Origin of the sequence: Pontiella sulfatireligans (assembly GCF_900890705.1) — a bacterium.
Classification (GTDB): domain Bacteria; phylum Verrucomicrobiota; class Kiritimatiellia; order Kiritimatiellales; family Pontiellaceae; genus Pontiella; species Pontiella sulfatireligans.
This window is the reverse complement of the sequence record NZ_CAAHFH010000001.1, coordinates 403,700-865,072: the sequence shown is the minus strand read 5'-3', so window position 1 is coordinate 865,072 and position 461,373 is coordinate 403,700. Positions and strand designations below refer to the sequence as shown.

The 461,373-nt window shown below is 53.7% G+C and carries 299 protein-coding genes, 1 tRNA gene and 3 pseudogenes (1 of these 303 running past the window's edge); 157 read left to right on the top strand and 146 right to left on the bottom strand.

Going from position 1 to position 461,373, the window contains the following annotated elements:
* On the top strand, nucleotides 1-688 hold the 3' end of the coding sequence (locus tag SCARR_RS03125; protein ID WP_136060058.1) for an arylsulfatase. 1,196 nt of this gene lie to the left of the window's left edge; the window shows 688 of its 1,884 coding nt (coding positions 1,197-1,884); its start codon lies beyond the left edge, outside the window; its stop codon occupies nucleotides 686-688.
* Between the two features lie 129 nt (nucleotides 689-817).
* On the opposite strand, the gene ltrA is transcribed toward SCARR_RS03125, so the two are convergent.
* Complete coding sequence (gene ltrA / locus SCARR_RS03120) at nucleotides 818-2,089, bottom strand: group II intron reverse transcriptase/maturase (RefSeq protein ID WP_136062094.1); 1,272 nt, start codon at nucleotides 2,087-2,089, stop codon at nucleotides 818-820.
* 1,370 nt (nucleotides 2,090-3,459) lie between these two features.
* Between ltrA and SCARR_RS03115 the strand changes: the two genes are divergently transcribed.
* The 63 genes from SCARR_RS03115 (at nucleotide 3,460) to SCARR_RS02805 (ending at nucleotide 106,650) form a co-directional block, all read left to right on the top strand.
* Nucleotides 3,460-6,780 (top strand): fibronectin type III domain-containing protein, encoded by a 3,321-nt coding sequence (locus SCARR_RS03115; RefSeq protein ID WP_136060057.1) that lies wholly within the window; start codon nucleotides 3,460-3,462, stop codon nucleotides 6,778-6,780.
* Nucleotides 6,781-6,916: 136 nt separating this feature from the next.
* Nucleotides 6,917-10,816: a CBM96 family carbohydrate-binding protein gene (locus tag SCARR_RS03110; RefSeq protein WP_136060056.1), complete on the top strand. Its 3,900-nt coding sequence runs from the start codon at nucleotides 6,917-6,919 to the stop codon at nucleotides 10,814-10,816.
* 89 nt (nucleotides 10,817-10,905) lie between these two features.
* Complete coding sequence (locus SCARR_RS03105) at nucleotides 10,906-14,703, top strand: hypothetical protein (RefSeq protein ID WP_136060055.1); 3,798 nt, start codon at nucleotides 10,906-10,908, stop codon at nucleotides 14,701-14,703.
* Nucleotides 14,704-14,856: 153 nt separating this feature from the next.
* Nucleotides 14,857-17,796 carry a CBM96 family carbohydrate-binding protein gene (locus SCARR_RS03100; protein WP_168432944.1) on the top strand — a complete coding sequence of 980 codons (2,940 nt, stop codon included), beginning with the start codon at nucleotides 14,857-14,859 and terminating at the stop codon, nucleotides 17,794-17,796.
* A 53-nt stretch (nucleotides 17,797-17,849) separates the two neighbouring features.
* A complete protein-coding gene (locus SCARR_RS03095) occupies nucleotides 17,850-18,200 on the top strand; it encodes a hypothetical protein (protein WP_136060053.1) in 351 nt (116 codons plus the stop codon).
* Between the two features lie 112 nt (nucleotides 18,201-18,312).
* Nucleotides 18,313-21,291: a sensor histidine kinase gene (locus SCARR_RS03090; RefSeq protein WP_168432943.1), complete on the top strand. Its 2,979-nt coding sequence runs from the start codon at nucleotides 18,313-18,315 to the stop codon at nucleotides 21,289-21,291.
* A gap of 4 nt (nucleotides 21,292-21,295) precedes the next feature.
* Nucleotides 21,296-21,964 (top strand): response regulator, encoded by a 669-nt coding sequence (locus SCARR_RS03085; RefSeq protein ID WP_136060051.1) that lies wholly within the window; start codon nucleotides 21,296-21,298, stop codon nucleotides 21,962-21,964.
* Between the two features lie 452 nt (nucleotides 21,965-22,416).
* The gene (locus tag SCARR_RS03080) at nucleotides 22,417-23,166 is read left to right on the top strand and encodes a hypothetical protein (RefSeq protein WP_136060050.1); all 750 of its coding nucleotides are present in this window, start codon (nucleotides 22,417-22,419) and stop codon (nucleotides 23,164-23,166) included.
* Between the two features lie 427 nt (nucleotides 23,167-23,593).
* Complete coding sequence (locus SCARR_RS03075; RefSeq protein ID WP_136060049.1) at nucleotides 23,594-24,346, top strand: PEP-CTERM sorting domain-containing protein; 753 nt, start codon at nucleotides 23,594-23,596, stop codon at nucleotides 24,344-24,346.
* A 229-nt stretch (nucleotides 24,347-24,575) separates the two neighbouring features.
* Nucleotides 24,576-26,135, top strand: coding sequence for a sulfatase family protein (locus tag SCARR_RS03070; RefSeq protein ID WP_168432942.1), 1,560 nt, complete (start codon nucleotides 24,576-24,578; stop codon nucleotides 26,133-26,135).
* Nucleotides 26,136-26,451: 316 nt separating this feature from the next.
* Nucleotides 26,452-27,186, top strand: a complete 735-nt coding sequence (locus SCARR_RS03065; protein ID WP_136060047.1) for a 3-keto-disaccharide hydrolase — start codon at nucleotides 26,452-26,454, stop codon at nucleotides 27,184-27,186.
* Nucleotides 27,186-28,688, top strand: coding sequence for an arylsulfatase (locus SCARR_RS03060; RefSeq protein WP_222846159.1), 1,503 nt, complete (start codon nucleotides 27,186-27,188; stop codon nucleotides 28,686-28,688). Before SCARR_RS03065 ends, SCARR_RS03060 begins: the two co-directional genes overlap by 1 nt.
* A gap of 9 nt (nucleotides 28,689-28,697) precedes the next feature.
* Nucleotides 28,698-30,146, top strand: coding sequence for a sulfatase family protein (locus tag SCARR_RS03055; protein WP_136060046.1), 1,449 nt, complete (start codon nucleotides 28,698-28,700; stop codon nucleotides 30,144-30,146).
* Nucleotides 30,147-31,211: 1,065 nt separating this feature from the next.
* Entirely contained in the window at nucleotides 31,212-32,165 is a 954-nt protein-coding gene (locus SCARR_RS03050; RefSeq protein WP_136060045.1) for a CsgG/HfaB family protein, read from the top strand.
* A gap of 473 nt (nucleotides 32,166-32,638) precedes the next feature.
* Nucleotides 32,639-33,214: a TetR/AcrR family transcriptional regulator gene (locus SCARR_RS03045; protein ID WP_136060044.1), complete on the top strand. Its 576-nt coding sequence runs from the start codon at nucleotides 32,639-32,641 to the stop codon at nucleotides 33,212-33,214.
* Nucleotides 33,204-34,553, top strand: a complete 1,350-nt coding sequence (locus SCARR_RS03040) for a TolC family outer membrane protein (protein WP_136060043.1) — start codon at nucleotides 33,204-33,206, stop codon at nucleotides 34,551-34,553. The genes SCARR_RS03045 and SCARR_RS03040 overlap by 11 nt, the downstream gene beginning before the upstream one ends.
* On the top strand, nucleotides 34,550-35,578 hold the full coding sequence (locus SCARR_RS03035) for an efflux RND transporter periplasmic adaptor subunit (RefSeq protein ID WP_136060042.1): 1,029 nt from the start codon (nucleotides 34,550-34,552) through the stop codon (nucleotides 35,576-35,578). Before SCARR_RS03040 ends, SCARR_RS03035 begins: the two co-directional genes overlap by 4 nt.
* A complete protein-coding gene (locus SCARR_RS03030) occupies nucleotides 35,560-37,302 on the top strand; it encodes an ATP-binding cassette domain-containing protein (RefSeq protein ID WP_136060041.1) in 1,743 nt (580 codons plus the stop codon). The genes SCARR_RS03035 and SCARR_RS03030 overlap by 19 nt, the downstream gene beginning before the upstream one ends.
* On the top strand, nucleotides 37,280-38,431 hold the full coding sequence (locus SCARR_RS03025) for an ABC transporter permease (RefSeq protein WP_222846158.1): 1,152 nt from the start codon (nucleotides 37,280-37,282) through the stop codon (nucleotides 38,429-38,431). Before SCARR_RS03030 ends, SCARR_RS03025 begins: the two co-directional genes overlap by 23 nt.
* Before the next feature lie 8 nt (nucleotides 38,432-38,439).
* On the top strand, nucleotides 38,440-39,549 hold the full coding sequence (locus SCARR_RS03020) for an ABC transporter permease (RefSeq protein ID WP_136060040.1): 1,110 nt from the start codon (nucleotides 38,440-38,442) through the stop codon (nucleotides 39,547-39,549).
* Nucleotides 39,550-40,319: 770 nt separating this feature from the next.
* A complete protein-coding gene (locus SCARR_RS03015) occupies nucleotides 40,320-41,219 on the top strand; it encodes an AraC family transcriptional regulator (protein ID WP_136060039.1) in 900 nt (299 codons plus the stop codon).
* A gap of 116 nt (nucleotides 41,220-41,335) precedes the next feature.
* On the top strand, nucleotides 41,336-42,586 hold the full coding sequence (locus SCARR_RS03010) for a uroporphyrinogen decarboxylase family protein (protein ID WP_136060038.1): 1,251 nt from the start codon (nucleotides 41,336-41,338) through the stop codon (nucleotides 42,584-42,586).
* 414 nt (nucleotides 42,587-43,000) lie between these two features.
* Nucleotides 43,001-44,329, top strand: a complete 1,329-nt coding sequence (locus SCARR_RS03005) for a glycoside hydrolase family protein (RefSeq protein WP_136060037.1) — start codon at nucleotides 43,001-43,003, stop codon at nucleotides 44,327-44,329.
* A 57-nt stretch (nucleotides 44,330-44,386) separates the two neighbouring features.
* Complete coding sequence (locus tag SCARR_RS03000; RefSeq protein WP_136060036.1) at nucleotides 44,387-45,730, top strand: glycoside hydrolase family protein; 1,344 nt, start codon at nucleotides 44,387-44,389, stop codon at nucleotides 45,728-45,730.
* 36 nt (nucleotides 45,731-45,766) lie between these two features.
* Entirely contained in the window at nucleotides 45,767-47,083 is a 1,317-nt protein-coding gene (locus SCARR_RS02995) for a glycoside hydrolase family protein (protein ID WP_136060035.1), read from the top strand.
* Nucleotides 47,084-47,193: 110 nt separating this feature from the next.
* On the top strand, nucleotides 47,194-48,795 hold the full coding sequence (locus SCARR_RS02990) for an alpha-L-fucosidase (protein ID WP_136060034.1): 1,602 nt from the start codon (nucleotides 47,194-47,196) through the stop codon (nucleotides 48,793-48,795).
* 2 nt (nucleotides 48,796-48,797) lie between these two features.
* On the top strand, nucleotides 48,798-50,426 hold the full coding sequence (locus SCARR_RS02985; protein ID WP_136060033.1) for a sulfatase family protein: 1,629 nt from the start codon (nucleotides 48,798-48,800) through the stop codon (nucleotides 50,424-50,426).
* Between the two features lie 304 nt (nucleotides 50,427-50,730).
* Nucleotides 50,731-51,288 carry a sigma-70 family RNA polymerase sigma factor gene (locus SCARR_RS02980; RefSeq protein ID WP_168432941.1) on the top strand — a complete coding sequence of 186 codons (558 nt, stop codon included), beginning with the start codon at nucleotides 50,731-50,733 and terminating at the stop codon, nucleotides 51,286-51,288.
* On the top strand, nucleotides 51,285-52,856 hold the full coding sequence (locus SCARR_RS02975) for a LamG-like jellyroll fold domain-containing protein (protein WP_136060031.1): 1,572 nt from the start codon (nucleotides 51,285-51,287) through the stop codon (nucleotides 52,854-52,856). The genes SCARR_RS02980 and SCARR_RS02975 overlap by 4 nt, the downstream gene beginning before the upstream one ends.
* Before the next feature lie 161 nt (nucleotides 52,857-53,017).
* A complete protein-coding gene (locus SCARR_RS02970; protein WP_136060030.1) occupies nucleotides 53,018-55,465 on the top strand; it encodes an HzsA-related protein in 2,448 nt (815 codons plus the stop codon).
* Nucleotides 55,462-56,928: a sulfatase-like hydrolase/transferase gene (locus tag SCARR_RS02965; protein WP_136060029.1), complete on the top strand. Its 1,467-nt coding sequence runs from the start codon at nucleotides 55,462-55,464 to the stop codon at nucleotides 56,926-56,928. The genes SCARR_RS02970 and SCARR_RS02965 overlap by 4 nt, the downstream gene beginning before the upstream one ends.
* Nucleotides 56,929-56,987: 59 nt before the next feature.
* On the top strand, nucleotides 56,988-58,646 hold the full coding sequence (locus tag SCARR_RS02960; protein WP_222846157.1) for a sulfatase family protein: 1,659 nt from the start codon (nucleotides 56,988-56,990) through the stop codon (nucleotides 58,644-58,646).
* The gene (locus SCARR_RS02955; RefSeq protein ID WP_136060027.1) at nucleotides 58,643-60,166 is read left to right on the top strand and encodes a sulfatase-like hydrolase/transferase; all 1,524 of its coding nucleotides are present in this window, start codon (nucleotides 58,643-58,645) and stop codon (nucleotides 60,164-60,166) included. The genes SCARR_RS02960 and SCARR_RS02955 overlap by 4 nt, the downstream gene beginning before the upstream one ends.
* Before the next feature lie 21 nt (nucleotides 60,167-60,187).
* Nucleotides 60,188-61,690, top strand: coding sequence for a sulfatase family protein (locus SCARR_RS02950; protein ID WP_222846156.1), 1,503 nt, complete (start codon nucleotides 60,188-60,190; stop codon nucleotides 61,688-61,690).
* A complete protein-coding gene (locus SCARR_RS02945; RefSeq protein ID WP_136060025.1) occupies nucleotides 61,677-63,077 on the top strand; it encodes a sulfatase in 1,401 nt (466 codons plus the stop codon). Before SCARR_RS02950 ends, SCARR_RS02945 begins: the two co-directional genes overlap by 14 nt.
* A gap of 12 nt (nucleotides 63,078-63,089) precedes the next feature.
* Entirely contained in the window at nucleotides 63,090-64,628 is a 1,539-nt protein-coding gene (locus tag SCARR_RS02940; RefSeq protein ID WP_136060024.1) for a sulfatase family protein, read from the top strand.
* Between the two features lie 17 nt (nucleotides 64,629-64,645).
* Entirely contained in the window at nucleotides 64,646-66,391 is a 1,746-nt protein-coding gene (locus SCARR_RS02935; protein WP_136060023.1) for a right-handed parallel beta-helix repeat-containing protein, read from the top strand.
* 16 nt (nucleotides 66,392-66,407) lie between these two features.
* Nucleotides 66,408-66,683, top strand: coding sequence for a hypothetical protein (locus SCARR_RS02930; protein WP_136060022.1), 276 nt, complete (start codon nucleotides 66,408-66,410; stop codon nucleotides 66,681-66,683).
* A complete protein-coding gene (locus SCARR_RS02925; protein ID WP_136060021.1) occupies nucleotides 66,680-67,636 on the top strand; it encodes a hypothetical protein in 957 nt (318 codons plus the stop codon). The genes SCARR_RS02930 and SCARR_RS02925 overlap by 4 nt, the downstream gene beginning before the upstream one ends.
* A gap of 17 nt (nucleotides 67,637-67,653) precedes the next feature.
* Nucleotides 67,654-69,150 carry a sulfatase-like hydrolase/transferase gene (locus SCARR_RS02920; RefSeq protein WP_136060020.1) on the top strand — a complete coding sequence of 499 codons (1,497 nt, stop codon included), beginning with the start codon at nucleotides 67,654-67,656 and terminating at the stop codon, nucleotides 69,148-69,150.
* The gene (locus tag SCARR_RS02915; RefSeq protein ID WP_136060019.1) at nucleotides 69,150-70,634 is read left to right on the top strand and encodes a sulfatase; all 1,485 of its coding nucleotides are present in this window, start codon (nucleotides 69,150-69,152) and stop codon (nucleotides 70,632-70,634) included. Before SCARR_RS02920 ends, SCARR_RS02915 begins: the two co-directional genes overlap by 1 nt.
* 4 nt (nucleotides 70,635-70,638) lie before the next feature.
* Nucleotides 70,639-71,976, top strand: a complete 1,338-nt coding sequence (locus SCARR_RS02910; protein WP_136060018.1) for a glycoside hydrolase family protein — start codon at nucleotides 70,639-70,641, stop codon at nucleotides 71,974-71,976.
* A 36-nt stretch (nucleotides 71,977-72,012) separates the two neighbouring features.
* The gene (locus SCARR_RS02905) at nucleotides 72,013-72,870 is read left to right on the top strand and encodes a hypothetical protein (RefSeq protein ID WP_136060017.1); all 858 of its coding nucleotides are present in this window, start codon (nucleotides 72,013-72,015) and stop codon (nucleotides 72,868-72,870) included.
* A gap of 4 nt (nucleotides 72,871-72,874) precedes the next feature.
* The gene (locus SCARR_RS02900) at nucleotides 72,875-74,671 is read left to right on the top strand and encodes an arylsulfatase (RefSeq protein WP_136060016.1); all 1,797 of its coding nucleotides are present in this window, start codon (nucleotides 72,875-72,877) and stop codon (nucleotides 74,669-74,671) included.
* Nucleotides 74,671-76,212, top strand: a complete 1,542-nt coding sequence (locus SCARR_RS02895) for a sulfatase family protein (RefSeq protein ID WP_136060015.1) — start codon at nucleotides 74,671-74,673, stop codon at nucleotides 76,210-76,212. The genes SCARR_RS02900 and SCARR_RS02895 overlap by 1 nt, the downstream gene beginning before the upstream one ends.
* An 11-nt stretch (nucleotides 76,213-76,223) precedes the next feature.
* Complete coding sequence (locus SCARR_RS02890; RefSeq protein ID WP_136060014.1) at nucleotides 76,224-78,017, top strand: arylsulfatase; 1,794 nt, start codon at nucleotides 76,224-76,226, stop codon at nucleotides 78,015-78,017.
* 22 nt (nucleotides 78,018-78,039) lie between these two features.
* Complete coding sequence (locus SCARR_RS02885) at nucleotides 78,040-80,637, top strand: HzsA-related protein (protein WP_136060013.1); 2,598 nt, start codon at nucleotides 78,040-78,042, stop codon at nucleotides 80,635-80,637.
* A 10-nt stretch (nucleotides 80,638-80,647) separates the two neighbouring features.
* A complete protein-coding gene (locus tag SCARR_RS02880; protein ID WP_136060012.1) occupies nucleotides 80,648-81,511 on the top strand; it encodes an aryl-sulfate sulfotransferase in 864 nt (287 codons plus the stop codon).
* A 4-nt stretch (nucleotides 81,512-81,515) separates the two neighbouring features.
* Nucleotides 81,516-82,802, top strand: a complete 1,287-nt coding sequence (locus SCARR_RS02875) for a sulfatase-like hydrolase/transferase (RefSeq protein ID WP_136060011.1) — start codon at nucleotides 81,516-81,518, stop codon at nucleotides 82,800-82,802.
* Between the two features lie 450 nt (nucleotides 82,803-83,252).
* A complete protein-coding gene (locus SCARR_RS02870; protein WP_136060010.1) occupies nucleotides 83,253-86,177 on the top strand; it encodes an SNF2-related protein in 2,925 nt (974 codons plus the stop codon).
* A 240-nt stretch (nucleotides 86,178-86,417) separates the two neighbouring features.
* Nucleotides 86,418-86,849, top strand: coding sequence for a DUF1016 N-terminal domain-containing protein (locus SCARR_RS02865; protein ID WP_136060009.1), 432 nt, complete (start codon nucleotides 86,418-86,420; stop codon nucleotides 86,847-86,849).
* 394 nt (nucleotides 86,850-87,243) lie between these two features.
* Nucleotides 87,244-87,648: a glycosyl hydrolase family 28-related protein gene (locus tag SCARR_RS02860; RefSeq protein ID WP_136060008.1), complete on the top strand. Its 405-nt coding sequence runs from the start codon at nucleotides 87,244-87,246 to the stop codon at nucleotides 87,646-87,648.
* 17 nt (nucleotides 87,649-87,665) lie between these two features.
* Entirely contained in the window at nucleotides 87,666-88,259 is a 594-nt protein-coding gene (locus tag SCARR_RS02855; protein ID WP_136060007.1) for an RNA polymerase sigma factor, read from the top strand.
* Entirely contained in the window at nucleotides 88,256-90,280 is a 2,025-nt protein-coding gene (locus SCARR_RS02850; protein WP_136060006.1) for a serine/threonine-protein kinase, read from the top strand. Before SCARR_RS02855 ends, SCARR_RS02850 begins: the two co-directional genes overlap by 4 nt.
* Before the next feature lie 308 nt (nucleotides 90,281-90,588).
* Nucleotides 90,589-93,378 carry a PQQ-binding-like beta-propeller repeat protein gene (locus SCARR_RS02845; RefSeq protein ID WP_136060005.1) on the top strand — a complete coding sequence of 930 codons (2,790 nt, stop codon included), beginning with the start codon at nucleotides 90,589-90,591 and terminating at the stop codon, nucleotides 93,376-93,378.
* Complete coding sequence (locus SCARR_RS02840) at nucleotides 93,378-96,620, top strand: glycoside hydrolase family 2 TIM barrel-domain containing protein (protein WP_136060004.1); 3,243 nt, start codon at nucleotides 93,378-93,380, stop codon at nucleotides 96,618-96,620. Before SCARR_RS02845 ends, SCARR_RS02840 begins: the two co-directional genes overlap by 1 nt.
* A 26-nt stretch (nucleotides 96,621-96,646) precedes the next feature.
* Entirely contained in the window at nucleotides 96,647-98,668 is a 2,022-nt protein-coding gene (locus SCARR_RS02835) for an alpha-L-fucosidase (protein ID WP_168432939.1), read from the top strand.
* Nucleotides 98,669-98,705: 37 nt separating this feature from the next.
* Nucleotides 98,706-100,703, top strand: a complete 1,998-nt coding sequence (locus SCARR_RS02830) for an alpha-L-fucosidase (RefSeq protein ID WP_168432937.1) — start codon at nucleotides 98,706-98,708, stop codon at nucleotides 100,701-100,703.
* A 30-nt stretch (nucleotides 100,704-100,733) separates the two neighbouring features.
* Nucleotides 100,734-102,368 carry a sulfatase family protein gene (locus SCARR_RS02825; RefSeq protein ID WP_136060001.1) on the top strand — a complete coding sequence of 545 codons (1,635 nt, stop codon included), beginning with the start codon at nucleotides 100,734-100,736 and terminating at the stop codon, nucleotides 102,366-102,368.
* A gap of 188 nt (nucleotides 102,369-102,556) precedes the next feature.
* Nucleotides 102,557-103,948, top strand: a complete 1,392-nt coding sequence (locus SCARR_RS02820) for a sulfatase-like hydrolase/transferase (protein ID WP_136060000.1) — start codon at nucleotides 102,557-102,559, stop codon at nucleotides 103,946-103,948.
* 47 nt (nucleotides 103,949-103,995) lie between these two features.
* A complete protein-coding gene (locus SCARR_RS02815) occupies nucleotides 103,996-106,017 on the top strand; it encodes a glycoside hydrolase family 127 protein (RefSeq protein WP_136059999.1) in 2,022 nt (673 codons plus the stop codon).
* 106 nt (nucleotides 106,018-106,123) lie between these two features.
* Nucleotides 106,124-106,354 (top strand): sulfatase-like hydrolase/transferase, encoded by a 231-nt coding sequence (locus SCARR_RS02810; protein WP_222846155.1) that lies wholly within the window; start codon nucleotides 106,124-106,126, stop codon nucleotides 106,352-106,354.
* Between the two features lie 68 nt (nucleotides 106,355-106,422).
* Nucleotides 106,423-106,650, top strand: a complete 228-nt coding sequence (locus tag SCARR_RS02805) for a hypothetical protein (RefSeq protein WP_136059998.1) — start codon at nucleotides 106,423-106,425, stop codon at nucleotides 106,648-106,650.
* Nucleotides 106,651-107,284: 634 nt separating this feature from the next.
* Here SCARR_RS02805 and SCARR_RS02800 read toward each other — a convergent pair.
* The 5 genes from SCARR_RS02800 to SCARR_RS02780 form a co-directional block, all read right to left on the bottom strand.
* Nucleotides 107,285-108,961 (bottom strand): alpha-L-fucosidase, encoded by a 1,677-nt coding sequence (locus tag SCARR_RS02800; RefSeq protein WP_168432935.1) that lies wholly within the window; start codon nucleotides 108,959-108,961, stop codon nucleotides 107,285-107,287.
* Between the two features lie 10 nt (nucleotides 108,962-108,971).
* Complete coding sequence (locus SCARR_RS02795; protein WP_136059996.1) at nucleotides 108,972-109,232, bottom strand: hypothetical protein; 261 nt, start codon at nucleotides 109,230-109,232, stop codon at nucleotides 108,972-108,974.
* 61 nt (nucleotides 109,233-109,293) lie between these two features.
* Nucleotides 109,294-111,309, bottom strand: a complete 2,016-nt coding sequence (locus SCARR_RS02790) for an alpha-L-fucosidase (protein WP_136059995.1) — start codon at nucleotides 111,307-111,309, stop codon at nucleotides 109,294-109,296.
* Between the two features lie 173 nt (nucleotides 111,310-111,482).
* Entirely contained in the window at nucleotides 111,483-116,639 is a 5,157-nt protein-coding gene (locus SCARR_RS02785) for an Ig-like domain-containing protein (protein WP_136059994.1), read from the bottom strand.
* A gap of 5 nt (nucleotides 116,640-116,644) precedes the next feature.
* Complete coding sequence (locus tag SCARR_RS02780; RefSeq protein WP_136059993.1) at nucleotides 116,645-118,231, bottom strand: sialate O-acetylesterase; 1,587 nt, start codon at nucleotides 118,229-118,231, stop codon at nucleotides 116,645-116,647.
* Nucleotides 118,232-118,598: 367 nt separating this feature from the next.
* Here SCARR_RS02780 and SCARR_RS02775 point away from each other — a divergent pair, with 367 nt between their 5' ends.
* Both SCARR_RS02775 and SCARR_RS02770 read left to right on the top strand, forming a co-directional pair.
* Complete coding sequence (locus tag SCARR_RS02775; protein WP_342803680.1) at nucleotides 118,599-118,895, top strand: hypothetical protein; 297 nt, start codon at nucleotides 118,599-118,601, stop codon at nucleotides 118,893-118,895.
* Nucleotides 118,896-118,898: 3 nt separating this feature from the next.
* On the top strand, nucleotides 118,899-119,498 hold the full coding sequence (locus SCARR_RS02770; RefSeq protein ID WP_136059991.1) for an RNA polymerase sigma factor: 600 nt from the start codon (nucleotides 118,899-118,901) through the stop codon (nucleotides 119,496-119,498).
* A gap of 136 nt (nucleotides 119,499-119,634) precedes the next feature.
* Here the strand turns inward: SCARR_RS02770 and SCARR_RS02765 are convergent, their stop codons facing one another.
* Nucleotides 119,635-121,686, bottom strand: coding sequence for a serine/threonine protein kinase (locus tag SCARR_RS02765; protein WP_168432933.1), 2,052 nt, complete (start codon nucleotides 121,684-121,686; stop codon nucleotides 119,635-119,637).
* 262 nt (nucleotides 121,687-121,948) lie between these two features.
* Here SCARR_RS02765 and SCARR_RS02760 point away from each other — a divergent pair, with 262 nt between their 5' ends.
* The 6 genes from SCARR_RS02760 (at nucleotide 121,949) to SCARR_RS02735 (ending at nucleotide 130,633) form a co-directional block, all read left to right on the top strand.
* Nucleotides 121,949-122,605: a PEP-CTERM sorting domain-containing protein gene (locus SCARR_RS02760; protein ID WP_136059989.1), complete on the top strand. Its 657-nt coding sequence runs from the start codon at nucleotides 121,949-121,951 to the stop codon at nucleotides 122,603-122,605.
* Between the two features lie 71 nt (nucleotides 122,606-122,676).
* Nucleotides 122,677-124,392: a M1 family metallopeptidase gene (locus tag SCARR_RS02755; protein WP_136059988.1), complete on the top strand. Its 1,716-nt coding sequence runs from the start codon at nucleotides 122,677-122,679 to the stop codon at nucleotides 124,390-124,392.
* A 136-nt stretch (nucleotides 124,393-124,528) separates the two neighbouring features.
* Nucleotides 124,529-126,634, top strand: coding sequence for a BNR-4 repeat-containing protein (locus SCARR_RS02750; RefSeq protein ID WP_136059987.1), 2,106 nt, complete (start codon nucleotides 124,529-124,531; stop codon nucleotides 126,632-126,634).
* A gap of 85 nt (nucleotides 126,635-126,719) precedes the next feature.
* Complete coding sequence (locus SCARR_RS02745; protein WP_136059986.1) at nucleotides 126,720-127,523, top strand: polysaccharide lyase; 804 nt, start codon at nucleotides 126,720-126,722, stop codon at nucleotides 127,521-127,523.
* Between the two features lie 163 nt (nucleotides 127,524-127,686).
* Nucleotides 127,687-128,733 carry a LacI family DNA-binding transcriptional regulator gene (locus SCARR_RS02740; RefSeq protein ID WP_136059985.1) on the top strand — a complete coding sequence of 349 codons (1,047 nt, stop codon included), beginning with the start codon at nucleotides 127,687-127,689 and terminating at the stop codon, nucleotides 128,731-128,733.
* 103 nt (nucleotides 128,734-128,836) lie between these two features.
* Complete coding sequence (locus tag SCARR_RS02735) at nucleotides 128,837-130,633, top strand: sodium:solute symporter family transporter (RefSeq protein ID WP_136059984.1); 1,797 nt, start codon at nucleotides 128,837-128,839, stop codon at nucleotides 130,631-130,633.
* A gap of 457 nt (nucleotides 130,634-131,090) precedes the next feature.
* Here the strand turns inward: SCARR_RS02735 and SCARR_RS02730 are convergent, their stop codons facing one another.
* The gene (locus tag SCARR_RS02730) at nucleotides 131,091-131,345 is read right to left on the bottom strand and encodes a GlsB/YeaQ/YmgE family stress response membrane protein (RefSeq protein ID WP_222846154.1); all 255 of its coding nucleotides are present in this window, start codon (nucleotides 131,343-131,345) and stop codon (nucleotides 131,091-131,093) included.
* 243 nt (nucleotides 131,346-131,588) lie between these two features.
* Between SCARR_RS02730 and SCARR_RS02725 the strand changes: the two genes are divergently transcribed.
* From SCARR_RS02725 to SCARR_RS02720, 3 genes are read left to right on the top strand one after another with little or no spacing between them, the layout of a single operon-like run.
* Nucleotides 131,589-132,644: an IS110 family RNA-guided transposase gene (locus tag SCARR_RS02725; RefSeq protein WP_136059983.1), complete on the top strand. Its 1,056-nt coding sequence runs from the start codon at nucleotides 131,589-131,591 to the stop codon at nucleotides 132,642-132,644.
* Nucleotides 132,574-132,732 (top strand): tyrosine-type recombinase/integrase, encoded by a 159-nt coding sequence (locus SCARR_RS29225; protein WP_342803670.1) that lies wholly within the window; start codon nucleotides 132,574-132,576, stop codon nucleotides 132,730-132,732. Before SCARR_RS02725 ends, SCARR_RS29225 begins: the two co-directional genes overlap by 71 nt.
* An 11-nt stretch (nucleotides 132,733-132,743) precedes the next feature.
* Complete coding sequence (locus SCARR_RS02720; protein ID WP_407984756.1) at nucleotides 132,744-133,160, top strand: tyrosine-type recombinase/integrase; 417 nt, start codon at nucleotides 132,744-132,746, stop codon at nucleotides 133,158-133,160.
* A 205-nt stretch (nucleotides 133,161-133,365) separates the two neighbouring features.
* Here SCARR_RS02720 and mfd read toward each other — a convergent pair whose 3' ends face one another.
* Nucleotides 133,366-136,470, bottom strand: a complete 3,105-nt coding sequence (gene mfd / locus SCARR_RS02715) for a transcription-repair coupling factor (RefSeq protein ID WP_168432929.1) — start codon at nucleotides 136,468-136,470, stop codon at nucleotides 133,366-133,368.
* 137 nt (nucleotides 136,471-136,607) lie between these two features.
* On the opposite strand from mfd, the gene SCARR_RS02710 reads away from it, so the two are divergent.
* The 11 genes from SCARR_RS02710 to queD all read left to right on the top strand — a co-directional run bounded on the left by SCARR_RS02710 (nucleotide 136,608) and on the right by queD (nucleotide 143,325).
* Nucleotides 136,608-137,024, top strand: coding sequence for a nucleotidyltransferase substrate binding protein (locus tag SCARR_RS02710; protein ID WP_136059980.1), 417 nt, complete (start codon nucleotides 136,608-136,610; stop codon nucleotides 137,022-137,024).
* A gap of 1 nt (nucleotide 137,025) precedes the next feature.
* Complete coding sequence (locus SCARR_RS02705; RefSeq protein WP_136059979.1) at nucleotides 137,026-137,352, top strand: nucleotidyltransferase domain-containing protein; 327 nt, start codon at nucleotides 137,026-137,028, stop codon at nucleotides 137,350-137,352.
* Entirely contained in the window at nucleotides 137,349-138,428 is a 1,080-nt protein-coding gene (gene pyrB / locus SCARR_RS02700; protein ID WP_222846153.1) for an aspartate carbamoyltransferase, read from the top strand. The genes SCARR_RS02705 and pyrB overlap by 4 nt, the downstream gene beginning before the upstream one ends.
* A gap of 80 nt (nucleotides 138,429-138,508) precedes the next feature.
* Nucleotides 138,509-139,438 carry an ornithine carbamoyltransferase gene (gene argF / locus SCARR_RS02695; protein WP_136059978.1) on the top strand — a complete coding sequence of 310 codons (930 nt, stop codon included), beginning with the start codon at nucleotides 138,509-138,511 and terminating at the stop codon, nucleotides 139,436-139,438.
* A 53-nt stretch (nucleotides 139,439-139,491) separates the two neighbouring features.
* Nucleotides 139,492-139,728, top strand: a complete 237-nt coding sequence (locus SCARR_RS02690; protein ID WP_136059977.1) for a type II toxin-antitoxin system Phd/YefM family antitoxin — start codon at nucleotides 139,492-139,494, stop codon at nucleotides 139,726-139,728.
* Nucleotides 139,725-140,123 carry a type II toxin-antitoxin system VapC family toxin gene (locus tag SCARR_RS02685; protein WP_136059976.1) on the top strand — a complete coding sequence of 133 codons (399 nt, stop codon included), beginning with the start codon at nucleotides 139,725-139,727 and terminating at the stop codon, nucleotides 140,121-140,123. The genes SCARR_RS02690 and SCARR_RS02685 overlap by 4 nt, the downstream gene beginning before the upstream one ends.
* A gap of 15 nt (nucleotides 140,124-140,138) precedes the next feature.
* Nucleotides 140,139-140,780 (top strand): HAD family hydrolase, encoded by a 642-nt coding sequence (locus SCARR_RS02680; RefSeq protein WP_136059975.1) that lies wholly within the window; start codon nucleotides 140,139-140,141, stop codon nucleotides 140,778-140,780.
* Entirely contained in the window at nucleotides 140,780-141,415 is a 636-nt protein-coding gene (locus tag SCARR_RS02675) for an HAD family hydrolase (RefSeq protein WP_136059974.1), read from the top strand. The genes SCARR_RS02680 and SCARR_RS02675 overlap by 1 nt, the downstream gene beginning before the upstream one ends.
* 3 nt (nucleotides 141,416-141,418) lie before the next feature.
* Nucleotides 141,419-142,168 carry a 7-carboxy-7-deazaguanine synthase QueE gene (locus SCARR_RS02670; RefSeq protein ID WP_136059973.1) on the top strand — a complete coding sequence of 250 codons (750 nt, stop codon included), beginning with the start codon at nucleotides 141,419-141,421 and terminating at the stop codon, nucleotides 142,166-142,168.
* The gene (gene queC / locus SCARR_RS02665) at nucleotides 142,168-142,857 is read left to right on the top strand and encodes a 7-cyano-7-deazaguanine synthase QueC (RefSeq protein ID WP_136059972.1); all 690 of its coding nucleotides are present in this window, start codon (nucleotides 142,168-142,170) and stop codon (nucleotides 142,855-142,857) included. Before SCARR_RS02670 ends, queC begins: the two co-directional genes overlap by 1 nt.
* Nucleotides 142,858-142,959: 102 nt before the next feature.
* Nucleotides 142,960-143,325 carry a 6-carboxytetrahydropterin synthase QueD gene (queD, locus tag SCARR_RS02660; RefSeq protein ID WP_222846152.1) on the top strand — a complete coding sequence of 122 codons (366 nt, stop codon included), beginning with the start codon at nucleotides 142,960-142,962 and terminating at the stop codon, nucleotides 143,323-143,325.
* 12 nt (nucleotides 143,326-143,337) lie between these two features.
* Here the strand turns inward: queD and SCARR_RS02655 are convergent, their stop codons facing one another.
* The gene (locus SCARR_RS02655) at nucleotides 143,338-144,513 is read right to left on the bottom strand and encodes an AraC family transcriptional regulator (protein ID WP_136059971.1); all 1,176 of its coding nucleotides are present in this window, start codon (nucleotides 144,511-144,513) and stop codon (nucleotides 143,338-143,340) included.
* Between the two features lie 346 nt (nucleotides 144,514-144,859).
* Between SCARR_RS02655 and SCARR_RS02650 the strand changes: the two genes are divergently transcribed.
* The 8 genes from SCARR_RS02650 to SCARR_RS02615 all read left to right on the top strand — a co-directional run bounded on the left by SCARR_RS02650 (nucleotide 144,860) and on the right by SCARR_RS02615 (nucleotide 158,278).
* Nucleotides 144,860-147,517, top strand: a complete 2,658-nt coding sequence (locus tag SCARR_RS02650) for a hypothetical protein (protein WP_136059970.1) — start codon at nucleotides 144,860-144,862, stop codon at nucleotides 147,515-147,517.
* A 277-nt stretch (nucleotides 147,518-147,794) separates the two neighbouring features.
* A complete protein-coding gene (locus SCARR_RS02645; RefSeq protein ID WP_136059969.1) occupies nucleotides 147,795-148,256 on the top strand; it encodes an EF-hand domain-containing protein in 462 nt (153 codons plus the stop codon).
* 85 nt (nucleotides 148,257-148,341) lie between these two features.
* Complete coding sequence (locus SCARR_RS02640; RefSeq protein WP_136059968.1) at nucleotides 148,342-149,433, top strand: glycoside hydrolase family 16 protein; 1,092 nt, start codon at nucleotides 148,342-148,344, stop codon at nucleotides 149,431-149,433.
* A gap of 24 nt (nucleotides 149,434-149,457) precedes the next feature.
* The gene (locus SCARR_RS02635) at nucleotides 149,458-150,387 is read left to right on the top strand and encodes a hypothetical protein (RefSeq protein WP_136059967.1); all 930 of its coding nucleotides are present in this window, start codon (nucleotides 149,458-149,460) and stop codon (nucleotides 150,385-150,387) included.
* 2 nt (nucleotides 150,388-150,389) lie between these two features.
* Nucleotides 150,390-152,936 carry a glycoside hydrolase family 2 TIM barrel-domain containing protein gene (locus tag SCARR_RS02630; protein WP_136059966.1) on the top strand — a complete coding sequence of 849 codons (2,547 nt, stop codon included), beginning with the start codon at nucleotides 150,390-150,392 and terminating at the stop codon, nucleotides 152,934-152,936.
* 19 nt (nucleotides 152,937-152,955) lie between these two features.
* On the top strand, nucleotides 152,956-154,599 hold the full coding sequence (locus SCARR_RS02625; protein WP_136059965.1) for a sulfatase: 1,644 nt from the start codon (nucleotides 152,956-152,958) through the stop codon (nucleotides 154,597-154,599).
* A gap of 91 nt (nucleotides 154,600-154,690) precedes the next feature.
* Nucleotides 154,691-156,406 carry a sodium:solute symporter family transporter gene (locus tag SCARR_RS02620; RefSeq protein ID WP_136059964.1) on the top strand — a complete coding sequence of 572 codons (1,716 nt, stop codon included), beginning with the start codon at nucleotides 154,691-154,693 and terminating at the stop codon, nucleotides 156,404-156,406.
* Nucleotides 156,407-156,424: 18 nt separating this feature from the next.
* A complete protein-coding gene (locus SCARR_RS02615; RefSeq protein ID WP_136059963.1) occupies nucleotides 156,425-158,278 on the top strand; it encodes an FAD-dependent oxidoreductase in 1,854 nt (617 codons plus the stop codon).
* Between the two features lie 25 nt (nucleotides 158,279-158,303).
* On the opposite strand, the gene queF is transcribed toward SCARR_RS02615, so the two are convergent.
* The 3 genes from queF to SCARR_RS02600 are packed head-to-tail and all read right to left on the bottom strand — an operon-like array spanning nucleotide 158,304 to nucleotide 159,401.
* Nucleotides 158,304-158,720 carry a preQ(1) synthase gene (gene queF, locus SCARR_RS02610; protein WP_136059962.1) on the bottom strand — a complete coding sequence of 139 codons (417 nt, stop codon included), beginning with the start codon at nucleotides 158,718-158,720 and terminating at the stop codon, nucleotides 158,304-158,306.
* Complete coding sequence (locus SCARR_RS02605; RefSeq protein WP_136059961.1) at nucleotides 158,717-158,938, bottom strand: hypothetical protein; 222 nt, start codon at nucleotides 158,936-158,938, stop codon at nucleotides 158,717-158,719. The genes queF and SCARR_RS02605 overlap by 4 nt, the downstream gene beginning before the upstream one ends.
* On the bottom strand, nucleotides 158,931-159,401 hold the full coding sequence (locus SCARR_RS02600; protein ID WP_136059960.1) for a type II toxin-antitoxin system VapC family toxin: 471 nt from the start codon (nucleotides 159,399-159,401) through the stop codon (nucleotides 158,931-158,933). The genes SCARR_RS02605 and SCARR_RS02600 overlap by 8 nt, the downstream gene beginning before the upstream one ends.
* Nucleotides 159,402-159,545: 144 nt before the next feature.
* Here SCARR_RS02600 and SCARR_RS02595 point away from each other — a divergent pair, with 144 nt between their 5' ends.
* On the top strand, nucleotides 159,546-160,337 hold the full coding sequence (locus tag SCARR_RS02595; protein ID WP_136059959.1) for a rhomboid family protein: 792 nt from the start codon (nucleotides 159,546-159,548) through the stop codon (nucleotides 160,335-160,337).
* A gap of 85 nt (nucleotides 160,338-160,422) precedes the next feature.
* Here SCARR_RS02595 and uvrB read toward each other — a convergent pair whose 3' ends face one another.
* The 3 genes from uvrB to SCARR_RS02580 all read right to left on the bottom strand — a co-directional run bounded on the left by uvrB (nucleotide 160,423) and on the right by SCARR_RS02580 (nucleotide 163,131).
* A complete protein-coding gene (gene uvrB, locus SCARR_RS02590) occupies nucleotides 160,423-162,396 on the bottom strand; it encodes an excinuclease ABC subunit UvrB (RefSeq protein ID WP_136059958.1) in 1,974 nt (657 codons plus the stop codon).
* An 88-nt stretch (nucleotides 162,397-162,484) separates the two neighbouring features.
* Complete coding sequence (locus SCARR_RS02585) at nucleotides 162,485-162,784, bottom strand: helix-turn-helix domain-containing protein (protein WP_136059957.1); 300 nt, start codon at nucleotides 162,782-162,784, stop codon at nucleotides 162,485-162,487.
* The gene (locus SCARR_RS02580) at nucleotides 162,781-163,131 is read right to left on the bottom strand and encodes a type II toxin-antitoxin system RelE/ParE family toxin (protein WP_136059956.1); all 351 of its coding nucleotides are present in this window, start codon (nucleotides 163,129-163,131) and stop codon (nucleotides 162,781-162,783) included. The genes SCARR_RS02585 and SCARR_RS02580 overlap by 4 nt, the downstream gene beginning before the upstream one ends.
* Nucleotides 163,132-163,302: 171 nt before the next feature.
* Here SCARR_RS02580 and SCARR_RS02575 point away from each other — a divergent pair, with 171 nt between their 5' ends.
* On the top strand, nucleotides 163,303-164,838 hold the full coding sequence (locus SCARR_RS02575; protein WP_136059955.1) for a sulfatase family protein: 1,536 nt from the start codon (nucleotides 163,303-163,305) through the stop codon (nucleotides 164,836-164,838).
* Nucleotides 164,839-164,925: 87 nt separating this feature from the next.
* Nucleotides 164,926-166,473 carry an arylsulfatase gene (locus SCARR_RS02570; protein WP_136059954.1) on the top strand — a complete coding sequence of 516 codons (1,548 nt, stop codon included), beginning with the start codon at nucleotides 164,926-164,928 and terminating at the stop codon, nucleotides 166,471-166,473.
* A 73-nt stretch (nucleotides 166,474-166,546) separates the two neighbouring features.
* Here the strand turns inward: SCARR_RS02570 and SCARR_RS02565 are convergent, their stop codons facing one another.
* Complete coding sequence (locus tag SCARR_RS02565) at nucleotides 166,547-167,095, bottom strand: cob(I)yrinic acid a,c-diamide adenosyltransferase (RefSeq protein ID WP_136059953.1); 549 nt, start codon at nucleotides 167,093-167,095, stop codon at nucleotides 166,547-166,549.
* A gap of 14 nt (nucleotides 167,096-167,109) precedes the next feature.
* Entirely contained in the window at nucleotides 167,110-167,868 is a 759-nt protein-coding gene (rhuM, locus tag SCARR_RS02560) for a Fic family protein (protein ID WP_222846151.1), read from the bottom strand.
* Nucleotides 167,869-168,213: 345 nt separating this feature from the next.
* Here rhuM and SCARR_RS02555 point away from each other — a divergent pair, with 345 nt between their 5' ends.
* From SCARR_RS02555 to SCARR_RS02545, 3 genes are all read left to right on the top strand, one after another.
* A complete protein-coding gene (locus SCARR_RS02555) occupies nucleotides 168,214-169,800 on the top strand; it encodes a Na+/H+ antiporter NhaC family protein (protein WP_136059951.1) in 1,587 nt (528 codons plus the stop codon).
* The gene (locus SCARR_RS02550) at nucleotides 169,797-171,143 is read left to right on the top strand and encodes an MFS transporter (protein ID WP_136059950.1); all 1,347 of its coding nucleotides are present in this window, start codon (nucleotides 169,797-169,799) and stop codon (nucleotides 171,141-171,143) included. Before SCARR_RS02555 ends, SCARR_RS02550 begins: the two co-directional genes overlap by 4 nt.
* 67 nt (nucleotides 171,144-171,210) lie before the next feature.
* Nucleotides 171,211-171,903, top strand: a complete 693-nt coding sequence (locus SCARR_RS02545; RefSeq protein ID WP_136059949.1) for a hypothetical protein — start codon at nucleotides 171,211-171,213, stop codon at nucleotides 171,901-171,903.
* Nucleotides 171,904-171,919: 16 nt separating this feature from the next.
* Here the strand turns inward: SCARR_RS02545 and SCARR_RS02540 are convergent, their stop codons facing one another.
* Nucleotides 171,920-172,375: a YehS family protein gene (locus tag SCARR_RS02540; protein WP_136059948.1), complete on the bottom strand. Its 456-nt coding sequence runs from the start codon at nucleotides 172,373-172,375 to the stop codon at nucleotides 171,920-171,922.
* A gap of 111 nt (nucleotides 172,376-172,486) precedes the next feature.
* Entirely contained in the window at nucleotides 172,487-173,536 is a 1,050-nt protein-coding gene (locus SCARR_RS02535) for a fatty acid desaturase (RefSeq protein ID WP_136059947.1), read from the bottom strand.
* 245 nt (nucleotides 173,537-173,781) lie between these two features.
* On the opposite strand from SCARR_RS02535, the gene ffh reads away from it, so the two are divergent.
* From ffh to SCARR_RS02505, 6 genes are all read left to right on the top strand, one after another.
* A complete protein-coding gene (gene ffh, locus SCARR_RS02530; RefSeq protein ID WP_136059946.1) occupies nucleotides 173,782-175,125 on the top strand; it encodes a signal recognition particle protein in 1,344 nt (447 codons plus the stop codon).
* A 45-nt stretch (nucleotides 175,126-175,170) separates the two neighbouring features.
* A complete protein-coding gene (rpsP, locus tag SCARR_RS29025) occupies nucleotides 175,171-175,545 on the top strand; it encodes a 30S ribosomal protein S16 (protein WP_136059945.1) in 375 nt (124 codons plus the stop codon).
* 3 nt (nucleotides 175,546-175,548) lie between these two features.
* Complete coding sequence (locus tag SCARR_RS02520) at nucleotides 175,549-175,779, top strand: KH domain-containing protein (protein WP_136059944.1); 231 nt, start codon at nucleotides 175,549-175,551, stop codon at nucleotides 175,777-175,779.
* Nucleotides 175,780-175,856: 77 nt separating this feature from the next.
* Nucleotides 175,857-176,573 carry a tRNA (guanosine(37)-N1)-methyltransferase TrmD gene (gene trmD / locus SCARR_RS02515; RefSeq protein ID WP_222846150.1) on the top strand — a complete coding sequence of 239 codons (717 nt, stop codon included), beginning with the start codon at nucleotides 175,857-175,859 and terminating at the stop codon, nucleotides 176,571-176,573.
* A 69-nt stretch (nucleotides 176,574-176,642) separates the two neighbouring features.
* Nucleotides 176,643-176,990 carry a 50S ribosomal protein L19 gene (gene rplS, locus SCARR_RS02510; protein ID WP_136059943.1) on the top strand — a complete coding sequence of 116 codons (348 nt, stop codon included), beginning with the start codon at nucleotides 176,643-176,645 and terminating at the stop codon, nucleotides 176,988-176,990.
* An 18-nt stretch (nucleotides 176,991-177,008) separates the two neighbouring features.
* Nucleotides 177,009-177,650: a ribonuclease HII gene (locus SCARR_RS02505; protein ID WP_136059942.1), complete on the top strand. Its 642-nt coding sequence runs from the start codon at nucleotides 177,009-177,011 to the stop codon at nucleotides 177,648-177,650.
* Nucleotides 177,651-178,233: 583 nt separating this feature from the next.
* On the opposite strand, the gene argS is transcribed toward SCARR_RS02505, so the two are convergent.
* The 12 genes and pseudogenes from argS to SCARR_RS02450 form a co-directional block, all read right to left on the bottom strand.
* Nucleotides 178,234-179,961, bottom strand: coding sequence for an arginine--tRNA ligase (argS, locus tag SCARR_RS02500; protein WP_136059941.1), 1,728 nt, complete (start codon nucleotides 179,959-179,961; stop codon nucleotides 178,234-178,236).
* 118 nt (nucleotides 179,962-180,079) lie between these two features.
* On the bottom strand, nucleotides 180,080-182,590 hold the full coding sequence (locus SCARR_RS02495) for an ATP-dependent Clp protease ATP-binding subunit (RefSeq protein ID WP_136059940.1): 2,511 nt from the start codon (nucleotides 182,588-182,590) through the stop codon (nucleotides 180,080-180,082).
* Nucleotides 182,591-182,605: 15 nt separating this feature from the next.
* On the bottom strand, nucleotides 182,606-183,664 hold the full coding sequence (locus SCARR_RS02490; RefSeq protein ID WP_136059939.1) for a protein arginine kinase: 1,059 nt from the start codon (nucleotides 183,662-183,664) through the stop codon (nucleotides 182,606-182,608).
* Complete coding sequence (locus tag SCARR_RS02485) at nucleotides 183,654-184,178, bottom strand: UvrB/UvrC motif-containing protein (protein WP_136059938.1); 525 nt, start codon at nucleotides 184,176-184,178, stop codon at nucleotides 183,654-183,656. The genes SCARR_RS02490 and SCARR_RS02485 overlap by 11 nt, the downstream gene beginning before the upstream one ends.
* An 86-nt stretch (nucleotides 184,179-184,264) precedes the next feature.
* A complete protein-coding gene (gene ilvE / locus SCARR_RS02480) occupies nucleotides 184,265-185,134 on the bottom strand; it encodes a branched-chain-amino-acid transaminase (protein WP_136059937.1) in 870 nt (289 codons plus the stop codon).
* Nucleotides 185,135-185,148: 14 nt separating this feature from the next.
* Nucleotides 185,149-185,817 (bottom strand): ABC transporter ATP-binding protein, encoded by a 669-nt coding sequence (locus SCARR_RS02475; RefSeq protein ID WP_136059936.1) that lies wholly within the window; start codon nucleotides 185,815-185,817, stop codon nucleotides 185,149-185,151.
* Nucleotides 185,818-187,179 carry a phosphoglucosamine mutase gene (gene glmM, locus SCARR_RS02470; protein ID WP_136059935.1) on the bottom strand — a complete coding sequence of 454 codons (1,362 nt, stop codon included), beginning with the start codon at nucleotides 187,177-187,179 and terminating at the stop codon, nucleotides 185,818-185,820.
* Between the two features lie 10 nt (nucleotides 187,180-187,189).
* A complete protein-coding gene (locus tag SCARR_RS02465) occupies nucleotides 187,190-187,603 on the bottom strand; it encodes a type II toxin-antitoxin system VapC family toxin (RefSeq protein ID WP_136059934.1) in 414 nt (137 codons plus the stop codon).
* Nucleotides 187,596-187,847 carry a ribbon-helix-helix domain-containing protein gene (locus tag SCARR_RS02460; RefSeq protein ID WP_136059933.1) on the bottom strand — a complete coding sequence of 84 codons (252 nt, stop codon included), beginning with the start codon at nucleotides 187,845-187,847 and terminating at the stop codon, nucleotides 187,596-187,598. Before SCARR_RS02460 ends, SCARR_RS02465 begins: the two co-directional genes overlap by 8 nt.
* 251 nt (nucleotides 187,848-188,098) lie before the next feature.
* On the bottom strand, nucleotides 188,099-188,263 hold the full coding sequence (locus tag SCARR_RS28025; protein ID WP_168432927.1) for a hypothetical protein: 165 nt from the start codon (nucleotides 188,261-188,263) through the stop codon (nucleotides 188,099-188,101).
* 181 nt (nucleotides 188,264-188,444) lie between these two features.
* Nucleotides 188,445-188,768 (bottom strand): annotated as a pseudogene (locus SCARR_RS02455) (PDDEXK nuclease domain-containing protein); the annotation flags it as partial.
* A gap of 100 nt (nucleotides 188,769-188,868) precedes the next feature.
* The gene (locus SCARR_RS02450; RefSeq protein WP_136059932.1) at nucleotides 188,869-190,047 is read right to left on the bottom strand and encodes a UDP-N-acetylglucosamine pyrophosphorylase; all 1,179 of its coding nucleotides are present in this window, start codon (nucleotides 190,045-190,047) and stop codon (nucleotides 188,869-188,871) included.
* Between the two features lie 603 nt (nucleotides 190,048-190,650).
* Between SCARR_RS02450 and SCARR_RS28020 the strand changes: the two genes are divergently transcribed.
* From SCARR_RS28020 to SCARR_RS02435, 5 genes are all read left to right on the top strand, one after another.
* Nucleotides 190,651-190,827 carry a symporter small accessory protein gene (locus tag SCARR_RS28020; protein ID WP_168432925.1) on the top strand — a complete coding sequence of 59 codons (177 nt, stop codon included), beginning with the start codon at nucleotides 190,651-190,653 and terminating at the stop codon, nucleotides 190,825-190,827.
* Nucleotides 190,828-190,938: 111 nt separating this feature from the next.
* Nucleotides 190,939-192,585 (top strand): sodium:solute symporter family protein, encoded by a 1,647-nt coding sequence (locus tag SCARR_RS02445; protein ID WP_136059931.1) that lies wholly within the window; start codon nucleotides 190,939-190,941, stop codon nucleotides 192,583-192,585.
* 81 nt (nucleotides 192,586-192,666) lie between these two features.
* A complete protein-coding gene (locus SCARR_RS28015) occupies nucleotides 192,667-192,843 on the top strand; it encodes a symporter small accessory protein (RefSeq protein ID WP_168432923.1) in 177 nt (58 codons plus the stop codon).
* A 125-nt stretch (nucleotides 192,844-192,968) separates the two neighbouring features.
* Nucleotides 192,969-194,615 carry a sodium:solute symporter family protein gene (locus SCARR_RS02440; protein ID WP_136059930.1) on the top strand — a complete coding sequence of 549 codons (1,647 nt, stop codon included), beginning with the start codon at nucleotides 192,969-192,971 and terminating at the stop codon, nucleotides 194,613-194,615.
* Nucleotides 194,616-194,630: 15 nt separating this feature from the next.
* The gene (locus SCARR_RS02435) at nucleotides 194,631-196,037 is read left to right on the top strand and encodes an alginate export family protein (protein WP_136059929.1); all 1,407 of its coding nucleotides are present in this window, start codon (nucleotides 194,631-194,633) and stop codon (nucleotides 196,035-196,037) included.
* 75 nt (nucleotides 196,038-196,112) lie between these two features.
* Here SCARR_RS02435 and SCARR_RS02430 read toward each other — a convergent pair whose 3' ends face one another.
* The 4 genes from SCARR_RS02430 to SCARR_RS02415 form a co-directional block, all read right to left on the bottom strand.
* Nucleotides 196,113-196,529 (bottom strand): hotdog fold thioesterase, encoded by a 417-nt coding sequence (locus SCARR_RS02430; protein ID WP_136059928.1) that lies wholly within the window; start codon nucleotides 196,527-196,529, stop codon nucleotides 196,113-196,115.
* A gap of 86 nt (nucleotides 196,530-196,615) precedes the next feature.
* Nucleotides 196,616-197,092: a 2-oxoacid:acceptor oxidoreductase family protein gene (locus SCARR_RS02425; protein ID WP_136059927.1), complete on the bottom strand. Its 477-nt coding sequence runs from the start codon at nucleotides 197,090-197,092 to the stop codon at nucleotides 196,616-196,618.
* Between the two features lie 100 nt (nucleotides 197,093-197,192).
* A complete protein-coding gene (locus tag SCARR_RS02420) occupies nucleotides 197,193-198,788 on the bottom strand; it encodes a thiamine pyrophosphate-dependent enzyme (protein WP_136059926.1) in 1,596 nt (531 codons plus the stop codon).
* Nucleotides 198,778-199,191, bottom strand: coding sequence for a thioesterase family protein (locus SCARR_RS02415; RefSeq protein WP_136059925.1), 414 nt, complete (start codon nucleotides 199,189-199,191; stop codon nucleotides 198,778-198,780). Before SCARR_RS02415 ends, SCARR_RS02420 begins: the two co-directional genes overlap by 11 nt.
* A gap of 207 nt (nucleotides 199,192-199,398) precedes the next feature.
* Here SCARR_RS02415 and SCARR_RS02410 point away from each other — a divergent pair, with 207 nt between their 5' ends.
* The 5 genes from SCARR_RS02410 (at nucleotide 199,399) to SCARR_RS02390 (ending at nucleotide 203,931) form a co-directional block, all read left to right on the top strand.
* Nucleotides 199,399-199,587 carry a ferredoxin gene (locus tag SCARR_RS02410; protein ID WP_136059924.1) on the top strand — a complete coding sequence of 63 codons (189 nt, stop codon included), beginning with the start codon at nucleotides 199,399-199,401 and terminating at the stop codon, nucleotides 199,585-199,587.
* Nucleotides 199,588-199,769: 182 nt separating this feature from the next.
* Nucleotides 199,770-201,101, top strand: coding sequence for a phenylacetate--CoA ligase family protein (locus tag SCARR_RS02405; RefSeq protein ID WP_136059923.1), 1,332 nt, complete (start codon nucleotides 199,770-199,772; stop codon nucleotides 201,099-201,101).
* Between the two features lie 94 nt (nucleotides 201,102-201,195).
* Nucleotides 201,196-201,636 carry an ACT domain-containing protein gene (locus SCARR_RS02400; protein ID WP_136059922.1) on the top strand — a complete coding sequence of 147 codons (441 nt, stop codon included), beginning with the start codon at nucleotides 201,196-201,198 and terminating at the stop codon, nucleotides 201,634-201,636.
* A gap of 107 nt (nucleotides 201,637-201,743) precedes the next feature.
* Nucleotides 201,744-203,063 (top strand): phenylacetate--CoA ligase family protein, encoded by a 1,320-nt coding sequence (locus SCARR_RS02395; RefSeq protein ID WP_136059921.1) that lies wholly within the window; start codon nucleotides 201,744-201,746, stop codon nucleotides 203,061-203,063.
* A 4-nt stretch (nucleotides 203,064-203,067) separates the two neighbouring features.
* Complete coding sequence (locus SCARR_RS02390; RefSeq protein ID WP_168432920.1) at nucleotides 203,068-203,931, top strand: hypothetical protein; 864 nt, start codon at nucleotides 203,068-203,070, stop codon at nucleotides 203,929-203,931.
* A gap of 21 nt (nucleotides 203,932-203,952) precedes the next feature.
* On the opposite strand, the gene nifS is transcribed toward SCARR_RS02390, so the two are convergent.
* The 12 genes from nifS to SCARR_RS02330 form a co-directional block, all read right to left on the bottom strand.
* Nucleotides 203,953-205,119 (bottom strand): cysteine desulfurase NifS, encoded by a 1,167-nt coding sequence (gene nifS / locus SCARR_RS02385; RefSeq protein WP_136059919.1) that lies wholly within the window; start codon nucleotides 205,117-205,119, stop codon nucleotides 203,953-203,955.
* A gap of 85 nt (nucleotides 205,120-205,204) precedes the next feature.
* Nucleotides 205,205-206,035, bottom strand: a complete 831-nt coding sequence (gene nifU, locus SCARR_RS02380) for a Fe-S cluster assembly protein NifU (RefSeq protein ID WP_136059918.1) — start codon at nucleotides 206,033-206,035, stop codon at nucleotides 205,205-205,207.
* An 87-nt stretch (nucleotides 206,036-206,122) separates the two neighbouring features.
* Nucleotides 206,123-207,028: a quinolinate synthase NadA gene (gene nadA, locus SCARR_RS02375; protein ID WP_136059917.1), complete on the bottom strand. Its 906-nt coding sequence runs from the start codon at nucleotides 207,026-207,028 to the stop codon at nucleotides 206,123-206,125.
* A gap of 167 nt (nucleotides 207,029-207,195) precedes the next feature.
* Entirely contained in the window at nucleotides 207,196-207,321 is a 126-nt protein-coding gene (locus tag SCARR_RS29020) for a hypothetical protein (RefSeq protein ID WP_281281098.1), read from the bottom strand.
* A gap of 111 nt (nucleotides 207,322-207,432) precedes the next feature.
* Entirely contained in the window at nucleotides 207,433-208,536 is a 1,104-nt protein-coding gene (locus tag SCARR_RS02370; protein ID WP_136059916.1) for a 6-phosphofructokinase, read from the bottom strand.
* Nucleotides 208,526-208,750 (bottom strand): hypothetical protein, encoded by a 225-nt coding sequence (locus tag SCARR_RS02365; RefSeq protein WP_136059915.1) that lies wholly within the window; start codon nucleotides 208,748-208,750, stop codon nucleotides 208,526-208,528. Before SCARR_RS02365 ends, SCARR_RS02370 begins: the two co-directional genes overlap by 11 nt.
* Nucleotides 208,747-209,223, bottom strand: a complete 477-nt coding sequence (locus SCARR_RS02360) for a type II toxin-antitoxin system VapC family toxin (protein WP_136059914.1) — start codon at nucleotides 209,221-209,223, stop codon at nucleotides 208,747-208,749. The genes SCARR_RS02365 and SCARR_RS02360 overlap by 4 nt, the downstream gene beginning before the upstream one ends.
* Before the next feature lie 225 nt (nucleotides 209,224-209,448).
* A complete protein-coding gene (locus SCARR_RS02355; RefSeq protein WP_136059913.1) occupies nucleotides 209,449-218,430 on the bottom strand; it encodes an InlB B-repeat-containing protein in 8,982 nt (2,993 codons plus the stop codon).
* Between the two features lie 401 nt (nucleotides 218,431-218,831).
* Nucleotides 218,832-225,536, bottom strand: a complete 6,705-nt coding sequence (locus tag SCARR_RS29015; protein WP_222846149.1) for an InlB B-repeat-containing protein — start codon at nucleotides 225,534-225,536, stop codon at nucleotides 218,832-218,834.
* 770 nt (nucleotides 225,537-226,306) lie between these two features.
* Entirely contained in the window at nucleotides 226,307-228,424 is a 2,118-nt protein-coding gene (ppk1, locus tag SCARR_RS02340; RefSeq protein ID WP_136059912.1) for a polyphosphate kinase 1, read from the bottom strand.
* 3 nt (nucleotides 228,425-228,427) lie between these two features.
* Nucleotides 228,428-230,011 carry a Ppx/GppA phosphatase family protein gene (locus SCARR_RS02335; protein WP_136059911.1) on the bottom strand — a complete coding sequence of 528 codons (1,584 nt, stop codon included), beginning with the start codon at nucleotides 230,009-230,011 and terminating at the stop codon, nucleotides 228,428-228,430.
* Between the two features lie 176 nt (nucleotides 230,012-230,187).
* Nucleotides 230,188-231,468 (bottom strand): OmpP1/FadL family transporter, encoded by a 1,281-nt coding sequence (locus SCARR_RS02330; protein WP_168432916.1) that lies wholly within the window; start codon nucleotides 231,466-231,468, stop codon nucleotides 230,188-230,190.
* Nucleotides 231,469-231,705: 237 nt separating this feature from the next.
* On the opposite strand from SCARR_RS02330, the gene SCARR_RS02325 reads away from it, so the two are divergent.
* From SCARR_RS02325 to SCARR_RS02280, 10 genes are all read left to right on the top strand, one after another.
* The gene (locus tag SCARR_RS02325) at nucleotides 231,706-233,244 is read left to right on the top strand and encodes an arylsulfatase (RefSeq protein ID WP_136059909.1); all 1,539 of its coding nucleotides are present in this window, start codon (nucleotides 231,706-231,708) and stop codon (nucleotides 233,242-233,244) included.
* A 103-nt stretch (nucleotides 233,245-233,347) separates the two neighbouring features.
* Complete coding sequence (locus SCARR_RS02320; RefSeq protein WP_136059908.1) at nucleotides 233,348-234,919, top strand: arylsulfatase; 1,572 nt, start codon at nucleotides 233,348-233,350, stop codon at nucleotides 234,917-234,919.
* A gap of 124 nt (nucleotides 234,920-235,043) precedes the next feature.
* Complete coding sequence (locus SCARR_RS02315) at nucleotides 235,044-236,759, top strand: alkaline phosphatase family protein (RefSeq protein ID WP_407984802.1); 1,716 nt, start codon at nucleotides 235,044-235,046, stop codon at nucleotides 236,757-236,759.
* Between the two features lie 21 nt (nucleotides 236,760-236,780).
* Nucleotides 236,781-237,746, top strand: coding sequence for an AAA family ATPase (locus SCARR_RS02310; RefSeq protein ID WP_136059906.1), 966 nt, complete (start codon nucleotides 236,781-236,783; stop codon nucleotides 237,744-237,746).
* A 4-nt stretch (nucleotides 237,747-237,750) separates the two neighbouring features.
* Entirely contained in the window at nucleotides 237,751-238,746 is a 996-nt protein-coding gene (locus SCARR_RS02305; RefSeq protein WP_136059905.1) for a DUF58 domain-containing protein, read from the top strand.
* A 96-nt stretch (nucleotides 238,747-238,842) separates the two neighbouring features.
* Nucleotides 238,843-239,256, top strand: coding sequence for a DUF4381 domain-containing protein (locus SCARR_RS02300; protein ID WP_136059904.1), 414 nt, complete (start codon nucleotides 238,843-238,845; stop codon nucleotides 239,254-239,256).
* Entirely contained in the window at nucleotides 239,220-240,224 is a 1,005-nt protein-coding gene (locus SCARR_RS02295) for a VWA domain-containing protein (protein WP_222846148.1), read from the top strand. The genes SCARR_RS02300 and SCARR_RS02295 overlap by 37 nt, the downstream gene beginning before the upstream one ends.
* The gene (locus tag SCARR_RS02290) at nucleotides 240,221-241,114 is read left to right on the top strand and encodes a vWA domain-containing protein (RefSeq protein WP_136059903.1); all 894 of its coding nucleotides are present in this window, start codon (nucleotides 240,221-240,223) and stop codon (nucleotides 241,112-241,114) included. The genes SCARR_RS02295 and SCARR_RS02290 overlap by 4 nt, the downstream gene beginning before the upstream one ends.
* Nucleotides 241,111-241,737: a tetratricopeptide repeat protein gene (locus SCARR_RS02285; protein WP_168432914.1), complete on the top strand. Its 627-nt coding sequence runs from the start codon at nucleotides 241,111-241,113 to the stop codon at nucleotides 241,735-241,737. Before SCARR_RS02290 ends, SCARR_RS02285 begins: the two co-directional genes overlap by 4 nt.
* Nucleotides 241,734-242,984 carry a BatD family protein gene (locus tag SCARR_RS02280; RefSeq protein ID WP_136059901.1) on the top strand — a complete coding sequence of 417 codons (1,251 nt, stop codon included), beginning with the start codon at nucleotides 241,734-241,736 and terminating at the stop codon, nucleotides 242,982-242,984. The genes SCARR_RS02285 and SCARR_RS02280 overlap by 4 nt, the downstream gene beginning before the upstream one ends.
* 46 nt (nucleotides 242,985-243,030) lie before the next feature.
* Here SCARR_RS02280 and pgi read toward each other — a convergent pair whose 3' ends face one another.
* Nucleotides 243,031-244,644 carry a glucose-6-phosphate isomerase gene (gene pgi / locus SCARR_RS02275; RefSeq protein ID WP_136059900.1) on the bottom strand — a complete coding sequence of 538 codons (1,614 nt, stop codon included), beginning with the start codon at nucleotides 244,642-244,644 and terminating at the stop codon, nucleotides 243,031-243,033.
* A gap of 166 nt (nucleotides 244,645-244,810) precedes the next feature.
* Between pgi and SCARR_RS02270 the strand changes: the two genes are divergently transcribed.
* Entirely contained in the window at nucleotides 244,811-247,186 is a 2,376-nt protein-coding gene (locus SCARR_RS02270) for a carboxy terminal-processing peptidase (RefSeq protein WP_136059899.1), read from the top strand.
* Between the two features lie 93 nt (nucleotides 247,187-247,279).
* Here SCARR_RS02270 and SCARR_RS02265 read toward each other — a convergent pair whose 3' ends face one another.
* On the bottom strand, nucleotides 247,280-248,347 hold the full coding sequence (locus SCARR_RS02265) for a mechanosensitive ion channel family protein (RefSeq protein WP_136059898.1): 1,068 nt from the start codon (nucleotides 248,345-248,347) through the stop codon (nucleotides 247,280-247,282).
* A gap of 222 nt (nucleotides 248,348-248,569) precedes the next feature.
* Between SCARR_RS02265 and SCARR_RS29655 the strand changes: the two are divergent.
* Nucleotides 248,570-248,866, top strand: a pseudogene (locus SCARR_RS29655) (hypothetical protein); the annotation flags it as partial.
* Between the two features lie 147 nt (nucleotides 248,867-249,013).
* On the opposite strand, the gene SCARR_RS02260 reads toward SCARR_RS29655, so the two are convergent.
* Genes SCARR_RS02260 through SCARR_RS02250 form a run of 3 tightly spaced genes read right to left on the bottom strand, consistent with a single transcriptional unit; the run spans nucleotide 249,014 to nucleotide 254,098 of the window.
* Complete coding sequence (locus SCARR_RS02260; protein WP_136059897.1) at nucleotides 249,014-250,039, bottom strand: coproporphyrinogen III oxidase; 1,026 nt, start codon at nucleotides 250,037-250,039, stop codon at nucleotides 249,014-249,016.
* Nucleotides 250,036-252,621 (bottom strand): bifunctional serine/threonine-protein kinase/formylglycine-generating enzyme family protein, encoded by a 2,586-nt coding sequence (locus SCARR_RS02255; protein ID WP_136059896.1) that lies wholly within the window; start codon nucleotides 252,619-252,621, stop codon nucleotides 250,036-250,038. The genes SCARR_RS02260 and SCARR_RS02255 overlap by 4 nt, the downstream gene beginning before the upstream one ends.
* 43 nt (nucleotides 252,622-252,664) lie before the next feature.
* The gene (locus SCARR_RS02250; protein WP_136059895.1) at nucleotides 252,665-254,098 is read right to left on the bottom strand and encodes a sigma-54-dependent transcriptional regulator; all 1,434 of its coding nucleotides are present in this window, start codon (nucleotides 254,096-254,098) and stop codon (nucleotides 252,665-252,667) included.
* A 174-nt stretch (nucleotides 254,099-254,272) separates the two neighbouring features.
* Between SCARR_RS02250 and SCARR_RS02245 the strand changes: the two genes are divergently transcribed.
* The 8 genes from SCARR_RS02245 (at nucleotide 254,273) to SCARR_RS02210 (ending at nucleotide 265,020) form a co-directional block, all read left to right on the top strand.
* Nucleotides 254,273-257,611, top strand: a complete 3,339-nt coding sequence (locus SCARR_RS02245) for an MFS transporter (RefSeq protein WP_136059894.1) — start codon at nucleotides 254,273-254,275, stop codon at nucleotides 257,609-257,611.
* Nucleotides 257,612-257,614: 3 nt separating this feature from the next.
* Nucleotides 257,615-258,364, top strand: a complete 750-nt coding sequence (locus SCARR_RS02240; RefSeq protein ID WP_222846147.1) for an alpha/beta fold hydrolase — start codon at nucleotides 257,615-257,617, stop codon at nucleotides 258,362-258,364.
* Complete coding sequence (locus SCARR_RS02235; protein WP_187356363.1) at nucleotides 258,357-258,848, top strand: hypothetical protein; 492 nt, start codon at nucleotides 258,357-258,359, stop codon at nucleotides 258,846-258,848. The genes SCARR_RS02240 and SCARR_RS02235 overlap by 8 nt, the downstream gene beginning before the upstream one ends.
* Nucleotides 258,849-258,851: 3 nt before the next feature.
* On the top strand, nucleotides 258,852-260,189 hold the full coding sequence (locus SCARR_RS02230; RefSeq protein ID WP_136059893.1) for a B12-binding domain-containing radical SAM protein: 1,338 nt from the start codon (nucleotides 258,852-258,854) through the stop codon (nucleotides 260,187-260,189).
* 37 nt (nucleotides 260,190-260,226) lie between these two features.
* Nucleotides 260,227-262,950: a DUF2339 domain-containing protein gene (locus SCARR_RS02225; RefSeq protein ID WP_136059892.1), complete on the top strand. Its 2,724-nt coding sequence runs from the start codon at nucleotides 260,227-260,229 to the stop codon at nucleotides 262,948-262,950.
* Nucleotides 262,951-262,975: 25 nt separating this feature from the next.
* Nucleotides 262,976-264,304 (top strand): DUF2157 domain-containing protein, encoded by a 1,329-nt coding sequence (locus tag SCARR_RS02220; protein WP_136059891.1) that lies wholly within the window; start codon nucleotides 262,976-262,978, stop codon nucleotides 264,302-264,304.
* Nucleotides 264,301-264,885 carry a GDYXXLXY domain-containing protein gene (locus SCARR_RS02215; RefSeq protein WP_136059890.1) on the top strand — a complete coding sequence of 195 codons (585 nt, stop codon included), beginning with the start codon at nucleotides 264,301-264,303 and terminating at the stop codon, nucleotides 264,883-264,885. The genes SCARR_RS02220 and SCARR_RS02215 overlap by 4 nt, the downstream gene beginning before the upstream one ends.
* 59 nt (nucleotides 264,886-264,944) lie before the next feature.
* Nucleotides 264,945-265,020 (top strand) — tRNA-Met (locus tag SCARR_RS02210).
* A gap of 391 nt (nucleotides 265,021-265,411) precedes the next feature.
* On the opposite strand, the gene SCARR_RS02205 is transcribed toward SCARR_RS02210, so the two are convergent.
* Entirely contained in the window at nucleotides 265,412-267,067 is a 1,656-nt protein-coding gene (locus SCARR_RS02205) for an IS1634 family transposase (protein ID WP_222846146.1), read from the bottom strand.
* Between the two features lie 181 nt (nucleotides 267,068-267,248).
* On the opposite strand from SCARR_RS02205, the gene SCARR_RS02200 reads away from it, so the two are divergent.
* From SCARR_RS02200 to SCARR_RS02185, 4 genes are all read left to right on the top strand, one after another.
* Nucleotides 267,249-267,563: a hypothetical protein gene (locus tag SCARR_RS02200; RefSeq protein WP_136059888.1), complete on the top strand. Its 315-nt coding sequence runs from the start codon at nucleotides 267,249-267,251 to the stop codon at nucleotides 267,561-267,563.
* A complete protein-coding gene (locus tag SCARR_RS02195; protein WP_136059887.1) occupies nucleotides 267,556-267,783 on the top strand; it encodes a hypothetical protein in 228 nt (75 codons plus the stop codon). The genes SCARR_RS02200 and SCARR_RS02195 overlap by 8 nt, the downstream gene beginning before the upstream one ends.
* Before the next feature lie 208 nt (nucleotides 267,784-267,991).
* Entirely contained in the window at nucleotides 267,992-268,600 is a 609-nt protein-coding gene (locus tag SCARR_RS02190; protein WP_136059886.1) for a hypothetical protein, read from the top strand.
* A 479-nt stretch (nucleotides 268,601-269,079) separates the two neighbouring features.
* Nucleotides 269,080-269,583, top strand: a complete 504-nt coding sequence (locus SCARR_RS02185) for a hypothetical protein (protein WP_136059885.1) — start codon at nucleotides 269,080-269,082, stop codon at nucleotides 269,581-269,583.
* Nucleotides 269,584-269,706: 123 nt separating this feature from the next.
* Here the strand turns inward: SCARR_RS02185 and SCARR_RS02180 are convergent, their stop codons facing one another.
* The 15 genes from SCARR_RS02180 to SCARR_RS02110 all read right to left on the bottom strand — a co-directional run bounded on the left by SCARR_RS02180 (nucleotide 269,707) and on the right by SCARR_RS02110 (nucleotide 294,467).
* Nucleotides 269,707-270,801 (bottom strand): ROK family protein, encoded by a 1,095-nt coding sequence (locus SCARR_RS02180; protein WP_136059884.1) that lies wholly within the window; start codon nucleotides 270,799-270,801, stop codon nucleotides 269,707-269,709.
* 16 nt (nucleotides 270,802-270,817) lie between these two features.
* A complete protein-coding gene (locus tag SCARR_RS02175) occupies nucleotides 270,818-271,966 on the bottom strand; it encodes an MFS transporter (RefSeq protein ID WP_136059883.1) in 1,149 nt (382 codons plus the stop codon).
* Between the two features lie 168 nt (nucleotides 271,967-272,134).
* A complete protein-coding gene (locus SCARR_RS02170; RefSeq protein ID WP_136059882.1) occupies nucleotides 272,135-274,501 on the bottom strand; it encodes a hypothetical protein in 2,367 nt (788 codons plus the stop codon).
* A gap of 41 nt (nucleotides 274,502-274,542) precedes the next feature.
* Complete coding sequence (locus SCARR_RS02165) at nucleotides 274,543-276,312, bottom strand: alpha-L-fucosidase (RefSeq protein ID WP_222846145.1); 1,770 nt, start codon at nucleotides 276,310-276,312, stop codon at nucleotides 274,543-274,545.
* A gap of 48 nt (nucleotides 276,313-276,360) precedes the next feature.
* Nucleotides 276,361-277,095: an SGNH/GDSL hydrolase family protein gene (locus SCARR_RS02160; RefSeq protein WP_136059881.1), complete on the bottom strand. Its 735-nt coding sequence runs from the start codon at nucleotides 277,093-277,095 to the stop codon at nucleotides 276,361-276,363.
* A 232-nt stretch (nucleotides 277,096-277,327) separates the two neighbouring features.
* On the bottom strand, nucleotides 277,328-278,671 hold the full coding sequence (locus SCARR_RS02155; RefSeq protein WP_136059880.1) for a vWA domain-containing protein: 1,344 nt from the start codon (nucleotides 278,669-278,671) through the stop codon (nucleotides 277,328-277,330).
* A gap of 4 nt (nucleotides 278,672-278,675) precedes the next feature.
* The gene (locus SCARR_RS02150; protein ID WP_136059879.1) at nucleotides 278,676-278,861 is read right to left on the bottom strand and encodes a hypothetical protein; all 186 of its coding nucleotides are present in this window, start codon (nucleotides 278,859-278,861) and stop codon (nucleotides 278,676-278,678) included.
* Nucleotides 278,862-279,441: 580 nt separating this feature from the next.
* Complete coding sequence (locus tag SCARR_RS02145) at nucleotides 279,442-280,935, bottom strand: arylsulfatase (protein WP_222846144.1); 1,494 nt, start codon at nucleotides 280,933-280,935, stop codon at nucleotides 279,442-279,444.
* A 23-nt stretch (nucleotides 280,936-280,958) separates the two neighbouring features.
* Nucleotides 280,959-282,521, bottom strand: coding sequence for a sialate O-acetylesterase (locus tag SCARR_RS02140; protein ID WP_168432912.1), 1,563 nt, complete (start codon nucleotides 282,519-282,521; stop codon nucleotides 280,959-280,961).
* A gap of 320 nt (nucleotides 282,522-282,841) precedes the next feature.
* A complete protein-coding gene (locus SCARR_RS02135; RefSeq protein ID WP_168432911.1) occupies nucleotides 282,842-284,284 on the bottom strand; it encodes an alpha-L-fucosidase in 1,443 nt (480 codons plus the stop codon).
* A gap of 70 nt (nucleotides 284,285-284,354) precedes the next feature.
* Nucleotides 284,355-285,830: a sulfatase-like hydrolase/transferase gene (locus SCARR_RS02130; RefSeq protein ID WP_136062082.1), complete on the bottom strand. Its 1,476-nt coding sequence runs from the start codon at nucleotides 285,828-285,830 to the stop codon at nucleotides 284,355-284,357.
* A 34-nt stretch (nucleotides 285,831-285,864) separates the two neighbouring features.
* The gene (locus tag SCARR_RS02125) at nucleotides 285,865-287,244 is read right to left on the bottom strand and encodes an alpha-L-fucosidase (RefSeq protein ID WP_168432909.1); all 1,380 of its coding nucleotides are present in this window, start codon (nucleotides 287,242-287,244) and stop codon (nucleotides 285,865-285,867) included.
* Nucleotides 287,245-287,681: 437 nt separating this feature from the next.
* A complete protein-coding gene (locus tag SCARR_RS02120; protein ID WP_136059875.1) occupies nucleotides 287,682-290,156 on the bottom strand; it encodes a discoidin domain-containing protein in 2,475 nt (824 codons plus the stop codon).
* Nucleotides 290,157-290,228: 72 nt separating this feature from the next.
* Nucleotides 290,229-290,981, bottom strand: coding sequence for a hypothetical protein (locus tag SCARR_RS02115; protein ID WP_136059874.1), 753 nt, complete (start codon nucleotides 290,979-290,981; stop codon nucleotides 290,229-290,231).
* A 69-nt stretch (nucleotides 290,982-291,050) separates the two neighbouring features.
* Nucleotides 291,051-294,467, bottom strand: coding sequence for a beta strand repeat-containing protein (locus SCARR_RS02110; RefSeq protein ID WP_136059873.1), 3,417 nt, complete (start codon nucleotides 294,465-294,467; stop codon nucleotides 291,051-291,053).
* Nucleotides 294,468-294,743: 276 nt separating this feature from the next.
* Here SCARR_RS02110 and SCARR_RS02105 point away from each other — a divergent pair, with 276 nt between their 5' ends.
* Complete coding sequence (locus tag SCARR_RS02105; protein ID WP_136059872.1) at nucleotides 294,744-295,136, top strand: hypothetical protein; 393 nt, start codon at nucleotides 294,744-294,746, stop codon at nucleotides 295,134-295,136.
* 288 nt (nucleotides 295,137-295,424) lie between these two features.
* Here SCARR_RS02105 and SCARR_RS28000 read toward each other — a convergent pair whose 3' ends face one another.
* Complete coding sequence (locus SCARR_RS28000) at nucleotides 295,425-298,010, bottom strand: sialate O-acetylesterase (RefSeq protein ID WP_168432907.1); 2,586 nt, start codon at nucleotides 298,008-298,010, stop codon at nucleotides 295,425-295,427.
* A 470-nt stretch (nucleotides 298,011-298,480) separates the two neighbouring features.
* On the opposite strand from SCARR_RS28000, the gene SCARR_RS02095 reads away from it, so the two are divergent.
* From SCARR_RS02095 to SCARR_RS02080, 4 genes are all read left to right on the top strand, one after another.
* On the top strand, nucleotides 298,481-300,829 hold the full coding sequence (locus SCARR_RS02095; protein ID WP_136059871.1) for a GH92 family glycosyl hydrolase: 2,349 nt from the start codon (nucleotides 298,481-298,483) through the stop codon (nucleotides 300,827-300,829).
* Between the two features lie 49 nt (nucleotides 300,830-300,878).
* A complete protein-coding gene (locus SCARR_RS02090) occupies nucleotides 300,879-301,877 on the top strand; it encodes a 3-keto-disaccharide hydrolase (RefSeq protein ID WP_136059870.1) in 999 nt (332 codons plus the stop codon).
* A gap of 65 nt (nucleotides 301,878-301,942) precedes the next feature.
* Nucleotides 301,943-303,790 (top strand): sulfatase, encoded by a 1,848-nt coding sequence (locus SCARR_RS02085; RefSeq protein WP_407984801.1) that lies wholly within the window; start codon nucleotides 301,943-301,945, stop codon nucleotides 303,788-303,790.
* A 261-nt stretch (nucleotides 303,791-304,051) separates the two neighbouring features.
* The gene (locus SCARR_RS02080; protein ID WP_136059869.1) at nucleotides 304,052-305,074 is read left to right on the top strand and encodes an alpha-amylase family protein; all 1,023 of its coding nucleotides are present in this window, start codon (nucleotides 304,052-304,054) and stop codon (nucleotides 305,072-305,074) included.
* 62 nt (nucleotides 305,075-305,136) lie between these two features.
* Here SCARR_RS02080 and tnpC read toward each other — a convergent pair whose 3' ends face one another.
* The 11 genes from tnpC to SCARR_RS02025 form a co-directional block, all read right to left on the bottom strand.
* Nucleotides 305,137-306,648 carry an IS66 family transposase gene (gene tnpC / locus SCARR_RS02075; protein ID WP_281281164.1) on the bottom strand — a complete coding sequence of 504 codons (1,512 nt, stop codon included), beginning with the start codon at nucleotides 306,646-306,648 and terminating at the stop codon, nucleotides 305,137-305,139.
* A gap of 63 nt (nucleotides 306,649-306,711) precedes the next feature.
* The gene (tnpB, locus tag SCARR_RS02070; protein WP_136059867.1) at nucleotides 306,712-307,059 is read right to left on the bottom strand and encodes an IS66 family insertion sequence element accessory protein TnpB; all 348 of its coding nucleotides are present in this window, start codon (nucleotides 307,057-307,059) and stop codon (nucleotides 306,712-306,714) included.
* Nucleotides 307,047-307,376 carry an IS66 family insertion sequence element accessory protein TnpA gene (gene tnpA, locus SCARR_RS02065; protein WP_136059866.1) on the bottom strand — a complete coding sequence of 110 codons (330 nt, stop codon included), beginning with the start codon at nucleotides 307,374-307,376 and terminating at the stop codon, nucleotides 307,047-307,049. The genes tnpB and tnpA overlap by 13 nt, the downstream gene beginning before the upstream one ends.
* Nucleotides 307,377-307,820: 444 nt before the next feature.
* A complete protein-coding gene (locus SCARR_RS02060) occupies nucleotides 307,821-309,221 on the bottom strand; it encodes a sulfatase family protein (RefSeq protein WP_222846141.1) in 1,401 nt (466 codons plus the stop codon).
* A gap of 60 nt (nucleotides 309,222-309,281) precedes the next feature.
* Entirely contained in the window at nucleotides 309,282-309,542 is a 261-nt protein-coding gene (locus SCARR_RS02055) for a hypothetical protein (RefSeq protein WP_136059865.1), read from the bottom strand.
* A 57-nt stretch (nucleotides 309,543-309,599) separates the two neighbouring features.
* Nucleotides 309,600-315,272 carry an Ig-like domain-containing protein gene (locus SCARR_RS02050; protein WP_136059864.1) on the bottom strand — a complete coding sequence of 1,891 codons (5,673 nt, stop codon included), beginning with the start codon at nucleotides 315,270-315,272 and terminating at the stop codon, nucleotides 309,600-309,602.
* A gap of 283 nt (nucleotides 315,273-315,555) precedes the next feature.
* Nucleotides 315,556-320,211: a putative glycoside hydrolase gene (locus SCARR_RS02045; RefSeq protein WP_136059863.1), complete on the bottom strand. Its 4,656-nt coding sequence runs from the start codon at nucleotides 320,209-320,211 to the stop codon at nucleotides 315,556-315,558.
* 93 nt (nucleotides 320,212-320,304) lie between these two features.
* Nucleotides 320,305-321,783, bottom strand: a complete 1,479-nt coding sequence (locus SCARR_RS02040; RefSeq protein ID WP_168432905.1) for a sulfatase-like hydrolase/transferase — start codon at nucleotides 321,781-321,783, stop codon at nucleotides 320,305-320,307.
* Nucleotides 321,776-324,085, bottom strand: a complete 2,310-nt coding sequence (locus SCARR_RS02035) for a GH92 family glycosyl hydrolase (protein WP_222846140.1) — start codon at nucleotides 324,083-324,085, stop codon at nucleotides 321,776-321,778. The genes SCARR_RS02040 and SCARR_RS02035 overlap by 8 nt, the downstream gene beginning before the upstream one ends.
* 16 nt (nucleotides 324,086-324,101) lie before the next feature.
* Nucleotides 324,102-325,514: a sulfatase-like hydrolase/transferase gene (locus tag SCARR_RS02030; RefSeq protein ID WP_136059861.1), complete on the bottom strand. Its 1,413-nt coding sequence runs from the start codon at nucleotides 325,512-325,514 to the stop codon at nucleotides 324,102-324,104.
* Nucleotides 325,515-325,532: 18 nt separating this feature from the next.
* Nucleotides 325,533-326,939, bottom strand: coding sequence for an alpha-L-fucosidase (locus SCARR_RS02025; RefSeq protein ID WP_136059860.1), 1,407 nt, complete (start codon nucleotides 326,937-326,939; stop codon nucleotides 325,533-325,535).
* A gap of 211 nt (nucleotides 326,940-327,150) precedes the next feature.
* Between SCARR_RS02025 and SCARR_RS02020 the strand changes: the two genes are divergently transcribed.
* Entirely contained in the window at nucleotides 327,151-329,049 is a 1,899-nt protein-coding gene (locus SCARR_RS02020; RefSeq protein ID WP_222846139.1) for a hypothetical protein, read from the top strand.
* Nucleotides 329,046-329,717: a response regulator gene (locus SCARR_RS02015; RefSeq protein WP_136059858.1), complete on the top strand. Its 672-nt coding sequence runs from the start codon at nucleotides 329,046-329,048 to the stop codon at nucleotides 329,715-329,717. The genes SCARR_RS02020 and SCARR_RS02015 overlap by 4 nt, the downstream gene beginning before the upstream one ends.
* Before the next feature lie 1,765 nt (nucleotides 329,718-331,482).
* Here the strand turns inward: SCARR_RS02015 and SCARR_RS02010 are convergent.
* The 5 genes from SCARR_RS02010 to SCARR_RS01990 form a co-directional block, all read right to left on the bottom strand.
* A complete protein-coding gene (locus SCARR_RS02010) occupies nucleotides 331,483-332,889 on the bottom strand; it encodes an MFS transporter (RefSeq protein ID WP_136059857.1) in 1,407 nt (468 codons plus the stop codon).
* A gap of 17 nt (nucleotides 332,890-332,906) precedes the next feature.
* Nucleotides 332,907-334,403, bottom strand: coding sequence for an alpha-L-fucosidase (locus SCARR_RS02005; RefSeq protein ID WP_136059856.1), 1,497 nt, complete (start codon nucleotides 334,401-334,403; stop codon nucleotides 332,907-332,909).
* A 23-nt stretch (nucleotides 334,404-334,426) separates the two neighbouring features.
* Nucleotides 334,427-336,661 (bottom strand): hypothetical protein, encoded by a 2,235-nt coding sequence (locus tag SCARR_RS02000; RefSeq protein WP_136059855.1) that lies wholly within the window; start codon nucleotides 336,659-336,661, stop codon nucleotides 334,427-334,429.
* Nucleotides 336,658-337,773, bottom strand: coding sequence for an alpha-L-fucosidase (locus SCARR_RS01995; RefSeq protein WP_136059854.1), 1,116 nt, complete (start codon nucleotides 337,771-337,773; stop codon nucleotides 336,658-336,660). Before SCARR_RS01995 ends, SCARR_RS02000 begins: the two co-directional genes overlap by 4 nt.
* Before the next feature lie 95 nt (nucleotides 337,774-337,868).
* On the bottom strand, nucleotides 337,869-338,987 hold the full coding sequence (locus SCARR_RS01990; protein ID WP_136059853.1) for a glycoside hydrolase family protein: 1,119 nt from the start codon (nucleotides 338,985-338,987) through the stop codon (nucleotides 337,869-337,871).
* A gap of 93 nt (nucleotides 338,988-339,080) precedes the next feature.
* On the opposite strand from SCARR_RS01990, the gene SCARR_RS01985 reads away from it, so the two are divergent.
* From SCARR_RS01985 to SCARR_RS01960, 6 genes are all read left to right on the top strand, one after another.
* Nucleotides 339,081-341,852, top strand: a complete 2,772-nt coding sequence (locus SCARR_RS01985) for a DNRLRE domain-containing protein (RefSeq protein ID WP_136059852.1) — start codon at nucleotides 339,081-339,083, stop codon at nucleotides 341,850-341,852.
* Nucleotides 341,849-344,638: a DNRLRE domain-containing protein gene (locus SCARR_RS01980; protein WP_136059851.1), complete on the top strand. Its 2,790-nt coding sequence runs from the start codon at nucleotides 341,849-341,851 to the stop codon at nucleotides 344,636-344,638. Before SCARR_RS01985 ends, SCARR_RS01980 begins: the two co-directional genes overlap by 4 nt.
* 135 nt (nucleotides 344,639-344,773) lie before the next feature.
* Nucleotides 344,774-346,384, top strand: a complete 1,611-nt coding sequence (locus SCARR_RS01975) for a hypothetical protein (RefSeq protein ID WP_136059850.1) — start codon at nucleotides 344,774-344,776, stop codon at nucleotides 346,382-346,384.
* A gap of 14 nt (nucleotides 346,385-346,398) precedes the next feature.
* Nucleotides 346,399-347,469, top strand: coding sequence for an autotransporter outer membrane beta-barrel domain-containing protein (locus SCARR_RS01970; RefSeq protein ID WP_136059849.1), 1,071 nt, complete (start codon nucleotides 346,399-346,401; stop codon nucleotides 347,467-347,469).
* Between the two features lie 93 nt (nucleotides 347,470-347,562).
* A complete protein-coding gene (locus SCARR_RS01965) occupies nucleotides 347,563-348,687 on the top strand; it encodes an alpha-L-fucosidase (protein WP_136059848.1) in 1,125 nt (374 codons plus the stop codon).
* A gap of 7 nt (nucleotides 348,688-348,694) precedes the next feature.
* The gene (locus tag SCARR_RS01960; protein WP_136059847.1) at nucleotides 348,695-351,955 is read left to right on the top strand and encodes a right-handed parallel beta-helix repeat-containing protein; all 3,261 of its coding nucleotides are present in this window, start codon (nucleotides 348,695-348,697) and stop codon (nucleotides 351,953-351,955) included.
* Nucleotides 351,956-352,036: 81 nt separating this feature from the next.
* On the opposite strand, the gene SCARR_RS01955 is transcribed toward SCARR_RS01960, so the two are convergent.
* The 10 genes from SCARR_RS01955 to SCARR_RS01910 form a co-directional block, all read right to left on the bottom strand.
* Complete coding sequence (locus SCARR_RS01955; protein ID WP_136059846.1) at nucleotides 352,037-353,095, bottom strand: LacI family DNA-binding transcriptional regulator; 1,059 nt, start codon at nucleotides 353,093-353,095, stop codon at nucleotides 352,037-352,039.
* Between the two features lie 194 nt (nucleotides 353,096-353,289).
* Nucleotides 353,290-354,516, bottom strand: a complete 1,227-nt coding sequence (locus SCARR_RS01950) for a transposase (protein ID WP_222846138.1) — start codon at nucleotides 354,514-354,516, stop codon at nucleotides 353,290-353,292.
* Entirely contained in the window at nucleotides 354,471-354,659 is a 189-nt protein-coding gene (locus tag SCARR_RS01945) for a hypothetical protein (protein WP_136059844.1), read from the bottom strand. The genes SCARR_RS01950 and SCARR_RS01945 overlap by 46 nt, the downstream gene beginning before the upstream one ends.
* Nucleotides 354,652-354,951 carry a DUF6788 family protein gene (locus tag SCARR_RS01940; protein ID WP_136059843.1) on the bottom strand — a complete coding sequence of 100 codons (300 nt, stop codon included), beginning with the start codon at nucleotides 354,949-354,951 and terminating at the stop codon, nucleotides 354,652-354,654. Before SCARR_RS01940 ends, SCARR_RS01945 begins: the two co-directional genes overlap by 8 nt.
* Nucleotides 354,952-355,223: 272 nt before the next feature.
* A complete protein-coding gene (locus tag SCARR_RS01935; protein ID WP_136059842.1) occupies nucleotides 355,224-356,186 on the bottom strand; it encodes a hypothetical protein in 963 nt (320 codons plus the stop codon).
* Nucleotides 356,187-356,306: 120 nt separating this feature from the next.
* Nucleotides 356,307-357,830 carry a hypothetical protein gene (locus SCARR_RS01930; RefSeq protein ID WP_136059841.1) on the bottom strand — a complete coding sequence of 508 codons (1,524 nt, stop codon included), beginning with the start codon at nucleotides 357,828-357,830 and terminating at the stop codon, nucleotides 356,307-356,309.
* Nucleotides 357,820-359,646 carry a sulfatase-like hydrolase/transferase gene (locus tag SCARR_RS01925; RefSeq protein ID WP_136059840.1) on the bottom strand — a complete coding sequence of 609 codons (1,827 nt, stop codon included), beginning with the start codon at nucleotides 359,644-359,646 and terminating at the stop codon, nucleotides 357,820-357,822. Before SCARR_RS01925 ends, SCARR_RS01930 begins: the two co-directional genes overlap by 11 nt.
* A gap of 22 nt (nucleotides 359,647-359,668) precedes the next feature.
* Nucleotides 359,669-361,537 (bottom strand): sodium:solute symporter family protein, encoded by a 1,869-nt coding sequence (locus tag SCARR_RS01920; protein WP_136059839.1) that lies wholly within the window; start codon nucleotides 361,535-361,537, stop codon nucleotides 359,669-359,671.
* A gap of 10 nt (nucleotides 361,538-361,547) precedes the next feature.
* Nucleotides 361,548-363,839, bottom strand: a complete 2,292-nt coding sequence (locus SCARR_RS01915; RefSeq protein ID WP_136059838.1) for a glycosyl hydrolase family 95 catalytic domain-containing protein — start codon at nucleotides 363,837-363,839, stop codon at nucleotides 361,548-361,550.
* A 236-nt stretch (nucleotides 363,840-364,075) separates the two neighbouring features.
* A complete protein-coding gene (locus tag SCARR_RS01910; RefSeq protein WP_136059837.1) occupies nucleotides 364,076-365,893 on the bottom strand; it encodes an arylsulfatase in 1,818 nt (605 codons plus the stop codon).
* A gap of 230 nt (nucleotides 365,894-366,123) precedes the next feature.
* Here SCARR_RS01910 and SCARR_RS01905 point away from each other — a divergent pair, with 230 nt between their 5' ends.
* On the top strand, nucleotides 366,124-368,694 hold the full coding sequence (locus SCARR_RS01905) for a hypothetical protein (RefSeq protein ID WP_136059836.1): 2,571 nt from the start codon (nucleotides 366,124-366,126) through the stop codon (nucleotides 368,692-368,694).
* A gap of 43 nt (nucleotides 368,695-368,737) precedes the next feature.
* Here the strand turns inward: SCARR_RS01905 and SCARR_RS01900 are convergent, their stop codons facing one another.
* The 24 genes from SCARR_RS01900 to SCARR_RS01785 form a co-directional block, all read right to left on the bottom strand.
* Nucleotides 368,738-370,258, bottom strand: a complete 1,521-nt coding sequence (locus tag SCARR_RS01900; protein ID WP_222846137.1) for a sulfatase-like hydrolase/transferase — start codon at nucleotides 370,256-370,258, stop codon at nucleotides 368,738-368,740.
* A 14-nt stretch (nucleotides 370,259-370,272) separates the two neighbouring features.
* Nucleotides 370,273-372,654, bottom strand: a complete 2,382-nt coding sequence (locus SCARR_RS01895) for a glycosyl hydrolase family 95 catalytic domain-containing protein (protein WP_136059835.1) — start codon at nucleotides 372,652-372,654, stop codon at nucleotides 370,273-370,275.
* Nucleotides 372,655-372,761: 107 nt separating this feature from the next.
* Nucleotides 372,762-373,805, bottom strand: a complete 1,044-nt coding sequence (locus SCARR_RS01890; protein ID WP_168432903.1) for a putative glycoside hydrolase — start codon at nucleotides 373,803-373,805, stop codon at nucleotides 372,762-372,764.
* Between the two features lie 117 nt (nucleotides 373,806-373,922).
* Nucleotides 373,923-375,413: an arylsulfatase gene (locus SCARR_RS01885; RefSeq protein WP_407984755.1), complete on the bottom strand. Its 1,491-nt coding sequence runs from the start codon at nucleotides 375,411-375,413 to the stop codon at nucleotides 373,923-373,925.
* Between the two features lie 124 nt (nucleotides 375,414-375,537).
* Nucleotides 375,538-376,626 carry a histidine phosphatase family protein gene (locus SCARR_RS01880; protein WP_136059832.1) on the bottom strand — a complete coding sequence of 363 codons (1,089 nt, stop codon included), beginning with the start codon at nucleotides 376,624-376,626 and terminating at the stop codon, nucleotides 375,538-375,540.
* A gap of 42 nt (nucleotides 376,627-376,668) precedes the next feature.
* Nucleotides 376,669-378,537, bottom strand: a complete 1,869-nt coding sequence (locus SCARR_RS01875; protein WP_136059831.1) for a sulfatase — start codon at nucleotides 378,535-378,537, stop codon at nucleotides 376,669-376,671.
* Nucleotides 378,538-378,715: 178 nt separating this feature from the next.
* Nucleotides 378,716-379,765 (bottom strand): glycoside hydrolase family protein, encoded by a 1,050-nt coding sequence (locus SCARR_RS01870; protein WP_136059830.1) that lies wholly within the window; start codon nucleotides 379,763-379,765, stop codon nucleotides 378,716-378,718.
* A 118-nt stretch (nucleotides 379,766-379,883) separates the two neighbouring features.
* The gene (locus SCARR_RS01865; RefSeq protein WP_168432902.1) at nucleotides 379,884-381,683 is read right to left on the bottom strand and encodes an alpha-L-fucosidase; all 1,800 of its coding nucleotides are present in this window, start codon (nucleotides 381,681-381,683) and stop codon (nucleotides 379,884-379,886) included.
* Nucleotides 381,684-381,743: 60 nt separating this feature from the next.
* A complete protein-coding gene (locus tag SCARR_RS01860) occupies nucleotides 381,744-383,273 on the bottom strand; it encodes a sulfatase family protein (protein ID WP_136059828.1) in 1,530 nt (509 codons plus the stop codon).
* A gap of 13 nt (nucleotides 383,274-383,286) precedes the next feature.
* Nucleotides 383,287-384,792: an alpha-L-fucosidase gene (locus tag SCARR_RS01855; protein WP_136059827.1), complete on the bottom strand. Its 1,506-nt coding sequence runs from the start codon at nucleotides 384,790-384,792 to the stop codon at nucleotides 383,287-383,289.
* A gap of 255 nt (nucleotides 384,793-385,047) precedes the next feature.
* Nucleotides 385,048-388,137: a hypothetical protein gene (locus tag SCARR_RS01850; protein ID WP_168432900.1), complete on the bottom strand. Its 3,090-nt coding sequence runs from the start codon at nucleotides 388,135-388,137 to the stop codon at nucleotides 385,048-385,050.
* A 486-nt stretch (nucleotides 388,138-388,623) separates the two neighbouring features.
* Entirely contained in the window at nucleotides 388,624-390,480 is a 1,857-nt protein-coding gene (locus SCARR_RS01845; RefSeq protein ID WP_222846135.1) for a sulfatase, read from the bottom strand.
* A gap of 42 nt (nucleotides 390,481-390,522) precedes the next feature.
* Nucleotides 390,523-391,923 carry a sulfatase-like hydrolase/transferase gene (locus tag SCARR_RS01840; RefSeq protein WP_136059825.1) on the bottom strand — a complete coding sequence of 467 codons (1,401 nt, stop codon included), beginning with the start codon at nucleotides 391,921-391,923 and terminating at the stop codon, nucleotides 390,523-390,525.
* Between the two features lie 16 nt (nucleotides 391,924-391,939).
* Complete coding sequence (locus SCARR_RS01835; RefSeq protein WP_136059824.1) at nucleotides 391,940-393,415, bottom strand: sulfatase; 1,476 nt, start codon at nucleotides 393,413-393,415, stop codon at nucleotides 391,940-391,942.
* A gap of 214 nt (nucleotides 393,416-393,629) precedes the next feature.
* Nucleotides 393,630-394,364 carry a 3-keto-disaccharide hydrolase gene (locus SCARR_RS01830; protein WP_168432898.1) on the bottom strand — a complete coding sequence of 245 codons (735 nt, stop codon included), beginning with the start codon at nucleotides 394,362-394,364 and terminating at the stop codon, nucleotides 393,630-393,632.
* Between the two features lie 19 nt (nucleotides 394,365-394,383).
* A complete protein-coding gene (locus tag SCARR_RS01825) occupies nucleotides 394,384-395,937 on the bottom strand; it encodes a sulfatase family protein (protein WP_136059822.1) in 1,554 nt (517 codons plus the stop codon).
* A 12-nt stretch (nucleotides 395,938-395,949) separates the two neighbouring features.
* A complete protein-coding gene (locus SCARR_RS01820; RefSeq protein WP_136059821.1) occupies nucleotides 395,950-397,833 on the bottom strand; it encodes a sulfatase in 1,884 nt (627 codons plus the stop codon).
* 91 nt (nucleotides 397,834-397,924) lie between these two features.
* Entirely contained in the window at nucleotides 397,925-399,508 is a 1,584-nt protein-coding gene (locus tag SCARR_RS01815; RefSeq protein ID WP_136059820.1) for a sulfatase-like hydrolase/transferase, read from the bottom strand.
* Nucleotides 399,509-399,513: 5 nt separating this feature from the next.
* Entirely contained in the window at nucleotides 399,514-400,998 is a 1,485-nt protein-coding gene (locus SCARR_RS01810; protein WP_136059819.1) for a sulfatase family protein, read from the bottom strand.
* A 56-nt stretch (nucleotides 400,999-401,054) separates the two neighbouring features.
* Nucleotides 401,055-402,512: a sulfatase family protein gene (locus tag SCARR_RS01805; protein WP_222846134.1), complete on the bottom strand. Its 1,458-nt coding sequence runs from the start codon at nucleotides 402,510-402,512 to the stop codon at nucleotides 401,055-401,057.
* 55 nt (nucleotides 402,513-402,567) lie between these two features.
* Complete coding sequence (locus tag SCARR_RS01800) at nucleotides 402,568-404,727, bottom strand: sulfatase-like hydrolase/transferase (RefSeq protein ID WP_136059818.1); 2,160 nt, start codon at nucleotides 404,725-404,727, stop codon at nucleotides 402,568-402,570.
* Between the two features lie 100 nt (nucleotides 404,728-404,827).
* Nucleotides 404,828-405,790 (bottom strand): PEP-CTERM sorting domain-containing protein, encoded by a 963-nt coding sequence (locus SCARR_RS01795; protein WP_136059817.1) that lies wholly within the window; start codon nucleotides 405,788-405,790, stop codon nucleotides 404,828-404,830.
* A 75-nt stretch (nucleotides 405,791-405,865) separates the two neighbouring features.
* The gene (locus SCARR_RS01790; RefSeq protein WP_136059816.1) at nucleotides 405,866-408,469 is read right to left on the bottom strand and encodes an autotransporter outer membrane beta-barrel domain-containing protein; all 2,604 of its coding nucleotides are present in this window, start codon (nucleotides 408,467-408,469) and stop codon (nucleotides 405,866-405,868) included.
* 703 nt (nucleotides 408,470-409,172) lie between these two features.
* Nucleotides 409,173-412,688, bottom strand: coding sequence for a beta strand repeat-containing protein (locus tag SCARR_RS01785; protein ID WP_136059815.1), 3,516 nt, complete (start codon nucleotides 412,686-412,688; stop codon nucleotides 409,173-409,175).
* A gap of 443 nt (nucleotides 412,689-413,131) precedes the next feature.
* Here SCARR_RS01785 and SCARR_RS01780 point away from each other — a divergent pair, with 443 nt between their 5' ends.
* Both SCARR_RS01780 and SCARR_RS01775 read left to right on the top strand, forming a co-directional pair.
* Nucleotides 413,132-415,015 (top strand): histidine kinase, encoded by a 1,884-nt coding sequence (locus tag SCARR_RS01780; protein ID WP_168432896.1) that lies wholly within the window; start codon nucleotides 413,132-413,134, stop codon nucleotides 415,013-415,015.
* Nucleotides 415,016-415,017: 2 nt separating this feature from the next.
* Nucleotides 415,018-415,674 carry a response regulator gene (locus tag SCARR_RS01775; protein ID WP_136059813.1) on the top strand — a complete coding sequence of 219 codons (657 nt, stop codon included), beginning with the start codon at nucleotides 415,018-415,020 and terminating at the stop codon, nucleotides 415,672-415,674.
* A 248-nt stretch (nucleotides 415,675-415,922) separates the two neighbouring features.
* Here SCARR_RS01775 and SCARR_RS28745 read toward each other — a convergent pair whose 3' ends face one another.
* A complete protein-coding gene (locus SCARR_RS28745; RefSeq protein WP_246044462.1) occupies nucleotides 415,923-416,462 on the bottom strand; it encodes a hypothetical protein in 540 nt (179 codons plus the stop codon).
* On the opposite strand from SCARR_RS28745, the pseudogene SCARR_RS28740 reads away from it, so the two are divergent.
* Nucleotides 416,373-416,585, top strand: a pseudogene (locus SCARR_RS28740) (PDDEXK nuclease domain-containing protein); the annotation flags it as partial. The gene SCARR_RS28745 and the pseudogene SCARR_RS28740 sit on opposite strands and share 90 nt — an antisense overlap.
* Before the next feature lie 41 nt (nucleotides 416,586-416,626).
* On the opposite strand, the gene SCARR_RS01765 reads toward SCARR_RS28740, so the two are convergent.
* The 25 genes from SCARR_RS01765 to SCARR_RS01645 all read right to left on the bottom strand — a co-directional run bounded on the left by SCARR_RS01765 (nucleotide 416,627) and on the right by SCARR_RS01645 (nucleotide 461,271).
* Nucleotides 416,627-418,048, bottom strand: coding sequence for a sulfatase-like hydrolase/transferase (locus tag SCARR_RS01765; protein WP_136059811.1), 1,422 nt, complete (start codon nucleotides 418,046-418,048; stop codon nucleotides 416,627-416,629).
* A gap of 49 nt (nucleotides 418,049-418,097) precedes the next feature.
* A complete protein-coding gene (locus SCARR_RS01760; RefSeq protein WP_136059810.1) occupies nucleotides 418,098-420,032 on the bottom strand; it encodes an FAD-dependent oxidoreductase in 1,935 nt (644 codons plus the stop codon).
* An 81-nt stretch (nucleotides 420,033-420,113) separates the two neighbouring features.
* The gene (locus SCARR_RS01755) at nucleotides 420,114-421,316 is read right to left on the bottom strand and encodes a glycosyl hydrolase family 28-related protein (RefSeq protein ID WP_168432895.1); all 1,203 of its coding nucleotides are present in this window, start codon (nucleotides 421,314-421,316) and stop codon (nucleotides 420,114-420,116) included.
* Nucleotides 421,317-421,632: 316 nt separating this feature from the next.
* Nucleotides 421,633-423,636, bottom strand: a complete 2,004-nt coding sequence (locus tag SCARR_RS01750) for a glycoside hydrolase family 127 protein (RefSeq protein WP_136059808.1) — start codon at nucleotides 423,634-423,636, stop codon at nucleotides 421,633-421,635.
* Between the two features lie 51 nt (nucleotides 423,637-423,687).
* Nucleotides 423,688-425,529 (bottom strand): Ig-like domain-containing protein, encoded by a 1,842-nt coding sequence (locus SCARR_RS01745; protein WP_136059807.1) that lies wholly within the window; start codon nucleotides 425,527-425,529, stop codon nucleotides 423,688-423,690.
* Between the two features lie 67 nt (nucleotides 425,530-425,596).
* Complete coding sequence (locus SCARR_RS01740) at nucleotides 425,597-428,272, bottom strand: hypothetical protein (protein ID WP_456238411.1); 2,676 nt, start codon at nucleotides 428,270-428,272, stop codon at nucleotides 425,597-425,599.
* Nucleotides 428,273-428,322: 50 nt separating this feature from the next.
* Nucleotides 428,323-429,750, bottom strand: a complete 1,428-nt coding sequence (locus tag SCARR_RS01735; protein ID WP_136059805.1) for a sulfatase family protein — start codon at nucleotides 429,748-429,750, stop codon at nucleotides 428,323-428,325.
* 60 nt (nucleotides 429,751-429,810) lie between these two features.
* A complete protein-coding gene (locus SCARR_RS01730; RefSeq protein ID WP_136059804.1) occupies nucleotides 429,811-431,457 on the bottom strand; it encodes a sulfatase family protein in 1,647 nt (548 codons plus the stop codon).
* 11 nt (nucleotides 431,458-431,468) lie between these two features.
* Nucleotides 431,469-433,967 carry a hypothetical protein gene (locus SCARR_RS01725; RefSeq protein WP_136059803.1) on the bottom strand — a complete coding sequence of 833 codons (2,499 nt, stop codon included), beginning with the start codon at nucleotides 433,965-433,967 and terminating at the stop codon, nucleotides 431,469-431,471.
* A 55-nt stretch (nucleotides 433,968-434,022) separates the two neighbouring features.
* Complete coding sequence (locus SCARR_RS01720) at nucleotides 434,023-435,447, bottom strand: sulfatase-like hydrolase/transferase (RefSeq protein ID WP_136059802.1); 1,425 nt, start codon at nucleotides 435,445-435,447, stop codon at nucleotides 434,023-434,025.
* A 2-nt stretch (nucleotides 435,448-435,449) separates the two neighbouring features.
* A complete protein-coding gene (locus SCARR_RS01715) occupies nucleotides 435,450-436,847 on the bottom strand; it encodes a sulfatase-like hydrolase/transferase (RefSeq protein WP_168432893.1) in 1,398 nt (465 codons plus the stop codon).
* Between the two features lie 242 nt (nucleotides 436,848-437,089).
* Nucleotides 437,090-439,552 (bottom strand): HzsA-related protein, encoded by a 2,463-nt coding sequence (locus SCARR_RS01710; protein ID WP_136059800.1) that lies wholly within the window; start codon nucleotides 439,550-439,552, stop codon nucleotides 437,090-437,092.
* Nucleotides 439,549-441,198, bottom strand: a complete 1,650-nt coding sequence (locus SCARR_RS01705; RefSeq protein ID WP_222846133.1) for a sulfatase family protein — start codon at nucleotides 441,196-441,198, stop codon at nucleotides 439,549-439,551. Before SCARR_RS01705 ends, SCARR_RS01710 begins: the two co-directional genes overlap by 4 nt.
* 104 nt (nucleotides 441,199-441,302) lie before the next feature.
* A complete protein-coding gene (locus tag SCARR_RS01700) occupies nucleotides 441,303-442,718 on the bottom strand; it encodes an arylsulfatase (RefSeq protein WP_222846132.1) in 1,416 nt (471 codons plus the stop codon).
* Nucleotides 442,715-444,370 carry an alpha-L-fucosidase gene (locus SCARR_RS01695; RefSeq protein ID WP_136059799.1) on the bottom strand — a complete coding sequence of 552 codons (1,656 nt, stop codon included), beginning with the start codon at nucleotides 444,368-444,370 and terminating at the stop codon, nucleotides 442,715-442,717. Before SCARR_RS01695 ends, SCARR_RS01700 begins: the two co-directional genes overlap by 4 nt.
* Before the next feature lie 66 nt (nucleotides 444,371-444,436).
* On the bottom strand, nucleotides 444,437-446,797 hold the full coding sequence (locus tag SCARR_RS01690; RefSeq protein WP_136059798.1) for a PDZ domain-containing protein: 2,361 nt from the start codon (nucleotides 446,795-446,797) through the stop codon (nucleotides 444,437-444,439).
* Between the two features lie 42 nt (nucleotides 446,798-446,839).
* Entirely contained in the window at nucleotides 446,840-448,624 is a 1,785-nt protein-coding gene (locus SCARR_RS01685) for an arylsulfatase (RefSeq protein WP_136059797.1), read from the bottom strand.
* Nucleotides 448,625-448,681: 57 nt separating this feature from the next.
* Nucleotides 448,682-450,208 carry a sulfatase family protein gene (locus tag SCARR_RS01680; protein ID WP_222846131.1) on the bottom strand — a complete coding sequence of 509 codons (1,527 nt, stop codon included), beginning with the start codon at nucleotides 450,206-450,208 and terminating at the stop codon, nucleotides 448,682-448,684.
* A 1,456-nt stretch (nucleotides 450,209-451,664) separates the two neighbouring features.
* The gene (locus SCARR_RS01675; protein ID WP_136059796.1) at nucleotides 451,665-453,707 is read right to left on the bottom strand and encodes an O-antigen ligase family protein; all 2,043 of its coding nucleotides are present in this window, start codon (nucleotides 453,705-453,707) and stop codon (nucleotides 451,665-451,667) included.
* A complete protein-coding gene (locus SCARR_RS01670) occupies nucleotides 453,704-455,287 on the bottom strand; it encodes a hypothetical protein (RefSeq protein ID WP_136059795.1) in 1,584 nt (527 codons plus the stop codon). Before SCARR_RS01670 ends, SCARR_RS01675 begins: the two co-directional genes overlap by 4 nt.
* On the bottom strand, nucleotides 455,284-456,846 hold the full coding sequence (locus tag SCARR_RS01665) for a hypothetical protein (protein WP_168432891.1): 1,563 nt from the start codon (nucleotides 456,844-456,846) through the stop codon (nucleotides 455,284-455,286). The genes SCARR_RS01670 and SCARR_RS01665 overlap by 4 nt, the downstream gene beginning before the upstream one ends.
* On the bottom strand, nucleotides 456,843-457,529 hold the full coding sequence (locus SCARR_RS01660; protein WP_168432889.1) for a WecB/TagA/CpsF family glycosyltransferase: 687 nt from the start codon (nucleotides 457,527-457,529) through the stop codon (nucleotides 456,843-456,845). The genes SCARR_RS01665 and SCARR_RS01660 overlap by 4 nt, the downstream gene beginning before the upstream one ends.
* A gap of 207 nt (nucleotides 457,530-457,736) precedes the next feature.
* A complete protein-coding gene (locus SCARR_RS01655; protein WP_168432887.1) occupies nucleotides 457,737-458,486 on the bottom strand; it encodes a class I SAM-dependent methyltransferase in 750 nt (249 codons plus the stop codon).
* A 144-nt stretch (nucleotides 458,487-458,630) separates the two neighbouring features.
* Nucleotides 458,631-459,761, bottom strand: coding sequence for a glycosyltransferase family 4 protein (locus SCARR_RS01650; RefSeq protein WP_136059791.1), 1,131 nt, complete (start codon nucleotides 459,759-459,761; stop codon nucleotides 458,631-458,633).
* A 109-nt stretch (nucleotides 459,762-459,870) separates the two neighbouring features.
* The gene (locus SCARR_RS01645; RefSeq protein ID WP_136059790.1) at nucleotides 459,871-461,271 is read right to left on the bottom strand and encodes an exopolysaccharide biosynthesis polyprenyl glycosylphosphotransferase; all 1,401 of its coding nucleotides are present in this window, start codon (nucleotides 461,269-461,271) and stop codon (nucleotides 459,871-459,873) included.
* Between the last annotated feature and the right edge of the window lie 102 nt (nucleotides 461,272-461,373).

Below are 461,373 nucleotides of genomic sequence, written 5' to 3'. Positions count from 1 at the left end.
GGATCAGCTGTATAATCTGAAAACCGATCCGGGGCAGGCCGATAATATTGCGGCAAAGCATCCGGAGGTGGTGGAGCGGCTGCGCGGAAAGTATGAAGCATTCTGGGCGGATGTTTCGGCAGAGCACAATCTCGACAGCCGCTTGGCAATTGGAGCAGCGGAGCAGAACCCGACGGCCCTCAATCCAATGGATCAAATGACGAAGGAAGGCTATCCGGCCTTCAACCATGGGGCGGTTCAAAACAAGGCTCCCTACGAGGCGCCGTGGGCAATACATGTTGAGCGTGCCGGCAACTATGAAATCTCCATCCGTCGCTGGCCGGCTGAGTATGATCAGCCGATCAACTTTCATTCGTCGGCCAAAAAGGCGCTCGGCGCGAAGACGGCCTATCTGGAGATCGGCGATCTGAAGGTGGAGCAGGCGATTCCCCAGGGCGCGAAAGAGGTCACCTTCAAGGTAAAGCTGCCGGCCGGTCCGGCCATGCTCAACACCGGCTTTGTCGCCGCCGGCGGGCAGCGCGCCGCTGCGATGTATGCCTATATTTTGAACACGGATATTTTCAAGGGAAACCAGCAAGGGTGGCAAACCCCAGCAGGTCTCGGCCTGCCGCTGGTTGATCCGGCCTCGTTGCGCCATAAAGACGTCCCGCCCCTCAATGCCAAGCTCGGCAAGAAGGCCACTCATTGACTCTTGGGGGAGGGCCTTTCTCAAAATCACATAAACAAATCGAGTAGGACAAGGCTGAGTGATCAAGCTCAGCCTTGTTCCTCTCACAGAACCGTGCGTACGGACCTCGTACACGGCTCCTGTTTACTTTTATCCCCGATTCAATGGGGAAAGCGTTCCGGTCTCTACTTGATCGGCCGGGAACAGCCCGATCTCGTTGAACCAGCGGTTGGGCATCGCCATATGGGCGAGCTGGCAGGAGGCGTTGCGCCAGGAGGCCATTTTGATCCGCTTAAACTCTCCCTTATAGCCCAGTTGCCTGAGCCGTCGATGGAGCTTTTGCGGTTTCTTCCACAGCTTCATTTGTATGGCGCGCAACCTCCGTCTTAGCCAACTCATCAGCTTCTTCAACTCCGTCTTGCAGTTCGCAACCTTAAAATAGTTCACGAACCCGCGCAGGACGGGATTGAGGTCGCGGATCACTTTGGCAAGGTTCACGGGCGTGTTTCTGCGCGTGACGGCTTTGAGCTTGGCCTTGATTCGGGCGATTTTCTTGGCCTGTATTTTCGTATAGGTCAAACCGATCTCCACTCCCAGAAAGGCGACGCCCTCCTGCAACTCGGTCACATGCGTCTTGCGACGGTTGACCACGAGCTCGAGCTTTCCTTCAAGGTAGTCCTCGGCCACCCGAAGTGCGTTTTGTGCGCCTTTCGGGCTACCCTTGAAAATCAGAATGTCGTCCGCATAGCGGACGATCCGGTGCCCTCGTCCCGCCATATACTGGTCGAATTCGTCCAGATAAATATTGGCGAGAAGCGGACTGATAACTCCGCCCTGCGGGCTTCCGGTTTCCGTTCGAGCAAACAGGCCATGGTTCATGACTCCGCTCTCCAAGAACATTCTGATGAGCGCAAGGATACTGCCGTCAGCCACCTTGCGCCGTACCGCTTTTAAGATCAGATCATGATCCAGCAGATCGAAGCATTTACTCAAATCCATATCCACCACATGCTCCAACCCCTCCTCGCGCATTCGTGCGGTTGCCTCGGCAATCGCTCCATGTGCGCTTCGTTTGGGTCGGTAGCCATAGCTTCCGGAATGAAACCCTGCTTCAAAGATCGGCTCAATCGCCATCTTCAATGCCTGCTGCACCACGCGGTCGCGCACCGTCGGTATCCCAATCAAGCGGATCCCTCCATCCGGCTTTTCGAGCTCCACCCGTTTCACGGGGCTGGGTCGATAAGCCTTTGTGCGCAACGCCTCAAGAAGTTCGGCGATATTTTCCGACTGGTTCAGCGCAAAGCCTTTGCAGGACTGCCCGTCTATTCCGGGAGCTCCATTGCTCGACTTCACCTTTTTAAACGCCCGTTCCAACACACCCGTGTGGAGCAAGCGATCATATAGACTGTACCAAACCCGCATCCTATCGTTCATCCTTTCTTCTTTGTGCTTCGCTCCGTCCATCTTCCGTTTTCACGATCTCGTTCGGTTCTTCAGCGGGCTTCCAAGGGCTTTTATCCGATTCAACGGCAATATGCCTCTTCCGCAACGCCTACTCCGAAGGAACAGTTTGCCTCCAGCCCGCTCGTTCCCGAGTTCGCCAAAGACCACTTGCCCGTCTTTCGACGGCTTACCTCCCCGAAACCGCGCCCCGTCAATCAACGCAGCTTTCAAGTAAACTTCACCCCTTCACATCCAGCCGACGCTTTTGGCCATCGACCGTCCCCGCGAACAAGTCGCGGGTCAATCCGGTTTTACCCTCCACACCCTCACGGGCTTTCACAGGCCGGATCTTCATCACTACTACGGGCTCATCTGCCACCCTGCACGCTTCGCCCAGCTCCTTGAACTTCTTCTTGGAGCCAAACTATTGCGCTCTCGCACAAACCATGCAGGGCTTCCCCGGTTATGACTCCGGCTCCCTGTGAACGATTCCATCCTCAATCACAAACGCAGTCTGTCCGAGTACCAGGCTTCGCGCTATTTTGCACGCTTACCTTCTGCGCCTGCCGAATCAGGTTTACAATCGCTATGTACCGTTCACTTCCTATCGCTTCCTTCAGACCCTGCCGTTACCAGCAACGCCCTTGCGATTCAGATTTACTTCCCCTCGGACGGGGTGTTATCGCTTTCTTTCAGGCGACTGGGTTTGCCGGCTTTGCCGGGCAAACAAAAAACCGAACACCTTTTGGTGCTGGGGTTAATGCCAAATCCGTAATGCCACGTTCAAATTCTTCTCGGATTAAATTTTATCTCACGCAAAGGCGCAGAGGATGCGGAGAGAAATAAAACACGAAGGCACAAAGGGCTCTAAGCATTACTGTGAGCAAGGAACTTTGTGTTCTTCCTGTCTTCGTGTTTAAAAATACACCTCTACGTTTTTGCGCGGATATAATTCCGTATCCACCAACATGCTCGGCACTATTTGTCCACATGGGCGGAGGCGAAGAGCGACCGAGCTTGTCCACAATTCCGGAAGCGGCGTCGATGTTGTAAACAGCGATTGAAAAGCTCAATGCCGTCACCGACGATTCTTTGGGCAACGGATTTAATGTCTCGCTACAACATGTTGTAGTGGGCACTACAACTTCCATAGTTTGATTAAAATCTAGACGTGTGGTTTGAATAGAACTGTAGCAGTGGCAGAAGGTTGCTGGATTTGACAACGCACTTGATGTACTGGGTGCGGCAAGGCAAGGAAACAGAGGAGGAGGGTATGAGACGACGTTATTTGAAGGTAGAGGTGGAAGACACGCTGAAGAATAGACGGTAAACAAACACAAGGAGACGGGATGAAAATAAAAAGAGCAATAATGGCCGTGCTAGTGGGCATGGGAATGATAAGTGCAACGTGGGCAGACTCCACGATCATCAACACCGGCTTTGCCGCTGGCGATGGATATTCCGATGGCGATCTGGCTGGTCAGACCGATACTACTGGCGGAGGGGGCATCTGGACGCAAGCCTCGGACACACTGCCGAATGCATTCAACGTTGATGCCACGGCCGGCATTGCCGAGAATGAAACAATCGCGGTGACCAGTGGAGCGCGTACCGTGTACTTGAGCGGCGCCACGATTGGCAACGCGGCCAAGGATGAATGGACCACGGTGGTGGACTTTACGCTAAAAAGAGATGCCGCCGAAGGTTGGGCGAATGCGTCCATTTTCACGTTTGGTCTCTCGCACATAGCTACCAACGCGCTTAGCTTGAGCGGTCAATCGGATTTGACGTTCTCAGTTGGTACCGAGTTTTCTGACAACAACATTGAAATTAAATCCAGCGTGGGCGATCTGTCCAAGCTGAAACCCATCGAGGCCGGATGGGACGACTCAGGTGCCGGCGCAACCGATTTGGAGACCGAACCTCTTCGCCTTACCGCTGTTCTGCGCAAGACCAGCGCCGACGGTTATTATGAACTGAGCACTACGCTTGAAAACCTGACTACGGGCTCGAACAGTGTGAGTATGCTAGGGGTAGTTAGTGCAACAAACGCCTACCAGACTGCGCAGTACTATCTGCTTCAGAGCAGCCCCGCGTTGCAGAGCGGCGCAGCAAGCGATTATTTCACGGCATCCATCGATAGCCTGAGCACGGTGCTGACGAACAATGTGGATTTATCCGAACTGGTTGCTCCCGTGGTTGCGGTCGTGCCCGGTGTTGGGCAGGTGGACCTCTCGTGGGATTCCATCGTTGAAGCCGACCAGTATGTCGTGCAGCGTACCGCCGCCAACGTCGGCATTGGAGGACCCTATACGGATGTGGTGGCCACCATCACAACCAATGGCTATCAGGATACAGCCGTGCTGAACGGAAACCTCTATTATTACATTGTAACCGCAACGAACACCGCGACTGGCGTGTCGGCCGATTCCGACCCGGTCGCGGGCATGCCTGATGCACCCGCGGCACTCGTTACGGGCGCCTTCATCGACACCACGTTCACGAACACCGCCATCTATGCCAATGGCGACCTAGCCGCTCAGGACAAGTGGAGAGCCAACTTCAATACGCTTGCTAACGCCTTCACCGTAGAAACAGCGGGCGACGGTTTTGCCACGGGTCTCTCGACCGTGGCGAATACAAACGACGCCACGGTATTCTGGCGGGATTATTCCACCAACAATGTAGGAGCTGTGTGGAGCGGTACCCTTGGTTTCAAGGTATCCGTTGCCAATGCCCCGACGGTTGAAAAGGTTGTTGGCGGCGTGACCAACCAGGTGGCTGTGTTGACCGCCGAGGAAGCGATCTTCGATTTTGGCCTCACTTCCAATACGGAAGGCGCCCGGACTGATCCTGACGACTCCGACGATGCGGTTATTACGCTCTATCAAGGCGACGACGGCGAGATTCGGATGGGCTTGAATGCCCGTTACTGGAGCCTGGCTGATTTTGGAGATAATGGCATTCAGCTGACAGCGGAAGAACTCGGCTGGGATCCGGCATGGAACAACCCGAGCAACAGTGTGCCGGACTTCCAGACCGATCTGGTCGAGTTGGAGTGGAGCATTCGCAAATCCACAAACGAGGATTATGCCTACAGTTCAACAATCATCGCAACGGTTGGCGGCAACAGCATTACCAGCGACGTCAAATATTGCACCGGCGCCTACAACGCGGGCACGCTTTGGGAAGCAACGACCGCCAACTTTGTCATGGCGCACCAGTCCCCGAACCCTGACCTGACCGAAGTTTCGGTCGATTATGTGTCGGTCGCGCACACCAATGCAAGCGAGGTTCCGATCATCGCGCCTAGGAACCTTGCCAGTTCCATCGGCAACCTTTCGGTGAATCTTGCTTGGGCCCTCACAGGACAAGAGGCAACAGGCTTCGATATCTACCGATCGGCAACGAATGAATCGACCTTTATTCTGTACGAATCCAATGTTACCAACGCGCTGCCCTACCTCTACGTGGATGCCGGCCTAGACGATAAGCGGGTTTATCTCTACAAGATCAAGGCCAAGTTCCCCGGCGGCGACAGCGACTTCTCCGAAATAGAGGCCGTCCGCGCCCTAGGCGTCAGCAATGCCCTTGGATACGATCCGAAGGGCGCCCTCACGGGAGGCGCGTTTAATCTGTCGAAAGGAACGGGTATCGTTTCCAACGATGTGGTTCTGTTTACCGGTGGCGGCCTGAACGGTTCGTGGGTTGACGAAACGTATGTAAAAGATTGGGAAGCCGGAACGGATACATGGGATACCAACGCGGCTCCGCTGGTTTATGGCTGGGTGCAACATGATAACAACGATGGCGGCGCTGCCGGCATGTTTGTGGGTGTGCGGGATTCCGCAACCCAGGACAATATTCGAATGAAGTCCCAAGGGAATGCCAGCCTGTTGTATGTCAACGGCGGTCCGCTTGATGCGACGGCCCAGACCTATACCCTCGAAGGCAAAAGTGCCAACTGGGATTCCACCGCGCGTCCTGCTGTCCGGAACGGAAGCACATGGTATGCCTGCGATACGGTATTCAACAACAATGTCGACCAGTCGTTCGGCGACCTGTCGACATTGAAATGGGCTTCGTTCAGCGCTCCGGCGCCGGGAGATACCTTTGTGACCATGCCGGCATCAGGCGATGCAGCCTACACCACCCGGTCGCTGGACAATGTGACCGCCGTTGGCTGGCTTCGCGAGCATAACGAGCTGGATGCCAACAGGTCGGTTGCCTATATCCGTTTGCTGACGGGGACAACGACAACGGCCTATGAAAACTGGACGTTTGGTTATGGCATCTACAACGAAGATGCCTCCTCCACAGGCGACTACGATAACGATGGTATCAACAACGTCACCGAATGGGGGCTGGGTGGTAATCCGGCGAATGATGGTAACCAGGGAATTCAAAACCATCCGTACGGGGTGGATGATTCTGGCGGCTTCATCTATATCCATCCGGCATTGGAGTCGTGGTTGACCACGGGCGAACCGACCTATACCGTGCTGGAAAATGCCAATCTGGTTCACACGGACTTCACCGATGAATCCTCCTCCTACACCATTAACATTGGTGGCGAGTGGTCATCTAACCGAACAGATTTCGTGACAGTCACGAATATCATCCCAGCTGCGGATGCGGTTAAGTTCTTTGGCTTGGAAGTCACGGAATAGTCCGTGCAGCAGAAGATGCACCTCAAAATTTGGGGTGCATCAAGATCAACCCCGTCGGTTCCCGGCGGGGTTTTCTGGATGCAGGGTTGAACTATTTAGTAACGGTTTTGTCATACACTCAATAAGAGGCGATTGAATGAAAGTAAGCAGAATAATATTACCAGCGTTGTTAATGTTGATGACTTCCATCAGCTACGCCGCACCCATTGATGATGTCACATTCTATGATGCGTCAGTCGAGACGCATGCCGTGGTGACCAATGTGCTGGGCTTCGGTGTGACGAACAATGGAACCAACGATAATGACAGCGTTGCTTTTCAGGCGGCGATTGATTATGTCGCGGCTCAGCCGGGCGGCGGTGATCTGGTTGTTCCGGCCGGCGATTATGTGCTCAGTGGAGTATATCCCAAGTCAAACGTGCATATTCTGATCGATAAAGATGCGACGCTCATTCTTCCGTATGGATTCATGTTCATTTATGAGTCGGGCGGTGCCACGCCGCTGACCAATCTGAGTATGCGGGGGGTAGGCGGCAAGTTTACCGTGCTGTTTCCCTCGTTGGAGGATCAACCGGCTGGGGTTTCGGATGAGGACTGGGCTGTGGTGGTCGAAGAATTCAACTCAGGGGCATCCCGTTTTATCAAGGTACACAATGTTCACAACTTCTATTTAGGCAATTTTCATGTCATCGGGAACTACATTAAGTATTCCACTGTGATCTTAACGGCGGAAGGAAACAGCTTTGAAAACGGCGGGTTTGCCCACAATGGCACCATCGAAAACATCAGTGCGGATCGGCAGAGTGTCGGCTACGGCCTCATTCAAATCCACGCGGCCGAGTCGGTGCTTGCGATCAATCTTTGGGTGGATGGAGGCGTCTGTTTCCGGCTCGAATCAGGCGTGGGATCGAATGATCAGTTTGGCGGTCTGAACAATGTCTATGGTCGTGATTTGACGGCCCTCAATTCGTTGGGGGCGATGCTCGTCGGACCGCATGGCCACCAGAATGGCTATATTGATGTCGATGGTGTCGTGGTCAGTAACAGTGTGCGCGGGGTAGGCGGATCGGACGGCCATGTGGTGGATCGCTATACCAATTATGATGTGCTCCCCGGGACATATGCTAATGGCTCCATCCTTAGAAACGTGGAAGTCTACTTCGGAACAAACGCTCCGCTTTCATCGAAAAGCCTGAGCACGGTTGCGCCGGATCTGCAGCATCTGATTCGCTCGGATATTGGTCGTCCTTATAGTGCTTCGGATTATCTGGGACCGTCTCTTTATGGCGGAGTCGACGGGGCTCTGATGTGGGATTTGGAGTTTGAGGGAATGAAGATTCACGGCAACGGGCTGCAACGCTATGCACCGATTTCCACCGACTACGAAAAAGGCTACGGAATCACCGAAGAAAATTTTCATTGGAAGGATTTCGGGCTGACGCTCGACAGCGAATGGTGGGCGGTCACCACAAATATGAATGCCGGCGGAACCAACTGGTTGAGTGGCAATGGCGACGCCGGGCTGCTGGATACGACGGTTGCCGGGCAGGATAACCACGGGCTTAACTACTGGGGTTTCTCGCTGGAAGATGATGCCGATGCCGATATTGAATCGGATTTCCGGTATTACCATCAGTCCGGAGGAGATGTCGGCACAGGTATGGACCAGGCGGCTTTCGGGTTGATGCTGAGTACGGACGCAGATCCAGCTTCGGGAACCAACCGCTTCAGCGTGTTGGCTAATCAAGGTGCTGGAATCGGCCTTCTGGGTCACGCCGGAGATCTGGCCGCCCACACAAACCTGAATGTTGATACCTCATTAGGCGGTTGGAGCGACTGGTTCCGGCTGAAGTGGCATATCGACCAAGGCACAGTAAACTATCAAGGAACCGCATCACTTTACGATAGTGCCGGCAATTTGCTGTTTACCGGCCCGACTACCGACCTTGGCATTCCGAACGGTACAAAAATCTGGGCCGGATACACCACAGGCCCGAACAGCGGGGGCGGAACGGTTTCCAGCTTCAGTGGTCTCGGTGCGGTTCAGGTGGATAATTTTCACTATGAAAAAGGGTTTATCAATGATGTGCCGGTCTGGGTAGTAGAGAAAGCTCGCATGTATACGATGGTGAACACCCCGCTGGTCACCTCCTTCCCGGTAAACAGCAATCTGCGCGGATTCATCCACGAACCCGATGGCACCTATGTTGTGTACTCCAAGCTTTCCGGGCCTGACTGGCTCAGCATTGATGAGAAAGGAACTCTCCAAGGAACTCCGAGCCTGTTTGATATCGGCGAAAATGAGTTCACCATCCTGATCGAAGATCCGGAAGGGCTCTCGGCTACCGGCCAGGTAAGCGTTACCGTCAGTCCCTTATCCGGTGGGTCATTCAGTCTGCTGCCGATTGATGACCATTCTGTGGATTCTCTGAATCCGACAAACAACATCTTAGAAGGAACTGGTCGTGCGTTGACCGTTCAGAAAAACCGGAAAGAAGCTTTCTTGAAATTTGATCTCTCTGCAGTTAGCGGTGATGTGGTGACGAATGCCTTCCTGCGCCTGAAGGTGAGTGATCCTGATGACAACATGCTCCAGACCGCCTGGTTTGTAAGCGACGACAGCTGGCAACAGGAGACACTGGTCTATAGTAATAAGCCGGCTTTCACCGCTGCACTGGCAAGTGATTTTCCTGTTCCTGTCAAAGACTGGTGGGTTGAGCTGGATGTGACCGACCAGATACAGAATGAGTGGTCCGGAGATCAGTTGTTCTCGATCGGGTTCAGTTCTGCGAATGGATTTAAGGCGGGATATCATTCCAGAGAGGCCATTCCCGGCTATCGTCCGGAACTGGTGGTGCAAACGGCCAATACCAATAATGCAGCGCCCGTTGACCCCGGTCGAGTGATTGTCGGCCAGGGTGCCATGGAAAACAGTGCGTACGCTGTGAACCTCAATGACGTCGTAACGGATCCGGATGAAGACACCATGTTCTTCCAGATTGTCAGCGGCCCGGCCTGGCTGAGCGTTGATCTGGACGGAACTACGAGCGGCACACCGTTGGCTGGCGATGTCGGCGTTAACTCTTGGGAGATACTGGTGACCGATGCCCTTAATGGCTGGACTCCGGCCGTGCTGAAAATTTCCGTTTTCCTCGCTGGTTCAACCGACCACTTTATACTGAATCCGACTGCAGATTCTTACGTTCGAGCCGGTGCAAAAACAAATGTCAACTATGGCACCGGAAGCTCCCTTTTGGTTCGCGGGGGCGGCTCGCGAGAGGCGTATCTTAAATTTGACCTGTCCGCTGTGCCGGGCGATGTGTTTGATGCCGTTCTTCGGCTGAAAGTGACGCCCGAGAGCAGTACGAGTCCTGACAACCAGACGGCATATTTCATCCCTGATGACAGCTGGGGTGAGACCCATATTACATGGGACACCAAACCGCCTGCCGGAACGGCACTCGATTCTGCGCTGCGTCCGGGAATCGGATCGTGGATGGAGCTGGATGTCACCGATCAGGTACGGTCGGAATGGGCTGGAGATGGGGCCTTTTCGGTTGCGCTGCATTCCTCATTGACAGAAATCACCTATTATCATTCACGGGAAGCGGATGCTGCGGATCGGCCTCAACTCGTAATAACTGCAGGTCATACAGGCTGGAGCGAGTTCATTCAGGCATACGGCTTAAGCGGTGTCGGGACGGATGATACCGATCTTGACGGACTAACGGACCTGCAGGAGTTCGCTCGAGGTGGCAATCCAACGAACCCGGCGGTTTTCGGCTCGTCTCCGTGGATCGTATATCAGTTAGATGACAACGTTGGCTTCCACTATCTTGCGCCGGCTTATATCAACCCGGGGATTACGTATCATCCGCAATGGGTAACCAATTTGGTAACCGGTCCGTGGAGCAATGTGTTTGATTTTGAAACACAAAACCCAAATCCTATGACGGATTATAATGAGACCAAACAGACCATTTATGGTGGTACAAACGATCATCTGTTCTTTAGGTTGGACGTTACCAAACCATAGTACAACGCCGTGGCAAGGTAGTCCACCCGACGAATTGCTCATCAAGTCGTTGGTGGATTGATCATCGGAATCTAATAGGGAACAGCCTGATGAAAAAAATAATCGTATTCCATTCCATATTCATACTTGCGGCAATGCCGCAACTCAATGCTGCAACGGTCTATGAAAATGACTTTTCGTCTGAACCGACTTTAGTGTTCAGCGCAGGGGGCAATGACAGCATTGCATTCGGAGCATCCGGTGCAGTGGATCAGGCAAATGGGCCGGTAGTCTATGCCACGAATGGCCAATGGGTGGTTTCCGACAGCGGCACGGATCCGGTTTGGGATAGTGTGAATGAAGAGCTTGATATCATCAGCAATAATTCCGGACGCCGGGATGGTTACGGGATCTTTATCGACACCTCCTCAGCGACGGTCGGCACTTTTTCTGTGTCGTTTGATGTAACCTATTTTTCCGCAACAACTGGAACCAATATCTATTGGGGCCTCTTTCAGGGATGGGATACCGACACCGGAAATATACTTGCCGATATTCGGCTGAATCATGCAAGCGATCTTTTAAACATAGATGTTGAAAACGGCGCAAGTGTCGCGCAGGTCGACGCAACCCAATCCTTTGACGGCACGGGTTCGTTCAGCTACGATTTTTATGTGTCCGAGGCGGGCCGCCCCGGCGACTGCGTTGCCCTGTTTTTTACCAAGAAAGATAACGATGAAATTGGATTCTCCATCGATAATGTCGTTATCTCAAATACACCGGCGCCTCCGCTTACAGGAATGGCCAGCTACGATACGGGCTACACCATACTGCAGGTCCGCACGGCCACAAACGCCGGAAACTATATTGTCGCCAGCAGCTACGAGGGTACCGTACTGGGCATGGCTATCGACGGAACCATGCTGTGGACCAACGCTCTTTCGGGATTCGTGAACCACGATATCTACTGCGAAGACCTGACCGGCGACGGCGTGGATGAAATCCTTGCTGCCAACGCCGAAGGAAGTATTTACTGCATGGACAGCTCTGGAGCAGACCTGTGGTCGTTCAAGACCAACAACGCCCTGATGAATGCCGTTTGTGTGATTCATTCGAATACCACCCCTTATGTTGCCTGCGGCGGCTTCGACAAAAAGTTGTATTATTTAACCGCGTCAGGAGAGCACGTAAAAACCATCCATTCCTCCACCTATTCGCAGGACACAACGTGGGGGCCCAACGCACCGCCGAACGGCGAGCACAATGTCAATTTTTTGCGGGTGCAGAAATATGCCGACGGATCGGAAGACCTGGTCGTGCACAGTACCGTCGGTTGGTCGTCGAAAGGGCACTTTTATTGGTTTAAACCATTGGCTGACCTGCCGTATCAAACGGACAAAGTGGACAAGGATTTTGCCACCGACAACCACGGATACATGTCGGAGCACGATACGGATGGTGACGGCACCAATGAGTTCTTCATGGGCAGCTCAGGCCATCGCGGCTCGGCCTGCATGACCAAGTTTGACCCGGCCAGCCGAACCTTCAGCCTGTTTAAAATTTTTGATGCGTTTTCGCTCAATCCCTTCGGCGACACCCACTACAAAGTGGCCGAGCCCGTTATTATTCCGGAAGGCACAAACAGCTATCAGCATTTGATCCTGCACGGCCATCATATTCTGCTGGTACCGCCGAATATGGATACCAACACTACGGAAATCGTGGAGTCCAGCTATTCCTTCTACGATGTGCAGACGCATCCCGATGATCCGGCAAAGCTCATCCTGGCCAGCGAGCAGAGCGGCGGCAGCTGCATCCATATTCTGGATACGGGCGATCCAACCTGGAAAACCGCATACGCCAACTTCACCCCGCCCGGAAAGATCGCAACCATCCTAGCGAACACCGATAACGTTTGGTCGAATCTGACCTCCTTTGCCCAACCCGCATGGGAAAATCCGGAGCCGGTCTTTCTGATGACCGGCGATGAGCTCAACGGCCTTGATGTCCATTTTCACGATATCACCAACAACTATACCAGCCCGGTCATGCTCAACTGGCTCGGTGCCCTTCAAAAACAAACGACCAACTGGCGGACTTCCGCAAACGGGTTCACCAATGAAGAATACCGAACGAGGCTGAAAAACGGAATCTCGGGATACACGCTGACGCAGCAGCAGGCGATTGATCAGTTTACGCCGCACTATGCCGGCGTGCCGGGCATCGCGGCCTGGTTCGGCCACGGCAACGATCCAAACTGGTATCAGCCGGAAACCATAAAGAGCATCATCGACAATGCGGCCGGAAAGAAGACCGTCATGTTGTGGCCGGAATGCGGTGCCGATTCATCGACGAACTTTACCTTCGTCCTCGACTATCTTTTCCATCCCGTCGCAACGCATGCCAACAGCAACAATGCCATTGTTTACTTCCGGGCGAAGAGCCCGCAGTGGCAGTCGGATGTCTACCGCCCCCACTGGAACCGATTCCTTTCCGGCGAGTTTGCCGACTCCTTTGTGCCCGCTCTGGAAGAAACAGGAACCCGATCTGCCGACCTGAGTGTCGCCGGCCGGATGGGACTCTGGCAGAGCGGTGCCGCCAACAGCTGGGGTGCGCGGGCGGTTCCCGACAACGCCAGCTACTACGGCCAACGCAAGCATGCCAATCAGCGGTTGCTGAATCATTTTCTGCGTAACTCGGTTTACAACATCGCCTGTGGTGCGCAGTACATCAATAACTTCGATGCAACCGATGAATACATGAGCATTCTCTGGGATCTGATTGCGAAGGGGGCACTCTTTGTTCCTCAGCGCTCCGAGATTGTGAGCATCAATCCGGTATATCTGGGAATGACCGAACCGGATCCGCGTTTTGACGGAAGCGATCGGCAGGAAAAATTTAACACTTGGTACGACGAGGTATGGGAAGCAAACAATCCGATGGTCATCAGCCGCAAGGGCACGGAATGGGCGGGAAGCCCGGTATCGGATTGGGACTTTTCCCGCTATGCATCGGGAGCCAAGGAAAGGCGGATGGACTTCTTGCCTTCCTACCCGAACGGCCTGGTGATGATGGCCCCGCCGCAGCAGGGCGCCTTTGCCGATACCAATGCAGTGCGTGGTGCAATGACCGAGCATATGCACCCGATGTATAAGAACATCATGCAGGAATTCAACACCGACGGGCGCTATTTTATTTCCTCGGACGGAACAACCACGAATACGGCCGATACCTACCACACCACCGTTTCGAACGCCATCGCCAGCGCCGCCGCGCAGTTGCCGCTCACCGTCTCCGGCGGCGAAGTCGCGTGGGTTTGCGCGCAGACTTCACCCAACCATCTGCGCCTGACGCTGATCGATGGCGGCTATCTCAATCCAAAAGCCCGGACGGCAACCGTGACGTTCAACACCGTCACTCCAATCACCATAACCGATGTGCTCGACGGAACAATCTTCAGTGCATCCGGCGGAAGCGCGACCATTGATGTGCCGCTCGGCCTGTTCCGTTTTATCGATATAGAACTTGCGGCTCCATTTTTCCCAAATAATGGATGGGGCGATTTTGCAAGCAAGCATGGGTTAACGGGCAACACATCGACCGACTGGGATAAAGATGGTCTGGTTGACTGGGGTGAATATGTAATCGGCGGGAATCCGACCAATTCAACGGATGTGGGAATGCAACCGCTCTTCGATGTGGCTTCCTCAAACTATATTTTCTGCCTCATCGGAGACGACAGCCTTAGTGCTCTTGTGCTCACCAACTCGGATTTGGTCGCTGGCAACTGGGGAACGAATGGTCTTCTCATATCGGTTACTTCAACCAATGGGTTGCTTGGCAGCTATACCAATACCGTCGATACGACGGGTGAAAAGCTGTTTCTCAAGCTTCAGGTCGATAATTAAAATTAGGTGCTTTAGTTATAGGGGGTGCATATAACCAATCCCCTCGTAACCCAATGGGATTGTTGCGGTAAGTAAAAGTGACCACTAATTGGATATAAAAGAGGAACTATGATGTTACAAAAAAGAGCTATCGCACTGTTGGTTGTGATGAGTATGTCTTTGTGCACATATGCATTCTACGATGCATCCTTTGAAACGCATAACGTGGTCACGAATGTAATGGATTTCGGTGCCGTGGGTACTGGGCTTGCGGACGATACGGCAGCGGTTCAGGCGGCGATTGACTATGTGACGGCCAACGGCGGGGGAGATGTCGAAGTACCGGCAGGAACGTACCTACTCAAGGGAGTGGAGCTCAAATCGAATGTGCATATGCTGATCGATGCGGGCGCAGTACTGAATCTTGATGGTGCGGGCACGATGATTTACATCGACGGCCATCCTGATTGGGTTGAAAACGTAAGTATTCAGGGGGTTGGCGGGAGGTTTACTGTTAATTTTTCGCAGGGTGTAAGCGGAACACGGTTTATCCAGGTCAAAAAGGCCCGTAATTTTCTGCTTTCTGATTTTCACGTAAACGGGAACGTCTCTTCGTATAGCTCAGTGGTTATGGGTGTCAGTGGTTTCGATGAGGCCACACGCGCTATGGCAACCCAGGGCACCATGCGAAATGCGAGTATTAGTCATTCCTCGTATGGCTATGGTCTTATTCAGTCTCAAGCATGTGACTCGGTGTTGTTCACAAACCTGCATGCCAATGGGGGGGTAGCGCTTCGCATGGAAACCGGTTGGGACAAGATGGGTAATCTGCAATACGGTGGCGTGTTTAATGTTGTCGGGCGGAATATTTCTGCAGAAAACGCAAAAACGGCCGTCATGATGGCTCCGGTTGGCCTTCGGCAGGGGTTGGTTGATATCGATGGGGTATATGCAACAAATTGCGCCGCAGCGGTTACTATTGCGGCTGGCGGTCTTCGCAAGTTGTACAATCCGGACATCTTTCCTGGGTCGTATGCTGAGGGCTCATCGGTTCGCAATGTAACGGCTGTTTTTGGACTTACCGCGCAATATAAGTCGCTGCCTGACGATATACCGGCTGAATATGTCAACTTGTTTTCAAATGTGTCCCATGATGTGTGGGGAGCGCCCTGGATTGGTCCATCACTCTCGGTTGTGAACAATGATAATGAGCGTGTGAGCGTTTCCAATGTGAGAGCGGTTGGGTTTGAATATGTGCCTCCGATTACAGGAGCAGGGTATGCCCTTGTCGAGGAAACATTCTTCAGCACAAACTATGCTTCAACCATTGCCGGCGACTTCTGGTCTGCAACGACCAACCTTGATCCGGGGGGTACCAACTGGATCAGTGGAAACGGTTCGATTGGCCAAATGAATATGGCGGTTGCCGAAGGCGAAAACCATGCACTCAAAACCTGGGGATTTGCGCTGGAGGACGGCGAAGATGCCTCGATCTCTTCCGACTTCCGATACGACCATCAATCCGGCGGCGATAGTACCGCCAGCCTGAATGAAGCGGCGTTTGGTCTACTGTTCAGCACGGATCCGGACTCTGCAACCGGATCCAACCGCTATTGCCTGCTGGGCAACCAGGGCAGCGGGCTGGGATTCATCGATGATGCACTCAGCGAGGTCGCTCATACCAATCTGAATGTTGATACCGCCGTCGGCGGTTGGAGCGATTGGTTCCAACTTACATGGAGGATTGAACAGGGCGCGGTGAATTATCAGGGAACACCGTCGCTTTACGACCAAAGCGGTGCATTGCTCTACACCGGACCAACCGTGGATCTCGACGTGACGAACGGAACCATAATCTGGGCAGGTTATACAACGGGCACGAACAGCGTCGGTGGAAGCATTTCCGGTTTCAGCGGCCTTGAGCAGGTTGAGGTGGATAACTTTGTTTTTGAAACAAGCTATATTAATGAAGCCCCGGTTTGGCTTGAAGCACCGGCTCGTCTGTATGCAAAGGTCAATACGGCATACACCAATTCATTGCGGGGATTGGTGCTGGAACCGAACGGTAAATTGGTTAAGTACAGCAAGCTGCAAGGACCTGATTGGTTGAGCGTTGAAGAAAGCGGTTGGATTACAGGAACACCGGGCGCGCTAGATATGGGGGCGAATGAGCTTGAACTCGTTGCAGAAGATTATGAAGGGCTCGCTTCGACGAATACGTTGATCATGACCGTCAGCTCGTTGAGTTCGGGGTCGTTCAGTTTGCCGCCGGTTGAGGATGCCACCGTACGAGGTCTCAACCCTACGGATAACTATGGGACTGGCCGTACAGTCGGGATACAGGATCATAGTTCGAAACAGCGCATCGCTTATTTAAAATTTGATCTGTCTCAAATTTCTGGGGATCAGATGACGAATGCGTTTCTGCGTCTTAAAGTCACTGATCCTGATACGAGTATGGTTCAAGCTGTTTGGTCGGTTTCCGATGATAGTTGGCAGGAAGATGTGATCACCTATTCAAATAGACCTCCTGTAATTTCCTGCGCGTCGGGTGCCCCTGTTCCGGTTCCGGATCTCGGCTGGTGGGTGGAGCTGAATATTACCGACTATGTTCAGGCAGAGTGGTCGGGGGATCAGGTGCTTTCGTTGGCGGTAGTTGCATCGAACGGGTTCCAGTCAGCGTACCACTCTAAAGACGATATGCCCGGGCACCGCCCGGAATTGGTAGTGCAGACGATTCTCACCAACGCCGCTGTCAATACCGGATGGAATACCTTTGCTTCGACATACGGCCTTAGCGGGGTAAAAACAAATCATTCGGACAGCGACGGCTTGAACGATTGGGGGGAGTATGTCTTTGGCGGAAGCCCGACCAATTCGGCAGACCTTGGGCTGAAGCCCGTATTCGATGCAACTTCGTCTAATTATGTCTTCTTCCTTATCGGAGACAGTAGCATTGATGCCTACGTGCTCACCAATTCGGGTTTGGTAGGCGGAAACTGGGGGACGAATAGATCGGTAACCGTTACATCGACCAATGGCTTGCTGAGTGGCTACACCAATACGATTGATACCTCGAAGGATAAGTTATTCATCAAGCTGTTGGTGGAATAGCATGCGGAAATGAGAAAATCCCCCGTGGGGGGCGGGAGGTTTAAGAATATGGTTTGAGCGGTGTTGCAACGAACGATTTCGACTACGATGGTGAATCTGACATCTATGAATATGCACTCGGTGGGAATCCAACGAACGGCAGCGTTCAGGGAATCGTACCGCCTATCACATATCACCCCGGAGACGATGTCCGTTTCCAATATCTGGAAGTGAATAGTTCTAATGCAGGGATAAACTATCTGGCGGAGTGGTCGGAGAATTTGTTTTCCAATTTCTGGAACGGCAGCTGGGATTGGTCAACAAATGCGGTGTCGGGCACTCCGGGCTATGACGAAGCTGAACGCCGGATCTATGGCGGCACAAACGACAACCTGTATTTTCGGTTAAAAGTCAGCCAGCCCTGATTCAACTAGTTGCCGTTCAGGGCTGTTATTTTTATGAACAACCCTTTATAGTTTGCAGACTATGCAATCGGAGAAAGCAACAGTCAGGGTATTAACCATTCGGAAATCCAGTTTGGGTTTGGTTTTATCCATTTTGCTCTGTGCTCCTTTAACCGTCCTTTCTCAAGGGCAGGATGGGGTTCGTGAACGTGCTGACTATCGCACCGTTTTTAAGATTGATTTTCAGGATCATGAGCCGGGCCGTTGGGAGTCAAAGTATGGCACAGGCCCGCTGGCTGACTGGGGATTTGCCCATGTGGTGAGCAATACGGAGAATCCCGCCGACAAATATATTGAACATCGGCCGGGGTTTACGGCCAATGGCGGCACGCTGGATTCCAACTGGTGCGGACAATATTTTACCAATGCTGTAGCGCACCTTAAACCCGGTCAGTCACTGCAGTTAAGTTTGGATTACAGACAGTTCGCGCGAAATTCGCTGGACGGCGTGAACATGTTCGATTGCCACGTCACCACATCTCAGGGAGGGAGCGGGAACTATCCAGAAAAACTCCTCTACTTTGGTAAAACAACTTTTGGAAATAGACGGGCGGGATTCAGGCTGGCACAATCGCCTCCGCTGAAAAGCGGGGCTTGCCCAGACGGCTGTTTGACTGTGGCTTTGAAGCCGCTGGAATACTGGAAACCCAACTTATGCATCAACCTTAACGATATTGGTATTTCGGGGCTTGGAACTGCAGATGCGGATATTGAGAGCGATGAGCTTCGCTTAACGTATACCTTGAAATATTCCCAGACGAACGCTCCGTTGGAAAGTGTTCTCGTGGTCTCGAATAAAGTTACGCACCAATCATGGGTCGCGGAATCAAACCTTCAGAACAGCTACCTAGCGCGCATCCCCAAACTGTTTCTAGGTATCAACGCCGATACCGAGATGTCGGGGGATGAAGGATTTGAAATAGATAATGTGGAGTGCCGGATTCTTCATGAAACCTATCCTCTCGATGAGTTTCTGACAGCTGTAAAAGCAAGCAAGGGAGCCACGTTGGACGTTGAGGGTGGTTTTGCGCCGATTGTGGAGCCAGAGTGTCAATCCGGCCTGTCAGGATTGAATAATGAGGCCTTGCTCTCCATTCCTAAGACGTTGAAGCGAATCCATGATCGGCAGAAGCAGCTCAATTCGGAACTGTCGCTTTTGCCGAGTCTGCAGGAGCCGCTGCAGTTTGATGCCTACGGATTTCATGGGGGCTATCTCCCGGCATTGGCTGAACTTCCTGAAAATCCTCGCTGGACGGTGGATCTTCAGTTTTCGGGCGGCGCTCACGTGCACGAGATTATTTTAGTTCCGGCCATTGATCGGCGGTTCAGTAGCTTGAACAACTATGGTTTTCCGCGGCGCTTTAGGGTATTGCAGGTCTTTCCCGATGGAAGCACACGCGTGGCCAGGGAGTGGGTCGATACCGACTGTCCCGATCCGGGACGCATGCCGCTGTCGATCGATATGCCGGATCCCTCTACGGGCAGATTTCGAATCGAGGTTTTGCGGGGAAGTGAGGAGAACGGTAAGGAACTGTTTGCGCTCGATGAGTTTTACGCGGTGGTCAATCAGGAAATTTTCAAGGCCAGAAAGGTCGATGTGCATTCGGGGTTCGAATCACGGCCCTACTGGGGAAAACGATATTTGACCGACCAAAAAACCAGTCTGGGATTGCCGGTAGATGTGGGAGGGGAGGGAACGGGTACGTCGCCGGGCGGAGATTATGCGATCATATTTAACTCGCCTCCCACAAATCCATGCATCCTTGAGGTCGATCTTGGAGCAAATCGTACACTGGGTTGGATTGATCTTTTCCCAGCCCTCCCTCCAGAGGGAATCCTGATTCCCGGCTATGGCTTTCCCGGTAAAATTTCTCTAGAGATGGTGCCTGAAACAGAGGAGGGAAAGCGGGGAGAGACCATCGATGTGCAGACGGCCTGGGGAAGGGGAACCTCTGGCGGCCATGTAGTGCAGACTGCCTGGGACAAGGGAAATCCCGGCAACAATGTTGTGCGACTCCAGGGCAGAGGAATATCAGGACGTTGGATACGATTGATACTCAACGACTTTCCGGTTCATAACGGCCAACTGACGTTTGCATTAGGGGAAATCAATGTCTACCGGTTCGACGAAACCTATCCGATTGAGCGCGTGCATCTCGAAGGATTCCCGCCGGGGGCTGAGGAAGATGTCCGCCTGCTGATGGATCGAAAGTCAAACGGGCGTCCGATTATGTTCCTGCTCGATTGGCTCCATAAAATCGAACAGCGAAACAGGTTTGCCCGAGAACTTTCCGGAATATCTGCGGAGGCTGAAAAGCTGGAACTACGGTGGTGGTTCTTTCTGAAGGTGGTGGCCATTGCGATTGCTTTGTTGGTTGTGTCGGGTGCGCTGGCAATCGCCCTCGTTGCTGTGATACAGCGGCGTCGGCATGCGAAGGCCTTGCGCCAACAGATTACCCAGGATCTACATGACGACATCGGAAGCCGGCTCAGTGCGATGTCCCTGGCATCGACCTACCTTCGGAGAATTTCAAAAGACGAGCGCGTGCATGAACGCAGCGGTAAGATCGAGCGAATGGCGCGCGAGATGCAGGTGGCTTTGGCCGATGTTTTGTGGTTCACCAACAGCGATACCGATTCCCTGCAGGAGTTGGTGGCCCGTCTTTCGAACATCGCTGAACAAAGCGTTCGGCCTGAATTATTAAAGCTGCAGGTTGTTCCGCCGCTGGCTCAGATTCCTGATTCCATAGTGGGGGTTCAGTTCAAACGCGATCTGATGTTGCTGTTTAAGGAAATGGTCAACAATGCCGTCAAGCACGCGGAGGCCAGCGAAATTCGGGTAGAGCTACGGTGGGACAGGTCACACCTGTCCGTTACCGTAGCGGACAATGGCCGGGGATTCGATGTCGAACACGAGCACGAACGGGTGCGTGCCCGCCCACACCTTGGACTCAACAGCATGGATCGGCGGGCAAAACGTCTTGGCACAAAACTTAGTATTGATTCCCAGCCCGGCAAAGGTTGTACTGCGTCGCTTAAAATAAAGGTATAATATTATGACTTCTCCATCTAACTCCTTCGGCAGCGCACTGATTTGGATTGTTGAAGATAACGATGACTATCGCGAACAGCTGGCGGACCTGCTCAGCCTGGATGCATCGATCAAGTGTCCGAATACCTTTGCGAGCTACGAAGAAGCCCGCGAGCAAATGGAGTCGGACGACACGTTGCCGGACATCATGCTGATGGACCTGAATCTGCCCGGCATCCACGGCATCGAGGCCATTCGTGAAATGAAACAATCACATCCCGCTGTGCAAACGGTGGTATTGACCGTGGCCGGAAATCGCAAGACCGTCTTCGAGGCGCTGCGTGCCGGGGCTGCGGGCTATCTGCTGAAAAGCGAACCTTTCGAAGGGATTCTCCAGCATATTCACGAGGTGATCGAAGGTGGCGGTATTCCGCTGAGCAGCTCCGTTACACCCTACATCCTCGATGTGCTTAAAATGGCGCCTGCCACGGAGAAAGACAGTGATCTCACCGACCACGAGATCCAGATATTGGAAAAACTGGCCAACGGCCAGAGTCGCAAGGAAATCGCCAGCGAATTCAATGTGGCTACCGTTACCATCGATTACCACCTGCGGAACATCTACGGCAAGCTGGGGGTTCACTCCACCTCCGGTGCCGTCGGGCAGGCCTTCCGCAAAGGGATCCTTAAATAAGGTTCATGGCCGATTGTTGTAAGCGGGGGCGGTGACCCCGTTTCCTTTTTTTTAAACATCATATTACAGCGGATCCGGAGTCATCGTCGTCGGCTACAACAGTGCTAGCAGCGCGCTTATTTTGGGCTTCACGGCTTTTAAGTGGAGGGCGACGCGTCGTCGGAGCCATTCTATGCGCTGGCTCGGACAGAGCCTCGCCCTCCAGTTTCCGTTCATGAAACATCCGCGTAGCTGTTTTGGAGCTAAAACCATGCGCATAGATGGAATAAATTTCCGCATTTCTCCTTGCCTGGCTACAAGATGTTGTAGCAGGAACTACAACTTCCATAGTTCGCCCGTGAAAACGGCCTGTGGTCTAATCAACCTGTTCAATTGGAAGTATATAATTTCCAATGGTTGGACACAGCAGTTCGAATATCCGTGGTTCACGGGTGCGACAGGGGAAAATAAAAATGAAGAAATGGATTACTGCATTAACTGTGATTGCTGGTGTGTTCAGCGCGCAGGCGTCGCTTATTGTTAATGGAGGAATGGATGCTGCTGTACTTAAAGCAGCTGATTTTACGTTTGACGTTGCTGGAGCTTACGACCCGGTCTCAACGACTAGTTTAGCCAATCAAATCTCTCTTTGGCATGTTGATCAGGGATGGGTTTCCAAAGGCGGATGGATAACAACCAGTGGGGTGGCAGAGAAGGATGGGACAAAGACAGTTTATGGTCTTCGGCAGATTTCCTCTGTTGGCGCTGAGACGGGTAATAAACTTGTTGTTAGTTTTGACTTCATCGCGGCTGCAGGAACGGAAATTGGTGTTTCACTGTTCGGGTGGGCAGGTGACGCAAGCGGCTTGGCCGACAACGCAAAAATAATGGATTCCCGTACCAGCTTAAGGATCAACCAATTCTCAGGTATGACCGATTACGATCTCCTGACAGGAAATACGGGTAACAATCCAACTACAGCCACTACCTTGACGCAAACCTTGGATGGCGTATCCCAAACACATAGTTTTTCAATTAACCTGACTGGTATAAGCGACATATCAGACTTAGATTATTTCGGCATTAACCTGGCAGGTGACTATGCGGACGCTGCCGTTCAAATTGATAATGTTAGCGTAACAGCAATTCCGGAACCGGCCGTGCTGAGCATCGTTTTGGCAAGCGGTATTGGCATCCTTTTTCTTAAACGCAGATTCCAGTAGCGCAAGGCGCTGGAGTCTAGATAAAGTCGCCCTGTTTTGGGCGGCTTTTTTTATTCATGTCCCGATTCCGGGGAATACTTCTGCTCGTAGACGCGTACGTCCTCGTCGCGTTTCCTCACGTTCGGCTCTGCGGACGCGCGCGCCCCTGTATTGCAGGGCGCGCAAGCGACGAGGCGTCGCTTCCACGACACAATCCACCATCTCCCCGGAATTGAACCATGAACCTTTTTGTTGCCGGTCATGCAATCGCGCAAGGGGACTACAAGATGTTGTAGCGCCAACTACAACTTCCATAGTTCGCCCGTGAAAACGGCCTGTGGTCTAATGATGCTGTTCAATTGGAAGTGTATTCATTTTCAACGATTGGACGCAGGAGTTGGAATATCCGTGGTTCACGGATCTTGTATAACTAAAAAAGGAAAACAAAATGAAAAAATGGATTATTGCATTAACGGTGGTGGCTGGCGTGATTAGCGCGCAGGCAGCCCTCTACACAGAGACGTTCGACTCAAACGTGAAGAACGGATCTTCGTTCAGCCTCGGAACCGACCCCAGCTCTGCAAACTCATTTGGCTTCTATGATGTCGACACGAAGCTTGGCACCTACGGTTCGGTGCTCGGCTCGGTGACCAATGGAACCTTAAAAATGAAAGAGTTCACTGCTGGCGGAAACAGGACGAGAGCTACAGGCGTAGCAATTGATCCGACCGGGCTTACGGCCGGAACATGGGACATATCTTACGGCATCAGTGATTATAGCAATGCCAATGCGGTAGACGGCGATCAGATCCTCTTCAATGTGTGGCTGTTCTCCGGTGTCAGCGGAAGCTCAAATAACTTTGTCGATGTCGACATGTTTGAAAACAGTTTTATCAATGGATCCATTATAACGGCAAATGGAGCCGCGTCGGCGGTTCAGCTTATTACGGGCGATGTAATTAACGGTAACGGCACCTACAATACGACTTTCACTTTGGCTTCTGATGTGGTTGCTGGAGACTATCTGTATCTGGACTGGATTTCGAATTCCACATCTCAAGAAACCGTAGATACAACTATCCCAAGCTATGCACTCGATAATGTTATTGTTGCTGCTGCCATCCCGGAACCGGCCACGCTTGGATTGGTTGCCGCGACAGGAGTTGGCATCCTATTCATTCGCCGCAGAATGATGCTGTAATAAGCTGATTCTTTGCCGGATAAAAACCGCCCTTTTTCGGGCGGTTTTTTTGTTGCTTAAATGCGGTTGTGAAAGGGCACTACAATATTATGTAGCAGAGGCTACAACTTCCATAGTTTGCCTTTTAAAGGCGGCACGTGATTACATGCCTTTGACAGATATAAACTAAAATTGGCGTTTTGGGTTGTGGGACGCGAATCAGATACAAAAGGATTTTACGATGAAATGGATGGGGCGATTTTTACTGAGTCTGGCGATGTGCGGAGCTTTGAGTGGTTTCGCTCAAGCATCTCTCCCGAATGTAATTGTAATCCTTGCGGATGACCTAGGCTACGCGGATGTCGGTTTTCATGAGGTTGTGGCCGATGGGGTGCATACACCGAATCTGGATCGACTAGCAGAATCCGGTGTAGTTTTCAGGAATGCCTACGCTGCATCGCCGGTTTGCAGCAACTCGCGCCTGGCGTTTTCGACCGGGCGCTATCCCCAACGCTGGGGCGCGTACTTTTATGGCCAGGGCGGTCTGCCGACCACCGAGCAAACGATTGCCGAAATGATGCGTGAAGCGGGTTACCGCACCATGAAGATAGGGAAAAACCATCTCAACCGAGGAGCGAAGGAAGATCCCATGAAACACGGCTTTGATCATTGGCTGGGTTTTACGAATCACTCATGGGATTTCAATCTGCTGAGCGAAAAGGATGTCGAGGCCTACGAAAAGAAAGAGGCCGGGAGCATCGCTAAGGCGAAAATGGCGCCTATCGGACCGTTGACCCGCGACAATGGTGAGCCTGCTTCATTTGAAAATACTAATACCACTGAAGTTTTCGGACGCGAATCTGTATCCTTCATTAAAACCGAAAGCGAAAAGCCATTCTACCTTCAGCTGGAATTTAACGCGGTACACACCCCGTTGACCCGTGCGCCGAATGAACAGCTGCGTAAAAAATACGGCATTCCTGACCATCCTTTCGACCGCGATGCCAAGGTTTGGCCGTATCCCTACTGGGATCCTGTAGCGCAACCGGAATACAACGAGTGGTACGACCAGACCTGTCACCTCGGCATACCGGATCCTTACGGCCGCAAAATCTACCTGGCCCATCTTGAGTTGATGGACTCGGTGGTTGGACAAGTTATGGATACGCTTAAGGAAGAGGGACTCGACGAAAAGACATTGGTTTTCTTCTCTTCGGATAATGGCGGGTCGGATCAGTCCTACGCCAACAACGGCCCTGTTAATGCCTATAAATACTGCCTGATGGACGGCGGCATCAAGGTTCCAATGGTTGTAAGGTGGCCTCGGAAGTTTAAGGCGAAGACGATTGATGCGGTCGTTACCCATCGCGATATATTCGCCAGTCTGTCGGAAATTACAGGTGTAGCTCCGCGGAAGCCGCTGGATGGCGAGAGCCTAATCCCGTTGATTAAGGGCGATGTGATCTCGCTGCATGACGAAGAAGCCATGTTTTGGGATTCGGGGAAAAAACGGCAGAACTGGGTGGTGCGCGAGGGAGACTGGAAGTTGGTTTACCGGGAGGAGTCCTATGACTATCAAGCTTATGAACTGGATGAAAACGGCTTGGTTAAATCAGCACTTCGTACCGTTCCGCTCGCAACCGGCCTGCAACTTTACAATATGGATGCTGACCCGGGAGAGTTGAATAATTTGAGCACAAGCCATCCTGAGCGGGTTGAGGAAATGAAAGCCCTATATGAAAAATGGCGCGTTCAGATGGCCGATCCTGTCCGCGGGAAAAAGGCGACAATCATTCAGGTAAAACTCTAAGGCTGCTACGCAGCAGAAGGAATATAGGCAGAATGATTTTGGGGCAGAATAATTTCAGTTCCCAGAGTAGAAAAATTATTCTGCCACCCAATTATTCTGTCTAACCTTCTCGTGAAGAGCAGGTAAAGGTTGGTTCGCTAAGGATCGCAAAAGGGATAGAAGTTAGAATGGAAGGAACTAATACCATTCACTTCTTATAGCTGAAAGGTCTGTCTCGATTCCCGATTTCACTTTGTATTCAAGATATAAGGGAATCGGCACATGACTCACATGTTGTCTCGAACCTTGATCCATCTAGTTTAAGCAAAGGATAAACATGAAAACAGTTGCTACCATCACTTGTTTTTTTATCGCCATAACGATTGCTTCAGGCAACCAGATTGCCGAAAGCCAACAGCAGTGGTTCGCGAGGTATAAGAAGCAGAAAAACGCTCCTAATCCATCCGAAATGCTGATCAATACAGATCGCGAACCGGATTTAAAAGAGGGTTTTATTAGCTTATATAATGGCGGGAATCTCGATGGCTGGACGTCCATCGGAGGCTCGAATACCTTTGAAGCCAAAGATGCAATTATTGTGGGCACCCTGGTTAAGGATACAGATGGCAGCACATTCCTTTCGACCACCAAGAGCGATTATGCTGACTTTATATTTACGGCTGAAATTAAATGGGCCGTCGACGGGAACACCGGAATCATGTTCCGCGCTCAGGTCAAAGACGGGAATGTGGTCTTTGGCCCCCAGGTTGAAATGGAAAACGAGTCCAAGCAACGTTTTTGGTCTGGCGGGATTTATGGTCAGAGTTGCGGGGGCTGGAGCTATCCGCTTTGGTTGGAATCCCATGAAAAGGCCCGCAATGCCATCGATCGCAAAGGCTGGAACCGAGTCACGATCGAAGCGGTTGGCGATACTGTAAAGACCTGGGTGAACGGGGTGCCTGCCGCCAACTGGAAGACAGAAGAATACAAGCAAGGCTTCTTCGGTTTACAAGTCCATCCGGGTAGAAGCGGCACGATTCATTTCCGTAACATTAAGGTAAAAGAACTGTAGTGAAGAAACGCACCCTAACCTTCATTGCAACAGTCGCCGTACCAGCTCTTTTGCTGGGTGTGGAGCGGCCTAGCATTGTTCTGATTGTTGGGGACGACATTGGCTTTTCCGATATCGGGTGCTATGGCTCCGAAATCCAGACGCCGAATCTGGATCGGCTTGGGCAGAACGGCATGCGCTTCACTCAGTTTTACAATATGGCAAAGTGCAATCCGACGCGCTCCTCGCTGATGACTGGGCTGTATCTGCCGCGTGCCGATGCGAAGAATTCGATCCCGTTTTCCTCGCTGATGCACGATGCTGGATACTATACGGCCATGGCGGGCAAAGAACACTTCGATAAATGGGTGCCCGCCAAACGTTTTAGTTCCGCCGAGGCCTTTGAGGATTCGTTCGCGTTCTATGCCTGTGTCAGTTTTTTCGTTCCGCCGACAGGGGAGTATGAATATCCCTTTAAGCTGAATGGCAAGGTGGTGCCGGCGGATGAAATCCATGCACAGAAAAAACCATTGTACAAGACGGACATCATCACCGACTACGCACTGGGTTTTCTAGACAAGGCGAAGGCGCAGGACAGGCCGTTTTTTCTCTATCTTCCGTATCACTCGGCCCACTACCCGCTACAGGCTCGTCCCAAGGATATTGCCAAATATCGGGGCTCGTATAAAAAAGGGTGGGATGTGATTCGACAAGAGCGTCAGGCTCGTCAAAAGGAACTGGGGATTATTGACGAAGAGGTAAAGCTGAGTCCGCCTTCAAATAATAAGAACAAGGGCGGTGGAGGTGACTATCAACCATGGGATTCTTTGTCTGCAAAAGAACAAGATGCGCTAGATCTGGAAATGGCCGTATTTGCCGGCATGATTGATTGTATGGATCAGAATGTCGGGCGCGTGCTCGATAAACTGGAAGCGATGAATGCGCTCGATAATACGCTTGTTCTCTTTTTCTCCGATAACGGCTCGTGTCCCTATAACCGGAACAAGACCAAGAAGGTTTCGCCCGGCGGCGCGGATTCGTATCGCTCGCTGTCCGCACAGTGGGCCAACGTCGGGAATACGCCGTTTCGCTACTTCAAGCAATATGGCCATGAAGGTGGTGCACGCACCCATTTCATTGCGCACTGGCCGGAGGCGATTCAATCGGGCATCAATCCAACCCTAGCCCATGTGGTCGATCTCTATCCTACTTTCCTTGAATTAGCCGGGGCCGAATATCCATTAACGTGGGAGGGTGGCTCAACGCCGAAGCTCGACGGAAGCTCGCTGGTGTCTGTGTTGAAAGGCGGAGTGCGCAAACCGCCGGATATCATGATTTCCGGCTATACCGATAAGCAGCGCATGGTCCGTTTCGGCGACTGGAAAATTGTTAAGCTGCTCGGTGGGCAGTGGGAGCTCTACAATATTAAGCAGGATCCGACCGAACTGAATAATCTGGTGTCCGCCATGCCTGAAAAAGTGAGTTCACTCGTGGCTCTGTACGAAGAGTGGAAAAATAAATAGGACACCCTTATGAAATCTAAGCACATGTTATTGAGTGTACTGTTCGCGACTGGTGTCGCACTTTTATCCGTTGCCACCGCCGAACGGCCCAACATTGTTCTCCTGCTGGCCGATGATATTTCGCAGGCGGATATTGGATGCTACGGCCATCCGGTCATTGAGACGCCGAATATTGATCAGCTGGCGGCGATCGGCGTACGCTTTGATAATTGCATCCTCACCACCAGCAGCTGCACACCAAGCCGGTGCAGCATCATAACCGGGCGCTATCCGCATAATACTGGAGCTCCGGAACTGAAGATGCGGCTTCCTGCTGATCAGGTCGTATTCCCTAAGTTGCTGAAGGATGCCGGTTATTACACGGTGCTGTCCGGCAAGAATCACATGGGAGATGTTAAACGCGGATTTGATTTGATTACGAATGGAGGCGGTGGTGCCGGTGCCGGGGACTGGGTAGAACTGCTGGAGAAGCGTCCGAAGGACAAACCCTTCTTCTGCTGGTATGCCACGCACGATGCGCACCGCGACTGGAGCACGAGCGAAGAGGTGCGGAAGTATAAACCGGAAGAGGTCGTGATTCCGCCCTACATGTTTGACGGCCCGAAGACGCGCGAAGATTTGACCGGCTATTATCATGAAGTGTCCCGGTTTGATTATAATGTCGGCCGGGTTGTGGCGGAGCTGAAGAGACAGGGTGTATTTGAAAATACGCTGATCTTTGTTACGGCCGATAACGGTCGCCCGTTTCCGCGCAGCAAAACCCGCCTCTACGATAGCGGCATCAAGCCGCCGTTCATCGTGCATTACCCGCCGGCGATGAAGCAGGGTGTTTCCAAAAGTTTTGTCAGTTCAATTGATATTGCAGCCACAGCGCTGGACGTAGCGGGGCTTCCGAAAGACGAACGCATTCAAGGCGTCAGTTTCGCGTCGATCCTGCTGGATCACACTGCCGTTGTTCGTGAACTGGCGATTGCCGAGCATAACTGGCATGTCTTCCCGAACCATGAACGCAGCGTGCGCTTCGGCGACTGGCTCTACATCCGCAACAACAAAACGGATCAGCAGAATCTGTGTGCCGAAGCTTTTGGATGGGGTGCCGGCGAAGAGCTGTGGGACGCCCACGCGGCGGGTAAACTGAACGAAGCACAGAGCAACATCTTTTGGAATCCCTGTCCGGAAGAAGAACTCTACAATGTCGTTATGGATTCGGATCAGCTGACCAATGTAGCCATGAATCCGGAAAACAAACCGGTCATGGAGGAGATGCGCAGGCAGTTGTTGCTTTGGACGGAACAGACCGGTGATACCGTTCCTGTCAAGTGGACCGGGCCGAAGGCCAAATATGTTCCGCCGGGTTTTCCAACCCCTGGAAAAAACAGTTCAAAACGCGGCGATATTCCCGGAGCCGCCGCCGGTGCAGAGAAGATCAATAACCCCGGACCGATTAAGTTTAAATAAGGATGAGCAACATGGTTCCAATATATGAATTGAGACAAGCACAGTTTCGTAGCAGGCGGGTGTTGACCGCAAAGCATAAAGAAACGAAGTCCGGAACCTCTTTAGCGTCTTACCTTCTTCGGGGTCATTTCTTCTGCGGCACCGTCAATTCAATCCTCTGCGCTCTCTCGTGGTCAACCTTCTCCACACGAGCAGGGCGTCCAATCCCTGGAAAATAATTAACCGCGATAGAACACACAGAACGCAGAATGAACCACGGAATACACGGAATGGTTTTTACCGCAAAGACGCAAAGAAACGAAGAATTGAGAATCAGGTGCGCCGATATGATGGCTGCCAAGAGGATCAAAAGGCACGAAAACCTGTAGTTCTTGTCTTTGTGGTCCTTCGGAGCGCAACTGCTTTTCAATTGTGTGGCTAAACTCACAATATTTAGATGTCGGATCGATACAGATTAAACTGTTACGTGTCGGCCGGTGCGGCAGAGACGGCTGTCCTCGCTGTCCAGCGGGCATGGAGACGCTGGCCATGGTCCACATGCCCGGATTGGATGCCCTGCGTCCTGCAATTGTTAAGAAGTCATGGGGAGCGGTCCAGCGCCAGGCTGCCCCGAAAAAGGGGAAGAAGAAATAGCGGTATCGGTATAGCCGAGTAGGGCGGGGGCCAAGACCCCGGCTTGTAATTTTCACCACCCGACGCCACAAAGAGGCACAGGAAGCACGAAGACCCCGTTCTTCCTCTTTGTGGCATACAGCGCTCCATTTATTTAGTTCCTTCCATTCTCACTTCTTACCAGTTTTCGTTCCTAAACAGAGCACTCTTAAACCATTCTGGGACAAGGTGTTTAACCACGAAATACACTAAATACACGAAACCTGTCCTGAGAATCTGTTTCGTGTGGTTCGTGTATTTCGTGGTTCATAAATCTGCTGCGAAGCCACATTAGTATATACTATTTCCAGAGCGACCTTATTTTAAGTTTATAGAATGGCGGAATTGTGGGAAGCTTTAGTTTCTGAAACTTCGGGTATTTTGTAGGTGGTATTTAATTGAGGAAAACACTTCATGAAAACTGAACGATATGGCGTGTTGCAGTATTTCATTTTATTGACGTCCTTTTTATTGGTTTCCTGCCAATCAAACTCGAAGCGTTTGCCCGAACATGTGATTGATAAAAAAATCCCTACTTTGGCCGTTTTGGAGTTTAATGATAAAAGCCAATGTCGTTGGCGTTGGAATGTGGGCGAGGGGATCCGCGATACCTTGATCGATGAATTGGTGCAATCGCAACGCTACAAAGTGGTCACTCGGTTTGATATTGATGCGGTTATCTCTGAATTACAGATTCAGCAGAACCAACTTTTTCGCAAGGAAGGCAAGTCCGATTTGGGGCGGCTCAATAATGTGCAGTATTTACTGAAGGGATCGGTAACCGATTTTGCTTATGTGGCGAGCACGGGGCTGACCGCTTTTTTCAGTAAGATTGGTTTCTCTGGACGAAGTCATATGGCGATTGTCACGGTGACGCTTTATATCATCGAGGTTGAGACGGGCGAAATCATTACTTCAAAGCAAGTTGAGGGCAAAGCTTATGCGAGCTCTTTAGATGTGAAGGGTAGTAATGATAATGTGGGCTTTGGCAGTGGAAGTTTTTACCGCACTCCTCTTGGCAAAGCCTGTAAAAAACTCATGGCGGAGGCCCTCGATGAAATCAATCTTGTGATTGCGAACCAAAAATGGAGCCCGCGTATTGTGCGTATTGTTGAAAATAATCGGGTGCTTGTTTCGGGCGGAGAAGATCGTGGTCTCATAGCTGGAATGATATATGAGGGCTATTATGCAGGCGAAACGCTGATCGATCCCGAAACCGGGGATGTTTTGGGTCAAACGGAAGGTTATTTGGCGGGTCAGATTGAGTTGGTTGAGATCAAGGAGAAATTTTCCTACGCAAAAATAGTACAGGGTCAATTTGAGCCAGGACAAAGCCTCCGGCAGATGCTCCCTGTGAGCAAAAAATAAGGCTTCAGGAAAATCCTCGAGGCGCACCGGAATGGTTCTGCCGAGTTTTTACCGCACGAGCACCGCTTCCGATGCCAGGAAAATTAACGTTTGTAGTCTCGCCTTTAGGCGGTTCTGTACGAAAAGCCTATCTCTCCGCATTCCGTCTAAGCCGGAACTTCCATCGCGTCTTCCCTTCTTGTATGTCAATTATAACCGCTGATGAACACGGATAAACTCGGATGATCAGAGTGCATCCCGTCCAGCAGGAGAAGTTGGCCACGAGAGAGCGCAAAGAACACAAAAGGGAAATCCAGAAAATCTGCTTTGCTATTTATGCGTTCTTTCGTGGCAATCAACGGGCTCCCGACCGTTTTTGCATCTCCAATGCTCCCCGCATTGAATAAGCCGCCAACCCCTTATTCATTGCCCCTGAAAAGAGAATCAAAAAAATAGTTGACTGTACCGTCCGGACGGTATAAATAATGAGGCATATGAAACATACAAGAATAACAAATTCGCGGGAAAAGCTGCTGGATGCGGCGGAAACCATTGTGATGGAGCGCGGCGCGACCCGCATGACGCTGGATGCCGTCGCCGCCCAAGCCAAGGTCAGCAAAGGCGGATTGCTCTATCACTTTGCATCGAAAGAAGCGCTCGTACAGGCCATGGTTGCCCGGATTGTCGGACTGGCCGAGGAGCACTTTGCTGCCGCGCTAGCCAACGAGTCCCCGGGGAAAGGCCGTCATGCTCGCGCTCTGCTATATTTGATGCTGGATGACAACGGGCCCTTTTTACTTCGGGTGAAACGGATGGCCGCACCGCTGCTCGCGGCCGTGGCCGGCAATGCAGACCTGTTGAGCCCCATGCGGCAGTTTCTGCAAACCGTTCGCCAGGGAATGAGCGACGACGGGTTGTCTGACGATCGCGCATGGCTGATCCTTGCTTCGCTGGACGGAATTAAATTCTGGCGGATTCTGCACCTTTTGGAACCGTCCGGCACCGACCTGGCCAAGGTTCGATGCCTGCTGGAACAATTGATAGACAGCGAAGATTTCTATGAAAAATAAACCAATCCCAGTAAACGTTTTTGCAACGGTTGCACTCGTCGTCCTGACAGCAACCGGGAACGCGCAGACAACCGATTTACGGACGGCTTACCAACAAGCGGCGGCATCGAGCCCGCTGGTTGCACAGACCCGTGCAAGATGGGAAGCCGAACAGTTCGGCAAAGACATCGCCCGCTCCGCGCTTGCACCGCAGCTCACCGCCGCAGGTTCTATCAGCCAGAACAATCTCGACCTGACCGGATTCAGCTCCTCGGCGATCGACGAGTCCTATAATCCGTCGAGCTACAGTGTCACGCTGACGCAACCGCTGATCAACGGCTCCGCTTGGTCCACGCTTCAGGCATCGCGCTCAATCGCGGAGAGTTTTAAAGCCGGGCTGCTGGCCGTTCAGCAGGATTTGATCCTTCAAACCGCCGATGCCTACTTCGCGGTGCTGCGCGCCGAAGCACTGGAGCGCACCGTTGTCAGCCGGCTGACGCTGTTGCAGAAAATCAGCGATCGCGCCGAGAGCGAGCGCCGTGAGGGCACCGGCGATATCATTTCAGTTGAAGAAGCGCGCGCCCGGCTGGATGGAGCGCAATCGGAACGGCTCAGTGCCCGCAACGGCGTGCAGCTTGCCCGCCGCGCATTGGAGCGGCTGACGCATCAATCTGCCGATGCTCTGGCCGATCTGGAAACGCTGGAACCACAAGGACCGATTCCTGCCCGCATGGAGGACTGGGTTCAATCCGCCGAAAACAGTCAGCCGGTGCTGGAACAGGCTCGCCAGAAATTGCAGGCCAGCCGCTACACGATCTCTGCCGCTTCCCGTGGAAGCTGGCCGGTGTTGTCGCTGAACGCGCAATACTTGCACTCGGACGGGTCTTTCATTCCTGAAATGGAACGGCGCGAAAGTCTGATCGGCGTCAGTGTGGTCTGGCCGCTGTTTCAGGGCGGCGCTGTTCGCGCCTCCCGCGCCCGGGCCAAGGCGTTGGCCCAGGCCAGTCAGTACGGACTTGAAGTTCTTCAAGACCATGTGCGAATGGAAACGCAACGCTCGTTTTTGAATCTGGAAAACAGCGCGGCGCAGCTGACCGCCACCCGCCGCGCGCTGGAATCGGCCACCACTGCGCTGAAGGCCACGCAGAAGGGGTATGAAATCGGCAGCCGCTCCGTGGTCGAGATCCTCGACAGCGAACAGCGGCACGCTAATGCCGAATCGGATTACACCCTCGCGCTCTACAGTCAGGTTCTGGCCCGCATGCAGCTCAAAGCTTCAGCAGGCGTGTTATCTGAACAGGATGTGAATGCGATCAATGCCCTTTTAAACGTTAGTGCCGAATCCCGGAGTCAAAAATGAATATCAAAAAAGTTTTGCCCAAAGCCATCCCCGTTCTGCTGATTCTGGTCCTCATTGCCGGGGTTCTGATTTTTAAACACGAGCACGAAGGGGACGGAAAGCTGTCGTACTACGGCAACGTGGATATCCGCCAGATTCAGTCGGCCTTCTTCAGCACCGGCCGCATTCAGCAAATGCTCGTCCGCGAAGGTGAATCCGTGACCAACGGGCAACTGATCGCCGTACTCGATGCCGCGCGCTATGAAGCGGCGACGGCCAAAGCACAGGCGCAGGTTGAACTGCAGCGGCAGGTGGTGGCGCGGATGCGGGCCGGAAGCCGGCCGGAAGAAATTGCTCAGGCGCAGGCGCAGGTGCGCGGCGCCAATGCGGCCCTGACGGATGCGCTGCAAAAACAGACGCGGGCGCAGGCTCTGGCGAAAGACGATTATGTGTCGCAGCAGCAGCTCGACAGCGCCCGCACGGCGGTCGATGTGACGCGCGCCAATCTGGAAGCGGCCCAGCAGTCTGCCACGCTGGCGGAGCAAGGTCCGCGCAAAGAGGATGTCGCCGCGGCGCAGGCGCAGCTGAATATATATGGTGCTTCGCTGAACCTGGCGCAGCAGGAATTGGCCGACAGCAAGCTTTACGCCCCCGCCGACAGCATCGTCCAGAACCGCATTCTCGAACCGGGCGATATGGCGTCACCGCAGCGGCCGGTGTACACGTTGGCGCTGAACAATCCGGTCTGGGTGCGCGCCTACGTTCCGGAACCCGATCTGGGCAAAGTATTCGAAGGCATGAAGGCCGAAATCCGGACGGACAGCTTTCCCGACAAGGTGTATGAAGGCTGGGTCGGAACGATTTCGCCGGCGGCGGAGTTTACGCCGAAGCAGGTGGAAACCACCGATCTGCGCACCCGGCTGGTGTATCAGATCCGGGTTTATGTGAAGAATCCGGAAAACGAACTGCGGTTGGGCATGCCCGCCACCGTACAGCTCATCTCCGGTTCCACACTGGAGGACAAACCATGTCCGTCCTTGAACTGAGCGGCGTAACCAAACGGTTTGCGGGCGTTCCGGCGTTGAATGATGTCCGTCTGAACATCCGCAAAGGGACGGTTACCGGATTGATCGGGCCGGACGGCGCGGGCAAAACCACGCTGATGCGACTGATCGCCGGACTGCTGGTGCCCGACAGCGGCGCCATTTCCGTACTCGGCATCGATGCGATCCAGGACCCGCTGAAGGTGCAGCAGGTGATCGGCTACATGCCGCAGCGGTTCGGGCTGTATGAAGATCTGACGGTTCAGGAAAATCTCGATCTCTACGCCGATCTGCAGGGGCTGCCGGATGCGGAGCGCCAAGCGCGCTACGCGGCGCTCACCCACCTGACCGGGCTCGCGCCATTCACCCAACGGCTGGCGGGAAAACTGTCCGGCGGCATGAAACAAAAACTGGGGCTCGCCTGTGTACTGGTGCGTCCGCCGCAGCTGTTGCTGCTGGACGAGCCGACGGTCGGGGTCGATCCGGTTTCGCGTCGCGAACTGTGGGCGATCATTTACCGCCTGGTTCGCGAAGAAAATATGACCGCACTGCTGAGCACGGCCTATTTGGACGAAGCAGAACGCTGCAACGAAGTCATTCTGCTGCATAAAGGCGAATTGCTCGGACAGAGTTTGCCTGCGGAATTCAGCCAAAAAATGGCGGGAAGAAGTTTTCAAGCCACCTTGCCCGGCATGAATAAGCGGTCGCTGCAAAGCCGGCTCGCCCGCTCGTCCGGCGTCATCGATTCCACCATCCAGCGCACCGGTGTGCGGATCGTCATGGAAGCCGACGTGCAGCCGGATCCCGCCGCCCTGCCGGCCGGTATCCGGATCGAACCGGTGGAGCCCCGCTTTGAAGACAGCTTTATCAGTCTGCTCCGCGAAATCGACGGGCAGCCTGCGCTGCCGGAAGTTTCGCTCGCCCGCGCTGTGCCGTCCGGGACCGACGACGAAGAGGTTATTATCGTCGATCAGGTCACCAAGCGCTTCGGTTCATTCTCCGCGGTCAAAGACGTCAGCTTTAAAGTGAAAGCCGGCGAAGTGTTTGGGCTGCTTGGGGCCAACGGTGCTGGTAAATCCACCACCTTCCGCATGCTATGCGGTCTGCTGCCCGCTACCGACGGGCACCTGCGCGTCGCCGGGCTCGATCTGGGCCACGCCCCGGCCAAAGCCCGTGCACGGATCGGATATATGGCGCAGAAATTTTCGCTCTACGGCGATCTCTCCGTCCTCGAAAACCTGCGGTTCTTCAGCAGCGCATACGGCCTGCGCGGCAGCGATCAGCGCGCGCAAATTGATTGGGCCTTGCAGGAATTCGAACTCAAACCGTACGCCAACAGCACCAGCCAGAAACTTCCGCTCGGCTATAAACAGCGGCTGGCGATGGCGGCCGCGCTGATGCACCGCCCCCAAATTCTTTTTCTCGATGAACCGACCTCCGGCGTCGACCCGCTGGCGCGTCGCGAGTTTTGGCAGCGCATCGCCGCGCTGGCCGAAGAAGGCGTGACCATTCTCGTTACCACCCATTTTATGGAGGAAGCCGAATATTGCGACCGGCTGGTCATTATGGCCAAGGGCGACATTCTGGCCGAGGGTACGCCGGACGAATTACGCGCCCGCGTTCAGTCCGATCAACTGCCGGATCCCACCATGGAAGACGCGTTCGTCTATCTGATTGAAGAACATGAAACCGGAAGGAGATCCGATGCGGTTCCTGCGAAATCCTGATCCGGCTCAGCAAGCCGCCCGAATGCGCCTGCGCGGAATGATCCGTAAAGAAGCCCGACAGATCGTCCGTGACCCGTCGAGCATCGCGATCGCCTTCGTGCTGCCGATTCTGCTGCTGCTGCTGTTTGGCTACGGTATTTCGCTGGATGCCAAGCACGTCCCGTTGGGGATTGTTATCGAAAGCTCGTCCCCTGAAGCGGCGGCATTTGCCGGGTCGTTCGAGCAGTCGGAATATTTATCGCCACACCGCTTCGGAACCATTCAGGAGGCCGAACAAGCGCTGATTACGCATGAGGTGGACGGGATCGTCTGGCTGCGCAACGATTTTGAAGAAAAGCTGCTGTCCGGCGCCAACGCACCCATCGGGGTGATCATTAACGGCGTTGATGCCAACACAGCACATATCATTGAAGGTTATGTTAAAGGCGCGTGGTTGTCGTGGCTTCAGCAGCGCGCCGCCGAACAGGCCGGCGAACTAAACCTTCCGGTGCAACTCCAGCAGCGTGTCTGGTTTAACGCCGAACTGCGCAGCCAGAATTTTCTGGTTCCCGGATTGATCGCCGTCATCATGACCCTGATCGGCGCGTTGCTAACGGCCATGGTCATCGCCCGCGAATGGGAGCGCGGCACCATGGAAGCACTCCTGGTCACACCGGTCACGGCCAAGGAAATTCTGCTCGGCAAGCTGCTGCCCTATTTTGTGCTCGGCATCGGCGGTCTGGCACTCTCCGTCGGCATGGCCGTCTGGCTGTTCGGTGTTCCGCTGCACGGTTCGCTGCCGGTTCTGTTCATCAGCTCCTCCCTGTTTCTAATTGCCTCGCTGGGGATGGGGCTGACCATTTCGACCGTCGCCCGCAATCAGTTTGTCGCCGGACAGATTGCGATCATTGTATCGTTCCTTCCGGCCTTCATGCTGTCCGGCTTTATTTTTGATATTAACAGCATGCCGCCGGCGGTGCAGGTTGTTACCTATCTGTTGCCGGCGCGTTATTATGTTTCGATTCTTCAAACGGTCTTTCTGGCGGGGAACGTCTGGAAGGTCATTGGGCTCAACTCACTGGCGCTGATTGTGTTCTGCGCCTTCTTTCTGGGAATCGCCCGGCGGCGCATGAGCAAACGGTTGGAGTAAAAACTGATATGTGGAACCATCTTAAAGCCCTGATCGTTAAAGAGCTCCTGGCCGTGCTCAAAGACAAGAAAAGCCGGTTGGTGCTGATCGCGCCGCCGCTGATTCAGCTGATGGTGTTCGGCTATGCCGCTACCTTCGATATGAATCATATCCGCTATGCGGTGTTCAACGAGGATCACGGCGCGGCCTCGCGCGAACTGCTCGCGCATTTTGAACACTCAGACACCTTTGAGTGCGTTGCACAGCTCGACGGCGATGCGCAGATCGCGCCGGTGATCGATAATAAAGAGGCGCTGCTACTGCTGCGTATTCCGTCCGATTTTAGCCGTAACCTGGCGCTGGGACAGACGGCGAACCTTCAGGCGAATGTGGACGGTCGGAATTCAAACAGCGCCATGCTTGTACTGAACTACGTGCAGTCAATGGTTTCATCATTCAACACCGACTGGATGCAGGACCACGGTGAAAGCCCGCTGCCGGCCCATTTGGTGGTGCGGTCGTGGTACAACCCGAATCTGGTCAGCCGCTGGTTCATTGTCCCCGGCATTGTCGGACTGCTCACCCTGCTCGTCACATTGCTCATCACGGCGCTCTCGGTCGCACGAGAACGCGAGGCCGGCACCTTCGACCAACTACTGGTCACCCCGCTGCGCCCGTTTGAAATTTTGTTAGGGAAAGCACTCCCCGCGGTCATTATTGGACTGTTGGAAGCCACGGCAAGTATTCTGATCATCGTCTTCTGGTTTAAGATTCCGCTGCTTGGAAGCCTGTTGGCACTGTACCTCGGGCTGTTCCTCTTCCTGCTCTCTTCGATCGGGGTGAGGTTGATGATTTCGTCGCTGGCGGTCACGCAACAGCAGGGACTACTGGGCGCGTTTCTCTTTTTTGTGCCGGCGATCATCCTATCCGGATTTTCCACCCCCATCGCCAACATGCCCGAGATCCTGCAGGCGCTAACCCTGTTGAATCCGTTGCGTTACTTCATCGTCATTCTGCGCGGCGTCTTTCTGGAAGGAGCCACCGTGAGTCTGCTCTGGTCGCAGTACTGGCCCATGGCGCTCATCGGCCTGTTCTGCCTTTTCACTGCGGGCACGCTCTTCCGCCGACGCATGGTTTAAGCCGGGTTCCAAAAATATGGGAAACCACTCCTTCGTCGAGGCGACATGAATTAAACGCAAAAAAGCTCCTTTAACTTGATGCGCTTCGCTTTGGGGAAAACCCTTCTTACGCCAAATATGCCGCTGCCTGTTTCGTTGTTGTCTTTCATGTTGTACACAGGACTAAACGGGGTGCTGGCAAAAGCATGAATCAACCCGGCTACACAGTAGTTTTCTACCACGGAGGCACGGAGGTGCAGAGAAATATATAAATTCCGTAACTCTGTGTCTCTAGCGAAGCGGGTGGTGAAAATCGGCTACATGTGATTGGTACTGAACATTTAAAGGGGCTCGCTAAGGAACGCCCCGTTTGTAGCGGTTCAATTATTCCGGCTTGTTTGAGACTTCATTGCCGAAGAGGACGTTATTGCCGCTTCGCTGCCGTCGCTTCGCACCAGCCTCTCTTCGTGTCTTCGCAAGCTCAGGTGAAACGTCACTACACCAAACAAGGTGTAGTATCGCTTCACCGGCCGAAGGACGGAACGCGATTTTTTTGCAGAAGTCAAATTCATGAAAAATCCAGCGCAGCTGGTGGGGGGACTAAAGCCGTTGCTACGAACCATTTTAAAAGGAAGAGATACTCATGAGACACGTAGCAGTTTGGTGTGCGGTGACTGAACTGACGCAGGGGTGCCGGGCCAAATAGATGTTGTCCATGGGAACGGCGCTTCTTTATGTGGGTGTAGTGGGCGAAATCTGTATATGTTGATTGCCATTGAGAGGACGATGCAATGTCTGAAACCATACAGCCAGAAAAAGGGGTCCGGTTGGAGCTGGCCTATCTGCATGGCGGTGAGGTCGTATTCCAGCCGGGGGAGTCGCTCGGACCTCGAGTGCTGTCTGATTATGAATTGGTATATGCTATTGAGGGAACGATTACTTATGTTTCCGATGATACCACCTATGCCGTTCCTCCGGGCGGCTTTATTCTCGGCCGCCCCGGGTTTCATGAAACCTACGTTTGGGATTCGCAGATCATAACCCGCCACGCTTTTTTTCACTTTGATATTGAGCGTTATCCGAATGATTGGCCGAAACCGGAAGATTGGCCTCGATGCAGAACGGCGTTAAGTCCGGTTTGTGCGAGTCTGTTCCTTCATATTCTTCAGCATATTTTTGAGCATGACGATTGGCCGGCGGCTCGGCCGGAACCGAAGGACTGCCGTTTGGTGGAGGTTCTGATTGATACGTTCATCGAGGATCACCGAATCGAACTTGCTTCATTTGAACGCGAGCGGCCCGAGCCGGTTCGGCGTGCTCTGCTTCTGCTGCACTCCCTGGTTGAAGAAGACCCGATGCACCCGCTTTCGCTCCCTGAGCTGGCGGCGCAAGCGAATGTGACTCCAAAGCATTTGTGCCGCCTGTTTTCCCGAAGCCTTGGCTATTCACCGATGCAGACCTATACGCTGATGAAGCTGCAATCCTCGCGTCCGCTGTTGATGCGGACCAACCTCAGCATCCAGGAGATTGCGGAGCGTTGCGGTTTTGACAATCCGCTCTATTTTTCCCGCCGCTTTTCGCTGGCCTATGGCTGTTCGCCGCCGAGCTTTCGCGCGCAGTTGCGCTCGGGAAAGCTGCCGTCAATGAAAAATCCGTTGCCAACTGATTTGATGACGCGCATGCGCCAGTAGGCGAATTATGTACATATCATGGCAACCTGCGGGTATGGTCATCTTTTGGTTGCTTCGGTAACTTGTATTCACAGTAAACCAGAAAAATGTGGATTAAGTAAAAGAAGGAATTTTCAATGACATCACGCGAAAAAACACTCAAAGCATTGAACCATCAATCCGGCCCCGTTCCGATCGATCTGGGCTCCACCGCTGTGACGGGCATGCACTGCTCAACCGTGGCCGCGTTGTGCGACCATTATGGGCTCGATAAGCGCCCTGTGAAAGTTCATGAGCCATACCAGATGCTTGGCCTGCTCGAAGAAGATCTCATTGCCTCCATAGGCGTGGACACCGTCGGCATGGATCCGCTCTCCACGTTCTTCGGTTTCCCGCCAGAAGACTGGAAGCCTTGGATCACGCCGTGGGGGCAGGATGTGCTGGTGCCTGGCAAATTCAACATTACGGACGACGAAAAGGGGATCTACGTCTATCCTGAGGGCGACACCTCGATTGGCCCGTCCGCCCACATGCCGACCGCGAGTTTCTTTTTCGACACCATTATCCGCCAGCCGGAAATCGATGAAGACAATCTGAATCCGGAAGACAATCTCGAAGAGTTCAATCCGCTGACCGACGAAGAGGTGGCGAAGCTCAAGGCGGCTGCAGAACGTGCCGCTGCGACCGGTCGTGCCGTCGTGAGCGGCGGCATCGGAACCGCGCTCGGCGATATCGCGCTTGTTCCAGCTCCCTTCCTCAAAGCGCCCAAAGGCATTCGCGATATCGAGGAATGGTATGTATCCACGGCAATTCGCCAAGATTACATTCACGAAGTTTTTACCCGCCAGACCGAAATAGCGATTGCGAACATGGAAAAGATATCCGAAGCGACGGGTGACCTGATGGATGTGATCTTCATCTGCGGCACCGACTTCGGCACCCAGACCGGCACGTTCTGTTCTCCGGATACCTATACTGAACTATGGCACCCATATTATAAAAAGATGAATGAATGGATCCATGCCAATACAAGCTGGAAAACCTTCAAGCATTGCTGCGGTGCGGTTGAAAACTTTATGAGCCTCTTCATCGAATCCGGCTTCGATATCATCAATCCGGTGCAGTGTTCGGCCACCGGGATGGATCCGCAGACGCTCAAGGACCGCTACGGCGAAAAATTGGTGTTCTGGGGCGGCGGCGTCGATACCCAGCATACGCTTCCGTTCGGCACGCCCGAAGAAGTTTCCGCTCAGGTGCTCGAACGCTGCGAAATCTTTTCCCGTAACGGCGGGTTTGTTTTCGATGCCATCCATAACGTCCAGGCCAATACGCCGACTGAAAACATCGTGGCCATGATTGATGCCGTCCACACCTTTAATCAGGGGTAGAACCGTCTGGATTGAACCAGTTGGAAGCCGATTTCCTCGATTCAATGGGCAAGGTCCAGAGCGGAGCCTATTACGTGGAGATCAAAAACTGATCAAGTGAGGCTTGCGTGATGCTGTCTCTGGTGTCATTACGTTGCGTACACTTTCATTAATGCGGTGTCTTTGTCTAAAGACCATCGTTAACTTGCACTACAAGATCTTGTAGTCAATTGGCTCAGGAGGTCTGCAATGTTCAGCCGCTGAGCTATTCGGCTCCACGAAACAATGCAAAGAACCAGCGTGAATATATTCCCGTCGCTGTTTCGTTTGCCGTGTTCGGCTTGTACCTAGGTAATAACAAATCGCCTTGAGAAGACCCTCTCGTTTTCGTTGGTGTCGTTGCGTGCAGATAGCGTTATTAACCTGGGAATAGACATGAAGAAAATAATCGTACTGTTGTTGGCCGGTTTCTGTTTCTCCACCTCATGGGCGGAATACAGGGAGGTCATGAATCCAAAGGGATTGTCCAGAAACCTGAAGACTGACTACGGTTTGGTGGACGACAATGCCCAGAGCGACCAGAGTGCAAAATTACAGAAAGCCATTGATGAACTTTCTGCAAAGGGCGGCGGCAACCTTACCATCCCGAAAGGAACGTATCTGTTCAACGCGGTCGTAATTAAGTCGAACGTTCATATTTTGATCGAAGCCGGAACGGTCATGAAGCCGACGATTACTCCTGGCACAAAATCCGGCATGTTCAGTATCGACGATAAAGCCAAAGAAAAGTTTGTTGAAAATGTCAGTATCCGTGGTGTGAGCGGCCGATATACCATCGACTATTCCACGGCGGGACTGGAAGCCGGTCCGCGCTTCATTCGTTTCGGAAAGGTTCGAAACTTCCTGGTTGCGGATGCCGATATTCTGGACAGCTTTACTCCCTACAGCGCTATGACTTTTACCGTTGCGAAAGATAAGGGGGCGAACAAGTGGGACGTATTCCGTCCGACCGACGGAACCGTTCGCGATTGCAGCGCATTTGACTCCAGCCATGGGTATGGATTGGTTCAGGCGCACGGCGCGAAAAATGTCCTTTTTGAAAACCTCTATTCCCGCGGCGGCGTGACCCTGCGCTTCGAAACCGGCGCGGGCGGTCCATATGCCGGGGTGCATGAAGTCTACGGGAAAAACATCATTAACGAAAACGGCGCCATGGCCGTCGTGTTTTATCCCCACGCCGTACAAAACGGCAATGTGTATATTGATGGGGTCAAAGCCATCAGCAGTCAGTGGGCCGTATCAATCGGTGGTGGCGGCCCTCCCTCGAAAAAAGACATCGCAAACAACCCGGATGCAAAGCCGGGGGTTTTCGGCAACAAGAGCTATGTTAAAAACGTCCATGCGATCTTCGGGAAAACAGCGCAGATTTCAAAGAAATCGGCATCCACAACCCCGGAGGAATACCTGAAAGATCTCAAAGTGCTTCCCGGCTCCGTCTATTTTACCGGACCCTCCTGCGGCGTTGTGAGCTATGGCATTCAAAACGACGCCTATAAACTGAGTGTCGAAAACGTGACCGATGAAGGATTCAAATATAATAGAGGGATCGTGTATCCGGACCCCAACGCCGCGAAGGGCGCAGACCGTTGGAAGTTTGCTAAACAGCTTCCGGGTGCCGATGAACTTGGTGATAAAAAAGCCATGAAGAACCTGGCTGCTGAGCAAAAAAAGAAGGCCGCCGGCAGCAAGAAAAAGAAAAAATAGCCGAAGCGGATTTTCCAAACCTTGGAAATAGAGTCTGAACTACAGAAAGAGAACGATATGAGAACTATACTTTGGATTATAGCGGTGCTGGCTTGCACCTCCGCAAGTCAGGCGGAATATGTAGAAACCATGCAGGAAAACGGAAAGCAGTGGAATCTGCAAAAGGATTTCGGACTGGTGGACAACAATGCCAAAAGCAATCAGAGCGAACTGCTGCAGAAGGCGATTGATGACGTTTCCGCCAAGGGCGGTGGACGTTTGATCATGCCGAAAGGGACGTATAAATTTGCGGGCGTTTTTCTGAACTCCAATGTGCATCTGTTGATTGAGAAAGATACGGTAATCAAGCCGTATTGGCCGAAAGGAACCAAGGCGGGCATTTTCACCTTATCTACGAAAAGCATGGACAAGGGCCATATCGAGAATGTCAGCATCCGGGGGATGGGTGGTAGTTTCATTGTCGATTATTCCGACCGTGAGCGCGACCCGAACGAAGGTTGCCGGGCGATCAATTGCCGGCAAGTGAAAAACTTTCTGCTCTCCGATATTCTGATCAAAGACAGCTGGACCAAATATTGTTCGGTGAATTTCACGCCCTCGAAGGCTGACGATGCCCGGGAATGGGAGGTTTTCCGACCGACTGACGGACTGGTTAAAAATCTGAAGAGCACCGATTCAAGTTCGGGGTACGGCCTGCTTCAAATGCACGCCGGCGACACGATCCATTTTGAAAATCTGTGGACCAGCGGCGGCGGAGTCTGCTTCCGGTTGGAGACCGGCGGTGGCGGGGAAAACGGCGGAATCGATAATATTACCGCGAAAAATATCTATTGTGAGAACGGTCTTTCCGCGGTGCTGATGGGCCCGCATAAATCTCAAAACGGAATGGTTGTGATTGACGGCGTCACAGCGAACAGCTGTGCGACCGGGGTCACCATGGGGCCTGGATTTGTTGAAAAGAGAAATCTGGATAATCCCAATTATAAACCGGGCCGGTTCGCTGACGGCTCCACGGTGAAGAATGTTCATGTAATTTTCGGGACAAACGCACCGATCTCACTGAAAGGGATTGGCAATGTGCCGAAGGAATACCTGGACGATCTGCGGTGGGGAAAAACCGGGAACAATCGTCTGAGAGGTCCTTCCATGTATGTCGTAAAAGATTTAACCGGCGATAGCTGGACGCCCGTTATCAAAAACGTCACCAGCGAAGGATTTAAATATAACGATGGCATAGTGGTCGGGAAAAAAGAACCGCGGGCGAACTATCGGGAAATTCTCAAGGGCTACCCAGTGCTCGGAGAGATTCCTGAAAATCATAGATCAGTGTCAAGCTCGGAACAGGTTTCGGGAAAAGCAATGGACACGAAGAAAAAGTCGGAAAAGAAAAAGAAGAAATAACGGAATATGCACCTCATCAATTACGGAATTATACCTATGAAAAGAATCCTCATCATACTGGCCATGCTTGCAGTAATCCCCTCGGTAAACGCCGCCTACAAAGAAACCATGGATCCAAACGGATTGACGAAAAACCTAAAGAAGGATTTCGGGATGGTGGACGATAATGCAAAAAGCGATCAGAGCGAAAAGCTTCAGGAAGCCATTGATGCCGTATCCAAAAAGGGCGGCGGTCGTCTCATCCTTCCGAAAGGGACGTATTCCTTTACGGGTATCACGATGAAATCCGATGTTCACCTGATGATCGAAAAGGACACGGTCATTAAACCCTGGTGGCCGGCCAATACAAAAACTCAGCTGTTCTCTCTGAACGGTGACCTGGAACACATCGAGAATGTCAGTATTCGCGGAGTGGACGGCCCGTTCATTGTTGATTATTCCAATCGCGGGAGTATTGCTGGCGAATCGATCCGAACGGTTAATTGCCGACGGGTTAAAAATTTCCTGATTTCCGACATGACCATTAAGGACAGCTACACCACCTATTGCGCCCTTTCTTTCACTTCAGCCAAAAACAAAAATGGGATGACAAATACGGATGTTATGGTTCCGACCGATGGCTGGGTGGGAAATTTGCTCTGTACCGACTCCAGCCCGGGATATGGCCTGCTCCAGATGCACGCAGGCCGACGGATTGACTTTGAAAACCTGTCGTCGATCGGGGGCGGCCCTGCATTCCGCCTGGAAACCGGCGGTGGGGGTGAGCACGGCGGAATTCATGATATTACCGCTAAAAATATCTATTGTGAAAATGGAGCCCAAGCCGTGCTTATGGGGCCGCATACTTCTCAGAATGGGTTGGTCATGATTGATGGGGTGACGGTTAAAAGCTGTTCATGGGCCGTCACGATGGGTCCGGGTTTTGTTGAAGAAAAAAATAAGAGCAATCCCGATATTAAGCGCGGCTGTTTCGCCGATGGTAGTACGGTTAAAAACATTCATGCCATCTTTGGAACCAATGCATGCATCTCAACCAAATCCATTAGCAGCGTTCCGAAGGAATATCTGAAACTGATTCGGGTTGATAAACCAGACCGCAAGCAGAAGCGGGTCCGGGGACCGTCTATCGGGGTGGTCAGTGACGGAACGCAGGGAAGCTGGTTGCCGGTGATTGAAAATGTGACTCAGGAAGGCTTCAAGCATAACAAGGGGGTCACGAAGACCAGCAGAGACAACCGATCCTCCATGGAAAAGGTGCTTAAGGGGCTTCCTGTTCTCGAAGAGTTTGAAGCATTGAAAAAAGAGTACGCGGCGGCTTCACCTAAAAAAAGTTCCAAGAAAAAGAAGCATTAAGAAACAAGGGGGCAGTTGTTCCAAACATCGGAACCCTTTGGGTTGTGAGTTTCCACCTTCGAGAATTACGGCGGGATAAAGTGGCGATCAGAAATTTTAAAAAGGAGAACATGATGCATATTCAAACTAAATTATTGCTATCGATCCTGTCGCTGACGGTTTGCGTCGGTGCTGCACAGGCCGTTGACAAATATGAGGCCACGCAGGAATCCATCATGCAGCATGAGATCCCTGATTGGGCCTTGGATGCCAAGTTCGGGATCTACGCCCATTGGGGCCCGTATTCGGAGATTGGTGTGTGGGAGGAAAACCAGACCTATCCGGATGTCGGCAATTATTACATTGTCGGTTACCGGGGGATGTACGACGAATCACCGGACGAACCGCGCCGCAAAGCGTTTGAAGCGCACTACGGGCCGATGAGTGAAGGACATGGCTATCTGGATTTGTGCCGTGACTTCAAGGTGGAGAAGTTTGACCCGGCATCGTGGGCCGACTTAGTAGCCGAATCGGGTGCAAAATATGCAGGAATGGCTGTGGTGCATCATGATGGCTATCTGCTTTGGGACAGTGAGGTGACGCCCTATTGCGCAGGCAAGCTCGGAGCCAAGAGAGACATCGTGGGAGAGCTCTTCACCGAGTTTGAAAAACGCGATATCAAGACGCTCGCAACCTTTCACCATGCCCGTACCAAAGGATTTTGGAACGGTTATTATAATCGCTGTAAAAAGTTTGATTCCCTGCATGGTGCAGACCTGACCTTGCCGGAGAATCAAAAATATTTATGGTGGCTCGGGCAGGATACATTTGCTGAACGCCGACTGGCGATTACCACGGAGTTTATCAATAAGTATCAGCCGGATACCCTTTGGTTTGATGGGGGCGGTGCAAAGGATACCCCTTGGGAAATCCTGTCGACCTATTTCAATATGGGCCTGGAGGCCAATAAAGGCGTGGTGGTTCATAATAAATGGGCGCAGTTCGGCGAGGGCCTTGGTATTTACGGATATGAGCGCGGCCGAGATCGTCCTGAGGATCTTGCCTGGCCTTTCGAGGATGACATCACATCCAGTATCGGCCCCAACTGGTCGTGGTGGCACGGTATCCGGTACAAGACGCCGGAGCACATCATCCGTCGTTTAACGCACGTGACTGCTCAAGGCGGTGGTTTGCTGCTGTCGCTGAATGTTCGTCCAGACGGCTCCTTCGACCCGGAACTCGTTGCCCAGCTTAAAGGCACCGGTGCCTGGCTGAAGCAGAATGGTGAAGCGATTCACGGAACCCGCCCCTGGAAAATTCATGGGGAAGGCCACATGACGAATAAGGAAAACTTTACGTATTGGACAAAGCAGCGCTGGGACATCGGGCACCCGGTTGAAAAAAGTAAAAGCATGGGGCCGAACGTAGATAAATTTGACCATACCGATATTCGGTTCACCACCGGCTCCTCCGACACGCTCTATGCGATCCAGATGAAAATTCCTGATTACCACGGCAAGACCTACATCAAGACGCTGCGCAATGAAACGCAAGTGGGATCCAAGAACACCATCAAGTCGATCGAGCTGCTGGGCCATGGTCCTGTGAAATTCGAGCGGTCGGATGAAGAATTGACGATCTGGCATCCCGCCAAGCTGCCGAATCAGGTTGCATTGGCTTTTAAGATAACAGTCGATGGCGAACTCGAACGTCAGCTGCCTACGGGGCGATAAATATGAAGATTAAAAGTACCTTGTTTGTTGTTGGGGCTGCTGCCTGCATTTGTTGCGCAAAAGCCGCTCCTGTATCAAAACCGAATATCGTGATCATCTACACGGATGATCAAGGCTACGGAGACATGAGTCTGTTGAATCCGGAGTCCAAATTCCAGACGCCGAATATGGACCGTCTGGCGAAGGAAGGAATTAACTTTACCCACGGACACTCCGGCGGAACCGCCTGCACGCCGTCGCGCTACGCGTTGCTGACGGGCCGTTATTCATGGCGTACAAAACTGAAAACCGGGGTTGGCAACGCGAATGAAGAGAGTCTGATTGCGGAAGACCGCCTTACCTTACCTCAAATGCTGAAAGATGAGGGATACAACACAGCCTGCATCGGAAAGTGGCACCTCGGGATGATCCTGCCTGGATCGTTCCGGAACTATGACTGGTCAAAGCCGATTCTTGAGGGGCCGGTCGATCGCGGGTTCGATTATTGGTTCGGCATCCCCACCTCGCCGAAAACCATCTGCGCTTGGTTTGAAAACCGCGGATTGGCTCCGGGAGCTGCCGAGCCGACGCTGTTGACCTATCATAAATTAAACGGCGACCTGGGGCCGCGTTGGCGCATCAATCAACCCTTTTACGAAGATCTGGATGATCAGCCGAAGGAAACCATTCAGACGACCCGTTTTAAGAATGAAGCGGCGCCGGATTGGGAGGACTCGGAATGCCTGAACCGTTTTACGGACAAAGCGATTGAGTGGATGCAGGGCAAAGAAGCGGACGTGAAAAACGGCAAACCGTTTTTTGTTTATTATGCCCTCACTTCGCCGCACGAGCCGGTGGCTCCAACCGAACCGTTTATCGGGAAAAGCGGTTGTTCCGGCTATGGCGACTTTTGTATCGAGACGGATCACCATGTTGGGCGGATTCTGGATTATCTGGATGAATCCGGTCTGGCCGAAAACACGCTGGTCCTTTTCTCCAGCGACAACGGTCCGGAGCACACCTGGAAAGAACGTATTCCGGAGTTTGGCCACGACAGCAGCGGTGTTTTGCGGGATGGAAAACGCTCGCACTACGAAGGCGGACATCGCGTTCCCTTCGCCATTCGCTGGCCCGCAAAAATTCAGGCCGGCCGCGTTTGGGATAAACCGGTTCAACAGCCTGACTTTATGGCCACCGTCGCGGAAATCATTGGGACGAAGCTACCGGAAAACACGGCTGAGGACAGCCAGAGTATCGCCGATATACTGTTTAACGCGGAGTCGAGCTTCGAGCACCTCCCGTTGATTGCCTACAACAACCGGGGCGGGCAATGTGCGATCACCGATGGCAAATGGAAGCTGGTGCTGCCCGGACAGAAAAAGGGCGAACTGTATGATCTCGATGCGGATATCGGGGAAAAGAACAATCTGATCAGCAAATATCCTGAAGTTGCTGAAGCCCTTCAGGCGAAAACAACCGACATTGTATGCAACGGACGCACAACGCCCGGGCCGAAGGCATCGAACGACACCGGTTGGTGGAAGTCCATCGCCTGGATGTCGCCGGAAGAATACAAAGCCAACCATCCGGAAGGGGAGCCGCTCATTTCTCAGACCAAAGGCAAAAAAGACAAATCCAAAAAGAAAAAATGATGAGGGCTGCGCCGGGGCAGTTTGTCTGCTTGGCCGAAGTAAAGAGTCGGCATTGGCAGTATGGCGGTCCTGAGGGTGTGATTTTAACGGAAGAGGCAAACGTGCATGCCGGTTCAGCCGTACGGCATTCGGACTCCTGCGTGAACACTCATTTCCTTGGGAAATAAACGAGCAGGTCGGGCTGTGGCTCAGCCTGCTCGCTGAATTGAAAAAAGAGCGATAATTGATCAACGTCTGGTTGAAGAGGCAACTTTTTTATATTTCGGCGGGCAATTTTCGGCGGCTCATGGAGTATCCTGATAGTATGACCGATCAGAAACATTCAAATTCAGACCAAGAGGCGTTCGTTCAGCTGTTTACGCAGTACGAACGGAACGTGCGTGCCTATGTGGCTTCGCTGCTGCCGAACTGGGAGGGCGTAGACGAGGTGATGCAGGCATCGAGTCTGGTCATGTGGCGTAAATTCGACCAGTTTGACGCCAACCGGCCGGACTCCAGTTTTTTGAGCTGGGCATTTATTATTGCCCGCTACGAGGTGTTGAAATACCGACGCAAACGGGCAACGGACCGGCTGGTTTTCAGCGAGGATGTCTTTGAACTGTTGGCGACCGAGAGCGAGAAGATCTGCTCCGGTCAGTCGGCGCGGGAAGAAGCGCTCCGCCGGTGCGTGAAGAAATTGGAACCCGTCCAGCAGGAATTGGTCAATACGGTCTATTCGGAGGGGGTTTCGATCAAAGCCGCCGCGACGCTTGCCGGGCGCACGCCGACCGGTGTTTACAAAGCACTGGCCCGGGTCCGGAAGAATCTCCAGCGTTGTGTCCGTTTAACGGTATCCGAAGAACATTTGAGGGAACTGGCATGAACGAGCGGCATATTCAATTAGTGAACGGCTATTGCTCGGAGAATCTGAGTGACGAGGAATTTGCGGAGCTGGAGCAAGCATTGCGCGCGAGCCCGGAATTGCGGCGTCTGCTGCTGGAATACCGCAGTCTGGAGAGCGGATTGCGCGCAAATGCTTCGATGGCGAATTCCCCTTCTTTGGCGGCTTCGGCGAATTGCAAACAGATCAAGGTGGTTCGTCGCATGCGGCGTGAGCTGCTGGCCATGGCCGCGATGATTGTGGCTTTGCTGTCAGGATTTGCTTACGTGTGGCTGAACCCATCTGCTGCTCCGCTAGAAGAGGCCCGCGATCATGGCGTCGCGGTGTTGACCCGTGCGTTGGATGCGCAGTGGGGGACGACGGATGTTCACGCCGGCGATTCGCTGCCGCCGGGGCGTCTGACGCTCAACGTGGGTTTGGCCGAAATCGAGTTTTACAGCGGCGCATCCGTGATTCTGGAAGGTCCTGTCGATCTGGAGATCGTATCTGAAAATGCGGGGATTCTGCACCGAGGTAAGCTGCGCGCTGATGTGCCGACGCATGCTCATGGATTTACGATCGCCAGTGCAGACGTCAAGCTGGTCGATCTGGGGACTTCGTTTGGTATGGATGTCGGATCCGGCGAGGGAACCCATGTTCAGGTTTTCGATGGCAAAGTCGAAGTGTACGAGCCCGAAGCGAATACTGCGGAACGGTTCGGGTTGGAAATCAACAAGGGCGAGAGCCGATTGGTCGAGAGCGGGGCTGAATTTTCCGTCGTTAAATCCGAGAGCGAGGCTTTTTTGAGCCCACAGGAATTTGATCAGCGGATACAGAGCCGCTTGGATGCGGGACTGGAAAACTGGGCTAAAATGAAGGGCCGATTGATTGATGATCCCCGTTTGGTGGCGCTGTATGATTTTGAGCGGAATCCCGTTCAGCCTCGGCGGTTGCTCAATCTTTCAGAGCATCAGGTTCCTGAGTTGGATGGAAGTGTTATCGGCGCAAAATGGAGTGAAGGACGCTGGGCAGGCAATGGTGCCCTGGATTTTAAAGGGCCGGGGGACCGGGTTCGTATCCGGGTTTCGGAAACCTATGAGTCCGTGACGCTGGCGACATGGGTCCGGGTGGATGGCTTTGATAACTATTTCAATTCACTGCTGCTTAGCGAAGGCCGCAAACGGCTCGGCGGGGTGCATTGGCAGCTTTTGAACGATGGGCAGATTCAGTTCGCGGTTCAGGGATTGCCTAATCTTATGCGAAAGGCTTCTAAAGTGAAATTTGAAATGCAACCTGCCGATTTCGGGCGATGGATGCATCTGGCCGCAGTTTATGATGGAGAACAGAGCCGGGTTCGGCATTACCGCAATGGTGAATTAATTGCTGAAGTTGTCCTGGAGCAATGTGTCCCGATTGCCATCGGGAATGCACAAATCGGTAATTGGAACACACAAGGCGAGGGTTCAAAACGTATCCGCAGCTTTAACGGACGTTTCGATGATTTTGTCATTCTGGGAGCCGCCTTGAGTGAATCTGAAATCAGAGAGCTCTTCCAAAACAGCCGGCTGTGATCGATGGGTGATTCGGGGCACGGTCTCGCTGAAGTTTTCTTTTTTTAGGCGGGCAATTTCTGCGGTCTGTTGGAGTACCTCTTTAATGACACGTTTTCGTCATGCTCCGCGGTGCGGGGCAGGCTGAGTCGCGTCGGAATAGTAAAACATTGAGGGGCTGCATGAAAACGAAGCTTAAAAGGATGTTTACTCCTGCGAATGGTTGGATTGCGGCCATTCTGTTTATCGCGGGATCGGCTTATGGAGCGAAGTCCACAACCGCGCTCATACCGGATCCCGATGCTGTGCCGTTAACGGACGCGTTTAATCCTGCAGCTGCGAAGCAGCTGCTGAGTCAAGGGATTCGTGAAGTCGTATTTATCAAGCGGCATACGTTTGATTCGAATCACTACTATACGGAATATCTCAACAGTAAATGGAAGCCGGGTGGAAACCTTTGCGTTCTTAATCTGGAAACGGGGAATGTTCGAGAAGTGGTGCCCGAGCTGAGCGGCGGTGTGTTCAACCGGTTTGATGTGTCGTTTGATGCGAAGAAGATTGTTTTCGACTACAAGAAAAGCAAGGAGGCGGGGTACCGGATTTATGAAGTAAACGTGGATGGAACCGGCCTGCGGCAGATAACGTTCCCTGCGGTAGAAGAGGCTGGCTATGCAGAGAAATACAACGGGGTGACATCTCACTTAACAACGGATGATCTGCATCCGTGCTATCTGCCCGATGGCGGGTTCGCCTTTGTTTCAACCCGCATCAAAAGTGGCGTGTTGTGTGATCAACCGGATAGGTTTACCACGAAGGTGCTGTATCGAATGAATGCAGACGGTTCCGGCATCCGTCCGCTGAGCAACAGCGTGGTCAGCGAAGCCTGCCCAACCCTGATGCCGGACGGGCGCATTTTATACCACCGCTGGGAATATAATGATAAATCGCAGGTTAAGGCCAAGTGCCTCTGGGCCGTGCGTCCTGATGGAACCGGTTCGGTTGAAATCTACGGAAATACACTGACGGTTCCCAACACACTGATTTATGGACGTACCATTCCGGGGGCGCCGCACAAAATGGTTGCATTGGCCTGCACTCATTGTTGTCCTAACAACGCCCTTGGATCGATTGTCGTCATCGACAGCTCCAAGGATATTCGCTCCCTGGAACCTCTCACGTATATTACAAAGGATATTGGTGCCCGAACGCATAATGGTTTCGATTTTCTGGTGGATGGGGAATGGATGATCAGTGAGCGGACGGGACGTCCCGGGCGACTGTTTAAAGATCCGTACCCGATTTCTGAAGAGCTGTTTATTGTATCGCACAAACCCAAGGGCTATGAGTGGAGCCACCCGAACGCATTTGATTTGGTCCTGCTCAATGAGAAGGGGGAAGGTACGCCGCTTTATCAGACCAAGGATATTTCCTGCTGGCATCCTTATCCTCTGATTCCCCGCGAAAAACCGCCGGTTTTGAGTTCTTCGCTCAACAGCCAGCTTGCGAAAGAAAATAAAGCGGTCTGTATTGTGACCGATGTGTATGTCGGACTCGAAGGTGTAGCGCGTGGCACGGTCAAACATCTGCGCATTCTTGAGCAGGTGCCGAGGCCTTGGGCCGCTCATACGCTCTGGCATGGAGATGCCGGAAATGGTTCGAATACCATTATCGGACACGGGCGTCTCGGGGTGAAGGTACAGTATGGAGTTGTGCCGGTTGAAGAGGATGGATCCGCCTGTTTTGAAGTCCCGGCCGGGCGCAATATTCATTTCCAGGCATTGGATGAAAACTACATGATGGTGCAGACCGAGCGCACCTATGTGAACTATATGCCCGGCGAAACCAGAAGCTGCCTCGGTTGTCATGAAACTCAAAATACGGTTCCGCAGGCAGGTTCCGGCTTCACTTCTCCTCTGGCCCTGCGGCGCGCCCCGTCAAAACCTCAGGCCCAGCCCGGTGATGCATCTGCTCAGAAGGTGATTGATTATATGACGCAGATTCAACCGATCCTCGACCAGCACTGTGTTTCGTGCCATGGCGCAGACAGTCCGAAGAATGGGATGAGTTTGACGGCTGAACCAACCCCATTATACACGGTTTCCTACGAATCATTGATGGGCGGTCCGATGGACGAAGAGAACGCCCGCGCCGGGGAGCGGTTAAGCGTCAGCGAGGTGTATAAGACGTACGGTGTTGAATACCGAGGATCCTATTACTCCGGGTCGCATACCAGCGTATTGGTGCCGATCCTGAGCGGCGGGAAAATCATGCCGCTGAATACCGCGGAAGACGCCGCGCGGATCAAGAAGCTGGCCGATGTTCATAAAGGGGTGGCGTTGAGTCAGGGCGAGTTTGTGACCTTTGTGAACTGGCTCGATACGTTCGGCCAGTTTTATCCCTCCTACTGGGGATTAAAGAATGCCGATTTTAAAGGGCTGTTCGGATACCGCCCGGAAATCAGCTTCGAAGAGGCCATCGGTTTAGAGATCCCTGAAAAGCTGGTGGAACTCTACCAAAACCCGCCGCCGTCAGAACACCTGAATCCCAAAAACAAGAGCAAGAAAAGTACCGGCAGCAGCGACGGAGACGCACCAAAGTCGAAAAAGAAAAACAGGAAGAAAAAATCATGAAAACAGGGTGGTCGAAAAAGTTTGTAGTCCCGCCTTTAGGCGGTTTGTCCGCAGAGCCGTTCCTTTGTAGCCGCCTGAAGGCGGGACTACATACCTTTGCGTGCATTATACTGACGATGAGTTGTGCTGTTGCCGAAAAACCCAATGTCGTGGTCATTATGGTCGATGACCTGGGAGCGGAAACGCTGGGCTGTTACGGCAGCACCAGTTTCTCAACGCCCAATCTGGACCGTTTGGCCAGTCAGGGAGCTCGTTTCGAAAATGCCTATGGAACGCCTTCATGTTCGCCGAGCCGGGCGATGATTGTGAGCGGTTTGTATTCCAACCGCTCTGGAATTCTGGAGCGGTTGGGTGCCGGGACGCCAAACTGCCTTCCGGGACATATTCCCACCTTCGGCGATCTCTTTCAGGAGAACGGCTACAAAACGGGAATTACGGGCAAGTGGCATATAGGGGACTTTGACCGTTACCCTGAGCATCCTCAGTCGCATGGGTTTGCAGAATCATTCATGTGGGCCAAATATTATAAGGGCGTCGACTACAGCAACTACTTTAATCCCGGTGTGATCGACCATGGAGAGCTGCAAGTCCGTAAGGGCGAATACGGGCCGAATCTCTTCTGCGATTATATTTTGAATTTTATCGAGCAGAATAAAGAGGGGCCCTTCCTCGCGTACTATCCGATGGTGCTGGTTCATAAAAACTTTCATAACCCACCGGAGAAAGAGGGTGTGAAGCATTTCTTTCCGGAGTCTGCAGGTGACGATAATAAAAAGTACGCCCTGATGGTCTCCTATATGGATATGCTGGTGGGCCGGATTCTCGATAAACTGGATGCGCTGGGGCTGACCGACAATACACTCGTTATTTTTACCGCCGACAATGGATCTCCCAATGCTATTCTCAGTCAGCTCGGCGACCTGACCGTCCGGGGCGGCAAGCTGAGTCTGATCGAGTCCGGTTATCGCATTCCGTTTATCGCCCGTTGGCCCAGGAAAATCCCTGTCGGCACTCGCGATCAGTTCATGACCCTGGCGGATGTCTTTCCAACGCTGGCCGGGTTGACCGGTCTGTCCATGACGGCAGACGTCAATGGGATGGATCTCTCGCACAACTTTTTCGGGAAACCCGGTGAAGATCGTGACTATGTGTATATCGCCTGGGAGGGCGGATTCTATTTTGTCCGCGATAAGCGCTTCCGTCTGCATGAGGATGGCAAACTGTACGATATTCCCGTTTCGAGCAATGGAAGCCGATACAGCGAAAAACTTTCTTCCATCACCGAGCATCCGGAAGAGGCGCAGCGCCTTCAGGCGAAGCTGGATGAATTCAAGAAGATTCAGAAGACTGACGAGTCCTACACGATCATTCCGTTTAAGGGCTACAAAAAGTGGCGTGCGGCGAACAATCCGGAACATCAGGCGAAAACTAAGAAAACTAAGAAAAATAAGGTTAAAAAATGACAAATGTTCGGGGGATAAGGTTTGTAGTCCCGCCTTTAGGCGGATTGGTGTATCGGTCCTTGCGTAGAAGCCGCCTAAAGGCGGGACTACGTACCTTTTCAATCCTGCTCTTCGCTCTGTTCGGGGCACATGCAGGACAGGAAAAACCCAATATTCTCTTTGTGATGGCCGATGATCATACCTCGCAGGCGGTCGGCGCGTATGGCGGTCGTTTGGCGGCATTGAATCCGTGCCCGACGGTCGACTCGCTCGCTGCAGAAGGAATGGTGATGGAAAACGCATTCTGCCAGAACTCCATCTGCACACCGAGCCGCGCGTCCATTTTGACCGGCCAGAGCAGCGCCGTGAACGGCTGTATCGATCTGGGCGGAAAACTGCCCGCCGAGCGGCAGTATCTAGCGCATGAGATGAAAAAGGCCGGGTATGAAACCGCGGTGGTCGGCAAATGGCATTTGCACACCAATCCGGACGCCTTTGATTATTATAAGGTGCTCATCGGTCACGGCGGAGGACAGGGGCTTTATTTTGATCCGGAGTTTGGCGAATCGATCGCGAAAGGCGAAAAAAAGGTGAAGATGTCAGGGCACTCTTCGGATTGCATTGCGGATTCCGCGCTGACCTGGTTTAAGGAGAAGCGCGATCCGAACAAACCGTTTTTTCTGAAGCTTCACTTCAAAGCCCCCCACGGCATGTTTGAGTATGCGCCGCGTTACGAAAGCTATCTGGCGGATGTGACCATTCCCGAGCCCGCGAATATGCGCGACCGAAAGAATCATGGTTCGCTCGGCACTTTAGGCGAAAAGGGTGAGTTGGCATCAGTCATCGGCGCCTCGATTGGACGCCGGCATAAACGAAAAAATTATACGGATGCCGATGGCCGCGGCGCATGGCAGAAATCACTCGATCAGTCCAAAAGCGATGAAGAGATCATGGGCGATGCGTATCAGTATTATCTGAAAGCCTACTTGCGCTGCGTCAAAGGGGTGGATGACAACCTCAAGCGCGTGATTGATTATTTAAAAGCAGAAGGGCTCTACGAAAACACCGTCATCATTTACACGGGAGACCAGGGCTTTTATCTGGGAGAACATGACTATCAGGACAAGCGCTGGCCCTATGAGGAATCGATGCGTATGCCGTTCATTGTCCGTTATCCGAAGTCCGTAAAAGTCGGCCGCTCCGATGCGATTGTTGAAAACATCGACTATGCCCCGACGATGCTGGACTTTGCCGGCGTTGAGACCCCGGAGTACATGCATGGAAAAAGTTTCCGCAGCATCTTGGAAACGGGTCAGGAGCCGGCCAGCTGGAAACAGGCCGCGTATTATCACTATTGGATGCATATGAAGCAGCTGATGGTGCCCGGCTGCATCGCGATCCGCACCAAGGAATATAAGCTGATCCAATACTACGGGTGCCTGCCAGACGAATCAGAAGCGCAGACCCCTCCTGCGTGGGAACTCTATGATCTGCGAAATGATCCGACCGAAGACAACAACGTCTACGATAATCCAGAATACGCTTCGGTTATCGAAAAGTTGAAAGCCGCTTTGAAAACACGGCGCGCCGAACTGGGCGAGGATGATCCGAAGTTTGCTTGCAACAAAGTCATCGACGAGTTTTGGGACTACGGCCCGGAGGAGCATGCGCGTGCGGTTGAGATCTCCAACAGTTTCGGCAAAAAGAAAGGCAAGAAGGCGGAAAGGAAGAGGCCATGAGACATCTGTTCACAGCCGCCGTATTGACCTGCTTGGTCTTTACGAGCTACGCAACGCAACGTCCTAACATCCTCATCCTCTACGCCGACGATCTGGGATACGGGGATTTGTCGTGCCAAAATCCGGACTCGAAAATCCCAACACCGCATCTGGATAAGCTGGCAGCGGAAGGGATGCGTTTCACGGACGGGCATTCGTCGTCGGGACTTTGTACGCCCAGCCGTTACGGGTTGCTGACGGGCCGCTATCACTGGCGTAAGTTTAATGACATTGCACGTGAATTTGGTTCATCCAAGTTTGATGCGGCTCGTCTGACCCTGCCGGAAATGCTGCAGGCGTCCGGCTACCGTACGGCGGCGATTGGAAAGTGGCATCTGGGCATGGGCTGGGATGCGATTGCCAATGACGGCGTTGCGACCGTAAAGGCGTTGGGGAAAAACGCGAAAACGCCGGTTGCATACGATTGGTCGAAACCGATTCCCGACGGGCCGACAGCGCACGGATTCGATACCTATTTCGGCGAGGACGTCATCAACTTCCCGCCCTACACATGGATTGAAAACGACCGGGTGACGAAGGCGCCGAACCTGATGTATGACAATCGCGAGCTCCAGCGGGCGGCCAAACTGAAGGCGGGGGACCATTCCGTGGCCGGGCCGATGGTGGAAGGCTGGAATCCATATGATGTGCTGCCGACGGTCACACAGAAAGCGCTGGAGTTTATTCAGCAGCAGGAGAACGCGGAACAACCGTTCTTCCTCTATATGGCATTCGGCGCACCGCATAACCCGATTGTGCCCAATGACGAGTTTGACGGGAAATCACAGGCGGGGCCGTACGGCGATTTTGTTTATGAAACGGATCATTGCATTGGGCGGATTCTAACCGCACTCGATGCGGCGGGGCTGGCGGACAATACGCTGGTAGTATTTACGGCGGACAACGGGGCGGAACGGTATGCCTTTGCGCGTGATAAAGCACATGATCACTGGTCATCCAATCCGTTCCGCGGAGTGAAGCGTGATATCTATGAAGGAGGACACCACGTGCCGTTCATCGTTCGCTGGCCGGGGGTGACCCCGGCGGGAAAGGTGTCGGACGCGCTGGTTTCCCAGGTCGACCTGATGGCCGCCTTTGCGGCGATGACCGGATTTGACCTTCCGTCCGATCAGGCCGAGGATTCGTACAATGTTCTGCCGCTGTTCAAAGGCGAAGAGACCGCGATCCGTTCGGCGACGGTACATAACACCGCCGACGATCAGTTCGCCATGCGCCAGGGCGACTGGGTGCTGGTCAATGTGATTGACGCCCCAAGGAAGAGCGACGCTCCTTCGGCCTGGGCGCAAAAGCATGGCTATGCCAGCCCGAAAAGTATCCAGGGCGAGCTCTACAATCTGAAAACCGACCCCGGCCAGCGTCATAATGTTTCCGCAGAACATCCGGAAAAAGTAAAGACGCTTACTGCACTGCTGAAGAAGATTCGCGAACAGGGGTTCAGCGCGCCGCGCCTGATGAAGTAACATCATGAAGAGAGAATGCATATGAAACGATGGAAGATGTCTTTGGGTGCAGTACTTTGTGCGGCGGGCGTCATGGCGCAGGACAAGCCAAACCTGATATTTTTGATGGCGGATGATCAGGCCTCCTGGACACTGGGTTGTTACGGCAATCCGGATGTGCAGACGCCGAATCTTGACCAGCTCGCCCGCGACGGGGTGACATTTGATCATCATTACGATACGACGGCGATCTGCATGGCCAGTCGCGCCACAGTGATGTCCGGCATGTTTGAATACAAGACCGGCTGCAATTTCCATCACGGTAAGCTGTCGGCAGAGAACTGGAGCAAAACGTATCCCTCGCTGTTGCACGCGGCGGGCTACCGCACTGCGTTCGCCGGGAAGTTCGGTTTTTTGGTGACGGATGATCCGACGAATAAAAAAGGAAAGGGCTACATGCCGGAAGATGATTTCTCCGTTTGGGCGGGGGGCGATGGACAGACTTCCTATAAGACGTCGGCGAATGAGGCACTGAAGAAATATGCAGAGGAGTATCCGCATTCGACGCTGGCGTACGGGGCATTTGGGAGCGATTTCGTCCGCGAGTCTGTTGGGGTCGGGGAGCCGTTCTGCCTTTCGATCAGCTTCAAGGCGCCACATCGCCCGACACAGCCGGATCCACGGTTTAACGGTGTGTATGAGGGCAAGACGTTCTCCAAGCCAGCCAACTTCGGGCGGGAGAATGGACTGCATTTCTCGAAGCAGAGCCAAATGGGCCGTCAGTACCCGCGCTTCGAAGAGTGGAATTATGCTACCAATTATGACGGGGTCATGGCGAAGTATCATCAGCAGGTGTACGGCATCGACGTGGCAGTCGGCATGATCCGAGCGGCGTTGAAAGAGTCGGGCGCGGATAAAAATACGGTAATTATTTATACCTCTGACAACGGTTTCTTGTGCGGATCGCATGGATATGGCTCCAAGGTATTGCCTTATGAAGAAGCTTCGCGCGTTCCGATGATCATCTATGATCCGCGCCATTCGAACTCCGGCAAGGGCCTGCGTTCCTCTGCACTGACCGGCAACGTCGACTTCGCGCCGACCCTGCTGAACCTTGCGGGCTTGCCAGCGCCTGGTAATATGGACGGTGCCAACCTGATGAAACTGTACGATAACCCAGCGGGAGAAATTCACGGTGCGCTGTCGCTGATGAATGCATGGGGCGCGGCTAAGGCGCAGGCGCTGTCGGTTGTGACGCGCACGTACAAATACATTTACTGGTACTACGGTGGCGAAGGCTTTGAGCCGACGGAGGAGCTTTACCACATTGGCCGCGATCCGTTGGAGATGACGAATCTGGCCCACGATCCGGAACAGCAGGCCGTGTTGGAAATGATGCGGAAAAAGTATGATTCGCAGCTGAACCACTGGAAGGAACAGGGCGTTGATTATAGTGGTTATACACCCTATGAGACCTTGTTCGAACGTACTCTGCCCTGGAGTGAGAAAGCCTCTTTAGTACAGGATATGGATGACGGCGAATAAACATCATTTCGTATGCATTATTGCAGCGGCGTTGGCGGTAGTCAGTTCCGCTAGGGCGACACCGCAGTTGGAAGCAAAATACAATGTGCTGATGATTGTGGTGGATGACCTGAACGACTGGGTTGCGACGCACGGCGGGCATGCGCAATCCCTCACACCGAACCTTGACCGGCTGGCACGCCGCGGCATGAAGTTCATGAATGCGCATTGCACCGCTCCGATATGCAATCCGTCGCGCAGTTCATTCAATACTGGAAAATATCCATTTAACATCGGGATTTATGACAATGAAATCAAAGATAAGAAGCTCTTCAGCGAGCGGCCTTCGATCAGCCGTCATTTTCTGAATAATAATTATTACACGGTAGGCTCCGGAAAGATCCGGCACGTATTTGCTTTTACGCAAGAAAATTGGGATGTGAACTATAAAAGTAAGATCTCGGGGGCACCTTCAGCGAAGGAGGATATTGCGCTGGGGTTGAAACGGTTTAAATGGGGGCCGTGCGATCAGCCCGATGAAGAATTCGGCGATCATCTGAACGTGGATTTCATCAATTCCCAGTACGCAAATATCCCGGAGGGGAAACCCTTCTTCTTTGCCTGTGGAATCTATCGTCCGCACACACCGTTATATGTTCCGCGCCGTTTCTTTGATCAGTATCCGCTGGAGGACGTTCAGTTGCCGGTTGTTGAACCCCATCCCATGGATGGGTTATCGATCCCGGCCAAGGCCTTTGCTTGGAATTTCTACGACTGGCTGGATCCAACCCCGACCTATGAACGCTCCGATTTTAATATTATCGTCGATAAACATCAACAATGGGACACCGTGACTCAGGCGTATCTTGCCTGCGTGGCCTGGACCGACTATCAAGTCGGGCGGCTGCTCGACCAACTGGACGCGAGTCCATATACCGACAACACCATCATCGTTTTGTTTTCTGACCATGGTTGGCATCTCGGTGAAAAACAAAGCTTTCGGAAAGCAACCCTGTGGGAGGAATCGACCCGCGTTCCTTTTATTGTGAGCGTGCCGGGCTTCGTAACCGCCGGGGCGGAAACCAAAGAACCTGCCAGCTTGATTGATCTGTTTCCCACACTTATCGATCTGTGCGGTCTGCCGTCAATTGATGATCTGGACGGAACGAGCATGCGCCCGGTTCTGGAAAATCCGCTGAGCACGGTCGACCGTCCGGCGATCACGACGATGGGGCGTGGCAACCATGCGGTCCGCTCCCGCGATTACAGGTATATTCAGTATTACGAGGGCAGCGAAGAGTTCTATGACCACACCCAGGATCCGAAAGAGTGGACCAATCTGATTAATAACCCTGAATATTCAGAAATCATTGCGCAGCACCGTAAGTTCGTGCCGGCAGATAAATAGGAGATCATCTTCATGAAATTGAAACAGCTCGTATTGGCGGCCCTTTTGGCTGCATTGGGCACGGCTGAGGCGGCGAAACCAAACATCATCTATATTCTGGTCGACGACATGGGGCCGGGCGATGTGTCCTGTTATAATCCGGAGGGGTTAATTCAGACGCCGAACATCGACCGCATGGCGGCGGAAGGGATGAAGTTCATGGACGCGCATACCAGCGCCAGCGTCTGCACGCCGACGCGCTATGGAATTCTGACCGGCCGTTATTCCTGGCGCACCCATTTGAAAGAAGGAGTGGTCGGCTTGCATGACCCGAGCTTAATTTCCATGGATCGTGAAACCGTGGCATCCTTCATGAAGAAAGAGGGCTACGCCACCGCCTGCATCGGAAAGTGGCATTTGGGTCAGGGATGGGCGAATAATGCGCCGGAAGGAATCAAACGCATTACGCCGAAATATGTGGATGCCACCAAACCGATCAAAGACGGTCCGCTGGATCTTGGTTTCGACTATTATTTTGGCGCCTTCCCCCGCGATCAATTCTACGTCGAGGGCCGGCAGATGCTCGGAGATCTGGAGCTAGTTATGGATAAGAAAGAGCTCACCGCTCTCGGTTATTTTGAACCGGATCCGGGCTGGATTTCCAAAGGATTCAAGCAACGCGAAAAACTGAAGACCCTGGTGCATAAGACCGGCGGGTGGATTCGCAATCATGCGGAAAATCCGTTTTTCATCTATCTGGCGCTTCCGTCGCCGCATGGTCCGGTTATTCCGCATCCGGACTTTCAGGGCAAGAGCGGGATTTGTGCATATGCCGACTATTGCATGGAGACCGACTGGGTGGTTGGCGAAGTGCTGAAGACTCTCGATGAGCTAAAGCTGGCCGAAAATACAATGGTCTTTTTCACGGCGGATAACGGCAGCTCTCCGGGTGGCCCCGACGTGAAGAATCTGAAAAAGGCCGGTCATGATCCCAGCTGGATCTATCGCGGGGCCAAAGGCTCCATTTATGAAGGCGGCCATCGCTTGCCGTTCGTGGTTCGCTGGCCACGACAGATCAAAGCAGGCAGCGTGTCGGAACAGACAATCTGCACTACCGACCTGCTGGCCACCTGCGCTGAACTTGTTGGAAAGAAACTGCCCGACAACGTTGCAGAAGATAGCATCAGCTTTTTACCCGCATTGAAAGGCGATCCGATTCCAGATGAGGAGAATCGGTTGATTGTCCACCACGACCGGCATGGCTATTTTGCGGCGCGTAAGGGCAAGTGGAAGCTGGTGCTCGATAGCACGTCCGGCGGCCGTTACGACTTGAAGAAACAGAGAGACATTCAAGACGCATCTGAAATGATGTTGTTCGATATGGACGTCGACCGGGAGGAAACGAGGAATCTGGCATCGCAATATCCCGAAGTGACGGAGCAGCTGAAAAAAGAGCTGGCGGATTTGATTTCCAAAGGCCGCAGTACGCCGGGCACCCCGCAGGCGAATGATCCGCTGCGCGACGGGCAAACGTGGCATCAGTTTAATGCGCTGCAGGACGATTTGAAGTAATGATCAAAGGAAATGGTATGAAAACAACAATTGCAGTTTTATGTCTGGCCGCATGCGCGGCCAGCGCGAGGGAGTATCACGTTTCGGTTGACGGATCGCATCCATTCAAAACCATTTCAGCGGCGGCAGAGGTCGTACAGCCCGGCGATGTGATCACCGTGCATGCAGGAATCTATCGCGAACGGGTGAATCCACCTCGCGGCGGAACGTCCGACGCTAGCCGGATCGTCTATCAGGCTGCGACAGGCGAAAAGGTCGTCATCACCGGATCGGAGGTGCTTACCGAAAAATGGGAGCTGGTGGAGAACGACACATGGAAAGTCATCATTCCAAATAGCTTTTTCGGGGAATTCAATCCGTTTGCTGATTTGATCCGCGGTGATTGGTTCGCTAACCGGAAGAAGCTGAAGATTCATACCGGTGCGCTTCATCTGAACGGACACTGGCTTGTGGAAACATTCACCCTCGAAGATGTGATGAAGCCCGCTGGCAACGATCCGGCCTGGTTCACGAAAGGGGATAAGAAAAACACTACGGTATGGGCGCAGTTCAAGGGCGTGAATCCGAATGAAGAGCTGATTGAGGTTACGGCCCGCCGCACCGTTTTTTATCCGGAAAATCCGGGCATCAATTATATCACGGTGCGCGGTTTCATTCTGAAAAACGCCGCTACGCCGTGGTCGCCGCCGACCGCGGAGCAGATCGGGCTCATCGGAACACACTGGAGCAAGGGCTGGATCATTGAAGACAACGAAGTGAGCTATTCCGCCTGCGCCGGCATTGCGCTCGGAAAGCACGGCGATGAGTTTGATAACAAGGCGCGTTCAGCAGAAGGCTATGTGGGAACGATTGAGCGCGGGTTGAAGCAGGGATGGTCTAAAGAGAAGATCGGCAGTCATGTGGTTCGTAATAACCATGTGCACGACTGCGGGCAGGTCGGCATCGTCGGATCGCTTGGCTCGGCATTCTGCACAGTCGATGGCAATACCATTCACGACATCTATGTTCGCAAGCCCTTTGGCGGAGCGGAGATGGCCGGGATAAAATTCCACGGGGCGATGGATGCCGTGATCAGCAACAACCACATTTATCACTGTGCTAATCATGGAATCTGGCTGGATTGGATGAATCAGGGCACCCGCGTGACTGGCAACCTGCTGTACAACAACGATATGGACGATCTGTTTATGGAGGTGAATCACGGGCCGTTCGTGATTGATAACAACATCTTTCTAACGAGCCCGACGATCTGGGACCGGTCGGAGGGCGGCGCGTATATTCACAATCTGATCGCCGGAAAAATTAAGTTCAGGCCGGAACTCAACCGGCTCACGCCGTATCACCCGGCGCATTCGACAGAGATCACTGATCTCGTCAACACGAAGGGTGGCGATGACCGCATCTATCACAACATGCTGATGCTGCCGGGTGCACTGTCTGTCTATGACGACGCGACCCTGCCGGTCACTCGCGCAGGGAACGCCGTGATCGAATCCGCATCGATTGTCAAAAAAACCGACGGGGTGTATCTCGATTTGACGGTTAGCCGCGGCGACTGGGGAAAAGAAAAACGTCCCATGGTCACCACCGATCTCCTCGGCACGGCAAAGGTTACGGGCTTGCCCTTCGTTAAGCCCGATGGATCTCCTTATCGCTTTGATAAAGATTTTCTCGGGGCCGACCGCAAGGGCAACATGACTCCCGGCCCGTTCTCAGAGCTGAAAGAAGGTCGCCAGCGGATCAAAGTCTGGCCCAAAAGGTGATTTAGTATTTCGCGGAATGCTGGGAGAAGCTATCGGTGAATTAGGGGCAATCATTATGAAACTTTTTATAACAGCAATTCTGGCGACAGGATTAATTGGCAGCGCGTTGGCGGCAGATAGACCCAATATTGTTTTCCTGATGACGGGCGATCAATCGATACATTCGATGGGTTGTTACGGGAACGGAGACGTTCAGGCCCCGAATCTGAATCGACGGGCTTCCGTTGCCCGTAATTCGTCCCGGAAAAAAGGCGGCTTTGGAAAGAAAAGCTCCAAGAAGAAAAAGCAATGAGCCGCTCCTTTATTTTGCTGTTGTTGTTCTTTGTCGCGTCGGTTGATGCCGAAATTAAACACCGGTTGTTAATCACCGATGACGCAGGGCACCAGTTGGTGCATATTGACGAAAATGATCCCTCGAACAATTGGGCTGTGCCGTTGGAGGGGAAAGCATGGGACGTGCAGATCGTTGGTAATCATCAGGCGACGGTTACCACCGAAACGGGCTATCATCTTATTGATCTGCGCACAGGAACGCTGATCAAGACCATCGAGGTGAACGGTGTTCCCGGGATCAAGTCGATTCGACGTTTGCCCGACGGTACTGCGATTGCGATTGGCTCCGTCAAAAAAACGGGAGCGCTCCATGTGGCGGTCTTGGATAAGGACGACCATATCGTTAAAAAGGTGGAGATCGATAAAGTCGCGAAGCAACTCCGTTTCGGGCGTATCACCCAGCAGGGAAACCTGTTGATTACGCCGAATGACGAGCTGATCGAATTGGATTTGGCCGGCAAGGTGCTCAACCGCTTTTCGCTGCCCATTGATAAGCCTGCCAACGCCAAGAAGCTTGGCGCGTTTATGGCGCTGAAAGACGGAGATAGCCATTATTGGGTGGCTTGCGGATACGCCGGAGCAACGCTGGTTCTCGACCACGCGGGGAAATTGCTGAAGTGCTACAAGGGTCCCGAAGGTGCGCACTTTTTTGGTGGCTTTCAGCGGCTTGAAAACGGAAACCTTCTCCAGTCGAACTGGTGGGGACATCATCCGGAGGCCGCTGCAGAAGGGCCTCAGCTATTTGAATTTAATCCGCAGGGTGAAGTGATCTGGACGTTCCACGATCCGGAAGTCCTGAAGTGTCCGGTAGGGGTCATCGTGCTCGATCACCTGGATGCCGGTAGAACGGCCGTCGACACCGACAGCGTTCTGAAATCATCGCCACCCGCTCATCTGAGTCCACAAAAGTAAGACAGGGAGAAGAGGTCATGAAAAAAGGGGCGTTGAAAAAGTTTGTAGTCCCGCCTTTAGGCGGTTTCGTTGGAACAGCTCTGCGGGCAAACCGCCTAAAGGCGGGACTACATACCTTTGCGTGCATCATGCTTACGATGAGTTGTGCTGTTGCGGCAAAACCCAATGTAGTCATCATCATGGTGGACGATCTCGGCGCGGAAGGGGTGGGGTGCTATGGCAACACCGGTTATTCCACCCCGAATATTGACCGGCTGGCGAGTCAGGGCGCACGTTTTAACAATGCCTACGGAACGCCGTCGTGCAGTCCGAGCCGGGCCATGATCCTTTCCGGGCTCTATACCAACCGCAGCGGTATACTGGAGCGGCTGGGATCGGGCACGCCCAACTGTCTTCCCGGGCATATTCCGACCTTCGCCGATCTGTTTCAGAAAAACGGATACCGCACGGGCATTGCCGGCAAGTGGCACCTGGGCGATTTTGATTTCTATCCGGATCATCCGACGTCCCATGGCTTTGACGACTATTTCATGTGGCTGAAGAACTATGATTTTGTAACGCATGAACGCTATTACGATCCGGTAGTCTGGCAGGATCAAAAGATTACAACCTATGACGGGAAATACGGGCCGGATCTCTACTGCGAGTTTATCTGCAACTTTATCGAAGAGAACAAAGAACGCCCGTTCCTCGCCTACTACCCGATGGCACTGGTTCACAAAGAGTTTCATCAACCGCCGAAGCTGGAAGGCATCAAACATTTTCTGCCGGAGAGTGCCGCCTCGGTGGATAAAACCTTCGGCCTGATGGTGGCCTATACCGATCTGCTGGTGGGGCGCATCATGGACAAACTAGATGAGCTGGGACTGACGGAAAATACGCTGTTGATCTTCACGGCCGACAACGGAACGCCGAACGCGATTACCTGCCGGTTGGGGGATCAAAAGGTGAAGGGCGGAAAGCTGAGCCTGATCGAGTCCGGATATCGCGTTCCGTACATTGCCCGCTGGCCCGGAAAAATTCCAGTCGGCGTTTGTGACGCATTTTTTACGCACGCGGATCTGTTTCCTTCGCTGGCCGGGCTGACCGGTTTGCCGATGGATTACGATGTCAGCGGCATGGACCTTTCTCACAACTTTCTAAACACCGCCGGAAAGGATCGCGATTTCATCTATCTCGGCTGGGAGGGCGGATTGTATATGGTCCGCGATAAGCGTTTCCGTCTGCACGAAGATGGTCGCTTCTATGATATTCCCGTCACCAGCAACGAGGCCCGCTACAGCGAGAAAAAGGTGAGTCCGGCCGACTTTCCGGAGGCGAGTCAGCGGCTTCAGACTGCAATGGCCGAATATATGAAAATCAAGCAGACGGACACCTCCTACAGCATCATCCCGTTCAAAGGGTACAAGAAGTACAAAAAAGAGGCGGCGGCAAAAGCGGGAACCACGTCGCGCAAAAAGACGAAGATGAGGGATAAAAAAAAGAAGACCGTTAACAAAAAGGAATCAATCTGATGATGAATCGAAACTTAATGATGACCCTTCTGCTTAGCTGCGGTCTTTCTCTCAGCTATGCCGCTAAAACCCCGAATGTACTGTTCATCATGTCGGACGACCTGAATACCGCCTTGAGCGGCTACGGACATCCGGACTGTAAAACACCGAATCTGGATCGGTTGGCGGAGCGCGGGGTGCAGTTCAACAATATGCACTGCCAGTTTCCGCTGTGCGGGCCGTCGCGCAATTCGATCATGACGGGACTATATCCCTATAAAAACAACGCGCTGACCAATCAGGCCCATTTGCGCGAAAAGATGCCGGATGTGGTGACGCTTCCGCAGCTGTTCCGCAACAATGGCTATCAGGTGGATCGCGTCAGCAAAATGTTTCACATGGGGATTCCAAAAGAGATTTATGCCGGCACCTCTGTCTATGATGACGCGGCCTCCTGGGACAACGCGATCAATATTAAATGTAAGGATAACCCCGGGCCCAAGATTGACTGGTCGCCCGGCAGCAAAGGCAACCAGGGCTTTGTCGCCACCTACGGAACCGAAGGCGATTCCAGCTATGTCGACGGCATGGCCGCCGATCGGGCCATAGAGCTGTTGAATTCGTTCGGCGCGGACAAACCGTTCTTTTTAGGGGTCGGATTTGTGCGCCCGCACGTGCCGTTGATTGCGCCGCAAAAATATTACGACCTGTATGAGCGCAGCGCATTAACGCCGCCGTTCGCTCCGGAAGACGACCTGGACGACCTGCCGAAAATCATCCAGAACGATCAGACCAAAAAGGCCTATGGCGTCACGACGCTGGAAATCCATCAGGGGCTTCTCGAAGCCTACTACGCCAGCATTTCCTACATGGATGCTCAGGTCGGGAAACTGCTCGATACGCTCGATGCGAAGGGGCTGACCGATAACACCATCATCGTCTTCACCAGCGACCATGGCTATCACATTGGAGAGCACAACAAGTTTCAGAAACGCCATCTTTTTGAAGAGACCACCCGCGTTCCCTTCATCATCAGCGTTCCGTGGATGAACTCTCAGCACGGCGGTAAAACCGTGAAGATCACGGAGCTGATCGACCTCTATCCGACCCTTGCCGAGCTCGCCGGACTGCAAGCGCCCGACGGTCTTCAGGGAACCAGCCTGCTTCCAATCCTTGGAAATATTTCTTCCAATGATTGGAAAAAACAGGAAGCCTTTACCGTCGCCGAAAAAGGCGGCGAAACCCTTCGCACCGCCGACTGGCGCTACACGCAATGGGGCTTTGGAAAGTCCGGAAGTGAGCTGTATGACCTCAACGCCGACCCCGGCGAATTTACCAATCTGACGAACAATCCGGAATATGCGGCGTCGCTTGCGATGATGAAGAGCAAGCTTGAAGAAAAACGCCTGCAGGCCGGCTATCAGGGAGCTGTCACCCAAGAGCACTGCATAAAGGTAAAGCCAGCTTCACGCCAGAAAAAGAACAAGGCCGGAAAGGAGAAATAGGGATATGAAGCATATATTATTGATACTGGTATTCTTTGCATGTATCGCGAACAGCGACGCAGCCTACACGGAGGTGATGAAGACGGACGGTCCTGAAAAAAACCTTAAAACGGATTATCACCTAGTGGATGATAACGCCGAAGTCGACCAGAGCGATAAACTCCAGAAAGCGATCGATGAAATGTCCGAAAAAGGCGGCGGTCGTTTGATCATTCCGAAAGGAACGTATCAGTTTTTCGGAGTGGCCATGAAATCGAACGTCCACATTTTGCTGGAACAGGGAACGGTCATTCGGCCGAGCCTCATAAAGGCAGGAAAGGTGTGTGTCTTGACCTTTGTCTCCGACGAGGGGCCGGAACGGTTCGTCGAGAACGTCAGCATACGCGGGTTGAACGGCAGATACACCATTGATTTTTCTCAAGGCGGATCGCTCTGTGGCGCTCGTTTTATTCGTTGCGAACGCGTTCGTAACTTTCTGATCGCGGATGCGGATATTCGCGATAGCCAGACCGGATACAGTGCCATGAATTTTTGTCCCTCCAAAGTTAATGGGGCCAACACCTGGGAGGTCTTCCGCCCAACCAACGGCACGGTGCGAGATTGTAGTTTGTTTAACTCACACCACGGGTATGGGTTGGTTCAGTTTCATGGCGCAGAAAATCTGCTGTTCGAAAACCTGTATTCCCGCGGCGGCATTACCTTGCGCTTCGAAACGGGTTCGGGCGGCGACTATGCCGGTGTATTTGATATTACCGGAAAAAATATCGTTAACGAGAACGGAGAAACGGCCGTCGCTCTTTACCCCCACGCCGTTCAAAACGGAAACGTGTGGATTGATGGCGTGACGGCCATAAGCAGTGGCTGGGCGGTTTCCGCCGGTGGCGGCGGGCCACCATCAAAAAAAGATATGGCTAAAAATCCGGATTCCAAACCGGGGCGTTTCGGCGATGATAGCTATGTAATTAATGTTCACGCCATCTTTGGGAAAACGGCGCAGATTGCCAAAAAAGGGGCCTGCCGAACACCGAAGGAATACATCAAAGATCTGAAAGTGCCGGAAGATGCGGACGGTCAATATTTCGAAGGGGCCTCGATCGGCGTTGTGCACGAAGGGATTCTCAACGACACCTATCAACTGCGCATCGAAAACGTCACCTCCGAAGGGTTCAAATATAACGACGGCATTGTTCGAGGCGATCAGGGCTGGCCAGAGGGCTCCGCCCGCCGGAGGTTTGCCAAAGAGCTTCCGGGGTACGAAGAGATTGCCGCGAGAAGCAGGGCGAGGGGTGAATATAAGAAAAAACTGGCGGCGGAGAAGGCCGCTAATAAGACAAAGAAATAGAAAAGCGATAGGTTTTGAGGTTTTTGGGAGATGAGCATGATTAAACGGATTTATATTTATCTGCTGGCGCTGATGTGCGGTGCCGTCGCGGCGGGTGCCGCGCCGGATATGCTCATCGGAACCGAAACGGGTATTCTGAAGGTAAAGGGCGGTCGGGCCATTGCTGGACGCATTCCGGGTGTGCTGGTGCGCGACCTGCATCAGCTCGATAACGGCAATATCCTGTTCGCCTTTAATACGCCGGGTAAAAAAGCGACCGATGTCGAATGCGGCGTTCGCGAAATCTCGCCCGACGGAAAAACGGTCTGGGAATACAAAATCGATGACGCGCGGTACATCATCTCCTGCGATCGCATGAAAAACGGAAATACGCTGATCGGGGCCTCCTGTAAAGCGGCGCTGCTGATCGTCAACCCGGCCGGAAAAATTGTGCGGACTATCCCGTTGCGCGGCAAAGACAAGAAACACGCGTCCACGATTGTTCGTGAACTTTCCACCGGCAACCTGTTGGTGGCCGAAGAGCGGGAAGGGGTGGTGACGGAATATACGCTGGATGGCCAAATGGTCTGGGAATTTCAGCCGCCGTTTAATCCATTCTGCGTAGAGCGGCTGGCGAATGGCAATACGCTGGTCAGCGGCAAAGACGGGCTGGTTGAAGTGACGCCCGCAAAAGAGATCATCTGGCAGTTCACTCGCGAAGAGGCCGCCGAAATCGGGCCGCGCTGGTTTGCGAGTTTCCGCGTCCGAAAAAACGGCAATATCGTCATCATGAATCCGGGCGGAACCGTTCCGGTCTATGAAGTGAACCGGGCCAAGAAAATTGTCTGGAAAACCCCGCTTTCAAAGACGGAAATCAAAATGGGGCACGGCCTCTTTTTAATGGAGGATCAATAATCCCATGAAGCAAATGAACCTCATCCTCGTCCTGTTGGCCGGAGCCCTTTCTCTTCAGGCCGCAACGGTAGACCGTCTGAATGTCGTGGTCGTTATGACGGACGATCAAGGCTACGGCGACATCAGTTATCACGGCAATGACGTCATCAAAACGCCGCACATGGATCGGCTGGCCGAGTCGAGCGTGCGGTTTACCGACTTTCACGTGAACCCGTTCTGCTCGCCGACCCGGGCGGCGTTGATGACCGGGCGCATGTCGGATCGAACCGGGGTGCTCTCCACCCAGAACACGCTCAACTACATGCGGCTCAGCGAAGTGCTGATGCCCGAATATTTCCGGGCGGCGGGCTATCGTACCGGCCACTTCGGCAAGTGGCATATCGGATCAAATTATCCGCTGCGTTCGATGGATCGCGGCTTCGAGGAAACCCTTTGTCTGGGAAACAGCGGGCAGGCGACGGCCTCGGATGTCTGGAATAACGACCGCATGGACGACGGCTACTATCACAATGGAAAGATTGTGAAGCGGAAGGGCTTCGGGACCGATGTCTATTTCGACGAGGCGATGGCCTTTATGAAAACGTGTAAGCAGGAACGGAAACCGTTCTTTACCTATCTGGCCACGAGTGTCCCGCACTGGGAATGGAATGTGCCGCTGGAATGGATGCAACCCTATCTGGATGCGGGGGTGAGCCGTGAGCGCGCAGCCTTTTATGCTTCGGTCGGTCGCGCAGATTTAAACCTCGGTCGGTTGATGGATTTTCTGGAGACAGAGAAGCTGGCGGACAATACGATTCTGGTATTCCTGACGGACAACGGATCGGATGTGCCTCAAAAATCCAAGCAGGGCTATAAAAACGGCGGTATGCGCGGGTATAAAGGCGCCGAGTATGAAGGCGGGCATCGCGTTCCTTGTTTCTTCCGCGCACCGGCGGAGATCATGGGCGAGCCGCGCGATATTGATGTACTGACGGCCCATCTTGATCTGCTGCCAACCTTTATTGACCTGTGCGGGTTGAAGGGGCCAAATCGCGACCTGCCGCCGCTGGACGGCCGCAGTCTGAAGCCGTTGCTAAAGGGCGATTCTGCGTGGGATGACCGATTGATCGTGCTCCACACCAAGGGGATCAGTTCGAAGAAGCCGGGAAGTAATTTTGTGGCGATGACGTCGGATTGGCGGTTGGTCACCCCTAAGAATCGCAAAGCAGAGCTCTACGACATGCGGAATGATCGCGGTCAGAAAAACGATGTGGCCGATCAGTACCCGGAGGTTCTGGAAAGCCTGAAACAACGTTACTTCGCTCATTTTGACACGTTGAATATCAAGGAACCGAATCCGCGGCCGCATCTTTCCGGCAAGGCGGTGCTTCGTCTGGACCCGGGGATGACAGAAAATAAGAATATGAATACGCAGCATGAGGTTCGAAAAGCGCTGCCGATGAAAAAACCGAACTGGTCGCTCGTTGTGGAAGAGGCCGGGACCTATCGCTTTGAAGTCCGGCGCTGGCCGCGCGAAGCGGCGGTTCCGATGAGCGCTGGACTCCCCCCGCAATCGGACCCGAACCTCGAATACATCGGGCATGCCAACTACAACCTCAACGTGCCCGGCAAGGCGATCGAGATGACTGCGGTTGAGCTGACCGTCGCCGGAAAAACGATGAAGAAGCCGGTCTCCAAAGGAGATCAAGGCATCTTCTTCGACGTCGAACTGCCGATCGGGCCGGTTGATCTGGAGGGCTGGCTCCTCCAGCCAAATGGCAAACGCAACGGCGCCTATTTTATCTATGCGGAGAAAATCTAATGATGAACCGAAACGTACTTTTTACTCTTTTATTCAGTTGCTGCCTTTCTTTCGGGTATGCCGATAAAAAGCCGAATATTGTCTATATCCTGGCTGACGATATGGGTCCGGGCGATGTTTCCTGTTACAACCCGGAAGGAAAAATTCAGACCCCGTATATCGACCGGTTGGCGGCCGAGGGGATGAAGTTCACGGATGCACATACCAGCTCCAGTGTCTGCACACCGACGCGCTACGGAATTTTGACCGGGCGGTATTGCTGGCGGACCAACAAGAAAGACGGGGTATTGAGCGGATATTGCCCGCCGTTGATTGAAGTGGGCCGGGAAACCATCGCTTCGTTCCTCAAAAAAGAAGGGTACCAGACCGCAAGCATCGGCAAGTGGCATTTGGGATTGGACTGGGTCCATACATCGCCGAAAAAGATGAAGCGCATTTCGCCGGACTATGTGGATCATACCCAGCCGATCTCTAATGGTCCGTTGGAGCTTGGGTTTGACTATTTTTATCGCGTACAGGGATCGACTTTTTACTTTCTCGAGAATCGGCATGTGATCGGGGACTTAACCTATAAAACGGCTGAGGAGATGGAGGCGTTGGGGTATGATCCCAAGGCGAAATTCATCGTCGAGGGCATTCAGCAGAAGGACCGGATTTCGATCGTCGCGGAAAAGACCTGCGACTGGATTAAGGAGCACGCAACGGAGCCGTTTTTCGTCTATATGGCGCTGCCGTCGCCGCATGACCCGATTACCCCGAGCGAGCAATTTCAGGGGAAAAGCGGATTGTGTCCGCATGGCGATTTTGTGATGGAGACCGACTGGGCGGTGGGGGAAGTCCTCAAAACGCTCGACGCCTTGAATCTGGCCGACAATACGCTGGTGCTTTTCACCAGCGACAACGGCACCAGCGGCAGTGCAGGAATCGGCCAGATGCAGAAGCTTGGGCATTACTCCAGCGGGATATATCGCGGCGCGAAAAGCTCGATTTTTGAAGGCGGACACCGGATGCCGTTTATCGTGCGCTGGCCGGGAGAGGTGGAGACTTCTTCAGTGAGCGACCAGCTGATTTCCACGACGGATATGTTGGCAACGCTGACGGAACTATTTAACAAGACCCTGCCCGATAACGAAGGCGAGGACAGCGTCAGTTTCCTCCCAGCACTTAAAGGCCAGCCGATCCCGGGCGCAACCGAACGCCTGATTATTCATAATGACAACCGGGGCTATTTTGCCGCCCGCAAGGGCAAGTGGAAGCTCGTAATTAATAATAAAGGGTTCGATGCGGGCAAGCAGAAGAAGAGCAGCAACCCCATTGCGAATATCGCAGATATGATGCTCTTTGATATGGATAACGATCCTTCAGAAACGGTCAACCTTCTCGCTCAATATCCTGAGGTCGTTGAATCCATGAAAAAAGAGTTGGGGTCAATCATTACAGCAGGTCGCAGCACACCGGGTGAAGATCAACCGACGGATGTCGAAGAGCTGGGTGAAAAGTGGTTCCAGTTAGATTCGATTCGCGACTATTTGAATAAATAAGGAAACGACCCATGAGCAATAATTTAATAACTCGTCTGATGGTCGGGGTGCTGGGAGCGGTGCTTTCCACGCAGGCCGCTCCGCTGAATGTGATTGTCGTCATGACGGACGATCAGGGCTACGGCGATATTGCGTTCAACGGGAATCCCGTGATCAAAACCCCGAATATGGACCGGCTGGCCGCCTCCAGTGTTCGGTTCACCGACTTTCATGTGAATTCGTTCTGCTCGCCGTCTAGGGCGGCTCTCATGACCGGGCGCATGTCGGACCGGACCGGTGTGACCACGACCAATGGCTATCGCAACTATATGCGCCAAAATGAAGTGATCATGCCGGAGTACTTTAAAGCTTCCGGCTATGGTACGGGTATTTTTGGGAAATGGCATATCGGAGCCAACTATCCGTTACGGCCGATGGATCGTGGTTTTGATGAGTGGATTGGCCTGGGTAATAACGGGCTGGCGACCGCGAATGACGTGTGGGACAATGATCGGATGGATGACCGCTATTACCACAATGGAGAAATTGTCAGTCGTCCCGGGTTCTGCACCGATGTCTATTTTTCGGAAGCGATGACGTTCATGACGAAGTGCCAAAAGGAGAAGAAGCCCTTCTTCGCCTACATCGCAACCAACGTGCCTCATTGGGATTGGAATGTGCCCGAATCCTGGCTTGAACCCTACTTGGGAACAGAAAGTCGTGATCGCTCGGCGTTTTATGCGTCGATCCACCGCGCCGACTGGAATCTTGGGCGGCTCATGGATTATCTGGATCAGCAAAATCTTTCGGAGAATACCATTCTAGTTTTTCTCACGGACAATGGATCCGACCTGCCGCAAAAAAATAAAAATGCATACAGTGCAGGAATGCGCGGATTTAAAGGGGATTTGTACGAAGGCGGGCATCGCGTCCCATGCTTTATTCGGGCCCCGAAGGGAATCATGGGCGAACCGGGGGAAACGGATGCCCTGGCGGCTCACATTGATTTGCTTCCAACATTTATCGACATCTGCAGTCTCAAAACCCCGAACCGTGAGGTTTTACCGATGGACGGGCGCAGCCTCAAACCGCTTCTTTCCGGCGGTTCTGACTGGGATGACCGCTTGCTGATTCATCATTCACAAAATGGTTCGCCCACGAAAAAGGACGCTAGACTTGTGGTGATGACCGCAGACTGGCGGCTGGTTAATAATAAAAAATCCGGCAAGCCGGAACTCTTTGCCATCCGCACCGACCGGGGACAGAAAACCGATGTGGCCAGCCAGTTTCCGGAGGTGGTAGAAAGCCTGCAAGCACGCTACGACACCCATTGGAAGTCATTGGGTCTTGACCGGCCTCAGCAGATCCCTTCGCTGTCCGGAAATGCGACCCTGCGCCTGAGCCCGGTGGATGCAACCGCAAAAAATAAAAACACTCAACAGGCCGTCCGCAAAGCGGAAGCGATGCCGAACCCGAAATGGGCATTCAATGTGGAAGAGGCCGGACGCTACCGGTTCGAAGTCAGACGCTGGCCGCGCGAAGCACCGGTGCCTATGACGGCCGGACTCGAGCCGGCGAACGATCCAAATATTGAATATATCGGACACAAGACCTTCCGCATCGATGTACCCGGCGTTGCCATCGCCATCGATTCCGTCGAACTAAAGCTGGCTGACAAAACCCTGACGCGCGCCGTATCTAAAGAGGATCAAGGGGCCGTCTTCGAAGCCGATCTAACGACGGGTCCTCTTGAGCTTGAAGCCTGGTTTATCACCCCCAATCAGAAACGCCGCGGCGCCTACTACGTCTATGCGGAAAAGATTTAAAGCGAAGGCTAACATAATGAATATGAACCGATTAATATGGTGTCGAACGCTTCAGTTCAGTTTGCTGATTGCCGCGCCGATCTTTAGTGTTCAGGCGGAGGTTCCGTCTCGTACCGATGTGGTTAAAGCAGTCTGTGCAAGCGGCGGAAAGAAGGTCGTCTTCGCCGCCCGCAAACACAGCACGAATCATCACTGGTACGCCAACTTTGGCTACTACGCCACCGATGCCGAAAAAAAATATTATCTGCACGGAGGTGCGCTCTGCGTGGTTGATTTGGAAACCGGTAAGCTGACCAAATTGATTGAAACGGAAACCGGAACGCTGCGCGATCCGAAGATTCATTATGACGGCGAGAAGATGATCTTTTCCTGGCGCAAAGGAGGGGAGGATGCGTTTCATCTCTACGAAATGAAGCTGGACGGCAGCGACTTGAAACAGCTGACCGACGGGATCTATTCCGATATTGAGCCGACCTATCTGCCCGACGGCGGCATTGCCTTCATCTCCAGCCGCTCCCGCCGCTGGGTCAACTGCTTCGGCTCCCAGGTGGCCACGCTGTTCCGTTGTGATGCGGATGGAACCAACATGCGCGAGCTTTCGGCCAACGTCGAGCAGGATAATACGCCGTGGATGCTGCCGGACGGACGCCTGATGTTTACACGCTGGGAATATGTTGATCGCTCCCAGATGAAGTTTCACCATTTATGGACGGTCAATCCGGACGGAACCCAAACTCAGATACTTTTCGGTAACATGCACCCTAATAATGTCTTCATCGACGCCAAGCCGGTTCCTGGCACCCATGAGATCCTGCTTGTTCGTTCACCTAAACATGGTCAGACGGATCATACGGGAGCGATCGCCCTGTTGGATCCCATGAACGGGCCGGACGACCTGCAGTCGCTTCGTGATGTCAGCCGAACCATTAAGGCAGTGAATAAAAAAGGGAAAACGATCGAGAAAAACATGGGCTATTGCGATCCGTTTCCGCTGACAAGCGATCTGTTTCTTGCGGCCAACGGGCGCAATCTGATCGCGCTCGATCGGGAAGGAAACGAAACGGTTCTATTTTCGCTGCCGGATGAGTTTGATTCTGAGCTGGTTTTATATGAACCACGCCCAGTGAAGGCCTATCAACGAGAAACACGGATGCCGGATCGGATCAATTTGGCTAAAAATACCGGCACGCTGATTCTGAACAGCGCGCATGTGGGTCGCAATATGAAGGGCGTTAAAAAGGGTGATATCCGTAAGCTGCTGGTTCTCGAAACGCTGCCCAAGCCGATCAACTACGGCGGCAATATCTGGGATCATATCCCGGTGACTCCGCGCGGTAGTTATACGATTGAGCGGATTCTAGGAACCGTGCCGGTCGAAGCGGACGGATCTGCCCATTTTGAGGTCCCTGCTAATCGTCCAATGGTGTTTGTGGCGCTAGACGAAAATGACGTCACTGTCAAGCGGATGCACAGCTTCCTGTCTGTCGCTCCCGGCGAAGTGCTCAGCTGTGTCGGGTGCCATGAGGAGCGAAATAAAACACCGGATAACCTCAATCAATCCCTGCAGGCCTTAACCCGACCGGCCACCCCGATCACCCCGATTGAAGGGATTCCGGAGATTATCGACTACGCTCGCGATATTCAGCCCATCTGGGACCGGCACTGTGCCAGCTGCCATAACCCGGACAAACTGGCTGGTGATCTGGACCTCAGCAGCGACTATGGCACCGTCTTTTTTAACAGCTATATCAACCTGGATGAAAAACGGCTCGTCTCGCATCATCGGAACGGGGTGGGCAATACCCCGCCGCGCAGTGTCGGCGACGTCGCCAGCCCTATCTTCGAAAAGTTTGATGGTAGCCATCACGATGCCGAACTCTCGCCCGAAGAGGTCAATCTGGTGCGTCACTGGGTTCATGTCGGCATTCCGCAAGTCGGCACCTACGGCTCATTCGGTGTTGGGATGATCCCTTGCCGATCCGATAAAGACCTGACGGAACGTCAGAGAAGTAGCCTAGAAAAAGCTGCTGAGATTTTGGAAGCCAATTGCGCGGCATGTCATGGGAAAAAAAAGTTGCCGCCCATCGATCTGGTCTCTGCGGATGGTCGGCCGAGGGGGCGTATCGTCTACTCCTTGTATAACCTCACGCAACCGGAGAAGTCGCGAATCCTGATGAAAGCATTGGCAAAGGAAGCCGGTGGTCATGCAGGCACCGTTAAAATGAAAGGCGGTAAAACCGTTGATCACGCCTTTTTCAAATCGACCGAGGACCCGAACTATCAGGTGCTGTTGCAGACGATTCGTGATGCGCACGACTACATCCTGACCAACCCGCGGTGGCACATGGAAGGGTTCAAGCCGAGCGTTGAGTATGTGCGCGAAATGAAGCGCTACGGCATGATTCCGGAAACCTATGATAACGCCAAGGATCCCATTGATGTGTTCGACGTGGATCGACGCTATTTTGAGGCAAGCTGGTATTACCCGGAAGGTCGCCCGGCTCCGCCGTATGAAAACAAAACGTTTTCAGAATCGATCAATTCGGCACCCGATGTCTGTGAAGGCATGGACGTGACGGGCGGCAAGATTAAGCCTGCCTCAAAAAACACCTGCTATTAAAGGATACGCGATGCAGTTTAAAACCCTACTTATACCATTATTCGCCGTCGCTTCGGTTGTGTTTTCAACCGGTGCGGCTCCTTGCCCGATGTGGGTGGGCAGCGAGACCGAACTGCTCAAAATCGAGCAGGGATCCAACATCGTGTGGCGCACCACGCAGGGTATTGTTCGGGATGTGCACCAGCTGCCCAATGGGCACATTCTCTATACGCATAACACGCCCGGAAAAAAGGATCCGGTTGATCCTCAGTGTGGTGTGCGTGAACTAGATGCAGAAGGCCGCACCTGCTGGGAATATGAGATGGAAGGCCGCTATATACTCTCCTGCCATCGCATGAAAAACGGGAACACCTTGATCGGGGCCTCGCTGAAGGGTGCGGTTTTTATCGTGAATCCAGCAGGCGAAATCCTACACACACTGAAGGTCCGAGGGAACCACACCAAGCATAGCATTAACAAGGTTCGGGAACTCGAAAACGGCAACCTTCTCATTCTAGAAGCGGACTGTGATTTCGTGACCGAATACACGCTCGACGGAGACGTTGTCTGGGAATACCCCGTGCCTCTTCTCGCGTTTCAGGCGGAGCGCCTCCCGAACGGAAATACCCTGATCAGTGGCCGTGAAGGCATTATCGAAGTCAGCCCCGCCAAAGAGATTGTTTGGAAATTATCGCACGAAGATGTGCCAGAAGCCGGATCGCGTTGGTTTACAGGGTTCGATATTCGTGAAAACGGCAATCTGGTGGTCATGAGCCCCAAAGGAGAGACCCCAATCTTCGAAGTCACCCGCGATAAACAGGTTGTCTGGAAAACATCATTAACCCCAAAGCAGCTCGGGCTGGCCAACGGACTTTTTTTAATTGAGGACAACTAAGCATATGAAAAAAAACATACTCACCTTTTTTGCAGTTGTCGCCGCGCTTTCCATTCGGGCTGCCGAACGCCCCAATATTGTGCTGATCATGGCCGATGACCTCGGTTATGAGTGCATCAGCGCCAACGGTGCGAACGACTATCTGACGCCGAATATTGATCGGCTGGCGGCGGGCGGCATCCGATTCAAACAATGCTTTTCCAATCCGAAATGCACGCCGTCGCGGGTGAAGATTATGACCGGTCTGTACGGCGCGCGGAACTATGTTGAATTCGGCACGCTGGATCGCTCGCAGACGACGTTCGCCCATCAACTGAAGCAGGCCGGTTATGCCACGGCGATTGCGGGCAAATGGCAACTCGGCCGGGAACTGGATGCGCCAACTCACTTTGGCTTTGATCAAGCCTGCCTCTGGCAGCACATACGGACTCGTACCATCGCGGGGCGAAAAGGCGACACGCGCTATCCGAACCCGCATCTTGAAATTAACGGGAAGGAAGTCGATTTTAACAACGGCGAATACGGCCCCGATATCTGCGCCAAATTCATCTGCGATTTTATCGAAACGAACAAGGATCGTCCGTTTCTCGCCTACTACCCGATGATCCTGCCGCATTGGCCGTTTGAAGCGACTCCGGATTCCGCAGACTGGGATCCGAAATCAATGGGCGGCAGAAAACCAAAAATTCCAACTCCCAAGGCGAAAGCCCATTTTGTCGATATGGTGGCGTATGTCGACAAGATCGTGGGTCAAGTCGTGGATACACTGGAGCGGAATGGACTCCGCGAAAATACCCTCATTATTTTCACGGGAGATAACGGGACCGAAAAATCCATCACGAGCCAATGGTCTGGGCGTGACATCCACGGCGGGAAGGGGCAGGCAACCGACGAGGGAACGCGCGTTGCGCTCGTGTTCAATTGGCCCGGCCGCATTCAGCCTGAAGTGAATCAAACCGAGCTGGTGGAGTTTTCGGATGTCTTGCCGACGCTGTGTGAACTGAGCGGCGCGCCGTTGCCGGCAAACTATCCCGGTGATGGCTTAAGCCTGTCGCCGGTGCTGTTCAAAAAAGGGACGCGCAACAAGGAGTTCGTTTTCCTCAAGTACGACGCAAAGATCTGCTTGAGAAATATCGATGTTGGAATCATTCCACAACGGAAGAAGGGCTATCAGTTATTGAAGTATAACGGTCCCTATGACTCTGAACCCGTCGACCCGGCCAACCTCCTTGAAAAGGATCGGGCCTTTATCGAAAACCTGCAGAAATTTTACGAAGGGTTTAACCACTAACCACCCTTAACTCGCTTTGCAGGAGGGTGTTTCGCAGAACAATGGACGGCAGAACAATCTTACTGGCCGATTTTTATTATTCTGCCGAACATCATTCTGCCTATCCTCGTCCGTACTGTAATCATTTTGCTCCAAATCATTTTGCATCAATAAATCTGCTGCGCAGCCGCATCAGGATGTACTCATCCGTGGCGCTGGCTCCGCAGCGGACGTGTCGGGTTTAACCACGAACCACACGAAAACGGTGCGGAATGGAATTTGATTAGCCACAAGAGATCTCAAAAAAAGCAGAAGAGAAAAGGTAGGGCGCGACCGCCTGTCCTGAGCTCATCGACGGCCCGAGCGCGCCGTGTTCTGGTGGTTTTCCCGAAATCGCATCGATAGATATGCTTGCTGAAAAGGGAGTTGCTATTTACTATTTCCCAGATTTTACATATCTGGAAAGAACTCATGCCACTCACGAACCATCAAGCTAAATACCTTGCCCACGAGCTTACCCGTCGCTGGTCTTCGGACAGTGTTGGAAAACTCGCGGCTGCCGTGGCGGGGGCTCAGGTTGATCTAAATCCTCATCAGGTTGATGCTGCGTTGTTTGCGTTTAAATCGCCCTTTTCCAATGGCGCGCTGCTCGCCGATGAAGTCGGGCTTGGAAAAACGATTGAGGCGGGAATTCTGCTCTCTCAGCGATGGGCCGAACGGAAGCGCAGCATCCTGATCATCACTCCCTCGAACCTCCGCAAGCAATGGCATCAGGAGCTCGCGGAAAAATTCTTCCTTCCGGCCACGATCCTCGAAGCCCGATCCTACAAGCAGGCTATCAAGGCAGGCAGTGCCAATCCTTTTCAGCCTGATGAGCCGAATCTCGTCATCTGCTCATACCACTTCGCGCGCAACAAGGCCGAGGATGTCGTCGCCACGCCATGGGATCTCGTCGTCATCGATGAGGCCCATCGCCTGCGTAATGTCTATAAAACCAGCAACGTCATTGCCAACACCCTGAAGAAGGCCCTCGAAGGTCGCCCCAAAGTTCTCCTCACCGCGACACCGCTTCAAAACTCTCTGCTTGAATTGTACGGGCTCGTCTCCTTTATCGACGAACACGCCTTCGGCGACTTGAAGAGTTTCCGTCAGCAGTTCGCGAATCTCAGTCTGGAGGGAACCTTCGACGCACTCAAGGCCCGTATCGCACCGCTCTGTCACCGCACGCTGCGTCGCCAGGTCACGCAATACGTGCCCTACACCGCCCGGCACGCCATCGTCGAAGAGTTCTCGCCCGAAGAGAGCGAAGAGCTGCTCTATCAGCTCGTTTCTGAATACCTTGCGCGCGACAACCTCTTTGCCCTGCCTCCCGCCCAGCGCACCTTGATGACCTTGGTCCTGCGGAAGCTCCTCGCCTCCTCAACCTTCGCCATCGCCGGAGCCTTGCAGACCATGGCCCGCCGCCTTGGTCGCGATCTCGCTGAGCAAGAGAGCCTTTCACTGGTGGACGAACTCGACGAGGAATACGAAGCGCTCGGTGAAACCGCCGATGAATGGACCGAGGACGACGTTGTCGAGCCGCTGTCTGAGAACGACCGCGCAGCCCTCGCTGAAGAGATTGCTGAGCTGGAGGCGTTTGCTGAACTGGCCGTCTCCATCACTAACAACGCCAAAGGCCAAGCGCTCCTCCGTGCGCTCAAAATTGCCTTCAATAAGGTTTCCGGTTTAAAAGCCGCCGAAAAGGCCATCATTTTTACCGAATCTCGCCGCACGCAGGACTACCTCTTTCGGCTCCTTTCAGAAAGCGAATGGAGCGAGGGAATCGTCCTCTTCAACGGGAGTAACACCGACCTGCGCTCCAAAGAGATTTACGAGGCTTGGAAAGTCCGCAACGAAGGCAGCGATCACGTCACGGGTTCCCGCACCGCCGATATGCGCTCCGCGCTCGTTGATTATTTCCGCGACGAAGGCCGCATCATGATTGCCACCGAAGCGGGGGCGGAGGGGATTAACCTTCAGTTCTGCTCGCTGGTCATCAACTACGACCTCCCATGGAATCCCCAGCGTGTAGAACAGCGCATCGGCCGTTGCCACCGATACGGGCAGAAGCATGATGTAGTTGTTGTTAACTTCCTCAACAAGAAGAATGCCGCTGATCAGCGCGTTTATCAGCTCCTCGCTGAGAAATTTCACCTTTTCGAAGGTGTCTTTGGCGCCAGTGACGAAGTCCTCGGGGCCATCGGTTCCGGTGTTGATTTCGAGAAACGCATCGCCACGATTTATCATCAATGCCGCCAGCCCGAGGAGATCAAGGAAGCCTTTGATACCTTACAACTGGAATTAAGCTTTGAGATTAATGAAGCCATGACCTCTACTCGTAAGAAACTCCTCGAACACTTTGATGACGAGGTCAGAGAAAAGCTCAAGATCCGCGATGAAGACTCGAAAGCGATCCTTGGTCAGTTCGAGCGCCAGCTCATTCGTCTCTCTCGGCATGAGTTGAGCGGCCATGCCGAGTTTCAGGGCGAAGGCTCTTTCCGTCTCCTCACTGCGCCTTTTTCCGAGATTGCGGAAAAGACACCCATCGGCCTTTATGAACTCCCTCGGCGCACTGGCGAAGCCCACCTCTACCGAATCGGCCATCCGCTGGCTGATGCCGTCATCCGCACGGCCAGCGGCCTCGTGGACTTCGACGATATCGACTACGAAAAGCACGCCGACCTGCTCTACGAACTCGCCAGCCAAACGGTCAATCATTTCAGGGCTTATCTCAGCGAAGAAGAGACCAAAAAAATCCTCTGGCGGCACCAGAAGGAAATCGCAGCCTTCATCCACGCCCAAATGCAGGAGCACTACTGGGAAGACGAAGAGGTTGAATACGAAGTGGTCATCAGCAAGGGCTTTACCGAGCTGAAGTCCAGCGCCTACACGGCTTCAGCCACCGAGGATTCGCTGGATTTCAAGGTGTCGCCCAAAGACAAGAGCAACATGTCCAAATACCTGTTTGGCGGATTCCAAAAGTGCCTCTACCCGGTGCAGAAATTCGACGCCGAAGGCGAACGCATTCTCGCCGTTATTCTCGACCGCGAAGCCGATAAATGGTTCAAACCCGCCAAAGGCCAGTTTCAGATATTCTACAAGCTAGGGGCGGATCACCCCGAATATCAGCCTGACTTCGTGGCTGAAACGGCAGATGCCATCTACATGCTGGAGCCGAAAGCCCGCAATAAAATGGACGACCCCGAAGTGCTTGCCAAAAAAGATGCCGCCGAGAAGTGGTGCAGGAATGCAACAGACTATGCGGCCAAACACGGAGGCAAGCCTTGGCACTACCGGCTGATTCCTCATGACACGATTTCCGAAAACATGTCGATTGATCATCTCGGGAAGGTGTAATCGTCGAAAGGGTCATCGAAAGGTGCCAGTCCCGTAATCTAGTAATCGAGTAAAAAAGGAAACGGATCAGCCGATGAATTTTAGAAAATGATGTTTTCCATCCGCCGTCGCCGGAGGCTATGGCGGGAAATGGGTCAGCCTATAAATTTCAGAAAACGATTAAGATGGAAGTTCAAATATTTGGAAGAGCAGGCGGAGCACCTGCCACGGTGATCGCCCCCGAGAAGCTGAGGAAACAGGATGGATTTTTATTTAACATCTGAATATCAGAACTGGCTGACGGAAATTAAGAGCCGGATTGTCGCCAGCCGAGTCCGGGCGGCGATTTCGGCCAATAGCGAACTGATCCGGCTCTACCATGATCTGGGGGCTCAGATTGTGGAGCGTGAGCTCACGGCCAAATGGGGCAGCGCCTTTATTGATTCTTTCAGTCGGGATCTGAAGAAAGCTTTTCCCGACATGACCGGTTTTTCCCCGCAAAACCTGCGTTATTGTCGGGCTTTTTATCGTTTTTACCGTGCGGATGAAATTTGCCAACAGTCTGTTGGCGAATTGACCGATGAGGTTTGCGACGTAATTCCCCAACCGTCTGTTGTCAAAATGGATGGGGCTGATTATTCCACGATCCAGGAGCCTCGAAAGGGTCAGTCCCGTAATCTAGTAATCGAGTAAAAAAGGAAACGGATCAGCCGATGAATTTTAGAAAATGATGTTTTCCATCCGCCGTCGCCGGAGGCTATGGCGGGACAAGATGGTTGGAGGAGCAGGCGGAGATTGATTGCGATTTGCGCTCAATCACCAGTCGGTACGGGTTCCAAGGTATGGAAATATTGGTGTCCATGAGCCATTTTAGAAACGAGTGGGCCGGAGCTGCCACAGTAGCTTCGGGCCTTTTTATTTAATGGAGCCGTGTGCGGACTGTGGGGGCGATGGGCGTTTTTTTCATATTTAGGCGGGCAGTTTTGTCGGGCAGGCGGAGTAACTAATTAACGCAGGGGCTTTTTTCTATTTCTATACGAAAATAGCCGTATCGTGGCAGTCGAGGCATAAAAAGGGGCACGTCGATATGAAATGGATTTTTCTAACCGCATTGATCATGGGACTGCGGATATCAAGTTTTGCTGTAGAACCGGCGGAGAGTGATTTTTACACGGAAACCATTCACCTGGTGGATCAAACGGTCGATCTGGCGACGGATTACGGCGCGAACGGTTCCGACACCAATGATGATTCGGTTGCGATTCAGGCCGCGATCGACGATATGACCACAAACGCCAATGGCGGAGTGGTGCACATTCCTTCGGGTACGTTCTATTTTGATGGCGTCAGGATGAAGAGCAATGTTCATCTGGAGGTTGATGCGGGGGCGATCCTGGTTCCCGCCGGGAATGATGACGAACGAACGGGGTACATTCATTCAGGCCGCAGCAATTATAACGAAATTAGTTTTGATTTAGACGGATGTAGCTAAGCTAGGATGCATAGCTTATGGAGAGTGGACACAATACCAGTTACACCTTGTTGCATCGCGCCCTGGACCTCGGCGACGACGAGGCGTGGGAGCGCTTGGTGGAACATTACAAGCGCTTCATTTATTATGTGCTGCACGGCCTGAATGCCAATCCGTCGGATATTGATGATCTTACCCAGCAGGTTTTGGTTCGCGTGCTGAACAGTCTGAAGCGGTATGATAAATCCAGAGGAAGCTTCCGAACGTGGCTGATTACGATCATTCGCAATACCGCAGTCTCCCAGTATCAAAAGAACGCCTCCGAGCAGAGGCGAATTGACCGGCTGGAGGTTGAGGGTGGATTTGGCTCGGGCAGTCAGTCGCCGGAGATCGATGCATTTATTGAAAAGGAATGGAGCACCTACATTGCCACGGAGGCGATGGCGCGGGTGCGGAGTCAATCCCGCAGCCAGGCCGTGGAGGTGTTTGAACTGGCGCTCGAAGGGCTCTGCGCCGCGGAGATCGCAGAAAAAACCGGCCTCACTCTGGCGTCTGTTTATTCGCTGAAGAAAAAGGCAAAACGGCTGATCTATCTGGAGATTTTGGAGCTGACAGCTCATTTAGAACCATGAGCGAGAAATACAAACAGTATAAACCGGACCCGCGCCTTTCGCAGATGTTTGATCAAGCGGCGCGGCGCGATGACGAAGTTTTGGAATTGATTTGCCCCTCGTTCCTGGCGTGGGAAAAATGCGCCGTGCGCTATGAGCAGCAGGAGCTGCTGGGGCGTGGCGGGCTGAAAGAGGTTTTTCGGGCCTATGACTGCAAGATGAAGCGCTGGGTTGCGCTTGCCAAACTGCGGGAGGACCGGGGACTGCAGTATTATGAGCTGTTTGTGCACGAAGCGCAGCTGATCGGGTCGATGAGCCATCCGAATATCATCAAAGTTTACGATGCGGATACAGAGGCGTCCGGGCGACCGTTTTTTTCGATGACGCTGAAGGGGGAATCAAACCTTGCCAACCTGCTGCAAAGCGGGGAGGTCCTGTCGCGCTCCTCGCTGCTCGATATTTTTCTCAAGGTCTGCGACGCTATGGCGTATGCCCATTCTGTCGGTGTGGTGCATCTCGATTTGAAGCCGGAAAATATTCAGTGCGATCAGTTTGGCGAGGTGGTGGTTTGCGACTGGGGACTGGGCCGTTGTCTGACGTGCGGCGATCCGGAAGCAAATCTGGATTCGCTGTCCGCGCGGTTTGAGGAAAATGGAACCCTTTTCGGCCGCGTACAAGGCACGCTGGGGTATATGGCTCCCGAGCAGATTCAGCAGGATCTGGCCAAGAATGAGCGGACGGATATTTATGCGCTGGGGTGCGTTCTGCACACGATTTTGTGCGGGGAACCGCCCTTCCAGGGCACGGTTGACGAGGTCTTTGATGGGACCGTGTGTCGCGGTGTGGAGTCGTTGTGCACGCGGTTCCCGGAGCGCCGGATTCCCGAGAGCTTAGATGCCGTGGTTCTGAAAGCCACCCGGCGCGATCCGAATGCACGGTATGCATCTGTTCTGCAGATTCAACAGGAAATTCGTAGTTATCTTGGGGGCTTTTCAACCGATGCAGAAGACTCCGGTTTTTTTAAAGAAGCCGCTCTGTTCATCGGGCGCAACAAGGTTTCATCGTCGATTACCCTGGCCGCCTTTTTGTTGCTGACGGTGTTGTCGGTTCTGTTTATCCAGCGATTGGGCCAGCAACGGTTGGTCGCCGAGGAGGAACGCAAGCACGCTCAGGCGCTGCGCACTGAGGTGACGGTGCTTTCCGAAGATTACAAGGCCTTCTCCGAAAAGTCAGAGATCGTCAGGCGAGAGCTAGCCGAGGAGTTAACGGTGGCGGTCAGTAAGCTGATCCGATCCAGTATGTTCTCGCGCCCGGTTCCGACGGTTGCCCAGGCCAGCCAGATGCTCGAGGTGGCTCTTCAGCTCGACCCGGAATGCGCCCCCGCCCGTAAGGAGCGTTTCAAGCTCAATTTCCTGATGTTGAATTTTAAAGAGGTGATCAAGGAGACCGACTATTTTCATGAGGCCTCTTTGAAGCTCGCGAATGCCTTTCCCGACTATGAGTTCGGGCCGGAGTCCCGGCCCACGTCGGAGCAGATGATCGCGGTGTTGCATGCGGCGGAACCGATGCACCGAAAATTGGCCGGCCCCATGGAACAGTTGTATGCGTATTACTGTGCTCGTTCGAAGCCGCAGTCGGGCCGGGCCAGCGAGGTGGAAGCGCTACTGGCGTTTTACAACGGTGGAAACGATCACTTTTCGATGACGGTGGAGAAACGGTCCAATGCGGTGCACATTCACTGCGATCAGGAGGCGCTCCATTTCTTACCCAAGAAGGTTCAGTCAGGGCACAACCTGTTGCGATTTATCCCGATTCGCGACTTGAAAATTACGACGACTGGCAAGGTGCTGTTGGCAGAACTGAGTCATCCCTCGCTAACGAGTTTCGATTTCAGCGAGTGTCCAAATCTGGTGGTGGATCGAACCGTTTATACGCCGCGGTTGTCCAAAGTCGTTGTGCCCCGCGGATCACGGCTGGTCTCTTCTCTCAAAAAACACATCCAGTCCGATGTGGATGTGGCGATCATTGAAGTGGATCGCTAGCCGCGTTCCCTGTTGCGACATTTTCTCGCCGCCGTTTATTTTTTAATTTTTTCATCCCAAAGTTCCGTTTGGCTTTGAACTCATAAGAGAATGTAGAACTCAGTCTTTTCGAGGCCTCAGTGGTGCGTGAGGCTTCGGAGGGGAAAACAGATGAATAAAACAGTATTTTTTATAATGGTTCTGTGCGGCGCAGTCGTTTTCGGCAATGACACTCTGCTTGTCGACAAGGTGTTGATTAGCACGGACCCAAACCAGCTTTTTTCCCAATTGCGCGTTAGCGCGCCTTAAACGTAAAGCGAAGCAATAATATGATTAAATGGATGCATTTTTGTTTGTTCTGGCTCTGCTTTGCTGTTGCGGCATCTGGGAAAGAGTCGATTTCGAGTTTTGATACTGGATACACCATGATGAAGGTGCGGGCAGCTACGGCCAGGAACTCCCCCTTGATCGTTGGCGCGAGTTATGAAGGCACGATCGCCGCTTTTAAGTACGATGGAACACGACGTTGGAAAAATCCGCTGTCGGGGTTCATGGTGCATGACCTCTGGTGTGCGGATATCACCGGCGACGGGAATGATGAAATCCTGGTGGCCAACGCCGACGGAACCCTGTACTGCCTGAATCTTCGCGGGGTCGTCCAGTGGTCGTTCCGGCAGAATGATGCGCCGATGTATGCGGTTTGTGTTGTGCACGACGCGCCGGGGACACCCTATGTGGTTTGCGGCGGGTATGACCTGAACATTTATTATCTGACCGCGGAAGGGACGCTGGTTAAGACCATTGCATCTTCGACGTATGGCAAAGAAAAGGCCTATGGGTCGATGCATGGCCATTTGCCGCCCAATGGAACACATATTGCCAATTTCCTGCGCCCGGTGAAGGTGGGTGGTGTCGAAAAACTGGCGGTGCATGGCGTGATGAACAACATGCAGATGCCTGGATATCTCCACCTGTTCGATGTGCTGGCGGATCTGCCATCTCTCAGCCGTAAGTGCGGAATGGTGGTCGGGGATTTCCGGGCGCTCGATCCGGATGGGGACGGGACAGATGAAATTCTGATGGGCAGTTCCAAAAACCGCGATCAGGGCCGAGCGATCCGCTACGATATCGCGTCGGACAAGAATACGGTGCTGGATATTTCGAAAACGCGTAAGCTGAATGCAGCATGCGGCGCGGGCTATCGGCTGCCCCAGACTGAACTGCTCAAGAACGGTTCGGGCGGAACGCAATATGCCATTTTTTACGGATCGAATATCCTGCTGGCACCGGCCGATCTAGATGGCGATAAGACAGAGGCGCTGACCTGCCGCTATGCCTTCAACGATATGTGCAAAGATTCAGAAGGACGATTTATCCTGGCCAGCGCACAAAGCGGGGGCAGTTGCATTCATCTTATCGATCCGCGCCAATCCAATTGGAAAGCCGACTACGAAAACCTGACTCCACCCGGTAAAATTGAGGCGATTCTTGCGAATACAGCCGCCGCACGGCAGCAGCTGGAGACGTTTAAAAAACCGAGCTACGAACGAGACCCGGTCCCCGTTTATTTCATGACGGAAGGAACGCGCGGGGTCGAGAAGCTGGCTGATTCGTTGATGAAGAAATACGATCATATGGTTTTCCTGAACCAAGCCAGGTGCAATGCCGAGCTGCGGGATTGGCGTACGGACATCGATAACGAGTATTACAGGGAGAAAAAGCACCGCAAAAAGGAATACACGCTCACGCAGCAAGGGGTGCTGGATACGCTGCTTCCCGCCTATGAAGGCGCTCCGGGCATTCAGTTTTGGGGCGGCCATGGAAACGATCCCTATTTCTACAATCCGGAAACGCTGAAAAAGGTGATCGATGGCGCTCAAGGGAAGAAGACGGTCATTACCTGGCCGGAAATGAGCGATTATAGCGAGAATCTGACCTATCTGGTCGATAACCTGTTTGATCCGGTGGCGACCCATGCAAAGGGGAAAAATGCCACCCTTTTTCTGCGCAACAAAAACATCTACTGGCAGGGAAATGTCTATCAGGCCGCGTGGAAAAAATTATTGTCTGGCGAGTTTGCCGAGGTTGCTGTGCCGTCGATGGAAGAGACCTCGGACAAGACGATGGATCTGAGTATTGCCGGCCGCCTCGGGTTATGGGCCAGCGGAGCGGTGGATCATTGGGGAACCCGGTGCGCCACGGATAATCCGAGTTTTGACCGCTTGCGTCAAATTTCCAAGCAATGCCTGCCCAATCATTTCCTGAGAATGCTGGTTTATCATCTATCCAGCGGGGCTCAATATTTGAACAACCATCCGGTGGATCAGGAATACCTCAGCATCTATTGGGAGCTGGTTGCCAAGGGGGCGCTGTATATCCCCAAGCGCGAGGAAATCGTCAGCTTCAGCCCGGTTCATCTCAGCATGATTGAGCCGGACATGGATTATATGAATGATGGCACCGGCGTAAAGTGGACGACCTTCTGGGACGAATACGTTGAAAAAGGCGAACCGATGGTCTTCAACCGGATGAATGGTTCCTGGCCGGGTGCGCCGGTAGTGGAATGGGACTTTTCAAAGTATGCCGCGGGCACCCTGGATCGGCGCCAGAACTTCCTGCCGTCGTATTCAAATGGAATGGTTTTGATTACACCGCCGCAGGAAGGCGTCTTTGCCGAGTTGAATCCCCCTCGCGGGAGGCTGGTGGATCATCTTCACCCGCTCTATCGCGACATCATGAAGGAATATATCACGGACGGAAAAAAATATTATTCCGCGGATGGGACGAAAACCTATTCGGCGGAAACCTATTACAAACAGGTGGAAGCGGATATTCAATCCGCCGCAAATCAACTGCCGCTAACGGTCTCGGGTGATGTGGCATGGGTTTGTGCTCAGACCTCGCCGACCCACCTGCGTCTGACGCTCATTGATGGGGGCTATTTGAATCCATCGGATCAAACCGTGACGATCCACTTTAACTCCGTGACGCCGCGTAAAATAACGGATGTGCTGAATAAGCTCAGGGTTTCAGTAAACAATGCCACCGCCACTGCCACGGTTGACGTTCCGTGCGGACTATTCCGGTTTTTGGATATTGAATTAATGGAGATGCTTTAATGAAAAGAAAAACAATCGCTACATGCCTATTCATCGTTACGGTTTTATGCGGGGCTCAGGCGTCCGAAATCTGGCGGAATCCGACGGTGTTTCGCATTAATAAAGAGCCGGCTCATGCCGAATTTACGATCTATGCGGATCGGGCGGATGCGCTGAAGCCGTTGGATCTGAAGAACCCATGGAACAGCGATTCTTATCAGAGCTTGAATGGTGAGTGGGACTTTAATTGGTATGGCAGTGTCGCTGAGGTTCCTCGCGATTGGAATCAGCTTGAAATGCCGGTGAAGGAGTGGGCGCAGATGCCGGTTCCCGGCGTGTGGCAGTCGAACGGGTTTGATAAACTCTATTACCTGAACAAATTCATTCCGTACGAATACAACTGGGAAACCGGCGAGCGGGCAGAAGGGTTCCGCGAGGGCGAGATCGAGCGTTCAAAAGCGCTGGGATTCATTCCGGATAGCGCACAAACGGTCGGGTGCTACCGCAAATGGGTCGATCTGCCCGCGGAAAAACTGGTGGGCCGGACGGTTTTACGGATCGGCGCGGTGGAAGCGGGCGTCGAGGTTTATGTGAATGGGACGGAAGTCGGGTACAGTCAGGATAGTCTGACGCCAGCTGAGTTTGATATTTCAGCGTGGCTGACCCCAGGGCGCAATCTGATTGCGCTGAAGGTGTTTCGCTGGACGGATGGCAGCTATATGGAAGTGCAGGATATGATCCGCTTTGCGGGGATCTATCGCGATGTTTTCCTGAAGTTCGAACCGCAACAAAGTATCCGCGATATTCAGTTTTGCGGCACGCCGGATAAATCGCTGAAGAAGATTGCGGCGACCTATCAGGTTACGTTGGCGAACACGGCTTCGACGGCGCTTAAAGACGCAAAAGTGACCTTTGAATTAGTGCCAAACGGGTCAACCAAACCGGTCAAAACATGGGATGAAAAACTGGCGTCCATTGAAAGCGGAGCCGAGCTGGTTGTACGGGGCGACCTGACGCTGAAGAAGCTGAACTTGTGGAGTCCGGATTTGCCGAATCTGTATACGCTGGTGACTTCATTAATAGACTCCGATGGCCATACGCTACAGGTGACGCGCATCGACACCGGTTTCCGCCGGTTTGAGGAGATCAACGGTAACTTGCACCTTAATAACAAACGGTTTCATATTCGCGGGGTGAACCGTCATGATCATCATCCGGTGTACGGACGCCACGTACCGGTTGAAAATATGATTCGCGATCTGGAACTGATGAAGCAGAACAACATCAACACGGTTCGCACGTCGCACTATCCCAATGATGAGCGTTGGGGCTATCTCTGTAATCGCTACGGAATGGCATTGATCGATGAAGCCAATGTGGAGTGTCATGGGTTTGAAGATGTGCCGGGCAATCGGCCGCAGTGGACGGCCGCAGCGGTTGACCGGATTCAGAATGTGGTGGAGCGCGATAAAAATCATCCATCCGTCTTAATTTGGTCGCTGGGGAATGAACAGGGCCATGGCTGGAGTCGAGCATTTGACGAGCAGTATGACCGTGCAAAAGAGATCGATCCGAGCCGGTTGGTGATGTGCGATCGCGGAAATCGTCTCAGTGAAAAATGGAAAAGCGAGAATTCCGTGCGTTTGGATAAGCCGGACACCGTAACGCCGATGTACAACGTGTTTAAACGGACCGAAAGCTATCTGGCGAACCGCGATGTCGACAAGCGCCCGTTTTTCATGTGCGAGTATCGCCATGCCATGGGCAATTCGGTGGGTTCGCTGAAAGAGGTGTGGGATCACTTTTATGCCAACGAGGAGAATGGTCTCAACGGCGGGTGTATCTGGGACTGGATCGATCAGGGCGTAGAAGCGCGTGCTGAAGACGGAACCGTTTACTATCAGTACGGCGGCGATTGGGGCGATAAGGAATCGTTCGGAAACTTTTGTTTGAATGGATTGGTGATGTCCGATCAGAGCTGGACGCCGAAGTTGGCCGAGGTAAAAAAATGCTATGAGCCCTTCACGATGCAGGCTGTATCGCTGGACGCGGGTACGGTTTCGGTATTGAACCGGTTGAATCAGCTCAGCATGGATCACTTTAAAACGAAGTGGCAGTTGCTGGAAGATGGGATCCCGGTTCAGTCGGGCCTATTGGATGTGAATGCGAAGCCGCGTGAGACGCAGACGATTACGGTGCCGTTTGACCGCTCTCTCATGACGGCCAACCATGAATATATGCTTCGCGTCGGATTTGAGCTGAAAGAGGATGCGTCATGGGCCCCGAAGGGGCATGAAATCACCTTCTCTGAATTTGCGTTGGGAGGGGGGACTCACTATGAACTCGCGACGTCCGCTTCGGCGCCTACGGTGATGCAGGCCGATGGAAAGTTGACCGTACAAGCGGCCAATGGCGTGTCGCTGGTATTTAATCAAACGAGTGGGTTACTCACCTCATTGCGTGTTAATGGACATGAACTTCTGACCTCCAGCGATCGCGACCGCCTGTTTGACCACTCGCAGGCATGGATCGATAATCTGTTTAGTCTCAACCGAAATTTGGTTAAACTCCCCGCGTATCGGAAAGAGGGCTTAAATCATATTATTCGTCAAGGCACTGCCAAGGTAACGGTTGCGGAACAGAACGCATGCGTGGTGGTTACGGTGAAGAATACGTTCATGAGCGGACAAAGGGGCGGGTTTGATGAAGTTCAGACTTGGACCATCAATGGGTTCGGGGAGATCGAGGTTCAGGAGTTTGTGACAGCTGCTGGCAAGTTAACTCCGTCCGATTGGATCGCCCGGATCGGCTTGCGGATTCCGCTGAAACCGGAGTTTGAGAATGTCAGCTACTATGGTCAGGGGCCTCACGGAAATTATCCGGACCGTTGTTATGGAGCTTGGACCGGCATCCACACCGCAAAAGTTGCGGAAAACTATGTGGCGTATCCTCGCCCGCAGGATCACGGCAACCGCGAAAAGGTGCGCTGGATGACGATCAGCGATGCAGCTGGTAACGGATTAAAAATCATCGCGCCGGAGCCGCTATCGATGAGTGCGCTACCCTATACACAGGATGAGTTAGAGAAGGCGATGCATACGATTGACCTTCCAAAAAAATCGACCACGACGGAACTGCGGATTGCGGCCAAGGTGACCGGTATCGGCAACGGATCGTGCGGACCACTTACGGATGAACACTATAGAACCAAGGCGGAGCCGACACAGTACCGGTTCTTCATAGTGCCCATCACAGGAAAATAAGCGGGAACCCTAAGGGACGAATGATTATGAAAACGTTGATATTGAATCTGCTACTCCTCGCCGGAGCTTTCGCTGCACAGGGGGCTGTTGAAACCGGAACCTTTACCGATGTACGGGACGGTCAAAGCTATAAAACCATCACCGTGGGTGAACACACCTGGATGGCAGAGAATCTGAACTACGAGACCAGCGCAAGTTGGTGTTGGGGCGATGATCCGGCTAACGGTGAAATGTACGGACGGCTTTATAAATTCAGAACGGCTTTGAGCGTTGCTCCAAAAGGGTGGCATGTGGCGACAGACGCTGAATGGGATGCGTTGGTTGACGCATTTGGCGGTGCCGATCTGGCGGGAAAGACGTTGAAGAGTTCCGAGGGGTGGCAGGATGCGGGCAATGGAACCGATTCCATTGGGTTCGGTGCATTGCCGGGCGGCGATCGGTTTATTGACGGAACACCTCGTCAGCTTGGCAAGGATGGGTGCTGGTGGTCTGCGGGTGAAGGGACGACACCGGTCGCTCGTCATCGGACAATGGGTTTCGATACCGATTATGTCTACCGTCTGGAGCACGGCGAGGCTTATGCCCGTTCGGTGCGCTGCGTAAAAGATTACCCGGTGAAAAGACCGAAGTTTGTCGGCACAGTAGAATCGCTCAAGCAGTACGAATGTCCGGAATGGTTTCGCGATGCCAAGTTTGGCATTTATCTGCACTGGGGCATTTATTCGGTAGCCGAGATGGAGGCGTGGTACGGCCGGTTCATGTATTGGCAGGGCACGGAAGAGTATCGCCATCATCTCAAAAATTATGGTCACCCGTCTGAATTTGGCTACAAAGATCTGATTCCGCTTTGGAAGGCGGAAAAGTTTGATCCCGATGCGCTGGTGAGTCTCTTTAAAGAAGCGGGTGCTAAATATTTTACACCGGTGGCCGTGCATCACGATAACTTCGATTTGTGGGATTCCAAATATCACAAATGGAATGCGGTGAACATGGGGCCGAAAAAAGACCTGATTGGAATGTGGAAAGCCGCGGCAGATAAGGCGGGCCTTCGCTGGGGGGTGACGACTCATCTTGCACGAAATTATCAATGGATGAGTCGGTGTAATGATGCGGATGTGTGCGGCCCGATGAAGGGCATCCCATACGATGCCGCACAGGGCGAAGGCCACGGTTTTTATCCGCCGAATGATGGTCAGACCTGGGCACTGAATGCGCCGGAAACGATGTCAAGAGAGTGGCGCGCAAGCTGGTTGAAACGTCTGAAACAGCTGGTGGATGATTATGAACCGGACCATATGTATTTTGACGGGGCGATTCCGTTTGCGGGAGATGACCAAGGAAGAACGGGCATGGAGTTTATGGCTCATTATTACAACGCCCGCCCGGAAGGATTCCTCTGCTTTAAGCAACGGAAGTCGGGCATTGTCGTTGAGGGTGTGGGGTCGTTGGATCATGAGCGAGGCAAGGCGGATGATATTCATCCAGAACCGTGGCAGACCGATGACTCGATTGGTGCTTGGGGCTATCGCCGCTCGATGCCGGGCGACGAATATATGAATGCCGATGTGCTGATCGATAAGATCATCGATATCGTCAGCAAGAACGGAAACATGTTGTTGAACATTCCAATGAAAGCCGATGGAACGATTGATCAGGAATCAACGGATTTGCTTAAAAATTGTGGTCGCTGGTTCAAGGTCAATGGCGAAGCGATCTATGGAACGCGTCCGTGGTATACCTATGGTGAAGGTGAAAACGTAATTGGTAAGCGCGATAAAACCTCTTGCATGACCAGCAGTGATATCCGTTTCGTGACCAAAGCCGATGTGCTTTATGCATTTGTTCTGAACTGGCCGGAAAACGGACAGCCGGTGGTGATTGAAAAGCTGGGATCTAATCAACCCCAAGTTGGAACCATTGCTGGAGTCGAGTTGCTTGGATATACCGGAACGCTGAATTGGAAGCAGACTGACGCAGGATTATGCGTTATTTTTCCGAAAGCAAAAACCGGCGACTATGCTCACGCGTTGAAGATTCGATTTAAATAAACACTGAAAAATGGACTCTTTTCGAGAAGGAATAATTATGAATGTCAGAACCCCCTTAATGTGCGTTGCACTCACTTTTGCATGGACTGCGGCTCAGGGCGGCAGCTTTACCGACCCGCGTGACGGACAGACCTATCAAACCATTCAAGTGGGTGAACATACTTGGATGGCGGAAAACCTTAATTTTGAGTTGGGGGGTAGCTGGCCTTGGGGTCGCAAAGCCGCGAATGGCGAAAAATACGGGCGAATGTACAAACCTGAAATCGTAGCTAAAGCCGCACCCTCAGGATGGCATATTGCCACGAATGAGGAATGGGCTTCGCTGGTTGAAGCGATGGGCGGAGCTGACGTCGCGGGAAAAGCTCTTAAAAGCAAAACCGGCTGGCAGAACGATGGCAATGGGGTGGATCAGGTGGGCTTCAACGCGCTGCCCGGTGGGGTGCAGTTTGTCGGAACGAGTCGAGCGCCAGGCGAACGATCCAGTTGGTGGTCGGTCGGCCATCGCAAAGGGCAAGCTGAACTACGTTGGTCCATGGGCTGTGAGGATCCGTTTGTCTATCGTCATGAGCAGTGGGCCGTTGGATCGGCTTATGTCCGTTGTGTGAAAGACTACCCGGAGACTAAACCAAAGTTTGCAGGCACCATTGAGTCGCTGAAACAGTATGAATGTCCGGAATGGTTCCGCGATGCAAAGTTTGGCATCTATCTGCACTGGGGCATCTATTCAGTGCCGCAGATGGACGCATGGTATCCGCGCTATATGTATATGGAAGGGACCGATGCGTATAATCACCATCTGAAAACCTACGGACATCCTTCGGAGTTCGGCTATAAGGATCTCATTCCCCTGTGGAAGGCTGAAAACTTTGATCCGGATGCGCTGGTGTCGCTCTTTAAAGAAGCTGGCGCAAAATATTTCACGCCCTGCGCGGTGCATCACGATAATTTTGATCTCTGGGATTCAACCTATAACCCGTGGAACGCCACCAAGATGGGGCCGAAGAAAGACCTCATCGGCCTATGGAAAGCCGCGGCGGACAAAGCGGGACTTCGCTGGGGCGTCACGACGCATCTTCAGCGCAGTTACAACTGGTTTAACACGGCGAATGGAGCCGATGTGGCGGGGCCGAAAAAAGGCGTTCCATACGATGCACTCCGTGGCGAAGGGAAAGGCCTATATCCGCCAAACAACGGTCAGGGAACCTTGTTTAATCCGCCGGAAGAAACCTCCCGTGCTTGGCGCGAGAATTGGTTTAAACGTCTGCAGCAGCTGATCGATGATTACGAGCCGGATCATCTCTATTTTGATGGAGCGATTCCATTTATGGGTCCAGAGAATAGTCAAACCGGCTTGGATTTGATGGCCTATTATTACAACACCCGCGCCGAAGGGTTCCTGTGTTATAAAAAGCGGAAGTCTGGCCTCTTTGTGGAAGGTCTCGGATCGCTCGATCACGAGCGAGGCAGAGCCGACGGCATCGAAGAGGATGCCTGGCAGACGGACGACTCCATCGGCCCCTGGGGGTATGTTAAGGATGCCACGTATAAGACGCCGGATCAGGTGGTGGACAAGATCATCGACATCGTGAGCAAAAACGGAAACATGCTGCTGAATGTGCCGATTCGCGCGGATGGCACATTGGATGATCAAACAGTGAGCCTTCTCAAAAATGTGGGGCGTTGGTTTAAAGTGAATGGCGAGGCCATCTATGGGACCCGTCCGTGGCATATGTACGGCGAAGGCGAAATCACAGCTGAAACTGGGAGCAAAAGTTCCGCAAAACCCGTCATTCGCTTCACCACCAAAGGGGAAACGCTCTACGCATTTGTTCTGCAATCGCCCGAGGCCAATCAGGCAGTCGTGATCCAAAACTTGGGCATCGGTCAGTCGAAGGTCGGTGAAATTGTGGGCGTCGATTTACTCGGAAGCGTCAAACCACTGGATTGGAACCAAACCGTTGACGGCCTTCATGTCACTTTTCCAAAGGGAAGCTCCGGCGACTATGCCCATACGTTGAAGGTGCGATTTAAGTAGAGCGACTTGGTCCCTTATTCTGGAAAACATATGAGAAAGAAATATTTGATCACGATAGCATCGGCAGTGGCGTGTTTGATCTTGGATAGCGTCGCCGATGATAGACCGAACATCGTCTATTTGATGTCTGACGATCATCAGGCGACGGCGATGGGGTGTATGGGGAACTCGGAAATTGAAACGCCGAATCTCGACAAACTGGCCTCGCGTGGCGTGCTGTTCGAACGTTGTTATGCGACCACCCCGCTCTGTATGCCGTCGCGGGCAACGACCATGCTGGGTATGTATGAGTATAAAACGGGCTGTAATTTTTTGACCGGCAAGGTGAGTCTGTCGAATTGGAAAAATTCGTCCTATCCGATGCTGCTCAAAAAAGCGGGCTACCGCACCGCATTCGCCGGGAAGTGGGGATTTAATCTTGAAGGTGAAGTATCGGCGCAGACCAGTGCGAAAGATGATTTTGATGTGTGGGGTGGGCTTCAAGGTTCGCAGGGGAATTATCTGACCGAAAAAAATAAGGCCATGAAGGCTTATGCGAAAGAATACCCCCATGTAACGCGCGCGCTGGGCGCATTTGGCCGGGACTTTATTGTCGATTCTGCCAAGCAAGACCAGCCATTTTGCCTGTCGATCAGTTTTAAGGCCCCGCATGCGCCGTATAATGTCATCGATCCCGAAGATCAAAAGAAATATGCGGGGGTTCGTTTTTCAGAACCCGCCGGGTTTGATCAGGAGGGATGGGATAACCTAGCGATACAGCCTAAACTGGGACGGCAGTACATGCAGCGCGACCGGTGGGATAAAGATCATTACCAAGATCATTTGAGGGTCTACTATCAGCTTATATCCGGTGTTGATTCGGCTGTGGGCATGGTGGTCAAGGCGCTTGAAGAGGCGGGCGTGGCGGATAATACCGTGATCATTTATACGGCGGATAACGGATATTTTTGTGGTGCGCACGGACTGCAGGGCAAGGCGCTTCCTTATGAACAGGCCACCCACATTCCGTTGATTATCTACGACCCGCGCACCCCGAAAGCGGCTCGCGGCAGGAAGACCCCGGCGATAGCGGCCAATATTGATTTCGCGCCGACGATGCTCGATTTGGCCGGTGTGCCCGTGCCGGCTCAAATGGATGGAAAAAGTTTGGTTCCGTCTATTCAAAACCCGGATCATCGCGTTCGCACCCAGTTAGGGCTCGTTCAAAACTGGGATGTACTCAATCGGGATATGCCTAAAGCGCTAGCCGTGGTGAGTGAAGATTGGAAATACATCCATTGGTGCTATGCCGATGAAAATGTACCCGTCTGTGAACAGCTCTTCGACCTGAAGCGCGATCCGAATGAAATGAATAACGTGGCCCAGTCGCCCGAAAAGTCCGCGATCTTGAAATCCATGCAGAAACACTATGACGCCTTTCATCAGCAATGGGTCGAAGGGTGCGTCGACGGACCGCATTATAAACGCTATGCAACGATCTTTGATCGGAATATCCCCTGGCAGAAAAAAGACTACCGTGTCGATATCGGTCGGGGTGATACATCGCAACTGACCGAAAAGGAACAGAAGTTCCACGCGTTGATTCTCGACATGTTTGGCGAACAGACGATCCAGACGTATACCGAACAAACGGGGGCTGCTTATCCCGTCGAGGGCAAACGATAAAGAGAATGGTGAAGACGTGTTGCTAAATAACCTAGACGCTAACCGCTCGAACGTAGGGGTGCCTGCTCATTCCGGTACGCTCGGTTGGAAGCAATCGATGGATGGACGGCGAGTTATCTCTCCAAAAAAATAAACTAAAATTAATCCGGCTGCTTTCGTAGCCGGATTATGCAGAAGAAGGAACTCACATGAAAAAATGGATATTGATTGCACTGTGTATGACGGCTCATCAACTGATGGCTGCGAATCAACCGAATATTGTCCTGCTGTTTTCTGATGATGCCGGCTATGGGGATTTCGGGTTCCACAATAGTTATCATTTCAAAACCCCTCATCTGGACCAATTGGCAAAAGACGGGGTCCGGCTTTCCAATTTTTATGTGAGTGGTGCCACCTGCGGCCCGTCACGGGCGGGATTGTTATCAGGAATTTATCAGCAGCGCTTCGGCTATGAAGAGATCAATATTCCAAAAATCATGAGCGAGAGTAGCAAGTTGGAGGGTGAAGCCATGGGGCTTCCGACCGACTTGAAGACGATGGGAAATTATCTACAGGAACTAGGCTACCGCACCGCAGTATTTGGAAAGTGGCATCAGGGAGAGGGAGGTCAGTTTCATCCGATCAATCGCGGTTTTGACGAATTCTATGGTTTTCGCGGTGGAGCCCGCAGCTTCTTTGCCTATAAAAACCCCAGTAAGGCTCCGCCGGAAAAATTGATGGAACGCGGTTTCGAAAATTATCAGGAGCACGAAGGCTATTTGACCGATGTGCTCGCCGACGAAACCTGCAACTTTATTGAACGCAGTAAAGAGGGACCCTTTTTTGCCTATGTTTCGTTCAACGCAGTCCACACGCCAATGGAACCGGATCCGAAAGATGCGGCTGAATTTCCTCAGCTGGAAGGAAAGCGTCGGGCGGTTGCGCAGATGACGTTGTCGATGGATCGTGCGTGTGGGCAAATCATCGACAAACTCAAAGCACTCGGGTTGTACGAAAACACGATCATCGTTTTCTCCAACGACAACGGCGGACCAACAGATAGTAACGGGTCCGGCAACTACCCCTTTAGCGGAGTAAAAGCCACGCAACTTGAAGGCGGCATTCGGGTGCCGGGACTGATTTCCTGGCCGGGAAAATTAGCGGCGGGCGCAGTGTATGATTATCCGTTGATCACACTGGATTTGATCCCAACTTTCGTCAAAGCGGGCGGGGGCGATCCGGGGGCCATTGACGGGCTCGACGGAGTCGATATGGTTCCGTATCTGACGGGCGCAAACAAAGAACGGCCGCATCAGGTGCTGCATTGGAAAATGGAAACCCGCGGCGCGATTCGCGATGGAGACTGGAAACTGTTGCGCTACCCTGACCGTCCGGCGGAGTTGTTTAATTTGGCTGAAGACCTGGGCGAGCAAAACAATCTGGCCGCTCAATATCCAGAGAAGTTCAAAGAGCTATTTCGCAAGCAGTTCGCTTGGGAACTCGAGCTGGCGCGTCCGCTTTGGATGCTGCGGCGGCAGGAAGAAGGGTGGTCGTCCCGCCGGACAGATACATTTCGAAAACCGCCCAGCGCAACCTATTAACAAACGACTATTTAGTAGAACGCCTTTATAAAAACAGGAGAATACGAATGAAGAAAAGGACTCTCATTTTCTGCGGTTTAATGATCGCCGGCATGGCCTCTGCCCAGCAGCAGGGAATCATTAATAATGCGGACAGCCCGCACGTCAAACTCAAGAGCGTCAACATAGGCGACTGCCAGTGGACGGACGGCTTCTGGGCGGACAAGTTCAAGCTCTGCGAAGAGGTGATGGTCCCTCATATGGGCGAGATCCTCACCGGCGATATCGGCTTCGCGCTTGATAATTTCAAGATCGCTGCGGGCCTCAAAGAAGGTAAGCACCAAGGCACGAACTGGCATGACGGTGATTTCTATAAATGGATCGAAGCGACGATGTATGTCTATGCCATCAACAACGATCCAAACCTCCTGAAAGCGGCAGACGAATATATAGCAATCATTAGCCAAGCGCAGTGCGAAGACGGGTACCTTTCAACTCAGACTCAGATCCCCGACGTCAAGAGAGGGAAGCAGGAGCGGTGGAGTAATCGTCAATTGCACGAGATGTACAACTCGGGCCATTTGCTGACCAGCGCCTGTATTCACCACCGGATTACCGGGCAGGACAATTTCCTCAACATCGCCATTAAGCATGCCGACTTCCTCTGCAAAACCTTTATGCCTTGTCCTGACAACCTGAAGCGCTTTGGCTTCAATCAAACCCAGATCATGGGCTTGGCAGAGATGTACCGCGAAACCGGGAACAAAAAATATCTACAGCTGGCGGAGGAATTTATCAATCGGCGTGGAGAGTCCGCGGCGGCACCGGCACCCTATGCGAACTACAAGCACATCGGAGACATGGTCCAAGAGCGCACGCCGCTACGCAAAGCAAAAGAAGCCGCGGGTCATGCGGTTCTAGCGCTCTACTACTACGCTGGTGCGGCGGATGTCTATGCCGAAACCGGGGAAAAAGCGCTGATCGATGCGCTCGACCGCATGTGGGACAGCGTGGTGAATCACAAAATGTACATCACCGGCGCCTGTGGGCAGCTGCACCACGGAGTCTCGCCAAAAGGGGACATGGTTCACGAGGCGTTCGTCGAAGATTACATGATGCCCAATGCCCACGCGTATAACGAAACCTGCGCCAACATCTGCAACGGCATGTTCAGTTACCGTCTGCTTGGTATCCACGGGGAGTCTAAGTATGCCGATATTGTGGAGCTGGTTCTTTACAACAGCCTCTCCGGCATCAGCCAAGATGGTACGCACTATTTCTACACGAACCCACTGCGCAGAACCTTGGATAAGAAGATGGACACCACGGACTACGCAGAACGCGTACCCTACATTCCTTGCTTCTGCTGCCCGCCGAACCTCGTTCGTACGGTTGCCAAAGCCAACAACTGGGCCTACAGCCTAGCGGATAACGGCTTGGCAGTGAATCTCTACGGCGGGAACAAACTAGCCACCAAGATGCTCGACGGCTCAAACATCAAGCTGACGCAGGAAACGGACTATCCGTGGGACGGCGCAGTTAAAATCACCGTGGATAGCTGCAAAACCGCTCCGTTCGACATGATGCTCCGCATCCCCGCGTGGGCGGAAGGCGCTACAGTCAAAGTGAACGGAAAAGATGCCGGTCTCAACGTGAAAGCCGGATCCTTCGCCGTGGTTAACCGCGCATGGAAAGCCGGCGATGTGGTCGAGCTGGATATTCCAATGGAAGCCAAACTGATGGTCGGCAATCCGAAAATCGAAGAAACCCGCAATCAAGCGGCGGTCAAGCGCGGCCCGATCGTCTACTGCATGGAAACCCCGGACCTACCGGAAGGCACCTCGATTCTAGACATCTACTTGCCTTCGGACATCAAGTTAAAGCCGTCGAAAGACCCGGCCTTCACGGACGGCCTGACCACCCTGACCGGCAAGGTGCTGGTCTACGATGATCAGGAAAACCAAATGTATCGTTCGCTCGAGAGGAAACCCTCTATGAAGAAACTGCAGACCCAGTTTGTTCCGTACTATGCGTGGAGCAACCGAGGCAAAGCCGAGATGAGTGTTTGGCTACCGCTGGTTTGGAAATAGCCATCACCAGAATAAACGATTTGGAAGATATAGGATGCCAAAGATGACACGACCTTGGACAGCCGCAGCGCTGAACGTGAAGTTTAACAAACACGGAACTGTATCTATGAAAAAGAATATCCCCCTTGCACTCGTTGTTTCCGCCGTGCTGGCTATTGCTGCGAGTGCGGCGGAACAACCCAATATCATTCTGCTGTTTGCGGATGATGCCGGCTATGCTGATTTCGGATTTCAGGGCAGTAAAACCATGAAAACGCCGAACCTCGACAAGCTGGCGGCAGAAGCCGTTCGGTTTACACAGGGTTATGTCGCCGAGTCGGCCTGCGTGGCTTCTTAAACGCCACTATGAAGGAAAAGACGCTGAAGGTTTGGACTATGATAGACAGCTTGTGAGGGGACAGAAAAATGAAAAATAAACGCGCAACGAGAACGGCACTATATTCATGCGCAATCCTGCTGGGAGCATCGGCTCTATTTGCAGGCTGCGCAACGCAACCGAAAGAAAGTGCCGCCGCCAAACGATACCGCAAGCTGGGCCAGCTACAGGAACAGGACAATGAGTTTTATACGGAATTTTTCGCCAGCAATGTGACGGGGATCGGTCGAAAGGGTCAGTCCGAAAGCGCCGATTAATCGAAAGGGTCAGTCCCGTAATCTAGTAATCGAGTAAAAAAGGAAACGGATCAGCCGATGAATTTTAGAAAATGATGTTTTCCATCCGCCGTCGCCGGAGGCTTTGGCGGGACAAGATGGTTGGAGGAGCAGGCGGAGATTGATTGCGATTTGCGCTCAATTACCTGCCGGTACGGGTTCCAATGTTCGGAAAGTTTTTTGACGGGATTACAGGATGAACAGGATGGGGTTTTAATGTTTCAAAAAACAAGTCAGGAAATGCCTCTCTGGGGAGCATCACAACATTCACGGTTCGGATTGCGGCCAATACTGGGTTCTTCGCAGATTTTAGTGGCAACGAATGTAGGAAAGCAACGAATGTTCCGGCATGTTGGCTCGTTGCGATGAGGTGCGCCGGCCAGTGCTCTTCCCATGATTAATCCCCGTTTTCAGAGATACGGCAACGTTTTCTGCCCATTTGATTCGTTGCTTTCCTACAATCGTTGCAAACGCTCGCTGTAGACCCCTAATCTGCGAAAAGTCCTCATCCTCCATAAAAATATACGAGGAGCCCAATACTGACTAGGATAACCGTCTTATACGCATTGTTTGGGACAGGATTTTTGTGGAGGGAGACGCTCCGTCGGAGTCATTGCTATGGCACGTTACGATAGAGCTGAAACTCGCTGAGGTGGGTGTGGCCGTCTTTGAGCAGCAGGCGGAACTTTTGCGCGGTGACCGGCGAGAAGGGTTTTTCCAGATCACCGGTTACCTCGTCGGCGGAAAAGATGGTTTTCCATTCCCCATCCTGCTCGTACTGCAACGAGAGTTCTTTGAGGTAGGCGGCATATTGGAGAATCTTGATCCGGTCGACGGTTTGCGGTTTTTCCAGATCGACCGCCAGCCATTCTTCCTGCTTTCCGGACGGTACCCAGTGTGAGCCGGGGTTGTCGTCGAACGCTTGATGCGGCCCTTGGAAATCATGCTGGTTCCAGCGCACGGAGGAAGCCGTGCTGGGCTTGCGGAAGGTGAGCGAGCCGGTGACGGAGCCCATATCCATCGGTTCAATGGAACCGGCGGGTGCATCGACGGTCAGCTTGACTACCGTGGCGATTGGATCGCGGTCCTCCGCCGGCACGCTGAGTTCGTAGCCGTTTGCAGTCTGTTTTAGAGTAGCCTCTTTACCGGATAGGTTTTCGGCCTTCAGGATTTTTCCAGTCATTGGAAGCGTATGGATGCCGTTGGCGGGCCAGCGGGCGATGAAGAGATAGATGGCCTTGCCCTTGTGAGTGGACGCTCCCCAGCCGGATGGTTTGAAGGGGCCGCCTCGCGTGGCGTGGATGCCGTCGGCATAGTTGCTGATCCATTCACCCATTTCCTTCAGACGCGCAACCTGTTCTGGCTCGATCTCGCCTAGTGCATTGGGGCCGACGTTGAAGAGAAAGTTGCCGTCGCCTCCGATGGAAAATATCAACCCGTGCAGGCACTGTTCGAGCGACTTGACGGGATCGTTCGGTTTCCACGCCCATTGGCGGGCGATGGTCATGCAGGTTTCCCAGGGGCGTTTGTTATTGAAGATGCCCAGATTCTGTTCCGGCGTTTCATAGTCGGCAACATTTTCGTCGTAGTAGGCGCGGTTGTTGACGACTAGGTTGGGCTGGAGCTTGCGCATCATTTCCAAGGTAGGCTCGTTGTGGCGCGCTTTTACGTCGCGCGGAACGTCGAACCACATGGTGGTGAGCGGGCCATAGTTTTTGATCAGCTCTGCAGTCTGATTCTGCAGGTATTCGATATATTTGTCCATGTCGCCGGCGGGCTTGTCCTCCGATCCGGCGCGGCCGCCCTTGGGGTAGAGCGGGTGCCACCAGTCGCAGACCGAATAGTAGGTTCCGAATCCGATGCCGCCCTTGCGACAGGCTTCGGCCAGTTCGCCGACCACATCACGCTTGAACGGAGTCTCGCCAATGTCGTAGTCGGTGTATTCGCTGGGCCAAAGGCAGAATCCATCGTGGTGCTTGGTGGTGAGCACCATGTATTTCATGCCGGCGGCCTTGGCGACGCGCACCCATTCATCGGCATCGAAGTTTTTCGGGTTGAAGCGCTTGTAGAGGTTGTCGTATTCCTCGATCGGCGTCTGGCTGCCGCGTGACCAGCCGATTTCATGACCTGTCAGCGCCACCGGCCCCCAGTGGATAAACATGCCGAAGCGCAGATCCTTCCATGCCTCCACCGCTTCCTGCGGCGCTTTGGAGCGAACCGGTTGGTCGCTCCATGCGGAAGCGAGAAGCAATAATGCGGAGCAGGCGATCAAGTGGCGTTTGAATCCTTCCATGGGCTTTTTCCTATATTTTTCGGACATACACATAGTAGGCGCTGGTGGTTGCCTTGCCTAGCTTATCCAGCAGGCCAGCCTGCTGGTTGATGTGGCCTTTTTTCAGCGTGGCGGCAAATACGGTGCAGGAATCGGTGGAGGAAACGGGTTTCGTTTCCGCGAACGCGCCGACTCTCACCCGAACGGAATCCACAGGCAGGGCTTTCATTTCTCCACCGTAGAACAGTCCTTTGACCGGTTTGTCGGGAACCCGTATTTTCCTCGGAGGCAAAGGCCAATCCAACTGCGGCGACCAGCAAATCTGCCATGATATATCTGTTCGGCACCATTGTTTACAACCTTTGCAAAAGAATGCTGCTGGGCATGAAGAGTTCCTTGCCGGTGATCTCCTCGCCTTTGACGGTGATGGAGTGGATGCCGGGCTGGAGCCTCACTTTGCCGAGCGTGTGCGGAATATATTTTACCTTTTTGGAGGAATCGGGCTTGGGCTGGGTTTCAACATTGGCGGTGAACCGTTGGTCGTCTACGGACACGGTGTAGCGGCCGCCGTGCTGGCCTTCAACGGCGACGTAAACCAGGTCGAGCTGCAGTTCCAGCGGCGCCTCGACGCGCACCGACCATTCAACCTGTCCGTCTTCCATGGCACCTTTGTTCCAGCCGACCACACCGTTGTCGCGCGGGCTTCCCTGTCCCCATTTCAGGCCGCCTTCGACCTTGGATTCAAAGGCGTGCAGGCGCTGTTCTTGGATGTTGGAGACGAGCAGGGTGGTTTCGTCGTTTTCAATGCCGATCGGTTCGCCATCGGTTTCGACCACGATGACGGTATTGATTGGATCGGGCGCGTTTCCCGGCCCTTGGATGTTCCAATCATTGGAACCGGCGGATGAAAAGTCGAGCGGTTGCTTGTCGGCCAAAAGCCACGCCTTGGCGATCGGGGTCTTGAGCCCGGCGAGGGTGATCTTTCCATCAACCGGCCAGCGCATGACGTGAAGATAGAGCTTGTTGCCCTTGCGCGAAACATGGCCGAAGGTTTGCGGGGGCAGGGGCGTGTGTGTGGTGCCGTAGATCGATTCGCCGTTCACGTCCATCCATTTTCCAATGCCTGTAAGAATCTCCACATCCTCCGGCGCGATCAGCCCGTTGCCCATGGGGCCAATGTTCATGAGCATGTTGCCGCCGCGCTCGGCGGTTTTGGCCAGCAGTGCGATGAAGAACGAAACCGGCTTGTGGCTCTTGTCCTTGGCGTGGTAGCCGTAGGAAAGGTTGGTGGTGGGGATGCCTTCCCAGACATCGTGTTTCTTTTGGTAGGGCTGGATGTCGTCGGGCTGGTCGCAGGTGGAGGCATAGTCGCCGAGGCCGTAGCCGATGCGGCTGTTGACGACAATATTCGGTGCGACTTCGCGCATGGCTTTGAGCACCATCTGGTTTTGGTAGAGCGGCACCCAGCTGGGCGTGTCGAACCAGATGATGTCCGGCTGGTAGCGCTCGACGATTTCCAGCAACTGCGGGATCGACTTTTCCTTGATGTATTTTTCCGACCGCTGGATGTGCTCGGCGAACTTCGGATCTTCGTACCAGCCGGGGTTTTTTTGGGTGGGGTTGCCGGGAAAATCCCAGGTGTTGCGCTGCCCGCCGGGGTGCGACCAGTCCTGCGCCTGCGAATAGTAGAACCCGAAATGGATGCCGTGCTTTTTGCAGGCGTCGCGCAGCTCGGCCATGGGATCGCGCTCGAACGGGGTGGCATCGGCAATATCCCATTCGTTTACGTCCGACGGCCACATCGCCAGTCCATCGTGGTGTTTGGAGGTGATCACAAAATATTTCATGCCCGCCGCCTTGCACAACTTGATCCACTCGTCGGCGTTGAACTTGACCGGGTTGAACTTGGCGGCAACATCTTTGGCGTAGGTGTCCAAAGGAATCTGGTGCGACCGCAGGATATGCTCCGAATAGCCGGTGGCCACTTCGCCGTTCCATTCGCCCGCAAGCAGGGAATAGACGCCCCAATGCACGAACATGCCGAACTTGGCTTCCTTGTACCACTCCAGCCGCTGGTCGCGCGTTTTCATCGATTCCACAAACCAGGCCGGATCCTTTTCGGGCTGCGGGTAGCTGGCTTTAACGGTTTGGCTGGCTGGGTTGCGTTCCTCGTCGGTCAGCAAGCCGTCGCCGTTCTGGTCGAGCTTGGCAAACAGCTTGGTGTATTTTTTTGGGTCGAACTCTCGGCCGATGCGTTTATTGTATTCACGCTTTTCCGCAAAGTATTGTTCGAGGTCGATGCCCTCCGCAAACGCGGTGGCGGTTCCAAGCAGTATGCTTGCGGTAATGATGTTGATTATGGTTTTCATACAATCTCCTGTTGATTCTTAATTCTCTCGAATTTTGAGGAAGTACATTGATGGCTGTCCAAGCGGTTGGTATTCGATGTTGGCATCGGCTTCGCATGGGTAGCGAAAGCTGCGGCACAGGTTGGGATTATAAGGAAGTTTCTGCATTTCATTATGCCGGTCATCCCTCTCGTTTATTGGATCTCGGCTTCGATCTTAAAGAATCCGTTGGACGGGGTGATATTCATTTCGGTCGCATCCGTCGGCGGGGTGAGAGCGTTTGTCCAGTCACGCGCAACATTCCAGCCGATCAGGTCGGGGCTTTCCCAAATGCGATAGAGCACGTTGCTGCGGCTTGGCCAGGTCAGCTGGATTGTTCCTGATATTGGAAGCGGCGTAGTACCCGTAATTTCGAAGACGGAATCCGGGTTGTTCGGATGGGTCCCCAGCGCAATTTCCTGCGCGTCGGTCAGCCCGTCACCGTCGGAATCAACGGCTTCGTTCTGGATCAAGGCCAGTTGCACCCCGTCGACCGCCACAAACTCGGTGTCGCTGTTCTGGGCCGTCGCCTCCCCTCCGAGAAGCACTGCGATGTAGGGGTAGTGATTGCTCAAGGTTATGTTGTGATTGAAGAGCGTAAAGCTGGTTTCGGAGACCTCCGAATCGCTCAGCGTACGTCTGTCCACCAGCGTATCGTAGGTGCCGCCGGTAAACTCATACGTCCCGCCAAGATCCGCGGTGAGTCCCGAAAAATCGTCGAAGCCGATCACTTGGTAGCCACTCATATCCGATGAAGTCAGCCCTTCGCGGCCCGGGGAGGCAAACAGCGCCGAGAAGGAAAGATCGAGGCCGCTAATATCGGCTTGCGGAACCTGCACGACCTGCACGATTCCCCGTTTGGAGGCAATCTGGAACATCATGGAAAGAGAGCCGTCCTGTCCGGAAATAACGGCCTGGGCATCAGCTACATCCATGTTGGTGTCTTCGCCCAATTCACGCACAACCCACCGGCCAATCATATTGGTTGTTAAGGGAATGTTGCCTGCATTGGCGGCAAAGGTGAAGTTGGATGTTCCGTCTTCGAACGATCCGTTGATCAGCAACTCAAGGGGTCCGCCGGCATCAAGCGGATCAACTGTGATCGAAACCGTGCCAGGCGTACTATTGGTCTGGCCGTCGCTGACGGTGAAGGTAAAGCTGTCGGAACCGGTATAGTCAGTGTCCGGCGTGTAGGTCAGGTCAGGAGCTGTGCCGCTAAGAGTCCCGTTGGTGGGTTGCAAAACAACCTGGTAGGTCAGGTTGCTGCCTTCCGGGTCGGAGCCGGTCAGCACGATATTCGTGCTTCCGTTTTCCATGACGGAGACCACCATGTTGGAGGCCGCCGGCGCCAGGTTGGGTGGAGCGGTGCCTGCATCGACAATCGTGGAATCGCTGGCACGCTCGCCAGCGCTGTTTACCGCGATGACTTCGATGGAATAGGTTCCAGAGATTGGATAGATATGCGACAGGGCACTTACGCCGGTAAAGTCGATCCGGCCGTCGCCATCGAGATCCCAGCCGATGTTGGAGGAGGGGATGGGGAAGCCGAGGCCGTCATCGGATGCCGCCACCGAGAAGGTGTAGGCGAGATGATTGGTCGGATCGGCATCCACCTGCAGCGTGACGGAAGGGATTGCTCCGACCACGGTGTGGCTGAAGGCCTCAGGAGGAACGCGTTCGTAGTTGTTTGAACCCGGCAGTTTCCAGTCGAGGAAAAAGGTGCCGATGTTGCGCATACTATCCTGGTCGGTGTCGTTCCACGTTAGCAACACTTCGATTTTGTGCGTGCCGGCCAGCAGGGCAACCTGCACCTCCCACGGTATACGGCGCTCGTCGGTGAGCGAGTTGCCGATTTCGACGTCGTTGATTTTGAGACCTACATCTTCGCCCATATAACGGAAAGAGTATGTTCCAGAGGTTGGAACATCGATGAAGCCTTCGTAGATATAATCGTTGGAGTCAGAGAGACCCAATTCCGGCACTCGGATATCCGGCAGCACCGTGCCGCTGCCCTGAGAATAGCTGCAGAACAGGCCGGGATAGGTGGTTCCTGATGCCTGCCCCGGCAACACATTGCGGAAGCCTTGCTTAATTTGTGGCGGAACCATCACACCACCGCTGTTTTCGGTCTGGGCATAAAGCACGGAACCGGTGCCGGCGGCAATTGAAGCTGTGGAAATGATATGCGTGTTGGTCGCTGTTCCCGAAGGCGGTGCGTCGATGCCAATGCGAACGGTTCCGTTGAAGTCGCGCGTGTCGATCACGATGTCTCCGGCAGGAACCGGAAGGGTTTCGGACGGCATTTCACGCTCCCAGCGTCCCTGGTTTGGCGAAATGTGTGCCACGGGCACGGTTGAGGCCGAAGGCATGTAGCGCACGCGCACCTGCGCCGCTTCGCGGAAACTCTGGTTTACCGCATATTGTTTGAATACGCCGTCAACGGGATCGTAATCGACGACGGCGTCCTGATGAATGGCGATGAAGACGCCGTTGGAGTGGGCCTCAATGCGTTTGATTTCGAACGAATCCACAAAGTCAACCGAGCCGTCGGGCTTCAGGAAGTCGATGTAGATCATTTCGCGGTCGAGCCGTTCGCCAACGGGCAGGTTGATGTCGCTGACATACCCGTCTTCATCGTCGCCGAGAATTGCGCGGTGCGTGGCGAGCAGGCTGCCGGTCACAACGGCTTCGGACAGGTTCAAGCTTTTGCTTCCATAGTTGGCGGAGGTGCCGCCGACGAGGTAGAGGTCGCAATCGCTTCCGTCGGTGATGGCGGCGGCATAGGAGGCGTTGGCGCTGAGTGCGCCGGTCGACATGCTGCGTTGGTCTTCAATGTTCACCTCGTCGGAGCCGTCGAGCGAGAAGAGGTGGTGGTCGACACGGCCGTCGGTGAAGGTGATCGTGAGTGCCAGCTCCACAGGAACACCATTGCTTTCGACGAGGGTTTTATCCACGGACTGGATGGCGCTTGCTCCACCGTTAAAGGGCTCATGCACGAGCACGAAAACGGTTTTAAGGTTGGAGCCGTCGCGCCGCAGCACCATTTTGGGCGTGGTGAGTCCGGCTTCGCCGGTGGACGGAGTGGAGGTGTCGTAAAACACCGGCCCGTCGCCAAGGATCAGTTCCATGTTGTCGGAGGCATCGTGGGCTAAGTGGATCTTGACGCCTTGTTGCACATCGTCGGTGTAGCTCATTGTCACGGTGGTGTCGTCCCGCACATCGCCGATTTCCATGTTGCTGAGCAGGCTGTAGTAGCTCGTGCTCGTGGTGTAGGGCTGCTTTTCGCCGGTGGCAAGGTTGCTGTTGGCCTGCATGCGGTCGCGCATGGAACCTTGAAGGAAGAATTCGTGTTTGTTTCCGCCGAAAACTTCAAACAGGTCGATCAAATATGGGCGGTCGAGGTCGGTGGTATTGAGCGCGAAGGTGCGGCGGTAACGGTCGATAGATGAATCGGATACCCGATAGTCTTCGGAATGATCGATTCGAGTGACGGCAAGGCCGGGCATGGTCGGCGCATGGAACAGGTTGTTGCCGATTCGCCCCTGTCCGGTGTACGGACTGTTGCCGTTGATCAGCACCGTGTTGTGGCCATAGGGAGCCCGTGCATAGGTTGCCCAGCTGTAGCCGGGATCGCCGTAGAGTTCGCGGCCGAAGGCGAAGAGTCCCATGGTTAAATTATCGTTATGGGTGTGGCTGCCGCCCCCCGACCAGTGGAGGTGCGCCTGGATCTGTTGGTCGTCCTCGCCGTCTCCCAGCGAGGTATGGCCAAATCCGGGGGCAATTCGGTTTAGGCATTTTTCAATGATCCCGGCGCTGTAGTTCGGCCATCCGACATTTTTAATCGTGGTGGGCTCGCGGTTGGCGGCGTCGTGTACGGCCATGTTCCGTCCATCGGGATAGCGGAAGACATCGGGGCTGGTGAAGATGCGCTTAAAGTTGTCGGTCAGGCGGTAGTCCTGCGCTTCAAGATGCACGCCGTTGGAGTCGGTGTAGCCGGGCGGATCTTCGTAATAGTTCATCAGGTGGGCCGCGCGCGACACGTTGCCCGCCCAGTTAATGTGGTAGCCCGGCGACTCGAGCGTGATCATATCCCAACTGGCAATGCTTTGGGTCAGGTTGATTTCAACATAGTCGTTGCACATGCGCGCCCAGTCCGGTTTGCCCATCACCAGTGCCGCATGGCAGGTGTCGAACGCATAGTCGGCAATGTTGCCGACCACCTCGTCTATACTCGGGCGGGTATCCCAAGAGAGGTCGAAAACCGGTTCGATAAAGTTTTGTTCGATAAAGTCGCGGGCACTGATCCCTGTGCCAGGGACGGTCGCATTCAGTGCATCGGCGCTGTAGATGCTGTCATAGATATCCATCAGGTCATTGAGCCGGTCGATGCCGACATGGTAGCCGGTGTCTCTGTGAAAACGCTGAAGCAGCTTCATTGAAGAACCGATATGGTCGAGCATCGGGTCGAAGACATAGCTTCCCATCCGGCCTTTTGAGCTGATGTGCTCTCGCACGCCGAACATGGAGTTGTAGTTGGCGGCGTAGCCAACGAGGATTTCCGTTACGTATTCTGCATAGACCTCGTCGCCGCTTTCGAGGTATGCCCGCGAAAGGTATACCATGGCAGTCATCAACCATTCGTTGCGCAGGTAGTCGCGCATACCGGTGAAGTAGTAGCGGCCGTTGAAAATATTCAGGTCGGGTTCGCTTGTGTCCGACGTGCAGTAGACGGTGTAGGGACTGGAAGCATAGGCCGGATCTTCCCAGTAGGTGACGGAGACCACTTCGCCCTGCGCGGAGACGCCGTAGCCGGTCTGGTTTTCAGGGTAGGTTGCGTTGGGGAAAGCGACCCCGTATGTATCGGTAATCACATCGGGGTTTGCCGGGCTCCAGTTCCAATTCACATTGTGGTCGACGGGATGCGGGGTTTTGATGCCGGGGGTGTGCTGAGGTGCCCAGGCGGCTACCTCTTGCTTTGTATATTTGTTGACCACGTTGTTGTCTGCCCAGCTCACATCGTACGCGCTATGGCTGTGGCGACGGACGGGATGCGCGAGCTGGAACGCACGCGAACGGTTTCCAGAGGCATATTCGTGGATGTCGCGCAACGGATAGGTGAAGTCGCCGTTCATGAAAAAAGTCATGCGCTCGAGCTTGTTGGAGTGGTCGGTGCCCATCGGCGGGAGCGTATTCGCGACGGTCTGCGCCACCGCCGCGCTGGAGAAGGGGACATAGGCTGCCGTGGTTTCCGCCGCCTTAGAAAGGAACGGAATCAGGGAAACAGTGCTGAGTAATAATAATCGCTTTATCATATGTTTTATTCCGTTGTGAAGACGGAGGCGGGCAGGCCTTCTTTGTTGTAGAGATTGGCGCCTTCGGGATAGATCGACCAGGCATAGCGCACCGCCACCGGATCCGGAATGTCGGGGTGCGAGACATCAATGGTATCCGCCGAAACGATCCTGGCCTCCGCCCGTTTCCAATCGTGGTCAGCTCCTGTAATCTCGAAAAACTGGAGCGGCTCATTCACTTCCTCCGCATCGTCGAGCAGGTTTTTGTGCCCGGTCATTAGGCCGGACCCGGCGTGGTCGAACGTGACGAGCACGGTGCCCTTTTTGATGGTATGGCTTTTGTAGAGCGGCCCGCTATAGGCGGGAACCTTGATGCCGTAATCATTGGCCAGCGCCCACAGCGCCAGTCGTTTGCCGGCATCCATCTTATTGTGCGGATGAACATCCTGGGCTTCTCCAATATCATTGAGCACCGCCATTCCAGTGTTTGGAAGTTTCAGGGTGCGCCGCTGTTGATCGCAAACCTTCACCCAGCCAAGCCGATCCATCCACGCATCACGACCGTCCCAGTTGGCAAGCTGCGCCCAGTAGAACGGGAAGTCGCCCCGGCCCCATTCCTCGCGCCAGCTTTGAATCAGTGTAGTGAAATAGTCTTCGTAAGAGTCGGTCATATAGCGCGAATTCGATTCGCCCTGATACCAGATGGCGCCTTTGATGGCATAGGGCACGACCGCCGAAACCATCCCGTTGTGCAGGGTGACGGGGAGGTAGGGGGTCTTTACCGGATCGATCGGTTTCTTCGGGCGCTTGTCTTTTTTGTCGCTGGCTTCCCACTTTGCAAGAGCCTCTTGATAGACTTGTTCAGCCGTTTCGGCGTTCCAGGTGCTGGAACGTTTTTTGAGTGCGGCCGCCTCTGACTCATAATAGGCTGCTTTTTCCGGGTCTGCGCGGTAGACATCAGGTGAGATCCACGCCTGAATTCTCGTGCCGCCCCAGGTGCATTCCACCAGACCGACCGGTACGCCGAGTTCCCGGCGCAACTCGCGGCCGAAAAAATAGCCCGTGGCCGTGATGCCTGAACTCTCTTCCGGATTAACTGAAACCCACCGGCCCTTGAAATCAGACACCTTCTCATAAAACGACGGGTTCCGCGGCACTGCGATATGCCGCAGCAACGGATCGTTGGCGGTCTTGATTTCATTGCGAATATAGTCCACCAGGGGCTGATATTTTTCCTCTTTTGCGTCTTTGGTAAAGAACTTGAGTTCGCAATCCATATTCGACTGTCCGGTACAAAGCCAAACTTCGCCGGAGAGAACATTCGTGAGGGTTTCGGTGTTGTTTCCCTGTACGGTGATATCGAACGGGCCGCCAGCTACCGGCGTCTTTAGAGCCACCTGCCAGGTGCCGTCTTTTTCCGCGGTCGCGGCGGCTTTGGCGCCCCATGTGGTCGATACCGTTATTTTTTCGCCGGGCTCTGCCCAGCCCCACATCGGTGCGATGGTCTCGCGCTGCAAAACCATGCCGTTGCTGAACAAGGCGGGCAGCTTAACATCCGCCGCTGCGGACAGAGCGGCCAGAGCTCCTGCCAGTACAATCCAAAACCGTTTCATTTCAGCTCCCTTTCGTGTGATATTCAAATTATTCTGACGTGGTGGAACGAAAAAACAGGCAATCACTACACATAAGATAAAATGTTTTATACAAAAGGGTTCTAAATGGCAATTCCAAAAGGTAGAAGTTAGCTGAACGGTCCGTTTTTCATCTAGGTGCTTTTGCGCCGCAGGTCGCCAACTCCGTAAAGAATGCGCTTCGGTTTGTTGCACAAATCCAAAAGGGGCCAATAGGGCTGATTACCATATTTTGATGGCCATTTCTTTGGTGGTGTAACGGGAAGGAACCCCGTCATCACACACCATAACTTTCAGTGTCCAGGAGGTGACGTTGCCTTTTTCCAGCGGATAGTATTTGTTGAGCGACGTGGTGCGCGTCTTCCCCGCCGTGCCGTCGAAGTGGCAGAATGTCGAATATCGCGACCTGCGCTGCGAAGGCGCACATCTCGTATCTGCGAAGCGCGTTGATGGAAAAACACAGTCGTTTGAATTAACAGCCGTAAAGGCGGGTGACATCCTGATCAAAACTGATATCGTGGGCGCAGTCGGTAAGAAGATGGAAGTTGTTGCCAAAGATGGAGTATTCACTACCTATAGGGTCAACATGCGCAAAAGGGGAGACGCTCCAGATGAAGGCCGACTGACGTGGGCTTGGGGCGGTTGATTGATGGATGATGACTATAAAACCAGACAAACGCTGATTCAGCGGTTGAAGGAGAACCATGACGAACAATCATGGGAGGATTTTCTGCGCATCTACCGCCCGTATATTCGCGCGATCATCCGCAACATGAACATTTCCGAGAATGATGCGGACGATATGGTCCAGCAGGTGATGCTCAAGGTCTGGAATAAAATCGGGGAGAAGGATGAAGATCCCACCAAACGTTTCCGGAGTTGGTTGAGTGCGGTCACGTCAAATTGCGTGAAAAATTATATCCGCAAGCGCGTATTGGATACAGAGCGGTTGGAAAAAGCCCGTCAGGATAAAACACGCTCCTACCTGAATGCCATTCGCTTACCGGATCTTGATCGGATTGCCGAACGGGAGTGGCGGGTGCATATTTTTAATCTGGCCATGGAGCGGATTGACGGACTGTTTTCCGGCAAGGCGATTCAGGTATTCAGACTCAGCATCGAAGGAATGAGTGTGGAGCAAATTGCGAGCAAAATGGAGCTCAAGGAAAATTCGGTCTATCGGCTGAAGAACCGGGTTAAAGAGCGTTTGGCGGAGGAAATTGAGCTGCTGCGCGAAGAACTTGAATGAACTGATGAATATCGAATATCGAACAACGAATATCGACCGCCGAAGGCAGAGGCTGGACTGCGAAGCAGGACAGCAACGAACGAAGAGAGTGGCAATGCTGAAGGAGATATATCCTTCGACGTTCCATGTTCGATATTCAGTGTTCGTATTCCTCTTCAACGACTTCGATTCCTTTTGACCGTATAAACCGGATCGTTCCTTCCGGATAGTCGCCTTTGCCCAGAACCAGCCGTTCGAGACCCATGGATTCAAAAAGTCCGACGAGTCCTTTGGCGGGTTGCAACGCGGCTCCGACCATACGGAGTTCCTTAATCTCAAGGTAGCGGAGTTCCTTTACCAGGGAAACCGGGGTGTGACTGATGTCCAGCGAATAGAGCTGCAGCGACTGGAGAATATTCAGATCCTCGACTGGGGACGTCATTTCGATTCGGTAGGAGCTGTAGGGCGTTCGGGAGAGATCCAGATGCCAACCTTTCGGGCGTCTGTTTAGTTTTAGATGAGGAATTTTACCTGCGTTAGAGATGTCGTTATGCCTTACCAGCATGATACCGACCACGGCGATATGCTCCTCCGGATTGCGGGAGCGGGGTGATTGGCAATCATGGTAATAGATTAACTTGGCGAGCGATCCTGAAAGGGTCGAATAGTGGGTGGCCAGCAGCTGGGCCAGCTCGGGACCGGAAAGCGATTTCCAATCCTCGGGTTTGAGGGTCGCGTATTCGCGGCACAGTTTCAGACGTCGCAGCGTGTGTTGACTCGGATCGGTTAGTTTTTCATAGGCTTTGATGGCCTCGTTGAACTGTTGCGTCACGAGGAGGCCGGTGGCCTGTCGACGCAAAACGACCTGCAGTCGGTCCGGCTCGATCCTGCCGAGGGCAAGAAGCTTTTCGGTGAGCTTTTGCATTCTGTGAGCATGGGTATAGTTGGGGATTTCCTGTGCAAGGATAGAGAGATCCGTCAGTTCTTTGTTGATGCGGTTGGTTTCTTCCTGCTCATTTCGGAAGAGCGCGAAGTTGGTCTCGGCCGCGCGATGTTTGCGGCTGATGATGGACAGGTTGATGCTCATCACGATCGCCAGCACGGCCAAAAAGGCGGTAAGCCAGAACGTGAGTTTGCGGTGGCGCTGGGCCAGCAGGGTTAATCGTACAACCGGACCCGCCCGTTCCGCTTCGGTTGGAAAGCCGCTCACAAAACGCTGGATTTCCGCCTGAAGCGCCAGAACGCTGCCATACCGGTTGTTCGGATCAAATGCCAACGCCTTAAGCGCAACGGCAGCCAGGCCTTGCGGGATATGCTTTTCGGGACATCTTTTGCGCGGCGGTACAATTTTTCCGACACGGGTATTCTCCACCACTTCGTTGGCACTGCTGCCCTTTACCGGAATTTCGTGGGTCAGGATATTGTAGAGCAGGGCTCCCAGGGCATAGATATCGGTTTTTATGGTTTTATTGCCCTCCCGCACCGTTTGTTCGGGGGCCATAAAGCCCGGCGTCCCCTTCATGGTGCCGGTAAGAGTCATGTCGTTGAGGATATCGCTGTCGAGCTCTCCCGGCGGGGGTTCCGCTTTTTCCTCGTGGATGACGCGGGCCAGCCCCCAGTCGCACAGGAACACTTCGCCAAACTGTCCGACGCGGATGTTGTCGGGCTTGATGTCGAGGTGAAGCACTTCGCGGGAATGGGCGTAGGAGAGGGCATCGCACACCTTACTGAAGATACCCAGCAGGGTTTCAAGGGGATATTGCGTCTTATAGGAGGCGTTGCCCTTCTTGAGTTCATGGATGATGTCTCTCAGGCTGTCGCCCGGAATCAGTTCCATGGAAAAGAAGGGAGTGCCTTCGGAATCGATCCCCACGTTGTAGACGGGTACAATATTGGGGTGGGTCAGGTTGGCGGTCAACTGGCCTTCGCGCAGAAACTGTTCCTGATCGCGCTCGGTTACCGCCCTGGACGCCTTCGCCATGGCAACAAACCGGTTGAGGTGCCCGTCATAGACTCGGTAAATCCGTTTTTCCCCGCCTTCGGCCATTAAAACCGGTTCGTCGTAGCGCGATTCGTTGTCCGTAAGAGACTTCAGGATTGGATTAAGCGACTCCGCTTCCTTCTCAGAAAGGACGTTATCCTTGTTCTCGTACAAATCGTCGACCATATCCCGATCGGGGCCGCCGTGCGCTGTAGAATCCATACTCATAATGATCTGAAAATAAAACAGTTCATTCCGATGGCAAGCAAAAAGGTCCCTGCGGGGGAACATTATGATTCCGTTCAGTGCCTTCGTTTCATCAGGGGTGAAAAAAATAACGTTCTTCTGTCCAAAACCGGAGAATAGGTGTGTCTTCAGCGTGTATTAAATAAAAAGATTTATGATGATCCTAGTCGAAAGCCGGGGTTGATATCAGTTGTTTCGACCATGAAGTCGGGACGTTAAATAGAAATAAGGGAAAATAAATAAAATGAAAAAAATTAGTTTTATACTCACCTGTTTGTTTGTTGCGGGCCTGGCGCAGGCGGATGTGGTCACAACGTACATGAAACCAAACTCTACGACTTTGACAAGCGGGGCGTTGGATGCCTCGACGGCCTCAGCCACGTTTGAGTGGAGCGCTAATAATGCCACCATTCAGATGACGTTACTTGCAGATGGTGGAAATATTTTTTCGGATGATAGCGCGACTGGCGTTGATAACTTCCGCATTGGAAGTACCCAGGGTGTTACCATTTCATTCAATGTCACCGCAGACGCCGGATATCAGCTGGATGCGCTTAGTTTCGAACGCGTGAGGTACGCAGCTACAGATGAGGGCTCCACGTACACATTTACAGATAACCTGAGTAATATAGATAATTTCACCGCAACTGCTGCAAAAGAACAATACTTTGGCTTCGTGGGTGGAGCGAATGTGCAAGTGGCGTTTGTAAACGTCGCACCGCTGACCAAAGACAATCAAGATACGTGGACATTACACGGAACAACGGATGCAGGTGCTTACGCAATCAACGATTTTAAAATCACCACCGATGTTTCAGTCATTCCTGAACCAGCTGCGCTGGGGCTGATCGGTTTGTCAGGCCTTGGCCTGCTGGCTGCCCGTCGTTTTTTCCTAATCTAGAAGTTGGCAATAAAGTGACGTCCGGAGGTTCTCTCCAGGCGTTTCATTCAGTAAATAAATGGAGATGGGATATGAAAAAAATAATTATGTTTAGTGCGGCTCTGATCGTGGCCAGTATGGCGCAGGGGGTTGTGACGAATGTGACGCGGATCGGTGGCGATGGTGACATGCGCGACTCGGGCTGGAGTGCTTCGATTACGACCAACACCGCCGTTTCGCCGGTGGAATATGAGATGAGTTGGGGAGCCGATGCCAAATACACGGAACTGAGCAATGTCGTCTTTACGGTGACGGCCCAGGCCGACAATGCCCTCGATGTGCTGTTTATTGGCGCGGGGCACCTGGCGGTCGATAGTACCGCGCGAAATTTGGCCGATACGAATAATATGAAGCGCCTTAACCTCGATGAATCCATCACGCTTAAATTTTCCTATTCGGATCCGGATGGCACGCTGTTGGGGCTCAAGATGGATTCCATTTCACCTTTATGGAATACCGGTGCGACTGAAGAAACCCTGTTTACGGACGGATCGGCCGTATATGCCGTGACGGACAGCGATAATGATGCGTTGTTCGATTACGACACGACGGGGCTCGCGCAGTTGAATCTTTCCAATACCAACACTTGGTTTATGCAGGTATATCAGACCAACGATCTAACCACCTCGGGCATGGGCGCGTTCAGGATCGAATATATTGCAGATAGTGACTATGTCGAGCCGGTGACGGAAGGCCTTCGGTTGGATGGTGTCGACACCCAATCCGATTCACTCACTGGAGCGAATGGAGTGCTCGATCTGAGAAACTCTTATGACGTCACGGAATCGACGACGGATTTGCCGGCGCCGCTCGGGATAGGGGATACGTTTGATATGAAATTCGAGTATACCGTTGATCCCGTTGGAACGACGGTCCTGGGGCAAAAAATCGGCTATGGAACGGCTGGAACCAATGGATGGGCCGGAGCCAATGCGCTGAAAATTGGCTTTTGTGATGGCACAAACGCGCTTGGGTTTACGCTGGATTTGACCGACTATGTGGTAAAGATAGAGCTTGCTGCCGATCTAACGTGCACGGGTCCGGGGACGCTGGGTCTGGGTGACAATAAAACCGGTGAAATTAAAGCCGATAACGTGAAAGGCACAGACGATGAGATGAGGTACGCTGGCGATACGGCCACCTTTGATGTAAGCATCTATCACGATGCAGCGGGGGTCTATGATCTAACGGTTATTTGGGGGACGGCAACCAACAGCCACTCGATTACGAACGCGGGGCTGCTGATGAGTGAAGTGAACCTGTTCATCGTCAAGGCGGATAACCCTACCGCTGACATGGGCTTCACGGTTACCGTGATTGATCCGCCCGTAGCGCCCCCCGTGGATTCGGGCTATGGCACATGGTTGGACGACTACCCGACGCTGGGCTCGTTGACCAACCACACCGACGACGCCGAGAATGGCGGAGTAGGCGACGGCATGAACAACCTGTTGGAGTATGCACTGGGTGGAGATCCGACCGTCGACGATGTCGCAGACTATCTTCCGACGTCCGAGGTGACCGGTGGCTGGCTGTACTATATCTACAACCGCCAAGATCCTCAGGATCCGGCGCTTAGCTATGAAGTACTCGCTGGCACTGATCTCATCAATCTTCCCGTAACCAATGCGACGACTGATATCGGGACCTCCGGAGCTTTCGAGGGATTTGTATCCCAAACCAACGGGGTTCAAACCACGTTCGAAGCCCAGCAGTTTATGAAACTGAACGTTACGATCACCGAATAATAAATCTGTTCGATGATGGTGAAAATGCCCCGCCGTTGCGGGGCATTTTTTTGAACCGGGTTTCGCGGTCGCCGGGGTAGAGGGGTTGATCCGCTGCGTCAATCGTATTAGCGTAGGGCATATTGGAGGCGAATAGATGAAAAAAAATATCAACCTATTTTTGTCAATGGTCTTTGCGGCAAGTTTCGTGACCGCCGAATCCGGCGGGCCAACGGCTATGCTGGTGCCGGTGGATATTCAAGTGGCAACCAGCGGGGTGTCGCGCCTGTCGCCCGTTGCGCTGACGCTGACGTTCAGCGAGGCCGTGTCTGGACTCGGTTCAAATGATGTCTATGTGAGCAACGGAGCGGTGACCTCCTTTAGCAGCACGGCAGACCCGTTGGAGTGGGACATCGAGGTGACCCCCATTGATCTGGGCAACTTCACTGTTCTTCTCCCCGCCGACTCGGCCTTTGGAAGCGGAAAGGGCAACCAATCTGCGGAACTCACCTTGACCTACGACTGGCGCTATCCACTCGATCAGGAGACCGTCAGCTTCCAAACATTGTGGAATCGACCGGCCGACTTTCACCTAGGCATTAACGCCGAAGGATATAACACGCAGTGTGCAAGCCATGGAACCAACATCTATCTGATCTATTACGATACGGCTCGCGTTCCCCATCTGGTAAAGATGGATGACGACGGTTCCAGTGTGCAGGATGTGGTCCTCAGCGATCAATATACCGTAACCAATGGAAACTACGTTGCAAAAGATGACGGTCACCATCGCATGTCCATCGGGGTGGATGAAGCGGGCTACATTCATATTGCGGGCGATATGCACAACTATTCGCAACTCTCAACCAGTCACATGCCGATCGAATATCAAAACGGGCAGTGCAACTATTGGCGAAGCAACAATGCCGGCGACATAACCGCTTTCACCTGGCTGGGGGGAGATTCCCTGCGCAGCCCGCGTTTCGAGGGCCATACCTACATGGCGTTCACCTACGATGCCAACGGGCATCTGTATTACTATGCCCGCGGCAGGAACGATGGACACTGGACAGAGTCCTTTCGCACGTACAGCATCAGCCGTTATAACACCACCACCGAAGAGTGGGGAATCGTGGGCGGCGTCAACGAGTTTTCCGATGACCACAACAGCGTACTCTATGCCACCTCAGGCGAGGAACATGACTTAACCGGATCGCGCTACTCGGCCATCCATGGATGGCTGGGCTTCGACCGCTACAACCGTATGCACGTGGCTGCTCCGATCCTCAACGATGGAAGTATAGGACACACGAATGTCAGCCACTGGTCATCGCACATGCTCTACCTGCAGTCCGAGGATTTTGGCCGAAGCTTCTCGCGGGCCGACGGCACCCCCGTTCAAACTCCGGCTAAAATTGGAAACCCCAGCGATACCAACCGAGCCGACATCGTCTTCGCCGTCAGCCAGCCAGTCACCAATGAATGGATATCAACGAGTTGCAGCGTGGGAGCCGACCGCTTCGGAAATCCGTTCGTCTCTTTTGGCGACGGATCCACCGACGATCTCATGCTATATGGCTTCAACTCCGCCAATGCACAGTGGGAATCGCAAGGGAATCCGCTTTCTCTTTCCGAGGACGACGACATGAAGATGCACTCCGATCGGCTAGGCGTCCTGACCTTCGTTGCCCACCAGAACAAAATATACCGCACTTGGAATCCGAACGATCCCGCAGCGGAATGGAAGACGCACGCCATTTCCGGGATGTGGAACATGCGTCTCGACCGCAGGCATTTCATGCTGACGGGCAACCTCCGCGGTTGGAACGGCAACAACGGGAACCTAGTTCAGGCAACCATCACCCGTCCCGTGCCCTATCCCGCGCCCTACGACACCGACCGCGACACCTTGCCCGACACGTGGGAGATCGCACATGGGTTGGATGCAGCGTATGCCGCCGATGCCGCATTGGATCCCGACAACGATAACTTGAACAGTTTCCAGGAATTTTGGGTGGGAACCCATCCAAACCTGGCCAGTTCTGGGCTTTTTGGCATCAGCCTTTTACCCGTCAACCAATTGCAATTTAAATGGGAAAGTGCATTGGGCAAAACATACCGAGGATGGTTTAGCGAAGATTTAAACAGCTGGACTCAGGTCTTTGATGATGTCGTCGGTTCGCCGCCTGAAAATACGGAGAACATCACCAATGCGCCATCTGCCGACCAAGGTTTTTTCCGGGTAGAGGTCGTGCATCCCTGACGGGTTGGGTTTAGCGGAATGTATAGATGTGGTGATTGAAGGGGGCTTTCGGTAGACTGTTCGGGTTGATAAGGAGATGGGTTGAATGAAGCATTTTTTATTAGGACTGGTTGTGGTGTGTTTTAATGTGGCGTTCGATGGCTACGCGGGTGCGGGGGAAACCCGGTTGTCAACTGTTGTGTTGCAGGAGGATTTCGAACGTTTCAAGCCGGGCATCTATCCGGACATGCCCTTTGCCGAATATTGGGACAACATGGCATGGGCGCATCTTTACGGTAAGCTTTCGGTGGTGGAGGACGAGGCGCAGGGCAAGGTGCTGCGCATTTTCTATCCGGAGGGTTTTGTGGGGTCTGAACTCACCGGAAGCCAGTTTGTGCTGAAGCTTCCGCCAGCGGAGGAATATGAACTTTCCTACAAAGTGAGGTTCGAGGAGGGATTCGATTTCCGATTGGGCGGCAAACTGCCCGGCCTGACGAGCGGCGGCGAAAAATTCACCGGGGGCCAGCATCCCACAAAAGGGGAAGGGTGGAGCGCGCGCTTCATGTGGCGCGAAGGCGGATCGGCAGAGCTCTATCTTTATTATGTGGATAACAAACAAGAGTGGGGCGATCAGTTTTCGTTTGGAAATGTTAAGCTGGTGCCGGGCAAATGGCATGAAATCCGCCAGCGGATTCGGTTGAATTCGCCCGACGGGAGCAACGGCTCGATCCAGGCTTGGCTGGATGGAAAAAAGGTAGTCGATTTGAAGGACCTTCGTTTGCGCATTGGTGAGCAGGGCTATATCGACTCGTTTTATTTTTCTACCTTTCACGGCGGGCAAACCCCGGAATGGGCGCCGGCCAACCATTCCTATGCCCGTTTCGATGACATCCGAATCTATGTCCCCTAAGACGGAGTGGGTTTATCTTGAGGGAATAAAATATTATCCGGTGTGCGTATCTGGGAAAGCCGAATTTTAAAGGGAAATGCTTGGCTTCGATTAGGATTGGGGATACCTTAATAAAAAATTTTATGGATCTTCCTGCGGGAAGGCATAGTTGGAGAGGCATTTTATGGGACGTGTAACAATCAAGGATGTAGCCCGCGAGGCTGGAGTTAGCCTGGGAGCGGTTTCGCAAGCATTGAGCCCGAATCCGAAATCCACCATTAAAGTTGGCGATGCCACCATAATGAAGGTTCAAAAGGCGGCGGCCAAGTTGGGTTTCCGCCCCCATGCAGGCGCCAAGTCCGTCCGCTCCAATAAATTCCACAACATTGGATTCTTCATGGCGAAAAAAAGCGGTTCTCTGGACCGGCCGCCGGAGGGGTATTTGACGGGGGTGAGCGATGCTGCGCAGAAACGTGGATATCGCATCGTACTAGTGGGCATGGAAAGCGGGCAGGGTAACTACCAGGATGTGGTTCCGTCCCTGTTGCGCGAGAAAAACCTCGATGCGCTCGTTGTGGCATCCTATCACCATCTATCCGCTCTCATTCATGATGAGCTGGAAAACATGGGACTGCCCGTGGTTTATGTGAACGACAAGCATGAGTTCAATTCCGCGTGGGTCGATGATTTGGATGGTGCCCGCATGATGACCGATTATCTGATTGAACGCGGCAGCAAGAACGTGGTTTTCGCCATGCGTACGCATTTCGAGGGACAGCGGATCGAGGACATGCATTACAGTGCCCGAATGCGTATCGAAGGTTATACGGCTGCGATGAAAGCCGCTGGTCTCGAGCCTGATATTCGCACGATCATGATGCGTGAAACACTGGATTTTAACCAACGCATTCCGGATGACTGGCTCTTCGGTAACGGAAGGCCACTGCCCGACGCAATCTTCGCCTATGATGACGACCTTGCAAACAGTATAGCCAAGATCATGTACCGAAAGGGGATTCGGATTCCCGAGGACATCGCCTTGGCAGGTTATAACGGCGCATATGCCTCGCTTTGCGCATGGCGACCGCTGACCACGATGCGCATCCCATCCTTCGAGATGGGCTATACCGCTCTCGAGCTGGCGATTCAGATCATCGAAGGTTCGGGGCAGAAGGAATTTCCTTCCATCAAGTTCCGTCCCGAACTGGTTATCGGCGAGTCTACGCGTTAATTCGTCCGTTAAATTTGAATTAGAGTTGTTGACATCAGGGATAAAGCGTTTTATTTATATATGCATCGTTTGTGGAGCAGTTTGATAAAACAAGGGTTGTTGCATGCAAAAAGACATTAGTATGATCGATATCGGGGTGCTGGTTTTCTATTTTGGATTCCTGTTTTCCATCGGATGGCTCTCGAAAAAATTCATCAAGAATACCAGCGACTATTTCCGCGGAAGCGGCCAGATGCTCTGGTGGATGGCCGGTGCCTCGGCATTCATGATGCAGTTCAGCGCCTGGACGTTTACGGGGGCCGCCAGCGATGTCTACAGCAACGGTCTACGGATTCTCTCGGTGTTTTGGGGAAACGCGCTGGGGTTCGCCATTGCTGGTTTCTACTTTGCGCGCAAGTTCCGCCAGATGCGCGTCATTACCGCCATCCAAGGCGTGCGCCAACGCTTCGGAAAAGCGACTGAACAGGTTTATACTTGGCTGTCGATACCGACCGGTGTGTTTGTGGCCGGCCTTTGGCTGAACGGGCTGTCCATCTTCATATATTCCGTCTTCGGTTCCATGTTTCCGGGCTGGGTAACCGTCGAACACATCATGATCATTACGGCTTTGATCGTCCTGTTTAATTCGACGATGGGGGGCTCATGGGCGGTAGTGGCCTCCGACTTCATGCAGATGGTTATCCTTATGGGGATCGCGGTGGTCATGGCTATCGGCTCGCTGAACGCCATCGGCGGACCCGCTGAAATCATACGTCAATCGCCGGTCGAAAACCTGTTCCTTGGCAACGGATTCAACTATGGCTGGCTCATAGCCATCTGGATGATCTCGAATTTGTTGAAGTTTGTGATGATCGTGAACAACCCTCAGGAAGCAACGCGCTACCTGACAGCCAAGGACAGCCTCAACGCCAGTAAGGCCGCCTTCATGGCCTCGGGCCTGTTTATCGTCGGTCCGTTGGTTTGGTTTATTCCGCCGTTGGTGGCCGCCATTCAATATCCAGATCTCGCCGCCGTCTTTCCGGGCATGGGGAATCCCGAGCAAACGGCCTATGTCGTCATGGCCTTCGAAACCCTGCCGGTCGGCCTCATGGGCTTGCTGATTGCCGGCATGTTCGCTGCCACCATCTCCTCCATGGACACCGGTCTCAACCGCAATGCCGGCATCTTCGTGAAAAACTTCTACCAGCCCGTGCTGCGCAAGCATGCCTCCGGCAAGGAACAGATGCTCGCCTCGCGAATTACCACCTTTGTGCTCGGATTCATCATTGTCGCCATGGCTATGTACTTCAATAGATCCAAAGCTGGTCTATTCAAGCTTATGATGGACTTTACTGCGCTGGTTTCCACCCCAACCATTATACCGCTCCTGATGATGTTCTTTATCAAACGCACGCCCGACTGGGCTGCTTGGGGCACCGCGCTCTTCGGCCTCATCTTTACATCGCTCAGCTTCTATGTTCTAACGCCCGAATGGGCGAACACCACCTTTGGTCTTGATATGTCGCCCCGCGAACTGGGCGACTTCGGCCAGATGCTGCCGGTGATCCTGTGCGTCGTATTCCAGCCCCTCTTTTTCTACTGCACCAAGTTCTTTTATAAGGATCATCACGACGAACGCGCCAAGGAGTTGCAGGAGTTTATTGATAACCAGAAAAAGCCAGTCATGGCTGCCGACCACGAGGAATGCCTCGACTATGCACAGGGCAAGATGCTCGGCTCGCTGGCCGGGGTCTACGGAGCCTTCGTTCTGCTGGTTGGTGCAGTGGTCCTTGTTATCAACCTGGTTAAAGGTAATGCCGTCACAGCGATGTCGATTTTTGCATTCCTTGGTGTTGGCGGATCGGTAGGCATTCTAGGATGGATACTCGCACATGCTTACAAACCGGATGCATCCAAATAGATGTTCATTAAAGCAGATAGGTTGCATCATCACCCAGCTCCTTAGCAGCAACCCTCTTGGGCGCACTTCTTCGGCAGGCACTTTTGTTCAACTGATACATAAAGAAAACCCGCCCGGCACGAGGCCGGGCGTCAGAGGCCGGGCGTCAGTCCTTGAATTTTAACATTTGCTGCTTCAGCGCTCATAAGGCCAGGGGTCAGTCCTTGAATTTTAACATTTGCTGCTTCAGCGCTCATATCTCACCCTTGGTTGCGCTCTCCATTAATTTAATATTTCTCGAAACACTGCTCGGATGCCCCATCGTTAACAAATCTGATATCCAACTATTTTTAACGCATGTATTTCGGCGGATTAACCAAGCAATTGCCATTTTGTTTTTGGCCCCTTTTGAATGTTATTATTCAAGGAGTGATCTCTTTTTCCGAGCATTTACCGAGTAGGCTCCACTGGTGGTTGGCTATTTCTTTTTCACGAGGCTGATCGCAAAGAGGAGAATGATTGCTCCTATAGTAGATGTAACAATTGGGCCTACCCATTCGCCACCGATTGAAATATCAAGTACTCCAAATAACCATCCTCCCAACAAGGCTCCAAGCAAACCGACAATTATATTTCCAACGAGGCCAAATCCGGCTCCCTTGAAAAGAAATCCAGCTAGCCAACCTGCAACACCACCTATAACTAATGCAATAATGACCTGTTCAATTTCCATTGCTTTCTCCTTTGGTTCTTTTTATGAAAAGCCAACGATCGGGCTGAGTTGCCGTGAATATAAACTTCGACCTAATCAGCTGGCGTTTTCACGGTAAACTCAAGCCCCTTGATACTCATCTAAACCTTTCCGAAAGGGTCGTTAAATCCTTAAGCTAAAATGAGGTGCCTCCTTCTGGCCAAGCAATACGGCTGACCACCCGAAGGCGGCGTCTCCAATTGGCACTAATCGAAGGAGGCATTGATGAAGTATTACAAAACGACGACGAAATACAACTGCGGAATCGATCTGCATACGAGGCAAATGTACATCTGCGTGATGGACCTGGATGGGAACATTCTGGTTCACCGCAACATCCGGAACAACGACTTCGGGTTTTTCCTGAAGCTGGTGGAACCCTACAAGGATGATCTGACCGTAACCTGCGAGAGCTGCTTTGTCTGTTTCTGGCTGGCGGATGCCTGCGAGGATGCCGGGATCAAGTTCGTGCTGGCCCATGCGTTCTATGTGAAGTCGATTGCGGCGAACAAGCACAAGAACGACAAGGAGGATGCCCGGGAGCTGACGGAGTGCCTGCGCACCAGCCGCATTCCCCCTGCCTATGTCTGCCCCCGGGATCTGCGGCCGGCCCGGAAGCTGCTCCGCCGCCGCAACAAGTATGTGAAGAACCGGGCCGAACTCACCGGCCATTCGACTTGCGAGGTGATGGCTGCCGGAAACCAGCCGCTAACGATCAGTGCGAACAGCAAGGAGCGCTGGCGGGAAGGCATCCGGTCAAGTTTTGACAACCCGCTCGATTCGTTCACTGCCGAAATGGAGTTGTCCATCGTCGAGCGCTACGACGAGATCATTATGAAAATGGAGCAACGCATCGAAAAACATGCACGGGATTTCAAGCAGCAGGACTACCGGCTGCTGCGCACGGCTCCAGGCATTGGAAAAATACTGGCACTAACGATCCTCTACGAAACAATAGACATCAAACGCTTTCCGACCGTGAAGGATTTCATCAGCTATTGCCGATTGGTCTGCGGCACCAACGAGAGCGGCGGCCTCGACCCAGCGGCAGGCGTTGAATGCGATCATCTTTTTGTATCGCGAGGTGCTGGACATCGAACTGGGAGCAATCTCGCCGATACGGAGCAAGAAGCAACGCAAGCCGCCAACGGTTCTGACACAAAACGAGGTTCAGCACGTGTTGCGGAACATGGAGGGGACGCATCGGCTGATGGCGCAGCTGCTGTATGGATGCGGCTTGAGGCTGATGGAGTGCGTTCGGCTGCGGGTGAAAGATGTTGATTTCGGCAATGGCTACATCAGCAGGTGGAAGGGAAGGGCGGAAAGGACCGCCGTGTGCCGCTGCCGGAACGGCTGTTTCCGGATTTGAGAGCGCATCTGTTGCACGTTAAGCACTTGCATGAAGCCGACTTGAAGGCGGACTATGGGGCGGTGTTTATTCCCGAATCGCTGGGCCGCAAATATCCGAACGCGTGCCGGGAGTGGGCGTGGCAATATGTTTTTCCAGCAACGCGCATCAGCACGGATCCGCGGACGGATGTGAAACGGCGGCACCATATCAACGAAAACGGGCTGCAAAAGGCGATCAAGGCGGCGACCGCGAAGGCGGGCATTGCCAAGCGGGTGACCTGCCACACGCTGCGCCATTCGTTTGCGACGCATCTGCTGCAAAGCGGCTCCGACATCCGCACGGTCCAGGAATTGCTGGGCCATTCGGATGTTTCGACCACGATGATCTACACCCATGTGCTCAACCGCCCGGGTCTTGCGAGCGGCAGCCCGCTGGATTTGCTTTAGGAGCATGACGGGTGTCGGGGGACGTGAGGCCGGCAGGATGCGACGGCAGCGTAGCGGTATAATTTTTCCTGCTCGGGGAATTGAAATCATTCTGCCTATACTCCTGCTGCTACGGAGCAGTTTTAGGCAGAAAATTGAAGGGTATAAAAATCCATGTGCATGCTCGGATGTTTCTGCCTCATAATATTTCTGCTGCGGAGTCGCTTTAGTTCCCGCCGCACTCCAGGATTATACCAATCAGCTCCTTGAGCATTGCGGTGGCGGGGCCTTCATCCAGCAGCGGGTGGCGCCCGCCGAAGGTTAGGTAGTCGTTGTCTTTCGAGAGCATGACCTTCCGGTTGCGGACAATGACGGATTTAACCCCGCAATCCGCCGCAACAATGCGCAGCTCGGCAATGAGCATGAGGCGCTGGACTTGTTGCGGGAGCTTGCCGAAGCGGTCTTTGATCTCGCGCTTCATCATCGAAATCTCCTGCTTGGTGGCCAGCGCCGACATCCGCTGGTAGAGGCGCAGCCGCAGGTTTTCATCCTCGATGTATTCATATGGGATAAACGCGCCGGTGGCTTTGTCGCCCGACTTTGGGGAAAGGTCGAGGAAATCGATTTTTACGACCACATCCATCAGGGGCGGGGGCTTTTTGCCCTGCATGATGGCGATGGTGCGCTTGAGCAGCTGGCAGTAGAGGTCGAAGCCGACGGCGGAAATATGGCCGCTCTGCTTGGCGCCGAGCATGTTGCCGGCGCCGCGCAGCTCGAGGTCGCGCAGGGCGAGGCGGAAGCCGGAGCCGAGGCCGGTGTAGCGCTTGATGGCGTTCATGCGGTCGCGGGCGGCGTCGATTATGTCGCCGCCGGGCGAAAGCATCATGTAGGCGAAGGCTTTGTGGCTGGAGCGTCCGACGCGTCCGCGCAGCTGGTAGAGGTCGGAAAGGCCGAAACGTTCGGCATTCTCGACGAGCAGCGTGTTGCAGTTGGGGATGTCGACGCCGCTCTCGATGATGGTGGTGCAGAGAAGGACATCGAAGCGGCCTTCCACAAAGGCATGCATGATTTGCGAGAGTTCGGTTTCGCCCATCTGTCCGTGGGCCACAGCGATGCGCGCCTCGGGCACCAAGGCCATCAGCCTGTTTTCGACGTGATGGATGGTTTTAACGCGGTTGTGCAGATAGAACACCTGCCCGTTGCGGTGGAGCTCCATGCGGATGGCTTCGGTGATGATTTCTTCGTCGTAGGGAATGACGTTGGTATCGACGGGCTGGCGCTCCTGAGGGGCGGTTTTGATGGTGCTGAGGTCGCGCACGCCGGTGAGGCTCATGTAGAGCGTTCGGGGAATGGGCGTGGCCGACATGGTGATGACGTCGACCTGCTTGCGCAATTCCTTGAGATGCTCCTTGGCGGTGACGCCGAAGCGCTGCTCTTCGTCGATGATGACGAGGCCGAGGTTTTTAAAGTTTACGTCTTTGGAGAGAATCCGGTGGGTGCCGATAAGGATGTCGACTTCACCCTCCAGGGTTCGTACCAGGGTTTGGCTCTGTTGAGCACGCGTACGGAAGCGGCTGACCATGTCGACCCGGATGGGGAAGGCGGCCATACGTTCGACGAAGGTGTCGTAGTGCTGCTGCGCCAAAATGGTGGTGGGAACCAGCACAGCGACCTGCATGCCGTCCATTACGGCCTTGAAGGCGGCGCGCATGGCGACTTCGGTTTTGCCGAAACCGACATCGCCGCAGAGCAGCCGGTCCATTGGGCGCAGCTTTTCCATATCGCGTTTGAGCTCGTCGGAAGAAGTGAGCTGATCGGGGGTTTCGGTGTAGGGGAAGGCGGCCTCGAACTCGGCCTGCATGGCGGTGTCTTTGGAGAATCGGTAGCCGCGCTTGGCCTGGCGTTCGGCCTGGGTCTGCAGCAGCTGGGAAGCGAGGTCCTGCACGGCTTCTTCCGCGCCGGCTTTGTCGTTGCGCCATTTGCGCCCCCCGAGCGTATGGGGCTTCGGGGTCTGCTTGCCCATGCCTTTGTAGCGGGTGAGCAGGTGCGCTTGCGTGACGGGAAGATAGACCTTTTCGCCTTTGGCATATTCAATCGAGAGCACTTCCATGCTGCGCCCGCTGAATGAGGTTTCGACGAGGCCGAGATATTTCCCGACGCCGTGCTCCACATGCACCACAAAGTCGCCGGGCTGGATGTCGGCCGCCTCGGAGACGCGATCTTGCTGCTTGTGGAACCTTTTGGTGTGGCGGGCGTGGGCGTTGCGGTTGGTGTGATAGGCGTAGAAATCGCTCTCGGTTACGACCAAAATTTTGCGGGTATGATCGACGGCGCTTTCGTGCAGCACGCCGGGGTGGAGTTCCAAGGAAAGGAATCCTTCGAGGTCGTCGTAGAGTTCCCGGAAGCGGTTGAGGGTTCCCTTTGTTTCAAAAAAGAAATGAACCGTCCAGTCGCTAGACGCCTCGGCGCAGCGTTGATCGACAAAGCGCCGGCGCGCCTGTTCGGCTTCTTTGGGATGCGTGTCGTACGAGACGGCGAAGAGGCCGGTGTCATAAAAACTGAATCCGGATTCAATTTTCTGTGAGTCGTGATTCGTGAATCGTGAGTCGTTCACGATGAGCGTGTTTTCGGGGAGCAGCTCGGTGAGCAGGCAGGTTTCTTCTCCGGCGAATCCAAAATCCATTTGAGGCAGCTGAATGGAGTTGGTCTTTTCGATGGAGCATTGGGTCTGGTCGTCGAAATAGCGGATGGAGTCGACCTCGTTGCCGAAGAATTCGATGCGGACGGGGCGGGGGGCGCCGGGGGGCCAGCAATCGAGGATGCCGCCGCGCAGGGCCGCCTCGCCCTGGGAATAGACCTCCACGCCGAATTCATAGCCCGCTTCCGCCATCCATTCGGTCAGTTCTTCAAGCGGGTGCTCTTCGCCCAAGCCCAGGGTGCGGACCGCCTGCTCCGATTCTCCGGCAACTGGAACTTCCTGCTCCATGGCCTGCGGGCAGGTGATAATGATAAATCCAGCGTCACGGAACGCTGCACGATCGCGCAGCGTTCCGTGACATAAAGGTTTTCTAATGTATTCGACGAGTTTCAGGTGCTCCCCAAACACTGCGGGATCTTTTTCCAGGGGTTGGAAAAGATGAATGGCCCTATCCGAGACGCTGGGAGAGAGCGTTTGCAGCGACTCGTGCAGCTTGTCCATTTCCCGGACGTCGGCGGCAATCCAGAGAATGTTTGTTTTTTTGTTCTGAAAGATGTCCCGGCACAGCAGGGCCTGCATGCTGACGGGGGAGTCGTCCGAGCGCGCATTGCCGGGGGAAACGCATTTTAGCACCTCCCCGTTTACCCGGAGGGTGCTCGTTTTGGGATCATCGAATGTCATGCGGGAAATGTAAGTGAAGAAAAGTGGGATGGGAAGGGTGGACTTTGCGTTCGAGCTCGCTATTATTCTTGTATTGAAGGGAAATGATTATGGGCGATCAGGACATTAGATGGATTCAGCGGTTTTCGAATTATTCGAAGGCGCTGGCACAATTGGAGGCTGCTGTGGCTCTTTCGCAAGAGCGGGCGCTTTCGGACCTAGAGAAGCAGGGCGTGATCAAGGCCTTCGAATATACGCATGAAATGGCGTGGAAAACCTTGAAGGATTTTCTGGAGCACAAGGGGAACAAGGATATCTACGGTTCCAAGGATGCCACCCGCAAAGCCTTCTCTTTCGATTTGATTGAAGACGGCGGCGTCTGGATGAAAATGATCGAGCACCGAAACGAAACCGTTCATACTTATACTGAAGCGGTCTTGGATGAAATCTATACGGCCGTCGTGGATTTCTATTTCGAGGAGTTCATGAAGCTGAAGGTACGGCTGGCAAAACAGATGGAAGAGTAGGATGCCGTACGGACTGGAAGAAGAAACCATTGTAGAAATCCTCGGGATTATTGCAAAAAACCCAAAAATCGAGGAGGCGGTTCTTTATGGTTCACGGGCGAAAGGAACCTATCGCAACGGATCGGATATTGATTTGACGCTAAAGGGCGAAGGGCTGACTGCATCGGATGCGTGGGGGATGTTGAGTGAGTTGGACGACACCTCGTTACCGTATTCTTTTGATGTTTCGGTTTTTGGCGAAATATCCAATCCGGATTTGGTGACGCACATCAACCGTGTCGGGGTGGTTTTCTACAAGCGGATGGAAACAGGAAAGCAGGAGAAATGATGAAAAAACTGAGTGGAATTTCGTGGCGTGATTTCAAGGCGCTGCCATTGTTGGAAAAAGGCGACTATTTTCAGGGGACGCCTCCGCATACGCTGATTGCGCAACAGTTCACGCGCGAGAAGCTGCAGGAGCTGTGTGCGCTGGCCACGCGCATCAAGCGCATTAACAAACGGCGCGACGGAGCAAACTTTCTGAAGACGCTCCTGTGCGACAAGCGGGCGATGCTCTATTTTGCGCAGCCGTCGTCGCGCACCTATCTTTCGCACAACGCCGCCTGCCAGATTCTGGGGCTGGACACGATGGATGTGCGCGACAGCAAAACCTCGAGCGAGGTGAAGGGCGAGTCGCCGGAAGATACGATCCGAACCTTCAGCTCCTATGCCGACATGATCATCATGCGTCATCCGGTGGGGGGATTTGCCGAGCGCGTGGCTTGGATGCTTGCGCATACCAATCGTGAAATCCCGGTGCTGAACGCCGGATCGGGCGCTGACCAGCATCCGACGCAGGCGCTGCTCGACATCTATACGCTGGAGCGCAGCTTTGAAAAGATTGGCGGCGTTGATGGAAAGAACATCGTGTTTGTGGGTGATTTGATGCGCGGGCGCACCGTGAGGTCGCTGGCGTGGATGCTATCTCTTTACAAAGACGTGAAGCTCTATTTTGTTGCTCCGGAACCACTGCAGATCGGGCAGGATATTTTGGATCTGCTGGATGCGGCCGGAACGAAGTATGTTGTGACGCAGGACTTTGCCTCGACCATGCCGATTGCCGATGCGATCTACATGACCCGCATTCAGGACGAATGGGATGCGGAAGGCGAAAGCAGCACCATCGATACGAGCGCGTTCAGCATTGGTGCCGAGCACATGGATATCATCAAGGATACCACGGCCATCATGCATCCGCTTCCTCGCCGCAAGGAGATCAGTACGGACATCGACAACGATCCCCGGGCGGTCTATTGGCGCCAGATGCGCAACGGCATGTGGATCCGCGCCGCGCTTATCCTGACCACCTTCGGGCGGCAGGATGAAGTGAACCAATATTACGACAACTACAAACCGGGAGCGTGAAACATGACGGTTGATTCGTGTTTTTCCTTTTCACGGATCACGACTCACTCATTACGCCCTACGCATCACAAGGAACAGCCATGGAACATTTGATTACACTGAAGGAATGGAGCCCTGAAAAGATCAGGGTTGTGTTGGATCTGGCCAAGGACGTGAAGGCCAATCCGGATAAATACGGCAGCGCGATGGCACGCAAGACCCTGCTGATGATTTTTGAAAAACCCAGTTTGCGCACGCGCCTTTCGTTCGAATCCGGCATGACGCAAATGGGCGGGCATGCCATATACTACCATACCGGAAACTCGCCTATGGGCAGCGGCAAGGAGACCATCAGCGATTCCGTCAAGGCGGCCTCGCGGTTTGTCGATGTCATCATGGCGCGTCTCTTCAAGCACGGAGACCTGCTCGAAATGGCGGAATATGCCACTGTGCCGGTGATTAACGCCCTCACAGACGACAGCCATCCCTGCCAGATCCTCGCGGACCTGCAGGCGATCGAAGAAAAGAAGGGGGTGTTGGCCGGCCTCAAGCTGGCCTATCTCGGCGACGGCTTCAACAACGTGACGCACTCGCTGATGTTCGGCGGCACCAAGATGGGGATGCACGTGAGCGTGGGCTCGCCGGCTGGCGAGGAGTATTCGCCCCGTGCGGACGTGGTTGCGGACTGTGCTGCTTTCGCGTCGGCATCCGGCGGCTCTGTTGCCGTGTCCGCCGATCCCGTGGAAGCGATAAAGGATGCGGACGTCGTCTACACCGACTCATGGATGAGCTACCACATTCCGAAGGATCAGGAACAGGCGAGAATTGCCAAGTTCATGCCGTACCAAGTGAGTGCTGAGCTGATGGCGCACGCCAAACCGGACGCCATCTTTATGAACTGTTTGCCTGCGATCCGCGGCTGCGAGCAAACCGCCGAAGTAATCGACGGCCCGCAGTCGATTGTATTCGACGAGGCCGAAAACCGCCTCCACGCGCAAAAAGCGGTCGTTCTGAACCTCTGCAACGCCTAGCTTGTCAAGTTTGACAAGTTTGTGTTCGGTGCTAACGTGCCATTGGAGGTCGGATGAAAACATTGGCAGTCGGTGATTTTAAAACCCATTTTTCAGAAGTGCTTGAGGACGTTAAGCGCGGCGAGGAATTTGTGGTTTGCTACGGACGCAAGAAGGAAAAGGTTGCGGTGCTTATTCCGTATGAAAAGTATGAGAAAAAGCCCGTGGTGCTAGGCGTGCTTGAAGGCATCGCCAGCTACAGGTTCCATGATGATTTCGAGATGACCGATGAGGAATTCATCGGATCATGAAACTCCTGCTGGATACGCATGCCTTCATTTGGGCGGTCATGGACACTGCGAAGCTGAGCCCAACCGCGAAGTTTCATTTGCTTAAGCCGGGCAGCGATGTATATGTCAGCGCGGTTTCATTGTGGGAAATCGCCATTAAGCATGCTTTGGGAAAGCTTGATCTGAAGGGCGTTGATCCGTTGGAGCTGGCTGGATATGCCACTGGCAAGATGGGTTTCAAACTGTTGGATTTAGATGCAGAACTAGCCGCCGGCTACGAATCCGTTCCTGCCAAGCATCCGGATCCTTTTGATCGGATGCTGATACATCAGGCCGTTGCGTTGGGTTTGCATGTTGTTTCTGCCGACAAACGTTTTCCGCTGTATGTAGAACATGGGCTTAAGTTGATCTGGTAGGGGGAATGCCTTGGCATGAAGTTGTGGAATTATGAAGCCTTTGTCTTGGATTTGGACGGAACCTTGATTGATTCGGGGAAGTACCATGCGCGCGCGTTTGCCGATGCGGTGCAGGAGCAGAGCGGATATATGCTTACTGCGGATGAACACCACGAGTTTTTTGCCATGCACAGCACGTGGTTTTCAACGGTGTTGAACAAACGCCATGGTTTGTCGCTCAAGCCGGAAAGCGTGCTGGCCCAAAAACGGAAAAGGGTGGAGGAAATTTTTGTGGCCGAGCTATTCTCGGGGGCCAGAGATTTTCTGGAGCGGTGGTACGGTAAAAAACCGATGGCGCTGGCGACCAACTCGCCGCTCAGTTTTGTGCAATCGGCTTTGAAAAAAGCTGATGTAATGAAGTATTTCGAATGCATCACGACGGCCGACGATGTGGTCAACCGCAAGCCGGACCCCGAGGTGGTTGAAGTCTCCATTCAACGGTTGCAGGCTGACCCACTGAATACCCTCGTGTTTGAAGACCAGTTAATCGGCATCGAAGCCGCCCGTGCGGCCGGTGCGAAAGTCATCGCGGTGGATAACGGGCAGCCCGTCAACTATCCCGTCGATGTCGCCGTGTACAACTGGAGCGAGCTGCTTAAACTATCGGAGATGCGTTAATGCCCCCTCAATTATTGATTTTTGATCTCGATGGAACGCTGATCGACTCGCGCGCCGACCTCACGGCGGGCATCAATCATATGCGCGCCCGCTATAAACTTGAACCGCTGACGCTGGAAACGGTCAGCGGCTATGTCGGGGACGGCGTCCGCAAACTGGTTGAGCGGTCGCTGCAAGGGGCTTCGGTGGATGCCGATGAAGCGCTTCAAATTAATAAGGATTATTACTTTTCACACCTCACGGTTCATACCGCGACCTACGACGGGGTGGAGGAAGGCATCCGTCAGTTGGCCGCGGCAGGGCATGCGATTGCGCTTCTCACCAACAAACCGGGCGATCCCAGCCGCCGGCTCTTGCGGCATTTCGGAATTGCTGAATATTTCTGCACCGCTGTTGGCGGGGGCGACACGCCCAATCTAAAGCCGGCTCCGGACGGAATTTTCGAATGTATGGAAGCCTCCGGCTTCGATTCTTCTCATGCGTGGATGATTGGCGACCACTACACCGACTTATTGGCGGCGGAAAATGCGGGGATCAAAAGCGCGTTTGTCCGGTACGGGTTTGGGGACGAGCGGGGCCATAAACCTGATGCATATTTTGCTTCGTTTTCGGAGTTGGTCGGGTACTTTGTCTGAGCCATGAAAACATACCTTTCGGAAATCTTCAGTTCAGTCCAAGGCGAGGGCCCCTACGTGGGCGAGCGCCATCTTTTCGTTCGCTTTTGCGGGTGCCACCGCGACTGCATTTTTTGCGATACCAACACCGAGCGCACGGAGACGGTGCTGGTGGAAAAAAATCCGGGCTCCGGAATCTTTGAACAAGTGCCCAATCCGCTGACGGTGGAGCAGGTGATGGAGCTGGTCCGCGAGGTGGACGGCAAAAAGAACAACCGGCGCGTATCGCTGACCGGCGGGGCGCCGCTGCTGCAGGCTCATTATCTGCGCGAACTCCTGCCGCACCTTTGTGGCGATGACCATAGCATCTACCTCGAAACCGCCGGCGATCTGCCGCTTCAGCTTAAGACGATTATTGAATGGGTCGATATTGTGGCCATGGACGTGAAGCTTTCCAGCGTGACCCAAGAAGCAAACGCCTTTCCGGCGCACTGGCAGTTCCTCAAGACCTGCCGCGATTTTGACGTCGATGTATTCACCAAATTAGTGCTTTCGGCCGGCACGCACGACGGCGAGTTGATGGAGGCGATCAAGGGCATTAAGAAAGCGGGAGGCCGGGAAACGCTGGTGGTCATCCAACCGATGACCAAGGCGGTCAAAACGGATGCTGTTCCCTCGGGCGAACAGCTGCTGCGCTGGCAGGATAAGGCGCTGGGTGTGCTTCCAAATGTTCGGGTTATCCCGCAAACCCACAAGATGATGGAAATGCTTTAATGTCAGACAATCCGAAAAAAGCGGTCGTGCTTTTGAGCGGCGGATTGGATTCCGCCACGGCCATGGCGATGGCGCTCAAGGACAGGTTTGAGGTTTATGCCATGTCCTTCAACTATGGGCAGCGGCATTCCGTCGAACTCGATTGCGCGGCCGAACAGGCCGAAACGGGAGCCAAAGAATTCAAGGTTGTGGAAATTGATCTTCGGGCATTTGGCGGCTCTGCGCTGACCGCCGATATCGACGTGCCCAAGCATGATGAAGTGGACGAGCTCTCAGACGAGATACCCGTTACCTACGTGCCCGCGCGCAACACCGTTTTTCTGTCCTATGCGCTGGCCTGGGCGGAAGTGCTCGGGGCGGATGATATTTTCATTGGCGTCAATGCACTCGACTACAGCGGTTATCCGGATTGCCGTCCCGAATTCATTGCCGCCTACGAAGCGATGGCCAACTTGGCCACGGTGGCCGGCGTGCAGGGGCGGAAACTGACCATCCATACGCCGCTGATTGATCTGACCAAGGCCCAAATCATTCAACGCGGGCTTGAATTGGGCGTTGATTACGCTAAAACAACAAGTTGCTATGACCCGGCGCCGGATGGGCGCGCCTGCGGGCGATGCGATTCGTGTTTGCTGCGCTTGAGGGGGTTTAGCGAGGTTGGGAAAGCTGATCCACGGGAGTATGTTTAGTATACTGCGTACTGCGTATTACGTATTGCTTGACTTCTGTCCGTAGCGAACGACCTTCATACGCAATACGCAATACGCAATACGCAATAAGGAATTCGACCGATGCCGAAAATGAGAATCTACAAGGAATTCAAATTTGATTCAGCCCATTGGCTGCCCAACGTGCCACCGACGCACAAGTGCTCCAACATGCATGGGCATACCTACATCATCGAAATCCATGTGGAAGACGAACTCGATCCGGCGTTTGGCTGGGTGCTCGACTACAATGATCTGCGAAAAACGGTTGAACCATTGGTCGATCAACTCGATCACAAGGTGCTGAACGAAATTGCGGGGCTGGAAAACCCGACGGCCGAGCACATTGCGCTCTGGTTCTGGAACAAAATCAAGCCTGAGCTTCCGCAACTCGCGCAGGTTGTCGTAAAAGAAAACCCCACCAACGTCTGCATCTATTCGGGCGAATAATACGAAGCCTATTTAGGGCGCTCTGAGATCTGATCCGGCGCCTCGGGCATGGTTGCGGTAGCGGCCCAAAGAGGTGCCGGTTTCTTTTTTAAAGATGGCGCCAAGGTGGTTATAGGTGGCGTAGCCGCACGCTTCAGCGATCTCCTGCATCGGGAGGTTGGTCTGGGCCAGCAGCCTGCGGGCGTTGTTGATGCGGATACGCCGCATTTCCTGAGCGGGAGACCGCCCGATAAGCTGCATGAACCCCCGCTCCACGGTCCGTCGCGCCACGGGCACCTTTCTAAGCAGTACTTCAATTTGCATTCCGTCGCATGCGTGGTCGCGGATGAGGGTGAGGGCCTGCTTGATATAGGGATCGTCGATGGCCAAGGTGTCGGTGGATAACCGCTCTTTAATCTCTTTTGGCTCAAGAAAGACCGAAGCATTCGGGGATTTTCCACCGAGCATGGTCGTGTGCAGCATGGACGCGGCCATATATCCGATTTGATTTGCCGGCGTGATGATGCCCGAGAGGGAGGGGTGGCAGGCATTGCTGAGCAGTGCGTCATAGTCGCCGCCGAGCACGGCGACATCGTGGGGGACGGGAATGTCCGCTTCACGACAGGCGCTCACAATATCACGCCCAATCTGGAAGCCCCACGTAAAGATGCCGATGGGTTTGGGCAGTTGTTTCAACCAGAGAATAAGATGCTCATCCCTAATCGACCATGGACTCTTGGCACCTAATTGAGAATCCGGTTGAAAGACATGGCAGGGGGTGCCGGATTCCGCGAGCCGGGTCTCAAAGGCTTTTTCGTGTTCTCGAACGCAGGAATCTTCCATGGGGCCAACATAGGCAAAGTTGCGAATGGCCCTATTGCGGAAATGGGCTACGGCCAATTTGGCGGCGGCATGTCCATCGGTGGAAACGCGCGGAATACTACAGCCTTCGATTTTCAGGGCAGAAACATTGATCGTGGGAATGTTCAGCCTGTCGAGAGCCGTGGCCAATTCAGGGGTTGAAACGCGGGCGATAACGCCATCCACCCCGGTTTGCTTTGGTGCTTCGAAACGCTCCTTTTGTCCCTTGGGTTCAATCAAGAGGTCCCATGGACCATGTTGCATGGCAAAATCGAGAACGCCTTGGACGATGCGCCGTCCCCAGCCGGTCGAGGTATCAACAAGTAGAACGATGCGAGGTGCTTGCATGGTAAACGCCTTCCCTTTTCTATTATCCCGCAGATATAGCGAAGTTCTTTACTTTTGGCAAGGGTCTTGTCGTGTTTGCGACTAAATAATACGCGTACGCGTATAGACGGGGTTTTAGATAAGTGTTTTATTGGCAGCAATGAAGCGGTGGCTTTTGCCTTGGATGCCTGAATGGTTTGGAGCAGGTAGACAATCGGATGGATCACAAGAAAATCATTCGGGTGCTTAGTGCAGTATAAGCCTTGTTTTTTACAAGAACGACGGTGTTCTTATCCGCTGAAGAGGCGCACCGTATTTGATGAAACCGGGATGGGCCCGGATAACCACGCAAGCAGGAGGAAATAAGATGAGAACGAAATTATGGTGCATGGCAATCGTTGCTATGTTGGGTATTCAGGCATCATTCGGTGCCAATTTATTAGTCAATAGCGATTTCAGTAGTTCTACGATTGCTAATGAATCAACGCCGGAGTTTCAGGATCTGGATGGTGGGTGGCTGACCCCAGGAACAACATCGTGGACGCTTCCTGGTGATGGGAACGCATTAGCAGGGAACATCGAAAAAGGACTTGCCCAGATCGTTTCGCTGAATAGTACAGGAACCGGATTTGACTTTTCTTTTGACTGGACTCCGGACAGCGCTTCGGGCGCTACCGAGTTAGAACTGGCGTATTATCTTGTCGGTTGGAAGCTCAATGATGGTGCGAGTCCGTCCAATACAGACGATTTTTTCAATAATATGAACAATACGTCTCTTTCGACCCGGGAGATGATCGGTGCGCTTGGCGGAAAAGCCACTGCTGTTGATCTGATCACAGGCTTGGAATATACTACAAATTATCCCGTGGCTGATGCTCAGGTCGCTGGCGGCACTGCAGGCACCACGCTTAATGTTTCACATTCAAGCTTAACTTACACTGTGGATGACTTTGATTACATTGGAGTGCTGTTCCATAACAACAATGAAGCTAAAGCTGGAAGTACCATTTCCAATCTCAACCTCTCCGTGATCGGAGGGACCACACCGAGTCTGCCTCCGTCCTTCAAAGAGGAGCCAACCGTAAAATCAGGGACCTTTGTTCAATTGGATTATACCGACACCCTTGCTGACGATGTTTCTGAACCCAACGACGATGTGGTGACATTCACCAAGCTCACGGGGGCCGACTGGCTGAGTGTCGCCACAAACGGTGTTCTAACTGGCACTGCAATGACCAATGATCTAGGCCTTAATGTATTTACCGTGGAAGTAAGTGATGTTGATGGTTCAGCAACCGGTACGGTCCATATTTCTGTGGGTGATGTACAGCCGGAAGCGGCAGAGGGTGAAATGGTCGTAAATTGGACCATGGCGGATCCTGATTTTGCTGAAGATAATCAATTTGTTGCCTGGCGGAATGTAGACGCCGGTTGGGTTGCCGACAAGACCGTTGATGTATGGAGCCTTACTGACACACCCGGTGAAATGAAAATGGTTTCAGGTTCTTCAAATGATATTGAGGACGGTCTGGCCCAGATTTTCTCTGTTCAGGGTTACGGCGACTCCCTGACCTTTAAATTTGACTGGACGGCCGGGGCGAACGCCAGTAATGGCACGGAGAATCTGCTGTATGAAGTGATTGGCTGGAAAACAACTAACCCGAGTCCGGCAAGTCAGGGTTTCCGAAGTATACAACTTAACACCACCGTTATTGACGATTTTGCAGGCAATGCGATCTGGACGGACCTGCTGGATGGAATGAGCGGAACGGGGCAGACCAATGCCACGCAAGGCACCTTCGTTGGAACACCCGGCGTTGTGACCTCTGCAAACATCACCATTGACCTCAGTGCTTTTGGGGCAGATGTCAGTGATTTCGATGTTATGGGAATCCGGTTCCATATTGCCACCAACTCGCTTAGCGGCATCGGCGGCGTGATCGATAACGTGAGCCTGCTTTCCGAAATCCCTCCTGCCGCTACTGTTGTGCAATGGGGCATTTCCGGTGGCGACACCAATATCGTAGCAGCCGATGCTCTGGAAGATATTCTTGATACCCCCACGACCTATGTTGCGGGGACGGATGTCACCGCTGAACTGGAAGCCGCCTATACGAATGCTTCGGGTGAGGCGCTGTATTACACCGACCGCACCGACCGCACTCCGGGCTTCAACATGGCTTATTATGCCACTGATCCCCTGACCTCCAACCACGAGATAACCGATGAAACACCTGGTGATCAGATCGCGTTCGGAAGAAACACCACAAATATTCAGCTGATGGTTGTCTGGGAGGCCGCGGACTTCCTCGTTCCTGCGGAAGAACTCAAGACGCTGGCCATTGAGACCGAGAGAACGGGAACGACGGGTACGAATGAATATCGCTACCTGATTCAGCAGGGCAGCCAGTTCTACGTGAGTGCATCTAACACCCTGTTGGCGGCCCATAGCAGCGACGGCGATGTCGAGGTTGATTCTCTCGACTGGTACGCGTTCACCGCGTTCAGCAACGACGCCGGAACCATTGCAGGCACCGCAACGCCGATTGCAAGCTTCACGAACATCAATGCCGTCGGGTATTACGTTAATCTGGAGAATGCCAGCACAGCGACCATGTCGAGCCGCACCCGCTACTTCAAGGCAGCGGCCACGCAGGCTGCAGCGAGTGGTTTCGATGGTTTCCTTGAGCAGTATACTGAGCTGAGCGGTGTTGAAACGGATGACTACGACGAAGACGGCCTGAGCGACTGGGGTGAATATGTCTTCGGTGGTATTCCGACCGACGACACCGATATCGGCACGCAGCCCGCGTTTGATTCGGCGAACGGGGAATATCTCTTCTCCATCATTGACGACAGCACCCTTAAATACTATGTCCTCACCAATCTGGACCTGGTTATAGGGGAGTGGGGCACCAATATTGGCCCGGTCGATATTACTGTCGATTCCGATTCGCTTGGCAGCTACAGCAACAACGTTGGCACTGCGAACGATGCACTGTTTCTGAAGCTGTTGGTTGAATAATTAACTGCTTATTCGCGACTCTTGTGTCGCAACTGTGCCTCGCCGGAAGGCGAGGCATTTTTGTTTTTTGAACGATGGAAATCACCATGAAAATGATCGTGCAGTATGATTACGTATATTGCTGCGACGATGACTACATCTTCCAGTTCTCGACGAACTAGAATTACATCTGGCAGGATCTCTTTACCACGAATGTCAACGAAACCCCGTTCCTGCCCATTGACGGGAATGCAACTAATGCCTATCGGTTCTGCCGGGCAATAAATGGAGAATAAAAATGAAAGTATGGCTGACAGTACTATTGATCGCCGCCTCGGCAACGCTGGTTGAGGCGGCCAAAGGCGATTCCACGAAGGAACAGTTCATGGCTACGCAGCAAAAGAATGCGGAAGCAAAGGGCATGAAGTTCGACGCAAAGAAAACCGAGAAAATGTTCGAGCAACTCGATGCCAACGGCGACGGCATCGCTTCTGGCGATGAAAAGAAAGCCTACTGGTCAAAGGGCAGCGCGAAACCAGCGCCTGCTCCTAGAGCAGCGCCGGTGGCCAAGAAGACGCACGTTGCGGATCAAACCAAGGCTGAGTTTGTTGCTTCTCAGAAGGTTCGCTATGAATCCAAAGGGTGGAAGTTTAACCAGGCCACGGTTGAAAAAATGTTCGTCGAAATCGACGTGAACAAAGACGGCCTCGCCGATGGCAAAGAGAAAAAGGCCTATTGGGCCAAGCAGAGCAAGAAATAGTCTGCGGCTTTGCCGCTCTGGAGTGCGCCGACCCCGTCGGCGCTCTCCAAATCGCTTTACGCAAAATAAAACGGAATAGAACACCATGAAATACAGCAGCTTCTTGCTCCCGGCCCTTCTGGCGGCACTCGTCCTGAACACCGCAAACGCACAGGAGATCGATCCAGCCAGCGACGCAAATGTCCAACCAAACGCGGCGGTCGAGGGCTATAAGCTGGCGTGGTCCGATGAATTCAACGGTACTGAGATCGATGATGCCAAATGGGAATACCGCTTGGATTCCAAGCATTGGAGTACCCAGCAGGCCAAGAACATGAGCGTCTCCGATGGGGTCGCTAATATTAATCTGCGGAAGGAAAAGACCGGAGGCATGGACTATACCGGCGGCGGCATTATTTCGAAAAAATATTTTCGATATGGATATTATGAAGCCCGCATTAAATGTCCGGCCGGAGCGGGGTGGCATACCAGCTTCTGGATGATGGATAATCACCACGAAAACTCGGATACTTCGCAGGTTGAGTTGGATCCGCTGGAAACCAACTCGATTGATCTGCATACGTTTTCGACCGATTACCACCAGTGGCGCTCGGACATTGGACACATGAAAAGGTATCAACTGGTCAAGACCCCAGATGCTCCGCTGAACGAATTTTATGTCTACGGCATGGAATGGACGCCGGAAGCCGCGTATTTCTATTTTAACGGCAAACTGGTCCGTACAGCGAAAGACCTGACTCAGCAACTGCCGAAGGAAGAGAAGACCGCAGGCAAAAAGCCGATTGTGCGCAAGGTTTCTGAAACCGATAAAAACGATCTGCAAATCTGGTTTACCAGTATTGCAACCTGGCTGGGCAATACCGAAAAAGTGGACGACTCTGTGCTTCCTTCAACTGCCCAGTGCGACTACGTTCGCTTTTTCGAGTCCGATTTCTCGAGTGCCGCAATGAAAGGCGTCACAAAGAAACCCGCTCCCAAGAAATCTGCTGCTCCGGTTAAAAAACTGGCCAAAGGCGACTCCTCATTGGAAATGTTCTTAGCCACGCAAAAAGCGCAGCAGGAAAAAAAAGGGTTCAAGTGGAATGCAAACAAGTATAAAAAAATGTTCGAGCAGATGGATACGAACGGCGACGGCATTGTCTCCGGTGCCGAGAAAAAGGCCTACTGGACAAAATAATAGGCCGGTACTTAAAGCATGAAGATGAATAAGTGGATAATATATGCTTCGGCACTGGGTTTGATAAGCGGCTTCTGCGATGCGGAAGCCGCCGAGAAACTGCATCTCGATGTTGCATCAACTCGTCATCTGGAGCTGCCGACGCTCGAAACCGGCAATGCTTCGCCCGGAAAAAAAGCGGCCGTCACCCCGCCGGAACATGCGGGCAGTACAGTGTTTCATACGCTCTACCTTCCAGAAAACTGGAACCCCGACTGGCAGAAAACCGGCGAACGCCTTCCCATTATTTTTGAATATGCCGGGAACTATCATCCCCCGACCGGTTCAACCGGCGAGCCGGAAGATGCCGCACTGGGGTACGGCCTGTCCGGCGGAAAATATATCTGGGTGTCCCTTCCGTTTGTGAGTGACGATCATCAGGACAACGCCATCAAATGGTGGGGCGATCTCGACGCCACGGTGGAGTATGCCAAAGTTAATGTTCCGCGTATTATTGAAACCTATGGCGGCGACCCCAATGCCGTATTCCTCTGCGGCTTTTCCAGAGGGTCGATTGCCGTGAACTATATCGGCCTTCACGACGATGAAATTGCCGCGCTTTGGTCCGGCTTCATTACGCACGATCATTTTGACGGTGCCAAAGCGGGGGGCGGCTGGGGATCACCGCTGGCCGGCTATCAGGCGGTGGCCTCCAATCGTCTGATGCGGGTTGCGGGCCGTCCCTACATGGTGGGCAGCAATGGCGCTTCCAAACAGATCCGGGCGTTCATCGACTCGGCTCAGACCGTTCAGACCAACTTTTATTTCCATGCCGTCGGAATTAACTCCATCTTTCCGGAAGGTTTTCCAAATGACATTGCGGCGCATGCGCATACCGATCGATGGCTAACACGGCCGAGCGTTTACCGCCAGAATGCATGGGAATGGATGAACGGCGTAATCAATAGAGACTGAATATGAATAAGACTATTATAATTGCCGGGTTGGTTCTTTGTGGAGCGGCATATGTCGGCGCGCAGAACAACGGCCTGATGAACTTTAATGACGGCTGGCTTTTTACAGAAACCGATTCTGGAGACTACAGCTTAACGACCTACCAACCTGAAGGCTGGGAAAAAGTGGATCTTCCGCACGACTGGTCGATTGAAAAGGACTTTTCACAGGAGCTGGAAGGGTGCACGGCCTTCTTGCCTGGCGGCATCGGTTGGTACACCAAGGTCTTTGATACCCCCATCCAGAAAAACCAGAAATGCTACATCGTTTTTGACGGAGTATATAACAATGCTGAGTTTTGGCTAAACGGCATAAAGATCGGCGATCATCCCTTCGGCTACGCTCCTATCCACTATGACTTGACCGATCTCCTCGCACCGGCCGGACGGGAAAACCGGTTTTCTGTCCGCGTGGACCACAGCCGCTATGCCGACTCGCGCTGGTACACCGGTTCCGGCATTTACCGCAACGTACACATGCTGATTGCCGACAAGCTTCATATCCCGGTCTGGGGCACCTTCATTGCCACGCCTAAGGTGTCGAAGGATAAAGCCACCGTTGAACTGAAAGTTGAAGTAGCCAACGATTATGATGCCAAACGGAAAGGTTCCATTGTAACCGATGTTTTTGATGAAGACGGAACCAAAGAAGCCTCTGTGAGCACATCGTTCTCCATTGGATCGAACGAGGAATCGGTTTACACGCAGAAAATTAAGGTGGCGAAGCCAAAACTATGGAGTGTCGACCATCCCCTTCTCTATACCGCGAAAACCCGTATCGTGACCGAAGGCCATGCGCTGGAAGAACGCTCGACCCGTTTTGGCATTCGTTCCATCCGCTTTGATAAAGACAAGGGCTTTTTCCTGAACGAAGAAAACATGAAAATTAAAGGCGTTTGCCTGCATCATGACGCGGGCATCGTGGGTACTGCCGTTCCGAAGGATGTCTGGAAGCGCCGGCTGCAGCTGCTGAAGGATGGTGGTTGCAACGCGATCCGCAGTTCGCACAACCCGGCGTCCGATGAATTTCTGGATCTGTGCGATGAGCTCGGATTCCTGGTTCAGAACGAGTTTTACGATGAATGGGACCTGCCGAAGGACAAGCGCTACAACATGCAGGACAAGGAAGTCGATTACATCACGCGCGGGCATTCTGAACATTTCCAGACCTGGGCGGAAATCGATCTGAAAAATACGATGCGTTCCGGCCGCAACCATCCGAGCATTTTCCAGTGGAGCATCGGCAACGAGATTGAGTGGACCTATCCGGGCAACCGGGGGGCTACCGGAATTTTTAAAGAAGAGGATAAAAACGACAAAATGGATTGGACGCTTTGGCGCACCGAAACACCCCCGCACACCCCGGAACAAGTGCGGGAATATTTGGCGGACTTTCCGGAGCAGACCTTCGACATCGGCGAAACCGCGCGCAAGCTGGCAAAGTGGACGCGCGAGATGGATACAACCCGCCCGGTCACGGCCAATTGCATTCTTCCCACGGCGAGCTTTGAAACAGGCTACATCGATGCGCTGGATGTGATCGGCTACAGCTACAAGCCGCACAAATACGATTACTTCAAAAAAACCTATCCGGATAAGCCCATGCTGGGGACGGAAAACGTGCCGCGCTGGTACGAGTGGAAAGCGGTCGTCGAGCGCGACTTTATCCCCGGCCTGTTCCTTTGGACCGGCGTAGACTACATGGGCGAGTGCCGGGAAAAGCATTGGCCGGTTAAGGCCACGCCGCATGGCCCGTTGGATGTTGCCGGCTTCCCCCGGGGTTCTTTCTACCAGTATAAATCGTTCTGGAGGGAAGATGTTCCCACGTTGGCCATGTATTCACAGACCGCGAAAAAATCCACCTTCAAGAAAGATAAAAACGGCAAGGCGATTGAGAAAAAGAAGGATGGATGGAAGCTGGCACCGCGCGAATGGCAGCATGTGAATCCGCACTGGAACTATCTTGATGGTGAAGAGACGATGGTTGAGATCTACTCAAACTGCGAGGTCGTTGAACTGTTCCTCAACGGCAAGTCGTTCGGAAAACAATTTCTGAACGATCAGGAGGACCGCATCTATAAATGGCCGGTAAGCTATGAAGCAGGCGAGCTGGCCGCCAAGGGAACCTGGGGCAAGCAAGTGGTCAATGCCAAACTTGAAACGGCGGGCGCACCCGCTTCGATTCGCCTGACTGCAGACCGGCGCCAGATGGCTGCAAATAAAACCGATGTGGTTCATGTAACAGCCCAGTTGGTGGACGCGCGGGGCCGGGCCGTAAAAAATGTGGATGAGGAAATTACCTTCGAGGTGCACGGGCCGCACAAATTCCTGGGCACCGACTGCGGTGATACCGCCAAACTGAAAAACTTTAAGGGTAAGACGGTGCCGACGGCTTTCGGCCGTTGCCTGATGATTATTCAGGCCACCGATCAACCTGCAAACCTGCGTATTGCCGCAAAATCCAAAGACGGGCGCCTAGGGTCAAACATCGCCAATATTGAAGTAAAATAAACTCTAACTGGACATCATTATGAAAAAATTCTTAACCGCCGTTCTTGTCGCTTCAGCATGCATCTGTTTCGCCGGAAGCCGGCCTCCTCAACAAGCAGAGGACCGGCCGAACATTTTGTTCATCGCCATTGATGACTTGCGGGCCGAGCTGGGCTGCTACGGATCTGAAATTGCCGTTACGCCGAATATCGACAAGCTGGCATCGCAGGGGCTGCAGTTTAACCGGGCCTACTGCCAGCAGGCGATTTGCGGGGCGTCGCGAGCCAGCCTGATGACGGGCGGCCGCCCCGATACCATCGGCATCACGCACAACTATGTAAAATTCCGTGATCTCAATCCGGATATTCTAACCCTGCCGCAGGCCTTTATGGCGCAGGGATACGACACGGTATATTGCGGCAAGGTTTATCACCATGGCGATTTGGATCCAGCCTCTTGGAACCGGCAGCCTTCTATCGATAAACTGCCCGCGGGAAGCGCAAAGCCAAAGGATGGATTTGCGCTTCCAGAGAATCAGAAGATTAAAGCGGAAAACCGCAAGAAGATGATTGCGAAATACGGGGAAGTGGCAAAGCTGGGCTTGGCTATGGGGCCCGCCTATGAATGTGCCGATGTTCCGGACAACGCCTATCGCGATGGGTACCACACCGATCTGGCCATCGTAACGCTGCAGGAAATGGTTGCGGAAGGCGACAAGCCCTTTTTCTTTGGTTTCGGAATGAACAAGCCGCACCTGAACTGGGTGGCCCCAAAAAAATACTGGGACCTCTACGACCACGAAAAAATCCCGCTGGCCACGCAGGTCGAAGGACCGGAAAACGGGGCGAAAGTGGGCATCCATCCTTCCTTCGAACTGCGCGTCCGGTCCGGCATTCCGAAAAGCGGCGACTTCGATCCCGAACTTGCCCGTACCATGAAGCACGCCTATCTCGCCTGCATCAGCTATGTGGACGCCCAGATCGGCCGCATGATCCAGGCCTTGGAAGAGGCGGGTGTGCGCGACAACACCATCATTATTCTCTGGAGCGATCACGGCTATCATCTCGGCGAAATGGGCATGTGGTGCAAAGCGACCAACTATGAAATCTCCACCCGCGTTCCGCTGATGATCTGGACGCCGGACATGCCCAAGTCCAGTCAGGGAAAAACGACTGAGGCACTGGTTGAGCTGGTCGATATGTATCCGACGCTCTGCGATCTCGCCGGCATTGAAAAGCCGGTGCATCTGGAAGGACTCAGCTTTGCGCCGCTATTGGAGAATCCTTCCAAACCTTGGAAGAGCGCCGCCTTTAGTCAGTTCCCGAGCCCGGCGCTGCGGGAGTGGGGGGCTTACCCGATTCGCCCGGCCATGCGCGAAACCTACTTCGGCCCATTGCTCATGGAGGTCGAAGACGAAATCAAGGCGCAGATGGGCGAGAAGTGGGATCGTGAATTGTTTGAAAACAATTTGATGGGCTACGCCATGCGCACGGACCGTTACCGGTTCATTGCCTGGAAAGATACCAAGCATCCCGATGCAGCACCATTGTTTGTCGAGCTGTACGACCACAAAACCGATCCAACCGAAACGAAGAATGTGGAGGGTCAATATCCCGAGCTCGTCGCAGAATTGTTGAAAGAACTTAACGCGGGCTGGAAGGGAAGCCTGCCAGATGGAATTTAAACACAAAGACACCAAGCTCACGAAGAAAGACTATTTTCGAGCCTCTTCGTGTCCTTTGAGTCTTTGTGTTTAAAATTTGATTAGGATCTTAATGCAAACTGCTGACTACATCGTAATCGTTCTCTACATCATCGGCATTGTTGGCGCCGGCATGGTGTTTGCCGGAAAGATGAAAAGCTCCAAGGATATGTTTGCCGCCGGCGGTCAGTCGCCGTGGTGGGTGTCCGGGCTGTCCGGCTTCATGACCATGTTTTCCGCCGGCACCTTCGTGGTGTGGGGCGGCATTGCCTACAAGTATGGTTTTGTGGCCGTCGTGATCAACATGTGCTACGGCGTGTCGGCCATGCTCGTCGGCTGGTTTCTGGCCGGCTACTGGCGCAAGCTCGGGGTCAATTCGGCGGCGGAGTTTCTGCAGTTGCGCTTCGGCGGATCGATCGTTCAGTTCTACACCTGGTTTCAAGGCACGGTCGGCATCTTTGCCGTCGGCGGTGCCATCTATGCGTTGTCCAAAATCGTCTGCGCACTGATGCCGTTGCCGGTGGGTCATCTGCTCGCGGATCCAAATACCGGCATGCTGTCGGTGCCCTTTGTTTCGGTCATGTTGTGCGTGATGGTGATTCTGATCACCTTTTCCGGCGGCCTTTGGGCGGTACTGATGACCGACGTACTGCAGTTTGTCATTCTGGTGGTTTCCGTCATCTTTGTCGTTCCGCTGATTTTGATGAAAGCCGGCGGATGGAGTTCGTTCATCGAAAAAGCACCGGAAGGTTTTACATCGCCAGTTGCCGCGGATTTCACGTGGTGGTTTATGGCCGGCTGGGTGATCATCCACTTTTTTAAAATCGGCGGAGAGTGGGGGTTTGTCCAGCGCTATACCTGCGTGCCGACCGCAAAGGATGCCAAAAAAGCGGCGTTCATTTTCGGTGCGATGTATCTGATCAGTCCGCTGTTCTGGATGCTTCCGCCGCTGGTCTTCCGTGTGCTCAACCCCAATGTGGACGTTGAGCAGGCCTACATCCTTTCCTGTAAGTTGGTGCTGCCCGCAGGCATGATGGGGCTAATGATTGCTGCGATGGCTTCAGCCACGGCGAGTGCGGCGACCTCGCAGCTGAATGTGTTCGCCGGTGCCTTTACAACGGAGGTGTATCAACGCCTGCTGAAACCCGGAGCTTCCGACAAGCAGATGGTACAGGCCGGACGCGTCTTCACCATCGTTCTTGGAGGAGTGGTGATTGCCGGAGCGCTGTTGATTCCTCGCTACGGATATACGCGTTTCATTCTCGACCTCACAACGCTCCTGACCGGTCCGCTGGTGCTGCCAACCATCTGGGGCCTCTTTTCGAAAAAGATCGGCATCAAAGCCGTCTGGGGAACAACGCTCGTTGGTTTTGCCGCCGCAGCGATCGTAAAGTTCGGACTTACAGACGGTGGCTTCCTTGCAGGCGTTGGCTTCCTCGAACCGCTTTCTGAATGGGTGGTTTCTCATATGCGCATCGCCGACCTGACCTCTGGTATCTTGGTGCCCTTTATTGTGTTGGTGATCCTTGAACTCACCGAAAAGCACGAGCATCCCGGCTGGCAGCGGGTGATGAATTCCAAGCAGGCGTTCCATGAAACCGAAGCCGTTCAGACCTCTACCATGCCTGCCGTCATGGTGGCCATTACGCTGGCGGTAATTGGTGTTATGATGACCATTCTGGCTCTGATCAACCGGGCTGAAATGAAAGTCCTGCTGAGCTTTGCTTTGACGCTATACGCGATTGTCGCCGTTGTTTTCTTCGCCATTCGTAAAGCAGGAAAAAACTGATTTCAGGAGATATTAACTATGAGTGAGGGTGAAGATTTTGCCGGTTTGACCGACCGGAGCAGGGATCAATGGCTCCAGATGGGCACCGGAAAGATGGGTACGCCCATCCGCAAAAAGACCATGGATTTTGAGGTGGCCGTTATGGGTGGCGGCATGGCCGGAATTTGCGCGGCGGTGTCCGCTGCGCGCAACGGGGCCAAGGTGGTGCTGGTTCAGGACCGGCCGATGCTGGGCGGAAACGCTTCCAGCGAACTCCGCGTTATTGTACACGGCGTGACCCGTCTGACGAGCGGACTGCCCGAACGTGAAACCGGCATCATTGAGGAGATCCATCTGCACAACCGCTTCTGCAACGAACAGGAATCGTGGACGGTATGGGACCATGTGCTCTACGACTTCGTGACCCGCGAGCCGAACATTACCCTGATCCTCAACACCCAGGCGATTCAGGCAAAAACGGCGGACTCCAAAATCGTATCTGCGATCTGCTGGCAGCTCTGCACGGAAACCGTTCTAACCATCAATGCCGACCTGTTCATCGACTGCTCCGGCGATGGCCTGCTGGCCGCTACGGCCGGTGCGCTCTACCGGACCGGGCGTGAAGCCTCCGCCGAGTTTGGCGAGCAATACGCTCCTGAAGCGGCGGATGGCTGGCAGATGGGGGCGACCATTTTGCTCTCATCCAAGGACATGGGCAAGCCGACCTCGTTCAAGGCGCCGCCGTTTGCCATTGAATATGAAGCGGACAAATCACACCCAGACCGGGCCATCCTTCCGTTTGACGAAGGGTTCTGGTGGGTCGAAGTTGCAAATGAACACGACATCATCGGTGATGCAGAGGTAGATCGCCAGAAGCTGATGGGCTATGCCTACGGCGTATGGGACTACGTGAAGAATTCAGGCAAGTTCCCAGAAGCCGCCAACTATTCGCTCGACTGGGTGGGCTCGTTGCCGGGGCGTCGCGAGTCCCGACGCTTTATCGGCGACTATATTCTCTCTGAGCCGGACCAGCTCAGACACATGCATTTTGAAGACGCCGTGGCGTTCGGTGGATGGCCGCTGGACGAACATAATCCAGGCGGGATTGAAAACCTGCCGGAACCTCCGAGCTATTTCCATGAACATTTCAGCCGTGTCTATGAAATCCCATATCGGTGCCTGTATTCCAAAAACATTTCGAACCTGCTGTTTGCAGGAAGAAATGTGAGCCAAACGCATGTGGCGCTTTCGTCTTCTCGCGTGATGGGAACCTGCTCCACGATGGGGCAGGCCGTCGGCACGGCAGCGGCGCTCTGTTTGGAGAAAGGGGTTGCCCCGCGCGAATTAGGGCAGAACCATATGGATGAGCTGCAGGAACAGCTGCTGCGCGATGACGCCTTTATTCCGCTTCGCTCTGCAAAGGATCCGAAGGATCTGGCAAAGACGGCGGCGCGCATCTCCGCATCTTCCACTCTTTCCGGCGATGTGAAGCTGCTGACCGACGGCATGGCGCGGGATGAAGAGCACTTCATTCATCACTGGGAGTCAGATGGCCTGCCGGCGGAAGTCACGCTCGAATGGGACAAGGCGGTTCCGCTTTCAACCGTTGAAATAAAGTGCGACACCAACGTAAAGCGCAACATTATGATGCTCAAGAACCCGCAGGAGAATAAAGCCTTCACGAGTGTTGTTCCTCGGGAAATGCTGAAGTCGCTGGAGCTTCAGGCGCTTGTCGATGGAGAATGGCTCCGCATCGGCTTAAACGACGACAACCAAAGACGCCTGATCAAGTTCCAGTTTGATTCAATCAAGGCAACGGCAATCCGGATCCATATGAAAGAAACCTTCGGAGCACAAAACGCCAAGCTTTTCGAGATCCGCAGCTATGCCTGATGAAAGAGGGAGCCTGATCCGAAAACTAGGCTTCAGCCGAATCAATCTTTACGGCCGAGGTGATGCCGCCGCGCGCAGTGAAGTCGCCGTTCACTACCAGCCGCCGTGGTTTCAGCAGGGCTTCGAGATCGGTGTAGATGCGGTTGACGATTTCTTCGTAGAACGTACCGGTCTGGCGGAACGAGAAGAGATAGAGCTTCAGCGACTTGCTTTCTACGCATAGCTCGCCCGGAATGTATTCGATCGTAATCGTCGCAAAATCGGGTTGCCCGGTGATGGGGCAGAGCGAGGTGAATTCCGAGGTCTGGAACGTGATCCAATAGTTTCGCTGCTGGTTCGCGTTTTCAAAGGTTTCAAGCTCCGCTTCGTCCGGCGTGGTCGGATAGCGCATTTCGCCTTTTTTCAGCAGGGTCAGGCCTGTCAGTTTAGTTTCGTTGGTCATGGTTCTTTCGTTTCGTTTGCGGTGGTTTCATATGTTGGGGGAGTTTCGCACACGGCTATGGGTGCGCGCGACTCCTCTTTCGTCTTAAAATAGTTTACAATTTCTTTCGGGCTCATTCCTCTGGTCTCTTCATAGATGCGCAACTGGGCGCGGCGTTTCATTTCAACGCAGTCAAAATCATGGATAGGGGGGAAGTTTTTCCAAAAAGCTTCATTCATCGAAATCCACCTCCTTGGGGCTGATAATTGTAATGATGCCGTAGCCGTTTTTGAGGTTCACCGCGTTGTATCCCTTAATTTTGTCCAAGCGGACAATGTGCTTGAAGTTCCATGATACGATGGCGTCGGCTCTGCCAACTGTCGCGGCCGCCACGTGCAGGGTGTCGTCCAGCCACTGGGGGCCAACGATTCCTGCATCCAAATAGGCCTGGCTTAGCTCCGAGATTTCCTCCGTTAGGTCGATTTTGGTTTTCGCGCTATCCGAAATTGCGGTAAACAACGCCTGAACACGTTCGGGAGCATCCACCAGCTCTTCTTCAAGTGCAGGCGAATAGAGCAACTCTGCGACGCCGCTTAAAACAGCATCGATAACCCGTCGCGAATCGCGGTCGAATCCTTCGCGAATATCAAAAGCGCCACCGAACACCGACGTGTCCAAATAGAGTTTCCACTTGTGTTTCATGGCGTTCATCATATCCCGCCCTTGAAAATGGGCAAGCCCGATATTCAACGCAACGCGGGGTTTTGTGTCGATAAGTTAAGCGCGTTGCAAGATTGACCGCAACGGCGGGTTTCGGTCTACTCGGCTGGATTTTGAAAGGAACACATGTATCAGAATGAACCTCAGGATATTGGAAGCATGCGCGGGATCACGCCCGCGGTTCGGTTTTTGATTATCCTAAATGTTGTTGTTTATATATTGGAATATCTCTTCCATTTGCCGATCGCCAACCTGTTTGCGCTGCCCGCCGTGTGGTGGAAAACGCTGTCGTTCGGCCAGCTGTTCACCTACATGTTTGTGCACGGCAGCTTTTCGCACATTCTGATGAACATGATGGGCCTATTCTTCATCGGCCCAACCATGGAACGAAGGCTCGGCGCCTACCGCTTCTTCATCCTCTACTACATCAGCGGCATTCTCGGCGGGTTGGGCTGGTCGCTTCTGGCGAGTCCGGGCCAGTACTGCGTCGGCGCATCCGGTGCGGTTATGGGTATCCTCGGCGCATTTGCGGCGCTCTATCCCCATGCCAAGGTCGTGCTGATTTTCCTGCCGTTTTATCCCATCAAGGCCTGGATACTCGTCTCCGTGCTTATTGGATTTGAGTTTTTCCAAACCTTCGTGCATCCGGTCTTTGGCGGCATCGCCAACGCCGCGCATCTGATGGGTGGCATTGCCGGCTTCTGCTATGCCTATTCAATAAAGAACCCGAACTTCATCGGGCAGCTTAAGAACAAGCTGGGGAAAGGCGGAAAATCCAAGCCTAAGCCCAGCTCAGCCTCAAGCGCCGCAAAGCTATCCAAAGAGGACATCGATCGCATTCTCGATAAAATCGGCAAAGAGGGCATGGGCGCACTCACGCCCCGCGAACGCGAGATGCTGAAAGCAGCCACGCGTTGAAAAAAATCTAACGCAAAGGTGCCAAGACCGCTAAGACTCGCAAAGGAAAGCTTTGCGAAACTCCCTAGCCTTTGAGTCTTTGCGTTTATTCTTTCTGTTTTAAGGCTTTAATCTGGTCGCGCAGGACGGCGGCGCGTTCATACTCCAGCGCTTCGGCGGCTTCGACCATTTCCTGCTCCAGTTGGTGGATGATTTCGCCGACGGTATAATCCACGCCGTCCTCGGCCACGGCTAGTTCGACCGTTTCTTCCGCGGTTTCGTAGATGGTCTTCAGGCTGTCCGCAATGCTCTTGGTGATGGCCCGCGGAACAACGCCGTGCTCTTCGTTGTAGGCGCGCTGCCTTTGGCGACGGTGATCGCATTTGTCCATCATGCGCTGCATCGAGTCGGTAATCTTTTCGGCATACATGATGACGAGGCCGTCGATGTGCCGCGCGGCGCGCCCGGCGGTTTGCACCAGCGCGGTTTCGGAACGCAGAAAGCCTTCCTTGTCCGCGTCGAGGATGGCGACGAGCGAGACTTCCGGCAGGTCGAGCCCTTCGCGCAAAAGGTTGATGCCGATCAGGCAATCGAATTTGCCGCCCCGCAGGTCGCGCAGGATATCGACTCGTTCGAGCGCTCCGATGTCGGAATGAAGGTATTGCACCTTGAGTCCCGTCTTTTCCAGATATTCGCTCAGATCTTCCGCCGTGCGCTTGGTGAGCGTGGTTACCAGCGTGCGCTCGCCGCGTTCGGCGCGGAGCCGGATTTCCTCCATCAGATCGTCGATCTGGTTTTTGAGCGGGCGCAGCTCCACCGGAGGATCGATGATTCCGGTCGGCCGGATAATCTGTTCGATCGGCGTTCCGCCGTGCTCCTTCTCAAAGACGCTGGGCGTGGCGGAAAGGAAAATCATTTGGTTGGTCACCGATAAAAACTCATCAAAATTCATGGGCCGGTTGTCGAGTGCCGAGGGCAGGCGGAAGCCATGTTCGACCAGCGTGCCTTTGCGCGCCTGGTCGCCGTTATACATGCCCCGAACCTGGGGAAGGGTCACGTGCGATTCGTCAACAATGGTCAGGAAGTCGCCCGAAAAATAGTCCAGCAGGCATTCCGGACGATCGCCGGCATTCCGGCCGGCGAGGTGGCGGGAATAGTTTTCGATGCCGCCGCAAAACCCGATTTCCTTCATCATTTCCAAATCATATTCGGAGCGCATCTTGATCCGCTGTGCCTCGATCAACCGGTTTTCGCGCTCGAACACGGCAACCTGCTGCTCCATCTCTTGGCGGATGGCCACGAGGGCGGCGTCGATCTTGGTTTGCGGCATCACAAAGTGCTTGGCCGGCGAAACCATGATGTGGTCGAGCGTTTCGAACGTGTCTCCGGTCAGCGGATCTATCTTCTTGATCGCTTCAATTTCATCGCCCCAGAATTCGAGGCGGATGCCGTAGTCTTTGGCGTAGGAGGGGAAGATGTCGAGCGTATCGCCGCGTACGCGGAATTTACCAGGGCCGGGCTCGTAGTCGTTGCGCTCATACTGGATTTCAACGAGCTTCTTAAGCACCGCATCGCGGTCTGCCGTTTCACCGACCTTTGCGCCGACGACCATTTTTTTATAGTCCTCCGGAGACCCCAGTCCGTAGATGCAGGAGACCGAGGCCACAATGATGACGTCCTCGCGGTTGAGCAGCGCGTCGGTCGCCGCCAAACGCAGCCGCTCAATCTCCTCGTTGATTGCGGAGTCTTTCTCAATGAAGGTATCGGTCTGCGGAATGTAGGCCTCGGGCTGGTAGTAGTCGTAGTAGGAGACAAAGTATTCCACCGCGTTGTGCGGGAAGAACGCCTTCAACTCGGCATAGAGCTGCGCCGCCAGCGTTTTGTTGTGCGACAGCACCAGGGTGGGGCGGCCAAGGCGGGCAATGGTGTTAGCGATCGTGAAGGTCTTGCCGGAACCCGTTACGCCTTCCAAGGTTTGGAACTTTCGCCCCTTGGCCAAGCCCGCGCACAGCTTCTCAATCGCCTCCGGCTGGTCGCCGGTCGGCACAAAATCCGCAACTAACTGGAAGGTGTTGTTCATAGAAGTTTTTGACGGGATAACAGGATGGACAGGATTTTCACATGGCAAGATCCGATCCTGTAAATCCTGTTATCCCGTCTAAATAAAGTTAGGCGTGGAGTTCGATTTCGACCTTCATGCCAACTGCCCGCGCATATTTGTTAAGCGTGGCGAGCTTCATGTTTTCGGGGTGGTTTTCCAGACGCGACACAAAGGAGCGGTTCACCTGCATCCGCTCGGCCACCTGGTCCTGTGTCAGCCCCGCCACCTTCCGGGCTTCGTAGAGTTGGGCCTGGAGGCGAAGCTCTTCAACGAGCACCTTTACATCGGTGTCAAAATCGGGATCGGCAGCGCATTGTTCTGCGTACCACTCATCAAAAGATTTGCCCAGTCGCTTGGTTTTACTCATTGTGCTTGTCTCCTGAAATAATCCTTCTTCCGGGCCTCAGCAGTCTTGATCTCCTGCCTCGGCGTTTTTTGTGTTTTCTTCTGGAATCCACTGGCCACGACGATCAGTTCGGAGCCGTGGAAAAAGCAGAGCAACCGAAAAATATTTCCACCCTGTTTAATCCGAATTTCCCAAAGCCCGTCCGTAGCCGTCATTTTCCGAAACAGGTGTTCCGGGTTGGTGTCGTTTTGGATGTGCATGAATCCGGCCGCAACCGCTTTGCGGACCTGTACAGTTTGTTTCCTCAGAAACTTTTCAACGGGCGACGCTCCCTCCGCCGTTTCATAGAAAGTAATTTTCCGTTTCATATTCAACAAGCTCGAACGTAACGCTAAAGTTACGTTGTGTCAACGCGGTTTCGAGTTCTGTCTCGGTCGTTGGTTGTCTAATTGCCCACAACTAAGTGGAAAGGCTTGTCCATTTGTGCGAGAGTACACGCGTTGATTAAGAATAAAAGCAAAGCGATAGGGGGTAGGGTTATGAAACGGTTTTTTCTTTTGTGTTCGGCCATGTTGGCCATATCGGTAGTTCAAGCGGCAAAGCTTCCAAACGTTGTCGTTATTTATGCGGACGACATGGGCTTTGGCGATCTCGGGGCCAATAATCCGGAATCCAAGATTCCAACGCCGAACCTTGATCAGCTGGCGGACCAAGGGATGCGCTTTACCGACGGGCACAGCTCGTCGGGCATCTGCACACCGAGCCGCTTTGCGCTGCTGACCGGGCAGCACCATTGGCGACGGTTCCACGGGATTGTGAACGCATTCGGCGAATCCGTTTTTGAGCCGGACGATTTTACGCTGGCGAAAATGTTCAAGAGCAAGGGATATAATACGGCAGCCGTCGGCAAGTGGCACCTCGGTTGGAACTGGGACGCACTAAAGATTGACGACACAGCGAACACCACCGTTGAGCAATGGGGCAAGAAAAAGAAGGCCTACAAGCCGGAGGCTTTTGATTGGAGCAAGCCGATTCCTAACGGCCCGCTGGCTCAGGGCTTCGACTATTATTTCGGTGATGGAACCATCAACTTTCCCCCCTATTGCTTTGTCGAGAACGACCGGGTGACGGAAGTGCCAACGGTCATGATGGATACGAAGCTCTTCAAGGAAATACCCGAGGGCAACTGGGAATTCCGCCCAGGGCCGATGGTTGAAGGCTGGAACCCCTACAAGGTGCTGCCCACACTGGCTGACAAGGCGGTTGCCTGGATTGGTAAACAGAAAAAGGAGCAGCCGTTCTTTCTCTACTTCGCATTTCCTTCGCCACATGCGCCGATCATTCCGAACGATGAATACCGCGGAAAGTCCGAGGCCGGGCCCTATGGCGACTTTGTGGTCGAAAGCGATGCCATGGCCGGGAAAATTTTCCAGGCTCTGGAAGCCGGTGGCTTTTCCAAGAATACGATCGTGGTGTTCACCGCCGACAACGGCCCCGAAAAATATGCCTACGAGCGCCAGAAAAAATTTGGCCATTGGAGTTCCGGTCCGTCGCGCGGCCTCAAGCGCGATGTTTGGGAAGGCGGCCACCGCGTTCCGTTCGTGGTCAGCTGGCCGGGAAAAGTTAAACCCGGTATGGTGTCGGACGAAACCGTCAGCCAAGTTGATCTCGCCACTACCTTTGCAAAAGTAATTGGCTACGACATGACCTCGACCGAGGCCGTCGACAGCTACAATCTGCTGCCCGTGCTGGAAGAAAAGAAATACAGCCAGCCGCTGCGCAAAGCCACCGTGCAAAACACATTCGACAAAGCATTTGCATTGCGCCAAGGCGATTGGGTCTACATCGATGCCAAGTCGGGCGAGCATTCCAAGAGTCCGGCTTGGTTCAACGAAGAGCGCGGCTACGGCAAGGATGCAACGCCGGGACTGCTCTACAATCTGAAGGACGATCCGGCGCAGCATGTTAACCTATATGCCAGCCACCCCGAAAAAGTTGGCGAAATGAAAGCGTTGCTGGAGCGCTACAAAGGCGGCGAAGGCTGCGCCCCGCATGCGAAAAATAGTAACCACTAATTTTCACTAATCTCCACTAATTCAAGGGAAGGAATGATTAGTGTGAATTAGTGTAGATTAGTGGTTAAAAAACCGAAGGACTGGACGATGAAAAGGTTTCTGTTGACAAGTATAGTGGTCTGTCTTGCATGTTCGGCTGGTGCCGTCGACAGGCCGAACATTCTTTTGATGATGGTCGATGATCTGGGGTTTTCCGATTTTGGTTGCTACGGCTCGGAGATCGAAACACCGCGGATTGATGCACTGGCCGTAGAGGGACTGCGCTTTACCCAATTCTATAACACGGCAAAATGCCACTCGTCGCGCGTTTGTCTGTTGAGCGGGCTTTACTGCAACCAGGCCGGCAACCAGAAGCTCAAGCGCGCAACCACGATCGCCGAGGTGCTTGGCAAGGCCGGTTACTTTACCTCGATGGCAGGCAAGTGGCATCTCGACAAGCAACCGACCGACTTTGGGTTTCAGCGCTATTGGGGTCATCTTTCAGGTGCGACCGACTATTTTGTCGGCGACAAAACCTTCCGGCTCAACGGCGAAGTGTGGAACGAATTTGATGAAGATTTCTACACCACCGACGCCAATGTCGATTGGTCGATGAAGTTTATTGATGAAGCACTGGAGAGCGGCAAGCCGTTCTTTCACTATATTGCCTTCAACGCGCCGCACTATCCATTGCAGGCACCCAAGGCGGACATTCAGAAATATCTCGGCCGCTACGACGACGGCTGGAAGCAGATCCGAAAAACGCGCTTTGAAAAACAGAAACGTCTCGGCATCTTTCCGGCGGACATGCCGCTTCCCCCTATGCCGGAGCATGTTCCTGAATGGGCAACGATGACCGATCAGGAGCGCGAGTTTGAAGGCTTCCGCATGTCCATTTTCGCAGCGATGGTGGACCGGGTGGACCAAAACATTGGCCGGATCATCGACTATTTGAAGAGCAAAGGTCAGCTGGACAATACGCTTATCATCCTGTGCTCCGACAACGGGGCCTGCCCGTTTGAGCGCAGCAAAAACATCGATATTCCGCCGTGGGAGGGAAAGTCGTTCTACCTATACGATGCGAGCTGGGCGACCGTCGGCAACACGCCGCTGCGCCACTACAAACAAACCCAGCACGAAGGAGGCATCTCTTCGCCGCTGATCGTTCACTGGCCTAAGCACATCAAAAACAAGGGTGGCTGGGAGCGGGATCCCGGCCATTTGGTCGACATCATGGCAACGTGCATCGAGGTCGGTAATGCGAATTACCCAGTCGCGGAAAATATCGAACCGTTGCAGGGCAAGTCGTTGGCGCCGCTTTTCCAAGGATTGGAAAGGGCGGGGCACAACGAAATCTATTTCCAATTCACTTCCTGCCGCGCCCTGCGCCAAGGCGACTGGAAGATCGTCAGCTTCTACGGCCAAAAGTGGGAGCTCTACAATATTGCCGACGACCGCTGCGAGCAGATCGACCTCGCGGGTAAATTTCCCGAACGCGTTGCTGAAATGTCGGCTCGCTGGCAGGAGCTGGCTAAAAACAAGGACCACTTAGCCGGGAAGCAAATCAAGCCGGTCAGCAACAAGCCTTCAACGCATGCCCAAGGTACGTGGCACAAGAGCAATGTTTCCAAGGATTGGAAGATGCCGCAGTTTTAACGTAGAACGGGCTGCCAGCCCGTTGCGGCAGAGCGGTGCGCGGACGGTGCGGAACATGGGCAGGATGCCCATGCTACGATTTCGGATTCACCCAGAATTCGTCTTCGTTTCCAGAAAGCTTGGCGGCGTAGCGGGCGAGGACGAAGAGCGTGTCGGAGAGGCGGTTGAAGTAGGCCAGCAGGATCGGGTTGACCTCCACGGAGTCGCGCAGGTAGACGAGCCGGCGCTCCACTTTACGCGATGCGGTGCGGGCAAGATGCAGATGCGCGGATGCTTTGCCGCCGGCCGGCAGAATAAAGTTAGTGAGCGGTTCAAGCTCCTTTTCCAGCTCGTCGATCAAATTTTCCATGGCCTGAATGTCAGCCTCGGTGACGAAGGGCAGGCGCTCGTCGTTCCCCACATTGGTGACTTCTGATCCGGCGACAATCAGCAGGCTTTGATATTGCTTGAGAATGCCGTCGAGCCGCTCGTCCTCATTGTAGCTACGCGCCACGCCAATCATTGTATTGCATTCATCGATGGTTCCGTTGACCTCAATGATCGGATCGTTTTTCGGCACGCGCGTTCCGTCGAACCGCCCCGTCTCGCCCTTGTCGCCCGTTTTGGTGAATATCTTTGGCATGAGTAGTCTCCTGGTTAATTCGCAATCAAATTTGTGAGCATTGCCGTGATGACATCTTTTTCCTGCGGACGGCTCTCGGCAATCATCAACGTCATGGCGACGAGTGCGTTGTTGGCAACGCGCTTGTTGCCTGCTTTGTCATAGATCAGCCGGTTTTTGTCGGCGAAGCGCAGAAAGACCGCGGCGGCAATCCGTTTGTTGCCATCGACAAAACTGTGATTTTTGACGAGGAAATAGAGCAGGTGCGCGGCCTTTTCCTCAACCGATGGATAGACGTCTTTTCCGTCGAAGCTTTGCATGACGGCATTGAGCGAGCTGTGCAGGCTCTTGTCTTTCTCTTTTCCGAACACCGCCGAGTCGCCAAACTTTTGGCGCATGGCCTCGATCAGTTTCATGGATTCATCGTACGAAACTGGTTTTGCTTTACGGCGTGATACCTTGCCTAACTCAACCCGTTGATGGTCGTAGTCGTCGAGCAGATCCAATGCAACTGCATATTCGGAGACGGTCTGCAAAAGAATGGAGGCCTCGTCGCCAGACAAGGTTTTCCGCTTGGAGATGTCGGAGGCCAGTTTTAGCGTCTGCTTCAGCTCTTTCAGCCGCTTTTCGTTGATAGTATAGCCCTGCACGATGTGCTGCTTCAGCACATTAGTCGCCCAAATACGAAACTCGGTGCCACGTTGGGATTTGACTCGATACCCAACGGATATTATTACATCCAGGCTATAGAGGGTAACGGGTTTATCCGAACCACTAATATGCATTTTTTGCATATTGCTTTTCGTGGGCAGCTCCCCCTCATTGAAAACATTACGTACATGTCGAGATACTACAGATTGGTCTCTACCAAACAGCTCACACAATTGCGACTGCGACAGCCAAATTGTCTCCTGTTCCAGTTGGGCATCCAACTGAACTGATCCATCCTTGCTTTTATATAGCACCAGCTCCGAAGTTTTCTTCGCCACGCCAAATCTCCTTTAGAATGTGCGCAGTCTAAAGACCGCGCTTCAAAAGCCAAAATCTATTCAGTGCATATTTAAGAGAAATAACGACAGGCTATTTTTCGGGTTTGGGTGTTGAAATTAAAATCAGTAAGGGCAACCTAGCCTCAAACTATGAAAGTCCGCCCCCTTATCGTATTGATTGTTTGGCTGTGCACCTGGCTGGTGGTTCTGACGGATGCCAGCTGGACGGCGCTGTGGCCGAGCGTCGTGGCGCTCGTTTCTGTATTTCTGCTGAACCGGTCACTCTCCGGGCTCCTGATTGGTGCGAGCGCCGGCCTGATTCTTTTGGCGAACGGTAATCCGTTCAACGCATTTGTCTCCGGCTTTTCAGACCATTTGATTCCGGTGCTGCAAAGTGCGTGGAATCTGAGCGTGTTGATCTTCACGTTGCTGCTCGGCGGTTTTGTGGCGCTGCTCGAGAAGGGGGGAGGCATTCAGGCGCTGATGCGCAAATGGTTCAACAACTCGGAAGGGAATACTAAAAGACGCGTGCAGTGGGGGGCGTACTCGCTTGGCCTGATTTGCTTCTTTGACGGGCTGGCCAACAGCATGCTGGTGGGAAAGTCGCTCGCGCCGATGGCCAAGAAAGCCGGCGTCTCCCGTCAGAAAATGGCCTACATTGTGGATTCCACCAGCTCGGCCGTGGCCTGCGTGGCGGTCATCTCTACTTGGATCGCCTATCAGTTGTCGATGATCCGCGAGGGGCTGCTGCAGGTGGACGCGGAGTCAACGGTTCAACCGTTCCAACTCTTTTTGAATTCGATCCCTTTTAACTATTATTGCTGGTTCACCCTGATCCTGCTGGCGGTCGTTATTTCCAAAGATTGGAACATTGGCCCCATGCGCAGGGCCGAGGCCGACGATGCTAATCGGGGAAACAAGCCAACGCCGGAAGTTGAAAGCAACGGTTCGGCGCTGCCGGCGCTGATTCCGCTGACCTTCCTTATAATCGGTTTGCTGATCGGCCTTTACGGCAATGGAGTGGAGGGGAGCTGGTTTCCACTTTCACTCAAAAAGATATCCGATGCCTATGGAAATGCAGATGCTGCGCTGGTGCTGGTCTGCGTCAGCGCGGCGGCCGGAATGCTGGCCTACCTGCTGAACGTTTCAGGCATCCGAAAACTGGGGGAGCACGCCTCGCAGGTTTTTGGCGACGGTGTGTTGAAGCTATTCAATCCGGTGCTGATTCTGATTTCGGCCTGGGTGCTGAGCAGCACGCTCCGCGAGCTTGATGCGGTTCACGTGCTCTCCGGCATGCTCAACGGAAACCTGCCTCCGTCCACGTTCCCTGCGTTGGTCTTTGTGACCGGTGCGCTGATTTCGTTCAGTACGGGCACGTCGTGGGGGACGATGGGCATCTTGATGCCGTTGGCGCTTCCGGTTGCACTGGGCTTTACAGACGGTGCGGTTATCCCGCTAATCCATGGAACGGTGGCGGCGGTGTTCAGCGGCGCTGTGTTCGGCGATCATTGCTCGCCCTTTAGCGACACAACGATTGTCTCTTCCATTTCCTGCGGCATCGAACCGATGGAGCATGTCAGAACGCAGATGCCGTACGCGCTCATTGCGGCGTCCCTAGCGATTCTCATCGGGTTTCTTCCTTCCGGTTTAGGGCTCACTCCGTACGCATCGCTTGCGCTTGGGGTGATCGTCTTGTTTTTTCTGCCGACGCTCCTCCGTGGGAAAATCGATTCATGAAGCTGACTGATCTCCAAGCCATTGCTCGCAACAACATCCGTCGGTTTCTTGTGTTCCGGGTGTTGTTCAACGCGCGGTTCTACTATCCCGTCTTTGCGGTCATCTTTCTGGACTTCGGACTGACGCTGGATCAGTTCGCGATGCTGAATGTCATTTGGGCGACAACGATCATTCTCGCCGAGGTTCCATCGGGCGCATTGTCGGATTTGCTGGGGCGTAAAAAGCTGCTGGTTTTGACAGCGACGCTAATGGTCGCCGAAATGTCGGTATGGGCATTTGCCCCGCGGGGAAACCCAACGTTGCTGTTCTGGGTGCTTGCACTCAACCGGGTACTCAGCGGGCTGGGCGAGGCCTCGGCCAGTGGTTCCGATGAGGCTCTCGTCTATGAGAGCCTAGAAGAAGCGGGCATGAAAGACCAATGGTCGCATGTACTGGAAAAAGCGGCAAAATGGCAGTCCGTTGCATTTATGGTGGCGATGATTACGGGCGGGTTGGTCTATGACCCGGACCTGCTCGGTAGGATCGCATCGCTGTTCGGATTTCAGGGCAGCATCAACAAGGAGGCAACGCTGCGGCTTCCGCTCTATCTAACGCTGCTCTCATCCATCGTATGCTGGTTGAACTGCATCCGGTTTGTGGAGGTGGACGATGGTCACGAATCGAAGCAACTCTCGATTGGCGCCGCTTTCCGGCAAACGTTTGAAGCCGGGCTGTGGATTTTAAAAACACCTTTTGCTTTGATCGTGATTTTGGCCGGCGCATTTCTCGACAGCATTATCCGGATGTTTGTGACACTCAACTCCGAATACTACCGCCTCATCGAGTATCCGGAATATGCGCTGGGCATTCTCGGCGCCCTGATTGCTCTGATGAACTTTGTCATTGCGCCGCTCGCACGGCGTTTGGTCGAGCGGAAGACCCCGGGTTTTGTTTTCGGTGCAGCTGCTCTTGCCGGTCTGATTGGTTTTGCCGGGGTATCGTTTTTTATCCCGTATGCCGGCCTGCTTTTTTCGGGACTATTGTTTGCCGCGTTTACGATCGTTACGTTTTCGCTTTCCTACTACCTCAACCGCATATCGGACAAATCCATGCGCGCCACGATACTCAGCTTCAAGGGCATGGCGTTGAATCTGGGCTATGGATTCATCGGCGTGGTCTACGCCCAGCTTTTGCGTTATCTGGCCCGCTCTCCGGACATGCCAACGGGGTCGAATGAGCTGTTTATCGAAGGCGCTCAATATTTTACGCCATACTTTCTAATCGGGAGCTTGGCCGTGGTTCTGTTTGTCAGGATCGTCTTTCCCCGCGCCACCCAGCTGTCGCCTCAAAAGGTTGATGAATGAACAAAGCGACGGGCCAAGCGGTCAGAGTTGACACAGTTGCTACAATAACGGCGTGGCAGGAGGTTGCATGAAAACACTAATGATCATTGCATTGCTGTGCATCGGATCGTTCGCTTTTGCAGAAGATCTCAGATTGCGGACCGGCGAGGTCTATAAGAACGTAATCATTATTTCTGCGGACCCCGAGCGCATGCTGATTGTGCATGACGGCGGCGGATGTCAAGTGACCTACGCGGCGCTGGCGTCCGACTCATTGACTGAACAGCAACGGAAATCTGTGGAAGAAGGGTTGAGGACCTATGCCCAGCGGAAGGTCCGCCTTGAAAAACTCCAAATGGAGAAGGACGCCTTTGAATTGGCGCAGCTGGGACAAGGCCTGATCCTTTTTGAAGGCAACTGGATGAAACCGGCGGACCGGCAGGAACTGCTGGCCAATCGCGATGCACAGGAACTAGCGTTGGAGCGGTTGAGGATCGATCTTGAAAAACAGAAGGTTGAGCTTCAGAAGGAACAGCTGCTCGCCGAGCAGGAGCGCCGAAAGCTGGAAGGCTCTCCGCGAACGTATTTGTTTTATTCCAGCAGTCCTAGCTACAGCGGGTATTCGCATCGCTACACAAATGATCGTTGGAGCCCCGCCCATTGGAATTCCTGTGGTTCCGGCATCTCCTTTTACGGGGGTGGCGGCTCGGTTTCGTTCAGCGGCAGGTCGTCTTCGTCAACGCGCAATTTTAACCGTGGCTCAGGCCACAAAAAGCGCTAAGCACTGGCACGCGAATCTAGTCTTTTTTGCTGAGGCCGTGGATAAACTTGCGCAGCACTTGTTCGGGGCATTTGCGGTAGTTGCGGTGTCCGTCTTTCCTGAAAAACGAACCGAGCTCGGCCTTGGTGACGACGAATTCCGCATTCTTGAACGTTGCCAGCACGTCCTCCTCCTTCATTTCCAGGGCAATCCGCAGTTTTTTAAGCACCTCATTATTGGAGAGGAATTCGAGAGGCTCGGGCGCTGTGCCGGAGGGATGAGGGCCTCGACGGTCAATGATGAGTCCGTCGAGAAAACGACAGAGCAGGGTGTCAGAAAAGGCCGTGTAGCCCGGCTCATCTTCCCGCTTCAGCCAGTTTGCGACTTCGTCCGCGGTGGTTGCACGTCCGGTACGGGCAATGTTGGCCGCCACTTTGGCGTCGTCGATGTTCAGAGCGTAGCGCAACCGGCGCAAGGTGTCGTTGTTGGTCATGATTAGGTTCCTTTAGAAAGGTAGGGAGTTAAACACAAAGACACCAAGTTCACGAAGCGTATTCCGAATGGCTTTTCTTTGTGTCTTTAGCTGGCCTGCAGAGCGGGTGTTTTATTTCGTTTGATCGGTTTTGCGACGGGCTTTGCGGATCAGCTTCATGGCTTTGAAGCTGATGAGCTTTTTGGTGTCTTCGTCCCAAAGGTGGATGCGGAGCGACTTGAAGCTTTTGCGGAAGCCGAGGGGCTCAATGTGCTGCAGGGCCTGGATTTCGTCGTGGCACGGCTGCAGGTTGTAGTTGGGGATCGACGGATTTAGATGGTGGATGTGGTGCAGTCCAATGTTGCCGGTGAACCATTGAGCCACCTTGGGCAACTTGTAGTAGGAACTGCCTTCAAGCGCGGCTTTCACGGAATCGCGGACATCGTTGCGCGCCCAGTAGACTTCCTCGTACTGGTGCTGCACATAAAAGAGCCAAAGCCCAAGCGTGGCTGCAATGATGGTGATAGGAAGCTGGATCAGCAGGAAGGTTTTATAGCCGATAGCGGTCCAACCCAGCAGGAAGAGCAGAAGCATGGCCAGGTTGGTGATGTAGACGCTCAACCGTCCTTGGTGCTGGATGTCTTTTTGCGAAAAGCGGTGAAAGATAAGAAATACATAAGAGGGGCCAACGCCGAAAAGAAACAGCGGATGGCGGAAAATGCGGTAGGTGATCCGCTTCAGCTTTGGGGCCGAAATATATTCTTCCACCGTTAGCGTCCAAACATCGCCAACCCCGCGGCGGTCCAGGTTTCCCGCCGTGGCATGATGCCTGATGTGGGCTTTGCCCCAGTCCCGGAACGGAGTCGAAGCGAGGACGCCGGTTATGTATCCGGTCAGCGTGTTGGCCCACTTGGATGCAAAAAATGACGAGTGGCAACAGTCGTGGAAAATAATGAATATGCGCACGAGAAAGGGCGCGGCAGCCAAGATCGGAATAAAGCAGAGCCAGCGGGAATACCCATTTTGGAAGCCGTAGACGGCCAAGGCCCAAAGGCAGAAATAGGGAATGAGCGTATCGGCCAACTGCCAAGCTGCTTTGCCTCGGCTTGGCTTGGCGAACTTAAGGATAACTTTGTTCAATGCCTGTCGCGTCAACGGCTCTTCTATAGTGTTTTCGCTCATGCTATCTGTTCCGCTTTCCTGATTTGCAAACTGTAATGTCAGCAATCGCGCTTGCCTCCAAACCCATAAAGTACCCCAAACATACGATGTGGCGAGCCTATAATAGCCCTGAATTGGTGCTAGTTTGCGGCATTGCTCCGGCCAGACCTTCCTGTGCGCTTTTTCGCTTTGCCTGAAGGGACGATTCCGCTTAACTCTGCCTCTTTCCAGATAACTGACAACTCCAAACTCATAACTGATTCCCTATGTTCGAAAACCTATCCACTGCATTGCAGAAAACCTTCAAGAACCTGCGGGGCTACGGCAAGCTCAGCGAGAAAAACGTCAAGGACGCTTTGCGCGAAGTGCGCTTGGCGTTGCTGGAAGCCGACGTTAACTTTAAGGTGGCTCGCGATTTTGTAAAGCGCGTGCAGGAGTCCTGCATGGGCGAAGATGTGCTTAACAGCGTTACGCCCGGCCAGCAGGTCGTTAAGCGCGTGAACGACGAACTCGTCGAGCTGTTTGGCGGAGCGCACAAAGAATTTGACCTTGCCGGAAAGCCGGCATCGGTCATGCTGATGGGCCTGCATGGCTCAGGCAAAACCACAACGGCCGGCAAGCTGGCCAACCGCTGGAAAAGATCGGGGCGTCGCGTTTTGCTCGTCGCCTGCGACATCCGCCGTCCGGCGGCCGTAGAGCAACTTTCTATTTTGGCCGGTCAAGTGGGTTGCGACATCGTCAAGCCGGAACCCGGTGAAACGGTTCCCGCGCTTGGAAAACGCGCGGCACAGCTTTCCTGCGAAGGAAAATATGACGTCGTGATCTATGACACCGGCGGCCGATTCCAAGTGGACGACGAACTGGTCCATGAACTCAAAGAGTTTAGTGCCGAAACCGAACCGAAAAATACCGTACTGGTACTTGATGCAGCCATCGGCCAAGAGTCCGTGAATGTGGCCGAGGCCTTCCGTGATGCGGTCGGGCTCACGGGCCTAATCCTGACCAAGCTCGACGGCGACGCACGGGGCGGGGCGGCGTTGTCCGTTCATGCCGTCACCGGCTGCCCGATCCTCATGACCGGAAGCGGCGAAAAGATGGAAGACCTGGATCCATTCTATCCCGACCGCATGGCTTCCCGTATCCTCGGCATGGGCGATGTCATCAGCTTTGTTGAAAAGGCGCAGGGTGTGGTCGATCAGGACGAGGCGATGAAAATGCAGGAAAAGCTGATGAACAATCAGCTCGATCTCCAGGACTTTCTCGGCCAGATCCAGCAGATGAAAAAACTCGGTCCGATCAGCAACCTTTTCGATATGATGCCCGGTAATGCCATGAAGCTTGACGGCAAGCAAAAGGAGGCCATGGCAACCGCTTCCGAGCTGGAAATGAAGAAGTTTGAATCGATTATCCAGAGCATGACGCCGCACGAGCGGCGGCATCCAAAGGAAATCGACCGCAGCCGGCGTTTGCGGATTGCTGCAGGCTGCGGGCGCAAGCTTGCAGATGTGAACCAGTTGCTAAAGCGGTTTGAGCAAATGGGCAAGATGTCGAAGCAGGTCAAAAAGATGGGAAAAAGGTTGCGACACCTCAAGAAGTTCACTACAAAGTAGCCCCTTTACCCCAGAGAAGGGGATATCACACGGAGAAAATACGATATGGCAGTTAAGATTAGACTTCGTAGAATGGGCAGTCGCAACGCCGCGTTCTACCGCGTTATTATTCAGGATTCACGTCGCGCACCGACTGGTCGCTTCATTGAAACAGTTGGCTGGTACGACCCGAAACAGGAAGGCAACAACTTTTCTCTAAACCTCGACCGCATCAACTACTGGATTTCCAATGGCGCTCAGCCTTCGGAAACCGCCAAGAGCCTGATCAAGAAAGCCGCGGCTCTTCCGATTGAACAAGCCGTAACCGGCGAAGTAACCGAAGAAGAAGTTCCGGTTGCATCCGTTGAGGCAGAAGAAGCGGCAGAAGAAGCCGTTGCAGAAGAAGCTCCGGCTGAAGAAACTGCTGAAGAAAAAGCCTAGGCAATGAAAGCAATTCTAGAATCCATTGCTAAATCGCTGGTCGACGCCCCCAACGAGGTGAAGATCACCGAAGTCGACGGCGAAAAGACTATTATCTTCGAGTTGCGCTGCAACGCGAAAGATGTAGGCAAAATCATTGGAAAGAGCGGCAAGACGGTGGGAGCTATGCGAACCATCATGAACTCGATGGCTGCTAAGCAGGGCCGCAAGGCCATGCTCGAAGTGGTCGATTAAACGTTTTCAAGCAATTGAAAACAATGAAAAGAGCGCGCCTTTGGCCGCTCTTTTCTTGCGTAAAAGGAACAACCAAAATGGCCGAAGTGTTGAAAGTTGATGTCATCACGCTGTTTCCTCAGATGCTTGCCGGATTTCTCGGGGAGAGCATGATGAAGCGGGCTTCCGAAGCGGGCTTGGTTGAGTTCCGATTGATCAATCCGCGCGACTTCACGACCGACAAACACAACACTACCGATGACCGCCCGTTTGGCGGCGGGCCGGGCATGCTGATGAAGCCGGAGCCTCTGTTTGCCGCGGTTGAGTCGGTCCATACGCCACAGAGCCATGTGATCCTTATGACTCCCTCGGGAAAAACCTTCGAGCAGGCCGATGCCCGAAGACTATCGATTGTGCACAGCCACTTGATTTTTATCTGCGGCCACTATGAAGGCGTCGATGAGCGCGTGCGCGAGGCGCTGGTGGATGAGGAAATCTCAATCGGCGATTATGTGCTTACCAACGGGGTTCTGTCCGCCGTTGTGATTATTGACGCTGTCGCCCGGCTCCGGCCCGGCGTACTTGGAGGCGGAGAGATTGCTACGGAAGACGAGTCCTTTTCATCCGGTTTGCTGGAGCACCCGCAGTACACGCGTCCGCCTGAATTCCGCGGGATGAAGGTGCCGGAAATCCTGTTTTCAGGCGACCACGGAAAGATTGCCCAGTGGCGTCATGACCAGGCCGTTCAGCGAACTATGGAGAGGCGCATCGATTTACTGGAAAACGAGCGTGAAAATAGCAAAAACAACCCTTGACCCAAATCGGTTCTTGGCTATTATCAACCGCTTCTCAAATTAATAGCTATGAATCAGAGAGAGATTTAAATGAACACTATAGAAAAAATCAGACACGAAAACGCCAAACAGGACCGCCACCCCGACTTTGTCATAGGCGATACCGTCCGCGTACACTACAAGATTAAAGAAGGCGGCAAGGAGCGTATTCAGGTTTACACCGGAACGGTTATTGCCCGTAAAGGTGCAGGCGTAACGGAATCAATTACGGTTCGTCGCGTTTCCTACGGCGAAGGCGTTGAACGTATCTTCCCGCTGAACAGCCCGAACATTGATAAGATTGAGATTGAGCGCCACGGCAAGGTTCGTCGCGCAAAGCTCTACTACTTGCGCGATCTCGCCGGTAAGAAAGCCCGCATCAAAGAACGCCGCGTATAACGCAATCGAGGCGATTCAATGCCCGATGTCCTGCTTTATGAAAAAGAAGCCTGGGCGTCGGGTTTTTTGCGTCTAGCGGGAATTGATGAAGCGGGAAGGGGGCCTCTGGCCGGTCCCGTGGTCGCCGCGGCTGTCATTTTCGACCCGGACTACATCAAGGCCGGGTTAGAGCCTGTATATGGGAAGCTAACCGATTCCAAGGCGATGACTGAGCGTCGGCGCGAGGAATACTTCCAGATCCTGCAGGAATCTGAGTTTGTTTCGATTGGGGTGGGAATTATAGATTCCGCCGAAATCGACCAAATCAACATACTCAAAGCGACTCACAAGGCCATGGCGCTCGCCGCCACGGAAGTCGACCCTGAATACGCCTTGGTGGACGGCTTGCCGGTAAAGGGGCTCCCATGTGAATCTCGAAGCATTGTGAAAGGCGACGCGCTCAGCATTTCCATATCAGCTGCCAGTATCATAGCAAAGGTTACCCGCGACCGGATCATGGTCGAATTGGATGCGCGCTACCCAGACTATGGATTTTCCCAGCACAAAGGTTATGGCACCAAGCGCCATCTAGAAGCGCTTAAAAAAAATGGTGCAACACCGGAGCATCGCAATTCATTCAGGCCTGTCGCTGAACTCAATCAGCTCGATCTGCAGCTTTAGGCTCATGGCTCGCTCCAATCCGTTTCGAGAATAACCATAGTGGCCGCCTATGCGCCAATTCGCTCCTGCGCAACAATATGTAGAGGTTTGCTAGCTCATTATATAGACATAAGATATATTATGCGACGTTGCGCTTGTGCATGAAAATGTTGATAACTGTTGATGAATATTCGAAGCTCTGCCGAGTGCCCCAAAGCAAGAAGATTTAAAAGCCCCTACTATGATCCAGTCCATTTTTTGTCGGAGAAATTCCGGTTCTAAAACTTTCCCTGCCTAAACACTTCCGTGGGTTTGGTCATTGATTAGCTTTGCGCTGCTCCTGCCATGCAGATTTAAAACCGTGACTTGTGACTGATGCTTCCAGTCTGTTGACTACGGCAGGATCTTTTTAGAAACCTCTGTTGGAAAATGGTCAGCGGAATCAGTTTTCTGAAAAACAACCAACCACCCATCGCCGTTGTATTTTTTTGAATTCTCAGAGAGTTAATTTTTAGGTTGCATGGATTCTTTGTACGCACAAGCTTTGTGTGAACAAAAAACGGGATCTACGAATGATCCCGTTCCTTGGTCTTAAGTTGGGTTGCTATATTCGTTCTCGCGTTTCAATGCCGAGCAAACCCAGACCTTGTTTGAGGATTGCCGCTGTGGTCTGGCAAATCCGGATCCGGCTTTCCCGAACACCTTCTTCTGCTTTAAGGAACGGAACATTCTGATAAAAGCTGCTGTAGATTTGAGCGAGGTCGTAGAGATACTCTGCCAGAATGTTTGGGCTGTAGTTATCCGCCGCCGCCCGGATGGCAGCAGGAAATCTCGACAGCTTTATGGCTAAGCGACGCTCTATCTCGTGTTCAATATTTATTGAACACTTCTCCAGTTCAATTTCTGGATATGTCGCGTGGAACTTGTCGTAAACCGACGAAATGCGCGCATAGGCATACTGCAGATACGGTGCGGAGTTGCCTTGCATATTTAACGCCTTTTCCCAAGTAAACGTCACAAGGCTCTGTGGATTCTGGCTCAGGTCGGTATATTTTATGGCGCCGATGCCGATGGCTTTTGCCAAATCCCTCTGCTGCTCTTCGGGCATTTCCGGACTGCTGGACTTCACCATTTCCAAAGCGCGCACTTCGGCTTCGTCGAGCAAAGCGGCCAGCTTTATAACGTTGCCCTCGCGGGTTGAAAATGTGGCTTCCGGGAGGCGCATGAGGCCGAACCAGACATGCACCAGATTGGCGTTCATACCCAGCTTTTCTGATATGGTAAAAAATTGTTTAAAGTGAAGCTGCTGGCGTTCATCGGTAACGTATATGATCCGTTCTGGATCAAACTCCTCGATGCGGGCCTCAACGGTAGCGAGATCCGTGGTGGCATAGTTGTAGCCCCCATCGCTTTTCCGCACGATGCAGATCGGCATGCCGTCCTCTTCCAGACCAACGATCAATGCGCCGTCGCTTTCCTTGGCCAGATCCTTTTCTTCCAAGGACTGGATCATTTTCGGCAGCCGGTCGTTGTAGAAGCTTTCGCCGCGGTAGAGGTCGAACTTAACGCCGAGGCGGTTATAAATGGTATTGAACTCTTCGATGGAAAGTTCGATGAACTTTTCCCACAGTGCGCGGTTTTCGGCGTCTCCCTGCTGGAGCTTGACGAGCTCGGCCTTGGCCTGTTCCCGCCACGATGCGTCTTCCTTCGACATGTTGTAGCTGGCCACATAAACGCGTTCGAGTTCCTCGACCGGCGCCGCCTTGAGCGCATCTTCATCGACGAAGTTGCGGAAGCCGACCATCATCAGGCCAAACTGCGTGCCCCAGTCGCCTAGATGATTATCGGCGATGACGTTGTAGCCGAGATAGCGGTAAAGGCGGTCGATGGCGTTGCCGATCACGGTCGAGCGGATGTGGCCGATATGCATCGGTTTGGCCACATTGGGACTGGAATAGTCAACGATTACGGTCTTCCCCTGCCCTACTTGCTCGGCGCCCAAATGCGGATCGTTCTCCAAGGATTGGAGATACGCCGCCAAAGCGTGGTTGGAGAGAAAAAAGTTAATGAAGCCGGGCCCGGCGATCTCAATCTTTTCAACAAAGTCAGGAAGTACGGCCGCATCCGCGAATTCCTGCGCAATCTGCCTGGGCGCTTTTCCCACCGTTTTGGCCAGCGACATAGCGGCATTGCATTGATAGTCGCCGAATTTGTCGTTGTTAGTCGGCGAAACGCCTAGGTTTATATCGGTGCCTTCCAGTCCAAAAACCGACTTCATGGCATCGGTGGTCCAGATGGAAAGCCTCTCTTCAAATGTAGCGAACTCGCGCATATGCTCTTCTCCGTAAAAAGGGCGAAGGTTATTTATTGCCCCTGACAAAATCAATCCCCGATTTCCAAGCAATGGAAACCGAGGATGCTGTGTTATCCAAACGATTGGAAAACAGCTTTTATTCTTCCGTGGCCGGTTCTATAACCGTCGCGGGTGCGCTTTTAAAGGTCAATTTTTCCTTGTTGGCTTTGACGGTAACCACCGAGTTGTTTTCGATCGTGCTTCGCAGGACTTCCTCGGCCAGCGGATCCTCCAGATAACGTTCGACGGTTCTGCGCAGTTGACGAGCGCCGTAGGTTTTATCGTAGCCTTTTTCCAATAGAAACTCGCGGGCTGATTTCGTGATCTTCAGCTCGATGTTGCGACCCAACACGCGGTTTTGGATATTGGCCAGCTCCAGATCGATGATCGTTTCAAGGTCAACGCGGTTGAGTTCGCGGAAGACAATCATGTCGTCGAGGCGGTTAAGCAGCTCGGGCTTGAAAGTCTTCTTGGCGATGCCCAACATCATTTCCTTGAGTTTCTGGTAGTCGACATCTTCATTGGCCGGCGCAAAGCCGAGTGCCCCGGCTTTCTTGACTTCCATCGCGCCGAGATTCGAGGTCATGATGACCACCGTGTTGCGGAAGTCGATGTTGCGGCCTAGGCTGTCGGTGAGGCGGCCTTCCTCCATAATCTGGAGCAGCATGTGCATCACGTCCGGATGGGCCTTTTCAACTTCGTCGAACAGCACCACGGAGTATGGGCGTCGCCGGACGCGCTCGGTGAGCTGGCCGCCTTCTTCATGGCCGACATAGCCGGGAGGAGAGCCGACTAGCCGGGAGGCATTGAATTTTTCCATGTATTCCGACATGTCGATCTGAATGAACGACTCGGGGTCGTCGAACATGAACTCCGCGAGCGTTTTCGCCAGCAGCGTTTTCCCGACACCGGTCGGCCCAAGGAAAATGAACGAACCAATCGGCCGTTTCGGATCCTTGAGGTCGGCGCGGGAGCGGCGCAGTGCGCGGGCAATGGCGGCTACGGCCACCTGCTGGCCGACCACCTGTTCGCCGACGACTTCCTCGATGCGGAGCAGGCGCGCCATTTCCTTTTCGCCCATCTTCATCACCGGGATGCCGGTCCATTTTGAGACGACGACCATGATGTCTTCTTCGGTCACCACAGAACGGTTTTCATCGCGCTGCTTGCGCCATTGGTTCAGCAGGTCGTCGAGTTTTTCTTTGGCCTGGCGCTCTTGGTCGCGAAAGTTGGCGGCATCCTCAAACTTTTGCTCATGGATGGCGTCGTTCTTTTTCTTTTCAAAGGTGTGGATGTCCTCTTCGAGCTGCTTAAGCTCCGGCGGACGGCTCATGCTTCCGATGCGGGCCCGCGCCCCGGCCTCATCGATGAGGTCGATTGCTTTGTCGGGCAGGAAGCGGTCGGGCAGGTAACGTGCGGAGCATACCACGGAGGCCTTCAAGGCTTCGTCGGTGAACTGCGCGTGGTGGTGCTCTTCATATTTCGTCCGCAGGCCCTTCATGATTTCGATGGCGTTTTCGACGGTGGGCTCCTTGACGTGCACGATCTGGAAGCGGCGTTCAAGGGCGGCATCTTTTTCGATGTATTTCCGGTATTCCTTGAGCGTAGTTGCGCCGATGCACTGGAGTTCGCCGCGCGAGAGCGCCGGTTTGATGATGTTGGCTGCATCCATCGTACCTTCGGCTGAACCTGCGCCGACAATTGTGTGGAGTTCGTCGAGGAACAGAAGAATATTCTTTTCCTTACGGATTTCGTCCATTACGGCCTTGATGCGCTCCTCAAACTGGCCTCGGTATTTGGTGCCAGCCACCATCAGCGCAAGGTCGAGCGTGATTACTTTTTTATCGATAAGAAGGTCCGGCACGTTGCTGTCGGAAATAATTTGAGCGAGGCCCTCGGCAATGGCGGTTTTGCCGACGCCGGCTTCACCGAGAAGCACGGGATTGTTTTTCGTGCGGCGACAGAGAATTTGAATGACGCGCTCTATTTCGTCTTTTCTTCCAATCACGGGGTCGAGTTCGCCGTCCTTCGCCAGCTTGGTCAGATCGCGGCCAAACGTATTGAGCGCAGGAGTTTTGGACTTGCCCTTGCCTCGCGGTTGCTGCGGCCCGCCCATGGGAGGTCCTTCGCGTTCGTCCTCCTCTTCAAATTCGCCTTCGGCGGCCGGATCATAATCTGGATCGAGGGTCTTCATGATTTCATAGCGGGTTTCATCAAGATCGACGCCGAGGTTTTCAAGGACGCGCGCGGCGATCCCCTCCCCTTCGCGCAGGAGGCCGAGCAGGATGTGTTCGGTTCCCACGTAGCTGTGGCCAAGCCCGCGCGCTTCGCTCGCAGAAAGTGCCAGCACTTTTTTTGCGCGGGGCGTGAAGGGAATGTTTCCGATCGTCTTGGTTTCCGGCCCGGTTCCGACCGCTTTTTCAACCTCCAGCCGCACGGAGGCGAGATCAATGCCCAGGGCCTGAAGCGCATTGACGGCCACGCCGTGGCCGAGTGCGATCAAGCCGAGCAGGACATGTTCGGTTCCCACATAACCGTGGTTGAAGCGATCGGCCTCTTTGCGGGCCAGCTGCAGGACCTGTTGAGCCCGTGGTGTAAAATTGTCCATAAAGCGTCCTTTAGTCTAAATATCACTTGCACTAGCATTTTTCATATAGTCGCGCAACATTTCGGCGCGGACAACATCCCGCTCTTCCGGTTCAAGCTCTTTGTTTTCCAGCTTCTGAAGGTGCGCCGGCTGGCTGGAGATAAAAAGGGTGTCAAGTTCGCGGCGGGAAAACTGGTCGGTCATTCCCAGATCGCGGCCGAGGCGCAGGGTCGACAGCAGGTTCAGCGCTTCGCCGCTTGAAAGCAGCCGGGCATGCGACAGCGTTCCAAAGGCCCGGGCAACATGATCTTCAACCATGAGCGACCGGTTCTCCATCAGACGGATGCGCGCATTGTTTTCGTGTTCGATCAGCTCAAGTACGATTTGTTCGAGATGGGCAATAATCTCATCTTCGCGACGACCCAGCGTGATCTGGTTCGAGACCTGGAACATATTGCCGGCGGCTTCGGTGCCTTCGCCCCACATGCCGCGCACGGCCAGACCGATTTTCGAAATGCCGTTGATGACCGGATCCATTTCCTCCATCAGCACCAGTCCCGGCAGGTGCAGCATGACCGATGCTCGCATGCCGGTGCCGACGTTGGAGGGGCACGATGTCAAATAGCCCAGTTTGGGCGAAAACGCGTAGGTGAGCTGCGCTTCCAGCGCGTCGTCCAGTTTGTCGGCCGCCCGCCAAGCTTCCTGCAGGTTGAGGCCGGCCTGCAACGATTGGATGCGGATGTGGTCCTCTTCGTTCACCATCACCGACATGCATTCGTCGGGCGAGACAAACACGCCGCAGCTGTCTTCCTGCTCGGCCAGCTCTTGGCTGATGAGGTGGCGCTCGAAAAGGATCTCTTTGTCCAGTGCCGGCGTTTCCGCCATGCTCCAGCTAATGAAGTTCGGCTCCAGAGTCTGGAACATGGCAACGGCTTGGTTCCAGACCGCCAGGTTTTCCTCTTCGCTTGCCCAGCCGGGAAAGCTGTATTGATCCAAGTTGCGGGCCAGACGGATCCGGCTGCTTACCACAGGGCCCTCTTCAACTCCGGCTTCCAGCCAGCTGCCGTGGCGGCGCACCATGTCGTCAAGAGTCATGAGGATTCTCCTCGTCGGAAGCCTGAACGCCTTCTTTCAATGCCCGGATTTTATCGCGCAGGCTGGCGGCCACTTCGTATTCCTCTTTTGCAATGGCTGTTTCGATGTCTTTCTGCAACGCGGCCGCTTGGGCGGTAATGCGCGCTTCATTGCCTTGGCGCGCCGGAATTTTTCCAACGTGCTGGCGACTGTGGTGCATGGCCAGTGTTAATGCACTAAGTTCGCCCATAAACGCGTTGTAGCATTCGGGGCATCCAAGCCGGGCCCGTTTCTTGAATTCCGCACGCGTCATTTGGCACCGGTTGCAGCAAAGGTCGAATTCAGACATGTCTGAAGCCTTTGCACCCGGCTGGCCAAGCCCCAGCAGTACATCGGTAATGGAAATCGGCGAGTTCAGGTCGATTCCGTTCTTTTGAGCGCAGATTTGACAAAGATTCAACTTCTTCACCGCGCCATCAATCACCTGGGTCAGATGAATGGTGGCCTCTGCTTCTTTGCAATATTCACATATCATGGGTTTTTCCCGTTTTCTTGTCTGACAACAGGAACGGTAATTCGTTGGGATATTACTGCGCAATCTTTATTGCGCACAGACTGCACCTAAACGATCAGCGTGCCTTCTGAGTGGGCACATTTGGCATAGAGGCCGGCCAGCTCGGTGGTTACCTTGCCGGGCTTTCCATCGCCGATTTCTCGCTTGTCGATGTCCACCACCGAAATGATCTCAGCGGCGGTGCCGGTGAGGAAAACCTCATTGGCCACATAGAGGTCGTAGCGCGCCATAATTGCTTCGCGCACCTCATAGCCGGCGGCTCTGGCGATTTCCATCACCTTGTTGCGGGTCAGGCCCTCCAGCGAGCCGCAGTTGCTCGGCGGCGTAGTGATGACGCCGTTTTTGATGGCAAAGATATTATCGCCGGAAGCCTCGGCCACCTCGCCCTTGTGGTTGAGCATCAGGCATTCCATGCAACCGGCGTTGATCGCCTCGATCTTGGCCATTATGTTGTTAAGATAGTTCAGGCTCTTGATGCGTGGATTAATCGCTTCCGGATGGTTGCGGATTGTGCCGACCGTAACGATCTTGAGGCCGTTTTCGTAGAGTTCCTGCGGATAGAGCTGGATTTTAGCGGCGATGATGATGATCTGTGCCTTGTTGCACAGATACGGATTAAGGCCCAGCGTGCCCTTGCCGCGCGTCACCACCAGACGGATATAGCCGTCTGCGATTTCGTTGGCCTTGCAGGTTTCGATAACCGCGTTAGACATTTCCTCCTTCGACATCGGGATCTTCAGCGCAATGGCCTTGGCTGAGTCGTACAGTCGGTCAATATGCTCGTCCAAGAGGAATATGCGGTTGTTGTAGGCGCGAATGCCTTCAAACACCCCGTCGCCATACAGCAAGCCATGGTCGAATACAGAAACTACGGCATCTTTTTCATCTACCAGTTTATCACCTAAAAAAATCTTCATTTGTAAAACCTTTATTAAATTAAGAATCCGTCCTTTAAAAAAAGTTCGCGGGAGCACCGCGATGCGACGTCCTGACTATGGGTAACAAGCACAAGAGTATGCCTTCTTGCCTCGATCAGTTGAAATAAATAATTCAATACTTTTTCGCCCGTTTTGGAATCGAGGTTCCCCGTGGGTTCGTCGCAGAAAATAATGTCGGGATCATTCATCAGTGCCCGTGCAATGGCCACCCGCTGCCGTTCGCCGCCGGAAAGCTCCTGTGGCCGGTGGCCGATGCGGTCGCCCAGCCCAACTTCGGTCAGCAGCTCCTCGGCACGAGCCTTGGCCCCGCCCTTTGAACGCATCGCCATGGCCGGAAGCGCCACGTTTTCAACAATATCCAGTTCGGGCAACAGGTGGAAGGCCTGAAAGACATAGCCCACGTTTTGCGCACGAAACCGGGCGCGCCGCGCCGTCGACATGCCGTAAACGCTCTCGTTCTTGAAGTGGACCTCCCCTTCCTTGGGGTTATCCAACCCGCCCAGCACATGCAGCAGGGTGCTCTTGCCCGACCCGCTCTCGCCCATAATTGAAAGCGTTTCGCCGGAGTTCACCTCCAGCGACACGCCCTTGAGCACATCGAGGGTGGTTTTTCCGATGGTGTACGAGCGTTTGAGGTTTTCTGACGTAAGAATGGTTTCCATTTACCCGATGCACTCCTTAACGACCGCGGTCAGGCGCTCGGCAATGGTTTGGGTCTGTTTTTCGGAAGGGCCTTCCACCATGACGCGGCACATGGGCTGGGTGCCGGAGTAGCGGATGAGCACGCGGCCCTTTTCCGCCAGCTCGGCTTTGGCTTCAGTAATCGCTTCCTGCAGCTTTTCAATTTCCGCAATGGGCGGTTTTTCGGCCACATCAATATTGATGAGCACCTGCGGGAACACCTTCATCACCAAGGCGAGCTCGGAAAGCTTTTTGCCCGACTTGCGCATGATGGCCAGCAGCTGCAACGCAGAAACAATGCCGTCACCAGTGGTATGGAAATTATTGAAAATAATATGGCCGGAATCTTCGCCGCCCAGCACAGCGCCCCTCTCGCGCATCATTTCAAGCACATAGCGGTCACCCACATCGGCAACATCGGTGTCGATGCCCAGTTCCTTCAGCGCCACGTGGAAGCCAATGTTGCTCATCACCGTGCCGACGACGAGGTTGTTTTTCAACAGGCCGGCATCCTTGTAGTATTTGGTGCAGATGGCAATGATCTGGTCGCCGGTCAATTTGCATCCGTTTTCATCGACTGCAATCAAGCGGTCGCCGTCGCCGTCGAACGCCAGCCCAACGTCGGCCTTGTTCCCTTTGATCTTCACGCACAAATCCTGCGTGTGCTGCGAACCGCAGTTGTCGTTGATGTTAATGCCGTCCGGCGCAGCGTGGATGGTGGAAACATCGGCGCCCAGCTCGGAAAAGATCAACGGGGCGCATTTGTAGGTGGCGCCGTTGGAGCAGTCGAGCACTACCTTCATGCCGTCAAGCGTCATGTCGTCCGGGAAGGTGTTTTTGCAAAATTCGATGTAGCGCCCCATGGCATCGTCGATCCGCCTGGCCTTGCCGATCTCCTGCGCCACCGGGCGGATGTTGTTGATGCGCCCGCTCAGCACCAGATCCTCGATTTCCGCCTCCATGGCGTCGGGCAGCTTGTAGCCCGTACGGCCGAAAATCTTAATGCCGTTGTCGTAGTAGGGATTGTGCGACGCAGAAATCACCAGTCCCATGTCGGCCCGCATGCTCTGAGTGATGAACGCCACGGCGGGCGTCGGGATCGGGCCGAGCAGGAGCACGTCAACGCCCATCGAAGTGATCCCGGCGGTCAGCGCGTTTTCAAACATGTAGCCGCTTAATCGCGTGTCCTTGCCAATGATGATGCGCGGGCGCGTCCCCTTTTCCTTGTGGTATTCCTTGCAGGTGTAGGCCGTAGCGCGGCCGATCTGCAGCGCCATCTCGGCGGTCATGTTCCCCTCGTTCGCCATCCCGCGAACGCCGTCGGTTCCAAATAGTTTTCCCATAGCTCTTTCCTTATTGGTTTTCTGGATAAATCAATGGAATCGTCTTTCGGCCATTCCGTCTGTAAATTTTAAAATCGCTATCCAGTGTAAACACCTTGCTCCCATCATTAATCTCGCTCATGCGCACCAAACACGCATCGGCCAGCGACATCGGCACATCGTCGTACTTATTCATGAGTTTTTCAACAGATACGACATCGGAATCCAGAGAAAAACCGATTCGGAAAAAACCGGCCTTCATAAGGTCAAATATCACGGCTTGTTTTTGCCCAAGAAGAAAACATGATTCCGTCAAAACCGGCTCGCAAATCAGCATCGGCAGCTTAACCTGCTTTAGATTTGCACATACCCACTCATTATAGTGGTCCCTTGCATTGGCCATGGCGACCAACGGACCGGTATCGAGGAGGACGGGGTTAGCCACGGCTAAAACCTTCCATATGCTTTGGGTTCGTGGAGAGATCTTCCGGCCCGTCCTTTATACATCCAATCACCCCTAGGGCCTTCGCAACATCATACGCCGAAGGCTCCTTTTTGCGTTCGGGATTATGCAAATACTCATCCAGGGCCGAACGAACGACTTCGGATTTAGAAACGGAATGCTCCTTGGCTTCCGACGCCAGTTCGGCCGCCATCGTCTCTGGTATTTTCAATGTCAAAGTGGTCATAAAAACCTCAGGTATTACCGATTCACCCGAACCATAATACCGCAGGGGCGGATGTCAATCCATTTGGGCTGTTTGGCGTAAAAACCCGTATGGAGCGCGTGGAGACGATTGACATGACTACCACCCTTTCGGAAGTTGCGGCAAACGAGCGAGACGCTCGTTTTACTTTCGAAGAAGACGTTTCCGTACCACAGGCGTCTCGCCTGCCCTTTGACCACGCCTCGTTCATAACCCAGCCTCGGCGAGATATTTCATAAAGTTGCGTTTGGGCGATTCTTCGTCGGCGCCGCGGCGGCGGCCTGCAACTGGAGACTTTCTAGAAAGTCCGAGTCTTCGACACAGTGCACCGCAATCAGGTCAACCAGCTGTTCCTTCGTCTGTTTTTTCAACCAAGATTTCAACAAGTCGGTGCTCATAACGTGTCCTCTGAATAAAGGAATATAGGTTTGTTTTGTGAATGCCTTCTTTTCATGGGGGAAACGCTGCTTCAACGTACCGCAGGCGTCCCGCCTGCCCGCGCCACCACGGATTCCCCGCAAAGCAGGCGGGACGCCTGCGGTACGGTTTCTGTCCGCAATGTCGTTGCGGTTCGGCGCTTCACGGCGCCTCCTCCTCTTCAACAGGCGCGAGAATTTGGTAGAACTCGTGCAGCTTGGCTTGGAGCAGTTTCTTATTGGGCATCTGGGTCTGGTATTCGGCAACCATAGCGGGGGAAAGGAAGCGGCTGAGCGCGTATTCGACGACCTCTTCGTCTTTGGTGGCGCAGAGCAGCATGCCGATGGTGGGATTTTCGTGGGGCTTGCGGTGATTGCGGTCGAGCGCTTCGAGATAGAAGTTGAGCTTGCCCAAATGCTCGGGTTCAAAGCGGCAGGCTTTGAGCTCGATGGCGACCAGCGCGTTTAGGCCGCGATGGAAAAATACCTGTCGGGATCCATGGAAATCGACCCGTTTTTAAGAAGGTCACAAAGCTTCATGCGCTTGACTGCCGCAATCTCCCCACGCAATTTTGAAATCTCTTCTTCTAGAGATGCGCAACGAAGCCGGATGCATCGTCTACAATACCCTGCAGCCAGGCGCGGCCGGTTTCGCGGACGGATGGCACTAGGAATTGGATTGCCTCCGTATAGGAGTCCCTGGGAAGCGATATTCCCAATGTCTGGGAAAATTTTTCCGGTGGAGGAAAGCTTTGAGTCATTTTTTCCAGCAGGTTGTCCCGCATTGCCGGCCACTTGGAGGCAAAGCGTTTTTGCGTTTCGACGGCTTTTGCATCGCCGCCGTTGGCTTCGAGCCATTGGAAGGAATATTCCATTTTGCCGGCAAGGTCGCCGAGGCGTTTGATGCGTTCGGCCAGAACGAGGTCGAGGTTTTTGACGCCGCCGTCGAGGACGGCGTGGTCGAAGCTGTCGCGCAGAAAGCGGTAGCGCACGTTGCGGTACCATTCGCGCAGGGCAAGGATGTTGCCGATGTAGATGAGGTTGTTTTCAACGATCCGTTCGATGCCTCTGTAGACCCCGGTTTCGTAGGCGCGGGTTCCCGCTTTTGGCGTTGGAGGAACCTGCAGCTGGTTTTCTTCGAGAATGTCCTTTCGGCAAACCCCGCCGGCGGCAATGACCGAGCCGCAGGCGATGCGCGCAGGGCCGACCAAGCCGCCCTGCCCGCCGAGAAAAATCGGCTTCTTGTCGAGAAACACGCCGTTGGGCACGTCGCCCATGAGCGAGGCGGTGGCTTTGTCTTGATGCGGCGTAAAGTTAAAGTGGATGTAGGACGATCCGACTTCGGAGTGATCCTTGCGGGAGGTGCCTCCAGCCATGAGCACGTCGCAAAAATTGATCAGGCTTCCGAGCGTGACGAACGGCAGCAGGATGGTTTGCTTTAAGCCGACGGTATGCGCGCCGTTGGCTTCTTCCTCCAAAATGGTGCCGGCGCGGATGTGCGCCCCGCTGCCCATGTTGGCTCCTTCGAAAAAGACGGCTCCAGAAAAATAGCCTCCCTTGAGTTTTACGCCGCGGCCCAGTTGGCAGTTTTCAACCACCGCCGGCGCTTCGGCGCCAAGCACGCAACCCGGCCCGATCGAGGTTTCCTGGCCTTGGATGCGGCTCCCCGAATGAATGACGGCATCATCAGCGATTCGGGACAAATCAACGTCCTGATCAACCTCTACCCCGGCTTCCCGCCATTTTTCTATTGTTCGCTGTACCATTCAGTCTGCTCCAAATAGGTTTTAATACGTTGGAAATGAAGCGCCGAATGTAGCAAACCCCCTAAAAAAGTCGCCCTCTTTTTCCAACGTATGGAAATTGAAGAGTGGTAGGCGCAGTGGTGACCACCCGCGCTTTTAGTTCCTTCCGCTCTAATTTCTTACCATTATGCATTCCTAAACAGATCACTCTCAAACCACTCTGGGATAAGGTGTTTAACCACGAAATACACCAAGCACACGAAATCTGTCCTGAGAATCTGTTTCGTGTATTTCGTGGTTTATTAATCTGTTGCGCAGCCGCGTTAGTTACTTACATTCTGACTTCTTACCAGTTTGCGTTCCTAAACTGGCGCCCCCTTACCTGCTTTTCACGAAAATGTTAGGCAGAATAATTGGGTGGCAGAATGATTTTTCCTGCTTTGAGAACTGAAATTATTCTGCCACTAAATCATTCTGCCTATATCCCTTCTGCTGCGAAGCCGCATTGGGTAATATATTAATTGTTAAGAATTTGGTTTATTTCAAAATCCCTATTGGCAATGCGCATTTAATCCTGCTAACTTGCTTAATATATATTGAACAATGGCAACACAGGGGGATGCAATGCTTGGTATAGAAGACCCATGGGTGGTAAGCGCCTACTATCTCTGCATATTCAGCGCACTATTTTGCCTGATATGGGGAATCATCAAATGGAACAAGGACGATCCAGAAACCGAGCCAGGGGAAGAAATCAGGCGTTGGGCTGAAGAGGAAAATCGCGTTGAAGAGGAACTCTAGGGTATTTCGACTTTCGGATCTGCGACCGCTTCCCTTAGCAGAAGGCCAACACCGCCTGCGTTCCACACATCAGCAATCAAAAGTCCATAATCTAAAATCAGGAGCAATCACATGTCTATTTGGATGATCATCATTGTTGTCGCCTATCTGGGCGTTATCGGCTACTTGGGCTTCCGGGGCTTCAAGTCCACCAAGACCGCCACCGACTATCTGCTCGGCGGTCGGGAGGCTCATCCCTATGTGATGGCGATGTCGTACGGCGCCACCTTCATCAGCACCTCCGCCATCATTGGCTTCGGCGGTGCGTCGGCCGTCTTCGGGATGAGCCTGCTGTGGCTTCCGTTCCTGAATATTTTTCTGGGCATCTTCATCGCCTTCTGGCTGTTCGGCCGCCGTACGCGGAAGATGGGCCTTCGCCTCGACGCGCATACCTTCCCGGAACTGCTCGGCCGCCGTTTCAAGTCGCGTTTCATCCAGGGCGCGGCGGGGGTGATTATTTTCCTGTTCGTGCCGATGTATGCCTCGGCGGTGCTGACGGGGGCGGCCAAATATCTGGCCTACCAGTTTTCGATGAACTACAACATCGCGCTGTTTGTCTTTTCCGTCATCATTGCACTTTACGTGGTTATGGGCGGCATCAAAGGCGTCATGTACACCGATGCGCTGCAGGCTACAATCATGTTGATTGGCCTTAGCTTCCTGTTGTACATGACCTACCACAAGCTGGGCGGCCCAACCGCCGCACACCAGGCGCTGACCGACATGGCCGACCAGGTTCCCGCCAAACTGCAGGCCGCCGGACACCGGGGCTGGACGCGCATGCCGCAATTCGGCACCCCGCTGTGGTGGACGGCGGTCAGCACCATCATCATGGGTGTCGGCATCGGCGTGCTCGCGCAACCGCAGCTGGCCGTGCGCTACATGACCGTTAAGAGCGGCAAGGAACTCAATCGCGCCATTCCCATCGGCGGCGTATTCATCCTGCTGACCGCAGGGGTCGCCTACATCGTCGGCTCGCTCTCCAATGTTTTCTTCCAGCAGACGGTCGGGGAAATTTCGATTGCGGTGGCCAAGGGAGATGTGGAGCAGATCATTCCAATGTATCTGCAGGCCGCCACGCCCAATTGGTTCAGCGTGCTGTTCATGCTCACGCTGATGTCGGCCGCGATGAGCACGCTCAGCAGCCAGTTCCATGTGATGGGCACTTCCATCGGCCGCGACCTGATTGAAGAATCGCTCGGGCGGAAAAGCAAAAACGGCGGCGTCCTGGCCACACGCATCGGCGTGTTGGCAGGCATTCTGGTTTCCGTTTACCTCAGCTATGCGATCGAAATCAAGTTCGGCAAAACCGGAACCGCCGTCGTAGCGCGCGGCACCGCAATCTTTTTCGGGCTATGCGCCTGCGCCTTCCTGCCCATGTATGTCGGCGCGCTCTGGAGCCGCGGCATCACCAAAGCCGGGGCCATTGCCGGACTGATCGGCGGCGCGGCCTCGAGTTTGCTTTGGATGTTGCTTATACACGAGAAAGCCTCCACCGCTCTGCTTCTATGCAATACGTTTTTCGGCACCCGTTCGCTGGCCATCCAGACCGTGGAAGGCAAGGAGGTCTTCCTCAGCAGCGGGCCGATCATCTGGGCCTTTGTCGATCCGCTCCTCATCGGCCTACCGATCTCCATCTTGCTCACGGTGCTCGTTTCAAGGTTTACGAAAAAAATCACGGACGAACATTTGGCGCACTGCGGAATGATGAGCGAATAATCCATAATTGCGTATTGGCATTCCGTATTTATTTGCGCTAACATATTGGGTAAGTCAAACTAGTCAATGATAGGGGGAAGTATGTTAGGTATAGCGGATCCGTGGGTGGCTTTGGCCTACCTGCTTTGCATTGTCAGCGCACTATTGTGCTTGGTATGGGGAATCATCAAATGGAACCAAGACGATCCTGAAACCGAGCCTGAGGAAGAAATCAGGCAATGGGCGGAAGAGGAAGATCGTGTTGGAGAGGAACTCTAAGGCATTTCGAATGCCGATTTTTGAATTTCGATTTTCGGGTCTCCGAGCGCCCCCCTTAGCAGAAGGCCAACGTCGCCAGAGTTCCACAAATCAGCAATCCAAAATCCAAAATTTGGAGAAAACGCATGTCTATTTGGATGATTATCGTTGTTGTTGCATATCTATGCATTATCGGATACCTCGGCTTCCGAGGCTATAAAACCACCAAGTCCGCCACCGACTACATGCTCGGCGGACGCCAGGTCCACCCCTACGTCATGGCGATGTCGTACGGCGCCACTTTCATCAGCACCTCGGCCATTGTCGGCTTCGGCGGCGCGGCCGGCGTATTCGGCATGGGCCTGCTCTGGCTAACCGTCATGAATATTCTGATCGGCATCTTCATTGCCTTTTGGGTGTTTGGCGGACGAACCCGTAAAATGGGGCTGCGGCTGGATGCGCACACCTTCCCGGAGTTGCTGGGCCGGCGCTTCCAATCCAAGTTTATCCAAGGCGCGGCGGCAGTGATTATTTTCATGTTCATCCCGCTCTATGCCTCTGCGGTGCTGACGGGCGCGGTTAAATACATTTCCTCGCAACTGTCGATGGACTACAACACCGCGCTGTTCATCTTCTCGGTCATCATTGCCCTGTACGTCATCATGGGCGGCATAAAAGGCGTGATGTACACCGATGCGCTGCAAGGCACCATCATGCTCTTCGGCATGCTGGCCCTGCTCATTCTCACCTACACCAAGCTCGGCGGCGTGACCGCCGCGCACCAGAGTCTGACCGACATGGCCCATCTGGTTCCCGCCAAGCTGCAGGCCGGAGGCCACCAGGGCTGGACCAGCATGCCCAAGTTCGGCGCGCCGCTCTGGTGGGTGCTCGTGAGCACCATCATCATGGGCGTCGGCATCGGCGTTTTGGCTCAGCCGCAGCTCGCCGTGCGCTACATGACCGTCAAGAGCGGCAAGGAGCTTAACCGCGCCATCCCGATCGGCGGCGTGTTCATCATGATGATGACCGGCGTAGCCTTTATTGTCGGTGCGCTGGCCAACGTCCACTTTCAGCAAACCGTTGGGAAAGTCGCGATTGTCGCTGCCAAGGGCGATGTGGAAGCGATCATTCCCATGTACCTTCAAAGCGCGATGCCCGAATGGTTCAGCATCCTGTTCATGCTCACGTTGATCTCGGCGGCGATGAGTACGCTCAGCAGCCAGTTCCACGTGATGGGCACCTCGCTCGGGCGCGACTTGGTAGAAGAATCCATGGGGCGGAAACAAAAGGGCGGCGGCGTATTGGCCACCCGCGCCGGCGTATTGCTCGGCATTCTGATTTCCGTTTACCTCAGCTACATCATGGAACTGAAGTTCGGCAAGACCGGCACCGCCATCGTGGCGCGCGGCACGGCAATCTTCTTCGGGCTTTGCGCCTGCGCCTTTCTGCCGATGTATGTCGGTGCGCTGTGGAGCCGCGGCATCACCAAGGCCGCCGCTATCGCCGGCTTGCTGAGCGGATCCCTTTCCAGCCTGTTCTGGATCATGTTTGTACAGGAAAAGGCCTCCACCGCCCTGCTCGTCTGCAGCAAGCTGTTTGGAACGCGCTCGCTGGCCATCCAGCTGGTCGACGGCAAAGAGGTCTTCGCCAAGACGGGACCGATGGTTTGGGCGTTTGTTGATCCGCTGATCATTGGCCTGCCGATTGCCATCGTGGCAACCGTGCTTGTTTCGTTGTTTACAAAAAAAACAGCGGCAGCGCATCTGGATTTTTGCATGGGAAAGAAGAAGTAACTATAGGGGATGAAAATGGAAAACAAACGTATCATCATGTTGCTCGCAGCCGCAAGCGCCGCAAGTGTTGCCTTCGCGGCTGAAACAGAAATCCCGGCGACCAATGCTGCACCGGAAATTGCCGAGGTTGAAGCTGGAGAAGCTATGGCCATGTCGGAGCTGGCGCCAAAAGAAGAAGACCTGTTCAAGATGGGCGGCGATGTTCGTCTGCGCGAAGTCTACTTCAACAACATTCCTTACAACATCGGCGCCCAGGCCCGCGGCGGCGAAAATGAGTTCCAACGCTATCGCCTCCGCCTCTGGGGCGAGCTCCACCCGGCCGAAGACCTCTATTTCCGCACTCGTGCGGTCTACGAATTTCGCACCGGCTCAAAGGGAACTGCGCGCCAGGGATGGGAATCAGAGGATGAAATTGTCTTCGACAACCTGTTCGTCGATTGGAAACTGGACGACATTGCGTTCCGCATTGGCCGCCAGGACCTGATCTACGGCACCGGAAAAGTGATCTTGGACGGAACGCCGAAAGACGGCTCCCGCACGATCTACTTCAATGCGGCGAAGGCCAGCTACACGGGAATTGAGGATACCACCGTGGATTTCCTGGCCATGTATATGCCGTCCGAAGACGAGCTGGCGATTCACGGCCAGGATCGGGATCTCATCGGCAAGACCGGCGGATACTATCACGGCGATGAAGTCGGCGGCGGCGTCTACGCCAAGAACCAGTCCTGCGAAGCGCTTCCGTTCGAGGCCTACTATCTAATCAAGACGCAGGAAGGGGAATGGACCAGCCCGGCCACCGGCATTTCGCACGACGACGAAGTCCGCCACACCTTCGGCACCCGCTTGATGCCAAAGTTTTCCGAAACCTTGAGCGGCAACCTTGAACTGGCCTACCAGACCGGCGACGACATTTCGGCCTATATGATCGATTCGCTGGTAACCCTGAAGTTGACGGCGCTTGACGACCTGAAAGCTTCGGTCGGACTCGGCTGGTACCACCTCTCCGGCGACGACCCCTCCTCAAGCACTGATGAGGGCTGGAACCCGCTGTGGGCGCGCTGGCCGCAATATTCCGAACTCTACGTCTACTCGTACGACACCGAAGGCGCCGGGCGCTGGTCCAACGTCAGCATGCCGCATATTGACTTTTCGATCTCTCCGTTCGAAAGGCTGAAAATGGACTTCCTGCTCGGCTATATGTTTGCGCCGGAAGACGACGGCGTTGGCGGCGGACATAACCGCGGACTGCTCTTCACCTTATGGAACAAATTCACCATCGGTGAAGGAATGTTCTCCGAAAAGGATAAGCTGACCGGCCACCTGCTGATCGAACTCATGCAGCCCGACGACTATTACTCGTCCAACCAAGAGAACGAAACCGCCGCGTTTATCCGAGCGGAACTCAGTTACGCGTTCTAGGCTTTCTTTCGCCAAAACACAAAAAGCACGCTCCGCTCGCGGAGGGTGCTTTTTGCTTTTTCAATGGAAGAAAAACTATTCGTGTTCGGGAAGCGGCGTACTGGTTTTATAAACGGTGGCGTTATAGACGGCAATCTGTTCGCCGGCGGTGTTCGTGACCTTCACCCGGTAGTGCGCCAGACGCCGGCTCGCTGAAACCTCTTTCGCTTTTGCAATCAAGGTGTCGCCCAGCTGCGTTGCATGAAACACCTGAATATTTCCGTTGGTCAGCAACGCCACGTTGCCATAGGAGTTCGAGGCCGCTGCCAGCGCAATGTCGGCCAGTGCAAAAATTGAGCCGCCGTGCGCAACGCCCGCCGCATTGAGGTGCTCTTTAGCAACCTTCAATTCGGCATAGGCCCGCCCTTCGCTCACCTCGGTCAACTCCACCCCCAGCAGCTTGCCGAGGTTGTCGTTCTTGCGGATCAGTTCCTTAATATGTTCAGCACTCACTCAAAACCTCCGGTTTTGCAACGTCTAATTTCTAAGCTCTAAACCCTAAACAAATGATTTACCAGATTTGTTTAGGACTTCCGCCACTAGGCGGAATCGCCTCTGCCTAAATGGAAGGCTTTTTCGTTCACGTCAACCAAACGTTCCGGAAACAGCTGACGAATGGCACTCATCCACTGCTCAACAGAAAACTCCATGTGTTTGCTAAGCGCCCCCAAAAGAGCAACGTTCAGCGTTCTTTTATTGCTCAGACGTCCCGCATCGAAATCTGAAGGCTTGACGAGAACTCCACCGGCTTTCATGAAATGCTGGTTCGGCTCAATTTGATCTTCGCCCAGAACAACCAGGTAATCGGCTTGACCAGCAGAAATCATCGGACTCAAGACCTTGTCGCCAAAACGCAGGTCAGAAGTAATTGAACCGCCGCGCTGGCTCATGCCGTGCACTTCAGCTTTTTTAACATCGTTGCCCAGATCAAACACGACACGGCCCAGAATATCGGTACACGTCAGAATCCCCTGGCCGCCCAACCCGGCAAATTTTACATTTGTAACTTTACTCATTTTTCAAATCTCCTTTGCGTATTTCGTACTGCGTATTACGTATTTCTAAAGCAGGTTTCTTTCCGTCGCCATGCCAATACGCAATACGTAGTACGATTTTCTAGCGAACCTTCTCGCCGCGTCCGATTTTTGCATCGCGAACAATCGCTAGAATGCAGGGGCGTCGGGCAATAATAACGGTCAGGTCATTCGAGGCCAAAGCGTCTTTGGTTGCCTGTTCAAAGGCTTCCATTTCGCGGGCCGGATCAAAGATCAAAACTTTATCAACCCCCATTGCTTCGCATGTTCCTTCCAGCGAAACGGTTTTTTCTGCCGGCTGATGATCTAGTTTTCTGCCTGTTCCCGGGTGCTCCTGCAAACCGGTCATGGCCGTGGTTCCGTTATCGAGAATCACGATGACATGTCCGTATTTCGGCCGGTTATAAACCATTTCCGCCACACCGGTCAGACCGCTGTGCATAAAAGTGCCGTCGCCTATGACACTTACAATTTTACGGGCCTGTTCTTCCGGAAGCACATGGCGCATGCCCAAGCCGATACCGATGGAACCACCCATGCAGATGCAGGTATCCATGGTTTCGAACGGTGGGAGCACACTCAGCGTATAACATCCGATGTCCCCGGAAATCGTGCACCCGACATTTTTCAGCATCTGGAAGCTGTTACGGTGCGGGCAGCCGTCGCACAACTGAGGGGGCTTGCCACGCGGAGGCGCAGGCTCTTCTGTATCGTCGCCGGCAATAATGCGCTTCACGCGCATCACGTCGAGCTCGCCATAGCGGTAGCGTTCCATACGGGGGCGAACCCTGCCGCCGGCCGCCTGTACTTCCGTCTGGATGAAGGGGTCGCCTTCTTCAATGATTACGCAGTCATCAACGGAATCGATAAAGTTCAAAATGGATTTTATGGGCAGCGGATAAACCATGCCCAGCTTCATCACTCTGGCGTCGGGATCGGCTTCCTGCGCGTGCAGGGCGGCAACACCATTGGCAATAATTCCGAGCTTATTTCCGCTTCCAATGATTGGATTAGGACCTTCGGTGCAATTCCATTCTTCTATTTCGGCAAGTTTTGCACGCAACCTTTTATGCGCAGGACGGGCATAGGCCGGAATCATGACGCGACCCTTAATATCACGGACATAGTCGGCCAGAGGAACTTCTTTGGAGTCGGATGCCGCCACGATCGTTTTGGAATGGCAGACGCGGGTGCAAAGGCGCAGAAAGACGGGCTGGCTCCAACGTTCGGAAATTTCGAACGCGAGCTTGGTCATGTCATAGGCCTCCTGCGAGTCGGCCGGTTCGAACATCGGCACGCCGGCAGCGCGCGCATAATTGCGGGAATCCTGTTCGTTCTGCGACGACGCCATTCCGGGGTCGTCGGCCACGGCCAAAACCATGCCGCCGGTCACGCCGGTATAGGCGACGGTAAAGAGCGGATCGGCCGCCACGTTCACGCCCACATGCTTCATGGTCACGATGGTTCGGGTGCCTGCAAAGGCCACGCCGATGCCGACTTCCAGAGCCACCTTTTCATTGGGCGACCACTGCGCTTTGCAGCCTTCGAGCTTGGAATAGTTTTCCAGAATTTCTGTGGATGGCGTTCCGGGATACCCCACACCCAGCGCACAGCCGGCGTGTTTGGCTCCCAATGCCACGGCTTCATTGCCGCTCATCAGTTTGCGTTCACTGCTCATGTGTCTCTCCATTTAATAAATCATTAATCCAATCCGGAATCCGGACCGGCTTCCCTTCGGGGGTGGTCAGGGCGTGGATCGTAAACCCCTCGGCAACCAGCTGGCCAGAATCCGCCAGTGTAATCACCGTCTCAAATTTCAAACGGGCCCGTCCTTCGCGGTCACAGACCGTTACCATATTCAGCAGATCATCGTATCCTGCCCGACCGCGAAACTTAAGGCCGGCGTCCACAATTGGAGCCATTATTCCGCGCTCCTCCCATTCGGCATACGGTGTGCCCGCCGCCCGGGTCAACTCCGACCGCCCCACTTCCATCCATTCAAGCAGTCTGGAATTATAGAAAGTTCCCATTCGGTCTGATTCGCTGTAGCGCACTCTAAGTTGATGTGTATGGCTGAACATAATTTCCCCAGAGAAAACAAGTGTGCAGTTAACCCGTTTTCTGGAGACGTTTCAACTCCTTATGACTTCAGTCGCTACCGGTTCTTCAAGAATTATTACCCGGCCCGCCAATTGCTCTGGGAAAGGTTGACCTTTTTCTTCCGAATGTTCTATCTTCTGACGTCCAGCTACATAGAAAAAAAGCAACCTTAACCTCCGGGAGGAAATATGAAATTCACCGTTGACCAGAATCTTTGCATTGGATGCGAGGCATGCCAGGGCATCGCCCCGGAAGTATTTGAATTCCCCGACGGAACATCTTCGGTAAAAATCGATCCGGTACCGGAAGAGCTTCAGAAAAGTGCATTGGCAGCAGAGGAGAATTGTCCCGTAGAGGCTATATCTCACATTTTGTAAGAAGGCGTTTTGTGCTGTGTGCTTCAATGAAGCCGAGCATCTAAACCGAATCTTGCTTCGGTTCCTGGCGAAAAGGGCGTTGGGCAACGGCTCCTGCAATTTCACGGGTCGCGGCCTTGCTTAAATTGCGTATCTTTAGTAAACGTTGTCGGTTCGTTTAAATTCTAGAGAAAGGCACGATTATGCATGCACAATGGAACGACCGGGAAAGTCTGATGCACCCTGCTTCAGCCCCCGATTATATGCGTGAGGAACAACTCCGCACCCTTCAACTTCAGCGCCTTCGCGCCATCACCAAGCACGCCTACGATAATCAGCGGCTTTTCCGCGAGCGCATGGATGAACGTGGTGTAAAACCAGAGGATGTCCGATCACTGGAAGATATCCGCAAGCTGCCCTTCACCCAGAAGACCGATCTGCGTGACACCTATCCCTACGGTCTTTTTGCCGTTCCGATGAACGAAGTGGTTCGCTTGCACGCTTCGTCCGGCACCACCGGAAAGCCGATTGTGGTGGCCTATACCGACGAGGATATCGAGGTTTGGAAAGAGGTCATGGTACGTACCTTCGCCTGCGCCGGCCTGCACAGCGGCGACATTATTCAGAACGCCTACGGCTACGGTCTCTTCACCGGAGGGTTGGGCGCGCACTATGGCGCAGAAGCCCTCGGCGCCACGGTTATTCCAATCTCTGGAGGAAATTCCGAGCGGCAGATCATGGTGATGCGCGACTTCGGCACCACCGCCATCTGCGCTACGCCGAGCTATTTCCTGCACCTCATCGAATATGCCGAAAAGATGGGCATCGACTGGGACGAAATCCCGTTGCGCGCCGGCGTATTCGGCGCCGAGCCGTGGACCGACGAAATGCGCGAATACATCGAAGGCAAAACCGGCATCAAGGCCTACGACATCTACGGCCTCTCAGAAATCATCGGGCCGGGCGTCGGCATGGCCTGCGAAAAACAGCACGGCCTCCATATCTTCGAAGACCACTTTATGATCGAGATCGTCGATCCCGTCACCGATGAAGCCATGCCCGATGGCGAGGAAGGCGAGCTGATCATTACCACGCTCAGCAAAAAGGCGATGCCCGTCATGCGCTACCGCACGCACGACATCACCAGCGTTATTGCCGGAAAATGCGAATGCGGCCGCACCATCCGCCGCATCAACCGCATTGCGCGGCGTTCCGACGACATGTTCATCATCCGCGGCGTGAACATCTTCCCGTCGCAGATTGAAGCGGCCCTGCTCAAGGTTGAAGAAACCCAGCCCCACTATCAGATCGTGCTCAGTAGCCACGGCGGCATGGATCAGATGGAGGTGCAGGTCGAGGTCAGCGCCAAAACATTCACTGATACCGTCCGGGGTGTGGAAGCCGTCCACAAGCAGCTTTCCGATGCCATCGCGCACATTCTCGGCATCCGCGTCAAACTCACCCTCGTCGAGCCCAACACCATCGAGCGCTCGATGGGCAAGGCGAAACGCGTAATCGACAACCGGACTAAATAATTAAACACAAAGGCACAAAGAGCTCGAAGCACACGAACAGCCGCCGCCTCAGTGAACTTCGTGCCTTTGTGTTTAAAATACAGGAGCACAGAAAATGAAATTAAAGCAGTTATCAGTATTTTTGGAGAACAAGCCCGGACGCCTGCGCGAGCTGTGCGCTTTGCTGGCCGAAAACCAAATCAACATCATTACGCTTTCGCTGGCGGACACCGAGCAGTTCGGCATTCTGCGCCTGATTGTAAAGGACTACGACAAGGCGAAGACACTGCTCGAAAGCAATGGCTTCGTGGCCAAGCTGACGGAAGTTATTGCGGTCGAACTGGACGATCAGCCCGGCGGACTCAGCGAGATTCTTTCCATTGAGGAAGCATCCGGCATCAGTGTTGAATATATGTATGCCTTTGTCATCAAGAGCGGCGAAAAGGCTGTGCTGCTCTTCCGCTTCGACGACATGGACAAAGCCGTTGCCGCTCTGCAGCAAGCCAATCTCCCCATCCTCGACAGCGTCGAGCTCTATCAGCGCGCCGAAGGGTAACAAAGATTTAACAGAAGAACGCAAAGACCGCGAAGCAGGTATGATTTCGCAATCCCTTTCTTTGCGACCTTTTCGTTCTTTTTTGAAAACAGTACAGGTTGTTTGATATGAGTAAATTTGTGATTGAAAACCGGATTTGGGACAAGGAAGAGTCGTTGCCGCGCGGCGAACTCAAGGCTCTCCAGTCCGCGAAGTTGCGCGAAACCGTTGAACGCGTGCAGAATGTACCATTCTATAAAGAGGTGTTTTCTAGAACCGGAATCACGCCGGGAAAGATCCAATCCTTGGACGATCTGCAACGCCTCCCCTTCACCACCAAGGCCGACCTGCGCGCGGAATATCCACTGCGCATGCTGGCCGTCGATCGCGCGGAGGTGGCGCGCTACCACGGCTCGTCCGGCACCACCGGAAAACCGACCATGGTGGCCTACACGCAAAACGATCTAAAAACCTGGGCCAACCTGTGCGCACGCTTTTTGACCGGAGGCGGACTGCTTCCGCAGCACACCGTCCAGATTGCTTTTGGCTACGGACTCTTTACCGGCGGGTTCGGCCTCCACTATGGTGTGGAGCACGCTGGCGCATCCGTCATTCCGGCGGCGGCCGGCAATACCCCGAAGCAAATTATGCTGATGATGGATATGCAGGTCGACGCGCTCGTCTGCACGCCGAGCTATGCGCTGAACATTTCCGAATTCATCATCCAGAACGATATTCCGCGCAATGCGCTGAACCTCAAATATGCCCACTTTGGCGGCGAGCCGTGGACGGAAGACATGCGAACGCGCATCGAAGATGAAATGGGCATCCTCTGCTTCAACAACTATGGCTTGAGCGAAGTCATCGGCCCAGGAGTCAGCGGCGAATGCGCAGTGCGCGACGGCATGCATATTTCCGAGGACGCATTCATTGTCGAATGCATCAACCCCGAAACACTCGAACCGATTGCGCCCGGCGAAGAGGGCGAGCTCGTGTTCACCTCGCTCTGCAAAGAGGCCATGCCGATCATCCGCTACCGCACGCGCGACATTGCCTCGCTCAACCCCGAGCCGTGCGCCTGCGGACGCACCACGGTGCGCATGAGCCGCATCACCGGGCGCAGCGACGACATGCTCATCATCAAAGGCGTTAACGTCTACCCGTCGCAGGTGGAGCAAGCGTTGCTGCGGGTCAAAGGAACCGCCCCCCACTATCAGATCGTAGTTGAGCGCCCCGACCGCAAGGATGTGGCCACGGTGAAGGTTGAAATGACGGAAGAGTCGTTCAGCTCCAGCATGAAAGAGATGCAGGAACTCAAGGACAAGATCGGCCGCGCCATCCAAGGCATCACCGGCCTGCGCATGAACATCGAACTGGTTTCACCCAATTCGCTGGAGCGTTTCATCGGCAAAGCCCAGCGGGTTGTTGACCACCGAAAAATAGTCTGATCCCATGCCTTCGCGACCCGATGCTTTTTCCGAAACATTCGGACTGACGCGCGGCATGAAAGGAATGGTTGCTTTCGGGCTGGCATTCTTTTCCATTGAATTGCTGGCCAGCATCGCTTTTTGGTTCATTCCAGCATTCAACAAACATCCAGCCCTCCGCTGGACTTGGCTCGCGAGTGCCGTGGGTTACGCGGTTTTCGTCGCGCTCTTCATCTCGGTATGGAGAAGAACAAACGACTGCATCGAGATTACGAACGAGAGCGTCGCATCGCACTCTCCCCACGGCCGCAATATTATGATGAAATGGGGCGAGATCGCGGCGATTGAAGAATCATTACAAGGCGCCTGCCTTAAGCTGCGATCAATGAACGGTGAAACAATCCGTGTGGAATATCAAACTGAAAACCTGCCCGACGTGCTGAATCTACTGGAGCGAAACCTTGAGCATCTTGGAAACAACACGGAGGGCGCCGTCTTCAGAAAACGCGGAGACTTCTACGCCGTGCACCTCTTGATACTGGTGTTTTTCGCGGGAGGCGCCGCATGGGCTTGCACGCTGGGACTATACTGGGGAGCGATTCTGCTTCTATTCACGCTCCCGACCCTCAAAGCATTCGTCGCGGAACCATGCAAAGTGATTGTCGAGCCCGCTCGAATTTCCATCCAATCCACCTTTCGCCACCGCATCATCGACATGTCCGACATCCGAGATGTTCGACTCGACCTCGACCAAAGCCGCGACCCCGCCCTAGCGGTGTTGATCAGCGGACGGCGAACCAACGCGGAGATAAAGCTGATCCGCTTCAAGAACATCTTTCACCTTCACCTGGTGATGAAACACAACCATGAACGGACACTCGATTCTTGATGGCCGCAATGCGGCCGCCTATCAATCGTTCGCAAAAGGCGACAGTTCGCGCAGTCGCGCAATGATGCGCGGTATTTGTTCGAGAACATAGTCGATGTCCTCGCCAGTGTTGTAGTTGCTTAAGCTGAACCGGATCGAGCCGTGCAGCATCGAGCGAGGCACATCCATGGCGCGCAGCACGTGCGACGGCTCCAGCGAGCCGGAGGCGCAGGCCGAGCCGGTCGATGCGCAAATACCGACGTCGTCGAGCATCAGCAGAATCGCTTCGCCTTCGACATATTCAAAACTAATGTTGGTGGTGTTGGGCAGGCGCTCGGAGCCTCCGCCGTTGACACGCGCGCCCTTGCAGGAGGCAAGGATGCCGGCTTCCAGTCGGTCGCGCAGCTTGCGCTCATGCTCGGCGTCGTGCTCCATGCGCTGCAGCGCCAGTTCGCAGGCTTTGCCCAGGCCCACGATGTACGGCACGTTTTCCGTGCCGGCGCGCCGGCCGCGTTCCTGGTGCCCGCCCATGATGTGCGGGGTGATTTTGGTGCCGCGCTGCGCATACAGCACGCCGATGCCCTTGGGGGCATGCAGCTTGTGGCCGGAAATGGAGAGCAGGTCCACGGGGATATCCTTCACGGAGATCGGAAGCTTTCCAACAATCTGCACGCCGTCGGTGTGGAAGATGCCCCCGCCCTCTTTAATCAGGTTTCCAATCTCTGGAACCGGGAAAATAACGCCAGTCTCGTTGTTGGCCCACATAATGGATGCAACGGTTGCTTTTCCAGACATGGATTTCTCGCGAACCTGTTCCATATCGAGGTTGCCCGCGTCGTCAACTTCGAGGGTCGATAGGCGAAAGCCCTTGTCTTCAAGATAATGGCACGGACCGAGTACAGCGGCATGCTCAACGCGGGTGGTGATCAAGTGCGGATGGCCCCCCATGGCGTCGACCGCGCCACGAACGGCCATGTTGTCGGATTCTGAACCGCAGCTCGTAAAGATGATTTCGTTGGGATGCTCGGCGCCGATCAACGCCGCCACTTTTTCGCGCGCTTCGTCGATGTGCTTTTTAACGCCGCCCCCAAACGTGTGCATGCTCGAAGGGTTGCCCCATTGTTCGTAAAAGAAGGGAAGCATTGCTTCCGTAACTTCGGGCGCAACCGCGGTTGTGGCATTGTTGTCTACATAAACTGACTGCTTCATGAAATTCTAATCCCTAATTTCTAAATCCTAAACAAACTCAAAATCCAAACTTTCAGGTTTCAAATTTCAAGTTTCAGGTTTCCACCTACACGGCTTCTACGACGATGTCGTCGGAGACGGCTTCGCGGAGTTGGTTTTCTACAACGTCTTTCAGCGTGACGGCCGAAACCGGACAGCTGACGCAAGCGCCGACAAACTTAACCAAAACTTTGTCGCCGTCTACGTCGTGCAGCTCCAGATCTCCGCCGTCGCGCCGGAGGATGGGACGCACCTGGCGGTCGATGGTTTCTTCGATCAGCTTGATTTTCTGCAACTGGGTCAGCTTAGGCTTTTCTTCGGTCTTGGCTTTTTCTTCGCCAATAACACGGTTGATAATCTCTTCGATTTCCGGAATGCACTGTCCGCATCCACCGCCGGCCTTGCAGGCGTTGGCGACTTCTTCGGCAGACGTCAGCTTTTGCCCGCGGGCGACCTTCTCGATTTCCTTATCGGTCGCACCAAAGCAGTGGCAGATGACTTCGCCGTCGAGTTTCTTGTCGAACGTCTTTCCGGTGCGATAGTTGTAGATGGCCGCTTCGAGCGCCTCGCGGCCCATCACAGAGCAGTGGACCTTTTGCTTCGGCAGGTCTCCAAGATAGTCGATGATGTCGGCGTTGGTAATCTGGTCAGCCTCGTCGACCGTCTTGCCAATCAGCATAACGGTGAGTGCAGAAGAGGAGGCGATCGCACTGGCGCAGCCAAAGGTTTGGAACTTGGCCTCCGCAATCTTCTTTTCTTCGCCGAGCTTGAAGGTGAGCCGCAGAGCGTCGCCGCACGCGAGCGATCCGGCCAGACCGTCTCCGTCCGGATTTTCAACCGCGCCGACGTTGCGCGGATTCTTAAAATGATCGGTGACTTTGTCCGTATATTCCCACATAAAACTCGCTCCGCTTGTTCAAATTCTAAGCACTAACCACCCAAACCCTAAAAATTCAGGTTTCAAGTTTCACATTTCAGGTTTCTATTAACTCAGTTCCAACATGGCTTCGATGGACTTGCGCGCCAACGAACACGTGGGTTCCGGCACCACAATGCGATGCTGCATGTCCTCGAGCGCCCAAAGCACCTTTTCCAAATCGATTTTTTTCATATTCGGACAAAGGGCCCTCTCGCTGACTGCGTAGAATTTTTTCTCCGGGTTTTCATTCCGGAGGCGGTAGAGCAGCCCCATTTCGGTGGCGATGATGAACTCCGTTTCGTCCGATGCTGCGGCGTGTGTACACATTTGGCCGGTCGAGAGCAAATAGTCGGCCAAGTCGCGAATGACCAGCGGACATTCCGGGTGAGCCATGACGACGGCGTTAGGGTGGTCTTTCTTTTCGCGGACGATGTCGACGTCGCGGATTCGGGAGTGGGTCGGACAGTAGCCGTCCCAAATGATCATTTCGCGTCCGAGCACTTTCTGAATGTAGTGCCCGAGGTGCGTGTCGGGCACAAAAATGATTTCCTTGTCGACCGGAACCGAGCGGGCAATGGCCATCGCGTTGGACGAAGTGCAGCACAGGTCGCATTCGGCCTTAACCGCCGCCGAACTGTTGACGTAGCAGATGACCACGGCACCGGGATGTTCGGCCTTCTTTTTTCGAAGCTGTTCGGCAGTAATCATGTCCGCCATGGGGCATCCGGCAAACTGGTCAGGCAGCAGAATCGTTTTTTCCGGGCTCAGGATGGCCGCGGTTTCGGCCATGAAATGCACCCCGCAGAAAACAATCACCTCTTCGTCGAGCTCGGCGGCCTTCCGGCTGAGCTCCAGCGAGTCGCCGGTAAAGTCGGCGATGGCCTGCACCTCGTCGGGCTGGTAGTTGTGGGCAATGATGATTGCGCCACGTTCGCGCTTCAATTCTTGGATTTTATCTTCAATCGTTTGCATGAATTCACCTCATAAAAGGCGGGGTTTATAAATCGGAAGGGGCGACGAAACAAAACAAAAAGATGAAGAGATGAATTATTTAGTCCACTAATGGTGCTGCATAAATGCAGCAAATGGATCAGTAACGGTACTTTTCGTCGAAAAAACAAGGCATCGGAGAAAGACGTTTAGTTTTTTTTGATCTTCTTCGCGCTACAGACCTTGTCCTTTTTCTTCACGACGGCGCCGCACTTTTTGCATTCATACATGCCGACCTGTTTTTGCTTCTTCGGTTTGTCTTTTTTGCATCCCATGAATATCCTCCTGACCTTAAATCAAATAATCGGTTAATTTTAACACCAAGAACGCAAAGTCCGCAAAGAAAAGCCTCGGCACCTTGTTTCGCGCTCTTTGCGTTCTTTGGTTTAGAATTCCCCCATTCGATCGCCTAGGCAGGTATCGACCAGCATCGCGGTTTTGAGCCATGCATGATTTCTAGGAATAATCTTGGTTTGCCCAGCCACTTCATGCAATGGCACCGCCACGCAATGCTCGCCCTTGATGCCGACCATAACGTTATATACGCCTTCGGCCAGCAGTTCGCCGGCCTTTGTGCCCAGTCTAGTAGAAAGCAGCCGGTCGGTGGCCGTCGGCGATCCGCCGCGCTGCACATGGCCGAGCGAAGTGAAGCGCACCTCGAGCCCCGCCGCCTGCTGGATTTCGCGCGCAATACGGTTTGCCACCGGTTCCTCGATCAGACCTTCCACCTCTTCATCCGGAATGGATTTTTTCTTTTTCTTCCCGTCTTTCTCTACATTCTTGGAAACAGCACCCTCGGCTACTGCAATAATCGAAAAGCGCTTATTATGGTGGCGACGCGCCAGCAAATGCTCAACCACGAGATCCATATCGTACGGAATTTCCGGCAGCAGAATCACATCCGCGCCGCCGGCAATGCCGGCGCCCAGCGCCAGCCAGCCGGCCTTGTGGCCCATGATTTCGCAGACGATCGCCCGATGATGGCTGGTGGCCGTCGTGTGCAGCCGGTCGATCGCTTCAGTAGCAATCGCCATAGAAGAGTCAAATCCGAACGTAATGTCGGTGCCGGCCACATCGTTGTCGATGGTCTTTGGCAACGTAATAACATCCAGCCCGGCTTCATGCAGCCGCATGGCATTTTTCTGGGTTCCATTGCCGCCGAGGCAGATGAGGCAGTCAATGTGGTTTTTCTTGGCATTGGAAACCGCGACCTCGGTCATATCCATCACCGTGCCGCCCATTTCCATCTTATGCGGCTTGTCGCGGCTCGACCCCAAAAAGGTGCCGCCATGCGTCAGAATGCCGCTCACGTCGCCGTCCTCCAGCGCACGCATCCGGTTTTCAACCAGCCCGCGGAAGCCATCCTTAATGCCGACCACCTTCGTGCCCTGCCCCAGCGCCGCTTTGGCCACGCCGCGGATCGCCGCGTTGAGCCCCGGACAGTCGCCTCCGGAGGTTAAAATACCAATGGTTCTTGTTTTAGTCGTCATACGATTGATCCGCCCGGTTATTCTTTGTTCCGTAGTCGGGGGATTCTTCTGCCACTAAAAGCCCAGTGTTTTTTCCATTTCGGGTGATCACTGGATGCCCACAGTTTTTCTGATGTTTCCGCAAGTCGTCACAAATTTCTGCAATATCATAATCGAATTTCTTTGCATGCTCGTCGCGAATCCTTCGCACTTCATCAATGATTGGATTGTTCATAGCTCTGCCTCATCCAGTTCTTCCGGCGAACAAATCTCCGGCATGGCATATCCTTCCGTCACAACCACGTTTCGAATGATTTGCTTCATTGTTGGGTTGTTGATGTGTTTGAAATTCCACGTGACAATGAAATCAACGCCCCCAACCGCAGCGACAGCAATATGGATGGCATCTTCTACGGAGTTTTCCGGCACAGCTTTCTTCTTTACCAATACTGTAGCCAAAGACTCAACCTCAAGGGAAATGTCAAGAACGGGGATCCCATCAATCGCTTCGGTACGAAGCTTGGCCCGGACAGCGTCTCCCTGTTCGCACTCCTGTACCACGAGGTCTGAAATTACAAGGTCGTACCTATCCCGACTTTCCCAAAAGGAACGTGTGCTTGCTTGGTGCCCGGCTAGGATCAGATCGTTCGACTGACGCGCAGTCAGAAAGCCAATGACGCTTGTTTCTAGATAGACGAGATTTTTCATGGTTGCAATTCGTCGGTTCCTTTCCAGCCACTTTTGTAGTCCTTCCCACACAGCTTCGCTAGTTCAAATAGCGGAAAACAAAAAACGCCCCGCAAATGGGGGCGCTTCTGGCACTTACTGGCTCCTTGGATCGGCGGCATCTCCAAGGGCGACGACTATGCCACGCACGACTCGACCAAACGGCTTTAGTATTTCCACTGCCACATCAACACCATGTGTCCTGTTCTAATGCCTTTGGATTTGAAGCACGTTCCCATTGCTGGCGCGGATGCGGAAATAGCCTTTCTCGTTGGACGCTGGCTGCAGGATGAACGAGTTGGTGCCACCATCGCCGCCAAAACGCTTCATCATCTTCCACGACCCGGTTAGTGAAGGCGTGTGCTCCACCCAGTAGACCCGCCCGGACGCGGTGCCGACCAGGAATGCGCTTTGCAGTTGGCCATTGACCGTTGCATTGCTTGAACTCCAGAAGAAGCGGCTGTCACCATCATTGGGCAGGGTTCCAAGAACATATTCCGCATAGTCGGAATAGCCGTCGTTGTCGCTATCAACCACCGAATTACTCACGGAAGCATTCAGGGAATAGGACTGCTCCCAACCATCCGGCATACCGTCGCCATCGGAATCCTTGCTGAACGGATCGCTGTCGAGCATGTCGTTCATCCCGTCGCCATCCGAGTCGTAGGTCGCGGGATCATCCGGCATGACTTCGGCCTTGATGCGGTAGTATTGGCTGTCCAGCTCATCCGCATCGGGATCGAGCAGCATCATGTTGGTTCCGGTGCCGAAGAACCGCGCCAGCACCATCCAGTTCGACGACATCAAATCATCCGTCCCCTCAATGGTGTACCAGCGCTTTTCACACGTGCGGACATCCATTTCCATGCTTCCGCTCGTCATCGAGAATACGTCGGCATCCAGTCGATTGGTCGGATCGGTTCCAAAGACATATTCCCGCAGGTTGCTCTGCCCGTCGCCATCGGCATCTGCATCCGCAACACAATTGGTCACGTGCCCGAAATAGTTCGTTTCCCAGTGGTCAGGAATGTTATCCGTATCGTCATCAACGCCATATGGCGTATCCAGCTTCAGCAGGCTTTCAGGATAATCAAACGGTGCGCCGCCAAGTTCTGACGCCACCACAACATCTGGCACACCGAACACCCGTTCGGCACTTGCATCCCAAATCTTGAAGCGGATGTCTTCACCATCGGCATTCACATTGACTGCCATGGTCGCAATGGCTGCTTTATCAAACATGATGTCAACCTGCTGAACGCCGCGTAGCTCATTGCCAACATAGGCAGCCACCACATCGCCGTACACCGCATTTGAACCATAGAGTTTTACATCGGCCAAAACGGTCATTACGGGATTGGGGTAAACAACGGGATCACCAAAAGGATGAGGGGAAGGTATTCCATTAACGAGTGCCGACGATGACTGCACCGCCAGCATGGTCAAAGCGGATGCGGTATTAGCATTGAACGTCAGTAGATACGGCTGATTTGCTTTAATCCAATATCCTCTCCCGGGCCTCATTTGTGTCAATGAATTGACCATGTCGGGAACATGCGGATTAAAACTTCCTGATGAATCCGTCACGCGGTCAATTACACTGGAAGACAGTGCGTCGGCCAACACAACCCGGACATCCGCCGCCCCCGACAAGGGATACCCGACGTGGTTCCATCCTTCGATCAACTGAATGGTTGCCGTTGCTCTCTCCAAAGGGGAACCCGTCAGCGCCAGACTTTCATTCCCAGTCATATGCAACCAGAATCCGTTTGCCGGAGCAAAATCAACCAGCGTATTCCATGCATCCGGCAAGTCAGGATCGAAAGAACCGTTCAACCCTTTAGCCATCGAAACGGAACCGAGCACGTTGCTCAGAACATTCCGGATGGAGTAATCTTCAAAGTCGATGTTGAAAGAAACCTGGTTCCATCCGGCAGACAAATCCATATTGAGAACAATATCGTCGGAAACAAAGATTGGAACGAGGCCATCTGGATACGAACCGAGCGTTGTGCCGGAAACCGCGTTTACATTGCAATCCGGACTGACTTCATAGACCACACCTTCGTTGCTGTCCCAAAGCTTGAAGGTCAACAGTTCGCCGTTTTGTGCAACCTGAACGCTCAAATTGACTCCGCTGAAGGTCTCCTCAACAATCACCTCGCCCTTGCCGCGCAGCTCAGTCCCGCTGAAGACGGCAACGATATCCCCGTCCGAAGCGGCTTGGCCAAAGAGTTCGACCCTTCCGAGAATATTCATTCCGACGGTTGGATAGGTTTCAGGATAGCCAAACGGGTCATCTGCTACGGTGGTATAAGTTGCCTGTAGCGTAACATTCGAAGCCGGCATGGCTACGTTTGCGGTTAAATTGGAAAGATTGTCCACGAAACCGACGTCGCCGCTCCATCGTTCAAAAACCTGCCCGGAAGGTGGTTCTTCGGCGACAATCGCCACGGATTGACCCGAAGGATAAACCCCGCTTCCGTTACCGTTCTCTATGGTTAACCGATATCCCGTATAGGTTGCAGTTACGCTCACATCATGGGCGGGCATAAGCAATGAAGTCGAAGCGGAGCTGGCATCAGCCAGAACATTCGTATCGCCTGTCCACGCATCGAACCGCTCGCCGGACGGCGGAGCATCTGCAACGAGAGAAACACTGCCCCCCAGAGCGTAGGAACCACCACCTGAACCATTATTAACCGTAAGCGTATAGCCAGGCGTACGATAGGTCGCCGTAATCGACACATCATGATCCGGCATGATCACCGTTGTATTTGTCGCGGAAATATCGGCCAAATAATCTGTATCGCCGATCCAAAGATTGAAAGTTTGGCCTGGCGGAGGCGCACTGGAAGCAATGGCAACGACATGTCCCACAGGATATGTCCCCGATCCACTGCCGTTATTAACGGTGAGCACATTATCCTGAACGACATAGGTAGCATCCAAGGACACATCCTGATTCGGCATCACGAAGGATGCTTCTTCGCTCATCATGTTGGCCAGAACACCAACATCCCCCTGCCAACCGGCAAACTGATGAGCCGATGATGGAGAAACTCCTCCAATATACACCGTCTCGCCGACAGAATATTGTCCACTGCCAAATCCTCCCGCAATATGAACCTCGTGCAAATTATCGGGATCAACCAACTGCCATATAATCCCCCTAGTGCCGACTGCCCCACCCTCTACACTGACAAAACGTCCATCGGGTAGATATGCCACAGCCTGCACGGAATCCGAATGACCAATACAATTTTTAACACACTGCTCTGTAGTAACATCCCAGACCTTAACAAGATCATCATAAGCCCCTGAAATCACATGCAAGTCGTCCGGAGAAAATGCTGCATCGAGCACCGTCAAAGAATGCCCTTCAAAGAACTTTAATCTATCCCCTGTTACCACATCCCAAATACCAACATCATTACCGGACGTCATCAAAAGTTTGCTGCCGTCCACTGAAAACTCGCGAACAGAAATCCATTGATTATCAAATTGATGACTATACAGAAGAGATCCGCTGCTAGCGTCCCATATATCAGCAATGCCATCAGAGCAGGTGGCTACCAGAGAATCATCATCAGAAATAGCGAGGGAGCCGCCACCATCTTCCCATGTTTCCATCAATTCGCCATCAGGAACCGACCATAATTTTATCTCGTCTGAAGATGTCGTTATCAGCAAATCCCCCGAATGGAAAAATTCGACATCAGATCGACTATCTGCATCTACTTCAAAAATACATTCTGAGGTAACCAAATCCCACACCCGCAACATACGATCTGCATCAGAGGCCGCAACATACCGACCATCATCACTTATATCGCAACAATACACACTCTCTTCATGCTCAAACACTACTTTAGAAACCCCGGTATTCGCATCCCAAATAATCACTGTTCCATCGCGTGAAGCCGTTACGATCGTCTGACCATCAGAAGATACAGCGACATCATTCAGGTCATCTGTATGCATAGCACTGCAAGGCATAACATCGGGCGAATTTTTACGGGGTATCCAGTGATCAATTTCCCCCGTATTCAAACCAAGAAAACAGCCGTTAGAAGAGATGGCAGATGAGTAAATATAGCCATCTACAGATATCAGCTCTGTAAATATTCCCGACTGAAGATCGCATGTGCCCAGGCTGGTAATAATTGACTGATTATCATCCGAAAACTGCAACACGCTCCCCGAACTATTCATTTTATACAATAAGTTACCCGATGAAACATCCCAGACAAAAGGACCCCCAACCTGAGAGCAAGCCAACGTAGTCCCATCGCCTGCAAGCGCAATGCTTGTTACAGTATACGACGACTCATTAAACGTTTTTAGGCACGTTCCGGTTGCTACATCCCACATTCGAACATCACTGTCTTTACCTCCCGTATAAACGATAGAGCCATCGGGTGAAAATACGGCGCAATTAACACAGTTTGCATGACTAATGAGTGTCGCTTCACATTGCCCGGTAGCAACATCCCACACCTTTGCAGTGTCATCCCATCCGCACGTCACAAACTTTGTTTCATCGGGGGAAAAATAAACATTTTCTATGCCATCCCCCGCATGAGCCGGTATGCTTCTTATTAACTGATTTGAATCAACATCCCACAACTCGACGCCATTGTAGCGCATTGCAACAAGCACTCGGGAACCATCATCAGTTATGTCCACTCCTAGGCAATAATCCCCCATATCGCGAGACCAGACTTCACTTCCGTCGGTTATATCTAAAACCTTGACTTCTCCTTCCCATGTCCCACTAATGACCCGTTCTGCACCATCAGCTGCCGCGATCATTTTCACCTCATTAGAGTGTGCCTGAACCGGATAAAAAGCAGGAACTCCGCTTTCATAACGATATTCATAAAGTGATATTTTTCCATCCCCATTGACGCCCGCAATATGCGCCCCGTCATGAACAAATTTTGCAGCAGGGTATGTTTGCAACTGTCCTTGAAAATCAAACACCTCTGTCCATGTATCCAGTTCCCATATTTTGCTCTGGCCATACAAATATGCACCATCTGGAGAAAACGCCATCGAGTAGATGTATTCGCCGTTCGTGTCATGGGAATCAGTCATTGCCCCTGTATCAACATCATATATTTCAACAGATCCCAGACACCCCAACACCAATGAGCTTCCATCCTGAGAAAGAACACAGCGTAAACCACTTGTGGTATCGACCATTACTAGACATTGCTGACTTGCAACATCCCAAACTCGAGCGGTTTCATCGTAACCACTTAGGGTTGCCATCATAGAACCGTCTTCTGACAAGGAGATCGATGTAATAGCTGAAGTGTGCCCATCAAAACTGCCGACGACTGCCCCTATCCCAATATCCCAAATAGTTACTCTCTCCGGACTTTCTCCATCTATACCGACAAGCAGATTGGGATCATTTAAAAATTTTCCAGCCCTGACGCCACTCTGAAGCCTTGATAAAACCTCGCCCGTTCTTGCATCAAGAATGTAGTCATCCCCGAATTGTTGAATCACCGCCACCCGGCTCTCATCTGCGGACAGAGCCAAACTTATGTTGGATGCGGATATTTGAGGTAAGTCTGTATATTTTCGTAACAATACCCCAGTGAGTAAATCCCACCGGTACAAACCGGCACTCGTAAGCGTATAAACCTTATCATCACCTGTAATTGCGAAATCTTTAATGGCGCCTGTTCCGAGCTCCGCCTGAATCCTTGCAACCAGCTGATTGTTCTCAGATCGCCCCTCATCTCCACCGTAAAGACTGGCATTTGCCCCAGAACTCGAATTGGCGGCACGCACCCAATAATTATAATTACGACCGACATCGCCTGTCGTGTCCTCATACTCCAGCTGAGTCTGCCACCCACTAAGAGCCTGTTTATACGTGTACCAACTGTCAGAACGATAAATACGGTAATGCGTGGCACCCGGCACTGCGGGCCAATCGACAACCACTTTGTCAGAATAGATCCCGTCTGAAGCACTGACATCTACGGGCGTAGTCAGCAAAGGAACATACCCGGAACTCGCCTCACTGAAATCACTGGCATTCAGTCCTGCGTCACTGGCTGCGGATTTAGCCCAGTAATAATAGACCGCCCCTCGTGCCACACTTGAATCCCAAAAAACATTATCAACAACCCAATCTGTGATTTCCGCTTTTACTCCCGATACTGAATCAGACCGATAAAATTTATAATGCGTTGCATTCTTCGCAGAACAGTTAAGTCTAACTGAACTTTCATAATCACCATTAGATGCACTAATACTGGGGCGAGTAGGTGCTGAATCATCTTCAGCCGCCGTCTCAAATTTCTGATCCACCAAATCGCCATCTGCTGATTCGCTATCCAACAGGCGTGTATCTTCATACAACTCGACTTTCCAATCATACAAATTATGGCTCAATCCCGCGGATCCAACCGATGCAAGATTCCAGTTTTGCAACCCTACCGTCCCTGCCAGAGATCCGCTGTTCTCAAAATAGGTCGTCCATGTGCTTCCGGTTTTTTGCGACACCTTGAACCGGATGTCCGCCGCCACGGAAAGAGTGGTTGAAAAATGCAGCTTGCGCTGATGCGTATAGCCGTCTCCGTCGTCATCCAGTTCCTCGCTCCAATAGATGCTGGAAAGCGAGCCCGTGGCCGTGGATTCAACTTTCCGGAACCCGCTGTCGTGTGTGCTGTACTCACTGGCATTGGCGCCGCTGGAGCTGGCGGCGGCTTTGACCCAATAGTAGTAGGTGGTGCCGGAGACCGCCGAAGTATCGTAGTAGGTGCGCGAGGTTTGCCATGAACCCAGTGTGGTTTTTTCGCCGCCAATGCTGGTTGCGCGATATACGCTATAGTGCGTGGCACCGCTGACGGCGTTCCAAGAGATGGAAACCATGCTTTCCAATGTTCCATCGGAAGCCATCACACCCGCAGGAGTTGAAAGTTGAGTGACTTCCTTGCGATACCCCGTGTCCGCCGCACTGTATGTACTGGCATTCGCACCCGACGTGCTTTCCGCCGCCTGGACCCAATACCAGTAAACCGTCCCTGCCGATGCGGTGGTGTCATCGAACGCGTTTCCACTTTGCCAACTGCCCAACGGTGTTTTCATCCCGGATGCGCTGATTGCCCGATAGACTTGGTAATGCGTGGCGCCAGATACGGCGCCCCAGCTGATTTGCACCTTATCGATATACGCCCCCTTGGTCGCAGAGATGCCTATCGGCGCGGACAATCCAGCGCTAGGGGTATTCTGGAGCACTGTGTAGGCATTGAGCAATCCATGCCCCGAATCCCGGTCCCAACCGGATCCTTCGATATCCATAGACCCGGCAATAAGCGCCTGCCGAATCTCCGGCACCGACAGCCCCGGGTTTTTATCCAGCATCAACGCCACAATCGCCGCCGCATGCGGAGCCGCCGCCGAGGTCCCGTGGAAATCGCCAAAACCCGACGTGGCACACTTCACGCCATCGGCGGCCGCAAAATCCGGCTTATTACGAACCGCTCCACCGGAAGAAGTATAATTACCCGATGTGATCGCTGAACCGTTTGCATCGTAAAAAACTCGCCTCGGCCCATCGGAAGAAAAAGTTTCAACAGGTTCCCTGCCATCAAAAACCCCGCCTGATCCACGTGCGGCATTGGCATCCACGGCCGCCACGGCAATACATCCCTCCGCTGCGCTGTGACCATAAATCTGTCCCGCCGTGCCACTGGCCAACCGGCCTCGGTTAGTGTTCAGATGCAAAAATCTGGTTTGCTCCCCGGCCTTTCGGGCAATCAACAAATAATATCCCGCAAGGTTTACGTTAAACTGAAATCCTTCACACGGATCATCATTTCCATTTTGGATGTTAGAGGAACTTGCCGCAACTTGACCGCTGGAATCAACCAGAAACAGATCATAGTCATTACCGGATGCCCCATATCGATCCGACCATTTCAATATGATCGGAGTCCCGTTACACGCGGTTATTTGCAACAAATCCCCCGACCCAAAGTCATGTGTCTCATAGGCTGCCCCGTCAATATTCATCGTTTGGTAAACTCGAAAATCACCTTCCCACACCCCGCTTTGCCCATCGTTATCATTCCCAGAATTACCCGCCGAAGAAAGATACACAACCCCATCACCCTCAACCTCATTAACGGCTTCTGCAATCACTCCATCTTCAAAGGCGGGTTCCAAAAAATAACCAACGTCATCGACAATCACGTTGCATCCAGCATCGCGCAGAGCCCGGATATTGCTTGCGAAAACAGGTTCTCCTCCATTGGCCGTGGCAAAATAGAGCTCCGCGCCCGGTACCAGATCGTAAACAATTTCGAGCATGGCCAAGCCTTCGTCAGAACCAGAGCTCTCCTGCCCGGGAAGCACCGTGACCCGCCCGGCAGGCAAGTCACCACTGGAAATCAAGGTGCTCAGTTGGGACGCGCTGGCGCTATCGGAAATCACCCCAACTTTTACGCCCATTCCGCCTATATCAAAACCAGCCCGCGCAATACTGGCGCGATGTGCCACATCGCCTTCGCTCACATTCACCTTATTCAACATAGGCGGCACATACCGCCGAATAAAACGAACCTGATCCAAACCGGCAAGCGATTCCAACGCAGAAGGAGCTATATCCAAACGAACCCAGTCATGCTCTTGAAAAACCGAATGGATGTGACCGCCCAACCGCTCGATTTCCAGCAGCAAAGACTCATCGACTTGGGCCGTTACCACCAAATCCAATGAGGGTATCGCCTCCGCGGAATCGATGCCCAAAGATCCACTGCCCGGAATCAAACCCAATAACCCCGAGTCGACTTTCTGCAAATTAAGAGGTCGCTGCTCCTTCTCGGAAAGCGCCTTTTTCAATTGCTCAACTCCAGACGGGCTCAGCTCTGTCATTGGAGGAGCGGACAGGCTCTCTTGGGCTTTGTCGAATGGTGAATCGGCATCTGCAACACCGTTCGTAACCTGCTCTGGAATCGTCGCAGGTGGTTTATCGTGATCCGAGGCCAAATCATCCTTTGCAACCGCCTTTTTTCCAACGACAGCAACCTTTTCGGGATTGTCCACCGAAGAAACTTTTTCAGTATCCGCATTCTGTTTGATTGGTACCAGCGCATGCAGGGAAATGCCCCCTACTAATAACATTCCGACCACAAAAAACGACCACATCCACTTGTTCATCATGTTAATCTCCTAGATCCTTCATTTCCCTAGCCCCGCAGAAATTCTCATCCCAAAACGCTATTCCAATTTAAAGACGGCGTTGTCGGGCTTGCCTTCGGTTTGGAACCATACTCATCTTGCCTGCGCTCCGTTGACGGAAGGAAACTGCAACGTCCATTCAACCTGGCAGAAACTGCCGTACACCTGCATATCCAAAAGCACCGCTCCTGCGCAAAACGGGCAAGATGTCCATTCTATATTCGAAAGCAGTTTGGCCGTTCTGTTCCCTCCGCACTCCAAATCTTTTCTTTGCGGTCATCCATCCTGTTCATCCTGCGATCCTGTCTAAATTCCCTGCGCATTCAAAAGCACCGCACCCACGTAAACGGGCAAGATGCCCGTTCTACGTCAAAACGAAACGCCTACTTCAGCTCCGCCTCCAGCTTGAAGAATGAATTGTCCGGCGAGCCTTCGGCCTGGAACCATTCTCGATCGGCCGGTGCTCCATTGGTCGGGGCAATCGGCAATGTCCATTCCACCAAGTTCGAGCTGCCCAATAGCTGAACATCCACAAACGGGAGGGTTGCATCGTCTTGCGCCGGGATTTCCACCACCGGCTCGCCGTCGATCACCCTGATGTCCAGCAGCAGGTCGCCGCCTTGCAGATTGGTGCCGAATGCATATTCGAAGCCGTTGGCAATTCCGTCGCCGTTGCGGTCCTGCGCGAAGAGCGCCTCCGCTTCGCCGCCAAGGCCAAGTTCATTTGCCCAGAGGGCAAAACCCGCATAGTCCGGCATCCAAACCACTTGGTCCAGCCAGCCGCGGTCTTGGCCGCCCGACAGCGTCTTGTCCTTGGTGTATTCCCAGCGAAGCGTGTGCGTTCCCGCACCTTTGATGGCTACGCTTACGGGTCGCCAATCGGTTTCGCCGTTGATTACGCGCCAAATGGAACCGTCCACCTGCAGCATGAGCCAATCGTAGCGCTCCTCGCTCGAAACCTTCCACCAGAACGAAAGCATGCCTTCGCCACGCACCGTGGTTTCCAGCCAGCTTTCCTCCTGGTCGTCTATGCCGCCGGTGGTCGCGGCGTCTTTGCCATCGGACGTCTCCACGATCTGGGGCATCCAGTTGGTTGCGCCGCCGGTTGTCCATTCCAGATCATGGTTGTCCACGGCTTCGGCCAGCGACAGTTCGACGAAGGATGCCGTTGCCGTGACGGCAGAAGTCATCTGCACAGAAATGGAAGGTTCCGCTTCGTCGGAACCCGGCGGTGACAGAGCGCCGCCCTCCAGTTGCCAATGATCAAACCGCCAGCCGTCTGCCGGGGAGGCCGAGAGCGTTAGGTTGGAATCGGCTGGTTCGAAAGCGCCGACGGTATCGGGCGCACTCCAGGGCGGTTGCGCCGCAACCGATACGGTGCCCGAACCGGACACCTCGACACCCAGCCAATAGTTCGTTTCCCAGCTCCAGACAACGCTTCCATGGTTAGTGACGGTGGAAATGTATGTAGTCCCGCCTTCAGGCGGCTCCCCGTAGCCAAGGCAACGGTAGAGTGCCCCGCCATTGGTGACGGCGGCTTCAACCGAGTTGGTGACCAACGTGCCGTATTCGATCCAGTTGGTTCCAATGGTTGGAACGGGCGTGCCGTGGGCGGACTCGACGATCCAGCTGATCCATTCGACCTCCAGCATTACGGCATCTGGTGCACTCGACGTTGTGCCGTTTCCGACAATCAGCTGCAACTCGTATGTGCCCGGCAGGTCGGGTGTGAATGATGGAGTAGCCGATTCTCCATCCGTTAGCGCCGCACTGCTTCCCTCAGGAGCCGAGGTCACCGTCCAGATATAATTCGAGGCTTCAGTGCTGGCTGAACCATCGAAAACAAATGTCTGGCCGACAAAACAATAAGCATCCGCTCCCGCATCGGCATGCAACGTACTCGTCTGTGGTGCCGCGCCATACAGCCGCGCCACTTCGTTCGACGACAGTGCGCGGTCGTATATGCGGACTTCGTCAAGTTTCCCGATAAGTCCTTGTGCCGAATATGACTCAAAACCTAGCCAAAGGTCACTAGCATCATGCTGAATTGCTCCTCCCTGAGAGTGGGTCTTTTCGCCTTGGAGTTTCCCGTCGATAAATACCTTCATGGCATTTTGATCGTAGGTGCTTACGATCTGATGCCATGCACCGGTGGAAAAAAGGCCTTTATCAAATGTAGCGAAATCCCATGCATCACCCGCTTTTATATAAAACTTACCAATGGAGGATTCCCATCGAATGTCGTAGCCAGAACCATTAGAAAGCTGCTTTCTGACAAGCTGATGGAGTTGGGTAGTTGATTCAACGTTAACCCAACTTGAGATCGTTATACTTTGCGGTTCCAATCCCGGGGTTCTGGGAACCCGTACGGCATCGTTTCCGTCAAAGCTTCCGGCTAGCCCGCAAACGCCTTGCCCATAGCTTTCATCCCCCGACCACGCACCATCATTGCCATTTGTCGTCGCATCCAAAGAATCTCCGTCAAACGGATAATAGGCGACGAGGCCGAGGGTGGAGCTGGCCTGGGTCGGATCGGTTCCGTCGTCCTCCTCTTCGGCGTTGGTGCGGCCGTCGCCGTCAAAATCGCCATCGGCAAACTGATCGAGATTCCCGAACGCGGCAATCTCCCACGCATCACCCATCCCGTCGCCGTCGGTGTCGGAGTTCGGTTCCGTTACTGCCACATACTCTGCCGTCGCCGTGAAGTTCGTGGTCACTGTCGCCGGAATTGATGGATTCCAGCCAGTAAAACGCCACCCCGCGTCTGCGTTGACCGTTACCACTGGAAACAGTGCGCCGTTAGTGACCGTGACGACGTAGTCCGCGCCCGAATTCGAGATGCTTCCGTGGTCGCCAGGGTGGAGCGTGACGGTGTGGGTAGTGTAACCAGCGGGAACCAGACTGATAACGATAGCGCCATCAGAATCATATGGGTTGTCGTAGCCATCGTCGCCGAAGGCGAGACGAACGGGGTTCGATCCGGAAAGAGCCAGATAGGAGCCGCCTCCTTCTGCCCCTCCACGATAAACCCCTCCATCTCCACCACTATAACCGCCGCCACCGCCGCCGCCACCGCCAAAATCTCTAGCAGCACCACCGCCACCACCAAAACCGCCAGCACCTCCATAATAATTTTCGGCACCACCGTATCCGCCATTCAAAAAACAAATGCCACCACTACCGTTATAGTAACCAGTCAAACATGTCTCACCATTCTGACTGAAGCCTGCACCACCACCACCTGCACGCCCAGTCTTCCCATAGATTTGCGCATCTACGGCTTGCCCACCGACATCACCCACGTTGTTCGTTGTGCCATGTCCACCATTACAATAACCTGTCGCTCCACCGCCGCCACCAGCTACAATCAAAGGAACGTTACTATCATCAACCACGAAGCTGCCGCCACCGCCGCCACCGCTTCGGTCGTCCCTAGTGGACTCCTTTCCTCTGCTTCCAACGAGCAGTTTAAGAACATCCCCTTCATCCAACTCAAAGTTGCCACCGATTCCGGCACCTCGTCCTCCTCTCGGCTCAGGATTGTAGTACACTCCCTTGTTGCATGCTCCACCTTGGGCACCATAGGCCATAATTCGATAGGTTCCGGACTCTGGAACCGTCCACTCTTCAATCGCCCCAGTGTACTGATTAGTTCCGACGCCCGGTTCAATAGCAAACTCAGCCGTTATGTTGCGAGCTTGTGTCATTGAGGCAGTAATCACATTGTCTGCGATATCGCATCCGGCCGTATCACCGCTCCACCACAAAAAGAGCCAGTTTTCAGAGGGAACAGCTGTTAGCACGGTGCTTGCTCCTTCTTCATACCATCTGTTGGTTGCGGTGAGTTGCCCTTCTCCGGTCTTTGATGCCGTCAGCTCGTATTCAGTTCGCCACTGCCAGGTCAAAACGGCATCGTTGGTTAATGTCAGTGAAATATTCGTAGGGCTGACGAGAGTATAATCATTACCACTCACGCTGCCGCGTGTACATATGTGGCGCACACCAGCACCACCAGACGCAGGAGAATTCGTTATCCATTGTTCCACAAAGCCGTCGGTTGTTAAAGTTCCTGGATATGTTTCACCATGTTCCGAAATCACACTAAGGGAGAAACCGACCCATTCATATTGTGCTGTAGCCTTAAAATCATTGGAGACACTAGAAGGCACATCAGGATACCAGCCCGAATGGATCCAGCCCATGTCGGCATTGATCGTCACCGCAGGAACTGTTGCGCCATTAGCGACGGTCGCGACATAGTTCGATCCTGAGTTCGCCTCGATGATACTGCCGTGATCGCCGGGATGGAGCGTGACGGTACGGGTGATGTGACCAGTGGAAACAAGAGTGATAACGATGGCACCATCCGAATCATATGGGTTCTCGTAGCCGTCATCGCCGGAGGCGAGACGGACGGGATTCTCAGCGGAAAGCTCCAGATAGGAGCCGCCACCTTGGCCTCCGTCACTGTAGCCGTAACTCATTCCTCCATCGCCACCGCTATAGCCGCCGCCTCCGCCGCCGCCACCGAAGTCGGCCCCGCCTCCTCCGCCTCCTCCGAAGCCTCCAATACCACCCGCGTAGCTACCTGCACCACCCTGTCCACCACCGATGAAGCTAGTACCACCCGAACCATTATAGTAGCCGGTTGGAAGCGTCATGCCATCGGAACTGAAGCCTGCACCGCCACCACCAGCGCGACCGGCATGTCCTCCTTCGTATGCACTTCCACCAACATCCCCATTGTTGTCAACCGTAGCATTTCCTCCGGGACGGCTGTACGTTCCTCCTGTGCCGCCGCCGCCGCCAGCCACAACGAAGGGTATATTGCTTGTCGAGCCTACAAAACTGCCACCACCACCACCATAGCCTGCAGAGGACCCAGGAGATACTCCCCGGCCTCCGACCAACAGGTTCAGGACATCTCCTGCTTCAAGTTGAAATTCACCCCCGACGATCGCGCCGCGGCCACCAGCACCGCCGCCGCCGCGAGCACCGTAAGCAACGATGCGATACGCACCGCTCTCGGGAGCGGTCCATTCGTCAATAGCACCTGTGAAGAGGAAGTTGCACGTATCGTCGGCGGCAAAGTAGGCCGTAACACTGATATCGCTGTTCACGTTTATGTCCGCACGAGGATTATTGGTCGAGCTATCGCTCCACATAACAAAGTGATAGTTCTGGTTGGGCACTGCTTCTACGACACTTCCGCTCGAACTGTAATCTACGGTCTGCGTCAATACGCCGCTAATCGCTCCTCCCGTATCCGCCGTATAAGTTAAATTGAAATTGTTGATGGCAAAATTTGCAACAACGGTGATGTTGCTGGTCACATTTTCGTCGATGCGAGGATTTTCGATCGTGCCATCGCTCCAGTCGACGAAGTGATAATTCTGGTCAGGAACCGCTTCCACTCGCAGACCGGTTGATCCATGTTCCACGATCTGCGGCGCGTAGCCACTGATCGAACCGTTCGAGCCAGCCGTATAGGTCAGCGCATACCGCGCTAGGGGCGTCACTTCAATTTCAACAGTTGCGATGTTCGATAGGTCATTACTAGACGAAATCTGGTAGGTAAAGGAGTCCGTGCCTGTAAAGCCTAGGGAGGGTGTGTACTCGAAGAGCCCTGCTTGGACATCGAGCCACACCACGTTGCCGTTGGTCGGTGCGTTCACGGTTGCAACGGTCAAGACATCACCGTCCGGGGCGCTATGAGGCGCGATTCCCCTCAAAACCTGATCGAACGGGGTTTCGCCGATTCGGTGCTTGCCCGGGTGTCTGCGAAACAAAGGCCAAATCGCGTTAGAGTTGCCATCGTTAGAAGAGGCCCCGAAATGACCGTCACTAAGTCTCGCGCAATAGTGGGATGGCGAGAAAGAACCCTTTGTGAACGACCAGTAGCCCATACTCGGCCAGTTCATGTTGAAGAACGGCTCATGCTCGTTCGGAGTCTGCCTTAAAATACCATAAAGTGCGGCATATTCATCAATGTTGCCTAGACACCAGTCTTCGAGATCCCAAAACACCAATTCATCTGCAAATGCATTTCCCTGGCCCCAGTTCATTTTACTTTCTGTTACAGCCTTAGGGTCGGCAGGAAATGTCAGATCAAGCACAGGACAGTAGACGAGCGGACCGTATACCTCAAAAACACCGTCTTCGACCACAGAATCGGGCTCATACTGGATTCCGCCCAGCGCAGCGAGCGCATTGCTGCGGCTGAACGCCTGAAGCGAGGGATACCCGTTGTTCTCACCGGGGATCACCTGCCAGTCTGTCTGCAGGTTCCACGTCCCGCTTTCGAGGTAGTCAGTGTCGGTAAGCTCGACCTTGGAGACCCCGCGTCCGCCGCTGCTCGTGGCGGTCAGGGCAACGTTAGTGTCCCAGAGGCAGTATGGACTGATTGACGAGTAGGTCTCCGAGCCGCAGATACCACCACCACCGCTAACGACACCAGCAAAGTAACACCCCGCCATAGTTGTGGAATAGTTGTAGCCGACAATGCCGCCATAGCCATAGCTGCCGAGATCGGCTGTAACGTTGCACAAGGAATAACAATTCCCCGCTCCGACAGCATCGTACAGCGCGCCAAAGATGCCGCCTACATAGTGCTGACCATGCACGGAACCCGTGGAGTAACAGTTAAGGGTCATGCCTTGGCTTTTGCCGACAAGCGCGCCAACATAGTTGCCGCCGCGCACGTTCACATCCTCGAGTCCGATGTTTAGAATCAGGCCGGAACCCGCCAAATCACCAAATAATCCAACGTTGTCAATTCCACTTCGATCAATTGTCAGATTGCGGATAACATGGCCATGACCATCAAACGTGCCTGAGAAACCTGTAATTGGCGTAAAATCCCCCACTGCGGACATGTCCAAGTCATCCATCAACCGAAACCACTTGCTCTTGTCGCCAGCGTTCGTCTGGATGGAACTCAACTGTTGCGGGGTGTAGATCCTGATCGGATCATCTGCAGCACCTGAGCCCGCGTAGGAGAGCAACGTATCATTGGCCACCGGCACTTCCGCCTGCGCAATCACCGCCACCATAAAGCCAACAAACAATCCCATCATCCATTTTTTCATGATTTGTTCCTTTTTATTACCAACTGCCTCATTAACCGCAAAGACGACACGAAGGTTTGTTTCCTTTGCGCCTTTGTTTCTTTGCGGGCATCCATCCTGTTAACCTGTCCAAAACACCCGCGTGCGGACTCAAAAGCGCCGTTCCTCCTTCGCAAAAGCTACGGCGTACAATGCGCACTTCAAATTCTTTCTGCTCCCGCGGAAACGGGCAAAATACCCATTCTACATTCGAAAGCGGCACCTATTTGCTATATGCTGATATAAATTAAGCATTTAACGGGATTATGACGCCAAGAGCAAGTTAAAGTCTGTTTTGAATTTATTAACAGGTCGAGATAGACGAGGCATCTAACAAGGAATGTGAGACTTGTCTCATGCTCGGCACCATATGGCAGAGACGCCATAGTCGCGAAAGGGCTGGCAGGATGCCCGCTAGTACTTAGTCAGGAATTAAATATCGGGTGCTTGGGAGTAGCTCGAAATTGCCACTTCGTTGCTGTCGTTCCTCCAGCCTCGCTTCGCGTCTGTTTCGAGTTTTTGCACGAACTGCTCAACCGCAAACGCGGAACGGAATTCCGCGCTACGCCAGAAACCCAACTACCCAAAGAAGGCCAAACAACTAAGCCCGAAATTCAGGCGACATCCGCACAAAGCTTCGGAATTCCGGCTTCGTATTTCTTTCGTGCTTGGGTAATTCGTTATTTGAAATTTAGCCGGCAACGACTTATGACGCCATATGAATCAGCCATGGATGCCCGGCTCCCACTTCCCTAGCCTTGCTTGGAATCGGGCCGGTGGGGCTCGAAGCGGGTGCGACGGTTTTTTTGCGCGGATGCAATAGCTTCGCAAGCCTGGCCATAGAACACCTGCTGGCTCCGGACCTTCTTCGCCCCTTTAGCCAAAGTCCGCTCATAGCTTCCGTTGGGCTTGAGCTGCCAGCTGCTTTGGTTGTCGGCCATATGGAGATTAAGAATATCGATCAACCGGTCGCGACACGCCTTGTCCTCGACGGGCACCATCAGCTCCAAACGCTTGTCGAGGTTGCGCGGCATCCAGTCGGCGCTGGAAATGAACACGCGGGACTTGCCGCCGTGGCAGAAGTGGATGATGCGGGCGTGTTCGAGATAGCGGTCGATGATGCTACTGACCTCAATGTTTTCGCTGAGCCCCTTGACGCCGGGCTTGAGCCCGCAGATGCCTCGGATGTTCAGCTTCACTTTCACGCCCGCCTTGGAGGCTTCGTAGAGCTTGTCGGAAAGAACCACGTCTACCAACGAATTCACCTTCGCTGAAATGAAGGCCTTCTTGCCTTTGCGGGCGCGGCTGATCTCGAAGTCGATTAATTCCATCAGCTTGTCGCGCATGCCGATCGGCGCCATGCTGATCAGGTTGAAGTTCTGCGGCTGTGCGTAGCCGCAGAGCGCATTGAAAAAGGCCGAAGCGTCGGCGCCAAGTTCCGGGTTAGCGGTCATATAGCTGATGTCGCCATACAGTTTGGCCGTCGATTCGTTGTAGTTCCCGGTTCCGAAATGGCAATAGCGCACAACGCCGGCCGGTTCGCGCCGCACGACCAGACAAATCTTTGCATGCGTTTTGTAGCCCTTGACTCCATAGATGACCTGAGCGCCGCACTGCTCCAAGTCGCGCGCCCAGCCAATATTGCGAGCCTCGTCGAAGCGGGCCTTAAGCTCCATCAGCACCGTCACGTTTATGCCGTTTCCGGCCGCGCGCTTGAGTGCGGCGATGATGGCGCTGTCGGAGCTGGTGCGGTAAAGCACCATCTTAATCGCCATGGTTTCCGGATCGACCGCGGCTTCTTCAATGAAGCGGACGACCGGATCAAATGTTTCATACGGGTGGTAGAAAAGCAGATCCTTCTCAGAAATTTGGCCGAACATCGGCTCGTTGGGCACCACGTCCGGCGAGGCTTGCGGGGGCCACGCTTCAGTTTTCAATTCGTCGAAGCCCTCCAGAAAAGCCATGGACATGAAGTCCTTCAGATTCAACACGCCTTCGACCGGATACACATTCTCCGCTTCCGCCGGCAAGCTGTTGCAGAGCATCTTGAGCAACGCCTTGGAAATGGAGGCTTCGACTTCGAGCCGGATGCAGTCGCCCGTTTTCCGTTCTTCAAGTACATCTTCCATGCCCGAAAGCAAATCGGGCGCTTCATTTTCCTGTACGGCAAAATCGGCGTTGCGGGTGATCCGGAACACCGCGCTTTCCTTGATTGAGAAACCGGGGAACCAGTTGGCCTCATATTTTTTTACGGCCTCCTCGTTAAGGACATAGGTGTAGCCGTCTTCGGCCGGAAGCTGAATAATCCGAGCTCCAGCCCGAGCGAGCGGCATGATGGCAAAGCGGTCTTCTGTGTCTTTAGCGCTATTTGGCTGGAGGCGCACCATCAAATACATGGCCAGATTCTGCAGCAACGGCATCCCCTTTTTGGGATCGACCGCCATGGGGGTGATTACGGGAAACAGCTCCTCGCTGAAAATTTCAAACAGCGCCGTTTCCTGTTCATGGGTCAGAGCGTCAATGGAGGCATGGCGCACCCCTCCCGTGGCCAGCGCGGGAGAGACCACTTCGTTAAAGCATCGGTGCAGGTCGGTCATCATGTTGCGGGCGCGCTTGCTGACTTCGCGCAGTTGTGCGAGCGGCGTCAGCCCCGATGGTTCGCGCTTGCGGAGGCCGGCCTTGCGGGCCATATGCAACCCGCCGACCCGCACCATGAAAAACTCGTCGAGATTGGATGCCGTGATGGCCAGAAACTTGAGACGCTCGAGCATCGGGTTATCCGCATCCTTCGCCTCCTCCAGTACGCGCTGATTGAACTCCAGCCAGCTCAGCTCGCGATTGAAATATTTCGGTTCGTTTTTTGCAGCCATGCCCTATCCCTGCCTTCGTTTGGCGCGCAGCACAACGGTGCGGCCATAGACTTGTTCAAACATTTTACCCTTCGAAATCAACGCCCGTTTTTCGGCGGCAAAATCGCAGTTGCGTCCGGCTTCGAAAACCAATTGCCCTTCCTTTAGCAATACTTTGACGTCCCGAATGCTCTGGGTGTGCGACCGGTCGAGGGCATCGGCGGCCCGAAGAATGGACGCCAGCTTGTTGACCACCAGCCGCTTCTCGCGCGTAAGCACGTCGTAGCCGGGATGAGTATTGCGGGGCAAGGCGCCTCGATGGTAGCGCGCCACCAATGCGGTCAGCCGAATATCCTCTTTGCCGAGCCCGAAGATATCGCTGTTTTCAATGATATACTGAGCGTGCTTGTGGTGGCTGCTGCTGCCGATGAACATGCCGACGTCGTGCAGTTGCGCGGCCACCATCAGCAGCACTTCATACCGGTATCCCAGCCCATGCTCGGGTTCCATCGCCCGGAAGAGCGCCAGCGCATTGCCGGTTACACAATCGGCGTGCGCTTGGTCCAAACTATATTTTTTCCCAATTTCTCGGACCGAGTAGAGGATCTGCTCCACGAAATCTTCCGTCCATGCATTGAGCGAGGCTGCCTCGGCGAGCAAACCGTCGCGCAGCGTTATGCCGCAAACATAAACGCTTTTGAGGCCGAAGGCCTCCGCCATCCGGATATAGATTTCCAATGCCGGCCCCAGCGTTTGCGCCTCTTCATAAGTCAGGCGGTATTTCCGCGCTACCTGTTCAATATCCATCTTAAGGACTTTGCCGGCGAGCTTGACCAAGTCAGCCAGCTTGAGTGACGACAGCTCCGATTGCTTCGACTCATTGGGAGCAAGCCCCGCCGCCAAGCGGGCTTCGCTGCCCATTAGCAGCATCGATGTTTTGAGCGAGGTGCTGCCCACGGCATCGCGACACTGGCGGACACCGGCTTCGATCTCCATCCGCAACACCTGTGCCTGACGTGCTCCAGACCCCTCCTGCGCGTCCATCGCTTCGCGCAAGCGGTACGAACCCATGCGGTAGGCGTGCGCAAAAGAAACGCGGCCTTCATCGATGCCGAGCAGCTCTGTGCTTCCGCCCCCCACCTCGGCAACCAGAAGCCGTCCCGTGCACAATACGGTTTTCGCCTGCAGCAGCGGGCGGATGCCCAGAAAGGTTAGGCGGTTTATTTCCGTGCCTTCAATCACTTCAACATTGATGCCGGTGGCCATGTAGGACCGGTCCAGGAATTCATCCCGGTTGCGGGCTTCGCGCACGGCGCTGGTCGCCACGGCGCGCACGCCCTCTCGCAGATCAATGTTGTATTCTTTCAACACCAAAGCAAAACTCCGCAGCACCTTCACCGAATCCTCGATGGTGCTTCGTGAAATGCGCCCGCGCGTGAACGTATCGCTTCCGATGGCCACGCTTTGGTTCAACGCGTCCAAGGTTTGGAATTTGCCATCCGCATAAACCTGCGCCACCACCATGCGAATCGACGTTGATCCAATATCAATGACGGCCTTTAGTTCATAGGTCGTTCCGCTTTCTAATACATCCAGTGCTGCAGCCATACGATGTTCCTCGAAAAAACGGACTCCAGCTTAGGCATCTTTTCGACGAAACACAACCTTTGTTAGAGTTTGGTTAGCTTGGAGCCCTTTGAACATTCACTGCCACGAGTTTAGAAATGAAAAAAAGCGGAGCCGAAGCTCTGCTTTCCAAATGAGAAAACCGTTCTGATGGACAACTAAAACTTCCAGATCACGTTTACGGCGAGAAAGTGAATCAGGTTGGTGTCGAACTCTCCTTTTAAATCCCCTTTCAAGTTGCCGCCTTCCTGTTTGATTCTGCCCTTGCCCGCATCCAGCAACTCATAGGCACATCCAACCGTGACGTCCTCGTTCACATCGTACTGAAGGCCGGTGCCGACACGAATCTGCCGGTCCAATGGAAGATCCGGCGTTCGATTGTCTGCACCGTCAACCGGCGAAGTGTCGTAGGCAGTGCCGACCGACCACAACCACTCCGGAGCAAACCGGTATTGGGCGCCTAGCGCAAAGTGCCAGGTGTCGTCATAGTCCAAATCCTTGGTGACCTTTGTGCTTGTGGTGTCTGAAATTGTAAAATCCTGCTTGCCGAATTCGCTCCATTCCTGCCAGCCGATATTACCCATCACCGCCCACTTTGGGGTGAGTTGGTGGTACGCGCTAAACATGACCGTCTGCGGCAGCGTCATATCAATATCCGTTTTCTTGTTGGCAAGGCCGGAAAGATTTAAAACACCCTGCAGCACTGGTCCGATATTATTGAGGTCAACGGTATCCTTGAACTCTAAATCAACTTTTGAACGATAGGTAAGGCCAACCCGGGTGCTTTCCGTCGGCTCAATCAATAGGCCGAGGTTGTAGCCATAAGCTACATCGTCGTCTTTAATCTTCAACTGTCCGTCGTCCATGTTGGCCTGTCCCGGCACCGCACTGTTGTTGACGGCAACCTTTTGGTCGAGCGTGGCCGTCATCACCGTAAAACCCGCACCGGCCGAAAGCCAATCGGTCACCCGGTAACCTACGCCGGGATTGAGTCCTACGCTCAGCATCTCTCCTTCAGTAACGTAGTAGCGCCCCGCCCAGTTGTCGCCATAATCGAGCCCCAGCCCAAAGAAGGAACCGGCGCTAATGCCCATCCGGAGCCTGTCCGTTGCCGCATACACATAACTCATGCTTCCGGCGGGCACAACGCCTCCGGCATTGCCGCCGTCGCCTCCGCCATATGTTGAAGAATCAACATCGAACCGGGCATCGATATACAATCCTTGAAGGGCGAGGACGGCTTGGGAGCGCTCAAGGCGGGTCATGGCTGCGGGGTTGCCGCCTGCAGTCGAGGCATCCGCTCCAAGAGCCGCCCGGCCGGCTGATGCCGTCCCTAGGTCAGGGGTGCCCTGTTCATACAACCACAAACCTGCTCCCCGAGCCGAAACTGCGACAATGACACTCATCGCAATCAACACAAACATCAAACTATTCTTCATGTGTTTCCCCGTTGCTTTTTTGAGTTCTATACTTTCAAGATGGTCTAAGAGAAACCAAATATTGCAAGTTGGCAACACAAATTTCTCTGTGCGACTCACAAGTTGCGCGAGCATTACGTGTCTAGTTCAAGTCTTCTTTTCTGCTTGCCCCCCCCCTCTGGCAAGATAGTATCATCCCAGTTCCATTGGTTAGAGTATTGAGCACGTTTAACTATTCACCCCAAAAGGAGTTGCGTAATGAAGCATCTACGAACCACCCTATCAACCGTCCTGCTTACGGGCATCTGCATGGCGGGACTTCAGGCTCAGGCGGCCGACAAACCAAATATCCTTGTCATCTGGGGCGATGACATCGGATGGAATAATGCGAGTTGCTACAACCGCGGCATGATGGGCTACAAAACGCCCAATATTGACCGCCTTGCTGACGAGGGGGCTCTCTTCACCGACTGGTATGGCGGACAAAGCTGCACCGCCGGCCGCTCCGCTTTCATTACGGGTCAAAGCCCGTTCCGCACCGGTTTGCTGAAAGTCGGCCTTCCTGGAGCCAAAGAAGGCATCACCGAAAAAGACCCGACCATTGCCGAACTACTCAAAAACCACGGCTACATGACCGCGCAATACGGGAAAAACCATCTGGGCGACCTCGATGAAATGCTGCCGACCAATCACGGCTTCGACGAATTCATGGGGAATCTCTACCACCTCAATGCCGAGCAGGAGCCGGAGCATCCCGACTATCCCAAGGGAGCAGACTTTAAGAAAAAATTCGGTCCGCGCGGGGTCATCAAATCCACCTCTGACGGCAAAATTGAAGACACCGGTCCGCTGACGATAAAGCGCATGGAAACCATCGATGATGAAATCACCGCCGGTGCACTCGATTTCATGGACCGCTCTAAAAAGGCCGACAAACCGTTTTTCCTCTGGTGGAATGCCAGCCGGATGCATGTTCATACGCATCTCAAGCCGGAATCCCAGAACGTAACCGGTTTGGGCGTCTACGCCGACGGTATGATTGAGCACGACAATCACATTGGGGAAATCCTCAACAAGCTCGATGAACTCGGCATTGCGGACAACACCATCATTATGTATTCCAGCGACAACGGAGCAGAATGTTTTTCCTGGCCGGATGGCGGCTCCACCCCGTTCCGCAACGAGAAAAACTCCAACTGGGAAGGTGGATACCGTGTCCCTACCCTCATCAAGTGGCCGGGCGTGATCAAGCCCGGAACGGTTTACAACGATGTGTTCTCGCACGAAGACATGCTCCCGACCCTGCTGGCCGCCGCCGGCGAGCCAGACGTGAAGGAAAAACTGCTGAAAGGTCATCAGGCTAACGGCAGAAACTTTAAAGTGCACATTGATGGCTATAATATGATGCCTTACTTCTCGGGCGAAGTGACCGAAGGTCCGCGCAAGGAATTCTTCTACTGGACCGACGATGGAAACCTCTCGGGCCTGCGCTATGATCGTTGGAAAATGGTCTTCATGGAGCAACGGGCACATGGTTTAAATGTCTGGCAGGAGCCGATGGTTACGCTGCGGCTGCCGAAACTCTTTTGCCTGCGCACCGATCCTTTTGAACGTGCGGATTATGAAGCGGCCAATTACGATTATTGGCGCTTTGACCGAGCATTCCTAATTCTCCCAGCCGTTGATTATGTTGCTCAGCACCTTGCCACCTACCAGGAGTTCCCGCCGCGTCAAAAACCGGGAAGTTTCAATCTTGATCAGGTGCTGCAGAAGCTTCAGGAGAATCGCGGACAATAGGTTCAATCGTTGAAGACAACGCCTGGAGCCTCCAACGCTCCATGCGTTTTTTCTGTTCATAAGAGATACATTCACATTTCACTAAACAATAAGGAGAAGTGTCATGAGAAACATTCGATTAACCCTGTCAGTTGCCGTGCTTGCAGGTGCCTGTCTGGCAACCGCTCAAAGCCATGCAGCAGAAAAGCCTAATATCCTCATTATCTGGGGTGATGACGTCGGTGTTGCAAATATTAGCGCCTACAACCATGGGATCATGGGATATCAAACGCCCAACATCGACCGCCTTGCAGATGAAGGCGCCATGTTCACCGATGCCTATGCACAGCAAAGCTGCACGGCCGGCCGCTCTTCTCTTGTTACCGGCATGCACCCTTTCCGCACCGGCTTGTTGACCATTGGAATGCCGGGCTCCGATCACGGCATTCCTGACTGGGCCCCGACGATTGCCGACCTGCTGAAGAATCATGGCTACGCCACCGCCCAGTTCGGCAAGAACCATCTTGGCGACCAGGATGAGCACCTACCGACGAACCATGGGTTTGATGAGTTTTACGGCAACCTCTATCACCTGAATGCCGAAGAAGAGCCGGAGACCTATCACTATCCGCAGGATCCGGAGTTCCATAAAAAATTCGGACCGCGCGGTGTGATTAAATCTACATCAGATGGAAAGATTGAAGACACCGGACCGATGACCCGCAAGCGGATGGAAACCGCAGATGATGATTTCACCCAACACGCGCTGGATTTCATCGAACGCTCAGCCAAGGCGGACAAGCCCTTCTTTACCTGGGTGGCGCATACCCGCATGCACGTTCACACTCGTTTGAAAAAAGAGTCGCGTGGAGTAACAGGAATCGGCATCTATCCGGATGGCATGGTGGAGCACGACGGGCATGTTGGGCTGCTGCTGGACAAACTCGATGAACTGGGCATTGCTGATAATACAATCGTGATCTACTCCACCGATAACGGCGCAGAAACCGTGACCTGGCCGGACGGAGGCATTACCCCGTTTTATGGCGAAAAAGGAACCACATGGGAAGGCGGCTTCCGCGTGCCGCTGGTGGTGCGCTGGCCGGGAACCATCAAGCCGGGATCGCTTAATAACGACATCATCAGTCAGGAAGACTGGATGCCGACCTTGCTGGCCGCCGCCGGCGAACCGGATATCACAGAAAAATTGAAAAAGGGACACCAGGCCAATGGAAAGAACTGGCGGGTGCACCTGGACGGGTATAACTTTATGCCCCGCTTTAAAGGTGAAGTGGACAAAGGCCCGCGCGAGCAGATTATCTACTTCGGACAGGGCGGCGAACTCAATGCCGTACGCTGGAACGACTGGAAGGTTCACTTCGCTACCATCGAAGGCAACATTGCGTTCGGTCAGCGGATCACTCCCAACTGGCCTACCATCATCAACCTGCGGGCTGACCCGTATGAAAAGGCTTGGCATGAGTCGGAATTCTATCTCCGGTGGTTTGTCGATAACATGTGGTTGTTTGTTCCGATCCAGCAGGAAATCCAAGAATTCCTCGGTTCACTGGCAGGCTACCCCTTCCAGGAAGGCCAGAACATGAATGCAAGCGGCATCAATTATCAGTCGCTGAAAGCGTTGAAAATTCTCGAACAGATAAAAGAGAAAGGCTTGATCGAAATCCCCAGTAATTAACCACCAAAGTTCGGCCTCACCAGCAGGCTGTTTTGGCTCTGAAAACGCTTGGGGCCGCAATGGGTTTCAAGCGTTTTTATACTATCTGAGATGCAGAAAAAGGATGTTTATTATGAAACTACGGATGGTCATCTTCCTTTCAATTATCGCTAGCCTGAGTGGTTGCACGCACCCCAAAGCATTGCCGCTTTCGGGCAGCAAAAAGGCTCCGCGCCCTAAACTCATCCTACAAGTCACCGTCGATCAGTTGCGCGGCGATCTGCCGGAGCGCTTTATGCAGCACATGGGCGACGGCGGCTTCCGCTATCTAATGGAGGAAGGCATCTGGTATGCCGATGCCAACTTCACGCATGCCAACACCGAGACGATCGTTGGGCATGCCTGCCTAGCCACCGGTGCGGATCCATCCGCTCACGGCATGATTGGCAACATCTGGTTCGACCGACAAACCGGCAAGCTGACCTACAACATTGAAGACCCTGACTATCATCTGCTGACCGAGGGAGCATCGGTCGACAAAGCCTCGGAGATCGATCCCACCCAGAAAAGCGCCTCCACGGACGGACGGTCGCCAACCGCCATGATCGTCTCCACCTTCGGCGATGAACTCGCCATCAACACGGCCGGCAAATCCAAAATCTTCGGCGTATCGGTTAAAGACCGCGGTGCTGTTTCGATGGCTGGCCATGCCGGTAAGGCTTTCTGGTTTTCAAAACAATCCGGCGAGTTTGTTACCAGCTCCTATTACTACGACGCCTATCCAGAATGGGTGAACGAGTGGAACGGCAAAAAGCTGGCCCAGGCCTACTCCGGCAAATCGTGGGAGCTGATGCTTGAGCCGTCCGCCTATCTCTTTGGCGATGCTGACGACGCGGAATGGGAAACCGACTTTCCAGGGTATGGAAGAATCTTCCCTCATGCCTACGGAACAGCGGACGGCAAATATTTCACGACGCTGCTGACCCTCAGCCCGGCCGGCGACGACCTCACGCTCGACTTTGCAAAATCCCTGATCGCCGCCGAGCAGCTCGGACAAAACGAAGTGACGGACTATCTCTCCATCAGCTTTTCCTCCACCGACTATATCGGCCACCTATTCGGCCCCTCCAGTTTGGAAACCGAAGACAACATGCTGCGCTTGGACCGCACGCTGGCCGATCTGTTTGCCTATGTGGATGAACACGTCGGATTGGAAAACACGCTCATCGTGCTGTCTGCCGATCATGGCACCCCCGAAGCGCCCGGCTATCTGAATTCATTCGGCATCAATGCAAAATATGTGACGCCCGAAAAATGGGAAAAAGAACCCGCCATCATCGAACTCAAAAAACGGTTTGGTATTGGGAAGGAATTAATCGAAGCCTATCATCATCCCTACGTCTACCTCAACTACGAGGTCATTCAGGCAAACCAGCTTAACCAGGCGAAGGTCGAGCATGCCATCGCGGAAGAACTGATGAAGTTCGATGGCGTTGCGCTGGCCGTTTCCAGTACGGCGCTTCGTGTAGGCGACTTCCCGGACACGCCTCTGATTGAATCGGTGCTGCGCAACTACAACCCTGCGCGTTCCGGCGATGTTTTTGTGGTGCACGAACCGCACTGCTTCATCAACGACTTTGACGGTTTGCAGGTAACCTGCACCCATGGCTCGCCTTGGCGCTACGACACCTTTGTTCCGGTGGTCTTTGCCGGAGGCGACCTAGAGCCGCAGCGCATCTACCGCGCCATTGAACCGGTGGCCATTGCCCCGACCCTCTCCGCGATTGTTGGCGCCAAGCCCCCTTCCGGTTCACGCACCGAACCGTTGCTGGAAGTTATGCAGGGCATCGATAAAGACTAACGGAAAAAGCAGGAGTACATCATGGCGAATGCGCTGGAATCTCTGAATACCCTTCGCTCCGAAATGGAGCAATCCATCCTTGGCCAGAGCCACGTGGTTGAGCGGTTGCTGCTGACACTGCTCTGCAACGGCAACGCCCTGCTCGAAGGACTGCCCGGACTGGCCAAAACCCGCGCGGTCCGGAGTTTGGCCGACAACCTTCATGCCGAACTTTCCCGCATTCAGTTCACCCCCGACCTGCTGCCGTCCGACATCACCGGCTCTGAAATCTATCTGGGCGAACAGGCGACTGAACGGTTTGAGTTCCAGCCCGGCCCGATCATCAGCAACCTGGTGCTGGCCGATGAAATCAACCGCGCCCCCGCCAAGGTGCAGGCGGCGCTGCTCGAAGCGATGGAAGAGCGGCAGGTCACCGTAAACGGAACCACCCACAAGCTCCCGGAACTGTTCATGGTGCTGGCCACCCAGAACCCGGTGGAGCAGGAAGGAACCTACCCCTTGCCCGAAGCGCAGATGGACCGCTTCCTAATGCACATTCAGGTCAACTATCCGGACGACGAAACAGAACAGCAAATCATCCGGCTCGTGCGCGGAGAAGCCACGGCTCCGGCTATTGCATCCGAACCGCTCGCCCAGCAGGTGGTTTTTGATGCCCGCAAAGAGATCGCACAGATTGAAACCCCGGACAGCATGGAGCGCTATATCGTCGCCATCATTGCCGCGTCACGGCGCCCCGCTGAATACAGCGAAGAGCTCGGCCGCTGGATCCTCGTAGGCGCCAGCCCGCGCGGTTCGCTGGCGCTCGACAAGGTCTCGCGCGCCCACGCCTGGCTGAACGGCCGCTCGACCGTCACCCCCGACGACATCCGCGGCGTTGCCCACGACTGCCTGCGCCATCGGTTGATGCTCAGCTATGAAGCCCGGGCCGAAGGGGTTGGCCCCGACGAGGTCATCTCGGCCCTGCTGAACAATGTAGCCGTGGAATAGCGGCATGCGCGATCCGTTTCAAATTCGCAAGGCCGCGGCCGGCGCTGCAAAAAAGCGGAAAGCTGACCCGACCGACCCGCGGGTCTATGTTTCGTTGGAGCAGCTTGTTCTGTTGCGCCCGCAAGCCAACGGCTTTTCCTTTCTGCCTCACCAACCGGTTCACAGCCTGCTCACCGGAAAACACGGTTCGCGGTTGCGCGGACGTGGACTCAATTTTGAAGAGATCCGGAGCTACCAACCGGGCGACGACATTCGTTCCATGGATTGGAAAGTCACCGCCCGCACCCGCTCGCCCCATGTACGGGTTTATTCCGAAGAACGCGACCGCCCGGTGCTACTGATTGTGGATCAGCGCATTCACATGTTTTTCGGCTCGGTCGACAAAATGAAATCGGTCTCTGCCGCTGAGCTGGCCGCCCTCGCAACCTGGCGCGTTCTTTCGATGGGCGACCGCATCGGCGGCCTTATCTTTAATGATCGCGAGATCGAGTATGTCCAACCACGCCGCAGCGAAACCACGGCGATGGAACTGCTGAATCATGTCGTCCGGATGAATTGCCAGCTGTCGTCCGATGCGCCTTCTGGAGATCCCTCACGCCTAAACGCGGCGCTTGAGAAGGCCTCCAGAGTGGTGTCGCACGATACACTGATTGTGATCATTAGCGATTTTGACGGCGCGGATGATCAAACCTTGGAACTGACCACACGGATGGCCGAGCACAACGACCTGCTCGGGCTGCATCTCTTCGATCCTTCCCGCTCCGCCCCCCGCCCTGCCGGAGCCCTGTCGCTGACCGATGGACAGCTTCAGATTTCAGCCGACTTCAACGATGCCCGCTTCCGCGATAAAATTGCGGCCGACTACAAACAGGAATCAGAAGAGCTGACCCGCACGCTGAGAAAACTCTCCGCCCCGTTGCTGCCGATCAGCACGCAGGGCGATGTGGCCGATCAAGTCCGCAAACTCCTTGGATATGTTCCTGCTACGGGGAGCATTTGACAGAATGATTATGGGCAGAATAATTAAAAAGCACCTGTCGCAGGGCATCATTCTGTCCATAATTATTCTGTTAAAATTAATCTCTCAGGATGAGTTATGACGAATCGCGTCTTATCCATTCTAGACCTGAACGACATCGTCGAACCCGATGCGGTAGGCGCCTGGCCGTTGGCTCCGGCATTGACCGCATTTTTGGTGCTGGTTTTGGCCGGGGTGCTGGGTGTTGTAATCCTGACTGCTCTGCGTTGGCACAGCGCCGCTTACCGGCGGGAGGCGCTGAGACTGTTGAGTGAAGCCTCCACCCCGGGCGAGATCATGGTGTTGCTCAAACGGGTGGCCCTGGCGGGGTGGCCGCGCGAGACGGTGGCTCCTTTGCATGGTGATGAGTGGATTAATTTTTTAAACGACTGCTGCCCGCGTTCCAGTTTTAAAGCCGACGCCGAATTGGCGGCACTTTCAGCTCAGGCCGCTCTATGGATTCAGCATCACCGGAGGCCGGACTCATGCTGAGCTTTGCCTACCCATGGCTTCTGCTTATTCTGCTGCTTCCTGTGGCCGTACGGCTGCTGCCCTCGCACCGAACGCAGCGCGCGGCGGTGCGCGTACCATGGTTTAATCGGCTCGCCTCCTTTTCCGGAACGACACCGCAGGCCGGCGCAGCCGTGGCACGGCGTTCACACTTGCGCTGGGCCGTTGACGGGCTTTGTTTCCTGCTGGCCGTCGTGGCGCTTGCGCGCCCCCAAATGCTGGAGCCTCCGGTCTATAAAAGCGTCTCGGTCCGCGACATCCTTTTGCTCGTCGATCTCTCCGGCTCGATGGAAGCCGAGGATTTTACAGATCGTTCGGGCCAAAAGGCCGATCGCCTGACGGCGGTGAAAGAGGTGCTCGACGATTTTCTGACGCGGCGCGAAGGCGACCGGGTCGGGCTGGTGGTGTTCGGCAATGCGGCGTTTGTTCAGGTGCCTTTCACCCGCGATGCTCAAACCGCCCGCCTGCTGCTCGACGAATTGCAACCGCGCATGGCCGGCCCTAAAACCGCGTTCGGCGATTCCATCGGCCTCGGGATCTCCCTGTTTGAAAAGAGCGATGCCGCGCAACGCGTCATGATTGCCCTGACTGATGGCAACGACACCGGGAGCCGCATCCCGCCCACCGAAGCGGCCACCATTGCCGCCGATCACGACATCACCATTCATGTAGTTGCGGTCGGCGATCCCGAAGCGGTCGGCGAGGAAAAGCTGGATGTCGATGCGATGCAAGAGGTCGCCGACAAAACCGGCGGACAGTTTTACTCCGCCAATGACCGAACCGAACTGGTCGGCATTTATGAGGCCATTGATCAGCTCGAAGAACGCGAAGTCAACACGATCAGTCATCGCCCTCGAAAAGAGCTGTTTGTCTGGCCGGCAGGTGCGCTCCTGCTGATCAGTCTGGCCTCCTACACCATTCAGGTTGCACGCAGGGAGGGGCCGGCATGATGGATAGTTTCCATTTCCTGCGTCCGCTCTGGTTGCTGGCCTTGATTCCGACGGTTCTTCTTGGAGCCGGACTACTGCGCCGTCAGCGGGGCCAGTCGCAAGCACAGCTTTTGATTGCACCGCATTTGCTGACGCACCTCATTAAAGAACCTGAACAGCAAAGCCGGTTCCGTCCGCTGCACCTGCTCGTCTTGTTCTGGGTGGCCGCGGCACTTGCCCTTTCCGGTCCAACCTGGCGGAAGCAGCCTAACCCGTTTGCTCAGGATGAGTCGGGGCTCTACGTACTGATGGAGTTCTCCGGAACCATGCTGGCGAACGATGTCCCGCCCAACCGGTTGGAGCGTGCGAAACAAAAGCTGAGCGACCTGCTCGAACTACGCGCTGGTGCGCCGACCGGACTAATTGTATATAGCGGTTCGGCCCATCTGGTGATGCCTTTGACCACCGACGGGCGCATTCTGATGCAAATGATCGAGGACCTCGAACCGGAGTCGATGCCGAAAGAAGGACATGCACTCTCCGAAGCACTGGCCTTGGCGGATCGTATGTTTGTCAAAGCGGGACAATCCGGATCCGTGCTGGCCATCTTGGACGGAGTCGACGAATCAGAGCTTCCAAACAACTACCCGTATCCAATCCAGTTTCTGCCCATGGCCGCTTCGGTTCCAACGGAGCTTACGAAAGCCGCCCGTTTGCTGGATGCCAAAATCACACCGCTCACCGTGGATGAGGCCGATGCTGAACGTATCTCGCGACAGACCAGCCGGGATATGAAAAGCATACTGTCATCGGAACAGGGCGACCGCTGGAGCGATGCCGGATATTATCTGATTCCATTGCTGGTCCTCGCCACGCTGCTGCCGTTCCGCAAAGGATGGGTGGTCGAATGAAACGCTTCATACTCATTTGGCTGTTGCTGGCCGTTGCGGTGCTGACTGGCGGACTCCTTTCGCTGAATGGCCGCCCTCCCGCCTTACTGGTGATGACGCCGGATCAGTACGGACAGCGGCTATACAATCAGGGACGCTTCGAGGAGGCCGCCAAATGGTTCCAATCCTCCAACCGGCAGGGAACCTCGCTGTTCCGCGCGGCCAAATTCAAGGATGCGACCGGGCGGTTTGCCGGGACCGGTTCGGCGGAGGGGTTGTACAACCAGGGCAACGCGCTGGCCATGCAGGGAAAATATGCCGATGCGGCGGAGCGGTATGTCCAGGCATTGGAACTTCAACCGGGCTGGACTGAGGCCGAAGAAAACCTGCAGATCGCCCGCTTTTCGGCGAAACGGCTGGAGCAAACCGGAGGAGAAGCGACCGAGCTCGGAGCGGATGACTTCATCTTTTCAAACAAAAAACCGCCCGCCTCTGCTGAAGAATCTACCGAAATCGCACAAAAGGCCTCTTCCGCCCAAATGCATGCCGTCTGGCTGCGGCAGGTTCAAACGCGCCCAGCCGACTTTCTCCGTTCTAAATTTTCCTATCAATCCGCCATGCAGCAGAAGGGCCCGCAGGAATGAAACAACGGCTCTCCATTTTACTGCTGCTCCTGTTCTGTGGTTCGCACAGTTTGTTCGCTGAGATTTACGTAAAGGCGCAGATCGCTGATCAAGACAAGCCGATCTGGGTGGGCCAGCGGGTGCGCATTAAGATCGACGCATTGGCCTCGGACGGCTGGATCGGGATTTCAAAGATTAACCTCGATGACATTAACGGTGCGCTGATCTTAGACCGCAACCCCGGCGGAGTGACGATTAGCGAAACCGTGGACGGACAACGTTGCTCCGGGCAGCGCAAAGAAATTTTCATCTACCCGCAGCGCAATGGCAAAATCCGGATCCCCGAATTTTCAATCCAAGTCGAACCCCGCGCGGCAGGTGCCAGCACCACCACAGAGTCAATCAACAAACCAGTTCCATCCCTCTCATTCAAGGCGCAGCTTCCCGAAGGCGCTGGGAGCGGAACGCTGGTCAGCACTACGGACCTAAAGGCCACCCAGCAATGGTCGTTGGAATCGACCGAGGTATCGGTTGGCGATGCAGTGGAACGGAAAATTCGCATAGAAGCCGATGATCTTCCGGGCATGCTTTTCCAACCCTTGGAAGTGGAAGAAACAGAAGGACTGGGCATCTATCGCAAGCAGCCGTCGATAGAGGATCGAATGAATCGCGGACAACTTCGCGGGGTGCGCGAAGATTCCGTCACCATCGTGTTCGAAGCGGCAGGCACCTATATTATTCCCGACATATCTGTGCAGTGGTTCGATCTAAAATCCGGCCAATTAAAAACAGAAACGCTGCAGGGACGCACCTTCACTGTTCAGGGCGTTTCAGCTCTAGCGGATGAGAAGTCAGGCAGCCGGACTCTCACGATGACAGCCGGCGCCATCGTATTGCTCCTGCTATTGGCAGCGGGACTGAGGCCCATGATCCGGCGGAAACGTGCAGCACTGCAATCCAGCGAATGGATGGCCTTTCAGCATGTGCGCCGCATGGCGCGAAAAGATTCGCCCAAAGCACTGCTGAATGCGTTGCTGCAATGGGGCGACCAACTGGAGGAAGGCTTCCGTCTCGATACCTTCCTCCAACGGAATGGCGACACCATCGCCCTCCAATCATTGGAACTTTTTTATCAATCTATTTGGAGCAACGCCCCGGCCCAGCAAACCGCATTTCTAAAAAGCATGACCCAGGCCCGAAGGAATTATTTCAGGCAACTGAAAAAAACAGCGCGCGAGCAAAAACTTCTCCCCCCGCTCAATCCATAAAAAAAGCGGAGCCGAAGCCCCGCTTTCCAAGGATTGGAAATCCTGCTTATTTGTTCGCGCGGAAGTATTCGATGAGCGCGTTGGTGGAGGAGTCGTGCGCCAGTTCGGTGTCGACTTCGAGCTCGGGGAGGATTTCCGCCGCGAGAACTTTGCCGAGCTGGACGCCCCATTGGTCGAAGGAATAGATATCCCACACGATGCCCTGCACAAAGATTTTGTGTTCGTAGAGCGCCACCAGCTGGCCGAGCACGGACGGCGTCAGCCTTTCGGCCATGATGCTGTTGGTCGGGCGGTTGCCTTCGAACGTCTTGTGCGGAATCAGCTCGGCGGGTACGCCTTCGGCCTTGAGCGACTCGGCAGTCTTGCCGAACGCCAGCGCTTCGGTCTGCGCAAAAAAGTTGGCCATCAGCTTGACGTGGTGGTCGCTGATCGGGTTCTGCGATTTGCAGAACGCGAGGAAGTCGCATGGGATGAGCTTGGTGCCTTGATGGATCAGCTGGTAGAAGGCGTGCTGGCCGTTGGTGCCGGGCTCGCCCCAGATGACCGGGCCGGTTTGCCATTCCACCTTTTCGCCGGAACGGGTGGTGCTTTTGCCGTTGCTCTCCATGTCGCCCTGTTGGAAATAGGCGGCGAAGCGCGAAAGATATTGGTCGTACGGCAGGATCGCCTGGCTCTCGGCACCGAAAAAGTTGTTGTACCAGATCCCCAGCATCGCGAGGATGACCGGCATGTTTTCGGCCAGAGGCGCGGTGCGGAAGTGCGTGTCCATCTTGTGGTAGCCGTCGAGCAGTTCGGTGAAGTTTTCCGGTCCGATGGCAAGCATCACCGGCAGGCCGATCGCGGAAGTCAGCGAATAGCGGCCGCCGACCCAGTCCCAGAAGGCGAACATATTGGCGGTGTCGATGCCGAATTCGGATACGGCGGCGCCATTGGTGGAGAGCGCCACGAAATGCTTGGCAATGGCGGCGTCATCCTTGAGAGATTCCAAGCACCAAGTGCGTGCGCTGTGCGCGTTGGTCATGGTTTCCTGCGTCGTGAAGGTTTTCGAGGCGACGATAAAGAGCGTTTCTTCGGCGTCCAATCCTTGCAGGGCTTCGGCAATGTGCGTACCGTCGACGTTGGAGACAAAAATCAGGTTGAGGCCTCGCTGGGAATAGCACTTGAGCGCTTCGTAGGCCATTACGGGCCCGAGGTCGGAACCGCCGATGCCGACGTTGACAATGTTTTTGATCGGCTTGCCGGTGTAGCCCTTCCATTCGCCGGAGCGGACCTTGTTGGAAAACGCGGCCATTTGGTCAAGTACGGCGTGAATGGCGGGAATCACGTTTTCGCCATCGACCTCAATCACGGCATCCTTGGGCGAGCGGAGCGCAACATGCAGTACAGAGCGGTCTTCGGTGGCGTTGATCTTTTCGCCGGTGAACATGGCTTCAATCCATTTTTTGAGATCGGCGGACTCGGCCAGCGCAATCAGTTTGTCCATGGTTTCGGCGCTGATGCGGTTTTTTGAATAGTCGAGCAGCAGGTCTTCGGCTTTGAGCGTAAACTGCGCGGCGCGGCCGGCGTCGGCAAAAAGATCGCGCAGGTGGGCATCCTTCATTTCGGCATAGTGCAATTCGAGCGCTTTCCACTCTGAACGTTCAGTCAATTTGGCTGTCATATTAGTAGCTCCTGGTTAAATCGGTTTCGAGCGCCAGAATCTACAGGCATTGGAATACGGGTTTAAACCTAAAAATGACGGAATCTAAGGCGGAAAGCAGCTTGTTTTGAGATTGAGCGCACTATAGTCTGTTTGGGTCTTTATTTGTGCATCTAAGGAATCTTACATGAAATTGAAGCAAATCATTGCAACAACCAACTCAACCTTGATCAGTTGCAGCATGCTGCTGCTAGTCGCATGCTGTTCGAAGGCGCGCGAAGACGACAGACAGGATGCTCAGTGCATCGCCGTTGCGGAAGCCCCGGTTGGCACGAATGCCGTGGCTGCTCAAGAAGTCCGCGCTGCCGCACCGGAAATCAAGGCGGTTCAGGTTCAGCCCGAAGCAACCGTTCCGAAGAGCGATCTAAACATTAAGCGAATCAGCCGCGCCGTCGCCTACTCCCTCCCCCTCTACCACCTCAACCAACTTTCGATGAATGAGCATATTTCCACGAATGCCTTCAACCTTTTCATCAGCTCGCTGGATCCCGCCCGGAGCTATTTCCTTCAATCCGACATCGACGAGTTTTCAAAAGATTCAAAAACTCTTGATAAACAACTGAAAAAGGGCGAAATCACGTTTGCCATCGAGGTCTATGACACGTTGATGGAACGGATCAAGAACCGGTTGGCTTTCTCGGAAAAGATTTTGGTAGAGGGGTTCGATACCTCTGTGGATGAAGATTTTCTGTGGGACCGCAAGGATGTCGCATGGCCCAAGGATGAAGCGGCTTGGGACGAGCTGTGGCGCAAGCGGCTCAAGAATGAATACGTCAGCCGCTTGGTCTCCACGCAGGTTTTTGCAGACAGCGGAACCGAAACCAATTCCATGGGGCTGACCGGCACAAACCTGATTGTTGAAATTGAAGCCGTTCAAAGTAATTTCGTTGCGGTGGCGGAAACGACAACCTCGAATCTTGTGGCCGAAGCAGAAGCCGATTCAACCAATCAGGTTGCCGGCGCTTCAGACGAATATGATGAAGCGGCCGAGGTGGCGGCCCTTTCACCGGAAGAGTTCATCTTGGAGCGCTACAAGCAATTCCTGATGACCATGGAGTCGTTCGATGAAGAAATGCTGCTGCAGCGCTACCTCACCTCGTTCTCGCAGGTTTATGATCCGCACAGCGACTATATGTCGCCCAGCAGCGTCGAGGATTTTGACATCAACATGAAGCTTTCGCTGGTGGGTATCGGCGCGATGCTCCGCCCCGACGAAGGCTCTGCCAAAATTGTGCGCGTCATCCCGGGCGGGCCCGCCGACAAAGACGGGCGGCTCAAAGCCGGCGACAAGATTGTTGCCGTTGCCCAAGGCGACAAAGAACCGGTGAGCATCATGCACTGGCCGCTCTACAAAGCCGTCCGCCTGATTCGCGGTGAAATTGACACCACTGTGGTGTTGACGGTCATCCCGGCATCTGACCGCACCGGCTCACGCACCAAGAAAATCGACCTCGTTCGCGCCGAAGTGAAACTTGAAGAACAAGCCGCCAAAAGCGAGGTCAAGGAAGTCGAGCTTGAAGACGGCACTACCCGCACGCTGGGCATTATCACCCTGCCCGACTTCTATGCCGACTTTAAAGCCACCAGCAAAAACGAAAAGAATGCCCGGCGCGCTTCGACCGATGTTCGCCGACTGATCGATGAGCTCCAGCTCGAAGGCATTGAAGGACTCGTGCTTGATCTGCGCAACAATGGAGGCGGTTCATTGGTCGAGGCCATCGAAACGGCCGGCTTGTTCATCACTTCCGGCCCGGTGGTGCAGGTCAAAGAACGTCGAGGTATCCAGGTATTGCCCGACGCCGATCCGGAAGTGAGCTATGACGGCCCGATGATCGTGTTGGTCAACCGACTGAGCGCCTCGGCCTCCGAAATTCTCGCCGCGGCGCTGCAGGACTACAAACGCGCCGTCATCGTTGGCGACAAGCAGACCCACGGCAAAGGCACGGTGCAAACCCTGATGCCGCTGGGCGACAAACGCGGCTCGCTCAAGCTGACCACGGCCGGCTTCTACCGCATCAACGGCGGTTCGACTCAGCTTAAGGGCGTTTCTCCCGACATTGTCATTCCGTCGTATCTCGACGTCATGGATCTGGGTGAAGACTCGCTAGAACACGCTCTCCCCTGGGACACCATTCGTCCCGCTATGTACCGCACGCAAAGCGGACTTTCTGAATTGCTTCCGGTGCTCGCGGAGCAATCCAGCGAACGCATTGAGGCCAATGAAGAGTTTCAGGCCTACCTCGCCAAACGGGACCGCTTGAAAGAGCGCTACGACACCAAGTCCGTTTCCCTTTCCCTGAGCAACCGCCTCGCGGAAGCCGAGGCGGAAAAAGAAATCGACGACATTCAGAGCGGTGCGTTTCTCGAAGATGAAGACGGAGAGAAAAAGAGCAAGGACATCATCCTGAATGAAACCCTTTACATCCTCTCTGACATGATCGAACTGAAGCAGGTAGGGCGAACCGAAATGCTGGCGCCCAACCTCAGCGCCAGCGAGGGTTAGCAATAACCGCGGCGCCGGATTCCATTCCGGCGTTTCTCGCGCGAAGACACCGGATCGGAATCCGGTGCCACAACCTCCGAAGCGATCCTTCCTTTACTCGGCATCCAAGCCGTTGACATGCAACGTCTGGGTCGGGAAGGCGAATTCAATGCCGGCTTCGTTGTAGCGCTTGAGCAATTCGAGGTTCAGCTTTTCAGAGAAGGCGAGATAGTCCCAGTATTCCGGCGGGTGATACCAGTAGATCGCCAAAATGTTCAGCGAGCAGTCGTTGAAGTTGTTGAAGAAGACGCGCGGCGGAAAGTCCGCGTTCATGCCCTCGTGGTTATCAAGCAGTTCCTTGAGGATATCGAGGGCTTGCTGCACTTTTTCAGGGGGTGTATCGTAGGTGATGGTCACGTTCATCACGCGCTTGATATAGGCGCGCTTGCCGATGTTCTGGATCATCAGATTGGCCAGCTCGCCGTTGGGTACCGTAACCAAATGGCCGTCAAGCGTACGGATGCGGGTTGAACGGAAACCGACTTCCTCCACCGCTCCGTCGTGGCCGCCCACTACGATGCGTTCGCCCAGTTCGAACGGCTTGTCGGCAAAAATGACCAGCGATCCGAAAAAGTTCTTAATCGTTTCCTGTGCGGCCAACGCAACGGCCAATCCGCCGACGCCGAGGCCGGCCAGAATCGAAGTGATCGGCTTGTCGCTTAAAATCTGTGCCACTTGCACCAGCGCCAGAACAATGATGACCACTCGCAAGCTCTTGCGCACCATCGGCGCCATCATGTCGTCCATTTTGGTGCGGGTCTTTTTCGTGTAATGCGAGATCGCAAAATCGAGCACATCAACCATGGAATAGATAAAGAAGGTCACGGCCACCGTCAACAGCACGGATAAGCAATCGGCTAGAATCCGTGCAATGCCTTCACCCACCTGCAGGGTTCCAAGGCCGGGGAAAAGGCCGAGCGTGAAAAAGAGGAACGGCACCGGACGGGCAAACGCCTTGAAGGCCGCCTGTATAATTTCCTTGCCCTCGAAGCGCTTTGACTTGCCCATATTGGTCAGGATGATTTGAACCACTTTGCCCAGAACAACTGCACCGAGCACCCATCCAGTCACGATCAGCGCCTGGCCCCAAGTGATCCCTGCAAAAACTTCTTCATTCAGCATCGCACCATCTCCATTCGGTTAATGCTGCCGAAAATAGCCGCCCCTTCAAAAATTCCAAGTTCCAATGGGTGGAAAGTTGCATGATCTTGCGGAATGCGCAGGCTTGACTGCGCTTTCAAATACACCCGCAAAGCAACACGCCGCTAAAACCGCAGTCACGCAAAGCGAGTCTGAGCCTGCGCAAGACCACCCACCGCACTCCAATGCAGCTGCAAATACTGCAACTCCACCGACGTCGTCAAAGCCGGCACACGCAAACTCAAGAGCGGCGTCAAGCAGCTCTACAAATGCAACGACTGCCTGCGCAAGTTTTCCAGCCTGCACCGCAACAGCAAAAAAACCGATCCCGACATTATCCTCAAGGCCCTTATCACCGTCTGCAGGTCAAGGCGCTCCAGTTCTCCAATACCAATTTCAAGCGCCACGACGTCGTCGAGCAGTTCATGCTCAACTGCGACCGCTATACGATTGCCGCCGAGGTACCGGTGTGGATGGATGCTATGGAGTGCTCTGGCTTGACAGAGCTTTCAAAACAGGGTGGCTTGACGCCCGACGATATGGAGTGCGCCGGCTCGACGGCGCTTTCAAACCATACCGCACAGCAATTTAAAAGCGGTGTCGAGCGGCTATCGCCGGCCTTCGGCCCACCGCACTCCGAAATTGCTTCTACTGATGGTTGTCGATGGTGGGCGGGGTGGAATTGCCGGAGGAGGCTTGCATTTCCAACGCTTCGGGATGCTTCTGGTAGTGCGCCCGGACGGCGACGGCGAGTTTCTGCTTGGTGTCGCCGTCGATGACGCACGTGCCTTGGCTTGGAAGCGCGGCCAGCAAGGCATCCAGCAAACGATCCTGCGGTTCGGGCATGCGCGAGCGCCAGGAGGCGAGCAGGTTTTTGTCGATCCGAGGCGGCAACGAGCCTAGAATGCCGACATCGTTTTGATCGTGCACCAGCAGGCCGGTGGTCGTGCCGCGGTCGAGCGTGAGCACCTGGAAAAAATAAAGCGTGTGATAGGCGAGTTGCGCCGCTTGCTCAGCCTCCGAAGCTGGAGCAGCATCCTTCGACGCTTTTTTCAGTAGCTGGACATAGGTGTCGACGGCCGCTTCTCCCACCCTTTGGGCAAAGGCGCGGTCGGCCTCGAAATCGCCGGTGCTGTAGTTTTCGAGATAAAAAAGAGCAGCGCCGCGATGGCGGTTGAGGGCCGGAATGAAAAAGTAGCGATCACCCTGTTCCGTAGCTTCGCCGAACCGCTCGGGCGCGGCCTCGCGCAATGCGTCGATGAAGCGTTCGGTGTGCAACGGGTTAGGCAACGCTGGGTTGAGGTCCGCCATGATCCGCCAGTAGCCGGCGCCGCCTTTCATCTCGGTCCAGCTGATGTGGATATGCACCGACGGCGCCAGAGGGTGCGACGGATGCACAATCGTTGAAATGGCGGTGGCGGAACCGAGCTTGCGCTCCGGATCATCGTCGTAGTGCACCTGCGAGACATTGACGGATGCTCGGCCGAGCAGTGCGGTGTCTTCAGCCCCGAAGCGCCACCCGCCGCCGTGCCGGCCTTCGTTGCGCAGCCACTCCGAAGAGTTAAACGCTTCGCCTCCCAGTTCTTCCAGTGACTTGACAAACCGGCTTTGGAGCGACTCGACGAGTTGAAGTGCTTTCGTGGCGTGTGTTGAGTGAGCGAAAGTCCGGGTCATTCAGGGAGGTCCATCACATAGCGGAAGCCGACGTCGCTTGGAACCACGGGGGTGTCGGAGGCATAGCAGCACGGAAGGAAGGTTTCCGTGGTAAAGGCGCTCCCGCCCTTGAGCTGGTAAAGCATGTTTTCTTGGATGCTGCCACCGTCGTAGTCGGGCAGTGGCGACGAGGTCATTTCGCGTACGTTGCCAGCCATGTCGAAGACGTTGTAGACCGATTTGTCGCTGAATTTAAAACTGCCGGGCGGGGCAGTAAACGGATACTTAGCTTTTGCGTCTGTGTTCTTTTTAGTCATGGTCAGCTTCACATTCATGCCGTTGCCCCAAACATAGCGCCGGCCATCTACGCCGCGCGCGGCTTTTTCCCACTCCTCGGCGGTTGGCAGGCGGATGCTGGAACCGCTTTGTGCGCCCAGCCAGGCGCAATAGGCTTCGGCCGCTTCACGCGTAATTCCGACCACGGGCAGGTTGGGCTTATGCGGGCTGTCGGCGTATAGGTTCCCGTCAGAATCCCATGCATCATAAAACTGCCGGACGTTTTCGTCATACCGGATACGGCTGCTGAATTGTTCTTTTTGTTTGCTGTCGAGCGCTTTCCAAAACGCGATGTATTCGGCAAAGGTCACTTCGGTCTGCTTGATAAAGAATCCGTCGAGCTCGTAGCGGTGCTGGCGGTAAAACCGCGATTCTTTGCCACCGAAGAAGAACGGACCGGCAGGGATGTAGGCCATGCCCGGCGGAATCGGAGAAGGTATGTCAAGCGTCAGCGCTTCGTGCTCACCGTGCTCAATAAAGACTGGGTATGGAATTTTACTTCCATCCTCCAGCACCACCTCCATGATGTATGAACCCTTCTTGATGGGGTCGATTGCGAACGGGAAGGTTTTGCTGCGGTCAAGCATATCGCCTTGGGTAAACCGCGGATCATGTTCATCCACCGAAAAAACCATCACTTCGGTCACGCCGGGCGCTTCGAGTATTTCTAAAACTCCGTCCCCTTGGACCTGGAGCTTAGCTTCCGCCAAATACGCTTCAATGTCCGGGGGAAGTCTGCCTCCCCATCGTTCAAGGCGCACCTCCACTTCATTTAAACGGTTGCCCGCTTCGTCGTATTCTTTGCGGTAAAGGGCAAAGTCGTTCCGCGTGCGCAAGATGTCGCCGAGCCCCCCTAGAACCGGTCGTTTGAGCCTGAATTGTTCCGGTACGTTTTGGAAGTAGTTTTGTGCCAAATTAAACCCTTCATTAATCTCATCAACCAGCCTGTTGAACGCAGTTTGAATTTCGGCTTCTTCCGGCGATGCGCCTTGGCTTCGGGCGTTTAGGCAGATGTGCTCCAGTTCGTCATACTTGGCCTTGGCATCGTCCACTTTAGCCAACGCCCCGGATAGGAACTCTTGCGCATGGGCCAGATTGGCCTTATAGCTTCCGTGCAGCATGGCACGTTGGAAGCCAAATGCAAAAACCATGGCAATCGAGGCCGCCAAAACCACGCTGGCCTTGATGGGGTTTCGTTTGCACGCCTTCCAAAAACGGATCAAGCGGGGTGCCTTATATGCACTGACTTCAATATTGCCCATATAGTTCCGGATGTCCTGAGCAAATCGTTCAACCGACCGGTAGCGGTTGATCGGGAAGAGTGACATGGCTTTGGTGCAAACGGCATTGAGCTCGCGCGGTATATTCAACTCAGGTCTGCGTTTGCGTGGCGGCTGGAATTTTCCGGCTTTCACATTTTCGAGCAGATTGCGCAGCGGGGTTTTCTCAAACGGCGGCAGGTAGGTAAGCATGTGATAAAGAATGGCGCCGAGGCTGTAGACATCGCTTTGGAAATCAATATCCTTGATCCGCCCCTCCGCCTGCTCCGGCGCCATGTAGTTCGGCGTTCCCGAAACTGCACCGTCCAGTGTTTGCGAGCCGTCGTCGAATTCGTCCATCTGGAGCTTTACCTTGGTGAATTCCTCATCCTCCGCCCCAAGATGCTTTACCAACCCCCAGTCGAGAATAAGCACTTCACCATATTCGCCGATCATGATGTTGGCCGGCTTGAGGTCGCGGTGAATCACGCCGCGGCTGTGCGCAAAAGCCACGCCGTTGCACACGGCCAGAAAGATTTCGAGCAGGACGTTGAGCGGATATTTTTTCAGATAGAGCGAGGTGCCGGACTCCAGATGGTCGAGGATTTCCTTCAGGTCTTCCCCTTCGATCTTTTTCATCGTAAAATAGATGCCGAAATCGTCGGTCACGCCCATCTCGTGCACCGGCATAATGTTGGGGTGCTCCAGCTGGGAGGTACCGCGCGCCTCTTTCAGAAAACGGTCGACCACTTCCTGCTCTTCGCGGAAATGCGCCTTGAGGGATTTGATGGCCACCTCGCGCCCCAACAGGGTGTCGGTGGCGCTATGCACCTCGCCGAACGATCCTTTGCCCAGCGGAGCGATGCCGGTGTAGTGCGCCGCAGGATTGCCCTTTTTAACGGACAACACGCGTTTTACGTTTCCGAGTTCAAGCGAGGACGACTCCCCTCTTGTTTTCATCAGATCGCTGTCTTCACCCGCCCCGAAACCCAACTCTGGCTTATCCATTAAAACCTCCAGTCGCGAATCCTAGGCAAAACCGCAATGCGGGTCACGCACTCGTAACGTTTTTCTTTACGGTGCGCCAGTCGAGGCCCGTGCGCCGCGCCACTTCGCCATAGTTGCCGTAGAGGGTATAGAGATCGCGGCAATAGTGCTCCACCAGTTCCTTGGCCGTCAGGTTTCCCGCTTCAACGGCCTGGCTCAGCGCGATTTCCTCTGTTGGCTCAGTGGCCGAATCGCCCGCATAGGCGCCGGTCAAAAGAATGCGCCGGATGGCCTGCTCCAACTCACGGACATTGCCCGGCCAAGCATAGTTTTTGCCGACATCCTGGTTTAGCTTGCCGAGAATGGGAAGAATTTCACCCTCTCCGCAAATCCGCTGGGCCAGATGGCCGGCCAGTTGATCCAATGCGCGCGGCGTTTCGCGGATGCGCTGCCGCAACGGCGGCATGGTGATGAGGTCGGAGCAGAGCCGGTAATAAAAGTCGTCGCGGAACGTGCCCTCGCGCCGCAAGGCGTCGATCGATTTGTTGGTGGCGGCAATCACCCGCCCCTTGAACCGGAGCTTGTCGTGGCTGCCCACCGGCGAAAAAGTGCGCTCCTGCAAAACCTGCAGCAGTTTGATCTGCACCGGAATGCTAACATCGCCGATTTCGTCAAGAAAGATGGCGCCGCACGGGCTGCATCGCGAAAAGATGCCGTCGTGCTTTTCGATGGCGCCGGTGAACGCCCCCTTGCGGTGGCCGAACAGCTCGGACTCGATCAGCGTTTCGGGATATTGCGACAGGTTGATTGAAACGAAGGCCCGCGTAAAACTTTCCTCGAACTTTTGAGCATTCGGATTAAAGGGAATGTAGCCCGACCGCCCAATCGCCGCCGCGGCCGCGCCTTTGCCTGTTCCGGTTTCGCCGAGCAGCAGCGTCGAAAAGTCCTCCATCCGGTTCCAGAGGCACTGAACATACCAAGCGATGTCGTGCGTGAAAATATTATCCCAAAGCTGGGCGCGCATCTGCCGCATGCATGGACTTTCACCAATCAACTCGGTGGAGATAAAATAAAAGGCGCGGCGAATCTGATAGAAAATGCCGACGTAGCGGCACGCATCTGCACGTTTGAAGCCATAGCCCGCCAGATCTTCGAGGCATTGGAATGCAAACGGCGCACGGCACGACTCATCGCCCGAAGCCAGCTGCTCTTCGATCAGCGCATCGAACGCCTCCATATACCGATGAAACACATGGAACAATACGCTGACCGTCACATTGCGGGCTTCCCCTTCGGCCTCGATATCCACCACCAGCTCGCCGGCTTGCTCAAGAGACTGAATCTGCTTGGCCAGATCGCGCAGCAGCGGCGGCAGCGTGGACTGCCACTCCGTACTTTCGGACGCCCCTACAATTCGGCGGTCAATCTCAGCCCGCTTCTCTCCGAACGGATTGCTGAACGCCGCCTCCGCCACCATCTTAAAAAATTCATCACTCATATGCACCCAATGCCTTCGCTTTATTCACTAGGTGAATATAGGAGATTCCATGAGTTTTTCAACAAAATACTCAACAACCTATCCTTCAACAACTAACAACTATACCCGGCGTGCTGGCATACCCTGTGCAATAGGGCAGTCATAACTACAACCTTCAAATTCAAGGAGCGGAAAATGAAGAAAACATTCAAATGGTTGAATATCAGCCAGTTTACCGGGGCATTTAACGACAACGCCTTTAAGATGACTGCCGCCATCGTGCTGGTCAAAATTCTAGGCGAAGGCAGCCTGCCCACCGTGCTGGCGATCTGTTCGGCCCTGTTTGTGATTCCTTTCCTGCTGTTCTCTAATGTGGCCGGAACACTGGCCGACCGGTTCAGCAAACGCGACATCATCGTGGCAAGCAAATGGCTGGAGGTTGCATTGTTCGTCTTTGCCATCCCCGCCCTGCTCTCCGGCCTCGCTTGGCCGCTTTATGCGCTCCTGTTTCTCCTCTGCACCCAAAGCGCGCTGTTTGGCCCGGCCAAGCGCGGCATTGTTCCGGAACTGGTGGATGACGGAGCACTCTCCCGCGCCAACGGATTCCTGACGGCCGCCACCTACATGGCCATCATTTTTGGAACCGCAATGCCTTCGCTGCTGATCGGCTATATTGGAACGAGCCCCTTCTACGTGATCGGCACCTCGCTGGCGCTGGCGGCGACCGGCATCTTCAGCGCATACCGAATTGCCAAAGTTTCCGCCGCCGGTTCGTCGAAAAAATCCTCCCCGTGGATCATTCCCGACGTCGTTCGCGCCGTTAAAAACCTGAAGAGCGACCACTGGGCCAAACAAGCGGTTCTCGGACTCGTGCTGTTCGGCGCCATTACCGCCCTGCTGCAGCAAACCCTCGTCATCTTCGGCCGCGACGCGCTGAACCTGTCCATCGAAAAAAGCCCCATGCTTTTCCCGCTGGCCGCCATCGGGATCGGAATCGGCGCGCTGCTGACCGGCCGCTTTTCCAAGCACACCATCGAGATTGGCCTGATTCCGGTTGGCGCACTGGGCGTCATGATTTCCTCGTTCTGCATCAGCGTCACGCACCACCCGATCCTGATCGGCTTCTGGATCATTAACCTGGGCGCATGCTGCGGCATGTACCTCGTTCCCCTGAATGCTTTTCTGCAGCACCGCATCCCGAAGGACCGCCGAGGCGAGGTCTTCGGCGCCGCCAGCTTCCTGAGTTTCAGCGCCATGGTGGCGGCATCCGGCCTATTCTATGTAATGACCCAGCACCTCCATTTTGGCGCGCGCCGCTGCGTTTTCGTCACCGGCCTCATCGCCGCCGTTCCAGCCATAATCGCCTGCATGCGCCTGCCGAACTTTTTCACGCGCTTCTGGCTGATGCGTCTGATCCGCAGCCTCTATAAAATTCGTTTCAGTGGCGTGGAAAACCTGCCCCGCGAAGGCGGCGCCCTGTTGATCTGCAACCACACGGCCTATGCCGATCCGCTGCTTCTTCAGGCCGCCACGCAGCGCCCCGTCCGTTTCCTGATGTCGCGCGACGTGTTCAAAACCTGGAAATGGTGCAAACCCCTCTTCAAGCTGACCGACTGCATTCCGATCCACACCTCCGACGGCCCGCGCGCTCTGGCGCAGTCGCTCAAGGAAGCGCGCGAAGCCATGGAAGCCGGCGCCATTATTGCCATCTTCCCCGAAGGCGAACTGACCAAGGACGGCAACCTGATGAAATTCAACAAGGGTTTCGAGCGGATCGCTAAAAACAGCGACTGCCCGATCATCCCCGCGCACATCGGAAACCTGTGGGGAAGCATCTTCAGCTTCCAGCGCGGCAAGCCGGGTCTTAAGCGCCCTCTCAAGTTCCCCTACCCGGTATCCGTCCGCTTCGGCCAAGCCCTCCCGACCGACACCTCGGCCGACGAAGCCCGGCGCGTGATCGCCGAACTTGGCGCTGAATATGCTACAGAGCAAAGCCTTCGCCCAGACCAGACGCTCAGCCACCAGTTTGTGAAGCAGGCGCGCCGCAATTGGTTCCGCCCGATCGCAACCGACACGCTCACCGGCAAGGCCTCCTACGGCAAACTGCTGATCGGCGCCGTTGCGCTGGCCAACCGCATCAAGCCCTGTACGAAGACCGAGAAAAACGTGGGCATCTTCATGCCCACCACATTGGGCGGAGTCATGGCCAACCTGGCCGTCACCCTTTCCGGCAAGACCAGCGTCAACCTGAATTGGACCGCCTCTGAAGAAGCGCAGCTATCCGCCATTCAGCAGGCACGCATCAAATATGTCATCACCTCGCGTCGGTTTTTGCAGAAGACCGCGCAACCGTATCTGCCGGTGCGCTGGCTCTACCTGGAAGACCTGCTCAAAAACCTGGGCCGCCTCGAACGCGTCCGCGCAGTCCGCGCCGCACTGATGGCCTCGCCCAAGCATCTGGCCGGCGGACGCACGCCAAAACCGAGCGATGTGGCCACCATCATCTTTTCCTCCGGCACCACCGGAATGCCCAAGGGCGTTGTGCTCAGCCACGCCAACATCCTTTCGAACGTGGAATCCGTCCAAACCGCACAGCAGTTCAGCACACAGAACTCGATGTGTGCCACCCTGCCGCTCTTCCATGCATTCGGCTTTCTCGGCCTATTGTGGTGGCCGTTGTTCAAGGGCATCCGCGTTGCCTACCATCCCAACCCGCTGCAGACCGGACGGGTCATCCAACTGATCAAAGAAGAAAAGCTGACCGCCCTGCTGACCACGCCCACCTTCCTGCAAAACTACATGCGCAAGGCATCCGCCGCCGACTTCCAAACCCTGGAAATCGTCATTGCCGGCGGCGAAAAGCTGCGCCCGCAACTGGCGGACCTTTTTGAGAAAAAGTTCGGCGTTAAGCCGCTGGAAGGCTATGGATGCACCGAGCTTTCGCCCGTGGCCGCACTGGGCTCAAGAAACGGCACCCGCACCGGAAGCGTTGGGCAGGCGCTCCCCGGCATCGCCGTAAAGATTGTCGGCCCCGAAACCCACGCCCCCCTGCCCAACGGCGAGGAAGGCCTGCTGCTGGTCAAAGGACCGAACGTGATGCAGGAATATCTGGGGCAGCCCGAGAAGAGCGCCGAAGTGCTGCGCGACGGATGGTACAACACCGGCGACATCGCCCGGATGGACGGATGCGGCTTTATTTACATCACCGGCCGTCTTTCCCGCTTCAGCAAAATTGCCGGCGAAATGATTCCGCACGGCTTGGTTGAAGAAGCGCTTCAACAGGCGACGGAAACGGAAGAGCCGTGCGTCGCAGTCGTCGGCATCGCCGACGAAGCCAAAGGCGAGCAGCTCGCCGTCTGCTTTACCCAGCAAGCCGGCGATCCCGAAACCCTGGTTTCCAAACTTCGGAACCTCGGGTTGCCCAACCTGTGGATTCCGCGCGCGGCCAACTTCTTCAGCATCCCGGAACTTCCAATCCTTGGAACCGGCAAGCTCGACCTGTGCGCCGTGAATGCTTTCGTTCAAGGAGCTTAAACCATGAAGACACTATTCATTCTAGCGATGCTGTTTCTGGTCGCATACAGTTGCAAATCACTGCAGTCAAACAACTATCACACCTGCGCAGGTGTGAAAAAAAAAGAAACCATCGTTCTCCTGCACGGCCTGACTCGCTCCAGCAAGGCCATGAACAAAATGGCAAAAGAACTGCGAACAGAGGGCTACCGCGTGATCAACCACGACTATCCCTCCACCAACGCAACCATCGAAAAACTAACCAAGGACATCTTCAACACTCTGGAACCGCAGATCAAGGATGCGCCACGCGTGCATTTCGTGACGCATTCCCTGGGCGGGATCATCCTGCGCGAACATTTGGAAACCCACTCGCTTCCAAACCTTGGACGAGTCGTCATGCTCGCGCCGCCGAGCCGCGGCAGCGAAGTGACGGACAAGCTGGGCGGCATCTTTCTCTACAAATGGATTAATGGACCGGCCGGGAATCAGCTAGGAACCGGAACCGACAGCCGCCCGCTCCGGCTGAAGGCGCCGCAATTTGAATTGGGCATCATTGCGGGCGACCGCTCGATCAATCCAATCCTCTCCCTGCTGATTCCCGGGCCGGACGACGGCAAGGTCGCCGTCGCCCGCGTCAAGCCCGCCGCCTACACAGACTATGTCCAGCTCCACGCCACCCACGCCTGCATGGTCTGGAACCGGAAAGCGATTTCCCAAATCAAACATTTCCTGAAGTACGGAAAGTTTATTAAGGAGAATTCCAATGCTTAACATCACGGCAGCATGGATGGGCTTTGCACTCGGATGCATTTCCGGCGCGGTTCCCGGACTGTTCTTTCACAAACAGGATTGGCTTGGGGGCTACACCTCCTGGCCCCGGCGACTGATCCGGCTGGCGCACATTTCCTTTTTTGGCATCGGCTTTCTTAATCTGGGGTTTGGGCTGACCAGCCTTGTGCTTGGCATCTCTTCACCGACCGCTTCGGTCCTGATGCTGGTTGGCGCAGCGGCCATGCCGACGGTGTGTTATGCAAGCGCTTTCCATCCCGCCTTCCGCCACTTGTTTTTCATTCCCGCAGGCTCCGTCCTGCTCTCTATTGGACTGTTCATCATCAGCGTAGACGGAGCTTCCAGCTCCGTTCAGGGAAAAAAGCCGAGCACAACTTCGGCCTTGCGAACTTTGGACGTCCACCCCGCCACACACAACCCAACGGAGCAAGATGCTCCGTCTACGACAACTGAAAGGATGGTGTAACCCATGAAAATTGCATTTATAGCTATGAGCGGTATCCGCGCGTGCGATACCGAGCTGCTCGAACTCGGACTCACGCTCCCCGGCTTTGTGGAGCGCAGCAAACAGATTGCATCGCTCCCCAGCCTTGGCCTGCTGACGCTGGCGGGCATGACGCCCAAGCGCCACGACATTCACTACCTTGAGGTGCCCGACCTCGCATCCAAACTCACGGCCGTCGATCTGAATGAGAAGTTTGATCTGGTGGCCATCTCCAGCTACAGCGCGCAAATCGACGAGGCCTATGAGCTGGCCATGCGCTTCCGCACCAACGGTACGCCGGTGGTGATGGGCGGAACACATGTCACCGCCCTCCCGCACGAGGCGCAGAAATATTGCACCTCCGTCGTTCTCGGCGAGGGCGAGCCACTTTGGCTTGAGGTGCTTGAAGACGCTGAGCAGGAACAGCTCAAACTGTTCTATGATGCTCGCAAGCTGGACTACAGCCTGGCCGACGCCCCAATGCCGGCCTTCGAGCTGCTCGACATTTCAAAATATAACCGGCTGACCGTGCAGACCAGCCGGGGCTGTCCGCACAACTGCGAGTTTTGCGCCGGCTCCAACCTGATCTGCAACCGCTATAAACAAAAGCCCGTTGAAAAGGTGCTCGCAGAGATCGACCGCATTTGCAAAATCTGGCCACACCCGTTCATCGAGTTTGCGGACGACAACAGCTTTGTCGACCACGCTTACTGGAAGGCGCTGCTGCCGGAGTTGAAGAAGCGACGGATCAAATGGTTCACCGAAACCGACCTTTCGGTGGCGGAAGATCCGGAACTGCTGCGCATGATGCGCGAGTCCGGCTGCGCCCAGGTATTGATCGGCCTCGAAAGCCCGACGCTTGACCCGCTCGACGGACTGGAGCTGAACGGCAACTGGAAGCTCCGCCGCTTTGCCCAATACAAAGAAGCCATCCGCACCATTCAGGCTCACGGCATCACGGTGAACGGGTGCTTCATCGTGGGGCTCGACGGCCAGACCACTGACGTGTTCGACGACATCTACGACTTTGTCCGCGAGGCCCAGCTTTATGAGGTACAGATCACGATCCTCACCCCGTTCCCCGGCACGGCGCTTTATGACCGGCTGAAAAAAGCGAACCGGCTGATCGAGCCGAGCAACTGGAAAAAGTGCACTCTGTTCGACTTAAATTTCCGCCCTTTGGGCATGAGCGGAAAAGAACTGCGAGAAGGTTTTCACGCGCTTGCCATGAAACTGTATTCCGACAGCTTCACCAATTGGAGGCGCGACACCTTCAAACAAAACCTTAGGAACAACTCGAAGAACGAGCGTTTGTGCGCATAATGACATCGGTATAAACTGAAGCAGTATAAGGAAAAACATGGTTGCATTAATGATACTCATGGGGCTGTTGTTTCTGGCTGCTCCAATTGTTGCGCTCATTGCATTGGTCAAAGTCGGCGATGCAAAAATGAGAATCGAGAAATGCGAGCAACAGATAAATTTCTTAACCCGTGCCCTTGCTGAGCAGCTTAAGCGTTCGGTGCCGGATGTGAAACCCGAAGAGGCCGCTGCGGCAGAAGCCATCCCCCCGAAAGAGCATGTGGCGCCCCCCGTTATTCCAGCTTCAATCCCTCATGCGCCAGCTCCAAGAACAGCCGAAGCACCTCCTCCTAAACCGGAACCTGTTGTTCCTCTCAAACCCGCTCCTGAACCTTTAATTCAACCGAAGCCGAAGAAAAACATGGAAGAAGCGCTGGGCGGTAAAGTTTCCGGCGTGATTGGCGTGCTGATTCTGGTGGCCGGGATTGCATTTCTAGTAGGGAGCCCTGAAATTTCCTGGCCAGCTCCCCTGTTTAAAATTTTGATGGGAGTAGCTCTGGGCGGCACATTGTTGGCCTGCGGTCACATTGCAAATAAAACCGCTAGCGGAAAATTTGTTCAACTCGCCCGCGTGATGACGGGTGGCGGAGGCGGCCTGTTTTATTTTTGCATCTTCGCATCGTACGATTTGTACCATCTGAGCGGCCCTCTGCTCACGGCGCTGAGTCTGTCCGCCAGTGCGGCTCTATTGCTGTTTTTAGCGCTGTCGTATAATAGTCAGCTGGTGGCGGCACTTGGAGTGCTGGGCGCATTTATTACCCCGTTGATGGTGGGTGGCGACATTGATCAAGGCGTCTTCCCTCTGGCCTACATTGCCGTAATCAATCTTCCGGTGATGATTCTTGGCATCAAGAAAAACTGGCAGGTTTTGTACAACAGCGCGTATGCCTTTACCGTGTTCTATTTCTTTTACTGGATGGGCAACATTAATGCCGAGGGCTGGCTTGCACCGTTGTGCGCCACAGCCGTCTATTTCGCTGAGTTCATGACACTGAGTCTATTGATTCTTAAAAAACGAGACCGACTCGAACCCTCCAATTTAAACATTGCCCGTATCGCGGCAACAACCCTGTTTTTATTCTGCAGTCTTTATCTAATCTTTTATGGCGCATCGGTTGAACATTGGATGAGCGTGTGCCTAGTCTGCGTGAGTGCTGCGTTTGCGGGAATGTTCAAACTAAGCTGGAAGTGGCTTCCTGAGTATAGAAACGAAACCCTCGCTCTTCTGCTCTGCGGATTCGCATCTGTTGGACTGCTCATTTTTGAGGCGGCCAGCATGGAATACCGAGGTATTCTATGGAGCCTGCAAGCCCTTGCGATTGCCAGGTTCTTCCGAAATGCATTCATCTTCAAAATTCAGCTAAGCAGTGTTTTGCTGAGCATCATCGGAGGCGTTGCACTTGCCATGCTTATGCTCAGTCAGAAAGTGCCCAGCCATGCTTGGTTTAATCCGGACATTCTACTTCTTCTGACCGGCGCATTGGTGCTGGGAGCGGCGTCCTGGATCCTGCGCCTCCACACCAAAAACAAAGACCTTTTGAGCTATATAAATATCATTCGGTTCGGTTCTTTCGGGCTGATTCTTCTGGCCGCAGGAAATGACCTGTTTGTTTTCGACAGCATGGACTGTGTTCCATGGATGGCCGCAACAGCCGGATTTGCTGCCGTTTCATTGTTCTGTCTAAAAAGATCATCTGCCTACGTCGGCGAAACTTTGCATTTTACGCTCGCCGCCATTCTTTGTTTTGCCATCTACCTTCACATGCAATTGGCCGGTCTTTGGATCAGTGCGGCTTGGGGGCTGTTGGGAATCGGCACAATGCTGTTTGCACTGAAAAACCAATCCAAGGAAATACAGAACAGCGCTCTCATTATTGGCTTTTCAGCATTGCTGCATGCCACCCTTCAACCGATCCAAAATGACTCAAATCTGATCCTGATAAACCCGCATACCCTCTGTGGTTTATTTGCGGCTTTAACCATCGGCATTCAAGCGAAATTCTATGACCGCATTGAGGAATCAGATCTATCCCACCTTCGGACGCGTGCGCTCTGGATGATCTGTGTTGGAGCGGTGCTGGCCATTGCCTACCGCAACATATTTCACACACTCTCATGGTATACGCCCCTGCCTTGGCTCCTGACATCGCTCATCACCCTCTTTATGGGTAATCTCGTCAACTGGATGCTCGGCACCGATCCTGTTCTGCAAAAAACAGGCCGATTAATCATTGCCGCCCTGCCGCTTAAAATACTCCTTCTCGACAATGGGATTCCGTGGTTGAACGGCACTCCTCCAGCCCTTACCTCATATGTTCTCTGGGTTCAGGTGGCCATGCTTATCCAGATCATTTGGTTTAGCGGTCGGATTAAAAACTCAGCTCCATCCATGACCGGCTATTTTTCACTGGCACCGCTTATCACGATTCTTGCAATCATCTCACTGGCCATCGGATCGTTGGACATCGCCTGGAGTTGGGCGCTCGTATCCATTTGGTGGGCAGTCACGGCATTAACGATTACGATCTTCGGATTCTCGCGCAAGAGCAAACTCCACCGGCACTTTGCATTGCTCATGTTTGCTGCAACGGTTGTGAAAGTTTTGCTGATCGACTGCAGTATCTTTCAGGCCGGCGCACGAGTGATGATTTTCATCGGCGTTGGCCTTCTATTGCTCGTACTCTCGTTCATCTACCAAAAAGTTTCCGAAAGACTCCTGTAGCACCTAACGGAAGGAGACACATAACATGAGAAAAGTATCGGCAAAACATATTCAGTGGCTGGAAAAGGAGCTTCCGCTTCTTGAAACGGAAGGGGTTGTCTCTTCCGAAACCGCCAAGGGAATCAAATCGTACTATTGCGAAAACACGGCCAGCGGCATGCATTGGGCCATCATTGCCTTTGCCGTCTTAGGCTCGCTGCTGATCGGCGCGGGCATCATCCTGCTGTTCGCCCACAACTGGGACCAACTCAGCCGGCCAACCCGCGCTGTGCTGTCGGTCTGTCCGCTCGTGATCGGTTCGTTGCTCAGCATCGTTGCCTTGCTGAAAAAAGGCGGCGTCGCTTTGCGCGAGTCGGCTGGCATATTCCACACGCTTGCGATCGGCGCATCCATCGCCTTGATTGGGCAGACCTACAACATACCCAGCAACATGCCGAATTTTTTCCTGACCTGGACGCTGTTGGCATTGCCGCTCACGTTCCTGTTGCGCTCTTCGGGCGCTGGACTCATCTATCTCGCACTGGCCTGCGGCTGGAGCGGTGTTGCGCAGGAAACCTTAGGGTATGCCTTCTGGTTCTGGCTGCTAATCCTTCCAAGCATTGGAAGATTGGTCAGCTTGATCCGCACCGACCGCCACGCGCCTGAAACCCTGCTCAACTTTTGGAGCGTCATGCTCACGCTCTGCATTTCCACCGGCATCGTATTTGAACGAACGGTTCCGGGACTGTGGATCGTCGCCTATGCCGCGCTGCTCAGCGGGGCCGGCCTGCTCGGCATCCATCTTTACAGCGATCGCGACGGCTGGAATAATCCGCCCAAGATTTTTGGAATCATCGGAATGGCCGTGCTCGCCTATATCTTCACGTGGTCGGATATGTGGGACGAGATAGGCTGGCACCATATCCGTTCCGGCTGGCACTACCGCCAATGGGGCCCATGGTTCGACGGAGGCGTTACCCTGCTGTTCCTAGCCGGCTGGATCGTAGCGGCCATCAAAGCCTTTCGGCGCAGCTCCATCGAAACCATCACGCTCGCCGTTTTCCCGGTTATTGCATCCGGCTGCTTCCTGCTTGGACTGAGCGATAACGACATGGACATGGTGAATGCGCTGATCTTTAACGGCTTCATGCTCTTCCTCGGCATCATGTATATCATGCTCGGCTGCCGGAACATCAAGCTGCGCCAGCTCAATGGAGGAATGGCCCTGCTCGCCCTCCTGCTGATCACTCGCTTCTTCGACGCCGACTTTGGCTTCTTTGCCCGAGGCATCGTATTCATCACACTGGGCGCCTGCTTCCTGACCGTAAACCTGGTAATGGCGCGCCGTAAAAAACAAAAGGAGGTCATCTCATGAAAAAGCTTCCCCTCATCGCCCTCGGCCTATTGATCGCAGTCCAATTCGCGGTGCCATTCAAAATGATCCAGGGAAAAGAAAACATTCTGCGCAATGGAACCGAGTTTAAATTCAAAACCCGCCCCATTGACCCGGCCGATCCCTTCCAAGGCCGCTATGTCCGGCTGGCCTACGAGGACGACTACATCCCTGGCAACAAAAAGCAGGATCCGGACCTCGCATACAAGCAACCTATCTATGCCCTGCTCCAAACCGGCGAAGATGGATTTGCAGTATTCACCGGTTGGAGCATCGAAAAGCCCATTGGCGGTCACTACCTCAAAACCCGCAGCCTCGGCCGCAAAGACACATGGAACCGCGAAACAAAAAAAAGAACGGACAAAGGCCTTCGCATTGACCTGCCCTTCGACCGCTTCTACATGGACGAAGCCAAAGCGCCCCGCGCCGAGGTGCTGGCACGCGAAGCCACGCGCAACACCAACTGTTGGGCATCCGTACGGATTCTCGCCGGAAAAGCCGTTATTGAAGACGTCTTCGCCAAAGGCCAATCATTACGCGATTTAGCCTCGAAAAAAGAGTAGGAATTGGCCTTGCCAAGCGGGAGGGGTTTAACTATCTTCTGCACTTCTTTTCAACAAAAGGCTGTGTAGCTCAGTTGGCAGAGCAGCGGAATCATAATCCGCTTGTCGGTGGTTCAAGTCCACTCACAGCCACCACTTTAAACCCTGTTATATTAAACGATAGCAGGGTTTTTTATTGTTTTTGTATTTCCGCTTTCTTTTTGATGACTCCTGATGTTTGGTGATATTTTAAGCCAACTTGCCAAACATTTGCCAAACATATGGGCTCTCCACATTACCCGTAACCCGCACCCAAACCATTCAGGCACGAATCATAATGGTCGTCTCGTGTGGATGGACCACATGGGATGCTTCCTGATAATTATGGTGGTGGACGTTTCATTTCGAACCTTCCCCGAGATAACCGCGATGGCAGTTTTATCAGGAACCGCACTCTGCATTTCCCGCAACCCGAACTTCTCGGCATGAATATGCGTATCTATCCGACTGTGAGTCGGTTGCACAAATACGCTTTTCTTGCTGCTGGCTACATTCCTCGCGTTGCTCCAAGCCATTCTAGTATTTTTTGCTGGTAGGGAGTCGGGGTTGAGGTGGTTTTGAAGTCTCCTTTTTTATGGCCTTCCACTTTGACCCGCGAGCGGGTGATGGCGGATAGGGTGTTGAGAATGTCGCGAAAGCTCGATATGGGATGCTGCCCGTCCGGGGTGCGGCGGGTTTGGTCTTTTTTCTTGGCGGAGTCGGAGCGTTTGACGGGGTCGACGACGCTATCGCGTTCGGCCGCGGTTTCTTTTTGTTCGTCGGCGAAAAGCAGGGGCGCTAGCTGGCTGCGCATTTGGTGCTCGATGTGGTAGGCGAGCATGCAGATGAAGATGTGCGCGCGGACTCGGTTGTCAAGGCGGTGATAGATGGGGCGGACGTTTAGGTCGATGGATTTGAGGGAGCGGAAGGCGCGTTCGACCATTTCGAGGTTTTTATAGTTGGCCACGAGTTCCTGGTCGGTCATACGGGTTTTGTCGACGCTGCTGCGGATGACATAGAGGCCGTCGGTGGCGGATTCGGAACGGATCTTTTCTGCGTTGCGGTCAAAGGCGAAGGTGTCGTCCTCGATGGTGAGGTTGAAGTGTTTCGCCATCTTTTTCTTGTTGATGATTTTGCCGACCTCCACCCCGATCGCATCCTTGCCGCGCAGGGGTTTGTTTTTGCGTTCGACCTTTTTGATGATTTCGGCGAGAAGTTTTTCGGTGGCTTGCAAAAGGGCTTCGCGCCTTTTTGAGCGGCGTTTGGCGAGGTCGGGGTTGCGGCAGACGACGAGGCGTTCGTCCGGGTAGTCGGGGTGGGTTATGCTCGCGAGGTCGCATTCGTCGAAGAACGTGAGCTGGATGCTCCCGCACCGTTCAAGCTTTGCAATGGAGGCGGCATTGAGCGCCGTGATCCAGTCCGCGCCTTCTTCGTCGCGAAGGTATTCGTCGATGGCTTTTCCGCTGATCATTCCGCGGTCGCCAATGAAGATGACATTCTTGTGGTTGAAATCCTTTCGCACCCGTTCCACCGCTATGGGAAAGGCAATGCGGTCGCTTTCGTTCCCGGCCAGGACTTCGACGCCGACGGGCGTACCAGCGGTGTTGCAGTAGATTCCGTAGTTCACTTGCTTGCGATCCCCCCGATGATCGCGGGAATACCCGAATTGGGCCAGCTCGCAGCATTGCCCCTCGAAATAGGAGGATGAAAGATCGAACAGTCCGGGGGCGCCGTCGGCAAGATGCTTTTTCGCAAGTTTCTTTTGGATTTTATCCTCTCGTTCCAGCAGCCAATCCATTGCCGCATAGCACTCGTTTTCATGCAAATCCTCAAGGGAGAGTAGCTCGCCCAGAGAGGTTGAAGCGGTCTGGGGGTCGCAATGGCGAACCGTTGCGAGCTTGGAATCCCCGCTGATAATGCGATCAATAATCATCGCCGCAACCACATCCCTTTCACGGGAACGTTTTGAGTCGATCATGCCCAGCAGCCCCGACTTTTTCAGCACAGAATGGATGGCTGCAACATGGCCGTGCTGGCGGGCGTCATGAATGGATATGGCTTTTTCAAGAGATGCAATCCCTTCCGATGCCGGGATCGATTCGCCCTTGAGGGCCGCCCGAAGCGCCTCGACGAGTTCATCGGGCAATCCGCTCAGATTAGCCACTGTTTTTTTTCGGACTTTTCCATTTTCCCGCCACGACTCCCGCAAGAGGACGGCGGGCGGAGAGTTTCGATTGGGCACTCGTTCTATATACATGGCCGCACAATATGCGACATAGCGAAACATGCAAGCACTAAGTTTATGTTTACATGGGTACAGATTTTGAAAAACTTGGACATTCTTTTTGTTTAACTCATTGAGTGCGAGAGGATTGCATCGCAGAAGGAGCCGTATTTCCTCAGAAGTTCGGCTTAACGGGAAAAGACAAAAAATATCCCTCAAAACCTCTGATGCCGAAGAGGCAAAGCAAAAGCAAAAAGAGTTCATGGCTCCCTTGGTCTATGCCGATGAGAAGACGGCCCTCGACCAATTGGCTCTGAAAGCCAGCCAAGCCAGCGAAAAATTAGACGTGGCATTGGAGAGTCAAAATCCCCCACTATCCATTTCCGACACATGGCAGTCGTATACGGGTAGCTCTGGTGTTGGCCGTAATGGGTAAGACCGATGAAATCGATGAGGTCACCGCCGAGGGGGCATGCAAGATTGTGGACTGGTGCTTGTCGTCAACAATCCAGCTATTGCAAGGGGCACGATCCGACGCCTTAGAAAGGGCTTCGGATAAATTGGAGGAGAAACTCTGCAACTCAGACTACAACGGAGTGGCAACCCTGCGCCAGCTCAAGAAACGGCATGGATTCGAGACGGAAAAAATTGAGTAGCTTGTTCGGCATTTCCCCAATCGTTTCGAGATCATAACAATGCAGAACCCCAAAGGGGGGCCTTCATCGCTTCAAGTCAGCTTGCTGGATTCACAGGAACATTAACTCCCAATCGTCATAATCCCCATAACTCCCAAAACTAGACATGATCCTTCCCGTATTGGGAGTAATGGTAGTTTTGGGAGTGGGGATAAAGGGAACGACCCAAATGAAACTGATCGACAAATATGCCGGCGCACTGACCAACCTTCCATCATCAGGAAGCGGAGGGTGCCATACCGCCCTGCTGGGAATCGCCAACCTTGGCGTGCTGGCCGGATTAACCGAGGAGCAGATCCACAGGGACCTGCACAATGCAGCACACGGGTCACGCCATATTTCGGACAACGAAATTATTGCCGCGACCCAGAAAGCACGGCAGGAGAATCAACCGCTTGAAAACGGCGCTGGCTATCACCCCCGCCCCATCAGCCGGAAATCCAAACCGAGGGTTAAACCCGAATACAGGGATAGGCTAATCGAACGCGGTTCAGGCGTAAGCGAGCAGGACATCACCAATGCCTCGCCGGTCCCATTGAACAATGATCAAGCGACTCATGCATACCAGCTTCTAAACTCGCTCTACTCCCCGGATGACCATCTATTCATCGGAACCAAGTATGACACCGACGTAAAGACCGTTCATGAATGGGAGGGCATCATATCGGCCTCAGGACCCGCTGCTCTCCCCCACTACATTCCCAATCCCGTTTCGGGACTGCAGCGACCAGCTCGCCTTTTGGTCCAAGATTCCATTACCAGTGGCCGCGTTGATTGATAGCGGCGGGAAATCGATCCATGCATTGATTGCCGTTCAGGGAATAAAGACCAACGCTGAATGGCAACGTCGGATCGAGGATGACCTGTACGCAAGATATCTGGTTCCGCTGGGTGTCGATCCGGCCTGCCGAAACGAAGCCCGCCTGAGCCGTCTCCCGGGCCATCTGCGGGATGGGGAAAGATGGCAACGTCCTCTACCTGAACCCCAATCCCATGCCCCAACCGCTGATTTCCCAGCTATGAAAGCGCCGTATTCAGAGGAATGAGGACGCGCGCGCCCATGACATGGCAGTTTCGAGTACAACCAAAACGCACCCTAAAACCATCTAATTCAAGGTAACCTTCACATGAGGAGCACATTACAGATTCACCCCCAGAACGGTCTCTCCGACCCCATTATTTCGTGTTTCCCACACAACCCCCATACCCAAAACTACCAATACTCCCAAAACAGATATGCACCCGAAGGAAACGACCATGAAACGATCAGACAATAAATACGCTGTATTAGAAGGCCAACGCCTCGAAATGGGCGCCGACCATGCCGAGTTATACGGAAAGTACACTGTCCGCCAATTGCGCTACGTGCTCGCCAGAATGATATTCCCGGAAGAATCCCACGCCGCATGCGCAAGGCAGGCAGGCTATGCTCCAGAATCCGCCGGCGTCAGAGCACTGGAACTTGAGCGGCGCCCGCACGTGAGATTGATGCTGTCACGCTGCGAGTGGAAGCCGCGCGATGTCGATCCCGAAGCGATGAAACGGGAACTGAAGAAGAGCGATGTCACTTTAATGTTGTCCCACATGATCCGAGATCCTGCCGTCCCGATCCGGAAGCGCCTTTCAGCAGCACGACAGCTGGCAACCCTGAACGGCTGGATCGGCGAGAAGAATCAGCATAAAGATGAAAAGTCGATCCTCGCTGACATGATGAAAGCTATTGATGGGACAAGTATTGGTTTGCCATCACGTACAACATAATGGGAAAAAACCATCCTAAAAAAATGCCCTCCACCGCGGCAAAGAACTCCGCTTCCATTTTATCGCCAATTCCGGACGCGACATCAATCCGCACCCATCAACCTTCACATTTCGTTTCGCAACCTAACTATCCAGTTTGTGCAATGCAAAGGCATAGGCGCCAAGCGATATGGCTTTGTTGGCTCCCAGACTGGAGAGCATCACGCCGATTTTCCGCTCTGCCTGATACGGGATCTTTTTATCGGTTCCGGGAATCGTTATCTGAACCGTCTCGCCGTCCAGAAACTGCTTAAGCTGCTCTTCATCCGTCAGATCGTAGACCTTGACTTGCATTCGCGAGAGAACAGTTCCGTCGCATTCCAGCGTGCTGTTCATCTCCGCCACCATGCCCGGTACGATATATTTCGAGGCTCCGGCCAGACCGCCGCCGATCACAATCAGTCCATCAATCGTAGTGATGGCATGGCAGACCACATCCCCGGCCATTTCTCCAAGCTCGGCAAAGGCCTGAACCGCCGCCTTCCGATCTCCCTCTTTGACACCCTCGGCAATATCAAAGATATCCTTGGGATCCAAATCGGACGAATCGGCGGAACGCTCTGCATAGACGCGCTTGACCGCGCGGATGCTCACGCTGGTTTCGATGATCTCGTGAGGAAACTTCTTATTGCGGTAGCACCAGATGTCGCCGCCGAAGCTGTTGTCGCCGATCAGCAACTCGTCGTTGATCACAACCCCGCCTCCGAAGCCGGTTCCTAGCGTTATGCCAAACAGGTTTTTGTATCGTTTCGGGCTGCCGGCCCCTTCCAAGGTTGCATTGATTTCCGGCAACGCACCTGCGAGCGCTTCGCCGTAGGCAAAGAGGCTTCCGTCATTGTTGATGAACACCGGAATGCCGAACTCCGCCTCCAGCATCGGCCCCAGCGCGACACCACCTCTGAATGCGGGAAGGTTGCCCAAATCCCCGATGATTCCGCGCGCATAATCCGCCGGACCGGGGAATGCAAAACTGATGGCTACCGGCGGCTGATCCAGTTTGGCGATCACTTCACGGAACCCATGCCTGATCGTTTCGAGGCACAGCTCGAGGTTGTCGGCATTCGAATTGAGACGGATCGGATCGACGACCTCTTCCTTACCCTGAATGGCCGAGAACACGAAGTTGGTTCCGCCCGCATCTAGCGTGGCGACGATTCGTTTGTCATTGTCGTAGTTCATCTAGCACTCCCTTCCATTAAACGGTAACTTTGCCGCCTTTAAGCGACAGAACAAAGAGATAAATAAAGCAAACCAGCGGAACAACAAACGATATCGCATTCATTCCAGCATCAACCAGACCGCCCATCACAAGAGGAACGAGCGCCCCGCCGGAAATCGCCATGCACATCAGTCCGCTCAACTCGCCGGCACGCTCCGGCTTCTCTTCGACTGTAATCGAGAAAAGTAGCGGCCAGATGTTAGCGAAACCAAGACCACCCAGAATCACGCCGCCAATTGCCAGCGATGTATTTCCGGTCATAAGCAAGCCTACACCCACCACACCCATCAGTGCCGACACGCGGAACGCCGGGCGCGGTTTTACCTTGGCAAGAGCCACCCCGCCACCGATGCGGCCGATGGTTAACAACAGGAAGAAGAGCGCGGGGCCGAACTTGCCGGCCGTCGCCTCGTCCATGCCCATCTCTTTCAGGCTGGGGAACAGGAACCGGGCCATGCAGACCTCCGCGCCGACATAAAGGAAAATGCCGAGCACAGCCATCGCAAAGACCGGCTCTTTGAGCAGGCGGAGACTCGAAGCGACACTCGGCGGAACCTCCGGCTTGCTTTCCTCTACTTTTATCAAAGAAACAAAAATAAATGCCACTGCCATCAACACAAAGAACACAGGGAAAGTGCCTCGCCATCCCATTTTGTTGAACAAGGCAATCGCGGAGATCGCGGTCACGAGATAGGTGGCCAACGTGCTACCCAACCCCTTGAAGCCCTGAGCAAAACTTAGGTTGCGGCTGAAAGCACCTTCCGCGCTGACATCGCGCATAATCGGATTACCTGCAACCTGCAGGAACGTTGTGCCGATACCCAGCACAAAAATGCAGGTCAGCAGCAGGCCAAAGCCCGGCACCATCAGACTCGGCACCAGCATGGCCACGGCATTCAAACCGAGTCCCAGCAGAAGCAGTTTTTTCATCCCGATCCGGGATGCCAGCAAACCGCCCGGCACACTGAACGCAGCAAAAGCAATAAACACGAAGAACGACAACATGGTCGCCATCACATTGCTCAACTCATACTGGGTTTTTACGGCATCGGACAACGGTCCCATGGCATCGGCAACGCCCATCACCACAAAGGCCATAAAAATAGGTAGTGTTTTCAGCTTCATTCAATCGATCCTTTCAATTTAGGTTTCTAGATAAAGAAACCATACCAACTTTGTAACTTTCGCCTATCATCTGTTTAGATGATGACCGTTACAGAATCCGGGTTTCATGACGTACATTTGACAGCAAAAAAGCGCTTGAAACTGCATCGATAACACAAAACACCCATATCATTTAAGGATGCGAACCCGCCAACGGTCATCGAGGTCATGGGATGGACGTTTTATATTGAAGACGCAATCCATCGTGCCATCGGAATTCCGCACGCCCTGGTAATAGTTGTTTTGATCGATCTCCACCGATTCAAGCGGAACCCATTTCCCGTCGAGATGGCGCTCGGCTTTCAGAGCGCATCCGAGCGGCACGTCGCGCAACAGGATCGGAACGTGACCAATGCCGCCGCGCTCGATCGTAAAGTCGGCCAGCACCTTGCCGCTTTCCAATGCCTGGATTTCGACCGGATAGTTTCTTTCAAGCCTTCCCGAGCGCACCGAAACGCCCAGTTGAATATTATGGTCGAATTCATCGGCCACTGCCTGCCATGCATTGGTGCCGTACGATTTCAGGCGTCCGGAAAACTCGCGATCCGTCCCCCAATACACATCGGGCGTTTTGGGAGGCAGGATGAATTCCAGCTCGCCTTCCACCACATCCCCGGCGGAATAGGATCGGCTGACCGAGTCCGAACTCAGGTCGAATGTCGCACTCCCCGTTCCTTTGACACCATGAAGGTGCAAGTAGGCCGGAAATGGCTTGTCATTCAATTTTGACCCAATGGACAACAGTCCCCTTCGAGTCTTGGCTGTCTTTCTTTTTCTGTCACTGCTGGTTGTGTCGTCGATGGCCAGCCACCTATTTTCAAATGGGACGGTCGTTCCCGTGTAACCGCTAGTTCCGGTCGGGCAATCATATTCCGCTTCCAGCCCGTGCCGGCCTCCGAGATAAAACCGGTCAAACTGAACCGAGTTATAATAGTCCGCCGCCATCTGGTGGAAAACCAATCGTTTTGGAGAAGCCACATCCTTCAGAAACTCATATCTATAGGAGTGGAACCGCCGATGGTAATCGGCCGTACGCACGGATCGGATGCGATAGTTGAAACGAATGGCATCATCGTCCGTCACCCCCGAATAAAGCACCTCGCTCATATTCGGCCCCGTCCAGCGATAGGCCGTCTTGAGGCGTTTCGTCCAGCGGTAGGTATTGCTACGGTCAAAATAAACCAGAAAATCGCCGCCGCCGACATTCTCCGTCCATTCATAGGATTTCTCCCCGTTCCCCGTGGTGAAGGCGGGCCGCACATCGGTAATGAAGGAGGAGCCGAGATGCTGGGAGGGATCATAGCACATCGACTCGCCCCAGCTGCCCAACGCGCTTTCGTCCCACTTCCAGTTTCCGCCGTAGCCGATGACGCTCAATTGGGCATAGGACACCGCAGGCACCTTCCCCCAATAACCGGTCACAACCCGTAGGCGAAACCGTTTCGTTTCTCCGGCCTTCAACGGCACCATCGTATAGCCGCGCAGCCATGGGCCGTCATGCACGATTTTGCGCCCGGGCTTGCTGTGCCAGTTTTTTGAAATCTGAACGGGGATGCCTGTTGGTCGTCCATCGCGTTCCTCGCACAGCAGCATGCTTGTTCCCGTAATCCCCCGTGTCTGGATTTCATCAAATATCAATGGAATGCTTCGGTCGGAACCCGAAGGATTCCGAAGCTCGACCACAAACTCATCCAACCGGTTCGTATCGGCGGGGAACCTGACACGCTCCATCGGAAGCTTGATCCGAAGGCCCTGTTCTATGGGATCGAAATCAACCTGCAACGAATCGTGAACTTTGATATGGGAAGATGGTTCCAAAGATTGGAACGCCTGATCCAGATGGGGCTGAAGCGTCAAAACCGTCCGCGTCCCCATCATTACTGAACGATGAATCTTGCCGGCCGGAGAGGTCAGTTGGATGCCCGTTTTAGTGACGCCTACCACGCCTGACAGATCCAGATTGAAAACCACATGCTCCGGCCAGGCCGTAATCTCCAACCGACCGGCCTTTGTGAGCACCTCGCCATTTGCCCCGGTAAAGACCAGCCCAACGTGATCGAACCGCTGAACAAACTGCCCGCTCTGAATTAAGCGCATATTCTGGCCTTCGGGATCCTGAACTACGCCCGATGTGCAGGTATATGCGATGCCGTCTTTTTCGATGCGAAGCTGCAAATCCGCCGCCGTAAAGGCGGTCATATCCTCGTTCAACGCCGTAACATAATCGGAACCTTGCACGGCATCATAGCCCGAGAGCCGCATCGTATCGCAATCCAACCGCAGGCTGTAGAATCCCGTCTGCACCACCACATCCGGGTTCGCGCGGGCCGTCCGGTTCGCCATGCTTTCCGCTCGCCGCCCGATCAGCCGCGTGGGATATCCCTGTTCAAAATAGATAAAGGAATAGTCGCGGTTGCCCGCAGGCACCGCACCGGACGAGACCATGCCCAGCTCCCCGCATAAGCATATCGCGGCGGCAATCCATTTCATATTCATCGGAAGGAACTCCCTATCAACATGGCAAAAGGCATCCTATCCTAAAAAACAGGTTTGAAGCCAATGGATTTGAGGCTGGAGGTTTTGCCGTCGCCTTCGAGACAGGTGACAGCAACTTTGTATTTTCCAGGCTTGGGGAAATTGATCCAACCGATGGGAAATTCCTGATAGTTATGTGAGGAGTTTTGCTCGTTCTGAATATGCTCACCACCCACTACATCGACACCCCAGACCAGACGACCCTCGCCGGAGTAGGTCAGGCTGATGTTGTAATCACCGGATTCGAGCACATCGACTTCAAATACCGCTTTTCCATCAGGCGTCCAGTTATGGACATGTTTGACCGCCTTCCATTCGCCAAACTTTTCCATCCAGCGTTTGGTCGTGCTCTTAGCGCCCTGAACCGTCGCGAATTCGGCGAGGATTTCAGTTTCCATTTCCGGATCAATCCCGAACGTCGGATCGACTTGCGGCGAATCTTCCAGATCGACCTCGATCACGGAAACCAGTTTTTCCGGCGCGACACGCGGGACTTCGAAGACGGTCCATCCATTGGATTTTTCAACCTTGATGATTTCCGCTTCATTGCCGTTCAACAGCTGGGCTGATTTGACGCTTGTTTTCAACCCGGGCAGGTAAAGCTTTCCCGAAGCCGGCCAATCGAAGACGGAGAGATACAGCTTATGATCCTTGACGGTAACGTCGCCCCACGGCAACGCATGTTCCCATGGCGAGGCATCGGTGCAGTAGACCACTTGCGGATAGCGGTGTATCCATTCTCCGGATTCACGCAGGGATCGGGCCGCGCGTTCAGGAACGGAACCGTCCCCGCGCGGACCAATGTTGAGCATGTAGGTTCCTCCGCGGGCGATACACGCAATCAGACGGCGTAGAATTTCTTCCGGCGTTTTCCAGTATTCATCATACCAGGCATAGGCCCACGAATCGTTGGTGGTATCCACGGCTTCCCACAAGCCCTTGACGTTGCGATGCGGGACTTCCATATCGCCCAGCGACTGGTAGTCGCCCAGCCCATGCCCGGCACGCCCGGAAACCAGCGCGTTGGGCTGGTTTTTTCGAACAACGTCCACCAGCTGCTGCACATATTTTTTCGGCATTTTGCCGGGGGTGTCGAACCAAACCAGCTCGATCGGGCCATAGTTGCTGGTGATCTCCTCCACCTGGGGAAGGCACTTCTTCACGAAGTAGTCATCGAACGTGGCCGGATTCCCGTCTTCGTCCACTTTCGGGCCGTTGCCTCCGCCCGGGAACGTCCAGTCCTGGTTGTGGGAATAGTAAAACCCAAGCCCCAATCCTTCCGCGCGACAGGCGTCTGCGAGCTCGTGCATGGGGTCTTTTGCCCACGGCGTCGTTTTCGTGATGTTAAAATCGCAGGCCTTGGAATCATACATCGCAAAGCCGTCGTGATGCTTGCTGGTGATGATTATGTATTTCATACCCGCGTCCTTCGCGAGCTTCGCAATGGCCTTGGCATCGAATTCCTGCGGATTGAAGGTGCCCGCCAGCTTCTTGTATTCCGCGGGTGGGATGCCCGCCATGCGCGGATTCATGATCCACTCGCCAATGCCGTAGTATGTTTTTCCATCGACCTTGTTTCCGAGTTGGGAGTATAGCCCCCAGTGGATAAACATGGCATAATTCCCTTCTTCAAAAAGCTGGCCGCGCTCGGCGTTTTCGGCACGCAGCTTCACTGTGCTTTCGCCCCACATTTTATCCATGCCCTGCTCCGCAGCGCCACCATGCAGCGTCATTGCAACGAGCAATCCGACTATTAAATAGATTCTCATCATACTTTCCTTACTTGTTGATTGTGAATTCGGTCAAAATATAGTTTAGCCTCAGGCGTCTGTATCAGATGCGGGAACATTCAGCGCGTCGAGAACCTGTTCGCACAGGAAACGGTTTCCATTCTCGTTCATGTGAACCGAATCCTTAGTTAAAACTCCTTGTTCCGTATTCTTCGGGTTGTTTCCCTTGAGATACACCAGGAATCCCTTACGCAGATCAAGCAGCTGGGAGCCCGTCTCTTTGGCGACCTTGCGGCTGATATCCGAGTACTGATCCAGCATCTTGTCATTGGGATTCGACCCGTCATGCTTTTCACCAATCACGGAAGGCGTACAAAGTATGACCCGTGCGCCGACCCCGTTAATTCGCCTGATCATATCTTTCAGCCCGCTTTCAAACACTTCGGGCGTCGTTCCCTTTTTCCCGCGAGCCACAACCTTAGGGTGGGTCCAATGCCACACATCATTGATGCCGATGTATATCATCACGATCGTCGGATTCTTTTGAAGCACATCGTGATCAAGCCGCTTTTGACAGTCGGGCACTTTATGTCCGCCCTTGCCGGCGCCAATGATCTGGATATTAAGATCCGGGTATGCCTTTGCTATGGCCTGTGAAGTCAGCGTGATGTATCCATCGGGACTGAGCGCCTGGGCGGTAATCGAGTCGCCCAGAAAGACAATCGTATCATTTTCCTTGAGCGACTCCTTCCCAAATGCCGTGCCTCCGTACAACAATGCACATGCAATCCCGATTGAAGCCCCTGCTTTCATAAATTTTTTCATACCAATCTCTCCCTGTATTTATCTTTAAGTTGCGGTGATCTCTCGTTCCCTTCCTGCGCACTCAGCGCATAGCTGGAGAACTTCACCTTCTTTTTCCTCACGATGGACATGTCGTCCACCTGCGGGTAGGAAACCATAAAGCTATGCTCATCAATCAAGTTGAACAGTTACCATTTTTCTGCGTTAAACTGATTCATCCCCGGAAGACATAGCCATCCTTGACAACCCCGGTCTATTCGGTGGCGGCCAAGTCATCTGCCTCCGAGGCCGAAACATAGCTTTGGATCGCCGCCATGCCCTTCACCCGGCTGTATTCCCCCCGAGTGAGGCTGGCCATCTCGCTGAATTTGGCATCATTGCCCGATGCGGCGTCCTCCGGAATAAAATGTATGACATTGAAAGAAAAACCACTTTTCTTCTTTTTCCTGCCGATCCCGCTTCGGGTTGGAAGGATGGGCCTCGAGCGGTCCTGGAGGCTCTGAAACGCCTCAACGAGTTCATCCGGCGAATAATTATGCCACGTAATTCCTCCTCCGGGAGGTGTTGGCGCACTCGGCAGATAGGCCATCACCAAGCCTCGATCGCCACGCGTTATAACGCGCGGTGGCTGCCCCTTGCCTCGACGGCGTTCATTTTCCTTTTCGTGCAGCGCCTTGGCCTTCTTAATATTCTCCATATAGCGCCGCTGGTCTTCCTCGCTCCATTTTCTTTTTTTATCATTGTCTGCGACCTTATAGCGATGCGTACCCCAGCGACAGGAGAGCAGAAAGACCACATCCGCACCCTGCTCCATCGCCTGCAATGCGGGACGAGCCCACTCGCCGGGATTGTTCTTCAGCGGTTCCTCTATAATGGTGCCATCAACACGAGCGCCCCCCGCCCCTTTCGTCTTCGTGCCATAGTCCCTGTCACCCATGCCTGTTGAAACCGCATTGAGCGGCTTCAGCCACCCTTCCACCTTGGCCACATTGGAGACACTGGCGGAAACCAGCGAGGGGTACAGGGTGTAACTGGTATTCCCTTCATAGATGGCAATATTGAAAAGGACAGCCGGATTCAATCCCTCGAGAATGCGCACCAGCTCGGATTTAATAATCGTATAGGCCGGAATGCCCCCCATCGTATCGACCATCATGTATCCCGAGGTATCGAGGATTATGAAAACCTTTTCCCCCCGGCTCTTCACCCCGAACAGGCTCATTTCCGGCATATTGAAGCCGAGGCTTCCCGCACCACCCAGGCCGGCACCGGCAGCATTGCCCAACCCGCCTTTGACCCCCGTGATTTCCGGCATTTTAATGTCGGGCATGGTCTGGTTCATTTTTGGTTGCACCACAATGCGCTTGCGCAGCTTCGGTTTCTGCGTCTTTTTCTTTTTAATATTAACCGGAACCTGCAACTTTTTGAGTGCCATTTTGGGACGCTTTACCTCCTTCGCCTCAAAAACCTGATCCTCTTTCGTAATGACGGTAACCGCAACAAATGAAAGCGCAACGACGATAAGCACAGCATGGATCCCCAGACTCACCAGTGCGGCGCTGGACTTGGCATGCTTGGCAAAAAATTTATTTTTCATCGAATTACCATTTAGGGACCTTGAACTGATCCAACACCTGAAGGTTCGTCTCCGGCACCTCCAACGAACAAATTGCACGGCGCAGGTTGCGCATAGCTTCTACACAGGACTTCTCGTCCACCGGCTCCGCCAACGCAATCCCTCCGAGCAACGCCATCGCCACCATTCCCAACTTACGCTTCATCATCATAATCAATCATCCAGCAGAGGTTTATCATCGACTCTCACCACCCAACTCAACTAAACAGTATAGAATATTCCGCACCTGCGCCTATCATCTGTTTGAATGATGGAGGAAAATCGGACGGTACAAAATTCCTGAAACGCACTTCCGAGAAAAACCATTTATTTTTGCCATGGCACCCTCGCGCCAGCCATTCCAGCTCCGGTTCGTTTAATCAAAGAAGGGTGTAATTCCCCGCCCCTCTGGGGCGCACCTTTAAGGAGTTGAGCGCAGTTGTGCTGAAAGCACTACATAGTTTAGCCCATGGCAACGCCATGGGAGCAAGTGTTGGAATTGGAATTTGCCCTGAAGGGGCAACACAAATACACGGACGGGTTGTGTTGCCCCTTCAGGGCAAGTATCTTGGATGTCACGGAACCTTGGGCTTTGCCCAAGGCTAAAATTGTGCAGCGCTTTCAGCGCTGTGGGCTGCAAAGAGATACCCCGACCCTTGGGTCGGGGAGTGTCATTTTCACAAGAAATCAAACTGCTCGGTCCATTTGGGTAATGCTGTGGTCAGCGCGGAGGCTACCGTTCATTTAGAACGCTAAATCTCCGGGACAGTCCATGTGGGAATACCGCTCTGTTCCAACTGCAGCCTGTATTTCACGTGATAGGGATTCGGATCCATTTGCTGCTGACCCTCATTGACCATGAATGGCCTGACCTCATCCCACCAAGTGTCGTAGGCAGCCTGCATAACCTGTACGACTTCCGGCTTCTGTGCATAGAGGTTTTCTGCTTCGCCAGGATCGTTGAGGATGTCGTAAAGTTCCTCATGGTTGACGAGGCGATAGCGTTTATTGCGCACGGCGAAACCGGCTTTCCCGGGTGTTTTGTCATATTTCGACTGATCCGCTTTACCATTTCCCCAGCGCCCAATGTGGAAGAACAGATTGCGGTCCTCCCATGGCGCATCGGGATTCTTCAAGAGAGGAAGCAGACTTTTTCCGTCAATATCCTTCGGAGCTTCACCTCCAGCGATTTCAACCAGCGTGGGCAGCAGGTCGATATGGGCCGTGAGCGCATCGCAGACCGCTCCTTCCTTCAACACACCCTTCCAACGGAAAAACGCCGGCACCTTGGTCCCGCCCTCGTGCGGACTTTTCTTTGATCCTTTCAGTCCGGCATACCAGGCGGTCATCGGTTTCCCTTCCCGGGTTCCCAGTTCACCCGATCCTGTCCCGGCCGCGATAAAACCGTTATCCGACATGAAAATGACGAGCGTATTTTCCTCCAAATCCCACTCTTTTAGGCAGGACATCAGGCGACCGACATTATCGTCAATATTTTCAACCATCCCGTAAAATCCCTGTTGGCTCGGCTTGAATCCATAGCGTCTGAATTTTTCCTTTTTATCATTCGGCGCGATGAAGGGGCCGTGCGGGGCGTTGCTGGCAATGTAAGCAAAAAACGGTTTATCCTTGTTCTGCTTGATCCAGCCCAACGCCTGGGAAAAGAAAATATCCGTACAGAATCCCTTCGTCTTGACGAAGGTTCCGTTATGGCGAATAACCGGATCGTAGTATTTATTTTTGGGCACATCCATCGGCTGGCCGATTCCTCCATAGCCATGGACAAACACCTCGTCGAATCCACGAGCTCCCGGCTGGTATTTTTCCTCCAGACCCAAGTGCCACTTGCCGAAGATGCCGGAAGTATATCCGGCCTTCTTCAGGTATTGAGGCAGCGTAACCGCCGAAAGCGCCATCCTTGACCGGGCTCCGCCGGTATGGGTCACCCCGTTCTTAAAAGGAACATTCCCAGTCAACAGGGCCGAACGGGTCGGCGAACAGGTCGGGCTGACATGGAATGCGGAAAAGGAAGTGCTTTGCGCATGAAGGGCATCGATATGGGGCGTTTCGAGCCAAGGGTGCCCCTGGCATCCCAGTTGCCCGTACCCTTGGTCATCGGTCATGACCAGAATAATATTCGGCTTGCTTCCCGCCAGCGCGGCGGTCGAAGCCAGCGTAGGATGTGCGCTGGCCATGCCTGCCGCCATCACCACACATTTTATGAAAGTTGATTTAGATACGTTCATGTGCGTTCCTTTTCCATTATTGACTATTTTTCCACGGCCCAGTCATCCGTCCGTAACGGTGACGCGGGGAAACCCTCGTTACTGAAGAGGTTGCATTCCGCCGGGTTGTTGGCCCAGGCATAGCGTACCGCAGCCGGCTCTTTAACCTGGGCGGAACTGACCACCACACAATCGGCCCCATCACGGGTGACAATTTCAGCGTCTGCCCATACGAACTTTTTATCGGCTCCGGCGATGGCGAATGTCTTCAGTTTGCCCCCTTTCGCCATGAGCCCTGAGCCGGTATAGTCGAACGCAATAACCACCTTGCCGCCTTCCACCTTGAATGATTTCATGAACGGAGTGGTCGGCGTTCCTTTGCCGTAGGTTTTGTTCAAAATCGTCGAAGCCATGCGACGGCCGACATCCTGTTTGTTTTTAGGATGAATATTTTCAGCTTCCCCGAGATCAATCATCGTGCTGGTAAAAACACCCGGCGTATGGTTAGCGGCATGCACAAAACTCTCGCGAATCACCGCCCAGACATTATCCGCTTCCACCGGATTCACCTGCGGATCTTTAAAGTTGGGCAACTGAACGGAATAAAACGGGAAATCCCGGCCCCACGCCTTCCGCCAGCAACATACCATACGGGCTAACTGAATGCGGTAATGCTCTGCTTGCGCCATTTCTTGTGCGTTGTTTTCACCCTGATACCAGAGGGCTCCCTTGACAGCAAAAGGCGCCAGGGGCTGAACCATCCCGTTGTACAAATTGGAAGGATAGTTTTGATCCAGACGCGGGTCACCCTTCAGTGAAGGCTTGCGGGGAGCACGCCCCTTCTTCCCTTTGGCTGCTGCAACTTTCTTCTCCCATCGCGCTAATAGCTGTTCATAACGGGCCTGCGCTTTTTCAGGGGAATACTCTTTGGCTTTCTCGTCCAGCTCGGCTTTACGTACCAGCGCAAAGGGATCGTCTGCCTGCTCCGCCCACGGGGTCCAGGCCTCAATGCCGGTTCCGCCCCAGCAAGTCGTCAGCAAACCAATCGGAACATCCAGATTCTTATGGAGTTCGCGCCCGGTGAAATAGGCGGTGGCCGAAAAACTTTTAACTGTATTCGGAGAACAAACCGTCCACTCCCCTCCGCAGTCGTCCGCTTTCTCCAACACCGGATTACGCGCCACCATGAAATGGCGGATATGAGGATATTCTGCACCAGCAATATCTTCTCCGGGACTTGCCGTACTCCTAACCGGAACCTGCATATTCGACTGCCCCGAACACAACCAGACATCGCCAGACAACACGTTCTTAAGTTCCACCGTGTTCTTGCCTTTCAGGGTGATCGTGTGCGGGCCACCAGCTGACGGAGTCTGAAGTTTGACGCTCCATTTGCCAGCTTTATCCGCCGTCGTTGATGCCGCGCCCCCCCAACTACCGGTCACGGTCACTTTTTCGCCCGCATCGGCCCAACCCCACACGGGGGCCTGAGTTTCGCGCTGGATAACCATGTTGTCGACAAACAGACCGGCAGGCTTTACATCCGCCATGGCCATGGCGGCAGTGACGACACTCACCGTTGCAACAACAAATCGTTTTGATATCATTTTATACATCCTCATCTTTTAGTTTTTGCTTCTATTTAGGTTGCAGCGGCTTTTCATTTGCGGCGACGCTCTGATGGAGAGGCTGCAGGTCGTCTGTTTCTGTCGATATAGGGCAACGCCCCCTATATCAAATTGGGCGAAAACTATTTTTCTGTTTATGCGCTCGTTGTTGGTCTCAAGGGACTCGTCTATAAGCGTTGGTTGCTTTTCGGCAGTGCTAATGCTCGTTCCAACGGCCATGCTGAGTGCGAGTGTCAATGATTTCCAATGTTGATATTTATTGTAGGGCTTATTCGTCATATGATCCATGTTTCAACCGCTTATTGCACAGGAAAAGCCGACTCAAGAAGCACCTTGATCACGGAATCATGCTCGTCGATGGCCTTGGCCGGAAGGTCAAGCGCGATGGTTGATCCGTCTTGGAAGAGCGAAATCTTTTGATCCGCTCCCTTGGGTGCCAGGAAGGCTGCTGAGGCGGCTTTGACCGGCATCCCGCCAACGCGAAGCTTGCCATTGGCAGGCCACTTCATGACATGGAGGTAGAGGGTTTTCCCATCCTTTGACAGGGAGGCATCGCCCCACTCTGGCCGGGAAGGCAGAGGGTTCGCCTCGGTATCGTAGATCGACTCGTGGTTGTCGCGTATCCAGTCACCGATGCCGGAGAACAACTCGACCGCCTTGGGATCGATCTTGCCGTTGCCCATCGGGCCGCAGTTGAGCAGGTAGCTGCCCCCGGCACAGACCGTGTGGACCAGCCGATGGATGAGTTCCTGCAGGGAGTGATAATGGTGTTCGCCGTGGGCCTTGTAGCCATACGATGAACTCACGCTGTCGGGCGACTCGGTGGTAAGAGGGAGCTTCTTCGGAGGCACCTCTTTGTCCCCCAGCGAGAAGTAGTCGAAGACCTCGAGCATTTCCGGGGTGATGACTTGCTTGGAGGACGCTCCTGCCATGGTGTAGAGACGGGAGTTGATGACGCAGTCGGGGTTAATCCGGCGCACGGCGTCGCTGAACAGGACGGCGCGCTCCCTGGTCATGTTGCGGGGGGTGTCGAACCAGATGAGGTCGATCTGGTAGTTCTTGAGCAGTTCCTCGATCTGCGGCAGGGCCTTGCGCGCGATGTAGGCGTCCATATCGGGTTTATAATCTTCCGGCAGGTCGGGGTGGATGCTTTTTAGTGTGCCTTTGCGAGTAAACGACGAGGAATCCGGGTCGCTCCAATCTTTGGCCTGCGAGTAATACACGCCGAACTTCAGTCCGTGCCTGTGGCAGGCTTCGGAGAGCTCTTTGATGATGTCGCGCTTGAAGGGCGAGGCATCCATCACATCGTAATCCGAGCAGGCGGAATCGAAAAGCGCGAAGCCTTCATGGTGCTTGGCGGTGATGACGACATGGCGCATGCCGGTGGCTTTGAAAAGTTTCACCCACTCCTCGGCGTCGAATTCTGTGGGGTTGAACTGCCCCACGACCTCCTTGCGGTATTCCTTGTAAGGGATCTCGAGATCCATCTGGATCCACTCGGCGTAGTTTTTTGGAGTCACGCGGTCCTTGTATTTCCCGGCAAGCTGGGAATACGCACCGAAGTGGATGAATGCGCCGAACTTGGAATCACGGAACCATTGGTTCAACCGGGCCTCCGTTTCCGGCGGGTGCTTCAGCGTGGACGGCATGATCTTGTCGAAGTCCTTGTTCTTTTTCTCCCCGGCATGGAGGGAGGTTGCGCAGAGGAAGGCGAGTAGCAGAGAAGTGAGAACTGTTTTCATAAAAGGCTCCATTTATTTCGTTATATAGAATGGCGAAAGTCGTATTTATCATTGTGTTCGCGCTCGGTGTTCATAGTTGTGGAGGGATCCAGTCAGGAATACCTGTCTTCTTCTTTTGTAATTCAAACTGAACAATGAATGGTGGCTCCTTATCCAGTGATGCGTCTTCATTGATCATTAAAGATCTGACTTCACTCCACCAGGCGTCATAGGCTTTCAGCATATTTTGGGCGACTTCCGGATGCTCTTTGATGACGTTGTTTTTCTCGCCGGGATCGTTGTCGATATCATACATTTCACGATTTTTGACTAGGCGCCATTGTTCACTGCGCACGGCGAAACCTGTGTATTTTGAATGTTCAGGAACGTGATCCGGCCGTCCCTTTCTGACGCGCATGCCTTTTTTGTTCCATCTGCCTTTGTGGATGAATGTGTATCTGTCCGGCCATTCAGCATCCGGATTCTCAATCAGCGGGATCAGACTTCTGCCGTCAAGATCCAGTGCTTCGGGGGCTTGCGTGCCGGCAAACTGGGCGAGGGTCGGGAACAAGTCATAATGACGTGTCAAACGGTCCACGTCGACACCGGCCTTGATTCTGCCCGGAAGTCTGAAGAACAGCGGGACGCGCGTACCTCCTTCGTTGACGGAACCTTTCTTGCCTTTCATGCCGTAGTTGAAGGTCGCCATGGATGAACCGTTGTCGGTCATGAAGATCAGCAGGGTGGTATCCGCCATGCCCCATGCGTCCAGCTTCTCCATGAGTAGACCCATACTGTCGTCGATATTGGAAATCATCCCGTAAAAAGCGGCCTCTTCGTCTTTGCATTTGTCTTTGTACAAGGCTTTGTACTTTTCAGCTACGATGTATGGAGAATGGGGCGCATTGGCTGAGATATAGGCAAAAAACGGCTTGCGGTTCTCATGCTGCTGTTTGATCCAGCCCAGTGCCTGCCGAAAGAAAACATCCGTGCAGTAGCCCGTTGTTTTCACGAAGGAGTTATTGTGTTTGATGATGGGGTCGAAATAGCCGTTGTTAGGAACATCGGCGCATGTGCCGGGGTATTTTTGGCCGATCCCGCCTGCTCCATGAATAAAAACTTCGTCAAATCCCCGATTATGGGGCTGATAAGGATCTTCATCGCCCAGATGCCATTTCCCGAAGATGCCTGTGGTATAGCCGGCATCCTTAAGCACTTCTGCGATGGTTGTTGCCTTGAGGGTCATCCGTTCCCGTTCCCAGATCGTATGGGTGACCCCGTTTTTGAAGGGTACGCGGCCTGTCATCAATGCGGCCCGCGTCGGGGCACAAGTCGGGCTGGCCTGAAAATCGGTAAAGCGCGTGCTTTGAGTGTAAAGCTTATCCAGATTCGGCGTTTTCAGGAAAGGGTTACCGTGGCATCCAAGATCTCCATATCCCTGATCGTCCGTCATCACGAGGATGATATTAAGTTTGTCTCCCGTTAGAACGATGTCTTCTGCCTTTAGGCTGCTGCAGAATACGCATGAGCTTGCGATGATCAGCGATGCAATTTGTAGTAATGGCATGATTTTCATGGGTCTGTTTTCCTGTTTATCTACTCTAAATACCCGGGGTAGCATTAACCGTTTTCTTCCCTTTACGGGGCGGTGCAAGACGCGGTACCGCGTTAATCGTTGGCTTCCTTTTCTCGATCGGATTGGCTTCGAGCATCTTGCCGGCCTCTAGAAGAATGGATATCGCTTCGTCCTGGACCACACCGTTTCCATCCGGGCCCACATTGAGCAACAGATTGCCACCCTTTTCATTTACATCCTTGAGCTTCTCGTAGACGGTCGCCGCATCTTTCCAATCGTCATCGCCCTTCTTGTAGCCCCAGGATTTATTCATGGTGTAACAGGCTTCCCAATGTTTGGGGAATGCCTCTTCAAAATGCCGTTGCTCTTTACAGACAAAGTCCGCTTCAAACGAGTTACGTTTGCCCACACGATTGTTCATGATTACGTGAGAACTCGCGCCACGCAGGGTGTTGTAAAGGTCAATCCCGTCATTAACGGTCCACCACTGAACCCACTCACCATCAAACCAAAGAATTGCCGGGTCATAATTTTCAATCAGCTCCAGAAGTTGATTCTTTAGATAGGTGACATACGTTTGCTTGTCTTCACCATCATCGCCATCGCGAAGATACGTGCGTCCCCATCTCCAACTCGGTTTATCTGTTTGCAAACTCGGCACCTGTGTCGGGTGATTCCAGTCAAGGACACTGTAGTAGAGCCCGAATTTAATGCCGTGTTTTTTGCAGGCTTCGTTGAGTTCGGCGAGGATGTCCCGTCCTTTGAAGGGCGTACTGCCCACATCAAATTCGGTGTATTCGCTATCCCAAAGGCAAAACCCGTCGTGGTGCTTCGAGGTGATGACTAAGTACTTCATTCCTGCCGCCTTGGCCGTGCGGACAATGAGGTCGGCATCAAATTGAGTCGGATTAAAATCCTTGATGATTTCTGCATATTCTTCTCTGGGAATCTCCAAATCTGCTTCGATCCACTCTGAATACTTACCACGCATTGGCTGGCCCTTAAATTCGCCGCCTAGCTGTGAATAAACACCAAAGTGAATAAACAAACCGTATTGTGCATCCACGAACCATTGCATGCGCTCGTTGTAGGCCTCGAGAGACTCTTCCACAAAAGTCGGCTGCTGTTCGGCACTGCTAATGCTTGCGTCGATAGCTGTGGCAGCTTTCGCTTTCTTCCTTGCTTCTGCATTAGCTTTACGTTCAGCCGAGGTTATTATTCCATCTCCGTTCGTGTCTATCGCTACATACCTTTTTTCCTCCCGATCTATTCTGAAAGGGTTTCCGCGGTCTTCTTGAAGCGCTTTCTGCTGCGCGATCCACTCTGCTTTGGTCACGTTTTTAGGTGCTGCCTGAATGCCGGAAACCATAATCATTACAAAGACCCACATCATCTGTTTTTTCATATGCATCTCCTGTCATTAATCACTCCAATACCGCGCGTTCAGGAACCCGATGCACGCAGACAAGGAAAAACATAACCCATCCGCTGAATCCGCACATCATGCATATAGATGATAGTCCTCACGGGTGCGGAGAAGGGAATCACTCAAGTCAAACAGTTCATTTTTTGATTTCCCGTTACAGCTCCACGTTAAGCGCAATGAACTTCGCATCCTCGACGGCTTCGGTGCGGTTGGTCACGGTTTTGCCATTCCACTCCGTTCCATTGCCGCCTTGCAGGCGGCCTCTCTCGACTTCGTCTCGGGTCCAAACATTGGAAACATCTATACCTACTGCGGCACGCGGCTTCCAACCATTGAAACTTCTCTGTGGCTCCGTGACTTGAGCGAGAAACGAGCGGGTGTGAGATATCCCCCGGCACTAAAGCTCCAAGGGCCGTCTATTCGACGAACTCAATCATCAAACGCATGAATCCCTCGGCATCCAGCGGGATCCGGTTGGTGACCGATTCAAAATCGCTGTCGAGCGATCCGGCCCCGGTCTCGGCAATGGTATTGGTGCTCCAGGCGGCGGAGACCAGATTGGAGGTTGCCTCCACGGTATAATTCAGACCGCGCGCGGCGGCATCATTCCGGCGGGCGTAAACATATTCAAACCAGTAAGTGCCATTTTCTCCGAAAGTTCCAAGGACTGGAATATGCCCCCGGTCGGAGCCATTGGTCGGATTGCCGTCCAACGCATATTCACTGAGATTGTCGAGCACATCGCCATCCGGGTCGGCATCGTATACCGCATGGGTGCCGGTCAGCCCGTACCCGTCCGCCCAGTCTACAAAAAACGTCGTTGAGGAAGCCATTCCGAGCTCAAGCTCGGCCAGCTGTGTATAGGCATTTCCGTTGTTGGCGGTAATGTTCAGGCGATAGACTTTATAGGCCGTGCTGTTGCTGAACGGATAGGTCTTGGTCTGGAACCGGGCCGTAAAGTCCTGGTTCGTCCGTACATCCAGGGTATCCCAGCTCATGCCGCCGTCATTGGATCCCTGAAATTCCCAATCCTTTGGATCCCTTGCATCACCGTCATTGGCCGAGGTGATGCTGTATTGCGTCATGGCCGCGGCATTTGTGCTCGTATAATCGTAGGCAATCCAGGCCGTATTCGTGAAGGTCAGCCACTTGGTATTGACGTCGCCATCAAAGGCTTTTACCGCGGTTTCATTAGGCGTGTTTTCCCCCGAGGCCACTACGACCGCCTGTGTCATGGCCGCATTGATCTTGAACAGTGTATCAAAATTTATGTCTTCAATTAAGGATCCCTGCCGGTTGAGGCTCCAGGTCATCATGCCCCCGGCCTCGACCGCCCGGGTTGTCCAGTCGATTGCCTGCAGGGCGGGGAACGCTTCTCCGGCGTTCCACGTCCGTTGCAGCGGGATGAACGCATGTGCCAAGGCGCCCTTGTTTGGATCGTCAACTGGATCACCGTTCTGATCCAACCACGGTCCGGCCTCAATATTTTCGATCATGAGCAAATTGGCCGGTTGCCAAGGCTCGTTGGCTTTCACGCTAAACGGATGCCCGGAGGTATAGTCGCACCAGGGCGAGCTTTTCAGCGGGGCTCCACTGGTTACCGGAATTGCGATTATAGCCTTGGGATTGCCGAGCCGGGCGGCATCGACATACCGTTGCTGATTCTCTGGGGAAAGATTATTAACGCCGTCATACCACCACCCATCGATTTTATCCCCATATTTCAAGGAATAATATTTAATGATCAGATCCGCCACGGCATGGTGGTGATCGGTATATCCCAGCGAGGCAATATGGTTTGTCCAGTTATCCCAGGCACCGGGCGGACAGGAAGACTCCTTGATGCCGTGTGCGGCCTGATAAACGATTACAGGACGGTTGTCGCCTCTCCTCTCCAGTTCGTCCACCACCTCCATCAACAGGTCCCGTTCCGTGGGGAACATGTTGGTGTTAACGACCGAAGCCAATTCCGGATGAGACGATGTATAGAACGTAGCAATGGCTCCGTGACTCAAGTTAAGGAAGTGGTATTTGGCGGTATCCAGTTGGACCAACTGATCCACAAAAGCGGACACATCAAAATTAGTAAAATCGATCCGTTCGGTTCCATTGTTCTTCGCCGGGAGCTGCACGCGCGGGCACCAGCCGCCCATGTAAGGCATGGTTCTAGGAACCACAACCTCTTCGGACAGCGCAAATTGCTGGACGATAGCCCCATGCCAGTTTTGCGCCGTGGTATAGGTTTCCGTTACCAGGATCCCCGCATAATTCAGGTTGGTCAGGCTCAGCGTCCCGACCGAAGCTCCGGTCGCCGAGCCGATATTCGCATTGCCGTCAAAGGCAAACCACTCGCTGGCTGCAGTGTCACCCAGCGTATAGGTCGCATAATCCGTGCCCACATCGTTGTCAACGACCGCACTGACGCAGCATTGGCCACCATTCTCTACAAACCAGCAAAAAGACTGGGTGTCGGACGCGACGCGTTTTTTAAGCGTGACGGTCATGGCACGCAGAGGCAAACCCGTAGCCGAAAAAGCCCCGGCATCGAACGCGATCAGTTGCGAAAACGGCGACACGGCATCATTGGTTATTGAGGTGTCGTCGCCACCGCCACAGTACACCGCATCGAATCCTTCGTTAATCTGGCCGGTATGGCGAAGCTGGGTAACCTGTCCCATGGCCAACTTGATGTCCGCCTGCGTTCCGGGCGAGTCGATCGTCTGATCGGTCGTGTTCCAGACGGTGTCCGATTCGGTCCAGTTGTTTGGTGAATTAATGTTGGACGTAAGGTTCGTTATATCCGAACGGGTTCCATCCCACAGGACCGTTGCCGCCGGCGCCGCGCAGGACATAAGCAGAAGCATTCCGAATAGGGTTCTCTTTTTTATCATTTCAAGCCTATCCTAAGAGAGCTCCTCCAGAAACTGAAGGAGCTCTTTTCAACATGTTCAATGGCGCAGAAACTACATCATAATTCTGCGACGGATAAACAGCACTCCTACCCCGAAGGAGGCGATCATGCCCAGCGTGGCCGGTTCAGGAATCGTCACGCTAATATTGTCGACGTCGAAGCTCGGAGCCTCAATATCCAGCATTTGCTGAACCCATGCCAACGCCAGATAATCCCCGGCCACGCCTGCCTCGGTCAGTTCGACATCAAAGCTCACCGTTCCATTGGCCGAGATGCCCGATCCCTCGGTGCCGGCGCCCCAGGTGTTACCGAGGTCGGTCCATACTGCTGCCGTGCTGCTTTTATCTCTTCTTGGAACGGCGGGAGACGTGTCATTATCGATATTATCCAACGTGATATGGCCGGTATCAAGGCCGCTTCCTTCAAATACCTTAAAGCCCGAGTAGCCAGGCGTCGTACCCGTGCCGGCTACAAAGTTCAAGACATCGAATGAGACGGTATAGGTTCCCGCGGCCGCAGCCGACGTATCGATAAATACCGACAGACCCCGATTACGATTAGCTCTGTCGTTTGTGTCGATGTGAAGCACACCGGTGCTCGTGGTCACGCCAAGGCCATCGGAGCCATTGTACTCGCCAAATGCGAAATATGTCCCCAATGAGCCAGTGGCACCTATCGCCGTGAGGCCGTTGACTGCTGCAAACCCCGGATCGGTCGAGAAATCCTCGTTGTAGAGATCTGCACTCACCTGCGAGGTAGCCGCCATGACCGCTGTGATCATTATTCCTGTCCATAGTTTCTTCATTTTGTTCTCCTTTTCCTTGTTATGGCGGCGGTGCATGCACCGCCGCCGCAATTTCGTTTTAACAATCGATTACTGGCTCACATCCAGTTTGATGAACTTGGCGTCGGTAGAGGCCTCGGTCCGGCTGGTGACGGTCTTGAAGCCGCCGGACTCCGCCGTTTCGCCAACCAACTCGACGTCGTTGGTGTCGACTGCGGTGAAGACCAGATCCGGAGTGGCACCCACCGTGAAGGTCAGGCTCGGATCCTGATTTTGATTATAGACATGGTAGAACCAGTCGGTCCCGGCATCGTCGGCCATATAGGTGCTCGGAGAAACCGCAGCCGCGTCGTCGTTGGTCGGATTGCCGCCGAGGGCGTATTCCATCAGGTTTTCGAGCCCATCGCCAAGTCCGCCGTTTTCCACATCGGCATTCCCGTTGGTATCAGCGCCGGTCAGGCCATAGGAAAGCGCCCATGAGTCATACGAGTCGACAATTTGAACCTCCTCCCGGCACTGAAAATACATCGCCTCGGCTCCCGCAAAGGTTTGGCCCTCGGGACAAGAAACATCGGCGTAGTAGCCGACTGCAGTGATATTATCCAGCGTCGGCGTTGCGGCCGCACCAATGACGGCTGTTCCGCCAGAAAACGGCGTGAAGAGATTCCAGGAAAGGGTCGAAATGTTGGCCGAATGGGTTGCATAGCCCGAACTGTCGAATGCATAGGTATTCGCGCTGATGTACCACTGACTATCCTGCTCAACTAGCCATTGGACTGACCCGGTATTAAGTTTATTCGCAACCCCTCGAACCATAATGGAAAAGTCTGTGACCGCCCGATCCGCCGTCAGGAAATCCTGCCAGACGAGCATGAACTGGATGTTATTTTCATACCCCGAAACGTTGGATGTGTTCCGGATATAATCTCCGGATGCATCGTCGACAATCTCGGATTCCTCATTGGCAATCGATCCAGCCCCATAAATGTTGGGCGACCGGGTGATGCCTGCATTCGGATAATAACCGGCATATCCTCCAGTAAGCAGGTCTCCATCCCACGTGGTCTGCATATTGTTCGCATTATTGATCGTGGTTACCGCAATAATGTCGGTCTCACCTTCGGCAGAACCCCACTGAACCATAACACCGGCCGGCGGCGGCACAACCACCTCGATGGAAACCGTGGCCGGTTCGCTGTTTGCTTCGCCATCGTTAACCGTAAAGGTGAAACTGTCGGCACCCTCATAGTCTGTGTTTGGCGTATAGGTCAGGTCCGGAGCCGTCCCCGTCAACACACCATGGGTGGGCGTACCCACATCATAGGTCAGGGGGCTGCCTTCCGGATCGCTTCCGGTCAATGTGATGTCCACAAATGAATTCTTCTCTGCCTTTACGCTCTGCGCGTCGGCAACAGGCGGCTGTTGCATATTTACAGAAATCGAAACCGTGGAGGGCGCACTGGTTGTACCGCCATTGTAAACTGTAAAGGTGAAGCTGTCTGGCCCGAGATAATCCGTGGTCGGCGTATAGGTCAGGTCCGGAGCCGTTCCGGTCAACACACCGTTGGTGGGCGTATCCTCCACGGAATAGGTCAGGTTGCTGCCTTCCAGATCGCTTCCGGTCAACGTGATGTCCACGAATGAATTCTGCACCACGTCTACGCTCTGCGCGTCTGCAACTGGCGGCGGAGCACCCACACCCACCCACACGTTATCGACGTCGAATGTTGGAGCCAATTCCGTGCCAAGTGTCCTCACCTGAGTGAGTGCCAACGCCAGATAATCCCCGGTCTGGCCTGCCTCGGTCAGTTCGACTTCAAAGCTCACAAATCCATTGCTCGAGATGCCCGTTCCTCCGGCGCCGGTTTCGCCGAGCGCGACCCATGTTGCCGTCCCGCCGGTTTTTTTTGGAACGGCGCCATTCGTAGCGTTATCGACATTATCTATATCGAGATAGCCGGTATCAAGGCCGCTTCCTTCAAACACCTTGAATCCCGCCGTACCCGTGCCGTCGACCCAGTTGGCGACATTGAATGAGACGGTATAGGTTCCCGGGCCCGCAGCCGATGTATCGATAAATACCGACAGGCCCCGCGAACGCGCACCGGCGCCCTCGGTGTTTGAGTCGATGTGAAGCACACCGGCGTCCGTGGTCTCACCAATGTCACCGGAGCCATTGTATTCGCCAAATGTGAAATAGGTCCCCACTCCGTTCGTGTCGGAACCTATCGCCGTGGTGCCGGCGTTGGTATACCCCGGATCGGTCGAGAAATCTTCTTCATAGAGGATCGTTCCCTCCACCGGCTGCTCAAACACCACGATGGAAACCGTGGCCGGTTCGCTGTCTGTTTCGCCATCGTTAACCGTAAAGGTAAAGCTGTCTGGCCCGAAATAATCCGTGTCCGGCGTATAGGTCCAGTTGTTAGTCGCGCCGGTCAACACACCGTTGGTGGGCGTACCCACAGAATAGGTCAGGTTGCTAGTTGCCGTTTCCAGATCACTTGCGGTCAATGTGATTTCAAGGGACGTATTCTTCTCTACGACTACGCCTTGCGCGTCGGCAACAGGCTGAGTGTTCAGATTTACCGAAATCGAAACCGTGGCCGGTTCGCTGTCTGTTTCGCCATCGTTAGCCGTAAAGGTAAAGCTGTCTGGCCCGGTGTAATCCGTGTCCGGCGTATAGGTCCAGTTGTTAGTCGCGCCGGTCAACACACCGTTGGTGGGCGAACCCACGGAGTAGGTCAGGTTGCTGCCTTCCGGATCAATTGCGACCAATGTGATGTCCACGAATTTATTCTGCACCACGTCTACGCTCTGATCATCGGCGACTGGAGGAAGGTTTGGTCCAAAAAACACATCGACCAGCACATTGTCGATGTCGAATGTCGGAGCCAATTCCGTGCCAAGTGTCCTTATCTGGGCAAATGCCAACGTCATATAATCCCCGGCCACGCCTGCCTCGGTCAGTGCGACATCAAAGCTATACGTTCCATTGGCCGTGATGCCCGTTCCACGGGAGCCGGTGTCGCCGATCACGGCGCTGGGTGCCGTTCCTTGTTCCCGCGGCCAACTGTCGCCAGCACTGTTACCGCCAACATCCCACTGGGCATAGAGGGTATCCAAGCCGCTTCCTTCATGGACCGCCATTCCCGCCGTACCCGTGCCGTCTACAAAGTTGGTGACATCGAATGAGACGGTATGAATTCCCGCGACCCAAGTCGACGTATCGATAGTTACCGTAAAGCCCCGATTACGCGCACTGCTGCCGCTGGTGTTTGAGCTGATCTGAAGCGCACCGTTAGTCTGGGTTATGCCAATGTCAGCTGTGCCACCCCACTCGCCAAATGCGTGATATGCTGCCGTTGAGCCAGCGGCACCTACCGCGTGGTCATTGGAGGGGGTATACCCTGGATTGGTCTCGAAATCCTGAGTGTAAAGCTGTGCACCCGCCTGCGCCGCAACTGACAGCACCAAGGCTGCCGTGAATAATTTTATTTTTCTCATCATCTTAACTCCTCCATTTACTAGTTAACACACAGATCGAGATCCACGCAGATCTCCCAATTCGAATTCTAGAGTAGCACCCCCAAACGATCTGCCTATCATCTATTTAGATGATGTCGCCATCACGTGAAAAAGCGCCCGGCAGGGGCATCAATCGATTGAGATAAAGTATTACCTGAATCCGTTAGACAATACCTCTTAATTAATAGTTACCTGTTGGACCAGAATGACTAATACATCCGTTCGCTAAAACAAAAAACCAACCCAACAGGTGAAGAAATGAAACACTATAAGCTTAAGACCGGCAAGGGCGAACTCAACTCAACCAGCGGAAATCACCTTTGCAGCCTCGTGCTCGGCAACCTTCCAAAGGCAACGCTCCCCCCGAATTTCCAACCACGCCGCTCAGATGCCATCGCCGACCGCGACATCCTGCTCTGCGCCATGGTCGCATTCAACCTGCTGCGCACCCTCGGACAAGAGGTCATCAAGCGCAAAGCCACAGCCCCGCAAAGGATCAACGCCAAGCGCTGGCGGCTCAAAACCGTACTTCAAAACATCATCTACTGCGCCGTCCGGCTCGTCCGACACGGCGGGACAACCGAACTGCACCACGGTAAACGATGCCCCTGGTTCGATGTCATACGCGACATCGCCAGCTCCTACGCATAACCAGACCATCCATCAACCGCGCCCACCGCCCACGCGGAAGAAGCCGTGCGCCTGCGAAAGGGAAAACCGGGCCTTTGCAGCCAGGAAATCAGGGAGTTATCCGAACCGGGGCAATGAAATCAGGGACACGGAGCAATCGTGCAGGTAAACGCGGGCCAAAATGAAGAGTTGATCAGCTCTTGAATACCGAGTGTTCGTTAGCCAACGGATTCAGATATTCTTCTTTTTTTGAGCTAATTCCGAAATAGAGCGCCATAGCTGCGCATGAAGCAGCACGGCCTTGCTTCTTCATTTCACCTTCCAGATTTCGCCTTGAACCAGCTTGCCATCCGAGTTGGCATCGTGCGGCCCAAAGAACGGCGCATAGGTTGCCAGGTATTCTTCGAGCGTTATCGTGCCGTCGTTATCCGCATCGATGTGCTTAAAGAGAACGGCCGATTTATATTCGTCCGCTATCAGCGCGCCATCTTTATCGGCATCCGACTTGGCAAATTGCTGTTTCCAGTAGAGGTTATATTCCGACCGCGTAACCTTTCTGTCCCGCTCCTCCAATTTATCCATCATTCCGAACAGATAGTTCCAGCAGGGTGTCTGCTCATTCAATTCAGGCTTCCCTTTCTTCAATCCAAGGGCACTCATCATCGCGGGCATAATCACCTGGAGCGCCCCGTCGCGGACGGGGTGAATCCCGTCCGGAACATATTGAATAAAAAGCCCGGGATCTTCATTCAGGAGTTTTTCCCAGTTCGGATAGTGATCGATCAGCAGGAATCCCCGCGCCTTCGCCACATCGCGGTACATCTGATAGTAGGTGACGAGGTCGGGCCGGCGATCCGCATGATGAGAAACCGCCGGATCCATCGTCATGAGAATAATTTTACAATCAGGCTGCGCCGCCAGAAGCCGGTCGATCATATCCTCCAGATTTTCGCGCGCTTTCTCCACGCTGACTTTGCGGCTGGCCACCGCATCATTGATCGCGAACTCAATGAACATCGTGTCGGGCTTTTTCTGAATCACCCGTTCATCAAACGATTTCCGGCCCCACTCGGAATTGCTCCCGCCCCGGGCGCTGTTGATGAGCGTGATCTGGCCGGGATAATTCTGTTCAAGCACTGCCCGGAGCTGATCTACCCATGCTCCCACCGCCGTCAGGCTGGTGCCATAGACCACCACGGTTTGCTTCTCTCCGGCTTCCAATCTTGAAACCCGTGTTTTTGGGGAGCCTTCAGTAACCGGTTTGGCGGCGGGCTTCAGCGCAGCGTTCACAGGAATTTCAGCCTCTGTGGTAAAAACAGAAGCGGGCAGACCCTCTTTGTTGTAAAGATTGGCTGCTTCAGGATTCTGTGCCCACGCATACCGGACAACGGCCGGCTCCGCTACTTCCGGATGAGAAACCGCAATCGTGTCCTTGCCCGTAATTTCAGCCTGCGCCCATTTCCATTGACGATCCTTGCCGCAAATCTGGAAGTATTTCGGTGGTTCATCCGTTTTCTGCGTATCGGCCATCCCGGTTTTGTTCCCCGTCATCAGCCCGGAACCCGCATGGTCGAACGTGATGATCACGCGATCACCCTTGATTTTATGATGTTTGTAAAGGGGCCCGCTGCAAGCTGGGACATTCCTGTTGTAATCATGTTTCAACGCCCACAGAGCCAGCCTTTTGCCCACGTCCATCTTGTTGTGCGGATGGATGTCATTGGCCTCGCCGATATCATTCAGCACCGCCATGCCGGTGTTTTTCAGGCTGAGCGTCCTCCGTTGCTGATCGCAGATCGACGCCCATCCGTTGAACTCAACAGGTTCCGTGACGGGCGCTTTGAAGTTAGCCAACTGGGCAAAATAGAACGGAAAATCGCCCTGATCCCAGTGCTCGCGCCATGCACTGATCATCGCCCGGAAATTGTGTTCATAATTTTCAGTATTGTGGCTGGCATTGTTTTCCCCCTGATACCAGATCGCGCCTTTCATGGCATAGGGAATCACCGGATTAACCATCGCATTAAACAGCGTCGCCGGCATCTGCTTGTTTTCTTTCGGATTACTCGCAGGTCTGGGTTTGCGGCCTTTCTTGGTGGTCTCCCATCTTTTCAACGCGGCCTGATATCGCTCCTCCACCTTTGCCGGATTCCATTTTGAAATTTGATCCTTCAGCCCTGTGCTTTCGCGCTCAAAATAAGCGGCCATTTCATCATCCTTCAGATACTCCCCGGCAGGGATCCAAGGCTCCACCCGGGTTCCGCCCCATGCGCACTTAATCAAGCCCACCGGAACACCAAGCTCCTTGCGCAGCTCGCGGCCGAAAAAGTAGGCCGTCGCCGAAAACGCCGGATTGTTCGCCGCCGAAGAAGCCTTCCAACGGCCTTTTAGCGCATCCAGCGACTCAAATGGAGAGGTGTTTTTCTCAACCTCAAACTGACGGAAAAGCTCATCCTGCGCCGTTTCCATCTCCTGCCTCACACAGGTGGCCGCAGGCTCATATTTTTTCTCCGTCCGCGACGAGGTCTTGGCCAGCATGTTCAATGCAAAATCCATATTTGACTGCCCCGAACAGAACCAGACCTCCCCGGAGAGCACATTTTTGATTTCAACCGTGTTGTCCCCCTTGATCGTAAGTGTGTACGGCCCGCCCGCCGCCGGCGTTTGCAGTTTAACACTCCATTTACCGGACTCATCTGCTTTCGTTGATGCGGTTTCCCCCCAGCTTCCGCTGACCATCACCTTTTCGTCCGCATCCGCCCGGCCCCAGACGGGGGCCTGCGTCTCGCGCTGAAGCACCATGTTATCCGCAAACAGCGCGGCCGGCCGAACATCGGCAAAACCGGCGCTGGACACCAAAAGAGCAATGGCGGCAGTCATTACGTTTGTGTTCATTTTCATCTCCAATCGATTCCATCCTTGTGAATAGTTTTCCTGTGCTTTTCCATTTCCCAGGCCGCACCCCAAACTGAACGGGGATTTTGGCAATGCACTATAAAAAACCAACATGCCCGAATCCTTGAATGATGCATATCATCCATTTAGATGATGCCAGTAAACAACAGGAATAGCGCCCGGAGCGGGGCGACCTCAGTGTAAAACCATCACCTTCAGCCTTCTCCCAAAAGCAGAACGGGTGCAGAATCGTTTGGGTTGCCGCTTCGCTGCCGTCGCAAGCTCCAGCCTCATGGTGTGTCGCTCGTAGCGAGCGATCCGATAGATCAAAGACATCATCTAAACGGATGATATCCAGGCTCTGGGTTATGAGAGAACATACACGGCTGTTAGAAAAGGGAATTTGAATAAACAGGGTGCCTGCATTCGAATAGCGCCTCAAGGTGAACAAAAGTGATAAGGAATTAAATATGAAACTTCACATTAAATCGTTTCGTAAAATCAGGTTGCTCTCATTCGTAATCTTGGCGACACAGATGGCGGCAGCAGCTACGGAAAAAACGAACCCCGTTGACTACATCAACCCCGTGATCGGCAATAGCGCACAGAAACGGTGCGGAAGAACCATCCCCGGACCCAATATGCCATTTGGCCTGATGCAGCTTAGCCCGGACACGATAACGGGGAAGGGAAAAACCAGCGGATACAACTATTTCGACAAAACCATCGAGGGATTCAGCGTCAACCGCATGCCGGGCGTGGGATTCGGGGGATCGTTGGGCAACTTCCAGGTCATGCCAACCACCGGAAAAATCAAGTTTCACAGTGGTTCCAACACGCTTGACCTATATAAAACCAAAGGGTCGGGATGGAAGTCCGAGTTCAGCCATGACGACGTGGTCGCCGAGGCGGGCTACTACAGCGTCATGCTCCAAAAATACAAGATCCAGACCGAGCTGACCTGTACCCAGCGCGCCGGCATGCTGCGGTTTACCTTCCCGAAGTCCGATTCCAGCCATATCCAAATCGACTTGGCCCGCAAAATCGGCGGCTATTCAGGAAAGCAGCACAACATCGTGGTGGAAAACGGCACGATCAAGGGAAAGATCCGCTGCTGGGGCGAAGGGAACGGGTTTGCCAAAGGAACCAAATACAATCTCTACTACTACGCCCAATTCGATAAGAAGTGGGATTCGTACGGCCTCTGGAACATGGGCGATGATCTGGGTGCCAAACCGGATGTTGAGAATAAGGACCTCGGCTTCTACGCCAACTTTGCCACGACGGCTGGCGAACAAATCACCATGAAGGTTGGCATCTCCTATGTCAGCATGGAAGGCGCCCAAGCCAACCTCGAACAGGAACTGACCCACTGGGACTTCGATGCCGTCAAGGCTCAGGCACGCCAAACCTGGAAAGATGAAATCAACGGCATGCTGACCACCCAAGGTGGAACCGAAGACCAGAAAATGATCTTCTACAGCGCGCTCTACCGTACCATGATGTATCCGTGCGACTTTACGGATGTGGATGGAAAATACTGGGGCGCCGACAAAAAAATCCATGGTGGAAAAGACTACACCACGCGGATGGGCTTCAGCGGATGGGATGTTTATAGACACGTGTTCCCGATGCTGACCCTCGTTCGTCCGGACATCGTCAACGATCAGGTCAACACCTTCCTGGATATCTGCACCCTGACGGGGAAAACCTATCCGTTGTGGCAGATGATGGGCGACTATACGGGCGCGGGTCTGGGCGACCCCGGGATTTCGGTAACCGTGGATGCCTATATGAAGGGCATTCGCAACTTTGATGTCGACCGCGCCTATGAAATTGCCATCCAGGAGGCCACCGGCCCGAATTCCACCCGATATTATCCGGATGAAATGAACTCTCACGGGTACGTATACAGCCACCCGAAGATGGCCATCTCGCTGACGTTGGAGAATACCTACGGCGACTGGTGCATCAGCCGCTTTGCCGAAACCTTGGGCAAAACCAAGGATGCCAAATTCTATGGCAAGCGCGCCGGCGAGAACTATAAAAAACTTTTTGATCCCAACGTCGGCTGGATGCGCTCAAAGGATGCCAAAGGAAACTGGAAGAACCCGTGGACCGACAAATTTTCGAGAGCGGGCTGCAAAGAGGGCAATACCTACCAATGGAGCTGGTTTGTGCCGCATGACGTTCAGGGGCTAATCGATCTGATGGGCGAAAAGCGTTTCGCGTCTGAGCTGGAAGAACTTTTCGAAGGCGCCCCGGCGGACTTCTCCCCCGGCAACCCATACTACAACCATTCCAACGAGCCGGTTCACCAGATCATCTCCTACTTCAACTTTGTCGGCAAGCCGTGGCGGACGCAGTACTGGACCCGCACCGTGCTGGACGGCGCCTACGGAACCGACCACAACGGACTCGCCCACAACGACGACTTTGGCCAGCTCTCCGCCTGGTATGTGTTGAATGCGATAGGCTTAAATCCGGTGGCACCCGGCGAAAACGTTTGGCATATCGGCAGCCCGGTCTTCGACGAAATCGAGATCAACCTAGACGAGCAATACCATCTCCGCACTCAGGGCAAGACCTTCAAGATCGTCGCCAAAAATAATGCGCCGAAAAATTACTATATCCAATCGGCGACCCTCAACGGCCAGCCGCTGAACCGCACGTGGATCACGCACAAAGAACTGATCTCCGGCGGAACCCTCGAACTCGTCATGGGACCGACCGAAAGCAAATGGGGCAGCGCCAAAAACAATCGTCCGCCGTCGATGAGCAACGGAACATTCCCGAAAGCCATCGAACGGGGAAGATAAAACCCAGTGATTTAGTTAAGTTCCAAAGGCAGAATAACCGGAATCGTTTATGAAAAAGAACATAGGTTGTGTAATGATGATGCTGGTCTTGGCGACGGGCAACCTGTGCGCCTGCGCCGACAAACCCTATATAGACAACTGGGCTTTGACCATTCCCGGCGGCGGTGCGGGTTGGCTTGGGGTCACCCAGGAGAAGGGAGAGCTGAAGGGCGACATTCTTTGGGGTGGCGGCAGTGTGACACCGGTGGACTCGATCAAGATCGAAGACGGAAAACTTATCGTCACGCGCGTTCAGGTCCAGCGGCGCGGACCGGACAAGGGAAAGAAGATTACCGAAACTATCACGGCAACGCTGGATGGCGACGACCTGAAGCTCGTTACCGTAAAAAACAAACCCGACGGCAAGCAGTTCGGGCGGGCGGACTTTACCGGGAAACGCATGTCTCCCCTGCCCCCCAAGCCGGATCTGTCCAAAACAACCCGGGAGAAGCCGATGGCCTTGTTCAACGGCAAAAACCTGGATGGATGGGTATTGACCAATCCAAACAATGCCAATGGATGGGTTGCGGAAAACGGCATACTGGTCAACAAGCCAATGCAGACCGAGGGCAAAAAACATGTTGCCTACGGGAACCTGAAGACCATCGCCGAGTTCGAGGATTTCAACCTAAAGCTGGAGGTCAATGTCCCGGAAAAATCCAATAGCGGAATCTACCTTCGCGGCATCTACGAGCTTCAAATCCTCGATTCCTACGGGAAGCCTCTAGACTCCCACAACATGGGCGCAATCTACAGTCGCATCACCCCCGCTGAAAGCGCGGAGAAACCGGCGGGGCAGTGGCAAACGCTGGATGTTACCTTGCTGGAGCGGCACGTAACCGTGGTATTGAACGGAACAACAATTATCGACAACCAACCGCTGCTGGGCTGCACGGGTGGAGCACTGGGATCGGATCCGATGAAACCCGGCCCGCTCTACCTGCAGGGAAACCATGGCGCGGCCAGTTTCAGGAACATAGTGCTTACCCCCATTGCCGGACAAAGGTAAATAAAACCTCTCGAAAAACAGGCAGAAAAGGGAAAAAGAATAATATGGAAACAGGAAATCGCATGATGATGAAACAAATCGTATCAATCGCCCTGCTCGCTTCGGCTTGCGGATTGGCAAGCGCTGAACGCCCGGACAAACCGAACGTTGTACTGATCTTGGCCGATGACCTGGGCTGGCAGGATGTAAAATGCTACGACATCGACGAACCGTCTCCCTACGAGACGCCCAACATCGACCAGTTGGCAAAGGAAGGCGTTAAGTTTTGGCAGGCCTATTCCCCCGCCCCGACCTGCGCCCCCTCGCGCGGTGCCATATTGGCAGGAAAACATCCGGCACGTTTGCAGCGGACGCATGTGGTTGGCGGCGCGCCGCCCATTCCGCACAACGAAAAAGTATGGTCGGTGATCTCGCCTTGGTACAGCGGTAGACTGCCGACATCCGAGACCACTCTGCCGGAAGCGCTGAAGGCAAACGGCTATACAACCGGTCACTCCGGGAAATGGCATATCGCTATAAGTCATCATGCGTTTCCCCAGCCTGAAGATCATGGATTCGATTTTACGCGAAGCAACCTGGGCGTCAGTGCAAAGATGAATCCCCACCGACTGACCGGATTTGCCACGGATAAGAAGAACGATAAATACCGCCTGGACAAAAACGGGTTCCCGTACGATCAGACCACGGCCGATGCGTTGGATTTTTTGGAACAATCCAAGGACAAACCCTTCTTCCTCTACTATGCCACCTTTCTGGTCCACACCCCGATCCACTCCCAGAGCGAAGCGCTGCTAAAGAAATACTGCAAAAAGATGGACGTTCCCTATCCTGAGAACCCCGAGGGCTGGAAAATTCCGGGGCAGAAAAACCCCTATTACGGCGCGATGGTCGAGATGTTCGATCATTATGTCGGGCAGGTGATCGACTATTTGAAAACCACCGACGACCCGCGCTGGCCGGGGCACAAGCTGGTTGAAAACAGCTACATTATTTTCACCTCGGACAACGGCGGAATGGAGAAGTATCCCAGCGAGATCATCACCGACAACTATCCGCTGGACGAAGGGAAGATCCACGCCCAGGAAGGCGGGATACGCGTACCCATGATTTTCTCAGGCCCCGGCATCCCCGCAGGCGAGGAATCCAACGTGATGGTCAATGGGCTCGACTTCTACCCCACTATCCTGAACTGGACCGGCACCGAACAACCCGAAGAACAAGCGCTGGACGGCGCCGACCTCTCCAGACTGCTGAGCCAAAACCCGACAGACCGAAATCTGGTGAAGGAAGCCGACGGCAGCGTGCGCAACAGCATGATGCACCACTTTCCCAACAGCGCTTCCATGCATTCCACCCTGCGCATTGGTGACTATAAAGTGATTCGCAACTTCAAGCCGGAAAAGAAGCGTTTGGAACTCTACCGGCTCTACAAAAACGGCGACCAAAGAGTGGACATCGAAGAGATGAACGACCTGGCCGACAAAATGCCGGAGAAAGCGCAGCAAATGGATCGACTGCTACAACAGAAACTGGAATCCATGGGCGCCAGCTTCCCCTACCTGAATCCATTCTGCCGCGCCGACCTGCCTCATAAAGACGGCGTCTGCAAGGTCCTGGAATCCGGACAGAAAGACAATCAGGTCTGGTTGAAGTATGCCGAGCAAGGCAACCGGGTGGTCCGGGCGAATCTGCTCTACACCACCAACGGCGGGCAACAATACGAAGAATGGTATCGCGCCCCGGCAACACTCGAAAGCGGAAACACCGTAAGCGCCACGTTGCCGACCAACACCACCCACTATCTATTCAATCTGGTCGACGAATACCAGTTCCTCATCAGCCACCCCAGAATGGGAAGCATGTCGGATTATAAAAAAGGAAATTATTCAACCCGGGCATTGGCGATTGAATAATTGCCCCTCGGCGAAACGAGCACCGGCCCTGTTTGAAACGTTCACGGTGTTCACTATTTCCTTCAGAAATTATCGCTTAGCGGCTGCGAAAATTATTTACGCTTCGCTCAGCGCTGGAGACACGGAGACTCCGCATTTTATATTGCTCCGAGCCTCTAGGGTAAAAAATGCGAATGTACGGAATCGGTACAATGGGAAATTAGAGCCCCCACAGGCAAGGCGGCATGAACTATTGACGACTGACCCTAGGAGAATCCAGTTATGAAAACGATCCGTTTTAGTATTGTCGTTGTTTGTTTTGCCTCGTTTGTTTTTGGTGACGCCCGGCCGCCATCGACACGTGTCGCAGATTCGGGGCAAGGCCTAGGAAAAGCTGATGCCCCCGAAAAGAAATTAAATCCAGATACTCAATGGTTGCGTGACGCCAAATGGGGCGTGTTCGCACACTATCTGGCTCATACCGCCAGCACCGAGGTCCCAGGCGAAATGAACCGTGCGGTCTGGAACAAGCGGGTGGACTCGTTTCAGGTGAAGCAGTTGGGGGAACAATTATCAGCGCTCGACGTTCCCTACTTCTTTATCACCATCAGCCAAAAGGGAGGATATTTCTGCGCACCAAATAAAACGCATGAGAAATATTTTGGCTCAGACAACTCGAACTCATCGAACCGTGACTTAGTTGCCGACCTGGCTGCGGAACTCATTCCACGGGGAATAAAATTGTGTGTCTATCTGCCCGCGTATGGGAGAAAGGAATCGGCCGAAGGTCAAAGCCAGTGGCAGGAAATCATCGCCGAATGGTCAAATCGATGGGGCAATTCCATCTCGGCCTGGTGGATTGATGGCTGTGTATTTCAGCAGCCCGAGATGTATCATGCCTATACGGAGGCCTTTAAATCCGGCAACCCGGATGCTCTGGTTTCCTATAACACCGGCCCCATCGGTTGGAGCCGTGAGCCGAAAAAGCCGGCAACGGCCTATGAAGACTATCTGGCTGGAGAGGTAAACTGGAGGTTGCCGGTAAGCGGAGTCCGGCCTTGGGATCGAAAGGAGTACTATATGGGTCCAAACCTTCTAGGCGACCAGCTTCATTTTCTTACTTTCCTAGGCACCTTCTGGGGCATGGGCGAGCCGCGTTTCCCCGACGAATTGGTCGTCGGCTGGACCAAACACACGAACAATCATGGCGGAACGATTTCCTGGGATGTCCCATTGAGCTATTCCGGCGTTATTCCTGCGAGCCATTACAGGCAGCTTCAGGTGCTGAAGGAAGCAACGCGTTAAGACGGGACATTGTTCGCAACAGAAGAAAAGTATGCGTCTCTTCGGCGACCGCCTTGACGGAGTTACTCGCAGGTGGTTTCGCGGTTTGATTTCCAGCGGGCAGGCGTCCAACTGGCCGCTTCGGATTGATTCATGGTCGGTAAAGCCGTAAGGACTTCACGAAGGTAGACTGCCGGATTGATATCGAGCTTTCGGCAGGTTTCAATGAGGCTATAGATAACAGCGCTGGTCTGGCCGGAGTCAGGGCTGCCGAAAAAGAGAAAATTCTTTTTTCCGATGGCGGTCGGCCGAATGGCGTTCTCGACAAGGTTGTTGTCGATTTCGAGCCACCCATGCTCAAGGTAGAAGTTGAGCGCATCCCAGCGTTCGAGGGTGTAGTTGATCGCTTTACCGAAATTGCTTTGCGGCAGCTGCCGGAACCGTTCGGTTTCGAGAATGGTTTTGATTCCTTCCATAACGGGTGTTGCGTGTTCCCGTCGATATGCGGCGGGGTCGAGGTCGGGGTTGTTGCGCAGTTTTCTTTCAACCCGGTAAAGTTTGGCAATGCGTTTCACGATGTCCTCCGCAGTCGGATTGCCCGGAACCTCTCTGAACTTGCGGCGGGCATGCGCCCAGCAGGCGGCATGAATGATTGCGGCTTTTTCTTTTGCATGCGACTTCTTATTCAGCCAGCTGGTATAGCCAGCGTAGCCATCGGTTTGCAGCAGCCCGGCATAATCAACCAACATCGAGTCAAGGCAGGTCGCAGCGCGACTAGCATACCATTCAAAGAGCACACCTTTGCCTGGCGAATGATAAGCCCATAGGTATCCGTTGGGACAGTAGTCCTTTTTCGGATCTTGATATTTGATAAAAGTCTCGTCGGCCTGAATGTATCCGCTCGCGCGGATTTCATTTCGAAGTGCTTCATAGATCAGAGATAACCATTGGGCTACGAGATACATCCATCCGCCCATCGTTTTCCGACTGATCTCAACTCCAAAGCGTTGCTTAAAAATTTGTTCCTGCCGATAAAGCGGGAGGTGGTCGCAGTATTTACTCAGGATGATATGAAGAACCAGTCCGGTGGAAGCGTAGGAGTTTTCGATCAGTTGCTTCGGCGCGGGAGCAATCAGCGGAGCAATGGAACGGTCGTCGCGCTTCTTGTATTTGTTGCGAATGATGACCGTGCGAAAGAAGCGCGTCGGCGTGACATCTAGTTTTTCGGTGCGGACTTCGGCAATCTTTTTGTACAGCTCCGGATGGGCAAGAACTTCATCTGGATCAATAATAATGGTTTCGGTCGGGAGGTCTTTGGGAATGCGCGCATCGAGCCCCTTGCGCTTCCCTCGTTTTGATTCCTTTTGTTCTTCTTCGGCCAACTCGGCTTTCGTTTCGGCCAGCTCCAAAGCCTCTTGCAGTTCGCGAAGTTCTTCAAGCTCGAGTTCCAGCTGATCGGGGCTGAGTTTTTCCGAACTGCGCCCGAATAGCTTCTTCATCAGGCACTGAACTTTTTCCTGAAGCAGGTTTACCTCGCTCTTTAGACTCGCATTTTCGGCGAGCAGTTGATTGAAATTTTCACGCGTATAAACCATGCCGCACATTATATCAAAACTCGTAAAAAATGCGGCACCAACCTGGCGAAAAACGCAAAAGAATCAGCGTTGGTACCAGGGCTTAAACGAGCCCTGCTTCAGGTCAACGCCATCGAGCAGGAGGGCCAGTGCTTCCGGTGCGAGTGCGAGTTTTTCACTTTCTCCAACGCCCTGCGGCCAGGTAAAGCAACCTTGCTCCAGTCGTTTGATCGCCACCCACATGCCCGTGCCGTCCCAGTACAGTGTTTTGATCCGGTTCCGTCGGCGATTCGTAAATACATACAGCGCCCCCGAACACGGATCCTCCTTCAGTCGATCCAGCACAACCCCATGCAGTCCGTTAAAACTTTTACGCAAGTCCACTGGCTCCACCGCCAAGAATACCCGGATCGAATTACTTAATCCAAACATCCGGCAGCCTCCCTAAGCACGGTGCCAAGTCCTGCCGAAGAGGCAATCGGAACCACGACCTCAATCTGATTCGGAAGGCGAATTCGCACCTCATCAGCCAGAACCGCTTCACGGCGAAGCTCGACCTCGCAAAAAGACACCTCATTATCTTCCCGCTCGATTCGCAGCCAGCGGGCCAGCGTTTTGGAATTGAGATTCCATTCCCGACAGAACGCCGCCTGTGTCAAACCAGACGTTTTATATTCCTCGATCAACTCCCGGCGTTCTTCATCCGTATAAGAAGCACGCCCCAACCCATTATTTTCATTCGTATCCATGCCCGATAAATTATCAGGCTTTGGCTGGCTTGCCTATGGGGTCGGGGAAGAGGCGCATACTTTCGGGACACCTCCGGTCCACCCATTGGAAACTCATAAACCCGGAGCTAAAACCCAAAATGACGCTTAAGGCGGACTGCCCCGAATGGCATCAACGTAATAGCTCCCTGTATTTGTAGGACACGTTCCTCTTACAGCTTCCTTTTACATAGGAAACTATTGTTTTCATGAAACGATCTCTGGAGCAACTGTATGGCGATTTCCTGGAGTGGAATCTACTGACTTTTATGGAAGTTCCTGCTCCATTATTGATGGGCATATCCCGTCAAACAATGCGTTTGATCCATTCAACGTAGCGAGGAGCCAAAAAATAGATCGTTTGGATCCTGTCCGACAGAACAACTATTTCATGACGCAGTATATCCGTTACAGAAACATCTAGGTTTATCGGGTGCGCAGCTCTGAAAAGACATCGCCCTCGGGTTTCACCGGAAGGGTTTTCCGCCAGGCATCGATTTTTTTGAGCAGTTGCTTCACGACTTCCGGGTGCTGTTCTTTCTGGTCGTTTGTTTCGTATGGGTCGGCGGCGATGTCGTAGAGTTCGACGTAGCCCATATCCTTGTTGGCGACCAACTTCCAAGTTTGGTCCACCACGGCGAAGGAAACCCAATGGTCGGACTTGCCTTGCTGAGCCGGCCACGGGGAATCGAATTTCCAGAACAAGGGTTTTTCACGCTTCGGTGCTGTTGCACCTTTCAACACGGCGAGCTGGCTTACCCCGTCCGGGCGATAGGAGGCGGGCAACGCTACCCCGGCCACTTCGCAAAATGTGGGCAACAAATCAACGGCGGAGATGAGCGATACGTCATCCACCTTTCCCGCCGCCACTTTCCCGGGCCAGCGGACAATGAACGGAACGCCGATGCCACCTTCGAAGAGCGCGCTTTTGTATCCCTTTCGTCCGCCGGTGATGCCCTTGGAGGCACCGATCCCAAAACCAGCGCCGGTGGCGGTGTCGTGCTGCAGCGAAGGTTTCGTCGGCTTCGCCGCGCGAGCCGGCCCGTTGTCGGAACTAAAGACCACCAGCGTGTTGTCCGCAATGCCCAGGCGATCCAATGCGTCGAGCACTTCGCCGATGCGGTCGTCGGCATGCGACAGGACCGAGGCATAGATATTGTCGGCCTCTTCCAGATCGGGAAAGCGCCAGCGGTATTTCGGTACGGTGTGGAACGGCGTGTGCGGTTCGTGCATCCACAGATTGATGAAGAACGGTTTGCCCGCCTTGTGGCTTTTTTCGATGAAAGCAATCGCGTTGTCGGCATCTTCATGCACCGGCATCTGTTCCCCCGCGCAGTTGAACGCGCCATACTCGTCGTAGCCATATTCGCTTGGCACGGGTGAATCGGGAATCATGTTGTTGGAGAGGTGCCACTTTCCGTAGTGGGCCGTGGCATAGCCGCCCTTTGTCAGCATGCGGGGCAGGAAGGGAGCATCCAGGGACAGCCAGTCGGGCATGCCGCGCTTCTCATTGGTCGGCACCCAGGCAAAATGACCGTCAATATTGTAGCGGGCTGGAAAGTGTCCGGTCACCACCGCAGTCCGGCTAGGCGAGCACACACCGCTGGCCACCGTGAAACGATGGAAGTCCGTCCCCTCCTCCGCCAGCCGGTCAATGTTCGGTGTTTTGACATAGGGATGCCCGTGGCAACTCAGATCGCCCCAACCCCAGTCATCGCCAAAGATGAAAAGAATGTTTGGGCGCGCCTGTTCAGCCTGGACATTCGCCACGCTCAAAAGGGCAACCACAAATCCGACAAAACCCAACTTCAACCACTTCATTTTCATTTGCACTCCATTCTTTTGTTTGCAGGGACGTTTTCGTTCCGGTAGTCACCGGACATTCGACTATAGATCCTTCAAATTTTGTTCGCAACTTTTTTGCCACTTGCCCAATTTGAACCTTAATCGTGTCGCAATCTCCGGCTTCAGACCGGCCATGTCCTTGGCTTCCGAACTGGCTGTCCCCCAGACAGGAACCGCCTGACCCCGCGGCGGGACCATGTGATCCGCAAAGGCCGTGGGAAGAGTCAATGAAACGGCAAATCCACACGGGGCGAACAGCAAAAGTGCCACACTGATCATGATAATCTTTTTCATCTTGTTCACTTTTCTCTCATTATGGCGGCGGTCTCGTGCCGCCGCCAAATTTCTTATCACAACAGTTTACTTGCTGACTTCCAGTTTGATGAATTTGGCAACTGTTGCGGCCTTGGTCCGGTTGGTGACGGTCTTGAAGCCGCCGGATTCCGCCGTCTGGCCAACCAACTCGATGTCGTTGGTGTCGGCCGCGGTGGTGACCAGGTTGGACGTGGCGCCCACCTCAAAGGTCAGGTCTGGATCCTGGTTTTGATTATAGACGTGGTAGAACCAGTTCGTGCCGCCATCGTCGGCCATATAGGTGCTCGGAGAAACTGCGGCCGCGTCATCATTGGTCGGATTGCCGCCGAGGGCATATTCCATCAGGTTATCGAGCCCGTCCGGCTCCACATCGGAGCCTTTCAACGCATCGTCGCCGGTCAGGTTATAGGATTCCGCCCATGCGTTATACGGGGATGTAGCCTCCCCCCGGCACTGAAAATACTTCACATTTGCGGCCGCAAAGTTCCCCGAGGCGGTCACATCAAAGTAGTAACCAACGGCTGTAACGTTATCCAGCGTCGGAGTTGCCGCCGCGCCAATGGTTGCCGTTCCACCAGAAAACGGGGCAAACAGGTTCCAGGTCAGACTTGAAACCGAGGCTGAATGATTCGTGAATACGGCACCCGTGTAGGCGAAGGTTTGCGTGCTGACATACCACTGACTGTCCTGCTCAACCAGCCACTGAATGGTCCCGGTGTTGCCAGCTATTCCCCCGACCGTAACAGAAAAGTCTGTGACCGCCCGAGCCATTGTCAGAAAATCCTGCCAGACGTGCATTCCTTTTAAGTTATAGCCGTACCCCGAAACGTTGGATGCGGTCCGAATATAATCTCCGGATGCATCATCGACAATCTCGACTTCCTCATTGGCAATCGATGAAGCCCCATAAATGTTGGGCGACCGGGTGGTGCCTGCGTTCGGATAATAACCGGCATATCCTCCAGTAAGCAGGTCTCCATCCCACGTGGTCTGCATATTGTTCGCATTATTGATCGTGGTTGCCACAATAATATCGGTCTCACCTGCGGCAGAGCCCCACTGAACCATATCACCGGCCTCCGGCGGCGCAGACACCTCTATGGAAACCGTGGCCGGTTCGCTGTTTGCATCGCCATCGTTAACCGTAAAGGTAAAGCTGTCTAGCCCGAGATAATCCGAATCCGGCGTATAGGTCAGGTCCGGAGCCGTCCCCGTCAACACACCGTTGGTGGGATCACTCGCCACAGAATAGGCCAGGTTGCTGCCTTCTGGATCGCTTCCGGTCAATATGATGTCGACAAACGTATTCTTCTCTACGACTACGCCTTGCGCGTCGGCAACAGGCGGACTTTGCGGATTTACCGAAATCGAAACCGTGGCCGGCTCGCTGTTTGTTTCGCCATCGTTGACCGTAAAGGTAAAGCTGTCTGGCCCGGTATAATCCGTGTCCGGCGTATAGGTCAGGTCCGGAGCCGTCCCCGTCAACACACCGTTGGAGGGCGTGCCCACAGAATAGGCCAGGTTGCTGCCTTCCGGATCAATTGCGACCAATGTGATGTCCACGAATGTATTCTGCACCACGTCTACGCTATCATCATCGGCGACTGGAGGAAGGTTTTCCCCGCTCGATTCAGCGACCCGCACATTGTCGATGTCGAATGTCGGAGCCAATGCCGTGCCAAGTGTCCTTATCTGAGCAAATGCCAACGTCATATAATCCCCGGCCACGCCTGCCTCGGTCAGTTCGACATTAAAGCTATACGTTCCATTGGCCGTGATGCCCGTTCCACGGGAGCCGGTGTCGCCGATCACGGTGCTAGGTGCCGTTCCTAGGTTCCGCGGCCAGGCGTCGGCAGCACTGTTAGCGCCAACATCCCACAGGGCATAGAGGGTATCAAGGCCGCTTCCTTCATGCACCGCCATTCCCGCCGACCCCGTGCCGGCTACCCAGTTGCTGACATCGAATGAGACGGTATAGGTTCCCGCGACCGCAGCCGACGTATCGATAGTTACCGTAATGCCCCGATTACGCGCACTGCTGCCGCCGGTGTCTGAGCCGATGGAAAGCACACCGCCGGCCTGGGTCACGGGAAACGTAGCGGCGCCACCCCACTCACCAAATACGTGATAGGGTGCCACTGAACCAGCGGCACCTACCGCGTGGTCTTCGGAGGCGGTATACCCCGGATTGAGATTGAAATCTTCTTCATAGAGCGTTCCCTCCGGCTGCGCAAGCACCCCTATGGAAACCGTGGCGGGCGCACTGTTTGTTTCGCCGTCATTGACCGTGAACGTGAAACTGTCGCCCCCCTCATAGTCTGTGTTTGGCGTATAGGTCAGGTTCGGAGCCGTGCCGTTCAACACACCATGGGAGAGTGTATCCGTCACAGAATAGGTCAGGTTGCTGCCTTCCGGATCACTTCCGGTCAATGTGATGTCAACGAACGTATTCTTCTCTACGTCTACGCTCTGGGGGTCGGCTGCTGGAGCACGGTTTTGCGGCGGTTGCCCCACGCCAGTGGCCACGCACCGGAAGTGCGTCACAAAGCAACCGGTATGGAAAGCCGTCGTCGTTCCGTCGAAGTAGTAGCCGACCGATGTCACGTAATCCAGCGTAATATTCGTCGTAACGGTTCCAATCGTTTCAATCCCCCCCGAAAACGGGGTGAACGCGACCCACGAAAGGGTGGATGCATCCTCGACGGCAAACGAGGTAAATGAACTTCCGTTAATGATGTAGCGATCCGTGCTGATGTAGAATTGGCCGTCTTTTTCAACGAGCCAGCGTACCGAGCCGCTATCAGCGGAATCACGTGACTTGGCTACAATTGAGAACGTGGCAATCTCGCGTCCATCCGTCAGGAAATCTTGATCCTGCCAGACGAGCATACCCCGATAGTTGCCCCCCCATCCGGCTGCATTCATACGGGTTTCCATATAGTCCCCTTCAGCTCCGTCTTGGATATCTGTTTCGCCGCTGTTGATGCTTCCCGCGCCATAGAAGGAGGGCGTCCGGCTGGTGCCGGCAAATTCGTAATAATTAGTGCCGACCGCCGGACTGATCAGCGTGTTCGGATCGTAGGTGTTGCCCTGCACGTTCGCCACAACCTGCTGGCTCGTCACAATGTTTGTTTCCGCGACAGCAGATCCCCACTCAACCAGTACATTCGGCACGATCGAATTAGTGGAATCCACGGAATCGACCTGGATGAGGAGCGTTGTGTAATCGAGCCCCCCCTGCCCGTCAGAAACCTGTATGACCCAGCTGTTCAGATTGGTATCCGCCGAAGTCGGCACCCCGCTGAGCGCACCGTTCGTTGCAATCTGCAGCCAGTTCGGGCCGCTGTACTTGCTGTAAATCAGCGTGTCGTTATCCGCATCCGTTGCGGATCCTGCCACCGTTCCGCTGTAGGCCAACCCTTTGGCCTTGATCGTCCCGGTGGCCGCATCGAGCCCAGACTCCAGCGTTCCGTTTGCGTTCGTGATGGGATCGCCGCTGAAGACCGGAATCCTGTTGGCGAAAACATCCATCTCCCCATAGAAGGTCTCCTCGTGCTGAATATCCCATAACAACCAACGAGCCTCAACCAACGGCTCTCCAAATGAATTCAGCGTATTCACCGAAACCTGATTCGTCTGCGTTGCGGGGACTCCGGCATCCACCGATGTGATCAGCATCCAGCCATTGGAAACCAACGCGGTGCCATCCGCCGCAGCGGAGGTTGCATCGGGAAGCGACTCCGCATTACTGTAGTAGAAATCGTATTTCTGATTCGCATACCAGGAATAGGTATTCACTTCACCCACCTGAACGGTTTCCGAAAATTCCATCACCAGACGATTCGGGCCCGCATCGGAAAACCAGAGGCTTGATGCCGTATGGCTGACACTGGGTTGCGCCGCGCCGTCGACCAGAATGGAGAGTCCGGCACCGGCGGGTGTTCCGGCAACGCAGGAGATCGTTACGCCGTTGCCTTGCGAAACATCGGCATAGTCAGCGGCAGACGGGGCTTCTGCCTGCGCGCCGGTTGAAACCTGACTGAGCGTTGAGACCCCAACCGGTATCTCCAGCGTCGCAAATCCGGTTCCGCCCGATCCGTCGGACACCCAGACCGACCAGCTGTTCGAACCCAGATCGCTCGCGGCGGGCGTTCCACTGAGCTGTCCGTCCAATGCAACGTTCAACCAGGCCGGGCCGGAGAGTTTGTGATAGGTCAGGCTGTCGCTGTCCGCATCCGTTGCCGATCCGGCCAGTGTTCCGCTATAGGCCACGGCCACACCGCCGGTGCTTCCACTGATTGGATCGCTGCTGAAACCGGGCGCATTATTTGTATCGACCGGGGCCCATTCACCCGCCCGGAATGCGGAAGCCACCAGACCCGCTCCGTTTACCAGATTCGGCATGGCGATACTGCTCCATGCAAAACGCACGGAAACAGGCGCGGGAACGCTCGGCGAACTCAAGACCACATGCTCGTCGACGATCCCCGCCACGGCGGAGCTGAACACGTCATCGCTTCCAGCAATTTCAAACCAGTCTGGAGCCAGAGCGTCGCGGGTGGTCAGTCCGACGGCGGAATCAAAATAAACTTCCAGCGTGCCGTTCGTACTTTCCAAGGTTTGGAAAACCGGTCCTGTGCTGACTATGTCCTGGCCATAGGTGTTATCCAGAGCCAGCAGGGCCAGACGCGTTCCAGGGGTCAGCTTGTCCGCCGGATGGATGCGATCGAGGTCCGAGGCATCGGTGATAACGGCCATACCGGTGTTGGGAATGGTTGCGACAATGGCCGACTGCGCTTCCCAGAATTCGGGCAGAACATTCGTGGCCACAGCACCATACGAGGCGAGCTGAACGAAATAATAGGGAAAGGCTTCGCCCCACCGCTCGCGCCAGCCGTTGAGCAGGGCTTCGGTTTTATCACGGTAAAGCATCCCGTCGCCACGATTAGATTCTCCCTGATACCAAATGGCTCCGCGCATCGCATACGGGACGTGGGCGTGGATCATCCCATTATACAGCGCCGACGGCGATTGTTCGGTTGCATTTTCATCCGTGAGGTTATTCATTTCCGCCACGATATCGGTCAACGAGTCCATATTGTAAAACCCTTCAGGCGGGGTCCACGGCTCGATTTTGGTGCCCCCCAAGGCGCTCCGCAGCAGACCGATCGGAACACCGAGTTCCTCCTGCAGCTTTACCGCAAAATAGTAGGCCACTGCGGAACAGTCTTCGGCCGTGACGGGCGTGCAGACATCCCACGTCGCCGCAATGGTTTCTTGCGGGGTCGCGGAATAAACATGAGGCGCATTGTAAATCCGGATCAACGGATAATCTCCCCCGGTTTCCCGAAGGTTCCAATCCATATTGGACTGCCCGGAGCAAAGCCACACTTCCCCCACGAGAACATCGGTAATCACAGTCGTCTGACCGCCGGATGAAACGATCAACGTTTGAGCAGTGGCTGAGGCCGACAGGGCATCCAGATCGACCCGCCAGCGGCCGTCATATTCGGCGATGGTGGTTTTTATCTGTCCGGAAAACTCAACGGTGACCTCGGCCTCCGAACTGGCTGTCCCCCAGACAGGAACCGCCTGATCCCGCTGCAGGACCATGTGATCCGCAAAGGTCGTGGGAAGAGTCAATGAACCGGCAAATCCGCACGGGGCGAACAGCAAAAGCGCCACACTGATCATGATAATATTTTTTATCTTTTTCATCTTTCCCTCTTTTCTCTAACATTATGGCGACGGTTTCGTACCGTCGCAAAAGTTCTTATCTATGACCTATATAATAGCTCCCCGGCACAGCACTCCTATCATCCGTTTAGAGGATGCCGGCCAACAACAGAAATGGTTCAATTATTCTCTCGAAGAATTCGCTTAAACCACTCTTATGTTGCGTAGTTCATTATGTTGCGACAGGCGCGTTTCCTGCATGAATCTCAATATTTGGAGCGGAGTTCGCAACATCATTCCCGGCACGAAGAGTAATCACAATAGTTTACTTGCTGACTTCCAGCTTGATGAACTTGGCCGCTGTTGCGGCCTCGGTCCGGTTGGTGACGGTCTTGAAGCCATCAGACTCAACCGACTCTCCTACAACATGAACATCATTCGTATCCCACGAAACACCTGTAAGATTCGTTTTAGTTCCCAGCGTATAACGAAGGGATTGATCATCCGTGCGTCTGTTGTGAACCAAATAGAACCAGTTGGTTCCAAGGACCGTAACTACGTAGGCAACCGGCGCAACAGCATCGGCGTCGGCGTTGGTCGGGTTTCCGCCGAGGGCGTATTCCGCCAGGTTGTCGAGCCCGTCCGGCTCCACATCGGAGCTCTCCAACGCATCGTCTCCGGTCAGGTTATAGGAAACCGACCATGCGCTATATGAACTCCCATCCATGGGCGGAGCACCCTGACCCACCCACACGTTATCGACGTCGAATTTCGGAGCCATTGCTGTGTCCGTTGACCTTACCTGAACCCATGCCAACGCCATCCAATCCCCGGACTCGCCGGCCTCGGTCAGTTCGACATCAAAGCTCACCGTTCCATTGCTCGAGATGCCCGTTCCCTTGGCACCGGCTCCCCAGGTACTTCCGAGCAAGGTCGAGGCTGCCGTTCCGCCGAAGTTTGGCGTGCTTCCAGCATCGTTGTTGTCGGCATTATCCAATTCGATATAGCCGGCATTAAGACCGCTTCCTTCATGCACCTTAAATCCCGCCGTACCCGTGCCGGCTACCCAGTTGCTGACCTCGAATAAGACGGTATAGATTCCCGCGGTCGCAGCCGACGTATCGATAAATACCGACAGGCCCCGCGAACGCGCACTGCTGCCGGTGGTATTTGAGTCGAAGTGAAGCACGCCGGTTCCCGTGGTCACACCAATTTCAGGGGTGCCATTGTAGTCGCCAAATGTGAAATATGCATTTGCTGAACCAACGGCACCTATCGCCGTGGCGTTGTTGCCGACATACCCCGGATCGACCGAGAAATCTTCTTCGTAGAGCGTTCCCGCTGGCTGTGCATACACCCATATGGAAACCGTGGCCGGTTCGCTGTTTGTTTCGCCATCGTTAACCGTAAAGGTGAAACTGTCTGGCCCTGTGTAATCCGTATCCGGCGTATAGGTCAGGTCCGGAGCCGTCCCCGTCAACACACCATGGGTGAGTGTATCCGTCACAGAATAGGTCAGGTTGCTGCCTTCCGGATCGCTTCCGGTCAATATGATGTCAACGAACGTATTCTTCTCTACGTTCACGCTCTGGGGGTCGGCTACAGGCGGCTCTTGCAGATATACTGAAATCGAAACCGTGGCGGACGCACTGTTTGTTACGCCATCGTTGACCGTGAAAGTGAAACTGTCTGGCCCAGTGTAATTCGTGTCCGGCGTATAGGTCAGATCCGGAGCCGTGCCTGTCAACGCCCCATTGGTGGGATTACTCTCCACGGAATAGATCAGGTTGCTGCCTTCCCAATCACTTCCGGTCAATGTGATGTCCACGAACGTATTCTTCTCTACGTTTACGCTTTGGGGGTCGGCTACAGGAGGAAATTGCCCATCCCACTCAACGGTGACGGTGACGGTATCCGAATCGGTCGCACCGTAGTCATCGGAAACAACAAGTCGCAACGTGTATGTGCCGGGCACATAGAAAGTGGCCGTGGTATTAAAATCAAAGGGATCGACAAAGGAAACCTCTCCGGGCCCGCTCTCCTTGCTCCAGACCGCGCTCACCGCATCACCGTCCGGGTCGTTTCCGACCCCGGAAAGGTTGGCTGAGACCATAAATCCTCCCGGGGCAACCGCCTTAAAAGGATGTTCTGCCGGCAGGTTTGCCGACATCTCCCACTTATGGGCAAGATATCCTTCGACCATCTGACGGTCGAGCGTCGACAGTCCCGGTGCAATAATCACTTCCCTCAAATACGCATCACAGCTGTAACCTGACGCTGCCCTGGCTGCCCCCAGAGAGAAGGATGTGTATGTCGGGAGTCCAATACCAACTTCATTGTCCTCAGTCAGCTTTTCATCGGCGAACACATTAACCAACCCTTTTTCTTCAAGAGGGTTGTTGAACATGCTCGTAATTTCATCAGAGCCTATAGTTGGCCCAATCCCGACAGAAGATCCAAACAAGGTTCCGATTCCGAAGTGAACCGGAAATCTTGCAGCAACACCCACCTCGGCACCCCCATATGCATTCCCCAGAAGACACCCGGAAGCTGCGTTTGCATTCAACATCATAATGACCGTCGTATTATTGTAATCGATGGCATTGGCGAGCGCATTTGCATTATTCAGATAGTAGCCGCCGCCCGAAAACGAGACAGACTCTCCAGGTTGATTTATGGGCTGGCTGGCTTCGGCTTCCTGCGTCATGTGGTAGCCATTGCTGCTTTTATCGTCCCATTGGCTGACCCGGCCGCCACTTGCTGTAATTGTTGCGGTATCCGCCGCGTCATACCAGGCCGTACATTGCTGAAGCTTTTCCGGGGTCCAGAGGCCTTGATCCATCAGCGTCACGTTCTGATCAGCCCCCGCATCTGCAACAGGAGGCCGGTTCAACACGAGGATACGAACAGTCCCGGTTGTGGATTGGCCATCCGAATAGGAAACATTTAAATAGTTCATCCCCTGATCCGATCCTGCGGGCGTTCCGCTAAGCGACCCGTCGGCCGCAACCTGCAACCACGCCGGTCCATCGATCTTGCTAAATCCCGAAGCCCCCGGGAGCGCCTCACTTAAACTGCCGGCGTATTCGGAATTAATGAATGCGGACGACATCACGATTAAGTTGGTGTAGTCCTCTGCCCACTCAATGTGGCTTTCCCTGTTTTTTATATCCACATAAACAAACGCGTGTTCAAATTCACGGGTAAAGACCAGACCGTAACGTTCATAATCCCCCAAAGGTGCACCCAGCGACTTTTCGTATTCAGGAATCGGCATCATCGAACCGGCGTCGTCTCCCGAACCCCATGAATTAAGGGAACCGCTATCACGACTCCATCCCCAGGAATAGCAAAGATATGAATATTTCCCCGCGCCAATCAGGAAACACGCCATAGGAAATTCGCGTCGCTCATAAAGCAACTGATTTTTTTCCGATACGGTCATCTCGGAGTAAGGAGAGGCAATCCAGTTGAACTCAGGCCACGCCTTGAGGATCATGACCTTGCCTTCCTTCGCCGCCGTCGACAGAGTCACGATGTTATCGATAAAATGGCTGTCATCCAGCGTATCCATATCCGCACGGATAAAATTGTCGATCATGGCCCCGTCCGTGGCCATCAAATGATCCCAGCCGCCGCCGGTGCCGGCATCGTTTTCCCAACCCCCATGAATGGGATTGAGTATCTGCATCCCGACAGGACCCATCTTCGCCCTCGCCTCTTCCCACATCGTAAAGCGCAAATTATTCAATACCTCGTTCTCGGCAATACTGAGGTACGGACTGCTTGCAGGATGTCCGGGTGTGTGTGAACTGTAGCCATCTATAAAAACGCCGTCGCAATTGTACTGCGTAATTGTCCGGCCGGCAATGTCGGTCCACCAGTCCCGAACCGCCGGGTTCGCAACAGCCAAATACTTATAATTCTCGTTCACCTGCACAAATTTTTCTGCCGGACCTTCCAGATTAAGCGTTTCAGCGTAATGCGGCTTCAGCCCATCCGGCGGCCAGTAGAACAGAACCTTTGCATCAGGGTTCAGAGCTTTTATATCCTGAGCTGCCTGGGAGTAGACCTCTTCAGCCCCCGCGACCTCATCGAAATATTCACCCGTCCAGCTTCCGCCGGTGAGGGTGATGAAATCGTAGCGGGCCGCGACTTCCGCAGTTTCTGCTGCGGTTAACCCATGAACCATATCCGTTCTCGGATTTCCGTTGCCGTCGAGAATCGGGTCTCCGTTTTCGTCACGCTCCCATACGGTATAAGACGCTCCAATGTGCATATTCAACGGAATTTTATCCCATGAGAATTCAGGATAGCCTTTGTCGACCGCAATCACATCGACTTCGGCAAATAGAGTCGGGGTCGGCTTGGCTTCAACGACCCACAGCAGGTGGCAGTAGGTTCCCAGCGCACCTCCTCCGGCAGCAGCTACAGAGGATCCATGCAAACCACCGTTAAATGCCCCTGCGGTATCCACCTGCGCGATATATTCCCAGCCGGAGGCGAGCCCATTCGTAAAAACAGGATCCAGCATTTCATGCTCATTCGATCCCCACAACGTAAAAAGCTGACGCGCCGCCTCGTTTCCCGACGAATCATCCTTGCGGCTGTAGGTATTGATTTTCTCAACGTCCGTGCGGCCGGGCAGGGTCAGGCCAAAGTATCCGTCACCCGAAAAAGAGACCGACTGCACCGGATCATTATCCTGTGTTGCCGCGAGTCCGTCATTCAATACAGGCAATACGGCTTCTGACAGGCCATCCGCAGAGAACGCCTTGACTCTAACACCGAAACCATCTGAAGCATCGTCATCCGCAATGGGAGCCCCCATGAACAGGCTCTCCCATGAACTTTGGCGATCAACCGTCGTGACACCCACCGGCGTCAGTCCATTAAGGTTGACGGACGCATGAGCATCCGGCACCGAAATCAGGCCCATGCATAAACTCAAGCAACCTGCTATTGATTTTGCTCTTTTCATTGCCGTTCCCTACGTCCTTCTTGCCCAGAAATAAATAACAGCTACCGAAGTCAATCCCCCGAATCAATGCTCCAAAAACTCAAAGTAGAACCTTTAATTTGGCATGGGTACCGGTTTGTACCGATCTCCGCAGCTCTCGTTGCAGGACTGAATCCATTTGCCCAGCGCCGCTTTCATTTCGGCAACCTGCTCGGGGTGTTGATCCGCTATGTCCCGCTTTTCATAGGGGTCCTCGATCATATCATAAAGCTCAGGCTTGGCCTTGTTTCCCCCAATGCCCACGACCAGTTTATAACGCTCGGTCATCCATGCTGCGTTTTGACTGTAGGCAAATCCCATGGGGCTGTTGCGCACCGTCATCTCGCCATTCAGCGCAGGCAGGATGCTGATGCCGTCCTGAGGCTGACTGCGCTCGGCATCGGGATCGCCCAACAGAGCCGCGAGCGTCGGGAACATATCTGCGGTATTGCACGGCATGTCGATTACCTCATGTTTCTTGAAAACTTTTGGATAAAAAAGGAGACTCGGGACACGGATTCCACCTTCATACATGGATCCTTTCCAGTCGCGGTAAGGCCCATTGGATCCAAACCCGCCGTAGTCCCCGAACTTATCGCTTTTGTTCTCAGCCGCGCCGTTATCGGAGCAGAACCAGATGAGCGTATTTTCATCTTCTCCCAGTTCACGCAAGGTCTGGCGAAGACGACCAATCTGCTCGTCCATGGCCGTAATCGCACCGTAATGGTGGCGGCCGGCATGTCCGTCATACATCTCTAGGTATTTCCCGCCACTCACCGTCGGTGTATGGGGCGTATGGAAACAGACATAGGCAAAGAAAGGATTCGGTTCATTCGCCTGCTCTTTTACGAAGGGAATAACCCGATCCATGATGATGCGGCTGTCGTCGCCAGAGAGATTGTCATTGTGATCAATCATCTTCCCTTTTTGGTTCCAGTAATTATTGCCCCAGAGTCCGGTCTCATAGCGTTTTTTCTGACCCCAAGACCCTTGGTCCGGAAGTTTCATGGGATCCCAGGTCGGGGCCACATTCTCGGTGCTAAAACAGACATCAAACCCGTTCTGCCACGGAGGGCTGAAGTCTTTCCCCGGCTTGCGGGGGCCGGTGATGAAATCATGGGTGCCTTCTTTGTCCAGCAATCCCAAATGCCATTTCCCGAAATGCCCCGTCGCATAGCCTTTCCCTTTGAGAAATTCTGAAATCAGGATATCGCTCGCCTGCACATGCGAGCTGCCCCAGTGGGAGATCCCCAGGCGGGCACCGTTCTGGCCGGTCATAATCGAGGCGCGGGTCGGAGCACATACCGTCGATGCCGAATAAAATCGATCAAAGCGGATGCCCTCTGCGGCCATTTTATCCAGAAAGGGTGTCTTCTGAACCGTATTGCCGTTATAGCCCGTATCGCCCCAGCCCATATCATCGGCCAGGATCAAAATAATGTTGGGCCGCCCACCGGCAGACTCCGCTAACGACCGGACGGCAAAACATGCCGTCAGGATAACACTCAATGTCAATCGGATCAGAAAGCTTGTCGATTTCAAACGTTTATTCATGGTTTTGTCTTTTAGAAATCCCCGCCGGTTCCGGCCCCATCTCCAGCTCCAGACTTCCGCCGGACACAATTTCATCATGTAGGATATAAAACCGATCGAGCGGCTTGCCGTTCAGTCGGATGGATTGAATATAGATGTTTTCCGCAGAATTGTTTTTCGCTTTGATCGTAAACTTTTCCCCCGAGTAATACTTCGAATCCAGCGCAATCTCGATCTTGCTGAAGACCGGGCTGGTGATCTGGTATTTTTTGTCGCCCGGACAGATTGGGTGGATGCCCATGGCGGCCAGTACATACCAGGCCGACATTTGGCCGACATCCTCGTTTCCGCAAATCCCGTACCGGTCGGCGCCATAGGCGGCGGCGCAGATTTTCCGCGTCCATTTCTGGGTCAGCCAGGGCATCCCGATTTCGTTAAACATGAACGGCACCTGATGAACCGGCTCGTTCGCATGGTTGTAATAATCATTCCACAGGAAATCATCCGGGGTGTTTTCGAAGAAGGAGACCAGCTCCTGCTCAAAGAATTCGGCTCCCATCAGGTCGACCAGTCCGGGCACATCGTGGGGCACAAACCAGCCCTGCTGAAAGGGATTCGACTCGCGGCACCCCTGCCCATGCACGGTTTTTCCTTTCCACTCAAGCCAGTTGCCCTCGTCATCCTTTGGACGGAACCAGCGAACCTCCTCATTCCAGAGATTGGTGTAGGCCTTGCTTTTGGCATAATACTCCTGCGCGATATCATCCCTGCCAAGGCTCTCGGAAAAACGGCCCAGGCACCAGTCCGTATAGGCATATTCGAGCGTTTCGGAAATGACGCCCTTTTTGCCCTCGGCATAACCGCGCTCCCCGTTTCCAAAAGTATCAACGCTGTTCTTGCAATAAGTAAACGCCTTATCGATGTCATAGTTGCGAATCCCCTTTTCGTGAGCGTCCACAATGACGGAAACACCGGGGTTGCCGAGCATGCAGCCGGAATAGGCATTGAGAATTTCCCAGCGCGGCAGATACCCCTTGCCGCTCAATTCCGCGAGTTGCAGCAACGAATTGATTTCGTCGTTCACCATTTCCGGATTGATGAGCGTTTGAAGCGGAAACTGGGACCGAAAAACATCCCAGCCACTGAAGATAGTGCGATAGGTAAAGCCGTCCGCTTGATGAAGCTGCCCGTCCGCTCCAATATAATTCCCGTTCACATCGGACGCGCTGCGGGGGTCAATCATCGTGTGGTAGAGCGCAGTGTAAAACTTGATCCTGTCCGCGTCGTTTCCGCCTTCGACCTTCACCTTTGAAAGGGCTTCATTCCACCGGTTCCGGCTCCCGCTTACCACCCGATCAAAATCCCAATGGGGGATGTCGTGCTCCAGGTTTTCCTGCGCCCCGTCCATGCTGACAAACGAGATCCCGCTCTTCACAAGCACCACTTCGTCCGCTTCGGTTTCAAATTCGGTGAAGAACCCCAGATGCGATCCCTTGGCGCTCCGTTGACCGCAAACAACCTCGGCCTCGGCCACCACCTGCTGATAGGCCTTGCTCTCGATTTGCTGGCGCTTGCGCGGCTGATCCGTCGGAATGTCGGCACGCCAGATTCCATGCTTTTCCAAGGGCTTGCTGAATTGGCAGTAAAAGTAGACGGTGTAGTCGGCTTGGCCGGCGCCGTTGCCCCAGCCGCCGCCTTCTGGCGGACACTTCATCCATCCACGAATTGTACGATCATCCACCACTTCAACAAATTGCTCGGTCGATGTACCCCCTACCCGGCGCGACAGATCGATCTGGATTCTCGATTGCTCGTTTTCGGGAAAAGTAAAGCGGAGAATTCCCGCGTGCGGCGCGGCCGTCAGTTCCGCCCGGATGCCGTAATCCGAGAGGGTCGCGGCATAGTAGCCCGCCTGGGCGATTTCGGTTTCATGGGAAAAACGGGAACGATATCCCGTTTCCGGGTTTTCCGGATCGCCCCGGTTCGTTTTGAGTTTTCCAAGGGTTGGAGTCACCAGAAAATTGCCCAGATCGCCGTACCAACCCACGCCGCTCATATGCGTAAAACTGAACCCCTCGATCGTCGGATGTTCGTAGGAATAGCCCGAGCCGTTGTCCCCGCCGGTCAAGGTGTCGGGACTGAGTTGAACCAGACCGAACGGGGTCGCCGCCCCCGGAAAAGTTTTACCCAAACCATGAACATCCGCTGTATCCTGTCGGTAGGTCACCGCCCCGATCATCGGATCGACATAGTCGACCGGTTGTTTCGCACAAACCATCCCTGCCATTCCCAGAACGGCACCCCCCATAAACCACCACTTCATATACTAACTCCAATTATTATTTTTCTACCGAAGCCGAAAACCCCTGCGGTGATTGTGCCCTTTCCAAAGATTCAGACCGCGTCGCACTGATGCAGGCCGGATCCGGTTTTTGGGGCAAGGTGGCATTCCATTCAAACGCCCGCTTTTTCAATCGGGAAACCACCTCCGGATATTGATCGGAAAGATCCTCAGCTTCCGCACGGTCGGCGGGGATACGATGCAGCTCAACCCGTTTGCCGTCATAGGTCGTCATCAGCTTCCACTCCCCGTCGCGCACCGCCAGACCCGGCCACAAATCATGCGTGCCGGCATAGCCCCGCCACTCCCAGAACAACGGGCGGGTGCGTTTGACGAGTTCGCCGTTAAAGGCGCTCAACAGGTTTTCGCCATCGCTCTGATAATCGGTCGGCAACGGAACGCCGGCCGCAGCGCACAATGTCGACAGTATATCCACCGTAGAAAGAACCGTCGTTTCATTTTTCAGCCCCGCCAGCGCATGACCCGGCCAGCGGACAGAAAATGGAACCCGCACGCCACCTTCAAACAGACTGCGCTTTTGTCCTCGCAAACCGCCCGTCTCCCCGACGCTGTAGTAGGTGCCGTATCCGTGCGCATTTCTTTCTACATCCTTCGTTTTTCCAGTAACCTCGGGCCCGTTATCGGAGGAAAAAATAACGAGGGTATTTTCCTCCAGCCCCATTGCTTTGAGAGCATCGAGAATTTGACCCACCTGATTATCGCCATCAGCAATCACCGCAGCATAGACCTGATGCTGCTCGTCGAGGTGCTCGAACCGCTTCATCGACTCGGCCGTCGGCCTATGCGGAGTATGGCTTTCGTGAATCCACACATTAACAAAGAAAGGCTTTCCCTGACTGGCCTTTATAAAGTCGATGGTGTCAGATGCCGTGTCATGCAACCCTTCCGCCGGCCAACCGGCTCCGCCGTTAAACACGGAGTTTTCATCGTAGCCGTAAGCCTCTGGAAGCGGAGCCCCCCAGGTCTGGCCATTGGTAAGGTGCCACTTGCCGAAATGGCCGGTACGGTAACCGGCCTGCTGGAGAAACCGTGCCAGCGTAGGGGCGTTGGGGTCAAGCCAGTCGGGCATATTCATCCTGCGGTTCAGCTTCGGCGAAGCGAAATGTTGATGGATACTGTAGCGGGCCGGATAACGACCCGTCATCAGAGCCGCTCGACTCGCCGAACAGACCGGGTTCATCACGTTGAATTGCGAGAATTCGGTTCCTTCGCTGAATAACCGGTCGAGATTCGGCGTCTTCAGCCAAGTATTCCCGTGGCACGACAGATCGCCCCAGCCCCAGTCATCGGCATAAATAAAAACAATATTCGGTCGCTCCTGTCCTGCCTGACTGGTTGCCACACCCATGAACATCGCCAGAACGGCACACCCTACAAACAAAAACTTCATATCCAACCCCCGGATCCGTTACTTCCCTGCCGCGGTTGCGGCCATGGGATTGACGAGGGTTCCATGTTGCTGTTTTTTCTCCCCGCTTTCCACCTTAATCAATGTCACCTCCGGCCCATCCTCCAGCGTCAGCTTGACCACACTGTGAAGTTCCCCCTTCTTCCCCTCTTTCAACCGAATGGTCAACCCCGCATCGCTTTGCGTAAAACCAACCTTCTCACCGCCCAGTTCTTCGCAGCCCAGAACCTTCCGAGGAAGGGGCGGCAGTTGCAAGGTTCCATCCGTCCATTGGAAAACGTGCAGGTAGAGCACGTTCCCCTTTATGCAGGATCCGCCCCACTGGCCGCTGATATAGGGACCGCCTTCGGTTCCATAGATGCTTTCGCCATAGGTTTGAATCCACGGCTTGAATTTCTTGAGGTTCTCGAGTTCCGACGGTCGGAGCGAGCCAGTGGCCATGGGGCCGACATTGAGTAGCATATTCCCGCAGCCGGTCACGCAGGCCGCCAACATCTCGGCACACTGATCAAAACTGGCCGTAACGGACTCGGGCCGGTAGGACCAGCCTCCCCCCCCGCTCGGTCCCTTCGACATCGGCATACAGGTTTCCCACGGGTATTCCTTGTGGAAAACACCCACCTTGCCTTCGGGAGTTTGGAAATCGCCTCGGGTAAGAGCCACAAGTGCCGGATCAGGTTTCTCGGCCCCCTTCTTTCTACGAATAAATTTTGCCGCCCGGTTATTGACGATAATGCCCGGCTGCAGCTCATAGATCATATCAAAGAGTTCTTCGAATCGATACTGAGACCAGTCGCCTGCCACGTGATCGAACCACAGCACGGACACCTCGCCATAGTTGCTCAGCAACTCACGAATCTGACCATGGTAAAAATCGTTGTATTTGCTGTTGTCGCCGTTCAGGTAATCCGGGTGCGTCCAGTCACGGGTCGAGTAGTACCAGCCCAGTTTTAAACCATATTTATGGACGGCATCCGCCAGCTCTTTGCAGATGTCGCGTTTAAAAGGGGTATTACTGATATTGTAGTCGGTGAGCTGGGTGGGCCAGTTGCAAAAGCCATCGTGATGCTTGGCCGTAAACACAATGTATTTCATGCCGGCTTCCTTAGCAGTTCGCACCAGCGCATCGGCATCGAACTCAACCGGATTGAATTCCTTATAGAGCGCGTCGTAGACCGCATCCGGAATCAACTTCCCCTTTCCGGGATGGTCGAACGGATGCGTTTCGCGCGCCCAGCCGATTTCCACGCCGGCAACACTCGACGGCCCCCAGTGAATGAACATTCCAAACTTGGCATCGAGCCACCAGTCCATCTTTTCCGGCGTCGAATTCTCGGCCCACACAGAACAGGCTCCGACAGAAAGCAAAAAAAACAGGCCAGCGATGGCATTCATGATTGTTTTCATAATTTAGTACCCCTACACATACGCATGATTCTGCCACCCTTAAAATTCGGCGACCATCATCTATATGGATGATGAGTATGGGCGGCTGACCATCATCCGTTTAGACGATGGCCATTCAATATAGCTCTGTGTTATAAACATCATTATGCGCATACCCCTTAACATGCTTCTTCTGCTATGTATGATCGGACTCCTGTCGAATACCTCCGTAATGGCCCTTGCGAAAAAGCCCTCCATCTCACAAATGGAACACCGGTTGGCGGAAATCGACAGCGAGCTGAGCGGGCTCGCCAGCTTCAGCATGCGCAGCGGCGTCGGCACCGTCGGGTTTCGTTCCGCCGACTATCCTGACCCCCGACATACGGAATGGATTCAGATCGAACTAGGCGAAACAGCGCCCGTTGATCAAATTGTGCTGGTTCCCGCCATTTGGCGCGATACAAAAACCGGCTTCCAGGCCGACGGATTCCCCCTCGAATTCAAGCTGATTGCCGGAACCGACCAAAGCACGAATGTCGTCGCCTCCTTTGATGCAACGGACAACCTGCTTCCCCGCCTCGCCCCGCTCGCCGTCTCTTTTCCCGAGATCCAGGCTTCCTGGGTGCGAGTCGAAGCTTCCCTGCTGTCGCCCCGGGCCTGGGACGGCCAGTATATTTTACAGCTCTCGGAAATCCTGATTTTCAGCGAAACGGAAAATATCGCCTTGCGACAACCTATCAAAACCTCTTCAACCGTCATAAAAGAAGCACGCCCGCGGATAAAAGATTCGCTGGTGGATGGATTCGTACCCTACGAGATGAATTCTGCACAAGGCGAGCAAAGCATTGCGTTCATGAGCCCCCCCGGGATCGGCAACCAGCCGGCTCTCAGCATTGATCTAGGCGCAACCCTTCCGATTAACCGAATTCATCTGCACACCCCGGAATTAAGCGATACCGTCCCCCAATCGTCCGAATCGGGACACGGCATTCCGCGCAGGCTGCTCATCGAAGGGGCTAACCAGCCTGATTTTTCCGATGCCGTCCAACTGGCCGAATACCAGATGAAATCGATTTTTGATGCGGGTCCGATCATTATGCGACGCTTCACCGAAACCTCCTGCCGCTATGTCCGGCTAACCGCGACCGAACCCTACTTCATAGATGGAGCTCCGGAAAAGTCACAGCTCGGCTTTGCCGAAATCGAACTGCTTTCCAAGGGTCGGAATGTGGCGCTTGACAAACCGGCCATAGGCAACTTCGAAATCCGTCCTGACCGCTCGTTTTCCTCACTAACCGACGGCCGCAACCTGTACGGAACCATCCTGCCCCTCCGCAAGTGGATGAACGAACTGGCTCGCCGACATGATCTGGAAGCCGAACGCCCTTGGATTGCCCACGAGCTGCACCACCGCTATGAGCGCCAGAAAGTCAACCTCAGGCGCATGGGATGGCTGGCCGCCCTGCTTGCCGCCGGCATCGCCTTCACCATACTCATCGACCGGATGCTACGCATGAAACAGGTGACAGCCATTCGCGAGCGATTCGCCGCCGACCTGCATGATGAACTGGGTGCCAACATCCACACCATCGGCCTGCTCGGTGATGTGGCGCTTAAATCCATGGATACCCCCGAGCGGCTCGAAAACGTACTCACTCGCAGCCGCGCACTCACGGAACGCACCGGCACCGCCGTGCGTCACTGCATCAACCTGCAGAAGGCCAACGGTCTCTTCGGAAGCCTGCCCGACGATATGCGCCGATCCGCCCAGCGGATCATGGCCGACACCGAATACGACATCGCCATCGAAGGCGAAGAGTTCTTGGATAAACTCAAGCCCAAGACCCGGGCCGACCTATTCCTCTTTTTCAAAGAAAGCCTAGTCAATATCAGTCGCCATGCCAAAGCCACCCGGTTCAATTGCCGTTTAATTGCCAGCAGCAAAGAAATATTCCTGGAAATCAGCGACAATGGCAAAGGCATGTCGGACTCCACGAATAATGAGGTTCCAGCCTCGCTCAAACGCCGCGCACATCTGCTCGGCGCCACTGTTTCGGCCGGACTATCCGCCAGTGGCGGAACCCGTATTGCTCTAACATTAAACCCCCGCAGATTCAGGATCAAAAAATGAAAAGAAAAATACGCGTCATGATGATTGAAGACCATCCCGATTATCGCGACGGGGTCAGCTTGGCATTGGAGACCGAAACGGATATCGAACTTCAGATGACCTTCGGCACGGCGGAACGCGCCCTGCGCAGCCTGCAGGACATGCGTGAGCGCAAGGAGCCCGATGTGGTTTTGCTCGACCTAAACCTTCCGGGCATCTCCGGCCTCGAAGCCCTTCCCTTTTTCCGCTCCGCCATTCCCGACGCAAGAATCCTCGTACTTACCCAGTCCGACCGGGAAGCCGATGTGCTGGAAGCGATCCGGTGCGGTGCGGCAGGATATTTGCTGAAATCGGCCAGTCTGGACAAAATCACCGAGAGCATCCGAACCGTTATGGCCGGCGGCGCATCCCTGGATCCCAACGTGGCCAGTTATATCCTGGGGCTGATGCAAAAGAGTCCGCCCAAATCCAAAATAGACGTAACCCTTTCGGATCGCGAAACCGAAGTCCTCGTTTTGCTCGGCGAGGGCCTGCTCAAAAAGGAAATATCCGACCGGCTTAAGATCAGCGAGCCTACCGTCGCCACCCACGTGCGGCATATCTACGAAAAACTCGAAGTACAAAACGCCCCAGCAGCAATCACCAAGGCCTACCGCGCCGGCATCCTCCCCTTGGATAACGACGAATAAAACGCTATCAATCCGGAAAATCGGGCTTGCTGCCATAAACGCCGTTGACGGACTTTAAACTCGAAAGACAACACTCTAAACTTCCTTCAGCTAAAAAAAACAAAACCAATTTAATTTCACCACCCTTTCGAGGGGGTCGTGGGGGAAAGCACCTTCTAGTCAACATAATTACGGGATACAGGCCAATTTACAAATACCCCACGACAGCCAAACCCTTCAAGGGGCTTCCGGGTTGACGTGGGGGAACCGACCGGGGTATATCTGCGAGCCTAGAAATATGGATGTGGGTGACTTCGTAGGGGTGCTCCTAAACTGCTCCTAAATCATCTCCACCGAAATATAGGAACAGGCGAAACACAGCGTCATAAATAACTAATATAGAGTCATTTAGAACAACGAATTTTAAGGCCATGGTAAAAGGCGGGTTCGAATACATCCCCCAACCACCACTTCCTCACAAGTCTTGCCTCCAAGACAATTCGTACTCCCTATGATTCACCATAGTTTTGGGAGTAATGGGAGTTTTGACGATCGGGGATAAGCTCTCGGGAAGATTTTGAACCGCCCTCATTCTGAAAGGCATGCGCCCCTCCCCAGATTTTTTATTTTTTTCGAAAGGACGTTGCTGGAAATCCAAAGTGCTTTTCTGGGAACACCGACCATGCGCATGGAACTCCGCACCGGAACGATCCACTATAGAATACCCCATCGGATGGGACCCAAAGGGGATACGGGGGGCGCCCTACCGAGCTCCGACCGCAAGCCAAACAAAACGCCTCGACAACCGCTCGTGGGTTATTGTGGTATTAACTCGGTCTTCACAGTTGGATCTGGAGAAAACTGAAAGCATCAACTTGAAACAGTCGATGGAAATATTACCCAATGATAACGCCATAAAAGGTAATGGTGCCGGAGGTGGGACTCGAACCCTCATGACCGAGCATCGACATCGTGACTACCGTAACACTCTCATTTTCAGCATGTTAACAACCAAAACCACAATCACACTATCTCATTGAAAAATGATCTTTTGTACCAAATTTGTACCAAGCTATTTTTCACCTAAGCTATGCACTATTCTATATCCCGGTCAGCTCCCCTCCGTCAACCCGGAATCCCCATATAACCCCGTGAAGATTCTGACCATCGCGGGGCATTTGTAAGCTGGCCAAGGTGAGGCACTTATCTACCCTCAAGCACCTGTTCCCCCACGACCCCCACGAAACATGCGTGAAATTAAATAAAAGTGAAAAACCAAAACTTTTAGCGGAAGACCCATAGAAAAAGTGCAACGGATTACAAATCCAGACATTCACACCCATATGTCACTTATTATCAATATTTTATAGGATTTATGAAAATCACTGTTACAAGGGGATACAAAAAGTGACTGTCAGAAACGTAGCAAAAACCGGAACAAAATATTCAACCAAATACTGATCTCTCGCCAGTAATCTTTGAAATCTGTTCCAGAATATTTTTTACCCTGCTTTCCCCCTTGCAACTGACAGTTAATCAGTTGGTTCTAAGGCTGGTTTCGGGGTGGCAATCTGCTGCGTATCATCCTGCCGCATGTGTTTCAGATGAGGAAATAACAGCCCACCTTCCCTCTTCAGGTCTGCCATAAAAAAATCGGGTAGTTTCTACATCATATCTTCCGCCATTCTCCATCATCATATTGTCATACATATGGAAACAGCTCATTCTACCGATCTGGTGCGTAGCTAGCAGGCCTCCATAGCATTCGTATCCTATGGATTTTCAATCACAGTTTTCCTCTACGTTGCTCCAGCTCAAGTCGTATGGCATGGCAACGGGCTTCGTCGAGCTGGTAACGGCTGATGATCCAAAACATGCCAATCATGGCGATGGGTGGAAGGAGTATGTAGATTCCTCGCATAAGGGTTAGGGCGCTGGCGCTCTGCGCACTACCGAGACGGGCATCGAATCCCGTTTGCTCAAGCACGATATTGGAAAGCAGATAGGCGATAGAAAACCCAAGGGTGATGGCCAGTTGCAAGACGGAGGTATAGCTCCCTTCGCGGCGGCATCCGGTCTTTAGTTCGTCTTCATCGCAAATATCCGCCACCAACGAGCCCAGAATAATCCACACCCCCGTTCCGCCGGGGCCGGTGAGTGCGGCGTTGGCAACCATACCCCAGGGATGCGCGGGATTGACGAGCACGAAGCGCGACAGCGCAGCGAACACAACAATTCCAGCATTTACCTTTAGGGCGGAGAGTTTTCCGAATCGTCGGGAGAGCCAGGTGAACATGGGGATGCTTGCAACGGCGGCGCCCATCTCGGCCGTGCGCATCCAGCCTTCGATAACCGACGCCGCATGGGTGTCGCCCTCGAAAATATAGTAGATGTTGATGTAGCGCCCGAAATAGTTGGCGCTCCAGCTGCCTATAAGCGTAAGAACCACCATGCCCATCACCATCCGGAAGCTTCCGGAGGAGAGGGTTGCCTTCAGGCTTTCCCGGAGCGGAATCTTTTTTTGCCGGCTGGCGGCTTTGTAGAACCGCTCCTTGATGAACAGGCCGGGGAGCACGCCGCTTGCAATGAAAAGGACAGCGAGCCCCAGCGAAACCCAGCGCATGCCGGAGACGGGATCCTTGAACGACTCGGTGAAAAAGAAAAGCCAACCCACGAGAATGAAGGAGGTCTTCCCGACCATCTCTCGCCACGCCATGATGCGCGTCTTTTCGTGGTAGTCCGGCGACATCTCCATCGCAAGCGTATTGTACGGCACCGAAAAGATGGCATAGGCCGTGTAGAAGATCAGGCTGCTGACGAGGAAGTAGGAAAAAACCTGGAACTCGCCCCACTCCCTCCGCACCTGCCAGATCAGCGGAAACGTGAATCCGCAGAGCAGCGCCCCGAGCACGATGAACGGGCGCCGGCGCCCGTACGTGCTACGGCTGTTGTCGGACAGGTTGCCGACGACCGGATCGGCGAACGCGCTCCACAAACGGAAAATGGTTCCGGCCAACCCGACGAGCGACGGTCGCACGAACAGATTGACGTTCAGGATGATCCCGGCCATTTCCATGACCACATGGTTGCCAATAACGGAGAGAAGGTGACCCTGCGCATAGATCAGCTTACTCGCCACCGGCACCTTGTCGGCGTCGGCCGTCTGATAGTGCTCGGCAGGATTTTTCCTCATGCCTTATGAAACATTAATCATGAGATGATTTCCAGCGCATAGCCCATGCCTTTGCTTCCAAAGGTTGGAAGCGTGATTTCGATGCCATCGGCCTTTTCCGACCACTCGACCTGGCCGGATTCGCCAAGCATATTGATGCCGGAAATCGGATGGCCTTTGAGCGATTTAATGGAGACGGTGTTTCCTTCTGGGCGGGTCATGGCGATGGCATAGAGCGTGTTGCCTTTTTTCGTGAACCAGAAATCTTCGGGCGTGACATCCAGCTTGAAGCCTTTCTTGCTGCGGTGCTCGGTGCCCTTGATCGCAATGCCGGTCGGCCCTTCATGGGTGACTTTCCAGGGTTTGGTGCCGTAGATCGCGTCGCCATTGACTTTGAGCCACTGGCCGACCGCCACGAGATTTTGGACCGACTTCGGCGGAATGGTTCCGGTGCCGTCGGGGCCGACGTTGAGCAGGAAGTTGCCGCCCTTGCTGACGTTTTCCAGCAGCCAGAAGAGGGTTTCCTTTGGCGATTTCCAGTCTTCGTCGTAGGATTTGTAGCCCCACGAATTGTTGGTGGTCGCGATGCCCTCCCACGTGTTTTCGCTGGCTTCGTCGGGAATGACGTTGTCGCCGGGTGTACCGATGTCGCCAAAGCCGTTTCCGATGCGCTGGCTGACGAGGGTTTCCGGATTGGCTTCGTAGATGGTTTTGTAAAACTCGAAGCTGTGGCTGGCCGGGATATAGATCGGCGTGTCGAGCCAGATTTCCTTGAGGTCATAGTTGGCGACGAGCTCGCGCACCTGCGGCAGTGACTTGTTCGCGATGTAGTCGTCGAACTTGACGGGGGCCGGATCAAACTTGTTGACGAACATTTCCTGCTTCGGCTTGTCGTGGTAGCAATAGTCCTTCATGCCGGAGTCGCCGCCGTCGCGCCAGTCGAGGGCGTGGGAATAATAGACGCCAAACGAGATGCCGCCCCGTTTGCAGGCCTGCTCGAGCTCGCGGATAATATCGCGACCGAACGGCGTGGCCTTTACCGCGTTATAGTCGCTCACCTTCGAATCGAACAGCGCAAAGCCGTCGTGGTGCTTGGAGGTGATGACCATGTATTGCATTCCCGCCGCCTTAGCGATGGCGACCCACTCGTCGGCATCGAATTTCGTGGGATTAAAGGTCTTGGCGAGCTTGGCATATTCAGCGCGCGGAATCTCTTTGCGGCGCATGATCCATTCGGCCACTCTCGGCCCCGTGCCGTCGCCCTCCTCCATCTTTTCGCCCTTCCAGATGCCGCCGCATTGGGAATAGAGCCCCCAGTGGATGAACATGCCGTACTTATTGTCATTAAAGCGCTCGCGCCCGCGCTGCTTGGCGTCCGATGCATTCAAGGCTTTCCATTTTTTACCCAGCTCAATCATTTCGGGCGATCCCGGAATACCCGATCCGTTGACTCCGGCAGCCCATCCCCAGCGGGTCATGGTCAGGGTTGAAACCGCCAGGCTCGACCATATGAAATTGCGTCGTGAGTTTTTCATTGTTCTCTTCTCCGTTGTTAAATTTATTCCACTGTATATTTCCAAACCGCTCCCTGCTCCACCGATCCATCAGCAGCCACTGCGTCGACCCGCCAGAAATAGGTTGTTCCGGCAGCCAGGGCCGGGGGCGAAAAGATATTGGTATCCGATAGCTCGGCGACCTGCTTGAGATTGTCGCGTGATGTGCCCACCCATACCCGGTGCCCTTTCACCTCGTAACCACCGAGAAACATGAGGTCAGCATTCGGCTTCACGTTTACTGCATCGTCCGGCGGAACGGGCGTTGAGGCGTGCGGATATTGGAAGCCGGGCATCCAATAGGCTTTGTCGCCGTATTCATAGGCGCCGATGTCTGGCGATTTCCCGACAAAGTGCGGCTGCGAGTAGTACTTAAATTTATCCATGTCGGAGAGCGTGCCGCCATCAACGAGTGGGGAATCCTTTTCCGGGCGGAAATCCCAATTGGCTGGATCGCGCAGGTATTGCCCGGTGTCCGGCTCAAAAAGGTTGTCGTGCTTGATGCCGGGGAACGGCGGTTCCTTCCCCCACCAGCGGGTCATGTAGCGCGGAGCCAGGTTGTTGACGACGATGGTTTCAAGATGGAACCCGTTCATCTTTTCCCACAGCAGCGTACACATTCCCGGCATCTTCCAGAGGGTGTTGTTGTTGATGAGCTGCTTGTCGCCCTTAATCTGCATCTGCCCGCAGTTCCACCCGACATTATGGTGCATGGTGCCATTCTGGCTGGGCTTCCTCGGAGGACCGCCGCCGCCGTCGAAGCGGAACGAAAGCTTGCCGTGGTCGTGCGACCAGTTGTGGTCATATTCCAGCCGGTCGAATTCCCCGACCTGGATAGCGGTTCCATCGGACTGGAAGGCGCAGATATTCCAAAAGTTTCCATATGCAACCCGCCCGTAATCACTCGCTTTGACACACTGCCCGGAACCCGTGTTGTAGATGGTGAACCGCCTAAGGTGAATCGCGCTCGATCGTTCAAAGTCAAACGTCAGCGCGCGGCCGATGCAGCTGTAATCCGCATCGTGGACCAGAATATTTTCAAGGACATCCCCGATTTCATTCTCAAGACGCAAAGCGGTGCCGTCGAAGGTATGGAACACACAATTGATCAACCGGTTTTCAGTCGGTTCTTTGTTTTTGGCTCTGCCTGCAAACACCGTCGCCGGCACGCGCCCCAGCTCGCCGAGCATACGGCGTGACCACGCAGGATAATCGAAGCGTGCATTTTTAATAGTGATATTTTTGCAGTCCTGTCCTTTGAAGGTGGCCCCGAAAAAACCGATCCCATCGAACGTGATATTTGAGCAGTTATTCAGCTCCAGCACATAGCTCAGCACCTTGCCGCACAGATTCATTTGCGCCGGTTTTTTTCCGGCCGGCGGAATCATAAAAAGCGTCTTCGTCGCCTTTTCGTACCAGTATTCGCCGGGTTGGTTCAGACAGGGAAGCCCCTCGATCATGTAGTGCGCCTGCCCCAGCTCATAGTTTTTTTTGATCATGCTCGGATCCTGGGCCGTCCGCTGGATGCCCTTATCCCAATGAGCCGGTTCGCCCTGATTGGAAAAGTCGGTACGGTAGGTAAAGCGGTTTGAACCGGCGTCGTGCGAATCGATCACCTGCGCCCAGGTCATCCATGAGCCAATGTTGAGGATGGCCACCGCGCCCTTCATGCTGACGCCGGTCTCCGCCAGCGACACCGTATTCACATCGTCGGGAATGGTGCTGCCCTGCGAAAGCGAACCTTCATCCTGTTCATGCTTGCCCTGTTCGTTCACACCGGAAAGCGGGCGCTCGTCGATCACCGTTCCAAAAGAGGAGTCGGATGTCATTTTCCGATAGCTGGCCTTCTGGTTCCAGAAATGCTCGTCGCCAATGAAGCAATCCGGCCATCGTGCGGTTTGCAGCATTTCGCGCCCGTCGAACAGCTGCCAGATATCCTGCGAAAGCTGCACGCTCCAGATGCCGTCCGCCCCTTTTTTCCAACCACTGGAAACCGGCAATGGAATGGTGCCGTCGAACACCGGTTGTTCGCCCTCGGCGGCGCGAATCGAGAGCGGCCCCTTGATGCCCTCCAGAATCACCGCATTGGAATAGGTTCCGCCTTTCAAGGAGATGGTATCGCCGGATCGGGCCATGTGAGCGGCCTCGGCGAGATCGTCGCCGGGCGAAAGAATCCGGTCTGCTGCAAAACAGGATGCGGAAAACAGCAAGGTGACAGATAGCAGATGAGCCGTCTTCATTTACCTTCCTTTATCCCAGGCACTGCGGTGACCTGCGGAATTTGTTTGATGATCGGCTCCTCGCGAATCAACAGGGCGGTTTCCTTTAGGATGGCTACCGCTTCCGGCTGGATCTCGCCGTTGCCGTCGGGCCCGACATTCAGGAGCAGGTTGCCGCCCTTCTCATTGATATCCTTCAGCTTGTTGTAAACCGTCTGGGCATCCTTCCATTGGTGATCATGTTTTTTATAGCCCCACGATTTGTTCATGGTGTAGCACCCCTCCCAATGTTTGGGAAAAGCCGCCTCAAAGTGTTTCTGCTCCTGGGTCACAAAATCGAGTTCGAACCGGTCGCGCTTGGCCACGCGGTTGTTGACGATGATGTCGGGGTCGGCCTCGCGGATGGCATTATAGAGCTGAATGCCGTCCTCCAACGTCCACCAGTCGACCCAGTCGCCATCGAACCAAAGCATATCCGGCTCATACTTGCTGATCAGCTCCATGATCTGATGCGTTTGGTACGCAAGGTATTCCTGCTTCCGCCCGTCCAGCATCTCCGTCTGCCCCCACCGTTTAAACGGATGGTCGCCTTTCATTACCGGCTGTTGGGAGGGGTGGTTCCAGTCGATAATGCTGTAGTAGAGGCCGAAGCGGATGCCGTGTTTCTTGCACGCCTTGCTCAATTCGGCAAGTAGGTCACGTCCTTTCAAGGCACTACCGGCCACGTCAAACCCGGTGTACTCGCTATCCCACAGGCAAAAACCTTCATGGTGTTTGGAGGTAATGACCAGATAGGTCATACCCGCTTCTTTTGCGGTGCGGGCGATGAAATCGGCCTTGAATCCAGCAGGATTGAAGGCTTCGATAATGTTGGCGTATTCGTCGCGCGGAATATCGGCGCTTGCCTGGATCCATTCGGCATACCAATCCACCTGCTCGCCTTTCCACTCGCCCCCCAAATGGGAGTAGAGACCGAAGTGGATGAACATGCCGTATTGTGATTGCGCAAACCAATCCATGCGGGCGTTGTAAGCTTCCAACGGAGTTGCCGGGGGCGTGTCCACATGAGTGCAACCCGAAAACAGACCAACCATTATGGCGCTTAAAAATAATTTGGTGTGAAGCATCTTCATTCATAACCCTTTCATTTTGAGAAACTCAGATCAATCCGGTGCGTTTGGGGCTGGGCGGCGGCACAAATTCTAAAATCCATTTTTTCATAATCTACCTACTTCACTCCAATCAAAAGCCTTGCTCCGATAATATCATTGTTGTTCATGTCCTTGCGGTAGCCTTCCGACTGGTATGCCCATCTAGAGCTCACACCCCATAGTTCTGTTGCTTCGGGTCTGGATGGATCGCCGCCATGGAGGGGGTTGTTGGGTTGCCAGAAACTCGACCAGTTCATGCCTTCGGCCATTCCGGTTCCGTGGCCAAACCGCTTGATGAGAGTGAATGTAAAACCGTCCTCGGTCCAATAGAACGCGTGTTTGTGGTAATTCATGTAGATCAGGCCGTTCTTGTATTTCACCAGATTGGCGGAATGGCCGCCCATTAGGGGATTGCCCTTATACTTGGTATAGGGTCCAAGAAGGTTGTCCGAGGTGGCCACCCCGTTTAGAGTCTTGTTGCTGCTTTTGCCTTTGCCTTTGTAGTACATGAACCATGTACCATTGAAGTGCTCGATGCGGGGGTTCGCCACGAACAGGTGATCCCAAGCCTCGGGATCGTCGATTTCCGGCGTCAACAGCAACCCCTCGTGGGCATAGGTCCATGGCCCCTCCGGCTGGTCTGCAACCAGGGCGGCGATTCCGCACCGACGCTGGCGGTAGTCCTTTGCGTTCGTCGTCATGGGCTCATAGAAAAGATAGAATTTTTCATCATGCTTGATCACATCCGGAGCCAGTCGCTCTGCATCGTCCATTGAACCCTTTTCGCCCAAGGGAATCTTTCCTCTGTCGAACCATAATTTTCCATCCTTGGAATTCATATAGGTGGTAACGCTTTCACTCTTTTCGGCCTTCTTGTCACCTTGCGGAATATCGATGATCCACATGTGGAACAGGTCGTTGTGATAGATGATTTTCGAAGGGCTTTCCTGCCAGTCCCCCATTTCATAGTCATCACTCATGACCTCGATATAGTCATGCTCCAGCCGGATATCCTTCAGTTCCGGCGGCATTCGCCTAGCGACCTCCGGATCCGCCTTGGAAAGAAGTGGTGCAACCTGGTCTTTCAATTCCAGCCCGTCATTGCCGCTCCCGCCTATCCCATTCGCTTCCTCGCCATAGGCACTGAGGCTTGTGAAAACAAGGGCAACCATTGAATATTGCAGTGTTCGTTTCATAACGCTCTCTCGATTAAATATTGAAAACTAGCGCATGAAATTACCAAATACAAGCGCTTGCATATAAATTCTTCCGTGCTATGGTCTGCAAACATGAAAAACCTATTGCATACCACCTGCCTTCTGGCCGGTCTACCCCTCACCTCTGCCCTAGCGTCTGACTTCTTTGTGTCGCCCACCGGCAGCGACACCAACAACGGATCGTTTGCCCAGCCCTTTGCCTCCATCCAAAAGGCCGCCAACACCATGTTTAGCGGCGACACCTGCCACATCCGCGCCGGCACCTACCGCGAAACGGTTGCGCCGCCGCGATCCGGCACCTCCACGCTGCCGATTCGCTATCAGGCCTATTCCAACGAAAGCGTCATCGTGACCGGTCTTGATCTGGTTTCAGGCTGGAGCCTCCTCTCAAACGGCATCTACCAATGCGCCGCCCCAACGGAAGTCACCCAGCTTTTTTCCGACGGCGAGCTGATGGTGGAAGCCCGCTGGCCGAATACGGACACCGATTATTTATCGCCCACACTCGCGCTCGTCGATTCCGCTAGCATGGGGGCCTACAACCAGCCCTCCACCCTGACAGACGCCGGCCTTGCCCCATTCCCCGACGGCCACTGGAACGGCGCAAAAATGTGGTATCTCCCCGGCTCCCAATGGGGTGCCGGATCAACCACGATCACCTCGCATTCCGGCAACCAACTCGACTTCCTCAACACCAGCAAGGTGTCCGCGCTGCAGATCGAGACAAATAGCAAATACTTCCTTTACGGCACCCTCAATGCACTGAATGTTCAAAAGGAATGGTTCCACGACGCCGGCCAGCTCTACTTCAAAGCGCCCGGCGCGGCAAACCCATCCGGCCTAAGTGTAGAGGCGCGAACCCGACGCTACGGATTTGATCTGGGCTGGCGCAACTATACTGAAATCCAAGGACTGACCCTTCGTGCAGCGACGATTACCATGAAGGGCGAACACAATCTGGTGGAAGACTGCTCGATCCTCCACCCCACCCCGTTTTTCGATGCGGCCATCTGGCAGGGCGACGACGGCGTCGAGCTGCATGGTCAAAACAACACCATCCGCCGAAGCGAGATTGCCTGGTCGTGGGGCGACGGCGTATCCCTCAACAATTCGGCCGTCAGCAACACCGTCGAAAACTGCCTGATCCACGATTGCAACTGGGGCGGCGGATGGTCGGCCCCGATCCGCACGCTCGGCACCGGCCACGCCTTTCTGGGCAACACGATCTACAATAGCGGCCGCAGCGGCATCCGCTTCCAGAAAGCCACCCGCCTGCGCATTGAAAAGAACCACATATCCCACATGGGCTGGCTCACCAAGGATCTCGGCGCCATCAAGACCGGCGGCACCGACGGGCTCGACACCGTAATTGCCTACAACTGGGTGCGCGACCACAACTCCGCCGCCTGGTGCACCGGCATCTACCTCGACAACTCCAGCACCAACCACATCGTCCACCACAACGCGGTCTGGAATTTCGACAACGGCATCCGCATGAACAAGTTCGGCACCGGCCTCTACGTCTACAACAACACCATGTTTAACAGCGCCAAGGAGTCGATGGCGCACTATGCCCCCGGCGGAGAAACCTACGACGGCGTACTCACCTACAACAACCTCTGCACCACCGGCCCCTTCCGCGGCACCGACCTGCAAAACAACCTGCAGGACGACCCCGCCAACATCCTCTATGCAGGGACGGAACACGGCGACTTCCGAACCCTGGAAAACTCGACCGCCATCGACTATGGGCGCAACATTCCCGGCTACACCGAAGGCCATGCCGGCGCCGCCCCCGATGCCGGGGCCTACGAATTCGGCGGCGCCGACTGGATCGCCGGCATCGACTGGACGCCCGATTGGAATGCATTGCCAATCCCCGCCTTCACCATCTCCGGCACCACCTTCGACGCATCGCCCTCAACCGATGCCGACGGCTTCATCATGCGCTACGACTGGGATTTCGGCGATGGCACCACCGCCTATGGAAAAACCGCCAGCCACTCCTTTGCAACCACCGGAACCTACTCTGTTGTGCTGACCGTCATGGACGAACTGAACGGAACAAGGCAAACCACCAACAGCGTCACCATCGGTGCCGCTCCCGTTGTCGGCATCTTCAACCTTGGCACCGACCTCTTCATGGAATCCGACGGCACCAAACACGACACCGACACCCTGCTGGCCGGCAAGCCGCAGTCGGGCACCAACGTACTCGATTCCCGCCGCGCATTCCTCCAATTCGACCTCTCCGCACTGCTTGCCGAACCGATCTCCAACGCGGTTCTTCGCCTCTACCACATCGAAGGAGAAAACGACACATGGGGCAACGCTCAGATTTACCCGGTCACGTCAAACTGGACAGCACAAACCGTAACCTACAGCCACCCCGTCGGTTCATCACTTGGCGTGCTGGTTGGCAAAGACGGCCCGTTCAACCAATACCATGAAATGAATATCACCCCGCTTGTTCAATCCTGGCAGAACGACCTCTCATCGAACCACGGGATCAGCCTCCGCGGCGCCGAGCCCTTTTCCCTCACCGCCAAATATTTCCAATCCTTGGAAGGCGTCCATCCGCCCCAACTGAAAATCACCTATGCCACCACATCCGCGGGAGTGCCGGTCTCCGAAGCCGCCATCGAACCTCAGGCCATCCCCGCCCTCACCTGGTTTTCAACAACGGAAGCGTACTACACCATCGAACGCAGCACCAACCTGGTTTCCGGCGAATGGCTTCCCGTCGGCTCAGCCATCGAAGCCACGCCGCCCGCCAACACCTTTCACGACCATAGCTCGACCAACGCCGCCTTTCCTCTCTTCTACCGGGTATCCACACCATGAATAGAATCAAACCCATCCTTGCACTGCTGCTCATCTCCGCCCCGGCCTGGGCGACGGACTACTATGTATCGCTATCGGGCAGCGACACCAACTCCGGCACCTTTTCACAACCCTTCGCCACCATTCAGACGGCGGCCAACGAAATGGATCCCGGCGACACCTGCCACATCCGCGCCGGCACCTACCGCGAAACCGTTATCCCGCCCTCTCGGGCCACGAGCGCCGCACTGCCCATTCGTTACCAGGCCTATCCCAACGAGACCGTCACCATCACCGGGCTGGATCCCGTCTCGGGATGGACGCACCACACGGGATCGATCTATCGCTGCGCCGCCCCCGCGCCCGTCAGCCAACTGTTTGTGAACAACCAGTTGATGTTGGAAGCGCGCTGGCCGAACTCAGGAATCAACCATCTGGCACCAACCAACGCCGCCATCGAAACGGCCACCAGCATTGTTCCCGGCGGCGTCTCCACCTTTTCCGACAGCGCCCTCTCCGCCTTCGCCAATGGCCACTGGAACGGCGCAAGAATGTGGTACGTGCCCGGCTCGGAATGGACCTCCACCTCCACCCTGATCAACGACCACACCGGCAATCAGCTCACCTTCACCAACACCAGCACATCCAGCTCCATGCAGCCCGAGGCCGGTGATCCCTATTTTCTCTATGGCTCGCTCAAGGCCCTCGATGCACCGACGGAGTGGTTCTATGATGACGCGGCCGGAACCCTCTATCTGTGGGCGCCCGGCGGCATCGATCCCAACACACTGACTGTCGAGGCACGCACGCGGCGCTATGCCTTCGACCTGAAATGGGATCGCGACCATATCGAGATCGGCGGGCTTACGCTGCATGCGGCCTCAATTGTCAATGCATCGACCAGCGACCATTGCCTGATTGAAAACTGCCGGTTCATGTATCCCACCCCGTTCTGGGACACCAAAATCTGGGGGGTGGACGGCGGCGTCTTCATCAAGGGTTCAAACAACACCGTGCGCGAATGCGAAGTCGGCTATTCATGGGGCGACGGAATCACCTTCAACTACAACTCTATCAGCAACACCGTGGAAAACTGCCTGGTTTACGATTGCAACTGGATCGGCGGCCTCTCCGGCGGCATACGTGCATCCGGCACCGGCCACCAGATCCGCAAAAACACCGTTTTCAACACCGGGCGAACCGGCATCGTTTTTCGTGGTTGCAAGCAGACCCTCATCGAGCAAAACCACATTTCCCACGTCGGCTGGCTGACCCACGACCAGGGCGGCATGATGACCGGTGGCCTTAATGGCGAAGGAACCATCATCACCAAAAACTGGGTGCGCGACCACAACTCCGAAGCGTGGTGTACCGGCATCTATCTCGACAACGACAGCAGCAACTACCTGGTGCATCACAACGTGGTCTGGAACTACGACAACAGCATGCGAATGAACATGTCCGGCGTCGACAACCAAGTCTACAACAATACCTTCTTCAACGCCTCCCACGAAAGCATGGGCCACTACGCCCCAGGCGGCGAGGTCTACACCAACGTCCGCACCTACAACAACCTCGCCACCGACGGCCCCTTCCGCGGCACCGACCTGCAGAACAACCTGCTCGACACCGAAGCCAACATCGCCTTTGCGGGAGCCGCGCACGGCGACTTCCGAACCTTGGAAAACTCGACCGCCATCGACTATGGCCGCATCATTGCCGGTATCACCGACGGCCATGCCGGCGCCGCCCCCGATGCCGGGGCCTACGAATTCGACGGCGTCGACTGGGTTGCAGGAATAGACTGGACACCCGACTGGAACGCCCTGCCCGTTTCTTCGTTCACGAATAACGGCACCGCATTCGACGCCTCCGCCTCCACCGATTCCGACGGCTTCATCATACGCTACGACTGGGACTTCGGCGACGGCACCACCGGCTACGGAAAGACAGTCGTGCACGCCTATGCCTCCACCGGAACCTACAAAGTGGTGCTGACCGCAATGGACGAGCTAAGCGGCACCAGCTCCGCCACGAACACCGTCACCGCCGGCGCCCCCCCTCCTCCGCCCGTGGTCGGCATCTTCGACATCGGCACCGATCTGTTCATGGAATCCGACGGCACCAAGCACGACACCGCTACGCTGCTCGCCGGCAAGCCGGTTTCGGGAAGCGATCCGCTGGACGCCCGCCGCGCCTTTCTAAAATTCGACCTTTCCGCCCTGCTCGACGCCCCCATCTCCAACGCCGTGCTGCGCCTCTATCATATCGAGGGGGAGAACGACACCTGGGGCAACGCCTACCTCAACACCGTCTCCTCCAACTGGAGCTTTGACAGCATTTCGTGGGATCACCCCATCGGCTCATCACTCGGCGTGCTGGTCGGCAAGGAAGGCCCGTTCAACCAATACCATGAAAAGGATATCACCGCCCTTGTGCAAACTTGGCAGGCCGACCCCGCCTCCAACCACGGCTTCCGCATACGTGGCGACGAATCCCACGGTATCAACGCAAAATATTTCCAATCACTGGAAGGCGCCCGCCCGCCCCAGATCAAAGTCACCTACGCCGCAGCAACCGCCGGAATCCATATTTCCAACGCCACGCTCGACACCGAATTGCGCCCCTCCATTTCCTGGCCGTCCACCACCGACGCCTCCTATTCCCTCGAACGCAGCACCAACCTGCTTGCCGGCACATGGGAGGCCATCACCAACCTTTCAGCCACCCCGCCCACCAATCTTTTCTCCGACCCCTTCGCCACCAACCTCGCCTTTCCCCTTTTCTACCGCATCGCCACGCCATAAGCCCCCAAAAACAGCACCCTTATCCCGGAACAAAAACTATATACAAACGCTTGCATAAAAAACTGAATTCGCTATATTCCGACAATCGACTCATCAGGATCGCATCATTCATCACCCAGAAACAGGAGGAGAAAAATGAAAAAAACACAAACCCTATTAACCCTGCTCATAGCCGTAATGCTGACCGGAGCGGCCATGGGCGACACAGGCTACTGGAACGGAGCCAGCGGCACCGACGTCAACTGGATGACGACCAACAACTGGATCAATGGTCTTCGACCCACTAGCGCAGACAACGCCAACTTCCGCGCCCGAACGGGTGGCGCAGAAAACGCACGGGGAGAACTGACCAATGCCGTGACTATCGTCAACTTGTTGACGGGAGGAAATGGCGCTTTGAGTACCCAAGGCATCCCGGCGCTCACACTGAAACCCGGCTCCGAACTGACCCTCACCGGCATCGCCCACATCGGATATTCACTGATCCAAGATAAGGTTGAAGCCATCGGCGAACTCAACATCGAGGCGGGAACCCACACGATTGCTAACACCCTGAACATTGGCAATGCGGCGGGGACTTCCACAAACGATGCAACCGGTACGCTAACCATTGGCAACGCCACCCTGAACGTAAATAATACCACCAAGATAGGGACAGCAGGCGCCTCTGCCCCGGCCTCCTCCACCGGCACACTGCTGATCAATCAAGGAGCTACGGTCAACATGACAGCAGGCGGCGCACATACGCTCTACGTGGGTGATTATGGCACCGGTAATCTGACCATGAACGGCGGCACGCTCAACTTTATCGGAGAGACCAAGCAAACGTTTGCTGGATATCGGGCGGGCTCCACGGGAACCATCGAGTTTAATTCGGGATCTATCAATGGAGCCCATAGTATAACCATCGGAAAAACAGGCACAGGAAACCTCGTCGTTAACGGGGGCATGCTCTCCTTCGATCCATTAAAGACGCTCCTCGTCGCCACCGACGCCGGAAGCACCGGCACTGTCGAGGTGGTTGACGGCGTCCTCAATCTGGGCAAGGAACCCACCTTCGGAGCCGGAGAAGGCATAGTAGACGTCCAGGGCGGGTTTTTGATGATCTCGGACGGGGCCTGGAGAAAAGCGGCCATCGAAGCCCAGATCAATGCGGGACAAATCACCGCGACCGGAGGTGGTTCTTCCGTTGCAGATGACGCGGCTTACACGGCGCTCTACACAGCAGGAACGGGATCTACCAACCTGACGGAATTCATCACGCTCAAATGGGGCATCACCTCCTCCGAGCCCCGGACCAACGCGGTCTGGGCGGTGGACTCCACCCTTCCCCCAGATCCCACAGATCCTTACGATGCCTGGATGGCGCCCCACACCAACACGCTGAGCGAAGCTGAGCAGGCCAAGGATGCCGATCCGGATGACGACGACATGGACAACCTGCTTGAGTACGCATTGGGCGGCAACCCGACCACCAACGATGCCGCGGCCATCCAACCCACCTCATCACTGGTCGGCAATGAGCTGGAATATCTCTACAACCGCCGCACCAACCATGTTGCGCTGGGGATCTCCTACTATCTGGAGCTGACCCCCAGCCTTGTCAATACGGCCTTCACAAATGATGTCTCGGCATACACAGAAATCGGGGCTTCTGATCCAACCGGCGAGTTCGAAACGGTCACAAATAGGGTTGGCACCGCTGCAGATTCCGCAAAATTCATCACATTAACCATCGAAAACTAAACGGGAGAAAAACCATGAAGAGAACCACAACAGCCACCCTGCTCGCCACCCTGCTGTTCGCGGGAACGGCCATGGGACAAGCCACCCGCTACTGGAATGGAAGCAGCGGCGTGGACAACAACTGGGAAACCGCGGCCAACTGGGATACAGCACCGGTGCCAGGAGACAACGCCAACTTCCGGGGAAAAACGGGAGGTGCTCAGGATGCCACGGCGCAGCTTTCCAGCGCAGCAACCATCGGCGATCTGCTCATAGGCGGCGTAGGAGCGGCCAGCACACAGGGCACCCCCACCCTGACCCTGAAGTCAGGCTCGGCACTCTCCGTTACCGACGATACCCAAATCGGCTTTTCGCTGGCGGGCGATTCGTCGGCCGCCGTGGCGCAGCTAAACGTCGTTGACGGCACGCACAGCTTCACCGACCTGTTCAACATTGGCAATGTGGCGGGTGTCGGAAATGCCAATGCGGCAAACGGCTCAGTCACCGTGTCAGGCGGCAGCCTGAGCCTTGCGGCTATCGGAAAAATCGCAACCCGCGGGGCGACCGCAACCGGCGCATCTTCGGGAACGCTCACGCTTGAGGGCGGCCTGCTTACCAGCACTAAAACCGGAGTCGGCTTCTATGTCGGCGACTATGGCAATGGAATGCTCACGCTGGACGGCGGGAACGCAACGTTCGCCGGCAATGTCAACGTGGCTCAACAGTCGGGTTCCTCGGGAACCATTAGCCTGCTGGACGGCAATCTACATGCCAACACCGTAACCTTGGGAAGCGGAGATGCATCCCTCGAAATTGGAGAAGGCTTCCTGACCATGAATCTGAACCGAAACGGGTTAGTGGCGGGATGGATCGCCGGCAATGATGTTTCCGCCGTAGGAGGCATCGTCGATGACAGCACATTCACCAGCGTCTACGCATCGGGCCTTACCACCGTAACCAACGGCTCCTTTGTCCTAAAATACGGCTATGACACCGTCAATGCTGAAACCGCCCTTTGGTCGCAGGCCATTCCCGAACCGGCCACGATCAGTTTTGTCCTGCTTACCGGATGCGGACTTTTAGCCGTGCGTCGCATTATGATTTAGGAACGGGATTCCAATCATTGGAAAACCGCTCCATCGGGGCGGTTTTTCTGTTACAACACACCAACAACGCTCTGGATCAAAAGGAGAACAACCATGCTGAATCGAAGACACATCATCCAAACAGGAGCTATCGCGAGTGGTGCAACCTTGGCGGGATGCATGAACCCACGAGTAGCCAAAGTACAAGTTCCTTCCTACCTTAGGGGATATGAGGATTTGTATGTGTCCGATCCGCGCCAGGCGGCGGTGCAATATTTCCGCGACGCCAAGTTTGGCTTGTTCATCCACTACGGCCTCTACAGCCAGCTCGAAGGTCACTGGCAGGGCGAGCATTCCAAACCTGCCGAGTGGGTGCAGTTCCGCGGAAAGATCCGCCTCGATGAATATGCCAAGCTGGCCGACCGCTTCACGGCTGAAAAGTTCGACGCGGATTTCATCACCGACATGGCGCTCGGCGCGGGCATGAAATACATCAACCTCACCACGCGGCACCACGACAGCTTTTGCCTCTTCGATTCCAAATACACCGACTTCAAGAGCACCAACAGCGCGGCCAAACGCGACCTCGTCGGCGAACTATCCGAACAATGCCAAAAGAAAGGCCTCGGCTTCTACCTCTACTATTCGCACGGACGTGATTGGAAGCACCCGCACGCCCCGAACAACGACGGCTGGGGCGGCGCGGCGCGGCCCAAATACGACCCGCCCGAACCAACCTATGCCACTGGCGACGACCACGACCTGCAGCTTTATGTCGAGTTCATGAAAAACCAGGTCACCGAGCTGCTGACCAACTATGGCCCGATCGGCGCCATCTGGCTTGACGGCATTGGAACGCCAATGTCCCGCCCGGAAAAAATTGATCAATTCAAGAGCCAGGAGCTGTATGACCACATCCACGCCCTCCAGCCGCAGGTACTCGTTTCCTACAAGCAGGGACTGCTGGGCACCGAGGATTTCAAGGCACCTGAACGCCACTTTAAAGGCGAGTCCGCTGTGCCGCTTGAACTCTGCGACACCCTCCAGCCCTATTCATGGGGCTACGACAGCCGGGACGATGCGGGCCACAAGACTGCTGACCAGGTGATGGAAATGCTCGAACGCGCAAAGGCCATGAGCGCCAACCTGCTGCTCAACACCGGCCCCCTGCCCGACGGCTCCATCCACCCAGACGATGTCAAAACGCTAAGGGAAGTCGGTCGGCGCGTAAAAGGATAAGCCCCTAATGATTAAATACCTCCTGATTGCTGGGCTGGTGGCCTCAACCGCCGTCCGGGCGACCGATGTTTATGTTGACCATTCCGCAACTGCAGGTGGCGACGGAAGCTTCGCCTCCCCTTTCCAGACGATCCAGGTTGCAACGGACACCATGACCGGCGGCGATACCTGCCACATCCGCGGCGGCACCTATCGTGAAACGCTCAACCTCACGGCCAACGGCAGCAGCGGCAGCGAAATCACGTTTACCGCCTACCAGGACGAGAACGTCGTCATCAGCGGGCTCGATCCGCTCGCGGCGACATGGACGCTGGGATCAAACGGAATCTGGCAGACCTCCGTCAGCAACAACGTTCACCCGTTGCTCACCAACAACTGGGCCATGGTCTTCATCGGCGACACCCCCTGCGTGGAAGCACGCTGGCCCAACATGAAATACACCGAAAACTGGATCGAGGAAAAGAAGTGGGCGCAGCTCGATGAAGGGCCCACCGAATATGGGAAACTCGTCTGCAGCCAAATCGGCGCCAGCGGCCTTAACTTCGACGGCGCGACCCTGCACATGAAATGGCTGAAAAACGACTTTGCCTCACGAACCGTCACCAACCATACGCCGGGACAGGACGCGGTTTTCTACCCGCAGAAACACGATCACGGCAATCCTGACAATATTCCGAAAGGCCACGGCGGCTACGACCCCCGCTTCTACATCGACGGAAAGCTTGCTCTGCTCGATGCGGCGGAAGAATGGTTCTATGACTCCGCCACCCAGACCCTCTACCTGAAAACGCCCGGCAGCATACATCCCGCCGGACTCGACATCGGAATCAAAGCACGCCGCTACGGAATCGTCGCCAATGAGATTGCATTCACCCGCTTCGAAACGATCAACCTCTTCGCCTCCAGCTTCCGCTTCGGCGAAGAAAAGGGAGATCTGTGTCGCAATATTACGCTGCGCGACTGCTCGGTGCTCTATCCCGACGAAAACCATTTCATCGACACAGAGGCCATCGGCAAAGCCGATCTCGGCGATATTGCCCAGCCGCTCTTTTGCGTGGAGGACGGATGGATTGAAGAGTGCGAGTTCGGCTGGTCGGAACACCGCGGGCTCAGTGTCTGGGTACGCGGCACCACCATCACCAACTGCGTCTTCCACGACACCGCGCTCAACGGCCAGATGAGCCAGAGCGGCGTGCGCGTTCAATACGGCTACGCCAATCCGTTTGCGGGCAACAAAGCGAACACCATTACACACAGCACCGTCTACAACAGCGGCGGGGTTGCCATATACCACATGGGGCCGGGCCCCAACGAAGTGCTCTACAACCATTGTTTCAACGCCGGGCTCTATGCCGGCGACATCTCGGTCCTCTACCTCCCCTACGGCCTGAAAGCCGGTGGCACGGTGGTGGCCCGCAACTGGGTGCACTGGGCACCGCACGGCCTCGGCATGCGCTGCGACACGCTGGGCAACAACATCGCGGTTCACCACAATGTCGTCTGGGATTGCAACCGCGGTTGCAAGTGGCAGGGATACGGCCCGTTCCAAGTGAACAACAACACCTATTATTCCGAGCACCTCTTTTTTGACGGGAACGACGAAACCAACGGCGTGGACATCATGAACAACAGCGATGTCATGAACAACGTTTTCACCAACCGCCTCTATTTCCGCACGCCCGATCTGGATTATGCCTCCCACCCCGACGAGAACAACGGCCATTTCAAACGGAACGTTCAAGTGAACAAGTTCTACGCCGGCAACATCTACGACACCACCAACCTGTTTATTTCCGTCGAGCGCAACACGTTTGATCTGCGGCCGAAAGCCGGCTCCGTCCTGATCGACAACGGCGCCGTTGTGCCGGGCGTCACCGATGGCTATCAAGACACCGCGCCCGACATCGGCGCGTATGAATACGGTGGCGAATACTGGGTTCCGGGAGCCGACTGGCTGCCCGATGGCCGGACGGCACCGTACACCATGGCCGAAGCAACGGAACTCGCGGCCCGCATTCTCGCCGGAGAAACTCAAACCCCTGAACTACAGATTGAATATCTGATCGTGGCAGGAGGCGGAGGTGGCGGCGCCCGGGTCGGCGGCGGAGGTGGCGCGGGCGGGCTGGTTCATAATTTTGGAAATCCATTCACCTTGGATGCCAGCACCTACCCGGTCGAGGTTGGCGCAGGCGGTGCGGGCGGCAGCGGTTTTTCTGACGGAGAGAATGGTGGAAGCAGCTCCGCATTCGGACAAACTGCATTCGGCGGTGGAGGCGGCGGACAACGCGGAGCCTACGATGGTCTCGCGGGCGGCTCGGGCGGTGGTGCGGGGTACGATGGAATCGGCGGAACCGGAAACCTTGGCCAAGGTTTCAACGGAGGCGACGGCAACGGCTTCGCGGGAGCCGGCGGTGGTGGCGGAGCTGGGGCACCCGGCCAAGGCGGCAATGTGGGCGACTGGCACAATGGCGGCAACGGCGGGGCCGGATTCGGCGCTGGCAGCCCGCTTGGAACAACCGTCGGAGATAATGGAATATTCGGTGGTGGCGGCGGAGGTGGTTTCCGCTACGAGGGAGGAACCGAAACCGCCGGAACCGGAGGCATGGGCGGCGGCGGAAACGGGGGCGATGTAACCAGCGGTTTTATCGGGGCACCGGGACTCCCCAACACCGGGGGCGGCGGCGGGGGCGGCAGCAACGATCGTCCCGACGGAACCAATATCTGGCACGACGGGGCGGCGGGCGGCAGTGGTGTCGTGGTGCTCCGCTATCCCAAAAGCCCGTACTACGATCAAGCCTCCGGCGGCCTCGAAGTTGATTTCTCTGACGGCACCAACACCTATCGAATCCATATCTTCACCTCGAACGGCACCTTTACCGTCAACGAAACTGTTACCGCAAACGGAACGCCGCTCGCTTGGCTGGAACAATATTATCCCGGCATGGATCCCACGGAAGCCGACGAAAGCGATACCGACGGAGACGGGCTTTTCGCGTGGCAGGAATACATCGCCGACACGAATCCCACGAATACCGCATCTGTGCTGAAGCTTACGACCATCCAGCCCGAGGCGGGCGGAATACGAATCGACTGGCAGGGAGGCGGACAGGCGCGGCAGTACCTCGAATACACCGCAAACCTACCGGCCAACACCTGGGTCGCGATCTATACGAACGAGCCTGTCACAGCGCCGACCAATATGCTAGTCGACTCGAATGCTGGAGGGAACCCCGGCTTCTACCGAATACAGGCGGAACGTGTTGAATAACGAATACCGAACAGAGAACGCCGAATAAAGAAGGCCTTTACTTCATTATTCGGAATTCCTTGTTCGATATTCTGCGGTTCGTTAGACGCGCGCGGTGGAACCGCGAACCATCAACTCTGCAGCAACGCGGATTATCTTGGGAGCCGGACGGGCTTGCTCCCCCTCGGCGACGCGTTCCAGATAGAGTTCAGCGGCCTTGCGACCGATTTTTTCCGGATGCTGCTCAAACGTGCTCAAGGCCGGGGCCAGCATTTTCCCCCACGATAAGTTGCCGCATCCCACCACCGAAATATCGCCGGGGATGTCGAGCCCGAGCTTACGAGCTGTTTCATAGAATATCGGCACCATGCGGTCGCTATAGCAGAACACACCGGTCGGATGCCCTTCGCCTTCTAGTGCGGGGGCGAGGTCTTCGACCACCGCAGTTTCCAGATCCAATTCAACCTTGCGACAGGCGGCATCCGGTGCTTCGCTCACAACATCCCGGAACCCCTGCTCCCGGAGCCGGCACGTGCTCACGATCTCTTTTTCGCCGACAAACAACAATCGCCGATGGCCCAGCCCCAACAGGTGACGCGCGGCATCCGCACCAATGGCCACATCGTCGGTCCCCACAAAATCGGTCTTGAACAAAGCCATCTCGCGATCCACCACGATCATCGGGATTCCCCGCTGCCAGATTTCTTCGAAATAGGTCTGCTCGAACTCTTCCGATCCGACCCGCAGAATCACTCCATCCACCTGGCGCTCGACCAACTCGTGGATAATCCTTTTCTGCGTAGGATCATCAGCGGGAACAAAGTGATCTGGATTCCAGGCATGCAGCATTAAATGGCCGTGCTCCAGCAACGCTTTATTAATCCCTTCGATAATGCGCCCGCAATAGCCCGTCCCCGGAATCGTCACACCGACCATACGGGTTGAGCCCGTTGCCATGCCGCGGGCTGTCGCATTCGGGCGGTAGTGCAGTGCGGCTGCGGCATCCTGCACCTTCCTGCACGTCTCCTCGGCATAGAGCGAAGCGCGTCCCCCCAGAATTCGAGAAACGGTACTTACATCCACTCCGGCCTCAAGAGCCACATCCTTCAGTCCGATCCGTTTCGGACGGGCTCTTTTTATGCTCGCTTCATTATTTGTCATATAACTGTAAAATATCACATCTGCAAGAATCAGAACAAGCGCTTGTATTGATCATTTAGACCGCTCTTTTCCGAGGTAGCACCCCACAGCCCCTTTTGATAAAAAAATTTATGGGGCCACACCCATCATCGGGATTGGGGCCGCTCGAAGTTACTTACCCCCCCCTCCTAATGGGAGGGAGGTTAAGCATTTTTTTACTCCCTTTGGCCGTACTGTTGCGCGAGTATTTCGTACTCAACGCTTAGGAATTTCGCTGTTTCAACCTCCGTTAGCATTTCAGCTCCTTTTTGAACGGAAAATTCCGACGGAGGCGTGCGGCAAATCCGTGGCTCTGCCCGCCATGGCTTATAGATGAACCAGCAGCCTCTGATTGCCCTCAGGCTCGAATCCATCTTTTTCCTGATCCCGCGCCGCGGCCCCAGGGCGGCTTGAAGGAAGGTATGAACCAGCTCTATGCATAATGTGAAGCAGTGTAGCTTTATCCCTGCCTTTTCAGGAAGAAGGCTGGGGCGTCTGATTCTGTTCCTGAGTGCCGCCGACAGATTGAACAGTACGATCGCAGCAAACAGAAGCTGTTCAATTCGCAGGAGCTTTCGTTTGCGGATTCTCTCAATCCCGATCCTTGTCTTCAGGTGACGGAAGGCGAGTTCGACGCAATAGCGCTGCAGGTATAGCTTCGTCACTTCCCGCCACCCGAAGACAACTTCGTCAATCAAGGTGGTAATCAATACTTGCGAACGGAGCTTGGAGGTGCCGCGCGTTCGGATCAGGCGCACCTTTATGCACGTCCCCAAAAGATGATGGTGGCCTGGATAGTTGGCCAAATGGATTTTGCTCAGCTTGATGCCGATGACAGCGGAGCGCTTTTTTGCCTTGAGGAACTTCTTTGCAAGTGCGCAGTTCTTGAGCGGCATCAGCAATTCATGGTTCTTATCCATGCTGATCGCGATGAATGCCATGCCGTTGTACCCTGCATCGGCCATGTACAGGGATCGGGTCGCATTCGAACCCATATGCCCAATGGCAATGGCTCGTTCCGGGGTGTTGCAGTGCTCGAACCTGAAATCCTCGAACGTACCGGTGGATAACTCATAGAAGCCGAGTGCTTGGGACTGGACATAATGACCCTGCCCCGCTCCGTATTTATCCCTTGTCGGCTGTGTATCGGCGAACGAAACCTTGGTTCCGTCAGGTATCAGGACCTTTAGGCCATGGAATGTGCGGCCGTTCGTTCCATATTCATTCCGATGGCTATTCACGAGCTGTTGCCGCACGATATCGGCAGGCAGTTTGGCGCAGGCCTCATCATACGATTCCCTTGCAGGAAGCATCCCGTCTCTCTCCCTGACAATGCCCAGTTCAAACAGTTTGGCGATCAGCCGGGCAACGCCGCACCCAAAGCCCTGCTGGGCATCGAGCACAAGGGAGAAAAGAACAACCTCCAGCGGGAAAACACGCGATCTGGAAAACGCCCTTTTTTTAGGGCCGTCATATCGAAGGTTTCTTTCGACACAAGCTCTCCGAAGCTTGCAAGGAGACGGTTGGACTTGTCGGTGTTAATCATCGTGGCCTCCCTTCTTGATCAATTTCATGTTTATCGTGCTCAGTTCGTTGTGCAGCAGCCTTATCCTTGCCCCCTGGGCCGCTGCCGCCTTGAATTGGTTTAGATGCGCCGCCGAGATGTAGGTAATCTTGTTTTTTCCCCTGATGCTATGGGAGAGGTAGTAGAACGGGCTCTCCTTGCCGCAGGTCTTTCGGGTCGTTTCAACAACCGACCCGTTCACCCAAAGCGGCGCTTCACCTATTTCCTTCAACAGCACATCGCGTCGTGTCCTCAATTTTTCGACTTCATCCATCCCCGCCGCGCTCCTTTTTTTGAATATGCGTATACGCATATCACACGGCGCAGAAAAAAACAACCTGCGTTCTGCGAAATCTTGACAGGATGGCGAGTTAAGGAGGCTGTTCCCTCTTCAGAAGAGGAGTTGCAACGTTCATTTATCGGTGCGTAGCGGTTGGCCGCAACTCAGCATCAAAATGCTTAACCTCCCACCCATTAGGGAGGGGGGCAGCCGGCAGGCTTCGTCGCCGAGGTCGAGCAACGTGTGCAGGAGGAAGGCGAGGATGTTCATGCATGCGAGCAGCGAACCGAGGTGCTGCTTGCCGTGCCCGAAGTTGTGCTCGAGGTGGCAGCCTTTGGTTTTGAGCGTGTTGTTGTTTTCGATTTTCCAGCGGGCGCGTCCGGGCCGTCGACGAGCGGAACGTCGTTTGCGTAGCGAACGGTGTGGGTTTCCCATTTGCCCTTGTTCTTGGCGCGGCGCGTTAGCGTGTGCAGGCCTGCGCCGGGCTCGAGCTCGTCCACCCATTCGTAGAGGTGCTTGTGCGAGTCGGGCTTGCAGACGAAGATGAAGTGGTAGTTGTGCAGCCGCACCTTGCGGCAGAAGGGCTGGCGCGAATAGAGGTCGTCGCCGAGCAGGGTGTCGTTGCCGGTGTGGTAGAACGCGCCGTTGGCCGCGAGCCAGCGCTTGGCGGCGTTGATCTCGCAGTCCTGCTTCTCGGCCCCGTCTTGCGGGACGATGAACTCGGGGCGCAGCGCGATGGCTTGGCTGCGCCCGGGGGTGATGGCGCTGTGGTGGTATGTGATCGAGCCGTTCTTGTGCTGGCGGGTCGAGCAGTTCTTGCAATGAACCTTGCTTGAAGAGTGGTACCAGGTGCCGTCGAGGGCGATGAGCTGGGTGCCGCCGACGCAACGGAACCCGTCGAGGACGCCGCCCTGCGCACGCATCGCGGCGTGAATGCGGTCGTAGACCGGGAAGAGCGCCTTCGGCTCGACCGGGTCGAGCAGGCTGCGAACATGATTGTCGGTCGGGATGGCGCCGGTTTTAAAAAGCGTGCCCGCATTGCTGCGCCCCTTGCTTTCCTGCATGGCGCGCTGAGCGGCCAGGAACGACGGGCTTTGCATGAAGAATACCGAGAAGGCCGCCAGCCCGGCGTCCTGCATCGAATACTGCGTGTTGCTTCCCGTCCGCTTGTCGGGGAGCAGGGCCAACGTGCGGCGGAGTTCGTCGATAATCTGCTCAAAGCCTTCCATACGGGAGCAATAAACGCAGGAAAAAACCGGCCAAGCAGCCCCTAAATGAAAAAAAATGCGGCCGACCCGCCTGTTGCTGTCGCTTCAATCCATAATTAGAATTGCTGTGGAAAATCCTTCTTATTTTGCGGCGGGAATCCAAAGCGTGTAAGCTTCGGTGTCCAGCGACAGTATCTTCGTCTTGGAAACGGCCAATTTTTGAACCTTCATACTGGCCGGCTTTTTCTTGAACGCGTAACCCAGCAGGTTTTGGTAACCAATGTGAGGTGCATACTGCTTGTAAATACTGCGGTCATTATAAATGGAATAAAACGGCAATTCTTCCGGCAGAGGATTCGGATAAGGCTCAGACTCAGTCATGGCATATATATCCGTGGAAATGATCTGTTTAACCGTACGCTTATCTTTCAGCAGGAAGACGGGAACGGTTCCTTCAACCGGAAACGCAAAGAGCTCAAACGAAGGTTTTCCATTACCTTCTGTCACAACCTTTCCATCAACAATCCACACCGATTGCCTCTTGTCCGCATCAAATTGAATGCGGCTGACCCCCGCCTTGTCCACCAGATTAGCAGCATGTTTCCAAACCTTGGAAAACTCTCCGGCTACGAGATACCAGCGAATGGAGAGTGAGTCGCCCTCTTCTACGTTGATGTGGCAAATCCGCTCGGTAACCTGATAATCACGGGTTTCAGAATTTGCACTGCCCCAGCGAATAACCTGACTATCAGCTTCCCATTCTTCATCCATTTTATCTCGCTGAAATCCGAACACCAAGGCGAGCGATGGACTCGCTTCATTTCCCGTATTCTGCGTCCAGGCTTCCCAGCCTCCGGCATCCTTGAGTGTACGCGTTGGAAGATCCACCCAGCCCCATGTGCCGATTTCTTCTGCCCACGAACCATCTGCCCTGCTCATTATCGTATGTGGCAACGACGACTGACGCACTCCGCCCCACGGAACATTCAGGAAGGTTAGCTTTTCAGAACCAAAATTATGAAGTACCTGGTTCACTTCAATGATTCCTTCGCCCAGATCTCGGTAGGCCGTATAAATCAGCACCCCCGACTTCCAAACACAGGGAGTACGCGCCTGCTGCATCCAGTTGACCAATTCCAAGGTGCGGGTTTCAGGATTCCAGCGTTTACGTAGACACGGAGAATAGAACGGAGCAGGAGCGGTGCCGTTCTCCATGCCCGCACCTTTCGTATAGATCCCTGCCTGATGCACAAAATACATCAGTGGCGTAGTGATCGCGCGCTCCTTGGGATTGGCGTTCTGATAGTCCTGCAGCGGAGCGATCAACGGTTCACTGGTGATGACTGCCTGCCAGACTTCGTCGTTCCAGGGTGATTCCACGCGCTGCGGCGGAACAGATTCCCCAAACGGGCCACGCAAAGAATAGATTTGCCCGCCCTTTCCAACACCCATTTTCCAACCGTCACCTTGAATCGAGGCAAGAAATACCTGCTCCTCATGAATTCCTTCCGTCCAGGTTGACCCGCTTGCTTTATAGTCGAATGAACAGGACGAGCTTCCGGCAACAGGTGCAGTTCCAGTGTCTGGAAAAATATCCAGCACCGATGCACCCTGCACCACTCCGGCAGAAAACAGTAAAGCTACTATATAAAGGCTACATTTCATCGTTGGTCACTACTCCATCCCCGTTTGCATCTCGGCTATCGAACTGATCAGAATACATTTTTTCAAATTCCACAGGCGTCAGCTTGCCGTCAGAATCCATATCGCCGGCTTTAAATGAACCCGCATATGGGAACTCTTCAGTCGTCAGCAGCCCATCACCGTCAATGTCCTTGTGCGAATACATGGGAACAAACAGCGCCAGATATTCTTCCTTGGTCACCTGCTTGTTGCCATCAGCATCAAGACGCTCAAACATGGAGCCCTGTTTCCCTGCGGCTTTCGGAGGGGCAGCTCTTTTGCCGGCTTTCTTTTTAGCCTCCACGTTTGCGTCGTGCTGGCGTGCACGCGAGGCGGCATTCTTACTGGCGTCGGGATCGCCGGCATCACCGCCGCGAGCCAGCATGACCGGATACTGCTCGTCCCACCACTTATCGTACGTTGCAATCATGGTAGCAACGTATTCCGGGTGGCTTTCCGATACATCATTCTGGCACCCCGGATCCTTCTTAACATCGAACAAGGCCCAGTGACCAACCGGTGTAACGCCCCAATGGGTCTGAGCCGATCCGTTAGCATACGTGGTGGTTTTCAATCCCCGACGGACCGCACGCATGGTCGTGCACTGGCTCTGGTATTTTTCACATTCGGGGTCGTGGCACTCCTCGCTGCGGACGAGTAGCATGTTTCCTTTGCGCACGCTGCACATGGCATGCTTGTGCGATGCCGCCGTGCCGGACGGCCAGCGACCGACGTTGTGATACAGAATACGGTCATCATGTTTCCACCCGTTGGAATTCAGCAATGGAAGCAGGCTGTAACCCTGTAGCTCGGACTGCAGTTCCTCCGGAATTTTTGCCCCGGCCAATTCACACAGCGTCGGCAAAACATCAAGATGCGCCGTGAGGCTGTTAACCGTATGCGGTTTCCACTGGCCCGGCCATTTCCAGAATGACATTGCCCGGGTTCCACCTTCCCAACACGTTGCTTTGCAGCCACGCATATTCGCGTTGTACACATCCAGCCCCTTAGTTACCCCGTTGTCATTGATGAACATCACGATGGTATCCTTATCCAGCTTCCGTTCTTTCAGGAAATCCGTGAGGCGTCCGAGGTTCTGATCGATATTCTCAATCATCGCCATATAGGTGGCGTGCTCGGCATTGAGTCCCTTGGCTTGATATTTGGCAATCAGATCTTCCGGCGCATCAAGTGGTGTATGCGGCGAATAGGTGCAGAGATAAAGAAAGAACGGCTGATCGCCGGCTTCATCAATGAAGGTCATCGCTTCATCGAAATAGACATCTTCGCGAAAGCCCTTGGTCGGAAAGCGTTTGTTGTTCCGAATGATTTCCACATCGAAATGTTTACGTGGTCCCATTGGGTTGGTAGCGCACCAGTCGAATCCACGATCGCCCGGAGCATATCCTTTTTCATTGCTCAGGTGCCACTTGCCTATAAATCCGGTTTTGTATCCCGCGGTTTTCAGCAACTGCGGAAGAATCGTTGCCTCCTTGTAAAGATGCTCGCGCGGTTCAAGCGTATGGGTTACGCCGTTACGAAACTCGTGCATACCGGTCATCAACGCAGCGCGCGTCGGCGAACAAGACGGGCTCACATAAAAATTATCGAACCGCACACTTTCATCGTGCAGCCGATCCATATTCGGCGTATCCAGCACCGGGTGACCATGACGACCAATGTCGCCATAGCCTTGATCATCGGTCAGGATAAAAAGAATATTCGGTTTTCCGGCACTCGCGCTTTGCAGCGCGGCTCCGAGCAATACAACAGACAATCCAGCAACTTTTCCAATCATTGGAACTTCCTTCTTTTAAAAATTAATCAGTTTCTTCTTCACCAAGTTCATTTCGCGTACGGCGGAGAACCCACAGCAGCAATGCAATAAAGATAACCAGCAGACCGGCAGCCTGCGGAAGACGGCAGCGCACCACATTCGCAAGTGTAAACAGCAGCGCACAAACCGTGGCCATCACCAACGCCCAGTCAAAAAGAATCTGCGGCACCGTCTGCGCGGGAATATATCCTTCGATTCCACGAATGACCGGCATCCAGCCGGGCTTGTGAATACGGGTGCGTTTAACAAACTCTTCAAGCTGTTCCTTATCAGTGGCCGGCGTGCAGAGCGAAACCACGACGCAGACAATCACCCCGACCGTAACCATGAAGAGCATACGGGCACCGAGCAGGTCGTAGTCGTTGGTGAAACTGACGCCTTCCGGCAACCGCAGCAACGCGCTCATCATACCGTCCATCAACGGAGCCTCTAAGCGGAAAATGACATGCCCGAACAGCATGAGAATACCGACGACCCAGTTCACAACAAAGGAAGCAATCTCACCCACCGCATTGATGCGCCACCACAGCCAGCGCAATGCACCAACAAGCATACCGCCCCCGCCAACCACGTAGAAAATGCCCAGCAGTTGCTGAATATTGTCCGCATTGAACGCGATGAATCCTCCGGCAAAGGCCACCAGCACGGTAATGATGCGGGAGATCCGAACATAGTGCTTGTCGGAGGCTTCTTTAACCGCAAAGCGGCGGTAGAGATCATTCACGATGTAGCTCGACCCCCAGTTAAACATGGTTTGAACTGTCGAGGTGAAGGCTGCGATCAGGGTACCGATCATGATACCCCGCAGCCCGATCGGAAGAATCGTCAACAGCATGCGCGGATAGGCCGCATCGTGTCCGGCCTCGCCCATATCCGGGAAGACGATCAACGAAGACAGGGAAACCGCAATCCACGGCCAGCAGAGCACGGCGAAATAGATGAGCGTAAACATCAGCAGCGCATTGGAAGCATGTTTGGTGTTTTTGCAGGCCAGAATACGCTGCGCCTGATAACCCCCGCAAAGCGCGTTGCCCCACCACAGAATCGTGAAGAACCCGATCGCATTCCAGATCGACATGGTTCCTCCGGGCACGCCCCCCTCCGCCATCTGTGTACTGATTTGCGGCGCCATATTCATGCTGTTCCCCAGCCAGTCGCCATTACTCGAAAGCGTTTCAACCATCGCCTTCAGGCCGCCGACCTCTCTCACCGAGAGCCACGCCAGCATGAACGCACCGGCGGTCGCCAGAAGGAACTGGATAAAGTCGCTGTAAACCGCCCCCATTAGGCCGCCGGTGGTGGATACAATTACGGCGCAGGTCATAATAATGATGGTGACGATCATTTCCGCCGGCATATCCATTCCGAAAATCATGAAGGTCTGCCCGCTGATGCCGAGCGCTTCCTGCGCAATCGTAACCATCGCCTTGCACACCCAGCCGATAATCATCGGGCAGATCAGCAGCGCACCCAGCGCCGCGGAAATACCGCGCAGCGCCTGGGCCGACTTGCCGCTGTAGCGGAGTTCCAGCACCTCGTTATCCGTCACCACCCCCGTGCGTCGCCACATGCGGCTGAACAGGGCCACGCCCAACGCACAACCAATCAATGGCGTCCAGTATTGCCAGACCGCATGAATACCATACTGGCGGATCAGCGAACCGACCCACAGCGGCGTATCGGCGGCAAAGCTGGTGGCAATCATCGAAGCCCCGGCGATGTACCACTTCAGCGTGCGTCCGGAAACAAAGAACGAATCCATGTTCTCGCCGCCTTTGCGACTGAAGAAAATGCCAATGCCAATATTCAGCCCCAAAAAGGCCGCCACAATTATCCAATCAATCCAATGCATAAAAATCCCCTTATAGCGTATTGCGTAATTCGCAATGCGTAACTGAAATTTCGCCAGCCTTCAGCTCTACTGAAATTTGTTTTCCACCACTCACCGAAAGAACAATCTTCTGATCCATTACAGAAAGAAGTTCAACACCTACGGAACCGTTATTCCATTCCATCGAAACCTGCACACCGCCCCGCGCAACCAGTCCTTTTACCGCCCCCTGCTTCCACTGTGCCGGAAGCGCGGGCAGGACCGAAATTTTCCCCAGATCCGAAAAGAGCAGCATTTCCTGAACGGCGGCCGACCAACCCATATTGGCGTCAATCTGGAACGGAGCCCAGTCCATCTCCAGCCCGATGCCCATGCCGCGCCAATCGTTGTGTACGGTGTAAAAATTATTTTTTACGCAGGAGCGCGCCAACAGATCCAAACATTCCAGCGCACGGTCGCCATCGTTCATCCGCGCATAAATATTGGACATGTGTGCCAGCGACCAACCGGTCTGTTCTCCGATTCCGACCGCAAGGCGTTTGCGGAGCGCGATCTCGAATGCTTTATACAGTTCCGGGTCGGATTCACGCGTCACTTCAATGCCCGGAAAGACAGGATAGATGTGCGACTGGTGGCGATGGTGATAGTTATCCGAAAAGAACGGATGCATCCATTCCCGCACAGCACCGTCGTCGTTGATCTGGTACGCCGGAATTTTTCCCAGCATGCCTTTCCATTTTTCAACATCCTCGGTTTCGCCGAGCACGTCCGAACCCTGGATCAGATGCGTGAGCACCTCCTTGACCAGTGCAAAGTCCATCGTGGCGTTGATAGTGGTTTCCATGGCGGCTTCGCCCATGCCGGTTCCATCCCAATATTCTGCCGGATTATTTTCCGGCGAGTTGGAGGGCGAACTGACAAAGAAACCATCGTCGCCGATGGTAAAAAAGTCCTCATAGAAAAGGGCCGTTTCGCGAAGGAACGGCAGCGCGCGCTCCTTCAGGAAGGTTTCGTCGCCGGTATATAGATAATAGTCGTAGTAGTGCTGGCCAAGCCACGCCGCCGCGCCCGTCCAATGGATGATGTGCGGACAGACGGTTTTCAGCAGCCCCGATGGCGGTGTGCTGACCGCTGGAACGTAGATGCCGCGACAGCCATAAACCTTGCGGGCGTTTTCGCGGAAGTCATCTTTCATCCGATCGTAATAATCAAAAACCGGCAGCAGTGTTTCCGGCATTCCGCCCGAAAGCGCCTGCCAATAAATCATCTGCAAATTTTCGTTGGCCATGTTGAACGCCCAGAAACCAACATACTCACCGCACCACAACCCCAGTAGATGGCAGGGCTCGCCTCCACTCCGCGACGAAGAAATCAGCAGGTAACGCCCGTACGACCACATTTTTTCAACCAAGGCCGACGGCGCTTCGCCATCATACGCTTCCAACAGCAATTCTTCGTTGGAAAGCGCATGAGCTTCTTCAGACGTTCCAAGGCTGAACGTTGCCCGACTGAACAGCTCGCCGTGTTCGGCGGCATGTGGTGCCAGTAGCGCATCGTAGTCCATCAAGGTTTCGGCCAGCTCGGCTTTTAACCGGGTCCAGGCGGACTTCCGGTCTTCACTCACAAAAAGTTTTACGACAACAACGGCCGTCTGTTCGCTCTTTTCAACCCGGGCCACGGCTCCGAAGTCGGCTCCGTCATCATTGGTGGCGGCATAGAAGATAAATCCATTTTCTTCCACGGTCTGGAAGTTTTCCGGCAGGGCTACTTCCCCATTAGCGCACCAGCGGGCATCGGAGCGTTCATGCAGATCGAGGGAAATTTCGGCGTTCAGTGAACCTTCACTGCGGATTTTCATCGCCACGAGGTTATCCGTTCGCGAAACGAAAAGTTTACGCTCATAGGCAATGCCGTCGTCCGTCCAGCTGACCGCGATCTCGCCGGTTTCCATATCGAGGACTCGGCGGTATTTTTTGAATCCCTGACTCACCGGCATCCTGATTTTCAGGTCGCCCAGCGGAAGCGGCGCACCGATATTCGGCGCATAGCCCTTTTCTGTCATCGCATCCGCGATCACCTTATCCGCTATCTCAGCCTTTCCGTCGGCCAGGAGTTTCCGAACCTTGGAAAGTTCACCGCTCACATCCGGTAATTCCTGTGTATCCACACAGCACCACAAGTCTTCGTGCGTCAGCAGTACCGTTTCGTCGTGCACGGCTCCATATACCGCCGCACCGATCGTGCCGTTCCCGCTCGGGAGTGCCTCTCGCCATTTTGCGCCCCACCAGGAGGCGGGCGTCTTTAAAATCAGCCTGTTCTTCATGCAAACTCCATTTGGATAATCTATCAGCTAATATAGTACCAAATGACCACCCAGTGCCTATCCCGTATATAGGGGACCTGGCCCCGTCATTGCGACAGTTATACGCATACCGGGCCCTATATGGCCTATATCGAAATGTGGGGGTGACTGATTCCTGCTTTGGGACGGGTTTCATCATATCCCTTCACAGCCCTTCCCCCGTTAGGACAACACAGAGGTCGTCCCTTATCCTAAGATTACTTTTTCTTCAGCTGCGGAGGGATGCGGCCATAGCCGGGATCGTAGACGAGGATGCCCATGCCCCGCGGAGTCTGCCAACCGGGTTTGGGTTTATGCGTCACGTAGGCATAGTACGGCGTGGCGGTCAGATCAGGGCCTATGAATACCGGGGCGAGCTGAGTAACGCCCTTTCTCAATGACACCTTGAAGGTGACTTCCTTCGCCCCTTCCGGAATATCTTTGATCTCATCAATGTCCGCGATTTTCATGCGTGCCTTTTTATAATTGAAGGCCTTACCGTACGTACCATCGTTGATGCCCTTATCGGCTTCGACCGGCCAGCGACGGAGGGAGATTTCGTAGTCGCCCTCACGCTCGACCTCGATCGCCCAGAATGATTCTTCCGCAACGGCGCCACTCTTAATGTGCTTCTGGTTCCACGGAGGGAGCTTATCGATCAGCCAGTCGTGCGAGGAGAGTGACACGATCGGCGAACGATCGGAGCCGATGACCATGTAGCTGGTCAGGTCGTGTTCCTTCGAAACATCGTCCCAGAACTTGTCGTATTCAGCGCGCAGACGCTCGACTACTTCCGGGTGTTTTGAAGCCACATCATTGCCTTGCTTCGGATCACCCTTGAGATCGAACAGTTCTTCCCCGTTGACGAGGCGCCACTGGTCCGTCATGACCGCACTCTTACGCCATTTGATGGGATCCACTACACGTTGTGATTCCACCACCAGCGCACGGTCCAGCCATTTTTTTCCATCGGAGTACAGCAAATCTCGAATACTCGAACCGTCGAATTCAATTTCCGGCGCCGTTAGTCCGCAAAGCTCGATGAAGGTGGGCAGAATATCGATATGTGCTGTGAGGCGCTCAACTGACTTCCCGGCCTCAATCTTTCCATCCGGCCAGCGGATTATGAACGGGACGCGGTGCCCTCCCTCATATTCCGAATTTTTCTGACCGCGCATGCCGCCGTCGTAGCCTCTGCCATTCTTCAATCCGCCAGCGGTACCGTTGTCGGTCATGAAGACCAGGATCGTGTTGTCGGCAATCCCTTCGTCTTCGAGCATCTTCATCAGCTTGGCCATGTTGTCGTCAATATTCGTGACCATGCCATAGAATTCAGTGACCGAAACGTTGGGATTCCCTTCATACGGTTTGGTGTATTCCTCGGGACAGTAATACGGGCTATGCGGAGCGTTCATCGCTATGTAAGCGAAAAACGGCTTGCTCTTATTCACCTTGATAAACTTCATGCCTTCGTCGAACCAGATATCGGTGCAGAATCCTTCGAATCGCTGATGCTTGCCGTTGACGATGTAGGTATCGTCAAAATAATCGTTGCCCCAATAGTCGGGTGCCTGGCCAACGCCGCCAGCCTGGTGATAGATGCAATGCTGGAATCCGCGGTCTTCCGGTCGGTAGGGATAACAGTCGCCAAGATGCCACTTCCCAAAGTGCCCCGTCGCATAGCCGTTGGAGCTGAACACATCGGCCATTGTGATCTCACGGCGGCGCAGCATACTGCGACCCTGCACGGTGTGCCAGACACCAACCCGGTCGGAATAGCGTCCGGTCATCAGTGCAGAACGGGTCGGTGCGCAGGTGGGGTCCACATGAAAATTATTCAGCAGCGTACCCTGCGTGCGCAACTTATCGAGTGTCGGGGTATTGATCGCCGGATTGCCCGTAAAGGCCAGGTCGCCGTAGCCCTGGTCATCGGTGATAACAATCACCACATTCGGTTTCTTCCCATCCTTGGAAAAGGCTGCCGGCGCAATCGCGCTCGCTGCCGCGACAGTCTGCATAAAACGTCTTCTTTGCATGGTTATCTCCTTAATACATAAAGTAACGATATCTATACCGATTCTCTGACGGAATGGCATTTGTTAATTCATTTTCGAATAATAGCAATCCGACTTCCATTATTAGAAAACAATCCGGTTCGTACATCCCCCATATACATGATATTCACCCCCCTCCTTTCACTGTAGGATATGTCCTTGAGGTGAGCAGGGCTGTTAACGGCCGGAATATAACGAGCTATAATACCTTTATGAAAAGAATTATTTGGATTTTGGTGATAGCCGCCCTAGCTGGGGCAGCGGCGTTTTCCCTGATGCGCTATACGCCGATTGAGCCGGTGGCACCGATTGAACCTTCACCCGATCTGCCGAAGCAACTGACTAAGCCGGTTGAAACACAAAAGCCCCAGCGAGAGCCAGCGATCAAACCTAAGCCCGTGATTCCGGAAAGTAAACCCGTTGAGAACGGCGCACTGGAGGAACCAGCCGTTGAATTATTTCCCGTGGCCCTGAAAAACTATTCGTATGCCTTTTGGCTGAATGGATGGAAAAAGAACCTGAATGATAAATCGGCCGATATCCTCAGTTTTGAAACGGGACACTATGGCCTTACGCTGGATCTTTCTGACTTTGGAAAAACGCGCTTCTCCCTGCTCAACGATAAGGCTGACTACACCGAAGCCCTCCGGGAAGATACAAAACGAATTAGCGGCCTGGATCCTGTTGAATTGGTCATCAAAGTAAATGTGGATGGCCGGATCTTTCGCGCGGTCACATGCCAGGCGGGAATAGACCAAGGGGTTAAGAAGCTTCAGGCCGCCCGGCTCTGGGAATCAGGGCAGCTGGTCCAGCATTATGATCTGATCGGACTAGTATTTAAGGACGACAGCGGCCTGGAGCTTTCCTGCGAGGGCAAACTCGATATCGTCGTCTGGCCGAATTCCCTTGCACTGAACCTGGAACTGGCTCCAGAACAATCGGGTTGGTCCAATGCAAAAATCGGCATGCAGTTCAATGACTGGCATACTGAAAAAACCATTTCCGGAGCCTGGGAAACAGGAGCAAAAAAACAGTTCCGTATAGCGTGCGACCTAAATGGGCGGGAAAAAGTTAAGAACGGTATTGCGATCCAGCTCAACACACCACAGAACCAAAACTTCCCGGTCGAATTTGATGATGTCTACAACTGCTATTTCGCCAAAATCTCAAAGCGGGATCTAAAGCGCCGCTGGAAAACCGGCTATACCGATATTCGCGAATACGATGAGTTCGATATCAGCATCGAAAACAGCAATGGCAATACCTACGTCCCGTTTCAACTGGACTTGAGCAACCCCGGCAATATTACCGGACTATGTCCCATACTGTGCCTCAAAGATGGAACGCCCACCGGCATCCCGGTTCAGCTCAGCAAAAACTGGCATCATGAGGGGCTCGGCGCCTATCTGCGTGCCTATGCACTGATTCCTGCGAAACAAGGCGCATCCAACTATAAACTACGGATAGCCTACGGCTTTTACGGCACCCTTCCCTCGGCCTCGCACGCCCAGCTGTCGCTGATTGGATGGGGAAAAGATGGTGCTCATGGAAATAATGGAAGATGGGATCAGCTGGCGATCGGATGCTGGGGGGAAACGATCTGCTTTGATATGGATATGAGTTGTGTGGAAAACGTGATCACGGATGTCCGCTTGCTGATGACCCGCAATGGCCGTACCGGGGGAAAATGGACCTGGACAGACGCCGGTTGGGGTGGCGACTGGATGAACCTGCGGGACAACCACGACCAGAAACTCTATTTCACCGAATTGAAGACCGCCTATGTTTCTCAAGGGCCCTGCCTGACCGAAGTGCATTATGACGGATATTATGGAAGCGAACGCGAAGTCGATCTGAAGGCCACCGTCCGAACCCTGCGCACAGATGATTATGCCCGAACCTTCCTGTCCTTTAACTACACGTTTACCAAACCCGTATCAGCCACAGACGGCTGGCTGTTCAAGATGGGTAAAACTTCCCGACTGGTGACTCCTGAAGTCGCCTATGGAAACATTGACGGACTGATAAAGGAGCACAAGGTACCAAGCAGACTGGATAAAGGTGAGGTCTATCTCAAGCAAACGGAGTTAACGGGTAATGGCCCCTGGTGGGTCGCCTTTCCCGGAGCATATAAAGTGGATGGGAAAGACTGGGGCACGGGGAGTCGCGCACTGGTTATCCGCTCTTATGAGGCCCTACTAGATGGCAAGACCTATACTAACCCGACCATCTCATTTCCTGTTTACCGGGTGGAGTCTAGAGGAAATATTAATCTGGATATGATCTTAACGCCTCCGAAGGGCGTGAAAGAATTCCAGCCTGGCGATACGGTTGCGTTTGAAGCGGAATGGATCACCCTGCCCCGCATTGCCGACGACTATTACGGTCCCAACGAAATCTTCCGCAAACATCTCGCCAAATATCCCCGCTCCTGGAAAAGCGTTTACCGCGAAGCGCTCGGCAATAACCTGAAAGTCCAGACCGTCGGCGGAACCGTTAAACAATCCTACCCGATCATTATCGAAGCCACACGGTCCGACGATATACAGGTTAAGATTGCCGGGGGTGTCGGCGTTGTTCCCATCCGATTCGAGGGTCTTGAATCCGCCAACTATGCTTTATATCAGGTGGTTGGAAGTAAACGCAGCAAGCTCGACCAATCCGTCCATGGAAACGACTTCTGGCAGACCCGCTATGATCCCAAGTCGAATACCTACAGCCTGACCTTCAACCTCCCGCTTGACGGGTTGAGAACGTCCGGCTGGATTCTTAGGGCGGATTAGAGAGACGAATCCGGCAACGAAATTATCACTGTTGAGTACCCGTTCATTCGCTTAATTCGAATACAAGTTTCTGGCACCGGTCTCGGTAATGATCCAGCACCTTTCTGTATTCCGGATTGTCGGCCAGATTGCTCTGTTCCTTTGGATCATCCTTGATATTGAACAGCTCTTCATAGATGGGTTGTTCACCTTCAATGGAAGCAACGGGGAGATATTGTTTGCGGTCGTTTTCCTTAGAAAAGTAGCGAATATATTTCCACTCGGTTCCGCGCACGGCCTCCATACGCGGATAGCTCTGATCGGTGAAGAGGTTTTCGCAGAACACTTCTGTGCGCCACTCAACCGTCTTGCCTTCGATGAGCGGCACCATGCTCTGCCCCTGATAGGTTTCCGGGACAGGCTGACCGCATAACTCCAGAATCGTAGCCGGAAGATCCTGCCCGACCACTAATTCATCGACTGTTGTTCCACGCTCTTTAGCCGTAAAGAACGGGGAGTAAAAAATCATCGGAATGCGAATCGATTCTTCATACAGGAACGTTTTTCCGCCGAGACCGTGCTCCCCGAGCAGCAATCCATGATCGGAGGCAAAGACGATGATGGTGTTATCGGCAATGCCCATTTCTTCCAGCTCCGCGCGCAACTTGCCCAGCATCATATCAATGGCCGTCACCGCCCGGGCCATCTTGGTTTTTTTGTCGAGCAGCGCTCTTGGATTGGTCGTACGGTAATAGCCCATCAATTCATCCTGACGGAACACATTGTCCGGCAGCGGCACCTGGATGTTCGGGTAGCCGTCAGGGAAGACAAAGTCGTCCTGCACATCGCTGTAGAGCGTGCGGTACATTTCGGGATCCTTTGGATTCGCCCCCATCCCGCCGATGCTGGACGCATGCGGCAAATTAACGTTCAACGACAGCGCGAAGGGTTTGCTCGTATCGCGTTTATGCAAAAAATCGGCTACCGAAGCGTGGGCATTATCAAAGAAATAATCTTTGTCTTTTCCCGGACGCATAAAGGCTTCAGTTGCTTCAAACAACCCCTCAATCTGTGAACCCACTTTCAGGTTCTGAAACTCCTTGTGCTTCATCAGGTCAAAACCCAGATGACCGCCTTTCATGTAGCAGAAATCAATGTTTTCCTTCATGTAGCTCTGGCGTTCCTTCTGAGGACCAACCTGAGCATGGTGCTTGCCGATATAGCCGGTGAAATAACCCGCCGCCTTCAACTGCAAAATCCAACTGTTATCGAACAGCTCGTGCGTAATATGGTTTTTGGAGACGTAGTAAAAACCCTGCCGGTTTTTCCGCTCCCATTGGCTCGTAAAAAAGTTAGCGCGGCTCGGCCCACAGATCGGACTCGTGATAAAGGCATTTTCAAAGAAGACCCCCTCTTTCGCCAGCTGATCAATATTCGGCGTCTTCGTGACCGGATGCCCCGTCATACTCAGCGAATCCAACCGCTGATCATCCGTTTTGATAAAGATAACGTTGGGCTTGGCCGCATGCCCCACACTCGAAATGGCCAGCCAACCCATTGCTATTGCAATAGCTTTTTTATTCATTGAATATCTCCGATCTATTTTTTGTAGTAAAATTTATGTCCCGGCAGGCGGGTGGTCTTTTCGCTCAGTCCAAACAGATTTCTATCCGTTTCTCTGACCGTAATCGGCGCGATGGACAGGTCGGCTTGCTTCAGATCGACAGGGGTGAAGGTGACGCGATCGCCTTTCTTGAGCGCGATTTCGTAAACCCCGTCATCCCGCTCGCTCACCTGTTTCTTTTGGGCCGACTTCCCGTTGATATAGATTTTGGGACTGGGAATATCCATCTGAACCCAACAGGGCGAACCGGCGAGGCTTTCAACCGTCACAAACTGCGTCACGCCATCCTTTTTCTTGGCGCTGACCAAAAACGCGCCCTGCGTGCGGAGGTTCTGAAAGGCGACATCTGCCCATTTTTTGGGAACGCCCCGGAAGACGCGAATGGTGCCGCCCCAGCTTTGCAGCAGCATATCGTGGATGGCCGTGGCGAAAGAAAGCGGGCTTTCAATCACGGGATTGCCCTCGGCATACATCGTCGTCGAAGACACATTCTTATGCTGGATGAGGAAGTCGAGGTAGGTGTAGGCCTGTTCAGGGTCGCCAAGACAGGCATACATGGAGGCCGCACCGGTGGTGGTATAGCCGGTGACTGGCATGGCACCTACTTTGATCCCGCTGTTAATCGAAACATCCAACCAATGATCCAGTGTTGTACGCAACAGGTCGGCATTTTCCTTCGTTTCCGGCGTAAGCACCGACAACGGGTAAAAGGCGAGCAGATGGGAATAGTGGCGGTGCGGTTTATCGAATGGAATGTCTTTGCCGATGCGCAGGCCGTTTTCGTCGATCTGGAACTCGACCAGATTATCGAGAAGATTCTGCCACTCCGGCAGAAGCGGATCGTTGAGGTTGTGCTCGTTGTTAATATCCACCAACGTCTGACAGGCCCAGCGCAACAACCCGATCGTGAAGTTAATATCCTGACCATGTCCGGGCTTATATTCCGGAGACCAGCTGAGGCTGATATGGATTTTACCGTCATCCGATTTCACCGGACGCTCTTTAATAAAATTAAGATAGCCGTTGACGGTTTTTTTGAGCAACGGGAAGAGCCCGTCGCGCATGCGCTCACGGTCGCCAGCAAACTCGCACTGCAGCCAGTAGTTGTTCAAAATCCAACATAACATGTCCGGCACCTTGCCATTGTCGTAGGCCTCGCAATCCTGCGGAAAGCAGGCCCCAATCGCCGCGCTGTCCTTCCAGCGTTCGGGCACGTTCTTCGCGAGGTTACCGGCATACTTGTCCAAATTATTGGGCAATGAGTTTCCGAGCGACAATCGGTTCGCGGTAAGCGGCGTCCAGTAAATCAGCTCCACATTCAGATCCCCCCAAACCATCGGCCAGAAGGTTTTGTGATACCACGGCCCCATCAGGTCGAGGATCGGCCCGTTTTCGCGCATGGCAGAGCCGAGTTTGTACATCTGAATCCAATAAAACGCTTCCTTTTCGGGATCGTTGATGGTGAGAAAACTGAGCGGATAGTAGTCGTGCCACCACTGCTGGTGCGTCGTAATAAAGCTCTTATCCGCCAGCATCGTTCGCGCCTGCAGCAGATTCCGTTTCACGATCTCCTGACTGTTGTGTTCAGGAAAACTGTGATGAATACTCGCGGTCAGCACCTGTATGCCGTCCGCCTTGCCGGCGGTCTCCCACCCCGTCGTGGTTTCGCCTCGGTTTTCATAGAGAGGCTGGAAGCAAAATGTAAGCCCATCGTCTTCGCTCAAGGTCGGTTCCTGAGGCAATTCGTAAGGCGCGACACGCATCTTTCCCCAGCTTCCGCCTTTCGGCCCACCACCGGTGTCCAGCCTTGCGCGCACGGAGGAGAACGGCACTTCCGGATGCCAGCTGATCCTGATCGATTCGCCGTCTTTCGCATCCGTTTCGAAATAGATCACATCGTGCAGGCTGTGCGAAAAGCCGCGCACGGCGTAGGAACCCTTGGAGGTTTTAATGGTTCCGGTCATTTCCGCGTTCCACAGCCCTAGCCGCAGATCAACTGATTCAATATCGCCCTTCGATTCCAGGTTAAAATGCCCCAGCGGAAGACGACAACGGTAGATCCAAAGCATTTGTTCGCCATCGTATGGAAGCCGATGGTCGTAGTAATCGTGCCGCCCGGTGTAAATGGAAATCACATTCTTTGCTTCGCCCTGCGCCTGATAGAAAAGGAAGCCCACATTGCCGTTGCCGGTATACGGCGCCACTTCCCAGCGGTTGGGAATCCGATCCCAAACCATGTCGTGCTGACCAAGGAATGCTTTATAATCAATGGTCGAATGAGCGACATGCGCTCCTGCAACCGACCCTTGCATTCCGCATATCAAACCCGTTGCCACGGCGATCCATTTTAGTTTCATAGTGGAAACAATATCACACGAGAGATGTTTTTCCATCCTGTGTATAGGGGATCAGACCAAACCGCCTCGAAAGAACCAGAGGTTTTGCAAGAGGCTCTCCTGCTTTTCTATTTCCAATTAATATTTGCTGTTTCATTTTTAATATCAATCGAAACATCGGCGTGCTCGAATTTTCGCTGATAGCTGTACCCGCTTCTGACCGCCGGATCTTTCGGCGCTCCCAAGGGACGGGAGTACTCGGGCAGATCCTTCATCCATAGTTTGCCGCGACTGCGATCGACTCCATAGCCGTCGGAAAACATAAAATAGCTCTGCTTTTCGGCGCAGATCAGGAATAGAGCCAACGAGTAAGTAAAACGATCCTGAACAGAGGCAAACGCCTTCCGATCCACCTCGTGGTTTTCGTCATCCATATCAGTGTCGGCGTATGTTCCCATGCCAATAGTGAATGCAATGATCCTCCCTGACCGAGCAGCCTTCTGAACGGCGGCAATCCCTTTGGCCATGTATTCCTCACGAGACATACCTCCGACCGCATGTTCGAATCCCTCGATATATGAACCATCAAAATAATCGAGATATTCCAATCCAGCCTGGTCGAAGCGCGCGCGGATAACATTCGCGATAACCAGCTTATCCCGCCCCACCGTTTCCGGTAGTTTTTTCATCATTCGATGATAGGCCGTTTCAACCTCGGCCTTCTTTTTTTCTCCCACCTGTCTCCGCAGATACCCCTCCTCCAGCACTTTGATGTTCCCATCCACAAAGAGCCCATCGATATATTTCGATTTACACGTGAGTTCCGCATTGCGGAGCCACCACTTCCGCACCATCGAGTTGGAGAGGTCGTAGGCCGGCACCTTTTGCCGCACCAGTTTGGTGTTTCCTTTTTTATCAGAAAGAAACGCACCGGGAATGTCGGCTAGTTCTTTGTCGGCACCATACATGGCGTAATGCACTAATATATTGCGGTAGTAGAGAATCTTGCAGCGGGGATTGACCGTTTTGATGGCCTTGGCCGCCAGCCACGTTCCTTTTTCGGTGCTGCCCGCATCCTTCATCCCGGTCGTCTTTTCAAACGTGACCAGCGGGAATGAAGCCAGGTATTCAATTTCCTCGGGCGTAAAAGCGGCAGCCTTTCTCACGTGCATATAACGTGGCACCGTATCCCAGCTAAAATCGGGCATCCGATCCGTGTTGGAGGCCTCTGTTAAGCTTGCGGCGAACAAACTCAATCCAGCTATAATTGATAATGAAATATATTTCATTTAGTCATCGTTTTCCAACTTGGCGGGTGCCCACTTGGGAATGCCTTTTTCCTTAAGCTGCTTGTTATAGCGAATCGCCAGCGGCTGGTCATCAGGAGCAACTCTCGGCAACCCTTCGTTAACCATAAGAGGCAGTACTGACGACCACCAGTTGTTATAGGATTTCCGAAGCCGATCCACCACCTCGGGATGAGCCGATGCCACATTCGTTTTTTCGCCGGGGTCAGTCGGAATATCATACAATTCGGCGTTATTCGTGAACCGCCACTTTGCAGTCCGCACACCGCATTTCTTAAATTTAAAATTATCCAGGTCGCCGGCCTTCCACCGACCGCAATGGACAAATAATTCGCGATCCGCCCATTTTTCGTTCGAATTTTTCAGCAAAGGCAGCAGAGAGCGCCCGTCCATTTGCTGCATTTTAGATGGTAGTTTAGCTCCGGCCAGATCGCAGAAGGTTTTATATAGATCGATATGCGCCGTCAGCGCGTCGACATCCACGCCTTCGCCCAGCACACCGTTCCAATACCAAAAGGCAGGGACATGCGTGCCACCTTCGTTCGGTGAATTTTTTCGTCCCCTCATCCCGGCATTGAAGACGTCTTGTTTCTTGCCGTTGAGTTTTATGGGCGGCATCGACATCCCGTTATCGGTCATGAAGATCAGCAATGTATTATCCAAAGCCTTCCACGCGTTTAGCTTTTCCCAGAGCACCCCGAAATTGTCGTCTATATTTTCAATCATGCCGTATCGGCCAGCCGTCTTTTCATCGTAACCCGCATCGAGGAAGCGCTTCTTATACGCATCCGGAGCGAAGTACGGGCCATGCGGCGCATTGAGCGAGATGTAGGCAAAATACGGCGTGCCGAACTCTTCCTGCTTTTTGATCCAGGCTAGTCCCGATTGAAAAAACAGGTCCGTACAGAAGCCTGTGGTTTGTACGATGGTGGCGTTGTGCAACAGCACGTTGTCAAAGTATGGGTTTTCCTTGTTGGGAGGGAAATCGCCAAGGGAAACCTGTCCGATACCCCCCGCTCCATGAATCAACACTTCGTCGAATCCGCGGCTGCCGGGAAGATAGTCTTCTTCATCCCCCAAATGCCACTTCCCGAAAATGCCGGTTGCGTATCCTGCGGTCTTTAACGCCTGCGGAAGGGTAAAGGTATCGAGCGCCATCCGTTCGCGCTGGAAGATGGTATGCGTCACCCCGTTCTTAAACGGAGCGCGCCCGCTCATGATGGCGGAGCGGGTCGGCGCACAAGTCGGACTCACCTGGAAATCGGTGAAGCGGGTCGACTGTTCGTAAAAGCGATCTAGATTGGGCGTTTTCAGGATGGGATTCCCCATGCAGGAGAGATCGCCCATGCCCTGATCATCGGTCATGATCAGAATGATATTGGGTCGGCTGTTCTCCAAAGGTACTGCTCCAACCAACGATGTGGATGCCATGCATAAGGTGATACATCCCAGTGTTCTAAGTTTCATAATCATTTCCGTCCTCATTCGAAAACTCGAAGGGCATAGAAAAATACTGAATCCGCAGACTCTTCATCCATCCATCAGAGAACCGTTAGTGCGCTGCTGTCTGCGGATCAGTATCGTGATAAATTGATCCCTACTTGATCTCTTCGACGGCGATGAAGCCGACCTTATTTTTGTCATATTTATTATCAAACCGTTTCTTGAAAATAGCAGAAAATTCTTCGCGGGTCAGCTGGCCGTTATGATCTAGGTCCGCACCCTTAAACGATTTGTGGGTATGCTCATCTGGGGAGAGAACCCCGTCATTATTTTTGTCCTTCCGCTCGAAGCCGGTGACCTTTTCTGCAACATATTCCGCTTGGGTGACCCGCCCGTCGTTATCCGCATCCATTGAAGCATGCTTCGACGGGGCAACAGAAACGGGCTTGTCATGATCGACCAGCTCATCGTTGAATAGTTTCAGTTTAAACGTGCCGTCGGCTTGTTCTTCAACCATCCAAATTCCCGTATTCGAGATCCCCTCAAACCCCGTCAACGGATCCTGAGTAAGCATTCTAAGCACCGATTTTCCACTGCTTCCATGGCCGGCAAACAAAATGCTTTTATCCGTTCCGCCGAAGCGAGTCTGGATCATATCAAGTACGCGTTGAATCACCACCCGAGCCACGGCAGACGACCGTTCGTCGGCCGCTCGTCCTGTCCCTGCTTTAGGGACTTTGAATGCGTTCTTTCCATCCTCACGCAAAGAAAAACAAGGGGATTCCTCGGCTCCCACCTCAAGCGGCTTCCCCGCACCGAGAATCGGCTCGGTCGGTACCGGCAGACTCGTATCAAGGATCAGCGCACTGGCTCTTCCCTCGCGAAGCTCCGGCCAGATCTCGCCTTTAGATCCCGTCTCTTGCATATACGGTAAGATCGTATTTTGGCAACGCCACATCGGACTAGCCGCAATGAAATCAAAGTGATATTTTTTAAGTTTCCCAGCCGTCGCCGCCCGTTGCTCCAACCCCTTCGGGGTAAACATATCAGCATTCCCCACATAAGCCGGCCATTGATCTTTGGGCACCTTTCGCTTTTCCCAGTCTTTTTTGACATTATGCCCGGCTTCCGCATGGCGGATATAGTAAATCTTCAGTCCTGCTTCGGCGACACTCGCCCCCAACAGAACCGTACTCAGGGTAATCATGAAGGCCACAGGGCCGGTGAAAATTCTTTTCTTCATCTTTTATCTCCAGTCAATTAAAGCTTCTAATAAATATTGTTCTCACTTTGCCAACAGAACGTCACTATACGTTTGAAAATTATTGGCATCGATTAACAGGAAGCAATAGGCCTCAATTCCTTTCGGGATCTGGGCGCTGACCAAAAGGCCAGAGGCGTCAATCGTAGCAGGCTGCTTCATGCCAACACGGACATCGACGGCCTCTTTACTGTGCCTCGCTTTTTTCTTATCCGTACCGGGCTTATGACGATAAATCACATAGGCCGTTTCGATCGCCGGGCCGGATTTCATGAGCTGAACGCTGGCCTGACGATTAGCCGCATTAAACGCCTGATTTTTTATCTCGGCGGACGGCTTTATTTTGCCTTTATACGCCGGGTTCAGGTACGGCCCCTGCGCCTGGGTTTCTGCGAGGTCGCTTTTCAGTTTCGCGGCCAGCATCTTGACCACCGGAGCGTACTCCGGATTTTCCGCTAGATTCGTTTGCTCCCCCAAATCCTGACGATTTCCTTCGTTGTAGAGTCGATACAGCTCGTAGTCATCGGTGGCATAGCGCTTATAGAGTTTGTAGTCGCCGCAACGAATCGCCGATTTCGACGAGTCCATCGAGTTGTGCGGGAAATGCCACCAAAGGTGATCGCGTTCCGCACCTGTTGCATCAACGATTTTCTGACTCTTCCCGGTGAGTACCGGCGTGATATCCAACCCGCTTAGTTTCTGCTGATCCTTCGCCGCGATGGTTGAACCGGTCAGATTCAGAATCGTCGGGAAAAAGTCGAGCTGATTGACCAGACCGTCGAACTGGCTTCCCGAGGCAATTCCAGCGCCTGTAATGATCATCGGAATCCGGACCCCACCCTCTTCGGAATGCTTTTTACCGTACTTCAGCGGCGCGTTATCGGAGATGATTTCATCCTGGTGGAATTCAACCCCGCCGTTATCTGAAGAGAAAAAGATATACGTGGTATCGATCAGCTTTTTGCCCGGATTGCGGGGATCGTCCGTCTGCTTAAGGAAATCCACCACGCGGCCCAAGCTCCAGTCGACCGAAGTCACCATGGCCGCGAAGTATGGATTCTGCTGGCCGGGCAACGTCATGTCGCCAGACTTGGGCGGAAACGGTTGGTCCATTTTATCGCAATAGTATTCGAGCAGCTCCCCGTTGCGGGTCAAGACCGGCCAGTGAACCATCCAGTGACAGAGGTTGAGAAAAAAAGGCTGGTCGCCACTTTCCTGCATAAATTGGATCGCGGACTCGGTCACCTGATCGTAGGGATAGGAAATTCCTTCGGGCTTCTTCTTGCTGAACGGAGGATATTTTTCCTTGCTCAGGGGGTATTTACTGTCATCGGCTGTGGCAAAATCTTTGGTGCGATCTCCCATGCCGCGATGAATCCCGCGATCCTGGTCCACCACCTCAAAACCAAAATAATCCGCTGTCAGCCCGACATGCCATTTACCGGAGTGACCGGTACGATAGCCGTTCTGCTTCAACGCAGTCGCCAGCGTCAACGCATCCAAATTCAAATGCTCTTCCAAATACGGAGCGACTATCACCTCACTCGATCGGCCCATTTTGAGCGCGCCCAAATCTACATGGGTCAACCCCAGTTTGGCGGGATGCTGACCGGTAATAATCCCCGCGCGCGACGGCGAACAGGTTGGCGCCGGAGAATAACCCTGCGTGAAATTCATCCCCGTCTCAGCAAGTTTCGTGATATTGGGCGTCTCATACGGACACGGCTGATCCACATCATTAATCAGGATATCCTGCCAGCCGAGATCGTCCACGTAGAAAATCACGATATTGGGACGGATGCCTGACAATTCACCTGCCACAGATGACAATGCAAAACTGACCACACCCAAAATCAGAAATCCAACCCACCTGCATTGTTTATAATTCGTCATATTACTTCTCCTGCTCATTTAGATACCCTAGCGACTGAAAAAACATCGCCACCTCGGTTACCGTAAGATGAAAACATATGGATTCGGCCCGCCCAGTTTAGTTGTTGTTTTTGCCTCTGAGGCCGTCGCATAAAATTGCGGCAAGCAGCACGCCATTCAGCATCTCTTTGGTTTTCATTTATTGCCCATTCCAGTTGTTAATTTCCACAAAATATCCGGCGGTTGAATCCTTATCATGGCAGGCGAGGAAGAGGCTCTCCGGCTGTCCGTCCTTCCAGAGAATGCTGGGGCGTTCACTGCGCGCGAGTTTGTCTCCGAAATAGAGTTCGTTGGTTAGATACCCCACTTCCGGGATTCCCCATTCGATGCCATCTTTGGATGTATAGATAAGACCGGGGCGCAAGCCGCCTGATTGCCTGTGGTTCACCGGAAGCGGGTTGCCTTCCAACATATCTTTCACGCCTCGACGATCCTCAACAATCATGTAATACATGCCGTTGTAATGGAATGCGTAGGGATCTTCTATGTCCAGCTGCTGATCGGCATAACTGATCACCGGATTACCGGCATAGTTGACATAAGGTCCTTCGATGTTATCGCTGACCGCCAACGAAATTTCGCGAAACGTATGTTTATCCGTCATCGACTTGTAATAGATCCTGAATTCCCCATCCGGAGCCGCCACAAAGGTGGGATTGGATGCATGGTTGATTTCCGCTCCGCCCATTTTCCCAGAGGCTGGAATAATCGGATTCAATGGGCTCTCTTTCCATGGTCCATCCAACGATTTGGCCGTGGCGATCCCAATTTCCTGCATGGACCCGTTTTCATCGTTGAGCTTATTGAACAGATAAACCAGGACATAGGTATCCCCCACTTTGGAAACCTGCGGATTATGATACCCAGCTTCATCGCTGACAAAGACATCGCCAAGAAACGTATACGGGCCTTCCGGTGCGTCCGCAGTCCAATGAACAATCCTGCTATCTTCCTTCCATGAGCCTTTCGTCGGAATGATTGAATTAAAAACATGCAGCTTTCCTTCTTCATCGTAGATAGGAGCCATACCCCAGGTCCATTCGCCCTCTTCCGAAGGAAGAATATACTTCCCGGGAACCTGCGCTTTGCAAAAGGAGGACACCGCCACTTGCTTTGCGGCATGAGCCACACTGAGGTCTGACAAAATCCCGATCGACAAAATCAGCCCTAAGTTTTTCATCTTATTCATCCCTGTATCTCCTTCTCATCCAAAATGAGTTCTGACCGCGAAGACGCAAAGAAACAAAGGTTTTGATTGCCGCACCTTTGCGACTTCATGTCTTTGTGGTCTTTAAAATAATGATTCATCACTCTTCTCCGAGAGTTGCTTCGATCACAAAACCATTGGTATCGGGTTTGATACCGGTAAAATTAATTTCCAGAGCTTCGTTGGTCTGCTTCCACTTCAGCGTTGAATCATTACCTAACAGACGAAGAGCCGTCACCTTTCCTGATGTTATGTTTAAAGATTCCACCCGAACGTTTTCAGGCGCAGGCGTGAGTGACATGGCGTAAACGCAGTTGTCTTTCGCACTGAACCAGAATTCGCCCGGAACGGATTCCACGCCTTTTTTCGGATTCACATTTTCACTAAAAAGCGTCCAGCGAGTGGTGCCGAAAATAGCTTCACTATTGACCTTCACCCACTCGCCCATCTCTACAAAATTATTCGCGCACGGCTCCGGCACCTGGCCCTTCCCGTCGGGGCCGATGTTGAGCAGATAGTTCCCTCCTTTGGAAATGATATCGACAAAGTTGCGGAGCAACTGGTTGGTGCTCTTCCAATTATTATCATGCGCCTTGAAGCCCCATGAATGATTGGCCGTTCCGCAGGTTTCAAAGTACTTGGCCACCAGTTCACCGGCTTTCGGCGTCGTATTGTCGCCCGCGTCCATGTAGTCGCCATACTCATATCCAACACGCCGGTTCACGACAATGCTTGGGTTGAGGTCATAAATCATCTTATAGAAACGCAAGGCCTGCGCTTCCGTAATCAACCCCTCGCCGTCGAACCAGATCAGGCGCAAATCGGGCATCAGCTTAATCAGTTCCGCAATCTGCGGATAGGCCTTTCCTTCGAGATAGTCCTGATAGGAATTCGGACTTGGATCCCACAGGTTTTTCCCATTGGGCCGCGTCGGCACTCCGTATGGATCATTCTTCTTCTTCACATTGGCATAATCGGCATCGCACCCTTCCATCCAGTCATGGCCATGGGAATAGTAGACGCCGAAATCCAGTCCCTCCGCGCGGCACGCATCATACAGTTCCTTAATGAGGTCGCCTTCATAGGGCGTGGCATCCGCGACATCCCAATCCGAACTGGCCGAATCAAACAAAGCAAACCCATCATGATGTTTGGCGGTGATGACGACATATTTCATACCCGTGTCTTTGGCCAGTTTGGCAATGTTCGCGGCAAAAGAAGAATCGGGATTAAACTGTTTGGCAAACTCGCGATATTCCTCGCGCGAAATATTGAAGGTATACATCAGCCATTCAGCAACGCGCGGGCCCTTAACCGGAGAGTCTTCAACTTTGGTTCCTTTCCAGCTCCCCGCCGCCTGGGAATACACGCCCCAGTGAATAAACATGCCGAAGCGCGCTTGTTTATACCATTCCATCGCCGCCTGCTTTTCCGGCGACTGATGCATCCTGATCCATTCGTCGTAATGCTTCTCTGATCCGACAACAATACGGCTACTGAAATAGACCTTGGGAATGAGCCGAACCTTCACCGGTTGCTCATCACACTCCACCGTGACCGAATATCTTCCAGCCTTTGGAAGATGAACCGGCGTCTCAAAGGTTGAAACAATCCCGTCGTCAATCCAGTAACTTCGCTTCAGCTGATTACAGTGCAAAACACCATCCAACTGAATCGATGCGGAAAGTTCCTTTCCCGCTGTTGCAGGTTGATGAACAAGCTGAATCACATATTCACCGGGTTGCCGCAGCTCAAAATCCACCGTCATGCGGTTGTCGGAAACTTTGTCCTGCTCAGCGCTAATCACCACGCAACTGTCCGCGCGCTGAACAGCCATCGGCGCTGCGAGAATCCCCTGATTCAACAACGCACACAAACTAACGGCTAAAATGAGCTTCATCTGTTTTTTCATTATCTGAATCTTCCAACGCTCATTGATTCCACATCCAATTTCCCAGCTCTAAAATGGGAGCATCCAGTCAGGGTCTTCGATGTTGGATTGTTGCGGACCGGGGGTGCTGCGGCCCTGCTTAACCTGCGTTTCAAACAATTCCGCCAGCTCGCTGGCAACTTCGGAATGCTGTTCGATGATGTTCGCGGTCTCCTTGACATCGGCTTTCAAATTGTAGAGCTCGCGCTTGAAGGTATTCGCCTTGCGATTGTACAAAAAGATCAACTTCCAGTCGCCGCGACGGATGGCATAGCCGCCGTCGAAGTCGTGATGAATCACAGCCGGATCTTCGGCGCGCGTTTTCCCCTGATAGAGCGGGAGGATATTGTTGCTATCCGGCCCGGCATTCTCATTCAGCTTAACGCCCGCAACCTCAGCGGCCGTTGCCATAAAATCGTTCAAACAGATCGTTTCATCGCACGAACTGCCTTTCGGTGTTTGCTTTGGCCAGCGAACGATATACGGCACGCGGTGTCCGCCTTCATAAAGGCTGCGCTTCTGGCCTCTAAACTGATGCGTCAGATCACATCCCATTTTCCGCAATTCATTCAATTCTTTTCCGGTGCTGCCATTGTCGGTGGTAAAGATGACCAGCGTATTGTCGGCAATCCCCTGCTCATCCAACGCGACCAGCACTTCCCCGACCGCCCAATCGGTTTCAATGATCCAGTCCGCATATTTAGACAGCCCGCTCTTTCCGATGAACTCATCCGAGGGCGCAATGGGAGTATGCGGTGAGGTGAGCGAGAAATAGAGGAAGAAAGGTTTATCGCTTTGGGCCTTTTCCTTGATCACGCTTTTTGCCTCGGCCGCCAGCGCAGGCATCACGGCCTCTAGCGTCCAGCCGGGCACCATCGGTCCGGCGATGCCGAACATGGCGCTGGGTTTATCAACCGATGGAATGCCCTGCACCTTGTTGTCCCGAATAAATGCGTACGGAGGCATGTTTGGAACATCGTCGCCGAAATAGCTATCGAAACCATGATCGACCGGTCCACCCTTAACCGGCTGAGAAAAATCGAGGTTTTTCCACTTGTAGCGCAGGTTGGTTTTTGAAAAGTCGCCACAGTTCACGAAGAAGTGCTGATCAAGGCCTCGCTCCTCGGCAATGGTTTTGCCCTCCTTGTTCGTCCAGTCGAGGCCCAGGTGCCACTTGCCGACCATGGCCGTATAGTATCCCGCCTTTTGAAGCATCTCCGCCACGGTTTCATATTCCGGTTCAATCAGCGAAGGATGAAAGCCCCAGGTTACCCCGCTCTTCAAGCCCGAGCGCCAACTGTAGCGCCCAGTCAACAGCCCGTAACGCGTCGGGGTGCAGACCGAGGTGTCGGAATGCGCGTCCGTGAAATTCATCCCCTCCTCAATCAGGCGGTTCAAGTGCGGTGTCGGAATGGCGCATTTTTGATTATTGGCCTGCACCGAGCCATAGCCCATATCATCGCCCAGAATAAGGACAATGTTCGGCCGCTCCGCCGCACTCACCCAAGTGGCCACGCATAGCAGAAACCATCCAACCGTTTGCACTTTTATATTTATCATTCCATTACACCTTCTAGTTTAAAACCACCTTAAAACCGATAACATGCGGACAGAGCTGGGCCTTGGGGCATTTAATGACCAGGCCTTCGTCTGTTTGCTTCCAACGAATCTTTTCATCACTGCCCATCAGGCTGACCGCGGCGATCGCTTTTTCGAGCAACCCTCCTTTGGCCAGCGTCTTAATCACAATGTCTTCCGTCGGAGGTGCGAGAACAAAGGCGTAGAGGTTTCCGTCTTTGGTAGTGAAGCGAATGTCGTGTTGGCACCATGGTGCATTATTTTCGTTGCCGCGGCCGTCTTTGATGACCAACGGACCTTCGCCGAAAACTTTCCAAGGTCTGGAATTATAGATCCCTTCGCCATTCACATGCATTAAATCACGGAACGCATTCAGATATTCCATTTGGTTATCCGGAATGGTGCCCTCGCCTGTAAGCGCTATATTAAGCATCACGACACCGTTCTTGCTAATGGCATCGATCGCATTGCCGACCATCACCGGAATACGCATCCGGTTACTGGCGCCGTTCCGGTAGAACCAGGTTCCGGACAGGTCGGTTGCCCACATCCAGGGTTCCGGCTCAATCTGAGCGGCACTGCCGCGCTCCATGTTATAGGTAAAGGCCGCTTTATTTGCTTTCGAATCCTTGAATGAGAGAACCACATCCTGTTTGCCGTTATTTTCCTTCTGGTCCTTATTCACATAATCCGTGAACAGCTTAATCCCCAGGCTTTCCCCACTTTTAATTGTCGGATATGGAGAATCATTGTTGAACATATCGGGATCATACTTCTCAATAATTTCCCAACAGCGCGCATACCAATGTTCGTTCCAGCTATCCTGACTGCTGTAACTCTTCGGGCTATAATCCATATTGAATAATTTCGATTCCAACGTTCCCTCGTCCTGGTATTTCCGGGCGCTGTTAAAGAATCGCGGCGACCAGTATAAGTGGGTTGAAACGCCGAATTTAAGACCATGCTTCCGGGCGGCGGCCTTCCATTCCTTCAGCGTATCCCGCTTAGGCCCCATATCGACGGAGTTCCATGGATGGGAAGAATCATACATGTCAAAATTATCGTGATGGCAGGCCACCGGCATGATGAAACGCGCGCCGACGTCTTTCACTTCTCTCACAAGCGCATCCGGATCCCAGTTTTTGGCCGTAAACTCTGGAATCAGATCTTCATAACCGAACTCCGCATGAGGCCCATAGGTTTTGTCATGCCAGTCTGTCAGCTTTTGAACCGCTTCCGGGTGCTTTGCCGCACTCAGCTGCCCCTCGGTTCCATACATCCACGCGCCATAGTGTGAACCATCATGCGGGCGCCCATCTTTGATCGATGACGGAATTCCCCAGTGAAACCAAACCCCTAGCTTTCCATCCACAAACCAATCCGGCACGTCATAGTTCGCCGCCAGCGATTCCCACGTCGGCTCAATCTCCGCCAAAGAAACCATGCCTGTCAGCAAGATCGACCCCGCACATACCACCCGTTTAATCATCAAATTCTTCATCTATACCCTTCTACTATCCATATTAATGCTATCCGCCAGTTCTAAACATATCGAAAAAACACAACTCGGGCATCGTGTGTTTAGGGGATGCTACTACTTCTCTATGGTTTATTGAAGTTCATCGCAGATCCCACAGAACCCCACCGTTCCGCCCACATGCTCGCTGTCACTAAACGCGCTGTTCGAAACGCCACAGCCCATCCACCTAAATCATGGTGGATGGGTCGCCCAGTATAGGTTGCAGTCGCAAGCGGATTACTCTGTTCCGTTGATCCTAATGAACAGACTTGAGTTCGCGTCAAGACCTTGATTGAGTCTAAAGGAAAGGGTTTCCGTTCCATCAGCATTATCAACCGGCCCGGAAACAATCGTTAAGTCCGATTCAGCCGGACCCACGCTGCGAAGAATCCAAGATGAGGTGATGAGATTGGTCGAGGTTTCTATGAGATAGGCCCCCGGGGTGATAACACGTGTATAGGTCATGCCCGGATAGTCTTGCCCTCCATCCTGAATGATGGTGAATGACGCATTTGTCACCGCTGGCACAGCCGCCAAAACCGTAAACGATCCGTCGAGATCCCGAATCCGCTCGCTGATTGACGTCGAAGTGACAACCAAAACGGTATTCGTTACAAAAGTAAGTGCGCCGTTGTTAGTAGTTACCTGCGATTCCAGACCGCTTGCACCCTCGCCATAAATATAGGTGCCCTTCGTCCCCCAGAGTCCGCTAAAGCCATCGAATTGTGTAGAAAAACCGGCGTCCGCCGTAAGAACTATGTTTTCAACGCTGAACTGAACAGATTCTCCCGGGTTTATAAAACTGTTGTCTCCGCCCGAGATGCCGAATTCATTATTAATCGTACCAACAGGTACACTTGAGCCCAGCGTAACCGACGAGTCGTTGCTGTTCACATTATAGGTTCTATTCGAGAACCCGGCAACCCGGATATCCCAACTCAATGAGTCAGTAAAGGTTCCGCCATTATCCAAATCCTGATTAATAATGCTAAGCGAATACACCACGTCGTTCCCATTGGTCGCCTTTGTTATGCTGACATTGGGATCACTGATAGGCAGACCATGAATCGTCCCATCCGACAGATTGCCGCGCAAATTATCAAACGATATTTGAAAATGGGGTATGTCACTACCGGATTCGTCCGTCACGTAAATTTCCAACTCCGCTAAATCGATACGGCCTTTGCCATCGGCCGCCACAAGCGTAAATCGGTTCGTCCCCAAATCCCACGTGTTATACGGAGTGCCCGAAAGCGTACCGTTGGTGGAGGCCACCAACCAATCCGGCCCGCCGGGGGCTATCGCGTAGGTCACCGTATCCCCGTCTGCATCCGTGGCCGATCCCGCAAGACTCCCTGTATAGGCTACACCCAACTTCGCATTCCCCCCGTCATAGGTATCCTGCGAAAAGATCGGGGAGGCGACATTGGATACGGCCAATGCGGCCCTTTCGGCAATGAGGTCAGTCAAAAAGGTCGCCGAATCCGCCCTGAGTATTGAGTCGGCATCCGTGAGATCCACATTCCAAGTCCATGACCCCCCCGCATTCAAGCAGCGTGTCATCCAGTCTGCCGCTTGATCCAATGGCCATACAATGGCTCCGCTATTCCAAGCCGTCCCCAGGGCCATAAACATATGCCCGAGGTTTGGCTGAGTGCCTTTATACAGATAGCCATCGGGTGCAGCTTCAATGGCGGTGAGCATGGGCAGATTGATCAGATCATTGGCGGGATAGCTAGCCAAAGGCGTGGGATGGCCGCTAAGGTAATCGCTCTGTAACGAAAGCTCTGCACTCGTGCTAACCACGCAATTGGGATTATACTGTTTCGCAATAGCGAACAACAATTCAGCGTCAAAATTTTCTACGGCTCCATTATCGAACCACCAGCCGTCAATCAAGCGGCCATAGCGCGCGGCATATTCGTCAAGAATCACTTCCCCGAAGGCTCTTTTATACATCTCGCGCTCATCCGCAAAGTCCCCAATATTATATGCGCCATATACATAGTTGCTCCAGTTATCCATCGCCACGGAGGTATATACATTTGAGCTGACTTCGACCGAGTCATAGGCCGCTTCGGCACCATGCTTGAGCATGGCGGGTCCTTGAGCGGCTACATAGGCAATCACTTTTATCCCGTTCGTTTGGAAGCCCTGTGCCATCTCCATGAACAGATCACGATCATTGTCCGGCGTAGATCCGGGATTAATAGCAGTCAGCACGGAATGAGGGGCGATATACGCATCCCCATGAGCCGCATCGGACAGATTGAAGATAACATGATTCACGCCGGGAATACTCTTTACCTGGGACACCAGAGTATCGACATCCCAATTCGCGATTTGCGTCTTATCATCCGCTCTGAAGCGCCAACCGATGCCCCATTCTCCTGACATCCAATGCGCCGCAGGCAAGACGGTGACGACGGTGAGCAGACCCGTATTCTCAGAAAACTCGTAGCCAGCGCCGTTCTCGCTGATGCTCCAGACTCCGTTGGTCTCCGTAAAAGAGCCGGCTGTACTCGCCAGACTGAAGGTTGCGCCAAACGTTTCCATGAGCGTGTCCACATCCACAATCTGCCAGGAATCGCCTAGCGTTCTTCCGGCACCCGTCAGGTCCAGAAGAAAGTCACCATCCAGCGAAACGGCACCCGAACCTGACAACGCGTTATTGACGCCATTCGTGCCGATGGTGAAGGCCAACTGCGCGGCCTCTGACAACGTCAATGCGCCGTCTACCGTCGTGTTACCCGTATAGGTATTGGTGCCGGAAAATACCGTCGTACCTGAACCTGCAACGTTGAGATTCCCGGCTCCTCTAATTTCACAAGCAAAGGTCAGGTTTCCTGTGCCGTTGTGAGTGACATCCAAATTACTGAGGAGGACGACTTCACCGGGGGTTACACTACCTTCGAAGCTACCAAGGGTCTTATCCCCGCTGGCCGAAGCATCGACCGTCAGGGAGGAATTCCCGGTATCAGCAGAGAAGGTTAAATCACGGTCAGCACCATTTGCAGCGATGAATCCAATTTGGGTTGCACCAGTATTCGAACTCGTAAACTCGAGTGACCGAATCGTTCGGTGAGTCCGGATATATTGGTCCAACGTTGCAGTGCCGGCGATCTTGATGTCATCCGTGTTAACAAAAGTTGGAGCGGTGCCCCCCCAGTTGTTGTCATAATTCCAGTCAGCATAGTCATTGCCGGTGGCAGTTTCATCTCCCGTCCAGGTATAAACCGCAGCCTGCGCGCTCCCTGCCGCCAACGCAACGAGTCCCAAAACAAGCAGCAGGGCCGCCTTCTTCGACTTTATTGATGAAAAAGCCATTCTTGATAGGCTGTTGTAATTCATAGATCCTCTCTTTTTGTTGTAATCAGACGCTTTGTCTACGGTTCATGTTCAACAGTAATTCTTATAAAACCCTTCACGGGTATGCGTATGCTATGGTGGCGGCATAATGGAAACGTACTGTAGGCGTCCCGCCTGCTCATCCCGTATCCTTCCCGATTCAAGCTACATCCCATTGAGAATTTGCCTATCCGTCGTTTAAGGGATGCCAAAAAAAACCCGCGTAAAGCCATGCTTACGTGTGTTTTTGACCGACAAACCATAAAACTGAGCTTTTTGTGATTAAAATCGTCCACCTGAATACGCCATGCGTAAAACTCTCCTATATACAACCACTACTTTAACGCCATAGCGGACAGCGGCAGGACGCGATGCGTGAATTTGCCTTTACTCTTTTTTAAAAGCGGTTGTCCTATCTCAGTTAACAGGCACGATTCATCAAGAATTCACAAATGATCCACATGACTACTGGGCCAGCTGGATATCGCTAAAGGTCTGGTAGTTGTTTTCATCGATTAGCAGAAAGCAATACGCCTCGATTCCATCGGGAATCTGGGCGCTGACCCGTTGTCCGGAAGAGGCAATCGTAGCGGGCATTTTTACGCCGATACGAACATCAAATTCCCCCTTGCCGTGCTTCGATTTCTTTTCACCTGGCTTATCACGATAAATCACATAGGCGGTTTTGATCGCGGGCCCCGAGGTCTTCAGCCTCACGCTCGCCAGGCGTTTTTCTGCGTGGAATTTCACCACCTGGATCTCTGCAGCCGGTTTTGTTTTTCCAGAATATGCCGGATTAAGATACGGGCCCTCCACCTGATTTTCTGCTAGATGGCGGTCCAGCTTTTCTGAAAGCTTTTTCAGGACCGGAGCATATTCGGGATCCGTCGCCAGATCGTTCATTTCCTCGAGATCCTCCCGCTGCCCATTTTTGTAGAGACGATACAGACTGTAGTCGTGCGTTTCATAGTTTTTGAGGAGCTTGAAGTCTCCTTCTCGAAGTGCAGATTTCATCGAATCCTCACCGTGCGGAAAGTGCCAGAAAAGGTTTTCCCGCTTCGCGCCTTGCGCATCCACAATCTGCTGGGCACCGTCCAAAAGCACCAGCGTGATGTCCAAGCCGCTCAGTGCGGCCTTTGCTTCCGGCGCAATCGTAGAATGAGTCAAATTCAGGATCGTCGGGAAATAGTCGAGCTGGTTGACCAACCCGTCAAACTGCGACCCCTTCGGAATCCCGGGTCCCTCAATAACCATCGGGACACGTATGCCGCCCTCTTCGCCATTTGATTTTCCGTATTTTAGCGGGGAGTTGTCGGCCAGAACCTCTTGGCCATGGCTCATGCATCCGCCATTGTCAGAGGTGAAAATCAGATAGGTCGTTTCGATGAGCTTTTTGCCGGGATTGCGCGGATCATCCGTCTTTTCCAGATAGTCAACGATTCGTCCCAAGCTCCAGTCCACCGTGGTGACCATGGACGCATAATAGGGGTTGTTCTGACCCGGAATGGACATGGCTCCCGACTTGGGAGGAAACGACTGCCCCAGCTTATCGCAGTAGTATTCGAGCAGCTCCCCATTGCGGGTCATCGCCGGCCAGTGGACCATCCAGTGAGCCAGGTACAGGAAGAACGGCTTGTCCTGGCTCTCTTCCATGAACTTCAGCGCGGTCTCGGTGACATCGTCGTAGGGATACGAAATTCCGTCTGGCTTTTTGGTACTGAATGGTGGGTATTTTTTCTGACTCAGCGGATATTTTGGATCATCGACGGTTGCAAAGCCTTTGGTTCGATCCGGCGGCTTACGATGCACACCGCGCTCTTCATGACTAAACTCAAACCCGAATAGCGACGAACTCAACCCAAGGTGCCATTTGCCCACATGCCCTGTATGGTATCCATTGTCCTGCAAGGCGGTTGCCAAAGTGAGTGCATCCAGCTGAAGGTGGGAACCGAGATAGGGATCGACCAACTCTTGCGTCGGTTTGCCTTTAATGATCCGGTCAAACAACACATGGGTATACCGGAGTTTTCCCGGATGCTGGCCCGTGATGATCCCAGCCCGCGAAGGGGCACAGGTCGGTGCAGCGGAATATCCCTGGGTAAAATTCATCCCCTGCTCTGACAGCTTAACCATATTCGGCGTTTCGTAGGGACACGGTGCATCCACATCATTCAGCTGGGTGCCCTGCCACCCAAGATCATCCACATAAAAGATGAGGATATTGGGGCGGGGTTCTGCCAAAGCAGACAAGGGAGTTAGCGCGGTTGCGGACGCGCAAATCATCGGTGTCATTAGTAATGTTTTAAGTAATTTCATATTCATAGTACCTCTTCTGCTATTCATTCAGTTTCCAAAAAATCGTGTCTATTTCACGAGCGGCCAGTCGGGATGAATCGGACGCTCGGTACTTTCTCTGCTGCCTTGGGGGACTGGTGGAATTTGGTCAATGAGTTCTTTAAGCTGTTTGTGCGCCGTCATCGCCCGCTCGCTGGTGAATGCGCCCGCCAGATTTTTCGCTTCATCCAAATCGTTGGCTATGTCGTAGAAGCGTCCGTCCGCATAGAGTTTGAATCGATCGGTGCGCACAAATGCGCCCGCGTTCTTCCCCCCGAATTTCCAGTAGGGCTGATAGTAACAAAGCGCATGCGTGCGCGGAGTCGTTGATTTCCCAACAATTTGCGGCAAAAAACTCTGCCCATCTTTGGGATCGGTTGGGTCCAGCTTAATTCCAGCCGCGTCCGCCAGCGTGGCGTAGACATCCGTAAAATCAACCAAATCCGCACAAACCGCTCCCTCAACTGCCTTTCCCTTCCAGAATGCAATCAGCGGAACATGTGTGCCCATATCTTTAGTGTCGCCTTTGCCGCCCCGGATTGTGCGTCCGTTCCAGTTCGACCTAATCGGCGTATGGGTTCCGTTGTCGGACGTAAACAAGATCAAGGTGTTTTCCAACTGACCGACCGCCTCCAATTTCGCGACGACTTTGCCCACGATCTTGTCTAGATAGTTGACCATCGCGACAAAGTTTTCTTTCTTCTCGGCCAGCTTATTTTTCTGCCTTTTGTTTGCTTTCTGACTCCGATCACGATTCCCGATCGTGTCCGGTGTTGGCACAAATGGATCGTGAACAAGCACGGTTGGGTAATAGACAAAGAAGGGTTCGTCCTGATTGCGTTCAATGAAGTCGCAGACGAAGTCACTCATGATATCCGGGCCGTACTGATTCTTATTCTGCTCTACCGACAAAAACTCGCCGTTGATCTCCAACGGCGGACTCCAAAAACGCTCGCCGGCACCTTTTTCGTTTTTGCCCTTTGTGACCTGCCATAACGCGTACTCATCAAAGCCCGCTTTATTGGGTCGTGTGTTATCAGCGTGATCGGTAAAAACTTCTGGATCATACAGGCCGTTGAGCTGCCATTTCCCGGCAATGGCCGTTTTGTAGCCCGCCTGCTGCATCAGATGCCCAAACGTCTTCTCTTTTACGTCGAGATAGCCGAAATGCGTATAGTTCCTGAAGTTGTACTTCCCCGTCATAATCATGACCCGCGAAGGCGAGCAGAGCGGGGTTGAATAGCAGTGCTCAAACTTCACGCCCTGTTCGGCCAAACGATCAATGTTCGGTGTTTTATAATCCTCCGCCCCGTACGGGCCGAAGCACTCCCAGCTCGCATCGTCCGTTAGTATCAGCACGATGTTCGGTTTATTCGCCGCCGCCAAAAGCGGCGCAATCAAAAGGCAAAGCAGTATGTTTTTCAGCATCATTTAATCCATCTCTTCATTATTTCTTTTTCTTCTGCTTCTTGTTCTTGCGCCCAGCCTTATTCGCCTTTTTAGCAACAAAGTTTGGGTATCCCGCGTCGTCGCGCTTAGCAAGCAACAACTTTTTCATGCGCTCTACAACGGATGCGTACTCTGGGTTGTTGGCCTGATTGGTGAACTCACCCGGATCCTTACTTAAGTCGTATAATTCCATGCCCGATTTGCCAAATCCCCATTGCGTAAAGCGCCAGTCTTTGGTTCGTAGAGACTCCCCGCCCGCGCGACTGATTGTAAATACCGCATCTTTTGTCCATGCGGGTGATTCCGTATCCTCCAGAAGAGGGCGCAAGCTCGTCCCCTGCAGTGAGTCCGGCGCAGTGATCCCGGCCAAGTCCGTAAGCGTAGGAAACAAATCGATGAGCTCGGTGAGTTGCTTGGTTCCTTTGTCATGCTCTGATGTCATCCACGGCACACTGATAATGAACGGTACACGCGTCGCTTCTTCAAAAAGATGCTGCTTCTGATATTTATCATGGTGTCCCAGCAAGTAACCGTGGTCACTGGTGAAAATCACAATGGTAGACTCCGCCAACCCCTTTTCTTCCAGCGCATCCAACACCCGCCCTACCTGCGCGTCCATATACGACACGCTGGCATAGTACGCTTCCAGCAGCCCTTTATGAGACTCGCTCGTCACGCCGTACTCCTTATTGTTCTTATAGTCGCGTATGATTTGGGGAACATCATCCAGATCATTTTCCGGCACGTATGGAATCTGCATCTTCTCCTGATCATACAGATCGAAATATTTCTCCGGCGCCACCAACGGCACGTGCGGACGAACAAAACCAACGGCGAGGAAGAAGGGGTTATCCTTCACTTTATCCAGGAGCTCAATCGCCTTATCAGCAGCCATGCCATCCGCATGCTCCAAGTCCCCGGCAGTTGAAACGACGCCCACAAATGCCTGTGACGTCTCATTCTTGGGAGACCAATTGGTCTTCTTGCCGGGGGCATCTTGTTCGGGCCCTGTAATATTAAAAGCCTCCGTCCAAGAGCTCGAGTCATCGCTATGAGCGGTCCCCTCTATAATTTCCTGGGGAATATTCATGTGGTAGATCTTACTCACCCGTCCAGCATAATAGCCCTGATTCATAAAGGCCTGCGACATCGTCACCACATCCGGAATTTCCCTACGTATTTTGGATCCATTTCCGAGACAATTATTCGTGTACGGATAGAGGCCCGACATGATCGACGACCGTGATGGGCCACAGAGCGGGTACTGGCAATGCATGCTCTCAAATTTAACGCCTCGCTGAGCCAGACGATCCAAATTGGGGGTTTTACACTGTTGGTGACCAAACCCACTCAATGCGGTGTTCAGGTCATCAGACATCAAAAACAGAACATTCGGTTTTTGTGGCCGCTCAGCAGCAACTAAATTGAAGCTGAGGGCACATATAATAACGGGCAAAATGTGATTTACTTTCATAAGAGATCTTCGTTAAAGGGGATTGGTTTTTGTTTTATAGATCCGTCAGTAAAATACCTGGAATTTTATAGCCACAAAAAACACAAGAAACCACAAAGAGCGAACCGTGCAGATGCTCCGTTTTTGTGTGTTTTCTTGTGTTTTTTGTGGCCATTTTTTTCGCTGAATTTTCAACATTTTAGCGCCGGATCAATAGTTAGACCATTCTCTGATTCTAGTTCAGTTCTACATGTTTGATCTTGATTATGCGATAGGCGACGGGACCGTGGTCGCCCTGGATACGGATCGGACCCATGGCCTCTTCGGGCTCACTCCCTTTCATCGCTGCGCGTGTGGGGCCTGTTACCTCGGCGTTCTCGTGGATGAGCTGTCCGTTATGCACGACCTTTATGAATTTCGCGTTCTCTGTCTTTTTTCCGTTCTCATCGAAACGCGGAGCGCGAAAGGTGACTTCTAACTTCTGCCATGTGCCCGGTGCCGTTGAAGCATTGACCCTGGGTGGCTGTCCATTGTCTTTATTCTTTCCCCAGCGCTGGTAAATTCCGCCACAATCACTGTGCGTAACCTCCGTCTTTCCGAAACTATCGAAAACCTGTATTTCATAACGGCCCATGAAGTATATTCCTGAATTGGAACCCTTTGAGACCATGAATTCAATGGTCGCTTCGATATCTCCGTGCCTTTGTTTGGTGAGCAGATATGCAGCCCTGGATTTTGTTTCCACTACGGCAATCGTCTTGCCCGGCTTCGAAACGGTGAGTTCCTTCTCGTTTGCTGGGTTTAAGATGACCTCGTCGCCCATCGTCCATCCGCTGGAATCCTGCCAGGCACTGAGTCCATCCTCAAGGAGGTCGACCCATTCACCTTCCGCGAGTGCAAACGGGGTGCATGACATTGTTATTGCCGCCACGGCGGCACCTGTACGCTGCATAAACATTTTTTTATTCATCGTTGTCTCTCCCAAATCGCTACATGCCATCTTCAAGGTCTGGTCGAACATAGGCGGCAGATCGATTTTTAACCTTTTCGCCGTTGTTCACTCTTTCATAAAAGTTTCTCTCGTCTTCTTTGCCATAGGGATTTTCAGAGCCATCATACCAATCTCCATTACCCGTCATGCGCAGATCGCCTTGCTGCGTCAATTGCTCAAATAGCTCCTTCTTCAGCTCGGCCATCTGCTGGGCATATTCAGGATTTCCTGCGAGATCCTTCAGGCAGCGTGGATCCTTTGCAACATCATAGAGCTCTTCGGCTCCTCGTTTTGCGAGTGACAGCTTCCAAACCTCAGCGTGCTCGCCAGCCTCTACGACGGCACCCAGCGTCGGGCTTGGATCCGTATCTTTAAATCCGGTGGATGGATTCGCGCAAGGCCAACGGGTTGGCTCAAAATTGTGAATATAAAATAAATTCCCCTTGCGGATGACGCGCACCGGATACCCCCAGTCATTCGGGCGCCCCGGATCATTGCGCTCACGTCCCATCAGGATGGTATCACGCTGTGGAATGCGCGCCATGTCGCTACCGCCCTTGAAGATCTCTATTAGACTGCGCCCTGCCCACGGCTGCATACCGCTTTGCTCCTGGCTGATTCCAGCCATTTCCATAAACGTCGGTGCCAGATCGATGAAACTAATGAACTGATCGAAGTTTCGTCCCGGCTCCTTGATCCCATTTTTCCACATCGCCATAAAAGGCATGTGCGCCGCATCATGATAAGGATGCCCTTTTACGCGAGGGAACGGCATTCCGTTATCCGACGTCACAATCACCAGCGTGTTTTCAAGGTTGCCCTGCCGCTTGAGCACATCGATGCACCCTCCAACATGTTTGTCAAAATGTTCGACCTCCAAGGCATAATCGAGCATATCGTGGCGCACCGCTTCTGTATCCGGCCAATACGTGGGGACTTCCGGAATAGAATCTACTTTTTTGCCATTTTTTGCACCCGATTTAAATTCATACGCCCGGTGGGGTTCATGGCAGCCCAGCCAAAATGCAAAGGGCTTCATGGAGTCACTATCGCTTAAAAACTGTTCGAAATTTTTGGTGTAATCCTTTTTGGAAATCTTTTTAGACGGCGTTTTTTTTGCACGGTGTTGAGTAAACTCTTTTCCCAACAAGTCACGGCCCTGCGAATCGCCCGGGCGCCAGCCCTTTCCCGTGAAGCCGATGCTATATCCATTCTCCTCCAAGGCTTCTGCGTACGTTTTGAACTTTTTGTCGAAAACCGCATCGTGGTTTATCGCCCCTCCGAGTTGCCAAGGATTACGACCCGTAATGAGAACGGATCGCGATGGACCGCATTTCGGGTTCGGCGTGTAGGCTGAAGTGAAGTTGATCCCCTGTTCAGCAACTCGGTCAATGTTTGGAGTATTCACCCACGTGCAGCCATTTACTCCGAAATGATCGAACGAAGCATCATCCGCAATGATGAATAAGATATTAGGACGCTTCGCCGCAGGTGCTGCACCAGCAACACCTGTAATAGCCATTAAGGCCGCAAATACTAATCTCTTTTTCATATTCAACCCTTTCTATAATTCTGAAACGGCCTGCGCCGTCGGCGACGCATTCTTCGTACGAGTCGCTTTGTCCACATCGGGATAGCTCACCAGGAAATTGTTCTCATCGATCAGGTTGATCACATAATGGGTGGTGCCTTCGGGAAGCACGGCCGAAATTTTGTTGCCGGGCAACAGGGTTGCCGGCGTACGGAACCACTCCTCGGCGAATACGTTTTCTCCACCGTTCAAGGTATAGATCAACTGAGCCCGAACCACTTTGGCTCCATTCTCCTGATAGCAGAACTCAACTACGTGGCCATTTTTCGAGGAAGAAAGAACCGTTGGCACCTTTTCCTTATTCGGAAGCGATGATTTGAAATGCGGGTTGTAGTACGGATAGCTGGCCTTCATTTCGGTCAGTCGTTCGCTCAGCTCGGCGTTCATGGCCTGCGCCTTTTCCGGCATGGAGGCGGCGAGGTTTTTAGACTCTTCAATGTCGCCGCGTATTTGTTTTCTATTTTTGGTTTCATACAGTCGATAGAGCTCTAACTCGGGCTCACGTGCATCGCCAACGTGATCGTAGTTACGCACCAGCTTGTAGTCGCCGATTCGAATGGTGCTCTCCAACGCCAAGGAATTCGGAAAATGCCACATCATGGTGTCGCGCACAGATCCATCATCCCCTTTCACCAGCTCGGGATCGGTGGGGTCTTTTTTCAGGAGCTCGGAAATATCGCACCCGTCGAACTTTTTCCCTTCGGGAACCGGAGTTCCCGTCCACGAAAGAATAGTGGGATAGAAGTCGAGACCGTTGATCATCACATCCGACTCCACACCGGCATCAATCCCGGGACCGGTGATGATAAGCGGCACACGAACGCCGCCCTCCATGGCAGAAATTTTGCCGCGATCCAGCGGGTAGTTATCCGTGATAATTTCGCCGGGCATCGATTCCATGCCGCCATTGTCGGAGGTGAAAATGATATACGTGTTTTCGATGAGCCTATGGCCCGGCCAGCGCGGATCCTCTGTCGTTTCCAGATAATCAAACATCTGACCGACATAGTAGTCGAGCTCTTCCACCATGGCGCAGTAGAAGGGATTGGTCTGGCCCTCGCCCTTCCACTCCTGCGGATTCTCCGGCAGTTCCACACCAAGTTTTTCGCAGTATTTTTTCAGCAATCGCTCGCTGCGCGTATGAATCGGGGCGTGCACGAGCTTCGTGGCATAGAAGAGAAAAAATGGCTTGTCTTTGTTTTCTTCCACAAACGTGAGCGCATCGATACTGAGCTGATGGGTGGCGAACCCGTTTTCATCGAGACGATACGGATCGTTCGGGTCGTCCGTTGCGAAACCGGTCAAACGATGGGGCTTCATTCTGGCCGTTGTTCCATGGACACTACGCGACCAATCGAAACCAATATCCTCCGGTTGAGGAAAGGAATTGTGCTTCATGGCCAAGTGCCACTTTCCGCTATGCCCCGTCGTATAGCCGTTGTTTCTAAGCGTCTCAGGGAGCGCAATAACTCCAGCCGGAAAGCGCCCGCTATACCAAGGCGGCATCATGCGATGCGCTGTTTTATGATACGGCGCAGGGGGCGTACCGCCGACCACATGCGTGAGCTGTGAACGGGCCGGATGATTCCCGCTCATGATAGCGGTTCGACTCGGCGCGCACGTCGGAGCCGGTGAATAGGCCTGCCAAAACTTGATGCCCTTCTTCGCCAGCGCATCAATGTTCGGCGTTTCCATATGCGACGGTTCGTCGATGTCGTAACACTTCACGTCCTGCCAGCCGAGATCATCCGTGAGCAGCAACAAAACATTCGGCTTCTCAGGACGTCCATCTTCAGCGAGGACCACGCTCGATATCAGTGCGACAGCAAGCAGGTTAAACTTCATTTTGAACTTCATTTAAATTCTCCAACCATCTTCTAAATTTACTTTTTCGATGCTTTTGAACGCTTCGTCGCATTGAGTTTCCAACGGTCAATCTCGGCTTCATTTAAATAGCTCCTGATTTCTTCTTAGGAGTCTTTTTCTTCCCGCGAGGAGCCCGTTTTGCTTTAGGCACCGGAGGCAACCCGTCATCCGGTTGATCTGAGAAACGGTACGGGTCGTCATGACTCCGCATCTCCTCGAGCAGCAGCTGTTTCATTTCCTGAAGCTTGTCCGCATAAGCCGGATCGTCAGCCAGATTGGTTTCAAGCGGCTTCGGCGTGTAGTGCGTCAGTGCAATGATCTTTGGATCGTGATGTTCTGCCACGAGCTCATTCGGGTTCTCGGCCAGATTAAAGAGCTGCGTTGTGTTCGCTCCATCCGGGGACTCATAGCGAATTAATTTCCAATCGCCCTTCTTGACGCAGCGAATGCCCGGCTTGCCGCGACGGCAATAGGCCCCGTAAAGCACATCGCGCACGGTCTTTTTTTCGCCCATCAGCACCGGCTTAAAGCTGATGCCTTCGCTGGTTGCGGGTGCTTCAATTCCGGCGAGGTCGCAGAGGGTGGCCAGTGCGTCGAGGTGATAAATATTTCCCAACACCCGCGAGCCCGGTTGAATGCCCGGTCCTTTGACAATGTACGGAACGCGGTAGGTGTGCTCATAGAGATTCTGCTTGCCCTGCAAGCCGTGACGCCCAATCGCGATTCCGTGATCGGCAGAGTAAACGATGTACGTATTTTCCAGCTCGCCCATCGCTTTTAGCTTTTCGAGTACCGCGCCGATTTGAATATCAATGTTTTCGCTGCACGCGTATTCACGCCCCAACTCGTTACGGATCGTCCGTTCATCGCGGTTTTTCCAAACCCCGGAAACGGCGACTTCATCGCGCACTGTCATTTCTGTATTATCAAACGGATGCACGCTCAGATAGTTAACCGGCAATCTCGGCTGCTTCTCGTTAACCGGCGGAAGGCGGACGTTTGGGTCGCTATGATTTGCCGCACCATATTTAGCCAGCAACTCCGGCTTCCCGTCGCGCGTATCATGCGGATGAGAGAATCCATAATAGATCAGGAACGGATCCGAGTCCTTGTCCGCTTCACGCTGATTGAGATACTCCAGCACCTGCTTTGCATGCCACGCGCTGCCGGTCTCGTCCGTACCCCCGCGCATGGTGGAATCATGTCTCACAGTAAATTCTTCATTCGCTTCGGCGTAACTATTCCCAGCCTTACAGGTTCGCATGGTGTCATAACCCGCCACATTGAAAACCGCCGCCATCGAACTCTTCTCCAGATGAGCCGGCACGTACTTCGGATTGGAAGCCAGCGGATTTTTGCCGGGAGCGTGCCAAAGGGTACGCCCCGTCATGATCATTGTGCGCGACGGCGTACACACCGCGCCAACCCACGCGCCCATCTCGTGCGCGCCGTCAATAATCATTCCGTCAGCCGCCAACTGATCCAGCACCGGCGTATCCAAAATGGAATCAGGATTATACATTTTCAAATCATACGGCGATTGGTCGTCGGCCATAATGAACAGGATATTGGGCCGCTTCGTCGCAGGCGCCGCGCCGCACAGGCCCGCCGCCAATATGGATACGGCCCCGAGTGTTAGAATGTTTTTATAGGGGTGTAGTTTCATTGTTCTTACTTCCCGCTTTTCCATAGCTTGATTTGTTTCACGTCATTTTCTGATACAGGTCCCTGCGTACTGCGTCCGCGCTTAACGTCCGCTTCCAACTGTTTCAGAAGACGCTCTGCGACTTCAGGGTGCGAGGCATAAAGGTTGGTGGTTTCGCCGGGGTCATTCTCCAAATCATAGAGCTGCGCTTCGGGGGCATCTGCCGAGGCATCTGCTTCTTTCGGAGCCGTCCAGCCGCCGGAACCTTTAGCCAGGCACAGCTTCCATTTTCCCAGCCGGTAAGCAAAGTGCCCACTTATCGAATGATGAATGATACCGGACCGGGTCGAAACAATCGGCTTGCCCGACAACGCGGGCAGAAAGCTGACACTGTCTTCGCCTGCCGTATCCGGCAGTTTGACCCCGACAAGATCGGCGCAAGTCGCCATCAAGTCGGTCAGGCAGATGGTTTGATCGCTCTGGGTTCCCGCTTTAATACCCGCCGGCCAGCGCAGGATAAATGGGACCCGATGACCGCCGTCCCAGAGATCGGCTTTTGAGCCACGGAACTGTGCACTGGGATAGTGTCCTTTTGCTTCCAGCGCCGGAATGCCTGCCGCTTTGGAACAGCCGTTATCGCTTGAGATGATAATGAGCGTATTTTCCGCGAGCCCCGCGGCATCGACGGCCTCTATAATTTCGCCAATCACCGAATCGGTCTGCATCACGTAATCGCCATACTGGCCGAGCGGACTTTTGCCCTGCCATTCTGGGGATGGGACAATCGGCGTATGCGGAGACGGCAAGGCAATATACGTAAAGAAAGGCTGTGAATCTTTCTGCTGGTGAATGTATGCAACGGCTTTCTCCGCCAAATCAGGCAACACATTTACCGCCTCGAAATCTGCCTGCGCAGGTCCCTTGCGTTTAAAGGCTTTTATCGTCGTGCATTCGCCGACAAAATGGTCGTTCTCGATGTAGATGTAGGGAGGCATATCGAGTGAGGCGGAAATGCCGTAGTAGTAGTCAAAACCAAGATCATAGGGCCCTCCTGAAACCGGCCCCTTCCAGTCTACCTGATGCTGGGCTTTGCCGTTTTTCGTAAAGTTCATACCGAGGTGCCACTTGCCGATCATCGCGGTGTTATATTCCTGTGCCTTGAGTAGACTTGCGACGGTCATGCGATGGGTCGGGATAAGCGGTGCACCGAAGCCATTGAGCACTCCCGACTGGCGTTCACTGCGCCAATTGTAGCGCCCGGTCATTAAACCGTAACGCGACGGCGTGCAGACCGAGGAACTGGTGTGCGCATCCGTAAACACCATGCCCTCTGCTGCCAGTTGATCCATATTTGGCGTGGCAATTTTCCCGTGTTCGGGATTCAAACACTGCACATCGCCATAGCCCATATCATCGGCATAAATGAAAACAATATTTGGCTTCGTTTCCGCCGCAAACCCGATGCTCGAAACGGCCAACAGGCTAACCAATAAATTCTTCCTTTTACTCATCTACACTCTCTTTCTTAGTATCTTAAAAACCAATAATACGCTCGGCACGGATCGACTTACTGCCCGCTTTTCCAAAGTTTAATTTTCTCTACATCGTTTTTTGAAGGCAACCCTTCCGTACTGCGTCCACTCATCACATCTTCTTCCAACTGTTTCAGCAACCGCTCGACAACCTCCGGATGGCTTTCATACAGATTGGTGGTTTCGCCGGGGTCATTTTCCATGTCGTAGAGCTGAGCCACGGGAACCCTCTTTGGGGCTTCTTTTTCCGTGGGAGAACTCCAGCCGCCGGAACCTTTGGCAAGTAAAAGTTTCCATTTGCCTTGGCGGTAAGCGAAGTGCCCCTTGATCGAATGATGGATCACGCCATTACGCGTCGAAACAATCGGCTTTCCTGACAGGGCCGGCAGAAAACTGACGCTGTCTTCCGCACTGCCTGCGGGCAGAGGTCTGCCGGTCAGCTCAGAAAACGTGGCAAAAAAATCGGTCAGGCAAATCAATTGATCCGACGACGACCCCTCTGCCACCTTTCCAGGCCAGCGCACCACGAAAGGAACGCGATGTCCGCCATCCCACAAATCCGATTTAGAACCGCGCATGCCCGCGCTCACTTTGTGCCCCTGCTTTGCGAGTTGAGGAATGTTTGCCGCCTTAGAGCAACCATTGTCGCTGCTGAAGATGACCAGCGTGTTATCCGCCAAACCATTCCGGTCCAATGCATCGATAATCGCGCCGACTCCGGCATCGGTCTGCATCACGAAATCGGCATAGGCACCGAGCCCGCTTTTACCCTGCCATTCCAGCGACGGAACAATCGGCGTGTGCGGCGAACCGAACGGCACGTAGAGAAAAAATGGGATGTCTTTTTCGGCCGCACGCGCATCAATATATTCAACCGCTTTGCGAGTCAGACGGGGCAGCATATTGATTTCATCGTCGCGAGCGATAACCTTGTTGTTCTCAATGACGCCTTTCATATCTCTAGCATGATGGAACCCGTGATAATACTCGAAGCCACGATTAGCCGGACCATCGGGGATAGTGGATCCAATAGGGGCATTTTTTTTTGATTTCTTGAGCGCAACCCCTGAAGTCGGATCCAAATAATCAAAATTGAGGTGCCACTTGCCGATAATCGCAGTGTGGTAGCCTTGCGCCTTCAGGAAGCTTGCCACCGTCGGGCGGTCTTCAGCAATCAGGTCAGGCGCGAAACCCTGAACTACTCCGCTTTGCAATTTTGTGCGCCAGCTATAGCGGCCCGTCATCAATCCGTATCGCGTCGGGGTACAAACCGATGAACCGGAATGCGCATCAGTAAAGATCATGCCCTCGCTCGCCAGCTGATCGACACACGGGGTTTTAATTTTTCCATACTCCGGGTTCAGGCACTGCACATCGCCATAGCCCAGATCGTCGCAAAGAATGAAAACAATATTCGGGTTTGATCCCGCCGCAAACCCAACGTTAGAAATGGCCAGCAGGCCGATCATTAAATTCATCGGACATCTCTTCATACTACGCACTCCTAATCTCTTCCAATGGTTGGAAAACCGGCTCATAGAGCCGATGCTACATCTCGTCGGCAGTGACGACGCCGTCACCGTTTTTGTCAAAGGCGTTATCGAACTGCCGCTCATAAATGGTCGCAAACTCTTCGCGAGTCAGCTGACCGTTTGCATCCCGGTCCGCGCCTTTAAACGAGGCGTGGGTATGCTCATCCGGGGTAAGAAGCCCATCCTTGTTTTTATCCTTCCGCTCGAATCCGGCAGCAAAGAAATCGACGTACTCCGCTTTAGTGACCTGCCCGTCTTTATTGGCGTCCTTTTCCAGCAATACGGCAGAGGATTTCGCATTTTTTGCCGGTTTCTTGGGCTTTTGAGTGGCGGGTTTGCTGTCCCCTGCTAGGATCGCGGTTTTTGAATAGGGCTTTTTTCCAACCTCTGGATAACTGCGCATAAAATTATTTTCATCAATCACGTTGATGTAATAATGCGTCGTGCCCTCGGGTAGCTCCGCCGATACGGTTGCACCGGACAAGACCGTTGCAGGCGCCCGGAACCACTCTTCGTAGCGATCGCCGCCGTTGAGAGTATAGATCAGGTCGGCCCGCACCACCTTGGCCCCGTTTTCTTGAACGGCGAATTCAACCTCGTCCTTATTCTGCTGATGGGAAAGAACAGAACACGCTTTCTCTTTATTCGGCAGATCCCCCCTAAAATCGGGATTGTAAAAAGGATAACTGGCCTTCATTTCGGTCAGCATGTCCGTCAGCTTCCGGTTCATTGCCTGGGTTTTTTCCGGCATGGCTGCGGCCAGGTTTTTGGCCTCTTCAATATCGACTCGCTCCTGCTTGCCCCCTTTCGTTTTATACAACTGAAAGAGTTCAAGCTCCGGGGTTTCATCATTATTCACATGGTCGTAGTTCCGGATCAGCTTGTAATCGCCGATGCGGATGGTGCTTTCCTTGGCGCTTCCATGCGGGAAATGCCACATCATGGTATCACGCACCGAGCCATCCGCCTCTTTGACCAACGCGGGATTGGTCGGATCGTTGAGCAGCAGCTCGGAAATATCCAAGCCGTCCAGATTCTTTCCGACGGGATTATCCGAACCGATCAGCCCCAGAATGGTCGGATAAAAGTCGAGTCCGTTCACCATCACATCCGACTGCACGCCTCGGGGGATTCCGGGGCCGGTGATGATCAGCGGCACGCGCGTGCCACCTTCCATTGCGGAAATCTTACCGCGAGCCAGCGGCGCATTATCGGTATAGCGTTCTTTCCCGCTTCCCTCCATGCCGCCATTATCCGACGTAAAGATGATATAGATGTTTTCACTGAGCGTATGTCCCGGCCAGCGCGGATCTTCGGTGGTTTCCAAATACTGAAAAACCTGCCCCACATAATAGTCGAGCGATTCCACCATGGCGCAGTAGTAGGGATTCAGCTGCCCCGGGACTTCTTTCGTATTGGTGTGCTTCGGATCAACCCCCAGCTTTTCCACATACTTGTTCAACAGCGCTTCATTGCGCGTCATGATCGGGGCATGCACCAGCCAGGTGGCGTAATACAGAAAGAACGGTTTATCCTGATTCTCGCGGATAAACGTCAGCGCATCTTCATTGTTCTGATGAAATGGGAATCCGTTTTCATCCAGCCGATAGGGATCGTCGGGATCTGTTGTCGCAAAGCCGGTTAAGCGGTCTTTCATGCCTGAATGGGCTCCGCGATCAGAACGCGTATAATCGAACCCGACATCTTCCGGCTGCGGGAAGGCATGATGTTCAATGGCAATATGCCACTTGCCTGCATGGCCAGTTACATAGCCATTTTGCTTCATCGCTCTTGCCAGCGTAAAGGTATCGGCCGGCATCCGGCCACTATACCATGGATCAATCATTCGCCCACCCCCGGAATTGGGCGGCGCACCGCCGACCACATGCGTTTTCTGTGCCAGGGCCGGATGATTTCCACTCATAATCGCACAGCGCGAGGGTGCACAGGTCGGGGCCGGTGAATAGGCCTGCCAAAACAGGACCCCTTTTTTCGAAAGTGCATCAATGTTCGGCGTCTCCACCGGCGACGGCTCATCAATGTCGTAGCATTTCACATCCTGCCAGCCGAGATCATCGGTCAACAGCAATAGGATATTTGGTTTCGCCGGACGTTCGGCATAGGCACAAGCGGAGGCTATCAGGCCAAACAGGAGGAGAGACTTTATTTTTAACATCTGATTTTTCCCGGTCACTGACATCAGTGGTTTACATGAAGAGCACATAAATTTGCCCCCGCAAAAACTCCGGGGGCAATACCTATCGCGAAGCGTTCTGCTACAGCATGAAACGGCGACGAATAAACAGCACCGAAGCACCGGCCGCAACAACCAGTCCCAGCGTCGCCGGTTCCGGAATGACGGTGAGTGTTCCCGTGCTCTCCGCAAACTCGTAGTCAACGCCGTTCTCATTGATGCTCCAGACCCCAGAGGAGGCTTCCGTGAACGCGCCGTTCGCGCTGCTCGTCAGTTTAAAACGCAGCGCGTAGTCTTCATCGAGAGTATCCACGGCCACGAGAAGCCATGACTCGCCCACCGTGGTTCCGGCTGCGCCAAGATCAAGAAGGAACTCATTATTAAGAGATAGAGTTCCCGATCCCAATATACTGTTATTAACCCCATCGGTACCAATAGTGAAAGACATCGCTCCGCCTTTGATTAAATTCAAAGTGCTCCCCGCGTTTACCGTGGTTTTACCTGTATAGGTATTGTCACCCCGAAACGCCGTGACGCCGGCGCCTGAGATAGTAATATCCCTGGAACCCGTTATTACAGAATAAAAGGATAACTCCCCTGTGCCGTTGTGAGTGATGTCCAAATCACTGACAAGATTGACGGTCCCGAGACTAACAACCTCTCCATATATTCCGATCGCCTTATCTCCAGTGGCCAAAGCATCGACCGTCAGCGTGGAATTTCCCGAATCAGCAGAAAAGGTTAGATTACGAGCAAGCTCACCTGAGTTGAGTCCAATTTGGGTGAGCCCGACATTCGTATCCGTAAACTCGAGTGATCTAATCGTGGCAGCGGAGCGGAGATACTGATTTAACTGAGTAGTGCCAGCTATCTTAATGTCCGCCGTGGTATCGTTAATTTTCACTAGCCCGGTGCCATTATTGGGATCCCAATTTTCACCACGATCCCACCTGCCATCAATTTCACCATCCCAAGTGAGAGTACCCGCCTGCGCGACACCCGCCATCAGCACGGCGATTCCTACTGCCCATACTATTTTCTTCATTTTCTATTCCTTTTCTTAAGTTAGACATGCCCGTGCCAGCACGGGCATGCCCTATTGATTATTGGCTAAATGCGGTTAGTCCTTTTGAACTTTCAATTGGATGAACTTCGCACTCGGGGTGGCCTCGGTACGATTGGTCACCGTCTTATAATTGTTAGCGGTGGCCGACTCACCCACGAAGGAGACATCGTTCGTATCCGGTGCAGTGGTTACCAGATTGTCCGTGGCACCCAGTGTGAAGGTCAGCGAGGCATCATCGGTACGCTGATCGGAGAAATGGTAGAAATAGTCCGTTCCCCCATCATCTTCCGTGTAGGTTTTCGGAGAAACCACGGCTGCATCGTCGTTGGTCGGGTTTCCACCGAGGGCGTATTCCATCAGATTATCGAGCCCGTCGGGTTCCACATCCGTTTCCGGAAGCAAGTCATCGCCAACCAGACCAAAGCCTTCAATCCAAGCATCGAAACCCACTTCTGCCACCAGCTTGTGCAGCGCGAAAATAAGGTCTTTGTCGTTGGCGGTTTCGTCGAACGGCGCTTTCACCCCGAAGCCTGATTGATACAGCATGTATCCATCTGCATATTCATCCACACTGCCATCCGATGTCTTCCAGTTCAGAATATGGTTGGAATTTTCGTACACCCATTCAACCTCGATTCCGTAGGAACCTGCCGGCAAGGTAATGTCGGAAAAATCGATCTTGTAGAAGTTGCCGTTCGTCATCGTCTCGGACGACAAAACAACCGCGTCGACCCACAGCGGAACATTGTTGGACAGCCCATCATCGAGTCCGACAATCCACAGGTCCAGCTCATGGATACTATTGCCGTTGAAACTTGCATCCGCCCCGGACTGGATGGTAATCGCCGACAAGGTGGTTTCCGACGCAAGGGCGAAGGATTGCCCTGGAACCCGGATTCCGAGGCCGCTCACATTTCGCATCAGTATATTTGCACTGTTGGTGGTATCCATGCTGGCTACAATATCGTCGCCCGTCGGGAACACCGTGCCCATATCCACCCACTCGGCATCCGAGCGGGAATGGATCGCAAAGCGCAGGCCGGATCCGGCCGTAGTAGCGGCCGCAAAGGGGAGCTCCGCCCCTGCGCCATTGAGGCGCGAGCCAGCATCGTAATCGCTTGCATCCGTCGTTCTGAACAAGGTCATATCATGGGTGGCATCGGCTGTTGTCCAAGCCAACTGAAATGCATAGTCGCCCGGCGGAAGGGTGACGTCGGAAGTTAAATCGAACGTGAGATGGGTTTTTCCAAATTCTTTGCCCGCCATATCGAAAAACTCGAAGGCATAAGCCGCTCCGGGCGTATCGTTTGTGTATTCCCCCAACCACAGCTTGATTTCGTGCGTACTGTCGGCATCAAAACTTTCTATACTATTAATCCAAACACTCAGCCGCGAAACCGTGGTCGTCGACCCTTCCGGGATCGTGAACGTCTGCCCGGCGGAAGTCGTATTTTCACCCGTGTGTCTCAATCTTTGGACGGTCCCACCCACTGTGTTGGTGTAGGCCGTGAGGTTGAAAACCGGGAAATCATCCACTGTAATGAATGTTCCATAGATCTTTTCACCGACCGTCGCGGACAGCGTTATGAAATTTGTTCCACTTGCGCCTCCACCTGTTTCGGCCCAGGCAATGGTCACAAGTCCAGTGGCCGTCTCGCCGAATGCCAGAGCGGCGACCGTATTATCAAATTTGAACGCCAATTCGGTCGTCTCATTCGTCAGCGTTTGCGGCGTTGCAGAAACTACGGTAAACGCGTTGGCATCCGATTGATCAGAAATGGTAATGGTTACATCGAGGTTCGTGCTGGATGTGTGGACCGCGTCAACCGTACCGGTGGTTGAGCCAGCCCCAGTGGCATGGTACATCGACAGTTCGGAAGGCGTTACCAAATCGACGGTGAGGTCACCAATTACCGAAATCTGACTACTTTCAAGCGTCTCAAAGACGAAGGAAAAAGCATTTCCATCAGCCAACGTTCCAGAAATAGTTCCAGCCGCCTCCTGGATGACGCCGTTCACGTCGTAGGTCAATCCAGTACTTGTATTAGACAATACATCGATAATCATGTGAGCAGAGTCCGATAATGAGACATGGGTATCAAACTGATCCAAGTTGTTGAATAGTCCACCCGACAGATTAATTAGCGGAGCAGCAGCACCCCCTCCTGTGAAGATGTTGCCCACGCTCGAATCATCTTGCGAGAAATTAAATGTTCCGCCCGAAATGGTTACATCCCCATCTCTAATCATTCGTATACCATAAATGGCGCCGTCGCCCGTTTCTGTTGCGTTAAAAGTTCCGCCAGAAATAGTAAGGCTATCTTGATGGTCATTCATACGAGTTAGAGTTGCGTCGCCAACGCCAGACTCGACGACGTTCATTGTTCCGCCAGAGATGTTGACTACTGCGTCAAGGCTGTCTGAGTAAACGCCAATCACGTTTCCAGCGTTTGTATTTGTGGCGGAAAGCGAGCCCCCGGTCATGGTAAACCCGACTGGGGCGGTATCAAGCGATGCGAGATATCCGTTGAGACTGACGCCATCTGCCGACACACCAATGCTGCTTGCGACATCGGAAACGATGACTGCTGCGTATGAATTGATCGATGCAACCGCTGAAATCATGCATGCGATTAGATATATATTCCTTTTCTTCATCTCTCTCTCCTGTTTACTTTGGTTTGGTTGTACTGTGGGTTCATCCCGTAACCTTCCCGATTTCGTAACCTAATTTACACCCCATTAAAAGTTTTCCTATCCCGCGTTTACGGGATGCCCCAAAAACCGCGTAAAACCATTCTTTCACGTGCTTTTGACCGATAAACCATAAACGTATTCAATCAAATCCGCGTTTTTATGGATAAAATCGTCCAGCGGAGTACGCCATGCGGTCGAGATGCGGGGTCTGGCAGAAGGTTTTGCCATGTTTACTCATATCGCCATTTTTTTAGGATACCGGGCGGATTTTCGGGACGGAGACGAATTTCTTAAATAAGACTCAAAGGACACAAAAAACCATTTAGTGCCCCTTCGTGTTCTTGGCGCCTTTGTGTTCCTATTTTTCCGTTCACTCGAAAATTCGTACTTTTCCGAAAAGCCGTAGCTTGCAATTCCAATTGCGAGTTTTCAAAAACAAGCCTGGGGAGGTTAAATCGTGGAAACGACGCCCTCGTCGCTTTTCCCGCAGCTCTGCGACAGCTCGAACGGAACGCGACGAGGGCGTCTACGACCGCTCAACCGAATGGCGGGGGTCACGGCCCTCGCCCGACACCAAGCCTCACCAACCCCATCCATAAAAAAGCCTACCCAGACCGCGAGGTCCGAGTAGGCTTATGCTAGGTATTAATCCCGTTGGTTAGTCTTACGGAGCTTGCTGAACTTCCAGCTCAATGAACTGAACCGACTTATCAGTGATGTAGCGGTTGGTGACCGTTTCATAACTTCCAACGGCCGTGCCCATATTCACCTCATCCTGCGAGTTGGTCGCGAGACCGATTTGGTATATTAGATTCTCGGTATCAATCAGGTCATAGGTCAGGCTCCGCTTGACATAGTCCGAGCGGCGATCATGCACATACTCGAAGTAGTTCGTGCTGCCTTCAGCTACGGTATTGACCGATTCCTTGGAACCGGCATCTTCAGCCGTCGGATCCATACCCAATGCATATTCCATCAGGTTATCGTATCCATCGCCCAATCCACTATTCTCGGGGTCCGCACCGCGAAGCGCGGCTGGACCACTCAGTCCATACCCACCGACCCAGGCTTCGTAGGTGCCTGGATCTCCGGACCGGAGGTGGAACACGATGTCCCATGCCCCGGCGCCTTCACCATCGGTCACGCCATAGAACGGGAACATCTCGTTGCTCTTGTTGAGACGCAGGTGGTTTCCATCAAAACTTCCCCCGACGTCGCCCACCCCGCGGTCAACTCCAATGACCAGGGCTGCCGGTTCAATCGTATTCCAGCGGAGCGCCCAGCCATAGCGGGTATCCGCAGCCAGCGTGATGTCCGGCAGATCGATCATATAGAGGTCGTCGTCATTATACGTGCCGGGGAACACACCCGTGCCCGTAAAGACGAGCTCGGGATCCGGAAAGGTCGTGGCCACATTGGTTGTGCTCAGGTCGCCCAGGACCGCGTTGATCTTCCATAGTTCCAGCTTCAACAAGGCACCGGCCGGAATGACGGGCGTATTGTCCGTCGATAGGTTGATCAGAATATTATCGAGCGGGAAACTACCACCGTCCGTGTCAAAGAACATGCCAAAGGCTTTATCATTCACGATACCCGTGGTGGTTGCCACTTGATCCTGATCGGAACCGGCACTTAAGAGCAGATGGCGGTTATTCCCCGTGAACCGGTTTAAGCTGCCTCCCTCGTTTGAACCAATCTCAATACCGTTGGTCTCCGCAAAGGAGGCTCCGTTTGCAACAAACGAATAACTGACAGTGCCATCAGGCGTGATCGTCACGTCGACTTCTGAAGTCAGCGTACTTGCACCAGCCTTGGCCGTAATCTCAATCGTCAGGACCACATCGGAGACGAGGTTGGAGATTTCGCTGATACTCGCCAGGTCGATGAAGACCACATTTTCGTCTACGTTGTCCTTCCAGGTCCAGGCGGTATTGACCAGATCCACCAGTTCAACCACATTTAACGCTTCTCCACTGTTATCGACGGGAACGTTCACGGTAAACGGCTCATTGATGTAGCTGAAGAAGCCGGATTCGGTGAAGTCCGTAGCCTGATTCGTCACAGCGGACGGTACACCCGTTTTGGTGGTATAGATGGCACGCGCCGTGTTGGCGGCATGATTGTCATAGGCCGTGAATTCGAGCTTGTCGTCTGCGGCATTCCGCACCGCCAATTCAACCGAATCGGCGCCCGCGTACTGGAACGCAACCCGCAGGCGGTCGTTCGGCGTGCTCATGGAGCGATCCGTCACCGGGCCGGCCAGAGTAAACTTGGAATAAACCACATCCAGCGACACTTCGGTAATGTTGGTCACGCCAGAACCGACAGCCGTCCATTCCACGGACAATGTGGAATTGGTGGCGTCGCCGTTGTTCACAAGATCGCCGGGGTTGATGTAGGTCACTGTGATGGTTTCCGCCGGATTCCCCGCATTCAGGGTAGTGCCGGAAAGCACTACACCAAAGTCGGCAACATCCGTGAGCGTTGAAATAATTTCCACATCATTCGATACGACGCCCGTGAAGAAGCTGGCGTTCAAAGATCCGTTCGTGGAGGTCTCGGGATCGACCAGGATCAGCGACAGCGCGGCGGGGTCGATCCCCACGACGGAGTGGACAGGGATACGAGCGGTGATGCCCACGTTGTCCATAATGGTAGCATTGGCTGCAGTGGTATTAGGCGTGCCGCCCGTCCAGGCCAGCTCGAAGACCGCGGTTCCGCCCGGACCGAGATCACGGTCGGGTATGCCGGTCAGATCGACATCAAAGTCTTCCCAGGTATCTTGAGCGGCAATCGTTCCGGTTGCCACGACGCCGGTGCTGATGGTTCCGGACAAGACGGAGAGCGTCCAGTCATTCTGTGCGGTACTGTTATTATACAGCGCATCGAAATGGAATGAATCCAGAATGGTTCTGTTTCCGGTAGCGCTCAGTGTGAATTGGATTTGGTATGTCCGGTTTCTGAAATTCTTGATCGCGGAAGTCTCGTTGATATCGATCGAAGGAACAGCCAGCGTTCCCCAGGTGCCGTCCACGCTTCCTTCGGCATCCGAAACTCTAGGAGAGTCAGTGCCGACGGCAGATCCGATGGCGCCATTGGTTACCGAATTCGGGCTATATGCCTTATCGGGCCACACGTTCCAGCCGATGATCAGCTCCGGCGATGAAGGTTGCGGGCCTGTTGGAACCACATAATAGGTCACATCCAGCGCCACATCGGTGGTGTTGGTGATCAAAGAACCGGCCGCGGTCCAGGTGATGGTCAGCGTGGCGCTGTCTGAATTGCCATTGTCCACCAGGTCACCGGTGTTATTGTAGGTCACGGTAATGGTTTCATTGGTATTAAGAGACGTCAGTGTGGTTCCGTCCTTATCGGCGGTGAAGTCGGCATCGTCCGTCACGGTTGAAATGATTTCAATATCGTTCGCCGATGAACCGAAAACGATGGATGCATCGATGGTTCCGTTGGTGGAAACCTCGGGATCATTCATCGTCATGGAAAGCGAGCTGGGATCGACTGCGAGGGTGGAATTGGCAAGCGCCATGTTTCCGGCAACCGTAGTACTGGACGCTCTCCAAGCACCCCCCACGCCTGCAATCTCAACACTCTGCACGCTGCTCGATGCCGTCATCACATGCAGGTCGACGGCGTTGGCCAGATGGCCTAGAAATTGTGGTACTCCCGCATTCGCATCCAGCCAGGTATTGGCTATGCCATTGGCCGCAACGCTGCCAGAGTCACTACCGCCGCCTGCGCCACCGACTGTAATTCTTTGCAATGACAAACCCGTAATATCGCTTTCAAGCATGTTTCCGCCGTTGGCATTGAAATTAACCACCGCAGGACTGTGTATGGTGGCTGCCTCGCCTGGGTAAAACTGGCTTGAGGCGCCGCCGGTACCGTCAATACCCCAATTGGTTTCATCATATGCGACGACGTTCGTTCCCTTTCCGTCCGCGGCCGGGAAGGTCGAGATATCATACGACACATTAAAGGTCGCGAGCCCGTCCGGCCCGGTAATCGCTGTACTAGTCACCGTCACATTGGTGCCCAGGATATCGCCCGCTGTATTACCCACGAATTTGAACGCCTTGCTAAAGGGCTCCGCCTGCGTTGACATCACAGCCGCGCACAATAGGCCCGCCATGATGGTGGTTAATTTTTTAATTCCTATCCTCATCTTTTAATCCTCCGTTAGGGTTTAACTACTTGACCACCGGACAAAGCACAGACCTTATCCCGATTGTTAAGACTCATTTACTCCCATCTAAAAGTTGTATATCCCCGTTTAGGGGTAATGGATTCGATCCATTTGAGGCGAGGAGTGCTCGTATACCGCTCCGTTTATTCATCACGTTCCTCCTGCTTCCTTTGATTTGATCGATGGGGCAGGCATCTGCCTTCCCCGATTCACAATGCAAACTACAACAGACTGAAAGTTTGTATATCCCGTGTTTACAGGATACCTGCCGAGGATACCTGCCGATCCCGTTTCGCGTAGGATACCAACCAGTAGAAAACGTTAATCGACTCCCCCGAAAACCATGCTATAAACAGAATATGTATCGAACACTGACCATACTCATGACCGTCTTGTTAGTTGACACCGCAACGGCGGACTCGTTGAAAAACAGGTCCCTGTCCGGTTTGGAACAGCGGCTGCTCGAAATCGACACCCACCTATCACAATTGGCCAATTATGGTTTGGGTACCGGAATCGGAGCCATCGGGTATCGTTCAACCGCCCATGAAACCGATAACCATTCAGAATGGATCGAAATCGACTTTGGCAAAATTGTTCCCCTCAACGAAGTCATGCTCGTGCCCGCTATCCGGCGCGACACGGGCAGCAGATTTCAGGCTGACGGATTTCCCCTGCATTTCCGTTTGGTTGCCGGAACCGATGAAGAGCGCGAAGGCCAGGTTGTTGCCGAATACACCGACATGGATAAGGTACTCCCCCGCATCGCCCCGTTTGCCATACCGTGTGGAGGCATCTTGGCATCCTGGATCAGGATCGAAGCCGAACAACTTTCCCTGCGGGCATTCGACGACCTCTACGTTTTTCAGCTCTCGGAAATCCTCGCATTCAGCAGCGAGGCAAACGTCGCGCTGCATAAACCGGCGAAAGCGTCATCGAATATGAATATCGAAAACCCCGGCTGGGACGCTCGGTATGTGGTGGATGGATTCATGCCCTATCTAATGGATGCGGCCGAGGGCAACCAAAGCGTAGCCTACTTAAGCCCGCCAGACATCGACCCCACACCCTCCCTTATGATTGATCTCGGGCAAAGCTTCCCGCTTTCCCGCGTACACCTGCATGTGGTTGACCAGAGCGACACCCTGCCCCAGGCTTTTCTCGGCGACTTCGGCATACCCAAGCACATGCGTATTGAAGGGGCAAACAGCTCCGACTTTTCGGATGCCAAACCGTTGCTCGACCTGCGTCCTGAAACCATCTACGACATGGGACCCATTATGATGCTTGCCTTTCCGGAAACCACCGTTCGCTACCTGCGCTTCAAGGTCCTCGAGCCGACCCCCACCGCTCTCTATGGAGGAATCGCCCCACGAATGGGTTTTGCGGAAATCGAGGTTTTTTCCAAGGGAAGGAACATTGCGCTAAACAAACCGGTCAGCACCTCCTTCAAATTATCAGCCCCGGATCGACCATTATCCAACCTCACGGATGGCCTGAATATTTATGGTTCCATTCTGCCCATTCGCGAATGGCTAACCCAGCTAGCCACACGCCACGAGTTCGAAGCCGAACGTCCCCGGATTTCAGAGGAGTTGAACCAGCGGTATACCCGCCAAAAGAAAAACCTAACCCGTATGAGTTGGCTGGCCGTGCTGCTCGCCAGCGGAACCATCATCACCATGCTCGTCGACCGCATCATTCGGCAACGTGCAATCTATCGAACCCGCGAACGCATTGCGGCCGACCTGCACGACGAACTGGGTGCCAATATCCACGCCATTGGCCTGCTTGGCGACCTCGCCCAGGCCGCCAAGAATTCTCCCGAAAAGATCGATAAACTTCTTCAACGTATGCGGGCGCTCACCGAACGTACCGGTGCGGCCGCCCGCCACTGCACCAACCTGCTCGAAGCCCAAGGACTCTACGAAGACCTCGTAGAGGATATGCGCCGAACCTCTGCTCGCATCATGGCCGACCTCGACCACACGATTTCCTTCGACGGAGAAGAGGTACTGAAAAGACTCAAGCCCCGCAAGCGCATCGACCTCTTCCTGTTCTACAAGGAATGCCTCATTAATGTTCTCCGGCACTCCGGCGCCACCCGGGTGACCACGCAACTGACCGCAAACAGCAAAGAGCTGGATTTAACCATCACCGACAACGGCCACGGCCTGATTGGTGAAATCCCGTCCTCCCTCAAGCGACGCGCGCGGTTGCTCGGGGCGCAGATGTCGAGCGAAAAATCGGAAACAGGCGGAACACGCATTTGCTTATCACTTAAACTGAAAAAATTCGGAGTTTAGAAATGAAACGTAAAATCCGTGTCATGCTGCTAGAGGATAATCCCGAATACCGGGAAGTCATCAGTCTTGCCCTGAAAGACGAGCCGGACATTGAACTGACAAGTCAGTTCGGCACTTCGGAAATTGCACTGCGCAGCCTGCAGGACATGTCGACCCGCAAAGAGCCCGACCTCATCCTGCTCGACCTGCGCCTGCCCGGCATGGACGGGCTCGACTCGCTTCCCTATTTTCGGACCGCCCTGCCTGATGTCAAAATTATTATTCTCACCCAGTCCGACGACGAGGCCGACGTATTGCGCGCCATCTCCCGCGGCGCGGCCGGATACCTGCTGAAATCCTCTACCCTGAATCAGATTACCGAAGGAATCCATACCGTGATGGACGGCGGAGCGCCACTCGACGCAGGCGTCGCCCGGTTTATCCTCGATACGTTGCAAAGCAACATGCCCAAAGAGGAGGTCGAAAACATGCTGACCCCACGGGAACTCGAAATCCTCACCCTGCTCGGAGAAGGACTCCTAAAAAAGGAAATCGCGGACAAACTAGAAATCAGCTACAGCACCGTCGACACCCACGTTGCCCACATCTACGAAAAACTCGAAGTCCGCAACGCCCCCTCCGCCGTCAACAAAGCCCACCGCCTAGGCCTGTTCCCTTAGGGGGAAAAACAGTGTGATTCAGTCGCTTCACCTTGATTAGTCGAGCGAACAGGATACCGAACAATAGAACTTATGCCCCATGTTTACCATTAGAGGTTGCTCCATCTAGTTCATGTTCTGAAGTGCTGTACTTGCACTGCCCTAAAACGGCTTGCGTAAAACCATCTGAAAAATGCAGAAAATCTGCTGGTAATCAGCAATTCTAATTATGGGGTTTGAACGGGGGGCGGGCCTTGGGCGGGCGGGGATCAGCCGGGGTCGTAGGGGCCGATCTCTAGGCCGCGCATCATGAAGTCCATGAGTTCGCCCCAGCTTTCAAAGCAGTGGTAGTGGGTCAGGGCCCGGACGTGCTCGAAGAAGGTCTGGCGCTTCGCCAGCCTGTTGCGGACCAGCCGGCAGGCTTCGTCGCCGAGGTCGAGCAGCGTGTGCAGGAGGAAGGCGAGGATGTTCATGCATGCGAGCAGCGAACCGAGGCACTGCTTGCCGTGCCCGAAGTTGTGCTCGAGGTGGCTGCCTTTGGTTTTGAGCGTGTTGTTGTTTTCGTTTTCGATTTTCCAGCGGGCGCGGCCGGCCTCGGCGAGGCCGAGGGCGTTTTCAGCGGTGGTTTCGTGATCGGTGACGAAGGCGTTTTTATAGGTTTCCTTCCCGCCCGGCCGGACAACCCATTCGATCCAGTTGACTGCAAGCGCGTCCGGGCCGTCGACGAGCGGGACGAGCCGACTATCGGCATTCTGCTCTGCAAATCGAGTGACCGTGTTGTAGCGGAATATGCCCTGAGCGATATCCATAAACCCATAGGCGTCTCGAAATATCAGCTGACCCGCGCCCTGCCCGACAACCTGAAGCCGAGCCTGCCGTCCATCGAAGAACTGGAAGCAGAGTTTAGTGACCCGGAGAGTGAGGACGAGTAAGATTCATACGGAATAACGGCTCGGCTCGTTGCCCCGCCCGTCTACTGAAGATCAAACGTCCCTTCAAACCATGGATTCGTGTTAAGCTCCCATCGTTCGCGTTCTTCATCGGAATAGACCCACGCTGGCATTTGATGGGTGGCGGCCCATTTATTCAGCGCGTTCACCATATCCTGCAGGCGCTCTGGATGCTGGCTGCTCAGGTCATTCTGTTCACCGACATCCTTTTCGAGGTTATAGAGCTTCCAGTGCTGTCCCGAACGTACGGCCTTCCACTCGTTGAGTCGTCCGGCAATATCGGTGTGCTCAGGGCGATGCGAAATCACCGCGATTAATTCGTCGGGATGCGGATTACGGTCGTTCAGCAGATCGATCCAGATATCTTTACCATCCAGTTCCTTGTCGGCGGGAATCGATGCACCCGCAAGGTTCGCCAGCGTCGGGTAGAAATCCATGGTGAGCACCGGATATTCGAAGGTGCAGTTGGCGGGGATAACGCCCGGCCAGTGCCAGAACATGGGCACCCGGAATCCGCCTTCCTCCACACCGCGCTTCTCGCCGCTTAATGGGGCGTTGCAGGCACCGTGTCCAGACACCCCACCATTATCGCTCAGAAAAATGATCAGTGTGTTTTCATAGGCCCCTGTTTCCTTCAGGGCCTCCACCACGCTCTTGACGCCATAATCAACGCAATGAACCATGGCCGCATAGGTTTTGCGTTTTTTGCCCTCAATGTGCGCCATCTTATCAATGTCTTCCTGTTTTGCCTCTATCGGCGCATGCGGCGCATTGTAGGCCAGATACAAAAAGAAGGGTTGTTCGCGCGCGGAAGCCTGTTTGATGAAGCTGACGGCTTCGCGGGAAAATGCGTCGGTCAGGTACTCCGTCTCATGAGCTTCTTTCCCGTTTCGGAGCTGAGGCGTTGTGTTGGGTGGAATCTCCGTGTCTCCAGCTTTTAAACGCTTCTCATACTCCGCCCAATATTTCCTGGGGAAATATTTATGCCCGCCGCCAAGGTGTCCGTAAAACTCATCAAACCCCCGCTGATTCGGCAGGAATTCATGCCCTTCGCCCAGATGCCATTTGCCGAGTACTCCGGTATAATAGCCCGATTTCTGCAACACTCTGGAGAGAAAGACCTCGTCTGTAGATACGCCCCATTGATGATTGAAGTAGGGAATATTGAACTGTCCCCCCATCGTGTATGGAGACCGTCCGGTCAGCAGGGCTGCCCGGCTCGGTCCGCAAACCGGATGGGCCGCATAAGCGGACGAGCAGACGGTTCCGTTTTTTGCGAGCGCATCCAGTGTGGGGGTCGGGATATCTTTCGACCCGTTGAAGCCCACATCCGCATATCCAAGGTCATCACATAGAATGATCAGGATATTGGGCCTAGCTGCAGTTGCGGATAAAACCACGGCAGATAGCGCGATCAAAAGAAATGTCAGTCGTTGAGTTTTCATTGTTATCACGGGAATTTCACCTAGTTTCTATTTGGATCCTAAGAACTCCTTACGCAGATTCGTAGCAGCGCACTTCGAACAGCTTGATGGTTTTATGGCCCCAGGTCTCTTTGAGCTTCAAGCGAATGGCGGTTGCCTTGACCGGATTGAATTTCATTTTCACCAATCGCGTCATGTTGTCTTCAACCGCAGCCACCTCAACCCATTTCCCCTGAACACGGGCCTCGCAGGTGAGGTTCTTCACGAGCTCCGGAGGCACATCTTTTATCTGCTCTGCACCTTTATCGGGTTGTTTGTACATCTGCATATTTCGGCCAATATTGGTGTCGCCCTTGAGTTCCACGGCAGCAACCTGAACCGGCCTCTCCCATTCCAGATGGATCTCAGCATTCAGGCCATCCGATTCCCAGTGGTGAACCGTCTCCGGTTCGTCACGAGAAATGCCGTCGATGAGCAGTTTGGCATCGCCCGAAATAGTTGAAGAGGCGAAAATCCCATCGGCTTTACGCGCCAAATCTTTTTCGTCACTTGCCGGACGGTTCGGAATGAATACATCGTCCCGCAGGAGTTGTTCCTGCAGCTCGTTGATGTGGTTAGCAGCCAACGTGCGCGGCGTGATGCCTTTTTGGACGCAAATGGCCGCTGCCGTACCGGCTGCCTGCCCCATCATGGAACAGGTGGCGATAATGCGGGTGGAGGAAAGAGCCGTATGCGTTACGCTCACGTTGCGGCCGGCAAACTGCAGGTTGGAAATATTTCGCGAATAGAGGCTGCGGTACGGGATTTCATAAACGTACGGGACCCGTCCATAAAAGAAACTCGGCGGATCGTCCAGGTTTTCAATTCCGCCGGGACAATGTTCGTCAAATCCCCACCCGCCATAGGCCACGGCATCCTCGAAGTGACGGTTCTCCTGAATATCGACCTGCGTCAGTATGTGATCACCCATAAAACGTCGCGATTCCCGCCGACCGGGAATGGATCCGATCCAATCCAGCGCAATATTTTCCGCTTCCGGAAAGTCGCCTGAATTTTTGACGTAATCCCAAATGCCGTAAAAATAGGCCATGAGCTTATGGCGGTTGACTTCCCGGTCGGCGATAATATCGAAGTCACTTCCGACCTCGACCCACCAGAATCCCTCAACAACCTGTTTGACGATGCGGGAGTGCTTTCCGGTTTGGGCCGCCTTTACATGATCAAACGGAATGGCATAGGACGGCGGACGAAACGGCACGGGCTTATCCATTTTTTTGGTCATCATCAGAATGGTGTCGCCCATCGTCCAGCCATCGGGCTTTTCGGGGGCAAAAGATTCACCGAATTCATCACGCCCCTCACGGCCGGTTCGATATTCGGCACCGGCGCAAGCAGCCAACAATCCGTCGCCGGAACAGTCGACAAACTCTTTGGCGGTGATCACAAACTCCGTTTCGGATGTGGACTGCCAGCAGACGGCGGACTGGATTCGCTTTCCGTCCATGATGGCCTCAACGGCTTGCGTATTCAGCATCAGCTCCAGATTGGGTTGACGCGTCACGTAATCGTAAAGCACATGATCCCATACAGGATAGGACTCCTGCTGGTTGTAATACCGATTCTCAATCAGGATTTCTTCGATAATACCGGTTTCACGGCTGGGGCGTTTCCTAGAGTTTGCGCCGTTAACAGTCACGCGCATTTCACTGGAAGCATTGCCGCCGAGCACCGGACGATCCTGAACCAGAACGGTTTTGGCACCGTTGCGTGCAGCCGCAACCGCCGCTGAGATGCCTGACATCCCGCCGCCAATAACGGCAACGTCCACCGTCATTTTCTTTTTGCGGTTAGGCAGGCCGGTTGTGCCGGTTCCCACCTGCGTCCATTTGTCGGTGAGCCGTTCACCTTTTTCGTTTGTCGGGACGGCTCCTTGAGCATTCGTTGCCGCAAGGGTACCGGCTCCGATGCCGGCAGCGGTTGTTGTGAAAAATTTTCTGCGCTTCATAGTTATCTCCTTGGGATCATTTTAAGATCGGACCGTTCCCGCTTCCTGGTGTCTTCCAACCCCTGGAAACTCGATCTCGATTTACTTTTTCTTTTTCTCGTTCTTTGACTTGGATCCCTTGGCCTGGTCAGGTCTTCTCCGATAGGGAACGGCATCTGCTTCAAACATAATCTTTTGGGGCTGATAGTCGAATCCGACCTGATTCACATTCGTTACGGTGACATGGAAGTGTCCCTCCTCCTCGCCAAATGCCGTGTAAATAACCGCACAGCATGCGGGTCCGGAATAGCTGATTCCATCCGGATTCAATCCGGCTGAGATTTGATCCCGAAGCTCCACCGGCACCCATTTACAACTGCCAAATTTAAGCTGCGCGTTTGTTCCATAGACGGCGGTCACATTTTTCACAACCGAATCGGCGGCAAAATGCCCCGGGCTGCTCCCATTTCGTGTATCCCCTCGGTCGATGCGAACCGCGCTTCGGCAACTGTCACTGAACACCCCGTCAATATCCACGGTTCCGTTTTTCATTGCGTGAGGAGAAATCATGACGGCGGCCAAACCGTTGGTGCATGTAATATTGCGCCCGACGATATCGAACATCGATCCGCTAACGGCCTTTAATCCGCCAGACCCTGACTCCAACCGGAGCGTGACCCCGCCCGTCCCGGTTATATTATCAAACAGAATGTGGGTTCCGCCCCCTACCTGAACCGTTCCATATCCATTGTGGGCTCCGAAATCATCCACATTCTTCACCACCCCGTTTCTCGGGAAAAAATAGTCGCCGTTATAGGTCGCCATGTTGAACCGCAAGGCCGAATGCACCGTACTGGTCTCGACAACATTGATGTCTGAGATAAGGAAGTTATCCACATTTTGAGCCATCACAGCGGTGGCGCTTACGGAGGGCTTTACCGCACTCAAGTCCACGGCGAACCGATCCCCGGCCTCCCCTGTTTTACATCTCACGCTGACGTTGGAAACGGCTGCGCTGTTTGCTCCGATGGAGAAAACAGCCCCTGATTCGTTCTCGGGACGGATCGTGGTGCCTTTATCCAGTTCAAGATGAACATTGGATTTGATCGCCACACCAGAAACATAATAAATGCCACTGGGAATGCAGATTTTACCGCCGCGCGACGTTGCCGTCATTTCATCAATGGCTTTTTGCAGCGCGGCGGAGTCATCTTTGGCATCCGTCCCGTTCGCGCCATAATCCGTCACCAGATCCACGGTCTTGCTGACCTGGTCGATCGTATCGTTAAAAAAATCACGTTCCATAGACTTCAAAGCAATGGCATTCAATGTAAACGTAATCGTTATCAATACTATATATATTTTTGTCATCAGGTTCTCTGTTAGCTGGGGAGACAGGCCTTGCATTCCTCATTAAATTGCACGATGAATGTTTTGACCCGTTCCGGGTTATTATTTGCACTATTTTAAAATTCAACGAGATCGTTTTATGACTGCGGATCCGGCAAAGAAGCAGGACATCCGCCACCTGAACCAGACCCCCATCAGTACGAACAAAGAAACGGTGAACGACATTTTTTTGAGCGAGATCATACGTTACTCCAAAATTAGGTTTTTCCGATCACTCCCAGATCAAGGGCAACCACACAGTCATTTCGCCTTCCCCGCGGTTGTTCCACGCATAATAGGGAATAAACCTCGTATCGATTAGCTTCCATTGCGGTTTCTTCACCGGGGCGTACATTTCTGAATATTGATCTCCACGCAGACGCACGGTTGCATGGAGCGTTGTAATGGATTCGGACAGGTCGGTTTCCTGCTTTTCCTTAAATTTGATGTCCGACGGAATATAAACGTCCAACACATCCACATCTTCGGGAAGATCCTTCGATTCCAGACAATAAACGACCGGCCCGCGCTGGATGGCCACTTGGTTGCGGACTTCTTCAATACGCGGGTGGCCGGCGATCAGCGCAGGCTCCATCGGCATATCCAATGTAATCACATCGCCCGCCTTCCAAGCCTGAACTATTTCGGCATAGCTGCCCGGAACAGCCTCGACGCCAACATCCTTTCCGTTGACTTGAACCAAGGAACCTTTCGCCCATTCCGGGATGCGAAGCATCATTCCAAGCGGTGCATCCTTGCAGGATTCCACGGTGATTTTCACCGTACCGTCCCAGGGATACCGGGACTCCTGCCTCAGTTCGATTGCTGAGCCGTCCAGCAGTTTGGTGGAGAGCCGGTTACCTCCATAGAGGTTTACCGCCACGCCGTTTTCGGAAAGGCTGTAGGCCCAGTTGGAAACCTTGGCAATCGTTCGCACGACGTTTGGCGGACAGCAAAAGCACTTGAGGTAGGGCTGGCGAACAGCGTGGTCTGTTTTCCCCAGTTTTTGATCCGACGTGCGCCGAAGCGTGTTCGCATAAAAATAATGCTTCCCATCAATACTAATTCCGGAAATACCACTGTTGTAGATTACCTTTTCAATGACATCGGCAAACTTGGACTCTCCCTCGAGACCCAGCATCCGCCAGTTAAACATGGCGTTGCAGACATTCGCGCAACTTTCGCTGTAGGCGGTTGCATTCGGCATCATGTATTCACCAATGAACGCCTCATGAACCGCATCAACCCGGTCAGACGCCCCGTGATGCGTCTGCCCGACCCCGCCGGTAATGTACATTTTTCGATCCACGACATCGGACCAGATCTTATCCAATGCGCCTAGCAGCGCGTCCTCTCCGGTTTCCGCATAAACATCGGCGGCTCCGGCATAGAGATACATGGCCAGCACCGCATGGCCGACCGCAGTCGACTCTTTACGGAAAGGGATTCGATCCTGGGTATGGTCGCCGCTTTTCCGGGCGGAGGTTGCATCGAGTCCGTCCTTTTTTCTGTTTCCGCGCGTATCAATGAAAATACCGGCGAGTTCAAGATAGCGAGGGTCTTTCGTGGTGCGGTACAGCTCGACCAATCCTGAAATCTGGGTTTGGTTATACCCGAAACGAGCCAAGTGCTTTGGCTGAGGTTGAAATGTTTTATACAACAAATCGGCATTCTTCACTGCGATATCAAGAAAGTTGGTTTTCCCTGTTGCGCGGTGGTGAATACACGCCGTGGTGAACAAATGGCCGCAGTTATACATCTCGTGGTGGCCGATATTGGAAAAATGCTCGTTGTTGTTCAGTTGATTTAAGGTATGCAAATAGCCATCTGCTTCCTGAGCTTGCGCGATCACGGCGATGATCTCATCGAGCTCTTCGATTATTTGCGGATCCTTGTTGATAGAATAGACATAGACGGAGGCTTCCATCCACTTGTACAGGTCGCCATCGTGCCATGGGGATCCACCATGTTTTCCTTCTTTCAGTCCTGCCGCAATTTTAAAGTTGTTATACCCATGGCCGATATCGCCTTTAAGGATCTCTCCCATATACGGAACCATGGTTTCTTCGCAGAGCTTAAACTTATCGGCCCAGAACCCGTCGGTCCATTGACAGTCGCCCATGTTGACACTCCGTAAAGTGACATGGGGAGATTTGCTGTTATCGACAACACCAAACTGTGCGCAGGCAGCGCCAGCCGTCAAAACAGCAAGTACTATTGCGATATGATTTTTCATGATAGATCCTTCTTTAATTCAAGCATAGTAAGGCTCGCTATTCGATTCGGGTTATTTCGCCTCCAGCTGGATGAACAGCTGGGGTGGTGTCGTGTCTATGGAATTGGTGTAGCTGTTGAGCACACCATTCGTCGTTGAAACATTCACAGTGGTGCTGGTTTCCCAGTTTCCTGCGAGCAGATTGGTAGTGGTCAGCACGTAAGCGGTGACGCGATTATCGCCGACTAGGGAGAAGATAACGTTGCTCGCTGCTGAATCACCGAACGCAGGTTTAATTCCCGTATCGGAGGGGTTGGTCGGGTTGCCGCCGAAGACATATTCGCCCCAGTCATTCAATCCGTCTCCATCCGCATGGTTTGTTTTCACACCGGACAATCCATACGAGGAGACGAAGGCGTCCCATGCCGGATTCGCTGGAACAACCGTAACAGCGCAGACTGCAATATGACTGCTATCAGTGGTGGTTGCTGTAATGGCTGCGGTGCCGTTGCTTTGCGCCGTAATCAGCCCGTCTGAATTAACGGTGGCAATCGAATCATTATCCGAACTCCAACTTACGGTCGGATCCGTGGCGTTATTCGGTGTTGCGAGCTTGAGCAACTGCATCGTTTCTGAAACCGAAAGCGTTGCGTTAGTTGGATCGACCGATACGCCGGTTACCGAGATATGGGCGGGGCACTGATTCTTGCTGATGGAATCCGCTTCGTGTTGCACGGTCTTGGTTTGATAAACAAATCCTTCCTGCGTCACATTGGTAATCGTAACGTTGTAGTAGCCTTCCCCGGTACCCTCGGCCAGATTCCTCATAGCCGCCGCAGCGGGCCCCAGACGGGCTTTGCCATCTGGAAGCTTTTCCGAGGAAATCAGATACTTCAGCTCGCATGGCACCCATTGATCATGACCGGCTTTTAGTTGTGCGGTTACTCCGTATATGGCGTGGACATTTTTCACGATGCTTGTATCTGCAAACCATCCGGGTGACGTCCCGTTTCTTGTATCCCCCTTGTCGATACGGACCGCATGCACGGAACTCCTACCGAGCACGCCGTCGATATCAATATGGCCGTTTTGCATGGCATGGGGGGATATCATGACCACCGCATTCCCACCGCCACCGGAAATATTTCTTCCGTAAATATCAAACATAGATCCCGTGAGAACCCCCAAACCTGTAGCTCCGGATTCAGCCCGAAGGGTCACCCCGCCGTCGCCGTCTAAATCTTTGAACAGAATATGTGTTCCCGCGCCAATCTGCACGGTTCCGTATCCGACATGCGCAGAGGTGTTGTTTATATTTTTAATGACGCCGTTTCTGGGCGTGAAATACTGTCCCTGATAGGTCGCCATATTACACCGGATCGCGGAGTGCGTGGTAAAATTGTCGGGGATATCCACGCCCGCAATCATAAAGTTAGTCACGTTTTGCACCATAAATGCGGTGTGGCTGGTATCGGCCGTCCTGTCGCTGAAGTCTACCGTAAACCGGCCCCCGTCACCTCGGATACTGACGTTCCGGATTTCCGGATCATTCGTGCCAAATTCAAATATCACAACCTTGGCGGTTGTTTGTATTGGCTTGATCACCGCGTTCGTAGAGATCACCAGATGGACATTCGACCGCATCGTTATTCTACCTAGAATAAAGGTGCCTTCCGGAACGATGATTTTACCGCCGTGCGACAGGGCCGTCATATCGTCGATGGCGTTCTGCAGCGCGACCGAATCCTCATTGGTGTCCGAGCCGTTCGCACCATAGTCGATAATATTTACAACCGTGTCCACCGATCCGATGGTATCCGTGAAGAAATCAATTTCGACGGGCTCCACAGCAAAGGCCGGGAACCCCAAACCGAGCGAGATTGTGCAAAAAGCTGCCGTCTTATTCATCGTCATTTTATATCGCCTTATCGTTCATTCGGATGGGTTCGAATCAGAGGCATCAACATCCAGATGGTAAACGCTAATACGCAAGGTCGATGAAGCGCATCGACCCCGCCGGAACGGTAACCGTTAGCACGGGGCTGGATGCGTCCAGGGTCTCCGTGCTTAAAATATCCATGGCCGAAACAGGCTGACGCCCCTGGAAAGAGATAACGGCCTGCCGCTCTTGCGGGTCGATATAGCCGGGGTCAATCAGGATCAGACGCACATGACGATCATCCAAGCGGATGGCACTCCATGACGCTCCTTTGACCGCAATGGGCATTCTCGCCGCACCGGCTTCCACTATTTGACGCATGTAAGTGCCGAATTGATTCGCGGGGACTTTCTTCCCGTTGATGAAACCCTCTTTTGTGCTACTCACGCTAAACGGGGTCCCCCGCTTCTTCAGCTCGGATTGATACCCAATTGGCGCGATGGGCACCATGCCGTTTGGCAGTTCCGGTATAAAGTTCAGCCAGCGGTAGTCCACGCCCAACGCAACCTTCGATAAGTCATGATCCGAAAGACCGGCACCGGACCAGCCGACGCCTCCGACTGAGATCACAGCATTATCATCTTCCGGGGTGTAGAGCATCACGTCGTGACCATCTTCACTGATCTCGACATGATGTTCATCGATATCCTTCATCAAATGCCAAGAGCCAACCGACAAGATGTCTTCCGGCTGCACTTGAGGCAGGACGCCCGATTTCATGAGTGCATACAGAATTTGAATTCCTGGCTCCTGCTGAAACTTAAGTCCGGAAATAATGCCGTAACGCGCACCATAGGCTGCACGCAAAACACCGCTACGCAGGAAGGGCGAAATACTCGTCTGCCCACAGGCGGATTCCGGGCGCCAACAGCAAACGTTATCTTCAACCAATCGCAAGGCATGCTGATCCACATACCCTCCCATGAACATACCGACCCGGCCTGCCAGGTTGATATCCTGAGTGCTTGAATTCGTATCTTCCGTCGTCGGCACGACGAGGTCGGCATAGTCCCTACTAAAGAACAGCTGATCCCATGGATGCAGATGAGCGCCGGCCGCCCAGAAAATATTTTTAAATCGGAAAAACAGCTTTGCCCTGCCTTGCTTGCGCATGGCCGGGGCAAGTTGCGGAATATAGTGGTTTACGAAATAATGAGAGCGCGGATCCTCCGGATTTCCCATCTCCGCATAAACGAAGCCATAGCAAGTGGTTGGAGCTGCCTCTAAAATACCGATCATTGTTTCGACTTGCATATAGAACGGATCCGTTCCGTGCCCGGCCCACAGCGTAAACGGCACGCCGGATTGTTCCATTTTCCTGGCGCGCGCAATGATTTCGCCCTGACTCAGATCGTAGGGTTTTCTGCGATCTTTCTTTAAGGCGCCTTCTCCCGCAACCTTGGAGATCTTGCTGCGATCGAAGTCCTCAGACCATGTGCTCATGGTAACAAACTTCAAGTCTTCGCCCTTTAGGTTGGCCACAGCTTCATTCGGCTCTCTCCCCGAGACAAGCACCCACGGCTCTTCGGATTTCTTCTGATAAGCGGGGCGCTTGAATTTGAGCGACTGGCGGTAGAGCGTATCCAGATTGGACTCCACCTCAGCCAATCGCCCCAGGAGTTGTTGCGGTGCTTCCCACCAATGATCCTGTGTTAAATCAAACGCGTGCAGGGTCGTGCCTCCCCCAAGCTGACCGTCACCGAAAAGCTGCCTGCTCTCCGGCTCAACTGTCAGCCCGTTGAACGCAAACCCCTCATAGGCCTTTCCGGTGCGTGCGATCAACTGACCATCCAGACCGAGTACATACAACACCGTGCCAAAGTTAACGGCGATTTCGTTGCGAACCGGTTGCAGAGATGCGGCAAAGCCATGGGCGTATAGCTGCTTATCTTTCTTCGGAAAACCAAACTGAACAATTGGCTTCATCTTCCCGTTCATCACAACAAACTGTCCGGCAGCATCCCGGGCTGCAGACGCCACAGAATCCGCTTTTCCCGTTCCCACAAACATGAAGTCGTCAAGCCCGTCACCATCAATATCGGCAACAGTTAGCTCATTAATCATGAGACTTTTAAATTGGAGAAGCTCACCTTTTTTTATGTTCCCCTCAACGAGTACCTCCTTGCTTCGAGGATCGATGATTCCGAGGAAAGACCAGGACCACTTGTCGCTGGTCATAGCCATAACCAATAGAGACTGTTGGTCTTTATAGACAAAATTTCCGGCTTCGAGCTTGCGGATGATGCCGGCGTATTTGGTTTCCGACACGAGGTTCCCTCTCGTATCCAGCTCATAGAGCACACAGTCATTACCACCGGCAAAGATCTGAACCGTATCGCCGTTCTTGACGACGGCGACCTCCGAGAAGCGAACCTTTCGCCCGGGGTTAAACGTCCAGCGCAATTGACCGTCGTGTCCCCAGCAATAAATATTTCCGTTACCGCTAGCCGCCAGCAGGTCATCATTCCCATCTCCATCGAGATCGGCTGCTTCAATTTCAAACATGACCGCCGGGTTGTCAGTCGGATTGCGCCAAAGCGTTTTACCCGATGTGGTATGACAGGAAACGGTTCCATCTATTTCAGAAACATACAGCACGCCTTCGCCATTGATCGAAGCGGATATCGCATTGCGTATGCCGTTCCCATCCGTAGCGAAACCGGCAGCCCAGCCAACGGACGCGGTGAGTATTGATATGGCAAGTAGTATGTATTTCATGCGGCTAATCATTTTAAAGTTTGCGTGTTTTTTAAAGCTCATAAAGGTTCCTATTTATATCCGTTCCGTTTTCGTTGCTGCACAAAATCACGGGTTTCACGGAAAATCGACATCTCCCCCGTGGCACGCGGATCACTGGTCCTCATGCCTTCGGCTTGCAATTGTTCGAAAAGGCGCTGCTTCACCTCGGTATAACGCTCATCGTCGATCAGGTTGTTCATCTGCCAGGGGTCCGCCTGCATATCAAACAGCTTTTCGATGACAGGCTTGACGGCATTTTCATCGGATAACGCATTACCCGACTCATCTACATTGGCGTAGTAAACAATGTAGGCGTAGCGATCATTGCAAATGGTGCGCGCGGATTTACTCGCCGGATCAAATTCCCCATGCCACTCCACCCCGGTGATGATGAAACTGCGCTCCGGCTCGATGCGTCCCGAATCTTCCGAGGTCAGAATATTCCGGAGGCTTCGGGCGCTCATGGAATCAGGTACTTCCACCCCGGCCAGCTCAAGAAAGGTGGGCGCGAAGTCAGCCAGGCGTACAAAGTCGGTTACTTTTCTGCCGGCCTTGATCCCGGCCGGCCACATCACAGCCAACGGCTCGTGTACCCCAAGATCATCAGGCGTTGTTTTGCCCCGGTCAAGAGGGATCGCTGCCTCCAGATCCTCTATCACGCTTCCATTATCCGAGGTGACGACCACCAGCGTGTTTTCGAGTTCGCCAAGGGATTCCAAACGATCCAGCATGTGGCCCAACTGCTGATCCGCCGTGCAAATTTCATACAGAAAATCGCCACGCCTTTTACGGTTGCGCATCGAATCCTCTACGATGGGCGGAACCGGAACGTTCTCCAGAGGCACACCGAATTCATTCGCCAGCCGTTCATGATTGCCCTCGCCCCAGGGCAGGTGCGGTTCATACACGCCGGCCCAGAAAAAGAAGGGCTGACCCGGCTTCCGATCCGCCAGGAAACGCTCGAAGTTTTCGGCGTAATCATTGGGATCGATTCCCGGCGGCGGCGATTCAAGCAACGCTTCATCATAAACCTGACCCGCGACATCCGGACCATGGCCCTCCGGCGGATACATTCCCGGCCCCCAGCTTTTGCGGGTAAATCCTGTGTGATAGCCCGCCTGCTTCAACAACGCGGGGAAGACCGGAAATTTTTTCGGCAGCCAGGCCTGAATAAAAGCCCCCTGCTCCAACTCCCAGAAATTCCGGCCCGTCAAAATTGCAGCCCGCGACGGTGCGCACGAAGGTGCCGAGGCATAGGCGTTCATAAATAACACACCATCGCGTGCCACCCGGTCAAAATGAGGCGTAGGTAAATTCGACCAGCCATAGGCACTCCGTTCAATCCAGCTTTCGTCGTCGGTAATGAAAAAGAGCACGTTGGGTTTGCCTGTTTCTTTGGCAAAGCCAGTCAGTTGCGCGAGCAACAGACAACCGATCAGTAAATTTACTTTCATCATCAGAATTGATTTCCTCATTGTATTTTCATGGTGCGGTTTCGAATGGAAACCCCGCTCTGATCAGCTCTTTTTTTTACTTTTCTTTCCGCTCTTTTTTTCTTTGTTTTGCTTCTCTTTCTTCGAAGCACCGACCAATTCACCTTCCGGATGCTTTGCCTTGTATTCTTCGGGCGTCATCCAGGTGACGGCAGGCCACCAGCCGGTGTCGTTCGACTGTCGCACACCGGGCGTTGTACGGCCATTGCAGAGGATGTCGGTCATCTTCGCTTCGAGCTTTTTCGCAACCTCAGGATGCTGTTTGACAAGATTGTTTTTCTCGCCGATGTCGGCGGTCAGGTCATACAGCTCTGCGCCTTTTTTAGCATTCGGCAGGACGAGCTTCCACTTGCCTTCAGTAATCGAAAACTGACCGCTACGGTTGTTGGTTCCAATGAATGGAAGACGTTCGAATCCGGATGCCGGATTGCTGAACACATCGGCAAAGCTCTGGCTGTCTTCACCGGAATCCTCCGGGATCTTAGCTCCGACGATTTCCGCGAGGGTGGCCAACATATCCGACTGGCTGACCGGCTTGTCCCAAACACGGCCCGGCTGTTTGATGCCGGCCGGCCAGCGAACGGCAAAAGGTACGCGGTGCCCGCCTTCGTAATGGGAACGTTTGCCGTCGCGCAACGGACCGCTGCTGTAATGCCCCTGCTCTTTAATCCGTTCTTTCCACGGATTTTCCGGGCCATTGTCGCTGGAGAAGAGCACCAAGGTATTCTCCGTTAATCCGGCCTCATCCAGATAATCGAGCAGGCGACCGATATGGTAGTCGGTTTCCAGCACAAAATCGCCGTAGCCGCTGCAGTCGCTCTTGCCGATGAAGTCCGCCCGCGGAGCCACCGGCTCATGCGGCGAGGTCAGTGCAAAATAGAGGAAGAACGGCTTGTCGGATTTGGCATCCGCTATTTTGTCCCCAAGCCATTGAATCGCCTTGTCGGTATAGCGCGTCAGCAATTCATCATCATTCCAGTCCGGAGCCACCTCAGTAACCTTGCTTTTGCTTTGAATGGTTTCCGGGGGTTGGTCGTCCAGGCTCTTGTAATACGGTTTCATTATACGCCAGCGCTTGTCGATATTCGGCAGATTCTTTTTGTGATAGGTCCAGAGCGTCGGTTCGGCGGCGCCCGGCTCCAACCCACGATTTTCAAACCAGGCACAGACCGATTTCGGCGATGTGGGTAGGCCGTACCAATAATCAAATCCGTGATCCAACGGACCATCCATAATCGGTTGCGACCAGTCGCGCTTCCCCTTTGTGCCCGGCAGATCCATGCCCAGATGCCATTTGCCGACACAGGCCGTATTGTACCCCTTTTCCTGAAGCATTGAACCGAGCGTCATACGCCCCTCTTCGATCATGCACGGCTCATCCACATTACCGACGCCCACCTTCAAGGTTGTGCGCCAGGAATAGCGCCCGGTCAGCAGCGCGTAGCGCGACGGCGTACAGGCGGAGCTGCTTGAATGGCCGTGGCTGAAGTTGATTCCCTCGTGCGCCAGACGATCCATATTCGGCGTCTGGAACTTAGAGTCCGGGTTCAAATAGCTCACGTCGCCATAGCCCTGATCATCGGTATAAATAATCAACACATTCGGGCGCTGAACCGCTGATGCGCTTAGCCCAATACTCAACGCGATAATACTTATTAAACTCATCTTCATAGTTCGTTCCTTTATTGTTCCAATGTATAAATTCTCAATCCTGAGTCGTCATGGATTTGAACCTTTAATGGCGCGCCTTCTCCCAAATCAGCATATTTAAAGAGATCCGTGGTATCATGAACCTTTTTCTCATTCAGGTTGATAATCAAATCGCCGTTTCGGAAACCGGCCTCATAGAGACTGGAGTTCTCGGGCGCTTTCACCACCAGAACGCCGGTAATCTCTCCGATCCCGACATTCGACATCTCAATTTCAGTGGCCATGTTCCGGATGGTTCCCCCAAAAAACTTGTGCACCTTTTTGTTCCGTTTGATTTTGTATTTAGGTAACGGGGTTCCTCCTGAAAGCTGCGGAAAGGTCCGTTTGGGCAGCAACTGTATCAGCCGGGGGCTGGTGACGCCGAAGTCATTCATCGGGAAGTTTTTGAATCCCAGCTTCAGGGCAGGAGAATCGTCTTTTACGCGATAGTCGCCTTCCGCTGGATTCACGAACATCGGATCTGCAACGATAGAATTCACATTCACGCCCGGTTCTCGTACTTTACTGTAAGCTCGAGCAGTCTCGCCGTCATAGAAAAAGCAGTTGTAATCGATCTGTTTGCTCTCCCGCAAATGGGTTCGCTCTGTCACCGTCATAAACATGGGTGCATTGAGATTCACGACAATGTTTCTTCTCCAGACATCTTCATTCTGATCGAACGAGATGTTCTTGGTCGGCACGCTGCGCCCGACACAAATCATCACATTGTTTTCAACCGTCCGGTAAAATCCTTCCCTGACTTTGATCCCGCAGCCGATCGTCAGATTGTTATAAATTCTGAAATTGGTTGAACCGTCATCCAGATCAATGCCATGGGAATGGCGGGCATCCAGAGGATGGGACACCCGATTATGACGAATGATGTTTGTTTCCATCGCATCGATCAGGCAGTTCTCTTTTGCATGGGGATTTTTATCATGTCCGCCGGAGTGATCCGCCCAGATCCAGTAGCGGTCTTTACCCCAGGAGTTAAAGGGGCCGTGATCGGCTGTTTCCCGCACGGTGTCGTAAAGATCGTTGTATTCAAACACATTGCCGGACCAGGAACAGTCATTCATGCAGATGGCCGCCCGGGGAAGCTTGTGCACGGTGTTATGGCTGATGGTGTTGTTTCGAGTCATCGAAAGCAACACGGCAGCGGACTGCTTTTCATATTCCCCGCTCACCGTCACCAGGTTTCCTTTGACCAGACACTCGGCCGGATAGTTTTCTGTTTTCGGTCCCGGGGTAAGATCTTCCGGCTGCTTAAACCAACCCTCCGGCTTTTCCCAGCGCTTCCGCACAAAGTTTCCATCCCGCAGTGTTTCGTCGAGTTCCTTGAAAAACTGATCCCCCCGCATGGTTTCTTCTGCTCCGCAGAGCGCAACGCCATTCGCGCCGATATTCTGCATCAGGCAGTCGATTACGGAGACACGACGGTTGTAGCCATTGATAAAGACCGCATTCCCGCCCAACTCAATGAACGAGCAGTTTTCAACGGTACAATCCTCTGCGCCCTCGAAGGTGATTGCTCCTCCCCGATGGACCACAAAATCGCCGCCATTGGGCAGATGATCGAGCGTCCATTTCCAGGTCGGCGCGGCACCCGAAATCGTAAATCCGTTGAATGTGATAAATTGTACCGGCGCGACCTGACCGCCTTCGAACCGGATCAAGTGGGGATTTCCAATCGCTTCAACCCGTGCCGTATTCGGATCACACCCGTCTTCCGGCTGCCAATAAAGAAGGTTCGCTTGGGTGTCGTGAAACCACTCTTTGCTGTCATCCAGCTCTTCAAAAACATTTTCGGCAAAACGCTTTTCTTGATTCAAACGTGCATCATCCCCGCGAGTCGTGGTATCGATGCTGACCATGTATTCATACAGTTCACCTTGCTCATCTCGTTTCAGGATTGCGTGTCCGCTTCCCCAGCTGGATTTTTGCATTGCATGGATATATGCCGTTTCCGGGTTCTTCCAACTTTTCATCCGCTCATCTGTTGCTCCCGAACCGCAATAATAAAGGGACTCCGGATCGTAGTTCGGATAACGGGCCATTATCTGCCGGTGCCGGTTGACGAAAAGCTGCTCAATTTTTATCCCTTCAGGAACTGTGGCTTTATATATTTTTCCGGCGTGCTTTTCCCATTTTAATGTCAGGGGTTTTCCCCCGACCAAGCGAACGGTTTCTCCGTCCATTGCTTTCCAGAAAACCGGAGCCTTCTGGGTGCCCGAATCCGTTGCCGTAAAAACCAGAGGCGTATCGAGATAGTAGTCGCCACCTGCAACCAAAATACTGATGGGCTGATTGCGGGGCAGCTCGCGGGCCAGATCGCGGGCGCGATAAAGCGTCTTTACCGGCTCTTCGACTGTACCGGGGTTGCTGTCATTTCCTTCTGTAGAAACAACCAGTTGCCGGGTATCGGCAAGTGCACCTGCTCCCAGTGCCAGCGATACGAGAAATCCAAATACAATACCCTGCTTACGTTTCATCCATTTTCCCTTTGTTTACATTTACTAAAATATCACACGAACCTGCAACATCGGGCTATCTGCCCATCTCTTCTGCCGTATTCAGTTTCTTATTTGTTTTCAAAATAGCCAGCGTATAGGAGTCGTCCGACTTCTTAATCTTCTTAAACTCCGCCAGTTTTCCCTCGAGCCTCTTGCGCGCGTCCGCGTGCTCCGGATTGGTTGCGTGCTTTTCACTGTAACGGGTCTCATTGCTCGAAACGGGGATGTCATACAACCGCCCGTCCTGATGCAGCCGGAAGCGTTTGTCGCGGACAAAATACCGATCCCCTTCCCATGCCATGTATACGTACTCCCGATCCGTTCCGGGCTGGTCCAAAAAGGTATGTGAAAGATCCATCCCATCCACCTCATGATCCACCGTGTGCCCCGTCAATCCGGCGAGCGTTGGATAAACATCCGTAAGGGTCATGAACGAATCACGCGTACCAACCGGAATGGTACCCGGCCACGTGGCGATCATTGGAATTCGGTAACCGGATTCAATCAGGGCCAGCTTGCCACCTTTAATGGCCAAATCCCCGATGTGACTGGTAATGGCATTCGGCGTTCCGTTGTCCGCCGTGAAAATGACCAGCGTGTTTTCGGCGAGCCCCAGCTCATCGAGCTTGTCAAGAACCCGCCCCACGAGCCTATCCATATAGGAGACCATTAACGCATAATGTTTCTCATCCGCGGACGCGCTCTCTGGGAAAAAGTGTTTGATCTGATCGTCGATCATCGGCGGCGCAATGAACGGCTTATGCACCAATGTCATGGGATAATAGGCCAGAAACGGACGATCCCTGTTTTCTTCGATAAAGGTAAGGATGCTGTCGCAATACAGATCGGGTCCGTACACCGACTTATCCAGGACGGTAAACGTGCCGTTTTCCCAAATCGGCGGGCCATACCCGTAGGATTCCTCGCGGATGTATCCTCCATACATATAGTACGTATCAAACCCATTCGCGGCAGGATGGTCCGGAAAATCTTCAAAATCCCCCAGATGCCACTTTCCCGCGATACCCGTTTCATACCCGTTCTGCTGAAAGAAATGACCAAAGGTTTTCACATGAGCAGGCAGCCCCGTGCCCGCCCCCGTTTTCAAACGTTCCAGAAAGCCTGTGCGGTTGAGATACTGTCCGGTCATAATCATCGCCCGGCTCGGCGAACAGGAAGGGGTGCCATAGGCATTCTCGAAACGCGCGCCCCGACGGGCCATCCGATCCAGATTCGGCGTCGAAAAAACCGTGCTGCCGTAGCAACCCACCGACTCGGCACCCAGATCATCGGCCATAATCAACACAATGTTTGGGTTCGACCCTTCGGCAATACTCAGGACAGGCGGGCTCACCACAGGTGGTTGCGATGCACAAACCCGGGAAGTTGCCAGCAACGAAGTGGCAACAAAGAAAACGCTATACAATAGACCCTGCTTCAACACATTCACGATAACCACGCTTATTTCCTTGGGCCGCGCCCCCCTTGTATACCGGATTTTTTCAAATTCTCTTTCCGGACCTTTTTATGTTCGCCAAACGGAATGATCGAATAGGAATCGTCGATCTGCTGAATCGTCTTATTCTTTTCCAGCTCCTCGCGGAGTCGTTGATACGCCTCAGGATATTCATCAATACTGCAGCTTTTCTCACTATACCGCTCGGCGGTACTCGTGATGGGGATATCATAAAACCGACCATCTTCATGCAGGCGGAACCGTTTATCACGCACCATGTATTGCCCCCCCTCCCAGGCCAAATAGACATACTCGCGATCCACTCCCTGCGTATTAAAAAAGTTGTGGGACAAATCCATGCCACTCACGTCAAACGTCATCGGCGCACCCGTCAGGCCTGCGAGCGAAGGCAGGAGGTCGGCGTGGGTAAAGAAAGCCTCCCGTTGACCAACCGGAATCTTTCCAGGCCAGCGGGCGATATAGGGCACGCGGTAGCCCGACTCAATCAGACTCAGCTTACCGCCCGCGACCCGCAGATCGCCTAAATGGCTGGTGATTGCATGGGGCGTACCGTTATCCCCGGTGAAAATCACCAACGTATTGTCCGATAAATTCAGCTCGTCCAGTTTGTCCAGAATACGACCCACCAGATGATCCGCATACGAGAGCATCAACCCAAATGTCTGATCCACAGCGGGCGCATCATCCAGCAGAAAATGTTTAATCTTCCCGTCCAGCAGCTTCGGCTTATGAAACGGTTTGTGCACCAGCGTCATCGGCAAATAAGCGAGGAACGGCTGTTCTTTGTTTCGTTCAATGAAATCCACAATAAAGTCGCAGTACATATCCGGACCATAGGCCCCCTTGTAAACCGTCACTTCGCCATTTTCCCAAATCCCGGGGTTCACATAGCTGTTATACGCGAAAAATTCATAGTGTTTAGCAAACATGCGATAGTCGTCAAAGCCATGCGCCGCCGGGTGGTCCGGATAGAAATCAAAGTCGCCCAGATGCCACTTACCGGCAATGCCCGTTCGGTAACCATGGTTCTTTAATAAGTCCGCAAAGGTTGGAAGATGCGCGGGTAAGCAGTTGGACGTCCCGGTCCCCAGGCGCTCCTTAATACCACTGCGGTTTGTATAGAGCCCCGAGAGAATCATCGCCCGGCTCGGCGAACAGGACGGCGTGCCGTATGCATTCTCAAAACGGGCCCCGCCAGCTGCCAGACGATCAATGTTCGGGGTTGAATAACCGGTATTTCCGTAACAACCGAGCGTCTCCGCCCCCAAATCGTCCAGCATGATAATGACAACGTTCGGCCTGTCAGCGGCCTGCAAGCCTCCGGCCAGCAGACATGCCATCAACCCGATCAAAACTCTTTTTCTGTTCTCTTTAAACCACATCCCCATCCCCCTTCGAAAAATTCCACAGTATCCAAGCATGCCCCGTAAAAACGGAACTCCCCTTCGCCATTCAAACTGCGAGCAACAGAAGACTTGGCGGTACTATTCAGTTACTCCGCCTGCCCCACAAAATTGCCCGCTTATAATCGACAAAAAAATACCCGCTACCCCAAGGCACGCCTGCAACTGGACAGAAATTTTACACCTTACAGTGAAACGGGAAGAGCCGAGTTACCGCACTCTCATTTCTTTTTTCCTTTTTTGGAGCTGCTCTTCTTTGACTTCGATTTTTTGGACTTCTCCGGATTGGATGGCGGATTCTGATAGAGGTCGAGCAATCTTTCCGGAATCTCCAGACTGAGGGCTTCGTCGAACGTGATTTCCGGGCGGAAGAATTCATGACCTTGGAAAGAGAGATCTTTCAGTCCCCAATAGGATGGATAGAACTGCCCAAAGGTGTCGATCCAGTTCACGACGGATATCCACTCCCGCTGACTTAACGAGATTCCCTTATGCGCCTTAACCAACCGGTCAATCCGCTCCTGTGAAATGGCTCGCGGCACAATGTCTCCGCCGCTAAGGGCAATCACCAGCGGAGCCGTATGGACCCCGGAAAAATAGGGTTTCTTGTAGCTGATGCTGCGATCCTCCGGAATCCGATTCACACACAGACGGCCATCCACCATCTCCCCGATAGCTTTAACATGGTTGGGCTTATACAGTTCACTCGCGCTACGTCGCTCTCCAACATGCGGAACGCCAGCCTGATCGTAATCCCCCATCAGATTTTCATACGAAGCGGTAAACAATTTGGTGGGTCTCGAGGTCAGATCCAGTCCGGCCGACGGCTTGGATTCTCCGTGACAGCGGATGCAGTGCGCATCCAGAACCGGTTGCACCTGCCTCATGAAATCGATCACCTTTTGCGCCGATTCCTCCCCGGCCTGGGCCTGGGGTATTGAGGGGGCGCGACGCAATGCCAAGGGCGAGGCGAAGCCGCTGACAGACGCAGGAGTCACATCCGGGGTTTCATGGCATCCCAAACAGCTGCGCGTCTCGCCCGGAATATAGTTGATGTAGGAGCGCTCCGTTTGCACCATCAGATAATTTTCGTCGAGCGCCTGGAAATAGATATTGCGTCCTGCAGGAACCTCAAAAAAGGCGGATCCGTCTTCTTCGACCGGAACCACTCCATACTGCGCTTTCAACCCCATCGAGTTCATCCCGAGGGCGCTATGTCCATAGGCGCCGTTGTTTCCCCAAGGGGCATACGCCGACCACGGACGGGGAACCTGTTCGAGAACGCGCAGATATTTGATGGTTCCGCGCTCCACGCCATCCAATCCGATGTACACATCCGTCACCATGCAATGCGCTTTCCCCGCCGCCGCCAGCGCCTCATCCATCGGCGAGCCTAGGACGGGCGGCTTTTCACGCGGCACCAGCGCCATGGGATGCCAACAGGAAATATCTTTCGTCTGATAAAGCGGCGAACTCGCTCCCTCCCCGTCCAACAGACAGAGATCATAGGCATTGGGATGACACCATACGTAGCCCTTCGGCTTCTGAGCCACCATGAACAGCTCTTCTGAAATCGGATAAGGATCTTTGAACAAGCGTCCGGGACGTCCCGTCCGCTCATCATGCACCCACTGGCCATCGACCAAAAAACTAAATCCATTATGCAAGGGGACGTCGACATCCTTGGTCACAAAACTGAGCGGCTGCTCGGTTCGAATGCCTTTGCCGGGATCGATTTTGATCACCGTTCCCACTGCATTGTTGGGACAGCAATGGGAACAGGCCAGCGCCACAAACTGATCCGTTTCGGGAATGGGACGGCCATAAATAATGCCGCTCACCCGATCCACCATATTGCCATACACCTCCACCGAACCGGAGCCGTCCGGGCGCATGGCCCACAGGCATTTCGCAGTAGACTGCGTTTTGTCGTTGTACTCCCAGCGATGATAGAGAATCCGCCCGTCCGGGAGCATCACGGGAGCGGCTTCACTAACGACGCTATTACTCAACTTGCGGATATTGGAGCCGTCGCCATCCATCCGGTGCAGCACCGTGGTGGTAAAATTATCCGGACTGTCGCACAGAATGCCGTACTGGCATCGGGTGGAAACAAAAACAATGCCGCCATCCGGCAAATAGCATGGATGCAAATCATCAAACCGACTGTGACTTTTTGTTGAATATTTTGAAGAGAGCCCCGCCTCTTCGTCGCCGCCGAAGGTCAGCTGGCGCAGGCCGGATCCGTCCACGTTGATCTCGTAGATCTTGTATCCGGCCTCTTTGCTCTTTTTATAGTCGAAAACTATTTTCTTCGCGTCAAAGGAGACATCAAACCGATAAAACACCCCGCCGTTCAATTCGGGGGCCACCTCGCGCACATTGCCGGTTTCCAGATTCAGCACGCAGAGGTTGCCGCCCGGCAGCCATTTGCTATTGAGGTATTCCGTATAATAGTGGTTCGACTCAAAAGTATGCCGCTTGATGAATACCACCTCGCGAATGCCCTGGTCGAGCAGTCTCTTCGCGGCCTCCGGGTTGAAGGCATCAACCAAAGGTGCGCTGCCGGGATCGGGCACAGGTGACTTGTCATACTTTGCCCCAAAAACTGTTCCGGACATGGATGCAACCAGGACGATCCATACAGATCGTTGAACCCTCTGTTTTTTATTCAGCGTTTTCATTTTTTCTTTCTCTTCTTTCCCTGGCTCTTCTCAAATTTCACCTTTTTCTTCAGGGCATATCCATCGGCGATCTCGATGGCGCGGGCGCGCTCTTCAGGGCCGTACTCCCAGAATTCGTTGATGACCTGATTGCAGGCAAACTTTGGATCATCTTCACCGAGTTCAGCGCGTCGGGCTTTCAGTTGCGTCTTCAGATCGGCAATCACCGACGCGTATTCCGGGTTGTCGTAGACGTTGTTGTCTTCGGCGGGGTCGAGCTTCAGATCGTAAAGTTCCCAGGCCGGGGGCGAATCCGGCTGGCTTTGATCGCTTCGGCAACCGTAGAACTGGATCAGCTTATAGCGTTTGGTGCGGATCCCGATATTCCCCGGAATCCTCAAATCAGACATGTGCATCCAGAAATGATAATACGCCGACTGCTTCCAACCTTCGGGTTCGTTCCCCGTTTCCAAAATGGATTTGAAGCTCTTGCCTTGCATGTAGTCCGGCGTTTCAACTCCGGCGAAATCCAGCATGGTCGGGGCATAGTCAATGTTTTCAACGATTGCATCGGACCGCCCGACCTTTACACCGCCGGGATAGCGAACGATGAACGGCATGCGCATCGACTCCTCGTAGGGCCAGCGTTTATCGACATAATCATGCTCGCCGAGGTAGAAGCCTTGATCGCCCGTATACATGATCACGGTATTCTCATAGAGACCTTCCGCCTTCAGGTACTCGATCACCCGTTTCAGGTTGTCATCGACCCCCTTCACGCAACGCAGATATGATTTCAGATAGGCTTGGTAGCCATCACTCAAGATGTCGGCATCGCTCTGCGTCTGGTCGAACCCATTGGCCCACTCGTAACGACTGTTCGGTTTGACGTTGTTAAAAAACTTATTGCGGCGGCCCACCGAGCCCCCAATCACCTTGATCAGTTCCCCGTTATTGCCGCGCGTGGCAATGGAGCCGTGATTTTTTCGATCCCGCATGTTCTCCGGCTCGGGAATCGTCACGTCAGCGAGATAGTTCTCATAGCGCGGCGCATACAGGAACTTGGAATGGGGTGCCTTATATTGCAACGCGAAAAAGAACGGTTTGGTCTTGTCGCGTTTCTTTTCAAACCAATCCAAGGCCGACTCGGTTATACAATCGGTCGAGTGCCCGGACATCTGCACCTTACCGCCTTCAGAATCCGGAACCTCAAACGTCGGATCAAAATAATCCCCCTGCTTAATCAGGGTCTTGTAATAGTCAAAGGCCTCCGGGCGGCTCTTTAAATGCCATTTGCCGACCACAGCCGTCTGATACCCCGCCTTTTTCATTTCAATCGCCAGATACTGACGATCCGGAGGCAGGTCGAGCCCTAGGACAATGCATCCATTCACGGCATTGCCCTGCCCGGTCATAATCGAGGAACGGCTCGGCGTGCAAATCGCATTCTGGCAAAACGCGTTCTCCATCACCATGCCCTCCGTCGCCAGCGCATCGATGGTTGGAGTCGGGTTGAGAGAAGCCAGCCGACCGCCATACGCGCCAATCGCCTGCGAAGTATGATCGTCGGACATCACAAATAGGATATTGGGCCTATCAGCAGCCAAGGCCGACAGGGCTGAATACAGAAAAGCCAAACAAGGTGCCCATAATCTATTCATCATCATTAGCGTCTCCCTCTCAAAACCGACACCCCCCCAACGGGCTGGCAAATTATTTTAACTGACCTGTAATCTTTCTATTCAGATGTGTTGCCTGATCATCTGATTTCTCAATCAAATTCATATCCTTGAAATCCGAGCGACGCATCCAGTACTTCTCCGCTAAGAAAGGGTGCGTGTGCCTCTTCTGCATAGCGCATCACCTTTTCCATAATCTCAGGGTGCTTTTCTGAAAGGTTGTTATGCTCCTGGATATCGTCGTTGAGGTTATACAGCTCATATTGATCTGCCCCCTTTGGCTTCACGGCCTTCCACTCGTTTATGCGAACCGCTGACATTTTCTTACGAGGATCTTCCCAATAGAGGTAGCGATGGTCTTGCTGTCCCTTCTTTCCGAGCAAAGTCGGCAAAAAGGAAATCCCATCCGAACGTTCAGGGGTCGGGATACCCACCAAATCAGCCAACGTAGGCATGACATCCGGGAAGTATCCTAAATGGTCGGATGTCGAACCGGCTTTAATCTTTCCGGGCCACCTTGCGAGAAATGGGATTCTCAGGCCGCCTTCGTAGAACTCACCTTTATTGCCTCGAAATTCGACTCCTGTCCTGGGATCTTTGTTCGGGGCGAAAAACCCATGGGGATACTTCTCGGTGGGAAAATAGTATGCCCCGCCATTGTCGCCGCAGAGGAAGACGATGGTGTTGTCGTCGATTTCAAGCTCCCGAAGCAGGTTCAGGATTTCCCCGATCTCCCGATCTATCATTTCCATCATGGCGGCATACATCCGGGCATCGGTATCCTTTTTCGCCATGCCCGCATCCCATTTCTTATCCTTGTATTTGATCCATGCGGGATCATCCTGCGGCATCATCCAATGACCGTGCGGCGGCGTGAATGGCAGGTAGGCAAAAAACGGGCGATCCTTGTTCTCGCGAATGAATTTAAGAGATTCCTGATATATCAGTTCATGGGAGAATGTCTCGCCGGAATGGTAGTCTCCTGTATTTCCTTTGAGCGGAATCTTTTCACTGTTTCGGATCAGGTATCGTGGATAAAAGGTGTGTGCATGTTTCTGGTTGTAATACCCGTAAAACACATCAAAGCCGTGTTTTTCCGGCACGCCGGTCGTCCCGACATCACCACAGCCCCATTTCCCGAAACCACCGGTTGCATAACCGGCATCCTGCAATATTTTCGCGATGGTGATATCCTCCGGTCGAAGGATATAGCCCCCATTGCTACGGATACTGCAATGTCCGGTATGCTGGCCGGTCATCAACGACCCGCGGGTCGGCGCGCAGACGCTCGCTCCCGCCATAAGCTGAGTAAATCGCATTCCCTCGTCAGCAAACCGGTCGATATTCGGCGTGTCAAAAATAGGATGCCCCATACCGGACGATTCGTAATAGCCCCACTCGTCGAGCATGATATAGATGATATTGGGCTGACTCGCGGTCTTGCCGAATGCCGCAACACTCAGGCCGAGCATAAGGATTAATAGTACCGGGGTTTTTAGTTTTCTCATTGATTCAACCTATTCTCTTTGCATTGTCCGAAATGGATGTCGTTGGGATGCAGCTTGCGGAAGCGGATGTTCTTAATGTCCACAGCCTCTATTGCCTCATTCCGTCTCTGCTGAGCTTTCGGCGTCAGTCCCACGTCAAATCCTGTAAGTTTGAAAGCGTAAGCATGATCTTCCGGAAGGTTGTCCGGAACGTGAATCACCAAGGCCTTGTCTTTTACTTCAAACGTCAGGTTCTGCTTCGGGCTCAACAATTCCACTTGGCCTCCGCTGGCATCATTAACCTGAAGAATGGCCGGCTCAACCGTTCCTGACGGAGTTCCCATCACCGTGACATAGAGCTCTTCCCCGTCTTTGCTGCCGGTGTAGCGAATATCCTTCTCGGTATACGCCATAAACTTTTTCAGATGGCTGCCGCCCTGCTTCATTTTTGCCGGGCCTTCGCCGTATTCCAGCCATGGGCGGGTGGAATAGATGGCTTCTCCGTTGCGCTTCAGCCAATCGCCGATGGTCAGCAGAATCTGCCGTTGATCGTCCGGAATAATGCCATCGGATCGGGGCGATACGTTAAGCAGCAAGTGACCGTTCTTGGAGACGGTATCGATAAAGTCGTTCAATACCACTTTGACCGGTTTCAGATAGAAGTCGCTGTCCAGATAACTCCAGCTGCGGGTCGAGATGGTGTCATCGCTGAGCCATGGATAAGCCGTCAGCTCTGCAGTGCGGCCCTTTTCAAAATCCATGACAGAAACTTCCTGCGGATACTCCAGCTTCTTGGTGGTCACCATGACCTCTTTACCCCACTCATGCGCCTGATTGAAATAGCAGGCCAGAAAGTTGAGGTGATGCGGTTCGGGAACATCGGATACGCGACCATCGAACCAGATCATGTCCGGTTGATATTTATAAATTACTTCGCCGATTTTGGCCTGATAAATTTTGTTAAACTGGTATTCAGGAATGTTCATATACATGAACTGCAGCACCGGATCATCGGACGTAGTCGGCCAGCCCTCTACCCGGGGAAACCAACTTTGAGTCCGCTCATGATGGAAAGTCGTAACGAATTTCAGTCCTTCGCCTTTGATCGCTTTTTCCAGTTCTCCCACGAGATCCCGTCCCGGACCGGCGTCCATTGCATTCCACGGCGTCAGTTCCGAGTCCCACATGGCATAGCCATCATGATGTTCGCACAACGGGCCGGCCCAGCGGGCGCCTGCCGCCACAAACAGCTTCGCCCAATCTTCAGGATCAAACTTTGTGGGCTTAAACATCGGAGCAAACTCATGGTAGCCGAACTCATCCGGTTCCCCCCAGGTCTCACGATGATGATCATAAAAGCTGAGCCGGTCTTCGCCGGGCTTCAGATGCATCCATCGGGCATACCATTCACTTCCATACGCTGGAACCGTGAAAAGACCCCAGGTAAAATAGATGCCGATTTTTCCATCCAAAAACCATTCCGGCTCCGCATTCTGCTTCTTCAGACTGACCCAATTCGGGCGGCAGGGACCTAGCGTCGCATCCTCGTTCATTCGATCGATCATTGCATCGATGTTTTCCTTACATTGCTCAATGGTTGGTGTTTCAGCCATAGCGGTTGCTGCCGTTACACAAACCAAAACAATCATTGAGCATGCATTTATTTTCATCATCTCCGCCTTCTATTCTGCGTCATTTACAATTAGTTGAAGAACACACATCCCGATGCAGAATCATATTTATTGAAAGTTCAGCTTTTGAGTTGCCATTTCCTGCTTTCGCCAGATTTCGGCGGTCCATTCCTTCTTGGAAGGATCTGACTTGATGATCTTAAAAAAGTGATTTGCGTTCCGGATCGTTTGGCCTTCCACCTTTAAGATCAGGTCGTTTTTGACCAATCCCGAATCTTTGTAGGGAGAATCTTTTTGGATACTCTTCACATGGGCGCCCCGTTTTTTATGAAATCCTACCGACGACAGATCGCCTTCATTGTTCATGTTTTTGAAGACAATGCCTTTCCATATCCATTTTTTTTCTTCCTGAGCCGTTCCAAGATTAACTTCCGGAATCACAGGAGTTTTCACAATCGATTTCAGTCTCGCATCCAAAACACCGAATTGATCCATCGGGAAATTCTTAAACCCAACCTTCAGCGCGGGAGAGTTTTCTTTCACAGAAAAGTCGCCTTTCGCGGGATTCACAAAGAGAGGATTTCCCTGCAAGGAATGGGTATCCTGCCCGCTGAAAAGCTGCAACGTGGTTGCTGGCCCTTCCGATTCCAGATCATACAGAAAGTTATAATCGGCTTTGCAACCTGACTCCGCGAGCTGGTCGGATTGATATTGGGTGGTTACAATATTCCGCTCATAAATATCGGTCGTGTTGTTGGGGAAAAAAATGTTTGCCCGGAAGTTATTGTTAATCGTCACATTGTTGTACACCCGCCTGCGGTATCCCTCTCTTATTTTTATACCGCCGCTCAGGCACAGGTTGTTATAGATATCGTAATTGCCCGAACCATCATCCAGGTCAATATCCCACCCGTGGTCGCAGCGCATGCGGTTGTTCCGCAGCGTCACGGTTTTGACGGCATCCCAAAACGGCATATCCGGATATTGGTCCACCCACTCTCCGGTCAGGCGTTCCGATGGATTCCAGAAACGGTCACGGCCCCAGGAATTGAACGCACCATGATCCCGGCTTTCATTGACGGTATTAAAGACATCGTTGAACTCGATGAGGTGGCCGCCCCATGTTCCATCACAGATATTGATTCCGGCACGGGGCAGATCATAAATCGAATTGTGGCTCACCGTGATATCCATCGACATGGAAATATTCACGCCGGCGGATTGTTTTTCAATGAGCCCCGTCCGTTCAATGATATTGCCGAGAACGGTGCAGTCGGCCGGATAGTCGTTCGACTTGGGCCCTTTTTCCAGATCCATTCCATCCAAGTCCTGCGTTGTGTGATACTCAATCAGTGGAGATCGGACGGCATCCATATTTCCAACGAAGCAGACCCCGTTGGCCCCGACATCCTGGATGTGCGAGTGCTCAATCGTAATGTTTCGATTGTAATTATTGATAAAGAACGCGTTCCCTCCGACAAAACTCACATCGGTTCTGCTGAAGGTAATGTTTTCTCCGCCATTGATAAAAACGGCCCCGCCTCTATAGATGGCCCAGTCGCTCCGCAGCAGCAGGTCTTTGGTATCCATGAAGGTCCGCAGCGCGTGCCTGAATTCAAGGTTTTCAAACCGAAGGTTTCTCGCGGGGTTCTGTTCGGTTCCTTTGATTTCGATGATGTGCTTCAGCACCGGAACTTCAACCAAAGCATTCGCCAAGTCTAGACCAGCCGCCGGGTAGTAGAAAAGGGTCTGGGTCTTCCGGTCGATAAACCATTCATTAACCGCGTCCAGCTCTTCTCGTACACCCTCGATGAACTGCGTTTTTTTGTTCATTCCTTCCAGGCGGTTGTGCTGCCATCCGCCTTCCAATGCCAATTCACTCGCAGAACTCTTCCCGGTGACCTGATAGTGAAAACTCCCCCATCCTTTAGCGTGCAAACAATGAAGATACGCCCCTGCCGGATTTTCCCATGTTTTTATTTTCTCGGTAGAACTCACCACGGGGGCAGCCCCGTTAAAGTATTGAGCAGAGGCGTCAAAATTTGGATAGCGCGCCAGCACCTGCAGTTGACCATTCACATAAAGCTGATCGATCTCCAGGCCGGCGGGAACGGTTGCGGAGTAAAGCCCGTCGGCCTGTTTTTTCCATGTCAGGCTTAATGCTCGCCCCCCGCTAAGGATTACTTTTTCTCCCTCAGCCGCTTTGATCGTCAAGGCATGTTGCGCAGTCCCGGAATTTGCTTCATCAAAAACCAGCGTGGAATCCAGATAATATGTCCCGCCGGACAGGAGGATTTCAACAGGCCCTTTTTGAATCAACCCGTTGGCTTCTGCCAGAGCGGCCTTTAGTTTATCAGCACTGTTTCCAGAAGCGTCAAGACGGATGGTTTGAGCCGAGGGTTGACCATAAGCTATCGTAACGGCAACGGTGGCCAATAGGCCCAGATAATATTTTTTCATCCATATCATAGTTTCAGTTCCTGATTTTTTACGAAAGCCGGCTTTCACTACTTACTGTTTTTCCACGTAAGCATAGTAAGCACCGCAGAGTTCTTTCCCTTGCTGATCCAAGAGCCAGGTTTTCATTTCGGTTCCGCCCAGTGGAAGCGTCACTTCAAAGACCGCGACAGTGTCGGCTGGCCCCACCGTAATCGTCTCATCAAAATCGCCAATCGTGAGACGTGCCCGACTCACTGGCAGTGCCTTGCACTCGTTAAAAACAGTGAGTTCTCGTTTCGTTTTCGGATACGCACCGCTCATCGCAAAATTCGCTTCCCGGGGGTATCGACGCAACTCGATCCGGTAGCGGCCCGCTTGCTCGGCATTCAGCATCCAGCTCCCATTTACCGTCTTCCCCTTCATTAAGGTGCTTTGAACCGTCACATTGCCCCCGCCCTGTTTCTTGGTCCATTCGAAACAGGTTAGATTCACCGGATTTTCGGCCCCGCCGATGCTCGCCCGTGCATAGATGGAAACAACCGGCTGCACCGTCTCCCACCACGCGGCATAATGCGCCTTCAAGAGCTGAACAATCTCCGGATACTGTGAAGCCACATCATTCTGCTGAGCGGAATCTTCCGCAACATTGTAAAGTTCCTTGTCATGCACCAAGCGCCATTTATTCCAAAGCACGGCAGCATCACCATATTGGGGGAAATCCTTGGACGACCACTGTACAACCAGTTTTCGGTCCGCCAAGGCGTCGTTTTCTTTGATTAAACCGGCCAGGCTGACGCCATCGAAGGATTCCTGCGTTTGGGCATCCGTTTTTAAATTACAGAGCTCGATCAGTGTCGGCAAGAGATCCTGCATTTGAGTCGTTTCATTGATATCGCGCGCCTGGCCAAGATCTCCATTGGGCCAGCGAATAAAACACGGAACACGGTGCCCTCCCTCATAGTAGGTCTTCTTCTTTCCCTGCATGCCGGCACTATGAATTTTGGTTCCGGTGTTTCCTCCGTTATCAGACATAAAAATAACGATCGTGTTTTCAGCCAATCCACTCTCTTGCAGATATTGATTCAGACGACCGACATTATCATCAATATTCGCGATCATGCCGTAGTAGTTTCCGATACCGGTATCCCGATAGAGGTCAGAATATTTTTTTTCAACCAGATAGGGAACATGGGCCGCATTGGTCGGAAGATAGATAAAGAACGGTTTATCTTTAGCCCGACTGCGCTTCATGAAATCCATCGACCGGTCAAACCAGACGTCGGTACAGTACCCTTTGTGCTGATGATAGGTACCATCCTCATGACGGTAAAAATCATCCATGTTATCATTCTGCCAGTAATCGGGACTCTGGCTGGCGGAACCGCCACCGAGTGAGACACTTTCATCAAAGCCCTTATCTCCGGGACGATACGGATAGTTATCCCCAAGGTGCCACTTTCCGAAATGTCCCGTGGCATAGCCGTTCTCCTTGAACACAGTCGCCATGGTTTTGTTTCCCGCATGGATCATCTCATGCCCGAAGGCCCAGGACCATGCGCCGTTGTGCATCGCATCGCGCCCCGTCATCAGCTGTCCCCGCGAGGGGGTGCAAACCGGTGCCGAGTGAAAATCCGTCAAGCGAATGCTCTGAGAGTGCAGCCGGTCCAAATGAGGCGTCTTCAGCACTGGATTCCCATGGCAAGCCAGGTCGCCGTAGCCCTGATCGTCTGTCAGGATAACAATCAAATTCGGACGCGAAGCGGCGTCCACGGAAGCAGTCGCGATCTGGAAAAGTCCCGCTGCACCGAGCAGAGCATTCACCAATCGGCCCGGCAAATATTTTTTCATTATGGTCATAATTTAAGGCTCCCTCTTAAAAAAGGATGTGTTTTGTTATTTCAAGAACGGCGAACGTCATTTGACCGATTGATGACTTGCCCTATCCAGTTCAACGACAAATGGCTCTTTTTCGGCCCACGTTTTTGTGCGGTCGAAGAGCATCCCGAACTGCTGATATGAGTTGTAGTCCACGGCCTGCTGACCCCAATGCGCCACGTGCCCGTCATAGAGCTTCTGCATTTTTTTGAGCGTTTCTTTGGCTTCGGGATGCTGCGCCATATTCACCAGCTCCAATGAATCCCGGTTGAGGTCATACAACTCTTCGGTCACCTCGTAGTTTTCACCGGCATAGCTCCAGTTGATGTATTTATGATCCTTCGTCACCACGGTCAGGGCGTGCGATGCGCTGACGCCCCAGACATTGATCAACGGCAATGATTCGTGGATCGTGGCGGTCGGTTTCTCATACACGGAGAGCATGGAGCGACCATCCAGGCCTTCAGGAATCGAACAGCCTGCGAGGTCCAACAGGGTCGGTGCAATATCCACATTTCCGGTCAGCGTTGCTGACCGCAGCCCCTTGCCGCTGTTTGAATGACGCGGGTCATAGATGATCATGGGAACACGCGAGGCCTCTTCATACGGCAGCGCCTTTAATCCGAACCCATGCGCGCCGCAGAAATAACCGTTGTCGGAGGTGTAAAGAATGACGGTATTCTGATCTATGCCCGCCTCTTTCAAGGCATCGCGGATCATCCCCACGGCAACATCCACGCCATAAACCTGACGATAATACTGCGCGATCACCCGATTGTAATCTTTGTCGTAGTCACGATCCTCAAACGCGTTATACCCGCGGGTCTTATGGCTCTGCTTCGCAAAATGCAGGCCGTTTTCACGGCCGAAGTTGTCCGGCTTCGTGAAGATCTTGTCTTTGTAAAGCTTGTTGAACCGGTTATCCGCATTGCGTGGAAGATGCGGCGCTTTAAAGCTGATCGAGAGACAAAAGGGTTGGCCCGTCTGAGCTGACTCTTTAATGAAGTCGCGGCCGAAAGCGCCATACGAAAGCGTGCAATGCGGATATTCATCCGCATATTCCTTCATCGACTCATTCTTTTTTGTCGAATAAGACGTCTGGCCTTCACCGCCTTTCCAAACATCAAAATCGTGCGAGGGAACCGGCAGTGTTTTAGTTCCCGGCACCTCCTGAATATCAAAACCAAACTTACCGGCAAACGCGGTGCGATACCCCGCCTGACGAAGCAATACCGGATACGATTTCTGCCACGTGCTTTTCTGCATATGACCATGCATAAAGTTGGTGCCGCTCCGATATTCGAGCAGACCCGTCATCACCGTCGCCCGGCTGCCCATGCAGATCGCCGTGGTCGCATAGTGGCGATCAAAAATCATTCCATCCGTAGCAAGCCGATCCAAATTCGGGGTCTGAACATCCCCGTTCCCGTAGCAACCCATCGAATGGATCGATTGGTCATCCGTCATCAGGAAAATAATATTGGGCCGTGTCTGCGCTTCCGCAGCAAAATTAAAACCACCCAGCGTTAAACCCAGCAATACAGACATCCATTGTTTATTTTTCATTTTCTTACGGCCCTTTATTAATTTCCCCAAACAATCCGCCATTCGACACGCAACAGCGACATATAAAGGGTTACTCCGTCTAAACCTTAAAATTGCCCGCTTTAAATGAAAATAATACCCAACAGCCCGCACACGGTTCTATTAAACAAGGGTCGTCCGCTGAATCAGTGGGTGATTAGCGGGTTTAACGGTTGATCCGGAATTAACTTATCCCGTATTGGAAGAGCCACTGGATCGACAACGGCAAACCAATTTTAAAAGCGGGATGCCAGCGAATGAATAAAATCTACGAATGAACAGCTCCTGTTCCCCTTCATTAAAGATTCGTAGATTCTATTAATTCGTTGGTCATATTGTCCGAGGCATCGCAAGCCAATGGAAAGAGGCTTTTGATCGGGCGTGAAAACGCAGGAAAAATCTCGTATCGAGAAAAGAAAACCCGGTTTTCACTCTAGAACGCACTGTTCTTGTGGGGATTGACCTCATTCTGATTCGAGCTGTACCACTTATTCTGCGGAAGAGGCTTAAACAAAAAGGCCCGAAGCTACTACCAGCAGCCCGGGCCCACTCATTTCTAAAATGGTTCTCTTCCAAACCTTGGAAGCCGTACCGCAGATAGGATCGCCTGCTCTTCCAACCGCTGGAACCCCGTACCGACAGGTGATTGAGCGCAAATCGCAATCAATCTCCACCTGCTCTTCCAACCATCTTGTCCCGCCATAGCGTTTCCGGTGAAGCATTCCCGTCGGTCATTATTTGCTTCACAAATTATGTTTCCGCTTCGCTTCAACGCTCTACAGGCATTCGCCAGCCTCCTCACTTTGAAGAAGCAACTCACGGAACAAAGTGGAGCTCTCTAATGAATGTATTTGGGTGGCCAGCGACAACTACATTTATCAGCCAACGACAATTCCGATTCGTTAGCCGATAATCTGTGCTCATTTCGAAAGGAGGAAATGAGTGCAAACTACGGATCAACAGGTAAGGAGATTATGGATGGAACATCAAAAATGTGGAACGCATTCTCCAGCGCCCGCAGGAAGCATTCGGTCTCCTGCGTGAAGGAGAACACGAAGAGCACACGCTGTTCGGGATGTTTTTAGGCCGGAACGAACAGAGTTCGCTGGATTTGGACATGCTTCGCCATACTCCCTCCGTTGTTTTTCCGGTGCCGGGGTCAGCACACTTCAGGGGTTTCTCAGCCGTGCCGCAACGCTCATGTAGAGCGGCTGGCAGGGGGAGGATGTTCTCAAGTGAAGGCGGATGCGTCGGGGATTACGAACAACGCAATCCGCAGCAAACCTGTGGTTAAAGTCCTATTTTATTTAGAGCTTGATGCCGGATGCACGCACTGCACATTGAAAGGACGCGTACATGCTTACAACCCAGCCTACACAGATCCAGACTCGGCACCTCCTCGTCTCAACAAACCGGAGTCAGCGCCTCCGGCTACAACCTACTGTGCATCCAGCAGCTTGTACAGATCGTCGAGAGGCACGTCTTCGACTTTGCGCATCACGCCGGGGCTTTGATGCGGAGCATCAGCTTTCTGAATGGCGATATCGCCTCGGATCTGTTTTTCCAGCCATTGGATGTTTTTCTTGATGGACGCAGAATTTTTCACTGTGGCGGCATATTGGAAGGTCTCAAGCGCCTCTTCATAACGCCCCGCATTGCGTTGCGCTATGCCAAGGTTCCACCAGCAAATATCGTTGAACAACCGCATTTGGGTCGCCTGCTTCAGCAGATCAATGCCGGCCTCCTCGTCGCCAAGAAAGACGCTGGTTCTGCCCATATCCATCAGCAACTGCGCATCCTTTGGATTGTACTGAACCGCCATTGCGTAAGCCGCGAGCTCCTTTGTTGCCAGCTCCTGCTTTTCATTCCTATCCAGCGAATAATAACGCTCTGTTCCATACAGCTGCCCCAGCCCCTTATGAGCCTTCCAGTTAGAGGCATCGATGCTTATGGCGCGTTCATAGAGCGCAATGGCCTTATCGCTTTGCTTTGAGTCCGCCATACGATCCCCCAGCGCTCGGATGAACGATGAAGAAAAGGCCAGGACAGAAAGAAGCAATCCTGCCACCGCCGCGAACGCCAGCATTGCCAGCGCCACGCGCCGAGCCGTTTTGCGAACTGGCGTCTGATCCTTTAACAGCTGCTCCTGGCGCCTCCCGCAGATCGGTCCAACTGCAATTCCCGCCAGCAAAGCGAAGACCAAGACATTCTGGAAAACATGCATTTGAAAATCGAAAAAGGAATGCAGCAGCGTGCCGGCCGCGGTTCCAAGAAACGCCATCGCCATAAAAGCATGATGCTCATCCGGCGTCTTGATGGAGAATACCAGCAGGCGCACCAAACCATAAACCCAAGCAAGAGCCAAAAGCCCGAAGCCAATCAGCCCATACTCCGAAGCCACCTCCAAATATTCATTGTGCGGGTGACCTGAGACTATGCGAACGGCATTGCAACGCTTGCGGTATTCCGGAAAGGCATACCAATAGCTTCCCGGCCCAAATCCTGTGGCTGGTTTTTCTTTGATCATGTCGATCGTGTCCAGCCAAGTGAGCGGGCGGAAATCCCGCGTCGTGGTGTTCGCGAACCCCTCGGCCTTCGCCTCGACCAAAAACTCCACGACCGGCGTCATGCGCCGCTTGAACATTTCGGATGAGTTCCATGCTCCAACCAACAGGATTGCAGACAGTAAAGGAACCGCCACCAGCAAAAGGACAAACATTTTTTTGTTCTTCCGCAAGGCCAGCAGCAAGACAGTTACGCCCAAGGCGGCGATCGAGCCCAGCATGCCGGCGCGTGATTCGGTGAAATACATCGTCGGCAAAAAAACCACGATGCAATAGCCGGCGAGAATGCGAAGGAAAATTCCGGCCTTTGGAATAAAAAGCAACACCAGGCAAAACGGAAGCAGCATCTGCAGCACATGGGCAAAGTGGTTTGGGCAAATGTAGGTCGAAGCCAAGCGTCCATCGTAAAAGGCCCAGCGCTCAGCCCACAAGACCTGCTCCGGCTGCTTGAAAAAGTTGACCAGACCATAAAACGAAGCCAGCAAAGCAAAGACCAACAGCCACCCCAGCACCGAACGGCTGTCTCGGAACAGCACCAGTGCGTTTCCCCATAGGCCGTAAGCACCTATGAACAGCCCCATGAACAGCATTCTCACTCGCGCCTCGAACGGTATGTCTGCCATTGCAACCAGCATGATGCCGTACGCAAGGAAGGCCAGTAAAATCCCCCAAGCGGGCGGCGCACTAAAAACGGCATTACGCGACAACGCTTCCCTTGCAACCCAAACCATGAGACATGCATAGACAATGACCGCCAATGGAGAGAGCACTATGAACTTGTCATCGCCCGCCACACCATAGAAGAGAGCGGCCACCACAGGAATCAGCATCAATATGCAGGCTAGTAGATAATTTTTCCGACCCGTCCCCTCGCGGGTCCCCGGTTCATCCTGCTGCTTGTTTATTTCATTTTTCATCGCATGCCTTGATAACGGGCGTTCCAGATGCTCGCCAGCTCTTGCGGCGTACCCTGGAACACCATAAAAGGTTTCGGGGCTTCGCTAAAGTTTTCAAACTTGGTCTTGATAAAACTAGAATAGAGCAGACAATCTGCAAATTCACGGCTTATTTTTTCAGGCGCGTCTAATACGAGAACTCCCACTCCGTAGAGGTCGGCAATGCGGACATATTCTTTTTCCCTCACGAAGTTTGCCAGCTCAAAATCGCCGATTAGTCCATTTAATCCAACAAAATTCCGTTGAGAAAAATAGGCTATGATGCCCGAGTCAAACATCATGCCCCGCATGTCGGGGGCCGTGTTTTCGCGGAGGAACTCCGCCACCTCCAGCTTGACAAAGGTCATCGTCTTGCGTTCCAGAAACTTTGGATACAAGGCCAGCTGCGCCGCAACGAGGAGGACAGCAAGCAAGGGAAAGACCGGCACACGCCAAACTTTGACATCGGGCACGCACGCTCCGGCCACCAAAGCGGCTAATAGGATTTCTGGAACCCAGTACCATGCTGAAGCGGCCGCATCCAACGGGGCCAGCAATACAATAAAACATGCATGCACGACAACAAACAGGGGGAACTCTGGAAAAAATGAAAGCTTTTCAAACAACCGACGACGGCGCGATCCCGTCAGGACAAACAGCAGTCCTGCAATTCCCGCCAGCACCATGCCTGCCAAAAGCAAAGGAGCCGGAATCGATTCGAGCCCTAGTATGTATTGCACGCGTGGAATAAACTGATGCAGGCTCCATGATGAAATGATCTGTCCGCTTGCAACAGGCGAAAATTCGGTCGTCTTCTGCCACGACGAAACCGTCTTAAGATGGCCAAAATTTATTTGATTCCAAAGCAGGTACGGCAACACCAGCGCCAAGCAGCCCAAAGCGGAAAAAAACGGCGACTTCCAAAGCGTCCGTCCATCCGGCCTGTTCCGAAGCACATGAACCAGCCAAGACACGGCAAAGGCTCCTGCCAGAAGAAAAGCATCAAGCCTCGCAAGGAAGCACAGCCCAATTAAAACGCCACCGACAAAAGCGGGAACAGGATCGCTGTACCGCCGCTCTCCGACACGGAGGCAGTGAACCAAGTACAGTAGATAGCATAACAAAATCAGCGGGCTTTCGAGCAGGCTGAAAAAAATTGTAAACGAACGGATATTGAGCGTCATGATGCAGATGGCGGCGCACCATCCAGCCGAACTCATCCGCACCCTGCGCGCAATAAGCGCAAACAATCCCATGGACAGCAGCTGCAAGACGAAAATCAAAAGATACACCGCCTTGAGCGACACCCATGGATCTGAAAACAGGGCGTAGACAGGCAACAGTACAAGCAACCACAAGGGATGGAATCCGTTGGTGGCGGTCACGCCGTCGTAGGAGCACTCTCCTCCTGCAGCAATGGTTTGAGCCAGCTTGGGATAGTATAGGCCGTCATCCGTTGCGGCAAAGGCCACCGCTTTCTCCAAGGGCTGGAAAATGACCGTACACGAGGCCATGAGCGCAAAGAAAATGAACATAAGCCAAAAAGATTGCTTCAAAGTCATTGCCCACTCCATTCGTAGATTGCGCCGAAGGCATCCTGATGAATACGCTTCAGCTGAGGGCGCAGCGCAACGCCGAGCGTTCGCAGTTCAGCCACAGAACTTGAATCGCGACGCGCAACCGCGGGGAGCAGCTCCAGCACATCGCCATAAACATAGATTCGTCCCGTCGCCCCTTTTTTCAGCGCATTCCACTCATCCATTCCTTGGAACTTCATATCTTCCACCTGTGCAGGACTCCCGTATTGGAGATAGGTGGTAAAACTGTGGGAGTCCGCAACCAATACGACATCCCCCGCTACGGCATGCTCTACGATCCACTCGGCTTTTTGACGGCAATAGTCGTTGGCCTCGCTGCGGAGCAGCAACATCCCGCCTATGAAATTATGAAAGGCCAGCAAGCCCGCCACCACAACCGGGAGCCACTTCAGGCCAATAGGGAAACAGCGCCACCCCAACCCTAAAAACAGCCAAAGGGGCGGAATAGTGAATATCCACATTTCTGGATTCGCCGGTTCGAACCACATCGCCATTGCCGCACTGCCAACCAACCACGCCAATGCCGCCCAACCCAATGGCGGAAACGCCGAAACGCGACGAAGGGCAAGCACAACCAAGCAAACTATCGCTCCACCTGCAGCCACGAAGGAGATTGGCGCAAGCCACTGCACCCATGAAGGTGCCTGCGCGCCCATGAAAAGCTCTTCCTGCAGCATATGGTATGGAAACATTTGAGTCAGGCGTTCGGCGACCGGTGGCAGCGAGAACAGAAAATTACCCGACAGCAGGTTTTGTCCAAATGCAAACAATCCTTTAGCCCAAGTCAGTGGCTGCCCCAACGAACTGCGCATCACCATGCTGTCGGGAAAAAACGTGAACCGCCCCCCCCATGCAACACCAGCATAGACGCCCGCCACCAACGCTATAACAACCGCCATATGCACTCCTGCGCACCGAAAGCGGCGGTTCAAAACGAGCAACAGAGGAATCGACACGAGCACCACGGGAATGCACATAAGATGCAGCAGCAGCGCCAGCGCAGAAAAGAGCTCCGACCACCACAACCGCCCATCCCGGGCGCAAAGCAAAGCCGCCATAGACAGGGCCAAAGCCGGAATATAGATTTCAGCCGCCACGCTGTAGCGCCAGAATCCATAGGAAAAAAACAAGGCGGCCACGAAAGGCCAACCCATTTCCCGACGCTTTCCGTCTCCGCGAAACAAGGATGCCAGCAGACAGATGCAAAGCGCCCCCGCAAGCATGCTGATCCCAATCAAAACAGGCAGCGACCGTCCGCTATAGCCCGCCGCCTGCACCGCCCGGCACACTGCCCGGCATGCAGGTAGATAGAGAAGATGGTGCCCGTGGAACATTTCGCTCCACTCCCCCTGCTCCACGGTCCGTGCGTAGTAGTATGCGTCTTCCGAATCGCTGTGGTTGGCGGGCAGCACCGCCATGAAAAGCAACAGGCTACCCAGAAAAAGAAGCACCATTTGGATACGCGGGTTCTTATCCATGAGCAAGCCCTGTCTTAAGTTGAAGAGGGAATGGAAAATATTCATCCATTTCTCCGCCCAAAAACGATTCTGAAAAAGAATAGCGGTATGCCGACCACATACCTTTGGAAAAGAGTGCGCGGATGGGTCACAAGCCTTGCCAGCCATTCCAGGCCGCAATCGGTCACCCATTTTTGGGCACGTTGCTCAATTCCTGTGTACCAGCGGAACAATGCACCCGTCGCAATGAACACTCCCTTGTTCACTTTCGATTTAGCCTCCCATGCCCATAATTCCTGGCGAGGCATGCCCATGCCGGTAATGATGATGTCTGCACCGGAATCACTAACCATGTCCACGACGCCATCACTTTCTGATCCATGGCACTCAAAGAAGCCGTGGTGCCAACCTGCAATTTTTAATTCGGGATGCCTTTGCTGAACCTGGCCGGCAAAGCGTTCAACCACCTCTTTCGTATCACCTACGAAAAAGACACTATAGCCCTTCTCCGCGCATAGCAAAAAAAGTTCGTCGATCCAGTCCGGCGGCGTCATTCGCTGGCCCAGTTTTTTACCCATCATCCATGCACCCAGCTTAACGCCGAATCCATCACAAAACACGATTTCAGATGCATTCAAGATGCTGTGGAAAACGGGTTGCTCATAGGCAAGATTACAGGCGTGCACATTGACATTGTTAACCAACGCAATTTTCCCGTGCGCGGCATATTGGCCAATCTCAGCCAGCAACAAAGGTTGATCGATGACCGAAATCTTGATGCCGAGAATCTGGACAACCGGAATTTGGCTCATAAATCGACACCAGTAAATTGTTCATCAAGCCTAGCAACCAAAAGAATCGTCATGAATTTGCGAACACATTGGTTGATGTATTTCCGCCATACCAACGACAAGCTTTGAATGTCCAGCACATCTATCATATCTCGCAAAATTCAATTACCGTTTAATCCCATCAACGATAAGTGAGTCAATCCGCTGAATATATGTTGTACTGAACGCAAGGTTCATTTCTGGGCAATTCCGGTAATACGTCTTATTTTCACGGGGATCAGACTTTATGTATTGACCGTCCCGGTCGCAATACCTGAGAGGAAGGCCATCGAAACCGGCATGTTCCAACGCTTCGCACAAAGAGTAAACCGACCATCGGTTTTTGTGTTTATCCGGATGGGAGTATGGCATGCGTTTATTCGGATAGCCCACGCTTTCCGGCGGTTCGTAGGTTCTCAGATCAGCATCCGGCACGCAGGTTCGTATGAGACCATTCGGTTTGAGGATACGATGACATTCGCGAAAAAGATCGACCGCCTCATCAAGGAACAGGTGCTCGAAAAAATGTTCGGAAAAAATAAAATCCACCGTGTCGTCACCAAACGGAAGTCTCCCGCCTTTTTCAAAGTAAAATTCAGAAAAATTGGTTTTTTCATATAGCTCCTCTTCAGAAAACACTATCGATTTTTTACTGCTCCGCGCCAACCGACGCTTAATAATTCCTGCCAAATCAGAAAGGCTTGAGTCGTACAGCCTGAGCAATTTTTTCCTCAGCTCCAACCGCTTCCCTTTTATTCCACCGGCTCCAAAGTGTGGCTCTCCGAGATGCATCCATGATTTATCGAGGAACGTAGCCAGTGCCTGTTCATCCAGATTCTCTAGCCTTGACGTCCCTATTTGAACTCGTTTAACCATAATTGCATTCCAATCCTTTAACCTCATCTAGCAGTTGAGGTGTATGCGCCTTTCATCCGCTGGCCCAGCCCAATCCCGCACTAAAGGTTCAACCCACACCCATCGCAAAAAGCGATCTCCGGCGGGCTGAGCACTTCTCGGGCCTCATGTCGCCGTCTTTTTCAGTTCACAAATCAAATCAAACCAACTCCTGATATATTTTTCCTCCGTGAAACTGGATTGATAATGTTGTTGTCCTGCACTCCCCATTTCTTTGCGCAACCCAGAGTTTTTGTATAGCCTGACCAATGCATCTACATAGTCACCGATACAACCCGCGTCGCATAATATGCCTGTTTCACCATCCTTGACAACGTCACACGGCCCACGCCAATTGCTTGCAACGACAGGAAGGGAAAATGCCATGGCTTCAACCACAACCATTCCTTGAGTCTCAAAGAGATAATGGGTGGGAAAGAAGAGCACATCCGCCCAGCGATATTCAGTCCACAAATCATCTCCCTCCAAATGCCCACAGAACTGGATGATCCCCTGAAGGTTGTTGCGTTCAACCATTCCTTCCACACTCTTTTTTTCCTCAGATGATTGCCAAACACCGACACATCGAACCTCTATCCTCACACCCAAAACAACCAAACGACTCACCGTCTCCACCAAATCATATATTCCCTTGCCTTCGGTAAGGATGCCAACAAAAAGAATTCTATATATTCCATCATTCCTTTCTTCCTGTATCCCGTTGACAAAAGGAAGATCCCTTCCATAAGGAACAGCTTCAATCCTACGAGGAAAAAACATCTCGGGTTCTTCGGCGCAAGAAAGCGTTGGCACGACAGACAAGTCTGCTCTGCCATACGCCAGACGGGCCAGTCTATACAAAAGCTTCCGATTATTAAGAAAACCACCCATGCCATAAGCATGATAATGAAATATCACAGCCTTGGCCAAAGACCGCACACTACATAGAAAAATAATATCACGGACTAAAGGAATTAGAGCAGGAGGGGCGGGAGGGTAATAAAGCACAGAATCAGGATATCGACGTAGTAGAAAACGTGTTTGGAAAATCAGCGAAACCAGTGTGCTGACTTTTCTAAAACTAAACTTCCCCATCTCTTGAACCGACCCACTGAACTCCATACGAACATATTCAACACGTAAATGCCTCTTTAAACCGTCCAATAAGACCTGAATCATTACGGATTGACCAGTTGTTGGAGGAGGTGTTTGCCCAACAAGAATAACCGTTGGAAGGTTGTTTGTCGCTTTTTCCATAATACCTCAATTAACTAGGAATTAGCACGGAATCTTACCGGCGGTGGGAGAAAGCATCTTCTCCCCGGAATGACTCCACCCTTGTATCCTGCACCATTGCCCGCATGCACTAATAGGCCCCTTGTGAAAAAAGTACCACCCGAAGGGTTCGGGCCATGATGTAGATGTCCATCCAGACCGACCAGTTGCGCACGTAAAAATTATCCCACTGCTCCATCTCTTCAACGTTGCAGTCGCTTCGCCCGGAAACCTGCCATTGACCGGTCATGCCGGGACGCACCTTGCTGCGAATGAGACGTGATTTTTCAGAAAGCCCATCCTGATGGTAGACCGGCAGCGGACGCGGACCGACCAGCGCCATTTCTCCGGACAGTACGTTTAAAAACTGAGGCAGTTCATCGAGACTGAAACGCCGAAGCAAACGGCCGATGCGAGTGATGCGGGGGTCGGTCTTAAGCTTGTAGAAGGTTTCCCATTCGTTCCGCTTGGCCTCATCCGCCGCCAGCACGTTTTGCAACGCCTGATCAGCATCCGGCACCATGGTTCTGAGCTTGATGGCTTTAAAGAGGCGCCCCTTCCTGCCTACCCGCTCCTGCGCATAGAATGGATTCCGGCGGTCGGAAACAAACACCAACAACGCCAGCACAATAATCAAAGGGAGCCATAGAGGAAGGAACAGCAACACCAACCCCGTTTCGTATAGGCGTTTAATAAAAGCGGCAAACGGCACCAGCAGGTTGCGCGACACCTCCAGACCGATCATGCCGTTAAAATCGCGAGGCACCACCCAGGAAAATACGCCCTCGCTGATATCCGGAAGCAAGACCACCTTGTGGTAGCCCGCCAATGTGTGGTCTATAAAACCTACAAGATCGTGATTGCGCAAATGGGCAATGGAGGCGATGGCCACCGACGCCTTGTTCGTTGCCCCATTAAGCGTCCCCAGCACAGGCACCCCGTTTATGCCTCCTTCCACGACATCGTCGGTGAATACTCCGCAAGGGTTGTATCCGATGGTGGCCTCCTCATGCAGCACATTTAGAATTCTTGCGATGATTTCCTGGTCGCCGTATATGACGGCCGGACATCCCCATATCTTTAATCTACGCAGCAGCTGACGGCATAAAATGCGCCCAAAAGGCAGAAGAGCCGCACTGGTTGCATAAGCGGTTAAGAGTGAAATACGACTGGGCATGCCGCGCAGCATGAAGGCACTGAAACCAGCCGCCGCAAAAATAACCAGCAGCAGCAGCTCAATTCGACGGAACTCCTCAATGGCGCCCAATCCCCACCCGGGAACCTGTCCCGTAATTAATGCTCCGACATACCATGCGGGAATAACCAAGACGGAATACTGAATCGAAATATGGATGCCTTGGAGGTAAAATAATAACAGATCCCCCAGCAACAACCCCGCCAGCAGGATGACGCTATCAATCAGAAGCAGGCCAAACGAGTTCCAGAACTGATGGAACATCAGAGGCCTGTTTTTTGTCGATTCAGCAATCAAGGTTTGTTCTCCTGTCGTCGATGTATGGAGGAAAGGGGTAAGGGAGTATGGGCGTAAGGGGGTATGGGGAAAAGATAGTGCCACCCTGATTTCACATCGACT

Coding starts and splice junctions, on each gene's coding strand:
- ltrA (WP_136062094.1), bottom strand. CDS start 2,089: ATGCGGGTTTGGTACAGTCTATATGATCGCTTGCTCCACACGGGTGTG.
- SCARR_RS03115 (WP_136060057.1), top strand. CDS start 3,460: ATGAAAATAAAAAGAGCAATAATGGCCGTGCTAGTGGGCATGGGAATG.
- SCARR_RS03110 (WP_136060056.1), top strand. CDS start 6,917: ATGAAAGTAAGCAGAATAATATTACCAGCGTTGTTAATGTTGATGACT.
- SCARR_RS03105 (WP_136060055.1), top strand. CDS start 10,906: ATGAAAAAAATAATCGTATTCCATTCCATATTCATACTTGCGGCAATG.
- SCARR_RS03100 (WP_168432944.1), top strand. CDS start 14,857: ATGTCTTTGTGCACATATGCATTCTACGATGCATCCTTTGAAACGCAT.
- SCARR_RS03085 (WP_136060051.1), top strand. CDS start 21,296: ATGACTTCTCCATCTAACTCCTTCGGCAGCGCACTGATTTGGATTGTT.
- SCARR_RS03080 (WP_136060050.1), top strand. CDS start 22,417: ATGAAGAAATGGATTACTGCATTAACTGTGATTGCTGGTGTGTTCAGC.
- SCARR_RS03075 (WP_136060049.1), top strand. CDS start 23,594: ATGAAAAAATGGATTATTGCATTAACGGTGGTGGCTGGCGTGATTAGC.
- SCARR_RS03070 (WP_168432942.1), top strand. CDS start 24,576: ATGGGGCGATTTTTACTGAGTCTGGCGATGTGCGGAGCTTTGAGTGGT.
- SCARR_RS03065 (WP_136060047.1), top strand. CDS start 26,452: ATGAAAACAGTTGCTACCATCACTTGTTTTTTTATCGCCATAACGATT.
- SCARR_RS03055 (WP_136060046.1), top strand. CDS start 28,698: ATGAAATCTAAGCACATGTTATTGAGTGTACTGTTCGCGACTGGTGTC.
- SCARR_RS03050 (WP_136060045.1), top strand. CDS start 31,212: ATGAAAACTGAACGATATGGCGTGTTGCAGTATTTCATTTTATTGACG.
- SCARR_RS03045 (WP_136060044.1), top strand. CDS start 32,639: ATGAAACATACAAGAATAACAAATTCGCGGGAAAAGCTGCTGGATGCG.
- SCARR_RS03040 (WP_136060043.1), top strand. CDS start 33,204: ATGAAAAATAAACCAATCCCAGTAAACGTTTTTGCAACGGTTGCACTC.
- SCARR_RS03035 (WP_136060042.1), top strand. CDS start 34,550: ATGAATATCAAAAAAGTTTTGCCCAAAGCCATCCCCGTTCTGCTGATT.
- SCARR_RS03030 (WP_136060041.1), top strand. CDS start 35,560: ATGTCCGTCCTTGAACTGAGCGGCGTAACCAAACGGTTTGCGGGCGTT.
- SCARR_RS03025 (WP_222846158.1), top strand. CDS start 37,280: ATGCGGTTCCTGCGAAATCCTGATCCGGCTCAGCAAGCCGCCCGAATG.
- SCARR_RS03020 (WP_136060040.1), top strand. CDS start 38,440: ATGTGGAACCATCTTAAAGCCCTGATCGTTAAAGAGCTCCTGGCCGTG.
- SCARR_RS03015 (WP_136060039.1), top strand. CDS start 40,320: ATGTCTGAAACCATACAGCCAGAAAAAGGGGTCCGGTTGGAGCTGGCC.
- SCARR_RS03010 (WP_136060038.1), top strand. CDS start 41,336: ATGACATCACGCGAAAAAACACTCAAAGCATTGAACCATCAATCCGGC.
- SCARR_RS03005 (WP_136060037.1), top strand. CDS start 43,001: ATGAAGAAAATAATCGTACTGTTGTTGGCCGGTTTCTGTTTCTCCACC.
- SCARR_RS03000 (WP_136060036.1), top strand. CDS start 44,387: ATGAGAACTATACTTTGGATTATAGCGGTGCTGGCTTGCACCTCCGCA.
- SCARR_RS02995 (WP_136060035.1), top strand. CDS start 45,767: ATGAAAAGAATCCTCATCATACTGGCCATGCTTGCAGTAATCCCCTCG.
- SCARR_RS02990 (WP_136060034.1), top strand. CDS start 47,194: ATGATGCATATTCAAACTAAATTATTGCTATCGATCCTGTCGCTGACG.
- SCARR_RS02985 (WP_136060033.1), top strand. CDS start 48,798: ATGAAGATTAAAAGTACCTTGTTTGTTGTTGGGGCTGCTGCCTGCATT.
- SCARR_RS02980 (WP_168432941.1), top strand. CDS start 50,731: ATGACCGATCAGAAACATTCAAATTCAGACCAAGAGGCGTTCGTTCAG.
- SCARR_RS02975 (WP_136060031.1), top strand. CDS start 51,285: ATGAACGAGCGGCATATTCAATTAGTGAACGGCTATTGCTCGGAGAAT.
- SCARR_RS02970 (WP_136060030.1), top strand. CDS start 53,018: ATGAAAACGAAGCTTAAAAGGATGTTTACTCCTGCGAATGGTTGGATT.
- SCARR_RS02965 (WP_136060029.1), top strand. CDS start 55,462: ATGAAAACAGGGTGGTCGAAAAAGTTTGTAGTCCCGCCTTTAGGCGGT.
- SCARR_RS02955 (WP_136060027.1), top strand. CDS start 58,643: ATGAGACATCTGTTCACAGCCGCCGTATTGACCTGCTTGGTCTTTACG.
- SCARR_RS02950 (WP_222846156.1), top strand. CDS start 60,188: ATGAAACGATGGAAGATGTCTTTGGGTGCAGTACTTTGTGCGGCGGGC.
- SCARR_RS02945 (WP_136060025.1), top strand. CDS start 61,677: ATGACGGCGAATAAACATCATTTCGTATGCATTATTGCAGCGGCGTTG.
- SCARR_RS02940 (WP_136060024.1), top strand. CDS start 63,090: ATGAAATTGAAACAGCTCGTATTGGCGGCCCTTTTGGCTGCATTGGGC.
- SCARR_RS02935 (WP_136060023.1), top strand. CDS start 64,646: ATGAAAACAACAATTGCAGTTTTATGTCTGGCCGCATGCGCGGCCAGC.
- SCARR_RS02930 (WP_136060022.1), top strand. CDS start 66,408: ATGCTGGGAGAAGCTATCGGTGAATTAGGGGCAATCATTATGAAACTT.
- SCARR_RS02925 (WP_136060021.1), top strand. CDS start 66,680: ATGAGCCGCTCCTTTATTTTGCTGTTGTTGTTCTTTGTCGCGTCGGTT.
- SCARR_RS02920 (WP_136060020.1), top strand. CDS start 67,654: ATGAAAAAAGGGGCGTTGAAAAAGTTTGTAGTCCCGCCTTTAGGCGGT.
- SCARR_RS02915 (WP_136060019.1), top strand. CDS start 69,150: ATGATGAATCGAAACTTAATGATGACCCTTCTGCTTAGCTGCGGTCTT.
- SCARR_RS02910 (WP_136060018.1), top strand. CDS start 70,639: ATGAAGCATATATTATTGATACTGGTATTCTTTGCATGTATCGCGAAC.
- SCARR_RS02905 (WP_136060017.1), top strand. CDS start 72,013: ATGATTAAACGGATTTATATTTATCTGCTGGCGCTGATGTGCGGTGCC.
- SCARR_RS02900 (WP_136060016.1), top strand. CDS start 72,875: ATGAAGCAAATGAACCTCATCCTCGTCCTGTTGGCCGGAGCCCTTTCT.
- SCARR_RS02895 (WP_136060015.1), top strand. CDS start 74,671: ATGATGAACCGAAACGTACTTTTTACTCTTTTATTCAGTTGCTGCCTT.
- SCARR_RS02890 (WP_136060014.1), top strand. CDS start 76,224: ATGAGCAATAATTTAATAACTCGTCTGATGGTCGGGGTGCTGGGAGCG.
- SCARR_RS02885 (WP_136060013.1), top strand. CDS start 78,040: ATGAACCGATTAATATGGTGTCGAACGCTTCAGTTCAGTTTGCTGATT.
- SCARR_RS02880 (WP_136060012.1), top strand. CDS start 80,648: ATGCAGTTTAAAACCCTACTTATACCATTATTCGCCGTCGCTTCGGTT.
- SCARR_RS02875 (WP_136060011.1), top strand. CDS start 81,516: ATGAAAAAAAACATACTCACCTTTTTTGCAGTTGTCGCCGCGCTTTCC.
- SCARR_RS02870 (WP_136060010.1), top strand. CDS start 83,253: ATGCCACTCACGAACCATCAAGCTAAATACCTTGCCCACGAGCTTACC.
- SCARR_RS02865 (WP_136060009.1), top strand. CDS start 86,418: ATGGATTTTTATTTAACATCTGAATATCAGAACTGGCTGACGGAAATT.
- SCARR_RS02860 (WP_136060008.1), top strand. CDS start 87,244: ATGAAATGGATTTTTCTAACCGCATTGATCATGGGACTGCGGATATCA.
- SCARR_RS02855 (WP_136060007.1), top strand. CDS start 87,666: ATGGAGAGTGGACACAATACCAGTTACACCTTGTTGCATCGCGCCCTG.
- SCARR_RS02850 (WP_136060006.1), top strand. CDS start 88,256: ATGAGCGAGAAATACAAACAGTATAAACCGGACCCGCGCCTTTCGCAG.
- SCARR_RS02845 (WP_136060005.1), top strand. CDS start 90,589: ATGATTAAATGGATGCATTTTTGTTTGTTCTGGCTCTGCTTTGCTGTT.
- SCARR_RS02840 (WP_136060004.1), top strand. CDS start 93,378: ATGAAAAGAAAAACAATCGCTACATGCCTATTCATCGTTACGGTTTTA.
- SCARR_RS02835 (WP_168432939.1), top strand. CDS start 96,647: ATGAAAACGTTGATATTGAATCTGCTACTCCTCGCCGGAGCTTTCGCT.
- SCARR_RS02830 (WP_168432937.1), top strand. CDS start 98,706: ATGAATGTCAGAACCCCCTTAATGTGCGTTGCACTCACTTTTGCATGG.
- SCARR_RS02825 (WP_136060001.1), top strand. CDS start 100,734: ATGAGAAAGAAATATTTGATCACGATAGCATCGGCAGTGGCGTGTTTG.
- SCARR_RS02820 (WP_136060000.1), top strand. CDS start 102,557: ATGAAAAAATGGATATTGATTGCACTGTGTATGACGGCTCATCAACTG.
- SCARR_RS02815 (WP_136059999.1), top strand. CDS start 103,996: ATGAAGAAAAGGACTCTCATTTTCTGCGGTTTAATGATCGCCGGCATG.
- SCARR_RS02810 (WP_222846155.1), top strand. CDS start 106,124: ATGAAAAAGAATATCCCCCTTGCACTCGTTGTTTCCGCCGTGCTGGCT.
- SCARR_RS02805 (WP_136059998.1), top strand. CDS start 106,423: ATGAAAAATAAACGCGCAACGAGAACGGCACTATATTCATGCGCAATC.
- SCARR_RS02800 (WP_168432935.1), bottom strand. CDS start 108,961: ATGGAAGGATTCAAACGCCACTTGATCGCCTGCTCCGCATTATTGCTT.
- SCARR_RS02790 (WP_136059995.1), bottom strand. CDS start 111,309: ATGAAAACCATAATCAACATCATTACCGCAAGCATACTGCTTGGAACC.
- SCARR_RS02785 (WP_136059994.1), bottom strand. CDS start 116,639: ATGATAAAGCGATTATTATTACTCAGCACTGTTTCCCTGATTCCGTTC.
- SCARR_RS02780 (WP_136059993.1), bottom strand. CDS start 118,231: ATGAAACGGTTTTGGATTGTACTGGCAGGAGCTCTGGCCGCTCTGTCC.
- SCARR_RS02770 (WP_136059991.1), top strand. CDS start 118,899: ATGGATGATGACTATAAAACCAGACAAACGCTGATTCAGCGGTTGAAG.
- SCARR_RS02765 (WP_168432933.1), bottom strand. CDS start 121,686: ATGAGTATGGATTCTACAGCGCACGGCGGCCCCGATCGGGATATGGTC.
- SCARR_RS02760 (WP_136059989.1), top strand. CDS start 121,949: ATGAAAAAAATTAGTTTTATACTCACCTGTTTGTTTGTTGCGGGCCTG.
- SCARR_RS02755 (WP_136059988.1), top strand. CDS start 122,677: ATGAAAAAAATAATTATGTTTAGTGCGGCTCTGATCGTGGCCAGTATG.
- SCARR_RS02750 (WP_136059987.1), top strand. CDS start 124,529: ATGAAAAAAAATATCAACCTATTTTTGTCAATGGTCTTTGCGGCAAGT.
- SCARR_RS02745 (WP_136059986.1), top strand. CDS start 126,720: ATGAAGCATTTTTTATTAGGACTGGTTGTGGTGTGTTTTAATGTGGCG.
- SCARR_RS02740 (WP_136059985.1), top strand. CDS start 127,687: ATGGGACGTGTAACAATCAAGGATGTAGCCCGCGAGGCTGGAGTTAGC.
- SCARR_RS02735 (WP_136059984.1), top strand. CDS start 128,837: ATGCAAAAAGACATTAGTATGATCGATATCGGGGTGCTGGTTTTCTAT.
- SCARR_RS02730 (WP_222846154.1), bottom strand. CDS start 131,345: ATGGAAATTGAACAGGTCATTATTGCATTAGTTATAGGTGGTGTTGCA.
- SCARR_RS02725 (WP_136059983.1), top strand. CDS start 131,589: ATGAAGTATTACAAAACGACGACGAAATACAACTGCGGAATCGATCTG.
- SCARR_RS29225 (WP_342803670.1), top strand. CDS start 132,574: ATGGCGCAGCTGCTGTATGGATGCGGCTTGAGGCTGATGGAGTGCGTT.
- SCARR_RS02710 (WP_136059980.1), top strand. CDS start 136,608: ATGGGCGATCAGGACATTAGATGGATTCAGCGGTTTTCGAATTATTCG.
- SCARR_RS02705 (WP_136059979.1), top strand. CDS start 137,026: ATGCCGTACGGACTGGAAGAAGAAACCATTGTAGAAATCCTCGGGATT.
- pyrB (WP_222846153.1), top strand. CDS start 137,349: ATGATGAAAAAACTGAGTGGAATTTCGTGGCGTGATTTCAAGGCGCTG.
- argF (WP_136059978.1), top strand. CDS start 138,509: ATGGAACATTTGATTACACTGAAGGAATGGAGCCCTGAAAAGATCAGG.
- SCARR_RS02690 (WP_136059977.1), top strand. CDS start 139,492: ATGAAAACATTGGCAGTCGGTGATTTTAAAACCCATTTTTCAGAAGTG.
- SCARR_RS02685 (WP_136059976.1), top strand. CDS start 139,725: ATGAAACTCCTGCTGGATACGCATGCCTTCATTTGGGCGGTCATGGAC.
- SCARR_RS02680 (WP_136059975.1), top strand. CDS start 140,139: ATGAAGTTGTGGAATTATGAAGCCTTTGTCTTGGATTTGGACGGAACC.
- SCARR_RS02675 (WP_136059974.1), top strand. CDS start 140,780: ATGCCCCCTCAATTATTGATTTTTGATCTCGATGGAACGCTGATCGAC.
- SCARR_RS02670 (WP_136059973.1), top strand. CDS start 141,419: ATGAAAACATACCTTTCGGAAATCTTCAGTTCAGTCCAAGGCGAGGGC.
- queC (WP_136059972.1), top strand. CDS start 142,168: ATGTCAGACAATCCGAAAAAAGCGGTCGTGCTTTTGAGCGGCGGATTG.
- queD (WP_222846152.1), top strand. CDS start 142,960: ATGCCGAAAATGAGAATCTACAAGGAATTCAAATTTGATTCAGCCCAT.
- SCARR_RS02655 (WP_136059971.1), bottom strand. CDS start 144,513: ATGCAAGCACCTCGCATCGTTCTACTTGTTGATACCTCGACCGGCTGG.
- SCARR_RS02650 (WP_136059970.1), top strand. CDS start 144,860: ATGAGAACGAAATTATGGTGCATGGCAATCGTTGCTATGTTGGGTATT.
- SCARR_RS02645 (WP_136059969.1), top strand. CDS start 147,795: ATGAAAGTATGGCTGACAGTACTATTGATCGCCGCCTCGGCAACGCTG.
- SCARR_RS02640 (WP_136059968.1), top strand. CDS start 148,342: ATGAAATACAGCAGCTTCTTGCTCCCGGCCCTTCTGGCGGCACTCGTC.
- SCARR_RS02635 (WP_136059967.1), top strand. CDS start 149,458: ATGAATAAGTGGATAATATATGCTTCGGCACTGGGTTTGATAAGCGGC.
- SCARR_RS02630 (WP_136059966.1), top strand. CDS start 150,390: ATGAATAAGACTATTATAATTGCCGGGTTGGTTCTTTGTGGAGCGGCA.
- SCARR_RS02625 (WP_136059965.1), top strand. CDS start 152,956: ATGAAAAAATTCTTAACCGCCGTTCTTGTCGCTTCAGCATGCATCTGT.
- SCARR_RS02620 (WP_136059964.1), top strand. CDS start 154,691: ATGCAAACTGCTGACTACATCGTAATCGTTCTCTACATCATCGGCATT.
- SCARR_RS02615 (WP_136059963.1), top strand. CDS start 156,425: ATGAGTGAGGGTGAAGATTTTGCCGGTTTGACCGACCGGAGCAGGGAT.
- queF (WP_136059962.1), bottom strand. CDS start 158,720: ATGACCAACGAAACTAAACTGACAGGCCTGACCCTGCTGAAAAAAGGC.
- SCARR_RS02605 (WP_136059961.1), bottom strand. CDS start 158,938: ATGAATGAAGCTTTTTGGAAAAACTTCCCCCCTATCCATGATTTTGAC.
- SCARR_RS02600 (WP_136059960.1), bottom strand. CDS start 159,401: ATGAAACACAAGTGGAAACTCTATTTGGACACGTCGGTGTTCGGTGGC.
- SCARR_RS02595 (WP_136059959.1), top strand. CDS start 159,546: ATGTATCAGAATGAACCTCAGGATATTGGAAGCATGCGCGGGATCACG.
- uvrB (WP_136059958.1), bottom strand. CDS start 162,396: ATGAACAACACCTTCCAGTTAGTTGCGGATTTTGTGCCGACCGGCGAC.
- SCARR_RS02585 (WP_136059957.1), bottom strand. CDS start 162,784: ATGAGTAAAACCAAGCGACTGGGCAAATCTTTTGATGAGTGGTACGCA.
- SCARR_RS02580 (WP_136059956.1), bottom strand. CDS start 163,131: ATGAAACGGAAAATTACTTTCTATGAAACGGCGGAGGGAGCGTCGCCC.
- SCARR_RS02575 (WP_136059955.1), top strand. CDS start 163,303: ATGAAACGGTTTTTTCTTTTGTGTTCGGCCATGTTGGCCATATCGGTA.
- SCARR_RS02570 (WP_136059954.1), top strand. CDS start 164,926: ATGAAAAGGTTTCTGTTGACAAGTATAGTGGTCTGTCTTGCATGTTCG.
- SCARR_RS02565 (WP_136059953.1), bottom strand. CDS start 167,095: ATGCCAAAGATATTCACCAAAACGGGCGACAAGGGCGAGACGGGGCGG.
- rhuM (WP_222846151.1), bottom strand. CDS start 167,868: ATGCAAAAAATGCATATTAGTGGTTCGGATAAACCCGTTACCCTCTAT.
- SCARR_RS02555 (WP_136059951.1), top strand. CDS start 168,214: ATGAAAGTCCGCCCCCTTATCGTATTGATTGTTTGGCTGTGCACCTGG.
- SCARR_RS02550 (WP_136059950.1), top strand. CDS start 169,797: ATGAAGCTGACTGATCTCCAAGCCATTGCTCGCAACAACATCCGTCGG.
- SCARR_RS02545 (WP_136059949.1), top strand. CDS start 171,211: ATGAAAACACTAATGATCATTGCATTGCTGTGCATCGGATCGTTCGCT.
- SCARR_RS02540 (WP_136059948.1), bottom strand. CDS start 172,375: ATGACCAACAACGACACCTTGCGCCGGTTGCGCTACGCTCTGAACATC.
- SCARR_RS02535 (WP_136059947.1), bottom strand. CDS start 173,536: ATGAGCGAAAACACTATAGAAGAGCCGTTGACGCGACAGGCATTGAAC.
- ffh (WP_136059946.1), top strand. CDS start 173,782: ATGTTCGAAAACCTATCCACTGCATTGCAGAAAACCTTCAAGAACCTG.
- rpsP (WP_136059945.1), top strand. CDS start 175,171: ATGGCAGTTAAGATTAGACTTCGTAGAATGGGCAGTCGCAACGCCGCG.
- SCARR_RS02520 (WP_136059944.1), top strand. CDS start 175,549: ATGAAAGCAATTCTAGAATCCATTGCTAAATCGCTGGTCGACGCCCCC.
- trmD (WP_222846150.1), top strand. CDS start 175,857: ATGGCCGAAGTGTTGAAAGTTGATGTCATCACGCTGTTTCCTCAGATG.
- rplS (WP_136059943.1), top strand. CDS start 176,643: ATGAACACTATAGAAAAAATCAGACACGAAAACGCCAAACAGGACCGC.
- SCARR_RS02505 (WP_136059942.1), top strand. CDS start 177,009: ATGCCCGATGTCCTGCTTTATGAAAAAGAAGCCTGGGCGTCGGGTTTT.
- argS (WP_136059941.1), bottom strand. CDS start 179,961: ATGCGCGAGTTCGCTACATTTGAAGAGAGGCTTTCCATCTGGACCACC.
- SCARR_RS02495 (WP_136059940.1), bottom strand. CDS start 182,590: ATGGACAATTTTACACCACGGGCTCAACAGGTCCTGCAGCTGGCCCGC.
- SCARR_RS02490 (WP_136059939.1), bottom strand. CDS start 183,664: ATGACTCTTGACGACATGGTGCGCCGCCACGGCAGCTGGCTGGAAGCC.
- SCARR_RS02485 (WP_136059938.1), bottom strand. CDS start 184,178: ATGATATGTGAATATTGCAAAGAAGCAGAGGCCACCATTCATCTGACC.
- ilvE (WP_136059937.1), bottom strand. CDS start 185,134: ATGAAGATTTTTTTAGGTGATAAACTGGTAGATGAAAAAGATGCCGTA.
- SCARR_RS02475 (WP_136059936.1), bottom strand. CDS start 185,817: ATGGAAACCATTCTTACGTCAGAAAACCTCAAACGCTCGTACACCATC.
- glmM (WP_136059935.1), bottom strand. CDS start 187,179: ATGGGAAAACTATTTGGAACCGACGGCGTTCGCGGGATGGCGAACGAG.
- SCARR_RS02460 (WP_136059933.1), bottom strand. CDS start 187,847: ATGACCACTTTGACATTGAAAATACCAGAGACGATGGCGGCCGAACTG.
- SCARR_RS28025 (WP_168432927.1), bottom strand. CDS start 188,263: ATGAGCACCGACTTGTTGAAATCTTGGTTGAAAAAACAGACGAAGGAA.
- SCARR_RS02450 (WP_136059932.1), bottom strand. CDS start 190,047: ATGGTACAGCGAACAATAGAAAAATGGCGGGAAGCCGGGGTAGAGGTT.
- SCARR_RS28020 (WP_168432925.1), top strand. CDS start 190,651: ATGCTTGGTATAGAAGACCCATGGGTGGTAAGCGCCTACTATCTCTGC.
- SCARR_RS02445 (WP_136059931.1), top strand. CDS start 190,939: ATGTCTATTTGGATGATCATCATTGTTGTCGCCTATCTGGGCGTTATC.
- SCARR_RS28015 (WP_168432923.1), top strand. CDS start 192,667: ATGTTAGGTATAGCGGATCCGTGGGTGGCTTTGGCCTACCTGCTTTGC.
- SCARR_RS02440 (WP_136059930.1), top strand. CDS start 192,969: ATGTCTATTTGGATGATTATCGTTGTTGTTGCATATCTATGCATTATC.
- SCARR_RS02435 (WP_136059929.1), top strand. CDS start 194,631: ATGGAAAACAAACGTATCATCATGTTGCTCGCAGCCGCAAGCGCCGCA.
- SCARR_RS02425 (WP_136059927.1), bottom strand. CDS start 197,092: ATGAGTAAAGTTACAAATGTAAAATTTGCCGGGTTGGGCGGCCAGGGG.
- SCARR_RS02420 (WP_136059926.1), bottom strand. CDS start 198,788: ATGAGCAGTGAACGCAAACTGATGAGCGGCAATGAAGCCGTGGCATTG.
- SCARR_RS02415 (WP_136059925.1), bottom strand. CDS start 199,191: ATGTTCAGCCATACACATCAACTTAGAGTGCGCTACAGCGAATCAGAC.
- SCARR_RS02410 (WP_136059924.1), top strand. CDS start 199,399: ATGAAATTCACCGTTGACCAGAATCTTTGCATTGGATGCGAGGCATGC.
- SCARR_RS02405 (WP_136059923.1), top strand. CDS start 199,770: ATGCATGCACAATGGAACGACCGGGAAAGTCTGATGCACCCTGCTTCA.
- SCARR_RS02400 (WP_136059922.1), top strand. CDS start 201,196: ATGAAATTAAAGCAGTTATCAGTATTTTTGGAGAACAAGCCCGGACGC.
- SCARR_RS02395 (WP_136059921.1), top strand. CDS start 201,744: ATGAGTAAATTTGTGATTGAAAACCGGATTTGGGACAAGGAAGAGTCG.
- SCARR_RS02390 (WP_168432920.1), top strand. CDS start 203,068: ATGCCTTCGCGACCCGATGCTTTTTCCGAAACATTCGGACTGACGCGC.
- nifS (WP_136059919.1), bottom strand. CDS start 205,119: ATGAAGCAGTCAGTTTATGTAGACAACAATGCCACAACCGCGGTTGCG.
- nifU (WP_136059918.1), bottom strand. CDS start 206,035: ATGTGGGAATATACGGACAAAGTCACCGATCATTTTAAGAATCCGCGC.
- nadA (WP_136059917.1), bottom strand. CDS start 207,028: ATGCAAACGATTGAAGATAAAATCCAAGAATTGAAGCGCGAACGTGGC.
- SCARR_RS29020 (WP_281281098.1), bottom strand. CDS start 207,321: ATGGGATGCAAAAAAGACAAACCGAAGAAGCAAAAACAGGTCGGCATG.
- SCARR_RS02370 (WP_136059916.1), bottom strand. CDS start 208,536: ATGACGACTAAAACAAGAACCATTGGTATTTTAACCTCCGGAGGCGAC.
- SCARR_RS02365 (WP_136059915.1), bottom strand. CDS start 208,750: ATGAACAATCCAATCATTGATGAAGTGCGAAGGATTCGCGACGAGCAT.
- SCARR_RS02360 (WP_136059914.1), bottom strand. CDS start 209,223: ATGAAAAATCTCGTCTATCTAGAAACAAGCGTCATTGGCTTTCTGACT.
- SCARR_RS02355 (WP_136059913.1), bottom strand. CDS start 218,430: ATGATGAACAAGTGGATGTGGTCGTTTTTTGTGGTCGGAATGTTATTA.
- SCARR_RS29015 (WP_222846149.1), bottom strand. CDS start 225,536: ATGAAAAAATGGATGATGGGATTGTTTGTTGGCTTTATGGTGGCGGTG.
- ppk1 (WP_136059912.1), bottom strand. CDS start 228,424: ATGGCTGCAAAAAACGAACCGAAATATTTCAATCGCGAGCTGAGCTGG.
- SCARR_RS02335 (WP_136059911.1), bottom strand. CDS start 230,011: ATGGCTGCAGCACTGGATGTATTAGAAAGCGGAACGACCTATGAACTA.
- SCARR_RS02330 (WP_168432916.1), bottom strand. CDS start 231,468: ATGAAGAATAGTTTGATGTTTGTGTTGATTGCGATGAGTGTCATTGTC.
- SCARR_RS02325 (WP_136059909.1), top strand. CDS start 231,706: ATGAAGCATCTACGAACCACCCTATCAACCGTCCTGCTTACGGGCATC.
- SCARR_RS02320 (WP_136059908.1), top strand. CDS start 233,348: ATGAGAAACATTCGATTAACCCTGTCAGTTGCCGTGCTTGCAGGTGCC.
- SCARR_RS02315 (WP_407984802.1), top strand. CDS start 235,044: ATGGTCATCTTCCTTTCAATTATCGCTAGCCTGAGTGGTTGCACGCAC.
- SCARR_RS02310 (WP_136059906.1), top strand. CDS start 236,781: ATGGCGAATGCGCTGGAATCTCTGAATACCCTTCGCTCCGAAATGGAG.
- SCARR_RS02305 (WP_136059905.1), top strand. CDS start 237,751: ATGCGCGATCCGTTTCAAATTCGCAAGGCCGCGGCCGGCGCTGCAAAA.
- SCARR_RS02300 (WP_136059904.1), top strand. CDS start 238,843: ATGACGAATCGCGTCTTATCCATTCTAGACCTGAACGACATCGTCGAA.
- SCARR_RS02295 (WP_222846148.1), top strand. CDS start 239,220: ATGGATTCAGCATCACCGGAGGCCGGACTCATGCTGAGCTTTGCCTAC.
- SCARR_RS02290 (WP_136059903.1), top strand. CDS start 240,221: ATGATGGATAGTTTCCATTTCCTGCGTCCGCTCTGGTTGCTGGCCTTG.
- SCARR_RS02285 (WP_168432914.1), top strand. CDS start 241,111: ATGAAACGCTTCATACTCATTTGGCTGTTGCTGGCCGTTGCGGTGCTG.
- SCARR_RS02280 (WP_136059901.1), top strand. CDS start 241,734: ATGAAACAACGGCTCTCCATTTTACTGCTGCTCCTGTTCTGTGGTTCG.
- pgi (WP_136059900.1), bottom strand. CDS start 244,644: ATGACAGCCAAATTGACTGAACGTTCAGAGTGGAAAGCGCTCGAATTG.
- SCARR_RS02270 (WP_136059899.1), top strand. CDS start 244,811: ATGAAATTGAAGCAAATCATTGCAACAACCAACTCAACCTTGATCAGT.
- SCARR_RS02265 (WP_136059898.1), bottom strand. CDS start 248,347: ATGCTGAATGAAGAAGTTTTTGCAGGGATCACTTGGGGCCAGGCGCTG.
- SCARR_RS02260 (WP_136059897.1), bottom strand. CDS start 250,039: ATGACCCGGACTTTCGCTCACTCAACACACGCCACGAAAGCACTTCAA.
- SCARR_RS02255 (WP_136059896.1), bottom strand. CDS start 252,621: ATGGATAAGCCAGAGTTGGGTTTCGGGGCGGGTGAAGACAGCGATCTG.
- SCARR_RS02250 (WP_136059895.1), bottom strand. CDS start 254,098: ATGAGTGATGAATTTTTTAAGATGGTGGCGGAGGCGGCGTTCAGCAAT.
- SCARR_RS02245 (WP_136059894.1), top strand. CDS start 254,273: ATGAAGAAAACATTCAAATGGTTGAATATCAGCCAGTTTACCGGGGCA.
- SCARR_RS02240 (WP_222846147.1), top strand. CDS start 257,615: ATGAAGACACTATTCATTCTAGCGATGCTGTTTCTGGTCGCATACAGT.
- SCARR_RS02235 (WP_187356363.1), top strand. CDS start 258,357: ATGCTTAACATCACGGCAGCATGGATGGGCTTTGCACTCGGATGCATT.
- SCARR_RS02230 (WP_136059893.1), top strand. CDS start 258,852: ATGAAAATTGCATTTATAGCTATGAGCGGTATCCGCGCGTGCGATACC.
- SCARR_RS02225 (WP_136059892.1), top strand. CDS start 260,227: ATGGTTGCATTAATGATACTCATGGGGCTGTTGTTTCTGGCTGCTCCA.
- SCARR_RS02220 (WP_136059891.1), top strand. CDS start 262,976: ATGAGAAAAGTATCGGCAAAACATATTCAGTGGCTGGAAAAGGAGCTT.
- SCARR_RS02215 (WP_136059890.1), top strand. CDS start 264,301: ATGAAAAAGCTTCCCCTCATCGCCCTCGGCCTATTGATCGCAGTCCAA.
- SCARR_RS02195 (WP_136059887.1), top strand. CDS start 267,556: ATGGGTAAGACCGATGAAATCGATGAGGTCACCGCCGAGGGGGCATGC.
- SCARR_RS02190 (WP_136059886.1), top strand. CDS start 267,992: ATGAAACTGATCGACAAATATGCCGGCGCACTGACCAACCTTCCATCA.
- SCARR_RS02185 (WP_136059885.1), top strand. CDS start 269,080: ATGAAACGATCAGACAATAAATACGCTGTATTAGAAGGCCAACGCCTC.
- SCARR_RS02180 (WP_136059884.1), bottom strand. CDS start 270,801: ATGAACTACGACAATGACAAACGAATCGTCGCCACGCTAGATGCGGGC.
- SCARR_RS02175 (WP_136059883.1), bottom strand. CDS start 271,966: ATGAAGCTGAAAACACTACCTATTTTTATGGCCTTTGTGGTGATGGGC.
- SCARR_RS02170 (WP_136059882.1), bottom strand. CDS start 274,501: ATGAATATGAAATGGATTGCCGCCGCGATATGCTTATGCGGGGAGCTG.
- SCARR_RS02165 (WP_222846145.1), bottom strand. CDS start 276,312: ATGATGAGAATCTATTTAATAGTCGGATTGCTCGTTGCAATGACGCTG.
- SCARR_RS02160 (WP_136059881.1), bottom strand. CDS start 277,095: ATGAAAAAATTTATGAAAGCAGGGGCTTCAATCGGGATTGCATGTGCA.
- SCARR_RS02155 (WP_136059880.1), bottom strand. CDS start 278,671: ATGAAAAATAAATTTTTTGCCAAGCATGCCAAGTCCAGCGCCGCACTG.
- SCARR_RS02150 (WP_136059879.1), bottom strand. CDS start 278,861: ATGATGATGAAGCGTAAGTTGGGAATGGTGGCGATGGCGTTGCTCGGA.
- SCARR_RS02145 (WP_222846144.1), bottom strand. CDS start 280,935: ATGAACGTATCTAAATCAACTTTCATAAAATGTGTGGTGATGGCGGCA.
- SCARR_RS02140 (WP_168432912.1), bottom strand. CDS start 282,521: ATGATATCAAAACGATTTGTTGTTGCAACGGTGAGTGTCGTCACTGCC.
- SCARR_RS02135 (WP_168432911.1), bottom strand. CDS start 284,284: ATGAAAACAGTTCTCACTTCTCTGCTACTCGCCTTCCTCTGCGCAACC.
- SCARR_RS02130 (WP_136062082.1), bottom strand. CDS start 285,830: ATGCCATTACTACAAATTGCATCGCTGATCATCGCAAGCTCATGCGTA.
- SCARR_RS02125 (WP_168432909.1), bottom strand. CDS start 287,244: ATGAAAAAACAGATGATGTGGGTCTTTGTAATGATTATGGTTTCCGGC.
- SCARR_RS02120 (WP_136059875.1), bottom strand. CDS start 290,156: ATGATAAAAAAGAGAACCCTATTCGGAATGCTTCTGCTTATGTCCTGC.
- SCARR_RS02115 (WP_136059874.1), bottom strand. CDS start 290,981: ATGAAGAAACTATGGACAGGAATAATGATCACAGCGGTCATGGCGGCT.
- SCARR_RS02110 (WP_136059873.1), bottom strand. CDS start 294,467: ATGATGAGAAAAATAAAATTATTCACGGCAGCCTTGGTGCTGTCAGTT.
- SCARR_RS02105 (WP_136059872.1), top strand. CDS start 294,744: ATGAAACACTATAAGCTTAAGACCGGCAAGGGCGAACTCAACTCAACC.
- SCARR_RS28000 (WP_168432907.1), bottom strand. CDS start 298,010: ATGAACACAAACGTAATGACTGCCGCCATTGCTCTTTTGGTGTCCAGC.
- SCARR_RS02095 (WP_136059871.1), top strand. CDS start 298,481: ATGAAACTTCACATTAAATCGTTTCGTAAAATCAGGTTGCTCTCATTC.
- SCARR_RS02090 (WP_136059870.1), top strand. CDS start 300,879: ATGAAAAAGAACATAGGTTGTGTAATGATGATGCTGGTCTTGGCGACG.
- SCARR_RS02085 (WP_407984801.1), top strand. CDS start 301,943: ATGATGAAACAAATCGTATCAATCGCCCTGCTCGCTTCGGCTTGCGGA.
- SCARR_RS02080 (WP_136059869.1), top strand. CDS start 304,052: ATGAAAACGATCCGTTTTAGTATTGTCGTTGTTTGTTTTGCCTCGTTT.
- tnpC (WP_281281164.1), bottom strand. CDS start 306,648: ATGGTTTATACGCGTGAAAATTTCAATCAACTGCTCGCCGAAAATGCG.
- tnpB (WP_136059867.1), bottom strand. CDS start 307,059: ATGTTTGGATTAAGTAATTCGATCCGGGTATTCTTGGCGGTGGAGCCA.
- tnpA (WP_136059866.1), bottom strand. CDS start 307,376: ATGGATACGAATGAAAATAATGGGTTGGGGCGTGCTTCTTATACGGAT.
- SCARR_RS02060 (WP_222846141.1), bottom strand. CDS start 309,221: ATGAAAATGAAGTGGTTGAAGTTGGGTTTTGTCGGATTTGTGGTTGCC.
- SCARR_RS02050 (WP_136059864.1), bottom strand. CDS start 315,272: ATGAAAAAGATAAAAAATATTATCATGATCAGTGTGGCGCTTTTGCTG.
- SCARR_RS02045 (WP_136059863.1), bottom strand. CDS start 320,211: ATGAAAAGAGCAAAATCAATAGCAGGTTGCTTGAGTTTATGCATGGGC.
- SCARR_RS02040 (WP_168432905.1), bottom strand. CDS start 321,783: ATGAATAAACGTTTGAAATCGACAAGCTTTCTGATCCGATTGACATTG.
- SCARR_RS02035 (WP_222846140.1), bottom strand. CDS start 324,085: ATGAAGTGGTGGTTTATGGGGGGTGCCGTTCTGGGAATGGCAGGGATG.
- SCARR_RS02030 (WP_136059861.1), bottom strand. CDS start 325,514: ATGAAGTTTTTGTTTGTAGGGTGTGCCGTTCTGGCGATGTTCATGGGT.
- SCARR_RS02025 (WP_136059860.1), bottom strand. CDS start 326,939: ATGAAAACAATCATGAATGCCATCGCTGGCCTGTTTTTTTTGCTTTCT.
- SCARR_RS02020 (WP_222846139.1), top strand. CDS start 327,151: ATGGCCCTTGCGAAAAAGCCCTCCATCTCACAAATGGAACACCGGTTG.
- SCARR_RS02015 (WP_136059858.1), top strand. CDS start 329,046: ATGAAAAGAAAAATACGCGTCATGATGATTGAAGACCATCCCGATTAT.
- SCARR_RS02010 (WP_136059857.1), bottom strand. CDS start 332,889: ATGAGGAAAAATCCTGCCGAGCACTATCAGACGGCCGACGCCGACAAG.
- SCARR_RS02005 (WP_136059856.1), bottom strand. CDS start 334,403: ATGAAAAACTCACGACGCAATTTCATATGGTCGAGCCTGGCGGTTTCA.
- SCARR_RS02000 (WP_136059855.1), bottom strand. CDS start 336,661: ATGAAGACGGCTCATCTGCTATCTGTCACCTTGCTGTTTTCCGCATCC.
- SCARR_RS01995 (WP_136059854.1), bottom strand. CDS start 337,773: ATGAAGATGCTTCACACCAAATTATTTTTAAGCGCCATAATGGTTGGT.
- SCARR_RS01990 (WP_136059853.1), bottom strand. CDS start 338,987: ATGAAACGAACACTGCAATATTCAATGGTTGCCCTTGTTTTCACAAGC.
- SCARR_RS01985 (WP_136059852.1), top strand. CDS start 339,081: ATGAAAAACCTATTGCATACCACCTGCCTTCTGGCCGGTCTACCCCTC.
- SCARR_RS01980 (WP_136059851.1), top strand. CDS start 341,849: ATGAATAGAATCAAACCCATCCTTGCACTGCTGCTCATCTCCGCCCCG.
- SCARR_RS01975 (WP_136059850.1), top strand. CDS start 344,774: ATGAAAAAAACACAAACCCTATTAACCCTGCTCATAGCCGTAATGCTG.
- SCARR_RS01970 (WP_136059849.1), top strand. CDS start 346,399: ATGAAGAGAACCACAACAGCCACCCTGCTCGCCACCCTGCTGTTCGCG.
- SCARR_RS01965 (WP_136059848.1), top strand. CDS start 347,563: ATGCTGAATCGAAGACACATCATCCAAACAGGAGCTATCGCGAGTGGT.
- SCARR_RS01960 (WP_136059847.1), top strand. CDS start 348,695: ATGATTAAATACCTCCTGATTGCTGGGCTGGTGGCCTCAACCGCCGTC.
- SCARR_RS01955 (WP_136059846.1), bottom strand. CDS start 353,095: ATGACAAATAATGAAGCGAGCATAAAAAGAGCCCGTCCGAAACGGATC.
- SCARR_RS01945 (WP_136059844.1), bottom strand. CDS start 354,659: ATGATTAACACCGACAAGTCCAACCGTCTCCTTGCAAGCTTCGGAGAG.
- SCARR_RS01940 (WP_136059843.1), bottom strand. CDS start 354,951: ATGGATGAAGTCGAAAAATTGAGGACACGACGCGATGTGCTGTTGAAG.
- SCARR_RS01935 (WP_136059842.1), bottom strand. CDS start 356,186: ATGGAAGGCTTTGAGCAGATTATCGACGAACTCCGCCGCACGTTGGCC.
- SCARR_RS01930 (WP_136059841.1), bottom strand. CDS start 357,830: ATGAAATGTAGCCTTTATATAGTAGCTTTACTGTTTTCTGCCGGAGTG.
- SCARR_RS01925 (WP_136059840.1), bottom strand. CDS start 359,646: ATGATTGGAAAAGTTGCTGGATTGTCTGTTGTATTGCTCGGAGCCGCG.
- SCARR_RS01920 (WP_136059839.1), bottom strand. CDS start 361,537: ATGCATTGGATTGATTGGATAATTGTGGCGGCCTTTTTGGGGCTGAAT.
- SCARR_RS01915 (WP_136059838.1), bottom strand. CDS start 363,839: ATGAAGAACAGGCTGATTTTAAAGACGCCCGCCTCCTGGTGGGGCGCA.
- SCARR_RS01910 (WP_136059837.1), bottom strand. CDS start 365,893: ATGCAAAGAAGACGTTTTATGCAGACTGTCGCGGCAGCGAGCGCGATT.
- SCARR_RS01905 (WP_136059836.1), top strand. CDS start 366,124: ATGAAAAGAATTATTTGGATTTTGGTGATAGCCGCCCTAGCTGGGGCA.
- SCARR_RS01900 (WP_222846137.1), bottom strand. CDS start 370,258: ATGAATAAAAAAGCTATTGCAATAGCAATGGGTTGGCTGGCCATTTCG.
- SCARR_RS01895 (WP_136059835.1), bottom strand. CDS start 372,654: ATGAAACTAAAATGGATCGCCGTGGCAACGGGTTTGATATGCGGAATG.
- SCARR_RS01890 (WP_168432903.1), bottom strand. CDS start 373,805: ATGCACGTGAGAAAGGCTGCCGCTTTTACGCCCGAGGAAATTGAATAC.
- SCARR_RS01885 (WP_407984755.1), bottom strand. CDS start 375,413: ATGATTATGAAACTTAGAACACTGGGATGTATCACCTTATGCATGGCA.
- SCARR_RS01880 (WP_136059832.1), bottom strand. CDS start 376,626: ATGAAGAAAAGAATTTTCACCGGCCCTGTGGCCTTCATGATTACCCTG.
- SCARR_RS01875 (WP_136059831.1), bottom strand. CDS start 378,537: ATGACGAATTATAAACAATGCAGGTGGGTTGGATTTCTGATTTTGGGT.
- SCARR_RS01870 (WP_136059830.1), bottom strand. CDS start 379,765: ATGAATAAGATGAAAAACTTAGGGCTGATTTTGTCGATCGGGATTTTG.
- SCARR_RS01865 (WP_168432902.1), bottom strand. CDS start 381,683: ATGAAGCTCATTTTAGCCGTTAGTTTGTGTGCGTTGTTGAATCAGGGG.
- SCARR_RS01860 (WP_136059828.1), bottom strand. CDS start 383,273: ATGATAAATATAAAAGTGCAAACGGTTGGATGGTTTCTGCTATGCGTG.
- SCARR_RS01855 (WP_136059827.1), bottom strand. CDS start 384,792: ATGAAGAATTTGATGATTAAACGGGTGGTATGTGCGGGGTCGATCTTG.
- SCARR_RS01850 (WP_168432900.1), bottom strand. CDS start 388,137: ATGGCTTTTTCATCAATAAAGTCGAAGAAGGCGGCCCTGCTGCTTGTT.
- SCARR_RS01845 (WP_222846135.1), bottom strand. CDS start 390,480: ATGAATATGAAATTACTTAAAACATTACTAATGACACCGATGATTTGC.
- SCARR_RS01840 (WP_136059825.1), bottom strand. CDS start 391,923: ATGATGCTGAAAAACATACTGCTTTGCCTTTTGATTGCGCCGCTTTTG.
- SCARR_RS01835 (WP_136059824.1), bottom strand. CDS start 393,415: ATGAAAGTAAATCACATTTTGCCCGTTATTATATGTGCCCTCAGCTTC.
- SCARR_RS01830 (WP_168432898.1), bottom strand. CDS start 394,364: ATGAATAAAAAAATGTTTATGCAGCGTACAGGTGCCGCCGTGGCGGCA.
- SCARR_RS01825 (WP_136059822.1), bottom strand. CDS start 395,937: ATGAAAAAGAGATTAGTATTTGCGGCCTTAATGGCTATTACAGGTGTT.
- SCARR_RS01820 (WP_136059821.1), bottom strand. CDS start 397,833: ATGAAGTTCAAAATGAAGTTTAACCTGCTTGCTGTCGCACTGATATCG.
- SCARR_RS01815 (WP_136059820.1), bottom strand. CDS start 399,508: ATGAAACTACACCCCTATAAAAACATTCTAACACTCGGGGCCGTATCC.
- SCARR_RS01810 (WP_136059819.1), bottom strand. CDS start 400,998: ATGAGTAAAAGGAAGAATTTATTGGTTAGCCTGTTGGCCGTTTCGAGC.
- SCARR_RS01805 (WP_222846134.1), bottom strand. CDS start 402,512: ATGAAGAGATGTCCGATGAATTTAATGATCGGCCTGCTGGCCATTTCT.
- SCARR_RS01800 (WP_136059818.1), bottom strand. CDS start 404,727: ATGTTAAAAATAAAGTCTCTCCTCCTGTTTGGCCTGATAGCCTCCGCT.
- SCARR_RS01795 (WP_136059817.1), bottom strand. CDS start 405,790: ATGAAGAAAATAGTATGGGCAGTAGGAATCGCCGTGCTGATGGCGGGT.
- SCARR_RS01790 (WP_136059816.1), bottom strand. CDS start 408,469: ATGAAGAAAAGGAATATATATCTAATCGCATGCATGATTTCAGCGGTT.
- SCARR_RS01785 (WP_136059815.1), bottom strand. CDS start 412,688: ATGAGGATAGGAATTAAAAAATTAACCACCATCATGGCGGGCCTATTG.
- SCARR_RS01775 (WP_136059813.1), top strand. CDS start 415,018: ATGAAACGTAAAATCCGTGTCATGCTGCTAGAGGATAATCCCGAATAC.
- SCARR_RS28745 (WP_246044462.1), bottom strand. CDS start 416,462: ATGGATATCGCTCAGGGCATATTCCGCTACAACACGGTCACTCGATTT.
- SCARR_RS01765 (WP_136059811.1), bottom strand. CDS start 418,048: ATGAAAACTCAACGACTGACATTTCTTTTGATCGCGCTATCTGCCGTG.
- SCARR_RS01760 (WP_136059810.1), bottom strand. CDS start 420,032: ATGAAGCGCAGAAAATTTTTCACAACAACCGCTGCCGGCATCGGAGCC.
- SCARR_RS01755 (WP_168432895.1), bottom strand. CDS start 421,316: ATGGAACGTGATTTTTTTAACGATACGATCGACCAGGTCAGCAAGACC.
- SCARR_RS01750 (WP_136059808.1), bottom strand. CDS start 423,636: ATGAAAAATCATATCGCAATAGTACTTGCTGTTTTGACGGCTGGCGCT.
- SCARR_RS01745 (WP_136059807.1), bottom strand. CDS start 425,529: ATGACGATGAATAAGACGGCAGCTTTTTGCACAATCTCGCTCGGTTTG.
- SCARR_RS01740 (WP_456238411.1), bottom strand. CDS start 428,272: ATGAAATACATACTACTTGCCATATCAATACTCACCGCGTCCGTTGGC.
- SCARR_RS01735 (WP_136059805.1), bottom strand. CDS start 429,750: ATGATGAAAGTAAATTTACTGATCGGTTGTCTGTTGCTCGCGCAACTG.
- SCARR_RS01730 (WP_136059804.1), bottom strand. CDS start 431,457: ATGAAGATGAGTTTAATAAGTATTATCGCGTTGAGTATTGGGCTAAGC.
- SCARR_RS01725 (WP_136059803.1), bottom strand. CDS start 433,967: ATGAAACGTAAGCAGGGTATTGTATTTGGATTTCTCGTATCGCTGGCA.
- SCARR_RS01715 (WP_168432893.1), bottom strand. CDS start 436,847: ATGTGGTTTAAAGAGAACAGAAAAAGAGTTTTGATCGGGTTGATGGCA.
- SCARR_RS01710 (WP_136059800.1), bottom strand. CDS start 439,552: ATGAAAACGCTGAATAAAAAACAGAGGGTTCAACGATCTGTATGGATC.
- SCARR_RS01705 (WP_222846133.1), bottom strand. CDS start 441,198: ATGATGATGAATAGATTATGGGCACCTTGTTTGGCTTTTCTGTATTCA.
- SCARR_RS01700 (WP_222846132.1), bottom strand. CDS start 442,718: ATGAGAAAACTAAAAACCCCGGTACTATTAATCCTTATGCTCGGCCTG.
- SCARR_RS01695 (WP_136059799.1), bottom strand. CDS start 444,370: ATGATGAAAATAAATGCATGCTCAATGATTGTTTTGGTTTGTGTAACG.
- SCARR_RS01690 (WP_136059798.1), bottom strand. CDS start 446,797: ATGATATGGATGAAAAAATATTATCTGGGCCTATTGGCCACCGTTGCC.
- SCARR_RS01685 (WP_136059797.1), bottom strand. CDS start 448,624: ATGACCATAATGAAAAAATATTTGCCGGGCCGATTGGTGAATGCTCTG.
- SCARR_RS01680 (WP_222846131.1), bottom strand. CDS start 450,208: ATGAAAAATAAACAATGGATGTCTGTATTGCTGGGTTTAACGCTGGGT.
- SCARR_RS01675 (WP_136059796.1), bottom strand. CDS start 453,707: ATGAAAAATGAAATAAACAAGCAGCAGGATGAACCGGGGACCCGCGAG.
- SCARR_RS01670 (WP_136059795.1), bottom strand. CDS start 455,287: ATGACTTTGAAGCAATCTTTTTGGCTTATGTTCATTTTCTTTGCGCTC.
- SCARR_RS01665 (WP_168432891.1), bottom strand. CDS start 456,846: ATGAATATTTTCCATTCCCTCTTCAACTTAAGACAGGGCTTGCTCATG.
- SCARR_RS01655 (WP_168432887.1), bottom strand. CDS start 458,486: ATGGTTAAACGAGTTCAAATAGGGACGTCAAGGCTAGAGAATCTGGAT.
- SCARR_RS01650 (WP_136059791.1), bottom strand. CDS start 459,761: ATGGAAAAAGCGACAAACAACCTTCCAACGGTTATTCTTGTTGGGCAA.